The organism is Microbacterium sp. LTA6, from assembly GCF_045690355.1.
Taxonomy (GTDB): domain Bacteria; phylum Actinomycetota; class Actinomycetes; order Actinomycetales; family Microbacteriaceae; genus Microbacterium.
Genome location: NZ_CP147855.1, coordinates 2501516 through 2953101 on the forward strand (window position 1 = coordinate 2501516; position 451586 = coordinate 2953101).

Consider the following 451586-nt stretch of genomic DNA (forward strand, 5'->3'; position numbering starts at 1 on the left):
TCGATCCCGACGAAGGTCCGTCTTCCGTGGTGCTGGAGAGTACGGTGACCGGCGCGCTTCCGACACTGCGGATGCCGGAGATCGTCTGGCGTGCCGGCATCGATCTTGCGCCGCTGGATGCCCGCGACGATCGTGATCGACGGTGGCTCCGAGGGCTGGTCTGGCCGGGGGAGGAGGGGCGTGAAGAGCGGATCGCGGCCGCCCTCGACATCGCTGCGTCCGATCCGCCGCTCCTGGTCGCCGGCGACGCCGGGGAGCGGCTGCGTGCGCTCGCCGGTGAAGCCCCGGCGGGGGCGACGCTGGTGATCAGCACGCCCGGCGTGCTCGTGCACATCCCGCGTGCCGACCGGCTCGCGCTCGTCCAGGACATCCGCCGGCTGCCTGCGAGATGGGTGACGATCGATCCTCCCGGCCTGCTCGACGTCTGGGAGCCTCCCGTCGATGCCGACACCTGGCCCGGCTTCGTCGTCGCCCTCGACGCCGCGGTCCGGGCGTCCGCCGACCCGTTGGGCCGCTGGTGGGAGTGGCGCGCGGGCCACGCCGCGGATTCGTCCTAGCCTGGAGCCATGCTCGGAGACCTGACGGAGCGCGACCGCGCGATCCTCGCGCTCGAGGCCGCGTGGCCGCGACACGGTGGTGCGAAGGAAGAGGTCATCCGCACGCAGCTCGGGATGAGTGCCGCACGGTATTACCAGCTGCTCACGCGGTTGATCGATTCCGATGTCGCGCTGGAATACGATCCGATGCTGGTCCGGCGGCTGCGCCGCATCCGCGATTCGCGCGCCTCCCGTCGTGCGGCCCGGATTCCGGGTTTCGTGAGCTGAACGCGGAGGCTTCGCCGGAGCGGGCGAGCCCTGCCCGATGCGGATTCGCAGACGGGTGCCGCTAACATCGAGGGGTGCCCCAGCCCACTCGAGATCGCTTCGACGACGTTCCCCGTACCTCCGGACGCGTCGGAGCACACCGTGCCGAAGCCCCGGGCATGAACGGATGGGTCGTGCTGCTGTGGTCGTTCGTCGCCGCACTGGTGCTCATCATCGGTGGCATCTTCGTCGCCCTGGTCATGATGGGCCGCATCACGCTCTTCCCCGAGGCTGAGCCGAGCGTCGCACCGACCCCGGTGGAGACCGGGATCGTCGACACGACCTATTCGGTGATGATTCTCAACGCGACCCCGGAGGAGGGTCTGGCCACGCAGATGCGGGAGACGCTGCTGAACAGCGGTTGGGCCGCAGACGTCGTCTACGCGACCGACAGCGACAGCCAGGATTTCCCCACGACCACGGTCTACTACGTCGCAGACGACGACGAGCTCGCGGCGATCGGACTGGCCGGTCTGCTCGGCGGCGCCGAGGTGCAGCAGAGCGATGTCTACGCAGGGCTCAATGAGACGGACCAGAAGCAGCTGGCCGTCGTGATCGGGCTGGACCGTTCGACGACGCCGCCCGAGACTCCTGCGGAGTAGCACCCTCCGCGCAGCTTGCACTCGAAGGGGTCGAGTGCCAGAATGGCGTTAGCACTCTCTCAGTCTGAGTGCTAAACCCAACGTCTACGTCCAGGAGGGACGACAAAACTCATGGCAAAGATCATCGCTTTCGATGAGGAGGCCCGCCGCGGCCTCGAGCGTGGCCTGAACATCCTCGCCGACGCTGTCAAGGTGACCCTCGGCCCGCGCGGCCGCAACGTCGTGCTTGAGAAGAAGTGGGGCGCCCCCACGATCACGAACGACGGCGTGTCCATCGCCAAGGAGATCGAGCTGGACGACCCGTTCGAGAAGATCGGTGCGGAGCTCGTCAAGGAGGTCGCCAAGAAGACCGACGACGTCGCAGGTGACGGAACCACCACCGCGACCGTTCTCGCTCAGGCGCTCGTCCGCGAGGGCCTGCGCAACGTCGCAGCCGGCGCTGACCCGATCTCGCTCAAGCGCGGCATCGAGAAGGCCGTCGCCGCGATCACCGCGGAACTGCTCTCCAGCGCCAAGGAGATCGAGTCGAAGGAGCAGATCGCCGCGACGGCGTCCATCTCCGCCGCTGACCCCGCGATCGGCGAGCTCATCGCCGAGGCGATCGACAAGGTCGGCAAGGAGGGTGTCGTCACCGTCGAGGAGTCGCAGACCTTCGGCACCGAGCTCGAGCTCACCGAGGGCATGCGCTTCGACAAGGGCTACCTGAACCCGTACTTCGTCACCGACCCGGAGCGCCAGGAGGCGGTCTTCGAGGACGCGTACATCCTGATCGCGAACCAGAAGATCTCCAGCATCAAGGACCTTCTGCCCATCGTCGACAAGGTGATCCAGGACGGCAAGGAGCTCGTCATCATCGCCGAGGACGTCGAGGGTGAGGCTCTCGCGACTCTGGTGCTGAACAAGCTCAAGGGCATCTTCAAGTCGGTCGCCGTCAAGGCTCCCGGCTTCGGCGACCGCCGCAAGGCGCAGCTGCAGGACATCGCGATCCTCACCGGCGCCCAGGTCATCACCGAAGAGGTCGGCCTCAAGCTGGAGAGCGCCACGCTCGACCTGCTGGGTCGCGCTCGCAAGGTCATCGTCACCAAGGACGAGACGACCATCATCGAGGGTGCCGGCGAAGCTGACCAGATCGAGGGTCGGGTCACGCAGATCCGTCGCGAGATCGAGAACACCGACAGCGACTACGACCGCGAGAAGCTCCAGGAGCGTCTCGCCAAGCTCGCAGGTGGCGTCGCCGTCATCAAGGCGGGAGCGGCAACCGAGGTCGAGCTCAAGGAGCGCAAGCACCGCATCGAGGACGCCGTTCGCAACGCGAAGGCTGCCGTCGAAGAGGGCATCGTCCCCGGTGGTGGCGTCGCGCTGATCCAGGCCGGCACCAAGGCTCTGGCCACGCTCGAGCTCACGGGTGACGAGGCGACCGGTGCCAACATCGTCCGCGTCGCCATCGAGGCTCCGCTCAAGCAGATCGCGCTGAACGCCGGTCTCGAGCCGGGCGTCGTCGCGAACAAGGTCGCCGGCCTGCCCGCAGGTCACGGCCTCAACGCCGCGACCGGCGAGTACGGTGACCTGTTCGCACAGGGCATCATCGACCCCGCCAAGGTGACCCGCTCGGCGCTGCAGAACGCAGCCTCGATCGCGGCTCTCTTCCTCACCACCGAGGTCGTCGTCGCCGACAAGCCTGAGAAGGCCGGCGCTCCGATGGGTGACCCGTCGGGCGGCATGGACTTCTGAGTCCCGCTTCCTCGCACAGAAACGCCCCGGCCTCTCGGCCGGGGCGTTTCTGCGTTCCGCGGAGGGGGCTCAGCGGAACAGGCTGGCCGAGTACTGGTCGGCGTCGGCGTACTGCATGGCGGCAGCGCCGAGGGCCGTGCCGATCGACTCCAGAACCTGCTCGACGTGCAACTGCGCGCCGCGCCACTGCTCGCTGCAGGTCTGGAAAGCGGCCGATGCGCTGCCGGTCCACGATGACTGCAGCTGCCCGAGCTGAGCCATCAGGGTGGTGGACTCGCCCTGCAGGCGCGCCATGGTGGCGTGGGCCGCGCTGTTCGCGGCCTGCACGGCTTCGGTGTCGACGGTGAAGACGGACATGGGAACTCCTCTCGATGGAGTTCTGAACCTATTCGTCGATCGCCCGCCGTCCCCACGGGTAATGGGGCGATCTCCACGGTCTGTGTGCAACCCGCGGGTTCGAGAAACGGTGCAGGAGGAGTGCGCTACAGGTCGAGCCGGTCCAGCGGCTGCGTGTCCTCCATCAGGTGCGCGGGCGTCGCTCTGGCCGGCGCCAGAGGCAGGGTGACCGTGAAGGTGGCGCCGCCGCCTGCCGTCTCGGAGACGGCGACCGAACCATGCAGCGCCTTGACGATCGATGCGACGATCGCCAGGCCCAGGCCGGCGCCACCGGTCTCTCTGGCACGCGAGGTGTCAGCCCGCCAGAACCGCTCGAAGATCTGCTCGCGAATCTGCGGGGGAATGCCTTCGCCGTGATCGACGACCGCGATGCTGCCGGTCCCGCGCACGCGATCCGTGTCGACGACGATCTCGATCGGGCCGTCCTCGGGGGAGAACCGACGAGCGTTGCCGAGCAGGTTGGTCACCACCTGGCGCACCTTGTTCTCCTCGCCGAGCACGATCGGCGGCGTGCGCACGGGAAGGTCGGCCGACTCGGTGAAATCGATCGCCGGCACCGCATCGGCGGAGCCGCGCGGTTTCCTGCGGAGTCGGGCGAGGGTGGCGCCCGCGAGCCCGCGAGGTGCTGCCGAGTGCGCGTCCGGGCGCACCGTGACGGTGTACGTCGGTGGTGCGGATGCCGCCTTCCCCGTGAGGTCGACCACCGTGACCGTCCGCCCTGGGGCGGCTGCACGCAGATCCAGGGCGGCGTCGCGGGCGATCGGCCGGAGATCGAGGGCTTCGATCTCCGGTTCGCGCTCCTCGTCCAGTCGGGCGAGTGCGAGGAGATCCTCGACGAGCACGCCCATCCGGATGGCCTCCTTCTCGATGCGCTCCATGGCGCGCGCGGTGTCCTCGTCGCCGCGGATCGCGCCCATCCGGTACAGCTCGGCATAGCCGCGGACGCTGACGAGCGGTGTGCGCAGCTCGTGGCTGGCGTCTCCGATGAAGCGGCGCATGTGCCGCACCGTGCGATCCCGTTGGGCGAGCGAGCCGTCGACGCGGTCGAGCATGGTGTTGATCGCGGCGTTGAGCCGGCCGACTTCCGTCGTCGGCTCGAGATCGGTGAGACGCTGGCTGAAATCACCGGCTGCGATCGACATCGCCGTCGATTCCACCTGGCCGAGTCGGCGGAACGTGAGGGTCACCAGCCCTCGCGTGAGCAGCGCCGCGAGGAAGATGGTGATCAGTGCGACGGTCGTGTAGATGCCGAAGTACTGTCCGATGATCCGGTCCACTTCGTCCAGCGGCATCGCGACCAGCTGTACGCGAAGCGGGCCATCGTCACCCTGCACCACGGCGACCGCGGCGCGGAACGAGCTGCCCCCGTCTCCCGTGAGCGTGAACTTGCGGTCCAGGTCTGCCGTGGCGCGCTGCAGGGAGTACTTCGTGGGGAAGTTCGGCGAGGGGCCGTTCCCCGCCGTTGCCGCCAGCCGTCCTTCGTGGTCGTAGACGGCGAAGGAGAAGTCGCGTGGTGTCTCCAGCTGCGTGTAGCTGGTCTGGCCGTCGGTGGTGACGACGTCGAAGTAGCGGCCGGTGATATCGCTGGAGACCAGGGAAGGCAGCTGGGCGTCGATGTTCTCGATGAGGGAGTTGCGCAGCATCGGCACCGTTCCGATTCCCGCAAGGAGCAGGCCGAGGGCGAGCACCGCGACGGTGACTCCGGTGACTTTCGCCCGCAGGCTGATGCGGCGCCACCAGTGGGTGACCGCGTCCGGCTGGTGTGCCATGCGGTCCTCCCGTATGCGACGTCGGCGGCCACCAGAGGCGGCGATGGGGCCACTGGCAGAGCGGCGATGGGTGCGGGTCGAGTCAGCCCGACTTGCCGACCTTCAGCATGTAGCCGAAGCCGCGCTTGGTCTGGATGAGCGACTCCTCGGTGTGCGGGTCGATCTTGCGGCGAAGGTAGGAGATGTAGCTCTCCACGATGCCGGCATCGCCGTTGAAGTCGTACTCCCAGACGTGATCGAGGATCTGCGCCTTGGAGAGCACCCTGTTCGGGTTGAGCATCAGGTAGCGCAGCAGCTTGAACTCGGTCGGACTCAGCTCGATCGGTTCCTTGCCGACGTGGACATCATGCGTGTCCTGGTCCATCGAAAGCTCGCCGGCGCGGATGATCGACTCCTCATCGGCCTGCATGGTGCGCCGCAGGATCGCCTGCGCCCTCGCCACGATCTCATCGAGGCTGAACGGCTTCGTGACGTAGTCGTCGCCGCCGGCATTCAGGCCTTCGATCTTGTCGTCGGTGCCGTCCTTGGCGGTGAGGAAGAGGATCGGCGCGGTGAAACCGGCGCCGCGAAGGCGCTTGGTGACGCTGAAGCCGTTCATGTCCGGCAGCATCACGTCGAGGATGATGAGGTCGGGTTCCTCCTCCAGCACCGCCGAGATGGTGGCGGCGCCGTTGGCGACCGTCTTCACCGAGAATCCGGCGAAGCTCAGTCCGGTCGAGAGGAGGTCGCGGATGTTGGGTTCGTCATCGACGACCAGGATGCGCGCTGCTGTCATGTCCCCATTATGGTGACTTCCGTGATGAGCGGGCTGATTATCTGCCGGAGCGGCGGTTCATGCACGTAGCGCGGCGGTGACGGCCTGCGTGATCGCCGCCTCGATCGGCGCCTCCGGATCCACAGTGATGCGGTGCAGCAGGAGCCCGTCGCCGGTCGCCATCAGGAAGGCGGTATGCGCCGCTGCGGCCTCGCCTCCGAGTTCGTTGAGGATGCCGCGCACCCACTGCTCCATGCCCGCACGCTGCGCCCTCAATGGGCCGGCGGCGTCTTCGTCGGCTTCGAGGAACAGGGCGTAACGCGCACGCGTCCTGGCCGCGAGCGGCCCGGATTGGGCCTCGATCATCCGCGTCAGTGCGCCGATGAGCTGCTCCCGACTGTGGATCTCCGGGATGCCGGCGTCCGCTCGCTCCTGTACGGCCATCCACTCGATCACGCCGGCGAGCAGTGCCGCGCGGGTGCGGAAGTGATTCGAGGTCGATCCGGGCGGGAGGGACGCGGCGGCATCCACGCGTCCATGGGTGAGCGCGCGCACTCCTTCGGTTCCGACGAGGGTCACCGCGGCATCCAGGGCGCGCTCTCGAGTGCTGCTCACGGTCCGAGACTATGCGCACTATGAAACTAGTGGCAAATTTACTATGAACGTAGTATTCTGTGCTCAGGGCCGAACCGACCCGGACGTGCAGACGCGGAGGTCTCGTCATGGACACACCGGCATTCCCGCAGGGATCCCTCCGAGGGACGTGGTCGCCCCCGTTGCCCGACGCGGCCGGGTTCACGCATACGGTGGTCGAGACGCCGGGGCTGCGCACGCACGTCGCCGCCATCGGCGAAGGAGACGCCGTCGTGCTGCTGCACGGTTTCCCGCAGCACTGGTGGCAATGGCGGCTGATCGCCCCGACGATCGCCGCTCGGGGGTACCGCGTGATCTGTCCCGATCTGCGTGGTTCCGGGTGGTCCGAGGCCGACGACCCCGGTTTCGAGCGCGACTCTATCCAGCACGACCTGGAGTCGCTGCTCGACGCCCTGGGGATCGAAAGGGCCCACCTGGTCAGCCACGACCTGGGCGCGGTCGTCGCAGGTCAGTTCGCCTACGCGCACCCCGAGCGGGTGCGCACAGCCGTGCAGATCGCGGTGCCGCCGGGGTTCATGGCGTTCACACCCCGGCTCCTGCCCGCGTTCGCGCACATGCCGCGGATGCTCATGCACCGCGAGGGCCAGTCGCTGGGCTGGCTGTTCGGCCCCCGATACGTCGCGCACCCGATGAGCGGCGCCACCGTCGACGCCTACCTGCGCGTGCAGCAGCGGCCTGAGGTGAGCCGCGCCGTGCGGGCGCTGTACCGCGGAATGATCATTCCCGAGGTGCTCCGCCTCGCGCGGGGCACGTACAAGAGAATGCGGTTGCAGCCGCCGACGCTCGCCGTGTTCGGGCGGCACGACGGTCCGTTCACCGAGACGCTCGTCCGCAAAATCTGCCGTGACCACGAACGGCGCGCCGAGCACTTCGAACTCGCCTTTGTCGAAGACGCGGCCCACTTCGTCACCGACGACGCTCCGGCCGAGATCTCCGAACTCGCGTTGGACTGGTTCGAGCGCGCGGACAGAGCGGCCTGATCAGGCCGCCAGCGCGTCCGCATCCATGATCGTGTAGCTGTAGCCCTGCTCGGCGAGGAACCTCTGACGGTTCTGCGCGTAGTCCTGATCGATCGTGTCCCTGGCCACCAGCGTGTAGAAGCTCGCGGTGTGTCCCGACTGCTTCGGGCGCAGCAGGCGACCGAGGCGCTGGGCCTCCTCCTGGCGGGATCCGAATGAACCGGACACCTGGATGGCGACGGACGCCTCCGGCAGATCGATCGAGAAGTTCGCGACCTTCGACACAACGAGCAGCGAGATCTCGCCCTCGCGGAACTGACGGTACAGTTCCTCGCGCTCGTCGATCGGGGTCGCGCCGGTGATCGATGGGGCGTTCAGCGATTCGGAGAGCGTCTCCAGCTGATCCAGGTACTGCCCGATCACGAGGATGCGCTCGCCGGGATGCTTCGCGATCAGTTCCTTCACGGCATCGATCTTCGCCGGGGCCGATGCCGCGAGCCGATAGCGCTCGTCGTCGGTTGCTGCCGCGTACTCCAGGCGGTCGCTCGGCGGCAGGTCGACTCGCACCTCGTAGCAGGCCGCGGGGGAGATGAACCCCTGGGCCTCGATCTGCTTCCACGGGGCATCGAATCGCTTCGGCCCGATCAGGCTGAAGACATCGCCCTCGCGGCCGTCCTCGCGCACCAGGGTCGCCGTGAGGCCGACCCGGCGGCGGGCCTGCAGGTCGGCGGTGAGCTTGAAGACCGGGGCCGGCAGCAGATGCACCTCGTCGTACACGATGAGACCCCAGTCCAGGGCATCCAGAAGTGCGAGGTGGGCGTACTCGCCCTTCCGCTTCGCCGTGAGGATCTGGTACGTCGCGATCGTGACCGGCTTGACCTCTTTGGCCTGGCCGGAATACTCACCGATCTCTTCAGGGGTGAGGCTCGTGCGCTTGAGCAGCTCGTCGCGCCACTGACGCGCTGAGACGGTGTTGGTGACCAGGATGAGCGTGGTGGTCTTCGTCGCGGCCATCGCACCGGCGCCGACGATCGTCTTGCCGGCGCCGCAGGGGAGCACCACGACCCCCGAGCCGTCCTTGCTGAACGCATCGACCGCATCCTGCTGGTACGGGCGGATCTGCCACCCGTCTTCGGTGAGCTCGATCGGATGCGGTGTCCCCGGCGTGTATCCCGCAAGGTCCTCGGCCGGCCAGCCGATCTTCAGAAGCTCCTGCTTGATCTGGCCGCGCGCCCACGCGTCGACGACGAAGGTGTCCGGGGTCGGATGTCCGATCAGCAGCGGCTGGATGCGCCTGTTGTTCGCGATCTGGGTGAGCACGGCCGGGTCGGAGGAGCGCAGGATGAGCGTGCCCTCCTCGTCGCGCTCGATGACGAGCCGCCCGTATCGGTTGACGGTCTCGCGGAGGTCGACAGCCACCGACGGCGGCACGGGGAAGCGGGACCAGCGGTCGAGCGTCTCCAGCATGTCCTCGGCGGTGTGACCGGCAGCGCGGGCATTCCACAGGCCGAGGCGGGTGATGCGATATGTGTGGATGTGCTCGGGGGCACGCTCGAGCTCGGCGAAGATCGCCAGTTCGTGGCGGGCGCTCTCGGCCTCGGCGTGGGCGACTTCGAGAAGCACGGTGCGATCGCTCTGGACGATCAGGGGGCCATCAGACATAGCTGACCAGTCTATCGCGGCTTCGAGTCACGGGGTCGGCCCTGCACTCGACGGGTGGTTCACTGCTCGACGACGAAAGCCGCGCGGATGCTGGAGACCGGCAACGTCCGCTCGACATCGGCGGCACGGTCGCGTCCGCGCAGGCGTCCGCCGCCCAGTCCGGTGGCTTCCAACAGCAGGTCCCGTGTCGACCCGTCGGGCATGCCGACGGTCACCTGCAGGACGGCCTTGGCGCGGACGGCCGCCTCCAGCTCTCGGTCGAGCCAGGCGGCGTCGGCATCCGGTCCCTGCTGCGCTCGCAATCGAGCAAGCAGCGGCGAATAATCCGCGATGACGGCGACGGGTCCCGTCGTCGCCGGATGCCTGTCGGCCGTCAGGACGGTCCCGTCCGCGCCGACGAGCGTCGCGGGGTAACGGGCGTCCGTGAGGGCCCAGTAGACGGTGTCGCGCCCGACGCGAGAGGCCAGAGATGCGCCGACCCTGCTGAGAGCCAGGGGTCGCAGGGTCTGGTCGACGGCCATCGCGTCGATCAGATGACCGTCGACGCTGTCGATGCGCGTGCGCCCGGTTGCGGCATCGGCCGATACTCGCACCAGGCCGTGGCGCTGAGCGGTCTGCACGATGAGATAGCTCAGAGGCTGCGGGATACCGGTGAGCGAGAGCGATCCGAGGAACTCGAGGATCGAATCCTCGGTCTCGCCGGAGGCCAGCGCATGAGCGATCGATTCGACGGTGAAACGGTACGACGACGCCTGCGCCGCCGATTCTCTGGCAGCGATCGTGCGCAGGCGCACGTCGAGTGCGGGCGCGAGCGGGCCGGGGGCGATCGCGCTGAGATCGTTCTGCAGGAAGATGCGGTCGACCTCGGCGGGGAGCACGCCGGTCAACGCCTCGGCGTCGACCTCTCCGCGTTCGCGCAGCGGTACGGTCCAGTCGGGTTCGCTGCCGTCGTCGGCGATCAGGCCGAGGAGCCGGGCGCGCTCGAGCAGTACCGCGCAGCGATCGGGCCAGGTCGGATCCCACGGATGCGCGTTCGGCCAGACGGAGAGATCGGGCCAACCGGCGGCATCCCGGCGGAGCCCGCGCGGCAGCGCGCGGAGGAACCCCATCGCCAGGCGTCCCCAGCGGTCGCCGACGCCGGCGTGCAGCCAATGCTCGGTATCCGCGGAGACACGGAGCTTTCGCCCGTCGGCGCGGACCAGATCTGCGTCGACGGCGATCCCCAGCAGGGCGTCGATGGACTCCGCAGGCACCCCGGCTTCCGCCAGCAGACGCTTCTCGCCGGCGCTGATCCCGCCGGTGGCGAGCAGCGCCAGAGGGGTCTCTCGCGCGTGGAGCAGCAGATCGGCCAGCGAGGTGACCGTAGTGAACGCGCGCTCGGCCGCATGCGCGGCATTCTCGGCCGAAGCCGGTGTCGGCGGATCTCCGCCGGCGTCCGTGGGGATCTGCAGGCCCGCGACGACCGCGAGAACAGGCGGATACGGAGTCCCGTCCGGACGGAGCAGCGCCAGTGCCGTCAACCCAGCGCGCTCCGCGCCGGCGTCGACACCGTCGGCCGCACTCCGCAGCCCGATGGCCTCGCGCAGGGTCAGCTGAGGCAGCATCCGCGCCAGCGACGCGGGTTCGAGCAGCGCCTCGGCGGCGTCGAAGAAGTCATGCCATGGAGCATCCGCTCGGATGCCGCGCGCGGCGAAGAGATCAGCAAGCTCCGCATCGCTCGCCGCGGCCAGCCAATCAGCAAGCGGGCGCGCGTGAGTGCTCATATGGAGTGCCTCAGGACCGCGAAGCCGCGCGTCCCTTGCGTATGAAGCTCATCACGAGCAGCGCGATGATCATCACGAAGGCGACCGGAAGACCCCAGAGCGGGATGCCGGCGACGAGCGGCCAGAGGCCTTCGCCGAACGCGGCCTGATCCATGCCGACGGCGCTGCCGATGATGATCGCGAAGAAGCAGAGCACGGATGCGGCGGCAAGCCCGAGCGCGCTGAACGCCAGGATCCGGTCGACCTGACGGACCGGAACATCCGGTCCGGAACTGTGCGTGCTCATCTTCCTCAGCCTACCTGCACTGCGGTGCTGGGTTCCGCCGTGACCGGTAGGCTGAGGGTGGATGCGTCTCGGCGCGCCTTCTGTTCGATTTCTATAGCGAGGTTCTTCCATGCCCACCGGCAAGGTCAGGTTCTACGACGACGACAAGGGTTTCGGCTTCATCGCCAGCGATGACGGCCAGGACGTGTTCCTGCACGCCTCCGCCCTTCCCGCTGGCGCTGCCGTGAAGGCGGGTGCCCGCGTGGAGTTCGGCGTGGCCGACGGCAAGCGCGGTCTGCAGGCGCTCTCGGTGCGCGTCCTCGAGGCGCCGCCGAGTCTGGCGAAGGCGCAGCGCAAGCCTGCTGACGACATGGCGATCATCGTCGAGGACCTCGTGAAGCTCCTCGACGAGATGGGCGGCGACCTGCGTCGCGGTCGTTATCCTTCCTCCGGCCACAGCCGCAAGATCGCGGCCGTTCTGCGCAAGGTAGCCGATGACCTCGAAGCCTGACGCCGACGCGCGTCTCGTCGGCGCTCACGATCTCGCGCTGGAAGCCCTGCGCGAGATCACTCCGGCGACGACGATCGGCCCCGCGGCCGGCTACCTCCTGGAAGACGACGGTTCGGTCTCGTTGCGCTTCGAGAACCGGCTCCCCGGGTATCCGGGTTGGCACTGGACGGTCACGGTCGCTCGCGTCGACGACGAGGAGCCGACGGTCCTCGAGATCGAACTCCTTCCCGGTGACGGCGCGCTTCTCGCACCGGAATGGGTGCCCTGGGTCGAGCGACTCGCCGAGTACCGCGCCCACCAGGTCGAACTCGCCGAGCAGGCGGCTGCCGCGGCTGCCGATGCGCCCGATCTTGACGACGACGCCGATGTCTTCGACGACGACGCCGATGATCTCGACGACGATGAGCTCGATGAAGACGATGAGCTCGACGATGAGGATCAGGAAGCAGACATCCTGCATGCCGGAGACCTCGACGGCGTCGACATCGACGAACTGGATGAGTCGGCGGTCGATTTCGACGACGACTCCGACGATGATGACGACTCCGACGACGAGAACGACTCCGACGACGAAGAGGAATAGCGCGTCCGCTCGGTGATGACGCCGATCCTCGCCTGACGGCGAGAAGACGTTCCGGCGAACCGGGGGTTCAGGATCCGGAGTTCGCCAGCACGTAGTCGAGCGCGCGGGTCAGCTGACGCACGTCTTCGGGCTCGATCGAGACGAACGTCGCGACGCGCAGCTGGTTGCGTCCGAGCTTGCGGTACGGCTCGGTGTCGACGATGCCGTTCGCACGCAGTGTCTTCGCGACGGCCGCGGCATCCACGCTCTCGTCGAAGTCGATCGTGACGACGACGGGGGAGCGGTGCTCGGGGTCGGTGACGAAGGGGGTCGCGACGGCGGATGCTTCGGCCCAGTCGTACAGCACTCCCGACGATTCCGCGGTGCGGGCGGCCGCCCACGCCAACCCGCCGTTCTCGAGGATCCAGCCGAGCTGGCTGTCCAGCAGGTGCAGGGTCGTCAGTGCCGGCGTGTTCAGCGTCTGGTTGAGCCGGGAGTTGTCGACGGCGTTCTTCAGGCTCAGGAACTCCGGGATGTAGCGATCAGATGCAGCGATCCGCTCGATCCGCTCGATCGCTGCGGGCGAGACCGCGGCGAACCACAGCCCGCCGTCCGAGCCGAGGTTCTTCTGCGGGGCGAAATAGTAGACATCGGCCTGGGTGACGTCGAAGTCGATGCCTCCGGCCGCGCTCGTCGCGTCGATGACCGTCAGGGCGCCGTCTGCGAGCACACGTTCGATGGGTGCTGCGACACCGGTGGAGGTCTCATTGTGCGGCCACGCGTAGACGTCGATGCCGGAGACGATCTCGGCAGCAGCGCGCGAACCGGGCTCGGCCTTGCGCACGTCCGGAGCTTCGAGCCACGGCGCTCCGGCGGCGGCGGCGAACTTGCCGCCGAATTCGCCGAAGACGAGGTTCTGGCTGCGGCGCTCGACGAGACCGAAGGCGGCGGCATCCCAGAAGGCCGTCGAGCCGCCGTTGCCGACGAGGATCTCGTAGCCCTCGGGGAGGCGGAAGAGGGTGGACAGCCGCTCGCGCACACTGCCGACGAGGTTCTTCACCGGGGCCTGGCGGTGCGAAGTGCCCAGCAGGCTCGGACCGGCCGCGAGGAGCGCCTCGAGCTGCGCGGGGCGCACCTTCGAGGGCCCGCAGCCGAATCGGCCGTCAGCGGGCAGGAGTTCTCGGGGGATCTCGATCGCCATAGCTCGATTCTATGGCTTCGGAGTGACGTCGTTTCACGAGCCCCGGATCCGATGTCGGCGCAGGAATGTAGGCTTACCTAAGAACTCTCGGAGGGCCAGACATGACCGACCTGATCGACACCACGGAGATGTACCTCCGCACCATCCTCGAACTCGAGGAGGAGAACATCGTGCCCCTGCGTGCGCGCATCTCCGAGCGCCTCGGGCACTCCGGCCCCACGGTCTCGCAGACCGTCGGCCGGATGGAGCGCGATGGCCTCGTCGTCGTCTCCGAGGATCGGACCCTCGAACTCACAGACGCCGGCCGGTCGAAGGCGGTCAACGTGATGCGCAAGCACCGCCTGGCCGAGCGACTGCTCTCCGATGTGATCGGACTGGATTGGGCGTTCGTGCACGAAGAGGCCTGCCGCTGGGAACACGTCATGAGCGAGCAGGTCGAGCGTCGCCTGGTCGAGCTCCTCGGTCACCCCACCGAGTCGCCCTACGGCAACCCGATCCCCGGACTCGATCAGCTCGGCGACCTCCCCGCGCGCACGTTCGATGAGGGCGTCATCGGTCTTGTGCAGAAGCTGAACACCGCCGGAGCGCCGATCGACGGCACCGTCCGGCGCCTTGCCGAGCCTGCGCAGGTCGACCCGGAGTTGCTGCAGCAACTCCGTGACGCCGGAGTCGTTCCCGGTGCGCATGGCGACTACCGCTATAACGAGGGCTACGTCCTGATCCAGATGGACGGCAACGGCGAAGGGCTCGAGCTTCCGGTCGAGCTGGCCTCTCATATCTTCCTGGTGGCTGAGCCGGTCTGACCCGCGCGGCCGGTGCTTCGCGCGGCGAATCCGGAGCCCTCTCCGAGGATTGCCAGGTTCGCAGGGTGACACGATCGTTATCTTCCGGTAACCTCGGACAGGTCGTCAGCGAGAAGCCCGCAGACGATGACCGTGAAGATTGCCTTCCAGGCTCGTCGTCTTTCCGGTTAAGTCGCACAAAGTACCCGAGCTACATCCGTGCACGAGAAGCAGAGTGCCGACGAGCCAGCGCTACCCGAAGCGCGCAGGCGCAGGAGGACCCACTTTTGGCCGCAGACATCGAATCGCCCACGAATACAACCGAAGACCGAACACCTGCTCGACGCTCACCAGCGCGAGCGCGTACCCACAAGGCCGCAGGTCCTCTGCGGTCGATCGCCATCTTCGGTGCCGTAGGCGCCCTTGTCGCCGTCATCGCGCTGCCCGCCTATGCGGCGAGCAAGCCCGCCGAGGCCGGAACGACGATCCAGCAGCTCGCCGAGGCCGATGCGCAGTCGCTCGTCGTCGCTTCGCAGGCGACCGCAGCCCCGCTCAGCCGCGGTACCTTCACGGCTACCACACCCGATGAGATCGAGAAGAAGAAGGCGGAAGAGGCTGCCGCAGCCCGCGCCGCCGCTGCCGCATCGACCGCCGGAACTGCCTTCAACACCGCGGGCTATGCGCTCGTCTCTCCCGGCTCCGGTGAGGTCCGCTATCCGCTGCCCCAGGGTTCGTACACCCAGGGACGCACGACGGTCGGCCCCGACAGTGGCGGCCACGACGGTGCAGACATGCTGGCCCCTGCGGGCACCCCGATCTACGCGGCTGCGGCCGGTGTCGTGCGGGTCTCGTCCGAGAGCTACTACGGCTACGGTGTCGCCATCGTGATCGACCACGTCATCGCCGGACAGCGTGTCTCGACGACCTACGCGCACATGACGTACGGCACTCGCCAGGTGCAGGCCGGACAGACCGTCGAGGCGGGTCAGCTCATCGGAGCGGTCGGCAGCACCGGCAGCTCGACGGCGAACCACCTCCACTTCGAGGTGCGCATCGGCGGCAGCATCCTCGAGCCGTACTCCTGGCTGGCCGCCAACGCCGGCTGATCCTTCTCGTCGGTAGAACGGACCCGAGGCGGACACACCTTCGGCCGTTCACCTGCTGTTTCGCCCGCTGTGCGCGTGAATGAGTTAGCCTGAACCCGTTGTCGTACAGACGGGAGAAGCTGATGGAGCGAATACCGAGCATCCGAACCATGGATGCCCTCGGCCGTTACGTTCTTCGGCATCGTCCGCAGGGATGCCACGGCGTTGCCGTGCGCGAAAGGCGCTGTCTCTGAGACGGCGCCTTTTTTCGTCTCTGCAAACCCTCTGCCGCCAGTTCGACCTCATGTGAGTCGAGAGTGCCGGGAAGCCGTCCCGGCGGATCGAGAGGATGACGATGCGCACACTTGTCTTGAACGCCGGATACGAACCGCTCGCGATCGTGTCATTCAAACGAGCATTGGTTCTCGTGATGAATGACAAGGCGACGGTGATCGAGCGCGTCGAGGACGATCCGGTCTGGGCCGCCCGCGGAAGATACGAACGTCCTGCGGTGATCATCCTCTCCCGCTACGTGCGTGTTCCGAAGAGTCGCCGCGTTCCGGTGACACGCCGCGGGGTGCTGCGGCGCGACAACAATCGCTGCGGGTACTGCGGCAAGGCGGCGTCCACCATCGACCACGTGCTGCCCCGCTCGCGCGGGGGCGCGGACTCCTGGGAGAACCTCGTCGCCTGCTGCCTGCGCTGCAACAACGTCAAGAGCGACCGGACGCCGCAGGAGATGCGCTGGGAGCTTCGGATCACTCCGCGCCCGCCGCACGGCACGGGCTGGACCGTGCGCGGTACGGAGCGAAGCGACCCGCGGTGGGAGCCGTACCTCGCACTCGCTGCGTGACGTGTAAGTGCTTTGGGTGCCCTCGACAGGATTCGAACCTGCGACCTGCCCTTTAGGAGAGGGCTGCTCTATCCCCTGAGCTACGAGGGCGCAGAATCATTCTAAAAGATCCCGCGACCGAGTTTTGACGGCCACCAGATGGCCCTCCCAATGTCATAGGCGAGTGCCGGCACCAGGAAGGATCGGACGATGAAGGTGTCCAGCAGCACACCGAACGCGACGATGAACGCGAGCTGGACCAGGAACAGGATCGGGATCACCGACAGGGCGGCGAACGTCGCGGCGAGCACCAGCCCTGCCGACGTGATCACCCCGCCGGTGATCGCGAGCCCGCGCAGCACGCCCTCCCTCGTGCCATGGCGACGGGATTCCTCGCGCACGCGTGTCATCAGGAAGATGTTGTAGTCGATCCCCAGCGCGACGAGGAACACGAATCCGAAGAGGGGAACGGCCGGGTCGGCTCCGGGGAAGTCGAACACCCCGTTGAAGACGAGTGCGGACACGCCCATCGCCATGCCGAAAGAGAGCACCGTCGTGACGATGAGCAGCACCGGGGCGAGGATCGATCGCAACAGCGCCATCAGGATCAGCAGGATGACGACGAGGATGACGGGAATGATGAGATTCCGATCGTGTATCGACGCATCGTCGGTGTCGACCGCGGTGGCGGTCACTCCGCCGACGAGAGCATCGAGGCCCTCGAGCTCTGCGCGCATCTCGCGCACCGTGGCCGCCGCGGCATCGGAGTCCGCGGCGTCTGCCAGTGTCGCCTGAAGCAGCACCCGGCCGTCGACCACGGTCGGATCCGGCGTCGGGCTCCCTGGAGGACCGAACGCGGTGATTCCCTCGTCCGTGACCGCCGCCGTACCGCTCGGTGCATCGGTTGCGGTCACGGAGACCGCATCGACCCCGTCGAGCGCAAGGAGGATCTCGGCCGCATCCTGCAGGTCGGCCTCATCGGCGACCACGTACGCGGGACTTCCCGAGCCGCCAGGGAAGTGCTCCCCGAGCACCACCTGACCGTCTCGAGCCTCCGATGAGCCGAGCACGAGGTCCGATTGCGGCACACCGGAGGCATTGAGCTGCGTCACTCCGAGCGCCCCGACCAGGAGCACGAGCGTCGTCACGACCCAGATCGTTCGCGGACGGCGGCTGATCGCAGTGGCCAGTCGAGCCCAGACGCCCGTGGACGGCATCCCACCCTCGGCGGCAACGACGTCAGGCTCGAAGGACGGCCGGCGCGGCCAGAAGGCCGCGCGTCCGAAGAGCAGCAGCAGTGAGGGCAGCAGCGTCAGTGCGGACAGCATCGCGAAGACGATCCCTATCGCGGCGACGGGGCCGAGGGTGCTGTTGGATTTGAGGTCGCTGAGCAGCAGGCACAGCAGACCGGCGATCACTGTTCCGCCGGAGGCGACGATCGGCTCGAACGAGCCCTTCCAGGCCGCGGCGACCGCGGCACCCTTGTCGGACGTGCTGCGGAGTTCCTCGCGGAAACGTGAGACGAACAGCAGCGAGTAGTCGGTGGCTGCGCCGATCACAAGGATGAACAGGATGCCCTGTGTCTGTCCGCTGAGCAGCAGCACCTCCGCCTTCGCCAGCCACCAGACGACCAGCAGCGCCACGCAGAGCGCGAACAGGCTCGTGGAGAGCACGACGACGGGCAGGAGCAGAGAGCGGTAGACGAGCACGAGGATCAGAAGCACGGCGAGGAGGGCGACCCCGAGGAGCAGGCCGTCGATCCCCGCGAAGCCGGCGACGAGATCCGCCGTGAAGCCGGCGGGGCCGGTGATGAAGACGTCGACTCCTGCCGGTGCGGATTCGCGGAGCGTCGTCCCGAGCTCGGCGACGACATCACCGACGTCGGACCCCGAGGAGATCGGTACGAAGGCCTGCACCGCTTCGCCGTCCTCAGAGGGGAGCGCGGGAGAGACATCGTCGCCGACACCGTCGAGGGCGTCGACCGTGGCGAGAAGATCCGAGATGGCTTCGAGCTGGCTCTCGCTGAGAGCCGTCTCGCCGGTGAACACCACGATCGCGGGTATGGCATCCGAATCCGTGAAGTCGCCCAGCAGCTCCTGCACCTGGGTGGCGTCGGCGGACTCGGGCAGGTATGTGGTCCGATCGTTGGAGGAGACCTCATCGATCTTGCCGAAGAGCGGACCGCCGAAAGACGCGCCGGCGAGCCACGCGAGGATCAGCACCGCCGGAACGAGCGCACGCAGCCAGGAACGGCTGCGGACCCGCTCTCGACGGGTGATCGGCGGGGCGGATTCGGGGGACGTCATCTCGGTCCTTTCGGGAGCGGGTGAAGGGATCGGGTCACGAGGAGAACCAGGCGAGGATCAGGAGCATCGTCGCGAGGAAGCCGACCACATAGTTGAGTGCGATGAACCGTCGCCACGCGACATTCGTAGCGGCGGAGGTATCGTCGGTGACGTTCCACCAGCGTGCGGTGTTCAGCAGGTACGGCAGCACCAGTGCTGCGGCGAGCGGTCCCGGCCAGGTCGTTGTCAGCATCAGGATGCCGGCGAGCAGCCACAGGGCAAGTGCCAGACGGACGGTGGCGCGGGCGCCGATCACGGTGGCGACGGAGCGGATCCCCGCTTCGCGATCCGGGCCGATGTCCTGCACGGCGCCGAAGGCGTGAGCAGCCATGCCCCAGAGGAAGAACGCGAGAAGCGTGGTCACCATGGCCACGGTCGGCTTCGCTTCGGCGAGAGCGAGTCCGAAAACGGCCGGGCTGACGAAGTGGATGCTCGAGGTCACCGAGTCCAGGAAGGGGCGCTCCTTGAAGCGCAGCCGCGGCGCGGAGTAGGCGATGACCGCGAAGATGCTGACCGCGAGCCATGCGGTGGACGCGAGATTCCCAACAGCGACGAGGAACACCAGAAACGGAAGGTTCGACAGCGCGGCAGCCCAGAGGGTCGTGCGATGCAGCCTCGGTGCGAGAAGAGCCCCTTCGATGCCGCCCTTGCGCGGGTTCGCCACATCGGATGCGTAGTCGAATACGTCGTTGATTCCGTACATGGCGAGGTTGTACGGCACGAGGAAGTAGAGGAAACCGATGACGAGGGTCGCGTCCAGTTCGCGGGTGGTCAGGAGATAAGCCGCACCGAAAGGGAACGCGGTGTTGATCCAGCTCACCGGTCGTGAGGACAGCACGATCTGGGCGATGCTCCGACCGCTCCCGGTCTTCATCGGTTCTTCGCGATTCATCGTTCCCGCCCCGATCTCCGTGATCTCCGCCCGAGGAGCACGACCCAGATGCTCGGAAGCAGCAGAACGGCAGCCAGCGAATAGGCGAAGTCCTCGATGGGGGCGAGACCGACATGCAGCCCGAGTAGCCGTGTCGGCGCGTAGTGGAACAGTTCGGCGGCGATCATCGCGCTGTCGAAGACGGCGGTGAGCAGAACGAGCCCTGCAGCGCTGATGACAAGGGCGGCCATCGACGGTCCCCGCGTGCGCGCCAGGAGCGGCAGCGCGGCGCCGGCCGTCGCAGCGACGGCCAGGAAACAGAGGGCGAGAGTCGAGTAGCTCACCGGGTGTCCCCGCGGCCGCGCGTCGTGTTCCGCGTCGCTGTCGGTCGACGGGCGAGCACCTTCACGGATCCGGTGTAGAGCACCATGGCGCACAGGACGAGGAAGAACAGGAACACGGGTTCCTCGAGAGGAAGGTGCGGAGCGAGGAGGACGCCGCTGGCGATGGCGCCCTCGCCCCGGAAGAAGATGCCGAGACTGATTCCTGCGACGTCCCAGGCGAGGAAGAAGGCGACGCCGATCGCAGAGACGATGGCGGCGGCCACCGGATCGCGCCAGAAGAAGAGACGGAATCGCCAGTCGAGCAGGAGCAGGCAGCCGGAAGCCCCCACGAGGAAGGCGAGGTAGATCAGGCCCATGGCTGCGCCTCGCTTCGTTCCCCGACCGGCACCGGCTCGGGAAGAGGGCCGCCGCTGTGATCCCCGCGCACGCGTTTGAGGACGAGTTCGGCGCTGATCAAGCACATCGGAACGCCGACGCCCGGCGCCGTCGTGGCGCCGGCGTAGAACAGGCCGCTCACCCGCTTGGACGCATTCTGCGCTCGGAACATGGCGCTCTGGCGCAAGGTATGCGCGGGGCCGAGCATCCCGCCGCGCCAGGAGTGGTGGTCGCGCGCGAAGTCGGCGGGCCCCTTGGTCTGGCGGACGACGATGCGCTCTCGGAGGTCGGGGATGTCCGCCCAGCGGGCGACCTGATCGATGGCGGCGTCGGCGATCGCCTCGACCGCCCGATCACCGGCGCCGTCGGCCCCGCCGCCGCCGAGGGAGACATCCGCCGGGACGGGGACGAGCACGAAGAGGTTCTCGTGGTCCGCCGGTGCGACCGTGGCATCCGTCGCACTCGGTCGACAGACGTAGATGGACGCAGGAGACGGCACGTGCGGCGATCTGCCGAAGATGGCGTCGAAATTGGCGGTCCAGTCGCGGGTGAAGAACAGTGAGTGATGCGGCAGCTGAGGCAGCCCGCCACGCACACCCAGCATCACGAGGACGGCGCCGGGACCACTGGTCCGCCGGCGCCACCAGCGTTCCGGATAGCTGCGCTGGGGTGCGGACAGCAACCAGGTCTCGGTGTGATGAAGATCCGCGCAGGAGACGACGATGTCGGCTGATTCCACATGCTCGTCGCCATGCGCATCCTGCCAGTGCACCCCGGTCGCGCGATGTCGTCTGCGATGGCGACCCACCGGTTCGGTGTCGATGAGCTGCACTTCGGCCTGGGTCCGCACTGTCGCCCCCGCTTCGATGGCGAGCGATTCCAGTCGCTGGATCACCGTCCAGAATCCGCCCTGGGGGTACTGCACGCCATCATCGAGATCGAGCGCGCTCATCAGGTGGTACATGGCGGGGGCCTGGCCGGGGTGGGTTCCGAGGAAGACCGCCGGGTATCCGAGGATCTGCCTGAGTACAGGATGGGAGAACCGTCGCGCCGCCCAGGCATCCAGGCGCGTCAGGAGGAGCCGCGCGAGCTCAGGTGCTGCGCGGAGGATCTCCGCTGTGGCGAGGGAGGACGCCCGGGTGAACGGATTGTAGAGAAAATGCTTCTCAGCCATCTCGCTCGTGTGGCGGGCAGAGGAGAGATAGCTGCGCAGTGACGCGCCGGCGCCCGCCTCCATGTCCTCGAAGAGGCGCGAGACCGCCTCGGCACCGCGCGGGATCGTCACCGCGCCGGAGCTCGCCGCGTCGTCGGACGGCTCGCTGAAGACCCGATAGCCGGGATCCAGCATGGTCATGTCGAGTTCGCGCTCGGTACGCGTTCCCATCATGGCGAAGAAGTGGTCGAAGACGCGGGGCATCAGGTACCAGGACGGGCCTGTGTCGAATCGGAATCCGTCACGCTCGATCGACCCGGCCCGCCCGCCCACCTGGGCACTCTTCTCGAGCACCACGACCTCGTGTCCGTCGCGGGCGAGGAGACCCGCGGTGGCGAGTCCGGCGACGCCGGCTCCGATCACGACGACACGGCTCATCGTCGCGGCTCCGTCCAGGTGCGAAGAACAGCCACTGCGACCAGAAGGCCCTTCTGCGCGGCAGGCACACGGATGCGGCGGTGGTACAGCTCAGCGGCCGGCGTGCGTTCGATGCGGTCGGTGAGGGCGGCGAACAACGCGAGCGCACTGCGCACCGCGGCGCGCGCATCCCGAGGCAGCAGGGGGATGGCGAGGCGCGCTCGATCGAGCTGCTCTCGGATGGTGGCCACCCACGTGTCGCGATCCTCGTCGGTGAGGCGACGGACGCCGGTGAGGTAACCGCGGCGGAGTCGCTCCGTGTCATCGGCGAGATCGCGCAGGAAATTGATGTTCTGGAACGCGGCGCCGAGCTGGCGTGCGCCGGAGCGCAACGTCTCGAGCGCAGCGGCATCGCGAACCTCCTCGCGCAGGAAGACTCGCAGGCACATCAGGCCGATGACCTCGGCAGATCCGTAGACGTAGCGCTGATGGGCGGAGGGGTCGTAGGCCGCGAAGGTCGAGCCGGCGTCTGCTGAGGGCAGGTCGCTCTGCATCGAGTCGAAGAACGGACCGGTGAGATCCTCGTCGATTCCTGCGTCGCGCGCGGTACGAGCGAACGCGTGCAGCACGAGGTCGCTGCTGTAGCCGTCGCGGATGGCGCGGTGGGTCTCTGCCCGGTAATCGCGCAGAGCGGCTTCGAGAGCCGGGGGAGTCAGCCCCGCCTCAGCGGCGACGCCGTCGACGATCTCGTCCGCGATCCGCACCATCGCGTAGATGTTGCGGACGTGACGTCGGTGCCGGGAACCGAGGAGCCTGGTGGCGAGTCCGAACGAGGTCGAGTACGTGTGGATCACGTCTCGTGCCGCGGTCTCCGCGGCATGGGTGAAGCGCTCCAGAGCATCACCGGTCGTGTCGGCTCCGGGAGCGTCATCATGTCTCATCGGCGTCGGTCCTTGATGCTCGCTGCGACGCGCCGGATCGCCTCGCGCGCGGGTCCGGGGATCTCCGCGCGCCCTGCAGTGTTCTCCAGAACGGAGTGCGCGGCGGCGAGCTGATCCTCGATGAGGCCGCGCGTGAAGGCCTCGGCGCCGCACTCGATCAGATGCTCACGAATGCGAGCGGCATCCCCTGGTGGCAGCTGCGGGTGCCCGAACCCGTGCTCGATGCGCGACCACGCCCCCGTCTCCCTCGCGAAGGCGATGATCGCGGTCTCCTTGCCGGCGCGAAGGTCGGCATACGGGTCCTTGCCGTGGTCGGCATGGTCTCCGAACATCGAGAGATGGTCGTCCTGGAGCTGGTAGGCGAGGCCGAGGTGGCGACCGATCGTGACCATGCTCATCTCTACCGATGGATCTGTTTCGGCCAGGATGGCGGCCGCGCGGAGCGGGAGAGCGAACGAGTATGTCGCCGTCTTATAGGCGGTCATCGAGAGGATCGTCGTCAGATCCGGCGTGATCACGCCGTCGCTCAAACCGACATCTGTGTGCTCTCCCGCGACCGTTTCGACGATGGCGTGCTCGAGAAGATCGAGAAGCCTCCGACGCGTGCTCTCGGCGACCTTCGCGCGCGCGAATCCCAGGATCGCGGACGACAGCAGCAGGTCACCCATCAATATGGCGCCGCTGCGCGCCCAATGCAGGACGACGTCCTGCGCGGAGGCGGTCTCTGTGTGGATGCCGGCCAGCGTGCCGATCAGATTTGGCCGGTGCCGCCGGGTCAGGTCGCCGTCGATCACGTCGTCGTGCAGAAGGAACGCGTAATGCAGGAGCTCGACGTTCGCGGCGATCTCGATCGCGACATCGTTCTGCCGGGGGGACTCGGCGGGGCTCAGCGCTCCGTGCACGTCGAGGAGCAGCCGCGGACGGATCAGCTTGCCGCCGAGGACGTGGTCCGCGGCGAGGCGCCAGAGCAACGCGAACTGTTCTCCGTACTCCTCGGCTGCGCTGCTGCGTTCCGCGAAACGTCGCCGCAGTGCATCCTCGACCGCGGAGTGCTGGTTCTGCGTCTTCGTGGCCGTCGCGCTCATGTCTGGTCCGTGCCCGACAATTGGGGCAACTGCTCCCTGAGCCAGGGAGTGAAGGCGAATGGTGCGCGCACGAGGGCCTCGGCCAGATCCTCTGCCTGCACCCATGCCCATTCGGCGACCTCGTCCGGGTTCGGCGAGAGCTCGCCGTCGATGACCGCCACGTATACGGGACAGATCTCGTTCTCGACGATGCCGCTCGCATCGACCGCCCGGTAGCGGTAGTCGGGGAGGACCAGTCGGATCGATGACAGGCTGATACCGAGCTCGTCCTGGGCGCGCCGCCGGACAGCGTCCAGCATCTCCTCGCCGGGGCGAGGGTGTCCGCAGAAGCTGTTGGTCCATACTCCCGGCCAGGTGCGCTTGCCCAGCGCTCGCCGGGTCACCAGCAGCCGTCCGTCTGCGTCCTTGACGTGGCACGAGAAAGCGAGGTGCAGCGGCGTCTCGGCGGAATGGACCTCGCTCTTCGGAAGGATGCCGACAGTGGAGCCATCGTCGGCAAGGAGGACCACATCATCCATCGCTATCCTCTCCTTCGGAATATTTAGCTAGCTTAGCAAGTAGTCACCTTAGCATGTAGCAATTCATGTGTAGCATGATGCCATGGAGAACGAGTCCGGCGCCATCCCCGATGCCGAGTCGCCGGCGCCCCGCGGCTCATCGGCGGGAGAGGGGGACACCGTCGACGGGCTGAGCCACTCGAGCATCTACGACGTGGACGCCAGCGATCCTCGCAGCACCCTGATCGACAGGACCGGCGTTTCGCCGGAGGCGCTGCGGCAGATCGCGGCGCTCATGGGTGCTCTCGGCGAGCTGCGCGAAGCGGAACAGCGATTGTCACGTGTGTCGAGGCGGTACATGCAGCTCAACGAGACGGACATGCGCGCGCTGCACTATCTGATCGTGTGTTCGAATCGCGCGGTCATCGCGACGCCAGGAGGTATCGCCCAGCACCTCGCCATCTCGACGGCTTCGACGACGAAGCTGCTCGACCGGCTGGAGAAGGGAGGGCACATCGCGCGGGCTCCGCATCCGACGGACAGAAGGGCGCTCGCCATCACGATCACGCCCGAGACCCGCCTCGCCGCGATGGAGACGGTCGGTCGTCAGCAGGCCAAGCGGTTCTACGCGGCGGCCCGGCTCACGGGGGAGGAGCGGGACGTGGTCATCCGGTTCCTCAGAGATATGACGGACGAGATCACGATCCGTGACGAGCCCTGGGCTCAGGACGTCACGCCATAGGGCGACGAACACCGGTTGTGTTCGGCACCTCGGCGGGCGACGGAGGCGCTCAGCGCGCGGATGCGTCGATGTGCGCGCGTCTCAGTGTGCGGCGTTGTACGCCTCGACGATGGGCGCCGGAATGCGACCGCGCTCGGAGAGCGTGTGACCGTTCGCCTTCGCCCACGCCCGAATGGCGCTGACCTCAGGATTGCGTCCGGCGCGCTTTCGCGGACTCGAGGACCTGGCAGAGCTGGAACCCCCGGCCCGACGACCCGCCGAGATGTACGGCTCCAAGGCGCTGCGCAATTCCTCACTGTGCGTCGCATTCAAGTCGATCTCGTAAGAGGCGCCATTGAGTGAGAAATGCACAGTCTCGCCCTCGCCGACCTCCAGGACCGTTCCGTCGATATCGTCGACCAGCTGGTGCACAATTCTTCTTGCCATGGAATTGACCATACCTGGCAGTCGGAATTACGACAAGAAACCTATTCGTGGCCGGGGTCGATCAGCTTCAGTCCGACGATGCACCCGACGAGTCCGAGCAAAAGCAGGATTCGCATCCAGGAGATTTCGGTGTCGCCGGTGATCATCGCCCAGATCACGGTGAGAGATGCGCCGATTCCGACCCAGACGGCATATGCGGTTCCGGTGGCGATCTCGCGCATTGCGAAGGCGAGTCCGAACATCGATGCGGCGAGGCCGACGAAGAAGATGACGCTCGGCCAGAGTTTCGTCAGGCCTTCGGATTTGCCGAGGGCGGTCGCCCAGACGGCTTCGATGACACCGGATGCAATAAGAATGATCCACGACATGGTGATCCTCCGGACCAGTCTTGTCGCTTTCCGGGTACTGGCCTGCCTCGTCCGGGATCGGGAGGACCGATCTGCTTCCACCATAGCGAACGCGCCTGATCAGGGACTGTGCAGTCGGCCCGACCCGTGAGAGGTGATCAGGGCAGAAGTCCCGCTCGCCGGGCTTTGGCGACGGCGGCGTGCCTCGTCGAGGCGTCGAGTTTCGACATCGCCGTTCCCAGATACGCCTTCACCGTGCCCTCACGGAGACCGAGCTGGCCGGCGATCTCCGCGTTCGTGGCGCCGAGCGCCGCGCACGCGAGCACGTCGGTCTCCCGGGGGGAGAGCCGCACCGTCGGCAGCGGACCCGTGCGCGGGGTCGGGCTGTCACCGGCCAGGGTCACCAACCGGTTCTGCACGTCTGCGATCCGCGCGCGCAGCGAGGAGTCATCCACGGCGGCCGCGATGCTGCGCAGCTCGGCGAAGCTCTCACGGAGCTCTTCCCGTTGGGAGGGAGCGACCAGCTGCGCTCCGGTGGCGAGACGAAGGCGCCGATCCACCTCATCGCGGATGCGCAGCTCGTCGGCGACGGACTGGGCGACCTGCATGGCCGGTGCGGTCGTCACCCCGCCGGGGGGAGCCTGCTCCCAGGTGCCCGCGTAGAGCACTCCACGAGGACGACCCGCGACGATGATCGGAACAGCCAGCAGGGTGCTCAGCCCCTCGCCGAGGACGAAGACGTCATAGTCATGGGTGATCTGCTGCGAGGAGCGGTAGTCGCTCGTCATCCGTGGGCGCAGCTCCATCATCGCCCGACCGCCGAGGCCGCGTTCCGGCCTCACACGCAATCCGTCCAGGCTATGGGTGCGGTTTCCGACGATGCTCGTGATGCTCACCACGCCCTCGTCGATGAGGCCGCCGAAGGTCACGGGAAAGCGCGTGCGCCGGGAGAGTTCCCGCACCGCACGGTCGACGAGGTCGGTCTCTGATTCCCCAGCGCTGGTCGTGCTCACGGCTACCTACTTTCGGGGGTGACGGCATTGCCCCCCGTTTCGTAGCGTCGACCCTACCACTCGTGCGGAACTGTGCCGTGCGAGCTCCGAACATGTGGCAAGGAGGCCCCATGAGCGACCGAAGCATCGCCGAATCGGCAGGCGAGATCGATTACATCGCCGTCGAAGAATCATCGAGATTCAAGTCCCTCAAACGCACGCAGCGTTCATTCATCTTTCCGCTCGCCGCATTCTTCCTGATCTGGTATTTCGCGTATGTCCTTCTGGCGGCATTCGCGCCGGAATTCATGGGGCAGCGAGTGTGGGGCGATATCACCATCGGGTTGCTGCTCGGTCTGGGGCAGTTCGTGACGACCTTCGCCATCACGATGGGATATGTGGCTTTCGCGAACAGGAAGCTCGACCCCCTGGCGCAGGAGATCCGTGAAGACCTCGAGAAGGCGCAGGCCGGAGCATGAACATCATCCACACCGCCACGACCGTCGTCGCCGAGAGCAATCCCGTTCTGAACATCTCGATCTTCCTCGCGTTCGTCGCCGTGACGCTGTTCATCGTCATTCGCGCCAGCCGTAACAACAAGACGGCGGCCGACTACTACGCGGCGGGCCGTTCATTCACCGGCCCGCAGAACGGCTTCGCGATCGCGGGCGACTATCTGTCTGCCGCATCCTTCCTCGGGATCTGCGGCGCGATCGCCATCAACGGCTACGACGGGTTCCTCTACTCGATCGGCTTCCTCGTCGCCTGGCTCGTCGCGCTGCTGCTCGTCGCCGAGCTGATGCGCAACACCGGCAAGTTCACGATGGCCGACGTGCTGTCGTTCCGACTCAAGCAGCGCCCGGTACGCGTGGCAGCCGCGATCACCACCCTCGCCGTGTGCTTCTTCTACCTCCTGGCTCAGATGGCGGGGGCAGGAGGGCTGGTCTCGCTTCTCCTCGGAATCGACGGTCGCGTGGGGCAGTCCATCGTGATCGCCGTCGTGGGCGTCCTGATGATCGTGTACGTGCTCATCGGCGGCATGAAGGGCACGACCTGGGTGCAGATCGTGAAGGCCTTCCTGCTCATCGGCGGCGCGATCGTGATGACGATCTGGGTCCTGGCCATCAACGGGTTCAGCCTGAACACGCTCCTCGAGGCCGCTGTCGCGAATTCCGACAAGGGCGATGCGATCCTCGCGCCCGGGTTGCAGTACGGTGCGAACCCCTGGGACTTCCTTTCGCTCGGCATGGCGCTCGTGCTCGGAACGGCGGGGCTCCCGCATGTGCTGATGCGCTTCTATACGGTGCCGACGGCGAAGGAAGCGCGTCGGTCGGTGGTCTGGGCGATCTGGCTGATCGGCGGGTTCTACCTGCTCACCCTCGTGCTCGGGTACGGCGCTGGAGCACTTGTCGGCGCAGAGGTCATCGCGAATGCGCCGGGCGGGGTGAACTCGGCCGCTCCGTTGCTGGCACTGCACCTGGGTGGTCCGCTGCTGCTCGGATTCATCTCCGCCGTCGCGTTCGCCACGATCCTGGCGGTCGTCGCGGGACTGACGATCACGGCCGCGGCGTCGTTCGCGCACGACATCTATGCGAACGTCATCCAGAAGGGCAGGAAGGATGCCGCAGGCAACCCCGTCGAGGCAGACCCGAACGGAGAGGTGAAGGTCGCCCGCCGCACGGTCATCGTGATCGGCATTCTCGCGATCCTCGGCGGTATCGGGGCGCAGGGGCAGAACATCGCGTTCCTCGTGGCGCTGGCGTTCGCTGTGGCGGCATCCTCGAACCTGCCGACCATCCTGTACTCGCTGTTCTGGCGGCGCTTCACGACCCGCGGTGCGGTGTGGAGCATGTACGGCGGCCTGGGCTCGGCGATTCTGCTGATCGTCCTCTCGCCGGTGTTCTCCGGGACGCCCACCTCGATGATCCCCGGGGTCGACTTCGCGATCTGGCCGTTGAACAATCCGGGCATCGTGTCGATCCCGCTCGGGTTCTTCCTGGGCTGGCTGGGGACGGTCACCAGCACGGTGAAGGAGTCTCCACAGCTCGCTGCCGAGATGGAGGTGCGCTCGCTCACCGGCTTCGGCGCCGAGAAGGCGGTGGATCACTGATCCGCGCCGCGGCTTGAGAACGAGCACGCGGACCCCGGCGGCCTACCCGCCGGGGTCCGCGTCGTCTCGGGATCAGCGACTGGGCGTGGTGGCCGCTTCCAGATCGAGGAGGTACTTCTTGCGCTCCGGGTGCGCGCCGTAGTGTCCGGGGGTGCCGTCGGAGCGCACGACCCGGTGCACCGGCACGATGATCGAGAACGGCGTGAGCCGGCATGCCGTACCGACGGCGCGGGCGGCCCCGGGATGACCCGCCACGATCGCCACCTCGCCGTAGCTCATGGTCTCGCCCCACGGGATCTCGGAGATGACCCGCAGCGCGGCCAGCGGGAAGCCCTCAACGAGCCGCCAATCCAGGCGGAGATGCTCGTCGAAGCGGACGGGCACTCCCTCGAAGTAGTCGTCGAGCAGATGCGCGAGCTCATCGGCGGCACCGGGGTCTGCCTGTGGCACCGCGTGCAACTGGCGGGAGACGTCCTCCAGCAGCCACGGCACCGATGGGTCCTCCGACTCGGAGAGATCGAAGCGCACGATCCCCTCGTGCGAGAACACCGCAAGGGCATCACCGAACGGGGTCGGTGCGAAGTCGTAGCGGAATGTCATGCCCCCATACTGACCGCCTGCACCGACTCCTCGGAGCGGCGAAGGCGGGAACCGGGGACAACCTCGCTTCGGGCGTTGTCGTGCAGGAAGAGTGCGGAGAGGCTGTTCAGCGGCATGAATCCGGGAGAAACCCGCCAGGGATACAGCTTCACCCTGGCTTGCGCGCCTAGGGTGTGTGGTGTGTGGCGACGTGAAGAAAAGTCTGCGGATGGTGCAGCGACGGAGGCCGCGGTGACTCTCGGCGAGCTGCACGGGTCGCCGACAGGCGTCGGTGTCGCGCACGCAGCCGAGGCCGAGCGTACCCGCCTGCGCGCGGAGGCCGCCGATCTGGGCGGCCCTTCTCCGCTGATCACCTACCGCGACAGCCCGGAGTCCGGGATCGACATCTCCAAGGCGCACCCCGGAAGCCTGCCGCAATTCATCACGGGCAAGTCGACTCTGCTGTCGAACCTCTTCCGGGATGAGGTCGGTCTGCGCACGGCGCGCCTCGCGGCAGAGCGGATCACCGCGAAGAACACCGAGCTGCGCACCGTGCGCGGGATCGAGGCCGTGCACCTCGCGGTCGGCGTGGCGCAGTGGCGCATCGGCGGCGCGGATTTCGCCGCACCGGTGCTGCTGCGACCGCTGGCGATCCGCCGTCATCATTCCGACTTCGAGCTCAAGCTGCAAGGAGTCTTCGAGGTCAACCCCGAACTCATCCGGATCGCCCGCGAGCACTTCGGGATCACGATCGATGCCGCATCTCTTGCGGCGCTCGCCTACGACGGCGGAATCTTCAAGCCGCAGCCGGTGATCGACAGCCTGCGTGGGACCACGCGCTCGATCGACACCTTCTCCGTGCAGCCGCGTCTGGTCGTCTCGACGTTCGCCGACGTGGGCGGCGCGATGGCGCGAGACAGCGGGAGCCTGGATTCCACCGTTCTCAATGCCCTCGCCGGCCACGTCGACGACCGCGAACAGGTGTCGACGCCCCGCGCCGAACCGCACTACACCGGGCCGGATGACCGCGCTCCGGCATCCGACAATCTGCTGCTCGATGCCGATGCCGAGCAGGAGGCGGTGCTGTCGCGGATCGCGGCCGGCCACTCACTGACCGTGGCGACGTTGCCGGGCACCGGCGGCACGCAGACCGTGATCAATGCACTCGGTGAACTCGTGCGCGGGGGCAAGCGAGTGCTCGTGGTCTCCGCGCGGCGCTCGACGCTCGACGGCGTGCGGCACCGCCTGGCCGGCATCGGGCTGGACAGCCTGGCGGTCTCGCCGGCGAGCGTTCGCCGTGATCTGGTCCGGGCGATCGTCCGGAACGAGAAGGCCACCGCCCCGAAGGTCGGCGAGGTCGATGATGCGCTGGTGCGCCTGCGCACGGTGCTCCGCGACTATCGGAGCGCTCTCACGGCTCCCGTGCCGGGTCTGAACGCCTCGGTCCTGGAGGCGACCAGGCAGCTCACCAGGCTCGCCTCGTTGCCGACCCCGCCGTCCACGACCGCTCGGTTGGGAACGCAGGCGCTGCAGCGTCTCGCCGGTGATCGGAGCGCCGCAGCCGGGATGCTCGCCCAGGCCGCACGCCTCGGGGAGTTCCGGTTCGGACCGGACGACTCGCCGTGGTACGGGGTGTCGTTCGCCAGTACGGAGGCGGCGCGTGCGGCTCACGATCTGGCCGCACGTCTGCACTCGGACAGCGTTCCCGCCCTCCTCGAGCGCGGCTACGAGCTCATCGCGCAGACGCGCATGCGCCCTTTCGCCACCGTCGACGAATTGGGGGAGTACCTGCGGTTGCTGCAGGGAATCCGGGATTCGCTCGACCGGTTCAGCCCGACGGTGTTCGAACGTCCACTCGGCGAACTCATCCAGGCTCATGGCTCGCGCCGGGATGCCCCTGGCATGTCCGGAGCGAACCGGCGCAGGCTGCGCCGTCTCGCCAAGGAGTATGTCCGCCCCGGCGTGCACATCACCGAGATGCACGAGGCGCTGCTGCGCATCCAGACCCAGCGCACGCAGTGGCAGCGCTGTGTCGACGCTGGCGTCGCGCCGGAGGTGCCGCTGGGCCTCGCCGATGTGTACGTGGCCTGGCAGCGTGTCGAGGCGGAACTCGCTGAGCTGGACGCGGCGCTCGGACGGCGGGAGCCGCTCGCCTCGCTGCCGGTCGCTCGCCTGGTACGGACGCTCGCGGGGCTCGCCGCCAAGTCGGATGTCTTCGACAACCTCGTCGAGCGCTCGGAGCTGCGCGAACAGCTGGCCCTGCTCGGTCTGGAGCCGTTGCTCGCCGAACTCTCGATCCGTCACGTCTCCGAGACGCGGGTCGGGGATGAGCTGGAGTTCGCGTGGTGGCAGTCGCTCCTCGAGCGGGCGCTGCAGGACAATCGAGCTCTTCTCGGCGCCAACACGGCCGTGGTCGATCGACTCGAGCGCGACTACCGCCTCGTCGATGAAGCCCATGCGGCGATGTCGGGTCCGCTGCTCGCCTGGCAGCTGGCGAGCCAGTGGAAGATCGCGATCGTCGACGAGCCGCAGGAGTCCCAGCATCTTCGTCGGGCGCTCACCCAGCCCGACGCCAGCACCGCGCAGATCGTCGCGTCGGCGCCGACGCTGGTGGACGTGCTCGCTCCCGTCTGGATCTCGTCCCCGTATCTCCTGCCGGAGATCCCGGACTCCGTAGAATTCGATACGGTCCTGCTCGTGGATGCCGCCGCGATCAACCTCGCCGAGGCTGCTCCGGCGATCCGGCGCGCACGTCAGGTCGTCGCTTTCGGCGATCCGGTGACCCAGCGGCCGTCCCGGTTCGACGTCGCGGTCGATCCGGGGGAGGACTGGGAGCACGAAGTCCCCTTCGACGAGGTCTCGGTGTTCGAGCGGCTCTCCGAGTTGCTGCCGGTGATGACGCTCACGCGCAGCTATCGCGCCGGCGGCGAAGATCTCGCCGAGCTCATCAACGACGCCTTCTACGGCGGCGAGATCGTCTCGCTCCCGTGGGCGGGTTCCTATCTCGGGCGAGGCAGCCTGACCGTCGACTACGTGGAGCGCGGCGTCGGAGCACCCGATCCGATCTCAGGCGCGGTGGAGAGCCCGGATGCCGAGGTCGCGCGTGTCGTCACGCTCGTCGTCGAGCACGCCGTGCACCGGCCTGCCGAATCGCTGATGGTGGTCACGGCCAGCATCCGCCATGCCGAGCGGGTGCGTGCTGCTGTCACCTCCGCGTTCGCCGGTCGTTCGGATGTCGCCGAGTTCGTCTCCCGCGACACCGCTGAACCGTTCGCGGTGCTCACGCTGGAGGAGTCGGTCGCGGAGAGCCGCGATCGAGTGATCTTCTCGCTCGGCTACGGCCTGACGAAGCACGGCCGAGTGCTCAGCGACTTCGGGGATCTGTCCACTCCAGACGGCGAGCGACTCCTCACCGTCGGGATGACACGCGCGCGCCGCTCCATGGTGCTGGTGTCGTCGATCCGCCCCTCGTCGTTCGACGATGGACGCCTCGAGCACGGCGCCGCGACGCTGATGTCGATCCTCGGCGGCCTGGCCACGCGCGGGCGGGAGGCGCGCCTGGAGGATCTCGCCGATCCCCTCACGCTCGCACTCGCGCGGGAACTGCGCCGCCTGGGCGCCTCGGTCGATGTGGACTACCGCGGTCTGCTTCCCCTGGTCGCCCAGCACAAGGGCAAGGCCGTGGTGATCGAGTCCGATCCGGAATCGCGCGGCGAATCCCTGCGCGAGACGCTGCGGCTGCGCCCGCAGGTTCTGCGTCGACTCGGCTGGCATTACGTCCGGGTGCACGCCTTCGACCTGTACAGCGATCCGGCCACGGCGGCGACGCGGATCGCCGGGATCCTCGGCATCTCGGCCCAGGCGCAGCGTGCCGACACGGACACGCAGCCGATCGATCTCGATCCGCGCGATGGGTGAGGAGTCCCGTCAGCGGATCGTGCGGGTGCCTGGTTCGCGACGTGCTCGCCTCACACCGGCGCCGGGGACGGACCCCGCCCCGGATGTCGCGACCGATTCGACCGCGAAGGATGCGGCAGCATCCGCGTCCCGTGCGGCAAAGGGCCCGAACGACGATCGCCTGATCCAGGACATCCCCCCGCACTACTGAGCGGGGAACGGAAAGGCCCCCGACTCCCGAAGGAGCCGAGGGCCTCGAGGCCAGATTCCGTACGCGTCAGCTCGACGCGGTGTTCTTGCGCAGCGCGTCGCGGATCTCGATGAGCAGCTCCTGCTCGGTCGGCAGGGTCTCCTCCTCGACGGCGGGGTTCTTCGCGGCCTGACGCTCCTTGTACTTGTTCATCGGGATGACGAAGACGAAGTACACGACGAGTGCGACGGCGAGGAAGCTGATGATCGCCGTGATCAAGTCGCCGAGCGGAAAGGTGACTTTGTCGCCGTAGATGCTAGTGAGTTGCGGCCCGAAGTTGCCCGCAGCGTCGGCCTTGAAGAATAGCGAGACGAGCGGATTGATGATGCTGGCAACCACGGCGTTCACGATCGCGGTGAAAGCGCCGCCGATGACCACGGCGACGGCCAGGTCGATGACGTTGCCCTTGGTGATGAACTCTTTGAATCCCTGGAACACGGAAACCCCCATGAAGATCGTGACCTCAGGAAGAGGCCGGAGCCGATGCGGGCGCCGGTTTGGCGCTCGTCGACGATTCCGACTTCGATGATGCCGAAGCATCCTTCGATCCGCCGGTATTGCTGCGCGAGTCCGTGCGATAGAAGCCGGAGCCGTTGAAGGTCACTCCGATCGACCCGTACTGCTTGCGCAGCGCACCGCCGCACTCGGGGCAGATGGTCAGCGCGTTCTCCGCGAAGCTCTGCACGGCGTCGAACTTGTGTCCGCACGACGTGCAGGCATAGGCATAGGTGGGCATGGTGTCCTCGCGGTTCAGTGTCGCGACGGCGACAGGATCAGGGTCTGCGACGGGGTCACGACGCCGGTCACCGGCTGGTCGTGCACCTCCCGCGGCAGCGAGTCGAGTATCTCGGAATCATAGATGACGGCGTACACGGGTGGGCACTTCTCCATCGAGCCGATGGTCTTGTCGAAGTATCCGCGCCCCCAGCCGAGTCGCATGCCGCTGCGATCCACGGCCGCAGCGGGGATGATCATGAGGTCCACATCGTTCACGGCGATCGGGCCGAGAACCTCGCCGGCCGGCTCCGGCAGACCGAACATGCCCTCTGCGATCTCGCCGTCGTCCGTCGCGATCGCCCAGTCCAGCAGGCCGTCGGCCCGGGTCACCGGAAGCAGCACGCGGATGCCGCGTCGCACCGTTCGCGCGACGAACTCCCGGGTGCCCGGCTCGTTCGTCGTCGACAGGAAGCAGGAGATAGAGCGGGCATCGGCGTCGTCCACGAGCGCGTCGAGCCGTTCGCCGATCGCGGCTGCCGCGGCATCGCGCTGGGCGGCGGAGAGGAGCTGGCGTCGTTCGCGGAGTTCAGCACGCAGTGCGCGCTTGGCATTCTCGACGTCGTTCGACATGCCCCCGAGTCTACGCGGCGGTCCCGGTAGGCTGAGTGGATGCGAGTCCAGAAGATGAAGGCAGTCATTCCCGCGGCCGGCCTCGGAACACGATTCCTCCCGGCGACGAAGGCGATGCCGAAGGAGATGCTGCCCGTCGTCGACAAGCCGGCGATCCAGTACGTCGTCGAGGAAGCGGCAGATGCCGGCATCAACGACATCCTCATCATCATCGGGCGCAACAAGAACGCGATCTCGAACCACTTCGACGCGGTCCCCGAGCTCGAGGTGAAGCTCTTGGAGAAGGGCGACACCGGCCGGCTCGAGCGCGTGATGAAGTCGAGCGACCTCGCTGACATCCACTTCGTCCGTCAGGGCGAGCCCAAGGGCCTCGGCCACGCCGTGCTCCGTGCGCGCAGTCACGTCGGCGACAATCCCTTCGCTGTCCTCCTCGGCGACGATCTCATCGACGAGCGCGACCCGCTGCTCACCACGATGATCGAGGAGCATGAGCGCACCGGCGCTGCGGTCATCGCGCTGATGGAGGTCGACCCCGCCAACATCCAGATGTACGGTGCTGCAGCGGTCGAGCCGATCGAGGGCAGTGATGCGGTGCGCGTCACGGGGCTCGTCGAGAAGCCGGCTCCCGAGGACGCGCCTTCGAACCTCGCCATCATCGGCCGCTACGTGCTGCCTGCTTCGGTGTTCGACATCCTGGAGCGCACCGAGCCCGGCAAGGGCGGCGAGATTCAACTCACCGACGCGCTGCAGGAGCTTGCGGCGGACCCGAACGGCCCCGGCGTCGTCGGCGTCATCTTCGGGGGACGGCGCTACGACACGGGCGACCGTGTCGACTACATCAAGGCGATCGTGCAGCTCGCGTCCGACCGGGAAGACCTCGGGCCGGAGCTGCGGCCGTGGCTCAAGGAATTCGCGGAACGCCTCTAGGCGGCCCAACGGCGTCATGCTGATGGATCTGGCGGTGGGAATGCGGCACGGTCCGGTAGAGCTGCGTCTCGTGCGCACCCGTGACGCACGCGCGCTCCAGCATGAGCTGCTGAGCAACCGTTCCTGGCTGCAGCCTTGGGAGGCGACGATTCCCTACGGGTCCGTGTCCTTCGACATGCGACTCAGCATCCGTCGTCTGCTCCAGCAGTACCGGGACGGCGCCGGGTATCCCTTTGTGATGGAGTACGAAGGAGAGATCGCCGGGCAGTTGAACGTCTGGGGCATCGCCCGCGGTTCACTGGCGTCGGCGACGATCGGCTACTGGGTGAGCGAGAGGTTCGCGGGCAAGGGGATCACTCCGACCGCGGTCGCTCTGGCGACGGATGCGTGCTTCGTCGAGTACGGCCTGCACCGGATGGAGATCTGCATCCGCCCGGAGAACGTCGCGAGTCTGCGCATCGTCCAGAAGCTCGGCTTCCGTTACGAGGGTCTTCGTCGCCGCTTCATCCACATCGACGGTGACTGGCGCGATCACTATGCGTTCGCGCTGACTCGCGAGGACGTTCCGCAGGGAGTCCTCGCCCGATGGCTGAACGGGCAGGTGCCGGCCGACGCGGCGACCATCCCGCCCACCGATCGCCTGGCTCGCTGAGCGGGATCGACCGACGCGTTCGCTCACCCGCATCGGCCCGAATACGGGTTCTGGCCGCGACACGCGCCGGGACTGACCGAGCAGGCGGGGTCCGGTCGCTTACCGTTGACCGTATGGATGGGCCGGTGCTGAGCGGGGGAGTGATCGTGCTCGTCGCTGTGCTCCTCTGGATGCTGTACCTGCTGCCGTCCTGGCGTGGACGTTTTCAATACAACGCGGCGGAGCGCAACGCCGTACGCCTGAATCAGGCGCTGCGCGTGCTCGCCGAGACGAGTGAGACTCCCGGCGAGGTGCGGCTCGAACTCAACGCGCGCACGGCGCTCGCCCAGCAGAAGCTCGCCAAGCGCGTGCAGGCGGAGAAGGAATCAGCCGAGCTCGAGGAATTGCGCCGCGAACTCGCTGCGACGCGAGCCGATCCTGCGGTACGACAGGCGCGAGCCAGACGGCGCGTTCGGGTGGCAGCGACCACCACGCTGCTCGTCGGAGCGTCACTGGTGGGGCTCGGCGTCTGGCAGGTCGTCGCAACCGGAGCGCAGATGCTGCTCTGGATCGGCGGTTGCACCGTGGTGCTGGCCGGCGTCGCACTCCAGCAGATGGCGGCGGTCGCGTCACGTGCAGCCCGTCGGTCGGTGCCCAGGCCCATCGCGGCCGCTCCCCGCGTCGCGCCGCCGTTGCACGACCAGGGACGGGCGAGCTGGACGCCGCGGCCCTTGCCGGAGCCGCTGGTATCGGTTGCAGGTTCTCGAGCTCAGGCAGCCCGCGCTGAGATCGATGCGCAGGACGAGCGTCGCAAGGCGGCGCGGCTGGCGGAACTCCGCGAGCGGGCGGAACGCATGGCGCGACCTGCACCGCCCCAGATCCCGGCGGCGACGTCTCCTTATGCGCGGATGGGCTTCGTAGATGACGCGGAGATCGAAACGCATGTCCGCGAGATGCTCGCTCGTCGGGCCGCAGGCTGAACGGATCTTCGGTCCGCTCGTGGCGTGATAACGTAGTTGACGATCACACGGGCCTATGGCGCAGTTGGTAGCGCGCCTCGTTCGCATCGAGGAGGTCAGGGGTTCGAATCCCCTTAGGTCCACACTGTGTTGAGACAGTGAAGAAGAGGCTCCGCTCCGGCGGGGCCTTTTCTGTGTCTTCGGGCACTGGTCATGGTGTGAGCGTCATGGACGACGGCACGAATCCGTAAGCGTCCGAGGCGCTGTTCGCACGTGCGCAGGATGCACTGCGTGAAGGCGGCCCCGGTGCTGCTGTCGACTTCCTCGAGAGCGCCGCCGCCGGGGGGAGTGCGGAGGCGGTGCACCTGCGTACGCCCTGGGGGACGAGGAGGCCGCCGCGCGGCTGAGAGATCCGCGAAGCCGGGGCGACACGCCCGGCGGTCCGTCCTGATTTGCCCAAACCCCGGGATCCGCGTAACTTATTACTTGTTCGCCCCACAGGGAAGCGGAGAGGCCGAGAGCCTTACCCCCCTCAAGCGGAGAACCACCTCCACCAAGATCCTCTCCTCGGAGCGGATCGGGACAGTCTTCTGTCCAAGCTGGAGAATCCACCCCGGCGGTCGTCGAATTGACAAGCTCGCCGGAACGGATAAGCTAGTGAAGTTGCCTCGGCGCCTTGAGCGCCGGACAGCAGATCTGGTTCTAAGCCACTCGGCGCGTCGATTTGACAGGCCGAATAGCGAAGATAAGATAGAGAAGTTGCCCTTCGGGCCTGGTCGTGATGGCTGGGTCGTGGGAGCATCCGATCCTTGAGAACTCAACAGCGTGCACTTGTCAAATGCCAAATTATCCTCGTCCAAGCCTTTTGGTTTGGTTGAGAATTCCTTTGGATCAAAGACCAATCCCCTTTGTTGGGGGTTGGCATTCGGATGAAGTCAGCAATGAATTTGTCTCTTTGGTCGGTATCAAACTCGCTGCGTCACCGTTTTCCCGGTGGGGTATGCAATTTCTTTTTATGGAGAGTTTGATCCTGGCTCAGGATGAACGCTGGCGGCGTGCTTAACACATGCAAGTCGAACGGTGAAGCCCAGCTTGCTGGGTGGATCAGTGGCGAACGGGTGAGTAACACGTGAGCAACCTGCCCCTGACTCTGGGATAAGCGCTGGAAACGGCGTCTAATACTGGATACGAGACGTGACCGCATGGTCAACGTTTGGAAAGATTTTTCGGTTGGGGATGGGCTCGCGGCCTATCAGCTTGTTGGTGAGGTAATGGCTCACCAAGGCGTCGACGGGTAGCCGGCCTGAGAGGGTGACCGGCCACACTGGGACTGAGACACGGCCCAGACTCCTACGGGAGGCAGCAGTGGGGAATATTGCACAATGGGCGGAAGCCTGATGCAGCAACGCCGCGTGAGGGATGACGGCCTTCGGGTTGTAAACCTCTTTTAGCAGGGAAGAAGCGAAAGTGACGGTACCTGCAGAAAAAGCGCCGGCTAACTACGTGCCAGCAGCCGCGGTAATACGTAGGGCGCAAGCGTTATCCGGAATTATTGGGCGTAAAGAGCTCGTAGGCGGTTTGTCGCGTCTGCTGTGAAATCTGGGGGCTCAACCCCCAGCCTGCAGTGGGTACGGGCAGACTAGAGTGCGGTAGGGGAGATTGGAATTCCTGGTGTAGCGGTGGAATGCGCAGATATCAGGAGGAACACCGATGGCGAAGGCAGATCTCTGGGCCGTAACTGACGCTGAGGAGCGAAAGGGTGGGGAGCAAACAGGCTTAGATACCCTGGTAGTCCACCCCGTAAACGTTGGGAACTAGTTGTGGGGTCCATTCCACGGATTCCGTGACGCAGCTAACGCATTAAGTTCCCCGCCTGGGGAGTACGGCCGCAAGGCTAAAACTCAAAGGAATTGACGGGGACCCGCACAAGCGGCGGAGCATGCGGATTAATTCGATGCAACGCGAAGAACCTTACCAAGGCTTGACATATACGAGAACGGGCCAGAAATGGTCAACTCTTTGGACACTCGTAAACAGGTGGTGCATGGTTGTCGTCAGCTCGTGTCGTGAGATGTTGGGTTAAGTCCCGCAACGAGCGCAACCCTCGTTCTATGTTGCCAGCACGTAATGGTGGGAACTCATGGGATACTGCCGGGGTCAACTCGGAGGAAGGTGGGGATGACGTCAAATCATCATGCCCCTTATGTCTTGGGCTTCACGCATGCTACAATGGCCGGTACAAAGGGCTGCAATACCGCGAGGTGGAGCGAATCCCAAAAAGCCGGTCCCAGTTCGGATTGAGGTCTGCAACTCGACCTCATGAAGTCGGAGTCGCTAGTAATCGCAGATCAGCAACGCTGCGGTGAATACGTTCCCGGGTCTTGTACACACCGCCCGTCAAGTCATGAAAGTCGGTAACACCTGAAGCCGGTGGCCTAACCCTTGTGGAGGGAGCCGTCGAAGGTGGGATCGGTAATTAGGACTAAGTCGTAACAAGGTAGCCGTACCGGAAGGTGCGGCTGGATCACCTCCTTTCTAAGGAGCAACTGGCAGCTTTGCTGTCCAGACCCCAGATCGGGCCCGTTCGTGGTTCGCTGGGAGCTCATGGGTGGAACATTTGACATGGTGCGATCGATGAAAGTTTCTTCTAGTACACCGCTTGCGGTTGGAACGGGGAGGGTTTCGGATGTTGCATCTGCACGCTGTTGGGTCCTGAGGGACCGGATGAGCTTTGACCTTTCGGGGTTGTGAGCGCAGTCGGTTACTCTGGGCCTCTTTCTGTTTCCCCCGGTTTTGTGGGGTTGTGGATTGGGGCACCGCCCGTACTTTGAGAACTACACAGTGGACGCGAGCATCTTGCAATGCACTCTTTGAGTGTGTTGCACAAGATGATCTTAAAGATCATTAGTCAATTTCAGATCCAGTTTTAGTGACTGGGTCGAGTTTTTGATTCAAACTCATGTGATTTCAAGTCTTTAAGAGCAAACGGTGGATGCCTTGGCATCTGGAGCCGAAGAAGGACGTAGCAATCTGCGATAAGCCTCGGGGAACTGATAAGCAAGTTTTGATCCGAGGGTGTCCGAATGGGGAAACCCCGCTGGGCGGCGTGCCGACCTAGTGACTCCCGCCTGAATATATAGGGCGGGTAGAGGGAACGTGGGGAAGTGAAACATCTCAGTACCCACAGGAAGAGAAAGCAACCGCGATTCCGTTAGTAGTGGCGAGCGAAACCGGAACAGGCTAAACCTAGCGTGTGTGATAGCCGGCAGGTGTTGCACGTTGGGGGTTGTGGGACTTTTCAGTCATTTCTGCCGAGATGGCGGCGTTACAAGAAGGTATAGACGAACGGTCTTGAAAGGCCGGTCATAGAGGGTGCCAACCCCGTAGTCGAAATGCCTCTCTTGGCGCGAAGAGTATCCCAAGTAGCACGGGGCCCGAGAAATCCCGTGTGAATCTGTCAGGACCACCTGATAAGCCTAAATACTCCCAGATGACCGATAGCGGACAAGTACCGTGAGGGAAAGGTGAAAAGTACCCCGGGAGGGGAGTGAAATAGTACCTGAAACCGTTTGCTTACAAACCGTTGGAGCCTCCTTAGTAGGGGTGACAGCGTGCCTTTTGAAGAATGAGCCTGCGAGTTAGCGATATGTGGCGAGGTTAACCCGTGTGGGGTAGCCGTAGCGAAAGCGAGTCTGAATAGGGCGATTCAGTCGCATGTCCTAGACCCGAAGCGAAGTGATCTATCCATGGCCAGGTTGAAGCGACGGTAAGACGTCGTGGAGGACCGAACCCACTTAGGTTGAAAACTGAGGGGATGAGCTGTGGATAGGGGTGAAAGGCCAATCAAACTTCGTGATAGCTGGTTCTCTCCGAAATGCATTTAGGTGCAGCGTTGCGTGTTTCTTGCCGGAGGTAGAGCTACTGGATGGCCGATGGGCCCTACAAGGTTACTGACGTCAGCCAAACTCCGAATGCCGGTAAGTGAGAGCGCAGCAGTGAGACTGTGGGGGATAAGCTTCATAGTCGAGAGGGAAACAACCCAGACCACCAACTAAGGTCCCAAAGCGCGTGCTAAGTGGGAAAGGATGTGGAGTTGCTGTGACAACCAGGAGGTTGGCTTAGAAGCAGCCACCCTTGAAAGAGTGCGTAATAGCTCACTGGTCAAGTGATTCCGCGCCGACAATGTAACGGGGCTCAAGCACGCCACCGAAGTTGTGGCATTGACATTATTGGTAGGCCTTCGTGGTCCAGCCGTGTTGATGGGTAGGAGAGCGTCGTGTGGCCAGCGAAGCGGCGGTGTGAACCAGCCGTGGAGGCTACACGAGTGAGAATGCAGGCATGAGTAGCGAATGACGTGTGAGAAACACGTCCTCCGAAAGACCAAGGGTTCCAGGGTCAAGCTAATCTTCCCTGGGTAAGTCGGGACCTAAGGCGAGGCCGACAGGCGTAGTCGATGGACAACGGGTTGATATTCCCGTACCGGCGAAGAACCGCCCAAGCTAATCCAGTAGTGCTAAGTGTCTGAATCCCAGTGACTGATCCCTTCGGGGTGACGCTCTGGGCCTAGCGCACGACCCCATTCTGGTGCGGTTAGCGTATTAACAGGTGTGACGCAGGAAGGTAGTCCAGCCGGGCGATGGTAGTCCTGGTGCAAGTGCGTAGGCCGAGTCGTAGGCAAATCCGCGACTCACATAGGCTGAGACACGATGCGGATAAAAAGTGGATGATCCTATGCTGCCAAGAAAAGCATCGACGCGAGGTTCAAGCCGCCCGTACCCCAAACCGACTCAGGTGGTCAGGTAGAGAATACCAAGGAGATCGAGAGAATCGTGGTTAAGGAACTCGGCAAAATGCCCCCGTAACTTCGGGAGAAGGGGGGCCTTCGGCGTATAGGGATTTACTCCCAAAAGCGTTTGGAGGCCGCAGAGACTAGTGGGTAGCGACTGTTTACTAAAAACACAGGTCCGTGCTAAGTCGCAAGACGATGTATACGGACTGACGCCTGCCCGGTGCTGGAAGGTTAAGAGGACCGGTTAGCCGCAAGGCGAAGCTGAGAATTTAAGCCCCAGTAAACGGCGGTGGTAACTATAACCATCCTAAGGTAGCGAAATTCCTTGTCGGGTAAGTTCCGACCTGCACGAATGGCGTAACGACTTCCCAACTGTCTCAACCGCGAACTCGGCGAAATTGCATTACGAGTAAAGATGCTCGTTACGCGCAGCAGGACGGAAAGACCCCGTGACCTTTACTACAGCTTGGTATTGGTGTTCGGTGTGGCTTGTGTAGGATAGGTGGGAGACTTTGAAGCGTGGACGCTAGTTCATGTGGAGTCATTGTTGAAATACCACTCTGGTCACTCTGGATATCTAACTTCGAACCGTAATCCGGTTCAGGGACAGTGCCTGGTGGGTAGTTTAACTGGGGCGGTTGCCTCCCAAAAAGTAACGGAGGCGCCCAAAGGTTCCCTCAACCTGGTTGGTAATCAGGTGTCGAGTGTAAGTGCACAAGGGAGCTTGACTGTGAGACTGACAGGTCGAGCAGGGACGAAAGTCGGGACTAGTGATCCGGCAGTGGCTTGTGGAAGCGCTGTCGCTCAACGGATAAAAGGTACCTCGGGGATAACAGGCTGATCTTGCCCAAGAGTCCATATCGACGGCATGGTTTGGCACCTCGATGTCGGCTCGTCGCATCCTGGGGCTGGAGTAGGTCCCAAGGGTTGGGCTGTTCGCCCATTAAAGCGGTACGCGAGCTGGGTTTAGAACGTCGTGAGACAGTTCGGTCCCTATCCGCTGCGCGCGTAGGAAATTTGAGAGGATCTGACCCTAGTACGAGAGGACCGGGTTGGACGAACCTCTGGTGTGTCAGTTGTTCCGCCAGGAGCACCGCTGATTAGCTACGTTCGGGATGGATAACCGCTGAAAGCATCTAAGCGGGAAGCCGGCCTCAAGATGAGATTTCCATACCTTCGGGTGAGAGGCTCCCAGCCAGACTACTGGGTTGATAGGCCAGATGTGGAAGCACGGTAACGTGTGCAGCTGACTGGTACTAATAAGCCGATGACTTGATAACACACCCGTTTGTTGGTGCTACGCGTCCACTGAGTGGTTCTCGATGTACGGTCGAGAACCACATAACAATGACTTTGTTATGTGTTTTGATTGAAACATCAATAGTGTTTCGGCGGCCATAGCGTGAGGGAAACGCCCGGTTACATTCCGAACCCGGAAGCTAAGCCTCACAGCGCCGATGGTACTGCAGGGGGGACCCTGTGGGAGAGTAGGACACCGCCGGACTTCTTTTAAGCAAATGGCCACCCATCGTTGGGTGGCCATTTCGCGTTAACAACACAACCAGGAGAGCCACTCGAGAGGGTGGCTTTTCTGCGTTAACGTCGCAGCACGCCCGTTCACCTCTTCAAACGGGACTCCAGAAGCGCAGCTGTCTCTTTGACGGACTCAGCCAGTTGCTGTTCGTTTACGTCATCTCCGCCCCAGGTGACGGCCACCGCGGCCACCGGCCAGCCGGAGTGGTCGCGCACGGCGGCGCCGACCGATCGAAGTCCGTCGGCGATTTCGCTGTCCTCGACGGCGAAGCCGCGGGCTCGTACTTCACGGAGCAGCTCGCGCAGCTCACCCGGTGTGCGAGGTCCACGGCCAGTGCGATCCGGAAACGCAGAGGCATTCGGATAGAGCGCTCTGACCTGCTCCCTCGGAAGCACGGCGAGCATCGCCCGTCCACTGGCCGTGAGGTGCGCCGGCAGACGGACGCCCACCTCCGTCACCAGTGCCGGCCGTCGGGGTGCGCGTTCCTCGACGATGTACAGCACGTCACCGCCGCTCATGACGGCGAGGTGTGCGCTTTCTCCGAGTCGATCCGAGAGGGCCCCGACCAGCGTGCGACCGAGTCGCGCCAGTGGTTGCTGGCGTGCGTATCCGCCGGCGAGTTCGAAGGCTGAGGTACCGAGGCCCCATCGACGCTCCTCGCTCAGGTGCAGGACGAACCCGTGCGCCGACAGCGTCGACAGCAGGTGGTAGACGGTCGAGCGGGGCAGTCCGAGCTCACGGGCGATCGCCGATGCGGCCACCGGTGCGGGGCGGCCGGCCAGGTATCGGAGGATGCGAAGCGTGCCGTCGGCCGCGGGGACCTGTGCGGTCTGGGCTTTGTCTGGGATCACAGACACAGGATGTCATGAACCGCTGTCGGCGTCGAGCTGTCGGGTGTGGAATCGAAGCATGAGTGATCTGCCTTCCGTTCTCGTCGGCCACCAGCCGCTGGCCCCCGCCGATGTCGTCGCGGTGGCTCGCGACGGCGCTCCCGTCGTCATCGCCGCTGAGGCTCTCGACCGTGTCGCGCACACGCGCAACGTCATCGACGGCCTTGCTGCCGATCCGCACCCGCACTACGGCGTCTCCACCGGCTTCGGCGCGCTGGCGACCACGTTCATCGCCCCCGATCGTCGACTCCAGCTGCAGGCCAGCCTGATCCGGTCGCACGCCGCCGGCACGGGTGCCGAAGTCGAGCGCGAGGTCATCCGCGGGCTGCAACTGCTCCGCCTGCAGACTCTTGCCTCTGGGCGCACCGGTGTGCGTCCGATCGTCGTGGAGACCTACGCCGCGATGCTCAACGCCGGAGTGACCCCGGTGGTGCGTGAGTACGGTTCACTCGGATGCTCCGGTGACCTCGCGCCCCTCGCGCACATCGCCCTCGCCGCGATGGGGGAGGGCGAGGTCAGGGACGCCGCCGGTGCACTGCGTCCGGCATCCGAGGCACTGACCGCCGCCGGCATCGAGCCGGTCACGCTGGTCGAGAAGGAGGGGCTCGCGCTCATCAACGGCACCGACGGCATGCTCGGAATGCTCGTGCTCGCGCTGCACGACCTGGAGGCGCTGCTCGTCACGGCCGATATCGCCGCCGCGATGTCGGTTGAATCGCAGCTCGGCACCGATGCGGTGTTCGCCGCCGATCTGATGGCTCTGCGTCCGCAGGAAGGGCAGGCGACGTCGGCCGCGAACCTGCGCGCGTTCCTCTCGAGTTCGCCGATGGTCGCCAGCCACAAGGGCCCGGATGACGGACGTGTTCAGGATGCGTACTCGCTGCGTTGCTCGCCGCAGGTGCACGGCACCGCCCGCGACACCATGGGCTACGCCGCGATGATCGCCGGCCGCGAACTCGCCAGCGTCATCGACAACCCGGTGATCACCGTGGATGGGCGGATCGAGTCGAACGGGAACTTCCATGGCGCACCGGTCGCCGCCGTCCTCGACTTCCTGGCCATCTCGGTCGCCGATGTCGCCTCGGTCTCCGAGCGACGTACCGACCGTGCGCTCGACCCCGCGCGCAGCCACGGACTTCCGCCGTTCCTCGCCGACGAGGTGGGTGTCGACTCCGGTCTCATGATCGCTCAGTACGCCGCGGCCGGCATCGTCTCGGAGCTGAAGCGCCTCGCCGTTCCGGCATCCGTGGACTCCATTCCCTCTTCCGCGATGCAGGAGGACCACGTGTCGATGGGGTGGGCAGCGGCTCGAAAGCTCCGTCGCGCGATCGACGGGCTCGGCCGGGTGCTCGCCATCGAGATCCTCACTGCAGCCCGCGCACTCGACCTGCGCGCACCGCTCGAGGCAGGGCCGGCCACCGGTGCGGTCCGCGACCTCGTCCGCACCGTCGCCGCCGGTCCCGGCCCCGATCGCTTCCTGTCCCCGGAGATGGAAGCCGTCACCGAACTCGTCCAGTCGGGCGCTGTCGCCCGCACCGCAAAGGAGTACGTGAATGTCTGAACCACGCAACATCCGCGCAGCGCGCGGCAACGTGCGCACCGCGAAGAGCTGGGGCGCAGAGGCTGCCAAGCGCATGCTGATGAACAACCTCGATGCCGAGGTCGCCGAGCACCCCGAGGACCTCGTCGTCTACGGCGGCACGGGGAAGGCCGCGCGCAGCTGGGAGGCGTACGACGCGATCATCCGCACCCTCGACGAGCTGGAACCCGACGAGACGTTGCTCGTGCAGTCCGGCAAACCCGTCGGTGTCTTCCGTACGCATGAGTGGGCACCGCGCGTCCTCATCGCCAATTCCAACCTCGTCGGCGACTGGGCGACCTGGCCTGAGTTCCGCAAGCTCGAAGAGCTGGGTCTGATCATGTACGGGCAGATGACCGCCGGATCATGGATCTACATCGGCACCCAGGGCATCCTGCAGGGTACCTACGAGACCTTCGCGGCCGTCGCCCGTTCGCTCGGGCGTGACTCCCTCAAGGGCACGCTCACCCTCACCGGTGGAGCCGGTGGCATGGGCGGCGCCCAGCCGCTGGCCGTGACGTTGAACGACGGCGTCGTGCTGATCGTCGACGTCGACGAGTCGCGTCTCTCGCGCCGCGTCGAGCACGGCTACCTCGACGAGTACACCACCGACCTCGACGCCGCGGTGGCCCGCGTCATCGCCGCCAAGGACGCGGGCGAAGCGCTCTCGGTGGGTGTCGTCGGCAACGCGGCAGAGCTGTTCCCCGAACTGCTCCGCCGCGGTGTGCCGATCGACATCGTGACCGATCAGACCAGCGCGCACGACCCGCTCGCGTACCTGCCCATCGGGATCTCGGTCGCCGACTGGAAGGCCGAGGCCGAGCGGGACGCTGAGGAGTTCACTCGCCGTTCGCGGGAGTCCATGGCCGCGCAGGTCGCCGCGATGGTGGCCTTCAAGGATGCCGGTGCTGCTGTCTTCGACTACGGCAACTCGATCCGCGCCGAAGCGGTTCTGGGCGGCTTCGACCGCGCCTTCGAATTCCCCGGGTTCGTGCCGGCCTACATCCGGCCGCAGTTCGAGGAGGGCCGTGGGCCGTTCCGGTGGGCGGCGCTCTCCGGCGACCCGGAAGACATCTACAAGACCGATCGCGCGATCGCCGAACTGTTCCCCGAAGACAAGGCGCTGCACCGGTGGCTGGAGAAGGCAGGCGAGAAGGTGCACTTCGAGGGCCTGCCCGCCCGCATCTGCTGGCTCGGCTACAAGGAACGGCACCTCGCCGGCCTCAAGTTCAACGAGATGGTGGCATCCGGTGAACTGAAGGCGCCGATCGTGATCGGCCGTGACCACCTCGACTCCGGGTCCGTCGCCTCGCCCTACCGCGAGACCGAGTCCATGAAGGACGGCTCCGACGCGATCGCCGACTGGCCGCTGCTGAACGCGCTGCTGAACACCGCCTCCGGAGCTTCCTGGGTGTCCCTGCACCACGGCGGAGGTGTGGGCATCGGCCGCAGCATCCACGCCGGTCAGGTATCGGTCGCCGACGGCTCCGCGCTTGCCGCGGAGAAGCTCGAGCGGGTGCTCACGAACGATCCGGGTACCGGGGTCATGCGTCACGTCGATGCCGGCTACGAGCACGCCAAGGATGTCGCCCGCGAGCGCGGCCTCAAGGTGCCGATGTTGTGATGAGCACGCTGATCACGAACATCGGGGAGCTGACGACCAACGTCGCAGCCGACGGCGACCTCTGCGGCACTCTGCGTGATGCGGCGGTGCTCATCGAGGACGGGCGGATCGCCTGGGTGGGCCCATCCGCCCAGGCGCCGGCGGCCGCAGAGATCGTCGACGCCGACGGGCGGGCGATGATCCCGGGCTTCGTCGACAGTCACAGCCACCTCGTCTTCGCCGGGGACCGCGCTGTCGAGTTCGAGTCGCGGATGGCGGGGCAGAAGTATGCTGCCGGCGGCATCCGCTCGACCGTCGCGGCGACGCGTGCCGCCTCGGAGGAGGAACTGCGCGGGCGGTTGCGCGGCTTCCTCGACGAGATGCTCGCCCAGGGCACCACGACGGTGGAGATCAAGAGCGGCTACGGGCTGGACGTCGAGACGGAGGAGCGGCTGGTGCGCCTCGCCGCCGAGGTGACGCCCGAGGTGACATTCCTCGGCGCGCATGTGGTTCCGGCTGAGTATGCCGATCGTGCGGACGAGTACGTCGATCTCGTGACGGGGCGGATGCTGGATGCCTGCGCTCCGCATGCGAAGTGGATCGACGTCTTCTGCGAGACCGGGGCTTTCACCGTCGAGCAGTCGCGCCGGGTGCTGGAGGCGGGCATCGCTCGCGGACTGGCGCCGCGCGTGCATGCGAGCCAGCTGGGCCCGGGGGAGGGCGTGCAGCTCGCCGTCGATCTGGGCGCCGCATCCATCGATCACGGCACGTACCTGACGGACACCGATGTGGCGGCTCTCGCCGCGTCCGACACCGTGCTCACGCTGCTGCCCGGTGTCGAATTCTCGACCCGCCAGCCGTATCCCGATGCCCGTCGCCTCATCGATGCCGGCGTGACGGTCGCGCTCGCCTGCGACACGAATCCGGGATCGAGCTTCACCTCGTCGATGCCGTTCTGCATCGCCGTCGCGGTGCGCGACATGGGCATGACGCCCGCCGAAGCCGTATGGGCCGCGACGGCCGGTGGAGCACGGGCCCTGCGACGCGACGACATCGGCGTCATCGTCCCTGGTGCGTGCGCCGATCTGGTGCTGCTGGACGCGCCGACGCGCATCCACCTCGCCTACCGGCCCGGTGTGCCGCTGGTGTCCCACGTGTGGAAGGACGGCGTCGCGATCCGCTAGGTGACGCGTTGCGCCCCTCTGCGCGGTGTGAGTACGGCGATGGCGATGCGGTCGACGGCCCAGACCACGAAACCGATGATCGCCGGGACACCGAGTCCCGTCAGGGACAGCGCCAGGGCGACGCCGACGAAGAGCACGGTCTCGAGTGCGAGCTTCATCGGCTCCGGAAGGACGAACCGAGCCCGCGGCGAGAGCAAGAGGCCCCAGACGACGGCGACGGCGACCGGGGCCACGATGGCCGCGACCCATCCCCACTGACCGGGAACCAGTCGCCACGCTGCGACCGCTGCGCCTACGAGAAGGGCGAGTTCGATGAGGAACCTCGCGACGAGGGCCGTCGCGAGGAGCGGCGACGCGTTGTCGAGGGGGTTCGCCGGCGGGGTCACGTCAGACGCCGGGGATCAGTGCGTGGGCGATCGCGAAGATGGCGAGGCCGGCGAGGGCGCCGACGAAGGTGCCGTTGAGCCGGATGTACTGCAGGTCACGGCCGACCATGAGCTCGATCTTCTCCGTCGTCTCGGCCGGATCCCAGCGTTCCACGGTGTCGGTGATGATCGAGGCGATGTCGTGCCGGTACCGGTCGACGAGGAACACGGCCGCATCGGCGACCCAGGTGTCGACACGGCGCTGCAGGCCGTCATCCGTCGTGAGGCGTGCACCGATCTCCTGCAGCGCCTGCGTTGCGCGGCGTCGCAACCCGCTCTCGGGATCGGCGAGAGCAGTGAGCAGCCCGGCCTTCGCGGTGTTCCATGCTTCGGCGGCCAGAGCGCCGACCCGAGGGCTGTCGAACAACGTGGACTTGGCGTTCTCGAGCTTCGCCCGGGTCACGGGGTCGTGCTGCAGGTTGTCGGCGAGGCGGGTGAGGTACCCGTCGACGGCGAGCCGGGCCGGGTGCTGGCGGTCGGCCTGCACCGCATGCACGAAGCGCAGTGCCTCGTTGTAGGCGGTCTCGTCGACGAAGCGGTGTGCGAGCTTGGGGACCCACGAGGGGAGGCGCCGGGAGATGAGGCCGTGGAACGCCACGGCATTGGCGTCCAGCCAGGTCGCGATACTGTCCACCGCGAGGTCGACGGCGCCGTGGTGCGCATCGGCCTCGACGATCTTGCCGAGCCAGACCCCGGCCGGCGGCCCCCATTCCGGGGAGACCAGGTGCTCGCGGGCGAGGTCGGTGATCAGATCGCGGACGTCGTCGTCGCTGAGCGCGTTCAGTACCGCGGTGGCGACGGCTGCGCCCTCGGTGGCCACACGTTCGGCGTGGGGTGCTTGGCGGAGCCACTCGCCGGCGCGCAGCGCGATGGCGGTGCTGGAGAGCTTCGTGCGCACGACGGATGCTTCGAGGAAGTTCGTCTCGACGAACTCCCCGAGGCTGCGGCCGATCTCATCCTTGCGACTCGGAATGATCGCGGTGTGGGGGATCGGCAGGCCCAGCGGCCTGCGGAACAGGGCGGTGACGGCGAACCAGTCCGCGAGCGCGCCGACCATGCCGCCCTCGGCAGCAGCGCGCACGTAACTCAGCCACGGCTGTCGCTCCTGCAGCCAGAACGCCACGACGAAGACGACCGCCATGAACACGAGCGCGCCGAGCGCGACCGCTTTCATGCGGCGCAGGGCGCGGAGGCGCACCTGGTCAGCGGGGGAGAGCTGCGTCATCGGGGTTCGCGGCATGACGTCATCCTTTCATGGCGACTAACCTCGAACCGTGATCGAAGACATCAAGAAGCGTGCATTGCACCGCACCAGCATCCTCGAAGGCCAGATGCGCGGAGTCGCGCGGATGATCGAGAACGAGGAGTACTGCATGGACATCATCACGCAGTCGCGTGCGATCCAGCGGTCTCTGGAATCGTTGAACCGTCTGCTCCTGGAGAACCACCTCCGCACCCATGTCACGCACATGTTCGAGCATGGCGGCGAGGAGCGCGACAAGGCGGTGCTCGAGTTGTTGAAGGCGTTCGACTTCGATTCGAAGTAGGCCGCGCCCCCGCGTGGGGCCTACTTCGAATCGAAGACGGTCGGCCTACTTCGTACCGAAGACCTCGCCCTCCATCGCGTCGTAGCCCTCGGCCTGCGGGTCGCCGTGCGTTCCACCGGAGAGGGCGTACTCCTCTTCGGGGGAGAGCACCAGACGGTGACGGAAGAACAGTCCGAACCCGACCAGGATGATGACGTAGACGATCGCGATGGCGATGATCGCGGGCCCGAACGTCGGGTTCAGCAGGAAGCCGACGAAGATGAGCGCGGCGATCACCAGGGCGATGACGGCTCCGGGGATGCCCCACGGGCTGCGATACGGGCGGTCGGCGTTCGGGTACTTCTTGCGCAGCACCATGAACGACACCAGTTGAAGCGCATAGGCGAGCACCGCTCCCCACACCGCGATGTTCAGAACGATCGCACCTGCCACGGATCCGGCGCCTTCGGCGTCGACGGCGGCGAGGACATCCAGCACGATCAGGGCGACGAACCCGATCGCCGCGCCGACGACCAGAGCGACCCACGGTGTCTGGCGCTTACCGGTGAGCGAGAGGAACCGAGGGTAGTAGCCGGCCCGGGACAGCGAGTACATGTTGCGGCCGTAGGCGAACATGATCCCCTGGAGCGAGGCGAGCAGACCGATCAGGGCGAACAGGGCGAGGACGGCGGCCATCTGATCGCCGACGATCGCGCGGAAGCCGTCGAGGAGAGGTTCGCCGGCCACGCCGGTCGCCTCGGCACCGAGGATGCCGGTGTTCAGGAACAGGACGAGGAGGCCGGTCACGATGAGCGTGCCGCGGGCCCAGAACCCGGCCTTGGGAATGTCGCGGGTGGGGTTGTGCGACTCTTCGGCGGCGAGAGGCAGCTCCTCGATTCCGAGGAAGAACCACATCGCGAACGGGAGCGCGAACAGGATCGGGAGTACGCCGTGCGGGAGGAACGCCGTCTGTCCGGGATCGGGCGCGATGTTCCAGAGCGAATCCCAGGAGAAGGCGCCGGAGAAGGCGGCCATCACTGAGAAGACGAGGATGATACCGATCGAGATGATGGAGACGATGATCGCGAAGCGGAACGAGATCGCGGCTCCGGCCGAGTTCAGGGCGATGAAGACGACGTAGAGGATGACGTACCACGCCCATCCCGGCAAGGTGAAGTCGAGCAGTTCGCTGGTGATGCCGTTGGCATACGAGGCGGAGAAGTAGACGATCACCGCCGTCGTGGCGACGTATTCGATCGTCTCGGCGGCGCCGGTGACGAGGCCGCCCCACGGGCCCATGGCCGAGCGCGCGAACGAATAGGCGCCGCCGGTGTGCGGCATCGCGGCGGCCATCTCGCCGATCGAGAAGATCATGCCGTAGTACATGAGCACCAGGATCGCGAAGGCGATGAGCATTCCTCCGAAGCCGGCGAAGTCGATGCCGAAGTTCCATCCGGAGAAGTCTCCGGAGATGACTGCGGCGACCGCGAGACCCCACAGCCCCCACACCCCGGCGGATCGCTTCAGTGTCCGCTTCTCGAAGTAATCGCTGCCGGCGCGGGTATAGGTCGCCCCACCGACCTTGCGCGACCCAGTTTTCTGCTCAGACATCCGGTCTCCATTCGCATGCAGTCAGGCGCCGACTGCACCTAGCGCCCGATTGTGGCATCCAATGGTGGATTCGTCTACCTTTAAACCCGGAAGGTGTTCTACTCTGAGGGCGGAGCCGGTCGGCTGATCGCTCCACCGCACACAGGACAGGAGCGTCAGATGTCGGGAAACCTGAGCATCGAGCAGCTGGATGCCGGCATCGGAGCCGGCGAGATCGATACCGTGATCGTGGCCTTCGCCGACGCCCAGGGGCGGCTGGTGGGCAAGCGGGTCTCCGCTCGACTGTTCCAGGAGGACATCCTTCACCACGGCGCCGAGGCGTGCGACTACCTGCTCTCGGTCGACGTCGACATGAACACGGTCGACGGCTACGCGATGTCGGGCTGGGATCGCGGATACGGGGACATGGTGCTGCGCCCGGATGCCGAGACTCTCCGCCGCATGCCCTGGCTGCCCGGTACCGCGCTCGTGATGGCAGACCTCGTCTGGCAGAACGGCGAACCGGTCGGCCCATCGCCGCGCGCGATCCTCGATCGGCAGCGCGACCGCCTGGCCGAGCGCGGCTGGACCGCCTTCTCCGGTACCGAGCTCGAGTTCATCGTGTTCGAGAACACCTACCGCGATGCCTGGGCGCGCAAGTACGAGGGGCTGACGCCCGCGACGGACTATAACGTCGACTACAACCTCCTCGCCTCGACCCGCATGGAGCCGCTGCTGCGCGACATCCGCAACGGCATGGACGGTGCGGGGATGTATTGCGAGGGCGTCAAGGGGGAGTGCAACTTCGGTCAGCAAGAGATCGCGTTCCGCTACGCGGAGGTGCGGGAGACCGCCGATCAGCACGCGATCTACAAGAACGGCGCGAAGGAGATCGCCGAGCAGCATGGACAGGCGCTGACGTTCATGGCCAAGTTCAACGAGCGCGAAGGCAACAGCTGCCACATCCACCTCTCCCTCCGCGACCAGGACGGAACGCCGGTGATGGCGGGCGATGGCGAGCACGGGTTCAGCCCGATCATGGAGCACTGGATCGCCGGCATCCTGGCGACCCTGCGCGAATTCACGCTGCTGTACGCGCCGAACATCAACTCGTACAAGCGATTCGCGAAGGGCAGCTTCGCCCCGACCGGGGTGGCCTGGGGGATCGACAACCGCACCTGTGCGCTGCGGGTGATCGGGAGCGGCTCCGCGCTCCGCGTCGAGAACCGGGTGCCGGGCGGCGATGTGAACCCGTACCTCGGGATCTCGGCGATCATCGCCGGCGGACTGCACGGCATCGAGAACGAACTGGCGCTGCCCGAGCGCTTCACCGGCAACGCCTACGAGGCGGGCGTCGATCACCTGCCGACGACGCTGCGCGAGGCCGCGCAGCTGTTCAGCGAATCGCGGATCGCACGCGATGCGTTCGGCGACGACATGGTGGAGCACTATCTGAACCAGGCGCGTATCGAGGTCGAAGCCTATGATGCCGCCGTCACCGACTGGGAGCGCGTCCGTGGCTTCGAGCGACTCTGACGTGCGATCCGCGCCTCGAATCGGCGTCAGCACGTATCTGGAACGCGCCCAGCAGGGTGTCTGGGATGTGCGGGCGGCGTTCCTGCCCGATGTGTATCTCAACGCGGTCACCGCATCCGGTGGCGTCGCCCTGCTGCTGCCTCCACAGGCCGAGCAGGTCGCCGACATCGCGGTGGCGGGTCTGGACGGTCTGATCCTCACCGGGGGTGCCGACGTGCAGCCGGAGCTCTACGGGGCCGAGCGCCACCCGCAGACGGATGCGGCGCGAGTCGACCGTGACGCCTGGGAACTGGCGCTGTTCCGCGCAGCGGAGCGCCGGCGGCTCCCCGTTCTCGCGATCTGCCGCGGCCTGCAGCTGGTGAATGTGGCCAGAGGCGGAACGCTGCAACAGCATCTGCCGGAGTCTCTCGGCACCGATCGCTATCGGATCGGCGGCGGCGTGTTCGCCGAGAACGAGGTGGCTATCGAGGCGGAGTCGACGCTCTCGCAGATCCTCGGAGACGAAACCTACCCGGTGCACAGCTACCACCATCAGGGCATCGGGCGACTCGGCGACGGCCTTGCCGTCAGCGCACGATCCGACGACGGTCTCGTGCAGGCGTTCGAGGGCGTCGGCGACGGATACCTCGTCGGCGTCCAGTGGCATCCGGAGGAGAACACCGACGACCGGCGGCTCTTCGAAGATCTCGTCTCACAGGCTCGCGCGTTCGCTGCGCGGCAGAAGGAGGAAACGCGATGAGCGCGTTCACTGTCATCAACCCGTCCACCGGCGCGCCGATCCGCGACATCACGCGCGCGGGCGTCGACGAGACGGATGCCGCGATCGCACGCGCCGTCGCCGCGCAGCGTCGCTGGGCGGCCCTCGCGCCGCTCGCGCGCGCTGATGCCCTGCGTGCGTTCGCCCGCGCCGTCGAAGGTGCGGTGGAGGAGCTGGCGCAGCTGGAAGTGCTGAACTCGGGGCATCCGATCTCCTCGGCGCGGTGGGAGGCTGCGCATGTCGCCCAAGTCCTCAACTACTACTCCGCCGATCCCGAGCGGCTGTCCGGACGACAGATCCCCGTCGCGGGTGGCCTCGATGTGACCTTCCATGATCCATATGGCGTCGTCGGTGTCATCGTGCCGTGGAACTTCCCGATGACGATCGCATCCTGGGCGTTCGCGCCGGCGCTCGCCGCGGGCAACGCCGTCGTGCTGAAGCCGGCCGAGCTCACACCGCTGACGGCCATCCGCCTGGGCGAACTGGCCATCGAAGCGGGGCTGCCCGCGGGGCTGCTCGAGGTCGTCACCGGATCCGGATCGGTTGTCGGGCAGCGGCTGGTCGAGCATCCGGATGTGCGCAAGGTGGTCTTCACCGGCTCGACCGAGGTCGGGATCGATGTGGCTGCCGGATGCGCCAGGGCGCTGAAGCCTGTGACGCTCGAGCTCGGTGGCAAGAGCGCCAACATCGTCTTCGCCGACGCCGACCTCGAGCGCGCTGTGGCCGCTGTTCCCGGGTCGGTGTTCGACAACGCGGGCCAGGACTGCTGCGCCCGCAGCCGTCTGCTCGTGCAGCGATCGGTGTACGACCGCTTCCTGGAGATGCTCGAGCCCGCGGTGGCCTCGTGGCGGGTCGGCGACCCCGGCAGCGCGGACACCGACATGGGGCCTCTCATCTCGGCGAATCATCGCGACACGGTGTCGTCGTTCCTCGACGACGCGAACATCGCCTTCCGAGGGTCCGCGCCCGAAGGCGACGGCTTCTGGTTCGCGCCGACCGTGGTGCTGGCAGGCCCCACCGACCGGATCGCGCAGCAGGAGGTGTTCGGACCCGTCGTCGCGGTGATGCCGTTCGAAGACGAGGCCGACGCGATCCGTCTCGCCAACGACACCGTCTACGGGCTCGCTGGATCCGTGTGGACCGAGAACCTCGGCCGCGCGGTGCGGGTCGCGCGCGGCGTGCAGAGCGGCGTGCTGTCGGTGAACTCCCACTCCTCGGTGCGCTACGCGACACCGTTCGGCGGCATGAAGGCGTCGGGTCTCGGGCGCGAACTGGGGCCGGATGCCGCCGAGCATTTCACCGAGACCAAGAACGTCTTCTTCGCGACCGATGCCCTCTGATCGCATCGCCTACCCATCACTCGAACCTCTCACCCGAACCTCTCAACCGGAGAACACACATGAGCATTGATCTGACCCAGCGACTCAAGGATCGCGTCGCCATCATCACCGGCGGGGCGAGCGGTATCGGCTTCGCGACCGCCAAGCGGTTCGCCGCCGAGGGGGCGTTCGTCGTCATCGCAGACGTCGATCCGACCACCGGAGAGGCGGCCGCGGCCGAGATCGGCGGAGCGTTCCGTTCCGTCGACGTCGCCGACGAAGCCAAGGTGAACGCACTGTTCGACGGCGTCGCCGCCGAGTTCGGCCGGATCGACATCGCCTTCAACAACGCCGGCATCTCGCCGGCCGACGACGACTCGATCGAGACGACGGAGCTGCCGGCGTGGGACCGCGTCCAGGATGTGAACCTGAAGAGCGTGTACCTGTGCAGCCGGGCCGCGCTCCGGCACATGGTTCCGGCCGGTCGAGGGTCGATCATCAACACCGCCTCATTCGTCGCGCTGCTGGGATCCGCGACCTCGCAGATCAGCTACACGGCCTCGAAGGGCGGTGTGCTGGCGATGTCGCGTGAGCTCGGTGTGCAGTTCGCTCGCCAGGGCATCCGGGTGAACGCTCTCTGCCCTGGGCCGGTCAACACGCCGTTGCTCCAGGAGCTCTTCGCCAAGGATCCGGAGCGCGCGCAGCGTCGTCTCGTGCACGTGCCGATGGGCCGTTTCGCCGAGCCCAAGGAGATGGCGGCTGCCGTGGCGTTCCTCGCCTCCGATGACTCGTCCTTCATCACTGCCAGCGCCTTCGTCGTGGACGGCGGAATCAGCAACGCCTACGTGACCCCGCTATGAGCATCGATCCTCCGGGTGCAGACGGCGGCGACCTCGCCGAGGTGCGTCGGGCGGTGTATCGACCGCTTCGCCGTGGGAACGCCCTGGAGGACACGGTGGCCCGCCTCGTGCAGACCATCCGCCTCGGCGTCGTCGCTCCGGGGGACTCGTTGCCGCCCGAGCGGGAACTCGCGGCGTCGTTCGGGGTGAGCCGTGACACCGTGCGCGACGCGATCCGTGAACTGGCCGACACCGGTTACCTGCTGCCGAAGCGAGGTCGCTACGGCGGCACATTCATCGCGGATCCGCTCCCGCAGCCGTCGGTCGCGGGAGCCGTGACGCCCGTCGAGCTCGATGACGTCCTCGGGCTCCGTCTCGTGCTGGAGGCCGGGTCGGCGCACGCGGCCGCGAGCAGAACTCTGGATGCCGCGACCAGGGCCGAGCTGTGGGCACGGCACGAAGCCGCACTGCCGGCGGGGCCGGAGGAGTATCGGCGCCTGGACACGCTGTTCCATCTGGCGATCGCCGAGGCGGCCGGGGTGCCGTCGCTGGTCGCGCTCGTCGCTGAGAACCGGGCCGGCGTCAACGCCTGGCTCGACACCTTTCCGCTGATGCCCCGCAACATCCAGCATTCCGGAGAGCAGCACGAGCGCATCGTCACGGCGATCCTCGCCGGTCGCCCCGATGCCGCGGAGTCGGCGATGCGCGATCATCTCGCCGGGTCCGAAGCGCTGCTGAGAGGCTTCCTGATCTGAAGTCCAGCGGGTGCGAGATCGAGCAAACTCGGTCCTAATCGGAGGTGCACTGCCGATTAGGCGACGAAAACCGTTGCGATCATGTTAACTCTCTTCCGTTTTCGCTATGCGCCGCACGGATCCTGTGTCAGACTGCGGCCAACGATTCCGACGGCGGAGGTTCCATGACCGGCACAGTGCCAGCGTCGACCATGACGCGCGATGCGGCGACAGACGCGGGTGGCGTCAGCATCGAAGGCGTCACCAAGCTCTACGGCAGCGCCAAGGCGGTCGACGACCTCACGCTCGACGTCCGACCGGGCGAGTTCCTCTCGCTCCTGGGGCCATCCGGCTGCGGGAAGACGACGACACTGCGGATGATCGCCGGTTTCGAGTATCCGGACGCCGGTGACATCCGCATCTCTGGACGCAGTGTGCTGAATCTGCCGCCCCACCGTCGCGAGGTGAACACGGTCTTCCAGGCGTACGCGCTGTTCCCGCACCTCACGGTCGCCGAGAACGTCGCCTACGGTCTCCAGCAGCGCCGCGTGCCGAAGTCCGAGCAGCGCACCAGGGTCGGCGAGGCGCTCGACATGGTGCAACTGCGCTCGTTCGCCGACCGCAAGCCGACCCAGCTCTCGGGCGGCCAGCAACAGCGCATCGCCCTCTCCCGTGCGCTCATCAACCGGCCGAGCGTCCTCCTGCTGGATGAGCCGCTCGCCGCTCTCGACCGTCAGCTGCGCGAGGAGATGCAGCTCGAGCTCAAGCTGCTGCAGGCGCGATTGGGTACGACCTTCGTCTTCGTCACGCACGATCAGGCGGAGGCACTGTCGATGAGTGACCGGATCGCCGTGATGCGGGCCGGACGCATCGAACAACTCGACGCTCCGGCCGCGATCTACGCCGAGCCGGCTTCCGCGTACGTCGCCTCGTTCATCGGACAGCAGAACTTCATCCCCGGCACCGTGCATTCGGACGGCGCCGCCGTCGATACGGCGCTCGGCGTGCTTCCCGGGAGATGGGGCGGTGAGGTGGTGGCCGCCGGCCGGGCGGCGGTGGCGGCGATCCGCCCCGAGTTCATCCGCCTCGAGGATCCGCTGAGACAGGGTGACGGCGTCCGGGGAACCGTCCTCGGCGTCTCCCACCTCGGGGAGACCCTTCAGGTGCTCGTCGACGTCGGCCTGGAGCAGAAGATGCTCGTGCGCACGCCGGCACCCGCCGCCCCGGTCCTTCAGCCCGGTGACGACATCCGCTGCGTCTGGGATGCCGCCGACGTGCGCCTGTTCGCCGCCGAAGGCGCACCGAGTACGGCGACGCACGTGATCAATCTGCCCGCGCCCGCCTGACCGCATCCGACTCCTTGACCCGACACAACCGACCCACACAGGGGAGTGCCATGAACGACTTCAACAGCATCCGCATCCTCGCCGACAGCAACGCGGCGCCGCTTCTTCGCCGTGAGCTCTCGCGCCGAGGTTTCATGGGAACGATGATGGCGCTCGGTGCCGCGGGCCTTCTGACCGCCTGCGCGCCCGGCGGACAGGGCAAGCCGGCCGCGCAGGCGACGGGCGGCACCCTGGAGGATTCGCTCTCGATCTACAGTTGGGGCGAGTACGACGCCCCCGAGGTCGTCGAGGCGTTCACGAATGAGCACGGCGCCAAGGTCGTCATGGACACGTTCGCCTCCAACGAAGAGATGATCGCGAAGCTGGTCGCCGCGAAGGGTACCAGCGGCTACGACCTCGTCGTGCCCACGGGGGTGTTCATTCCGCAGATGATCGAGAACGGTCTGCTGGCGAAGCTGAACCTCGATCTCATCCCGAACATCGAGCACATGGATCCTGCGTTCCTCGGGCGGGAATGGGACCCGAAGAACGAGTACTCGATCTGCAAGGCCTGGGGTACGACCGGCTTCGTCTACGACAAGACCGTCATCACCCGCCCGCTCACGACCTGGAGCGACTTCATCGACGCGGCCCAGAACGAAGCGTCGGGCAAGACCTCGGTCCTCGACGATCCGAGCCCGCTGTGCGGCATCTACTACTGGGCGAACGGGATCGATTGGACCACCACGGACCCGGCCGACCTCGACGCCTGCGAGGCGTTCCTGGTCGGCGAGCTCGCCCCGCATATCTCCGCCTTCGACTCCTACCCCGGTGGGGCTGCGATCCCGCAGGCGTCTCATGTGCTGATGCAGGCGTGGAACGGCGATGCGCGCATCGGCATCATGGAGTCACCGGACCCCGACCGGTGGCAGTGGGTCCTGGGCGCGCCGGACACCGAACTGTGGATGGACAACTGGGCACTGGTCACGGGGGCGCCGCATCCGGAGGCCGCGCACGCCTTCCTCGATTTCATCCTCACCCCGGAATCGCAACTCGCCCAGGTCGACTACATCGGCTACGACACCGGAGCGGCCGGAATCAGAGCCGCGGCAGAGGCAGCCGGGTTCGAGCGACTCGACATGGTCTTCTTCGACGAGGCGCAGATCGAGACCATGCACGAGGGCAAGGTCGGCGAGGCGCAGGCACGGGTCGTCGAGATCTGGAATGCCACAAAGGCCGCCGCGGGTGCGTAGCCCCCGGTTCGCGCTCGCCGTTCCCGCATGGGCGTGGCTGCTGGCGTTCTTCGTCGCTCCCATCGGAATGGTCGTCTGGTTCAGCTTCGGCTACAAACCGGGCATCTTCGGCACCCACGCCAATGACGTCCTCTCCTTCGACCGCTACGTCGAAGCGCTCTCTCCGACGTTCTTCACCACGTTCCAGAACACGCTCTGGGTCGGTGTGCTCGGCACACTGCTGTGCCTGATCATCGGGATGCCGGTGGCGTATTGGATGGCGGTGAAGGCGCCGCCCGAGCGACGGGGGCTGCTGCTCGCGCTGGTCATGGTGCCCTTCTGGACGAACTTCCTGGTGCGCACGCTCGGCTGGCAGGTCATCCTCGCCCCGGAAGGCTGGCTGTCGACCCTGCTGCAGGGCATCGGCGTCACCGATGGTCCCCTCGAAGTGCTCTACACCCGCGCCGCCGTGCTCATCGGCGTCGTGTACAACTACCTGCCGCTGATGATCCTGCCGCTGTTCGTCGCCTTCGACCGCGTGAGCACGCCGCTGCGCGAGGCGAGCAAGGACCTCGGAGCGAATGCGGTGAGCACCTTCCTCCGGGTCACCGTGCCGCTCGCCCGCCCCGGCATCATCGCGGGTGTGCTGCTGGTGTACATCCCGCTGATGGGCGATTACATCACCGCGACCGTTCTCGGCGGCGCGCAGGGCAACATGATCGGGCAGCTCGTCGCGAGCCAGTTCGGCACCGCGCAGAACTGGGCGCTCGGATCCGCGATGGCGGTGCTGCTGATCATCGTCATCATGCTGTCGATCGGCATCGCGGCCGTGCTGATCTGGGCGGCGACGCTGCCGTTCCGATCGCGCAGTCGGCTCATCCTGGGGGAGGGATCATGACTCGCAATGCCCGTCGAGGGGAACTCGGCAATCGCCTGCTCGCGGTGTGGTCGGTGATCGTCTTCGCGTTCCTGTTCCTGCCGATCATCGTGATCATCGCCTACTCGTTCAACTCCGGGCGTCTCCTCGTCGCCTGGGAGGGGTTCAGCCTGGCCCCGTTCGCCGCGATCTTCGAGAAGCCGGTGATCCGTGACGCGGTGATGGTGTCGATCCGCACCGGACTCATCGCCGCGGTCCTCGCGTCGCTGCTGGGCACGCTGGCCGGTATCGCCATGGCGCGGCGGCCTGGGCGTTGGGTGTGGTGGTTCCTCGGGCTGCTCCTGCTGGTGTCCGTGACTCCGGAGATCGTGGATGCCGTGGCGCTGCTGCCATGGCTCGTCTTCCTCGGACAGGACCTCGGGATCAGCCTGTTCAGCGACGGCACCGCACGCCTCGTCGTCGGCCATTCGCTGTTCTCGGTCGCGATCGTCTCCTACATCGTGCGGGCGCGTCTGGTCGGGCAGGATGCTCGTCTCGAAGAGGCATCCGCAGACCTGTACGCCACACCGCTACGGACCTTCATGAAGATCACGCTGCCGCTGGCGATGCCTGCGGTGCTGGCCGGCTTCCTGCTCTCGTTCACCCTGAGCCTGGACAACACCGTGGTCTCGGCGTTCGTGCAGGTCTCCGGCACGACGCCGTGGCCGGTCTACGTCCTCTCCGCGCTGCGCAGCGGATTGCGACCAGAGATCGCCGCGGTGTCGACGATCATGCTCGTGCTCACGCTGATCTCGCTCGCCCTGGTGGCACTCGTCCTCAAGCGTGCGGGCGACTCCGCGACGCAGATCGCCCGCACGATGGCCGGAGGCTGACCATGTCCCACGCAGATCTCGTCTTCCAGGGTGGCAGGGCGTTCCTGGCGGACGCCGCGCGCTCGACCGCACAGGCAGTCGCCGTCACCAGCGGACGCATCAGCGCCGTCGGCCACGACCTGTCCGCGCTGATCGGCCCGCACACCGAGGTGATCGATCTCGCCGGCCGTCTGCTGGTCCCGGGGTTCCAGGATGCCCACGTGCACCCGGTCTGGGGCGGCCTGGATATGCTCCGCTGCGATCTCGCCCCGCTCGCGACCCGAGACGAGTACCTCGCTCGTATCGCCGAGTACGCGGGTGCGCATCCGGATGACGACTGGATCCTCGGCGGCGGTTGGCAGATGTCCGCCTTCCCCGGCGGCACGCCGACCGCGGCCGACCTCGATACGGTCGTGCCTGACCGCCCCGCGTTCCTTCCGAACCGCGACGGGCACGGAGCCTGGGTGAATTCCCGCGCCCTGGAGCTGGCGGGGATCACGCGGGAGACCCCGGACCCCGCCGACGGGCGGATCGAGCGGGATGCCGCGGGCAACCCCAGCGGGACCCTGCATGAGGGAGCCATGGGGCTCGTCAACCGGCTGCTTCCGCCTGAGCCTCTTTCGCGGCTGCAGGAGGCGCTCCTCATGGGGCAGCAGTACCTGCATTCCTACGGTGTCACCGCCTGGCAGGACGCGATCGTCGGGACCGAGTACGGTGATGCCGGCGACCCCCTGCCCGCCTATGTCGCGGCCGGGTCATCCGGTGCGCTGACCGGGCGCGTCGTCGGGGCGCTCTGGTGGGACCGCTCGCGCGGTCTCGAGCAGATCGATGACATCGTGGCGCGGCGCGCAGCCAGCACCGCGGGGCGGTTCTCCGCGCGCAGCGTCAAGATCATGCAGGACGGCGTCGCCGAGAACTTCACCGCGGCGATGCTCGAGCCGTACTGCGACGGTCATGGGCATCCGCGCGAAGACTCCGGCATCTCCTTCGTCGAACCGGAACTGCTGAAGGAGGCTGCCAGCCGCCTGGACGCACTCGGCTTCGCTCTGCATTTCCACGCCATCGGCGACCGCGCCGTGCGCGAGTGTCTGGATGCCGTCGAGGCGGCGCTGGGTCGGAACGGCCCGCGCGGCAACCGTCATCACATCTCGCACATCCAGGTCGTGCATCCCGACGACATCCCGCGTTTCCGTGCCCTCGACGTGACGGCCAATATGCAGATGCTGTGGGCGACGCTCGAGCCGCAGATGGTCGACCTCACGATCCCGTTCCTCGGCGACACGCGCTCGGCCTGGCAGTACCCCTTCGGTGACCTGCTGCGCTCCGGGGCCGCGCTCGCCGCGGGGAGCGATTGGTCGGTCAGCACGCCGAATCCGCTTGCGGCGATCCACGTCGCCGTCAATCGCCGGTCGGCGCCGACCGAGTGGGAGGGCGACTACGACCCTTTCCTGCCCGAGCAGGCGATCGACCTCGGCACCGCGCTCGCCGCCTACACGGCGGGCTCGGCGCGGGTGAATCACCTGGACGAGACCGGCACGATCGCCGTCGGCATGCTCGCCGACCTCGCGCTGCTCGATCGCGATCCCTTCGAGCATCCCGCCGAGGAGATCGGCCTGACCGAGGTGCTGGGCACCTGGGTCGAAGGGGAGCGCGTCTACGAGGCGTGACTCGGTCGCTCCGCTCCCTCGCTCAACGAACGGTGGGGTCAGAGGACGTCTTCCGCGCGGGTGAGGACTCCGCGGAGGATCTGCTCGATCTCCGCGAACTCGGCGGGGCCGACGGTCAGCGGCGGGGCGAGTTGGATCACGGGGTCGCCCCGGTCGTCGGCGCGGCAGTAGAGACCCGCTTCGAAGAGGGCGGGGGAGAGGAAGCCGCGCAGCAGCCGCTCTGACTCGGCGTCGTCGAATGTCTCCCTGGTCGCCTTGTCCTTCACCAGTTCGATGCCGAAGAAGTAGCCGTCGCCGCGCACATCGCCCACGATCGGGAGATCGAGCAGTTTCTCCAGTTCCGCGCGGAACAGCGGGGAGTTCTCGCGGACGCGTTCGTTGAGCCTCTCCTCGTCGAAGATGGCGAGGTTCTCCAGCGCGACCGCCGCCGAGACGGGATGGCCGCCGAATGTGTAGCCGTGCGGGAACGACATCTGCCCGTGCGAGAACGGCTCGTAGATCCGGTCGCTGATGATGGTCGCGCCGATCGGCGAGTAGCCGCTGGTCATCCCCTTCGCGCACGTGATCATGTCGGGGACGTAGCCGTACCCGGTGCAGGCGAAGGTGTGGCCGAGACGGCCGAATGCGCAGATGACCTCGTCGGAGACGAGCAGCACGTCGTGCCGGTCGCAGATCTCGCGTACTCGGGCGAAATAGCCAGGGGGAGGAGGGAAGCATCCGCCCGAGTTCTGCACCGGTTCCAGGAAGACGGCGGCGACGGTGTCGGCGCCCTCGAACAGGATCATCTCCTCGATGCGGTCCGCGGCCCAGCGGCCGAATGCCTCCTCATCGTGTGCGGGCGCGCCCATCTCCGCCGCGCGGTAGAAGTTCGTGTTCGGCACCCGGAAGCCGCCGGGGGCGACCGGCTCGAACATCGACTTCATTGCCGGGATGCCGGTGATCGCCAGGGCCCCGTGCGGGGTGCCGTGGTACGCGACCGAGCGCGAGATGACCTTGTGCTTGGTGGGCTTGCCCATCAGTTTCCAGTAGTGCTTCGCGAGCTTCAGTGCTGTCTCGACCGCTTCACCGCCCCCGGTGGAGAAGAACACGCGGTTGAGATCGCCCGGTGCCTCGTCGGCGAGCCGATCGGCCAACTCGATCGCCGCAGGATGCGCGTACGACCACAGCGGGAAGAAGGACAACTCGGATGCCTGCTGGGCGGCCGCGTGAGCCAGGCGACGCCGGCCATGGCCGGCGTTGACCACGAACAACCCGGCCAGTCCGTCGAAGTAGCGCTTGCCCTTCGCATCCCAGATGTGGTGCCCATCGCCCTTGACGATGATCGGGACCCCGTTCTCGGCCATCGTGGACTGGCGGGTGAAATGCATCCAGAGATGATCCTTCGCCATCTGCTGGAGCTCGGGTTCGGATGCGCGCGGGCGTGACGTGGTCATCTGGTCCCCCAGTTGTAGAGCTGCTTCTGCAGCTTGGCGTAGATGAAGGTCTCGGTCGAGAGCACGCCGTCGATGGGGCGGATGCTGTCGTTCAGCAGCGCGAGCAGGTCCTCATCGTCTTCGCACACGACCTCGGCGAGGACGTCGAAGGATCCGACGGTGATCACGACGTAGTCGATCGCCGGGATTGCGGCCACCGCTTCGGCGACGAGGCGCGCGTCACCCGACACCCGGATCCCGATCATCGCCTGACGGCGAAAACCCAGCTGCATCGGATCGGTGACGGCGACGATCTGCATGACCCCGGATTCCGTCAGCTTCTGCACGCGCTGGCGTACCGCGGCCTCGCTCAGTCCGACGACCCGCCCGATGTCGGAATACGAACGCCGTCCGTCCTCCTGCAGCAGTTCGATGATGGTCTTCGACACATCGTCGAGAGGGGAGTGCTTCTTCTTCGTGCCCATGGTGCGATCCTCGCACTCTTCGGGGCTTGATTCAATGGAAATCGTTGGTCGAATCTGGATCTACTTCCGAATTCGACCGAATTCGGTCACGGTTCCAAAGGTCCCAGCCACGCGGTCGCCACTGTCGCATGAGCCGATTCCGGGTCGGAGGGATGGAACGCACCCGCGAGGACATCACGGTAGAGCCGGGAGAGTTCGTTCGAGGTGAAGTAGGAGCCGCCGCCGGAGACCAGCATCGCCTCGTCGACGACCTTCTTCGCCATCACGACGGCGCGATGCTTGACGCCGGCGAGCAGCGGGAACCACCGGGCGCCGTTGTCGACGAGCTCGTCGACATCGCGGGCGAGGGTGGCGATCTGCGGCGGCAGGGCGTCATAGGCGAGACCCATTTCGGCGATCCGCCAGCGGATGTCGGGGTCCTGGCTGTAGGTCGCGCCGGTCTTCTTCGAGCGGCGCTTCTGCGCCGTCTCCACGGCGAGCTCCAGCGCCCGCCGTGCAAGCCCGGTGTACACGGAGGCGAGCAGGATCTCGAAGACGGCGAAGATGCCGAAGACGATCGGGTCGGGGTTCGGACCGGGATCGATGCGGCGCACGACATGCTCGGGTCGGGCGACGGCTCCGTTCAGGCGCGTCGTCCGGCTCTGCGTGCCTCGCATGCCGAGCGTGTCCCAATCGTCACCGGTGATGACCTCATCGGTGCGTTCGATGAAGGCGAAGACGAGTTTCGGCGCATCCTCGCCCGTGGTGTCCAGGCCGTGCAGGCCGAGCTTCGTCCACACCGGGGCGAGCGAGGTGAAGATCTTTGTGCCCGTGAACGCATAACCGCCGTCGGGGAGTGGCGCGGCATCCGTATCGCTGCCGAACAGCACGAGATCGTTGCCGCCCTCGCTGATGCCGAAGGCGAACACCTCGCCCTCGGCCGCGCCGTCCTGCACGAACTCCAAGCCGGGCACGCCCCGATCGGAGAAGACCTTGGCGACACCGGTCCAGACGAGGTGCATGTTGATCGCCAGCGCGGTGGCCGGTGCGGCCGTCGCCAGCCGCTGCTGCAGGATGGCGGCCTCGGCGAGGCCGAGGCCGGCGCCACCGCGTGAGGTCGGCACCAGGATCGACAGGTAGCCGGCGTCGCGCAGTTCGTCGAGATCCTGCTGCGGGAAGGTGTTCTCCCGGTCATGGATCGGTGCGCGCTCGCGGATCCTTTCCAGCAGGTCGTCCGGGAGGAACGCGGTGGGATCGAACGTACTCATGCCAGAGCCTCCAGCAATTGGCGGATGGATTCGTCCGGCTTGTCGCGATGCAGGGAATGCCCGGCTCCCGAGACGACGGACATCGTGATGTGCGGGTTGCTCGCGATGACCTCTTCGGCCAGCGTGCCGGTGAAGAGGCTGTAGACAGCGGGGTCGGCGCCGATCACGTGGGTCGGCACGCTCAGCCTGGCGGCATCCGCTCGCACATCCCACGGCTTGTTCTGCGCGCTGGTCTGCTCGACCGCCCAGCGGCTCGTGCGCAGCACGGCATCCACCTTCAGCTCCTGGTCCTGCGGATGCCAGTGCGGATGCTCTGCCTGCACGACATCGAGCCGGGGATCGGTGAAAGCGCGCTCCTGACTCTTGCGGATGACGTTCGCGTCGCGCCCGTCGACATGGATCGCCGGGTCGATGAGCACGAGCCGTCGTGTCCACCCCGGATCGGATGCCGCCGCGACGATGCTCGCTGCGCCGCCGAGGGAGTGGCCGATGACGGCGTCCCAGGACGAGCTGCCGTCTGGTCTGGTCTGCGCGAGGTCGGCGCCATAGGCGGTGACCGTGTAGTCCAGCGCCCGTGGGGCATCGCCGTGGCCGCGCAGATCCACTGCCGTCGCCTGCCAGCCATCGTCGGCCAGCGCGGTGCCGAGTCGCCACATGAGAGCCCCGGACGAGCCCAGTCCATGGACGAGCAGGGCGCGGCGCGAAGCGGTGGGATCGCCCCAGACGATGCGGGGGAGCGTGAGTGGCGCAGACATGTGTTCAGCCTAGGACGACGTGCGGTATCCGCGGCGTGGGGGGAGCGGCCTCAGCGGATCGGCGGCATGTCCGCGGCGATCGTGAGCACTCTGGCCGCCGCGGCGTGACCGGCCGCAAGGCGCTCGGCCAGGGGGCGATCCTCGAGGGTCGCCGCGAGGAAGCCGGAAGCGAAGGCATCGCCGGCGCCGACCGGCTCGACGACATCGACCTGCGGAGCGGGGACGAAGACCGGCTCCGCATCGCCGTGGAACGCGGTGGCGCCGATCTCGCCGTCCTTCACCACGAGCAGATCGCATCCGGGCAGGTGCGAGCGGATCTCCGTCGCCGTGCGCGTGCCCCAGATCCGCTCGGCCTCATCGCGTCCGACGAAGCAGATGTCCGAGGCGTCGGCCAGACGAGCGAGGGTGGCGGCGGCATCCGCCATGCTCCACAGCGGCCGGCGGTCGTTGACATCGAAGGAGACCAGCGCGCCCGCGGCACGTGCCTCGGTGAAGAGCTCGTCCACCATCGCGCGGCAGGATGCGGACAGCGCAGGGGTGATCCCGGTGGTGTGCACGATGCGGACACCGGCGAGCTGGTCGGCGGCCAGGAATCCCGGCGCCATCGACGCCGCGGCGGATCCTGCCCGGTAGTAGTAGACCGTGGAGCCCTCGGCGCCTGGATCCTTGAACATCACGCCGGTGGGAGCATCCGCATCGCGCTGCACCCACAGCTCGATCCCGCGGTCCGAGAGCTCCGACGCGATCCGCGAACCGAGCGGGTCATCGCCCAGCCGGGAGGCCCACGCCGAACGGTGCCCAGCGGAGACGATTCCCGCGGCGACGTTGGACTCCGCGCCGGCGAGTCCGAGCGTCGCGGCATCGGCGTCCGCCAGCGCGGCTCCGGTCGGAGTGATCAGCGCCATCGTCTCGCCGACGCAGACGATCGCGGGCGGGCTGACAGGGGGATGGATGCTCATGAAGGGGTGACCGCCACAGGTTCGGTGTCTGGATAGGGACTGGGATCGCGGTGCCGCAGATCGGGGAAGGAACGGACGAAGACGACGGAGACGATCAGGCCCACGGCGGCGAACAGTGCTGCTGCGAGGTACGCACCGCGCGCTCCGCCGGTGGCGTCGACCAGGAAGCCGCCGATGGCGGATCCGGCTGCGGCGCCGATGAGCTGCCCGGTGCCTGCCCAGCCGAACGCCTCGGCCGTCTCGCTGAACTTTACGCTCGCCGTCGTGATCGCGAAGAGCACGGCGAGGGCCGGGGCGATGCCGATGCCGGCGAGGATCAGCGTACCGCCGAGCCAGAAGGCGTCGAGCGAGACCATCGTCAACGAGAGGCCGATGGTGACGATGACGAACCGGCGGGCCATCGCCCAGGGTCCGATCGGAATGTGACCGAACGCGAGGCCGCCGGCGAGGCTGCCGACGGAGAACACCGCGAGGACGAGGCCGGCGGCGAGGCTGCCGTGCTCGAACGTCGCCACGACGCCGACCTCGACGGCCGCGCACGCCCCGATGAGGAGGAAGCCGATGACGGTCGCGAGCATCACAGGAGGCTTCAGCACGACCTTGCCGAACGCATTCCGACTGCGCGGGATGCGCACTCGTCCGACCTCGGGGGAGAGGATGAACCAGGCGCCGCCGCCGACGAGGATGATCGCGACCAGGAGCAGCCCCTGCACCGTGCCGACCTGGGTGGAGACGAGGGTGATGACCACCGGCGCGATGATCCAGATGATCTCCTGCAGCGACGCATCCAGCGAGAACAGCGGGGTCAGCTGCGACGAATTGACCAGCTTCGGGTAAATGGTGCGCGCCGCCGACTGGATCGGCGGGGTCGAAAGGCCGGCGATCATGCCGAGCGCCATGTACCCCGGCACGTTCAGCGGGAGCAGGGCCAGGGCGAGCACAGCGACGACGCAGACGCTGAGGGTGAGGGTGATGACGCGCCGCATCCCCCAGACGCCCATCCACCGGCTCGTGATCGGGCCGGCGACGGCCTGCCCGACCGAGGTGGCGGCGAGCACGAGACCGGCCGCGCCGTAGGAGCCGGTCTGCTGCTCCACGTGCAGCAGGATCGCCAGCGATGCCATCCCGTTGGGGAAGCGTGCGGTCAGCTGAGCTGCGATCATGCGCGCCACACCGGGCGTGCGAAGAAGATCCCGATATCCCGCCACCAGACAACGGTACCGGTGAGCGGCGTCGGCGGTGGATGTTCGAGTGGATGCGACACGCCGATGACACGCCGGAGGGCGCATTCCACAGGAAAACGAATGTCGGATGTCCCCCGTATCGTGCCCCCTGTGGATGGATCTGGATGAGGGGATGCGAAGCCGCATGATTCCGCGCTTCGCGACCCTTCAGAGGGTGCCTGCGCCTGTGGAAGAAACGGTGGAGAACCTGTGTTGTAGCAGTGGAGAGCGGTGGAAAACTACAGGGATGTAACTACTACCCCTTGTGGTCGCCCCCAATGTCCGTACCCATATGTAGTATTGAAGTCCCGGCGGGGGGTCTGCCGGAAATCAAAGAATTTGAGGGGATGAGATGTCGATCACGGTCTACACCAAGCCGTCCTGTGTTCAGTGCAACGCGACGTACCGCGCGCTGGATGCCAAGGGCATCGAGTATGAGATCCACGACCTGTCGGAAGACCCGACGGCTCTGGAGCAGGTCAAGGCGCTCGGCTACATGCAGGCGCCGGTCGTCGTCACTGACGAGGACCACTGGTCGGGCTTCCGTCCCGACAAGATCGACGCACTCGCCTCCCGCCTGGCGTGACGCACCATGAGCGCCGTCGCGACAGCCGCGCCGCTCCTGGTGTACTTCTCGAGCGTGTCCGGCAACACGGCGCGCTTCGTCGAGAAGCTCGGGCTTCCGGCGTCGCGCATCCCGCTCCACCGGCAGGAGGGTGATCTCGTCATCGACGAGCCCTTCGTGCTGGTGACTCCCACCTACGGCGGGGGTGAGGGGCGCGGCGTCGAACGAGGAGCCGTGCCCAAACAGGTGATCCGGTTCCTCAACGACGAGCGCAACCGGCGCCACATCCGCGGAGTGATCTCCGCGGGCAACACCAACTTCGGCGAGTCCTTCTGTCTCGCCGGTGACATCATCAGCCGCAAGTGTCAGGTGCCGCACTTGTACCGGCTCGAAATCTTCGGCACACAAGACGACGTGGATCGCGTGAGCGACGGATTGGAGCGACGGTGGAAGCTGGAACAGCAGTGACCGAGCAGGTGGCATTCAAGGGCAACCCGGCATTCGAGGGCATGGACTATCACGCCCTCAACGCGATGCTGAATCTGTACGACGCCGACGGCAAGATCCAGTTCGACGCCGACAAGCGCGCCGCACGGGAGTACTTCCTGCAGCACGTGAACCAGAACACCGTGTTCTTCCACTCGCTCAAGGAGCGGCTGGACTACCTCGTGGAGAAGGAGTACTACGAGGGTGCGGTCATCGAGAAGTACTCCTTCGACTTCATCCAGAAGCTCAACGACCTCGCCTACTCGAAGAAGTTCCGCTTCGCGACCTTCCTCGGCGCCTTCAAGTACTACACCAGCTACACGCTGAAGACCTTCGACGGCAAGCGCTACCTCGAGCGGTTCGAGGACCGTGTCGTGATGACCGCTCTCGGTCTCGCCGACGGCGACGAGGAGCTCGCGATCAACCTGGTCGAGGAGATCATCTCCGGCCGTTTCCAGCCGGCCACCCCGACCTTCCTCAATTCCGGCAAGGCACAGCGCGGCGAGCTCGTCAGCTGCTTCCTGCTGCGCATCGAGGACAACATGGAGTCGATCGCACGCGGTATCAACTCCGCGCTGCAGCTGAGCAAGCGCGGTGGCGGCGTGGCGCTCCTGCTGTCGAACATCCGCGAGTCGGGTGCGCCGATCAAGCAGATCGAGAACCAGTCCTCCGGCATCATCCCCGTGATGAAGCTCCTCGAAGACAGCTTCAGCTACGCCAACCAGCTCGGTGCCCGTCAGGGCGCGGGGGCGGTGTACCTCAACGCGCACCACCCCGACATCATGCGCTTCCTCGACACCAAGCGCGAGAACGCCGACGAGAAGATCCGCATCAAGACGCTTTCGCTGGGTGTCGTCGTGCCCGACATCACCTTCGAGCTCGCGAAGAACGACGAGGACATGTACCTGTTCTCGCCGTACGACGTCGAGAAGGTCTACGGCGTTCCCTTCGGCGACATCTCGGTCACCGAGAAGTACCGCGAGATGGTCGACGATGCTCGCATCAAGAAGACCAAGATCAACGCCCGCGAGTTCTTCCAGACCGTCGCCGAGATCCAGTTCGAGTCGGGCTACCCGTACATCATGTTCGAGGACACGGTGAACAAGGCCAACCCGATCAAGGGCCGGATCAACATGTCGAACCTCTGCAGCGAGATCCTGCAGGTGAACACGCCGACCACCTACAACGAGGACCTCTCGTACAAGGAGATCGGCAAGGACATCTCCTGCAACCTCGGTTCGATGAACATCGCGCTGTCGATGGATGCGGATGACCTCGGCCAGACCGTCGAGACGGCGATCCGTGCTCTCTCCGCGGTGAGCGACCAGAGTCACATCGGCTCGGTGCGTTCGATCGAGGACGGCAACGACCGCTCGCACGCGATCGGCCTCGGGCAGATGAACCTGCACGGCTACCTGGCCCGCGAGCACGTGTTCTACGGGTCCGAAGAGGGCATCGACTTCACGAACATCTACTTCTACACGGTGCTGTTCCACGCGCTGCGCGCGTCGAACAACCTCGCGATCGAGCGCAAGCAGGCCTTCGACGGCTTCGCGGACTCCACCTACGCGTCGGGGGAGTTCTTCGACAAGTACATCGAGCGTGCCTGGGTGCCCGAGACCGAGAAGGTCAAGGAACTCTTCGCCGGCAAGCACATCCCCACGCAGGAGGACTGGACCGAGCTGAAGGCGTCCATCCAGAAGCACGGCATCTACAACCAGAACCTGCAGGCGGTGCCGCCGACCGGCTCGATCTCGTACATCAACAACTCGACGTCGTCGATCCACCCGATCGCGTCGAAGATCGAGATCCGCAAGGAAGGCAAGCTCGGTCGCGTGTACTACCCGGCCGCGTTCATGACGAACGACAACCTGGAGTACTACCAGGACGCGTATGAGATCGGCTACGAGAAGGTCATCGACACGTACGCCGCCGCGACGCAGCACGTCGACCAGGGCCTGTCGCTGACGCTGTTCTTCAAGGACACCGCGTCGACGCGCGACATCAACAAGGCGCAGATCTACGCATGGCGCAAGGGCATCAAGACGATCTACTACATTCGCCTTCGTCAGATGGCGCTCGAGGGCACCGACATGTCCGAGTGCGTCAGCTGCATGCTCTGACGCTCCAGGGATTCTCGAACAGGAAAAGATGATGACCCCTCCCGAAAAACTCAAGCTGGTCGACCACGTGCAGGCGATCAACTGGAACCGCATCCAGGACGACAAGGATGTCGAGGTGTGGAATCGCCTCGTGAACAACTTCTGGTTGCCCGAGAAGATCCCGCTGTCCAACGACATCCAGTCGTGGAACACCCTCACCCCCGACGAGCAGTTGCTCACGATGCGCGTCTTCACCGGGCTCACCCTCCTCGACACGGTGCAGGCCACTGTCGGTGCCGTCTCGCTGATCCCCGATGCGATCACCCCGCACGAGGAAGCCGTCTACACGAACATCGCGTTCATGGAGTCGGTGCACGCCAAGAGCTACTCCTCGATCTTCTCGACGCTCGCGTCGACGAAGGAGATCGACGAGGCGTTCCGGTGGTCGCAGGAGAACCCGAACCTTCAGAAGAAGGCTCAGATCGTCATGGACTACTACCAGGGCGATGACCCGCTCAAGCGCAAGGTCGCCTCGACCCTGCTGGAGAGCTTCCTGTTCTACTCGGGCTTCTACCTGCCGATGCACTGGTCGAGCCGCGCCAAGCTCACCAACACCGCCGACCTCATCCGTCTCATCATCCGCGACGAGGCCGTGCACGGTTACTACATCGGCTACAAGTTCCAGAAGGGGCTCGAGAAGGAGACCCAGGAACGCCGCGACGAGTTGAAGGAGTACACCTTCAACCTCCTGTACGAGCTGTACGACAACGAGGTGCAGTACACGCAGGACCTCTACGACGGCGTCGGCCTGACCGAAGACGTGAAGAAGTTCCTGCATTACAACGCCAACAAGGCGCTGATGAACCTCGGCTACGAGGCGATGTTCCCGTCGTCTGTGACGAACGTGAACCCGGCGATCCTCTCGGCGCTCTCCCCGAACGCCGACGAGAACCACGACTTCTTCAGTGGTTCGGGTTCGTCGTACGTCATCGGCAAGGCCGAGGCCACCGAAGACGACGACTGGGACTTCTGAGAGCTTCTCTCCAAGGTCCCAGCGAAACAGCTGGTCAGGGGCCCGGATCCGCGAAATCTCGCGGGTTCGGGCCTCTTTCGTCCTAAGTGCACGCCGAGGGGAAGCGCTGCTCAGACGCTGGAAGGCTTCTCGCTCCACACCAGCAGGAACGCACCGAGTGCGATCATCAGGGCGCCTCCCGTCGCGCCCATCGCCTCCAGCCGCCGCGGTGAACGGCCGAACCATTCTCGTGCGGCGCTCGCGAGCAGTACCCACACAGCATCGCAGGCCACGCCGATCGTCACGACGATCGCACCGAGGACGAACAACTGCAGCGGGACCGACCCGGTCCGCAGGTCGGCGAACTGCGGAAGGATCGCGAGGAAGAACGCGATCGACTTCGGATTCGTGACACCGACGACGAATCCCTCCACGAGGAGCCGGTGGCCCGAGCGTTTCGGCTGCGCCCCGGTGATCGCGTTCGCGGCATCCCTTCGGTGCCGAATCGCCTGGATGCCGAGGAAGATCAGATACCCCGCGCCGAGGACTTTGACGACCGTGAACAGCACGGCTGACTGGGCGATCACGGTGCCGATGCCGAGCGCGACTCCGATCACGAGGATGATCGAGCCGATCGCGGTTCCGAGGATGCTGAGGAAACCGCCGAGGCGGCCCAGCGCCATGGCGCGGCCGATCGTGAAGAGCACGGTCGGACCGGGGATCGCGACCATGATGAACGCCGCGACGATGAACGTCGTGAGGGTCGCGGTGCTGAACATGGTGATGCGAGCCTATTCCCCTATGAAGGGCTACTTGCGGTTCGCGTGGTAGTACGCGAGCAGCGCCTTCGTCGACGCATCCTGGGCCTCGATCGCCGCCGCATCGCCCTCGATCGCCGGAGCGATCTGCGTGGCCAGCTGCTTGCCCAGCTCGACGCCCCACTGGTCGAACGAGTTGATCCCCCAGATCGTGCCCTGCGTGAACGTGATGTGCTCGTACAGCGCGATGAGCTGGCCGAGCACCTGCGGCGTGAGGGCCGGCGCGAAGATCGAGGTCGTCGGGCGGTTGCCGGCGAAGGTCCGGGCGGCGACGAGGGCACCGGTGGTGCCTTCGGCCTCGACCTCCTCGGCGGTCTTGCCGAAGGCGAGCGCCTTGGTCTGAGCCAGGAAGTTCGCCAGGAACAGCCCGTGCACGTCGCGGCCGTCGTCCTGCAGCGGGTACGCCGGGTTGGCGAACGCGATGAAGTCCGCCGGGATCAGGCGGGTTCCCTGATGGATCAGCTGGTAGAAAGCGTGCTGTCCGTTGGTACCCGGCTCGCCCCAGAACACCTCGCCGGTGTCCGTGGTCACCGGGCTGCCGTCCCAGCGCACGGACTTGCCGTTGGACTCCATCGTCAGCTGCTGCAGGTAGGCCGGGAATCGGCTGAGCTGCTGAGCGTAGGGGAGCACGGCGTGCGACTGCGCGTCGAAGAAGTTCACGTACCAGACGTTCAGCAGCCCCATCAGCACCGGCACGTTGCGCTCCAGCGGCGTCGTCCGCACGTGCTCGTCGACGGTGTGGAAACCGGTCAGCAGATCGCGGAACGCGTCGGGGCCGAGAGTGATCGCCAAGGAAAGGCCGATCGCGGAGTCGACGGAGTAGCGGCCGCCGACCCAGTCCCAGAAACCGAAGGCGTTCACGGGATCGATGCCGAAGGCGGCCACCTTGTCGAGGGCGGTCGACACGGCGACGAAGTGGTGCGCCACGGCGTCGACGCGCGATGCGTCATCGCCCGAGATCGCTCCGGATGCCCTCAACCCGGCCCACAGCCAGTCGCGGGCGAGCCGCGCGTTGGTGAGCGTCTCCAGAGTCGTGAAGGTTTTCGACGCCACGATGAACAGCGTGGTCTCGGGGTCGAGGTCGGCGGTCTTCTGCGCGAGGTCGGTCGGGTCGATGTTGGAGACGAAGAGAGCCTGGATGCCGGCATCCGCGTACGGCTTGAGCGCCTCGTAGACCATGACGGGACCGAGGTCGGAGCCCCCGATGCCGATGTTGACGACATGCGTGACCTTCTTGCCGGTCACGCCGAGCCAGTCTCCGGAGCGGACGCGATCGGCGAAGGCGGAGAGCGCATCGAGCACGGAGTGCACGTCGGCATCCACGTCCTGGCCGTCGACGACCAGCGCGGGCGCGGCACCGGCCGGGCGCCGCAGCGCGGTGTGCAGTACGGCGCGATCCTCCGTGGTGTTGATGTGCTCGCCTGCGAGCATCGCGGCGAAGCGGTCAGCCACTCCGGTCTGCTCCGCGAGGCGGAGGAGCGCGGAGATCACGTCGTCGGTGACGAGATTCTTCGAGAGATCGACGTGCAGATCGCCGAGGGGCAAGGACAGCCGCTCGGCGCGGGACGGATCTGCGGCGAACCAGGCGCGGAGGTCGGGTTCGAAGGACGCGTGCAGAGCGCTGAGCTCGGCCCAGGCGGGGGTGCGGGTGGGATCGATCGGGGCGGTCATGCGTCCAAGGTACCCCCACGGCGGGAGGTCTTCCGGCCGGATGACGGCGGCACTCATCCGGAGTGAGCGACGGATGCCGCGGGGGTTCGTTCGCCCCCGCGGCATCCGCTCTTTCACACCGGTTCTGTCGTCACTTCACGGTCGCGGTGTACGCTCCCGATCCCGCGTACGACTTCACGACGAGGCGATAGGTGCCAGACGAGGCGTTGTACGTGAACTTCTCGTCGGCGTCAGCCGAGGTGCCCTGGGCGACGGTGTACCACCCGAAGGAGTATCGCTTCTGCAGGTAGACATCGAAGTCCGCGCCGGTCGGCCCGTCGAGGCAGACCTCAAGCGCGCCGGAGGTGCGAGAGAAGGTCGGCGATGTCACCTGCTGCCCGTTGCTCAGTGAGCCCGACGACACGGTCGTGCCAGAGCAGACGCCAGGGTCGACAGCCGTGACCGTGAACGCGAACGCCGCTGAGTCCGTCGAGACGGGAGCAGACGCATCCGTCACCGTTACCGTCACGTTCGACGTGCCCGCCGCAGTCGGCGTCCCTGAAATCGTGCCCGTGGAGGCGTCGATCGCGAGACCCGCGGGAAGACCGGTCGCGGAGAACGCATACGGAGCGGTGCCGCCCGTGACGGAAACAGCGAGGTCGACGGCCTGGCCGACCTTGCCGGTCTGATCGCCGATTGCGGCGAGGTCGACCGCGACCGGCTCCGGGTCGCCGGAGTTCAGGAAGCCGGTGTACAGCAGGCGATTCGGCGACGCGGAGGTGAGACCGGAGAGCTTGCCGGTCGACGCGTTGTCGACGATGGCTGCCTGCACCTGCGCCGGCGTCGCGCCGGGGTTCTCGCCGAGGTACAGGGCGGTGGCGCCCGTCGTGTGCGGCGAAGCCATCGACGTGCCGGAGATCGTGTTCGTCGCGTCATCGCCGGTCGGCCAGGCCGACAGGATCTCGGTGCCTGGCGCCCAGACGTCGAGGCATGAGCCCCAGCTGCTCGTTCCGGCCTTGGCGTCAGTACGCGTCGAGTTGCCGACGGTGATGCCTTCCGGCACGAGCTGCGGGCTGTAGCGGCACGCGTCGTCGTTGCTGTTGCCAGCTGCCTGAACCCAGGTGACGCCGGAGGCGACGAGGTTCTTGACGGCCTGATCGGTTGCCGGGCTGGAGCACGCGGTGCGGCAGCCGATGCTGTAGTTCGCCGTCGCGGGCTTCACTGCGTTCTCGGTGAGCCACTCGATCGCCTCGATGATGTCGGCGCTGGAGCCGGATCCCTGGCAGTCGAGCACGCGCACCGGGTGGACGGTGGCCTTCTTGGCCACGCCGTATGTGCTGCCCGCAGCAGTGCCGGCGACGTGCGTGCCGTGACCGTTGCAGTCCTGGGCGGTTCCGCCCGGGGTGACCGCGTCGAAGCCGGGCTTCATGCGCCCGGTGAACTCCGAGTGGGAGCTGCGGATGCCGGTGTCGACGATGTAGACGTTCACTCCCGCACCTGCCGACGCGGGGTAGGTGTAGCTCTGATCGAGGGGCAGGTCGCGTTGATCGATGCGGTCATCGCCCCAGTTCGGCGGGTTGACCTGCTCGTCGAGAGCGTAGAAGGTCTGCGCCTGTTCGACGTACTCGACGCGGTCGTCCGACGCGATCGTCAGCGCCTCCGCTTCGCTGAGGACGGCCGAGTACCCGGTGAGCGCAGCGTTGAAAGTGCTCAGCACTTCTCCGCCGATTTCGTTGGTGATAGCGGATGAGACGTCGTCGGCGGTGCCGATCTCACCGGGGGACTTCAGTACGACGATGTACTCGCCCGGAATGGCGTTCGTGGAGCTTGCGCCGACGATCTCGGGATCACCGGTCGAATCGGTGCTCGCTCCAGCGAACGATGGTGTCAGGATGATGGCCGTGCATGTGAGGAGTGCTGCCGCGGTGGCGGCTCCTCGTGACGCGGCGTTGCGCCACGGGGTCTTCTTGAACAATGGATTCCCTCTCGTTGTGGTGATGAGGGCGTCTTGTGGACGCCCCGCGCTGACGGGGAGGTCAGCGCGCGGTCCGGGGCCGTGCCCGAACGCGATCGGTGGGCGCCGCCCCGCGCTGCATGCGCGTCGACGCGATGGGAACCAGTCGAATGGGAGAGGCCGTCGGCAGTCGCAGTGCTGTCATCACGTGCTCCAATGGGAGGCCTGGGAATTGATCGGCTCGTGACTGAAAATTATTGGTTCGCCAAAGGAGCGTCAATTTGCCTTTTGGCGCAGGAATGGATGCGTTCAGCAGACCTTCGGCCAGTTTTTGCATCGGATCCAATATTTAGTTCCGGACTCGGGCATACTTCCTTTCCGCGGTATCCGCAGGCTCGCAGCGAGGCAGATGCGGACGCATCCTAGGATTGCCATGATGAGCGAGATGACGGCACCCGCGGCGGCGACCGCCCCCTGGTGGCACCGGTTCGTGTTCAACTCCCTCGTCTGGGGATTCCTTCTCCTGCTGGCCGCAACGGCGCTGACTCTGGGGACCGGCGACCTCGACATCGTGCAGCTCGTGCTCATGCTCGTCGCTGGTTGGTGCTTCGGTTTCGCCTTCGTGAACGCCACGGATCGGATGCCGCGCAACGGCGCGGTGCTGCACATCGCGGTGGCCGTGGTCCTGGGTGCGCTGATGATCTTCGTCACCGAGTACGGAGGGCGGCTGATCGAGCCGCTTCCTGATCCGGTACGCGGGGTCTTCGTCGTCCTCTGGATGGCGACGATCCCCGCGACAGGGTGGATCTGGCTGGGTCTCCTCGGCCGGATCACCGACGCGTTCACCCGCCGCCAGCGCAAGAACGCTCCGGTGCGCGTCACCCCGGAATGGGAACGCGACGAGCGAGGCGACGGCTCGTTCGTGCGGTTCCCCGCCATCGAGATGCGGCTGCGGCAGCTCACCGTCGCCATCGTCGCGATCGTGGTCGTCGTCGGCGCGCTGGCCGTGGTACTCCTGATCGCCCTCGGCGACGTCGTGCTCAACCTCGGCCCGCGGATGCTGATCGTCTTCCTCGGCCTGGTCCTCGGCCTTCCTTCCTATCTGATTCTGACCGCGGTGCTCCGGCGGGGGACAGAGCAGTGCACCGTCGCGTTCGGCAACGACGAGGTCCGGATTAGCGTCGGGTCCGTGGCATCCGTCATCCGGCACCCCGACCTCGAGTACCTGCGCTGGCGCGGCCGCAGCGACTACGCCAGGGTCGAGATCCGCGGGGCCGGCGTCGATCTGTCGCTCTTCACGGGCATCGCCAAAGCGCCTGCGGGTCGGACGGCCGAGCTGCCTCCGCTGCCGAGGCGAGTCTTTCGCCGCCTGGAGCTCGCGGGCTTCGACGTGCACAAGTCGCGCCGCGACGAAGTCATCACTTTCCGCAGGGCGGTCGGAACGCCGGCGGACGAGAAGTATCCTGGTAGGCGGCCGCTACGACAGGAGACCCCGTGATCCTCAGCTTCATCTTCTTCTTGATCCTCTTCCTCGGAGGCATCTGGCTCATGGGTCTTGCGCAGTCGCTCGAAGACTTCCAGGCGATCGTCTTCGTCGCGGGCCTGCTCATCATGTGCCTCTCGCTCGCCTTCATGATGCGCCAGCGCGGATCGGCGACGCGCCGCTCGAACAACTGGTCGGGCAACGCCGCCGAGTAACGACCTCCCGTCGTCAGCGCCGCCTGGCGAGGCGCGCGTCGAGGTTCGCCTTCACAGCCGGCCATTCCGGCTCGATGATCGAGAACTCGACGCTGTCGCGCAGTGCGCCGTTCCGGTAGCGGCTCATGGCACGCATCACCCCGTCCTGCTTCGCGCCGAGACGTTCGATCGCTGCGCGCGACTGGAAGTTCACCCACTGCGTGGTGAGTCCGACCCGGAATACGCCCAGCGTCTCGAACGCGTGCTGCAGCAGCAGCAACTTCGACTCGGCATTCGTGCCGGTTCCGTGCGCCGATGGACGATTCCAGGTGTAGCCGATGTGCAGCCGGGGCACGTCGGGGTCGAGGTCGTAGAACGTCGTCATCCCGATCACCCGTCCCGCGGTGTCGAATGCCGTGAACGGCACCATCTCGTGCTTCTCGCTCAGGGCGAGGCGGCGCTCGATCTCGGCGGCGACCCCGTCCGGTGACGGGACCGAGGTGTACCACGCGGTCTGCCAGAGATCGCCCTCCTCGACGGCTTCGATCAGCTCGTCGCGATGTGCGCGCTCGAGCGGGCGGAGTTCGACCAAACGGCCGGTGAGGGTGACGGGGGAGGGATCGACGAGGAAGGCCATGGATTCATTCAACCAGCGCCGAGCCGTCCGACCCGCGCGGTAGCGTTGCCCCATGAAGACAGTGCCGTTCGGATCGACCACCGCCCCCGCCGTCATCGCCGGAATGATGCGCATCACCGACAAGACCGACGCCCAGATCCGGGAACTCTACGACACCGCCCGTGTTGCCGGCATCGACTTCTTCGATCACGCCGACATCTACGGCGGCAGCATGCACGCCTGCGAGGCGCGGTTCGGGGATGCCTTGCAGCTGAGCGCTGCCGAGCGCGCCGAGATCGTCCTGCAGACGAAGTGCGGGATCGTGCCGGCGCAGGGCATGTTCGACTTCTCCTACGAACACATCGTCACTCAGGTCGAGGGATCGCTGCGGGCGTTGCGCACAGACTTCATCGACGTGCTTCTGCTGCACCGACCCGACGCGCTCGTCGAGCCGGACGAGGTCGCCCGAGCCTTCGACGAACTCGAGGCCGCCGGCAAGGTGCGCGCCTTCGGCGTCTCCAACCACACCCCGCGACAGATCGATCTGCTGCGCACGGCCGTGCGGCAGCCGCTCGTCGCCAACCAGCTGCAGCTGTCGATCACGCATGCGCCGATCATCGCGCAGCCGGTCGCTGCGAACATGGCCGCCGAGGAGCAGAGCGTCGGACGCGACGGCGGCGGCATCGTCGACTACTGCCGCATCAACGGCATCACGATCCAGGCATGGTCACCGTTCCAGGGCGGGTTCTTCACCGGTGTGTTCCTCGGAAACCCGGAGTACGCCGAACTCAACGCCGTCATCGACCGGCTCGCGGCGTCGTACGGCGTGACTCCGATCGCGATCGCCACAGCATGGATCACTCGGCACCCCGCGAACATGCAGGTCGTGCTCGGGACGACCACGCCGGAACGGGTGCGCGATGCCGCGGCCGGCGCAGACATCACCCTGACCCGCCCGGAATGGTACGAGTTGTTCCGGGCCGCCGGTCACCTGCTGCCATGACCGACGCCGTTCGGCCGGTTCGGGGACCCGAACTGTCGTCTACCCTGTAGCCATGCCGTTCCTGTTCTCGATGCTCGTCGTCGCGCTGATGATCGGCGCGCTGATCGACATCATCACCCGCGACGATTCGCAGGTGAAGTATCTGCCGAAGATGGTGTGGATCATCATCGTGATCCTGCTGCCGCTGATCGGCAGTATCCTCTGGTTCGCGATCGGACGGGAGTACGGCGAATCGGGAATCGCCATTCCGCGGATGCGCAGGGCCGCGCGCCCCGCACAGACGGATGTGCGACCGGCGCCTGCCGCCCCCGTCGACACGCGCACGACAGAGCAGCAGATCGCCGACCTCGACCGCGAGATCGAGGAGTGGCGCCTGCGCCAGGAGGTCGAGAAGAGAAAGCGCGAGGACGGCGGCTCTCCGGCCGGCACGGAGACCCAGCCGGGCTAGGCAGCGCCTTCGATTCCGAAGGACTCGCGGATCGCGGGCTCCAGCGTCGGGTAGCGGAACTCGAATCCCGCGTGGGTGAGCTTCTCCGGCAGCACCCAACGGCTCTTCAGGATCAGCTCGGTCTCGGTGCGGATACCGATGGCGCCGAGCTCAAGCATCCAGCGCGGCATCGGCGGTCCGAACCTGACTCCAAGAACTCGGCGCACCGTCGCCATGAACTCGTTGTTGTCGACGGGATGCGGTGCAGCCGCATTGACCGGGCCGTCGAGCGATGGCGTCTGTTCGAGGAAGTCGATGATGCGCGCCACATCCTCCACGTGCACCCAGCTGAAGCGCTGCGTTCCTCGGCGGGCGCCGGGAAAGTGGCCGGTACCGGCCGCACGGCGCCGCCTGCTCACCGGCCATCCGCCGTCGTACTGCGCACCGCCGAGGCCACGCCTTGCCAGGTTCTGCACCGGGCCGAGCACGCCGCCGTGGCCGAGTACGATCGTGCTCCGCAGTGCGACCCGGCGCGTGTGCGGGAGTGCGTCGGCGAACAGCGCGCGCTCCCAGGCCTTTGCGACCTCGACCGAGAATCCCGAGCCGAGCTCGCCGGTCGACTCGGTCATCGGGCGGTCCTCCGCGTGACGGTAGATCGTCGCCGTGGAGGAATTCACCCAGAGCGCCGGCGGCTTCTCGGACGCGGCGATCGCCTGGCTGAGCGATGAGGTGGTGTCGAGCCGTGAGCGGAAGATCTCGGCCCGGTTCTCGAGGGTGTAGCGGCAGTTGACGCTCTTGCCGGCGAGTCCGATCACCAGTGCCGCGCCGTCGACGGCGCTGTTGATCCCGGCCTGGTCGCCCCAGCGCAGATCGGCGCCGGTGCGGGAGATCGTGACGACCTCGCGACCCGCTGCGCGCAGGCGCGGGAGCAGGTACTGGCCCATGAACCCGGTCGATCCGCCGATCACCACTCTGCCTGCGCTCACGCGGTTGCCTCCTCGATCGAATAGGTGAAATCGCCGCTGTACTCGTACACCCGGCCGAGGACGGGGGCGGTGACGGTGAGCTCGACGATCTGACGTGCGAGAACGTCATCGAAGCGCTCGGTGAGGCGAATGACGGGGGACAGCAACCGCGGCAGGCGGATCCGCAGTCGACGGAGCCGGATGCCGACCGCACGGCGGGTAAGGATGAGGGACCCGTCACGGACGTCGACGTCGAAGCACGCCGCGATCAGACCCGGTTCGCCGAGCTCATCGACGACGCGCCCGTGGCGCGTGAGCGCGACGGCATCCCTCATCGTCCACGAACCGCGGGCGAGGTGGAACGCGCGCTCGCCGATCGCCCGGGAGGCGATGGTGCGATTCTCGACCCGGAACGGCACATCGCTTTCCCAGCACGCGACGACGACGCCGCGCTGCTCCAGCGGGCGCAGGAACGGCCACAGCCACCGGCGTGGAGTGCCGATGCGGTGGAGCACGCCTTCTCCGATGCCGACGCTGCCGTCCGGGATCGCGTGGAAGTACGTGCGCAGCGCCGGGTGCAGCTCGTGGATGCGGTCGCCGAGCGCCCTGGCGTAGGGGGACTGCGAAGGCGGCACCCTTCGAGACTAGCTTTCCGGCGGACGCAGCAGCCGTTCGAGAAGCTCGAGGGCGTCCTGCTGCGGGACGGTGTCATCCAGGAGCCACTGCGTCTGCAGGCCGTCGGATGCGGCGACCACGAGCGCAGCCACGGCCGCCGGGTCGACGTCCGTGCGGATGCGCCCGGTGCGCTGCTGCGCGATGACCCGCTTGACGAGGTCGGCCCGCACTTCGGTGAAGCGCTCGGTGGCGAACTCGCGAGCGGCGGGGTGGCCCTCCTCCAACGCCGCGGCGACGAGGGACGAATACAGCTGCACGAGACCGGGGACGGCGCGGTTCGCCTTCGCCGAGTGGATCATGATCTCGACGGGGGTCGGCGCGATCTTCGGCCGCGGGCCGGGGGAGGGGCGCTCGGAGGCTGCGCGGTACACGGCGACGAGGAGCTCCTCGAGAGAGCCGAAGTAGTGGGTGAGGGCGGCGTGCGTGACGCCGACCTCCTTGGCGATCGATCGGAGGCTGGTGCGATCCGCACCGCGGGCCGCGAACACCTCGATGGCACGGTCGAGGATCTCCTGCCGTCGGGCGACACCCTTGGCGTAGGTGCCGCGCGGACGCGGCGATTCGGAGTCGTCGGACATGGGTGAAGCCTAGCCGAAGGAAAACCTCCAGCCGGAGGTATTTGTGATAGCGTGCCTCGTATCGCGGGCGCACACATGCGCTTCCACGCGTCGCCGACGACACAGAAGGAGCCCCACCGATGACGGTTCAGACATCCATCCAGTTGTTCACGATCAGGGATCACCTGGAATCCGACCTCGAGGGCGCCCTCGCCGAGATCGCGAAGCGCGGCTTCACCACGGTCGAGCCCTACGACTTCGTGCGCCGGGCCGAGCCGCTCGCGGCAGCCCTCGCGACGGCGGGCCTCACCGCCCCGAGCGGCCACGCATTCCTCGCTTCCCCGTCGTTCGTCAACCCGGACGGCACCGGGACCGACAATGCAGTGCCGACTCCCGCTGTGGTGTTCGCGGCAGCGAAGGTCCTGGGGATGACCACGGTCATCGAGCCCTACGTCGAGCCTGCACGCTGGACGTCCGTCGAGCAGATCGAAGAGACTGCTCGCCTGCTCAATGAGGCCGCTGAGATCGGCGCACCGCTCGGCATCCGCGTCGGCTACCACAACCACGCTCACGAGCTCGAAGCCGTGTTCGACGGAGTGACCGGGCTCGAGGTGCTGGCCGGTTTCCTCGACGAGCGCGTCGTTCTCGAAGTCGACCTGTACTGGGTGGCGCGTTCCGGCCAGGACCCGGTGGCGCTGGTGCAGCGCCTCGGCAACCGCGTCATCGCGGTGCACGCGAAGGACGGCACGCTCGCCCCTGAGGCGGTCCAGGCGTACCCGCCCGCCGATCAGGTTGCCGCCGGTGACGGCGTCGTTCCGCTCGTCGAGGCGATCAAGGCCGCGCCCGCGCTCGAGCTCGCGATCGTCGAGTTCGACCACTACGAGGGAGACCTGTTCGACGCCGTCGAGCGCAGCCGCGTCTACCTCGAAGAGAAGGTGGCCGGCTGATGGCGTCGAGCAACGGACCCGTCGGCGTCGGCATCATCGGCGCGGGCAATATCAGTGACCAGTACCTGAGCAACCTCACCACGTTCCCGGACGTGCGCGTGCTCGCCGTCGCGGACATCGTCGAAGAGCGCGCACGAGCACAGGCCGAAAAGTACGGAGTGCCCCGTGCCGGCGGCGTCGACGTGGTGCTCGACGATCCCGAGATCGAGATCGTCGTGAACCTGACCATTCCGGCGACCCACGTCGAGGTATCCCTCGCGATCCTGGCGGCCGGCAAGCACGTGTGGACCGAGAAGCCGATCGGCGTGAGCCGCGAGGAGTCGCGTCGACTGCTGGAGGCGGCGGATGCCGCCGGCCTCCGCGTAGGAGTGGCGCCGGATACCGTGCTCGGGCCCGGCGTGCAGACCGCGAAGCGTGTGATCGCCCGTGGAGACATCGGTCGGCCGCTGTTCGCCCAGACCACGTTCCAGTGGGGCGGCCCTGAGGTCTTCCACCCGAACCCGGCGTTCCTGTACGCGAAGGGCGCTGGACCGCTGCTCGACATGGGGCCGTACTACGTCTCCACGCTCGTGCACGTCTTCGGCCCGGTCGCAACGGTCGCGGCTCTCGGCCTGCAGGGAACTCCGACCCGCCGCGTGCAGGTCGGCGATCTCGCCGGCCAGGAGTTCCCCGTCGAGATCCCGTCGACGCTGAGCGTGCTGATGGGCTTCGAGGGCGGCGGTCAGGGGCAGAGCATGTACAGCACCGACTCTCCGCTGGCGCGGCAGGGCATCGTCGAGATCACCGGCACCGAGGGGACGCTGGTCATTCCCGATCCGAACATGTTCGGCGGCGCGATCTCGATCATCCGCGGCGATCAGGTGGTCGTCGATGTCGCACAGGAGGGCGTGCTGTCCGGTCGTGGAGTCGGCCTGCTCGACATGGTGCGCTCGATCGCCGCCGATCGTCCTCACGTCGCGACGGGCGAGTTCGGCTATCACGTGCTCGACACGCTGCTTTCGATCGAGGAGGCTGCGGAGTCCCGCAGCTTCGTCGCCGTCGAGAGCACCCTCGGCGAGGTGGGCGCGATCGCCGCCGACTTCGACCCGTTCGCCGCAACGCTCTGAGAGCGGATCGCCCTGGCGGCGGAGACGCGATCAGCGCGTCTTCGCCGCCACGTGGCGGTCGACGTTCACCGGTGAGAGAACTTCGCGGGCGACCATGATGGCCGCCCCCAGCACAGCGGCGCGGTCGCCGGCCTGAGACTGCACGATCGCGAGATGCTGAGTGGCCAGAGGGATCGAGCGCCGGTAGACGACCTCGCGGACCCCGGCCAGCAGGTGTTCGCCCGCGCGGGCGATGCTTCCACCGAGCACGATGATCGAGGGGTTCAGGAGATTGACGACGGTGGCGAGCACTTCACCGACATCGCGTCCGGCCTGACGGGTCGCCTCGATCGCGGCCGCATTGCCCGCGCGCACGAGGTCGACCACATCGGAGGCGCTCTGCGCCTCGTGACCGTCGGCGCGCAGCGCGATCGCCAGTGCAGAGCCACTGGCGAGGGCCTCCAGGTCGCGCTCGTCGCCTGGTTCGCGCGTCGATCCGGCGCCGGTCGGCACCTGGACGTGACCCATGTCGCCCGCGGACCCCTGGGCGCCGCGCTGCAGCTGGCCGCCGGCGATGATGCCCGCGCCGATGCCGGTGGAGACCTTGACGAAGATGAGGTCGTCGACATGGGGCCAACTCGTCGCCTGCTCGCCGAGAGCGAGGATGTTGACGTCGTTGTCGACGAGAACCGGAACGTCGAAGGTCCGCTGCACGTAGCCGGGAACATCGAAACGATCCCATCCGGGCATGATCGGGGGATTGGTCGGTCGTCCGGTGGAGTGCTCCACCGGACCGGGAACGCCGATGCCCACGCCGAGCAGGGGGAGTCCGGTGGCGGTCGGCGTCTCGAGGAGTTCCGTGCTGTCCGCGAGGATCGTGCCGAGCAGCTTCTCCGGCCCGTCGGCGATGTCGATCGTGCGCGTTCGCGCGTCGAGGATGATGCCGGCGAGGTCCGCGACCGCGACGGTCGCGTGCGTCGCGCCGAGATCCACAGCGATCACGACTCCGGCCCGCGGGTTGAAGGCGACGCGGGCCGGTGGGCGTCCACCGGTGGACGCCGCCTCGCCGGCTGGGCGCAGAAGGTCCGCCGCGAGGAGGGCGTCGATGCGCAGCGCAACCGTCGACCGGGCGAGACCGGTCAGAGTGGCGAGTTCAGCCTTCGTGCGGGCATGCCCGTCGCGCAGGATCTGGAAGATCTCACCCGTGCCCGGGGTCGTCGCCGGGACCGGCCGCAGTACGTCAACCATTGCGTCAGTAAACCACAGCCTTCTACCTCTCCGGTGATTGACTTCAAATTAGGGACAGGCAACTTTTGACGATGGACTAGCAAAAGATGTCGAACCTGTGTCAGACTCCCCTCATGACAACGGATGTCACTGACACCGGACTCGGGACGATCCGAGCCGGCATCCTCGGAGGAGGATTCATGGCGCGGGTGCATCGCACCGCATCGCGCGACGCCGGGGGCGAACTCCGCGCCGTGGCGACCAGCTCCGCGAGGGGAGGACGTGCAGCTGCGGCCGCCTTGGGCGCCGAGCGCGCAGAGGCCGACGCCGATGCCCTTCTCGATGCGTCGGACATCGACGTGGTGCACGTCTGCACCCCCAACACCACGCACGCCGACCTGGCGCTGCGCGCTCTTGCTGCGGGCAAGCACGTCGTCTGCGAGAAGCCGCTCGCCACGAGTGCCGCCGATGCGAAGCATCTCGCGGATGCCGCCGAGGCACGGGGGCTTGTGGGAGCAGTGCCGTTCATCTACCGCTACCACCCGATGGTCCGCGAGGCTCGGGCACGGCTGAGGCGAGGCGATGCGGGAGACCTGCTCACTCTCGACTGCTCGTATCTGCAGGACTGGATGCTGCTGCCGACCGACGACGACTGGCGCGCACAGTCCGCGTCCGGCGGGGCATCTCGAGCGTTCGCCGACATCGGCTCGCACCTGTGCGACCTCATCGAGTTCGTCATCGGCGAGCGGATCCGCTCGCTGAGCGCTCGGACGCGCCGCGTGTTCTCTGAGCGCGCCGGCCGAGAGGTCGACACCGAGGACATCGTCGCCGTGCTCGTCGAGACCGAATCCGGGGCCCTCGGCACCCTGCTGATCTCACAGATGGCAGCCGGCCGGAAGAACGCCCTCACGCTCGAACTGCATGGTTCTCGGCAGACCCTGCGCTTCGAGCAGGAGCGACCGGAGGAACTCTGGGTCGGCGCGCGCGAAGAGTCCCGACTGCTGCTCCGCGACCCCGCCACGGCAGAGCCCGATTCGGCGCGACTCCAGCGTGTTCCCGCCGGGCATGCGATGGGGTATCAGGACGCCTTCAACGGATTCATGGCGGACGTCTACGCCACGATCGGAGGAGCAGAGCCGGACGGCCTCCCGACGTTCGCGGACGGGTATCGATCCGCCGTGCTGACAGAAGCGGTGCTCGACTCGGCCGCGCACGACGGCCGCTGGGTGCAGCTCTCCGAACAGGACCATGTCGAACGAGTGGAGGTGCAGGCATGACCGCGACCACGACGCCGCCGGTACTGGCCGTGCAGGGTGTTCGCAAGTCTTTCTTCGGCGTCGAGGTGCTGAAGGGCATCGACTTCGACGTCCGCCCCGGCGAGGTGCACGGCCTCGTGGGAGAGAACGGTGCGGGCAAGTCCACGCTCATGAAGATCATCGCCGGGGTGCAGCCGGCTGATGAGGGCACGGTCACGTATCTCGGCGAAGAAGTGCACCACGCGCACCCCCGTCAGGCGATGGATGCCGGCATCGTGACGGTCTTCCAGGAGTTCACTCTCCTCCCCGAGCGCACGGTCGCGCAGAACGTCTACCTCGGGCGCGAGCCCCGCAGGGCCGGGTTCGTCGATGCCAAGGCGATGAACGGTCGCACCGGACAGCTCCTCGCCGATCTCGGCGTCTCGTTCATCGATCCGCAGGCCCGCGTGGGCTCCCTCACCGTCGCTGAGCAGCAGATCGTCGAGATCGTGAAGGCGTTGTCGTTCGACGCCAAGATCATCTCGATGGACGAGCCGACGGCCGCGTTGAGCGACCACGAGGTCGAGCTGCTCTACGCCATCATCCGCAAGCTCACGTCCCGCGGCGTCGCCGTCATCTACGTCTCGCACCGTCTGAAGGAGATCTTCGACCTCTGCGACCGCATCACGATCCTCAAGGACGGGGCGCTCGTCTCGACCGACGACACCGGAGCGCTCACGACCGACGAGCTCGTGCGCCGGATGGTCGGCCGTTCGATCCAGTCCTACTTCCCGGATGCGGTCGCGGGTACGACCGTCGGTGAGCCGCGACTCGAGCTCGAGAGCTGCGGCAACGCCTTCGTCGACGGCGTGTCCCTCACGCTCCGCGCCGGTGAGATCGTCGGCGTCGCGGGCCTGCAGGGATCGGGACGCACGGAGCTCGTGGAGGGCGTGTTCGGCATCCAGGGCTTCGCCCGCGGCTCGATGCGCATCGACGGGAAGCCCGTCCGGATCACCAGCGCCCGCGCAGCCGTCCGTGTCGGACTCGCGCTCGTCTCGGAGGATAGGAAGGCGCAGGGGCTCGCGCTCGGTCAGTCCGTGCTCGACAACGCTCTGCTCGTCGTCCGCAGCGTGTTCTCCGGACGCACGTCGTCATCGCGTCGAGAGGTACCGGGTGTGCTCAGCTCGCTTGAGATCAGCTCGCGTGGAATCGACCAGGAGGTGCGTTTCCTCTCCGGCGGCAACCAGCAGAAGGTCGTGCTCGCGAAGTGGCTGCTCACCCAGCCCCAGATCGTGCTCTTCGACGAGCCGACCCGGGGCATCGACGTCGGCGCGAAGTACGCCGTCTACCAGCTCATGCGCGAACTCGCCGCACAGGGCAAGGCGGTGCTTATGGTCTCCAGTGAACTCCCGGAGGTGATCGGCATGAGCGACCGGATCCTGGTCATGCACGACGGCGAGCTCGTCGCCGAACTCCCCGCCGGTTCCGCCGAGCACGAGATCCTCATCGCGGCGACCGGCGCGTCGCATACCGACGCATCCACGGAAGGAGGCGTCCGGTGAAGCGTCTGCGCATCGACTCCACGATCATCGTCCTGGGCATCCTGATCCTCACGCTCATCATCGGTGCCGTCCTCGTCGGCACCGTCGGCCGGAACTTCCTCAGCCCGGGCAACATCCGCGACATCCTCACGGGAATGAGCGTGCTGGGTCTCGTCGCAATCGGGCAGACACTCGTCGTGCTCGGCGCATCGCTCGACCTCTCCGTCACGTACGTCATCAGTCTTTCGAGCCTGCTGGCAGCCACGATCATGAACGGCAACCCGGGGAATATCCCCGCGGCGGTCGCCGTCACCCTGCTCATCTGCGCCGCCATCGGTCTCGTCAACGGACTGATCGTCACGGTGCTGAAGGTGAACGGCTTCATCGCCACGCTCGGCGTCGGGCTCATCCTGCAGGGCATCCTGAACACCAACTTCGAGGGGTCTGCGGGCAGCGTGCCGTGGGAGTTCCAGCTCATCGGAGCGACGGGCGTCGGTCCCGTGCCGGTCTCGACCATTATCATGATCGCGATGGCAGTGCTCGTCTGGTTCCTGCTGAACCGGACGCGCACCGGCGCGCACCTGTACGCGGTCGGCGGTGATCCGGAGATCGCGCGCCTGTCCGGTGTCCGCACCCGTCCGCCGCTCATCGCGGCTCATGTGCTGTGCTCGGTGTTCGCCGGTCTCGCGGGCCTCTTGCTCGCCAGCCGGCTCGGCGTCGGAAGTCCCACCGTGGGTCAGCAGGGCGGGTACGCGCTCCTCTCGATCGCCGCGGTGGTGCTCGGCGGAACGCTGCTCCTGGGCGGACGCGGTTCGATCTGGGGCACGATCGGCGGCGTGGCCATCCTCGCCGTGGTCGACAGCGTCATGAGCGTCATGCAGGTGAACCCGTTCCTGAAGGACGTCGTCCGCGGCGTCGTCATCGTCGCAGCCGTCGCCGTCTACAGCCGCCGCGCGATCGTCCGCCGCCGTCCGCGTTTCGGCGCGGGAGGAACGCGCACCGGAGGGGACGACGCCGCGAAGGCGGCCGAACCCGAGATGGCCGCCGCGGCCTCGCAACTCGCCGATACCACTCCCATCGCGGAAGGAGGGCGCGCATGAACGCCCTGCGCACACTCGTGAGCCCTCGGGGAGCCGTGTTCCTGCTGCTCGTGCTCCTGCTCGTGGCAGTCATGATCCTCAACCCGAGCTTCGCCGACCCCGGCCAGCTGATGCGTTTCATCCAGCGGGTCGCACCGATCGCCATCGTCGCCATCGGGCAGTACTTCGTGATCATCGCGGGGGAGTTCGACCTGTCGCAGGGTTCGCTCATCACAGCGCAGGTGATCATCGCCGGCAATCTCGTCGGACAGGATGACTCGCGCACCGTGCCCGTGCTCCTGCTCATGATCGTCGTCGGCGCCGCCGTCGGCCTCGTCAACGGCGTGATCACGACACTGCTCAAGGTGCCTTCGTTCATCGTCACGCTCGGCATGATGCTCGCCCTGCTCGGCGGCGTGATGTGGTGGACGGGTGGGGCTGCCACCGGGAACCCGGCCGACAGCTTCCGCGAGATCGGCCGCGGCGGCATCCGAGACGTCCCGTTCCTTGAGTTCATCCCCTGGGCGGTGTTCATCCTGATCGGATGGCTCGCGCTCGGCATCTGGATCACGAAGCGTCCCCTGGGGAAGCTGCTCATCTCCGTCGGAGACAACGCCAGCGCCGTCGACTACGCGGGTGCGCGCAGCGCGTGGGTCACGACACGTGCCTTCATGATCTCCTCGTTGTCGGCGACGCTGTCGGCCGTGCTGCTCGTCGGCTACGCCGGTGTGCACCCCTCGGTCGGTCGGGGATACGAGTTCGTGGCGATCACCGCGGTCGTACTCGGTGGCGTCGTGCTCGGCGGTGGCCGCGGCTGGATCGTCGCCGCTGCAGCCGGCGCATTCGCGCTCGAAGCGCTCTTCATGCTGCTCAACATCGCCGGCGTCCCCTCGACGCTCCGCGACGCCGTCCAAGGCGTCATCATCATCGCTGCCGTCGCCTACTCCGCCGTCGCCTTCCGGGCCCGGCGCAAGCGAGGCCCACACTCTTCTCCCGACCAGGGGAAGGAGCCGGACGCCCCCCTTGGCGACTCGGCTCGACCGTCCGCATCACCCGCCCTCGCCTCCGGGGGCCACACAGAAACCAGAGGAGATTAGCAATGCGACGATCAATGAAGATCGCCACCGCAGGGGTGGCTCTCTTCGGCCTCATCGCGCTCGCCGGGTGTACGACAGACCCGTCCGTCGCGCCGGCCGAGTCCGACAGTCCCGAGGAGTCGGCCGAGACGACCGAGTGGTTCGATCAGGAGCTCTTCGACAAGCAGAACGAGGAACGCGGCGTGGAGCCGGAGGGGCCGGCCGAAGAGCCGTACCTGCAGTACATCAATGCCGAGATGGTCGACACGGCCGAGTACGCGAGCGAAGGAGCCAAGAAGGCGTGCTTCGCGAACGCCTCGATCTCCAACCCGTGGCGCCAGACCGGCTGGATCACGATGAACGAGCAGCTGAAGGCGCTGCAGGCCGATGGCGCGATCAGCGAGATGGAGACCCGCGACGCGCAGGACTCCGATGACACGCAGATCGCCGACATCGACTACTTCATCTCGGAGGGCAACTGCGACGTCTTCCTCATCTCGCCGAACAGCACAGCGGCGATGACTCCGGCGGTCGAGCGGGCGTGCGAGACGGGCAAGCCCGTCATCGTGTTCGATCGCGGAGTGAACACCGACTGCCCGGTCACGTTCATCCACCCCATCGGCGGCTTCGCGTGGGGCATCGACACGGCCGAGTTCCTCATCGACAACCTGAAGGAGGGCGACAAGGTCGTGGCGCTGCGGGTCCTCCCGGGCGTCGACGTGCTCGAGCACCGCTGGGCAGCAGCCGAGAAGCTCTTCGACGAGGCAGGGATCGAGGCCGTGGACTACTTCACGGGCGCCGACCCCGCTGAGATCAAGAGCATCATCACCGACGAGCTGGCGAAGGGCGACGTGCAGGGTATCTGGATGGACGCCGGTGACGGTGCCGTCGCCGCCATCGAGGCGTTCGAGGATGCCGGAGCGGACTACCCGGTCATGACCGGTGAGGATGAGATGAGCTTCCTCCGCAAGTGGAAGGACACGGGTCTCACGGGGCTTGCGCCGGTCTACTCCAACTTCCAGTGGCGCACGCCGCTCCTCGCCGCGCAGAAGATCTTCGCCGGTGAAGAGGTGCCGAAGGAGTGGGTGCTGCCGCAGAAGCCGATCACCGAGGGTGAGCTCGACCAGTACCTCAAGGCCAACGACGGCATGCCCGACGGCCACTACGCCAAGTTCGGCGGGGAGAACCTCCCGGGATACCCCACCGTCTGGCAGGAACGACAGATCCCGTAACCTGACGGGACGCGTGTGCGGGCGTTTCGTCTCGCTTCTCTCGCTCAACGACCGGACCCCCGGTCGTTGAGCGAGGAGCGGAGCGACGAGACGAAACGCCCGCCTGCATGATTCGAAGGAGAAGGATGCCCCGCACGATCGCCGTCAACACGTGGGTGTGGACGTCTCCGCTCACGGATGCCGCGCTTGAGCCGCTCGCCCGCAAGGCCGTCGATCTCGGGTATCAGGCGCTGGAGCTCCCTCTCGAGAACGTGGGCGACTGGGATCCGGCCCAGGTGCGCGTAGTCCTCGACAGCCTCGGCCTCGGGGGTATCGTCATCGGCGCGATGGGCCCGGGGCGATCACTGATCTCCCGTGCCGGTGACGTCGCCGCCACCCAGGATTATCTGCGGTCTTGCATCTCCGCCGCGCGGGTGCTGGGCTCGGACGTCGTCGCCGGACCGTTCTACGCGCCGACCGGCGTGACGTGGCGGATGGATGCCGACGAGCGCACCGCGGTCGTGCGCGAACTGCGGGAGAACCTCGCGTCGCTCGCGGCCGAGGCCGCCGCTGTCGGCGTCACGCTGGCGATTGAGCCGCTCAACCGCTACGAGACGAGCGTGCTCAACACGGTCGAGCAGAGCCTCGACGCCCTCGCACCGCTGCTCGGCGCGGGGGTCGGTCTCGCACTCGACACGTACCACCTCAACATCGAGGAGAAGAAGCCGGCCGCTGCGATCCTCGCCGCAGGCGCGGCCATCGCGCACGTGCAGGTGTGCGGCAGCGACCGCGGCGCGGTGGGGGACGACCACACCGATTGGCCGGAGATCCTGCGCGCGCTCGACGACGCGGGCTACCGCGGCCCGCTCGGCCTGGAGAGCTTCACGGGGGAGAATGCGACGATCGCCGTCGCCGCGTCGGTCTGGCGGCCGCTCGCTCCGAGCCAGGACGAGCTCGCCGCCCGCAGCATCGCCGCGCTCCACGCCCTCGGCGCCTGACCCGCACGACCGTCGACGATACGAAGGAGTATCCATGAGCACCCACCCGGTCACCTTGTTCACGGGCCAGTGGGCCGATCTGCCGTTCGAGGAGGTCGCCCGCCTCGCGGCCGAGTGGGGCTACGACGGGCTCGAGGTCGCGGCATCCGGCGACCACCTCGATCTGCAGCGGGCGGACGAGGATGACGCATACGTGGCCTCACGCCGCGAGATCCTCGATCGACACGGGCTGAAGATCTTCGCCATCTCGAACCACCTCGCCGGCCAAGCCGTGTGTGACGCCCCCATCGACTTCCGCCACCAGGCGATCCTGCGCGAGTACGTGTGGGGCGACGGCGACGGCGACGCCGAGGGTGTTCGGCAGCGCGCCGCGGACGACATGAAGCGCGCAGCGCGCGTGGCCCGCAAACTCGACATCGACACGGTCGTCGGTTTCACCGGCTCGTCGATCTGGCCGTATCTGGCGATGTTCCCGCCTGTGCCGGCATCCGTCATCGAAGCCGGCTTCGAGGATTTCGCGACACGGTGGAACCCGATCCTCGACGTCTTCGATGACGAGGGCGTGCGGTTCGCGCACGAGGTGCACCCGGGCGAGATCGCCTATGACTACTGGAGCTCGGTGCGGGCACTGGAGGCGATCGATCATCGGAAGGCGTTCGGGTTCAACTGGGATCCGTCGCACATGATGTGGCAGAACATCGACCCGGTCGGGTTCATCGTCGACTTCGCCGACCGGATCTACCACGTGGACTGCAAGGACACCCGGATGCGCCCGCGCAACGGTCGCGCCGGCGTGCTCGGCTCGCACCTGCCCTGGGGAGATCCGCGCCGCGGGTGGGACTTCGTCTCCACCGGACACGGCGACGTTCCCTGGGAGGACTCGTTCCGCGCGCTCGATGCGATCGGCTACACAGGTCCCATCTCCATCGAGTGGGAGGATGCCGGGATGGACCGCCTGCACGGCGCGCCCGAGGCTCTCGGGTATGTGCGCTCGCTGCTGTGGCCGAAACCCGAAGCATCGTTCGACGCCGCCTTCAGCAATCAGTGATCACCGGTCCCGACGCGTGATCCTGTGACCCGCTCTGCGTGCGGGCCGCGAGCATGCCTGGTCGCAAGCACGTCAGGGTCAATACCCGCAAGTATGTTTTTAGGTCGACACCCTTGAGAAATATGCTGGGATTGGGGAGTATCGACATACGCGCCGGTATGTGAACCTTCGCGCGATGATGCGATGAGAGAAAGGATCCTCCATGCCCGAGATCGGGATCGGCTTCCACACGGACGCCTTCAACTCCAGCCACAAGTCCTTCGAGGAGGCCCTCGCCTGGGCGCAGGAGCACGACGTGCACTACATCGAGCCGGGCGTCATCGAGGGAGCGTCGTGGATCCACGGGCTCGGCTACTTCCCCCATATCTCCCTCATCGAGGACCCGGTCCTGCTCCGCCGGAAGATGGAGTCCTACGGAGTGGAGTTCTCGCAGATCGACGCGGCCTACCCGCTGTCCGGACGCGATGGCCTCACGGTGGCCGTGCCATACATCCAGAAGGCCATCGCCTGGGCCTCTCTGGCCGGCAGCCCACGCGTCGCCACCACAGACGGGCTGCACAAGCCCGAGGGACTGGGCGACCGTGAGGCTCTCGACCTGATGAAGCGGAGCTACGGCGAGATCATCCGTGTGGCCGAGGCACACGAGATCGTTGTGAACATCGAGGTGCATGGGTACTTCACGACGCGGCCCGATTGGCTGGCCGAGATGCTCGACTTCTGCGGCGACACCCCGTGGCTGCGTCTGAACCTCGACACCGGCAACACGTTCATCGCCGGCAACGACCCGGTCGAATTCGCCGAGCGCTTCCTCGACAGGATCAATCACGTGCACATCAAGGACGTGTCCGAGTCGCTCGCGTCCGCCGTCCGCGGAGGGGCGACCGGTATCGCGATCAGTCACGTCCCGGCCGGTGGTGGCGTCAACGCCGAGAACATCCGCAGCATCCTCCGGAAGCTGTCCGCGCACGGGTTCGACGGTGTGCTCAGCATCGAGTGCGAGGGCGAGGGAGGTCCCATGCTCGCGGACTCGCTGACGTGGTTGCGCCGTGAGATCGCAGAAGCCGGGTTCACCGAGAGGGTTCCGTCCTTCGCGGCGCTCTCGAGCTGACCATGGGCGTCGGGCGGATCGTGAACACGGCGATCCGCCCGACCGCCGCGGCCCTGGCCGGTTGTATCGTGGGGGGATGCCCGACATGGCGATGATGGCGCCGACGAAGACGAGTGCCCGCGCGCGCCCGGAAGAGCTCGCGAAGGCGGCACTCGAGCTCTTCTCGAGCCGCGGCGTGGACGGCGTGAGCATGGACGACATCGCTGCGGGCGCAGGCGTCACGAAGGGCAGCCTCTACTGGCACTACGCCTCGAAACGGGAGATCGTGCTCGCCGCGTGCGCGCAGTACTACCAGCGCTGGCGCGAGAGCATGACGGCGGCGGTGGATACCGCCGACACGGCTTTCGGTCGTCTCGATGCCGCGGTCGAGTTCTCGGTGCGCAGCTGCCTCCTCGACGACGGGAACCGCGTCTTCACGACGGAGATCGTGGCGCTATCGCTCACCGACGAGGAGATACGCGCGAGCTGGGCCGCTTTCCTCGATGAGACGGAGCGGCTGTTCCTCGGGCTCACGCATCGCGCAGTCGGCGCCGGTGAGATCGAGTGCGATGATGTCGATCGTGCGGTCGACCTGCTCATCGCCGCCATGGAGGGCGTCAAACAGATGACGCTGTTCCGACCGCAGTATTCCGATGCCTCGAACGCTGCTCGAACGACGGATCGGCTTCTCTCGCTCCTCGGCGAGCGGAAGCGCTCGTCATCCAGCCGTTGACGGCGTTCACCCACAGGAGTTCCATGTCGATCCAGCACACCGTCGTCTTCCGTCTCGCGCATCCGGCGGCTTCCGCCGAGGAACGGGACTTCCTCATGACCGGGCATTCGGCGCTGACGTCGATCCCGGGCGTCGCCGAGTTCACGATTCGCCGGCAGGTGAGCGGGAAGAGCGACCTCACACATCAGTTCTCGATGGTGTTCGCCGATCAGAACGCCTACGACGCGTACAACGTCCACCCCGCGCACACCGCGTTCGTCGCAGAACGCTGGATCCCCGAAGTGGTGGAATTCCAGGAGTACGACTTCGTCGAGTGAGCGCGTCGGCTCCTACTGCTCGCGGAGCTTGATGAGACGTTCGTGCCCGGTCTCCTCGAGCTCCGCGATCGCATCGCGTGACTTGAGGAAGTCGGAGAACGAACGGTACCCGAGAGCCTTCTCGCTGAACGACGGATCCATCCGCCGCATGTGCGTCTTCACCGCCGAGCTGTGCAGCCACTCATCGGCGCCCGCCTTGTCGTGCCCGAGGCGCAGCGCGCGCTCGAGCAGCTGGGTCGCCTCCTCCTGCTCGGTCATCGGGGCGGATTCGATCTCCGCCTCCACGACCTCCGCCGGCTTCGCGGCCTTCTTGGTGCGTGTCCGGGTACCCGATTTCGCCTTCGGTGGCGCTTCTGTCGTCACCTCGGCGACCGCATCCGGCACGACGTCGGCGACCGCCTGCTGCACGATGGCGGGAGCCTTCGCCGGACGCACCACACCGGGCAGCGAGTCGTAGGATTCGAACTCATCGCACGCCGCAGCAAGCGACTTCGCGGTGGAGCCGGCGACGCCCACGCCGATGACGTAGCGTCCGAGTCGCTTGCAGCGCTGTGCGAGCGGCACGTAGTCGCTGTCTCCGGCGACGATCACCACGTGGGTGAGGTCGGGAAGGCGGAACATGTCCTCGACGGCATCCACGGCCAGACGGATGTCCGCGCCGTTCTTGGCGTACGCGGCCGCGGGGAAGAGCTGCACGAGGTCGACGGCGCGCGCCACGAGCTGTGAACGGTAAACGGCGTTCACCGGCGACGACCAGTCGGCGTAGGCGCGGGTGAGCACCAGCGTGCCGAAGGACGCGGCGTAGTCGATGATCGCGCCGACCTCGATCATCGCGCGGCTCAGCCGCTCGGTGACCTCGGGGTCGTTCGGCTGCTCGGTGATCCGCTGGCGATCCTTGCCGTAGGCGTTGCGGCCATGCACGCGGTCGTACCAGGAGATGACGATGTTGTCGAAGTCGAGGTAGACCGCGACGCGTGCGTCGGTCGTCTCAGCCACGGTCGGCACCTTCGCTCGGGTAGCGCACCCCGATCTGCGCGCGGATCTCGTCGAGGGTGCCCATGATGGCCACGCTCTCCGCGACCGGCAGGATGTCTCCCTCGAGGATTCCGTCGCGCACCAGCCGCTCGGCGGCGAGCGCCTGGAACTGCATACCGCGTCCCTCGATCTCGGAGGAGTACTCCTCGTGCACCGTGCCGTCCGGTCCGACCACCCTGAACGTGGTGGGGGAGTACCAGACCCGGTCGATCTCGATCCGTGCCTCGGTGCCGATGACGGTCGCGGCGTTCGATCCGGCGGCTCGCGACGACGAGAGGCTGGTGGAGACCGCGCCGCCCTCGTGGGTCATCACCGTGGCGACCTCGGCGTCGGCGCCGGTCTCGATCAGGCGACCGACGCTGTGGATGCTGGTGGGGGCGCCGAGGATGTCCCAGATGAACGAGATCGGGTAGATGCCGAGGTCGAGCAGCGCGCCGCCGCCCAGTTCCAGGGCATTCAGGCGATGCGCGGGGTCGGAAGGCAGCAGCTGCGTGTGGTCGGCAGTCACGGCGCGGATCTCGCCCAGCGTTCCGGCGGCGATGATCTCGCGGATGCGGATCATGTGCGGCAGGTAGCGCGTCCACATGGCCTCCATGACCAGCAGTCCGCGCTCGGCTCCCAGACGCTGCAGGTCTTCGGCCTCGGCCCGGTTCAGCGTGAACGCCTTCTCGACGAGCACGTGCTTGCCGTTCTCGAGCGCGAGACGCGCGTTCTCGTGGTGCATCGGATGCGGGGTGGAGACGTAGACGATGTCGACGTCCGGGTCGGTGACGAGCGCTTCATACGAGGGATGCGCGTGCGCGATGTCGAAGCGGGCGGCGAACGCATCTGCCGACTCCTGCGACCGGGATCCGACCGCCACGAGATCGATTCCTGCCGTCCGCAGATCGGATGCGAAGGAACCGGCGATGCCGCCGGTTGCGAGGATTCCCCAACGAAGACCAGTCATGGTCTCAGCGTACGGGGTGCGGGTGACGTGCCGGCACTCAGGCCAGGGCCAGCGCCTGATCCAGGTCGGCGATGATGTCGGCGGGGTCCTCGAGTCCTGCGGAGAGCCGGATCGTGTTGAGCGAGATGCCGGCGGCGGCACGCTGCTCGGCGTTCAGGTGCGAGTGCGTCATCGAGGCGGGGTGCGCGACCATGCTGCGCGCGTCGCCGATGTTCGCGATCAGGCGCACCACTTTGAGGCTGTCGACGACGCGTGCGACGCGCTCGTGGGTGCTGTCATCCTCCGGCCCCGCGAGTTCGAATGAGAACACGGAGGGCACGCCGCGCGGCAGGTAGCGCAGCGCCAGGTCGTGCCAGGGGTTGTCGTCGAGTCCGGGGTGGTTGACCTTCGCCACGGCCGGATGCTGCTGCAGATGTTTCGCGACGGCCAGCGCCGTCGCGCTCTGCCTGGACACCCGCAGATCGAGCGTCTCGATGCCCAGCAGGATCTGCCAGGAGTTGAAGGGCGAGAGCGAGGGGCCGAGATCGTGCACGTATTTCGACTTCACCAGCGGCGCGAACGACTGCCCGATTCCGAAGCGCTCCCACAGCACGAGTTCGCCGAACCGCTTATACGGCGCGGTGAACTGCGGCCAGCGCTCGGGGTCCGCGCCGAAGTCGAAGGTGCCCTGGTCCACGACGACGCCGCCGAGCGACGTGCCGTGACCGGAGAGGAATTTGGTCGCCGAATGCACCACGAAGTCGGCACCGTGCTCGCCGGGTCGCACGAGGAACGGGGTGCCGACGGTGTTGTCGATGACGAGAGGGACGCCGGCCTCGTGCGCGATATCGGCGACGAGTCGGATGTCGAGCACCTGCGCCACCGGGTTCGCGACCGATTCGGCGAACAGGGCACGCGTCTGCGGGGTGATCGCAGCGCGCCACGCCTCCGGGTCGTCCTGGTCGACGAAAGTCGTGCGGATGCCGAAGTCCTCGAAGGTGTCCTGCAGCAGGTCGACCGTGCCGCCGTAGAGCTGGTTCGCGGCCACGATGTGCCCGTTCCGGCCGACGAGCGCCAGCAGCGTCACCGCGACGGCGGCCTGGCCTGAGGCCACGGCCACGGCGGACGCGCCACCTTCGAGAGCCGCGACCCGCTCTTCGAGCACCTGCTGGGTCGGACTGGCATTGCGGCTGTACAGGTTGCCGGTCTTGCGCAGCGCGAACAGATCGGCGGCATCGGCGAGCGAGGCGAACTGGAACGCGGCCGTCTGATAGATCGGCGGGATCGCGCTGTTCTGAGGGGTCCCCGGAACATAGCCTGCCTGGATCTGCTGGGTCGCGAACTCGCTCATCCGTCCATCATCCGGGGAGCGCCGATCCGGCACGGGGATATGTCGAACTGTTGCGACGCGCGATTCGGGGGAGGAGCATGGTCAAATGGGCGGCGTCATCGAGTTCGAGCTGGTGCGGACCGTCGACGCGCAGATCGGCGAGGTGTTCGAGCGGCTCGCAGAGATCGACGGCTACAGGGACTGGATGCCGAAGCGCGGGAGCCTCTTGCGGCATACGAAGCAGACGTCGCCGGGTCCCGTCGGAGTCGGGACGACCTACGTCGACCAGATGTCCGTCGGGACTTCGCCTGGAGAGGTCATCGAGTTCGACAGCCCCACGACGCTGGTATTCCACTGGTGGGACGCATCATCCGGCGGGAAGGTCAAAGTGGAGGGCTGGCCGGGATACCGGCTCGAGGCTTCCGGGCCGCGCACGACCATCGTGCACCACCACGCGAGGATGGCCGCCTACGGAATCCATCGCCTCATGACGCCTCTGTATCGCCGGATGGCGCTGCGCGAACGCACCGTTGTCATCGAGGCGCTGCAGAGGTCCTTCGCGCGTCCGGCCTGACCTCTCTGGGATCAGGATGATCTTGCCGGCGGCAAGGTTTACGGCGGATGTCCCGCCTCCGAGCGCGGCGACCCGCTCTTCGAGCACCTGCGGGGTCGATACGACACCGGGAGATGTCGAACTGTTGCGACATGAGCCGCCCACGTGACGCGCTGTTTCCGGCCGTGACGAGCGGTGTCTTCTCGTGACGACGTCGTTCGCGACCCGCATCCGGAACTCCCTAGCGTGAACGGCACCCGTCACATCGAACCCTCTCCAGGAGGCCCCGCATGAACCGTCGACTCGTCCGCGTCGCAGCAGTAGCACTCCCGCTCGTGATGGCGGCGAGCCTCGTCGCCTGTGCCTCCTCTCCTGCTCCGGCCGGCGCACCTGCGGAAACAGGAGAGCCGATCACGGGCGGCACACTCACCTATCTCGAGCACCAGACCTACACGAACCTGTACCCGCCGCAGGCCGGTTTCTACCCGAACGGCGGCATCGTCAACAACATCGCCGCGCGGCTCACCTGGCAGAACCCGGAGACCCTGGAGATCGAGCCGTGGATCGCGAGCGCCTGGACGGTGAACGCCGACGCGACCGAGTACACGTTCGATCTGCAGCCGGACGTGACGTTCTCGGACGGAACCCCGGTAGATGCCGAGGCGGTGCAGAAGAACTTCGACACCTACGGACTCGGCGACGCCGACCGAGGTCTCACGGTCTCCGAGGCGATCAACAACTACGCCGGCAGCGAGGTCGTCGATGCGGATACCGTGACGTTCCGATTCTCGGCGCCGTCGCCCGGGTTCCTCCAGGCGACCTCGACGATCAACTCGGGACTGCTGTCCCCGGACACGCTCGACGGCACCATCGAGGACTTCGGCGCCGGCAACGCCACCGAGATCATCGGTGCGGGGCCTTTCACCGTCACGCAGGAGAAGCTCGGCGCCGAACTCACGTTCGCCGCCCGCGAGGACTACGCCTGGGCGCCGGAGAGCGCCGAGAACCAGGGCAGGCCGTACCTCGACGAGGTGCACCTCATCGTCACCCCGGAGGACTCGGTGCGCATCGGATCGCTGCTCGCGGGCCAGGCCGACTACGTCCGCTATGTGCAGGCATTCGACGAGGAGCGCGTCGAGAGCGCCGGGTTCGCGCTCTACGCTCCGCAGACCCGCGGCGTGAACAACTCGATCGCGCTGCGTCCCGAGAACCCGCTGCTGTCCGACATCCGCGTCCGCCAGGCGATCATCGCCGCGGTGGATGCCCAGGAGGTCGTCGACACGCTCTTCACCGAGAACTATCCGGTGGCGACGTCGGTGCTGTCCTCTCAGGCCCTCGGCTACAAGGACGAGTCGGAGCACTACGCGTACGACCCGGAGAAGGCCGAGAAGCTGCTCGGCGAGGCCGGGTGGAAGCCCGGCGCCGACGGCATCCGCGAGAAGGACGGCGCGCGCCTGTCGATCACCGTCTACGAGGCCAAGCCGCAGCCGCAGTCGAAGCAGACACTCGAACTCGTCGCCCAGCAGTTGGCGAAGGTGGGCGTCGAGCTCCTGGTCAAGCCCGGTGACGCCGGCAGCTATGCGGAAGACACGCGCGACCCGCTGAAGACCGGCTTCTACCACTCGATGGTCGGCCGGGCGGATCTCGACGTGATCAAGAGCCAGTACTTCACGAAGAACCGCGACGTGCTGATCTCGAAGGATGCGAAGCTCGACGGGCTCCTCCTCGCCGTGGCCTCCGAGCCCGATGCCGAGAAGCGCATCGCCGCCTCGCAGGCGGTGCAGAACTACATCGCCGAGCAGGCGTACGTCATCCCGCTGTTCGAGGAGCCGCAGGTCTACGGCGCCGCGACGTACGTCCAGGGAGTCGCCTACGAGTCGGTGGGCCGCCCCACCTTCTCCGGGGTCTGGCTCCAGGACCACTGACGGCGGTGCACTCATGAGATTCGTCCTCCGACGAGCCGGGCAGGCCGCGATCGTGCTGATCGCGGCCTTCACGGCCACCTTCTTCCTGCTGCAGCTGCTGCCGGGGGATGCGATCCTGATCAAGTTCGCCGATCCCAGCCTCGGACTCTCGGCCGAGCAGCTCGACGGCATCCGCGCCACCTACGGCGCCGACCTGCCCTGGTGGCAGCAGTACGCGCACGCGGCGCTCGGGTTCCTCCGCGGCGACTTCGGCTATTCGACCCAGTTCGGCACGCCGGTCCTCGCCCTCCTCACCGAGGCGATCCCGTCGACGCTGCTGCTCGCCTCGTTGGGATTCGCCGTCGCGGTCCTGCTCGCGGCGGTCATCGCGGCGGTGTCGTCGCTGGCGCCCTTCGCCTGGCTGCGCGGCCTCCTTCGGCAGGTGCCTGGACTGTTCGTAGCGGTTCCGGTGTTCTGGCTCGGCATCCTGCTCATCCAGGTGTTCTCCTTCGGCCTCGGCTGGGTGCCGATCGTCGGCGCCGACCCGGTGCAGGGGCTCATCCTTCCGGTGCTCACGCTCGCCGTGCCGATCTCGGCACCGATCGCACAGGTGCTCGTGCGGGCGATCGACCAGGTGCAGGCGCAGCCGTTCATCACCGTCGTCCGGGCCAAGGGGGCACCGCCTGCCTGGGTGCTGACCCGATCGGTCGCGCGGAACGCCGCCCTGCCGACACTCACCATCGCCGGCCTGCTCTTCGGCGAACTCGTCGGCGGAGCCGTGGTCACCGAGACGGTCTTCGGGCGCACCGGCATCGGACGCCTCACCGAGCAGGCCGTCGCCAACCAGGACATCCCGGTGCTGCAGGGAGTCGTGCTCATCTCGGCGCTCGGGTTCGTCCTCATCAGCTTCGCGGTCGATCTCGTCACCCCGCTCATCGACCCGCGTCAGCGCCGGACCGTCGCGTCATCCGCCCGCCGTGCGCCCCTCGACGCGCGCAGAGATCAGGAGGCGATCGCATGAGCGTTCCCGTCATCTCCGAAACCGATGCGCTGGTCCTCGCAGCGATCGAGCCGCCGCCGGAGGCCGCGGCGTCCGAGTCCGCACGTCGTCGATCGCGCCTGCGCGCGGCGCCCTGGGCGCTCCTCCTCGCGTTCGCCGTCGTCGCGCTCGCCGTGCTGTGGGCGGTCATTCCCGGCGTCTTCGCACCGAGCAACCCGCTCGAGGGTGTGCCGTCCGACAAACTTCTGCCGCCCAGCGCCGCGCACTGGTTCGGCACCGACATCCTGGGGCGCGATCTGTTTGGACGCGTCGTGCACGGCTCGGTCCACTCGCTGTCCGGCGCGCTGATCGCGGTCACCGTCGGTCTCGTGCTGGGCACCCTCATCGGCGCGATCGCTGGATCCGTCGGTGGCGTGCTCGACGACATCCTGATGCGGGTCGTCGATGTACTCCTCGCCATCCCTGGGCTGCTGCTGTCGCTCTCGATCATCATCCTGCTCGGGTTCGGCACGGTGAACGCGGCGATCGCCGTCGGGCTCGGGAGCATCGCCGCCTTCGCACGGCTGATGCGATCGGAGGTGGCTCGAGTTCGCCGCACCGAGTACGTCGAGGCGGCGTACGGCAGCGGCGCGACCTTCTTCGCCGTGCTGCGCAGGCACGTGCTGCCGAACTCGCTCACTCCGATCGTGGCGCTCGCCGCCCTGCAGTTCGGCACCGCGATTCTGGCGATCTCGACCCTCGGCTTCCTGGGGTACGGTGCGCCGCCGCCCACTCCGGAGTGGGGGCTGCTCATCGCCGAGGGGCGCAACCATGTCGGGACGGCGTGGTGGCTCACAGCGCTCCCCGGACTCGTCGTGGTCGCCGTCGTCCTCAGCGCCAACCGGATCAGTCATCGACTGGGCAGGAGCACAAGATGAGCGTTCTCTCCGTTGCGGACCTGCGGGTCTCCTACGCCACCCGAGACGGCCGACGTGATGTCGTGCACGGAGTGACATTTGAGATCGGGGAGGGGGAGACCCTCGCCCTGGTCGGCGAGTCCGGTTCCGGTAAGTCCACCACCGCGCATGCACTTCTCGGTCTGCTGTCTGACGGCGGGCGCGTCGAGGGCGGACAGGTGCGGCTCGGCGAGCTCGACATCTCCGGGTGGTCGGATCGTGCGCTGCGCGGCATCCGGGGCCCAGCGATCGGACTCGTCCCGCAGGACCCGGTGACCTCGCTCGATCCGGTGCGACCGATCGGCGCACAGGTGGGGGAGATCCTGCGACTGCACGGGCACCGCGACCGCCGCTCGCGTCGGGCGCGGGTGCTCGAGCTGCTCGAAAGAGTCGGAATCGACGACCCCGACCTGCGGGCGAGACAGTATCCGCACGAGCTCTCTGGCGGGATGCGTCAGCGCGTGCTCATCGCGACCGCGGTCGCCCTGCGCCCCCGGCTGCTCATCGCCGATGAACCGACCAGTGCCTTGGACGTCACGGTGCAGCGGCGCGTACTCGATCTGCTCGACGACCTTCGTCGGGACGAGGGAACGAGCATCCTCCTCGTCACACACGACCTCGGCGTCGCCGCGGACCGTGCGCAACGGCTGGTCGTGCTCAAGGACGGTCGTATCGTCGAACAGGGAGAGAGCGCGAGCGTCCTGGATGCGCCGACCGATCCCTACACGCGCCAGCTGCTCGCCGACGCGCCCGCGTTCGTCACGGGGTTCCGCCGTACGGAAGCTCCGCCCTTCCTCCGGGATGCGGCTGCCGTCGCAGCGGAGAACCCCTATGCGCTCGTCGCCACCGGCCTCGTGAAGGAATTCCGCGTCGCAGGACGCGAGCGGTTCCGTGCGGTCGACGATGTGTCGTTCCGCGTGCGTCGAGGCACGACGCACGCGCTGGTGGGGGAGTCTGGCTCGGGCAAGACCACGACGGCTCGGCTGATCGCGCGCTTCGACAGGCCGGACGCGGGGAGCGTCGAAGTCGCGGGAGAAGATGTGACCTCGGCATCCGGCGAACGACTTCGCGCGCTGCGGGAACGCATCCAGTTCGTCTACCAGAACCCGTTCGCCTCGCTCGATCCGCGCCAGCAGATCGCCGACATCATCGCCGAGCCGCTGCAGAATTTCCGCATCGGCTCGAAGCAGGAACGCCGAACGCGCGCTCTCGCACTGATCGATCGGGTGTCCCTGCCCGCCGACGTCGCGCGGCGTACGCCACGCGAATTGTCCGGAGGTCAGCGGCAGCGCGTCGCGATCGCCCGCGCCCTCGCGATCGATCCGGAGATCGTGGTGCTCGACGAGGCGGTCTCCGCTCTGGACGTGACTGTTCAGGCGCGCATCCTCGAACTGCTCGCCTCGCTGCAGAGCGAGCTGGGCCTCACCTACCTGTTCATCTCGCACGACCTCGCGGTGGTGCGCAGGATCAGCCACACGGTCTCGGTGATGCGCCGCGGCCGAATCGTCGAAGAGGGGCCGACGGAGCGCCTGTTCGACGACCCCCAGCACGAATACACCCGGGAGCTGCTCGCCGCAGTCCCCGGCCGATCGGAGGTTCTCGGATGACCGCGCCCACACTCGCCTTCTTCACCCGTCTGCTCGACGATGCTTCTCCGGCGGACCGCTATGCGCTCGCCACCGCGCAGATCCAGCACGCCGAACAGCACGGGATCCAGCGTGCCTGGGTCGCGCAGCACCACTTCCGCGCCGCGGAGGGCGGGTTGCCTTCGCCGCTGGTCTTCCTCGCCAACGTCGCGGCGCACACCTCGCGCATCCGGCTGGGAACCGGCGTGATCACACTGTCGATCGAGGACCCGGTGCGCGTGGCGGAAGACGCGGCTGTCGCCGACCTCCTCTCCGGAGGGCGGATCGACATCGGGCTCGGCAGCGGTGGCACGCCCTCATCGTTCGCACCTTTCGGCGAAGACGTACGTGAGAAGGCAGCGACCTATGACCGCAAGCTCGGGGTGCTGCTGGATGCGCTCTCCGGGCGTGACATCGGGGCGGCCAACACTCTCTACCCCGACGGCTCCGCCTTGTCGTCGCGGATCTGGCAGGCGACGTTCTCCGCCCACGGCGGCACACGCGCCGGTGCCCACGGGCACGGACTTCTGCTCTCCCGCACGCAACCGCGACCGAAGGACGACCCGCAGGCTCCGCTCGCGGCGCTGCAGGAACCGATCATCGATGCCTATCTCGAGGCGCTCCCGCCTGGTGCCGAACCGCGGATCACCGCATCCCGGACGATATTCGTCGCCGATGACCGCGCCGAGGCGCTGCGCTTCGCCGAGGTCGGTCTGCGCCGCGCCGCCGAAGGTTTCCGCCGCCAGGGGCAGGTGATTCCGGGCGACACCCTGGACGACCTCATCGCCGCGCTGGACACCCACCTCGGTACGCCGGAGGACGTGGCCGCATCCCTGGCCGCTGATGCCTCGCTTCGCAGAGCGACGGAGATCGCATTCCAGGTGCACTCGGTGGATGCGCCCCATGATCACGTGCTGCGCTCGATCGAGCTGTTCACCGCCGAGGTCGCCCCGGCGCTCGGCTATGCGCTCGACACCTCATTCGACAACGGAACCGTGAAGGAGAAAGCATGACTCAGGACATCGTCGATCAGATCGCGGGGGTGACGCCGGCGTTGGATGCGCTGCGCGGTCGACGCCCGGTGACCAGGGAGCAGTTGCAGGCGACCTTCGACGCGCTCTTCCACCCCGTCTCGACCGAGCACGTCTCGCTGGCCGAGCGCGAGCTCGTCGCGGCCTTCGCGACAGGGCTCGCCGGGACCGACGCCACCGCGACGTTCTATGCCGCACGAGCGTTGGACGTCGAACCGGAACGGGCCGCCGTCGTCCTCGCCGAGGCCGCATCCGCGGCGCAGAGGGGTCCCTTCGGCGTCTTCGTCGAGGACGGCCTTCAGGGAGAGAACACCGAGGGGGAGCGCTATGCGCCCTCGGTGGAGACATCCGTCGCGCTCGGTCAGCGGCTCGCCTCGGCGTTGGCGCACACCCACCTGCTGGTCTTCCGGCCGCGGGAAGCCGGGGTCGCGGACCTGCGGAGTCTGCTCGCGGCAGGCTGGTCGCCGGACGGAATCGTCACGCTCTCCCAGCTCATCTCCTTCCTCGCCTTCCAGCAGCGCGTGGTCACCGGTCTTCGCGTGCTCTCCGCGACGGGGCTCGCCGAGGATCGCGCCGCGAACATCGCGCTCGCGATCGACTCCGAGGAGGAAGCAGCATGAGCCATGCCCAGAGGGTTCTCCTGGACGACGGTGCTCCCCATCCGCACGCTTTCACCCGTGCCGAAGTCGGCTGGACGCCGCATCTCGCTCCGCTCGCCGAGGATGAACTCACCGAGCGACACATCGACGGGCTGGTCGATGCCGCTCGCGTGAAGAGCGACTACTTCCGACTGCTCGCCCGCGACCCGGAGGTCCTGAAGGCGCGCACCCTCGTCGACAAGGACATCTTCTACAACGCGGCCGAGGGGTTGCCGCGCGCCGATCGCGAACTCGCAGCGACCGCTGCCTCCCGCCGCAACGGCTGCGTGTTCTGCGCGTCGGTGCACTCGCGCTTCTCGGCCCATCACAGCAAGCGCGCCGACGATGTCGATCGGCTCCTTGCGGAGGGAGTGGGTGCAGATCTGGGCGCGCGATGGAATGCCGTGGTCGCGGCATCCGTCGCCCTCACCGATACGCCGAGTTCATTCGGCGGTGCCGAGATCGATCGCCTGCGTGAGGTCGGCCTCGATGATCTGGAGATCGCCGACGTCATCCACGGCGCCGCGTTCTTCAACTGGGCGAATCGGTTGATGCTCTCGCTCGGGAGGGCCGTGGCGCCGGTCGGCGAGCCCGCCTGACTCAGGCCGGCGCGGCGTGGGTCGTGACGAACTGAACGATCGCCGTCAGCGTCTCGGGATGCTCCTCCAGATGCGGAAGGTGCGCGACGTCGCCGAGCTCCACGAGTTCGGCATCGGGCAGGGAGGTGGCGATGTGATGGGCATTCCGCCGCACGTGCGCCAGGTCGAGGTCGCCGATCAGCACGAGCGCGGGCACCGTGATCTCGGCGAGGCGGGGCCAGGCCTCGTCGATCGAGGCCTCCGCGCCGGGGTCGGGGGCGGCGAGAGCGCGGCCGTTCATATCCAGGAAGAGTGCACGGGCCCCGGGCGCGGCGCGATCGGCGTGCCCGGGACCGTCGAGCCACACTTCGGCCTCGAGACGGTTGACCTCGTCGAGGTCGCCCCTGGCGTCGGCGGCGTCGATGCGGCGGTCCAGTTCCGCGACGATGGGGTCGAGTTCGGCTGCGGGCGCGCCGCCGATCGCCGGGGCGATCAGGACGAGGGCGCGGACGCGGTCCGGGTGCGCAAGGGCGAGGTTGATCGCCGCGCGGCCGCCCATCGAGCAGCCGATGACGATCGCCCTGTCGACGGCCAGGGCGTCGAGCACGGCGACGGCGTCGGACACGGGCGACCAGCCGTCCTCCGCGTCGTATTCCGTCTCGCCGTAGCCTCGAGTGTCGTAGCGGATGCTGTGCACCGCGGTGCCGAGGCGGTCCACCAGGGGCGCCCAGGACCGTCGATCCGTCACACCGGCGTGGATCATCAGTACGGGCGCGCCGGACGCAGATCCGCTGTGCTCGACCGCGAGCCGAGCCCGGCCGGAGGCGACGTTCTCGCGCGTCACGGGATCAGGATGATCTTGCCGGCGGTTGCGCCCGATTCCACGAGTTCGTGCGCGCGTGCCGCCTCGGCGAGGGGCAGCTCCGGCCCGAGCTCGATCGTGAAGTCGCCGCTGGCGAGCAGCTCGATCGTCTTCGGCAGCGCCTCTGCGCGCCAGGCGAGTTCCTCCTCGGTGAGCGGGATCGGAGAGCCGCCTTGGAAGCCGCGGATGCCGAACCCCGCGGCGTCCGCCCCGCGGACGATCGTGGCGATACGGTCGCGGTCGGACACGAGTTCCAGCGAAGCCTCGATGGCCTCGTCGGTTCCGGCGCAGTCAAGTGCGACGGTGATGCCGCCGGGGGCCGCCTCTCGCACCCGCTCGAGCAGGCCGGGGCCGTAGGAGACGGGGATCGCGCCGAGTTCGCGCAGCTGATCGTGTCGCGCGGGACTCGCTGTTGCGATGACGGTGGCGCCCCAGGCCACGGCGAACTGCACTGCTGCCTGGCCGACCGCGCCGGAACCGGCGTGCACGAGCAGTGCGTCTCCGGCGCCCACTCCGATTGAGCGGAGCGCCTGGTACGCCGTGCCGGCCGGGATGCCGATGCCGGCGCCTTCGGCGGTGGTCACCGAGTCGGGGAGCACCGCGAGGTTCCGCACCGGCACGACCAGCGACGATGCGTACGTGCCGACGGTGTCGCGGATCGCCACGCGGTCGCCGAGAGCGAAGCCTTCGACGTCGTCGCCCAGCGCTTCGATCACGCCGGCGCCGTCGTAGCCGACCGGCCGAGGTTCGGTGATCGGCTTGGATGCACGCTTGCCGCTGCGCAACTTCGCGTCGATCGGGTTCACCCCTGCCGCTTCGATCCGCACGACGACCTCGCCGGAGGTCGCGAGCGGATCGGGGGTCTCGATGAGGTGCAGGACGTCGGGGGAACCGATTTCGGTGTAGACGATCGCGCGGGTCATACGATGAGGCTACCCGTCGGATTCAGCGCCCGGACAACGCCTTCATGATGCGCTGCGGGGATACCGGCTGGGCCGTGCCGAGCCGCTGCGCGAAGAGGCTCACCCGGTACTCCTCCAGCAGCCAGCGCGTCTCCAGGAGCGCAGGCGACGCCGTGGCGGGGAGGGGGATCGTGCCGCCCGCATCCGCGTACGCCGTGGACATCCGCTCATACTCGGTCATCCGCGTGCGGTCCTTGCCAGGGGCCTCTGCGAGGGTCTTCAGCCGGTCCAGCATCCCCTCGAGATACCGCGGATAGTTCGCAAGGCGTGCGATGCCGGTTGCGGAGATGAAACCGGGATGCAGCAGACCCGTCAACTGCGTGCGGACGTCGTTCAGCGGGCCGAGCAGGGCGAGTGAGTTCTGCGACTTGATGCCGCGCTCGACCTCGCGGGACTTCGTCAGGATGCGCGCGACCAGCGAGACGCAGGCGAAGAGCTCGTCGACGATCACTTCGGACACGGCGTCGCGCACCAGGGAGAACTCGGCCTCGGTCCGGAGCAGGCCTCCCGGAGCCGTCCGCTCGATGATCCCGCGCACCACGGCAGCTCTCGAGTCCTCGATCAAGGCCGCTGCAGACGAGTACGGCGACGCAGCGAGCGCCAGCTTCTCGTGGCTGGTCAGGTGCTGCTGCACATACGACGACGGCGAGGGCACCGCGAGGAGGATGAGGCGCAGAACGCCGTCGCGGGTGGCCGCGGTCGCGGCATCCGCCGTCGCCTCGACACGCACGGCGACGCTCTTGCCCTGATCGATGATGGCCGGGTAGCCGCGCACGACCCCGCCGGCGACTCTCGTGTCGAGTACTTCGGGCAGATCGCCGAAGTTCCAGGAGGTGAGGCCCTCACGCTCGATCGAGCCGCGGTGCGACGCCGCAGCAACGGAGGCCGCGGCATCGGCAGACCCTTCCCGCGTGCGGGCGGGGGCGGCGATCGAGCGGGCCACGCTGCTTCTCGCTCGGTCCGAGAGCTGGTCCTGCAGGGCGCGCAGGTCACGCCCGGAGCCGGCGACCCGGCCCCGCTCGTCGACTGCACGGAAGTTCATCCGCAGGTGCGCCGGCACGCGTTCCTCATCGAAGTCCGCCGCCGAGACCAGCTGATTGGCCAGCGGCTGGATCATCCGGGCCAGCGCTTCTTTCAGCGATCGCCCCGGCGATCCCGTGTGCGCCTCCGGCCCCTCCTCGGCGAGAGCGGCTCCGAACTTCTCGGCCCAGTCCGCCGCGGGCACGACGTGCCGGCGGATCGCCTTCGGAAGGGCGCGCAGCAGCGCCGTGACGAGTTCCGCGCGAAGGCCGGGGACCTGCCAGTCGAAGCCGCGATCTTCGATCTGCGCCAGCAGCGCCAACGGGATGACCACGCTCACGCCGTCGTCTGGGGCGCCCGGCTCGAATCGATAGGCGAGGCCGAGCACCTGGTCGCCCTGGGTCCAGCGCGTCGGGAACTCGTTCTGATCCGCGCGGCCGTCGTCGTCGAGCAGATCGCCCTCGCGCATGACCAGCAGCTTCGGGGTCGATTGCAGAGCCTCGCGCCACCACGCCTCGAAGGAGCGCACGTCGAACACCTCGGCGGGGATCCGCTCGTCGTAGAAGCGGTAGACGGCTTCATCGCCGGCCAGGATGTCACGGCGGCGCTCACGCTCTTCGAGTTTCTCGAGGCGTTTGCGCAGTTCGGCGTTGCTGCGCCAGAACGCCGAGACCCGCTTGTCGATGCGGCTCGGGTCCCACTCGCCCTCGACGAGCGCGTGCCGGAGGAAGAACTCTCGGGACGCCGGCCGGTCGATCCGCGCGAACTGCACACGGCGACGGGGGATGATCTCCACCCCGAAGAGCGTCACCTTCTCGAAGGCGACCGCGGCGCCGGCGTCCTTCGACCAGTGCGGCTCGGTGATCTGCCGCTTCGCCAGGTCGCCGGCGAGAGGCTCTGCCCATGCCGGGTCGATCGCGGCCGCAGTCCGCGCGAAGGTGCGCGACGTCTCCACGATCTCCGCCGCCATCACCGCACGCGGACTCTTCTTGCGAAGCGCCGAGCCGGGGAAGATCGAGAAGCGGATGCCGCGGGCGCCCCGATACTCGGCGACGCGGCGACCCTTCTCTTTACCGGGGGAGTGCGCTTTCGCGGCCGGAGCGTTGCGCTCGTCGAGCAGCCCGATCTGGGAGAGGAGCCCGGCGAGCAGCGCGCGATGCACGGCATCCGGATCCGCGGTGCCCGCGGAATCGGGCGCCTTGACGAGCGTGCGCAGCTGTCGGTGCACGTCGAACCATTCCCGCACCCGCACGTAGTTCAGGTGCTCGGCTCTGCAGAGGCGGCGGAAGGCGCTGGAGCCGAGTTCGTTCTGCTGCTCACGGAGGTGATTCCACAGGTTCAGCATCGTGAGGAAGTCGCTCGTCGGGTCCGCGAACCGGGCGTGCAGGCGGTCGGCCTCCTCGCGGCGTTCTTCCGGTCGCTCCCGGACGTCCTGGATCGAGAGGCCGGCGACGATCGGGAGCACAGATGCGGTGACGCCATGATGAGCCGACTCGACGAGCATGCGCGCGAACCGCGGGTCGATCGGCATGCGCGAGATGTCGCGCCCGACGCGGGTGAGTCGCGGTGCCTCAGAGCCTCGCGCAGCGGCGACCGCGCCGAGCTCGGTGAGGAGTTCGAAGGCCGCTTTGACTCCGCGGGAATCCGGCGGGGTGAGGAAGGGGAAGGCGGTGATGTCGCCGAAGCCCAGCGCCAGCATCTGCAGGATCACCGAGGCGAGCGATGTGCGCAGGATCTCGGGTTCGGTGAACTCCGGCCGCTTGCCGTAGTCCTCTTCGCTGTACAGGCGGATCGCGATGCCGTCGCTGGTGCGGCCGGCGCGGCCGGCGCGCTGGTTCGCCGAGGCCTGGGAGATCGGTTCGATCGGCAGCTGCTGCACCTTGGAGCGGTTGCTGTAGCGCGAGATGCGAGCGGTGCCGGTGTCGATGACGTAACGGATTCCGGGAACGGTGAGGCTCGTCTCCGCGACGTTGGTGGCCAGGATCACTCGACGGCGAACGCCGGCCACGCGGCTGCGCTCGAAGACCCGATGCTGTTCCGCGGCGGACAGACGGCCGTAGAGGGGGAGCACTTCCGTGGGCGATCGGTCCTTCGCGTAGGCGCCGCGCACGGCATCGGCCGCATCCCGGATCTCCGCCTCGCCGGGGAGGAAGACCAGCACATCGCCGGGTTCTTCGCGATCGAGTTCGCGGAGCGCTGTGACGATGGCGGAGACCTCATCGGCCGGATCGTCACCGGGACGTTCATGACTCCTCGATTTCGTGCCGGATCGACCCGATCCGGCACCCTTTGCCCCCGCGGACGGAGATTCTTGAGGAGTCGTGGGCGAGTCCTCCGATTCGTCGATCTGCGGACGGTACCGGATCTCGACCGGATAGGTGCGCCCGGAGACCTCGATGATCGGCGCGGGATTGCCCGCAGCGTCGGCGAAGTGCTTGGCGAAGCTCTCTGGATCGATCGTCGCCGAGGTGATGATCACCTTCAGATCGCGGCGCTCGGGCAGGATGCGGACGAGGTAGCCGAGCAGGAAGTCGACGTTCAGCGAGCGCTCGTGCGCCTCGTCGATGATGATCGTGTCGTAGCGGGTGAGCAGCCGGTCGCGGTGGATCTCGTTCAGCAGGATGCCGTCGGTCATCAGGGCGACGCGCGTGGCCTCCGACACCTTGTCGGTGAAGCGCACCTTGTATCCGACGAGCGTGCCGAGCTCGACGTGCAGCTCCTCGGCGACGCGCTCGGCGATCGTGCGGGCGGCGAGGCGGCGCGGCTGGGTGTGCGCGATGCGCTCCCGCCCGAGCTCGAGGCAGATCTTCGGCAGCTGCGTGGTCTTTCCCGAACCGGTCGCACCGGCGACGATCACGACCTGATGGTCGCGGATGGCGTCGGCGATCTCCTCCCTGGCGGCACTGACGGGCAGCTCCGGGGGATAGGAGATCACAAGGGGGGACGCGGACATAGCTCTCTATCGTATGACGCCGACGTGCCCTGTGATTCAGACGCGCAAACCGCACACCGCCGCGGGGTCGGTGTCGACCATTGACCAGCAAACAACTTTGCGATACAAAGTTAACCATGAGAGGGGGCGAGGGGATGCAGACCACGAGTGAAGCCGGCGCGTGGACCTCGCCGTCGGCATCGACGAAGAACTGGGCGCTGGGCCTGCCCGCGTTGCGCGTCGCTCTCGTCGCCGCAGCGTCAGCGCTCACCTGGGCCGTCGTCAACTCGATCGAGCCCGGTACCGCGTTTCCGCCGCCCCCGATGCTCGCCGCGGCAGCGATGCTGCCTGTGAACGTCGTCTGCCTGTGGCTCGTCGCTCGTCTGCTCCGCACGGCCGGGCACAGCATCCGTGGTCTCCTCGGCTTCGACCGCCGTCGTATCCTGAGCGATCTGGCTTGGGGGCTGCTCTGGCTCGTTGTGCTGTATCTGCCTTTCGCCGCGACAATCATGCTCGTCACCTGGTTGCAGCACGGCGATGAGATGTTCGTGCGGATGGAGACGATCTTCTTCGATCCGGCAAGCATCCCGACCCTCACCCCGGTCGCGTGGGCGGTCATCGGGATCATCGGCGCGCTCACCTTCGCGCCACTGAATTCTCCTGCTGAAGAGGTCCTGTATCGCGGCTATGCCCGGGTTGCGCTGGAGCGCCGCGGCCGCCGGGCCGCCGCGATCCTGCTCCCTTCCGCTCTGTTCGGTCTGCAGCATGTCTGGTATGCGCCGACACCGGATGCGGTGCTCTCGTTCGCCTGTGCCTTCTTCGTCTGGGGAATCGGTTCGGCCTTCATCGCACGGCGCCAAGGTCGACTGATGCCGCTCGTCTGCGCCCATGGCCTGGTTAATCTCGTGTTCACGCTGCCCGCGCTCGCGCTGCCTTTTCTCCCTGCCATGAACGGAGCCTGAGATGGCCGAAATCGACGACCCCCCACGCAGCCCCGCGGAGATGCTCGCCCTCGTGGATGATCAGCAGCGTGTCGTCTCCGGGCGGATGGCGACGTTCGTCCCGTGGATCCTGCTGTCCTGGGGAGTCGCCTGGCTCGTCGGATTCCTCGTGCTCTGGTTCGACGCGCAGCAGCCCCTGGCCAGTTGGCGGCCGACGCTGCCCGCCGGACTGACGTTCGCGGCCCTGCTGCTGGCGGCAGGAACCCTCTCCACCGTGTTCGGCATCCGCTCCGGCCGTGGTCTGCGAGGCACGCGCGACTCGGCGATCATCGGCATGGTCTACGGGAACCTGTGGTGGCTCGGCAGTTTCGCGATCATGCTGCTCGGCCAAGCCCTCCTGCGGGCAGGCATGGAGGAATCACTGCTGAGCATCTTCTACCCGAGCGCCTTCATCTTCTTCTCCGGAGTGATGTACGTCATGTCCGGACTGATCTGGCGGGCCTACCCGATGATGCTGCTCGGCGTGTGGTCGGTGGTCATCAGCGCCGTCGGCGCGCTCCTTCCGCCTCCTGGGCACTACATGCTCTATGCCCTCGCAGGAGGTGGAGCGTTTCTGGTCACCGCCGCCTGGTCTGCGCGGTGGGTCATCGTCGCTCGCCGGCGTGTGGCGGGCTCGGGACGACGATCTTGACCGAACTCGACCCTGTCATCCACGCGCAGGCGCGGCTTCGCATCGTGGCGGCGCTCGCGACGCTGCAGCCCGCCGACAGCATCACCTTCCCACGTTTGCAAGAACTGCTCGATATGACGGCGGGAAACCTCTCCACTCACCTCCGCAAGCTCGAAGACGCGCAGTACGTCCAGGTCGAGAAGACCCATAAGGCCCGAACTCCCGTCACATACGTCTCGCTGACACGGCAGGGACGTCGCGCTTTCGAGGACTACACCGAGACGTTGCGCGCGCTCTTGGCACGCGGCATCCCTATGATCGATCCGTGACGACCGGCGCAGCATCACTCGCGAGCATCCCGCCTTGGCTGAACGTGTCGACGTGGTGGCGCACGTTCGGGCGTCCCCCGCGGATCATGGGCCTCGACATCGCACGTGCGATCGCGATCATCGGCATGATCGGTGCGCACCTGGGGCAGACCGCCGAGACGATCGAGCTCTCCGATCCCTCCACCTGGTCGGCGATCGTGCACGGCAACCCCTCACTGCTGTTCGCCCTTCTCGCGGGCTTCTCGATCTCGTTGATGACACGCCGCGGTGCGATCGCGCCGGCTGACGTCCCGGCGTTGCGCCTGCGGATGCTCGGTCGCGGTGCCACGATCTTCGTGATCGGGCTGTTCCTCGAACTGCTGAACACCCCGATCGCGGTGATCCTCACGCTGTACGGCGTGCTCTATGTCGCGATCATCCCGCTGCTGCGCTGGCGCACGTCGCGGCTGATCCTGACAGCCGCGCTGCTCGGGCTCTGCGGGCCGCCGCTGCTGGCGTTGCTGACGACCCTCTCGGCCGGCGCAAACGGCGGAGGCATATCCCTGGTCCTGTTCGGCAGCTACCCGATCACCGTGTGGCTGTGCTTCGGTGTCACCGGAATGGTGCTCGGGCGCTTGCGCCTGGACCGGGCGCGCACGGCCGTGTGGTTCGTCGTCGTCGGTATCGTGCTTCTCACGATCGGCTACGGCCTCGGAGACACCGGAACTTCGGCTGATCCCGGCCTGGCATGGGTTGAATCCCCACGGGCGTGGGCGGGCTGGCTGCAGTTGTTGGGGAGCGCGGAGCCGTTCGAGCGGATGCTCGATGCCGTGCTGGCCGCCGCCCCGCACTCGGGCGGTGTGATGGAGATTCTCGGCGCAGGAGGCCTCGGCGTCGCCGTGATCGGAGTGTGCATTCTGCTCAGTGCTCCGCTGCGCTGGGTGCTGCTGCCTTTCGCCGCACTCGGCTCCATGCCGCTCAGCGCATACAGCGTCCACGTGGTGTCCTATGTGCTGATGGCGGGGCCCGGCGGATTCATCTCGTCGAACGAGACCTGGGTCTGGTCGGTGGTCGTGCTGCTGATCGCGACCACCGCGTGGTCGATCTTCTCCGGACGAGGTCCGCTGGAGCGCCTGACTGCGCGAGTGGCCGATGCGGCGGCATCCGCGCCACCCGGTGCGCAGCGCCCATAGGCTGGATCGCATGACGATTCCCACTCTCGAACTCAACGACGGCAACTCCATCCCGCAGCTCGGTTACGGTGTCTTCAAAGTTCCGGCGGATGAGACCGAACGGGCCGTGAGCGATGCGCTCGAGATCGGCTACCGCCACATCGACACGGCCGCGATCTACGGCAACGAAGAAGGCGTCGGCGCCGCGATCGCGAAGAGCGGCATCCCTCGTGACGAGCTCTTCATCACGACGAAGCTCTGGAACGACCGTCATGACGGCGATGCACCGAACGCGGCGATCGCCGAGAGCCTGGAGAAGCTCGGCCTCGAGCAGGTCGACCTGTACCTCGTGCACTGGCCGACCCCCGCGAAGGACAACTTCGTTCATGCCTTCGCGAAGATCGTCGAGCTCCGCGAAGCGGGCCTCACCCGCAGCGTCGGCGTGTCCAACTTCCTCGTCGAGCACCTCGAGCGCGTCGTCGACGAGACCGGCGTCGTGCCGGCCGTGAACCAGATCGAACTGCATCCGGCGTACCAGCAGCGTGACGTCGTCGCATGGGGCGCCGAGCGTGGCATCCGCACCGAGGCCTGGGGGCCGCTCGGCCAGGGCAAGTACGACCTGTTCGGAGCGCCGGCCGTCGCCGATGCCGCGGTCGCCCACGGCGTCACGCCGGCACAGGCTGTGCTGCGCTGGCACCTGCAGAAGGACATCATCGTGTTCCCGAAGTCGGTGCGCGCCGAGCGACTGAGGGAGAACCTCGACGTCTTCGGCTTCGCACTGACCGATGCCGAGGTCGCCGCGATCGACGCGCTCGACCCGCTGGACGGCTCCGGCCGGGTCGGCTCGCACCCGAACGACGTGAACTGAGTCATCCGCGCCGGAGGCTGCGGGCGTAGCGTGAAGGCATGACCAATCGGCTCGCCGACACGCTCAGCCCGTACCTCCGCGCGCACGCCGAGAACCCGGTGGACTGGTTCCCGTGGGGATCGGAGGCGTTCGCCGAGGCTCGGCGACGCGACGTGCCGCTGCTCGTCTCGATCGGCTACTCCACTTGCCACTGGTGCCATGTGATGGCACGCGAGTCCTTCGCCGATCCGGTGATCGCGGCCGTGATGAACGAGGGCTTCGTCTCGGTGAAGGTCGATCGGGAGGAGCATCCGGACGTCGACGGCGCCTTCATGGCCGCTGCATCCGCGTTCACTCAGAACCTGGGCTGGCCCCTCACCGTGTTCGCGACGCCGCAGGGGCAGGTGTTCTACGCCGGAACGTACTGGCCGCCGGTGGCGCGCGAGCCCATGCCGGCGTTCCGCGACGTGCTCGCGGCGGTGCAGGACGCATGGACGACCCGAAGGGACAAGGTGGAGGAGTCGGCCGGTGCCGTCGCGGATGCGCTCGCGCGGGCCGCCGCGACGACGCCATCCGAGCTGCCGACCCCGGCCGCGATCGTCGACGCCGCCGAGTCCATCGCCGCGCGCGAGGATCCCCGGTTCGGCGGGTACGGCGGTGCGCCGAAGTTCCCGGTCGCGACGACGCTGCGGTTCCTGCAGAACGCGCTGGTGCGACGGGATGCTCCGGATGCCGCGGCATCCGCCCAGCGCGCGCTGGCCGCGATGGTCTCGTCCGAACTGCGCGATACCGTCGACGGCGGCTTCTTCCGCTATGCCACGCAGCGGGACTGGACGGTACCGCACTACGAGCGGATGCTCACCGACAACGCCCAGCTGCTGGATGTCGCGCTCGCCGCCGGCGATGCCGTGACGGCGCGCGGCATCGCCGGCTTCCTGCTGACCGTGCTGCAGCGCGAGGGCGGCGGTTTCGGTGCGGCGCAGGATTCGGAGTCGTGGATCGAGGGGGAGCGAAGCGAGGGCGGCTACTACGCGCGGAGCGCAACTGAGCGCGCCGCACTCGAGCCGCCGGCGGTCGACGGCAAGGTGATCACCGGCTGGAACGGTCTGGCGATCGGGGCGCTCGCCCGTGCCGGCGCCGCCCTGGGCGAAGACTCCTGGATCGTGGCTGCCATCGCAGCGGCCGACGCGGTGCAGCGGTTGAACCGCGGCGCGAACGGCGAGCTCGTGCGCGCATCCCTCGACGGTGTCGCATCCGCTGCGGTGGCCGCCCCGGCCGATCTCGGCCTTCTCGCCGACGGCCTGTTCGCGCTCGCCGTCGCGACCGGCGACGCGGCCTGGGCGGTGACGGGGCGCGAGATCCTCGATCGAGCATTCGACGGCATCGCACCGGATCCGGTGCTGTCGGCGCACGGAATGGCGTTGTCGCCGGATCAGAGCGACGGAGACCTGCCGTCCGGATCCGCGGCGATCGCCGCGGCGGCGCTGACCGCCTGGCGGCTCGGGGCGGGCGAGGAGTACCGCGCAGCCGCGGAGGCCGCTGTGCGCGAGCTCTCTGTGCGAGCGCTGGCGCAACCGTTCGCGTACGGGTCCCTGCTGCGGGTCGCGTCCGAGCTCGCCGAACCGCCTCGGCAGGTGGTCGTCGTCACCGCCGCTCGCGGCAGCGCACTCGCCGATGCGGCGCGCGCCGCCGATGCCGACGTGGTCGCCGTGGTGACTCCCGCACAGGCGGAGGCCTTCGCCGATGCCGGGTTCGAGCTGTTCGCCGGCAAGGCCGAGGTCCCGGAGCGCGCATTCGACTGTCGTGCGTTCGTGTGCCGGTTGCCGGTGTCGGACCCGTCGGAGTTGGCGATGGAGCGCTGAGCGCGGATCTCAGCCGACGTTGCGCGGATGCTGACGAGCGGTGCGCTCGTTGCCGCGGCGGTAGTTCCCCGTCACGCGAGCCATCAGCAGCTGGGAGTCTCCCCGCTCGACCTGAGCGAGGAAGTCGGCCGCGCTGGCGCCGCGCAGGGTGGTCGCGGTGGTGCCGTGATGCCGGATCACGACGTCATCGCCGCGCACGGTGAACGTGAATCCACTGGCGGTGCCCATGGGGTGATCCTAACGACGAGTCACGGTCTCCGATGCCAGCGGTGAGCAGAATGCCTATCGATTTTGCCCGAAGCGCGCTTCGATTGCGCGGCATGCGCAGTAACTGCTGAACCGATTGCCCAGTCAGCGGCATTCGGTCTAGTCTGGCGCGACAGCCGGCGGGTTCTGCGATCCGCCACGAATCACAGCAAGGATGCTCTGACGATGACACTCCCCGTCCGCGCCGGCCTCGATGCCGTCCCCGCGTATCGCCAAGGCCGTTCCGCGCCGGTCGGCGCGTCGAAACTCTCCTCGAACGAGTCCCCGCACCCGCCGCTTCCCTCCGTGATCGACGCGGTGCAGGAGCGGCTCGGCACGATCCAGCGCTACCCCGACATGAGCGCGGCAGAGCTCCGGTCCCGTCTCGCCGCACGCTACGCGGTCGATCCGGCACAGGTGACCGTCGGAGCGGGCTCCGTCGAGCTCGCCGCTCAGCTCATCCACGCGACGGCGGGAGAGGGCGATGAGGTCATGTTCGCCTGGCGCTCCTTCGAGGCCTACCCGGCGCTCGTGCGCATCGCGGGTGCGACGCCCATCGCCGTGCCGCTGGATGCGGATCACGGCCACGACCTCGACGCGATGCGTGCCGCGATCACGCCGCGCACACGGCTCATCTTCATCTGCAATCCGAACAACCCCACCGGCACCGTGGTCTCAGCCGAGGCGCTGGAGCAGTTCGTCGCCGCAGTGCCGCGCGACGTCCTCGTGGTGATCGACGAGGCGTACGTGCACTTCGACCGCACCTCGTACTCCGACGAGGGCGGCCAGGGTGCGGGTATCGATCTCCTCCGTCGCTTCCCGCACGTCGCCGTCCTGCACACGTTCTCCAAGGCGTACGGCCTCGCCGGACTCCGTGTCGGCTACGCCATCGCGCCGGTCGAGATCGCGGAGAATCAGCGCAAGGTCGCGATCCCGTTCGGGGTCAGCGACCTCGCGCAGGCGGCCGCCGTCGCCTCGCTGGATGCCGAAGACGAACTCGCCCTCCGGATCGACGAGGTCGTCGCCCAGCGCGAACGGCTGCGCGCGCTGCTGGAGGATGCCGGATGGGCTCCCGTCGCGTCGCAGGCGAACTTCGTCTGGGTGCCTGCCGGTACCCGCTCCGAAGAACTCGAGACGCTGCTCCGCGAGGGCGGCGTCATCACCCGGGCGTTCCCGGGCGAAGGCGTGCGCATCTCGTCGGGTTCGGCGGATGACATCGATCGAGTCGAAGCCGCGCTCGCCGCCTCCGCCCGTACCACTCGCACTCCACACCGATCAGATCAGCGCATGAACGAGGAAGTCCACGCATGACCGAAGTAACGACGATGACAACGACCACGAAGGGCCTGCACCCCGGCCTCACCCGGCGCCAGATCTCGATGATGGGGCTCGGCGGTGCGATCGGCGCCGGCCTCTTCGTCGGGTCCGGTCAGGCCATCGGCGTCGCGGGACCCGCCGTGCTGATCTCGTTCCTCGTCGCCGGCGCCATCGTCGTGCTGGTGATGGCGATGCTCGCCGAGATGGTCGCAGCCAGGCCGAGCTCGGGGGCTTTCAGCTCCTATGCCCAGAAGGCGATGGGACGCAGTGCCGGCAGCGCCGTCGGTTGGCTGTACTGGATCCAGCTCGTCGTCGTGATCGCGGCCGAGGCGACCGGTGCCGCCGGCATCGTCGCCGGCTGGGTGCCAGGAGTGCCCGCCTGGGTATGGGTGCTCGTCTTCGTCGTCGCGCTCACCACGGTGAATCTCTTCGGCGTGCGCAACTACGGTCGCTTCGAGTTCTGGTTCGCGGCGATCAAGGTCGCCGCGATCATCCTGTTCCTCATCGTCGGGGTGTGCGCGATCATCGGTCTCGTCCCCGGCGTTCCGGCGACCGGTATCGGCAATCTCACCGCACACGGCGGCTTCGCCCCGAACGGCATCGCCGGCATCGCCGCCGCGCTCCTCATCGTCATGTTCGCGTTCGGCGGGACGGAGGTCGTCGCCATCGCCGCCGCGGAGTCGGATGACCCCGCACGCAACATCCGACGCATCGTCCGCGAGGTGATGGTGCGCATCATCGTCTTCTACTTCGGCTCGATCTTCGTCATCGTCGCCGTGCTGCCCTGGAACGACCCCGCGGTACTGGACGGACCGTTCTCGGCCGTCCTCGCCACGATCCGAGTGCCCGGTGTCGACCTGGTCATGTCGCTCATCGTCGTGATCGCGCTGCTGTCCGCGATGAACGCGAACATCTATGGCGCCTCGCGGATGGCGTTCTCGCTGGGTGAGCGCGGTCTGGCGCCGCGCGCGATCACCCGCACCAGTGACAAGGGAGTCCCGTACGTCGCGGTTCTCGCATCCGTCGCGTTCGGCTTCGTCACGGTCGGACTGAACTGGGCCTTCCCGGACGTGGTGCTGCCGGCTCTGCTCAACGTCGTCGGTTCGACCCTGCTCGTGATCTGGACGGCGACGGCGATCGCACAGATCATCCTGCGGCGGCGGGCGGATCGCGCCGGCGAGTCGATGCCGATGCGCATGTGGGGCTTCCCGTGGCTGTCGTGGCTGTGCCTCGCGCTGCTCGCCGGGGTCATCGCCCTCGTCATGATCGATCCGGCTGCACGCACCCAGCTGCTGCTCACGCTCGCACTGATGGCCGTGCTGCTGCTCGCCGCACGCCTGACCCGCGGTGTCTCGCGCCCGGGTGTCCCGAGGGAGTAGGAGCGAGCCATGCGCATCGATCGGCTGGATGCTGATCTCATCCGGATGCTGACCGAGTCGCCGCAGCTTCCGGTCCTGGAGTGCGCGCGGCGGCTGGGTGTTGCCAGGGGAACCGTGACCAGCCGCTTGGCCCGTCTGCAGGAGGGCGGAGTGATCGAGGCCATCGTGCCGAGGCTGGACCCGAGCGGCTTCGGGTACGGCCTGGTCGCGTTCTGCCTCGTCGAGATCGATCAGAAGGTCGGCCACGACGACGTCGCCGTCGCGCTGGCGGATGCCGTTCCCGAGATCGTCGACATGTACACCGTGACCGGTGCCAGCGACATGCAGCTGCGGCTCGTCGCCCGCGACGCGGTGCAGCTGCAGGACGTCCTCGACCGGGTCGCCGTCGTCCCCGGGGTGGCGCGCACCGCGTCATCCATCGCGATGCGCACGCACCTTTCGGGGCGGATACTGCCGCTCGTCGCTCATGTGGCGCATGAGGCGGAACAGCGATGACCTGGGTTCAGATCCAGCCCGGCATCCAGTTGTGCACGAGCCAGAACTCGTACGGGACGTTCATTCCGGTCCAGACGGGGTAGAAGAACGCCGACACCAGCACGGTGACGACAAGGAAGCCCAGCACCCAGCTCTCGCCGGATCGGCGCCGGTACAACGGATCGTCCCGTTCACCTGCGATCACCCGCAGCGTCAGCGCGAGGGCGAGCACGAGGAACGGCATCATCGTCACCGTGTAGAACTGGAAGATCGTGCGCTCCGGGATCAGCAGCCAGGGCACGTAGGTGACCGCGAGGCCGACCAGTGGCAACGTCAGACCCGGACCCACCGGAGCACGCCTGATCAGGCCGCGTACGAAGCGGTAGAGGAGGTAGACGGATGCGGCGACACCCCCGAACCAGATGAGCGGGTTCGGGATCGTCGAGATCACGGCGATGCAGTGATCCACGCCGCAGGCGCCTTCCTCGCCGCCGACCCACACCGCCGTCGGACGCAGCAGCAGCGGCCACTGCCAGGCCGGGCTCTCGTACTGATGACCGGTGGACAACCCGACGTGGAAGCCGAGGATCGACTGGTGGTAGTTCCAGAGGGCGACGAGCGGATTCGGATCGCTCTGCCTGTCGTAGCCGCCGGCGGTCACCAACCAGCCGGTCCAGCTGATCAGATACACCGCGAGCGCCGGGAACACGACCAGAAGGAACGACACCGGGCCCTGCTTGAAGGCGGCGGCCGTCGGCCAGAACACCACACCCGCGCGGCGGCGAGCGAGGGCGTCTGTGACCACGACGTACAGGCCGAGACCGGCGAGGGCGTACAGGCCCGACCATTTCACGGCCGATGCCGCGCCCAGGGCGACTCCGGCAGCGATCAGCCACGGCCGGCGCCACAGCACCGGACCCCAGAACGGGTCAGGATCGTCGGGATCGCGCCGCTCCAGGAGAGGGATCGTCCGCCTTCGATCGAGCAGCACGAACAGCGCACCGAGCACGATGAAGAACGTCAGCGACCCGTCGAGCAGAGCGACCCGGCTCATCACGATGCTGAGGCCGTCGATCGCCAGCAGCGTCCCGGCCACGGTGGCGACGACGAGCGAGCCGGACAGCTCACGCGCGATCAGGTAGACCAGCAGCACGGTGCCGGTACCGAGCAGCGCCGTCGTCAGACGCCACCCCTCACTGGCGCCAGGGCCGCCGATCGCCATACCCAGCGCGATGATCCACTTGCCCAGCGGCGGGTGCACGACGAAGGAGCCGGCCGCCTCGAGGGGGAGGTCCTTGCCGGTCGGGAACGCTTCGTTCGCGCCGTCTCCCCAGGTGCCCTCGTAGCCGAGGGTCCACAACGACCAGGCGTCTTTCACGTAGTAGGTCTCGTCGAACGCGAGGACATGCGGATGGCCGACGTTGGTGACGCGCAGCACGAGCGCGAGCATCGTCACGACGAGCGGCGCGAACCAGCGCAGCATCCGCCCCCAGTCGGGGTCGAAGAGGATGCGGTCGCGAAGCCCGCCGTATCGAGTCAACCGCTCCTGATGGGGAGGCAGGAGGGACGGGGGTGCGGTCACGGCTACAGCCTAGACAACGGACATAGGCTGAGCGAGTGATCATTCTCGCTGCCACCCCGATCGGCAACCTCGGCGACGCCTCACGCCGCCTCATCGAGGTTCTCGAGAACGCCGAGATCGTCGCCGCCGAAGACACCCGCACCACCCAGCGCCTCCTGAAGGCGCTGAAGATCGAGAACCGGCCACGGCTGATCGCTCTGCACGACCACAACGAGAAGCAGAAGGCGGCGGAGCTGGCGACGCTCGCCGTCGAGACGGACATCGTCGTGCTGAGCGATGCCGGAATGCCCGCGATCAGTGACCCGGGTTACGGGCTGGTCGCCGAGGCCGTCGCCCAGGGCGTCACGGTCACCGCCATTCCCGGGCCCAGCGCCGTGCTCATGGCGCTCGCCATCTCCGGCCTGCCCACCGACCGGTTCACCTTCGAGGGTTTCCTGCCGCGCAAACCGGGGGAGCGGCGCTCGATCCTGCGCGCGCTCGCCGCCGAGCCGCGCACGATGCTCTTCTTCGAATCGCCCGCTCGCCTCGCCGGCGCGCTCGCCGATATGGGTGCCGCCTTCGGTGACACGCGCCGTATCGCCGTCTGCCGCGAGCTCACCAAGCTCTACGAAGAGGTCAGGCGAGGTACGGCGTCCGAGCTCGTGGAGTGGGCCTCGGCCGGAGTCAAGGGCGAGATCGTGGTCGTCGTCGAGGGCGCTCCGCACCGTGATGCGTCGCCGGACGATGCGCTCGCCCAGGTGCAGACGCTGGTGGCCTCCGGCATTCGCCTGAAGGATGCGGCCGCCGAGGTCGCCGGCCTCACCGGCCTGTCCTCCCGCGATCTGTATCAGGCGGCGCTCGCCGCCCGGACCCGATGAGCGACCTGCACACCTCTGCGGATTCCGGGATCGCCGCTGCCTATGACGCCCGTGCCGCCGAGTACATCCATCTCGCCGGCGCCGTCGAGCAGATGGCACCGGCAGATCGCGCGCTGATCACGCGCTGGCGGGATGCGACGCCGGGCACCCTGTTGGATGCCGGGTGCGGGCCGGGGCACTGGACCGCGCTCCTGCACGACGGCGACCGCGAGGTCGTCGGGGTCGATCTCTCCGCGGAGTTCCTCGTTTCGGCGAGGGCGGCGTTCCCGCACCTGCGGTTCCTGGACGGAACATTCCGCGACCTCCCGTTCCCGGACGGCTCGATCGGCGGCATCCTCGCCTGGTACTCCCTGATCCACACGCCGCCCGCCGACATCCCCGTCGTGCTTGCCGAGTTCGCGCGGGTCCTCGCGTCGGACGGGAGCATCCTCCTCGGCTTCTTCGACGGGGTGACGGGCACGGCGTTCCCCCATGCCGTCACCACTGCCTACTTCTGGTCGGTCGATGCCCTTGCCGAGGTCCTCGCGGAGGCGGGGTTCGAGATCGTGGAGCAGGAGCACCGGGATCGCGGGCCCGACGAGCCGAGCCGACGCCCGCACGGTGCCGTACTCGCCCGTCGTGTCTGACGCGGGTTCCGGCGGTTCGTGGATGCCTGCCGGGTAGCCTGGGCACAGGCGGATGGAGGGAGTGAACCGTGACGAAGGCTGCGACCGTGTACGACGTCGCCGACCGCGCGGGAGTCTCGATCGCAACCGTCTCCCGGGTGCTGCGGATGCCCGATGCGGTGCGACCTGTCACCCGCGAACGTGTGCTCGACGCGGTCTCGGCGCTCGGGTACGTGCCGAGCGGGAGCGCGAGAGGCCTCGCCGAGCGGCGGACCGGCGTGCTGGGACTCTACTTCCCCGGCTTCGACGCGGCCGAGGAAGCGCCGTTGCTCGATGTGCTCGCCGCCGACGGAGCGCCGACGCATCCCTTCACGATCGTGCACGACGAGGCGACGGACGTCGAGAGTCACCCGAGCATGCTCTTCCTGGACGAGGTGCTCCGCGGGGCCGAACTCGAAGCGTGGAAACAGGGGTTCGTCCTCATGATCGGCGTCGGACGCGACGATCCGGAGCGTTCCACCGTGCGCGACATGGCGGGACGGGTGGACGGGCTCATGGTCCTCGCCAGCAGCGTGCCCGACGACGTGCTCGCCAGGCTCGCCAGACGCATCCCCGTCGTGGTGCTGGCCGGGCCTCCTCGGGGAGACCGATACGACCACGTGACGGTGAGCAACACCGAGGCGATGGCCGAGCTCACCCGCCTCGTGCTCGCGCAGTCCGACGGAAGGCCGCCGGTGTTCCTGGCGGGGCCAGAGGATTCTCCGGACGGCATGCAGCGCTGGGAGGGATTCTCCGCGGCGATCGTCGAGGCCGGCATCCCGATCGACGATGTGACGGTCCTGCGGGGTGATTTCACGCGAGCGTCCGGCCGACGTGCCGCCGAAGAACTGATCGCCGCCGGGCTCCCGTCAGCGCTGATGTCGGCGAACGACCAGATGGCTCTCGGCGCGCTCGATGTGTTCCGGGCCGCCGGCGTCCACGTGCCTGAGGATCTGCTCGTCACCGGCTTCGACGGCATCGAGGCCGCGGCGCTCTCGACGCCGCAGTTGACCACGGTTCGCCAACCGATGATCGAGCTCGGACGGGCGGCCGTCCAGGTACTCGCGCGCCGGCTGGAGCAGCCGGACACCGAACCCGTCTTCGTGCGTCTTCCGCTCGAGATCACCCTGCGCGAGAGCTCGCTGCGGCGCCGCTGACGCGCGTCGCGTGCTTCCCCGGCCGGAGCCAAGGGGTTGCGGTCGCAAAATGTATGCGCTTACAATTGCTCTTGCGGCTGATGCCGTGCGGGTGCTCCGATCAGTGGGCGCCCTTCATGACAGAGACGACATGAGGTGGCAGGGTGTCGAAGACGCACATGTTCCGGCGCTGGCGGCGGGCCGCGGTGGTGGGCCTTGCGGCTGCGGCCGTGGTGCTCAGCGGATGCAGCATCCAGATCAGTTCGCAGCCGGATCCATCGATCGGCGACGACACGATGCTGATCAACGCGGACAAGGGGAATCCCTTCTTCACGCGGAACTTCAACCCGTACCTCACCAATACTCGTACGGCCTCGCGCTGGATCTACGAGCCCCTCATCCTGATCAACCCGCTCGACGGGAAGCAGAATCCCTGGTTGGCCTCTGAATGGTCGCAACCGGACGCCCGCACGATCGTCATGACGATCCGCGACGGTGTCGAGTGGAGCGACGGCGAGGACTTCACCGCAGAGGACGTCGCGTTCACGTTCGATCTGCTGAAGGACAACCCGGCCCTCGACATCAAGGGCGCCTGGCAGCACCTCGACGGCGTCGACGTGAAGGGCGGCGATGTCGTCTTCCGTCTAAAGGGCGAGGATGCGCCCTCGCTGTCGATTCTCGGGCAGACCATGATCGTCCCGGAGCACATCTGGTCGGACGTCGCTGATCCTGGTACCTGGCGCAACGAGGAGCCCGTCGGCACCGGGCCGTTCGTGCTCGGCAACTACAACGACCAGCAGTACTCGATGGACAGGAACCCGGACTACTGGCAGTCGGATTCGATCGAGATCGAGCACGTCGTGCTGCCGGCCACCAACTCCCAGCTCGACACCGTCACCCGGGGATACGACTGGGCCTACTCCTTCATCTCCGATGTCGAGGGCACCTGGGGAGCGGCCAGCCCGCACAACGACTGGTGGTTCCCGCCGGCCGGCGTGATCTCCCTGGTGCCGAACCTCGAGGTCGCACCCTTCGACGACGTCAACGTGCGCCGGGGGATCGCCCTTTCGCTCGACAGGGAGGAGATCGCCGAGACGGCCTCCGAGGGCTACATGCAGCCGGCGGGACAGACGGGTCTCGTGCTGCCGAACCAGGAGGAGTATCTGGACCCGGAGATCCCTGACGGCGGGATGATCGCCCAGGATGCGGATGCCGCGCTGGCGGCCTTCGCCGAGTCCGGTTACACGCTGCAGGGCGATCGACTGGTCGGTGCCGACGGCGAGCAGCTGGAGTTCTCCCTCACCACGGCCAACGGCTTCTCCGACTGGACGCGCGCCGCGCAGGCCGTGCAGCGACAGCTCGCGGCGGTCGGTGTGAAGGTCACCTTGAAACTCCCGCAGCCGGCGGGCTACCAGAGCGCCATCAGCAACGGCGACTTCGAGATGGCCATCGGCGGGATGGGGAACGGCGACGTCTACCAGGCGTACAACGGTCTCCTCTCCAGCGAGTTCTACGTCCCCTCGGGAGAGACGACCTCGAACAACTTCCAGCGCTACCGCTCGGAGGAGGCCGACGCCCTGCTGGCCGAGTATCGCGCCACGGTGGACCCTGCCAGGCAGAAAGAGATCGTGAACGAGTTGCAGGCCATCGTCTATGACGACCTGCCAGTGATCGGGCTCTACTACGGCGGAATCTGGGGCCTGTTCAACGACGCCAAATTCACCGGTTGGCCCTCAGAGGAGGACCCGTACATGATTCCGCAGAACTACGATTCGGCGCCGCTGATGATCTTCACGCGGCTCGAGCGAGTGAAGGAGGAGGGCCAGTGAAGTACCTGCTCCAGAAGCTCGGACTGTTCCTGCTCACGCTGTGGGCGGCGATCACCCTGAACTTCTTCCTGCCACGGCTGATGCCGGGCTCGCCCGCAGACGCGGCCCTCGCGAAGCTGTCTCAGAACGGCCCGGTCTCCGACGCCACGCGTGCGGCGATCGAGGCGCAGCTGGGTGTCCCCACCGGATCGATGTGGGATCAGTACATCGCCTACCTCGGTCAGGTGGCGCGTCTGGACTTCGGCGTCTCGTACACCTTCTATCCGCAGAGCGTGGCGAGCATGGTCTCGACGGCGCTGCCGTACACGCTCGTCCTCGTCGGGATCGTCACGATCCTGGCATTCGTCATCGGCACGCTCATCGGTGTCGCGGCGGCATGGCGACGCGGCACCTGGCTGGATGCGCTGCCCACGCTCACCGGATCCTTCCTCAGCACGTTCCCGTACTTCTGGACCGCTCTGCTCCTGCTGTTCTTCCTCGGATACGTGCTGCACTGGTTCCCGACGACCGGGGCATACTCCGCGACGACGACGCCCGGGTTCACCGGCGAGTTCATCGCCGACCTCGCCCGACACGCGGTGCTTCCGGCGCTCACGATCCTGCTCACCTCGTTGGGCGGCTGGATCATCGGCATGCGCAACGCGATGATCAACACGCTCGGCGAGGACTACGTCACGTTCGCGGAGGCGAACGGGCTGCACGGGCGCACCATCGCGCTTCGGTATGCGGCCCGAAACGCCATCCTTCCTAACCTCACCGGCTTCGGGCTCACGCTCGGCGGGGTGGTGGGCGGATCGATCCTCGTCGAGCAGGTGTTCGGCTATCCCGGTATCGGATATCTGCTCTTCAACGCCGTGATCGGGCAGGACTACCCGCTCATGCAGGCGCTCTTCCTGATGATCACCGTGAGCGTGCTCATCGCCAACTTCCTCGTCGACATCCTGTACGGCGTACTGGACCCAAGGACCCGCCGATGACCTCCACGATGAACGTCAAAGTGCCCGTGAACCGGATCGCCGCGCCCAGTCGATGGCGATCGATCGGACGGATGGTCGGAACCCTGTGGAGCAATGGCAAAGCTCGCCTCGGACTCTGCATCCTCGCGTTCTTCGTCCTTGTGGCGGTTTTCGCCCCGCTCATCGCGCCCTACGGTCCCAAGGAGAACGGATTCGAGCGCAACGCCGATGCCTCGACGGCGCACTGGCTGGGCACCACGGCCGCCGGTGAAGACGTGCTCAGCCAGCTCGTCTACGGCGCGCAGATCAGCCTGCTGGTCGGTTTTGCCGCCGGCATCCTCTCCACGATCGTCGCCGTCCTGATCGGGCTGAGCTGGGGTTACATGCGCGGCTTCGCCGGCGAGGCCGTGGGCTTCGTCGTCAACCTGTTCCTCGTGATCCCCGGGTTGCCGCTCATGATCGTCATCGCCGCATATCTGCAGAACGGCGGCATCCTGATGATCATCGCCGTGATCGTCGTGACCGGCTGGGCATGGGGCGCTCGCGTCCTCCGCAGTCAGACGCAGTCGCTGCGGGGCAACGACTTCGTGGCCTCGGCGCAGTTCTCCGGTGACAGCCCGGCACGGATCGTCTTCCGAGAGATCCTGCCGAACATGACGTCGATCATCGCCGGAACGCTCTTCGGCGCGGCGACCGCGGCGATCCTCGCCGAAGCCGGCCTCGAGTTCCTCGGGCTCGGCGACTCCAGCATCGTCAGCTGGGGAACGATGCTCTACTGGGCGCAGAACTCCAACTCCCTGCTGACAGGGCAATGGCTGCTGCTGTTCGCTCCGGGTCTGTGCATCGCCCTGCTGGCGCTGAGCCTCACACTCATCAACTTCGGCGTGGATGGCATTTCCAATCCGCGCCTGCGGGAAGGAAAGGGACGATGAGCGTGAATACGCCCACATCGGTCGCAGCGAATGCACCCGCCGCCACGGACGAGCGGGAGATCCTGCTCGACGTCCAGGATCTCTCGGTCGAGTACGCCTCGCCGGGTGCGGTGCCCGTCACCGCCGTCGAGGACGTGTCGTTCACTCTTCGCCGCGGTGAGTTCGTCGGTCTCGTCGGCGAATCCGGCTCGGGCAAGTCGACGCTCGGGTTCGCGTTGACGAGGCTGCAGAAGCCGCCGGCCCGGATCAGCGGCGGCCGGATCCTGTTCGCGGGCCGCGACGTCCGCGAGCTGGATGCAGAAGAACTGCGCCGCCAACGCCAGGGCGGTTTCGCCATGGTGCTGCAGTCCGGGATGAACGCGCTCAACCCCGTGCGCACCGTCGGTGCCCACTTCCGCGACGTCTTCGCCGCCCACGGCCACGTGCCCCGGGAGGAAAGGGAGGAGCGTGCCCGCGACCTGGTCGGCAAGGTGGGACTCGACCCCGACGTGCTGAAGCGGTACCCGGGCGAGTTGTCCGGAGGGATGCGGCAGCGTGCGTCGATCGCGATCGCGCTGTCTCTGGAACCGCAGCTCATGGTCTTCGATGAGCCGACGACCGCGCTGGACGTTCTGGTCCAGCACGCCGTGATGGACACGATCCGCGATCTGCAGCGGGCCGAGCAGTTCACGGCCATTCTCATCAGTCACGATCTCGGGATCGTGCTGGAGGCGACGGACCGCGTCATGGTGATGCACGAGGGCAGGATCGTCGAAGACGCACCCAGCCGTGACATCCTGATGCACCCGAAGGACGAGTACACGCGGATGCTGCTGAGCCACTACGCGGACCCGCGCGCCGAGACGATCTCGATCCCCGGATTCGTCGACCTCGGCACGCGGCGGCGCGAGGGCACATTGCGCACAGACGTCACTGAGACGCAGCCGACGGTGTCGCAGCGTCACGAGCGTCGAGCCGACGCCGCGATCGTGGTCGACGGCGTCTCCAAGGTGTATCCGCCGCCCCGGCACGGCCAGGGGCCCGTCACCGCGGTCGATGACGTCTCGTTCCGTCTGGAACCGGGTGAGGCGCTCGCGCTCGTCGGCGCCTCGGGCTCGGGCAAGTCGACGATCGCGAAGCTGCTCACCGGTATCGAGAAGCCGACCTCCGGATCGGTGCGCTTCGGCGACGTCGATGTGGCTTCCCTGCGCCGTCGCGGTCTGCGTGATCTTCGCAAGGACCTGCAGATGGTGTTCCAGGACCCGTACTCGGCCTTGAACCCGCTGCACACCGTGGAGTACGCGCTCACTCGTCCCGTGGTCAACTACACCCCGCTGCGAGGACAGGAAGCCAGGGCCCGCGTGCTCGAACTTCTGGAGACGGTCGGGCTCACACCGGTCGAGCAGTTCGCCGCCAAGCTGCCCCACCAGTTGTCGGGAGGACAGCGACAGCGCGTCGTGATCGCGCGTGCCCTCGCCAGCGACCCGCAGGTGCTCATCGCCGATGAGCCGGTATCGATGCTCGATGTCTCGCTGCGCGCAGGGGTGCTCGCGTTGCTGGAGGATCTGCGGGAGCGCTGGGGCATCAGCATGCTCTACATCACGCACGATCTGCTCAGCGCCCGCCTGGTCACCGAGAACATCCTGGTGCTCAACAGCGGGCGCGTGGTCGAACGAGGCGAGACCGCGCATGTGCTCCAGCATCCGGAGGATCCGTACACCGTTCAGCTTCTCGATGCCGTACCCAACCCGGCGCGCGCCCGCTGACTCGCCCGCGCCGCTGGTCTGTTCATGATGACGAAAGGAGCACCCGTGCTCGAATTCCCCGATGGCTTCCTCTGGGGAGCCGCGACAGCGGCCCACCAAGTGGAGGGGAACAACACCACCAGCAACTGGTGGGCGATGGAGCATGCCCCTGGATCGCCGATGGTCGAGCCGTCCGGTGACGCGGCCGATCATTTCCACCGGTACCCGGAAGATATGCGCCTTCTCGCGGAGGCCGGACTGAACTCCTACCGCTTCTCGGTGGAATGGGCGCGGATCGAACCGGAGCGCGGGTTCATCTCGCGGGCGATGCTCGATCACTACCGACGCATGATCGACACGGCGCGCGAGCACGGACTCGACCCGACGGTCACCCTGATGCACTTCACGGTGCCGCAGTGGTTCCAGCGCGACGGCTTCTGGCGTGCGGACGACGCCGTCGACCTCTTCTCCCGCTACGTGGAGACGGTGCTGCCGATCCTGGAGGGCGTCGACTACGTCTGCACGATCAACGAGCCGAACATCGCTGCGATGCTCGCCGGGGGTGAGGAAGCATCGAACCTCGTCGCGTTCGGGCTCCCGCGCCCTGACCTCGCTGTCGCGGACACGCTGCTCGCGGCGCATCGAAGGGCGTCCGAGATCCTGCACACGGTCACAGGCGTCAAGGCCGGTTGGACGATCGCCACTCAGGCCTTCCACTCCACGGGCGAGCCGGGGGCCGACGAGATGCTCGCGGAGTACGGTGACCCGCGGGATCACTGGTACCTGGAGCAGTCCGCAGGCGATGACTTCGTCGGCGTGCAGGCATACACCCGCACCTTCATCGGGCCGGAGGGGCCTCGCCCGGTCGCGGATGACGTGGAGACCACGCTCACCGGCTGGGAGTTCTTCCCGCCGGCCCTCGAGATGGGTGTGCGCAGCGCTTGGGAGTTGAGCGGGGGAGTGCCCGTGCTTGTCACCGAGAACGGCATCGCGACCTCCGACGACACCCGCCGCATCGCCTACACTCAGGGGGCTCTGGAGGGGCTGCACCGCGCGATCGCCGACGGCATCGAGGTGCGCGGATACCAGCACTGGAGCGCTCTGGACAACTACGAGTGGGCCAGCGGCTTCGCGCCGACCTTCGGGTTGATCGCGTTCGACCACGAGACGTTCGCCCGTACGCCCAAGCCCGCCCTGGCATGGTTGGGAGAGGTCGCCCGCCGCAACGGGCTGTGAGACGACGGCCGCGGATCGTTCCCCATCCGGTCTTCTGGTCGGAGTCAGGGCTACGCTCAGGTCATGGCGCAGGGTAGTGGGACACGCGATGGTTACCGGGCCGCGGCCGCTGGGCTCGCCGCCGTGACGTTCGGTGCAGGGCTCGGTGAGCTGAGCGCCGCGCTGTTCCTGCCGGCCGCGAGCCCTTTCGCCGGGATCGGCGGCGCACTGATCGACATCGCGCCGAGCTGGGCGAAGGACCTCGCCATCGCTCTCTTCGACACCTTCGACAAGGCGGCGCTGCTGATCGGCATCGCGGTGGTGCTCGCCGCGATCGCCGCCGCCGCCGGCTTGCTCGAGCGGCGTCGTGCCGGTGCCGGCGCCGTGATCGTGGGTGCGATCGGCGTCGTCGGTGCGGCGATCGCGATGACGCGCACCGGTGCCGGCGCCTTCTCGTGGGCGCCGTCGGCCGTCGCGGGTGCCGCGGCGATCGTCGCCCTGCGGATGCTCATCCGGCGCCTGCGTCCGGACCCCGCCCTTGCCGCACCTGTGGGCGGGGAGAGCCGACCGATCGACCGTCGCCGCTTCCTGATCTGGACGGCCGCGGCCGGGGCTGTCGGAGTGGTCGCTCTCGTCGCCGCGAACGTGGCGCACGGAGCATCCCGCTCGATCGAGGCCATCAGGAAGGCGCTGCGTCTGCCGACGGCCGCAGAGCGAGCAGCGCCGATCCCGGCCGGCGCGGAGCTGGACATTCCCGGCTTGGCGCCGCTGGTGACGCCGAACCGCGACTTCTATCGCATCGACACCGCTCTCGTCGTGCCGCAGGTCGACCCGGCGGAGTGGTCGCTGCGCATCCACGGAATGGTCGATCGCGAACTCGTGATCACCTGGGAAGAGCTGCTCGCGCTGCCGATGCAGGAAGCGGACGTCACGCTGGCGTGCGTGTCGAACGACGTGGGCGGCTCGCTGATCGGGAACGCCCGCTGGCTCGGGCATCCCCTTCGAGAACTGCTCGCCCGCGCCGGAGTCGCGGACGATGCCGACATGGTCCTCTCGACCTCGGTGGACGGATTCACCGCCTCCACGCCCCTGGAAGTGCTGACCGATGACCGCGACTCGCTTCTCGCGATCGGAATGAACGGTGAGCCCCTGCCCGTCGAACACGGATTTCCGGTGCGCATGGTGGTGCCGGGGCTCTACGGCTACGTGTCGGCGACGAAGTGGGTCACCCAGCTGGAAGTCACTCGTTTCGACCGGGTCGATGCGTACTGGACGACCCGCGGATGGGATGCGCGCGGTCCGATCAAACTGCAGTCGCGCATCGACGTTCCTCGCCGGGGACGGCAGATCGACCCCGGCGAGACGATGATCGCCGGTATGGCCTGGCAGCAGCACGTCGGCGTCCGCGGCGTGGAGGTGCGCGTCGACGGCGGCTCCTGGATGACGGCCGACCTCGCAACGGCGATCTCGGACGACACCTGGGTGCAGTGGAGCGTGCCGTGGACGGCCGAGAGCGGCGATCATCAGATCGAGTGCCGGGCGATCAGCGCCACCGGTGACACCCAGACCTCGAACCGTACCCCGCCGGCTCCCAACGGCGCAGAGGGGTGGCACCGCATCTCCGTGTCGGTCGCCTGATCGCAGCAGAGCGCGCTGTGCCGCCGGGCGCGTAACGACCTCCGGCATCCCGCCTAGAATTGTCCGCATGCCCGCAGGCGAATCGTTCTATATCACCACGCCCATCTACTACCCCTCCGATGTGCCGCACATCGGCCACGGGTACACGACGGTGGCCGTCGACACCCTCGCACGGTGGCACCGCCAGGCCGGGGATGACACCTGGATGCTCACCGGTACGGATGAGCACGGCCAGAAGATGCTGCGCGCGGCCGCGGCGAACAACGTCACGCCGCAGGAATGGGTCGACAAGCTCGTCAGCGAGGCATGGTTCCCGCTGCTGGACACGCTCGACGTCGCCAACGACGACTTCATCCGCACCACGCAGGAGCGCCACGAGATCAACGTGCAGACGTTCTTCCAGCGCCTGTACGACCGCGGCTACATCTACGCAGGCGAGTACGAGGCGCTCTACTGCGTCGGCTGCGAGGAGTTCAAGCCCGAGTCCGAGATCGTCGACGGCACTGGTCCCTTCGAAGGACTGAAGGTCTGTGCGATCCACTCCAAGCCCCTCGAACTGCTGCAGGAGAAGAACTACTTCTTCAAGCTCAGCGAGTTCCAGGACCGCCTGCTCGAGCTCTACAAGACCCAGCCCGACTTCGTGCGTCCCGACTCCGCGCGCAACGAGGTCGTCTCGTTCGTGAGCCAGGGGCTGAAGGACCTCTCCATCTCGCGTTCCACGTTCGACTGGGGCATCCCGCTGCCGTGGGACGAGTCGCACGTCATCTACGTGTGGGTCGACGCGCTGCTGAACTACGCCACCGCGATCGGCTACGGCTCCGATCAGGAGACCTTCGATCGTCGCTGGCCCGCGTATCACGTGGTCGGCAAGGACATCCTGCGCTTCCACGCCGTCATCTGGCCGGCGCTGCTGATGGCTGCGGGGCTCGAGGTGCCGAAGGGCGTCTTCGCCCACGGCTGGCTGCTCGTCGGCGGCGAGAAGATGTCGAAGTCGAAGCTCACCGGTATCGCGCCGACCGAGATCACCGACGTCTTCGGCTCCGACGCGTACCGCTTCTACTTCCTCTCGGCGATCGCCTTCGGGCAGGACGGTTCGTTCTCCTGGGAGGACCTGTCCGCTCGCTACCAGGCGGAGCTCGCGAACGGATTCGGCAACCTCGCATCGCGCACGACAGCGATGATCGAGAAGTACTTCGAGGGGATCGTGCCCCCGGCCGCGGAGTACACGGAGCAGGATCTCACGATTCAGAAGATCGTCACAGATGCGGCATCGAAGGCGGATGCCGCCGTCGACCTGTTCCGTATCGACGAGGCCATCACAGCGATCTGGACGATCGTCGATGCGCTGAACGGTTACATCACCGATAACGAGCCCTGGGCGCTGGCCCGCGATGAAGAGAAGCGCGCGCGCCTTGGCACCGTGCTCTACACCTGCGCCGAGGGTCTTCGGGCTCTCGCGGTGCTGCTGTCGCCGGTGATGCCCCAGGCCACGGAGAAGCTCTGGATCGCACTCGGCGCCGCTGAGACGCTCGGCCGACTTCAGGATCAGCCGATCCGCGAGGCGGGCAACTGGGGCACCCTGCGTCCCGGCACCAGCGTGAATGGGCTCGCCCCGCTGTTCCCGCGCGTGGAGTCCACTGCCTGAGCCATGGTCTACGTGCAGCAGAGGTCGGGCGACGGGCGCAAGGACCTGCGGTATCCGGCGGCGCCCGAACCACTGGCGGTGCCGATGTACGACAATCACGCGCACCTGGAGATCGTCGACGGCGATGAGCCGCTCTCGTTGACCGAGCAGCTCGATCGTGCCCAGGCCGTCGGCATCGTCGGCGTCGTGCAGGCGTCGGGAGACATCGAATCCTCGCGGTGGGCGGTGGATGCCGCGGCATCCGACCCTCGCGTGCTGGCCGCCGTCGCCATCCACCCGAACGATGCACCGACGTATGCCGCGAACGGCACGCTCGATGCGGCCATCGCGACGATCGACGAGCTCGCCGCGCATCCGCGTGCGCGGGCGATCGGGGAGACGGGGCTGGATTTCTTCCGCACGGGACCTGAAGGCCACGACGCGCAGTTCACCTCCTTCGAGGCGCATATCGCCCTGGCGAAGAAGCACGGCATCGCGATGCAGATCCACGACCGTGACGCGCACGACGCCGTGCTGGAGACGCTGGTCCGCGTCGGCGCCCCGGAGCGCACGGTGTTCCATTGCTTCTCCGGCGATGAGGACATGGCCCGGATCTGCGCGGACGCCGGCTATTACCTGTCCTTCGCCGGCAACGTCACGTTCAAGAACGCGCAGAACCTGCGTGATGCCCTCAAGGTCACGCCGGTGGAGCGGATCCTGATCGAAACCGATGCGCCGTTCCTCACGCCGGTGCCGCTACGTGGCCGGCCGAACGCGCCGTACCTCGTGCCGATCACGCTGCGCTTCATGGCCGCGGAGCTCGGGCTTGAGGTCGACGAGTTCGCCGCCCAGGTCGCCGCGAACACGCTCGCGGTCTACGGTTCCTTCGAGGACTGAGCGCGCTCGTCGACGGTTTCGGCGTCGGAGCTGTGCCACCAGGCACCCCACCGGTCGCGGAGCTCTGAGAAGCGATCCTCGTCGACGCCGTAGAGGCTGAGGAGCGCCATCACCTCGTCGGAGGCTCCATCGCGATGGAGCACCAGCAGCGCGTCATTCCACTCGGACACCGTCAGACCGAGCTGGTGGTCGGACCTGAACCAGACACGGCCGCCGGCGATCCCGCCGGCGAGCGATCCCTCGTACGGGGCTCCTGCGAGCAGTCGCGGGTCGTCGGAGATCGCCGCCAGCGCGGAAGGCGCCTTTCCGCGCAGGAGGACAGTGCGACGAGCAGCGCGCGGGTGGCGTTCCACGGCGAACTGCAGCTGATGGATGAACGTGATCCACCCTTCGGTGATCTCGTCGTAGTACCGCGCCCAGTCCGGGTCGTCTTCCGGTGCCGCACGAGTCAGCGTCACGCGCGTGCCGCCTTCGACCTGTTCCAGATCGATCGTGTCGCCGCCGTTCAGATCGATCCGGTGCTCGCCGACCGTCACATCGGTGAAGTAGATCAGGTCGATCTCCTGGTCCAGGCTTCCGTCCGGTCCGCCGTCGAACTCCCAGCCGTGCCAGTGCCTGATGCGGTCCTTGTCTCGGAGGGCGCTCCAGACCTCGCTCACCGGTGCGGCGATGGTCACGCGGATCCTGGGTGTTTCAGACATCGTTCTCGCCTCTCTCTTCCTGTTTCTCGGCCTGAGGGCTTGCTGGTGCCGGGTGAGTACCGGCGACGAAGCGGTATGGCCGCCCGCCGGCGGAGTCGAAGGATTCGACGGTACGGCGTACGGCATCGGTCAGCGCATCCGCGAACCGGTGAAGATCACCGGGCTCCGCGAATCGCACCTCGGCCTCGATCGTGAAGGTCAGCAGCCGCTGTCCGGTTTCGTCGGCCTTGGCCTGCATCCGGGCGACGTCGCGTACGGTACCTGCAGCCACCTGCACAAGATGTTCGGCGGCGTACTGATCATGGATGCCATCGAAGGCGCGCCCCATGACTCCAGGATCGACGATGAGCGTCGACTGAGATGCGCGGTAGACGCGCTCGGTGAAGCCGCGGCGCTGCCGCTCCTCGACGAGTTCGATCAGGCCTGCCTTCTCCAGTTCCTTCACGTGATAGTTGATCTGCTGTCGGGGGAGGCCGAGCTCCTCGGAGAGGCGGATCGCCGAGGAGGGCTCGCGGAGCAGGCCCAGCAGTCGCCGGCGTATCGGGGACAGTGCTGTGCGCACCACATCGGGTTCGTCGAGGTACTTCACATGGACAGTCTGCGGCTAGACAAATAAATCTGTCAAGAGCGTTCAGAGCACGAGCAGACCTGCGGCGATCAGCATGGCCACCGCGGTGCTGACGTGCACCGAGTACGCCGTCTTCTTGCTGCCCTTGTTCGCGAGGATGATGCAGGCGTCTCCGAACGGGATCACCGCCATCGGCAGGAGTGCCAGCGGGAGCTGTGTCGGCGCGAAGAGGGCGAAGGCGATGAGGGTCAAGCCGGTGCCGATGTCGCGGATCCCCTTGACCTGCCACCAACCGCGAGCATCCGGCGACGGAAGGGTGGGCAGTCCAAACCCGGAAGCATTGCCTTCGTGCTTCATCAGGTAGGCGATGCCGATTCCGATGATGCCGACTGCGCCGGTCCAGCTGAGGACCATTCCGATCACGTGCAACATAAGTGAACCTTTCATAAGTAGAAGATCTAACAACGATAGATCATCGAACAGGAAAAAGCTATCAGTGATAGAATTCGAGCATGGGAGTGCAGGAGCGCAAAGCGCGAGACCGCCAGGACCGTGAGCAGCGCATCGTCACCCGCGCGCGGGAGATCGCCGAACGCGATGGCTGGTCGGCGGTGACGACACGCCGCCTCGCCGGCGAGATCGAGTACAGCCCGCCGGTTCTCTACGGCCACTTCCCTGACGGCAGGGACGGCATCGTGAACGCCGTGGCGCTGTCGGGATTCCGCGACTTCACCGCCGCGATGCGTGAGGCATCGGGAGGAGTGGAGGGCGCACAACGGGTGAGGGCGTTCGTGGAGGCCTATCTCGCCTTCGCGGCAGAGCATCCGGCCACCTACGAGGCGATGTTCTCGATGCGTCTCGCCGTCGAGTTCGCTCAGGAATCGACACCGCAGGAGCTGCGTGAGGGATTCGCGGTGCTCGTCGCTGTCGTCGGCGGCAAGAGCGATGCGGACGCGGCGACGCGAGGCGAGGTCTTCTGGAGCGGGCTGCACGGGATCGCGGTGCTGGCCCGTGAGCGCCGCCTCGCACCGGAGAACCATGGTGCTCGCGTCGACACTCTCGTCGATCTCTTCAGCTGAAGCGCCCAGGCGTTACTGAAGCGCCTCGACATCATTCGCCCTGCTCGGGCCCGCCGACCGGCTTCGCGCTGACGATCTGCGAGATCGGCTTCCACACCAGGAGCAGCGTGATCGCGGCGCCGACGAAGGCGAACCACCAGGGACCGGTCAGTCCCCAGAACTGGGCGATCACGCCGCCCAGCGCCTGGCCGATGACCATGCCGCCGAAGACGCCGACCATGTTCACCGAGGCGACCCGGCCCTGCAGCTCGGCTGGTACCAGCCGCTGGCGCACCGTCGTCGAGATCGTGCCCCAGATGAACGCATACGCGCCGAAGACGAACATGATCACCAGAGCCACCCAATCGACGGTGGTCAGCGCGAACGCGAGGTGCATCAACACCTCGAGCGTCAGCACGACGCGCATGAGGGTGGCGAACGACACGTGCCGTTCCAGCCAGCCGAAGCTCACCGTCGCGAGCAGGCCGCCGGCGGCGGACGCCGTCGTGAGCATGCCGTACCCCACGGGGCCCATCTGCAGGTGCTCCGTCGCGTACAGCACGAGGACACCCCAGGGGGCGGCCCACGTGATGTTGAAGACGAGGATGATCAGCACCAGCATCCGCACCGGCGGGTTTCGCCACAGCCAGCGCAGCCCCTCGGCGATGTCCGTGTGCACCGGAGGGTGCGCGCCGGACTCTCTCGGCGGAACGGGTGTCCTCGCCATCCGCGAGATCAGCAGGACGGCGAAAGACACGCAGATGACTTCGAGCAGGAACGGCCACGCCGTGCCGGCGGCGAACAGGAAGGCGCCCAGCGGCGGGCCGGCGAACTGATTCGCGACGAGGTATCCGGCTTGCAGCCGCGCATTGCCGAGGCCGAGATCTGCCGGCTTCACGACCATCGGCAGCAGGGTGCTGCCCGCCGTGTCGACGAACACCTCGGCGGTCCCGTACAGGAATGCGACCGCGAAGACGATCCAGATGTTGGCCGAGCCGGTGACGAGGAAGACGCACAGCGCGGCCAGGACGACGGCGCGGGCGGCGTTCGCGAACATCACCAGTCGGCGGCGATCGAACCGGTCGGCGATGGCGCCCGCATGCAGGCCGAAGAGCAACCAGGGCAGGAACTGCAGGATGGCGCCGGATGCCACCAGGATCGGCGACGACGTCATCGAGGCGATCAGCAGAGGCGCCGCCGCGAGGGCGACTCCATCGCCGATATTGCTCGTCCAGGAAGAAGCGAGCAGCCAGCGGAAATCCCTTCCCATCCGGCGAGGCGCAACGAGGTCACCGAGGGAGGGCATCATCAAAGAGTACTGGCGGTAGGGGACAATGGACGGATGACCGTCACCCTGCTCGGCGCCACCGAGATCCGCCGCCTTGCCGCCGAGCTCGACGTCACCCCCACGAAGAAGCTCGGCCAGAACTTCGTCGTCGATGCGAACACCGTCCGAAAGATCGTGCAAGCGGCACGCGTTCAGCCGGGGGAGCGGGTCGTGGAGGTCGGACCGGGCCTGGGCTCGCTCACGCTCGCCATCCTCGAAGCCGGAGCATCCGTCACCGCCGTCGAGATCGACCACCGCCTGGCCGCGCGCCTGGCGCAGACCGCCGCTGAGCACGGCGTCCCGCCCGAGATGCTCACCGTCGTCGACGCCGACGCGCTTCGTATCACCGAGCTTCCGGGCGAACCGACCGTGCTGGTCGCCAATCTGCCGTACAACGTGTCGGTGCCCGTGCTGCTGCATTTCCTCGAGAACTTCACCTACCTGCAGCGCGGAGTCGTGATGGTGCAGGCGGAGGTCGCCGAGCGGATCGCCGCGAAACCGGGGTCGAAGATCTACGGCACGCCGAGTGTGAAGGCCGCCTGGTACGGGGAATGGAAGCTCTCGGGCACCGTCTCGCGCCAGGTGTTCTGGCCGGTGCCCAACGTCGACAGCCTTCTCGTCGGGTTCGCTCGTGCGGCGACGGCGCGCGGCACTGAGGAAGAGCGGCGACGCACCTTCGCGATCGTGGACGCCGCCTTCAACCAGCGTCGCAAGATGCTCCGACAGGCGCTCTCCGGGATCTTCGGAAGCTCGGCCAGCGCATCCGAGATCCTGATCGCTGCCGGGGTCGCACCGACGGCGCGGGGCGAGGATCTCACTGTCGACGACTATCAGCGCATCGCCCAGCATGCCGAGCGCATCGAGATCGAGGAGAGCGAACGCGCTCACTGACGGTCAGGGGCTAACCTGGCACGGTGACAGAGTCTTCGCGCTTCAGCCCCGACGTCCCCGAACTCCACCGCCCGTACGCGGCGGCCGAGAACCGTTACGAGCAGTTCGAGTACCGCCAGGTCGGCACGACCGGCTTGTATCTGCCGCCGATCTCGCTGGGCCTGTGGTGGAACTTCGGCGATAACATCCCGCTCGACAACCAGCGAGCGCTGCTTCGCCACGCCTTCGACCGAGGCATCACGCATTTCGATCTGGCCAACAACTACGGCCCGCCCTATGGCTCTGCCGAGAAGAACTTCGGCCGGATCTTCGCCGAGGACCTCCGCCCGTATCGCGACGAGCTGATCATCTCGTCGAAAGCCGGCTGGGACATGTGGCCCGGTCCCTACGGCGACCTCGGCAGCCGCAAGTACATCCTCGCGAGCGCCGAGCAGTCGCTGACGAGGATGGGACTCGACTACGTCGATATCTTCTACTCGCACCGCGTCGACCCGGTCACGCCGATCGAGGAGACCATCGGGGCGCTGGACACCCTCGTCCGGCAGGGCAAGGCGCTCTACGTGGGCATCTCGTCGTACAGCGCCGAGCGCACCGAGGCGGCGGTGAAGGTCGCCCGCGATCTCGGCACCCCGCTGGTGATCCATCAGCCCGCCTACTCGATCCTGAACCGCTGGGTGGAGGACGGGCTCACCGCGACGCTGGAGCAGAACGGACTCGGCGCCATCGCGTTCACCCCGCTCGCGCAGGGGTTGCTCACCGACAAGTACCTCGGCGACGGCACCGCCGATCGCGCGCAACAGCGCGGATCGCTCCCGGACGGCCCGCTCACCTCCGCTGCGGTCGACACGCTGCGTGCACTGAACGACGTCGCCCGCGACCGCGGTCAGTCGCTCGCGCAGATGGCGCTGCAGTGGACGCTGCGCAACCCGGTCGTCACGTCCGCGCTCGTCGGAGCGTCGCGGACATCGCAGCTGGACGAGAACATCGCCGCCGTGAACGGTCCCGCGTTCGAAGCCTCGGAACTCGCCCGGATCGACGAGCTCGCCGACGCCGTCGACGTGAACCTCTGGGCGAAGTCGTCCGACCTGTGAGCCCGAGCCCATGAGCTTCGCCTCGATCTCGGATGCCGTGCACGTGCGGGCACCGGGGAAGATCAACGTCTTCCTCGGCGTCGGCGCGCGCCACGATGACGGGTATCACGCCCTGGCGACGGTGTTCCAGGCGGTGTCGCTCTATGAGGACGTGATCGCGCACCACGCGGACGATTTCTCGGTGACGGTCTCGGGCGTGGACGACCCGGACAGCGTCCCGCTCGACGACCGCAACCTGGCGATGCGCGCGGCGAAGCTGCTGGCTTCGGCGACGGACTATTCCGGTGGTGTGGCACTCCAGATCCGCAAGAGCGTTCCGGTCGCGGGGGGCATGGGCGGCGGGTCGGCGGATGCGGCTGCGGCTCTCGTCGCCTGCGATGCGCTGTGGGGCACCGGACTGTCTCCGTCGCGACTGCACGAGCTCGCTGCGCGACTCGGCGCCGATGTGCCGTTCGCGTTGCACGGCGGCACGGCGGTCGGCACGGGCCGCGGTGATCAGCTCAATCCCGCACTCGCCAGGGGACGTTTCGACTGGGTGCTGGTGACGAGCGACGAGGGACTGTCCACCCCGGTGGTGTACCAACGCCTGGACGCGCTGCGCGCGGAGGAGGGGGCGCTCGCCGACGACCCGCCGGTCTCGCTCGACGTACCGATCCCGGTGCTGCAGGCGCTGCGCTCGGGCGATCCGGCGCTGCTCGCGGAGAGCCTGCACAACGATCTGCAGGCGGCGGCCGTCCACGAACGTCCTGACCTCGCGGAGACGATCCAGATCGGCATCCGCGAGGGCGCTCTTGCCGGCATCATCTCCGGCTCAGGGCCGACCGTCGCGCTGCTCTGCGATGGCCCGGAGAGCGCACAGGACGTGCAGTCGACGCTGCGGATGGCCGGCTACGACCCGCTGCACGTGCACGGCGCCGTCGCCGGTGCGCGCATCATGTCCTGATCTCGTCGGGAACGAGCAGGCGCAGCTGAACCATCGCCGAGAAGCGGGTGTCCGGGTCGGTCAGATCCAGGTCACTGATCTCGCCGAGCCGGCGCAGTCGGTAGCGGAACGTGTTCGGGTGCGCATAGACGCGCTTCGCGGCCACGCTCACGTCACCGAAGGCATCCAGCCACGCGCGCAGGGTCTCAACGAACTGGGTGCCGCGCTCTCGATCGTGTGCGATCAGCAGGGCGACGGCTCCGGTCGGCTGATCGCCGCGGGCACGTACCAGATCGCCCAGCTCGACCAGGAGCGCGTCCATCTGCACCGCCGCGAAGACGGCTACCGCGTCGTGGCGGGTGGACTGCTGGATGACCCGCAGCGCGCGATCGGCGTGGATTCGCGAGACCGGGATCGTGGAGGTGTCCTCGGCGATCGTTCCGACGCCGACGCGGATGTCGGAGGACGATCCGAGACGGCCGAGGAAGTCTGTCGCGACGCGGGCGGCGCGGAGGTCGGCGTCGCTGTGGTCGGGGCGGGCCCCGGCGACGGCGTAGATGACATTGCCGACGACGGCGACGGCCGAGCGGAGGTAGACGGCGCCGAGGTGCATGGCGAAGGCGTCGGCGATCCGCTGCCTCTCGGCGGCGCCTCTGGCGTCGGGCGACAGGTCGTCGCCGCGCCCGTCGGCGACCGACAGGGCGAGCACGACGCATCGATGGTCGTTCAGGCGAAGCCTCGCCGAGGCATCGGCGGCGCCCGGTCCTCCCTCGAGGATCGTCGCGAGCAGGTCGGCACGGAGGCGACGCTCGACGTCGGCCCCGGCCCGCAGACGGAGCATGTGCAGCGCGACGAGCCCCGCCGAGTCCTTGAGCGCGCGAACGCGATCGCCGCTCAGTGGCTCCTGCACCGCGACCCAGATCGAGCCCAGAATCTCGTCGCCGGCGCGTACGGCGAGGGCGACGCGGGGAATGGACGGGGTGCCGTCAGTGGTGCCGACGGGTTCGACGTCGATCGGATTCGTGCTGCGGTACAGCTCCTGAAAGACCCCGCGCTCTTCGAGCTGCCGGGTGAATCGCTCCGGCACCTGACGGCCCAGCACCGTCTCGACTCTGGCGGGGTCGGCTTCGTCCTGTCGGCCGGAGAACGCGACGACGCGGGAGTTGCGGTCTTCGATCGTCACCGGAGCGTTCAGCAGCGTGGCGATCGCGTTCGCCAGCGCGAAGAGGTCACCCGCCGGCATGCCGCCCAGTGTCTGTGCTCCCCGATCGCCGACGTCGCCCTCTCCGATCAGAGAGCGGAGCATCGCGGTGAGCTGGGCCCAGGACGCTCCGCGGGTGAGAGCGAGAACCGGGATGCCTGTCTGCTCCGATGCCTCCAGCAGGGCGTCGTCGGCCCGCACCGGCGCCCGCAGCACCAGAGCAGTCGCCTCCTGCGCGGCAAGGGCATGCAGAAGTGCTGCGATCTCGACGGGATCGCTGAGCCCGACGCCCAGCACCAGGGCGCCGCGCATCGGCATCGCGTCGTCGAGGATGTCGTGGATCACGACGGCCTCGATCTCGATGTCGCGGTCGGTACTGCCGCAGACGACGTCGAGAAGCGTCGCTCCGAGATCTTCGATCACACGGCCGAGGCTGGCGCGGGGTCGTGTCGTCACTGACATGAGCACGACGCCCACGCTACGGGGTGATTGCGGGGGTTGAATCTGTGGAGCACGACGAAATCGTATCCGAATCTCGTCGCGCTCCACAGAAATCAAGCCGCGAAGGCGATGCGGCTCCTCCGGATCAGAAGGTGATCCATTCTGTACGCGTCGTGACGTCGTCCAGCGCATCCTGGTGCGGAGTGATTCCGATGCCGGGACCGGTCGGCACGGTGAGCGTGCCGTTCTCGATCACGAACGGCTCGGTGATGTCGCTCGAGTAGTAGCGGTTGGACCCGGAGGTGTCGCCAGGGAGAGTGAAGCCGGGGAGTGCAGCGAGGGCGACGTTGGCAGCCCTGCCGATACCCGTCTCGAGCATCCCGCCGGCCCAGACGGGGATCTCGTTGGCCTGGCAGACGTCGTGGATACGCCGCGCTTCGAGATAGCCGCCGACGCGCCCCGGCTTGATGTTCACGATCGAGCAGGCGCCGATCGCGATCGCATCGGCCGCCGCGCGAGCGGAGACGATGGACTCGTCGAGACAGATCGGCGTCTTCACGACCTTCGCGAGCTGCGCGTGTCCCAGGAGGTCTTCCTCGTCGAGGGGCTGCTCGATGAGGAGAAGATCGAAGGGATCGAGCTTTGCCAGGTGCTGCCCGTCTCCGCGCCGATACGCCGTGTTGGCGTCGACCTGGAGCAGGATGTCGTCACCGAAACGCTCGCGCACGGCCCGCACGGGGTCGATGTCCCAACCCGGTTCGATCTTGAGCTTGATGCGGACGTACCCCTCGTCGAGGTAGCCGTCGACGGCGTCGAGCAGCTCGGGGATCGACTCCATGATGCCCACCGAGACACCGCACTCGACCGTGTCGCGGACGGCGCCCAACTCGCGCGACAGCGGAACTCCGCTGGCGCGCAGTTCGGCGTCGAGGATCGCGAGCTCCAGGCCGGCCTTCGACATCCGGTGACCCTTGAACTTCGCGAGCGCCGGTGCGACCTTCGACGCATCGAGATCGGGAACCTGCGCCAGCGCCGGAAGCAGGAATCGCTTGATCACGTCGAGGCTCGCCTCGACGTACTCGGAGGAGTAGAGCGGGTCGCTCATCGCGACGCACTCGCCCCAGCCCTCGGCCTCGTCGGTGACGGCGCGCACGATGATGGCCTCGCGCACGGTCTCCACTCCGAACGACGTGCGAAACGGTGCCACCAGGGGCATCTCGATGACGCGGAGTTCGATTCCGGTGAGCTTCATTGGTGTTCTCCTCTGTCTAGGGTGTAGGTGCCTGTGCGGTCGAATCCCACGACCGACGCGCCCTGATCGAGCAGCGCGCCGAGAGTGTCGCGGAGCGCGAGTCGCCACTGCGTGGCACGGTCCGGGTCGGTGTTCCGAAGTTGTTCGATGTCGCGCGGCAACGACACCCGCACGAGCTGTGCCGAGGTCTCGTGGCGCAGCGGACCGAGATGGTCGTCGACGGTGAGCAGGTCCTCTCCGACCGGCACTTCGCCGGTGGCGACCTCGCCGCGGCAGGCGGCGGCGACGCGCGGATCCCGCACGTACCAGGTCACGAGCATCCGGTCGGTGTCGTCGCCGCCGTTGAGAGCGTCGCTCATCTGGCCGTAGAAGTTCTGGTGATAGGCGACGGGCGTCGCGGAGAGTTTCACGAGGTTGAAGTAGGCGTTGCGACTGATGAGCGGGTCGAAGGTCCAGGAGATCTCGTCGAGCTCGTTGTCGATCGCCCAGGACCGCTGGTGCGCCTTCAGTGCGAAACCGACGCTGCGCCCCCGCATCCGCGCGGAGACCCCGGCGATGTGGCTGTGCAGGGCGCGGCGCCCCGGTGCGGCGAAGAACCCGAAGCAGGCGCCGACCAGCTCGTCGCCGTCGTACGCTCCGCCGACATAGCTGCCCGACTTGGAAAGTGCGCGGAGGGTCTCCACGTTCACCGGCAGCTGGCTGCCGTCCGACGCCCAGATCCTCTTGAACAGATCAGCGACCTCGGTGAACTCGCCCACCGTGGACAGCAGTCGGACATCCACGCCGGCGTCGTCGGCCGCGGCCTTCGCCGCCCCGGCGGCCTCGTGCGCGGCGCTCTGCGGCACTGTCTTCATGATGCTCATTCCCTTTCCCCCGTGAGGACCTCGATGAGCAGGCCCTCCAGAAGTGCTGTCCGTTCCGGAATCATCGCCACGATCACGTGTTCGTCGTCGGCATGCGCCCCACCGCCGACCGCTCCGAGCCCGTCGAGCGTCGGGACGCCGAGCCCTGCGGTGAAGTTGCCGTCGGACGCACCACCCACGGACACGCCGTCGAACGGCGTCAGACCGCGGCGCGCAGCGATGGCACTCGCCCTCGCGAACAGCACGGCGGAGGCCGAGCGCTCCATGGGGCGGCGATTGAAGCCACCGTCGATGCGCACCTCCGCGCCGGGCACCGTCGTCGTGAGCGCACGGATGGCCTGATCGACGCGGTCCTGCTCCGCTCGCGTCTGCACTCGGACATCGACGGCGAACTCGGCGTCGGCCGGGACGGTGTTGGTCGTGCTCCCGGCGCGAAGAAGCGTCGGTGTCACCGTCGTGCCCGCGTCGGAGTCGCCGAGGCCGCTGATCGCCAGAATGAGATGAGCTGCCTCGACGGACGCGTTCACCCCACGGTGCGGTTCGAGGCCGGCGTGCGCGGCGCGACCGGTGATGACGACGCGGTAGAGCGAGACGCCTTTGCGGGCGACTTTCAGCGCGCCGCCATCGGCCGCGGCCTCCAGCACGAAGACCGCTGCGCAGTCCCGCGCCACATCCTCGATGAGAGCCTGCGAGCTGGGTGAGCCGAGTTCTTCGTCTCCGGTGATGAGGATGCAGATGCCGTCACGATCCTGCATCGCAGCCGCGGCATGAAACGCCATCACCACGCCGGTCTTCATGTCGAAGCATCCGGGGCCTCGGAGGATGCCGCCCTGGACCTCGAAAGGATGGGACTGCAGGGAACCGGACGGCCATACCGTGTCGTGATGGCCGAGCAGAAGCACCCGAGGTGTGCCGAAGCGCCAGCGGAGATGCGTTCGCCCTTCGAGCACGATCCGCTCGGGTGCGACGCCGAGCAGGCGCTCACCCAGGGCGGCGGTGACGTCGGCGCTGCGCGCCACGGCATCGAGGTCTGACGACGGGGACTCGCAGTTCACGAGGGTCTCGATGTCAGAGACAAGGGTGTCGACGAGGAACGCCTCCTGCGTCGCCATCATGAGACCTTCGGCGCTGCGCGCACGCCGTAATGCATGTACTGCTCGCCGGTGGCGAGCGTGTAGAACACGAGCGCCTGCCAGGCTTGGGTGCCCTCGGGTCGGATGACGAACTCGTTCTCCCGCACCGGGATCAACGCGTGCTCCTCGATCGGATCGGGCAGCAGCGAGGCCAGTGGGCCGGTGACGGTCGTGCGCAGTCGCAACCCGCCCTCGACTTCGAGCACTTCGGCGCTGACGCCCTGGCGGTCGTAGGAGCCCACGATCTCGGAGAAGTCGGCGATGTACGGATCCTCCGGCGGGGTGAGGTCGTCCGGGAGATGGATGCCCGCCAGCTCCGAGAAGATCTCGTCGAAGAGTCCGTCGTACAGATCGCGCGTGTTCCCGCCGTTGGAGAGAAGCGTCACCGCCAGTCCTTCCTCGGGAAGGATGCGCAGGAACGAGGACTGTCCGATCGTGTTGCCGTCGTGGCCGACCAGCTTCTTGCCGTCCCAGTCGAACAGGATCCAGCCCACGCCCCAGCCGTTGCCGATCGTATAGGGGTTGGGGACATCAACCTCGTGCTGCTGCATGCGGGCGACGCTCTCCGCGGAGAGCACGCGGGTGCCGTCGGCCGCGAGACCACCGGTGAGGTGCATCCGCGCGAACGCCAGGACATCGGCGGTGGTCGAGTTGATGAGCCCCGCCGGTCCCATGGACCGCGGAAGAACCCACGCCGGAGCCAGCTTCGGCCCGTCCTCGCCGATCTCCGTGTGGCCGCTGGCCGCGCGGAACATGATCGCCTCTTCGGGGAGGGTCGACGAGTGCGTGAGGCCGAGCGGCGACATCAGGAGGTCGCGCATCGCCTGGTCCCAGGTGGTTCCGGTGAGCTTCTCGATGACGCGGCCCGCGAGCACGAAACCGGAGTTGCAGTACGACATCGTCGCACCCAGTGGGTGATTCTGCGCCACCCCGTCGAGGATCTCGACGTACTTCTCGAGGGTGTCGTCGCCGCGGCCGGTGTCGGTGAAGACATCGCCGTCGATACCGCTCGTGTGGGTGAGCAGGTGACGCATCGTGACGGTGCGCGTGACCTCGGCGTCGGACGCGCGGAACTCGGGGAGGTACTGCGCGACGGGGGTGTCGAGGTCGAGCAGGCCGTCATCGACGAGCTTCATCGCGGCCGTCGCAGTCCACGCCTTGCTCATCGAGCCGATCTGGAAGACGGAGTCGTCGGTGGTCTCGATCCCGGTGCGGATGTTGAGGATGCCGTGGTGTGCGAACACCGGCTCCTCACCCAGCCGGAGGATGCCGAGCGTCGCGCCCGGCACGTGATGGGCCTCGGCGAGCGCGCTGAGACGCTGCTGCCAGTGGGTGGCGTTCAGGCGCGGACGGATCGGCGTACCCGCCGGCGGGGCGTACTGCTCGACCCAGTCGATGATCCGCTGCGAGAAGTCGGCTCGGTGCGACGGCGGCCCCGACAGCGGGAAGAGATGCGCTCCTCCCGGGTACAGCACGAGTCGTGTCGGAACGTCGCGCTCACGCAGCGCCGCGAACCATTGCTCGGCCTGGCCCACCGGGCAGCGGTCGTCTGCCGCGCCGTGCAGGATGAGCGTCGGCGTGGTGACGCGCTCGACCTGGGTGTAGGGCGACTGCGCCGCGAACTTCTCCTTGTCGCGCCAGGGGAGTCCGCCGTTCTCCTTGTCGGCGAGGTAGTGACCGACATCCGACGTGCCGCCGCCGCTGGAGAGATCGCTGATGACGCCACCGGCGATCGCGGCCGCGAAGCGATTGTCGCGCGAGGTCAGGTAGCAGGTCATGTAGCCGCCATAGCTGTACCCGGACACGCCGAGACGCGCGGGATCGGCGATGCCCTCCGAGACGAGCTGATCGATCGGCTCGAGGAAGTCGTTCGCGTCGCTGATGCCCCAGGCGCCGGACACTGCGCTGAAGAATGCGTCGCCGTAGCCATCGCTGCCGCGAGGGTTGATCGTGAGGATCGCCCAGCCGCGATGCGCGAGCATCTGATGGTAGGGGTGGGTGAGGTCGGCGGCGCCGTTCCAGGCGTTGTGCGGCCCGCCGTGGATGTCGAGCAGCAGCGGCAGAGGTCCATGGGCCTCGGGGTCGCGGCGGAGCCAGCCGGTGACGACGGTGCCGTCTGCGATGGTGAAACGACGCTCTTCCGCAGAGACGAGCGGGAAATCGACCGATCCGTATTCCGTGAGGGTGTGCACGGTGCCGTCGGCGAGGTCGACGATCGCCACGTCGCCGAAGGAGGTCGGCGTGGACAGGACGACTGCCGCGGTTGCGCCGGCGACGGAGAGTCCCGAGATGTTCGTGGTCCCTGCGACGAGTGCGCGAGCATCCGTTCCGTCGGTCGCGACGGTGTACAGGTGCGAATAGCCGTTGTCGCGGATCGAGAAGACCAGCCGCCCGCTGCCGTCCTGCTGCGGCATGCCTCCGGGATATCCAGGTCCGCCCGGCATGACGTTCCGGTCGAGTCCTGCGATCACGTCGATCGGCGCACCGCCCTCCACCGGGAAGAGCAGCAGACCGGCGTTGCCGACGGCGGTGTTCGTGCGACCGGCGGCGACGACGTGAGTGCCATCTGAGGTCCACCCGGTGACGGCGGCCTGTGTGTCGGCGGAGCCGAGCCGCACCGGAGCGGCGTTCGGGTCGGTCGCGGAGGTGATGAAGACCTGGATGCGCATCGTGAGGTCGGCGTCGTCGTCGGCTGCGGACGAGAAGGCGAGGCGGGTGCCATCGGGCGACCAGAACGGATCAGTGGTGTGCGCCGTGCCACGGGTGATCACGGTGACCGCGCCCGTCTCGACGGCGACGACGTGCACCTGCTGGACGAGTGTGCCGAGATGTCCGGCGCCGTCCGCCTTGTACCCGAGGCGGTCGGCGGCCGCGGGGGCGGAGCGGCGGGCGAGGATCGTCGCGCGGTCGTCGCCGGGGAGCGCGGCGCTGTCGACAGGGGCGGCGAAGGCGATCCTGGTGCTGTCAGGACTCCACTGCGGCGAACCCGCTCCCAACGGCAGCGAGGTGAGAGCGCGCGGCTCGCCGCCGTCGGTCGGGAGGACCCACACCTGCGCACCGGTCTCTCCGGCGCGCAGGAAGGCGAGCTGGCTGCCGTCGGGGCTCCACACGGGCGTCGAGTCGGCCGTGCCGTGCGTGAGGCGCTTCGGAGCCCCGCCGTCGCGGGCAACCTGCCAGAGCGCGCGGGTGTCCCGGTCGCCGTCGCGATCTGTCGTGCGCAGTGCGAAGACGACGCGCGAGCCGTCTGGGGAGAGGGCCGGCTGCTCCGGAGAGGTGATCGCGAGGAAGTCGTCGATGGTCACGCTGCGGTTCATGGGAACTCCAATCGGAAGGTCAGTTCACTGTGGCGGCCGAGGACGGCTGCCGTTTTGTGTCGGAGGCCGAAAGGAGGGCGACCGTTTGGGACTTCGGCACAGTTCCCAACGGGGCGTCCGCGCCGGTACCGGCGAAATGGCATGCCGCACCGCGTCCGCCGACGGGCTGGAGCGGTTCGGAGATGACGCAGATCTGGCGATCGGGGCGTGCGACCGGCCCGATCGGACACCGGGGGTGGAAGCGGCATCCGCTGGGCGGAGCGTGCGGATCGGCAGGTTCGACGTCGATGAGCGCAAGCGGATCGATCTCGAGCAGACTTCCGTGTCGCGTCGGCGCGGAAGCGAGCAGCTCCTTCGTGTACGGATGCTGCGGATCGGCCAGGACCTGATCGGTCGGGCCGACCTCGACGATCTTCCCCAGGTACATCACCGCGATGTAGTCGCTGAGATACCGCACCACCGCGAGGTTGTGCGAGATGAAGAGCATCGTGAGGTCGAGTTCGGCACGCAGTTCGCGGACGAGGTTCAGCACGGAGCCCTGCACGGAGACATCGAGCGCCGAGGTGATCTCATCGGCGATGATGACCTCGGGCCGGCCGGCGAGAGCCCGAGCCAGGGCGATACGCTGGCGTTGGCCGCCGGAGAGCGCCGCGGGCAGCGACGTCGCGCGTTCCGGGTCCAGGCTCACCAGATTGAGTAGCCGTGCGACCTCCGCACGCCGTGCGGTACGGCTGCGGACGCTGCGCGGAAGGGCTTCGGCGATCGACTCGCCGATCGTCATCCGCGGGTCGAGCGAGGAGAACGGGTCCTGGAACACCATCTGGATGGGGCGATGGCGGCGGAAGCTGCGCACATCCACTCCGCCGAGCGTGATGGTTCCGTCGCTGATCGGGGAGAGCCCGATCGCGGCGCGTGCGAGGGTCGATTTTCCTGAACCCGACTCGCCGACGAGCCCGACGACGGAGCCGGAGGGGACGACCAGGCTCACGTCGTCGACGGCGGTGAGGCCTGCTCGGTGCGTGCCGTAGCGAACGCTCACATGATCGAAACGCAGCTCGCTCATCGGATGACTCCCTCGTGCTCGACGATCGGCAGGGCTGAGGTGACCGCCGAAACGGTGGCGTCGGCGTTCGCCGGGCTGTCGCCATCGACCGGGTGCCAGCAGGCGACGCGGTGGCCGGCGGCATCGTCGACGAGTTCCGGATCCTGTTCGCGGCAGAGCGCGGAAGCAAGCGGACAGCGGTCGGCGAAGGCGCAGCCGGCTGGAAACGCCCCGGGGGCCGGCGGGCGGCCGGGGATCATCTTGAGCGGGATCGAGCGGTCGGTGTCGATCTCGGGCACGACGTCGAGGAGCGCCCGTGTGTACGGATGCTGCGCGTGTGTGTGCAACTGCGAAGCGGGGAGGTCCTCCACGACGCGACCGGCGTACATGACCAGCACCCGATCGCACGTCTGGGCGATCACGGCGATGTCGTGACTGATCAGCAGCATCGCGGCATCGGTGTCGCGGCGGACCCCGGCGAGCAGCTGGAGCACCTGACGCTGCACCGTGACGTCGAGTGCCGTCGTCGGCTCGTCGGCGATGATCAGGCGGGGGTGATTCATCAGTCCCATGGCGATCATCGCTCGCTGGCGCATGCCGCCGGAGAACTCGTGCGGGTACTGCCGGGCGCGCCGGTGCGCTGCCGGCACGCGTACGGCCTGAAGCCGGTCGACCGCGCGCGCCATCGCCGCCGATCGGTTGAGTCCCTGGTGCTCGGATGCGGCTTCGGCGAGCTGGGATCCGATGCGCCTGGTCGGGTTGAAGGAGGTCATCGGATCCTGGAAGACCATGGCGAGAGACGTGCCGAGGAGACTGCGAACCGAACGCTCAGGAGCATCGAGCAGAGGTGTGCCGCAGAAGCTCAGGTGCGCGGCGGAGATCCGACCAGGCCGTTCGATGAGCTGCGCAGCGGCGAGTGCGGTCAAGCTCTTTCCGGACCCGGATTCTCCGACGACTCCGACTGCCTCTCCGCGGGAGATGGTGAAGCTCACACCTCGCACCGGCGTGAGCCAGCCATCGGGGCCGGGGAAGGACACGCGCAGATCGTCGACGCGGAGTACCACGTCTTCGTCGACGACCTGCGCGAGAACGGGGGCGCCCAAACGAGCGAACTGGGGGAGCCTGCCGCGATGACGTGCGCTGCGTCCGCCGATGACGGAGGCAGCGGTCTCGCCGAGCAGATTGAAGGCGAGTCCGGCGACGACGACCGCGACGGCCGGTCCGATCGCTGCCGCAGGGTTCAGGTAGATGCGGTTCAGGCCTTCGCCGAGCATCCGTCCCCAGTCGTATGCAGGCACCTGCACGCCGAGTCCGAGGAACGAGAGGCCGGCGAAGGCGAGGAGGGCGGATCCGGCGCCGACCGTCGCGTTGACCACGAGCGGCTCGCCGATGTTCGGCAGGATGTGCCGGATCAGCACGCGGATGCGGGAGACACCGGCGACGCGCGCGGCCGCGATGAAGTCGCGGCCGGCGATCGACGCGGAGAGGGTCTGGGTCAAGCGGGCGAAACTGGGGGCCATGGCGAAACCGATCGCGAGCACGGCACCGGTGGTGCCGACTCCGAAGATCACGGCGAAGAACAGGGCGAGCAGGAGCCCAGGGAAGGCCACAGCGATGTTCACCACGCCGGCGATCAGGCGTCCGGCCCAACGGGGAAGCACGGCAGGGGCAGTGCCGAGGAGCGTGCCCACCGTGACGCCGATGAGGACTGCGGCGACCGCGAGAGTGATGGACAAGCGCGTCGCTACCAGGACCCGGGCGAGCACGTCGCGCCCGAGGGAATCGGTGCCGAGCAGATGAGCGGCGCTGGGGCCCTGCGTGATGGCAGTCGGATCGACCTGTTCGGCCTGCGGTCCCCAGATGATCGGCGCGAAGATCGCGGTGAGCGCGACGAGGACGACGAGGGCCAGCGCCGTGGCGCCCAACGGCGAACGGACGACGTCGAGCCATTTCGAGCGTGCAGACATCATGCCTCCCGGATTGTGGAGCGAGGATCGAGGAGCGCGAGGACGACGTCGATCACGAAGTTGACCAGCAGCACGCCGACGCCGTAGACGAGGACGATGCCCTGCACGACCGAGTAGTCCTTGGTCAGGATCGACTGCACGATCATCGTTCCCAGGCCCGGCCAGGCGAAGACGTTCTCGACGAGGACAGTGCCGGCGACCATGCCGGTGAGCAGGAGCCCGGTGAGGGTGAGCGTGGCCGTCATGGCGTTCGGAAGCGCATGCCGCGTATAGATCCGCCGAGGGGCGAGGCGCTTGGCGCGCGCCGTGCGGATGAAGTCCTGACTGAGGACGGCGAGCACCTCGACGCGGATGATCCGGGCGAAGACGGCGATGGGGCCGACAGCGAGCGCCAGGACCGGCAGGACGAGCGACATCGACGCGGTGTTTCCGGCCACCGGGAACCACCCGAGCGAAACGGCGAAGACATATACCAGGCCGACCGCGAGGAGGAACTCGGGAATGGCGGCGAGGACGACGGTGGCGGTGGCGAAGGTCAGCTCCGCCCCTCGTCGGCGTCCACCGCGCGTGGCGACCGCCATCGTGACGCCCAGCGGCACGGCCACGAGGAGAACGAGCAGCACGGCGAGCACCGCCAGCTGCAGAGTTGCCGGCAGCCGCGTCGAGATGATCTCGCTCACCGGCTGGCTCGTGATCATGGACGTGCCCATGTCGCCGGTGAAGAGGCCGCCGATATAACGCACGTACTGCAGAGCGAGGGGTTGATCGAGGCCGAGTGCCGCTCGTCGTGCTTCGACGAGCTCGGCGGGGGCGTTCATCCCGAGGGCGGCTCGAACCGGATCACCCGGCACCAGGTGGATCATGAGGAAAGCAGCCGTGACCAGCACCCACACCGAGAGGACGAACTGCCCTCCACGACGGACCAGGAACGACAACCAGGGGTTGTCGGACCGTGCGGATCTGATCAATATCGCCTGCGTGGCGGTGGTACTGGCCATCGGCTGCTTCCGGTCCTTACTCGTACATGCGGATCGACGCGGGGTCGATGCCGTCGTTCTCGATGAACTCCGCGTTGTGGGCGTAGGTCGCCCGATTCTGGTTGGCGAAGGGGACCACGCTCGTCGTGGCATACAGCGCCTGCTCGGCCCTGCCCCAGTCGTCGCATCCCTCATCGCCCGCCTTGTTCGACGCCGCGGTGACGGCCTCGGTGTACTCGGCGTTGTCGATCGACGCGAAGTTCGTGCCGTTCGGCGGATTCGGACCCGAGTAGAACGGCACGAGCATGCTCGGCATCGACACGGTGATGGGTGCGGCAGAGACATCCCAGTCACCGCTGACGAAAAGCGTCTCGCTCAGCGTCGGCGAATCGACCGACTTCACCGTGAGTCCGACTCCGAGGTCCTTCCACGTCGCCTGGATCAATTCGGCGCTGGCATTGCCGGAGTCACCCTGGAGAGAGGAGTAGATCATTCCGAGCTCGAGCTTCTTTCCGTCCTTTTCGCGGATGCCATCAGAGCCGACGACCCAGCCGGCATCGTCGAGAGCCTTCGCTGCGGCCTTGGCATCGACTTCCGGGATGAATCCGTCCACGACGTCGGCGCGGCACGGGTTCGGCGAGATGGTGACGAGGCCGGTCGGTACGGTCCCTTGACCGCTGGTGAGCACCTGACGAAGCTGGGCGAGATCGAGTGCCTGGATCAGCGCCTCGCGCACCTCCTGGTCGGCGGTCGGGCGGCCCTCGCCCTGGTTGAAGATGATCTGACCGGCCGGGACGGGGAGCGCCGTCTTGAACAGTCCGGCGTCGTCGAGACGCTTCGTGTCCGGACCGATCACGCCTGCGGCGTTCACTTCTCCGGAAAGCAGCAGGTTCGCCGACGTCGTCTCGTTCGGGACGACGCGGAACACCACCTTGTCCGGCAAGCCGGCCTGCTCCGGATCCCAGTCGCCAGGGCCCCAGGCGAAGTCCTTGCGCCGGGTGAGCGTGTACTGGCTGTTGGGCACGATCTCGGTCATCGTGAACATCCCGGTTGCGCCCTTGCCCGCGGCGAGGGCTTCTGGGTCATCCAGGACGGTCCCGCAGACGATGGCGATGCTGCCGATGTTCTCCAGGAGGAACGAGTCGGGGCGTCCGCTCGTCACCGTCACGGTGCCGGCGGCATCGTCGCCGACGGCCGTGGTTCCGGGCTGCACCTGGAGTCCGATCAGAGGCGATCCGTTGGCCGGGTCGCCGATGTGACTGATGTTGGCAGCGACGTCCGTCGCCGTCAGCGGGGTTCCGTCCTCACAGGTGATCCCGTCGCGGAGGGTGAAGTTGACGGTGGTGGTGTCGGATTCCCAATCGGATGCGAGTCCGGAGACGACGCTGCCGTCGTCCTGCACCTCGATCAGGCGCGAGTAGAGGAAACGGCCGATGGAGCGTGCCACCGACATCACGGTGATCAGGGGATCGAGGTTCCCCGGGTCTGTGGAGATGACGCTGGTGAAGGTCTTGCCCTCGGCGAGGGATCCCTTGTCACCACCGCCACCGGACGAAGTGCCGGGAGCGGCGCAGGAAGTGAGCACGAGCGCCGCAGCGCCGATGAGAGCGAGGAGAGGAGTAGGAGAACGCATCTGTTGCCTCCAGAAGGGTTATGTGTGAGGAGTAGTGCTTCGGGTGGACGGCGGGGTGGAGCGGGCTCAGAGGGTGAGCGAGCGCAGGTGCTCGACGGCGGCGAATGCGGCGCGTCCGATGGAGGCATCGACCGCGGGAAGCCGCTCGGCGAGCGAATCGGCACGGGTGAACACGGCGACCGCGTATTGACGACCGTCCGGGTAGGTGACCACCCCGGCCTCATTGCGCCAGGCCGGCAGCGTGCCGGTCTTCGCCGCGATCTGCACCCCAGACGGGAAGCCCGACGAGAGCCGGTGCGGCCAGATCTGACGCGCCATGATCTCGCGTGCGCTCGCCGCGGCCTCCGGAGACGCCGCGACATCGGTCCACAGAGCGTTCAGCAGCGTGGTGACCTCGCGCGGTGTCGATCCCGAGGTCCGCGTCGGATCGAGTGCGCTGAGAGCCCACATCTGGTCCTCGGTTGCCGCGGCCAGCAACTCTTCGAGGTCGCTCTCCGCGGTGCCGCCGAGGTCGGCGACCACCGAGGCGAACAGTTCCTCGCAGCATCCGATCAGGTGCGTGCCGTCGAGGCCGAGGTCGGTGATGACCTGCTTCACGGCTTCAGCGCCCAACCGGTGGTAGATGACGTCGGTGGCGGCGTTGTCGCTCATCGTCATCATGTTCGACGCAAGATCGCGCCAGCTCGCCTCGACATCGTCGGCGAAGCCGGCGGTGCCGACGCCGCCGATCCGATACCGGGCGGTCACCGTGGTGCGGCCGGTCGCGTCGAGTGTGCCGGCGTCGACCGCGCGGACGTACGCCGTGAGCACCAGGATCTTGAAGACGGACGCGAGCACGACGGGTTCGTCAGCGCGCACGGTGACTTCGGGGCCGTTGTCGACTCCCACTTCTCTGGCGTGCAGGAATCCGGTCGCTCCGACCTGGGAGAAGATCTCAGCGATCTCCGTGAACTCCGCCGTCTGCACGGTCATGCGCTGACCCGCCGATCTGCGCGCCCGGTGTGCAGATAGAGGGCGCGTCCCGAGCCGTCGTCGCCGACGAAGGCGTGCGGCATGTGCATGCCGCGGTCCGGGCGGGCCGGAACGAGGCTGTCGCCGTTCCAGCCGACGAGTTCGACGGGCTCGGGGGCGGGGCCGAGTTCGGCGAAGATGCCCTTCATCGTGCGCTCGAGCCAGATCTTGCCGTCGTCGTCCAGGCGCACGGTCGAATCCGAGACCGACGACGAGTACGTCCCGAGGATGCGCTCCAGGTTCACGTCGACCGGCGTAACGGGAGGCGCGGGAAGAGGACGCATCGTGACGTCGGCGAGTTCGCCGAGGATCTTCGTCATCAGCGTCGTGTAGAGCGAAATGGGGGAGCCACCGTTGGTGAGGACAACCACGGCGACGTCGGCACCCGGGACGATGCGCAGGAACGCACTCTGTCCGATCGTTCCGCCGTCGTGCCCGATGACCGGTCCGCCGTCCCAGTCGAAGATCTCCCAGCCCAGGCCCCAGGCGTTGCCCAGGACGCCGAGGTCGGGAAGCTCCACCTGGCGCTCCTGCATGGCGTTCACGCTCTCGGCCGAGAGCACCTGCGTGCCGTCCGGACCTTTGCCGCCGTCGATGTGCATGCGCGCGAACCCGAGAAGGTCACGAGCGGTCATCGCGAGCATGGAACCCGCAGGTGCGTTGGAGCGCACGAGACTCCACACCGGTGCCGGCACGGGGACGTCGCTGCCCTCGGCGGGGATGTGGCCGAGAGCCGCGCGGAACCGGATCGCCTCGGATGCGTCTGTCGCGACGTGGGTGAGCTGCAGCGGGTTTGCCAGGTGCTCGCGGAGTGCGCGGTCGAACGGCTTGTCGCGCAGCACCTCGATGATGCGACCGAGCACCACGAACGCGGCGTTGTTGTACGAGAAGCGCTCGCCGGGTGCGAACAGCTGCGGCGCATCCGCGATGACGGCGAGGTACTTCTCCACGCAGTCGTCGCCGACGCCGGTGTCGATGAACAGGTCGCCCTCGAAGCCGCCGACGTGGCTGAGCAGCTGTCGCGTCGTGATCGCTCTCGCGGCGTCCACGTCTGCAATGGCGAACGCGGGCACGGTGTCGCGAACCGGTGCGTCGAGGTCGAGGAGTCCCTCATCCACGAGCTGCATGACGAGCGTCGTCGTCCAGGTCTTGGTGATGGACCCGATCTGGAAGACGGAGTCGACATCGGCCCCGACGCCGGTGTTCTTGTTCAGGACACCGGCGGCGGTTGTGAACACCTCGCCGCCGGCGAGGATGCCGACAGATGCAGCAGGAACGTGATCTGCGGCGATGAGTTCGGCGAGATTCTCCTGTACCCAGGTGCCGATTTCGGACAGCGTGGACATGTGCGCTCCTCTTCATCGAGTGCGCCGTCAGAGGGGTGTGACGGCGATTGGCCCGAGACTATTCGCCCCCCATCGGAGGGCGTTTGTGCGGGTAGACGAGACTTCGTTGCGTGTTCGTACGGGCGGACGAAAAGCGGGGTGCTCGGGCCTTCAGCGTCGACGCACTGCGCGCAGACCGACGTGCAGCAGGTCAGGACCGCCCTCTGCGGGAGTCAGAGTGCGCCCGACCGCCTGATCGTCGTCGGTGATCAGCGCGCCATCTTCGCGCACGCGGATTCGCATCGGCGGACGGGCGGGAATGCCCAGCGCGACGATGTGCGGCGCGAGGACCATGCCGAATTCGAGGGCGTCACCCACGCGGGTGACGTCGTAATGCCATTGCCCGGCGTCGTAGATTCCGGTGATGGCGTCCAGTGCGTCGACGTCACCGAGCGTGACGGGAGGAGGCGTCCTGGTGATGCCGCGGAAGTGCTCGAAGCACCAGTCGATGAGCAGTGTGCCCAGGGCTTTGCCGCTTCCGCTGTTGGTGAGGACGGTGATCGCGAGATCCTGGTCCGGAGCGAAGAGGAACTCGCTCAACTGGATGTCGTAAATGTTTCCGCCGTGCATCACGACTCTGGTGTCGCCGCGGCGGGTGAGCAACCAGGGGAATCCGATCGCCTCCACAGGGGGACCGGCAGTGACCTGCGGCTGCTGCATCCGCAGTCGAGTGGAATCGCTGACGGGGGCGCTCCCCTCGGTCTCTCCACGCATGTGGAACCGGGCGTAGCGGAGCTGATCTCCGACCGAGGAGACGATCCCGCCCTCGGCATTCATATCGCGCGTCAAGCCCAGAAGGGGAAGCGTCGACATCTCACCCTCCTGACCCGGCACGTGGCCGACGGCGTGCGGCCGGGTCATGACCTCCCAGGGGAAGAAGAACGTCTCGGTCATCCCCAGCGGATCGAGCACGATCCGCCGCACGGCGCTCTCGAACGTCTCGCCGGTGACGACTTCGATCACGCGACCGAGGAGGCGCATCCCGGCGTTGCTGTACGACGCGATCGTGCCCGGCGCGAAGAACTGGGGGAGGGATCCATAGGTGGCGATGTTGCGTGCGAGCGCGTCATCGCCCCAGCCGTCGAGCTCGTCGGCATCGCCGAGGAAGCCTCCGGAGTGCGTGAGGAGATGCCGGATCCGCAGCTCCTGCAGGGCCGACTCATCAGCCAGCCGGAGGTCGGGCAGCACGTCGATCACGCGCGTGTCGAGCGTGAGCAGGTCGTTCTCGATCAAGTGCATCGCGACCGTGCCGGTGAACGTCTTCGACGTCGAGCCGATCTGGAAGAGCGTGCGCTCAGTGACGGCCGCTCCCGTGTCGGTGGCGGCGACCCCGGTGGTCAGGATATGCTCCTGGTCGCCGTCGACGATGCCGATCACGGCGCCGGGAACGTTCAGTTCTCTGGCGCTGCGATCCAGGAAGGTCTGCAGGTCGTTCAGCATCACGGTTCTCCTCGTACGGCACGGCCAGGGTAGGTGTCCGCCACGATGTCGCCGTCTCTGACCACGGCGGTGCCGTTCACGAACAGGTGGCGGACGCCTTGAGCGGGGCGGATGGGGTCGAGATATGTCGCGCGATCGGTGAGGGTCGCGGGATCGAGCACCACGATGTCGGCATCGGCTCCGATGCGGAGATGCCCCTTGCCTCGCATGGCGGGTGAGGTCTCGTCGAGCACTCGAGCGGGAAGGTAGGAGCATCGCCGGAAGGCCTCGAGCCAGGTCCAGGTCTCCGACTCGCGCACCATCAGTCGGAGCGACTTCGTGAACGTGCCCGCCGTGCGCGGGTGGGTCTGACCGCCAGGAGGCAGCGGCCACTGCGTCGTCTCGTGCGATGCCGGTGCACCGTCGCGCGCAGGCCAGAACACGGGCATGGCGTCGCTGGCGACGATCGAGTCGGGGAAAGCGAGGGAGCGATGCAGATGCGCGCGGTCGAGCGGATCCGCTTCATCGAGGAAAGTCACGATGCACGCCGCGGCGGGGTCCGTCCGACGGATCTCGCGCAGTCTCGCCTCATCGGCGATGCGTTCTCCCGTCTCGACGAGCACGAGAGCGGACGGCGCGATGCCGAGGCCGGGAAGCTTCTCCGGAGCGAGGAAGAATGCGCCGATCGCCGTGCTCCCGGCGCCGTACGGATAGGCCTCGACGGTCACCCGGGATCCGGCGGCGATCGTTCGCTCCATCTGCAGGAGAACGCGATCCACGTGCCGGAGCGAGGTGCTGTTGACGTGACAGTGATGCATCGCGGCACCTGTCTCGCCGGCAGCGCGAAGAAGTTCTTCGGTGCCGTCGATCGGTGTCGCGGGGTCGGCTTCGATCAGCTCTCGCACGTGAGTGAACGTCGGGGTGCGAGCCGCCGCTGCGAGGCGGGCGACATCGAGATACTCGTCGGGGTCGGTACGCGGGGCGTAGCCCATGAGGACGCCGATGCCGAGCGCTCCCGCGGCGAGTTCGCCCTCCAGCAGACCGAGCCAGCGGCGGCGCTCTGACAGGCTGGAGCTGCGCTGCCACTCGGGATCTCCCAGAAGTTCCATGGAGGCGTGGATGTCGGGGACCGGAACGCGCTCGAGGTGCGCGTATGCACGAGCCTGAGCCCACGAGGCTGAGAAGCCGTAGTTCAGCGGACGCCCCTCCTGCTCTGCGCGGGCGGTCGCCTCCGCGACGGGCATGAGGCCGGCCTCGAGGTCGAGCGCTGTCGTGACCCCATCCATCGCCTGCAGTCGCTGGCCGGCGATCGAGTGCACATGGCTGTGCAGATCCACGAAGCCGGGCCCCACGATCATGCCGGTGGCGTCGATCGTCTCCGTGTCGGTGCGAGTCCCGACCTCGTTTCCGATCGCAACCACACGGCCGTCAGAGATCAAGACGTCCGCGATCTGATCGGTGTCGGTTCCCGGGTCGATGACGCGCCCGCCGCGAAGAATGATGTCCACGACGCCACAGTGGCATCCCGTCCTCTTCGTGTCCGGTGCTCCGACACGAAGTCCCCGCCGGATTCCGGTGTGATCGGACAACCCGCTCCGTGCGAGGCGAGCGAAACCCATCGCTTCCTGGCTCGACAGGGTGCGCGCAACGGGCGCTACCGACATAATGAATGTACCCATGTGACCGTGCACACGCGAGGAGGCTGTGATGTCGACGGCTTCCGAGCGTGCCCGCCTGCCGAGCATCCGTGACGTCGCCCGGCTTGCCGGCGTCTCGCATCAGACGGTGTCCCGCGTCTTGAACGATCACCCCAGCATCCGCCCGGAGACGAAGGCGAGAGTGCTCGACGCGATCTCCGTGCTCGACTACCGGCCGAATCTGGCCGCTCGAGCCCTCGTGACGAGCCGGTCGAACACCCTCGGCATCCTCTCCGCGACGATCGGCGAGTTCGGGCCGACGTCGTCCATCGCGAGCATCGAGGATGCGGCGCGTGAGGAGGGGTACTCGGTCTCGACGCTCAATCTCGCAGCCACGACGCCGGAGGCCATCGGCAACGCGGTGCGCCAGCTCGCCCGTGAGCAGGTGGACGGGATCGTCGTCCTCGCTCCGCAGGTGCGCGTCTTCCACGTGCTGCGCGGGATGGCGGTCGACCTGCCGTTCGTCACACTCCAGACCGCATCCGGTTCGGACGGAGTGAGCCTGTCTGCCGATCAGGTCGCCGGTGCGCGAGCCGCGACCGAGCATCTCATCGCGCTCGGGCACAGTGAAATCCTGCACCTCGCCGGACCGCAGGACTGGATCGAGGCGGAGTCGCGGATGCGGGGATATCTGGAGGCGCTGCGCGCGGCCGACCTGCCGACGTTCCCGCCGATCCGCGGGGACTGGTCGGCTGATTTCGGGTATTTCGCCGGGCAGGAGTTGGCGCGTCGGCGTGACTTCACCGCGGTCTTCGCGGCGAATGACCTGATGGCGATCGGTCTGATGCACGGCTTCCGGGATGCCGCGGTCCGCGTACCCGATGACGTCAGTGTCGTCGGGTTCGACGACATCCCCGTCGCCGCCCACGTCTCACCGACGTTGACGACGGTGCATCAGGAGTTCCCGGAACTCGGGCGTCGTGCCGTGCGGATTCTGCTCGCGCAGATCCGTGGGGATGAGACGCCGTCCTTCGGCGAACTGCATCCGACGCTGCGCGTCCGTGAATCAACCACATCACGGTAGCGAAACGAAATCTCCGCCAGGACTTGACAGAGTCCCGTCCGAAGCGGACGATGTAATCTAATGTGAACGGTCACATCGAACGTGACCGCCCGTCGCGAGGAAGTTCCGTGAGCACAACAGCAACGTTGCCGGTCGTAGCAGGCCCCATCTTGGAGATGCAGGGCATCACCAAGGAGTTCCCGGGTGTGAAGGCGCTCGCCGATGTGTCGATCACCGTCAGGTCTGGCGAGATCCACGCCATCTGCGGCGAGAACGGCGCCGGCAAGTCCACCCTGATGAAGGTGCTCTCGGGGGTGTACCCCTACGGCACCTACGACGGCGACATCCTCCTGTACGGCGAGGAGCAGCGGTTCAAGGACATCGCGGCCAGCGAGCACGCGGGCGTCGTGATCATCCACCAGGAGCTCGCGCTGATCCCGGAGCTCTCGATCACCGAGAACATCTTCCTGGGCAATGAGATCCGGCGCTTCGGCAAGATCGACTGGCAGGCGCAGAAGCAGCGTGCGCTCGAGCTGCTCGCGCGCGTGGGCCTCAACGAGAATCCCGATGTCGCGATCAAGCACCTCGGCGTCGGCAAGCAGCAGCTCATCGAGATCGCCAAGGCGCTCAACAAGGACGTCAAGCTGCTCATCCTCGATGAGCCGACCGCCGCACTCAACGAGAACGATTCGCAGCATCTTCTCGACCTCATCCTCGGGCTGAAGGCCAAGGGGATCGCGTCGATCATCATCAGCCACAAGCTCAACGAGATCGAGCAGATCGCCGATGAGATCACGATCATCCGCGACGGCCGCACGGTCGAGACCCTCGACATCTCGCGGGGCGAGATCAACGAGGATCGCATCATCCGCGGCATGGTCGGCCGTTCTCTGGAGAGCCGGTACCCGGACCGCACCCCCGACATCGGCGAGGTGTTCTTCGAGGTCAAGGACTGGTGGGTGCAGCACCCGACCGTCTCCGAGCGCATGGTCGTCAAGGGCTCGGGCATCAATGTGCGCCGTGGTGAGGTGGTCGGTATCGCCGGCCTCATGGGGGCGGGCCGCACCGAGTTCGCGATGAGCATCTTCGGCCGTTCCTACGGCACATTCCTCTCTGGCCGGATGTTCAAGGACGGGCAGGAGATCGTGCTGTCGGATGTGTCCTCGGCGATCAAGCACGGCCTCGCCTACGTCAGCGAGGATCGCAAGTCGCTCGGCCTCAACCTGCTCGACACCATCAAGCGTTCGGTCGTGTCGGCGAAGCTGTCGAAGATCGCGGAACGCGGGGTGGTGAACGAGCAGGAGGAGTTCGTCGTCGCCGAGCGCTACCGCAAGGCGCTGCGCATCAAGACCCCCACCGTCGAGGAGGGCGTCGCGAAGCTGTCGGGCGGCAACCAGCAGAAGGTCGTGCTCGCGAAGTGGATGTTCACCGACCCCGACCTGCTCATCCTCGACGAGCCCACCCGCGGCATCGACGTCGGCGCCAAGTACGAGATCTACGCGATCATCAACGAGCTCGCATCCCAGGGCAAGGGCGTCATCGTCATCTCCAGTGAATTGCCTGAGCTGCTCGGCATCACCGACCGCATCTACACCGTCTTCGAGGGTCGGGTCACCGACTGCATCCCTTCCGACCAGGCCACCCCGGAAGAGGTCATGCGCAGCATGACCTCCGCTACCCAGAAAGCATCCGCATGAGCACCACGACGACCACCGAGACCGAGAAGCGCGGCTTCCACTTCGGCGACATCCGCAAGATGTTCGGCGGCAACGGCACCTCGTCGTTGCGCCAGTTCGGCATCCTGGGCAGCCTCCTGGTGATCATCCTGCTCTTCCAGGTGCTCACGATGATCAAGAACCCGAACGGCGCCACCCTGACGCCGAACAACCTGATCAACGTCATCAATCAGTACTCGTTCATCCTGATCCTGGCGATCGGCATGGTGATGGTGATCATCATGGGCCACATCGACCTGTCGGTCGGTTCGGTGGCGGCCTTCAGCGGCATCATCGTCGCGAAGGCGATGGCCGATTGGGATCTTCCCTGGCCGCTCGCGATCCTGCTCGGACTCGGCGTCGGCGCGCTGGTGGGTGCGTGGCAGGGGTTCTGGGTCGCCTATGTCGGGGTGCCGGCGTTCATCGTGACGCTCGCCGGAATGCTGTTCTTCCGCGGGGCGAACCAGTTCATCGGCAACTCGCAGTCGATCCCCGTGCCCGAGGAATTCGTGTACATCGGGGCCGGCTACCTGCCCGAGGTGGCGCTGCCGTTGAACTTCAACGTGCCCACGATGATCCTCGCTCTGATCGGCGTCGCCTGGGTGATCTTCTGGGAGATCCGCACGCGCCGCATCCAGAAGAAGATGGGCTCGGATCGTGCACCGGTCTGGGTGAGCGCGACCAAGGTCTCTCTGCTCTCGGTCGTCATCCTCGGCGCCGGCTGGCTGTTCGCCACCGGACGCCCCGGAACGAGCTTCCCGGTCTCGGGTCTGATCCTGCTGGCGCTCGTGATCATCTATTCGTTCGTCACGCGCAACACCGTCTTCGGCCGGCACATCTTCGCCGTCGGCGGCAACCGGCAGGCGGCTCGCCTCTCGGGCGTCAAGGACCGCTGGGTCGACTTCTTCGTGATGATGAACATGTCGGTGCTCGCCTCACTGGCCGGCATGATCTTCGTCGCCCGCTCGCAGGCCTCGGGCCCCGGTGACGGCAACGGCTGGGAACTCGACGCGATCGCCTCGGTGTTCATCGGCGGCGCCGCGGTCGCCGGCGGCATCGGCACGGTGATCGGGTCGATCATCGGCGGTCTCGTGATGGCCTTCCTCAACAACGGCCTTCAGCTGCTCGGCCAGGGAGCCGATGTCGTCGCGATGATCAAGGGCCTCGTGCTCCTGCTCGCCGTCGCCATCGACGTCTGGAACAAGCAGCAGGGCCGCCCGTCTCTCATCGGTTTCCTCACCCGTCGTCGCGGACGGCCGGAGGACGCGGAGACCGAGACCTTCAAACCCAATCAGACCTACCAAGCCCCCGCCGTCGACAAGACGAGCGGAAAGTAGGCGGACGCCTCGCGTCGCGCACACGCGCAAGGCATCCGTCGCATACCAGAGAAAGAGATCACATGAAGAAGATCATCATCACGGCGACAGCGCTCGTCGCCGCGAGTGCCTTCGCCCTCACCGGCTGCTCCGGTGAGCGCGGCGGTGGCGACACCGGCACCGGCACCGAGGCGGAGACGACCGGCTTCGAGGCCGGATCGACGATCGGCGTCGCCCTTCCGGACAAGACCAGTGAGAACTGGGTTCTCGCCGGCAAGCTGTTCACCGACGGGCTGGAAGAGGCCGGGTTCAAGGCCGACGTGCAGTATGCGCCGGCGAGCAACACCGTGGCGGAACAGCAGAACCAGATCCAGGCCATGGTGACCGGTGGCGCGAAGGTCATCATCATCGGCGCGAAGGACGGCAAGCAGCTGGCCACGCAGGTGCAGGCGGCGAAGGATGCCGGTGCCTACGTGATCGCCTACGACCGGCTCATCGAGAACACCGAGGCCGTCGACTACTACGTCGCGTTCGACAACTTCAAGGTCGGTCAGCTGCAGGGGCAGGCTCTGCTGGACGGTCTCGCCGAGCGTGCGGGCCACGAGGCGCCGTACAACATTGAGCTGTTCTCCGGCTCGCCGGATGACGCCAACTCGGCTGTCTTCTTCGACGGCGCGATGGACGTGCTCCAGCCGAAGATCGAAGACGGCACGCTCAAGGTCGTCTCCGGTCAGTCCGAGATCGCGCAGACCGCGACCGAGGGCTGGCTCGCCGAGAACGCCCAGAACCGCATGGACACGATCCTCACCGGATCGTACGGCGGCGACACGGCTCTCGACGGTGTGCTCTCGCCGAATGACACGCTCGCTCGCGCCATCATCACCTCGGTGCAGCAGGCCGGCAAGACCGTTCCGGTCGTCACCGGCCAGGACTCCGAGGTCGAGTCGGTGAAGTCGATCATGGAGGGCATCCAGTACTCCACGATCAACAAGGACACCGCGCTCCTCGTCGAGCAGGCCATCAAGATGGTCGGCCAGCTGCAGAAGGGCGAGGACGTCGACGTCAACGACACCGAGTCGTACGACAACGGAAAGAAGATCGTGGACTCGTACCTGCTCGAGCCGCTGATCGTGACCAAGGAGAACGCGGCCGAGGCGTACGCCAACGTTCCGAGCCTCCTGGAGATCGTGAAGTCGTACCAGTAACGACTCTGCGGGAACAGATGAGCCGTCCGGGCCTGGTGCCCGGGCGGCTCATTCCGTACTCAGCGCGCAGATTCCTCGATGTCTCGCAACCGCAGTTGGAGCGCGAGTACGAGTCGAAGGTCGGGGTCATCGATGTCGATGACTTCGGCGATGCGGCGCAGGCGATGCCGCAGCGTGTTCGGGTGCAGCATGAGGAGCTCCGCGGCGCGGGCGACGTCATAGTTCGCGCTGATCCACCGGCTCAGACTCTTGACGTAGTCGGTGCCGGTGGCGGCGTCGTGCGCGGTGAGCGTTCTGAGTGGTTCACCGCCGACGAGTTCGCTCTGGCCGACGGTGGCGTGGATCTCCATCAGGAGCAGCCCCGGTCCGAGGTTCTCGTGCAGACCGATCTCCCCGTGTCCTGGCATGTTCGCCACCACACGCCATGCGTGCGCGGCCTGCTTGGCACCGGTGGGGATGTCGGAGAGCCCCGCGAGGGTGGAACTCAGACCTGCGCGCCAGCCATCGCCGATGCTCTCCGTCGCCCGTGCGAGCACGGTCGCGACGATGGATTGCAGCACCGTGGCGTCAGCCACGGTCCCCGCCACAGCCATCGCGCGTCCCTCGAAAGCGCCGGCGGCCGCGGGGATCCGGTACGCCGAGAGACCGGTTCGCAGCAGATCGCCGACATAGGCGGCTGCCGTGTGCATCGAGACACCGGTGCGGCTGGTGCGCTGTTCGGGAATCCGATCGATGACGATCACCGTCGTCGCGCCGGATCGCTCCAGGCCGAAATGCTCCGCGATGCTCCCGGTCGCGCCGGAACCGCGGATCAACCATCCGAGTCTTTCGGTGCGCTGTCTCCGGTCCGCATCGGCGACGAGGTTGAACCGCGCCAGCTGCGCGGCCGCGCTCGGTGCTGCCTCGGCGAGCACCTCAGCGGCATCCTCGGAGAGGGGAGTCGATCCCTCGAGGACCCAGATGCTGCCCAGCGCCTCACCCCGGTCGCGCACGGCGATCGCCAGGCGCGGGCGGACTGTGGCGGTCGGAGGGCTGAGCACGGCCGTGACCGACCGGAGCACTGCGGCGTACTCCTCGGCATTCGTCGGGTCGTCCGGAACACGGCGACCGAGGATGCCATCGCGCCGTAGCCCGTCGACCTCCTGCCCGGGAATCGTCGAGTAGGCGAGCACGCGCATGGCCAGGTCTTCGATCGAGACGGCCCCGCCGGTGCGCAGCGCGATGTCGTTCGCGAGCCGGAAAAGATCGGCGGAGTGGCGGTTGTCGGCGTCGGAGATCGGGCCGGACATCGTCTTGATCGCGTCGATGAGCGTGTAGAGCCGACCCCAGGCGACGTCGGGCGCGGATTCGAGCACGGCCACTCCCGTGCGGCGGGCCGCCTGGCCCCAGGATGCGGCGTCGATCGCTCCGGTGCGAACGACGATGGCGGCCGCGCCCGCGCCCGCAGCCCAATCCATCAGCTCGACCGAGGGGCGGCCAGGAGCGAGCACGATCGAGTCGCCTCCGTGGTGCTCATTCGAGTCCGGATCGAGGATCACCGGATGCCCGGCACCCCGATCGCGCCCTCCCGGCAGTGCCAGAGGCCGGAGCACGGTCGTCCCCAGGGTGTCCAACAGGGTTCCCAGGGTGGTCGGTGAGGGCTCGGCGGTCATCATTCCAGGATGCCGTGTCTGGAGGGGGCTCGCCGACGCCGCGGGCGTGAAAGCCCCTGGGTGCCAGCCGGAATCCTTCACAACCGTTCGAGACCCCGCGGGGCGCCGACGATCACGGTGCCATCCGGCTGTCGCACGAACCGCATTCCGTCGACGCCGAAGGCGCCGAGGAGGACGTCGTCGCCATCGCGCCGCACCGAGGCCTGGCCGGCGCTGAACGTGCAGTCCGGGCCTGGCTCGATCCGACCGACGAGGTCGAGACCGATGCGGAACCTTCCATCTGGCTCGATGATCACGAGAGTGCCGAGCTCGGGGCTGAGATAGCTTCCGATCGGCGGAGCGGCGGAGGGATCCGGGGCGGCACAGCGCTCGAAGGTGAGATCACGGCCAGGGCGCATATCGATGCGGAGGCGAAGCCGGTCGTCGTCGATCAGCAGTTGGAGTCCTTCGTCCCGATCATCGCCGTACCACCAGCCGTCGTCGGCAAGTCGGAAATGTCCGCTCTGGAATCCCGACAGGGTCAGGGTGCCATCCGGCTGCGGTTGGGTGCGCACCGACTCATCGGCACCGCGCATGATCCACCATCCACCTGCGGGTGCAGCGGCATCACGACCATCGACGAGGGTGGGGTCGGTCGGCTCGGGAATCCCGGCGGCGTGGCGCGCGACCTTCGTCGCGATGACAGTGGGGCGCACGGCGGAGTGGTTGGCCAGCACGACGACGCCGAGGTCGCTGTCGGGAAGGTAGTACAGGTGCGAGCGGTACCCGGCGACGGCACCGGCGTGGCCGATCGCACGCTCGCCTCCGAGATCGGCGTGATAGATGCCGTAGGCGTAGGGCCCGACGCTTCCATCGGGAAAGGTCGGGGTGCTGTCTACGAGCGTGTCGCGGATGTCGTCTCCGAGAGCGTCACCGTCTCTCAGGAAGCGGAACCAGGCGCCGAGTTCGCTCAGGCTCGTGACCAGACCTCCATCGCCGACGGCGCACTCCTCGGAGTCCGCCCGCTGCAGGTGGTCGGCGACCGTCTCGTATCCGTACGCGAACTCCGAGAGCACTGCGCGACTGTCCTCGCGGAAGAGGGTGCGGTGCATGCCGAGCGGGGCGAAGATCCGTTCAGCGGCGAACTCGCCGAGGGTGCGACCGGTGACCCGGTGCACCAGCGAGGCGGCGAGGACATACCCCGTATTGGAGTAGTTGAAGGACGAGCCGGGGGTGAAGTTGAGGGTCGCAAGGCCGGCGACGAACTCCAGCGTCTGGTTCTGGGTGATCCGAGTGAGGGGACGCCCGGTGAGTTCGGTGAGTTGCAGCCATTCCGGCAGCCCGCCGGTGTGCTGCAGACACTGCGCGATCGTCACGGGCGTCGTCAGCCGCAGCTCCGGCAGGTGCGATCGGATGTCGTCTTCGAGGTCGATGAGTCCGTCACGGGCGAGGAGCAGCACAGCGGTCGCCGCGAACTGCTTGCTCATCGAGGCGATGTCGAAACGGGTGTCCTCGTCGATAGGGACGCCGAACTCGACCGATGCCAGTCCGGCCTCGGCGTGAGCGGTCAACGTCCCGCCGTGGTAGATCCCCACGGCGAGACCGGGGCCGGAGGGGTCTGCCGATAGTGCGACGAGCTGTGCAAGGAGTTGCGCGAGGGCCTCGTTGTCCATGACGGAAGTCTTGCGGTGGGGGTCTCCTCAGCCCTTGTCGGAACGGGCAAAGTGCACTCGTCGAGATTGGTCGTCTGCACGGCGCTGGGCGGTTGGGCGGGTCGGTTGAGCGCTCGGTTCAGGGGGCGTCGGTTCGCCAGACGGCACGCAGGACGTCGATCACGTCGTCGGGTTCGACCCCCGTCGAGACGGCATCGGCCACCAGATCCCGAATGCGCCGGATGACGGAGAGGGGGAGAACCGCCGCGGATTCTGCGACGCGGGTTCCGGCGGCCGTGCGACTGACGACGAGGCCGTCCTGCTCCAGCATCTTGTAGGCCTTCGCTGCGGTCCCGGCGGCGACACCGAGGTCGTTCGCCGTCTGACGCACGGTCGGCAGGCGCTCATTCGCGCCCAGCTGACCGGAGACGATGAGTCCGCGAAGCTGCCGATAGATGTCCATGGCCGGGCTTCCCTCCTCTGTCGAAGACAGGAGGGGACGCTCGGTCACAGCGCGGCCTCTGCGTCGGCCTGGACGTCGGTCTGGTCCGGTGAGGAAGGGGCGGCGAGCGTGCGACGCGGACGGATGGCGACGAGCAGGAGCAGCACGAATGCGGTGACCTCGAGGATCGGTGCGAACCAGCCGGCGGCGATGGCGAGTTCCGCGTACCGCCACGTCATGTCGTAGGGCGCACCCCCGTTCTGGCCCTCGATCACCAGCGTCGAGCCCGATCCGGCGCTTGCGATGAACCGCCACGCGCCGGTCAGTGCGAGCAGGATGCCGGCGGTCGCGACGCGTACGGCGCCGATGGCGACCTCGCGACGGGCGCCACGCTCGGCGGCGACGGTCTCGGGCCGGATGTAGGGGCGCTCCGCGTTGCGCTGGAGCACCGCCCAGGTCGCGAAGGAGAGAGCGGCGAGGCAGATCAGCACCGGAACACCGTAGGCCCAGCCATAGAACCACGGGCGGATCGGGTCGATCGCCGCTTCGTTGGGCACCGGGATCTCCAGCCAGATGTATCGGCCTTGATCATCAGCCGATGACGACAGTCCCGCGGCGATGGTCGTCGCCGCCAGGGCGAGCGGTGCGAGACACACGCCGATGAGGCCTGGTCGCGGGCTGAAACTCGTCCAGGTGCGACGGGATGCGGGCACGACGGGGACCTCAGGCTGCGTCGTTCCTCGAATCGCGACCATTCCCAAGATCACGACCATGCCGACGAATGCTGAGAAGACGGGAGTGGCGTATCGCCACCACGCAACCTGGTCGGCCATGGCGAGCACGTATCCGCGAACGATGTTCTCCACCGCGAAGAGGAGGGCCACGGCGATCGCGATGATGCGAAGGGCGCGCTGCTCGGGCACGTATCTCGCCGTGACCGATTGGGCTACGGGAAGGGGGATCAGGACGGTGGCACGACCCTCGTACCTCTGTCGAGCAGTGAAGAGGAGGATGCCCCCGGCGATGATCACGGCGATCACCAAGGAGAACAGGGGGAGCGACAAGGCCGCACCGACGAGTTCCATCGGGCCGAACATGAAAGTGCTTCTCTGCGGCATTGTCGTCTCCGATCGATGAGTTGTGTCATATGTTTATCACAACTTGTATCACGATGGAGATACAAAGGCCGGCGCAGGATCCTCGCATCCAGGCCAACTACCCTGGATAGCAACATGGCACATCTTCTCGGGGCCGAAGGCCTCCATCTCGAGTACCCGACCAGGGTCGTCTTCGACTCCGTCACCGTTGGAATCGAAGAGGGGGATCGCATCGGCATCGTCGGCCGCAACGGCGACGGAAAATCGAGCCTCCTCGGCATGCTGGCCGGTCTCAAGCAGCCGAACGCGGGACGCGTCACGGTCCGCAAGGGAACGACCATCGGTGTGCTCGATCAGGCAGACACCCTCGACGATGCGCTCACCGTCGCAGAGTCGGTGGTCGGCGACACGCCTGAATACGAATGGGCGGGGGATGCTCGCACCCGGGATGTCATCGAGGGCCTCCTGAAGGATCTCGCCTGGGATGCTCCGGTCCTCTCCCTCAGTGGTGGTCAGCGCCGCCGTGTCTCGCTCGCCAAGCTCCTCACCGGCGACTGGGATGTCATCGCCCTCGACGAGCCCACCAACCACCTCGACGTCGAAGCCATCACCTGGCTCGCCGGGCACCTCAAGAAGCGCTGGGCCGCGAACTCCGGTGCGCTCATGGTCGTGACCCACGACCGCTGGTTCCTCGACGAGATCTGCACCGAGACGTGGGAGGTGCACGACCGCATCGTCGAGCCTTTCGAGGGCGGGTATGCGGCGTACATCCTGCAGCGCGTCGAGCGCGACCGGATGTCCGCGGCCACCGAGGCCAAACGGCAGAACCTGGCCAAGAAGGAACTCGCTTGGCTGCGCCGCGGCGCCCCCGCGCGCACCGCGAAGCCGAAGTTCCGCATCGACGCGGCCAACGAGCTCATCGCCGATGTTCCGGAGATCCGCGACAAGGTCTCGCTGCAGTCTCTCGCCGTCTCGCGACTCGGCAAGGACGTGGTCGACCTCCTCGATGTCAGCGTGACCTTCCCGGCGACGGAATCCGCGCCGTCGCGCGCAGTGCTCCGCGACGTGGAATGGCGCATCGCGCCGGGCGAGCGCACCGGCATCCTCGGGGTCAACGGCGCCGGCAAGTCCACCCTGCTCGGCCTGATCTCGGGAACCGTCGCCCCCACGGCGGGGCGGGTCAAACGCGGCACGACGGTGAAGGTGAAGACCCTCACGCAGCGCCTCGACGAGCTCACCGAGGTGTGGAAGGAGCCGGTGCGCGTCGTCATCTCGCGGCTGCGCACCTCGTACACCCTCGGCGCCGGATCGAAGGCGCAGGACCTCACGCCAGGGCAGCTCCTGGAACGGCTCGGCTTCGACTCGGCGCAGCTGTCGACGCCGGTGAAGGACCTCTCGGGTGGCCAGCAGCGCCGCCTGCAGCTGCTCCTGGTGCTGCTCGACCAGCCCAACGTGCTGATCCTCGACGAGCCGACCAACGACCTCGACACCGACATGCTCGCCGCGATCGAGGACCTCCTCGATTCGTGGTCGGGCACCCTCATCGTCGTGTCCCACGACCGGTACTTCCTGGAACGCGTCACCGACCAGCAGTACGCGATCCTGGGAGGGCACCTGCGTCACCTGCCCGGTGGCGTGGACGAGTACCTCCGGCTGCGCACGCTGGAGCGGGATGCCAAGCCCTCTGCGGTCGCGACCGCATCGGCATCCGCAAGCCTCGACGGTGCAGCGCTCCGCACGGCGCAGAAGGAGATCGCGTCCCTCGAGCGGCGCATCCAGAAGCTGACACAGCAGGTGAATGCGGCGAAGCAGGCCCTCGCCGAGCACGACCAGGGCGATTATGAGGGTCTCGGCACGAAGATGAAGGCCATCAGTGCGCAGCAGGCCGAGATCGAGGAGCTGGAGCTGCGCTGGTTCGAGCTCACCGAGCAGCTCGACTGATCGCTCGACGCTGTGACGCTCTGTGACAGCTCGATTCCGCGCGCGTGAGGTACCCCGCTTAGCGTTGCGGAGTCCCCCCACGAGAGGAACCCGAAAGTCATGTCCCGTCGCTCCACATCCATCATCGCCGCGCTCGCCGCGGTCCCGCTTTTCATCGCGCTGTCCGGCTGCGCCACGGCGACGTCCGGCGCCGGTTCAGACGGCGCAGACGCTCCGGCTGACGAGACCGTGAAGATCGGTGTCGTCGGCAAGGGTGAGCCGCAGTGGGAAGCGTTCGTCGACGCGGCCGCCGATGAGGGAATCACGGTCGAGCTCGTCGACTTCGGCTCCTACGAGCAGCCGAACCCGGCGCTCGCCGAGGGTGAACTCGACCTGAACCAGTTCCAGCACATCGTGTACCTCGCGGGCTACAACGTCGCTTCGGGCAAGGACCTCACGGTCATCGGCTCGACAGCGATCTTCCCGCTGGGGCTGTACTCGAAGAAGTACGACGACGTGAAGAGCATCCCCAAGGGTGAGACGGTCGTCGTTCCGGACGATGCCACGAACCAGGCGCGCGCACTGCTCGTCCTTCAGTCGGCCGGCCTCGTCGAGCTCAAGAGCGGCGGAACGATCTTCTCCGACCTTGCGGATGTCGACACCGCGAAGTCGAAGGTCCAGGTGACCGCGCTCGAAGCGGCGCTCATCCCCACCTCGCTGCCGGATGTCGCCGCGGCGATCATCAACAACGACTTCGTGACCGATGCCGGGCTCACCTTCGACGACGCCATCGCCCAGGATGACCCGGAAGACTCCAACGCGCTGCCGTACGTGAACATCTTCGCGGCCCGCGCAGAGGACGCCGACAACAAGACGTATCTGAAGCTGGTGGAGATCTTCCAGACCGACGAGGCTGTGCAGGCGGGACTCGCGGAATCCTCCGGCAACACCAACGTCTCGCTGCAGACTCCGGTCAAGGACCTCGTCGCCTCGTTGAAGAAGGTCGAGAAGGACACCGAGGCTCAGAAGGGCTGAGACCCTTCGTTCAGCCGAAATGCGAGAGAATCGGGCGGCGCACATCGCGTCGCCCGATTCGCCGTATCCATCGATCAACACCGGAGATCCCATGCCGATCGTGAGCCTGACGAACGTCTCGAAGGCGTATCCGTCGTCCGACAGAGGCGCCGGCGACGTCGTCGCCGTCGACGATGTGACACTCAGTATCGACAAGGGCGATGTCTACGGCATCATCGGCTACTCGGGCGCGGGCAAGTCGACCCTGGTGCGGCTGATCAACGCGCTCGAACCCGCCACCGGCGGGACCATCACGGTGGACGGCGTCGACATCACCGCGCTGGACGAGCGCGAACTGCGCCGCGTCCGCGGCGGGATCGGGATGATCTTCCAGCAGTTCAACCTGTTCTCCGCGAAGAGCGTGAAGGCGAACATCGCCTACCCGCTGAAGCTCGCCGGCTGGTCGAAGGCAGACATCGAGGCCCGCGTCGCCGAGCTGCTGTCGTTCGTCGGGCTCAGCGACAAGGCGAAGGCCTACCCCGAGCAGCTCTCCGGCGGGCAGAAGCAGCGCGTCGGCATCGCCAGGGCGCTCGCGACGGGACCGGCCATCCTGCTGGCCGACGAGGCCACCAGCGCACTGGATCCGCAGACGACCCACGAGGTCCTCGACCTCCTCAAGCGCGTCAACCAGGAGCAGGGCGTCACCATCGTCATCATCACGCATGAGATGGACGTCATCCAGACGATCGCTACGAAGGTCGCCGTCATGGAGGCCGGACGCGTCATCGAGCAGGGCGACGTGTTCGATGTGTTCTCCGCCCCGCAGAACCCGGCATCGCAACGCTTCGTCGGCACTGTCGTCAAGGGCATCCCGTCGCCCTCCGAGCTGTCCGTGCTGCGCGAGCGGCACACCGGCCGCCTGGTGACGTTCTCCTTCCGTGACGGCAGCACCTCACAGGCCAGGGTCTTCCTGGATCTCGCGCAGGAGGGCCTCGAGTTCGAGCTCGTCTTCGGCGGCATCAACGACATCCGCGGTCGGGCCTTCGGGCACCTGACGCTGGCCATCCGCGGCGATGCGGCGGCGATCGACCGGGCCTTGGAGGTCATCGGTCAGCGCGTCGAAGTGACCGAGATCTCGCGAGAGGAGGCCCGCTGATGGATCGCCTGAACGAACTCTGGCCCCAGTTCTGGGTCGCCGCACTCGAGACGCTGTACATGACGTCGATCGCCCTCGTCTTCGGCGGCATCCTCGGTCTCGTCTGGGGGGTCGTGCTCTACGTCACCCGTAGCGGCGGAATCCTCCCGAATCGGCCGGCGAACATCGTGATGAACACGATCATCAACTTCTTCAGACCGATTCCGTTCGTCATCTTCATCGCCGCGGTCTCCCAGCCGCTCGCGCGTGCCGTCATCGGGGTGGGTATCGGCACCAACGCCGGTGCGTTCGCCATCGGGCTGGCCGCATCCTTCGCGATCGCACGCATCGTCGAACAGCACCTCGTCTCGGTGTCGCCCGGCGTCATCGAGGCGGCGCGCGCGATGGGGGCCGGCCCCTGGCGCATCCTCTTCACCGTCGCGATCCCCGAAGCGCTCGGGCCGCTCATCCTCGGCTACACCTTCATCATCGTGGCGCTGATCGACATGACGGCGATGGCCGGCCTCATCGGCGGCGGCGGTCTCGGTGCCTTCGCCCAGATCTACGGCTTCCGACAGTTCGAACCTGTGGTGATGTGGGCGGCCATCGTGCTCATCGTCGTGTTCGTGCACCTCGTGCAGCTGCTCGGCAACAGGCTGGCGCGCAAGATCATGCGGCGCTGACTTCTTCGAGAACTCAGCGAGCCGGCGCGTCCTGCAGCGTCAGCCGCGTCGTGAACACGCGATCCTCACCGCTCAGCGGATCGACGAACCGCAGCTCGCGGGCGAGCAGCTGCAGCGGCCGGTCGAAGTCGTCCGGCGTCTCCGGAAGCAGGGTCGGATAGAAGCCGTCATTCAGGATGCCGAGACCGAGGGCTGCCAGGTGCACGCGGAGCTGGTGCATCTTGCCGCTGTGCGGTCGGAGCAGCGTGCGCACGACCCGATCATCGTCGCCGAGCAGCTCGATGAGCGTCTCGGAGTTCGGTTCGCGCTCGTCGTCGACCTCGACGCAGACCTGTCCCCGGAGCTTGACGATGTGGTTCCGATAGACGAGCGGGAATCGGGATCCGTCCCAGTCCAGCGGCCGAGCCGACACCGCTTCGTAGACCTTCTCCACGCGACGGTTCTCGAACAGCAGCTGATACGCGCCACGGGTCTCGGGCCGCGTGGCGAACATCAGGAGTCCGGCCGTCGCGCGGTCGAGCCGGTGCATCGGGGCGAGGTCCGGGATGCCGAGGGCGATGCGCAATCGCACCAGCGCCGAGTTCTGCAGATACCTGCCACCGGGCGTCGTCGGCAGGAAGTGCGGCTTGTCGACGACCACCAGATTCTCGTCCTGATGGAGCACCTCCACCTCGAACGGGATGCGCTTCTCCTCGGGCGGTTCGCGGTAGTACCAGATGAACTCTTCGGCGCCCAGGGGCGCGTCGCGGCGCACCGCACTGCCGTCGCGGGCGACGATCTCGCCGTCGTCGAAACGAGCCAGCAGAGCCTCGGGATCGAGGTGGAAGAACCGCTCGACCATGTAGTCCGACACCGTCTCCCATGGACCGTCGAGCGGCACGTGCAGACGCGTGGCGCCGACGCCATTGCGCACGGGAAGCGGGGAGAGCATGGCCATTCGCACCAGCCTAGACGGCTTGGGTGAAGCGCGATCGATACTGGTGAGGCGACAGCCCGATCCGATCGCGGAAGTGCTTGCGCAGCGACGCCGACGTTGCGAAGCCCGAGCGGGCGGCGACATCATCGACGAGGAGGTCGCTGGTCTCGAGGAGTTCGCGCGCGCGATCGACCCTGGCGTCGGCGAACCAGTCGCCGACGGTGCGGCCGGTCTCGGCTCGGAAGCGCCGGGTCAGGGTTCGTACGCTCATTCCGAACCGGTCGGCGACGGCATTCAGCACGAGCGGCTCGTCGATCCGGGACATCAGCCAGTTCTGGATGTCGCTGGCGGAGCCGCTGTTCGGCGGCGCGATGGTCGGCCGCGCGATGAACTGACGCTGCCCGCCTCCGCGGTGGGGAGCTGCGAGGGTGATCTGCGAGACGGTCGCAGCGACCGCGGCGCCGTGATCGCGCGCGATCAGATGCATCGTCGCGTCGACCGCTGCCGAGGCGCCTGCGGCGGTCAGTATCGTGCCGGTGTCGACGAACAGCTCGTCTGGCCGCAGGCGCACCTGGGGGAAGCGCTTTGCGAAGTCGGCGGAGGCGTGCCAGTGGGTGGTCGCCTCCTTGCCGTCCAGGAGACCGGAGGCCGCGACCGTGAATGCGCCGGTGCAATAGCTGACCACGCGTCGTTCGGCGAACTCCGAGAGGCCGATCGGGTCACCGGAGGTCTCAGCGGCGCTCCACGGCGGAACGATGATGGTGTCGGCGGTCGCGAGTGCGCTCCGATCCGCCGACGGAGTGATCGAGAAATCGGCGTTGGTCTGCACCGGTCCGCCATCCAGGCTGCAGGTCGTGACCGAGTACAGCGGCTTCCCGTCGCGACGAGCGGCGCGGAAGAAACGAGAGGGGATGCCCAGCTCGTACGGGTAGACGCCGGGAAGAGCGACGATCACGACTCGATGCATGGCTATATCGTGACACATATTGTCTTTATGGCCACTGTTGGGCCGTCGGATGACACGACAGGCTGGATGCTGCGGCCGGATCGGCCGCTCGAATGAAAGGCAGACCACGTGCGTTCAGTGAAGTACTCCGGTGCGGGACCCGCTTCGGAGGTCATCTCGATCACCGATATCGCCATCCCGACCCCCGGTCCTGGCGAGGTCGTCGTCAAGGTCGGCGCGGCCGGGCTCAATCCGGTCGACGTGAAGATCCGCGCGGCGGCCACCGATTTCGGACCGATCAAGTATTCCGATCGACCGGGTTGGGACGTGGCCGGCGTCGTCGCGACGGTCGCGCCGGATGTGAGCGCGTGGTCACCCGGCGATCGGGTATTCGCTCTCGCTGCATTCCCGGCCGCCGCGCACACGCTGGCCGAGTACGCGGTGGTCGCAGCGGGCGACCTCGCTGCCGCCCCGGACGCGTGGACGATCGCCCAGGCCGGCGCTGCACCGCTCGCTGCGCTGACCGCGTGGCAGGCGCTGGAGGCCGCCGCCGTCGGCGCGGGGCAGCGGGTGCTCGTGCTCGGCGGTGCCGGGGGAGTGGGGCACCTGGCGATCCAGCTGGCGAAGGCCAGGGGGGCCGAGGTGACGGCCACGGCCAGCGCGGCGAAGCACCAACTCCTGCGCAGCTGGGGTGCGGACCACGTCGTCGACTATCGGGACGAGCACGCTCTCGCCTCGCTGACCGGCGTCGACGCGGTGATCGTCACCGTGGACGGCACGCTGCCCCCGCGCGGCACGGTCACCGAGGGAACCGCTGTCATCACCATCACCGGTCTCTCCGCGGACGACAGCGCCCTGCTCGCCGAATGGGGCGCTGCGCCGGTCGAACGGATCCTCGTCGCAGCGTCCGGCGGGCAGCTGGCTGAGATCGCCGCGCTCGCGGATGCCGGAGAGGTCGAGGTGCACCTGGACTCGGAGTTCGGTCTCGATGAGCTCGTCGCGGCGCAGGAGCGCGTCGAGTCGGGGAGGGTGACCGGAAAGGTCGTCGTAGTCATCGATCGCGACGCGTGATCGCAGCTCGGGGGCCGGGCGGGTCGGCCCCCGACGGCGGTCTCAGGCGTCGAAGCTCAGGCTGAGCTTGCGCAGCAGGCCGGCCAGCCGGTCCCGATCACTGCGGGACAGCGCTTGGAGAAGGTCGGACTCGACATCGACGAGACGCGTGATCGCGGCATCCACCCTGGTGCGTCCGTCATCGGTGAGTGTCACCAGGATGCTGCGACCGTCGACCGGGTCGGCCTCGCGGTGCACGAAACGACGGCCGACCAGGCGGTCGATGCGGTTCGTCATGGTGCCGCTGGAGACGAGGGTCTGCTGCATCAGCTGCTTCGGAGACAGCTGGAAAGGAGCACCGGCTCGGCGCAACGCGGAGAGCACGTCCCACTCCCACGGCTCCAGGTCGCTGCGGCGGAAGACGTCACGACGGGCGCGGTCGAGGTGGCGGGAGAGCCGATCCATCCGCGACAGGACCTCGAGCGGTGAGAAGTCGAGATCGGGCCGCTGGGTGTTCCATGCGCCGACGATCCGATCGACTTCGTCCGCTGCGCTCATCTCTCCATTATCGCGTGTGCGCCGGTTTCGGCGGGGACATCGAGTGCACCGGCGACAGCGTCATGAACGTGCTGTGCGGGTCCGGCAGATACCGTCCGAACGCCGCACACTCGACGAACCCGGCGCCCGCGTATAGCGTCCGGGCGGGAATGAAGAAGTCGTCGCTGCCGGTTTCGAGCGAGAGCCGTCGGATGCCGCGTCGCGCCGCGTCGTCGATCAGGAACGTCAGCATCATTCTGCCGAGTCCGCGACCGCGCATCCCTGGGTCGGTGCGCATCGACTTCAACTCTTCATGATCGTCATCCACGGTTGCCAGCGCCCCTGAGGCGACGGCCCGATCGTCCTCGAAGGCGGCGAAGAGCCGGACGCCCGGTGCGAGCAGCCGCTCGAACGGCAGCGCATGGCAGCTCTCCGGCGGTGCGGTGCCCACGAGTTCCGCGTGATGCGCGGTGATGAACTCGGAGACGGCTGGGACGGGCGTTTCGACCCGCTCGATGGTGATGGTCATGATCACCAGCATCCCAGTTCCGTATTTCGGTCTGATGACGCGACCGCTTCTCGCACCGTTCCCGCAGGCAGTGCGCCGAGGTCATGGCAGACTTGTCAGGCGGACCTCTCGTGAGGGCCGTGGTCCGCCGTGGTGTAATGGCAGCACGACAGCCTTTGGAGCTGTTAGGTCTAGGTTCGAATCCTGGCGGCGGAGCATGACTGGGAACAATCTCGCGATCATCGTCCTCGCCGCAGGCCAAGGCACTCGCATGCGATCGCGGCTGCCGAAGGTGCTGCACCCGATCGGTGGTCGCCCGCTCGTCGGGCATGTGCTCACCACGGCCGCCCGGCTCGGCGCCGATCACATCGAGGTCGTGGTGCGTCACGAGCGCGACCAGGTCGTGGCGGTTCTGAGCGAGTCGTATCCGGACGCCGTCTTCATCGACCAGGACGACATCCCCGGCACCGGTCGCGCCGTGCAGGTCGCCGTCGACGCCCTGCCTGCCGAGTTCGACGGTGATGTGCTCGTGCTCTCCGGAGACTGCCCGCTCGCCGACGTCGACGCGCTCTCGGAGTTCCTCGCGGCCCACCGCGACGCGGGCGCCCCGGCGACGCTGATGACCGCCGTGGTGGACGACCCCGCAGGCTACGGGCGCGTCATCCGCGATCTCGACGGCGATGTCGACCGGATCGTCGAGCAGAAGGACGCCACGGTCGAAGAAGCCGCGGTGAACGAGATCAACGCCGGTATGTACGTGTTCCGCGCCGAGACGCTGCGCCGGTACCTTCCCCAGGTCGGCGTCGACAACGCGCAGGGGGAGATGTACCTCACGGATGTCCCCGGACTGCTCCGCCGCGACGGAGACCGCGTCGCGGCATCCGTCGTCTCCGATGTCACCGTCACCTACGGCGTCAACGACCGCGCGCAGCTCGCCGAAGTGGGGCGCCTCCTGAACGCCCGCATCGTGCGCCGCTGGCAGGTCGCCGGCGTCACCGTCATCGATCCGGCCACCACCTGGATCGACGACGACGCGACGCTCGCGCCCGACGTCACGATCCTGCCGAACACGCAGATCCTCCGGGCGACCACGATCGCCGAAGGCGCCATCATCGGCCCCGACACGACTCTCGTCGACTGCGAGGTCGGGGAGGACGCGATCGTTCGCCGCACCGACGCCACGCTGGCCGTGATCGGCGCCGAGGCCACGGTCGGGCCGTTCTCGTTCCTGCGCCCAGGCACCGTCCTCGGCGCGAAGGGCAAGATCGGCGCCTACGTCGAGACCAAGAACGCCGAGATCGGCGAGGGCAGCAAGGTGCCGCACCTGTCGTACGTGGGCGACGCGACGATCGGCCGCGGCGTGAACCTCGGCGCGAGCACGATCACCGCGAACTACGACGACGTGAACAAGCACCGCACCGAGATCGGCGACGAGGTGCACACCGGGTCGCACACAGTGCTGGTCGCTCCCGTTAGGCTTGGGGCTGGTGCGAAGACAGCTGCCGGCGCCGTCGTCCGCAAGGATGTCCCTGCCGGCGCTCTGGCCATGAGCGTCGCTCCTCAGCGCAACATCGAGGGGTGGGTCGAGAAGAACAGGGCAGGAACGGGCGCAGCGGACGCTGCGGCTCGGGAACAAACGGCGGAATAGGCGGACCATGGCGCGCAAGAAGAAGACGGTCGATCTGGATCGCGACAACGGCATCGCGCCGGGACTCGTGGCCAAGACGAAGAAGCGGCTGGTCGTCGCCGGTGGCCGTTCCCACCCCGCGCTCTCCGCAGCCGTCGCTGCGGATCTCGGTACCGAGCTCGCTCCGACCGAGCACCGCACCTTCGCCTCCGGCGAGATCTACGCCCGCTTCGAGGTGTCGATCCGCGGCTGCGACCTGTTCCTCATCCAGACGTTCGGCGAACCGGTCAACGAATGGCTGATGGAGACGCTGATCATGATCGATGCCGCCAAGCGCGCGTCGGCGAAGCGCATCACCGTGGTCGCCCCGTACTACCCGTATTCGCGTCAGGACAAGAAGGGCCGCGGTCGAGAGCCGATCAGCGCCCGCCTCGTCGCCGATCTTCTCAAGACCGCCGGCGCCGACCGTGTCATGAGCGTCGACCTGCACGCCGCCCAGATCCAGGGCTTCTTCGACGGCCCCGTCGACCACCTGTTCGCGAAGCCGGTGCTGCTCGAGCACTTCAAGCGCACGCTGAGCCCTGAAGATCGCGAGATCCTCACGGTCGTCTCGCCCGACATGGGCCGGGTGCGCGTCGCCGACACATGGTCGGACAGCCTGGGGGCGCCGCTGGCGATCATCCACAAGCGCCGCGACCCGCGCGTCGCCAACCAGGTCTCCGTGCATGAGATCGTCGGCACGGTCGAAGGCCGCACCTGCCTGCTCGTCGATGACATGATCGACACCGGCGGCACGATCGTCAAGGCTGCACAAGCGCTCAAGGCCGCAGGTGCACACCGGGTCATCGTCGCCGCGACCCACGCGATCTTCAGCGATCCGGCCAGCGAACGGCTGCAGGACGCGTCGATCGACGAGGTGGTCGTCACCGATACGATCCCGCTCACCGAATCCCGCCGCTGGGACAAGCTCACGATCCTGCCGATCGCACCGCTGCTCGCTCGCGCCATCCACGAGGTCTTCGAGGACGGTTCCGTCACGAGCATGTTCGGCGGCGACGCGTAACAGTCGGACTCGGCACAGCCCGCGCATAGGTCTGCTTTCTATCGTCGTAAAATCGACATCCCATCGAAAGACACTCAGCCGGGAGGGCCATCATGATCCGCACGACCGTACCGACTTCCGTCCGCAAGGGCGCAGCGCTCGCCGGCATCGCAGGACTTCTCGTCCTCGCGGGCTGCTCGGCTCCCGCTGACGCAGAGGGCAACACCGACACGGCCACGAGCCCGGAGTCCGCGACCAGCTCCGCACCGTCCGACGATGCGGCGACCGGTTCCGCATACAAGGACGGAACGTACACCGCCGAAGGCTCTTACCAGACCCCCGAGACCGTCGAGAAGGTCTCGGTGACCCTGACGTTGGCGGAAGGCGTCGTCACCGACGTCGAGGTGACCGGCGACCCGCAGGCGCCGGAGACCAAGCAGTTCCAGGGACAGTTCATCGACGGCATCGCCGACGTCGTCACCGGTGTGCCGCTCGATGAACTGAAGGTCGACAAAGTGGCCGGCTCGTCGCTGACCAGCGGCGGCTTCAACCAGGCGCTGGAGACGATCAAGGAAGAGGCCGCGGCCTAGGCCCCATGGTCGTCTGGCGATTCGAGGCGATCGGCACGCGCTGGGAGATCGATTCGAGCGCGGAGCTCCCCGCGGATGCCCGCGCCGCCGTCACCGCCACCATCGATCGTTTCGATCGTGAGTGGTCACGGTTCCGTGCGGACTCGCTCGTCACCCGGCTGAGCGTCGATGGAGGGTCGCTCACTGCCGCGGATGCCGGGGCGATGCTCGACGCCTATCGCGAGCTCTCCGAGGCGACTGCGGGTGCCGTGAATCCGCTGGTCGGAGAGAGTCTCAACGCTCTCGGCTACGACGCCGATTACACGCTGGTGCCGCGAGAGCCACGCGCAGCCCCGACCGACTGGATGCAGCGGCTCGACTGGTCCACGGACCGGGCGACGCTCTCCGCGCCGGCCCTCATCGACGTCGGAGCTCTCGGCAAGGGGCGTCTCGTCGATCGGGTGATGGAGGTTCTCGAGCCGGTCAGCGGAGACCTCGTCGTCGACGGCGGAGGTGACCTCCGGGTGCGGGGAGCGGCGGTGCGCGTCGGGCTGGAGCATCCGTACGACGCGACCAAGGCCATCGGGGTCGTGACACTGCGGGACGCGGCGCTCTGCGCGTCGGCCGTCAATCGACGAGCCTGGGGCGACGGACTGCACCATGTGCTCGATGCCCGGACGGGCGTTCCGGTGCGCACATGGGCGGCGACCTGGGCGATCGCTCGCGATGCGATGTCGGCGGATGCCGTGGCGACGGCGCTGTTCTTCGACGGAGGGCCGGAGCTCGCCGCGTCCTGGGGCATCGAGTGGGTGCGCATGGCGACCGACGGTCGTGTGGAGCGCTCGCCCGGATGCCCAGCCGAGCTGTTCATCGCCACCGACCGGACACGCCCCGCACCGCCGAAGTAGGGAAGAGTAGAAGTCGTGATCACCTCATTCACCGCCGCGCGGCAGCGCGTTCTCGCCGTCCTCGGTGGCATCTCGATGTACCGGCTCGTGCTGTTCTCGCTGCTGACGCTCGCGGCGCTCGCTCTGGTGCTCTCGTTCTTCGATCTGGTCGCACCGGATCCCCTGGCGCTGGTGGCGTCCTTCGGCGTTCTGGCCGTCGTGATCTCCGTGGTCGATGCGGTAGTCCAGCGACTGCTCCGCCTGCCCTGGCGCATCGAGTCCTCGTTGGTGACCGCGCTCATCCTCCTCTTCGTGCTCCAGCCGGGGCTGACGCCGGCTGCCCTCGGCGGACTCGCGCTCGCCGGTGCCCTCGCCAGCATCTCGAAGTACGTGATCGCGTGGCGCGGTCGACACATCCTCAACCCGGCCGCGTTCGGCGCGGCCATCGTCACGATCGCCGGGCTCGGGACGTTCTCGGCGTGGTGGGTGGGCACTCCGGCGCTCGCGGCTCCCGTGCTGCTGCTCGGTCTCGTCGTGCTCTGGCGCACCGAGAAGGTGCGCGTCATCCTGGTGTTCCTGCTCATCGCCGTCGGCGTCTCGGTCGTGCGGCAGAGCATCCTCGCGCAGCAGAACGATCTGGACTTCGACGCCCTCCAGGCGCTGTCGCTGGCCGTGCTGCAGTCGCCGTACCTGTTCCTCGGGGCATTCATGCTGTCGGAGCCGCTGACGATGCCGCCGCGGCGGTGGCAGCAATTCTCCGTCGCCGCCCTGGTCGGGGTCCTGGCGGGCTGGCCGATCATGATCGCCGACCTGTTCTCACTCGGACAGGAACGTGCGCTGCTCGTCGGCAACCTGCTCGCCTTCGCCTTCGCCGTGCGCGGTTCGGTGCGGCTGACGCTCGAGAAGCGCGAGTTCGTCACCCCGACCGCGCAGGAGCTGACGTTCCGTGCACGAGGCCGTCTGAAGTTCCTCCCTGGGCAGTACCTCGAGCTGGATGTGCCGCACCGCCGGCCGGACGCGCGGGGGACCCGTCGTGAGTTCAGCATCGTCTCGGCGCCCGGTGACCTGCCGACGCTGCGCATCGCCTACAAGGACGGCGGCCAGAAGCATCCGTCCAGTTACAAGCGGGCCCTCGCGGCTGCAGAGCCGGGAGCGACGCTCGCGGTGACCGGCACCTGGGGAGACTTCATCCTGCCGCGATCGGAGGCCCCGGTTCTGATGGTCGCCGCCGGCATCGGCGTCACGCCGTTCGTGTCGCAGCTTCGGCAGCTGCAGTTGTCGGGGCTGACCCGTGATGTGGTGCTCGTGTACGTGGCGTCCGAGGCCAGCGAACTCGCCTTCCGCGACGAGCTCGCGGCGACCGGAGCCCGAGTCATCGTCTTCACCAGAGACCAGCCGGCAGATCTGCCGACGCACTGGTCATGGGCGCGCGGAGTGCGCCTGGACGCCGAGGGGCTCGAGCGCGTCGTTCCCGACATCGGGAGCCGGCACGCGTACATCTCCGGCCCGCCGCGCCTGATCGCCGATCTCGCCCCCGCCCTGCAGAAGGCCCACAGCCTGACGACCGACGCCTTCGCCGGATACTGAGGCGAGGCGGTCACTTCGCCCGTTTGCCCGGTACCAGTTGCATGACCAACAAACGGATGCAGGACGAAACGCCGTGAGTCGGTCATGCAGCCGTGAATCGATCATGCAAGTTGATCGCGGCACTCTTCCTCCACAGGTCGGCGTTCGGCCCGGATTCGTCCACAACGACAGAATCCCGGCATGCGGTGCGTGCTCGTCGGCCAAGATCGACGGATGCTGCAAGCCTCACAATTGATCGCGCACCAGGGCGGCGTCGCCCGAGGCGCGCGCCTTCAGCAGTTCGGACTGAGCAGAAGGATGCTGTCGAGCGCCGTTGGCGACGGTTCCGTCCTCCGAGTGCGGCCGGGCGTCTTCGCCGTTCCATCCGCGAACCCTGACGTGATCTGTGCCGCGGCGCACGGGGGATCCGTGACCTGTACGACGGCGTTGCGGATGCACGAGGTCTGGGCCTTGGCGGACGACGAGTGCCTTCATGTCTGGGTCGGCACCAGCGGTCGGGTTCATCACGCCGAGTGCGCCTGCGTGACTCACTACTTCGAGGGGCGAACGCTGCTCGGCGTCGCGCCTTTGGAGGATGCGCTTGTGCACGTTTATCACTGCGCCGGCGAGGAGGCGTTCTTCGCCGCGTTGGAATCGGCGTTGAAGAAGCGAAAGTTCGGCGCCGGCATTCGTGAGCGACTGCGCGAACGCCTTCCGGTCGGTGCGCGATGGCTCGTCGACTTCGCGAGACGCGATGCCGACAGTGGGCTGGAATCGCTGTTGCGCCTGCGCCTTCACTTGCTGGGCATCCGTCTGGATTGTCAGGTGGAGATCCCGACGGTCGGCAGAGCTGATTTCGTCATCGACGGGATGCTCATCCTCGAGGCGGATGGGATGGAGAACCACGATGGGTCATCGCGCCGCCACAAAGACCTCCGACGCGACGCTGCGGCATCCGTACTCGGGTACGAGACCCTCCGATTCGACTACGCGCTCATCATTCATGACTGGCCGGTTGTCGAAGCGGCGATTATCGCCGCGATCTCGCGGCTGCGTGCTCGAGTCTGATCATCTGGGGATAGGTCTGCCGAGGCTCGCCGTCAGTCCAGGCGTGCGACTTGCATGACCGACGAACGGATGCAGGACGAAACGCCGCCGGATGCGCGGCCCCGCGTGATCTGATCCTGCAAGTCGCCCGCGCGGGCGTCAGTCGTTCGGCGCATCCTTCGACGGGTTCACCGGGATGCGCACCGTGAAGCTCGTGCTGCCTGGCTTGCTGTCGACGGAGATGAAGCCGCGGTGCCCTTCGACGATCGCCTTCGCGATCGCGAGCCCCAACCCGGTACCGCCGGTCTGACGCGCACGGGAGCTGTCACCGCGGGCGAACCGGGCGAACAGTTCCTCGCGCACGCCGGGGTCGATACCCGGGCCGTTGTCGTGCACGGTCAATACGGCCGCATCGTCTTCGCGGGCGACGCTGAGCGTGATCTCGGTGCCCGCAGGTGTGTGCGTGCGGGCGTTCGCGAGCAGGTTCGCCACGACCTGATGCATGCGACCGGCGTCACCGACGATCACGACCGGCTCGTCGGGCACGTCGACGCTCCATCGATGATCCGGCGCCGTCGGGCGAGCGTCGGCGAGTCCCTCCAGCGCCAGCTGGGTGAGGTCGACGGTGCCATAGACGAGCTCGCGCCCTTCGTCGAGGCGTGCGAGCAGCAGGAGGTCCTCGACGAGGCGCGTCATCCGCAGCGACTGCGCCTGGATGCGCTCGAGCGCAGTGTGCGTGTTCTCGGGCAGCGTGGAGTCGCGCAGCGACAGCTCGGAGTAGCCGCGGATCGAGGCCAGCGGGGTGCGCAGCTCATGGCTGGCATCGGCGACGAATCGTCGCATCCGCTCCTCGTTCTTCTGTCGCGCGGCCAGCGACGTGTTCACATGGTCGAGCAGCTTGTTGAGGGATGCTCCGACGAGTCCGGTCTCGGTTCGCGGATCGGCTTCGGATGCCGGTACTCGCTCGGTGATGGTGACCTCGCCGCGGTCGAGCGGCTGGTTCGCCACCCGGGTGGCGGTCGTCGCGACGGCGCGCAAGGGGCGGAGTCCGACCCTGATGGTGACCGCCGTGGTCAGCGCCAGCAGGATGAGACCGCCGATGGTCGCGAGCGCGATGACGGTGAGCAGTGTCGTGAGTTGCTTCTGGATCTCGTCACGGGGAAGGCCGGTGACGATCACCGCGCCGGAATCCGTCGGCGTGACGGCGATGCGGTACGAGCCGATGTCGTCGATCGTGACCGTCGCGTTGAGTCCGCCGTCGAGGGCATCGTTGATCTGATTCAGCTGCGTCGCGGTGAGATCCTTGGCGCTTCCGCTGAGATCGCCGCCGCCGTTGTCGAGAACGACTCCGGTGGTGCCGGTCAGCTGGCTGGAGACCGCGAAGAGAAGACCGGGCACGGTCGCCCCCTTCCCGAGCAGCACGTTCTGGGCCGTCACGCCGGGGAGTGGCTCCTGATCGACCCAGTGCGCGAGCTGCGCCTGGTAACCACCGAGGCGCTCGTCGAGCTGATTCTCCATGGTGCTCCCCAGCGTCGCGCTGGTGATGACGGCCACGATCACGAGGATGAGGGACACGAACCCGATCACGGCGGTCATCAGCCGTGTCTGCAGGCTCATCGGCCGCGCCATCCCCGGGGTGCTCACTGCGGCGCCTTGATCATGTACCCGACGCCACGGACGGTGTGCAGCAGCGGGGCGCGCCCGGCGTCGATCTTCTTGCGCAGGTAGGAGATGTACAGCTCGACGACGGATGACTTGCCGCCGAAGTCGTAGCTCCACACCCGGTCGAGGATCTGCGCCTTCGACAGCACCCTGCGCTCGTTGCGCATCAGGTAGCGCAGCAACTCGAACTCGGTGGCGGTGAGCGCGATCTCCGCGCCGTCACGCACCACTTCGTGGCTGTCCTCGTTGAGGGTGAGGTCGGCGACCCGGAGGATCGACTGACCGTCGTCGGCGGTGGCGTGACCGGTGCGGCGGATGATGGCGCGAAGCCGGGCGATCACCTCTTCCAGGCTGAACGGCTTGGTGACGTAGTCGTCGCCCCCGGCGGTGAGTCCGGCGACCCGGTCTCCCACGGCATCCTTCGCGGTGAGGAACAGGACCGGCACGAGGTTCCCGGACTCTCGGAGCCGCTTCAGCACCGACATCCCGTCCAGGTCCGGCATCATGATGTCGAGCACGAGCGCGTCGGGTTCGAACTCCCGCGCGACCTGGAGCGCTTCGAGACCCGACGACGCCGTACGAACCTCCCAGCCCTCCATCCGCAGCGCCATCGCGAGCAGATCGGTGAGCATCTGCTCGTCGTCGACGGCGAGGATGCGCAGGGGGGAGCCATCGGGACGGTGGAGGTCGGGCAGATCGTGGGTCATGAGACCATTCTGAGGAGTTCTCTATGGGGTTTCTATGGAACCAGCTGTGTGCCGTCTGTGAATGATGGCCGCGACGGTCGCAGTGTCGGGGGTCGCCCCTACCGTGTCCTACATGACTGAACAACGACTCATCGAGCGACCGGAGAGCGCGGAGGAAGTCGCCGCCCTCGTCCGGCGCGCACAACAGGATTCACGCATGATCACCGTGGTTTCGGGTGGGCACGGGCCCTGGTCCCACGTCGACAACGCAGAAGACATGCGCCTCGAGCTCGGCGCACTGGCGGACATCCGCATCGACGGCACGCGGGTGAGCATCGGCGGCGGCGCCACCTGGGGCGCCGTCGCCAGCACGCTCGGCGAAGCGGGGCTGGCGATCAGTTCGGGAGACACTTCCTCTGTGGGGGTCGGCGGTCTCACCCTCGGGGGCGGTATCGGCTGGATGGTCAGGGCCTGGGGTCTCGCCGTCGATCAGCTCGTCGGCGCGCAGGTCGTGACAGCGGCAGGAGAGATCGTCGACGTGGATGCCGACACGCACCCTGACCTGTTCTGGGCGCTCCGCGGCGGTGGTGGAAACTTCGGCATTGTCACGAGATTCGATTTCGAGGCCCACCGACTGCCCGGAATCGTGTTCGGGGAGTACACCTTCTCCGAAGATTCCACGAGCGTGCTGCGCGCCCTCCGCGAGATTCTCCGGAACGCGCCGCGAGAGCTGACGGTGACGTTCATGGACGTGCCGGCGATGGATCCCAGCGCTCCGGCGGGCGCGAGCGTGCACGCCGTGTGGGCGGGTGGCGACGTAGACGCGCTGCGCGCCGTCATGGCGCCGGTCGCGGCGCTCGACGGCGTCACCGAGAAGCTCACGACTCCCGCATACCGAGACATCCTGATGGAGATGCCCGCGCCGGAGGGCGGCGCCGAAGCGGCGGGCCCTCCCGGGTTCATCGGCGGCAATGGTCTGTTCGCAGAACTGGACGACGAGACGATCGACCGTCTGGTCCGGTTCCGGGCGGCCCACCCTGCATCGATCATCTTCCTTCGCTCGCTCGGCGGAGCATTCGGAGACGTCGCCCAGGATGCCACGGCCTTCCCGGCGCGCACCGCGACCTGGTTCGTCATGGCCGGGGCATTCGACATCCCGGGTCTTGTCGATGATGACGCGCGCGCCTCGATACGCGCCGAATGGCAGGAGATCGAGCGGAACCGTCTGGCCGAGTATGGGAATTTCGCGGACTCCGAGCGCCCGGATGCGGTACCTGGCATGTTCGCGGAGGCCGCGTATGCGCGCTTGCGCGACGTGAAGGCGCAGTGGGATCCGAAGAACCTGTTCCGGCGCAACCACAACATCGCCGTCTGACGCGTTCCGCTCAGCCGATGCGGTCGGCGGGGAGTGCGAGGAAGTCGGTGGAGTCCTGCAGGAGCAGCCGATCGGACAGTTCCCCGATCGGTCCGTCGAGGTGCCCGTTCGCGCGCACGCTGAGCCGCTTCGGGCCGCCGAGCGCGTGATAGACGGCGAACTGTCCTCGTGGGTCGACGGCAGGGTCGAGGACTGCTGCACCCACAAGCACCGGGATGCGCAGACGGCGCGCGGCGATGGCCGCGTCGAAGTAGTCGAGTACCGGGCGCACTTCGGGGTGCGCGCGAACATGCAGGCGCACGGCCTCCCCGCTTCCGGTGCAATGCCGGCTGAGGCGGATCGTGTGGTCTCCGAAGCTGGGAACGTCGAGCGTGGCCCGTCGGAAGCGAGTGTCCCAGGGAAGGGCCATCGCCCCGATACCGCCGCCGAAACTCCCGCCGCTGAAGTCGAGGATGTCGGCAGCGCCGGGGGCGGCATCCAGCAGGACGGTCGCTGCCCGCCAGATGTCTGCCGCGGCGAAACGATGGGAGTACGTGTCGCGGTGCGCGATTCCAGCCAGCACGTGTTCGTCGGGGACCGCCGGAAAACGGCTGGTCGTTCCCGCGTGAGTTCCGGGTGCGCAAGGGAAGATCGCCGCGGTGTCACGGGGGACCCGGTCGGGGTCGGGGGCGGTTCGGCCGCCGTAGCCGTGACCGACCACGAGCCCACGACGGATGGTCGATCGGGCGTGCGGCACCATCAGGTAGGCCACGGCCTGCTCGCCCGCTGACGAGTGGAATCGGATCTCACTCCGTCGATGGGTCGTGGTGGGTTCGAGCTCGCGCTCGAGCTGCCACGCGACCGGTCCAGTGCCGAACTCGGCGAACGTCTTCTGCCAGAACTCGTCGAAGTCCGCGGGTTCCTCAGGGGGCGCAGCGGGGGTCAACAGCGCGCTGAGAGAGTACTCGGTCAGTTCCTCGGGGGGATTCTGGGTCACCGCTGGGGTCCTCTCGGATGGGTGTCTGCTCGAGGTTACTTCGCAGCCGCGATCCGAAACGCGGATCCATTGACATCTTCGCATACAGATTGCAGTATGTGCATCATGGATTCAATATCGAACGCAGAAGCCAATGACGGCCCGCTGCTGTGGAGTCGTCGATCAGTGCTGCGCATGTTGGTGATCGCCGGGGTGCTCCCACCGGTGCTCGGCACTCACGCAGAAATGGCTGCTGCGTCGCCATCGCAACTCACCGGTTCCAGCGGGTCGTACCCGGATGCGCTGCGAAGGCTCGACATGCCGAACTTGTCATTCACCCAGGTCGCGCAGCTGGTCGGGCCCAACCATCGGATGACGTTCTTCCAGGCCAGCTGGGACGGGGGCGAGACGATCGTGCGTGACCTCGAGGTCACGCACGACGGCGGCTGGTTGGCGGTGACCGACCCCGCGCATCGTTTCGATGAGCAGTGGGTCGTGCTGAAGGGAGCCCTCCCGTCCGGCAGCGCGCCGGAGCTCTACGGACCGCTGAGCCCGAGTTGGCTGGGCTTCACGTCTTTTCAGCTCCTCGGCTCGCAGGCGATCGAGCTGTCCACCAGCATCGATGACGTGGATCTCGTCGTCCGTTGGCGACTCGAAGGCGAGAACCCCGAGGCCCACTACGTGCTGACGGCGAAGAACGCCGGTGACTACATCGTCGGGTACCAGAGCCAGGATGCTCGATCGCTCGACGATCTCGATGAGGTCCTCTGCGGCTCCTACCAGCACGCGCTCTCCGTGGTCGACGGGTCGGCGCCGCTGGGAGCATGGGAGCTGTTCGCGCCGATGGCGCTGACGCAGTACGCCGTCGGCGATGCGGCGGTCACGTCCGGGGTCTACCTGCCGGCCGAAGTCGCCGAGTTCGTGCATGAACGCCAGCTGATGTCGGATCGGCAGCCGTACGGGATGAGTCTGCGCAACGACAGCCTCGACATCGTGCCGTCGATGTACGCCCCGCAGCCCGGTCTCACCACTGCGATGGCGGTCGGCGAGCAACGCGGCTTCGCCTTCGGCCTGGCAGCCCGTGCCGACACCCTGTACGGGACGTACTCTCAACTGTGCCGGGGCGAGTACGGGCTGACGGCCTACCGGCACAACGTCTACGAGCGTTCGCTGACCGATGCCGTTCACGCCATGACCGAACTCATCGCCATCGAACCGGACGGAGATGACTCCGTCGACTACATCCCCTCGTTCTCCGGCTGGTGGAATCGCGCCAAGGGCTTCGTGGATGTCGAGAATGAGAATGCCGTGCGCACGGCGGCCAGTGGGGTGGTGCTCGCCGCGCACTACCTGACCGGGACCGCGGACAGCACCCTCTACGAGCGTCGCGCTCGACCACTCATCGAGTACCAGCTGTCCCGCAAGGGGATCGGCCATTCGCCGGTGATCGGGAGCCCGGTCTACAACGACACGACGCAGTACCGGATCGGCAGGATCCCCACGGATGCGGTGAATCTGACGTCGCTCTATCAGCTCACCCACGGCCGGAACGCCGGCATCCAGAGACTCGCGGTGCAGGCGACCAAAGCGGGCGTCGTCGGACAGAGCCGGGCGCCGTTCGCGAACGCGCTGGCCACGTATCGGGTCACGGGGGATCCTGCCTACCTCGCTGAGGCGACCTTGATCGCCAAGCGCTACGTGCAGGAGCAGATCCTCACGCCGTACCGGGGCAACGGGCAGCCGCCAGGAGGCTTCGCCTACAGCTTCTCCAAGTACTGGGTCGACCTGCTGGAGATGTTCGAGGTGACGGGAGAGCAGGAGTTCCTCGACGGCGCGTATCGGGAGGCTCAGCGTTTCATCACTCAGACCGCAGTCCGTCCGGTGCCGGATCAGACGGTGACCGTACCTGACGGGCACGTGATCACACAGCAGTACGACTGGGAGTCCCGCACCTCCCTGCCGTCCTATCCGAACACCGATGTCCCCACCGAGACCGTACCGGCCTGGTACGTGTCGCCCTCAGGGCTCACCTTCGAGGCGCTGTCGTCGTTCAAACTCGGTACCAGTTCGCTGACCGATCCCGGCGGCGGGTACGTCTACAACGCCTGCTGGTCCGGCGCGCTGCTCCGGTTGGCGCACCACACCGGTGACGCGTTGCTCGCCGATGTCGCGCACAACATGGTGATCGGCCGCTTCACCACCTACCCCGGCTACTACGGTCGTCAGTTCCAGGTCGCACAGATGAAGCCGGACTTCGCCACCAATGGGCCGGTCGGGATCACCGGGTACTACTTCCATCACGCACCCGCTCAGCTCGGCCTGGCGATGGACTACCTGATCAGCGAGAGCTTCTACCGCAGCGCGGGCAACATCGACTTCCCGCACGTGTTCGAGGCTGACTTCGCCTACTTCAAGTTCTTCGCCTACGGCCACGCACCTGGCACCTTCTTCGGTGAAACTGCGGTCTGGCCGTACTTCCCTGCCGGCATGATCTCGCTCGACAACGCGCTGATCAACTGGCTGACCGCGATCGGGAACGACGCCCTGTACGTCAGTCTCACCAACACCGCAGCCAGCGCGCAGCAGGTCGTCGTGGATCTGGCGGGGGAGCTGACGGGGTTGCGGCGCAACTCGGCGACGGCCGTCGAGATCGTCACTGCAGACGGTGCCCGCTCCTCTCAGAACGCCTACCAGGGTCGTGTCACGGTCACGGTGCCAGGGCACGGCCTGCTCGCACTGATCGTGAGGAATGTCGTGGTCGAACGACCGGGGCTGCCCTTCGACGACATCGCCGATCACGGCACCGACAGCTTCCACGAGGTCGACTCCGATCCGGCCTCCGACTACGGAGTCGCACGTGGCATGCTCCTGGTGCGACCGGATCGGAAGGGCTACGACGCCTACGTCCAGATCGACACCGAACAGCAGGCCACTCTGACCTATCGAGTCGGTGGGAAACCCCCGAAGCAGGCGCCAGCCAAGAACTACCCCTATGAATGGACGATCGGCGTCGGCAACCCCGCCAAGACCTTCACGTATGCGATCACGGCCGGCGGGGTGACCACGGACGAGGTCACGCTGCGCCTCCCGAAGCGGATCACCGGCGCCAATCCCGGTGTGGTGGGAGACGTCGTCGCTCAGGCCACCGGCACAGCAGGCGACCGCGTCCCGTTGATCATCGAGGTGCGCAACTCCACAGACGATCCGGTCACCGGAACCGTGACGGTGACCGTGCCGACGGGCTGGCAGCTCGAGTCGGCCGTTCCTGCGGTCGTCGCTCCTGCGAACGGATCCGTGCGGGTGGAGGCGGCCGCCATCATCGCGTCGGCTGCCGCGCTCGGCGAGGTGCAGATCGCGGCGTCCCTGGCCATCCCGGGGGACGATCCGGTGACTCTTCGCCCGGCAGCGATCGAGGTCATCGACCGCCGACGCTTGGTGTCGCTGACGACCGACACCGCGATCGTCAGCGGGCCGGGGGCGACAGCGCAGTTGACCGCACTCGTCATCAACACCGGCGTCACCCCGCTGCACGGCGCGCTGGCACTCTACGGTGCCGCCGGGTGGACCATCACCCAGCGGGATGCCGTCATCGATGTGCCACCGCGGTCCGATCTGACCCACACCTGGACGGTGACAGCCGGCCCAGGGGTCGCGCCGGGTTCGACCATCCGGTTCGAGGCGAGGCTGGACCAGACTCTCCGTCGCGGCGTGCTGGTGCGCGTTGCCGATGAGGGAGTGATCGCGCACACCCAGTCGCCATGGCCGGGCTACCTCGAGGCCGGAACCTGGTACCCGAGCGGCCTGTCAGGGTGGAACGGCACGCGCACGCGCTACAGCGACACGGATTCGGTGGGCAGCACCGTCACCTGGAATGCGAATCTCCTCCAAGCGGGCCTGTACCGCGTATCCGTCTGGTACCCGACGAACCCGACGACCACTACGTCGGCGGCCTACATCGTCGAGCACCAGGCAGGCAGCACCGAGGTGATCGTGAACCAGACCGAGGATGCTGCAGCCTGGCGTTCGCTCGGCACGTTCCGGTACGACGCCGGCGCCGTCGGCGTCGTGCGTCTCGAAGTCCGCAGCACCAGCATCCACCGCGTCAGCGCCGCGCAGTTCGTCCGAGTCGGGGACTGATCCGGCGGACCCGGAGGAGATGAGAAGAGGCACCGCGGTCTCCACCGCGGTGCCTCTTCCGTCGTGCTTCCCGACGTTCAGCGCCGCACGAACTCCTTGATCACGTTCTCGTCGACCGTGACGCCGAGGCCCGGCCCGGTGGGCACGACGAACCCGCCGTCGGGCTTCACCTCGAGCGGCTCCGTGAGGATCAGGTTGGCGACGGGCAGGGTGAACGGCTGATACTCGAACGCGAGCAGCGACGTGGCGCTCGCCGCGACGTGCACGCCGGCCGCCATGGCGATACCGAAGGCTGCGGAATGGTGCGGCGCGACCTGAACATGGAACGCGTCGGCGACGGCCGCGATCGCGAGCCCTTCGGTGATCCCGGTGCGGCCGATGTCGGGCTGGGTGAGGCCGACGGCTCGGCGGGTGAGCCAGTCCGTGAACTCGAAGCGGCTCCGCATCGCCTCGCCGATCGCGACCGGAGTGTCGATCGACGAGGCGAGATCGCGGTGACCCTCGACATCTTCGGGCGCGAGGGGCGCCTCGAAGAACCAGGCCTTGCGCTCATCCAGTTCCCGTCCGAGCGCCTTGGCCTCGCCGAGTCGATATGTCCAGTGCGCGTCGAGTGCGACATCGAGATCCGGATGCACGGAGCGGATCGCGTCGAAGGTCGCAAGGTCGGTGTGCAGGTCGGTGCCGAGGTGCAGTTTGATGCGTCGCACACCCGCTTCGACGAGCTCAGCCGCGCGCTCCGCCCGATCGGAATCGTCGATTCCGCGGATGCCGGACACATAGGTCGGCAGGGTTTCGGTGAATCGGCCACCGGCGAGTTCCGAGACCGAGAGGCCGGTGGCGTGACCCCAGAGGTCCCACAGCGCGATGTCCACGGCGGCCATCGCGTCGGCCTGGTGGCCGGTGAGGTGCCCGCGCTCACGCATCGATTCGGACATGCGGTGCCAGAGGGTGCGCACCGATCGCGGATCCTCGCCGAGGATGAGCGGCGTGAGCAGGTGATCGACGATGGCCGCGGCGACTTCGGGTGCGACGGGAGCGAGGGCTTCGCCCCAGCCCACCAGGCCGTCATCGGTCTCGATCTTCACGAGGAGGGTCTCGTATCCGGGGGAGTACAGGCTCCGCCACGGCGGCCTGATCATGTACCCGCGGTGCTCGATGGCCGTGTCGCCGGCGTACGAGTTGTCGGCATCCTCCTTCGACAGGAAGAGGGGGAAAGTCTGGACGCGCGTAATTTTCACAAGGGTCTCCGAAGACATCGATGGGAAGAGAAGCCGTCGACGTCTGTCGCGGCGGTGAAGACGAAGTGCCGCGACAGGCGTCGCGGCGGGGCGGTCAGAGCGCCGCGAACGCCGCCGCGCTGCGGGAAGGGCTGTACCCGAGGGCGACCGAGATCTCGTCAGCGGCTTCGATGAGCTGCAGCGCGAGCTCCTGGTGGGGTGCGTGCAGGTCGAGCACCGACAGCGGCCCGCTCGCGGAGAGACCGGCGATGATCTCACCGGCCCTGTTGTGGATCGGGGCGGCGATGCACGCTCTCCCGAAGGCGAGCTCCTCGATCTCGGTGGCGTAGCCGCGGCTCCGCGTCTCTTCGAGGGCGAGCTGCATCGCATCGCGATCGACGATCGTGTGCGGAGTGAACCGCTGCGGTGTGTGGTCGAAGTACTCGTCCACCTTGCTGCTCGGCATTCCGGAGAGCAGAGCCTTGCCGAGGCCGGTGGCGTGCAGGGGGCCGGTGCGACCAGCCATCGCGAACGACTTGGGCGCCAGAGCGCCCTCGAAGTTGCAGAGGTAAGTGAAGGTGAAGCCGCTGAGCTCCGCGACGTTCACGCCGATCTCGATGCGGCGGGCGAGGTTCTGGGCGATCTGGCGCGAGGCGCGGAAGAGCGGTGAACCGTTGAGCGCGATCGTGCCGAGCGAGATCGCGGCAGGACCGAGTCGATAGAGGCCGGTACGGCCGTCCTGGACGACGAACTTCATGCGGTCCAGCGCAGACATCATGCGAGAGACCGTCGACTGCCCGAGTCCGGTGAGCGTGCAGAGCTCGGAGACTCGCAACTCGCCCGATTCCTCGGTGAAGCATGCGAGCAACGACATCGCCCGTTCGACGGTCTGGGTGCCGCCCACCGATTCCGATGCCATGTGAATCCTCCTCCATAGTGTCGCCGCCCCGGGCGACGCTGCGACTCGACGCCGCTGCCAGTCATCCTAGTGAGACAAATGGCACCAAGCAACACAAATGTGGGTGTCTTATGCATTTTGTGGATTTCGAATCCGCAATGTGGTTGACTAGCCGCACGTCAACGTCGACGACTGTGACGACGACGTGCAGGGCCCCGTACGGGGTCGCCCCTACCCGAAAGTGAATGCAATGCCACAAGCCATCCTCGAGCGGCCCGCGAGCCGCGAGCGGGTCGAGCCACGCTCCGGGCGACGGTCCACGCTGGGTGCGAAGGACCGCACCTTCGGTTTCATGATCGCACTTCCCGCCGTTCTGCTCTTCCTCGTGATCGCGATCTTCCCCCTTGTCTCGAGCATCGGCACGAGTCTCTACGACCAGTCGCTGCTGCGCCCTGAGCGCACCTTCGTCGGATTCGGCAACTATGTCGCCATCTGGGACGAGTTCGCGGCCAGGCTCGGCACCACTCTCGTGTTCTCGACGCTCTCCACGATCTTCCCGCTCATCCTCGGCCTCGCCCTCGCGATTCTGCTGAACGCGCGCATGAGGGGCCGCAACATCCTGCGCGGTGCCCTCATGCTGCCTTGGCTGCTGCCCGGCGTCGTCGTCTCGTTCCTCTGGGCGTGGATCTTCAATGACAGCTACGGCGTCGTAAACCATGTGTTCGCGATGTTCGGGCTGCCGGAGATCAGCATGCTCGGCAATCCCACCGGTGCGATGGCCGCGGTGGTCATTGCGAAGACCTGGCACTCGTTCCCCTGGATCATGGTCGTCGCGCTCGCCGTGCTCCAGACGCTGCCGAGCGAGCAGATCGAGGCCGCGACGATCGACGGTGCCACGCGCGCGCAGCGCTTCCGGCACATCTCCCTTCCGCACATCGCGGGGCCGGTCGCGCTCGTCACCGTTCTGGAGTTCATCTACAACTTCGGCAACTTCGACACGATCTTCGTGATGACGGGCGGAGGGCCGGGGAACTCGACCACGACCCTCGCCGTCAGCCTCTATCACCTCGCCTTCGGCAGCTACGAGCTCGGCAAGGCCTCTGCAATGGGTGCGCTGTGGCTTGTGCTGCTGGCCATCATCTCGAGCGGCTATCTGCTCCTCAACCGACGACTGGAGAAGTGATGCGCCGTAGTCGCGACATCGGCGAGTCGATCATTCGCCCCCATCTGTCCATCCCAGGGCGGGTCCTGCTGGTGCTGCTCGCTCTCTTCGGCCTGCTGCCGGTCTACTGGCTGACCGCCACGGCGTTCACGAAGAAGGAAGACGTCTTCTCTCTCGATCGCCCGTTCTTCCCGGTCGACCCGACCTTCGAGAACTTCATCGGATTCTTCCAGAACGACGCCCTGTTGAAGAGCCTCGTGAACAGCATCGTGGTCTCGACAGGCACAGCGGTTCTCGCTGTTCTCGTCGGTGGTCTGATGGCGTACTCGCTCTCGAAGTTCCGCTATCGCGGTCGCAACGCCATGATGTTCATGTTCCTGATCGGACAGCTCATCCCCGGGGCGCTGCTGCTCATCTCGCTGTATCTGATGCTGAGCTCTGCGGGACTGCTGTATACCTACGCGGCACTGATCATCTCGTTCACGACGTTCACGTTGCCGCTCACGGTGTTCCTGTTGAAGGGCATCATGGACGGACTGCCCGACGACATCCTCGAAGCCGCGAAGGTCGACGGGCTCTCCCGCACGGCGACGATGTTCCGCATCGTGTTCCCGCTCGTCGTGCCGGGTCTCATCACGGCCGCGATGTTCGCGTTCATGCGCGGTTGGAGCGACCTCCTCTTCGCGCTCACGCTCGCAGGCCCCGACAAGCAGACTCTGCCGGCCGGGCTCACGCAGGCGTTCATCCGGGAAGGCACGGCCGATTGGCCGGCACTCATGGCGGCATCCCTGATCACGTCGCTGCCGCTCGTCATCATCTTCATCCTCCTCCAGCGCTACTTCGTGTCCGGCCTCGCCGCCGGCGCGGTCAAGGGGTAGCCATGCGACACCGAAAAGTCAGAACCGATCACCCCGACGAAGGAGCAGTTTCCATGAACATCTCGAACTCGCAGTTGAGCCGCCGCGCCTTCCTCGGCGGCAGCACCGCCCTGGCCGCCTTCGGCGTCCTCGCCCTCGCCGGCTGCGCGACACCGGCAGCGCCCGGAACCGGCGCCGGAGCCGGCGCCACTGCGAACGCCGCGACCAAGGCCAAGTCGATCAACTTCTACGGCAACTCGCTCGGCGAAGAGGCGTTGAAGGCAGCCTGGCAGGGGATCCTCGACGGCTTCTCCAAGGATGCCGGCGTGAAGGTGGCCCCGGTCATCTACCCGTACGATCAGGCCGCCACGCAGCTGGCTCTCACCGGTCGCTCCGGCAAGCTCATGGGCGTAGGGCAGTCGGGTGGCTGGCAGGTGCTCACGCCGATGAACGTGCTCGCCGACCTGTCCGAACTGGCGGAAGGTCTCGGCATCCCGCAGGGTGTGCTCGATTCGTACACCATGGACGGCAAGCTGCTCGTCCTGCCGCTGACGGCTGCCGGGATCGGCATGATCACCAATGGTGAGATCGCGAAGAGCGTCGGCATCAAGTCGGGCATGACGGTGGAGAAGTTCGCGACGGCGCTGGAGAAGATCAAGGCGCAGGATTCGTCCTTGATCCCGTACGCCGCGGTCACGAAGAACCCCGACCTGAAGGATGCCGTGCACTGGATGTGGGGCTTCGGAAGCGATGTCGTCACTGACGACCTCAAGTGCACCATCGGTGACGCGGAGAGCGTCGAGGCCATGACCTGGTACAAGTCGCTGCTGGATGCCGGTCTCACCCAGACCAATGTCGCCCGAAGCGACGCTCGCATCCTGTTCGCGAGCGGCCGTGCGGCGCTCTACGACGATGCCCCGCTGGCCTCGACCTTCGTCAAGACGAACGGTGCTGCCCAGAACATCATCGACAACATCGGCGCGATCGCCCGGCCGACCGCCGGAGGCAACGACTCCTACAACCGCGCCTGGGGCGGCGGCCTGTTCGCGAGCGCGGGCGAGGGAGAGCTGACGAGCCTCGAGTTCATCAAGTACGCGGCGACGAACGTCAAGGCCGCGACAGCCCTCTACGAGAAGTCCGCGGTCGCTCCGGCGGCCAAGAGCGTCGCCGACCAGATCCCGTCGCTCGCAGCGGACAAGTTCCAGGTCGCCTTCCGCACCGAGGTGTCGGAGCACGCCAGAGGCGCGGCGTGGGATCGTGTCGCGGTCACAGCGCAGATCGACGCGGCGATCGGCGGCGGCGTCGCGACGATTCTCGCCGGTCAGGTCGATGTGCAGGCCGGTCTCAACGCGCTGAAGAAGGAAGTGCAGGGGCTGCTCGACGCGAACTCCTGAGCTCGCCTGCTGCTGACGCTCGCCGCACTCGGATCTCCCCGGGTGCGGCGAGCGTTTTGTCGTGGGCGTCGCACGCGGGCAGAAGGCGCTGGGGGAGAAGGCCGGAGGGGGGAAGGCCGGAGGCGGAAAACGCCGCTGGCCCTGAGCCGTCGCAGAGACGGCTCAGGGCCAGCGGGTGGATGCGGAGGCGGTCAGAGCCAGCGTTCGCGCAGTACCGGCTTCAGCCATGCGGCGGGGGAGGAGATCGACAGTCCGCCGTCGACGGCGATCGACGTGCCGGTGACGAACGACGCGGCGTCCGACGCGAGGAACGCCACGACCGATGCCACTTCCTCCGGGCGTCCGATCCGACCGAGCGGGTAACCCTCGCTCTCCCCGGTATCGGTCGCGGAGATGCTGCCGGGCTGCACGGCATTGACGCGGATGCCGCGTGGGCCGTAGTCGAGGGCCAGTTGTCGCACGAGCCCGTCGACGCCCGCCTTCGCCGCGGCATAGGCGGGCAGGGCGGGAGCGGCGAGGGAAGAGTTCACGGAGGTCACCGCGACGATCGACGAGCCGGGAGCCAGGCGTGGCAGCGCCGCACGGGCGACGAAGAACGCCGAGTCGAGCGTGGCGCCGAGCGCTCCTCGCCAGTCATCGTCACTCGTCGCGTCAGCGCGGCCGATCGGCATGCGCCCGGCGGCGAGAACCACGACGTCGAGCCGTCCGAGAGCCTGCTCGGCATCGGAGACGGCACGTTCCGCGGCATCCGACCTGCTGCAGTCGGCCACGAGGTAGCGCTCGAAGACGGCGTCTGCCGAATCTTCGAGGCCGACGCCGATGACGGCGTCCCCGCCGGCGGCGAAGGCGCGCGCGATCGCGAGGCCGATATCGGAGCTGCCGCCGATCAGCAGCACGCCGCGGCGAGTCACACGCGCACCTTTACCGGCAGCGGAGGAAGAGCGAGCTCCTCGACCACGAGGTCGACGGCCGCGCGACTGCCGGCGTCGAGGCGAGCGGCGGGGTAGCGCACCGTGGCGTGCTCGATGATGCCACGCGCGACGAGCACCTCTTTGTGCACCGCCCATGCGATGCCGCCCTGCAGCCCTATCAGCACGAGGGGGAGCATACGACGAAAGCCCGCCCGTGCCTCGTCGACGCGCCCGGCGATGAAGTCCGCCAGCACCGGACCGAGCAGGTCGGGGAACTCGCAGGCGGGCATCGTCCCCACGGCGCCGCGTGCGTACTCCTCGAGGCAGAACTGGGCGTTCTGGCCGCCGAGCACAGCGAAATCGGCATCCTTGATCGCGTCGACCACCGCGCCCACCTTGGGAGCTGTCGGCGGCGCCTCGACCTTCACCGAGTCGACCCCGTCGAGGCCGGCGAGCTCGGCGATGAGCGACGGTGTCATGCTGACGCCCGTGACGCCGGGGGCGTCCTGCACCATGACGGAAAGCGACGTGGCCGCAGCGACCTCGCCGTAGAAGTCGACGAGTGTCGCCGCCGGCGGCTTCACCATGAAGGGCGGGAGAACCATGAGCGCGTCGGCGCCGCCCTCTTCTGCGAGGAGCGCCTGCTCGATCGAGGTGGCGGTCGAGGTGCCGTTGACGCCCGCGATGACCGGGACGCGGCCCTCGACGAGCTCGACGACATCACTGAGGATGGTGCGCCTCTCCTCGGTGGTGAGTGCGAACCCCTCGCTCGCCATTCCGAAGACGGCGACGCCGTCCACGCCGGCGGCGAGCTCGAATTCGACCAGGCGGCGCAAGCCATCGCGGTCGAGGGCGCCCGTCTCATCGAACGGGGTTGCCAGAATCGGCATCAAGCCGTGGAGTTTCAGAGCCATCAGCTGTTTCCCCGCTTCAGCATTGTCGTTTTCCTGTTTTCGCAAGTCGTATGCATATTGTGAGATAGTCTGCCACATAACGGTTGCAGCCACCACTGAAAGTTGACCCGGATGCCGCGCTCACATCTCTCCAGAAACGTCGAGATCATCTCGGACGAACGCTACGTACAGGCAGAATCGCCCCGCTGGGACGCCCGTGACGGCAGCCTCGCCTGGATCGACATGGCGACGGGAGCGTTCCACCGCGGCCGCCTCGAGAACGGGATGGTCATTCCCGGGTCTGCCGTATCGGTCGGCCGTCAGATCGGTGCCCCGGCTCCGCTCGCCGAGCCGGGAGCTGGCTGGGTGGTGGCGGTCGACCGCGACATCGTTCATGTCAGCGACGAGGGTGTTGTGTCGCCCCTTGCGACGGATATCGCCGCGCCAGGGCACTACATGAACGACGGCGGCGCCGATCCGTCCGGCCGCTTCTGGGTGGGGAGCCAGTCGATGCCGCGGGCACCGCACTGCGCGCTGTGGAGCTTCGGTCCGGATGGCGTGGCGACCGAGAGGCTCAGCGGGGTGACGGTCTCGAACGGACTCGCCTTCGATCACACCGGCTCGACCCTGTATTACATCGACACGCTTCCGAACCGCAGTATCGAAGCGTTCGATGTCGCGGCGGATGGTCAGCTCTCCGGCCGCCGGACGATCTGCCGCGTCGACGGAGGCAATCCTGACGGCATGACGATCGATCTCGAGGGCATGCTCTGGGTGGCCGTATGGGATGCCGCAGAGGTGCGTCGCTATTCACCGACCGGTGTGCTGGTGCAGACGATCGAGCTTCCGGCGAAGAGGCCGACCGCTGTCGCTCTCGTCGATCGACTGCTCGTGATCACGACCGCAAGCATCGGACTGCCGCAGCCCGGCGAGGCGGATGGCGCGTTGCTCGGTGTCGAGGTCGAGATCGGTGGGACTCCGGCCCTGCCATGGGGCGGGTCGGGGCGATGAGCGTCGTCGACAACGCAGGGCTGCGGGAGCGGGTCGCGGCGAGCCGACTCATTGCGATCATCCGAGGAACGGATGTCGATGCCACGGTGGCGACGGCACTGACCCTGATCGATGCCGGCATCCTCACTCTGGAGATCGCTCTCACCCTCGATGACGCCGAAGCGGCGATCGCTCACGTCGTGCAGGACGCACCGGTGGAAGCTCTCATCGGCGCGGGTACCGTGCTCGACGAGGCCGATGTCGACCGTGCCGTGTCTGCCGGTGCGCAGTTCATGGTGACGCCGACGCTCACCGCCTCGGTCGAATACGCGGTCGGGCAGGGCATCGGTGTACTTCCCGGCGTCTACACGCCCACCGAGATCCAGCGGGGGATGGACCTGGGCGCGGCCGCGGTGAAGCTGTTTCCGGCGTCTGCGCTCGGCCCCGGCTTCATCCGCGCCGTCCGCGATCCCTTCCCGGAGGCCAGGATCATCCCCGTCGGCGGCGTCACCGTCGACACGATCAGCGGCTACCTCGCTGCCGGGGCGTTCGCTCTCGGTGTGGGCGGCCCGCTCGTCGGTGACGCGGCGACCCCGGGGGGAGACCTGAGTGCGCTCGCCATGCGGGCGCGGGCGTTCGTCCAGGCGGTCCAGGCCCGCTGACCGGGCTTCTTCCTTTCGTCGTCACAGAGAGAGGGGCCGGGAACCTTGCGGTTCCCGGCCCCTCCAAACGGTGACGTCAGTGCGTGTCTTCCGCCTCGATCTCGGTGCGGTCGCCCGACCACTGCGTGTGGAAGGTGCCCGGCTTGTCGATGCGCTTGTAGGTGTGCGCTCCGAAGAAGTCGCGCTGTCCCTGGACCAGAGCGGCCGGCAGACGGTCGGCACGGATGCCGTCGTAGTACGACAGCGACGACGAGAACGCGGGCGCGGGGATGCCGGCCTCGGCGGCCGCGACGACGACGCGGCGCCACGCGGACTGGGCGCGTCCGAAGACCTCGGCGAAGTACGGGGCGGTCATCAGCACCGGAAGCTCCGGCTCAGCGGCGTAGGCGTCCGCGATGCGGTTGAGGAACTGGGCACGGATGATGCAACCGCCGCGCCAGATCTTGGAGATCGCACCGAGGTCGATGTTCCAGTCGTACTCGGCGGCACCGGCGCGGATCTCGTCGAAGCCCTGCGAGTAGGCGACGATCTTGGAGGCGTACAGCGCGAGGCGAACGTCCTCGATGAAGGCGTCATGGTCGGTCACGGTGAACTCTTCGTCCGGGCCGGGAAGAGATCCGGCGACGGCGCGCTGTTCCGGGTGCGAGGAGAGCGAGCGGGCGAATGTGGCCTCGGCGATGCCGGAGACCGGCACGCCGAGTGACAGGGCCGTCTGCACCGTCCAGGCGCCGGTGCCCTTGGCGCCGGCCTGGTCGAGGATGACATCGACGAGCGGCTTGCCCGTTGCTGCGTCGACCTGACGCAGCACCTCGGCGGTGATCTCGATGAGGTACGACTCGAGCTCGCCCGCGTTCCATTCGGCGAAGATGTCGGCGATCTCGGCCGGCGACTTGCCGGTGCCGCGGCGGATGAGGTCGTAGGCCTCGGCGATGAGCTGCATGTCGGCGTACTCGATGCCGTTGTGCACCATCTTGACGAAGTGCCCGGCGCCGTCGTGGCCGACGTGCGTCACGCACGCTTCGCCCTCGGCGATCGCGGCGATCGAGGTCAGGATCGGGCCGAGCGTGACCCACGACTCGTCCGAGCCGCCTGGCATGATCGACGGACCGGTGAGCGCACCCTCTTCGCCGCCGGAGATGCCGGCGCCGACGAAGTTGATGCCCGTCTCGCGGACCGCCTTCTCGCGGCGGATGGTGTCCGGGAAGTATGCGTTGCCGCCGTCGACGATGATGTCTCCGGGCTCGAAGACCTCGACGAGGGAGTTGATCACGGCGTCCGTCGGACCGCCGGCCTTGACCATGATGATCGCGGTGCGCGGCTTCTGCAGCGAGTCGGCGAACTCCTGGTAGGTGTGGGCAGGGATGAATCCGGCCTCGGGGTGCGCGTCGAGAACACCCTGGGTCTTCTCATAGCTGCGGTTGAAGATCGCGACGGTGTTGCCCTCGCGGCTGGCGAGATTGCGGGCGAGATTCGAGCCCATGACGGCGAGTCCGACGACTCCGATGTTCGCTGATGCTTCGGGCACTGAGGAGCTCCTCGATCGTGAAGAAGTGGGGGTGACTTTCAGCGTATCGCTGTGTGCGGGTCAATGCGTTTCTGTGTCGCGGGATGCCACGAAGCGGCGGGTGACGGCGATGTCGCGATCGCCGAGCCCGGCGGCCACGAGCTCATCGAACGCATGGCGCAGGGTCGGCAGAAGCACAGCAGACGTTCCGGTGGCCTCCGCGATGTCGGCCGCGAAGCGCAGGTCCTTCAGCATGTACTTCGCCATCCCGCTCGGCGAGTCGTCGCCGGTGACCAGTTTCTCCCTGCGGCTGTCCAGCAGGCGGGATCCGGCGTAGCCGCCGGAGAGCAGAGTCCACATCGCATCGAGGTCGAGACCGGAGCGCTCGGCCAGGACGGTCGCCTCGCCGAGCGCCAGGATGGTGGCCGAGACGACGAGTTGATTGCAGGCTTTCGCGACCTGGCCGGCACCGAGCGGGCCGAGATGAACGGGGCGGCCGCAGGCGGTCAGAATCTCCGCCGCTCGTTCGGCATCCTCCTCGTCGCCGCCGAGCATGATCGACAGCGTGCCGGCCTGAGCGCCGTCCTCACCGCCGGACACTGGGCAGTCGACGACGCGCACGCGCCCGTCGGACTGCGTGTGCAGCCGGTCGGCGAGAGCGCGGATTCCAGGTGCGGACGACGTCGATCCGATCAGGATCAGAAGGTCGCCGGTTCCGGCGAGGAGGCCGTCCTCGCCGTCGAGAAGCTCTTCGAGCTGCGGGAGGTCAGGGAGCATGGCGAGCAGGACGTCGACCTGGGATGCGAGTTCGCGGGGCGAGTCTGCCCACGAGGCGCCGGCCGCAATGAGCTGCGGCTGCGGGCGCCGTGCATGGATGACGAGTGCGCCGCGTGCGGCGAGGAGATGCTCGGCCATGGGGTGCCCCATGGCGCCCAAGCCGATCACGCCGACGGTGGCTGGAGAGGAGGACATGGCGACATGGTACCGAACATCCAGCTGATCGAACAGTGTTCAGCCGAATGGATTTGCGCTAGAGTGAGCGGATCGAGAGTCTGCCCGAGGAAGGGACCAGCATGTCGGAGATCAAGAACAGGCTGCGAGTCGTCCTGGCGGTGCCGCTGTCGGAGGAGCACTGCCGGTTGATCGAGGAGCTCGAACCGCGGGTGGAACTCATCCGCGATCACTCTCTCATGCATCCCATGCGCGGACCGGCCGACTGGTCCGGTGACCCCGATCATGTACGCACACCACAGGAGCAGTCGGCATTCGACGACATGGTCGATTCCGCCGACGCGCTGTTCGGCATTCCCGATGTCGATCCTGCGGCACTCGCGAGAACGGTCGCCGCCAACCCGCAGTTGCGCTGGGTGATGACCACCGCTGCCGGCGGGGGCAGCCAGGTCAAGGCGGCCGGACTCGCCCGCGAAGCGCTCGATCGCATCGCGTTCACGACCAGTGCCGGTGTGCACGGCGGTCCGCTCGCCGAGTTCGCGGTCTTCGGCGTCATCGCCGGAGCGAAAGGTCTTCCCCGGCTGCTGGCAGATCAGCGGGAGCGCACCTGGCCGGAGCGCTGGGAGATGCGTCAGGTCGATGAGATGACCGTTCTCATCGTGGGCCTAGGCGGCATCGGCGCCGAATGCGCCCAGCGTTTCCATGCGCTCGGCGCCCGCGTCTGGGGCACGACGCGCTCCGGCGAGCCCATCGACGGCGTGGACCGGTTGATCCCGCTCGACGAACTCGTCGACGCTGCAGCAGAAGTCGATGCCATCGTCGTGACGCTCCCCGGCACCGAGCAGACCCATCACCTCGTCGGTGCGGACGTGCTCGGCGCGGTCCGGCCCGGCACGATCCTCGCGAGCGTCGGACGTGGCACGGTGATCGATGAGGACGCACTCCTCTCGGCCCTCGACGACGGGCGCATCGGGTTCGCCGCCCTGGACGTGTTCGAGAAGGAGCCGCTCGATCCCGTATCGCCGCTGTGGTCGCACCCGCAGGTTCTGGTCAGCCCGCATACGGCGGCGTTGAACTCCAAAGAGGAGGAGCGGATCGCGCGGAGGTTCGCCGAGAACGCGGCGCGCCTGCTCGATGGCGCACCGTTGCGCGCCGTCGTCGATACCGTCGAGTTCTACTGATTTCCAGCAGGGGGCGAAGAGTGGCGAGCGAAGACGATCCGCGAGAGGCCCGTGACCCGGCGCCGGCCGTCAGCAGGAGCATCCGCCTGCTCGGAATCCTCGCGGAGGCCGACCGGCCCCGTACGCTGACGGAGCTCGCCGCCGATCTCGGACTCGCGAAGTCGTCGACAGCGAATCTGTGCCTCGCCCTCGAAGCGGGCGGGATGGTCGAGCGCACGGCGCTGGGCTACCGACTCGGGCTGCGCACCGCGGAGCTCGGCGGTGCGTACGCCGCGCAGTTCAATCAGATCCGCGAGTTCTACAGCGTGTGCGAGAAGTCGCCGACGCTGTCGGCCGAGCTCGTCCAGGTAGCCGTTCTCGACGGAGCGGATGCGCTGTACCTCGCGCGTTACGAAGGTTCGAGATCGCTCCGACTGGGCACCCCGCTCGGCTCGAGGCTGCCCGCGGCGCTTTCTGCGACGGGGCGGGCGCTGCTCGCGGCGATGTCGGATGCGGAAGTCGTCGCGTTGATCGGTGCGGATGCCGAGTTCCCGGCGCTCACCGAGCGCAGCACGACGACCATCGAGGGTCTTCTCGAGGTACTGGGGACCGCGCGCCGTCGCGGCTGGGCGCTGGATGCCGAGGAATCGTTCCGCGGCATCGTCGGCGTCGCGGTGCCGCTCGACGGCTGGGCGCCGTCCGATCCGCCGCTGGCCCTGGGCGTCGCGATCCGCGCGATGGATGCCGACTACGAGCGGATCGAGCGCGTCGGTCAGGCGCTGCGCGACGCCGCCGCTGCGCTCACGAACCCGTTCAGCGCCGCCGCTCGCCGCTGATCCCGAGGCGCCGCGAGATCGCGATCGGCGGGTCGCGATGTTCGTCGTGCCCGCGATCGGCGGCTGCCGATGTCCGTCGCGCCTGCCGGTAGGCCGAGGGCGAGGGGGCCGAGCCGCGGTGGCTGTACAAAGTATTGAACATGGGCCAACCCGCTGGTACAGTCATCTCAACGCCGCTGGCGAAGCCGATCGAAGGAGATGGCAATGACCGACTTGCGCACCACCGCGAAAGCCCCGTCCGATGACCCCGAGTACGCCGCGAATCTTCGCCGAGCCACACTCGCGTCCAGCATCGGCAGCGCGCTGGAGTATTTCGACTTCGCCCTGTACGGGCTGTCGACGGCGTTGATCTTCAACGTCCTGTTCTTCCCGCAGGGGGATCCCGCGATGGCGACGGTGCTGGCGTTCGCGACGTTCGGAGTCGGCTTCCTCGCCCGCCCGTTCGGTGGCCTCTTCTTCGGGGTGCTCGGCGACAGGCTCGGACGCAAGTGGGTGCTCGTCGCAACGATCCTGCTGATGGGTGGTGCTTCCACCGCGATCGGGCTGCTGCCGACCTATGAGGCGATCGGGATCTGGGCGCCTGCCCTCCTGGTCCTGCTGAGGCTGTTGCAGGGATTCGGAGCCGGTGCCGAACAGGCCGGCGCCACCGTGCTGATGGCCGAGTATGCGCCGGTCAAGCGCCGCGGCTTCTTCTCGGCGCTGCCGTTCGTCGGCATCCAGGCCGGAACCCTGCTCGCCGCCGTCGTCTTCAGCCTGATCACGCTCCTCCCCGAGGACCAGCTGCTCAGCTGGGGGTGGCGCGTGCCGTTCCTCGCGTCCTTCCTGCTGATCCTGATCGCACTGTTCATCCGGATGCGGTTGCGCGAGACCCCGACGTTCATCGAACTCGAGAAGCACGAGCAGATCGCCGATCGACCGATCAAGGAGATCTTCACGCACGGTCTTCCCGGCGTCATCGTCGGCGTCGGGCTGCGGATGGCCGAGAACGGCGGTTCGTACATGTTCCAGAACCTGAGCCTCGCGTTCTTCGTGGCCGTCGTCGGCCCCACCGCAGACAAGAGTCTCCTCACCTGGGGCGTCACGCTCGGTTCGCTCATCGGCATCTTCTCGGTGCCGTTCGCCGGTCACCTGTCCGATCGCTTCGGGCGGCGCACGGTCTACCGCTTCGGCGCCGTCTTCATGCTGATCTACACCTTCCCCGCATGGTGGATGCTCTCGCTCGGCAACCACGCGCTGGCGATCGGCGTCATCGCTGTCGGCATCGGCGTCGCGGTCAACACCATGCTCGGACCGCAGTGCGCGATGCTCCCCGAGATGTTCGGCAACCGCCACCGCTACCTCGGCGTCGCGATGGCGCGCGAGATCTCCGCGGTGCTCGCCGGTGGAACGGCCGGTGTCCTCGGCGCCTACCTGATCGCGGTCAGCGGCGGCAACTGGGTGCTGCTCGCGATCTACATGCTCGTCCTCGCCGTCATCACCACCGCATCCACGTTCCTGGTGCCGGAGACCCTGCGCCGTGACCTCACCCGCATCGACGACGCGATCAAGGTCTCGCGCAACGAGGGTGGCGACGATGTGTTCGCCACCACGGTCACCATCAAGGCTGTCGCACCGTGACCGGCCTGCCGGCCGGCCTCGGCGCCTTCGATCTCACCGGGCGCACCGCACTGATCACCGGATCCAGTCGAGGAATCGGCCGGACGCTGGCCGAGGGCCTCGCCGCGGCCGGCGCGCGCGTGATCGTGCACGGGCGTGACGCCGCGAAGGCGGCAGCGACCGCTGCCGAGATCTCGGCTGCAACCGGTATCGACGCTCGCAGCGTCGTCTTCGATGTGACGGATGCTGCCGCGGTGGACGCCGGGATGCTCGAGGTCGAACAGTTGATCGGCACCCCCGACATCCTCGTCAACAACGCCGGCGTGCAGCGGCGTGCTCCGATCGCGGAGTTCACGGATGAGGACTGGGATGCGCTCGTGCAGACCAACCTGTCCGGCGTCTTCCACCTGTCGCGGCGCGTCGCACGCGGAATGATCGCGCGCGGCTCCGGCAAGATCGTGCAGATCGGGAGCGTGCAGTCGCAGCTCGCCCGCCCCTCGATCGCGGCCTACTCCGCGACCAAGGGCGCGATCGTGATGTTCACGAAGGGGCTGTGCGCTGACCTCGCACCTCACGGCATCCAGGCGAATGCGATCGCACCCGGCTACTTCGCCACCGAGCTCACCAGCGCGCTGGTCGCCGACGAGCAGTTCTCGGCCTGGGTGCGCGGGCGCACGCCCGCAGGTCGATGGGGCGACACCCGCGATCTCGTCGGCGGGCTGGTGTTCCTGTCCAGCTCGGCCGGCGACTTCGTCAACGGCCAGACGCTCTACGTCGACGGCGGCATGACGGCGGTGATCTGATGCGCATCGGCCGAGTGCTGACCGCGGACGGCCCCCGTCATGTCAGAGCAGAGGGTGACCGCCTGGTGCCCATCGAGGATCCGTACGCCGCGTACGCCGCGGGGCGCAGCCCGGCCGATGACGGGGAGGCGGTCGCGGGGGAGTTGCTCGCACCTGCCGTTCCCGTGGTCGTGATCGGCGTCGCGCAGAACGGGCCGGAGCACCACTCGCCCGTTCAGGCGTGGCTGAAGAGTCCGCGCACGGTGACACCGAGCGGAACGGCAGTGTCGTTGCGTCGGGACGCGGGCACGGCGGTCGCCGAGGGTGAGATCGCCGTCGTCATCGGCAAGGCGACCCTCGGGTTGACGGCGCACAACGCGCATGAGTACGTCCTCGGTGTCACGGCCGTCAACGACCTGTCGAGCCCGGACCGCGCCGAATGGGATCCGCGCAACTTCGAGTCGAAGTCCGGCGACGGCTACACGCCGCTCGGTCCCTGGATCGATACGGACGCCGACATCGACGATGTCACCCTCACCCTGGAGATCGACGGCTCGATCGTCGCCGAGACCGACAGTCGCGAGCTGCCGATGGCGATCCGCGACTGCCTCGCGTACATCGCGGCCTGGTCGCCGCTCGGACCGGGCGACATCGTGATGACGGGGGCGCCGCACTCGCAGGCGCGGGTGCTGCCAGGGCAGACGGTCACGGTGACGGTCTCGGGAGTCACTCTGGTCACACCTCTGGTGTGACCGGAGAGACCTGTGAAGATGAACGGGAACGGAGCACACGTGGAGAATCTCGCCGTCGTCGCGCATGCGGCGAATGACCTGCGCATCGAGGACGTCGGAGCACCGACGCCGGCCCCCGACGAAGCGATCGTCGACATCGCCTTCGGCGGCATCTGCGGATCGGACCTGCACTACTGGATGCACGGGGCGGCCGGCGCCTCGGTGCTCCGCGCACCGATGACTCTCGGCCATGAGGTCTCCGGCGTCGTCTCGGTGCCTGCTGCCGATGGGAGCGGCCCTGCCGAGGGGACAGTGGTCGCCGTGCATCCGCTCACGCCGCAGGGCGATGGTCTCACGCCATGGCCCGCCGACCGGCCGAACCTCGCCCCGGCATCCACGTACCTCGGCTCGGCGATGCACGTGCCGCATACCCAGGGGGCGTTCGCGCGTCGCGTCGCCGTTCCCACCCGGATGCTGCACGCCGTCCCCGATGGCCTCGATCTGCGCATCGCTGCTCTCGCCGAGCCGGCCGCCGTCGCCTGGCACGCGGTGGCGCGCGCAGGACACGTGCGCGGTCGCAGCGTCGCCGTGATCGGAGCAGGACCCATCGGGCAGCTCGTCGCCGCGGTGGCGCAGCGCGCCGGAGCCTCCTCCATCACGGTCACCGACCTGCACCCGCAACCCCGCGCGATCGCGGAGGCCCGTGGGGCGGTCGGGATCGACGCCAGGGACGCCGAAGCCATCGCCGCGCTGCACGCCGACGTCGTCGTCGAGTCCAGCGGCACCGTGCCCGGCCTGGCCGCCGCCATCTCCGCTGCTGTGCGCGGCGGAACGGTCGTGCTGCTCGGGCTGCAGCGGGCAGGAGAGATCGCCGTGCCGATGGCGACGGCGATCACGCGAGAGCTCTCGCTGATCGGATCGTTCCGGTTCGGCACGGAGTTCGGCGAGGTGATCGCGGCGCTGGCCGACGGCACGCTCGACGTCTCGGGAATCATCAGCCACGTGGAGCCGGCGCATGATGCGCTCGATGCCTTCGCGTTGGCCGCTGATCCTTCGCGATCATGCAAGGTGCTTCTCGACTTCGGTGCCGAAGCCGAAGGGGCGGATGCCCGAGATCAGTCCTTGCGGTAGCCCGACCGGCCGAGCGAGAAGAGAGCTGCGAACGTCAAGCCCGCGGCGCACACCGACATCGCTCCGATGAGCCAGAGGAGTGCGTGCGAGAGAAAGGCGCCGTCGAGCATGAGGGGTCTCCGTGTTCTGCGCAGAAAAAGCTGGTGTCCTCAGCCTACCGCGTCATCCGGTACCATTGAGGAGTACCTCGGCGAGGGACGCTTCCGCGCGTGCGAGAACGTCCGTTATCGACGCGGCGGAGCGAGCCCGGTGGCTTACCTCACGCGTTTGCGTTCGAGCCCACAATTCCAAGACCACCGCGCGGCCCCTTCGCTGCGTGCCCCGAAGGAGAATCCCCATGTCTGAAGACACCAAGGTCCACGCCGAGCTTCGCGAGAACTTCGGCAAGGGCTACGCCCGCCGCCTCCGCGCTGCCGGCAAGATCCCCGCCGTCATCTACGGCCACGGCACCGAGCCGGTGCACGTCGCGCTGCCGGGCCACCAGGTCTCGCTCATCATCCGCCGCGCCAACGCCGTGCTCGAGCTCGAGATCGATGGCAAGGGCGACCAGCTCACCCTCGTCAAGGATGTCCAGAAGGACCCCGTGCACCAGATCATCGAGCACATCGACCTGCTCGTCGTGAAGAAGGGCGAGAAGGTCGCGATCGACATCCCGATCATCGTCGTCGGCGAGTCCGCTTCCGGCACGATCGTGAACCAGGACGCGAACACCCTGTCGATCGAGGCCGAGGCCACGCACATCCCGCAGAACATCGAGGTCTCCGTCGAGGGTCTCGAGGAGGGCGCGCACATCACGGCCGCCGACGTCGTGCTGCCCAAGGGTTCGACGCTGCTCTCCGACCCCGAGGTGCTCGTCGTCGCGATCTCCGTCCCGTCCGCCGCTGAGGCGACCGAGGACGAGGCTGCTGCGGAAGAGGCCACCGAGGCCGCTGCCGAGTAATCTCCGACCGGTTCGGAACAGAGGGGACGCGATCCGATCGCGTCCCCTCTGTCGTATCCGGCCGTCATACTGGTCGCGACCCCCGCTGCTGCAGGGCACGGGAGGTCGCGCGCGGAAGGACCACTGATGGCATCCACCTGGCTCGTGGTGGGACTCGGGAACCCGGGACCCCGGTACGAGGCGACCCGGCACAACATCGGCCAGCTCGTCGTCGACGAACTGGCGGCACGTCGCAGCGAGAGCTTCCGCGAGCACAAGGGCGGAGCTCGCGTCGTCGAGACCTGGCTGCGGCCGGGTGCCGACAAGCTGGTGCTGGCGAAGCCGAACACGTTCATGAACGTCTCCGGTACCCCGGTCGCTGCTCTCGCCCGCTTCTACTCGGTACCCGCAGAGCAGGTCATCGTCGTGCACGATGAACTGGACATCCCGTTCGACACGGTGAAACTGAAGATCGGCGGCGGCCACGGCGGCCACAACGGGGTTCGCGACGTCGCGAGCGCGATCGGCACCGCCGACTTCCCGCGTGTGCGCGTGGGCATCGGACGTCCGCCCGGACGTCAGGATGCGGCGGACTGGGTGCTCGCGCCTTTCGGCAAAGAGGAGCGGGCGAACGTGCCGATCCTCGTCTCCGATGCGGCCGACGCCGTCGAACTGCTCGTCGCGGAAGGACTGCTCGCGGCGCAGCAGAAGCACCACGCGCCGCGCTGAGCGCTGTCCTTCGCGTCAGCTGGAGTAGTCGTAGTCGATGAAGCCGGCGGCCGTCCCGGTGCTCAGGGCGATCACCAGCACGACGAAGAAGATGAGCGGCGCGATGATCGCGACGACAAGAGCCGCGATGCCCTGTCCTCGGCCCTGTCGGCGTCGGATCGCGATGATCCCCACGACGATCGCTGCGATGCCGAGCAACGTACCGGCCCAGAATGCGAGCTCCGCCCACAGCACCTGGTCGCGGGCGGGGGAGAGGAAGGCGAGCGAGTCGACGTCGCTCATGTAATCGGCTGCGCCGGGGATGCGCCGGCCGATCTCGTATGCGGCGAAGCCGACGATGATCGGGGTCGCGACGGCGGCGACGAGGGAGAAGATCAGCGCCAGGGTGCCGAGGAACGGCGATCGCCGCTCGGGGGCGGCCGGCACCGGATAAGCGCCGGCCGGGGCCGCGTAGCCGCCCACCGGCACGTGGTAGGCGCCCGGAGGCGCCTGGTAGACCGGTGCCTGCGGGTGCGCCGGAGCGACGGGCTGCGGATATCCGGGTGCGACCGGCGGCTGCGGGAAGGCGGGGGCCGGTACCGTTCCGTACGGTGCCGCCGGAACGGGAGGCACGCCGGGCGGGGGCAGCTGCGGATCAGTCACGACCCCATCCTAACGGCGAGTGTCAGACGCGTCGCAGCAGGCCGACGCGATCGTAGACGGTGCGGAGAGTGACGTCGGCGACGGCATCCGCCCGCCCGGCGTTCGCGGCGAGGATGCGATCGAGCTCGGCCGGGTCGTCGAGGAGCTCGAGGGCTCGCGCTCTGACCGGCTCGAACTCGTTGACGACGACCTCGGCGAGGCCCTTCTTGAAGTCGCCGTACCCGCGACCTGCGTACTCGTCTTCGATCGACGGCACCTGACGGCCGGTGAGGGCCGCATAGATCGTCAGCAGATTGGAGACGCCCGGCTTGTTCTCCCGGTCGAACCGCACCGATCCCTCGTTGTCGGTGACAGCGCGCATGATCTTCTTCGCCGACTTCGCCGGGTCGTCCAGCATCCAGATGACGCCCGCGTCGCTCTCTGCGGACTTCGACATCTTGGAGGTCGGGTTCTGCAGGTCGTAGATGCGCGCGGTGTCCTTCTGGATCACCGGGTTCGGCACCGTGAAAGTCTCGCCGAAGCGCGAGTTGAAGCGCTCTGCGAGGTCGCGTGTGAGTTCGACATGCTGCTTCTGGTCGTCGCCGACCGGCACCACGTCGGTCTGATACAGCAGGATGTCCGCTGCCATCAGGACCGGGTAGGTGAACAGGCCGACGCTCGCCGCGTCCTGCCCGTAGCGTGCCGACTTGTCCTTGAACTGGGTCATCCTGCCGGCTTCGCCGAACCCGGTGATGGTGCCCAGAATCCAGGCGAGTTCAGTGTGCGCGCGGACGTGCGACTGCACGTACAGCGTCGACTGCGAGGGTTCGATGCCCGCCGCGATGTACTGCGCGGCCGTGCGACGGGTCTTCTCCCGCAGTTCGGCCGGGTCCTGCGCGACGGTGAGCGCGTGCAGGTCGACCACCGAGAAGTAGGCGTCGTATGCGCTCTGCAGATCACGCCACTGCAGGAGCGCGCCGATGTAGTTGCCGATCTGAAGAGAATCGGCGGATGGCTGCATTCCTGAGTAGAGGCGAGGTTTCGTCACGATATCAATCCTATGGTGATGCTGGTGGCGCAGAATCCGGTGCTGGCAGACTTGGCCGATGGTGCAGGTGCAGACGGCGTCGGGTGACCGCGTCATCCGGATCGTCGGAGGTGTGCTCGCCGCGGGGTTCGGAGTGCCCTTCCTGCTGCTCGGCGGGATGGCCCTCAGCAGCCGCTTCGGTTGGGGCACCGGCGATCCGCACGGATACGCGATGATCTTCGGCACGGTCCTCGCGCTCGGGCTGGGCCTGCTCACAGCCGTCGTGGTGCCGCTGATCTTCCGCTCCAGCCTCCGTGGCGCCGCCTACATGTGGAGCATGCTCGTCTACGTGCTCGTCGCCGTCGGACTCATCGCGGCGCTGCTCACGGCGTGATGGTCACGCAGGGCGCGTGGAGAACGAACATCTAGGCTGGGCGCATGAAGACCCCGCACGGCCGGAGGAGGCGCGCTCACGCGACGCAGGATCGCGCGCTCTACGTCGAGATTCTCATTCGGGCACCCCTGGAGACGGTGTGGGAACGCACTCAGGACCCCACCTCGCACGTGCGCTGGGATGCCCGTTTCACGTCGATCAGGCCCACGCGAGTCCGCGAGAACGGGGCGCAGGAGTTCGATTACGAGCTCGACCTCGGACTGCACAAGTTCCGTGGCACCGGTTCTTCTCTCGGCACCCGTCACGGTCGGCACGGCGAGCGCACCTCCGCCCTCGTGTTCGATGCTGCCGACCGGCTCTCGCCGCTCGGCAGCGGTCGCGGCTATTGGCGTTACATCCCGACGGATGATGGAGTGCGTTTCCTCACCGGATACGACTATCAGCCGGGCTGGGGTCCGATCGGCCGCATCCTCGACCCGCTGATCACACGGCGGTTCGTCTGGTGGCTCACCGCGTGGAGTTTCGATCGGCTCCGGATCTGGGCAGAGGAGGATGTCGTTCCCGAGAAGACGACCTGGTGGCGCTCGTTGCTCCCTGGAGAACGACCGCGGGCTCGCGCCGGACGCTGCATGTCGCGTCCCGCGCGCGATGACGGCGGCTCCGTGATGCAGGCCGCCCCCGATTCGCTCGCGGAGATCACCTCGTGATGCCGACCGACGGCGTGTTCCGCCGTGCACTCGGTGCCGATTTCGAGCGCCTGCATCCGCAGCTGCAGCGGCGATTCGGTGTCGGTGTCGCTGCCGGCTATGGCTGCATCGGGCGCGGCGTGATGTCGGAGGTGCGGCGTGGACCGTGGTGGACGCTGCCGTTCCTGGCGTTCGGGACCCTGCGCAACATCATGTTCCCCGAGAAGGGGCAGAACATCCCGTTCCAGATCGACAACCACGCCTACGTCGACAGCCTCGGCCGAGAGACCGTCACCTTCGTGCGGACGATGGATATCCGACCGGGGCGCCGTCGCCGCTTCGATGCGACGATGATCTACAGCGAGCGTCGCGGCAGGATCGTGGACTACCTGGGCACGCATCAGCATCTCGCGGTGGATCTCGACCTGTCCGTCACCGACGACGGCGGTCTGCGCCTGGCCTCGGGCGCGCAGCGGTTCTATGAGGGCCCGGTGTCGTTCCGGTTCCCGATGCTGTTCAGCGGCCGAGCCCACCTCACCGAGCACTACGACGAAGAGCGGCAGTGCTTCGTCATCGATCTCGAGGTGCGAAATGCACTGCTCGGTTTCCTCTTCGGGTACCGCGGGGAGTTCGCCTGCGAGTTTCCGGAGGGCACGGACGCGCCGCAGACAGCGAAGCCCTACCGCGAAGAGCGTCGCGAGTGATCGCACAGGGCGACGTCTTCCTCCGTGCACTGGGTGTCCGATCGCAACAGCTCCATCCGGCGATCCTGGCGCAGCTGAGCCAGCCCCACGCCCCGGAGGACTCCGTGCACGGAGTCTTCGAGACGGCGGGCAGCCGGTTCGGACGGCTGGCGTTCCTCGCCCGTCCCGTCCTCGGGTCGTCGCTGCTCCTCACCCGCTTCGGCGCAGACGTGCCTTTCGTGCTGACCGCGCGTGCATCGAGAACCGCCGCAGGTCGCGCGGTGCTGGAGACGACACGCCGATTCGAGTTTCCCGGGGCGACGGAGGTGATCAGCGATCGTCTCGTCGAGGATCCTGAGGCCGGTGGTCTGCGCAACCTCCTCGGCGATCGCCGGCGGGTCGAGCTCATCCTGGACTGCACGGTGACGGATCACGGATCGCTCCGGATGCAGTCCCGCCACGTCGCCCTGGTTCTTGGAGGGCGACGGATCCCGCTCCGAGGGCCCTTCGGGATCGTCGTCTCCGTCGAAGACGGGTGGGACGCCGAGCATCAGCGGAGGACCATCGCGATGGAAGCTCGACACCCGCTGCTGGGTACCGTCCTGGAGTATCGCGGCTGGTACCGGCCGAACGATCTCGGCGACGCCGAATCTCAGTACGAGTAGTCGACGACCACCGGCGCGTGATCGCTCCAGCGCTGGTCGTAGGACGCCGCTCGAGCCACGTGATAGGCGCCGACGCGCTCCGCGAGGGCGGGGGAGGCGAGGTGGTAATCGATGCGCCAGCCGGTGTCGTTGTCGAACGCCTGACCGCGTGCCGACCACCACGTGTACGGCCCCTCGACCTCGCCGTGGAAGCGTCGGCCCACGTCGACCCAGCCGAGACCCGGACCCACTGATCCGTCGACACCGGTGATCTCGGCTCCGACCGCACCGAGGAAGCGATCGAAATAGGCGCGCTCACGCGGCAGGAAGCCGGACTTCTTGCGGTTGCCCCGCCAGTTCTTGATGTCGAGTTCGCGGTGCCCGACGTTGAGGTCGCCGGTGACGACCGCGAGGGCATCGTCGGCTGCGAGCTCGCTCAGGCGCGGTCCGAAGGCCTCGAGGAAGCGCCACTTCTCTTCTTGGCGCGGCGTCTCGGCTTCGCCGGAGTGCACGTAGGCACTGACGATGGTGATCGGCCGGTCGCCGAGGACGAAGTCCCCTTCGAGCCAGCGCCCCTTCGAATCGAAGTCGTCGTCACCGAATGCGGTGCGGGTCGCGAGGGCGGGGGTGCGGCTCACGATCGCGACGCCGGCGCGTCCCTTCGCGGTGGCCTCGTCGTGCACGATCGACCAGCCGGGGAAGGCGGCCTCGAGATGCTCGTCCTGCCCGCGGACCTCCTGCAGAGTGAGCACATCGACATCGGCAGAATCCAGCCAGGCGTGCATCCCATTGCGGACCGAGGCCCGAATTCCGTTGACATTGACTGTGGCGACACGCAGATGAGGCATGCCTCAAGCCTAACGAGCGTCTCCGACATCGTCGTTCCGTCTCGGGGGCTCTACCACCGCGACCCCCGCTTCCTCGGCCTCCTCGAGGGCTCTGCGCCATTCGGTGCGTGCACGACGCAGGCGATGGGAGACGAGGGGTGCTCGCCACCACGCGGCGTCGTCGAGAGCTTCCTGAGTCCGCTGAACGCGCACCCGTGCGGCGATCACGAGCGCCTGCACTTCGTCCTCGTGCGTGATGCTCTCCGCCTTCGCCATCAGCGGCTGGTCATGATCTGCGGCGCCGACCGCGATCCAGGACGCCGCGACGAGGACGACGATCGAGACCGCCCGGCACCAGAGCAGGATCGCGACGGCGACGGCGAAGGTCGCCAGGAGCGGGTTCGTGGGGGTGTGCGACAACAGCAGACCTGCTCCGAGCTGCAGCACGACGACAGCTCCGCCGCCGATCAGTGCGCCGGGCAGGACGCGCCGCCAGCGCAGCGATGTTCCGGTGAGGTAGCGCACCAGCAGCGCAAGAGCGGCGGCATCCATCGCGAACGCGATGAGGATCGACGATATCCGCACGCCGACCTCGTACATCGGCCGGGACGCGTCTCCGCCGAAGGCCTCGACGGCCTGCGCGAGCGCCCAGACCCCGAACACGCTGAGCGCCGATCCGAGAAGCAGCGACAGCCCGAACGCGGCTGCGGCGATGAGATCCCAGAGCTTCAGCAGCAGGAAGTTGCGCGCATCGAAGGGGAGTCCGAAGATGTCGCGGATCGCGCGACGGGTGAAGGTCACGGCGGTCGTGGCGGACCAGATCACGACGATCGCCGCGATGGCACCGGTCACGCTGAGCACGCCCGTCGTCGACTGGGCGATCGCTTCGACCTCGGCAGGGGACGCGACGCCGTTCTTACTGATCAGCCCGGGAATGTAGGCGTTCGCGCCATCGATGAGGGCGCGGATCGCGCGCGGGCTTCCGCCGAGCCAGAGGCCGGCGCCCGCGAACGCGATGTAGAGCAACGCGAACAGGGCGAACAAACCCTGATAGCTCATCCCCGCCGAGAGGAGGAAGCCGTTCTGCCGCAGGAAGTGCCGCCAGACCCGCACCGGAAAGGACGCGATCACGCGCTCCTTCAGGTGTCTGGCGCGCACGGCCGTACGCTCAGCGACCGCCGCGCAGCACAGCCTGCTTGACCTCGGCGATGGCCTTGGTGACCTCGATGCCGCGCGGGCATGCCTCGGAGCAGTTGAAGGTCGTGCGGCAGCGCCAGACGCCCTCTTTGTCGTTGAGGATGTCGAGACGCACCGCGGCGTTGTCGTCGCGCGAGTCGAAGATGAAGCGGTGCGCGTTGACGATCGCGGCCGGGCCGAAGTACTGGCCGTCGGTCCAGAACACCGGGCACGACGACGTGCACGCCGCGCACAGAATGCACTTCGTGGTGTCGTCGAAGATCTCGCGGTCGGCGATCGACTGGACGCGCTCCTTGCCCTTCTCGGGGACGGAGCCGGCGACGAGGAACGGCTGAACTTCGCGGTAGGACGCGAAGAACGGCTCCATGTCGACGACGAGGTCCTTCTCCAGCGGGAGGCCCTTGATGGCCTCGACGTAGATCGGCTTGGAGATGTCCAAGTCCTTGATCAGGGTCTTGCAGGCGAGACGGTTGCGACCGTTGATGCGCATCGCGTCCGAGCCGCAGATGCCGTGCGCACAGGAGCGACGGAAGGTGAGCGAGCCGTCGACTTCCCACTTGATCTTGTGCAGGGCGTCGAGTACACGGTCGGTGGAGTAGAGCTCCACGTCGTAGTCGACCCAGTGCGGTTCCGCGTCGACCTCGGGGTCGAATCGGCGGATGTTGAAGGTGACGATGAACGATTGGATGGGGGCATCCGCAGCGGGCGCGTCGGCTATGGCTTTCGACATGCTCAGTACTTCCTCTCCATGGGCGGGTAGTTCAACTCGCCCTTCTCGTTCTTGGTGAACACGACGGGCTTCCAGTCCAGCTTGATGTGGTCGCTCGGCGTGGACGAGTGCGCGTCGCCGGTCAGGTACGCCATCGTGTGCTGCATGTACTTCTCGTCGTTGCGGTTCGGGAAGTCGTCGCGCATGTGGCCGCCACGGCTCTCTTGGCGGTTCTGTGCGGCGTAGACGACGACCTCGGCGATGTCGAGGAGGAACCCCAGCTCGACGGCCTCGAGCAGGTCGGTGTTGAACCGCTGACCCTTGTCGTCGACGTGCACGTTCCGGTAGCGGTCGCGCAGCTCCTTGATCACGCCGAGGACGTGCTCGAGCGAGTCGTGGGTGCGGAACACCTGCGCGCCCTTGTCCATCTCGTCCTGCAGCGCCTTGCGGAGCACTGCGATGCGCTCGGTGCCCTGGTTGTTGCGCAGGCCTTCGAGCATGCCCTTGACGAAACCGGCCGGGTCCTCCGGCAGCGGCACGAACTCGGCGGTCTTGACGTATTCGACGGCCTGACGGCCGGCGCGCTTGCCGAAGACGTTGATGTCCAGGAGCGAGTTGGTGCCGAGACGGTTCGCGCCGTGCACGGAGACGCACGCGCACTCACCGGCCGCGTACAGACCCGGCACGACGGTGGTGTTGTCGGCCAGCACCTCGGCGTTGTTGTTCGTGGGGATGCCGCCCATGGCGTAGTGCGCTGTCGGCATCACCGGGACCGGCTCGACCACCGGGTCGACGCCCAGGTAGGTGCGGGCGAACTCGGTGATGTCGGGGAGCTTGGTCTCGAGGACCTCGGCTCCCAGGTGCGTGCAGTCCAGCAGCACGTAGTCCTTGTGCGGTCCGGCGCCGCGGCCCTCTGCGACCTCCTGGACCATGCAACGGGCGACGATGTCACGCGGGGCGAGGTCCTTGATGGTGGGGGCGTAGCGCTCCATGAAGCGCTCACCGGAGGCGTTGCGCAGGATCGCGCCCTCACCGCGGGCTCCCTCGGTGAGGAGGATGCCGAGGCCGGCGAGGCCGGTCGGGTGGAACTGGAAGAACTCGAGGTCCTCGAGGGGGAGGCCCTTGCGCCAGACGATTCCGACGCCGTCACCGGTGAGGGTGTGGGCGTTGGAGGTGGTCTTGAAGATCTTGCCGAAGCCGCCCGTCGCGAAGATCACGGCCTTCGCCTGGAACACGTGCAGCTCGCCGGTGGAGAGGTCGTAGGCCACGACGCCCGAGATCTCGGTCTTGCCGTCGGCATCCTTCACCGTCAGCAGATCGAGCACGTAGAACTCGTTGAAGAAGTTGATACCGAGCTTGACGCAGTTCTGGAACAGCGTCTGCAGGATCATGTGACCGGTGCGGTCGGCGGCGTAGCACGCGCGGCGCACCGGCGTCTTGCCGTGCTCTGCGGTGTGCCCGCCGAAGCGACGCTGATCGATCTTGCCCTCGGGGGTGCGGTTGAAGGGAAGGCCCATGTTCTCGAGGTCGATGACCGCGTCGATGGCTTCCTTCGCGAGGATCTCCGCAGCATCCTGATCGACCAGGTAGTCGCCGCCCTTGACGGTGTCGAAGGTGTGCCACTCCCAGGAGTCCTCTTCGACGTTCGCGAGGGCGGCGGCCATGCCGCCCTGCGCGGCACCCGTGTGCGAGCGCGTCGGATAGAGCTTCGAGATCACGGCGGTCTTCGCGCCGGAGCCGGCCTCGATCGCCGCGCGCATCCCGGCGCCGCCGGCGCCGACGATGACGATGTCGAACTGGTGGTAGTGCACGCCGTCGCGGACGACGGAATCCTGGGTCTCAGTAGTCACTTCTCGTATGCCTTCTCTTCTACTTGCCCAGTGCCTGGCAGGTGTCCCACAGCGAGCTCGCCTCGGTCACACCCAGGCACGGGTCGAACGTGAACACGACGAGGGTGCCGAGGATGATCAGGAGTCCGGCGGCGAGGACGATCGCGCCGACCAGGACCTTGCGCACCTTCTCGGTCGTCACGTAGTCGTTGACGATCGTGCGCATGCCGTTCGCGCCGTGCAGCAGCGCGAGCCACAGCATCAGCACGTCCCACCACTGCCAGAACGGCGTGGCGAACTTGCCGGCGATGAAGGCGAAGTCCAGCGCGTGGATGCCTTCGCCGACCATCAGGTTGACGAACAGGTGCCCGAAGATGAGCACGACCAGGATGACGCCGGAGCCGCGCATGAAGAGCCAGCCCCACTTCTCCAGGTTGACGCCGCGCTGACGGCGCGCCGGGGCTGCGACGGTCTGCGTGGCCATCAGTGTCCTCCTCCGAAGCCGGCGAAAGCGAGCATCAGGTGGCGCGGCACGAAGCCGGCCATGATGATGCCCCACACGAGAAGCACGCCCCAGAACAGCTGTCGCTGGTACTTCGCGCCCTTCGACCAGAAGTCGACCGCGATGATGCGCAGGCCGTTCATCGCGTGGAACACGATGCCGGCGACGAGGACGACCTCGCCGAGCGCCATGATCGGGTTCTTGTACGTGCCGATGACGGCGTTGTACGCCTCCGGCGACACCCTGATCAGCGCCGTGTCGAGCACGTGCACCAATAGGAAGAAGAAGATGGCGACTCCGGTGATGCGATGAAGCACCCACGACCACATGCCTTCGCGGCCCCGGTAGAGGGTGCCGCGCGGGGTCTTGGAAGTGGTTTCCGAAATCGACGGTGTCAAGCGAGCGCTTGTGGACACGGTCGTCCTCCCTGGATCGATGTGACTCGGTCGCGTGCTGCGCTTGTCCAAGTGTGAGCCCGTCATGTCGCAGGCACGCCCGATCGGGATCCATCCTATTCCCGCCGGAAGCCCTGGAGCGACGAAGGGGAACCTAAGTGTCTCGACGTCGAGACGTATCGAGGGAGGATACGCTGGCCCGATGACCGAGCCCATCGAAGACTTCTACGCGGTGATTCCGGCCGGAGGCATCGGCAGCAGGCTGTGGCCGCTCTCCCGCGCGGATGCGCCGAAGTTCCTGCACGATCTCACCGGATCGGGTCACTCGCTCCTGCGCGACACGTGGGATCGACTCGAACCGCTGGCCGGCCCCGACCGGATCGCCGTCGTCACCGGTCGCGCCCACCGCGCCGCCGTCGAGGGCGAGCTTCCCGGGATCGCAGATCTCAATGTCTTCCTCGAGTCCGAGCCCAGGGAATCCGCGGCGGCGATCGGGCTCGCCGCCGCCATCCTGCATCGTCGTGAACCCGACGTGATCATCGGCTCGTTCAGTGCCGATCATGTGATCCGCGGAACCCAGGTCTTCGAGTGGGCTGTGCAGCAGGCGGTGCAGGTCGCCAGGGAGGGCTACATCTGCACCATCGGGATTCCGCCGACGGAACCGTCCGTCGGTTTCGGATACATCAAGAAGGCCGGGGAACTGGTCGTATCCGGAGCTCCGGAGGCGGCTCTCGTGGAGCGGTTCGTCGAGAAACCCGACCTGGAGACGGCCAAGGAGTACATCGCCGACCGCAACTACCTCTGGAACGCCGGCATGTTCATCGCGAAGGCGAGCGTGCTGCTCGAGGAGCTCGCCCGCAACGAGCCGGAGTTGCACGCCGGACTGCAGGAGCTCGCCGACGCCTGGGACGACCGCGAACTCCGCGGGCCGGCGGTCGACCGGATCTGGCCGGGGCTGAAGAAGATCGCGATCGACTACGCCGTGGCGGAACCCGCCGCCGAGCTCGGACGGCTCGCCGTGATCCCCGGTCACTTCGACTGGGACGACGTCGGCGACTTCGCCTCGCTCACCAAGCTCATCACGCACGGCCGCAAGAACGACCTGGCCGTCCTAGGCCCCAACGCACGCGTGCTGTCGGACGCCGCGAGCGGCATCCTGGTCAGTCAGACGTCCCGGGTGATCAGCCTCATCGGGGTGCAGGACATCGTCGTGGTCGACACCCCGGACGCCCTGCTGGTGACGACGGTGGAGCACGCGCAGCGCGTCAAGGGCGTCGTCGAGTCGCTCAAGCTGACCGGTCGGGGCGACGTGCTCTGATGAGCATGTCCACATGCTCATCGGCTGTCTTGGTTTCAGCTTTGTAACCATTCGATAGCGGCTCTGCCTCGGGCGTGCACAAATCCTGAAACAGTGGGTAACTTTGAGCGATCCGCGATGGCCGCGGATTCGCTCAGGGAGGCACGAGTTGACCATCTCCACCACCAAGAAGCTGCTTGGCGCGACGGCAGTCGCCGGCGTCATCTTCGCACTCGCAGGCTGCGGCCAGGCGCCCACTGAAACCCCCGATGGTGGCGACGCCGGTCCCGCCGTCGACAACTTCAAGCCATGCATGGTCTCCGATGAGGGCGGCTTCGACGACAAGTCCTTCAACCAGCTCGGATTCGAAGGTCTGACCAAGGCCGCCGACGAGCTCGGTGTCGAGGTCAGTAAGACCGAGTCGAAATCGGCGAGCGACTACGTGTCCAACCTCGACGCGCTCGCGTCCGAGGGCTGCACGTTCATCGTCTCGGTCGGCTTCAAGCTCAGCGCCCCGACCATCGAGGCGGCGACCGCGAACCCCGACATCCAGTACGCGATCATCGACGACTGGGCCGACGCCGACTTCGACGGCGAGACGGATGCTCCGAACATCAAGCCCCTGGTCTTCGACACCGCCCAGGCTGCGTTCCTCGGCGGTTACGCCGCGGCGTCGTACTCCGAGTCCGGCACGGTCGGCACCTTCGGTGGCGCCAAGATCCCGCCGGTGACGATCTTCATGGACGGCTTCCAGCTCGGCGTCGAGCACTTCAACAAGGAGAAGAGCGAAGACGTCAAGGTCGTCGGCTGGGACATCGCCTCGCAGGAGGGCCAGTTCACCGACGAGTTCGCCGCGAACGACAAGGCGAAGCAGGTTGCTCAGGGCATCATCGACCAGGGCGCCGATGTGCTGCTGCCGGTCGGCGGTCCGATCTACCAGTCCGCTGCACAGGCGATCCGTGACTCCGGCGGCAACATCGCCCTGATGGGCGTCGACGCCGATGTGTTCACCACTGACCCGAGCGTCGGCGACCTGCTCCTCGTGTCGATCATGAAGGGTATGGACGTCGCGGTCTACGACGCGGTGATGGAGGCTGCCGAGGGCAACTTCGACGCCACCCCGTTCGTCGGGACGCTGGAGAACGGCGGCGTCTCGCTGTCTGAGTTCCATGACTTCGAGAGCAAGGTCGACCCGGCACTCGCCGACGAGCTCAAGGCGATCCAGGAAGGCATCATCGACGGTTCGATCAAAGTCGAGTCGCCGGCATCGCCGTAACCGAAATCTGCAGTACAGGACGCGGCCGGACAGATGCTCAGCATCTGTCCGGCCGCTCCTCTGATCGATAGATTGAGATTATGAAGCTTGAGCTCCGTGGGATTACCAAGCGCTTCGGTTCCCTCGTCGCGAACGACCACATCAGCCTCACCGTCGAGCCGGGCCAGATCCACTGCCTGCTCGGCGAGAACGGCGCGGGGAAGTCGACGCTGATGAACGTCCTCTACGGGCTGTACACGGCCGACGAGGGGGAGATCCTTCTCGACGACGTGGTGCAGCACTTCGCCGGTCCTGGCGACGCGATGGCAGCGGGCATCGGCATGGTGCACCAGCACTTCATGCTCATCCCCGTCTTCACCGTCGCCGAGAACGTCATGCTCGGCCACGAGAAGACCGGTTTCGCCGGTCGACTCGATCTGGCCGCTGCTCGCGCGCACGTGCGCGCCGTCAGCCAGCGCTTCGGATTCGAGATCGACCCGGACGCCATCGTCGGCGACCTCCCGGTCGGCGTCCAGCAGCGCGTCGAGATCATCAAGGCGCTCTCCCGTGATGCCAAGGTGCTGGTCTTCGACGAACCGACCGCGGTACTCACCCCTCAGGAGACCGACGAGCTGATGGGCATCATGCGCCAGCTCCGCGATGAGGGCACGGCGATCGTCTTCATCACCCACAAACTGCGTGAGGTCCGCGAAGTGGCGGACAAGATCACGGTCATCCGCCTCGGCAAGGTCGTCGGCGAGGCCGACCCCACCGCATCCAACACCGAGATGGCAGCGCTCATGGTCGGTCGCGCGGTCGAGCTCACCGTGAGCAAGGGAGAGCCCAACCTCCGCAGCGGCGGACTCGTGGTCGATCGCCTTCGGGTGATCGACGAGGCGGGGCAGATCGTCGTCAACGACGTGAGCTTCGAAGTGCGACCGGGCGAGATCCTCGCGATCGCCGGGGTGCAGGGCAACGGCCAGACCGAGCTCACCGAGGCGATCATCGGACTGCAGCACAAGGCCACCGGCAGCATCACCCTCGACGGCGAAGAACTGCTCGGCCGCAGTGTCCAGGGCGTCATCGATGCGGGCGTCGGCTTCGTCCCCGAGGACCGCAAGGAAGACGGCCTGGTCGGCGAGTTCAGCGTCGCCGAGAACCTCATTCTCAACCGCTCCTCCGACGGCGCCCCCTTCTTCCGGGTCGCCACGCTCCAGCGCAAAGCTCTCGACGCCTTCGCGAGAGAGCAGATCGACGAGTTCGACATCCGCACCCAGGGGCCGGATGCCGCCGCCGGGCGTCTGTCCGGCGGCAACCAGCAGAAGGTCGTCCTCGCGCGTGAACTGAGTCGCGAGCTGAAGCTCTTCGTGGCATCGCAGCCGACCAGGGGCATCGACGTCGGTTCCATCGAATTCGTGCACGAGCGCATCGTCGAGACCAGGGACTCCGGCGTTCCGGTCATCGTGGTCTCCACGGAACTCGACGAGGTATCGGCACTCGCCGACCGGATCGCGGTCATGTACCGCGGTGGCATCGTCGGCATCGTGCCGGGTAATGCTCCGCGCGAGGTGCTCGGACTCATGATGGCCGGCGAGTTGCCCGGCGCCGCGGAGAAGGAGGTCGCCTCGTGAGTGGAGTCGCCGAGAAGAAGACAGAGGTCGAGGCCGCGCCTCGGCAGAACACCGTCATCCGCGACATCGCCGGAGGAAGCGCTGTTCGCGCCGTGCTGGCGATCGTCCTCGCGATGCTCATCGGCGGCGTCCTCATCGCTGCGACCAATCCGGACGTGCAGAGGGCGACGGGGTATTTCTTCCAGAAGCCGGGCGACACGTTCGCCGCGATCTGGGAGGCGGTCTCCGGCGCCTACGCCGCACTGTTCCGCGGGGCGATCTACAACTACAACGCGCCGAACTTCCTGCGCGCGATCAAGCCGATCACCGACACCCTGAACTTCGCCACGCCGCTCATCGCGGCCGGCCTCGGTGTCGCACTGGCGTTCCGCGTCGGCCTGTTCAACATCGGTGGCCGGGGCCAGATGCTCATGGGCGTCGCTGCGGCATCCGTCGTCGCTTTCACCGTGCAGGCCCCGATTTTCATCCACCTCCCGCTGACCATCATCGCCGGACTTCTCGGCGGCATGGTCTGGGGTGGACTCGTCGGGTTCCTCAAGGCGAAGACGGGCGCGCACGAGGTGATCCTGACGATCATGCTCAACTTCATCGCGTACTACTTCATCTCCTGGCTGCTGGCCACGCCCGGTCTGCTGCAGCGCCCAGGGGGATCGCAGCCGATCTCACCGCCCACGCCGGAGACGGCGCAGTTCCCGCTGCTGTTCACGGCACCGCTCTCGGTGAACGCGGGCTTCCTGGTCTCGATCCTCGCCGTGGTCTTCGTGTGGTGGCTCATCGAGCGATCCAGCCTCGGGTTCCGGATGCGTGCGGTGGGGGAGAACCCCAACGCCGCCCGGGCCGCCGGCGTCAACGTCGGCCGCACCATCGTCTACGCGATGGGCATCGCCGGCGCTCTGGCCGGACTCGCCGGCGTCAATCAGATGTCCGGCACGATCACGAGCGGTTTCGAGGCCGGAATCGATGCCGGCATCGGCTTCGACGCGATCACCGTCGCGCTCCTCGGCCGCAGCCGGGCGTGGGGCGTGCTCTGGGCCGGCATCCTGTTCGGGGCGCTCAAGGCGGGCAGTTTCACGATGCAGACCTCGCAGGACATCCCGGTCGACATCGTCCTCGTCGTGCAGGCGCTGATCGTGCTCTTCATCGCGGCACCCCCGCTGATCCGCGCGATCTTCTTCCTCCCGAAGGAGGGCGCATCGCCCCGTCCCGTGCGTCGCGCGAAGAAGGAGGTGGCCGCATGAGCGCCATCGCAGCCACCACCGCAGCCGACGGCACGATCCTTCGCGAGACGGTGCGCCAGCGCAGCTTCAAGCTGCCGATCTCGCTCGGCATCGTCTCGGTGCTCCTCCTTCTGCTCGCCCTCCCGGCGGGCCGAAGCGGCACGAGCGTCTTCCGCCTCGCGGACCGCACGTCTTCGCTGGCATTGCCGGACATCGGAGTCCCGACGTGGCCGACGGTGTTCGTCAGCTCCCTCATCCTCGTCGCCCTCGCCGTCTACGCGACCGTTCGTGTGATGGGCTACCGGCGCGTCGGCCTCTGGCTGCCGATCGTGTTCGCGTTCGTCGCCGTCTTCGCGTTCCTCACCTGGTCGGCCGCAGACGGTCTCGTCCCCGTCACCGGACTGCTCTTCGGCGCCGTCTCGCTGTCGGTGCCGCTGATCTTCGGAGCCCTCGGCGGCGTCATCGGTGAGCGCGCCGGTGTCGTGAACGTCGCGATCGAGGCGCAGTTCCTGCTGGCGGCTTTCAGTTCCGCACTCGTCGCGTCGATGACCGGGAGCTACGTCATCGGAATCATTGCGGCCATGGTGGGTGGCGCCCTCGTGGCTGCCGTGCTCGCCCTCTTCGCGATCCGTTACATCGTCGATCAGGTCATCGTCGGTGTCGTGCTCAACGTGCTCATCACCGGGCTGACGAGCTTCCTGCACGGTGCACTGATGCGCCAGAACGAAGCCCTGTTCAACACGCCGCCGCGACTGCCGAGGATCCCGATCCCGCTGCTCCACGAGATTCCGGTGCTCGGCCCGGTGCTGTTCAACCAGACGCTGATCGTGTACCTCATGTACATCGCGGTGCCGCTGGTCGCCTGGGCGCTCTACCGTTCGCGCTGGGGTCTCCGCCTCCGCGCGGTCGGCGAGCACCCGCAGGCGGCAGACACCGTTGGTATCAAGGTGAACCCGACGCGCTTCTGGAACCTCCTGCTCGCCGGCTCCATCGCCGGTATCGGCGGGGCGTACTTCACGCTCGGATCGGTCGGAGCCTTCGACAAGGAGATGACGGACGGTCTCGGCTTCATCGCCCTCGCCGCGGTAATCTTCGGCGGCTGGGATCCGATCAGGGCGACGCTCGCGGCGATCCTCTTCGGGTTCTCGATGAACCTGGAGACGCTGCTGAGCAATCTCGGATCCCCGATCCCCGGTGAGTTCATGAAGATGCTGCCGTACGTGGTGACCGTGCTCGCCGTTGTTGGATTCGCAGGCAAGGTCCGCGCACCCGCCGCCGACGGCAAGCCGTACATCAAGGGATAGTGATGACAGACATCGATTGGGACGAGCTGCGTCAGGTCGCCACCGACGCGATGGAGAAGGCGTACGCGCCCTACTCGCGCTACAAGGTGGGTGCCGCCGCGCTCGTGGGCGACGGACGGATCGTCGCCGGCTGCAACGTGGAGAACGCCTCATACGGCGTCACCCTGTGCGCGGAATGCGCACTGGTCGGCGACCTGCACATGTCCGGCGGCGGCCAGCTGGTCGCGTTCGTGTGCGTCAACAACGACGGGCAGACGATCATGCCGTGCGGCCGCTGCCGTCAGCTGCTGTTCGAGCACGCGATGCCCGGGATGCTGCTGGAGACCGTCTCCGGCATCCGCACGATCGACGAGGTGCTGCCGGACGCGTTCGGCCCCCGAGACCTGGAGGACGCACGATGAGCGTTGAGCCCTACGACGCGGTTGACGTCATCCGTGCCAAGCGCGATGGCGGCGTCGTCGCCGAGCCGGCGCTGCGATGGATGGTCGACGCCTACACCCGCGGATACGTGTCCGACGCGCAGATGGCATCGTTCGCGATGGCCGTCTTCCAGCGCGGCATGGAGCGCGACGAGATCCGGGTGCTCACCGACGCGATGATCGCTTCGGGGGAGCGGATGAGCTTCGCATCCCTCGGCAAGAAGACCGTCGACAAGCACTCCACCGGTGGCGTCGGCGACAAGATCACCCTGCCGCTCGCGCCGCTCGTCGCCGTGTTCGGCGTCGCGGTGCCGCAGCTGAGCGGTCGTGGCCTCGGTCACACCGGTGGCACGCTCGACAAGCTGGAGTCCATCCCCGGCTGGCGCGCGGCGCTTTCCAACGAGGAGATGTTCGCGCAGATGCAGGGCGACGTCGGCGCCGTGATCTGCGCGGCCGGCTCCGGCCTCGCGCCGGCCGACAAGAAGCTCTACGCGCTGCGCGACGTGACCGGCACGGTCGAGGCGATCCCGCTGATCGCGTCGAGCATCATGTCGAAGAAGATCGCCGAGGGCACGGATGCTCTCGTGCTCGACGTGAAGTTCGGATCCGGCGCGTTCATGCAGGACATCGACCGCGCCCGCGAATTGGCCCGCACCATGGTCGCGCTCGGCACGGACTCCGGTGTCGCCACCACGGCGCTCCTCACAGACATGAACGTGCCGCTCGGGCTCGCGATCGGCAACGCGAACGAGGTCCGCGAGTCGGTGGAGATCCTCGCCGGTGGCGGACCGGCCGACGTCCGCGAGCTGACGCTCGCGCTGGCCAGGGAGATGCTCGCCCTGGCAGGTCAGCCGGATGCCGACGTCGAGGCGGCTCTCGACGACGGCCGCGCGATGGACAGCTGGAAGGCGATGATCCGCGCGCAGGACGGCGATCCGGATGCTCCGCTGCCGACCGCGCGCGAGACCCATGTCGTCACAGCCTCGGCCGATGGCGTGATGACGCGTCTGGACGCACTGCCCTTCGGGATCGCGGCATGGCGTCTCGGCGCCGGCCGTGCGCGCGCAGAGGACCCGGTGATCTTCGAGGCGGGTATCGACCTGCATGCGAAGCCTGGGGAGCGCGTCGTGGCAGGTCAGCCGTTGTTCACTCTCTCCGCCGCAGACGAGGCTCGCTTCCCGCGCGCTCTCGAGGCGGTCGAGGGTGCCTGGGAGATCGGTGACGAGGCCTCGGTGAGGGCATCGGGGCCGCTCGTTCGGGAGCGGATCACCGCGTAGTCTGAATCTCAGGTCCGACGGTGCATTCCGTCTGCCTGCGGTGCGCTCAAAGACCGGAAACGAAGGGGTACATTCCATGTCGATCGATCCGAACGGCGACGTCACCATTCAGGGGACCTCGCTGCGAAGCCTTCCCAAGGTGTCGCTGCACGACCACCTCGACGGCGCCCTGCGTCCGGCGACGATCATCGAGCTGGCGGATGCCGCGGGAATCGACGTCCCCGAGACGAAGCCGGCGGCGCTGGGGAAGTGGTTCACGAAGCAGAGCGATTCCGGCTCGCTCGTCGAGTACCTGAAGACCTTCGACCTGACGACCGCCGTCATGCAGACGCAGGAGGGGCTGACCCGGGTCGCCCGCGAGTTCGTCCAGGATCTCGCCGCGGATGGCGTGATCTACGGGGAGGTCCGCTGGGCCCCCGAGCAGCACCTGTCCGGTGGGCTCTCGCTCGAGCAGACGGTCGAGGCGGTGCAGCAAGGGATCGAGGAGGGCGAGGATGCCGCAGACCGCGCCGGCAGCAGCATCCGCGTCGGCCAGCTGATCACCGCGATGCGGCACACCGATCGCGCACGGGAGATCGCCGAGCTCGCGGTCGCCTTCCGCGGACGCGGCGCCGTCGGCTTCGACATCGCCGGCCCCGAAGACGGCTTCCCGGCGTCGAATCACCGAGCCGCCTTCGACTATCTCGCCGAGAACTTCTTCCCGGTGACGGTGCACGCGGGTGAGGCTGCCGGTCTCGCCTCGATCCGTTCCGCGCTGATCGACGGACGGGCCTTGCGCCTCGGTCACGGCGTCCGCATCGCCGAAGACCTGCAGGTGATCACGCAGGAGGGCGACGAGGTGCAGGTGCAGTTCGGCGACCTGGCCCGCTGGGTCCGCGATCGGGAGATCCCACTGGAGCTCTCGCCGTCGTCGAACCTGCAGACCGGCGCGATCGCGGCCTGGGGTACCGAGCTCGCCGACCACCCCTTCGATCTGCTGTACCAGCTCGGCTTCGCCGTCACGGTCAACGTCGATAACCGCACCATGAGCGGCACGTCGCTGACACGAGAGCTCGCTCTGCTCGTCGAGGCGTTCGAGTACGACCTCGACGACCTCGAGACGTTCCAGTTCAACGCGGCAGCGGCGACGTTCCTCCCCGTCGAGGAGCGCGAAGAGCTCGTCGAGATGATCGCGGAGGGGTTCGAGGTCTGATGAGGTCGCGTCTTCAGCGTCGACGCCGGGCCATCACGCTCATCGTCGCGGCCGTCGTTCTGATCGGTGGGGGAGCGACCGCTGCCGCGCTCTGGTTGAACCGTGCGGCGGACCAGCCGCCGACCGCGACCGACGATGGTGCAAAGCCCCCGCCCACACCGACCCAGAAGCCGCTGTCACCGGCCGAGCAGTTGCTCGCCGACGCCGACGATCCGATGGCGTGCGCGGTCAGCTTCGCCGGAGACGGTATCGCGCTCGAACCCGCGCTGCAGTCGCAGAACGGCCTGTACCAGGCACTGCCGATCCCCGATGCGGATGGTCGGGTCTTCGCCGGCTGGTACGCGACCCCGGAGGATGCCGCGGCGTTCACGGTCGCCGCTCGCATCAACGGCGCCGACCCCGTCGCCTGCGTCGAACAGCAGATCGAGCTGCACGCCGCGTGGAAGACCCCCGACGAGAACGTCGCCGAGAACGCTCAGGTCCCGATCCTGATGTATCACCAGTTCACGACCAATCCGGAAGGGGAGGAAGGCTGGCTCCGGGGCAACTACGCGTACATCGGCGACTTCGACGCGCAGATGAACCACATCGCGACCACCGGGTTCTACCTGCCGACGTGGGATGAGCTCAGCGCGTTCATCGACGGACGACTGTTCCTGCCCGCCCGTTCGGTGATCATCACGGACGACGACGCGGATCAGACCTGGTTCGACCTCGCGGTGCCCGTGGTGGACAAGTACAAATTGCTGACCACTTCGTTCATGATCACCGCGTACCGTCAGGATCCGCCGCCGTCCACGTATGTGCTGCGCCGCTCGCACACGCACGACATGCATCAGGCCGGAGACAACGGCAAGGGGCGGATGGTGAACTGGTCGGCCGACGAGATCGCCGCGGATCTGAACGCATCCGGCGACATCCTCGGTGTCCGTGAGGTCATCGCCTACCCGTTCGGCCATTACAACGACACCTCCAAGCAGGGGGTCGCGCAGGCCGGTTACGAGATGGCGCGCACGATCGAACCGGGAACCGTAGGGATCGGCACGGACAAGTTCGCGTTGCCCGTGGTCCGCATCGACTACGGGATGGGCCTGGACTCGTTGATCAACCGCATCGGCTGATCTCGACGCGCGCGGGACTGCGCGAAGATGAGGGGGTGACCTCGCCCTCCGTCTTCATCGCCGGCCCCGCTTCGTGGAACTCGATCGTCGTACTCGATCGTCTGCCGGAACCCGTTCCGCACATGCAGTTCGCCGAGGAGACGTGGGAGACGGTCGGCGGCACGAGTGCCGGGAAGGCATTGAGCCTGACCGCTCTTGGTCGGTCGAGCCTGCTGTACGCCTTCGCGGGCGTCGACGCTGCCGGTACGCACGTGCGCGAAGCGCTGCAGGCGGCAGGGGTGCCGGTGGAGTGGGGACACAGCGACATCACCGAACGCCACCTCAACCTGATGACGAGGACGGGCGGACGCGTCTCGCTGTACCTGTCCACTCCATCCGCTCAGACCGGGTCGAACGACGCGGCGCTGACGCCGATGATGTTGGATTCCGACGCCATCGTGCTCGATCTCGCAGCCGAACCGTTGCGTCTGCTGCCCGCTGCGCGCCAGACCGGGCGACCGATCTGGGTCGACGTGCACGACTACGACGGCGAGGCCGAGTACCACCGGCCGTTTCTCGATGCGGCGGATGCCGTGTTCTGCAATGCCGATCGACTGGCCGATCCCGTCGGATTCCTGCGCGCCTGCATCGACGGCGGTGCGACGCTCGCGGTGTGCACGCTCGGCGCTGAGGGCGCGGTCGGGGTGGATGTCGAGGGCACTGTGCATCGCGTCAGCGCCGTCCCGGTGCCGGTCATCGACACGAACGGCGCCGGTGACGCATTCTTCGCCGGTGTCCTGGACGCGCGGCTTTCCGGGTGTTCGGTGCCGGAGTCGCTCGAGGCGGGGGCGCGATCGGCGTCGGTCGTGCTGGGGAGCCGGCACCTGCACCCGCTCTTGGACCCGATCCTGGGCTGACCTCAGCGCGAGTCCAACCCCCGATTCTCCTGTCGGACCGCGGCACGGTAGGCGTCCTTGTTCACGTAGTGAGCCATCCGATCGAGCCGGAGGTAGCGGTAGCCTCCGGTGAGGTCGGGCCAGGGCTCTCCGGTGACCCGTTCCCGGAATCGACGGGCTCGGTCCGGCGCCCTCTCCACCGCCGCGAGATAACCGGCCAGGAGATCGGCCTGTTCGGCGCGGCCCTGCCAACCGATCCCGGACGCCTCGATCATGCCCACGACGTAGAGACCGTTGAATGACGCGGGGAACATGTTCAGGAACAGCCGAGGCGCAGCCCCCTGCCAATGCAGATGCTCCCGGTCGACGAAGGGGTAATCGAGCCGGTAACCGGTGGCCAGAAGCACCAGATCGTACTCGCCTGTGCTCCCGTCGCGGAAGTGCACGGTCTTCTCCTCGAGACGGTCGATATCCGGGCGGATGCGCAGATCGCCCTGACCGAGATGATGCAGGACCAGCGTGTTCACGATCGGGTGCGACTCGTAGATCCGGTAGTCCGGCTTCGGGAATCCGAACCGCACCGGATCGCCGGTGAATGCCCGGAGTACTCGCGAATCGACTGCCTGCTTGAGCCGTGCGGGAAGCGGACGGCCCCGATTGAGTGTGTCGCTCGGGCGGCCGAACAGGTAGCGCGGCACGAAGTAGTAGCCGCGGCGCACGCTCATGTCGACGGACGTCGCGTGGTGCACGGCATCCACGGCGATGTCGCACCCCGAGTTCCCCGCTCCCACCACGAGTACGCGTTTGCCGGTCAGCTGGAGCGCGGACGTGTAGTTGCTCGTGTGCATCAGCGCGCCGGAGAAGCGGCCGGGGAACGCGGGAACGCTCGGCTCGGCCAGGGTGCCGTTCGCGAGGATCACGCCGGCGTACCACCGGGTCTTCGCGCCGTCCGGACCTTCGGCGGTCAGATCCCACCCGTCGTCCCGCGGTTCCAGGCGCGTCACTCGGGTGTCGAATCGGAAGAGCGGCGTGAGTCCGAAGTGGGAGGCGTAGTCCTGGAAGTAGGTGAGCAGCTCCCGATGGCTCGGATAGTCCGCCGTGCTCGTCATCGGGTACTCGGCGAACTCGGTCGTCGTGCGGGAGGAGATCAGATGCGCGGATTCGTACATCGTGCTGCGCGGATTCGTGATGTCCCAGAGGCCGCCGACATCATGCGACGCCTCGTAGCCATCGACCTCGATGCCCTGCTTCTGCAGCGCCCTGGCCGCGGCGAGTCCCGAGGGCCCGGCACCGATGACGGCGTATCTGTTCATACCGCTCCCCGCACGACGCTGTGCTCGACCTCGAAATGCTCGATCGTGCTTGTGACCGATGCTAGCGGCAGCCGCACCGGGGCGCGGGCGCTCAGGAGCGGAGAACCTCCTGGCGCGCGGCGACGGCGTCCCGGATCGAGGGGAACAGCGGATGCTCCGGATCGAGTCCGGTGACATCGGTCACGAACCCGATCGCATCGAGCGACCGCAACTTCTGCTGAAGTTCCATGGACTGCTCATCCTGGGCGTCGTCGAAGTCGAGTGCCGCGGCCACCGCCGCCACCAGCGCGACGGTCGGGAGTTCGCGCTCCGCCGCCATCGATGCGGGACCGATGAACCGCTCGTGACGCGACAGCTTGCGCAGCGGCTGGCGGCCGACCCGCTGCACGGTGTCGACGAGCGCCGGATTGCGGAACCGGTCGAGGATCTTCGTCCGATATCCAGCAAGTTCGGCCGGATCCAGTCCGTGTTCGGCGACGAGCACCGCCGAGGTCTCCTCCAGCGCGGCCGACACCTGAGCGGCGATCTGCGGGTCGGCGAGAGCATCTGAGATCCGCTCGATTCCGGCTCGAGCGCCGAAATAGGCGGTGGCGGCATGCCCGGTGTTCACGGTGAACAGCTTGCGTTCGATGAACGGTCCGAGCTCATCGACGAAATGCGCCCCAGGGATGCTCGGCAGCGCTCCGGCGAACGGTGCGGACTCGATCGCCCATTCGAAGTACGGCTCGACGGTGACGTCCACGCCGGAACCGGCCGGCTGCGCCGGCACGATCCGGTCGACCGCCGTGTTCGCGAACACCGCGCGGGCGAGGAGCGCCGGCGCCTCCGCTCCCGCCGCCTTCTCGATCTCGGCACGCAGCGTGTCAGTGGCGCCGATCGCGTTCTCGCACGCCATCACCTGCAGCGGCGCGGAGTCGGGGGAGCGCTTCGCGAGTCCGGCGACGATCGCCGGTGCCACGAAGCGCAGCACGGTCGGGCCGACCGCGGTGGTGACGACGTCCGCCGTGGCGATCTCCTCGACTGTCGCGTCCGGGTGCACCCGGCTGTTCACCGCACGGAACCCGGTGACGACATGATCGACCCCACCGGGTCCCGCCTCGTGCACGGTATAGCTGTCGACGTCGTTGATCGCGTCGACCAGGGCGTCGGCGACGTCGGAGAAGACGACCTCGTACCCGCCTTCGTGCAGCAGCAGGCCGACGAACCCACGGCCGATGTTGCCCGCACCGAAGTGGACCGCCTTCATCACCCGTTCACATCCGCGAGCAGAGCATGGAGCTCCTCGGGAGTCTGCGCCGCGGCGAGCTTGGCGACCTCGTCATCGTCGGAGAAGATGATCGCGATCTGGGACAGGATCTCCAGATGTTCGTCGCCGCGCCCGGCGATGCCGATGACGAACGTCACCGGATCGCCGGCCCAGTCGACGCCGCCGTCGTAGCGCACGACGGACAGTGCCGACGCAAGGATCAGTTCCTTGGTCTCGTTGGTGCCGTGCGGGATGGCGAGTCCGTTGCCCATATACGTGGAGACGGTGTCTTCGCGCTGACGCATCGCGTCGACATACGCCGGCGCCACAGCACCCGCTGAGACGAGGATGTCGGTCGCCTCCTGGAGGGCGGCCTCCTGCGTGGCGCCTCCCGTGTGGATACGGATCTGATCGATGGTGAGAACGCTCATCATGCTTCCTCTCGCTGTCGGCGGACCATTTCGACGACCTCTTCGTATTGCGGGGCATTCATGAAGTTGTCGACCGAGACGTGGGTCGAGTTCGGCGACTGGGCCTTGGCGCGATCGGTCAGCTGCTGCTGGGTGATCACCACATCGGCGGTGCCGTCCAGATTCGCGATCGCCTGGTTCGTGACCGTGACGCCCTCGACGCCCGCCTTCTTGAACTTGTTGCGCAGCACGCTCGCGCCCATCGCGGAGGACCCCATGCCCGCATCGCAGGCGAACACGATGTGCGAGATCGAAGCGGTGGCCGTCGTGATGGGTGCCCCGGTCGCGGCTGCTGCGGGAGCAGCGGATGCCGCGGAGCCGCGCAGCGCGTCCATCGCCGCCGACGACTTGCCCTTGTTCGCTTCGGTCTGCGCGATCGCGGCGCCGAAGGTGTCGCCCTCGGCAGCGAGGTCGCGTCTGCGAGAGCCCCGCAGGATCACGGCGGTGATCAGGAACGTCACAGTGGCGGCGATGGCGACAGACAGGTAGACGACCACGAGGTTGCCGACGCCGGGACCGACGGCGGCCGCCGTCACGGCGATGATGCTTCCCGGTGCGGCGGGGAACGCCAGGCCGCCTCCGAGGAGCATGTTCGTGGTGACACCCGACGCTCCGCCGGCGATCAGTGCGAGGATCGTGGTCGGCTTGCTCAGCGCATACGGGAAATAGATCTCGTGGATGCCGCCGAAGAACTGGATGATCGCCGCTCCCGGTGCCGAGGCCTTGGCCACGCCCACTCCGAAGAACGTGAAGGCGAGCAGCAGGCCGAGTCCGGGGCCGGGGTTCGCCTCGATGAGGAAGAGGATCGACTTGCCGGTCTCCGTGGCCTGCTCGATGCCCAGGGGCGTGAAGACGCCGTGGTTGATGGCGTTGTTCAGGAACAGCACCTTCGCCGGTTCGACGATGATCGACACCAGCGGCAGCAGCTGCAGCGTGACCAGCCAATCGACCGCTGCACCGAGAACGGCGCTGATGCCGAGCATCACCGGGCCGAAGGCGAAGAAGCCGACGATCGCCAGGATCATACCGAGGATTCCGGCGGAGAAGTTGTTCACGAGCATCTCGAAGCCGGGGCGGATCCGTCCGTCCCAGAGCCGATCCATCTGCTTCGTGATCCATGCCGCGAGCGGTCCCATGATCATGGCACCGAGGAACATGGGGATGTTCGTTCCGACGATCACACCCATCGTCGCGATGGTGGCGACGACGCCGCCCCGTTCGCCGTAGACCATGCGACCGGCGGTGTTGGCGATCAGGAGCGGCAGCAGGTAGGTGACCATCGGGCCGACCAGTCCGACGTACGCGAAGAAGTTGCCCCCATCGCCCTCGGCCACGGCCGTCATGGCGCCCTGCCAGCCGATGGTGGCGGAGTCGCCGCCGCCGCCGATGATCTCGGCGATCGGGGCCCAGTGCCAGCCGAAGGGACTGTTCGCACCGAAGAATCCGGCGGGGATGAACAGCATGGTGATGAAGCCCCAGGCGATGAACGCCGCGATGTTGGGCATGATCATGCCGGACAGGAACGTGCCGAAGCGCTGCACTCCCGTTCGGAGGCCACTCGCTCTGGTGGCGGTTGCTGACGTCGTCGTCATGATGTCGTCTCTTTCTCGTGTGAGTTCGGGTGGGAAGGGAGGGCAGTCGCAGCCGCGGCCACGGCGTTGCGGGCGCCGGCGGCGTCATCTGCGGCCAGAGCGATCTCGGCGAGACTCCTGGCCTCGTCGAGGGTGCGTGTGGAAAGCACCTGGCGGACGTCCGCCAGCGCCGAGGGAGCCATCGACAGGCTCGTGGCGCCGAGCCCGATGAGGACGACGGCGAGCAGCGGATCGGCAGCCGCCTCGCCGCAGATGCCGACCGGTTTGCCGGCGCGGGCACCGGCATCACCGACTTCACGGACGAGCCGGAGCACTGCGGGGTGCCAGGGGTCCTGGAAGCCGGCCACGGAGCCGAGCATCCGATCGGCGGCCATCGTGTACTGCGTCAGATCGTTGGTGCCGATCGAAGCGAAGTCCGCATGGGCGAGTACGCGATCGGCGAGCAGAGCGCTCGCGGGGACCTCGACCATGACGCCGGCCGTCTTCAGCCCGTATTCACGGGCGAGCGTCGTGAAGTACTCGGTCTCCTCGACGGTGGTCACCATCGGAGCCATCACCCACAGATCGGCGTCGGTCAGCGCGTCGGCCTCGGCGAGAGCCGTGAGCTGTTCGCGCAGGATGTCTTCACTCGCGCGCAGGGCGCGAAGTCCGCGCAGGCCGAGGGCGGGGTTCTCCTCGTGCGCGTCGTTGAGGAATGCCAGCGGCTTGTCGGCGCCGGCATCCAGCATCCGCACGACGACCTTCTTGCCGGGGAAAGCGGCCAGGAGCTCGCGATAGGACCCCCGCTGCTGTTCGATCGTCGGTGCCTGCGAGGCGGACAGGAACAGGAACTCGGTGCGGAACAGTCCGACGCCCTCGGCCCCGCGGGCGACGGCGTCCGCCGCATCGGCCGGCTTGCCGAGATTCGCGAGCAGGGCGACCGGCGTGCCGTCGGCCAGCATGCCGGGAGTGGGGGGCAGCGTCTCGGCAGATGCTCGTTCACTGGCCCGCTCGGCGGCGCGAGCCCGCTCCGCATCGGTCGGATCGACGGTGACCACCCCGGCAGCAGCATCCACGATCACGACGCTCCCCGTCTGCAGGTGCGCGGCGTCCGCAGCGCCGACGATCGCGACGATGCCCTTCTCCCGCGCCAGGATCGCGGTGTGCGAGGTCGGGCCCCCGTCGGAGGTCACCAGAGCGAGAACCTGATCCAGCTTCAGGAGGGCGGTGTCGGCGGGCGCCAGGTCACGGGCGACCAGGACGAAGGGATGTCCGGGATCGGGGACACCGGGAGCTGCGACACCGCGCAGATGGGCGAGCACCCGCTGTGCGATGTCGTCGAGGTCGGCGGCGCGCTCACCGAGGTAGCCGCCGACGGCCTCGAGGGTGGCTCGGAAGCCGGCAAAGGCGTCGTGCACAGCCCACTCCGCGGTCGCCCCCGCATCGATCCGGCTGTCGACCTCGTCCTGGAGTGTGGGGTCCTCGGCGATCATCGCCTGAGCCTCGAGCACCTCCTGGGCGGAGCCGCCTGCCGTCTCGCCGCGCTCGTTGAGTTCTCGTGCGACGATCGCGACGGCATCCCTCGCTCGCGCACGCTCCGATTCCGCACCGACGCCGCTCGGCACGTTCTCCGGTGCGGCCAGGGCCTCCGCCATCCGCACCACCGGACCCTGCGCGACGCCCAGACCGATTCCGACCCCGCGGAGCTCGCTCATTCGGCAGCGGCCTGGTCGTGGTCCGTCGTGAGAAGCTCGGTCAGGATGTCCAGCACGCCTTCCGCGCCGTCGCCATCCGCCGTCAGGGTGACGTAGTCGCCGTGTTCGACGGCCAGGGAGATCACGCCGAGGATGCTGGCGGCGTTGACGGCCTTCCCCGAGTCCTTCGCGATCGTCACGGGAATCCCCGCGTCCTTGGCGGCCTGCGCGAAGAGCTTCGCGGGGCGGGCGTGCAGCCCATGTGAGGAGCCGATCCTGACGGTGCGTACAGCGGTCATGGTTGTTCCTTTCGTGGTGTGCCTGGCAGCGGCGATGGCCGCCTGGGCGAGTGCGAGTGTGCGCACGCCGTCGCGATCGGCGAAGACATCGGCGGGAAGGAGGACGACCGGTGCCTGAGCGCGGTTGCGAACTGCGGACAGACGGTCGGCGAGGTGAGGCCCGACGAGGACGAGGTCGTGGCCGCCGGGGGCAACGGTGTGCTCCATGCCCGCGGACGCGTCCCAATCGAGACCCGCCGCGACTGCGGCCCTTCGGAGTCGCTGAGCGACGAACGTGCTCGACGCGCCGGCGCCGCACACCACGAGGATCTTCATCGATGCCACCTTCCTGAGAACAGTCTGGGAAACGAGGCCGATGGTGCGCCAACAGGTTCCTTTCCGCCCCTGCGGAACCCCGCCTCCGCCCCGGGGGCTGCGGCTTGCTGTCATCATGGAGGCACGTCAGGACAGTGCGGTCAGCACGTGAGGGAAGAGGAGGGACGATGTCGCGGCAGCGCCAGGACCTGCTCCTGACCTCGCTGCTGCGCCAGGAGACCTGGTCGACGGCCGGAAGCCTCGCCGATCTGATGGGCGTCACTCCGCGCAGCATCCGCTCTTACGTCTCGGCGCTGAACGGCCGTACCCGCGACGCGGACGCTGTCGAATCCGGCCCTGCCGGATATCGCGCAGGTCCCGGTGCGCTGGACGCTCTGCGCAGCCGTCAGGCACGGGAATCCGCGCCTCGGGACCGGATGCATGCACTGGTGCGCACGCTGCTCGATCTGCCGGCTGGCATCGACGTCTTCGAAACGGCCGAAGAGCTCCATGTCAGTGAGGCGACGCTCGAGGCGGACCTCGCGAGGGTGCGCGGCCTGCTCGACGGCACCGACCTCACCCTGGAGCGCGATCGGGAGACCGTGCGGCTGCGTGGCAACGAGGCGGCCCAGCGGCGCCTGCTCAGCAGGCTTGCACACGATGAGATGGATGCCGCGTCATTCCATCCCGAGACGTTCCGCCGGGCTCTGGCAGGGAATGCCGTCGCCGCGCATGCGGTCGGACCGTTCAAATCCGCGTTGGTGCGTGAACTGGGCGAACTCGGCTACTACGTGAACGAGCTCGCGATCTCGGACGTGCTGCTGCACATCGCGATCGCTGCGGACAGGGTCGCCGCCGGGCACGCGCTCGAAGCAGGCCCCACCAGCGTCAGGCAGGAGATCCCGAGGGTCGGCGCGGTCATCGCTCGCCTCGCAGGCGAGCACTTCGGCGTCGCGCTGGGGGAGGGCGACAGCGATCACCTGGCCTCGCTCGTGCTCACGCGCATCGTGGCCCCCGGGGAGGATGCGACGCGCGAAGTCGCCCGCAGCGGAGTGGATCCGGCTGTGGAGGCCGCTGTGCGGGCGGAGATCATGCGGGCGGCAGAGGACTATCAGGTGGACCTCGTCGATGAAGCCTTCGTGCTGCGACTCGCCCTGCACGTGCAGAACCTGCTGCGACGCGCGGAGGAGAGCGCGTTGACGCGCAACCCGCTCACGCGATCGCTCAAGACGTCGTATCCGATGATCTTCGAGGTCGCCGTCTCGATCGCCAGCGGTCTGCACGACCGGCTCGGCACGCCGATTCACGACGATGAGATCGCCTACGTCGCCATGCACGTCGGCGGGCGGCTGGAACGGAGCCGGAAGGGCGAGTCGATTCTCACGGCGACGATCGTCTGCCCCGGGTATCACGAGCTTCAGGAGCTGCTGCGCTCGAGCGTCGACCGCTCGCTGGGGTCGGCCATCGAGGTCACGAGCGTGGTGACGAACGTGGACCCGGACTGGTCGGCGCTCGGCACGGACCTCGTGCTCAGCACGATCGAGCCGGGACTCGCCGCCGATCGCTTCGTGCGCATCCAGCCCTTCCTGAGCGACGCGGACGTCGATCGCATCCAGCAGGCGGCCGGCCGCGTGCGGAGAGGACGCCGGCTGACGAGACTTCGCGGCGAACTCGCCCGGTACTTCCACGCCGACGCATACGTCTATCCGCTTCCCGATGACGGCGAGGAGGCGATCATCCGCCGACTCGGCGGCCTCTTGATCGAGGCCGGACTGATCGGTGACGACTACGTCGAGAACACGATCCTGCGGGAGCAGATGTCATCGACCGCGTTCACCGACGCGCTCGCGGTGCCGCACGCCCTGCAGATGACGGCGACGAGGACGGCGATCGCGATCGGAGTCGCCGAGGGCTCAGTCGCGTGGGGAGAGGGACGCGTGCGCGTGGTCGCGCTCGCCGCGTTCAGCGAAGACGATCGCGCCGCATTCCAGACCGTGTTCGAGCAGCTCGTCGAGGTCTTCAGCGAACAGGAGAGCGTGCAGCGCATCGTGCGTCGAGGCACGAGCTTCGAGTCGTTCCTCGACGAGCTCGTCGCCGTGATCGACGGCTGAGCCGACTACTTCCGCGGATCGAGCACCGCGGCCAGGGTGTCGAGCACCGTGGCCGCACCGGTCGACTCCGCGGTCTCCAGGGTCACGACGTCGCCGGGAGCGAGCGCGAGGTCCATCATGGCGAGCACGCTGCTCAGATCGACCACCGCACCCGTCGCAGTGCGCAGCGTCACCGGGCGATCGTGAGCCTGCGCGAGGCGCACGAGCTCGGCCACGGGTCGAGCGTGCACGCCGTTGTGCGCGCTGATGATCACCTGTCGGCTCAGCATGATGCTAGGAGCGCTCCTCCAGCAGGATGCGAACGCCGGCCTCGAGGTCGGCGACAGCACTCGACGCCTGCTCGGCGGATTCACCGCGGGTGTCGAGGTACACCTTGAGCTTCGGTTCGGTGCCACTCGGACGCACGATGACCCGCGACCCGTCGGACATCCGGTAGCGCAGCACGTCACCGGACGCCTCGCCGGGGCCCGCTTGCAGCAGATCCTCTGCCGACGCGATCGCGTGCGCGCCGATGTGCGTCGGTGGCAGCGTCCGCAGCGACAGCATGACGTTCGAGATGACCGAGAGGTCGTCGACCCGCACCGAGACCTGACCGCTCGCGAAATGGCCGTAGGTGTCTCCGAGTTCGGCGACCAGGGTCGCCAGCGTCGCGCCGCGCTCGCGGGCTTCGGCCGCGAGTCCGAGGATCGCGATCGCGGCGGAGATGCCGTCCTTATCGCGCACCGTCTCCGGGTTCACGAGGTAGCCGAGGGCTTCCTCGAAGCCGAAGACCAGGCCCGGTGCGCGGGAGATCCACTTGAAGCCGGTGAGCGTCTCGTGGAAGTCGAGGCCATGGTGGGCGGCGACGGCCGCGAGACCAGGGGAGGAGACCAGAGAGCACGCCAACGCGGCGCCGGGCGTCCCGGCGGCGTCCCGCGCGGCGCGGGCGCCGAGCAGCAGGCCGACCTCATTGCCGGTGAGGCGGCGCCAGCCGCCGTCTGCGGACTCGTCCGGGATCGCGACGGCCAGACGATCCGCATCCGGGTCGTTCGCGAGAATGAAGTCCGCGTTCACCCGACGCGCCGTGGCGAACGCCAGATCCATAGCCCCGGGTTCTTCCGGGTTCGGGAAGGAGACCGTGCGGAAGGTCGCGTCCGGCGACAGCTGTTCGTCCACGATGGCGGGCTGCGGGTATCCGGCCTGTGCGAGGATCCGCGAGAAGGTCTCCCAGCCCACGCCGTGCAGCGCTGTGTACACCCACGACATCCCGGCCGCCCCGGCGGGTGCCGGGGCCACGGCGGAGGTCGCGGCGATGTACGCGTCGACGATGTCCTCCGAGGCCGTCTCGTACCCGGTCGAACGGGGGAGTGCGCCCACATCACCGGCATCCGCGACTCGCTGGATGGCCGCAGCGATATCGGCATCGGCGGGGGCGACGATCTGCGAGCCGTTGTCCGCGCCGCCGAGATAGACCTTGTACCCGTTGTCGTTCGGCGGGTTGTGGCTCGCGGTGACCATCACGCCGGCATCCGCACCGAGGTGGCGCACGGCGAACGCGAGCACGGGGGTGGGCAGCAGCCGCGGCAGCAGGATCGCACGGAGCCCGGCACCGGCGAACAGTTCGGCGGAGTCCGCGGCGAAGATCCGCGAGTTGCGCCGGCCGTCGTATCCGATCACGACGGTCGGCGTGCCGCCGTGCGCGCGGGCGCGGAGATACGCGGCGAATCCGGCGGCGGCCTGTGCGACGAGCACGCGGTTCATCCGGTTGCTGCCGGCGCCCAGCTCACCGCGGAGCCCAGCCGTGCCGAAGGCGAGGCGGGTGCTGAAGCGGTCGTCGAGGTCGGCGGCGGCGATGTCGTCGCCGCCGGCCGCCCGCGTGATGAGCGCGGCGAGTTCGTCGCGGGTCTCGTGGTCGGGATCCTGGCGCAGCCAGGCGCGCGCCTCGTCGATGCGCTGCTCGTTCACAGGGCCTCCACGACGCGGGCCAGGAGGGCCGAGATCACCGGTTCGGCCTCGCGCCCTGCCTCGATCACCTCGGCATGGCTGAGCGGCGACTGCTGGATGCCGGCCGCGAGGTTCGTGATGAGCGAGAACCCGAGGATCTCCATCCCGGCCTCACGGGCCGCGATCGCCTCGAGCGCCGTCGACATGCCGACGATGTCGCCGCCGATCGCCTTCGCCATCTGCACTTCGGCCGGCGTCTCGTAGTGCGGCCCGCGGAACTGGCAGTACACGCCCTCATCGAGCGACGGATCGACGGTGTGGGCAATATCGCGCAGGCGCTTCGAATACAGGTCGGTGAGGTCGATGAAGGTGGCGCCCTCGAGCGGCGAATCGGCCGTGAGGTTGATGTGGTCGCTGATCAGGACGGGCTGGCCGGGCTTCCAGGTCTCGCGGATGCCGCCGGCGCCGTTGGTCAGCACCATGATCCGAGCACCCGTGGCGGCGGCCGTGCGCACACTGTGCACGACCCGGCGCACGCCGTGGCTCTCGTAGTAGTGCGTGCGCGCGCCGATCACGAGGACGTTCTTGCCGTCGGGGGTGCGGATGCTGCGCAGGGTGCCGACATGACCTTCCAGGGCCGGCTTCGAGAACCCGGTGACCTCGGTCGCCGGGATCGTCGCGATGGTCTCGCCGATGATGTCGGCTGCTTTGCCCCAGCCGCTGCCGAGCGTGAGGGCGATGTCGTGCTTCTCGACGCCGCTCAGCCGCGCGATGTCGGCTGCGGCGAGGGCCGCGACCTCGAAGGGGTTCGCGTTCGGGGCGTCGAGAGGGTTGCTGTGTGTTTCGGGCATGGATCCACTCTAGGAACCTGCGGGCTTGCGGGCCAGGATTGCGGAAGAATAGAGATCATGTCTTCCACCACATTCGAGCGCACTCAGCGCGTCGCCGTCCTCGGCGGCGGTCCCGGCGGTTACGAGGCGGCTCTTGCAGCCGCGCAGCTCGGAGCCGAGGTGACCCTGGTGGAGCGTGTCGGCGTCGGCGGATCCGCGGTGCTGACCGACGTCGTGCCGTCGAAGAGCCTGATCGCCACGGCCGATGCGGCCGTCGCCATCTCCGAGGCGACCGACCTGGGCGTGCAGTTCTTCGCGAAAGGCGAGAACGGGAAGCCTCTCAAGCCCGAGATCGCCATCAATCTGGCGGCGGTGAACAAGCGTCTCCTGGCTCTGGCCGGACAGCAGTCGGAGGATATGCGCAACACGCTGCTCGAGGCGGGCGTCCGCATCCTCTCCGGCCACGGACGACTGGAGGGTCCGAACGCGCTCGTCGTCTCGACCGGCCCCGGCGGCACGGACTTCGATCGCGTCGAGGCCGACACCCTCGTGATCTCCGTCGGCGCATCGCCGCGCGAACTCGACTCGGCCAAGCCCGACGGCAAGCGCATCCTCACCTGGACGCAGCTCTACGACATGAAGGCGCTTCCCGAGCACCTCATCGTGGTCGGCTCCGGTGTCACCGGCGCCGAGTTCGCGTCCGCGTACATGAACCTCGGCGCGAAGGTCACCCTGATCTCCAGTCGCGACCAGGTTCTCCCCGGTGAGGACCAGGATGCTGCGCGCGTGCTCGAGAAGGTCTTCAAGCGCGGCGGGATGCAGGTTCTCTCCAAATCCCGTGCCGACAGCGTCGAGACCACCGCGACGGGCGTGCTTGTGACGCTGTCCGACGGGCGCACCGTTGAGGGCAGCCACTGCCTGATGGCGGTCGGATCGATTCCGAACACGGCGGGGATCGGTCTCGAGGAGGCGGGCGTTGAATTGGACGAGTCCGGCCACGTGCGCGTCAACCGGGTCGCGCGCACCTCGGTGCCGAACGTCTACTCGGTCGGTGACTGCACGAACTTCTTCCCGCTGGCCTCGGTGGCCGCGATGCAGGGGCGCACAGCAGTGTTCCACGCGCTCGGCGACATCGTCATTCCGCTCGAGCTGCGCAAGATCACCTCGAACATCTTCACCGCCCCTGAGATCGCGACGGTCGGCTTCTCCGAGAAGGACGTCGAGGACGGCGCAGCGGACGGCATCGTCTACAAGCTGCCGCTGGCGGCGAACCCGCGGGCGAAGATGATGGGTATCAAGGACGGCTTCGTCAAGATCATCGCGCGGAAGGGATCGGGCACGGTGATCGGCGGCGTGATCGTGGCGCCGAAGGCCTCAGAACTGATCTACCCGATCGCGTTGGCCGTCGAAAGGCGTCTCAACGTCGATCAGGTCTCGCGCGTGTTCGCGGCGTACCCTTCGCTGTCCGGGAGCATCACGGACGCCACCAGGGCGATGCACCTGGTCAACATCAGTTGAAGCATGCGAAAGGCGCCCCACCGAAGTGGGGCGCCTTTCGCGTATGTCAGCTGATGGTCAGAAGCTGGTGCCCCGCGGCGACCGTCGTGCCGGCCTCGGCGTTGATGGTGCCGATGGTGCCGTCCTTGTGCGCCTGCAGCGGCTGCTCCATCTTCATCGCCTCGAGCACGACCACCAGGTCGCCCTTGACGACCTGCTGGCCCTCTTCGACGGCGATCTTGACGACGGTGGCCTGCATCGGCGACTTGACCGCATCGCCGGCGGCACCGGCGTTCACGGTCGTCGCGTGGCTGCGGCGCGACGGCGGCACGGCAGCCGGACGCCCGGCGGTGCCCGCGGCCGCGGCGACCCGATCGGGCAGGCTCACCTCGAGGCGCTTGCCAGCGACCTCGACGACGACGGTGTGGCGACCGGGGCCGGTGGACGGTGCCTCCAGCTCGCCGTCCCACGCGGGGATGTCGTTCACGAACTCGGTCTCGATCCAGCGGGTGAAGATGCCGAAGCGGCCGTCTTCCGCGGTGAAGGCGGGATCGCGGACCACCTTGCGGTGGAACGGGAGCACCGTGGGAAGGCCCGCGACCTCGAACTCGTCGAGGGCGCGGCGGGCACGCTCCAGTGCTTCCTCCCGGTCCTTTCCGGTGACGATGATCTTGGCGAGCAGCGAGTCGAACGCACCCGAGACGGAGTCCCCGGCGGTGACGCCGGAGTCGAGGCGGATGCCGGGGCCGCCGAACGTCTTGAAGACGTGGATCGGTCCGGGCTGGGGGAGGAAGCCGCGACCGGGGTCCTCGCCGTTGATACGGAACTCGATCGAGTGCCCGACCGGCGTCGGGTCGTCGTAATCGATGGTGCCGCCGCTCGCGATGCGGAACTGCTCGCGCACCAGATCGATGCCGGTGACCTCTTCGGAGACCGGGTGCTCGACCTGGAGTCGGGTGTTCACCTCGAGGAACGAGACGGTGCCGTCCGCACCGATCAGGAACTCACAGGTGCCGGCGCCGACGTAGCCGACCTCCTTGAGGATGGCCTTGGACGCCGCGTACAGCTGGCTGTTCTGCTCCTCGGTGAGGAACGGCGCCGGCGCCTCCTCGACGAGCTTCTGGTGGCGGCGCTGCAGCGAGCAGTCGCGCGTCGAGATGACGACGACGTTGCCTTCGGCATCCGCCAGGCACTGGGTCTCGACGTGGCGCGGCTTGTCGAGATACTTCTCCACGAAGCACTCGCCGCGTCCGAACGCGGTGATCGCCTCACGCGTCGCCGAGTCGAACATCTCAGCCACCTCGTCGAGTTCGCGGGCGACCTTCAGGCCGCGACCGCCGCCGCCGTAGGCAGCCTTGATCGCGATCGGCAGGCCGAACTCCTTCGCGAACGCGATGACCTCGTCGGCCGATTCGACGGGGCCGGGGGTGCCCGGTGCGAGGGGGGCTCCGACCTTCTCGGCGACATGCCGTGCGGTGACCTTGTCGCCGAGCGACTCGATCGCGTCGGGAGAGGGGCCGATCCAGATCATGCCGGCGGCGATGACCGCCCGCGCGAATTCGGCGTTCTCGGCGAGGAAGCCGTAGCCGGGGTGCACGGCATCGGCGCCGGCGCGACGCGCGATCGAGAGGATCTTGTCGATCTGCAGGTAGGTCTCGGCACTCGTCGCGCCGCCCAGGGCATATGCCTCGTCGGCCAGTCGGGTGTGCAGTGCATCCCGGTCCTGGTCGGCGTAAACGGCGACGGAGGCGATCCCGGAATCACGGGCTGCGCGGATGATGCGTACGGCGATCTCGCCGCGGTTGGCGACGAGCACCTTGGCGATAGCAGGCATGGTTGCCAGCCTAGCGAGAACGGACGCGATCGTTTTGACGACTCTCCACAAGAAAGGGGCGAGAACGTGGAGGAGAGTCTACGAGTCCGATTCCGGTCCTTGAGCCGGTCGTGCGGACCACAGGTCGGTCCACACGACGCCCAGTTCGGCGGCGAGGAGGCGCACCGTCGACAGCGACATGCCGACCACCGTCGAGGGGTCCCCGTCCACCCGCGTGATGAACGCTCCGCCGAGGCTGTCCACCGTGAACGCGCCGGCCACGTGCAGCGGCTCGCCGGAGGCGACGTAGGCGGCGATCTCCTCGTCGCCGATGTCGTCGGCGAAGGTGACCGCGGCATCGGCGACCGCCGTCGCTTCACGGTGTCCGGCTCCCGGCGAGATGCGGAACACGGAGTGCCCGGAGTGCAGGACGCCGGTCGCGCCGCGCATCTCCTGCCAGCGCCGAGTCGCCTCCTCCGGCGTGTACGGCTTGCCGTAGACGCGGCCGCCGAGCTCGAACATCGAGTCGCCGCCGATCACGATGCCGTCGAACGCCGGATCCAGCGTCGTGATGCGGTTCGCGACATCGGCCGCTTTCGCCCGCGCGAGCAGGAGAACCAGCTCCCCGGGAGGAAGCTCGGCGCCGCGCTCAGCGGCCGCGGCGGCGGCAACGGCATCCTCATCGACCTCCGGGGCGAGTGTCAGCGGCTCGATCCCGGCCTGACGCAGCAGCATGAGTCGGGCAGGGGAGGTGGATGCCAGGCAGACGCGCATGTTCTCCACCGTATCCTCGAATAATGACTTCTCCCTCAGCCGGCCTGCTCGACCTCGATATCACCGGCATCGCACACGGCGGCACGTTCATCGCCCGCCACGAAGGCCGCGTGGTGTTCGTCTCCGACGCGATCCCGGGCGAGCGGGTGCGCGCGCGCCTGCTCGACCCCAAGGAGGGGGGCGAGGACAAGCGGAGCTTCTGGCGTGCGGAGACGGTCGAGGTGCTCGAGGCATCCCCGCACCGACGCCCGCACGTCTGGGCAGAGGCAGATGTCTCTCGGGACCCCGCCGATCGTCCTGGTGGCGCGGACCTGGGGCACATCGAACTGGCACACCAGCGCATCCTGAAGCGTCAGGTGCTCAGCGAGGCGCTCGAGAAGTTCGCAGGTTCCGGTCTGGAAGCGCCAGAGGTGGAAGCCGTCGACGCCGGTGACGGGACCGGATGGCGCACCAGGATGACGTTGCACGTCGACGATGCGGGACGCGTCGGGCCGTACGCCGCGCGCAGTCACCGGGTCATCCCGGTGACCTCGTATCCGCTCGCGCGACCTGTCGTGGCCGCCGCAGCCCTCGACCTGCGCGATGCGAAGTTCGGTCGGATCGACCTCGTGGAGCCGGCGGACGGCCAAGTCCGCGTGATCCGCAAGGTCGACACCGGCCGGCGCCCACCCCGGGGCAGCGACAAGCGGGCGGCTCCGGAGATCGTGCGCGAGCGCGTCGGCGGACGGAGCTTCCAGGTCGACGCAGGCGGGTTCTGGCAGGTGCACTCGCAGGCGGCCCCCGTGCTCGACGGCGCAGTGCGTGAGCTCCTCGCCGGACGGGTCGACCCCTCCGCCACGCACTTCGACCTGTACGGCGGCGTCGGACTCTTCGCTGCGACGCTCGCAGACCTCGGCGCCACGGACATCGTGACCGTGGAATCCAGCCGCCGTGCGACCATGCAGGCTCGGGAGAACCTCGAGCCCCTGGACGTCACAGCCGTGACCGCACGAGTCGAGCGGTACCTCGACACCCTGCCCGAGGGGACTTCCGCCGGTGCCGTCGTGCTCGATCCGCCGCGGGCCGGCGCTGGCCGAGCTGTTGTGGACGCCGTGAACGCCCTCGCCCCGACGGCCATCGCCTACGTCGCCTGCGACCCGGTCGCGCTCGCACGCGATCTCGGGACGTTCCGCGGGCACGGATGGCAGGTGACCGAGATGCGCGCGTACGATCTCTTCCCTCATTCGCACCATTTCGAGGTCGTCGCGCTCCTCACGCGCTGACGAGGCGTCAGCCCTGGAATAGGCTGAACGCATGAGCAGGGTCGCACTGATCGATGATCACGAGTCCGTTCGTCTCGGACTCGAGGCGGCGTGCTCACGTGATGGAGGCCAGACCGTGGTCTTCTCCGGCAGTTCCGTGCGCGCGTACCTGGACTGGCGAGGAGCCACCGGCTCCGCGCCGGCGGACGTGGTCGCCCTCGATCTCACGCTCGGCGATGGCACGACCGTCACCGAGAACGTGACAGCTCTGGTCGCCGACGGAGCGAGCGTCGTCATCCACAGTGTGGCCGACCGCCCGGACGCGGTGCGCGAGGCGCTGGCGGCGGGCGCGGTCGGCATTGTCAGCAAGTCCTCCCCGCTGGATGACGTGCTCGATGCGATCCGCACCGTCGCCAACGGCGAGGCGCTGAACAACGTCGAGTGGGCGAGCGCAGTCGACGGCGACCGCGACTTCGCCGACGCGCAACTCTCCCGTCGGGAGCGCGACGTGCTGCGCCTCTACGCGACCGGGCTGCCGCTGAAAGCCGTGGCGGAGCGGCTGGGCGTCGCCTATTCGACGGCGAAGGAGAACCTCTCCCGGATTCGAGTGAAGTACGTCGTGGTGGGACGCCCGGCGCCGACCAAGCTCGACCTGGTTCGGCGCGCCGTGGAGGACGGGATCCTGCCGGCCGACAGGTCGCCGCATGTCAGCTGACACGCTGAGCATCCGCGAGGCGTGGAACCAGATTCCGTCGCCTGGCGCTGCCGAGGCGGAGTTCGAGCGTTTCACCGGCAAGCGCATGGAGCGCATCCTCGCGATCGTGGTGGCGATCGGCTCCGCCGTGCTCGGGGCGCAGGCGCTGATCTCAGCGATCAGCACGATCTCGCGCGTCGACGCCCCGCGCGTCATCATGCTCCTGGTGGTCTTCGTCCCGCTGGTGCTGATGCTCCTCGCCTGCGTGTTCGGGCGGGGTGTGCGCATCGCGTCCGGTTCGTTCGCGATCGCCTACGTCGCGGCACTCGCGGCCTGGCCGTTGGTCGTCGATCCCGCTGCGAAGGGCGCGGGCGAACAACCGTGGATCTTCTTCCTGGTGAATGTCGGAGTGGTCGCAGCGATGCTGGCGTTCCCGCTCTGGTTGCAGCTCACGTGGGCGATCGGCGTGCCCGTCGTCTACGGCTACGTCCGTCTTGTGCAGGGCGGGTTCTCCAGCGAGTTCTGGGTGAAGACCGCCTTCGACTTCTCCTTCACGCTGATCCTCGGCATCGTGATCATCTCGCTCGGATGGATGTTCCGCTCGGTCGCCGCCGGAGTCGACGACGCGCGCGGCCGTGCGGTGTCGTCCTATGCCGCAGCGGCGGCTGCGGCCGCTGCCGAAGAGGAGCGCGTCGCCATGGCGGCGCTCATGCACGACAGCGTGCTGGCCGCGCTAATCGCCGCGGAGCGCTCCGAAGGGGAGCGAGCCCGCGATCTTGCCGTCGGCATGGCCCGCGAGGCGCTCACCAGACTCGCCAACACTGAGGCCGCCGTGGCCCAAGAGGGCAGTGACGAGCCGGTGGCGACCGCGCAGATCGTCATCGAGTTGCGCAGGGCGCTCTCCGAACAGGGAGCGGATGCCGTCGTCGAGGAGCGCGGCGGGATCGGGCTGATCCCGGGGCGGGTCGCACGTGCGCTCGTGCTCGCCGCGCGTCAATCGATCGGCAACGCTGTTGCGCATGCCAAGGGTCGGGGGCTGCACATCGTGGCCGAGGGCCGCGGCAACGAGGGCATCACCGTCACGATCAGCGACGCGGGTCCCGGATTCGACGTCGATGCGATCGCCGAGGATCGGCTCGGAATCCGGGCCTCGATCTTCGCCAGGATGGCGGGTGTCGCAGGCACGGCCACGATCGACTCGACTCCGCAGGGGACGACCGTGGTGCTCGGCTGGGAGCGGACGTGAACTGGACCGTGCGCAGCGTCGCGACGTCTCTTGCCGTCGGCTTCGCCATGTACTTCGCAGCCAGAGGGGTGTGGTGGATCGAACAGCCGACCGCCCCGCTCCTGATGGTCGCAGCGATCGCGCTGTATCTCCTCGTCGTGAACATCGCGATTCTGGGGGAGTCTGCGGCGAGCGTGAGAATGCCGTTGTGGTCGGCGATCTTCGCTCTGGGCGCCAGTCTGCTCATCCCGACTCTGGTCACGCTGTCGCTCGACCCGACGTCGTACACGGCGCCGTTCGCGACGTGGTACATCGGCGGACTGGGTGTCCTGGGGGTCGTCTGCATCGTGCGTCGACGCTTCCTGTTCGGATGGTTGATCCTGCTGGCCCTCATCGTGTCGTCGGCGACCCATCTCGGCCTCATCGTCGCGCTCAATCTCGGGCTGGTCGGCTCGATCATGTGGATAGTGATCGCTCGATTGCTGGTGATGTTCTGGGATCGTGCCGTGCGCGACACGGAGCGACTGGCTGACATCCAGCAGGCCGTGTCGGCGTGGCATGCGACGCAGGAGGTGCGCCAGCGCGAGCGGCGGGTGCGAACGCAGTTCGCCCTGGCGGTCGCTGGTCCCGTACTCAGCCGAGCCGTCGCTTCTCGTGGTGTGCTCACGGAGGGCGAGCGCATGGAGGCGCGGCTGGCCGAGGGCCGCCTGCGCGACGAACTGCGCGGAGCCGACCTCCTCAACGACGCCGTCAGGGATGCGATCAGCGAGGTGCGGCGTCGTGGTGTCGTGGTGACCGTGTTCGACGAGGGCGGCCTCGATGACATCGGCGAGAACCGTCGCGCTCAGATCAGAGACGAGCTCGCCGGCGTCCTGGCCAGTGCGAGCGCCGGTCGTCTGATCATCAGGGCCGCTCGTGATCAGCGCACCGCGGTCACGATCGTCGGACGGGCAGGATCTGCCGGTTCGAACGATGACGACCTCGTCGACCTGTGGCACGAGATCCCGCGCGAGAACGCATCGGAATAAGAAGTGGCGAGGGGTGGCGGATTCCGCCTACCCCTCGCCGTGCGGTCAGTTACCCGAAAACTGTCCGCTGGTGGCCGATCAGCGTCTGTCTACCCTGGGACAAAGAGACCAGCCGAACGCGAAGCGTCTCGTCAAGTCTGCGCGATTGTCGAGTACTTGTCTGTAGGTATTTCGGGGGACAAATCACCGACGCCGATTCGGAGATACGGATCCGTACCCGATGGGGGAAGATTGGACGATGGGCACGCGACGCGGCACGAATCTCCCAAGGATGGGCGACTTCAATCAATCGGTCATCCTCGAAGCGATACGCCGTTCCGGCGAGGGGCTCAGCCGGATCGAACTCGCGGACGCGACGGGGCTGTCGGCGCAGACGGTCACCAACATCACTCGGCGGCTGATCGAAGACGGCCTCATCGCCGAGGCGGGTCGGATCATCAACGGCCCTGGCAAGCCGAGGATCACGCTGCGCCTGAACGCGGAGAGCCACTTCTCGGTCGGGGTGCACCTGGACCCGGCCGTGATGACCTTCGTGCTCTTGGATCTCACCGGTCGTGTGGTCGGCAGGATGACGAAGCGCACGCCCGACAAGGACCCGCGCAGCATCGTCGACGCGATGGCACGGACCATCGACGAACTGATCCAGGAAGCGGGGATCGACAGAGCGCTGGTCGCCGGCGTCGGAATCGCCGCTCCCGGACCGCTGGACGCGGAGATGGGGACGGTGATCGATCCGCCGAAGCTGCTGGGCTGGCACCGTGTTCCGCTGCGGAGCGTCCTCGAAGAGGCGACCGGCCTCCCGGTCATGCTGGAGAAGGACACGACCGCGGCGGCGGTCGGAGAGCTGTGGACCGGGCACGGGCCCGCGGACGACTCGTTCGTGTTCGTCTATCTCGGCACCGGTATCGGAGCCGCACTGGTGCGAGGTGGCGAAGTCGTGGGCGGGAGCTCCAGGAACTTCGGCGAGATCGGGCACATCATCGTCGATACCGAGGGTCCGTCGTGTTCCTGTGGTGCGCGGGGCTGCGTCGAGGTGGTCTGCACCCCGCAGGCGATCGTGGAGCAGGCAGAACGGGCCGGCGTCTTCCGGGACGACCGGGAAGGGACCGACGTGGAGACGCTGGACGAGCGGTTCACGCAGCTGTGCGAGCGAGCCGCCGCTGGTGACGTCACCGCTCTCCATGTCCTCCGCGAGGCGGCGCGGCGGCTGTCGGTCCTCATCGCTGCCCTGACCAACGTGCTCGACGTCGATCGGGTCGTGCTGGGTGGTCCGTTCTGGGCGCGGCTCTCAGAGGTGTATCTGCGTGAGCTTCCGGTGCAGCTCGAGCGACGCAGCGCGACGCGCGCCATTCGATCCCTCCCGGTCGCCGGAACCATCGTCGGCGACGACGTCGGGGCTGTGGGAGCTGCATGCGTCGTGCTCGATTCGGTCCTGACGCCCCGCGCCTCGGACCTCCTGCTGGAGGAGTGAGCGGCGACGTCTCGCGAGCACGCCCGGCGTCTTCGAGAAAACGCTTGACAGGGTTATGTCTAATCGATGTAGTATTTTTGTAGCTTCTCTGGAGGGAGAGCCGGGCACCGATGGGGGTCGAGCCCGGCGGGAGCCTGGGGCTCCCGAAGCTGTCGCCCGACTTGCGGGCGACAGTGGTCCGTGTGATCCGTGAGCTGGGGGCTCACGGATCACCGATCACCCCGTGCAGCGATCAGCCCGAGTAGCGGCCCCACGGAATATCGCGTCGAAGCGGCGTGCGTAGTGAGCGCTGAGTGCGCGTCCACGCGGAGACATGCGGCTCCTCGGCGACGGCAGCCGCGGCCTCACCCGCGTACGCATCGCTGATCACCGCGACGAGAGCGGCGAGTTCCTCCTCGGAGGCGGTGCCGCGGATGATCTCGACCGACGGCGGCTGCTCGCCCGACGAATCGGCCGGTGGCGTCTGTGCGGTCACAGCGGAATGTTCCCGTGCTTCTTCGGAGGCAGTTCGGCCCGCTTGCCGCGGAGGGCGCGGAGCGCCTTGGCGATCGAGACACGGGTGTTGGCCGGCTCGATGATGCCGTCGAGCTCGCCGCGTTCGGCGGCGAGGAACGGCGATGCGACGTCGTACGTGTATTCGTTGGCGAGGCGCGTACGCACGGCGGCGACATCCTCGCCGGCCTCCTCGGCCTTCTTGATCTCACCGCGGTAGAGGATATTGACGGCGCCCTGGCCGCCCATCACCGCGATCTCGGCGGTCGGCCACGCCAGGTTCACATCGGCGCCGAGCTGCTTGGAGCCCATCACGATGTAGGCGCCGCCATAGGCCTTGCGGAGGATGACGGTGACCAGCGGCACGGTGGCCTCGGCATAGGCGTAGAGCAGTTTCGCGCCTCGGCGGATGACGCCTTCCCACTCCTGGTCGGTGCCGGGAAGGTAGCCGGGCACATCGACAAGCGTGACGATCGGGATCGAGAACGCGTCGCAGAAGCGGACGAAGCGGCTGGCCTTCTCGCCGGCCTGGATGTTCAGGGTTCCGGCCATCTGCGAGGGCTGGTTGGCGATGATTCCGACCGAGCGGCCCTCGACCCGGCCGAAGCCGATCACGATGTTCGGGGCGAAGAGCGGCTGCACCTCGATGAAGTCGCCGTCGTCGACCACGTGCGAGATGACGACCTTGATGTCGTAGGGCTGATTCGCGGAGTCCGGAATGAGAGTGTTCAGCGAACGATCGGCATCCGTCGTCTCGAACTCGAAGGCGCTCTCGTAGGTGGGCAGCTCCGCCATGTTGTTGTCGGGCAGGAAGCTGAGCAGCGTGCGCGCGTAGTCGATCGCGTCGTCCTCGTCTTCCGCGAGGTAGTGCGCGACGCCGGAGCGGGTGTTGTGCGTGTACGCACCGCCCAGCTCCTCCATCCCGACGTCCTCGCCGGTGACGGTCTTGATGACGTCCGGGCCGGTGACGAACATCTGACTCGTCTTGTCGACCATGATGACGAAGTCGGTGAGCGCGGGGGAGTACACCGCGCCGCCGGCCGCCGGTCCCATGATGATGGAGATCTGCGGGATGACGCCGGATGCGCGAGTGTTCAAGCGGAAGATCTCGCCGTACTTGCCGAGCGCGACGACGCCCTCCTGAATGCGCGCGCCACCGGAGTCGAGGATGCCGATGCACGGCATCCCCCCGGCAAGGGCGAACTCCATGATCTTGATGATCTTCTCGCCGGCGACCTCGCCCAGGGACCCGCCGAAGGTGGAGAAGTCCTGCGAGTACACGGCTACGGTGCGACCGTGGATGGTGCCGACGCCGGTGACGACGGAATCGCCGTACGGGCGGGAGCGGTCCATGCCGAACGCCGTGGTGCGGTGGCGCACGTACTCGTCGAACTCCACGAAGCTGCCGGGGTCGACGAGCAGCTCGATGCGCTCGCGAGCGGTCATCTTGCCTTTGGCGTGCTGCTTCTCCTTCGCCTTCTCCTCGGCGTCGACGACGGCCTCGGTATAGCGAGCGCGGAGGTCCGCGATCTTGCCGGCGGTGGTAAAGAGGTCGGGCTTGTCCGTCACGGATTCCACACTAGCGTCGGGGCGGGCGGTGACGTTGGATGCTCGCCACAACGGGTGGGGGGATCCTTTGGTGATCTACTGCTTCTCCGGGCTTCCGGGCTCGAGGACAACGGTGCCCAGATCGTCTTCACCGGCGTCCGCACCGCGACCGCGGTGGACGGTCAGCTCGCCGACCTTCCGGCCTGCCCACCCGACGCCGCGTATCGCCGTTCCTGCGGCCCCCGCGACGGCGTTCCCGGCGAAGCGCGCACCGTGCAGCATCCGCAGCTCCAGCTTCTCGGCACCGGCGACCGGTTCGAGCTCACGAGGGAGAATTGCGGGCGCGATGCCGAACGCGCGCCGAGAAGTCGTGAGGACTCGGCGGCCGAGGATGTTGTTCCCCGCCCCGCCGATCACGGCTCCGACCCCGAACGGCAATGCCTTGCCGATGAACGATGCACCGCCGCGCGCCGCGAACTGATGGATGAACATGGTCTTCAGCCGATCCACCAGCGGACCGACGGCCGCGCGGGGGAGCGACTTGGTCACCAGTTCGCCCCAATAGGCGGAACGCCCGACGCCCTTTCCTGCCACCTGTCGGGTGAGCTGACCGACCAGGTCCACGCCCTCCTTGCCCAGCATGAGCGTCATCACCAGGGCGCGAGCGCGGTCGGGGTTCTCGAGCGCGATGCCGTGCACCTCGGCGACCGACTGGGCGAACAGCGCTGTCGACTCGACGAACCCGACGGTCTCGACACCCGACAGCGCGAGGGTGATGCCGGTGCCGATTCCCGGAACGACGGCCGTCGCGCCGACCGCAGCGCCGCCGGTCGTCACGGCGGCGAGGTAGCGGCGCTCGAGGATCCGCACGATCTCGGTGGGGGTCGCCTGGGGGTGCCGCAGACGGATGCTTCGGATGTGCGCCAGCACCAGAGGGCGCTGAATCGACAGCACTCTGTCGAGCCCGCGCACCATGAACGGATGCTCGGGCGAACCCGCCGGAGGGATGCCCTTGTCCCACGCGGCATCGTCAGGGAGGGAATGGATCTTGTGCACCTTGCGCGCCATGACTCGATCCTAGGAAGAGATGCCGCGAAAACGCCGGGAGCCGCATCCGTGAATGGATGCGGCTCCCGGCGTGACGAGCCCTTCGACGCGCGAAGGACGGAGAGAGTCAGACGAAGAGGTTCGCCCGCTCGAGGTCTTCGGCGAAGTCGACCTCGACGGCGTAAAGGTCGGACACGTCCATCGGCTCGAGGAGCAGGCCGTCCTCGGCGATCGCGAGTTCGAGGCCCCGTTCGAAGTAGTCCTGATCCTCGACGCGCTGCAGCTGGCGCATGAACGCCTTCTTGTTCGCTGCCGAGATGTAGTTGATGCCGACAGCCTCACCGAGGCCGCCCTTGACGGTCTTCGACAGCTCCTTGATGAAGCCCTCGGCCGTGACCGTGTACTTCACCTCTTCATCGCTGACCTTCGCGGTGTTGACCGTGACGAACGACTGCTCGCGCTCGATGAACTCGACCGCGCGGCCGAGGATCATCGGGTCGAAGACCACGTCGCCGTTCATCCAGAGCACGCCGCTCTTGCCGGTCGCCGCAAGGGCGCGCAGCAGGCTCTTCGACGTGTTGGTCTCGTCGTAGCGCTCGTTGTGGACGTAGTTGACGCTCGGGAACGCCTCGATGATGGTCTCTGCGCGGTAGCCGACGACTGCGGTGATGCGTGCGTCGGTGCCGAAGGCGGCGCGGATGTTGTCGTGCTGCTGGCGCATGATCGTGCGGCCGTCGCTCAGTTCGGTGAGCGGCTTCGGCAGGGCGCGACCGAGGCGTGAGCCCATGCCTGCGGCGAGAATGACGGTCTGAAGAGTCACGAGTGCTCCTAAAATGAAGGTGTGTTCACGGCCGGTTCATCGGCCAGACACTTCTTCGTGCCGAGAGTCATGCTAGCGAGCGAGCCTGGGAAGCCAGGGGCCGGAAGGCCCCTGTTGCCATTTCGTGATCGAGTACACACCGAACACTCAGGCTCGACGAGCGCGCGGTCTTCCGCCTATCCATCGGCTGAATTGTTGCGCAGTGTCCGTGACAAGTCTGCACCCGTTGATACCTTAGAACAGTGACTGCTACCGGGGATGACCGCATCGAGAAAGTGGACGACGCCGCGCCCGCAGCCAAGAAGACGCCGGTGAAGCGCACGAGTACGGCAAAGGGGTCTGCCCAGCGCACGCCCGCCCGGCGCACACCGGCCAAGGCCGCGGCCGAGAAGGCTGCGCCCACCGCAGAGGTCGTCGCCGAGCCGATCGCGAAGATCCCGGCGACGAGCAGCGCGGATGCCGCGACGAACGTCGCGGCGCAGACGGCAGCGGCCCGAGCCGCGGCGTCGAAGTCGGCGAAGGCCACGGCCGCAAAGACCAACGCCGCGAAGACGGCGGCGGCGCGGAGAGCAGCAGAACGCTCGGCCGCCGCAAAGACGACGGCGAAGACCACAGCAGCGCGTTCTGCTTCCGCGAAGACCACGGCGGCGAAGGCGGCCGCGGCCAAGGCGGCGGCGACGAAGGCTGCAGCGGCCGAGAAGGCAGCCGCGGATAAGGCAGCCGCCGAGAAAGCGGCTGCGGAGACGGCGGCTGCCGAGAAGGCGGCCGCTGAAAAGGCAGCCGCCGAGAAGGCAGCCCACGAGGAATCGGCCGCGGAGGAGCTGCGCGGCGGGGAACTCGCGGCAGCGACGCCGATTGCAGAGGCGCCGATCGAAGAGCTGTTCCGGGAAGAACTGGCCGTGGAAGAGGTCGCCGTGGCAGAGCCGAATGCGGACGAAGTGGCCATCGAGCACCCGGCAGTCGATGAGACTCTCATCGACGAGCCTGGCGCGGAGGCTCTCATCGATGAGCCCGGTGATGAGGCTCTCATCGATGAGCCCGGTGATGAGGCTCTCGTCGACGAGCCCGACGCGGCGACGATCGTCGGCGAACCGGTCGCTGAGACGACTCTCGCGGTCGACGAGCCCGTCGCCCCCGCCCCCGCCCCCGCCGACGTGCGGGTCGCCGATGCACCCGCCGCCCGCGAAGACCCGGCGCCCGCACCCGGGAAGAACAGCCATCCCGCGGCGTCTGCGTCGACCGAGGCCATCCGCATCCGCGGTCTGGTGAAGAGCTTCGGCGACAGCCGTGCGGTCAACGGCATCGACCTCACCATCCCCGCCGGTTCGTTCTACGGCATCGTCGGCCCGAACGGCGCGGGGAAGACGACGACGCTGTCGATCGTCGCCGGACTCCTGCGCGCCGATGAAGGCAGCGTCGTCATCTGCGGCATCGACCAATCGGCCAAGCCGCTCGCAGCCAAGAAGATGCTGGGCGTGCTGCCCGATCGCCTGCGCACTTTCGACCGCCTCACCGGTCGGCAGCTCCTCTACTACTACGGACTGCTGCGCGGGCTCTCATCCGATGTCATTGAGAAGCGGGCCGGCGACCTGGCACGTGCGTTCGATCTCACCGAGGCCCTCAGTCGTGTGGTCTCGGACTACTCGGCCGGTATGACGAAGAAGATCATGCTCGCCGGTGCGCTCATCCATTCGCCGCGCGTGCTGGTGCTCGACGAGCCTTTCGAGGCCGTCGATCCGGTTTCGTCCGCGGTGATCCTCGACATCCTCCGCGCCTATGTCGCGCATGGTGGCACTGTGGTCCTCTCCAGTCACGGCATGGATCTCGTCGAACGCGTCTGCTCGCGTGTGGCGATCATCGTCGGCGGTGAGGTGCTCGCGGAAGGCACCGTCGAAGAGGTGCGCGCTGGTCAGACACTCGAAGCCCGTTTCGTCGAACTGTCCGGCGGAATCGGCGAGGTGGAGGGGCTCGAGTGGTTGCACACGTTCTCCGACTGAGAGTCGCTCTGCTCATCGGATCGCTCCGCGGTGAGCGCCGGGCGCGCACACTCACGGCGTTGGTGGCGGTCGTCGCCGCGACGGCCGTGGTGTGCTTCGCCGTCCTTAGCCTCGCCACCGCGCCGGTCGCCGTGGCCCGCACCGTGATCATGCTCGGCGGCGCTGCGCTGCTTCTCGGCTTCCTGATCGGACCGATCCTCACAGGCGCCGTCGACCAGCTCGATCCTCGACGGTTCGCCGTCTTCGGCGTGGATGAGCGCCGGATGCCGTGGATCCTCGTCCTTGCAGCGGTCATCAGCATCCCGAGCCTCGCGCTGCTCGCCGTCGACATCAGCGTGTGCGTCGTCGCCATCCGGCTGGGGGCTCCCTGGCCGCTCGCGGTGCTCATGAGCATCCTCGGGCTGATCTGCACACTGCTCGTCGCGCGCATCGGCATGGCGGTGAACGCGTTGCTGCTTCCCGAGCGTCGCTCCCGCGAGCTGACAGCCCTGTTCGTCCTGGTCATCGTGGTGGTCGCTTTCCCGGTCGCCGTGTTCCTCGCGTCGCTCAAGTGGGACGGGCACGTGCCCGGTCCGGTCGCGGCCGTCACCGCCACCCTCGGGGTCACACCTCTCGCGGCCCCGTTCGGCTTCCTGTTCGACATCGCAACGGACGACACGGCGGGTGCCTGGATCAGCGGGATCATCGCCGTCGTCACCGCGGTGCTGCTGCTGGCGGTATGGTCCTGGCTCGTCCGACGGCTGCTCACGACCACTGAACGCCCGGTCGCGGCGCGCGAGCGCACCGGTCTCGGCTGGTTCGGCCTGCTGCCGTCGAACGCCTTCGGTGCCATCGCCGCGCGGAGCCTGGTGTACTGGCTCCGAGACCGCCGCTACATCATGAACATCATCGTCGTCCCGGTCGCCGGCGCCCTCACGGTGCTGCCGCTGCTGGTCGCCGGTGTGCCTCTCGAGATCGCCGCCCTCGTGCCGGTCCCGGTGATGGCCCTCTTCTTCGGGTGGCTGCCGCACAATGATGTCGCCTACGACTCCACCGCCCTCTGGACTCATGTCGCGAGCGGGGTGCGCGGCGTCCCCGATCGCCTGGGTCGCCTGGTGCCGATCGTGCTCGTAGCCATCCCGGTGCTCGCCGTCGCCGTGCCGCTCACCCTCCTCCTGACCGAGGACTGGCGCCTGCTGCTGCCCCTGACGGGAGTGGCCGCGAGTCTGCTGCTGTCGGCGCTGGGAGTGTCCAGCGTCGTCTCGGTTGTCGCTCCGTACGCCGTCTCGCGGCCGGGCGACAGTCCCTTCCAGCAGCCTCAGCGGCCCGGATCTCGCGGGACCTACGGACCGGCCGCGGCGTTCCTCGGTGCGCTCATCGTCAGCATCCCGACGATCTGGCTTTTCGCGCGGACGATCGTCGAAGGTGATGAGTACGGACCTGCAGCCCTGTGGGCCGGAATCGCGACCGGTGTCGGCACGCTGATCATCGGTGTGGCCATCGGCGGTCGGATCTTCGAACGCAGCGGCACGCGCCTCATGGAGTTCGTCGAGACGGCGTGAGACACCGCCCGTGGCGGCGGCAACGCGGCTAGACTCACGGGATGAGTACTCCGCTGGACAGCCCCGATCAGGGCGGCGTGGCAACGCTTGATCGCGAACTGGAAGAGCTCCTCCGCGAGGAGAATCTCGAACCGGGCGACCATGAGCGTTTCTCGCATTACGTGAAGAAGGACAAGATCCTCGAGTCCGCGCTCTCGGGCAAGCCGGTACGCGCACTCTGCGGTAAGAAGTGGACGCCGGGTCGTGATCCGGAGAAGTTCCCGATCTGCCCCACCTGCAAGGAGATCTACGAGTCGATGATGGGCTGAGCTGAGTTCAGCTCGCGTCGACGAAAACTGTGGGGATCGCCGGGTCCGACTTGCTGAGCGCGAGCGCACGCACGGGAAGCTCCTCGCGTACGCGCAGGTGATGGGCACGGGCGGATGCCGTTCCGGCAGCGCCCTCGAATGCCGCGTCGATCTCGCCGGCGACGACGAGCGGAACCTGAAGAGCGCGGCCGTCCGGATGCTCGGACGCGGCGTCCAGCTCTTCGAACCCGTCGGATACGGCCACCGTCTCGGCGACGGCCACACCATCCGCGAGCGTGCGGAAAGCGGCTTTGCGTCCGCCGCGGGATCCCTTGTCGGTTGATGCCTTCGCGACGCCGATCCATGCGCCTGTGGCATCCTGCCTCGCGACGAGCTTGTAGACCATCCCCGCCGTCGGGTAACCGGATCCGGTGACCACCGAGGTGCCGACCCCGTATGCGTCCACAGGCGATGCGGCGAGGGCCGCGATCGCATACTCGTCGAGGTCGCTCGTGACGGTGATCCGGGTGTTCACCGCACCCAGCTCGTCGAGGTGGGCTCGCACCTCGCCGGCGACGATCGGGAGGTCACCGGAGTCGATGCGGACGCCGCCGAGACCGGTACCGGCGACGCGGATCGCCGTCTCCACCCCGGTGCGGATGTCGTAGGTGTCCACGAGCAAAGTGGTGTCCGTGCCGAGGCTCGCGATCTGGGAGCGGAAGGCATCTTCCTCGGTGTCGTGCAGCAGCGTCCACGAGTGCGCCGCCGTGCCCATGGTCGGGATGCCCCACCGGCGACCCGCCTCGAGGTTGCTCGTCGCACCGAAGCCGGCGATGTGGGCGGCGCGCGCGGCAGCCACCGCGGACTCCTCGGCGGCACGGCGCGATCCCATCTCCGCCAGGGGTCGTTCGCCGGCGGCGATGCTCATCCGGGATGCGGCGGTCGCGACGGCGGAGTCGTGGTTCAGCACGCTGAGAGCGAGCGTCTCCAGCACGACGGCGTCGGCGAAGGTGCCCTCGACGGTCAGCACGGGGGAGCCGGGGAAGTACAGCTCGCCTTCGCGGTAGCCGCTGATCGACCCGCTGAATCGGTAATTCTCGAGATGGCGCAGAGTGTCGGCATCCACCACCTGACCGTCGCGAAGATAGCGGAGCTCGTCGTCACCGAACCGGAAGTCGCGCAGCAGGGAGAGCAGGCGTCCGGTGCCGGCCAGCACGCCGAAGCGGCGACCGCCGGACAGTCGGCGCGAGAACAGTTCGAACACGCACGGGCGTGATGCCGTGCCGTCGCGCAGGGCGGCGGCGAGCATCGTGAGTTCGTAGCGGTCGGTGAGCAGCGCCGTCGACGAGGTCATCCGCTCAGCATAGTGAGCGATGACGCGCTCGCGCCGCGTGCGCGGGTAGGCTGGTGAGTCATGAACGACGCGCCGATCGGAATCTTCGACTCCGGTGTCGGCGGGCTCACGGTGGCTCGCGCGATCCACGCCCAGTTGCCCCGTGAATCGTTCGTGTACATCGGTGACACCGCTCATTCGCCCTATGGCCCGAAGCCGATCGCCGACGTGCGGCGGTATTCGCTGGAGGTGCTCGACACGCTCGTCGACCAGGGCGTGAAGATGCTCGTGATCGCCTGCAACACCGCATCCGCCGCGATGCTGCGCGATGCGCGCGAGCGGTACGACGTGCCGGTGGTCGAAGTGATCGGTCCGGCGGTGCGCCGCGCGGTCTCCACGACCCGCAACGGGCGGGTCGGCGTGATCGGCACGGTCGGCACGATCGGCTCCCGCGCGTACCAGGACATGCTCGAGGTGAACGAGACCCTCGAAGTGTTCACCGCGGCGTGCCCGCGTTTCGTCGAGTTCGTCGAAGCGGGCATCACCGGTACGCCGGAGGTGCTCGCGACGGCCGAGGAATACCTCGCGCCGCTGCGCGAGGCGGGCGTCGACACCCTCGTCCTCGGATGCACCCACTACCCGTTCCTGCGCGGTGCGATCGGCTACGTCATGGGGGAGGGCGTGACCCTCGTCTCCAGTGACGATGAGACCGCCGGCGACGTCTACCGCCAGCTCGTGCGCGGAGACCTGCTGGCGTCGCCAGATGCGACGGCACGCTATGTCTACGAGGCGACCGGTGACTCCGCATCCGAGTTCACCGCCCTCGCCAATCGCCTGATGGGGCACGAGGTGCGCGATGTGCAGCTGGTGCAGACCGGCGTCATCACACTTCCCGCATCCGCCGCCGAGCAGGCCCGCTCACCACAACCCTGAAGGAAACCCATGACTGACATCGTCCGCGCCGACGGCCGTTCCATCGATCAGCTCCGCGAGATCACGATCGAACGTGGCTGGAGCGCCCACGCCGAGGGGTCGGCGCTGATCAGCTTCGGGGGTACCAAGGTGCTCTGCACGGCGTCCTTCACCAACGGTGTTCCGCGCTGGCTGAACGGCAAGGGCAAGGGCTGGGTCACGGCCGAGTACTCGATGCTGCCGCGTGCGACGAACAGTCGCAACGACCGGGAGAGCGTCAAGGGCCGGATCGGCGGGCGCACGCACGAGATCTCTCGCCTGATCGGGCGCGCGTTGCGCGCGGTCGTCGACACGAAGGCGCTCGGCGAGAACACGATCGTCATCGACTGCGACGTGCTGCAGGCTGACGGTGGCACGCGGACCGCGGCGATCACCGGTGCGTATGTCGCGCTCGCCGACGCCATCGAGTGGGGCCGGGAGAAGAAGTTCATCGGCAAGAACTCGACACCTCTCATCGACTCCGTCGCTGCCGTGTCGGTCGGGATCATCGACGGCGCACCCATGCTCGATCTGGCATATGTCGAGGACGTCCGCGCAGAGACCGACATGAACGTGGTCGTCACCGGTCGCGGGCTCTTCGTCGAGGTGCAGGGAACCGCCGAGGGCGCGCCCTTCGACAAGCGCGAGCTCGATGCGCTTCTCGAACTCGGCGTCGCCGGCTGCGCCGACCTGCGCGAGCGCCAGATCACCGCGCTGAGCGCCTGATGAAGGTCGTCCTCGCGACGCACAATCCGCACAAGGTCGCCGAGTTCCAGCAGATCGTGGCGCAGACCCGGCCCGATCTTGAGATCGTCGGGTACGACGGCCCCGAGCCGGTCGAGGACGGCGTGACGTTCGAGGAGAACGCCCTGCTCAAGGCCCGTGCTGCGTCGGCGCACACCGGATTGCCGGCGCTCGCAGACGACTCCGGGATCTGCGTCGACGTGCTCGGTGGGTCTCCCGGCGTGTTCTCCGCGTACTGGGCCGGGCAGCAGAAGGATGCGGCCGCCAATCTCGCGCTGCTCCTCGACCAGCTTCGCGACATCGCCGACGAGCATCGTGCTGCGCAGTTCATCTCCACGATCGCTCTCGTCACCCCTGGTGGCACCGAGCACGTCGTGGTCGGCCGCTGGCCCGGCCGCCTCGCGCACTCGCCGGCCGGCGTCGGTGGCTTCGGGTACGACCCGATCTTCATCCCCGATGCGCAGCCGGACGGCGCCGTGCGCACGGTGGCCGAGTTCACAGCGGATGAGAAGCAGGCGCAATCCCATCGGGCCCGCGCGTTCGCAGATCTGATCCCCCTCCTCGCCTCACTTTAACCACTACGCTTGACGTGGTGCATTTGTAGTGGTTAAAGTGGCCGGATGCGAGAACTGACCTACTACATCGGCGTCACCCTCGACGGCTTCATCGCGGGCCCAGACGACGAAGTCGACTTCTATCCGCTGACACCGGGATTCGAAGCCTTCCTCGGAGCGAACCTGCCGGACGTCCAGCCGAGCCATGTGCGTGCGTCGATGGGCGTCGGCGACGCCCCGCTCACCGAGTTCGACACGGTGCTGATGGGGCGCAGGACGTATGAGCCGGCACTGCAGTTCGGGATCACCGACCCGTATGCGCACCTGCGCACGCTCGTGTTCAGCGGCACGATCGTCGATCCGGAGGACCCGAATGTCGAGGTCGTCCGCACGGATCCGGTGTCCCGCGTGCGTGCGCTCAAGGCGGAGGAAGGCCTGGGCATCTACCTCGCCGGCGGTGCAGGACTCGCGGGAGTGCTCCTCGACGAGATCGACCGCCTCATCGTGAAGAAGTATCCGGTGATCGCTGGTTCCGGCATCCCGATGGTCGGCCACGCATTCGCGCCGACGCAGTTCGCGTTCGACGACGCCCAGGCGCTCGACAACGGCTGCGTCGTGCTCCGGTATTCGCGCATCCGTGCGTGAAAAGGCGCCCGCGCTGAAGGTGAGAATCGTTACCCTTCCCGACTAGGCGAAACCGACCGTACGGGGCATTCCGCCGGTCTAGCCTGGGGACATGCACGATCACGCTCCGGCCTCCACCGGCATCCGCTCGGCCAGCAGTCGACGGCTGCTGGCCATCTCTCTGAGCCTGACGGCGACGGTGATGGTGGTGCAGATCGTCGGCGCTGCGCTCACGGGTTCGCTGGCTCTTCTCGCGGATGCCGCGCACATGTTCACCGACACCTCCGCCCTGGTGATCGCGCTCATCGCGAGCGCGGTGGCGGCACGGCCGGCTGACGACCGACGCACCTTCGGATACCAGCGGGCCGAGGTGTTCGGGGCGCTGATCAACGCGGTGATCCTGATCCTGCTCGCGGGCTGGGTCGCGGTCGAGGGCATCGGGCGGCTGCTGAATCCGAGCGATGTCGAGGTCGCCGGCACATTGATGCTCGTCGTCGCCGTTGTCGGCTTGATCGCGAACGCGATCTCGATGTGGCTGCTCAGCCGCGCGCAGAAGTCCAGCATCAACGTCCGGGGTGCGTACCTCGAGGTGATGGGCGATCTGATCGGCTCGGCGGCGGTGATCGTCGCGGCGATCGTGATCATGGTCTCCGGCTGGATGCCGGCCGATGCGATCGCTTCGCTGTTCATCGCGGCGATGATCATCCCGCGGGCGATTTCCCTGTTGCGAGAGGTGTTCTCGGTGCTCTCCGAGTCGGCGCCGAAGGGGACAGCGGTGAGTGAGATCCGTCAGCACCTCCTCGACTACGAAGGCGTCGTCGGCGTGCACGACGTGCACGTCTGGCAGCTCACCCGTGGGGCGCCGGTGTTCAGTGCCCACGTCAGCGTCGCGCCGGAGCTCCTTGCCGAAGGCGGCTCTGGCCGGTTGCTCACCGATCTGCAGACCTGTCTGGCCGACCACTTCGACGTCGAGCACTCGACCTTCCAGATCGAGCCGGCCGAGCAGCCCGACTGCGAGCCCCATCACGCGTGACGCGCGTGTTCTTCAGGGCTCCCGAACGATCTCGTCGGGACCCTTGTCCGGCCGTAGACCGCGCCAGCGGGCGTGGCGGAGAATGCCGTCCGGCGTCCAGTTCGCGAACTCGACCTCGGCGACGAGTTCCGGCCGCACCCAGAGGGCATCAGACGCGTCCGGAGCAGGGACGCCGGTCAGATGCGTGCGGTCGGTGCGCAGCGGTTCGAGTCGGGTGGTGAGGTCGCGCAGCATCCGATCGGTGAAGCCGGTGCCGACGCGTCCGATGTAGCGGATGCCGCCCCCGTCGGGGATGCCGAGCAGCAGTGAGCCGATCCGTCCGCCGCGATCACCCTTGCCCGGCCGGATGCCGCCGATGACGACCTCCTGCGTGTGCGTGTGCTTGAGCTTGAGCCATGAGGGCGAGCGCAGGCCCGGTCGATAGGTCGAGGCCGGGTCCTTGACGACGATCCCCTCCAGACCGAGCGCGGCACTCGTCTCCAGTGCGGCATCCACATCCTCGAAGACCGGAGGCACGACGACGGGAGCGTCGAGATCCTGGGCGATGCTCTCCAGCAGTTCCCGGCGGTCGCGGAGCGGAAGGGCGGTGAGGTCGTGCCCGTCCAGGCTCAGCAGGTCGAAGAGCTGGTAGACCACAGGGGTCCGTACGACCTCGCGCTCGATCTCGCGCGCCGAGGTCAGATGCATCCGGTTCTGCATCCGGCTGAAGCTCGGCAGGCCCGAGGTGTCGAACGCGACGATCTCGCCGTCGATGACGGCCTCGTCGATTGCGAAACCAGGGGCGCCGTCTGCGGTGAGCTCCGGGTAACGAGCGGTGATGTCGGTGCCGGAACGCGCCTGCAGGGTCATCCGTCCGTCGCGCCAGACGCCGATCGCACGGATGCCGTCCCACTTGATCTCCGCCCAGCCGGGGGAGCTGAGCCGTCGCGCGATCGGCGGAGTGCCGTGCTCGGCGAGCATCGGCTGGATCGGTGCGGCAGCGCTCTCGCCCCCGGCCCGTGCGGTGTCGGCGGATCGCTGTCGCGGAGCGGGGCGTGGCCGGCCTCGACGGTGCTCGTCCTTCATGCGGTGCAGCAACCAGGAGGACCTCTCGCCTTCTCCTCCCGTGCGGATCAGTGCGAGCCTGGCAGTGCTGAGCGGACCATCCGGCCGTCCGGTGAACGTGCCGATGACCTCGTCGTCGCGCCATTTCTCCAACGCGACCGTTCCGGTGTCCCACACCGTCATCGCTCCCGCGCCGTACTCGCCGGCCGGGATCGTGCCGGCGAAGGTCAGGTACTCCATCGGATGCGGCTCGGTCATCACCGCGAGATGGTTGCGATCGGCGGTCTCCGGGACGCCCTTCGGCACCGCCCAGCTGACGAGCACGCCGCTGTCCTCGATGCGCAGGTCGTAGTGGAGTCGACGGGCGTGGTGCTCCTGGATCACGAAGCGCCTCGTCATTCCGCCGTCGGAGGCGGCGATCCGCTCCGGCATCGGCTCCGGAGTCCTGGCGGCGTCGCGCTTCGCGAGGTACGGCGCGAGCGCATCTTCGCCGTCCGGTCGGAGCCCGGCCAGCGGGTCGATGCCCGCTTCCATCCGCTCGAGCACTTCGTCGAGGTCGAGCTGTGCCACGTCGGAGGATTCCAGTTCTGCCCACGTGCGGGGAGCGGCGACCCACGGCCGTGCGCGCCCGCGCAACGAGTACGGCGAGATCGTGGTCTTCTTGCCGTTGTTCTGGCTCCAGTCGAGGAACACCTTGCCGCCGCGGGCGGCCTTCGCCATCGTGCTCGTGGCGAGATCGGGATGCTCGCTCTCGATAAGGCGCGCCAGCTCCTTCACGACGGCGGAGATCTCGGTGCTCGTCTGAGTGCCTGGCAGTGGGGCGTAGAGGTGGATGCCCTTGCTGCCGCTGGTGACGGGCACGGGTTCCAGGCCCATACCGGAGAGGATGCCGCGAGCGATCATGGCGACCGCGGCGCACTGGGCGAGATCGGCGCCGGGACCGGGGTCGAGATCGAGCACCAGCCGGTCGGGGTTCCCCGGCAGGCCGTCGGCGCCGAATCGCCACTGCGGCACGTGCAGCTCGATCGCCGCGACCTGCGCGAGCCACACCAGTGTCGGGACGTCCTCGACGAGCGGATACTCCTTGGGGCCGTCCGAGTGCTGGATCGGCATGCGGGGGATCCACTCCGGTGCACCCGGTTCGAGCTGCTTGGTGAAGAACGCATCGGCGGGAGCATCCGCTGTGCCGACCCCCTCGACCCACCGCTTTCGCGTCACCGGCCGGCCCGCGAGCTGGGGGAGCAGGAGCGGGGCGATCGCGGAGTAGTAGGCGATGACCTCGCCCTTGGTCGTGCCGGTCTCCGGGTAGACCACCTTGTCGAGGTTGGTGATGCGCAGACGGCGACCGTCCACCTGCACGATCTGTCCGTCCGTCGCCATGACGTCAGGTTAGGGCACGGTACGCGATTACGGGGCTGGCCGTGGCCGGTGCGACTGGTGTCTACTGGTGTCATGAGGACCATCTGGAAGGGCGCACTGACGTTCGGGCTCGTGAACGTTCCGGTGAAGGTGTATTCCGCGACCGAGGATCACGACGTTCCGCTGCACCAGGTGCATGAGAAGGACGGCGGACGCATCCGCTACCAGCGCACCTGCGAGGTGTGCGGTGAGACGGTGGCGTACGCCGACATTGATCGCGCCTACGTCGACGACGCGCAGACGATCGTGCTGACGAAGGAGGACCTGGCGTCGCTCCCGGCCGAGAAGAGCCGCGAGATCGACGTGGTGGAGTTCGTGCCGACCGACCAGGTCGACCTGCTCACCCTCGACAAGGCTTACTACCTCGAACCGGATTCGAAGTCGCCGAAGGCCTACGTGTTGCTGCGGCGGACCCTGGAGGAGACCGACCGCACCGCGATCGTGCGGTTCACCCTGCGGCAGAAGACCCGGCTGGCGGCCCTCCGGGTGCGCGGCGATGTCCTCGTTCTGCAGACCCTGCTCTGGGCCGACGAGGTGCGAGAAGCGGCCTTCCCGTCGCTCGACGAGAAGGTCACGATCTCGAAGAAGGAACTCGAGCTGTCGGCATCCCTCGTCGAGAGCTACTCGGGCGACTTCGATCCGGGTGCGTTCGTGGACGAGTATCAGACCGAGCTGCGCACCCTCATCGACGCGAAGATCGAGGCCGGTGAGGGCTTCGATGTGTCGACGACGTTCGCGGAGGACGAAGAGCCGAAGGGCGGCGAGGTCATCGACCTGATGGAAGCGCTGCGTGCGAGTGTCGCCCGCTCCAAGGAGCAGAAGGACGCCTCGAAGTCCGAGAAAGCGCCGAAGTCCGCTCCTGCGAAGAAGAAGACCGCCAGCTGAACGGCGACCCGGAGGTCAGTGCTTGCCGTCGCCGTCCAGGTCGGGCGCACGATCGAAGACCTCGGGGTCGAGGGCGAGTGCTTCGGCCTCGACGGCGTCCGTCACCACGTCTTCGCCGGCGGCAGCAGCCTTCTTCGCCTTGTAGCGCTCGGCGAAGTAGTGCCACAGGGTGACGACGGCGGTGCCGCCGACCGCGATCAGCAGGATGACGTCGATGTACTCGACGACGAGGTCGCTCACCCACGGGATGTAGCCGATCAGGAAGCCGACCATCGTGAGGCCGAAGCCCCAGAGCATCGCGCCGATGAAGTTGTAGAGGGTGTACTTGCGCCAGGGCATGTGGCCCACGCCCGCGGCCACGGGGGCGAAGGTGCGCACGATCGGCACGAATCGCGCGAGGATGATCGTCAGGCCGCCGAAGCGCTCGAAGAACGCGTTCGTCCGCTCGACGTTCTTCTTGCTGAAGAGGCCGGATTCCTTGCGCTCGAAGACAGCGGGGCCGCCCTTGTGGCCGATGAGATAGCCGACTTCACCGCCAACGAAGGCCGCGAGGGCGATCAGCAGGGATACCGCCCAGATGTTCAGGCCGAAGATGTTGCTCGTGTGCGTGAGCAGACCCGCGATGACCAGCAGCGTGTCGCCCGGCAGCAGGAACCCGACCAGAAGGCCGGTCTCCGCGAAGACGATGAAGCACACCACGAGCAGGGCCCAGGGGCCGGCTCCCTCGATGATCGTCGCAGGGTCGAGCCAGGGGATGAGGGCGGCGTGATGCATGGGATCCCGTCGTAGGAGGCGGTCGGCGGTGCTGGGCCAGTATAGCTGTGGCTTCGGAGGGGATCCTGGGATGCGGCGGCCGCGCTTCAGCGGCGCTTCAGGTCTGCGGTCCAGACTGGGAGGATGCGGATTCTCCTGGTGGACGACGAGGTGCGCCTTGCCGACGGCGTCCGCAGGGGCCTCGAGGCTGAGGGCATGACGGTCGATGTGGTGCACACCGGCACCGAGGGTCTGCGTATGGCCGGAGAGCGCGACTACGACGCGATCATCCTCGACGTGATGATGCCGGGCATGAGCGGCTACCGCGTGTGTCGCGCGCTGCGTGAAGAGGGCGACTGGACACCGGTGCTCTTCCTCACCGCGAAGGACGGCGAATGGGACGAGGTCGAGGGTCTCGACACCGGCGGCGACGATTGGTTGACCAAGCCCTTCTCGTACCCGGTACTCGTCGCTCGGATCCGAGCTCTCGTGCGGCGCGGGGTCCGCGAGCGGCCGGCCGTGCTCGAGGCCGGCGATCTCCGGCTCGATCCCGCGGCCCGCAAGGTCTTCCGGGGCGAACACGAGGTGTCGTTGACCGCCCGAGAGCTCGCCGTGCTCGACTACTTGATGCGCAGGCGCGGTGAGGTCGTCACGAAGCGCGAGGTGATCGCGAATGTATGGGGTGAGGACTTCGACGCCGACCCGAACATCGTCGAGGTCTACGTGGGGCATCTGCGCGCGAAGCTGGATCGCCCGTTCGGACGCCGAGCGATCGAGACGGTCCGCGGCGCCGGCTACCGATTGTCGGCCGATGGTGGCTGAGACGGGCACGGTGGCGCCGCAGCGGCGCCGCGGACGTTCTATTCGCACACGCGTCACCGTGGTCGCCGTGCTGGTCGTCGCGCTCGCTCTCGGCGCCGGCTCCGTCGCCGGCGTCTTGCTGCTCAGCCGCTCGCTGACCGACGGTGTCGTGGTGTCGCTGGAGAGCGACCTCGACACGATCGGCGATCGCGTCGAGGAACGCCGGTTCGATATCCGGAGCGTCGGCGATGAGGTGTTGGTTCGCCTGCGCGGTCATGACGGAATCAGCACGAACGACGAGGATGCTCAGCTTCTGCCGGAGCTCGCCGAAGACCATATCGAGCGGGTGGCGATCGATGGCGACTCCTATCTCGCCGCCTCCGAAGACACCGATGCCGGCCTTCTCACCGTCGCTCGCCCGGTCGAGCACGTCGACGAAGCGGTCTCGGCCGCGACGGGTCTTCTTGCTTTCGCTGTGCCGCTCGCGATCGCCCTGATCGGGCTGGTCGTGTGGGTCGTCTCCGGGCGGGCGCTCGCTCCCGTCGAGCGCTTGCGCCGTCAGGTCGATCAGATCGACCCGGCTGACCTGGATCGTCGCCTGGACGGCGGCGGTGCGGACGATGAGGTGGGTCGGCTCGCGGGGACCATGAATCGGATGCTGGATCGCATCGAAGCCGCCCAGCGAACGCAACGGCAGTTCGTCAGCGACGCGTCGCACGAGCTGCGCTCGCCGCTGGCGACGATCCGGCAGCACGCGGAGGTCGCCGCCGTGCACCCCGGGTCGATCTCGACCGACGCGCTTGCAGACGTCGTGCTCCACGAAGGCGCGCGGATGCAGGAACTCGTCGAAGGCCTGCTTCTGCTCGCCCGACTCGACGAGCATCGGGGCCTCGGCACGGCTGTGCCCGTCGACGTGGACGATCTCGCTCTCGCCGAGGTGCACCGGCTTCGAGGCCTCGGAGTGCGCGTCGATGCCGGCGGTGTCTCGCCCGGCCGTGCGCGAGGCAATGAGGTGCTCCTGGCCAGGGCTCTGCGCAACCTCGCCGACAACGCGGCGCGGCACGCGCGCACCGCCGTGACCCTGCGAGTGCAGGCGGAGGGCCCCTGGGTGGTGGTCGAGGTCGAAGACGACGGAGGCGGGATCGCGCATGATCAGCGCGAGCGCGTGTTCGAGCGCTTCGCCCGGCTCGATGAAGGACGCGCCCGTGACGAGGGCGGAAGCGGCCTCGGCCTGGCGATCGTTCGAGAGATCGCACTCGCGCACGGCGGATCCGTGTCGGTGACGGACGCGGCCTCCGGGGGAGCACGATTCGTGTTGATGCTGCCGTCCACCGCGGAATGACTCCTTCTGAAGAGTCCTGAAGAGAGCTTCAGGAGTCTTCAGTGGCGCTTCAGTACCCGCCAGACAGGCTGGGTATATGAACGACAACGAGCGCACCAACGAAAACGGATCCATCGACCCGACGGCAGCACCGACACTTCCGGTAGAGGCGACCAACGCGGCGCCAGCCTCCGGAACCACACCGGCAGGACCCACCGCTGACGCGGCGCCGAAACGGGGTCTTCGCAAGCCCGTGCTTATCGGTGTCGGGGCCGGCTTGGCGCTGTTGCTGGTGGGCGGGGTCAGTCTGGCCGTCGGCATGGAGCTCGGCGATGATGACCGAGACGATGCGTCGTCGGCGCAGCACGACCCGAACGGTGCTCCGCACGGCGACGATGGCGACGATCGCCGCGGTGACCGCCCCGATGGCGACGATCGTGACGATGCGCAGGGGTCCCAGGGAGGGGCTTTCGCGCCCGCCGACTCGGCATCGCTGATCACCGCAGCCACAGCGGCACTCGACGCGACCGGTGGTACCGGCGTCAGCTCGATCGATGTCGAGCTCGGCGGCTACGAGATCGAGGTGCAGCTGGACGGCGGCGCCGATGCAGACGTCTTCGTGTCGACGGACGGAGAGGTCTCTGACCCGTACGACCGTGATGCCGACCCGACCGCCGATGCGGTGCTCGATCTCGACCGCCTCGATGACATCACGGCTGCCGCATCTGCCGCTGCCGCTTCCGCCGCAGGCGGGAGCGACGGAACGATCGACTCGGTCACTGCATCCGATGACGCCGGTGTCGCCTTCGAGGTGACGGTGCGGTACGACGGTGGGCGGGAGTTCGAAGCGGCGCTCGCCGCCGACCTCAGCGTCGTCGCGACCGACCTCGACGACTGACGGATGCCGCCGGCCGGAGGTGGGTGAGAATCGGTGCGGAAGGTGGGACTTGAACCCACACGCCCGAAGGCACAGGAACCTAAATCCTGCGTGTCTACCGATTTCACCACTCCCGCGCGGTGGATCCAGTCTACTGATGCCGGCTGATCGGGACTCCCGCTCAGCCGGCATCTGTGTGGCTGGCCGGCCGGTCTTATGCCGAGGCGGTGGAACCCGGGATGAGCGGCTCTTCGGGGTAGGGAGCGAGAGGTTCGTCCGGGTGCGGCGCGAGGGGCTCGTCGGGCGTCGGCGCCAACGGCTCCTCGGGATGCGTCGGCGATGGCTCGTCGGGGAAGGCCGGCGACGGCTGAGACGGCGACGGCACGGCCGGTCCTGGCGGTGTCTGGCCCGGGTCGGTCGGCTCGGGGCCGGTGGGCCGCTCACCGGGAACGGAGGGAACGGGGGAGGAGGTGTCGATCATCTCTGCTTCTCTCGTTGATGTGATTCGGGACTGCCGTTGCGCACAGTCGAGCATCACGCGGTCGCCCACGTCTCGGGGCTTGCGTTCTGCGGAGCGATATGCCGAGAGAGTCTGGTGCCGGGAATCCGACCTGTGGATAACTTCTGAGGCGCTCTGCGGATTCTTGCGAGGATGCTCGGGTGAGTCATCCGTCCCTCCTGGTCGCCGAGCGTGTGCGGCAGCGCCTGCGCGCCGAAGGCCTCGATCCTTCGATCGAACCGGATGCCGCACGACGCGTGGTGCAGTCCGAGGTGCGCCGGCACAACGACCTCGCCCTGTCGCGCGGTGGCGCGATGATCGACGACGAGACCGAGTGCGTGCGGGACGTGATCGCCGCCGTGAGTGGATTCGGGGCGCTGCAGTCGCTTCTCGACGATCCGGAGATCGAGGAGATCTGGCTGAACGGCCCCGACCGGATCTACGTCGCCCGCGGTGGCGTGTCCGAGCGCATCGGGCTGCGGCTGTCGGATGCGGTTGTGCGCGACCTGGTCGAACGGATGCTGCAGTCGACCGGGCGGCGGGTCGACATCAGCCAGCCGTTCGTCGATGCGTCCCTGCCGGATGGTTCCCGGTTGCACGTCGCCATCGCCGATGTCGTGCGGGGCTCCTGGGCCGTGAACATCCGAAAGTTCCTGCCACGCTACCGCTCGCTCGAGGCATTGACGGCACAGGGCGCCCTGCCTCCGCACATCGCCGAGCATTTGCGGCATGCGATGCGTGCGGGGCAGAGCGTGATCGTTTCGGGCGCCACCCACGCGGGCAAGACCACTCTGCTGGGCGCGCTGCTCGCCTCATGCTCCGATGTGCAGCGCATCATCACGGTGGAGGAGACCTTCGAACTCGCCGTCGACGGTCCTGATCTGGTTGCGCTGCAGGGGCGTCAGGCGAGTCTGGAGGGCAGCGGCGAGATCACCCTCCGGCGGCTGGTCAAGGAGGCGCTGCGAATGCGGCCCGATCGGCTGGTCGTCGGCGAGGTGCGCGATGCCGAGGCGCTCGACCTCGTGCTCGCCCTCAACACCGGTGTACCCGGTGCCGCCACTGTGCACGCGAATTCGGCCGCCGAGGCGATGGACAAGCTCACCATCCTCCCGCTTCTCGCCGGACGCAACATCGACCGTGCGTTCATCGCACCGGCCCTCGCGGCCGCCGTCGACCTCGTGGTGCACTGCGCGCGGGACGCGGCCGGCGTGCGCCGCGTCGAGGAGGTCATCGCCCCGACGGGGGAGATCGTGGAGGGACGGATCATCACCAGGACCGTCTACCGGGCAGAGGGCGGTGGCTCCTCACTCGCTCCGGGTCCGCGGAGCATCGAACATCCGCGCAGGGCAGAGGGAGAGTGGAACCCCGAGGAGGCTCGGACATGACCATCCTGCTCGGCGCCATGCTCGCCGGCGGTCTGCTGCTGTGCCTCTCGCCATGGCTCTGGCCACCGCGACCTCGGGAAGAGCGGGTTCTCAGGCGCAGCCCGCTCACCCGTCTCCTGGAGGAGGCGGGCTACGGAGCCGTCGAGCCGCGCGTCGTGGTCGCCGTGATCATCGCGATCGGACTCGCTGCGGCATCCGTCGTCTGGCTCCTCACCGGGCTGCTCGTGCTGGCTGTGCTGGCAGCGCTCGCGGGAGCAGCGGCGCCGATCATGTTCCTGCGTGCGCGCCGCCTCCGATTGCGCAAGGCCCGCCGCCAGCTCTGGCCCGACATCTGCGACCTGCTCATCGCATCGATCCGGGTCGGACTGTCTCTGCCCGATGCCGTCGCGAGCCTCGCGGAATCGGCGCCAGGGATGCTGCGCCCCGCTTTCGTGGTGTTCGCCCGTGATCTGCGCGCCACCGGCCGATTCGAGAGCAGCCTCGATCGGCTGAAGGCCTCGCTGGCCGATCCCATCGCGGACCGGATCATCGAAACGCTGCGAATGGCGCGGCAGGTCGGCGGAACGGAACTCACCGGAGTTCTTCGAGCCCTCTCGTCTTCAGTCCGAGCCGATGCGGCACTTCGTGGCGAGGTCGAGGCGCGGCAGTCGTGGATCCGCGGCGCTGCCGTGCTCGGGGCGGTGGCGCCGTGGGTCATTCTGGCGCTGCTGGTGATGCGTCCGGAAGGCGCGGCCGCGTACGGCAGCCCGGAGGGAGTCATGGTCATCTGCGCCGGAGCCGCCGTCTCGGTGATCGCCTTCCGGATCATGCTCCGCATCGGTCGTTTGCCGGAACCCCGGCGGTGGTTCGGGTGAGCGCCCTGTCGGACATCGCTCTCTCCGTCCTCCTCGGCGGCACGCTCGCGGCGGGACTCCTCACCGTTCTCGCCGCTTTGCCCCGATGGCGCGCGGCCTCGTTGAGTGCCCGCATCGCACCGTACGTGCGCGACGTCGTCGCAGACGATGCACTGCCATCAGGGGTGCTGCCTCGCGCCGGAGTTCTCCCCACGGGCACGGGCACGATCTGGCGACGTCTGCAGAGCACGTTCGAGCGGATGCTGGGTGGGGGAGACGTACTTCGCCAGCGATTGGCGCAGGCCGGACTCCGCACCGATCCGACGACGTTCCGGGGACGGCAGCTGGCTTGGGGACTGGTGGGGATCGGTGCCGGCGCGGTGATCGTGATCGCCCTCGCACTCGCCGGGCGGATGACGGCGCCTGTCGTCCTGCTCCCACTGATCACCGGCGCTGCGTCTGCTGTCGTCTACGACACGCAGCTCGCGGGTCGTGCCAAGGCGCGACGGGCGAGACTCACCGACGAACTGCCCACCACGTTGGAGTTCCTCGCGCTGTGCCTCTCGGCCGGAGAGGGTTTCCTCGACGCGCTGCGCCGTGTCTCGGCCGTCGGCTCCGGTGAATTGACGGGCGAGCTGCGTCGAGTCGTGCTGGCGGTGAACACCGGTTCCCCTCTCGCGGATGCGCTCTCCGAGATGGCGTCGCGTCTACAGCTGCCCGGCCTCTCCCGCGCCGTCGATCAGATCGTCGCAGCCCTCGAACACGGAGCGCCGCTGTCTGGCGTGCTCCATGCGCAGGCCGGCGATGCCAGGGAAGACGCGAAGCGCGTGCTGATCGAGCAGGCGGGACGCAAGGAGATTCTGATGCTCCTGCCCAAGACAAATGCGAAAAGGTACTACTAATGGATGACTGTGACCTGGTGACCCCGAATTGCCCGAAGTGCCTTGAGCCAATGCAGCCTCGGGCGGCGTGGTGGTTCTGCCAAGCGTGCCACGTCTATGTGGACGTGTGACCGCAGCGGCGCTGGTGCCTGCGCGCAGGTGTCGGTGCGAGCGGCTCTGAGCGCCCTCTGAGCGGCCTGGCTGCTACCGGCAGCCCCGCGCTACCGGCCAGGCAGCCCAGCACGGCAGCGGCGCGCTCACGGGTGGGCGGGGGAACATGCCCTCTGGCCTGGGGTTTTCCTCGTAGCTTGGCTCTGATGGAGCGGGAGGGCATAATAGTACACGTGACCACCACTGTCAACCTCGTCTGTCGTGTCTCAGGACATGACCACGACGCGCGCCTTCTGTCGCGTTGGGATGACGGGAGGAACGGCGGGTGGAAGCCCAAGCCGGGGTTCAAGCCCACATACGGTGAGGACTTCGCGCTCATATGGGGTCCGTCAGAAAACGACCCGAAAGGCGAGGTACACGGGCGCTACAAGTTCCCTTGCGGTGCTGAGATCACCCAGGCTCGCCTGCACGCGCGGCTGGACGAGGCACGCGCTCTTGGCAACACGGAGATCACGCTAGACTGACTCCCCAAATACTTGGTCCTCACGACCCGCTTGACGGGTAAGTCGACTTCTAACTGAAAACTCACCAGGACCCTCAGCGGGGACCTTTCATCGGCACGTTCTTGTGCCTTCCGCTGAAGGGTCCCGGCCAATGGCCAAATCACAACTGCAGCGCCTTGCAATGGAGAAGGCGCAGGCGTACCGCACCCCCGACGAGGAGCGCCGCACGCAGGCCAGTCGCAACCTGACCGAAGCGAAGCTGGCCGCGTACGTAGAGCGGACGCTTGCCACAGCACCACCGCTCACCCCCGCACAGGTCAAGCGCCTGACCGGTCTTCTGCGTACTGGGGGTGCGCAATGAGCACCCTGACAGTCGAGTACCCGAGCAGGCCGAGGCTGTCACGCTCCGAAGAGCTGGACGTGCTGCGCGTCGGTCCGCTGCTCCAATGGTTCTTTCCGTTCGCCGTGCTTGGTGAAGTCCGTACCGACCGACCCAACTCGATGCCGTATGGACTCGTCCACGTCTACTTCGATGCTGAGGGCAAGCCGCAGCGGACGCTACGGACCTTCCTGAGTGAAGAGGGTGCCCGGTGGGCAGCCGAGCACCTGTATCGCCGTCATCAGCGGAGCTGCCGGTGCATCGCGGTCTGGTACTGGACACCGGCGATGGTCAACTACGGGCCGGAGGCCGACTCATGAGCCGGATGCTGCGCGCTGCGCTTGAACTCGCCGAGAACGGGTGGGAGGTGCTGCCGCTCGACGGTAAGAAGCCGGTCACCACTCACGGCCACCTGGACGCCACGACCGACGCCCGCATCATCCGTCGTTGGTGGGATACCGGCAACTGGAACATCGGTTCCCCGGTGCCCGACAACCTGCTCGTGTTCGACATTGACCCTCGCAACGGGGGCCGTCTCGAAGACCTGGAGCAGCGCGCCGGAGTGGAGCTACCGCCCACGCTCGAAGTGATGAGCGGTCGCCGTGACGGCGGGCGGCACCTGTACTACCTCCGTCCGTTCAAGCAGCCGTACCGAAGCAACATCCCCGCAGGCATCGACGTGAAGATCAACGGCTACATGGTCATGCCGCCCAGCGTGCATCCCGACACCGGACGGCCGTATCGATGGGTCTACCGCGAGGCTGTGCGCCTTCCACGCCAGGTCACGGCGCTGATGCTGCCTCGCACCCGAATCACGCGCCGCAATCCCAAGGCCACCGACCCTTTCGCGCTGGCTGCATATGTCCGCACCTTGCAGCCGGGGGAGCGTCACAACGGGTTGCATTGGGCTGCGCGCCGTGCCCACGAAGCGAGGGTAGGTCAGCGGGGGCTGGACCGCCTCATCGACGCCGCCGAGGACATCGGCATGGACCCTAGGGAGGCCCGCCGTGTAGTCGAGTCGGCCGGTAAGGAGCAGCGCGCATGACCGTGCCCAAGAAGCCTACGAAGAAGGCTGTGAGGGAACCATCGCCCGAGGAGATGCTAGAGGCCGACGTTCAGGATGAACTCGACCGGCTCTACATCAAGCAGATCGCCAAGGATCGGTTCGAGCAGCAGAGGCAGGAAGAGCAGGACGCCGACCGCCCCCGGCTGAACGTCATCACCCTCAGCGAGCTGCGCAGCCGCCCGAAGCCGCAGTGGTGGATCGAGGGCATGGTGGCGCAGAGCACTCTCGTGGGCATCGTCGGCCCGACGAACGAGGGCAAGACATTTGTCGTCACGGACATGCTCGCCAGCATCGCCACGGACACCGACTGGCACGAGCACAAGGTGATCCCGGGGCGCGTGCTGTACCTGCCAGGTGAGGGCGTCGAGTTCTTCGCTGACCGGGTGGACGCGTGGGCGCAGTACCACATGACCGCCGTGGACGATGAGGACTTCCAGGTCATCGAAGAGGGGTTCAACCTCTCGGACCCGGGTGCCGTAGATGAGTTGTGCAGCATCGTTGACGAAGAAGAGTTCGACGTGATCTGCATCGACACTCTGAGTCAGCTCGGCGGCATCGAGAACGAGAACGACAACGCGCAGATGGCTGCCATAGTGCGGGCTGCGCTGCGCATCCGCAAAGCACGCTCGGGCAGCACCGTGATCCTCGTTCATCACACAAACAAGTCCGGCGGTATCCGGGGTGCCAGCGCACTAGAAGGCAACCTCGACACGCTCGTCATGCTGAAACCGGGCGACGGTGAACGCAAGGGCTACTTCGCGCTTTCAACAAAGAGCCCCGGCAAGCAGAAGAACGCCGAGCGCGTGACCCTGGATCATTTCCGGCTGATCGAGAGTGGCCCCGCGCTCGTGGTCGCCCGGAAGGCGATTGCCGAAGGGCCATACCGTGACGCGATCATGAGCGTGCTCAGCGACGGCGAGTGGCACAAGGCAGCCGAGTTCAAGGCGGCGTGGCCAGGTTCGGATGACTGGAAGGACAGCCGGTACCGGACGACCATCGCGCAGCTTCGCGAGGCGGACATCGTCGTGCAGGACGGCCTCAACAAGGCCGCTCGCTACCGCCGGGGGGACAAGTAATGCGCACCCTGATTCGGCCCGATTTGGCGCATAAATCGTTCAGCCGGCATCTGGAGAACCGCGTAATTCCGGGGGATTTGGGTTATGCGCAGTGGTTATGCGTACCCCACGCCAATCTCTCTGAGTTGGCAGTGCCGCGCATAAATGCGGGGCGCGTACTGGCCAGCAAGGAAGAGGTGAGTGTCATCAACCAACGGCAGCACCACGACGGGCGGTCCAATGAAAAACCTTCACGGCTGTACGGCGGTTCGAACCAGCGTGCAGGAGGACGGCCATGAGTGCTGATGACGCGTGGGACGACCTGAGCGCCGCGCTGGAACACTACACGCCGGGGTGCAGCGGTCTGCACCTGTTCAGCGCCGATTCTCGGACCGACGAGCAACGGGAAGAGTGCGCCGTCATCTGTCACCCCTGTCCGATCCGTGACCTCTGCCACCACTACGCCGTTGCGTCGAAGGTTGACTCCGGCTTCTGGGCTGGCATCGACCGGGCCACACGCGGCAGGGGTCGCCCTCGCACATCAACCACCGACGCCGGGGCGGTACCCACGGCACCCATCACACAGAAGGAAGAAACATCATGAGTAAGACCACTACTGTCTCCGTCGAGCGCGATCTGCTCGCCTCGCTCCAGGGCTTCAAGGACCGTGCGAATGCGGCCCGGGAGGCTTACCGCACCCAGCGCCAGGACGTCCTGCGTGATGAGCGTCTGTCCGATGCTGCCAAGACCGGCGACCTGGTCAAGCTGTCCGAGGCGATCACCGCGCAGCTCGCCAGCATCAAGGCTGACCAGGACTCGTACGTCAGCGGGCTGAAGTCGAAGATCGAGAAGGAGTTGCGCGGGAACCAACCTGCTGACGCGAACAGTGTGTTGCTGCGCAGGGACGCGAGCGACCGTGCCCGCAGCCTCGACCGGAAGGAAGCGATGGAAGTGCTGCAGGACGCCATCAGCAACGGTGACGCTGAGATGGCTCACGCGGTCGGGCAGAAGGCCCGGAACCTGGCATGGCTTGATGTGGCCGAGGCGTACACGGCTGCGCACCCTGACACCGCCGACAGCGCTGCGGCCCTCGCGCATGTTGAGGCCAATACGTCAGGCGCTGCCTGGAACCTGAGCAACGGGATTAGCTTCGCAGCGCCGATCGACTGAGTCCCCCTGACCGGGTGAGGGTTCTTCTGACTCCTTTCAGCCCTCACCCTGCTGGGCGTGCGTGCCCAGCACCCGAGAGGCCTGTGGCCACGCGCTGCGGGTCTCTTGGTGTACCGGGGCCGTGGCCGGGAGATACGCCGCCTCCGACGCGCTCAGAAGCGCTTGTGGACGGGTGCGCAGCACGGCCACACGACCAGCGGCTCGCTGGAGTGAGCAGAATGCGAAGCAATTTGGATAGAAGTTGAACAGTGTGTTTGCTGAAGGGTCCCCCTGTGGCTAAAGTTCACGCATTCGAACAAAGTTTCGCAAACGAGGGGGCCACCATGAACGCCGCACAGCGCCACCACTATGACGCAATCCAGCAGCTTGCCCGCGATGAGTGGCCCGCGGAGCCGCTGGCTGAGGACAGCCCGGCATTCATTGCGGCTGCCGGTGACGAGACCAAGCAATGACCGCGATGATCGGTTACCTGCGCGTGAGTACCGAGGAGCAGGCGAGCAGCGGCCTCGGACTTGACGCGCAACGGGAGTCCATTCAGCGCTACGCGGATGCGCACGACTGGAACGTGGTCTGGTATGTGGACGAAGGGCTGTCAGCCAAATCGCTTGACCGCCCGCAGCTACAGGCTGCGCTTGACCGGGTGCATGTGATCCCCAAGCGCCGTGATGTGGACGGCATTGTGGTCGCTAAGCTCGACCGCCTGAGTCGCAGCGTGCACGACTTCTCGGGCATCTTGAAGTTAGCCGCTGCGCGCAGGTGGTCTGTCGTGGCCATCGACCTAGGCGTGGACACCAGCACGCCGACCGGCAAGCTCGTCGCCAACGTGATGATGTCGGTCGCCGAGTGGGAGCGCGAGGTCATTGGAGAGCGTACGTCGGTTGCAATGCAGGCCGCCAAGCGGGCGGGAAGGCACATGGGGCGGGTGTCCATGCTGCCCCAGGCGACGGGTGAGCGCCTGCTGGCTATCCGCGTAACGAACACGCTCGCTGGCACCGCCGCGCAGCTGAACACCGAAGGCCTCACTACCGCCACTGGCTTGCCCTGGACGGGTAACGCCGTGGCCAAGGTCCAGCAGCGCCTCAGCGCGCACTGATCGGGTGGCCCTAACTCGCGCATCGATAGGATCTTCCCGTGCCTCTCTCTCGCCGCGAACGATTCAGCCTTAAGAGCCAGATGGTCGACGTACTCGATGGCGACAGGGATTGGGACTTCCGTCGCGTCAATCTGCTGCTAATCGAGTACGGCTGCGAGCCGCTCGGCGGGTTCAACAACGTCGACTTGACATTCGAGGACAGCATCAGATCTGTGTCAGATTCTGACCTGGTGGAGATCTATTCGATCATCACGGGGGCTGCGCCTGCAGAGGTGCAGGGGCAGATTGAGGACGCAGAATCCACGCTATGGAACCGCGGATACGTGCGAGTGTTCCTCTCCCACTCGGCCCAACACAAGGCGTTTGTCGGTCAGGTAGCAGACGAACTGGCGGTGTCAGGAATTCATGCCTTCGTGGCGCACGACACGATGGAGTTTGAACAGCCATGGCAGGACCAGATCGAACATGGGCTCCGGACGATGCAGGCGTTCGTTGCTCTCGTCCATCCCGAGTTTCTAACGAGTCCCTGGTGCCAGCAGGAAGTCGGGTGGGCGCTAGGGCGTGGCGTACCCCGATACGTCATCCGGCATCCCGTGGACCCGGCGGGGTTCATTGGTCGTACCCAATGGCCGCAGGGGAACGAAATGAGCGCCCGCGAAGTTGCGGCTCTCATCCTCGAATGGGTTAGCAGGATTCCTGAGTTCTCCGATCAGATCGTGGACGGTCTTCTCTCTTCGCTAAGCGCGGCGCAGAACTACATCGACGCCGGGGCCACCGCGAGACGCATCGCAACGATCGACACATTGACGCCTCAGCAGTGGACCAGACTGGCTGAGATTTATCACTCGAATGACCAGGTCGGACGTGCTGGTCTCGTCGGACAAGCCCTTGCCCCGTACTATCGCAGCCACGGTCAGGCTTGGCCGCCGGATCAACCTGCTGAGCCCGAGTCGTTTTGACCCAGCCGGATTTATCTGCGCGGCTTTACGGGAGCCGCGTAGTAGCCCGATAAGGTCGCAGGAGAACTCCAAGAGCGGCACCCGGAAGAAGAGGAAGTCATGGAACGCGGTGAGAAAGCGCGGATGCGCGATTACATCGGTCAGCATCTCGACGTATCGAGCACGCGCTTGTCGGACTACCAGGCGCAGCGCCTAGTCGAATTCATCGACAGCTACGACCAGTACCGCGGGAAGTCGTTCACGAAGCGGCGCACTCACCGCGACTTTAGCTCGGACGGGCGATATGAGCGCCATGTGACGATCGTGGACACCTTCACCGAAGCGGTAGGTATTTACCGCGAGTACTCCTACCGCGATGACGACGGTCAAGAGGGCGGCCACCGTGAGGACATTAGGACCGCGCGCGGCATCCTCGACTGGCTAGACGCCAACGGCTAGCAGGACCAAACCTTCAAGGCAGCAGCTTCAACGCCGGTCGTGGCTCGGCTGATAGACCAGAGCGGGCCGGTTCGGGCCAGGTCGGGAAGTCGTGAGTACTTCCCCCGAAGGCGAGGACGGTCTGCTCAGCCAGATCGCAGGCGGTTTGGATAAAGCCCTCGGCGCCCATCACGCGCATCGAGTACCCGCCTTCAACCAGCGGCCACAGTGCCCCTGAGCTGTTCGACGCTTTTCGGGGATCCTGGCCGTGGCTCAGGAGATCACGAAGGCTCTTCATATCGCTTAGGTAGGCGTTGAGCTTCTGCTTGCCGCTGTACGCTACCCATCTCGACCGACTCCCGGCATCAGGTTTGGTCGCGCGGGTTCTGACCCCCCACTCGTTGGTGAACAGCGCTACCCCGTAACGGTCCCCGGCGAGGCGCAACTTATCGGCGTTCAGTGGCAGTGTGCGCACGCTGGCTGGGTCGCGCAAGACATCGTTGAAGAATGCCTCTAGAGCCGCGTACGTCATCGTGAAAACGGCCCAGCGAAGTGCGCGCTGCTTGGACGAGCGCCCGAGACGGTGACCATCTAGTCCGTGCAATCCGTCGATGTCGCGATGTAGCGTAACCAGCAGGGTGGCGTTGGCAAGCCCAGTCGCCAGGTCGTGCGCGGCGTCGACAACGTCGGGGAGGTGAGGATGCTCTGGCATGGGACGACGCTACCGGGTGTCAGCGCGCCGAGCTCGCGGTCCGATAGTGGGCACGCACCTCCTTAGCCGCAAGTGCTGCGGCGGTCGATGCAGCCTGTGCCTAGACGGGGCCGACGAGACCTTCGGACTCGACCTTCATTACGCCAAGAATCGTGATCTGTGCCGAGTCTGACACGAAGTCGACAAGATGGAGATCGTGAAGTCGCCTGAGGGTCCGCGGGAGATTTGCACGCATCTTGTCAGGTACCCATACGGCCAGCTCCGCCTTCTTGAGCTTCCGGTTTGCCCAGTAGAGAAAAACCAGAACGTGGTCTCCCGCACTCATCGTCTTCAGCAATCGCGGTCGGCCGTCGAACTCTTGAATCATCGGCACTTCGCGCGCCACTAGTTCTTCGATCAGCGCCTGCGCATCGGCGGCAGGCACGTTGTGATATTCGCGAACTAGCTCGGCCAGCACCCAGTTCATGTTGTTCACAATGAGCGTCGCGTCCTGCAGATTCGGGTCGATCCCGTCCCGCAGGTGTGCCGTATTTCGTCGGTTGCGAATGTCGTAGATGAGCTTGAGGGTTCTTGGGATGTGCAGTCGCATTGAATCTGACGCCGAGGACGCCGCAGATTTCTCAGCGTTCTTGATCGTCTGGTCCATGTTGAAGGTGTTGGACGTGAGTGGAGTGAATACGCCGGTAGTCGCGAACTCGACTATGCGCCCCACAGCTTCAGAAAACCGGCCACCGTCGACGGCTTGTGGGCGATAATCCCCTAGGAAGAATCGACGCTTCGCGCCCTCGAAAGCGTCGAGCGCTTCGGTGACCAGAGCCTGTGGAACGCCACCACTTGTTAGCCCCCCTTCTACTACTGCGCGGGTAGTCAAGCGGTTGCCGTTTCGCCGGCCATCTTCTTGACCCAGGCATCGAAAGCCTTTCGCGCCTCCGACTTCGCTTTCAGCACGCGCTTCGAGGCGGGCCCGGAAGCCGTCAAGCCGTCGACACTTCCCATGTACTTACCGAAGTTCTTGGGGTCGAGGCACTTGAGGCGCTCGCACTCGCTCCGGACCACGGCAGTCTCGAGTGGAACGATGTCAAGCGCGTAGTTGTAGGCAACGGTCAGCGCGAAGGCGACGGCTCGCATCTGAGCCGGTTTCGATTCGGAGAGCTTGTGGGCCTTCACATTGAGGTGGACTGTTCGTCCGTCAAAGTAGAAAAGCTGTTCAAGCAACTCGCGATCGATCTCTGCCTCGTCGGCGAACTTCGACCATGTCGCTTCTTCGTCGAACCCCAGTGGGCCGGGGTCTGCCTCGGATATCCCAGACGACGGTTCGTGGGGTTCTGGGACAACGCCGGGCCTGGGTGCTTGATTCACAGCAGGTACCGCATTTTGGCTGCGCGTGGGCGCACCTCCACCGCGCTCAATCTCGACAGCGATGCGGAAAGCTGTCTCCTGCAGAGCCTCGGGTACACCCGACTCCTCGACTGCAGTCCACGCCCTCTTCAGAATGTCTTTTGCGTCCATGCCCCACGACCCCCCACATCTACTTGTATCTGACTGCATCATGGCGGTGGCCGTCTCCTACGGCCTGCGCGACACGCCGGACTAAAACGCTAGGTCGATGTTCGGGCGATGGGCTGACCAGCGCGCGCAAAAGCATCGTGGGGTGCGAAACACAACCAGTCACTTGCCTGCCAGCGCGACGGCACTCAAGACGTTCGTTCGGCAACTCGAGGCAGTGGTGATGAGCGCCTTGCCGGAAGGGGGCGCTTCAGGCAAAGGCGCGCCCTGGTCGCCCGAACGGGCCAGTATTGATCGATTGAGCTTCGATCAGGCGTCGGGCATAGATACGCCGCTCAGATTCCAGGTGTGAGCTGATGCTCGGGGCGATTGTTAGTCTTCGAGCTCACCCAAGAGCCGGTCTACGACAACATCACCGGGTTCGATCGTTGCGGCAGCCGCTGACCAAAGCCGCCTGAGCGCCTCGTTGATACCTGCGCTCATTTCCAAACCATGCACCGATGATTCGACTGCCCCAATCTTCTTGGCCGTCGACCCCCCGATCTCCCACACTGTCAGCGAGTGCGGAGCGAGGCCCCCCGGAGCGGCAGCTATCTCGTAGACAGACCGTGCTGTGCTGGCCTTCAAACGAGTGCGCCCACCTCCGATTGCGCTTGCCACGCCCGAGGCGAAGGTGGCGAATACTGATCGCGCGTCTGAGTCATCGCCCTGCCACTCCAGCCGACCGTCGCTCGTGGCTCTCACGAGACCGTCGATAAGGCGCGCCCAGTCCTGATCATCAAGCATTCTTTGCGCTTCCAATCTCATTTCGCACCAACACATGTACCGCGTTCAATGTGACTGCCGTGGACCGAATCTTGGCGGCTGCCGCGCCAACTCTCTGAGCGGTGGTCAAATCGAATCTTGAATAGAGGCGATCAATCGCCTTGGCTGCGGCGACGCGCGCGTCGAGCAGCTCGCTTACTGCTTCAGACTGTGGAGTTTGACGATTCGTCAAGAGCTGTTCCGCCTCGCTCGCCCTCTCAGAAAACCGCTGAAGCACATCTATGGCTACGTCTCTAGAGTTGGCGCTCATGGCACCGGCCAAAGAAGCGGCAATCTCACTGAACGCAGGTAGCAAGACAATGATCTGGTCGCGAACGAGAATTTCTCGCGCGTCGTCAAGAGCATCCTTTGCAGCCTGGAGTGCTCCTCGGCTCTTGTAGAGCTGAACTAGCGCGAAGCCGATGCCCAGCCCTCCGAACACGAAGCCGATCCAGTCGAGTACGCCGGGAATATTGGCAAAATCGAGCCAGTTCCAATCCCCGATGTACATACGCTGAGATTACACGTTGCTCTAGGCCCTCACCGAGCAGGCAGCCCTATTCGCTGAGCAGATCGGAGGGGTGCACGTCGAGAGCCTGGGCAAGCCGGTGGATGATGTCCAGCGTCGGGTTCCGCCTCCCACGCTCGATGCCCGAGACGTACGTACGGTCAAGGCTCGCGCGGTGGGCAAAGTCTTCCTGTGACCAGCCGTGTCCGATCCTGATTTCGCGTACGCGCGCGCCGAAGGCTTCGCGGTGAGGTGAAACGGGCACGTTCCAACGCTGACGCTATGCTGACAATGAGTCCACGGACTATGAGTCACATAACAGTAGGGGGCAATTCGATGAGCATGCCTGCAGGGTGGTATCCGAACGGTGATGACTGGGAAACGTTTTGGGATGGGACGGCGTGGACCGACCAGCACCGATCGAAGGGGCCGCAGACGCCACCACCGCCCGCACCCCCTCGCGCTGTCGAAGAGGTCGCAGCTGATCAACAGCCGTTGCTCCAGTTCACGTCTCACATTCAGGGGAAGAACGCGGTTGTCACGGTCTGGCCTGACCGCGTGGAGTGGTTGAAGCCCCGCGGAGTTTCGGGCGGAAAGATCACCGCGGGCGTGTTGACCGGCGGCCTATCGATGCTCGCGACTGGCGTAAAGAACGGCAAGACGGGTACCGAGATGATCCCGATCAAGTCAATCTCCTCCGTGACCACGAAGAAGGACGGGTTCTCGAACACGCTCGTCTCGGTTATAACGACGGGCAACACGATCGACTTCCGAGTGTCACATAAGGAAGCAGCAGAGCTAAAGCAGGTACTGACCCAGTTGATTCTGTCGAGCTGATTCCTGAGCGGCAGGCCACCTTCCGGATGACTAGCTCTTCCAGGTGACGCGCACGGTGTCTGGGTCGAACGCCTTGCCGCTGCCACTGGGCAGGATTGTCACCGTCACGAGGGTATCCAGCACGGTGCGCTTGACGTCCATAGACAGTCCGCCCCACACCTGGCGCGCGTTGGGGCCTATCAGGTCAGCGGGCACCGCAGGGGGTAGCGCGGCATCCAGGGCAGCAGCAGCCTGCACACGGTCAGCCCGCAGCCGCTCGGTGATGCGCGTCAGCTGCGCCGCGTCAATGTCACCCGTGGCGAACATGTCGGCGGCGTTAGCCAGGCGGGCATCCAGCGCCTCGATGGTGTCACGCGCCTCCTGCAGTGTGGCAGGGTCGCCCTGGGTGAACAGCAGCGCAGCATCAGGCTTCTGTAGGCGTCCTATCAGCAACAGCTCAACGGCTTCGTCGACGCGGTCTTGCTTGCGCCGAACACGGTAGCACTCGCTGCACACGTAGCTCGGCGGCTGACGCTTCGTGCTGCCGTTGACCTGACGTGTCTTGCGGCCCACGGCGCGGACCATCACCCCGCCGCACTCCACGGGTTCGCCGGCCTCATCTAGCGTGCCGTCACACCGGCCACACCGGGCGATGCCACCGAGCAGATACTTGGGCGCACGGCCTGCGGGGCTGGTGCGGCGCAGAGGGTCAGTCAGCACGGCCTTGATCCGTTCGTGGGTGCCCTCGTCAATGACGCGGGGGGCGTCGTCCCGGGCGCGGCCTACGACCTGCCCTCTGTGGACGGTCAACCCGGCCAGGCTGGGCCTGAGCAATAGCTGCTTCAGGGTTGTCGTGTTCCAACTTGAGCCCCGGCCTGGAGTGGGTACCTGCTGCGCGTCCAAGTCCTTGCAGATTGCCCGCAGCGATTCACCGTCCAACACGTGCTTCACGGCGGCCCTGATTGTTTTGGCTTCGGCATCGTGTAGCACTACGGCAGCACCATCGCGTCGGTAGCCGTAGCCCACGCGCCCTGAATGGACTCCATTGACGGCCCGCTGCACGTTGGCGGCGACCTGCCGTGTGGCCTTCTGCTCGCCCTCGTACTGGCTCCACGCGGCCACGGTGCGCGCCACGGCACGCCCTGCGGGTGTGGTCAGGTCCAAGGTGCCAGCGGTGACGGTGTAGACAGGCACGTTGAGCGCAATGACTCGCTCCAGGTCACGGGTCAGGCGCAGCAGCCGGTCCTGATGCCAGGCGACGATGGCCGGGGGCTGGGCGTCCAGCATGGCCTCAAAGTCAGGGCGCACCTTCCCGCTCGTGGCGCTGATGTCGTTGTCGGAGTAGACCTTGACCACGCGCAGCCCGAGCTTCTTCGCCAGGGCACGACACTCCTGCTCCTGGCGGGCCACCCCCAGCCCCTCGCCCGTGCGGTCAAGGCTGATGCGGGTGTAGATGACGCAATCCATGAAGGTACCTTAGCGCCATGCCTGTGCCGCTGGTCTTCCTGATCCTCCCGCTCTCGGTTCTCTTCGCGGTGTACCCCGGCTTGTTCATCCTGCGACTCGGCATCGGCTGAGTCGCTGACGAAAGGATCCCTCATGACAACACTCCGACGCTGGTGGGCGGATGCCGCCGATCGCGCACGTGACCTCGGCGACGACGAGCCGGGCTGGCCTGTGCTTCCATTCCACCTATCTCAGAACCAGAGTCGCCTCTTTGACGGTGCGAGCGTCTCTGCTAGCGTGCAAACGAGCCCGCCCAAGGCGCATCTACCCGGTAAGGGTGCGCCCAACCCGCAGTCTGTCGAGGGTGGCCGCCCGTTCGAGTCGGGCCGGGTCCGGGAAGCGCACGGTACTGCGGGTACTGTCGGCGTTTCCGCCTCTGGTCGAGTTCGCGCCTGGGGACGCCGTGCCGCCGATCGCGCACGTGACCTCGGCGGCGACGAGTCCGGCGACGTGCCCGGATGGGTGCTGGTGACCCTCATGACCGCCGGTTTGGTGGTTCTGATCTGGGCCGTCGCCGGTCCTGCGCTGACTGCTCTGTTCGAACAGGCGATCCAGCGGGTGTCCGGGCTCTGACATGCGGGCGGCTCGGGGCGGGATGGCGGATGACCGCGGATCGAGTCCAGTGGAGTTCGTGCTGGTCGGCACGCTCCTCACCGTGCTCACGCTCGCGGTGCTGCAGCTCGCGCTCGCCGTCTATGTGAGAAACGTCGTCCACGACGCTGCTGTCGAGGGGGCGTATCACGCCGCACTTGCCGACACCGGCACGGAGGAAGGTGCCGATCGCACGCGTCTCGCGATCATCCGGGCCGTCGGAGCCGACTATGCGGGAGATGTGACCGCGAGCACGACCGAGGAGTTCGGCCATGCGGCCGTCGAGGTCCGCGTTCGAACGACGCTCCCGGTCATCGGGCTTCTGGGCATCCCCTACGGGCTGGAGGTGGAAGCGCATGCGCCGATGGAATCGCTGGGCCCGGAATGACGACGGCTCCGCCGCGCTGGAGTTCATCACCGTCGGGGTGATCCTGCTCGTTCCTCTCATCTACCTCGTCATCGCGCTCGGGGTGATCCAGGAGCAGACGCTCGGCGCCGAGGCCGCGGCGCGACACATGGCCCGCGTGATCTCTCAGGCGTCGGATGCGGACACCGCTGCGGCTCGCAGCGAGGCGGTGCTCGCCGGTGTCATCGACGAGTACGGCCTCGACGCTGACGCCGTGCAGGTGTCGCTGTCGTGCACCCCCGCCGGGGCGGGTTGCCCGACGGCCGGGGCCACCGTGATCGTGACCGTCGCCACGCGTGCGAGCCTGCCGTTCGTGCCGCCGTTGCTCGGCCTCGATCAGATCGCTTCGATCCCCCTGGAGGCGTCAGCGGTGCAGAAGGTCTCCCGACTGTGGGGTGACGGATGACTCGGCGAACCAGTCCGCGCGATGACGAGGACGGCAGCATCCTTCTGCTCACTCTCGGGTACGTGCTCCTCGCCCTTGCGGTCCTGTTCGTCTGCGTATGCGCCACCGATCTCTACATCGCGCAGAAGCGCCTGGATACGCTCGCCGATTCCGCAGCGCTCGCCGGAGCAGACGGTTTCACCCTCGTCGTTTCGGGCGAGAGCGTCGCTGCCGAGCTGACCGACGAGCGCGTGCACGAACAGGCTTCGGCCCTCCTCGCCGCTCTGCCGAGCAATGCCACCCTGGTGGAGGCGAACTCACCGGACGGCGTCTCCGCGCACGTCATCGTCACATCGGCCTGGCACCCGCCGCTGTTCTCGCCGTTCGTTCCCGACGGCATCCGGTTGGAAGCCAATGCGACCACCCGTACGGCGCTCCGGTGAAGCTCTGACGGCGGGCACTAGGCCCGTGCGCCGCCCGACTCCAGGAGGGCGGTGAGGTCGCCGACGGTGCCGAGATGACCGAGCTTGTCGGGATTCAGCTGGTTCGCGACCGTGTGCACAACACCGCCTTCGACGTGCACCATCAGCATGCTGAGAATCGCACCGTCGGGCCCGGTGATGCGCAGGGCGGCCCCGCCGTTGACGTTCGTCCGATCGAGCCGAACACCCAGACTCTCCCCACGGCGCACGAGACCCGCCAGGAACCGAGCGACAGCGACGGCACCGTGCAGCGGTTGGCGGATCGCCGGCGCTCGACCGCCACCATCTCCGTAGAACACGACATCCTCAGCGAGAACGCCGATCAGCCCTTCGACGTCACCGGCCTCGAGCGCAGCGAAGAACGCTTCGGTGAGGGCAGCATCGCGATCGCTGGCGCCGTCGAATCGGGGCCGGCCATCGGCGATGCGTGCCTTCGCTCTATGGAAGATCTGGCGACAGGCGGCCTCATCCCGCTCGACGATGGCGGCGATCGTCGGATAGTCGTAGGCGAACACCTCGCGCAGCAGGAACACGGCGCGCTCGACCGGACCGAGCCGCTCGAGAACTGCGAGGAACGCGAATGAGAGCGTCTCATCACGTTCGATCCGGTGCGCCGGGTCGGTGTCGGCGTCGGGCAGCGGCTCCGGCATCCACGGACCAATGTAGACCTCGCGAGTATGCCGGGCTGAGCGCAGAGTATCGATCGCGAGCCGGGTGGCGACCGTCGCGGCGAAGGCATCGGGATTGTTGATCGCCGTGCCAGCCGCCTGCCGTTCTTGCAGCCGCACATACGCGTCCTGCACCACGTCTTCGGCTTCCACCACACTGCCGAGCATCCGGTAGGCGATCGAGAACATGAGCGGGCGCAGCGCATTCTGTGCCTCACCGGTGACCGACATGGTTCGAGGATGTCACAAATGCGGATGCTCGTTCGTCGTAGGGGGTGAGAGAAGGAGAACAACATGCGAGTACTCATCGCCGGCGCCACGGGTGCCATCGGATCGAGACTGGTGCCCCTGCTCCGGGCGGCGGGGCACGAGGTCGTCGGCACGTCGAGGAAGCCCGATCGGCTGGCCTCGATCGAGGCCGCAGGAGGACGCGCCGTCGTGATGGACGGCCTCGACGCGGCATCCGTGCGCGCGGCGGTGCTCGATGCTCGGCCCGATGTCATCGTGCACCAACTCACCGCGCTCGGCGACGGGCCGATCGACCTCAAGCACTTCGATCGCTCATTCGCCGTGACCAACGCGCTCCGCACCCGCGGAACTGACAATCTGCTCGCCGCTGCAGCAGAGGCGGGAGTCAGCCGTTTCATCGCGCAGAGTTACACAGGTTGGCCGAACGAACGTACCGGTGGGCCGGTGAAGACCGAGGAAGACGCCTTCGACCCGCACCCGACGGCTGCCTCGCGGCAGGCGATCGCGGCGATCCAGTACGTCGAGCGGGCGGTCACCGAGGTCGGTGGCCTCGCGCTCCGGTACGGACAGCTGTACGGACCCGGGCAGGCGATCGGTCATGGCGGTCAGATGGTGGAGATGCTCGAAGCCCGCAAACTACCGCTCGTGGGCGGAGGTGCCGGCATCACGTCTTTCTGCCACATCGACGACGCGGCATCCGCCACGGCCGTCGCGGTGGAACGCGGAGCGCCCGGCGCATACAACATCGTCGACGATGACCCCGCTCCCGTGAGCGAGTGGTTGCCGGCGCTCGCCGAGGCGGTCGGGGCGAAGCCGCCGATGCGCGTCCCCGCGTGGGTCGCGAAGGCGCTCATCGGCGAACACGGCGTCTCGATGATGACGACGGTGCGCGGCTCGTCGAATGCCAAGGCGAAGCGGGAGCTCGGGTGGGCTCCGTCCTGGTCGAGTTGGCAGGAGGGGTTTCGCGGCGGACTCGGCTGAGTGCGGGCTGTCACGAGCCGCAGCGAATTCAGGCGCGGTCGCGCACCCGGGTGAGCAGCGCGTCGATGCGCCGCTGCACGCCGTTCGCGAGCTTGGCCGGCAGCGCGTCCACCGGCCACCAGCGCACATCCTCTGATTCATCGCTCACGGTGATCTCGGCATCCCGGTCGACGATCACGGCGATCCCGACATCGAGGTGGGAGGCACAGCGTCCGAAACTCGCGGACAGGGCGTGGTGATCGAGGTCATAGGCGAGCGGTCCGTCGTCTCGCGCGTCGAGCCGGAGGCCGGTCTCCTCGCGGAGTTCACGCAGGGCCGCCGCCTCGATCGATTCGTCTCCCTCCTCGAGATGACCGCCCGGCTGCACCCAGAACTGTCCCTTCGCGTGGAAGACGAGCAGCGTGTCACGGAGAGTCGGATCGAGCACGACGCAGGATGCCGTGGCGTGATGCGGCCCGGACTCCCGCCACATCGGCGATTCTCCGTGCACGAAGAACGAAGCGAAGTCTTCCTGGGCGGCGTGCTCGCCGTCGTCACGCGGGGAGAAGTCGCGCACCAGGTTCGACATGCTCCGGGTCACCGCATCGCTCATTCAGAACTCCCCTCGGAATCGGTGCGATTCGCCCGCGGCACGAACCGCGGGATCCAGCGCAGGAACCCTGCCGCGCCGAGGAGGCCGATCGCGCCCATGACACCAGCGGCGACCGAGAGCGATGCGACGGCGATGATCCCGGAGACCAGCAGCGGGGCGATCGCGCCACCGGCATCCGTCAGCGTCCGCCACGAGCCGAGGAACGCCGCCGGCTTCCGCTTCGGAGCGACGTCGGCGCCGAGTGTGAGCAGGATGCCGCTGGAGAGCCCGTTGCCCACGCCGAGCACCGCGGCGAGCATGCCGAACCACAGCACCGCCGAATCCCCGTCGTGCGTGAACGACAGAGCGAGGAACCCGGCCCCCATCACGAGCATCGCCGGCATCGCGGCCCACAGCCTGCCGAACCGGTCCATCACCTGTCCACTCGCATAGAACAGGGCGAAGTCGATCGCACCGGAGACACCGACCACCAGGGCGATCGTCGGTGCGTCGAGTCCGAGCGACAGACCCCACAACGGCAGCACCACCTGCCGTGCCGAGCGTACCGCCGACAGGGACGCGGCGGCGAGGCCCAGCCGGCTGAGCACTGCGCGCTGCTGCCACATCGTGCGGAAGATGCCCGCACGCTCGATGGTCGGGATCGAGCCGCTCACCGCCTCTCCGGAGTCCTCGGTCAGGTGCGAGGGGCCAGCCTGCCGCGTCGGCGGATTCGTCTTCTCCGGGTCGGGTCCGAGGAGCACCAGCAGCACCATGGCGACCAGGCAGACCATGAAGAACCAGATCGCCGCGCTTTCGCTCCCGAAGAGCTGCAGAAGTCCCGCTGCCACGAACGGGCCGATGAAGATGCCGAGGCGGAAGCTTCCACCGAGCAGCGACAGGGCACGCGCGCGGACCTCGAGCGGCACCCGCGTGGTCATGAAGGCGTGTCGAGCGAGCCCGAACGCGGCGGCGCACAGCCCGAGCAGGAAGACGGATGCCGCCAGCACGCCGAGGGAAGGGGCGAACGCCATCCCCACTCCGGCGATGATCGCGATCACGCCCGCGATCACCATCGTCATGCGCTCGCCGATCCGCGCCACCGCCCAGCCCGCGGGCAGATTGCCACAGAGCTGGCCGATGACGAGTGCCGACGCGACGAGGGCGGCGAACGCGACATCGGCTCCCATGCCGACGGCGATCACCGGGATGAGCGGGATCACCGCGCCCTCGCCCAGGGCGAAAAGGATGGTGGGCAGGTACACCATCGGCCCGAAATCTCTCAGGACCGTAGATGCGCTGCTCACGCCTTCACGTTACCCCGCGGGCCGGCTGCGCCCGTCGAGGTACTCCGTCCCCGCGCGAACACCGGGCACGTTAGGCTGAAGTGCCATGCTCGAACTCGATCTTTCCGCCGACATCCAGGCCCTGCGACTCACCTTCGGTGACATTCGCGAGGTCGTCGATGTCGAAGCGCTCCGTACTGAAATCGCCCGCCTCAACGAGGAAGCCGGTGCCCCCGACCTCTGGGACGACACCGAGCGCGCCCAGAAGGTGACCAGCGCACTCAGCCACCGCCAGTCGGAGCTCGCCCGGATCGAGGGGATCGCCGGCCGTCTCGACGACCTCGAAGTCCTCGTCGGCCTCGCGAACGAGATGGGCGACGAGGAATCGGCTCAGGAGGCGCGCATCGAGCTCGCCGCCCTCACCGAACTGATCAACCAGCTCGAGGTGCAGACTCTGCTCGGCGGCGAGTACGACGATCGTGCCGCCATCATCACGATCCGCTCCGGCGCGGGCGGCGACGACGCCACCGACTTCGCCGAGATGCTCATGCGCATGTACCTGCGCTGGGCGGAGCAGCACAAGTACCCGGTGAAGGTCATGGACACCTCCTACGCCGAGGGTGCGGGAATCAAGTCCGCGACGTTCGAGATCGACGCCCCCTACGCATTCGGAACGCTGTCCGTCGAAGCAGGCACGCACCGCCTCGCGCGCATCAGCCCGTTCGGATCCGCCGACAAGCGTCAGACGAGCTTCGCGGCCGTCGAGGTCATCCCGCTCATGGAGGAGGCCACTGCGGTGGAGATCCCCGAGGGCGACATCCGCGTCGACGTCTTCCGCTCGTCCGGCCCCGGCGGCCAGTCGGTCAACACCACCGACTCCGCCGTGCGCCTCACCCACCTGCCGACCGGCATCGTCGTGTCGATGCAGAACGAGAAGTCGCAGATCCAGAACCGCGCCGCGGCGATGCGCGTGCTGCAGACCCGCCTGCTACTGCTGCAGAAGGCCGACGAGGCCGCGAAGAAGAAAGAACTCGCCGGAAACATCACCGCGAGCTGGGGCGACCAGATGCGCTCGTACTTCCTCTACGGACAGCAGCTCGTCAAGGACCTCCGCACCGGCCACGAGTCCGGCAACCCGGCCGCCGTGTTCGACGGCGACCTCGATGGCTTCATCTCGGCGGGCATCCGCTGGCGCAAGCGCAAGGTCGAGGACTGATCTCAGATGCATGCAGAAGGCCCGGGAGCGAATCGCTCCCGGGCCTTCTGCATTCAGAGTGAGATCACTGCATCAAGCAGGTCACGCCGGAACTGGTGAACTCATCCGTGAACGCCGTCAGCGCATCGGGGTCGCTGAGCATCTCGTCACCGTTCGCGATGACGCGCAGGGTGTCGTCGCTGATGTCGGATGCGACGAATCCCTCGCTGATGCAGGTGATCTGCTCGGGGGTGTACGTCTCTCCCTGACTGACAAGGGCGAGGATCTCTGTGAGGCCGGCATCGACCTCTTCAACGGTCGGCCGACCGGCCGAGGTCTCGTCGGTGGTGCTGTCGGTCTCATCGGGGTCCGGCGCGGCCTCCGTCGGGATCGACGTCGGGAAATCGTCCATCTCGCTCTGGACGCCCTCGGCGAAGGCGAACAGGTAGACGAACGACATCACGATGCCGATGATCGTGCCGACCACGGCGAGCGAGAGGCCCGCGATTCCGGGCCACTTCTTGCCCTTGAGGAACAACGACACGAGCGACAGGATGAAGCCGATTCCCAGGAGCACGAAACCGAACACTCCGACGAGCGGGATGAACACGAGGATCGTGCCGAGTACGGCCAACCCGAGGCCGACGAGTCCGAGGACCGACGGCTTCTTCGGACCGGCATCCGCAGCGGCATACGCACCGGGGGCGCCTGCCGGAGCCGCGCCGGGGTATGCCGGAGCTGCAGCGGGGTAGGCCGGGGCTGCGTAGCCCGGAGCACCGGTCTGGTAGCCGGGGTCCGCGGGCGCGGAAGCCGGGTAGGTGCCGCCAGCAGCGTAGGGGGGAACGCCGCCGTCGCTGATCGGCGTCGTCGCAGCGGTCTCGTTCGGTGCGACGAACGGCGCCTCGACCTGTGCATCGGGCTCTGCCGCCGCAGCCGGGGGAGCGTAAGTCTCGCCCGTCGTGCGGATCACGGTGTCATCGAGGGAATCGGCAGCGGTGTCCTCGACCGCCGGGGTCTCGGTGACTGCCGGGGTCTCTGCAACCGCCGGTGTTTCCGGTGCAACTGCCTCAGGAGCGAAGTGCTCGGTCCACTGCTGCCCGTCCCACCAGCGCTGTCGGCCAGAGCCGTCGTCGTACCAGCCTGCAGGTGTCGTCATGGGGTCCCCCTCGAAATCGTTCGCCCGCGCGGAACGCGCGAATCGGCTACCTCATATATAGCAGTGACCGGTGACGTCACGGGGTGTCGCTCGCGATCACCGGAAGAGGCGCGTTTAGGCTCGTATCGCCATGATTCGGTTCGAGAATGTCACGAAACGCTATCGCGGGACCGCCAGGCCCGCGCTCTCCGGTGTCGACTTCGAAGTGCAGCGGGGAGAGTTCCTCTTCCTCGTCGGTGCCTCGGGATCCGGCAAGTCGACCTGTCTCAGGTTGATTCTCCGCGAAGAGATTCCGTCAACCGGCCGCGTCGCGGTGCTCGGGCGCGATCTGCGCTCGCTCGCGAACCGCAAGGTGCCGTACTTCCGCCGCCACATCGGAGCGGTGTTCCAGGACTTCCGCCTGCTGCCCTCGAAGACCGTGTACCAGAACGTCGCGTTCACGCTTCAGGTCACCGGCTCTTCTCGCGGCTTCATCCAGCAGGCGGTGCCGGAGGCGCTCGCACTCGTCGGCCTCGACGGCAAGCAGAAGCGGATGCCGCATGAGCTCTCCGGCGGTGAGCAGCAGCGCGTCGCGATCGCCCGCGCTCTCGTGAACCGTCCGCAGGTGCTGCTCGCCGACGAGCCCACCGGAAACCTCGATCCCGCCACATCCGTGGACATCATGCAGCTGCTTGCGCGCATCAACGCCGGTGGTACGACTGTTTTGATGGCCACGCACGAGGCCGGATTCGTCGACCAGATGCAGCGCCGCGTGATCGAGCTGCGTGACGGTGAGATGGTGCGCGACGAGGTGCACGGCGGTTACGGAGACACATCGAACATCCCGCGCCTGGTGCCGGAGGAGGTGCGCGGCGCCGCAGCGGTCGCCGCACTCACCGCCGTGCAGGAGGTGCAGCGCCAGACGGCCGACCTCTCGATGGTGCGCGCCGCCCTCGCCCAGGACCTGAGCGCCCAGCGCCGCGCAGCCGCAACGGCGCCTGCGGCGGAACCCGCGGTCGTGAAGCCGTCCGAGACTCCCCAGCCGGAGGCCTCCGTCGAGGAGCCCGCTCCCGTGCCGGACGACGTCTCGGAGCCGGCCGCCGCAGTCGCGCCCCGTACGCATCCGATCGTGCTGCCGCAGGTCGACATCGCCGACCTCGGCGTCGCCGATCGACTCGGTCTGTCCGACGCGGACGACGAGGAAGTGGGACCGACCTCATGAGATACGGTCTGATCCTCACAGAGGCCCTCGGCGGCCTCCGCAGAAACATCTCGATGGTGATCTCCGTCGTGCTCGTGACGTTCGTCTCGCTGACGTTCGTCGGAGCCGCGATCCTCATGCAGGCGCAGATCGGCACCATGCGCGGCTACTGGACCGAGCGCGCCCAGGTGGCCGTGTACATGTGCTCCGGCGTGTCCGAATCGCCGACTTGCCTCAACGGCTCCGCGAGCGAGGAACAGGTGCAGATCGTCCGCGCCCAGATCGAGGGTGACGCGCTCGCGCCGCTCATCGCCGATGTGCGCTTCGAGACGAAGGACGAGGCGTACGCCAACATCGTCGAGCAGATCGGCGAGGAGAAGGCCAGCGTCTTCACCGCAGACCAGATGTCCGAGAGCTTCTTCGTGACGCTGAAGGATCCGAGTCAGTCCCAGGTGCTCGTCGAGGCGTTCAACGGGGTCGCGGGGGTGGAGCAGGTGGCCGACCAGCTGCAATACCTCGAACCGCTCTTCTCGGCCCTCACCGTCGCAACGTACATCGCCATCGGAATCGCCGTCCTCATGCTCATCGCGGCGATCCTGCTGATCGCCACCACGATCCGTCTCTCGGCGTACGCGCGACGCAAGGAGATCGGGATCATGCGCCTGGTCGGAGCATCCAATCGGTTCATCCAGACGCCGTTCGTCCTCGAGGGCGTCTTCGCGGCCTTCCTCGGTTCGGCGCTGGCCAGCGTCGCGGTGGTCGCGGGCGTCCACTTCGGCGTCGACGGATACCTGCGCGGCCGCGTGCCGTTCATCACCACCTGGGTGACGATGCAGGACGCAGTGCTCGTCGTCCCCGTGCTCATCGCCATCGGCATCGTGCTCGCCGCGCTGTCCGCAGGGTTCGCGATCCGTCGCTGGCTGCGCACCTGAGGTCGCTGTCGTTGTAGACTGAAAGGCTGTCGTGCGCCCGCGCGGCACAGATCAGGAGAGCATCATGCCCAGGGAACGCGGGGAGAAGGTCGTCGCGACCAATCGTCGCGCACGTCACGACTACAACATCGAGAAGTCGTACGAGGCGGGGATGGTGCTCACGGGCACCGAAGTGAAGTCGCTGCGCCAGGGGCGCGCCAACCTGAGCGACGGATACGCGTTCATCAAGGGCAACGAGGTGTTCCTCGACTCCGTGCACATCCCGGAGTACTCGCAGGGGCACTGGACGAACCACTCGGCGAAGCGCATCCGCAAGCTGCTCCTGCACCGCGAGGAGATCGCGAAGCTTTCGCACGCCGTGTCCGCGGGCGGGTACACGCTGGTTCCGCTGAAGCTGTACTTCGCCGACGGGCGCGCGAAGGTCGAGATCGCACTGGCCAAGGGCAAGCGCGAGTACGACAAGCGCCAGACCCTGCGCGAACGCCAGGACACCCGCGAGGCGGAGCGCGCCATGCGCACTCGCAATCGCGTCGGGGACTAGCGGCGTCGACGCGGGATCGACGCGTTTCGGCTCGTCGCAGGCTCCTCGCTCAACGACCGGTCGTGGGATCGAACCCGAACACGCGTCCGAGGAATGTCAGCTCCCGCTCCAGGGAGTCGATGATCGTCTCCGCCCTACGGAAGCCATGCCCCTCGCCCTGATAGAGCACGTACTCGTGCGCGATCCCACGCGCGGCCAGCGCGTCGCGGATCGCCTCGGACTGCGATGGCGGCACGACGAGGTCGTCCGCGCCCTGCAGCAGGAGCACCGGGACATCGATCCGGTCGGTGTGCGTGAGCGGTGAGCGGTCGATGTAGACCTGCTCGAGTTCCGGGAGCGGCCCGACGAGCCCGTTGAGGTAGTGCTTCTCGAAGTCGTGCGTGTCTTCGGCGATCATGCGCAGGTCGCCGACACCGTAGCGGCTGATGCCCGCGGCGAAGACCCCGCCCCGCACCAGTGCGCACAGCACGGTCCAGCCCCCGGCAGAACCGCCGCGGATGGCGATGCGCTGCGGATCAGCAGCGCCGGATGCCGCGAGCCCGCGCGCCGCGGCCAGCACGTCGTCGACGTCGGCGACGCCCCAGGCGCCGTCCAGCCGCTCGCGGTAGGCGCGACCATAGCCGGTGGAGCCGCCGTAATTCACGTCCAGCACACCGATCCCTCGGCTCGTGTAGAACGCGATGGCGGCGGATGCCGCGCCCGACGCGTGTGCGGTCGGTCCGCCGTGCACCAGCACGACGTACGGCGGGAGGTCGCCGGAGTCGGCGGATGCATCCGGGTGCGCGGGCGCGTAGTCGAAGGCGTGCACCGGGCCGCTCGGCCCGTCGAACGAGACCGCGCGGGCCGGCGGCATCCATCGGTCGTCAAGGGCGCGTCCGCCGCGGACGGCGACGACCTCGCCGGAGTCGATGTCGACGGACCACAGACCGGCCTCGGTCCCCGAACCCCCGCCGGAGAGGAGCACGCGTGAGCCGGAGACGTCGTCGACGCTGACGTGCGCATCGGCGGGCACGTCGAGTCGGCGTGCATCGCCGTCGAGGTCGATCAGGACGACTTCATCACGCCCGTTCGTCCGCACCGCGACGATCCGGCCGTCGGGCAGGGGCTGGTACCAGCGATTGCCGAGCACCCAGAGGCCGTAGCCGGTGTCGGCGTCCGCCGGCGCGATCGGCTCGGGAGCCGCGGAGAGAGCTGCGCCGTCGAGCGTCAGTCGCTGCACCCCCCACCGTCCAGTCGGATCGTCCGCGAAGAGCAGTTGCGAATCGCTGACCCACTCCGGTTGCAGTGCGGCGTTGGTCGGCACGTCGACGCGCGTGCCGGCGTCGAGCGCGGCGATCACGAGTGACGCGTGCTCCCACGGCATCCGATCGGTGCTCCACTCGACCCAGGCGAGCCGTGAACCATCGGGAGAGAGCGCGGGGTGCGCGAAGAAGCCGGGACCGCTCGCGACCACTCGCACCGTGTCGTCGTCTGCGGCCGCCGAGCCATCGAGCGGGATCTCGACGATCGCGCGGGTGTGGGGCTCTGACCGCAGGTCCTCCTGCACGGCCAGCAGTCGCCCGCGCTGCAGGCTCAGTCCGCCGTACCGTGCACCGGCCGCGGTCAAGGGCTCGGGCTCGGCGCCCGGTGCGAGCCGGCGTACCCGCTGATCGCCCGCATCGACGAAGTACAGGGTGCCATCGGCATCCGCCGTCCAGGCGCCGCCGCCGTACTCGTGCACGCGGGAACGCGCGTTCCACGGGGCGGGCAGCACCTCTCGGCCGGTCGAGCTGCGGACGGTGACGCGGCCGCCCTCGGCGGGCACCGACTCTCCCCACCAGATCTCGTCGCCCACGAAGAGGGCGCCGTCGATGCGCGGGGCGGATGCCGCGACATCCGCTGCCGAGAAGGGGGAGGGCCAGGAGCCGTACGGAGTCGCCATGCATCGAGCTTAGGTCGGCAGTGTGACGTCGTGTGTCGTGGTCGCGTGCGCGGAACGGGTCGGCTGTTCTACCTTGCTGGAAACGCCCGATTCACCTCGAGCGTGGTGCGACAGCCGAGCCCGGCACCCGCCCGTGAACGACAGGCCTGCCCTGTCGCGCGCGGCTGCTATGTCCGTCTGCCACTCAGGAGAGAAGATGCCCGAGGAATTCACCCCCGGCGCCACTCGTGTGCCGTTCTCCTTCGAGCTCTACCCGCCGCGCTCGGAGTCGAGCGAAGAGGCCCTGCACGAGACGGTGCGGCAGCTCGCCGCCGCCGGCCCGGAGTTCCTCTCCGTCACGTACGGCGCCGGCGGATCGACCGGCGGACGATCCCTTGATGTCCTCCGCTACATCCGCGCCCACACCGACGTCGAACCGCTCGCGCACCTCACCTGCGTCGGGAACACCTACGCGGGGGCAGCGCGCCTGATCCGGGAGTTCCTGGATGCCGGCATCCTCAGCTTCCTCGCTCTGCGCGGCGACCCGCCGCAGGGGCAGACGGAGGCGTTTCTCGGGGACCTGGAGAGCGCGGCGCAGCTGGTGCAGCTCATCGACCGGGTGCAGGCGGAACGAGCGCCTTACGAAGAGGCTCCGGTTCCGGGCTTCCCTGGCGCAGCCAGGGTCGACCCGCGGCGAAAGGTCAACATCGCCGTCGCCGCATTCCCGAAGGGGCATCCGCGTGCGACGCATCGCACGCAGGACGTCGAGGCGCTGCTTGCCAAGCAGGCGGCTGGGGCGACCTTCGCGATCACGCAGCTCTTCTTCCATGCCGACGACTACCTGGCCTTCGTCGAACGCGCTCGCGCTGCCGGCGTCACGATCCCGATCCTCCCCGGCATCATGCCGATCACTTCGCACGTGCGTCTCGCCCGTGTGCTGGAACTCACCGGGGAAGACCTGCCCAGCGAGCTCGCCATCGCGCTCGAGGTCGAGCCGACCCCCGAGGGCCGCCGCGAGATCGGGATCGAATGGGCCGCGCGTCTCGCCCGCGAGGTCGTCGCCGGCGGCGCGCCCGGCGTGCACCTCTATGCCTTCAACCAGCACGACACCGTCCTCACCGTCCTCGCAGAAGCCGGCATCCTCCCGGCCCTGCGCCACTAGACCCCGCCGAAAGGAAAGACCATGACTGCATTCCCCGAGGGAACCATCCTCGGCTACCCCCGTATCGGTCGCCGCCGCGAACTCAAGAAGGCCATCGAGTCGTTCTGGGCCGGCCGCATCGACGAGCAGGAACTCGCGCGCACCTCCGCAGAGCTGCGGGCTACGACCCGCGAGCGGCTCGCTGCACTGGGCCTCGGCCGCACCGACTCCGCCATCCCCGAGTCGTTCTCGTACTACGACCAGGTGCTCGACGCCGCCGTCACGGTTGGCGCGATCCCGACCCGTTTCGAGGGCCTGCGCGCTGCAGACGGCACGATCGGCCTGCCCGCGTACTTCACCATCGCCCGCGGCGAGGGGGAGCGCGCGCCGCTCGAGATGACGAAGTGGTTCGACTCGAACTACCACTACCTGGTGCCGGAGATCGGGCCGGAGACGGCCTTCTCGCTCTCCAGCGACCGCCTCGTGCGTGAGGTGGCCGAGGGCGTCGCCGCCGGCTTCGTGACCCGTCCCGTTGTCGTGGGTCCGGTGACGCTGCTTGCTCTCGCCAAGGCGTCGGATGACGCCCCCGAGGGCTTTGACCCGCTGTCCCGTCTCGACGACCTGCTCCCGGTCTATGTCGAGCTCCTGGCACGCCTGAAGGATGCCGGCGCCGAATGGGTGCAGCTCGACGAGCCCGCGCTGGTCAGCGAGTCGCTTCCCGCATCCGTCGCGCAGCTCTCCGATGCCGCAGCCCGTGCGCTCGCGGTGCTCGGCGGCGCGACCGAGCGTCCGTCGATCCTCGTCGCCGCACCCTACGCCGAGCTCGGCGAGGTGTTCCCCGTGCTCGCCGCTGCGCCCGTCGAGGCGATCGCCGTCGACCTCGTCCGCGGCGGTGTGCCGACGGCAGCTGCCGGACTCGAGAGCAAGACCCTCGTCGGCGGCGTCATCGACGGCCACAACATCTGGCGCGGCGACCTCGCGGCGGCCTACGACAAGCTGGAAGCCCTCCGCGGGCTCGGCGCTGCTGCGGTCGCCGCATCCACCTCGACCTCGCTGCTGCACGTGCCGCACAATGTCGCGGACGAGACCAAGCTCGACGCTCGCCTGGTCTCCTGGCTCGCGTTCGCGGATCAGAAGGTCGAGCAGGTCGTCGTTCTCGCCCGTGGCCTCGGCCAGGGCCGCGCTGCGATCGAGGATGAGCTCGCTGCGGCATCCGCTGCACTCGAGGACCGTCTGAGCGCACCCGGCGTCCGCGACGGACTGGTCCGGCAGCGCGAGCTCAGCGAGGCCGACTTCTCGCGGGTCTCGTACGAGGAGCGCGAGACGGCGCAGGAGGCGCTGGGGCTGCCGGCTCTGCCGCTCACCACGATCGGCTCGTTCCCGCAGACCGGCGACATCCGCCGGGCGCGCGCGCAGTACGGGCGTGGCGAGCTCCCGCAGGAGGACTACGAGGACTTCCTGCGGCGCGAGATCGACAGCGTCGTCTCGCTGCAGGAGGAGCTCGGTCTCGACGTGCTGGTGCACGGCGAGCCGGAGCGCAACGACATGGTGCAGTACTTCGCCGAGAACCTCGACGGCTTCGCGGTCACCGAGAACGGCTGGGTGCAGTCCTACGGGTCGCGGGCGACCCGCCCGTCGATCCTGTGGGGCGACGTGTCGCGTCCTGCCCCGATCACGGTCGACTGGTCCTCGTACGCGCAGTCCCTGACCGTGAAGCACATGAAGGGCATGCTCACCGGACCGGTCACGATCCTGGCGTGGTCGTTCGTGCGCGACGACCAGCCGCTGGGCGAGACCGCCAACCAGGTCGCGCTGGCGCTCCGCGAGGAGATCGCCGACCTCGAGACCGCCGGCATCGAGATCATCCAGGTCGACGAGCCGGCACTGCGCGAGCTGCTGCCGCTGAAGCAGGCCGACCAGGCTGCATACCTGGACTGGTCGGTGGCATCTTTCCGCCTGTCCACGGGTGGCGCGGCCGCTGGCACGCAGATCCACACGCACCTCTGTTACTCGGAGTTCGGCGTCGTGATCGATGCGATCCGTGCCCTCGACGCCGATGTCACCTCGATCGAGGCGGCACGCAGCCGCATGGAGGTCGTCACCGACATCGCCGAGGTCGGCTTCGACCACGGCATCGGCCCTGGCGTGTACGACATCCACTCGCCGCGCGTTCCGAGCACATCGGAGATCGAAGCGCTGCTGCGCCGTGCCGTCGAGGAGATCCCGACGCGTCAGCTCTGGGTCAACCCGGACTGCGGCCTGAAGACCCGCGGCTACGCCGAGACGACCGAGTCGCTGCGCAACATCGTCGAGGCCACTCGTCGCGTGCGCGAGGACGTGAACGTCACGGCCTGACGTCGTTGAAACGCAAGAACCGCTCTCCCCGAAGCCTGGGGAGAGCGGTTCTTGCGTTTCCAGCGAGTGGATGCCGGATGCTCAGACCGCGCGCAGCACCGCGACGACCTTGCCGAGCACGGTGGCCTCATCGCCGAGGATCGGCTCGAAGGAGGAGTTGCGGGGGAGCAGCCAGGTATGACCGTCGCGCTGGCGGAACGTCTTCACGGTCGCCTCACCGTCGAGCATCGCCGCGACGATCTCGCCGTTCTCCGCGCTGTTCTGCGAGCGGATGACGACCCAGTCGCCGTCGCAGATCGCGGCGTCGATCATCGATTCGCCGGACACCTTGAGCATGAACAGATCGCCCTTGCCGACGAGTTGGCGGGGGAGCGGGAATATCTCCTCGACCTGCTGATCGGCGGTGATCGGCACACCGGCCGCGATACGACCGACCAGAGGCACCATCGCCGCATCGCCCACCGGTGTCATCGCGTCAGCAGGGTTCTCGCCGCTCTGACCGGGGAGGTCGATGAGCACCTCCATCGCGCGGGTCTTGCCCGGGTCGCGGCGCAGGTAACCGCTGAGCTCCAGTTGTCCGAGCTGATGAGTGACGCTGGAGAGCGACTTGAGGCCGACGGCATCGCCGATCTCGCGCATGCTCGGCGGGTAACCATGGCTGGCGATCGACGTCTGGATGACCTCGAGGATCGCCATCTGCTTCGGGCTGAGGCTCTTCCGACGGCGCGTTCGCGGTGCCTCTGACTCGGGGGCTGAGTTCTCGCTCATGGTGCTCCTTCAGTAGGCGAATCCGACGCTGCTCTTCGAATGTCGGTGGCCCGTGGTGGGGTGTTCCTATCGAAACCGTATCCGAGAATCGGGCCGATGTGGAAGATCTGTTCGAGCGTGTCGCCCGATTCTCGAACTCTATTTCGAAGAACGCTTGACAGATGTTCGAACTCGAAGATATCTTCGGAACGTAGCTTCGCATTCACGGCTCCCGGCCGAGGCGAGAATGCGAACGCTACGCCAACTTCCCCCGTTTCGCGGGGCGAGAGCACAGGGAGTAAGAGATGAGCACCATCACCTTCAGCAATGCGGCAGTCATCCCGGCACGCCCGGCGACGCGGCTTCGGCTGACGGTTCGCGGTCGTCGTCTGCTCCTCGCAGTCGCTGCTCTCCCGCTCGCCGTCGGCATCGCCTTCGCGGCGATCAGCGGTGGGGGTGCGATCGCCTCGGGTGAGAGCGTCGCAACCGCCACCTTCGAGACGGTGACGGTGATGCCGGGCGACACCCTGTGGTCGATCGCCGGAGACGTCGCCCCGGACGCCGATCCCCGCGATGTCATCGGAGAGATCTCCCGACTCAACCTGCTGCAGGACGGCATGCTCCAGATCGGGCAGGAACTCGCGATTCCCGCCCAGTTCTCCCACTGACGTTCGGTGGGACCGGTGAGCCGACGGGAAACCTGGCGTCACCGGATGAGCACAGAGGCTCGCAGCGTTCTAGCATGGGAGGGGTGACCGCCTCTCTCGACGACCTGCCGCTGCGTGACGATCTTCGCGGGCTCACCCCGTACGGCGCACCGCAGGCACCGCTTCCGATCGCCCTCAACGTCAACGAGAACACGCACCCGGTGCCCGATGAGGTGGCCAGCGACATCCTCGACGACATCGCCGTCGCGCTGCGGGACGTGAACCGATACCCCGACCGCGAGTTCACCACCCTGCGCGAGGGATTCGCCGAGTACCTCGGCCACGGTCTGGACGCGGATCAGATCTGGGCCGGCAACGGTTCCAATGAGGTGCTGCAGCACATCCTTCAGGCCTTTGCGGGGCCGGGGCGCACGGCGTTCGGGTTCGCACCCACCTACTCCATGTATCCGCTGATCGCTCAGGGGACGGGTGCGCGGTGGATCGCCGGGGTGCGGGAGCCGGACTACACGATCACGCCGGAGGAGGCGGTCGCGCAGGTCGAACAGGTCGACCCCGACGTCATCCTCCTCTGTTCGCCGAACAACCCCACCGGAACACCGCTCGGCCTCGACGTCATCGAAGCCGTGTACGAGGTTGCGCGTGGCGTCGTCATCGTCGATGAGGCCTATCAGGAGTTCGCGCCGAAGGAGGCGGCATCCGCGTTGTCCCTCCTCGAAGGACGCCCTCGTCTTGCCGTGTCCCGAACGATGAGCAAGGCGTTCGCCTTCGCCGGTGCGCGCGTCGGCTATCTCGCCGCTGACCCCGCCTTCATCGACGCGTTGCGACTGGTGCGGCTGCCGTATCACCTGAGCGCGCTCACGCAGGCGGCGGCCGTCGCCGCGCTGCGCAACTCCGCGATCATGCTGAGCATGGTCGACGAGATCGTCGAGCAGCGTGATCGCATCACTGCGACGCTGGAGGCGCTCGGATACACGCCGCACGAGTCCTGGTCGAACTTCGTGCTGTTCGGCGGGGTCAGCGACCCCAAGCGCACCTGGCAGCAGCTCTACGACCGCGGTGTCCTCATTCGCGACGTCGGCATCCCCGGGCACCTGAGAGTCACCGCCGGAACCGAGGCCGAGAGCACCGCATTTCTGGATGCTCTCGCGTCGATAGAATCAGCATCATGAGCGCCCCCCGCACCGCCAGTCGCGTCCGCAGCACGTCGGAGTCCACCGTCGAACTGGAACTGAACCTCGACGGCACCGGTGCGAGCCGCATCGACACGTCCGTGCCGTTCTTCGACCACATGCTCACCGCGTTCGCGAAGCACTCGCTCACCGACCTCACCGTGCGCGCCTCCGGCGACACCCACATCGACGCGCACCACACCGTCGAGGACGTGTCCATCGTCCTCGGGCAGGCGATCGCCGAGGCGCTGGGCGACAAGTCCGGCATCTCACGGTACGGCGATGCGCTCGTTCCACTCGACGAGGCGCTTGCGCAGGCCGTGGTCGACATCAGTGGGCGTCCGTATCTCGTGCATGACGGTGAGCCGGCTGGATTCGAGCACCACCTCATCGGCGGTCACTTCACCGGTTCGCTCGTGCGCCACTCCTTCGAAGCGATCACCTTCGGCGCCGGACTCACCGTGCACATCCGGGTGCTCGGCGGGCGCGACCCGCACCACATCGCCGAGGCGGAGTACAAGGCGTTCGCTCGCGCGTTCCGCCAGGCGAAGGCGCTCGACCCGCTCGTCGATGGCATCCCGTCCACCAAGGGTGCACTGTGACGCGCACGCCTCGCATCGCCGTCTTCGACTACGAGTCCGGCAACGTGCACTCTGCCGTGAAGGCGCTCATCGCCGCCGGCGCGGATGCTGTGCTCACCGGTGACCGCAAAGAGGCGCTCGAGGCCGATGGCCTCGTCGTTCCCGGCGTCGGTGCCTTCGCGGCCGTCCGAGACGCGCTCAAGGCGCGCGGCGGTGACGAGATCATCGATCGACGTCTCGCCGGGGGGCGTCCGGTGCTGGGCATCTGCGTCGGGATGCAGGTGCTGTTCGAGCACGGCGTCGAGCGCGGGCAGGATTCCGAGGGCCTCGGCGAGTGGCCTGGTGCGGTGACCGAGCTCAACGCGCCGGTATTGCCGCACATGGGCTGGAACACCGTCGAACCCGGTTCGGGAAGCGTGCTCTTCGAGGGCATCGAACAGGAGCGGTTCTATTTCGTGCACTCCTACGCCGCGCAGGCCTGGGAACTCGACGTCATCCCACCGTTCCCGCAGCCGGTCCTGACGTGGACCACCTACGGCGATCCGTTCCTCGCAGCCGTGGAGAACGGACCGCTGTCGGCGACCCAGTTCCACCCCGAGAAGTCCGGCGAGGCCGGAATCCGGCTGCTGCGCAACTGGGTGCAGTCGCTGACCTGATCGCAGTCCGGCCTGGCGACGAACGGTTCCGTTGCTGTCAGAGTCCGCGGGCGACGGCTGCCGCGGCCGACAGCCAGGCCCGCTTCGTGACCGGATCCAGCGCACCCAGCTTGAGCGCGCCGTCCACGATCCCACGGTCGAACGGGATGGTCACGACTTCGCGTGCAAGAGACCCGTACCCGTCCACGATCTGATCGACGTCTGCCTGCGATGCCTTGGGATCGGCCTGCGTCACCACGACCACCGACTGTCGGGCCAGCTGCGCTGACCGCGCATCGCGCTCCTCGAGCGCCTCCAGCAGGAGTGCTCCGGCTTCTGCGTGGTCGTCTCGAGTGGTCGTCGCCACCACGATCTGGTCGGCGCGATCGATCATCCGCAGCCACATCGGATCGGACTCGTCGTTGCCCGAATCGATGATGATCAGGCGATAGAACTTGGCAGCGACGGCGTGGATCGCGTCGACGTCGTCGGGGTTGAGTCGGTTCTCGTGGGCGAGCCTGATCGGCTTGGAGCGCAGGACGTCGTACTTCTCCCGCGGCTGGTGGTGGACGAAATGCGCGAGATCGGCAGACTGACCGCGCGCACCGAGCAGCCGCTCCGTCTCGGGCAGGAGTTCGAGGAGCGTGCGATCGTGCGGGCCGCTTTCCGTGCGCCAGCCGAGGGTGCCCCTGGTCTGATTGTTGTCCCATGCCAGGACGCCGGCGCCTCCGTACTGGGCGAAGACCGCCGAGAGGAGCACTGTTGTCGGCGTCTTCCCGGCGCCGCCCTTGCCGTTCACGACCGCGACGGTCCGCGGGCCTGGCCAGTGCTGGCTGACAGCGTGCTCGTCGTCACGGACCGCCTGCTCGGCGGCGCTCGGACGCAGCGAGAACCCGAGACGATTCAGCGCGCCCCGTGCGCCGCGGCGGGCCGGCTCCTCGCGCCGCTCCTGATGCAGGAACGACGGCCGCTCCGCGCGGTCCCGCTGCGTGCGGCGTGAGGGCGCGGGTTCTGAGGCGACTTCGAGCTCGCGCTCCGGTGCCGTGATCAACGGTGCAGCGCTCGGCGTCGCTGCCACCCGCGGAACCTCGCCGGCGGTGATCGGCACGTCGAAGAGGAGGCCCGCGGGGAGCGGCTCCTCATGGACGCGCTCTTCGAACACGGGTTCGGCGGAGACCGCTTCAGGCACGTTCACGGGTTCGGGGTTGCCACGTCGCAGCGGACCGACTCCGCGCAGATCAGAATCGTTGGCCATCGTTCATCGCCCTCCCCGAATCGAACACGGTTGCACACGAGGCTACCCTCTTGCCTTGTGTCGATCGGTATCGCCCCATTTGAACCGGTCCCGGCGTCGGACTAGTGTCGATTCTCGTGCCGATGAATCGGCCGTTCCATTTCACCTGAGGACGACATGAACGACTTCGCGTCAACTCCCACTCTCACCCTGCTCCCCGCAGTCGACGTCGCCGGCGGTAAGGCCGTGCGTCTGACGCAGGGCGAAGCCGGCACCGAGACCAACTACGGCGACCCGCTGGACGCCGCAGGGGAGTGGGTCGCGCAGGGTGCGAAGTGGATCCACCTGGTCGACCTGGATGCGGCCTTCGGTCGCGGCAGCAACACGCCGATCCTGCGCAAGGTGATCAAGCAGTTCCGCAACGTGAACGTCGAGCTCTCCGGCGGCATCCGTGACGACGCCACGCTGGAAGCGGCCCTGGAGAGCGGGGCGACGCGCATCAACCTGGGCACCGCAGCGCTGGAGAACCCCGAGTGGGCCGCCGACGTCATCGGACGTTACGGCGAGGCGATCGCCGTCGGCCTTGACGTGCGCGGTACGACGCTTGCGGCGCGCGGCTGGACCAAGGAGGGCGGCGACCTCTGGGAGGTGCTCGACCGTCTCGAGGAGGCCGGCTGCAGCCGCTACGTCGTGACCGACGTCACCAAGGACGGCACACTGCGCGGCCCGAACCTCGAACTTCTCCGCGAGGTCGTGGCGCGCACTCCGAAGCCCGTCGTCGCCTCGGGTGGTATCTCCAGCCTCGATGACATCGCGGCCCTCCGCGAACTGGTGCCGTTGGGCGTCGAAGGCGCCATCGTCGGCAAGGCCCTCTATGCCGGCGCCTTCACGCTGGCTGAGGCGCTGGATGTCGCAGGAGACTGACGGCGCCTGCGATCACGGCTCGGGCGCGGCCGGCGATTCGGCAGCACCGGGCGCGGCCGGCGATTCGGCAGGCGTCCCCTGGGAGGGGCGCAGCTTCGAGGCGAATCCGCACGCCGCCGACGACGGTTCCGCCGATCCCGTGCTGCTCGATGCCCTGCTGCGCTTCCGCGCGGGGCAGGGGAGTCAGGCTGAGGTCGTCGATGCCTTCCGAAATGCGCGTGTTCTCATCCCGCTCGTCGCCGAGAAAGGCGAGGAGGGCATCGCCCCGAACGGCTTGACGGTCGACAAGACGCAGGAACTGTCGATCGTGACGGTGGCTGCTCCCGACGGCCGTCGTGTGCAGCCGGTGTTCTCCTCGGTCGCGGCGATGTCGAAGTGGGATGCCACGGCGCGGCCGATCCCGGTCGAAGCCGTGCGTGCGGCCCTGGCAGCGTCCGCAGAGGACACTGACCTGATCGTGCTGGACCCCACATCCGACACCGAGTTCGTCATCCGTCGCCCGGCAGTCTGGGCGATCGCGCAGGGGCACGCCTGGGAGCCGAGCTTCCTGTCGCCGGAGGTCTTCGCAGCTCTCCAGGAGAGCATCGGGCACGAACTCGCGGTGATCGATGTCGCTGTCGCTGCCGGCGACCCCGACGCGCGCCTGCGGGGACCCGAGCTCATCGTGATCCTCGAGCTCGTCGACGGCCTGGAGCGTGAGGTTCTCGACGCCGTGCTCGACCGACTGGCGCAGCGCTGGGCCTCCGACGATCGCATCGCCGTCCTCGCGGACTCCCTCACCGTCAAGCTCCGCCGCAGCGCCTGACTGCCGGCTAGTTGACCGGGCCCGTCCACTTCTCGCCGGGCCCCTTGCCGATCGGGTCGGGGATGACGGATGCTTCGCGGAATGCGAGCTGCAGCGACCGGAGGCCGTCGCGGAGCGACCGCGCGTGCATATCGCTGATCTCCGGGGCGCCGGCGGTGATGAGTCCGGCGAGGGCGTTGATGAGCTTGCGCGCCTCATCGAGATCGAGCTCGGCATCCGGGTCGTGCGCCAGGCCGACCTTGACGGCGGCGGCACTCATCAAGTGCACGGCGGCTGTCGTGATCACTTCGACGGCTGGGACATCGGCAATGTCCCTCGTGGCGGAAGACGCTGCCTCCTCCTGCCGTGCCCAGCGCTCTTCGCGCTCGCGATCTGCCTGGTCCTGACCCTGAGTCGTCACTTCGCCTTGCCTTCTGTTAGACTTTGTCGGGCTCCGGAGCGTAAATGCTCCGGTACGAAAGAGGATTCACTTCCCACCCGCGCTTGCCGTTCCAGGCTACCGGGTCGAGCACTCCGCCGGCTCCGTCCGGTAGTTCGGTCAGATCCGCGAGGAAACCTGTCCGATGTCAGGGTGCGAAGCCGGTATCTGAATGCCGGTGGGTGGGGGACGATTCCGAATTCGCCCGTGATGCAGAAAGCATCGCGGAGGCCGAATCGCATCGTCTAAGGAGCACCTATCAGCGATCCCCGCACTAATGAGCGCATCCGCGTCCCCGAGGTTCGCCTCGTCGGCCCCGCGGGTGAGCAGATCGGCGTCGTCCGCATCGAGGCGGCGTTGCGCCTTGCGCAGGAAGCTGACCTCGATCTCGTCGAGGTCGCCCCGAACTCGAAGCCGCCTGTGGTCAAGATCATGGACTACGGCAAGTTCAAGTACGAGGCCGCCCAGAAGGAAAAGGAAGCTCGCCGCAACCAGGCGAACACGATCCTCAAGGAAGTCCGCTTCCGTCTGAAGATCGAGGCGCACGATTACACGACCAAGCTCAAGCGCGCCGAGGGCTTCCTCAAGGCCGGAGACAAGGTCAAGGCAATGATCCTGTTCCGCGGTCGCGAGCAGTCGCGTCCCGAGCAGGGTGTGCGCTTGCTGCGCAAGTTCGCCGAGGACGTCGCCGAGCTCGGCACGGTCGAGTCGAACCCGACCATCGACGGTCGCAACATGGTCATGGTCGTGGCTCCGCTGAAGAGCAAGTCCGAGGCGAAGCAGGAGCAGAACGCTGTTCGCGACGCGCAGCGCGCTGCGAACAAGCAGGCCACGCGTGAAGCGAAGAGCGAAGCAGATGCTCCCGCCGTCGTCGAGGATGCCGCGGGCTGAGGCCCGCCCACAAGACTCCCGCATTGCGGGTTGACAACGTCGCCTGAGAAGGCGCCATACGAAGGAAGAGAAGATGCCGAAGCAGAAGACCCACTCGGGTGCTAAGAAGCGCTTCAAGATCACCGGCAGCGGCAAGCTGAAGAAGCAGCAGGCCGGGATGCGTCACAACCTCGAGCACAAGTCGAGCCGTCGCACCCGTCGTCTGAACCAGGACCAGGTGCTCTCGAAGGCCGACACCAAGGTCGCGAAGAAGCTTCTCGGTCGCTGACGCGCCCGAACGCAGGAATAGGAAGAAGTCATGGCAAGAGTAAAGCGGGCGGTAAACGCCCACAAGAAGCGTCGCGTCATCCTCGAGCGCGCCTCCGGCTACCGTGGTCAGCGTTCGCGCCTGTACCGCAAGGCCAAGGAACAGGTCATCCACTCCCTGGTCTACTCGTACCGGGATCGCCGCAAGCGCAAGGGCGACTTCCGCCGCCTGTGGATCCAGCGCATCAACGCCGCTGCACGCCAGAACGGCATGACCTACAACCGTTTCATCCAGGGCCTCGGCCTCGCGGGCGTCACGGTCGACCGTCGTATGCTCGCCGACCTCGCGGTCAACGACGCAGCGACGTTCACGTCTCTCATCGAGACGGCTAAGAAGGCTCTGCCTTCCGACGTCAACGCACCGAAGTCGGCCGCGTAAGCAGCTCTTCCGTCGCGCACGCGACTCAGATCAGAGGGCGCTCTCCTTCGGGAGGGCGCCCTCTGGCGTCTTCCCGCATCGGCCGCTTCGCGCGGAGCATCCGCCCGAGCACGCCCTCGGTGATGTGAGCGAGCAGCACCGCGGATGCGTAGACGAGCAGGTCACGCGGGTCGAACCCCGAGCCGAAGACCAACTGCACGGGTGGGAACACGGAGCTCCACGCCCGGGGGAGACCCGTGAGCTGCAGCAGTTCGATCGCGAAGCACACGGCGACGGCGCCCGTCGCCCTCCACGCAGCGGGGCGACGCGGGAAGACGACAGCCACGAACAGATAGATCATCACCGCATAGAGGGCATCGCCCACGATGTCGCCGACCATGCCTTCGCCGAAGCGGTGCACGAGAAGCCCCGCGCCGATCGTGATGGCGATGAGGGCGACGAGCGTGACCCGGCGTGCTCTCGTCGCGGCAGGGGCATCCGTCGTCATCGACGCACCCTATCGAGCCCATCTGGATCTGCCCCGAGTAGCGTGGCGACCCGGAGTGTCTCCGCGGGAGCCGACGTACTCTCTAGACTGAGAACGTGCTGGAGAACCCCCGCTCCCCCCGAGTCCGTGCCGTCGCGAAACTGACCAAGCGCAGCGCGCGCACCGAGACCGGCCTGTTCCTTCTTGAAGGTCCGCAGGCCGTCCGTGAGGCGCTGACCTATCGACCCGAATCGATCGTCGACCTGTTCGCCACCCCTACGGGGTGGGAGAAGCATCCCGACATCCGCGCCGCGGCGGCAGAGAACGCCGTCGTGGTCGAGTACGTCACCGAGTACGTCCTCAACGCGATGGCAGACACCGTCACCCCTCAGGGGCTCGTCGCGGTGGTGCGCCAGACTCCGACGTCGGTGCGCGAGATCTTCGCTGCCTCTCCTCGTCTGGTCGCGATCTGCGAGGAGGTGCGCGATCCTGGAAACCTCGGGACGATCATCAGGGCAGCGGATGCCGCAGGTGCCGACGCCGTCGTACTGACCGGCCGCACCGTCGATCCGTACAACCCGAAGGTGGTGCGCGCCACCACCGGGTCCCTGTTCCACCTGCCCGTATCTGTGGGCGGTGATCTGTCCGATGTCATCAAGCGTGCACATGCGGCCGGGCTCAACATCCTCGCCGCAGACGTCAAGGGCGATGACCTGCTGCAGGCCCGTTCCGAGGGCGTGCTGGCCGAGCCGACAGCCTGGCTGTTCGGAAACGAGGCGCATGGACTCGAGGACAGCGCGTTGTCGCTCGCCGATCGGGTCCTCCGGCTGCCGATCTTCGGCCGCGCCGAATCGCTGAACCTGGCGACCGCGGCCAGCGTCTGCCTCTATGAGAGCGCCTTCTCGCAGCGCGCCGACGCCACCCGCTGAGCACCAGCCGCACAGCGACGCCGCGGATCGCGCGGTTACAAGTGTGTAACCACATCGAGTTGCTCTCGTCTGCGTGAGCGTCAACTCCTAGGGTGGGGGCATGGCACAAAGCAATGGCGCGCCGCGCGAAGGCGGTACCCCCCTGGTGGTGGTGGACAACGTCCAGAAGCACTACGGCGATTTCCAGGCTCTGACCGACATCGACCTGACCGTCAACTCCGGTGAGGTCGTCGTCGTGATCGGTCCGTCCGGCTCGGGAAAGTCGACGCTGTGCCGCACGATCAACCGCCTGGAGACGATCACCAGCGGCACGATCAGCATCGACGGCAAGGCGCTGCCCGCCGAAGGCAAGGGCCTCGCCAACCTCAGGGCTGACGTCGGCATGGTCTTCCAGTCGTTCAATCTCTTCGCGCACCTCACGATCCTCGAGAACGTGACGCTCGGACCGATCAAGGTCCGCGGCCTCAAGAAGGCGGATGCCGACAAAGAGGCGATGGCGCTGCTCGAACGCGTGGGCGTCGCGAAGCAGGCGTCGAAGCTTCCCGCACAGCTCTCCGGTGGTCAGCAGCAGCGTGTCGCGATCGCCAGGGCTCTGGCGATGCGCCCCAAGGTGATGCTCTTCGACGAGCCGACCAGCGCGCTCGACCCCGAGATGATCAACGAGGTCCTCGACGTGATGGTCGGACTCGCGCAGGAGGGGATGACGATGATCGTCGTCACCCACGAGATGGGCTTCGCGCGCAAGGCCGCCGATCGGGTCGTCTTCATGGCCGACGGGCGCATCGTCGAAGAGGCGACGCCCGAGGAGTTCTTCACGAACCCGAAGAGCGACCGTGCCAAGGACTTCCTCTCGAAGCTCCTCACCCACTGAACTTTTCTGACCCTGCATTCACAGCACACGAAGGAGACGCACATGCGACGCACACGGACACTGGCGGGCATCGGAATCGCGGCAGCAGCACTGCTGGCGCTGACCGCCTGCAACAGCGGCACCCCGACGAACCCCGGCGGCGGCGCCGAGGAGCCCACCGAGGATTCGACCTGGTTCGAGGTTGCGAAGGACGTGGCTCTCGAGGGCAGCCCCACGTTCGACGCGATCGCGGCGCGCGACAAGGTCATCGTCGGCGTCAAGGAGGACCAGCCCGGTCTCGGCTACCTCGACGTCACGTCGGGCGAGCGCACCGGCTTCGACATCGACATCGCACGCTGGATCGCGGCTTCGCTCGGCTACGACGAGGACAAGATCGAGTTCAAGCCGATCGCCTCCGCCAACCGCGAGCAGGCCATCACGAACGGTGACATCGACTACTACGTCGGCACCTACTCGATCAACGACAAGCGCAAGGAACTGATCGACTTCGCCGGCCCCTACTTCATCACCGGTCAGGGCCTGCTCGTCGCGGCAGACGCCGAAGAAGCCGACAAGCTCGAGGACTTCAACGGCAAGACCGTCTGCTCCGCGACCGGCTCCACGCCGATCCAGAACATCAAGGCGAACTTCCCTGACATCAAGACGCAGGAGTACGACCTGTACTCCGCCTGCGTTCAGGACCTCATCGACGGCAAGGTCGACGCGGTCACCACCGACCAGGCGATCCTGATCGGCTACGCCGCCCAGTACCCGGACGACGTCAAGGTCACCGGCCCGCTGTTCACCGAGGAGCGCTACGGCGTCGGCCTCACCAAGGGCGACGACGTGATGCGCGCACACATCAACGAGCTGTTCACGGACGGTGGCGAGATCTGGCAGGCGATCTTCGATGCGAACCTCGGCGAGTCCGGCATCGAGGTCGAGCAGCCCAAGGTCGACGCGTACTGATCTGACCGGGGGCGGCCTCCTCTCCCGGAGGCCGCCCCATACAGCTTGAAGAAGGGCAGGGTGGCGTGGACGTCATCTTCGGCAACCTCGACCTGTGGGGAGAGGCGATCGGCAACACGCTGCTCGTCTTCTTCATCGGCGGGATCATCGCGCTCGTGCTGGGAATCATCGTCGGCGCGATGCGCGTCTCGCCGGTGCCGATCGCGCGCAGCGTCGGCACGGTGTACGTCAACCTCGTACGCAACACCCCGCTCACCCTGGTCTTCTTCTTCTTCGTGTTCGGCTACCCGCAACTCGGGCTGCCGAACCTGTCGAACACGGTGCTCGGCATCCTGGCGATCGGCGTCTACACGGCGACCTACGTCGCCGAGGTGCTGCGCGCCGGCATCAACACGGTGCCGGTCGGGCAGGCCGAGGCCGCTCGAGCCATCGGCCTTCCGTTCGGCCAGGTGATGACCTCCGTCATCCTTCCGCAGGCCTTCCGCTCGGTCGTCCCGCCGATGATGAGCGTGTTCATCGCGTTGCTGAAGAACACCACGGTCGCCGCCGGCTTCTCGATCGCCGAGCTCGCCGCACTCCGATCGACGATCAACGATGCCGCGGACAGGCCGGGCAACCCGATGGAGGTCCTGCTCTGGGTGGCCGTCGTCTTCGTGGCGCTGGTCATGGTGATGAGCGGCCTGCAGCGCTATCTCGAGAACCGATGGAGGATCGCACGATGACTTCCGTGCTCTACGACGTCCCCGGCCCCCGGGCGATCGCTCGCAACCGCATCCTCGCCGTCGTCACCATCCTCGTGGTGCTCGCGGCCCTCGGTTTCGTGATCTACCGGATGCTCGTCACCGGTCAGTTCTCCGAGCAGAAGTGGTTCGTCTTCACGTTCTCGAACGTCTGGATGGGCATCGGGAAGGCGCTCGGGAACACTCTCGCCGCCTTCGCCCTCGCCGCAGTGCTCAGCATCGTGCTCGGCTTCGTCCTCGCGATCGGCCGGCTCTCCGATCACGCGTGGGTGCGCATTCCCGTCACCGTGATCACCGAGCTCTTCCGCGCCGTGCCAGTGCTCGTCTTCATGATGCTGCTGTACTACGGGCTGCCGGTCGTCGGCGTGAAGATGGACCCGTACTGGGCCGTCGTGCTCGCGCTCATGGTCTACAACGGTTCCGTGCTCGCCGAGGTCCTCCGCGCGGGCGTCGAATCGCTCCCTCGGGGCCAGAAGGAAGCCGGCTACGCCGTCGGCCTGCGCAAGAGCGGCGTCATGCGGCTGATCCTGTTCCCGCAGGCGATCCGTGCGATGCTCCCGGTGATCGTGGCCCAACTCGTCGTGACGATGAAGGACACCGCACTCGGCTTCATCATCACGTACCCCGAACTGCTGTACTACGCCAAGCAGCTCACCTCGCAGCAGGGGCGTCCGATCCTGCAGTCTGCGTTCGTCATCGGCGGCATCTACATCATCATGTGCCTCATCCTCTCGGGGATCGCCAAGTGGGTGGAGATCCGCACGCGGCGCTCGCCCAAGGTTCGGGGAATCGTGGAGGCAGCCGGTGCCGACCCGCGTCTGCATGAGGACGGAACGAACACGGAACTGATCACCCTGCAGAAGGGCGGGAGCGGTCTGGACGGCGGCGCCGGGCTCCGCTGAGCCCGAACACCATGACCACCGTCGAGCCGGTTTCTCCGTACCCTCCCGCGACGAGTCGCGACCTGGATGGGTGGCTCTCGGAAGATCTTGCGGCCCTTCATCCGCCGGAGGCTCCGACGCGACTGCGGGCCCTCGCTGACACTCAAGCGGCAAGGGCCGGAGCCTGGGCGGGTGGTATCAGCGTCGGCGTTTCCGCGGCTATGGTCGGGCTCATACTCCTCCTCGTCACCGGTCGGATCTCGAGCGCCCCGCTCATCGGCGGGGGAGTCCTGCTCGCCGGCCTGTGCACGCTCTTCCTAGTCCGCGCGCAGCGTCGGATCCCTGACACGGGACGCCTGCGCAGCGTGCGTGGACCGGCCCGGCTCCGCGCCGGCATCAGCGCCGCCCTGGTGATCTACCTTCCGGTCACCGCCCTGATGGTCGTGGCCATGGTCAGTACGGGCCGATTCTTCGGCCTGATCGTCGTGAACGTCGCGATCCTCCTGTTCCTCGTCTCCGCATTCGTCGTGCCGGCCGGTGTGCTCGGCCGCGGCCGCGAATCGTTCCGTCATCGAGCGATGACGGACGCCGCACTGCGTGCCCGGCTCGAGGAAGATCGGCTGTCCTGGAAGCCCGACCACGCCACGCCCATGTACGGTCCGCTCTGAGGCCAGGTCCGACAGGGGAGCGCACAGGGCGCGATGCAGTCCCCGGTAGACTCGACTCTCGTGTCTGAGTCTCCCGAGATCACCCCAGAAGCGGTCGAAGCCGCCGTCGCCGCGGCGCTCGATGCGATCCGCGCCACGGCCAGTACGACCGAGTTGAAGGCGGCCCGTGCCGCGCACGTGGCGGAAGGCTCGCCGCTGGCGGTCCTGAACGCGTCGATGCGCCAGGTCGCCCCCGAGAACAAGGCCGCATTCGGCAAGCTCGTCGGTCAGGGCCGAGGTCAGGTGACCCAGGCTCTCGCTGCCAAGGAAGCCGAACTCGCCGAGGCCGAGGTCGCCGCTCGACTGGAGGCGGAGCGCGTCGACATCACCGCGGTCGCCTCCCGTACGCGCGTCGGTGCTCGGCATCCGCTCACCCTGCTGCAGGACCAGGTCTCCGACATCTTCGTCGGCATGGGATGGGAGATCGCGGAGGGGCCGGAGCTCGAGCATGAGTGGTTCAACTTCGACGCCCTGAACTTCGACGTCGATCACCCCGCACGCCAGATGCAGGACACCTTCTTCGTCGACCCGGCCGATCGCCATCTCGTCATGCGTACGCATACGAGTCCCGTGCAGGTGCGGTCGATGCTCGACCGCGAGGTTCCGATCTATGTGCTGTGCCCCGGCCGCGTGTACCGCACGGACGAGTTCGATGCGACGCACCTCCCGGTGTTCACCCAGTTTGAGGGTCTCGTCGTCGACAAGGGCATCACGATGGCTCACCTTAAGGGCACCCTCGATCACTTCGCGAAGCTGCTGTTCGGCCCGGAGGCGAAGACGCGCTTCCGCACGAACTACTTCCCCTTCACCGAGCCGTCCGCCGAGCTCGACCTCTGGCACCCGACCTTCAAGGGGGGCGCACGGTGGATCGAGTGGGGTGGCTGCGGCATGATCAACCCGAACGTGCTGCGCGCGGCGGGGATCGATCCGGAGGAGTACAGCGGTTTCGCCTTCGGCATGGGCATCGAGCGCGGCCTGATGTTCCGCAGCGATGTGCAGGACATGCGTGACATGGCCGAGGGCGATGTGCGCTTCAGCGAGCAGTTCGGGATGGTGGTGTGATGCGCGTCCCGCTTTCGTGGTTGCGTGAGTACGTGGATGTGGCAGCGGATGCCACTCCTGAAGATGTCCTCGCGGCATTGGTGACCGTCGGCTTCGAAGAGGAGGACATCCACCGCTTCGATATCACCGGTCCTGTCGTCGTCGGACAGGTGGTGTCCTTCGATGATGAGCCGCAGTCCAACGGCAAGACGATCCGCTGGTGCCAGGTCGATGTCGGCGAGGCAGAGCCGCGTGGCGTCGTCTGCGGTGCCCATAACTTCGCCGTCGGCGACAAGGTCGTCGTGACCTTGCCCGGCGCCGTGCTGCCCGGCCCGTTCCCGATCGCTGCCCGCAAGACCTACGGCCACGTCTCCGACGGCATGATCGCCTCGGCGCGTGAGCTCGGTCTCGGCGACGAGCACAACGGGATCCTGATCCTCTCCGAGCTGGGCGTCGACGCGCCTGTCGGCACCGACGCGATCTCGCTGCTCGGTCTCGACGACGTCGCCGTCGAGATCAACGTCACCCCGGACCGCGGTTACGCCTTCTCGCTGCGCGGCGTCGCCCGGGAGTACTCGCACGCGACGGGTGCGGTCTTCCGCGACCCGGCCGAACGCGATTTCGCCGAACTCGCGCCGGGAGACGGCTTCTCGATCGTCGTCGACGACCAGGCGCCGATCCGCGGACGCGCTGGGGCGAGTGAGTTCGTGGCGCGCGTCGTGCGCGACGTCGACCCGTCCCGTCCGACGCCGCCGTGGATGATCGCCCGGCTGTCGCTGGCCGGGATGCGCTCGCTCGGCATCCTCATCGACATCACCAACTACGTCATGCTCGAGCTCGGCAACCCCGTGCACGGTTACGACCTCGACAAGCTCACCGGTGGCATCACCGTGCGTCGGGCGACGGCGGGCGAGAAGATCGAGACCCTCGACGGTCAGGTGCGCGCCCTTCACGTCGAAGACCTGCTCATCACGGACGAGTCCGGCCCGATCGGCCTCGCCGGCGTCATGGGCGGCGCAACCACCGAGATGAGCGAGACGACTCGCAACGTCCTCATCGAAGCGGCGACCTTCGACCCGATCACGATCGCGCGCGCGGCCCGACGGCACAAGCTGCCCAGCGAGGCATCCCGCCGCTTCGAGCGCGGAACCGACCCGCTGCTTCCCTTCGTCGCCGCTCGTCGCGTCGCCGACCTCATGGTCGACCTGGCCGGTGGCGCATACGACGACCTCGGCGGTGCGCTGTTCGCCGAGGTGTTCGTCGAGGGCATCGAGCTCCCCGAGGGCTTCGTGCAAGGTCTCATCGGCGTCGACTACACGGATGCCGAGATCACGGGTGCCTTGACCATGGTCGGCGCCGAGATCACCGCGGTCGGCCAGGGCTGGCAGGTCATCCCGCCCACCTGGCGTCCGGATCTCACCGACAAGTGGACGCTCGCCGAGGAAGTCGCCCGTATCCACGGGCTCGACCGCATCCCGTCGGTCCTTCCGACGCCGCCATCCGGGCGCGGACTCACGCCGCTGCAGCAGGGCCGACGCCGTGTCGCCGATGCGCTGGCAGCGGCAGGGTTCGTCGAGACGCCGGCCTTCCCCTTCACGACCGAGATGCAGAACGATCTGCACGGTTCGGCGTCGGGGGAGCACCTGCCGAGCATCCGTCTGGCAAACCCGCTCGACGGGCAGGCGCCGTACCTGCGCCGCTCGCTGATCCCTGGTCTGCTGCAGATCGCGCACCGCAACATCTCGCGCGGCCTCACTGACCTCGCGCTGTTCGAGACCGGCATCGTGTTTCTCCCGGAGCCCGGAGTGACGTACGGCACCGACACGGTCCCGCCGCTGGGCGAGCGCCCCTCCGAGGAGAAGCTCGCAGAGCTGAACGCCTCCATCCCACCGCAGCATCGTCACATCGCGGCTCTGCTCACCGGCAACGTCGTCGCCCGTCAGCCCGGCCGTGCTGCAGAGGCCGCTGGCCTCGCCGAAGCGCTGGATGCCGTGCGTGTGATCGCCGCGGCCGCCGGCGTCGAGATCGATGTCGTGCAGGCCGAGCGCGCTGCTCTGCACCCGGGGCGCACCGGCTCGCTGGTCCTGGGTGGCGAAGAGGTCGGCTACGTCGGCGAATTGCATCCTGTCGTCGCCGAAGGCGCCGACCTGCCGGGGCGCGCGACCGTGCTCGAGGTGGACCTCGACCGCATCCTCGAGCTCGCTGGGAACCGTGTGGTCGCCGCATCGCTGTCGACGTTCCCCGCAGCGACGCAGGATGTCTCGCTCGTGGTCCCGGTCGCCGTCAGCGCTGCCGAACTGCGTGGCGCGCTCGTGGAGGGCGCTGGCGCGCTGCTCGAGACGGTGCGCCTCGTCGACGACTACCGCGGTGACGGAGTGCCCGACGGTTTCAAGAGCCTGACGTTTGCTCTGCGCTTCCGCGCGGACGATCGCACTCTCACGGCCGCAGAGGCGACGGAAGCCAAACTCGCCGGCGTCGCGCTGGCTGAGGAGCGCTTCGCGGCGACACTGCGCGACTGAGTACTGCGCAGCGGCGAGCCGGGGGTATCGTGCCGGGATGAGCATCCTTCCGCGCAGTACCCCGGCCGCCGTGCCGGAAGGCGCCCGGCCGATGGGCGAAGGGCCGTTCCTGAGTGCAGGCGAGGTCGTCAACTGGCACTACCGCCGGCCCGGGTGGCAGCCCGGCGATCCGTCGTACATCGCGCCGATGCGGGTGGTCCGCGATGACGATCGGGGTCTCGTCGCCTGGCTCGCCGCGGGCACGCGTGTAGAGGGTCAGGGCGGGCCGGACGGTCGGCGTATCCGGTCCGTACCGCTCGACCAGCGCTGGCTCGTCACCCGGACCCGCATCGTCGAGGAGTGGTGGGGCAACGGAGTCGTGCGGATCGCTCCGGCCGGCCTGCCCTGGTCGATCTGGTTGTTCTGGAGCGACACGACGGGCGACGACTGGGAGTTCGCGGGCTGGTACGTGAACCTCGAGAACGCGCATCTGCGCACCGACCGCGATACGTACTCCTCCGACCACATCCTCGACGTCGAGATCGAGGCCGATGGCACGATCCATCTCAAGGACGAGGACGAGTTGGCCGCCTGCGTCGAGCAGGGGCGCCTCACCAGAGAACAGGCCGCGCAGATCGAGCGTCACGCGGATGCGGCGATCACCTCGTTCCACGAAGGGGACTGGCCGTTCGATCGCGAGTGGGTGCGCTGGCGTCCGGAATCGACGTGGACGATCCCGGTTCTGCCCGGCCTCGAAGAGCTGGTCACATAGACTGCGAGCAGTGACACGGGGTGCCGCATCCGCGGCTGAGAACACACCCGTCGAACCTGATCTAGTTCGTACTAGCGAAGGGATGTCGCAATGAGCGATCTTCTGCGTCCAGCGTCCGTACCTCGGGTGCTCAGCATCGCGGGCAGCGACCCTTCCGGCGGGGCCGGAATCCAGGCCGACCTCAAGTCCATCGCCGCGAACGGCGGTTATGGCATGGCCGTCCTCACCGCGCTCACGGCGCAGAACACTCGGGGTGTCCGCGCAGTGCACGTGCCGCCGACTGTGTTCCTCCGGGAGCAGCTCGATGCCGTCTCCGACGACATCGAGATCGATGCCGTCAAGATCGGGATGCTCGCGAACGCCGAAGTCATCCGCACGGTGCTGGCCTGGCTCACGGTCACCCGTCCGCCGGTGGTCGTCGTCGATCCGGTGATGGTCGCCACAAGCGGCGACCGACTGCTCGATGCCGATGCGGAGGTCGCATTGCGCGCCCTGTTCGCTCAGGCGCACCTGATCACGCCGAACCTCATCGAGCTCGGGGTGCTCACTGATCGGGACATCGTCGACTGGAGCGACGCGATCGCCGCGGCCGTGGCGCTGTCCGATGAGACCGGTGCGGCGGTGCTGGTCAAGGGCGGGCACCTTCCCGGCGACGAGTCCCCGGATGCCCTCGTCGAGCCGGGCGGCGTCGTACACGAGTTCGGCGGTGCACGGATCGCGACGGTGAACACCCACGGCACCGGATGCTCGCTGTCGTCCGCTCTCGCCACACGACGTGCGCACGGCGACGACTGGTCCCAGGCGGTCGCGGTGTCCCGTGCGTGGGTGCGCGAATCCCTCCGTGAGAGCGAGACCCTCAAGGTCGGAGGCGGGCAGGGGCCGATCAGCCACTTCGCCGGGCTCTGGCGACGAGGAGGCGTCGTGTCGTCCCCGATACCCGAGGAGGTCGTCGCCGACTGGTGGGCGCGGATCGCGGAGATCAGATCGGACATCGACGCGCTGCCCTTCATCGGCGGTCTCGCCGACGGCACACTGTCCCGCGAACCCTTCCTGTTCTATCTCGGCCAGGACGCGCTCTACCTCCGGGAATACGCCCGAGTGCTCGCCCAGGCCGGACGGCTTGCGCCGACCTCCGAAGAACAGGCGTTCTGGGCGCAGTCCGCGCACGGAGCCATCGTGGGTGAACTGGAGCTGCACGCTTCGTGGCTGTCCCCGCAGACAGGCGTCGGTACGTCGACGTTCGCGGCGGAGCCGGCACCGGCCACCACCGCGTATCTCGACCACCTGCGATCCACCGCGTTCGGCGGTGATTACGCCGAACTCATCGCCGCGATCCTGCCCTGCTTCTGGCTGTACACCGATCTCGGGAAGCGCCTGCACGCGGGGGAGTTCGGTGCCTATGCGCGCAACCCGCAGCATCCCTACGCGTCGTGGCTCGCCACGTACGCGGACCCTGCGTTCGAGGAAGCGAATCGGCGGGCGATCGGGTACGTCGCGAACGCCGCCGCGGGGGTGGGCCCGGACGCCCGCGCCCGGATGTTCCGCGCGTTCGAGCTTTCCTCCCGTCATGAACGGGCGTTCTTCGACGCGCCGATGGAGCGCTGCGCGTCTCGATGACGCTGCTGATTTGCGGATGCTGCCGAGCGCGCGCTATCGTCCAGGCATGCCTTCGGCCGCATCCGCTTCACTGACGCTCGTTCCGAGCGTCGTTTCGGTGCGCCGACGCCGGTCCGACCGCCGACTCTAGGCGACCCCGCGCTCCTGCCCGATGGCAGTCGAGTGCCGGTGTCGCCGCTCCGGCTCATCCGACCCCGACCGTTAAGGTAGAAGCATGACGTACACCGTCGCCGTCTCCGGCGCATCCGGCTATGCGGGCGGCGAGATTCTGCGCCTTCTCGCCGGTCATCCCGACATCGACATCCGTACCGTGACCGCGCATTCGAATGCCGGTCAGCCGCTGATCGATCATCAGCCGCACCTGCGCTCGCTCGCTCACCTCACTCTGCAGGACACGACGCCGGAGATCCTCTCCGGTCACGACATCGTGTTCCTCGCTCTCCCGCACGGCCAGTCCGGGCAGTACACCGATGCGCTGGGCGACACCCCGCTCGTCATCGACGCCGGTGCCGATCACCGCCTGACCTCCGAGGCGGCCTGGGATGCCTTCTACGGGGGCGCATTCCACGAGCCGTGGAGCTACGGCGTCCCCGAGCTCCTCGTGGACGGCGTCAAGCAGCGCGAGCTTCTGCGCCACGCGACCCGGATCGCGGCGCCCGGCTGCAACGCCTCCACGGTGAGCCTGAGTCTCGCACCAGGTGTCGCCGCGGGCGTCATCGATCCCGGTGACATCGTCTCCGTCCTCGCGGTCGGCCCATCCGGAGCGGGCAAGAGCCTCAAGCAGAACCTGCTCGCCAGCGAGGTCCTCGGCACCGCGAACCCCTACGCGGTCGGTGGGACGCACCGGCACATCCCGGAGATCCGCCAGGCTCTCGCCGCATCCAGCGGAGCGGACCCCGAGAGCATCCGCATCTCCTTCACGCCGGTCCTGGTGCCGATGTCTCGCGGCATCCTCGCGACGTCGACCGCGCCGATCAAGCCCGGAGCCACCGACGCTGAGATCCGCGCCGCGTGGGAGAGTGCCTACGGCGATGAGACCTTCGTGCAGCTGTTGCCGGAGGGCCGTTTCCCACGCACCGCCGACGTGCTCGGCGCGAACACCGCCCTGATCGGTCTCGCCATCGACCGGGCAGCCAATCGCGTGACCGTGGTCACCGCCGTCGACAATCTCGTCAAGGGCACCGCGGGAGCAGCCATCCAGTCCATGAACCTCGCGCTCGGTCTGCCCGAGGACCGCGCCCTCTCAATCAACGGAGTCGCACCATGAGCGTGACCGCACCCCAAGGATTCGAAGCCGCCGGCGTCGCCGCCGGTCTCAAGTCCACCGGCAAGCCCGATGTCGCTGTGGTCGTGAACCGCGGTCCGCGCAAGGTCGGCGCTGCTGTCTTCACGAGCAACCGCGCGAAGGCGAACCCGATCATCTGGTCGCAGCAGGCCGTCGCGGACCGCGTCGTCGAGGCGGTCGTCCTCAACTCCGGAGGAGCGAACTGCTTCACCGGAACGTTCGGGTTCCAGACGACGCACCAGACCGCGGAGAAGGCGGCCGAGATGCTCGGCGTCAGCGCCGGTGACGTGCTGATCTGCTCCACGGGACTGATCGGGGTCGGCGACGAAGTGTTCCGTGCGAAGGTGCTCACCGGCACCGCCCACGCGATCGCCGAACTCAGCGCGGACGGCGGTCAATCCGCAGCCGAGGCGATCATGACAACCGACTCGGTGTCGAAGACGGCGACGATCACGCGCGACGGCTGGACCATCGGCGGCATGGCGAAGGGTGCCGGCATGCTGGCACCGGGCCTCGCAACGATGCTCGTCGTTCTCACCACCGATGCCGTCCTCGAGCCGCTCGAGGCCGACGCGGCGCTCCGCCGCGCCACCGGGCAGACGTTCGACCGCCTCGACTCCGATGGCTGCATGTCGACGAACGACCAGGTCACACTGCTCGCGAACGGCGCGAGCGGCGTCGTCCCGGGCCTCGAGGACTTCACCCAGGCGCTCATCGACCTCTGCCTCGAACTCTCCGTGAAGCTGCAGGGCGACGCGGAGGGCGCGAGTCACGACATCACGATCGAGGTCCGGAATGCGGCATCCGAGCAGGATGCCGTCGAAGTCGGACGCTCCGTCGCCCGCAACAACCTGTTCAAGGCGGCGATCTTCGGCAACGACCCGAACTGGGGGCGCGTGCTCGCGGCGATCGGCACCACCAACGCGCAGTTCGATCCGTACGACGTCGACGTCTCGATGAACGGCGTCCGGGTGTGCTCGCAGGGCGGTCCCGATCGCCCCCGCGAAGAGGTCGACCTCACGCCGCGCGCGACGCACCTCGTGATCGACCTGAAGGTCGGCGATGCGTCGGCAACGATCCTCACCAACGACCTCACCCACGATTACGTGCACGAGAACAGCGCGTACGCCTCATGACCGACATCCAGGACACCACGCCGGACGTCGCCGCCGTCAAGGCCTCGACGCTCATCGAGTCGCTCCCGTGGCTGAAGAAGTTCCGCGACCAGATCGTCGTCATCAAATACGGCGGCAACGCCATGATCTCCGATGAGCTGCAGGAAGCATTCGCACAGGACATCGCCTATCTGCGTTACGTCGGCGTGCAGCCGGTCGTCGTGCACGGTGGCGGGCCGCAGATCTCCGACATGCTCGAGCGCTTGGACATCCCCAGCGAGTTCAAGGGCGGCTACCGGGTCACCAACACCGAGGCGATCAGCGTCGTACGGATGGTGCTCACCGGCCAGGTGAACCCGCAGCTCGTCGCGAAGATCAATTCGCACGGTCCGATCGCCACCGGTCTCAGCGGTGAGGACGCGGGCCTGTTCGGCGGCCGCCGCCGCGGCGTCATTATCGACGGCGAAGAGATCGATCTCGGACGCGTCGGCGACGTCGTGGAGGTGGATCCGACGCCGGTGCTCGATCACCTCGCTGCCGGTCGCATCCCGGTCGTCTCCAGCATCGCCCCCGATCTCGATCACCCGGGACAATCGCTGAACGTGAATGCGGATGCCGCGGCGTCCGCATTGGCGATCGCCCTGGATGCCGCCAAGCTCGTCATCCTCACCGACGTGCCCGGCTTGTACGCGGACTGGCCCAACCGGGATTCGCTGGTCTCTCATCTCACCTCGACCGAGCTCATCAGCATGCTGCCCAAGCTGGAGTCGGGGATGATCCCGAAGATGCGGGCCTGCCTCGACGCTGTCGAGGGAGGAGTGGACGCGGCGGCCATCATCGATGGGCGAGTGCCCCACTCGGTGCTCGTCGAACTCTTCACGAGCAAAGGAATCGGAACAGAAGTGGTCATGGCAGCGAACGGGGTATCGGCATGAGTAATTGGCAGGATGACGCGGCGAGCGATCTGGTCCTCAACGCGGGGCCGCGTCTCGCGCTGCTCACGCGTGGCGAAGGCTCCTACCTGTGGGACGCCGACGGCCGACGCCACCTCGACTTCCTCGCCGGCATCGCCGTGACGTCGCTCGGACATGCGCACCCGGTGTTCGTCGAGGCCATCTCGAAGCAGGCGGCCACTCTCGCTCACGTCTCGAACTACTTCGCGACTCCGCCGCAGCTCGCGCTCGCCGCTCGGCTCAAGCGCCTCGCCGGCGCGGGGATCGACGGGCGCGTGTTCTTCTCCAACTCCGGTGCCGAGGCGAACGAGGCGGCATTCAAGCTCGCGCGCCTGCACGGGGGGACGGAACGCCCGCGCATCATCGCCCTGGAGAACGGCTTCCATGGTCGCACCATGGGATCGCTCGCCCTCACCGCGAAAGCCACCATGCGTGCGCCGTTCGAGCCGATGCCCGGCGGCGTCGAGCACATTCCCGCGACCGTGGAGGCGCTCGAAGCGGCGATCGACGACCGCGTCGCTGCGGTGATCGTCGAACCCATCCAGGGCGAGGCCGGTGTCGTAGAACTGCCGGAGGGATACCTCGCTGCGGCACGCTCGCTCACGCTGAAGCACGGCGCCCTCCTCATCGTCGACGAGATCCAGACGGGCGCCGGTCGTACCGGGGCCTGGTTCGGGTTCAGTCATGACGGCATCACGCCGGACGCGATCACCCTGGCGAAGGGGATCGGCGGTGGGTTCCCGATCGGTGCTCTGGTCACGTTCGGTGCGGCCAGCGCGCTGTTCACGCCCGGTTCGCACGGCTCGACCTTCGGCGGAAACCCGCTGGCGACGGCCGTCGCCGACGCTGTGCTCGCCGAGATCGAGCACGCGGGCCTCGTCGACAACGCCGCACGACGCGGCGAGGAGCTGCGAGCCGTCATCGAGGGGATCGGCTCGCCGCTGATCGACGGCGTCCGCGGTCGCGGACTCCTCATCGGCGTCGGCCTCACGCAGCCGGTGGCCGGCGACGTCGTCGCCGCCGCCCAGGAGCGCGGCCTGATCATCAACGCGGCCAATCCCGAAACCGTGCGGATCGCACCGGCGCTGAACATCGGCGATGCCGAGATCGCCGAGTTCCGTGAGCTGTTCGCCGCCGCACTCGCCGATGTCCAGGCATCCGCCGCCGCGGCATCCGCACCCGAGACCGGAAAGGTTCACGCATGACCACCCGCCACCTGCTGCGCGATGACGACCTGACTCCTGCCGAGCAGGCCGAGATCCTCGATCTCGCGCTCGAACTGAAGAAGGACCGCTGGGCCGACAAGAGCCTCGCCGGCCCCCAGACCGTCGCGGTGATCTTCGACAAGTCCTCGACCCGTACCCGGGTCTCGTTCGCGGTCGGCATCGCCGACCTCGGCGGCTCTCCGCTGATCATCTCGACGGCGAACAGCCAGCTCGGCGGGAAGGAGACGCCCTCCGATACCGCGCGCGTGCTCGAGCGCCAGGTCGCGGCCATCGTCTGGCGCACCTATGCGCAGGCAGGGCTCGAGGAGATGGCCAGGGGCACCAGGGTGCCGGTCATCAATGCGCTCTCCGACGACTTCCACCCGTGCCAGCTCCTTGCGGATCTTCTGACGATCCGCGAGCACAAGGGTGAGCTCAAGGGACTCACGCTGAGCTTCTTCGGCGACGGCCAGAGCAACATGTCGCACTCGTACATCCTCGCGGGCGTCACGGCCGGGATGCACGTGCGGGTCGTCGCTCCGGCCGGCTACGCTCCGCGTGCCGATGTCGTCGAGGCCGCAGAGCGCCGCGCGGCCGAGACGGGTGGCTCGATCACTCTCCTCACCGACCCGGTCGCTGCTGCGATCGGAGCCGATGTCGTCGTCACCGACACCTGGGTGTCGATGGGCAAGGAGGAGGAGAAGCTCGCGCGGATCCGCGACCTCGGCGCCTACAAGGTCACGCCGGACACCATGGCCCTCGCCGACTCCGAGGCGATCTTCATCCACTGTCTTCCCGCCGATCGCGGTTACGAGGTGGACTCCGAGGTCATCGACGGCCCGCAGAGCGTGGTCTGGGATGAGGCGGAGAACCGGCTGCATGCGCAGAAGGCGCTGCTGGTCTGGCTGCTCGGTAAGACGAAGGACGCATGATGACCGGTGCGAAGCACGAGGGCACGAACGAAGGTGCGCTCTGGGGCGCCCGGTTCGCGACGGGGCCGTCGCCGGAGCTGGTGGAGCTCAGCCGCTCGACGCACTTCGACTGGATCCTGGCGCCGTACGACATCGCCGGCTCCCACGCGCATGCGACCGCGCTCGCTGCCGCCGGTTATCTGGAGCCGGACGAGGCGCAGCGGATGCACGAGGGGCTGGATGCTGTGCTCCGCTCGGTGCAGAACGGAAGTCTGCAACCGGCTCCGAGCGATGAGGACGTGCACGGCGCCCTGGAGCAGGCTCTGATCGCCGAACTCGGTCCGGAACTCGGCGGGCGTCTGCGCGCCGGCCGAAGCCGCAACGACCAGATCGCGACGCTGGTGCGGATGTACCTCATCGACCACGCACGCGTGATCGCCCGCGATATTCTGCGCGTCGTCGATGCCCTCGTCGCGCAGGCCGAGGCGCACCCCGATGCGATCCTTCCCGGCCGCACCCACCTCCAGCACGCCCAGCCGGTGCTGCTGGCGCACCACCTGCAGGCGCACGGCTGGCCGCTGGTGCGCGAACTCGAGCGCCTGGTCGACTGGCGTCGTCGTGCCGGGGTCTCGCCCTACGGCGGGGGAGCGCTGGCGGGATCCACGCTGGGGCTCGATCCTGCGCTGGTGGCAACAGAGCTGGGTCTCGACCGTCCGGCGGAGAACTCGCTCGACGGCACGTCGGCGCGCGACGTGGTGGCCGAATTCGCCTTCATCACGGCGATGACGGGTGTCGACATCTCGCGGCTCAGCGAGGAGATCATCCTCTGGAACACCCGCGAGTTCGGCTTCGTCACGCTCGATGACGGCTACTCGACCGGGTCGAGCATCATGCCCCAGAAGAAGAACCCGGACATCGCCGAGCTCGCCCGTGGCAAGTCGGGGCGCCTCATAGGCAATCTCTCCGGTCTGCTGGCGACGCTCAAGGGTCTCCCGCTCGCGTACAACCGCGATCTGCAGGAGGACAAGGAACCGGTATTCGACTCGGTGCAGACCCTCGAGGTCGTGCTCCCTGCATTCGCAGGGATGATCGCGACGCTGCGGTTCGACACGGAGCGGATGGCGGCGCTCGCACCGCAGGGCTTCTCGTTGGCGACCGACGTCGCCGAGTGGCTGGTGAAGCGCCGGGTCCCGTTCCGAGACGCCCACGAGATCTCGGGCGCCCTCGTGCGTGCGTGCGAGGAACAGGGCATCGGGCTCGAGGATGCCTCCGATGAGCTGCTGCTCTCGGTCTCGGCGCACCTCGTACCGGAGGTGCGCGAGGTGCTCACGATCGAAGGGTCAGTGGCATCGCGCACCGGCGCCGGCGGCACCGCACCCGTGCGGGTCGCGGAGCAGCGCGCCGAGCTGGTCGCGCGGGCGCAGGCGGCCGCGCACGCGCTCGGGCTGTAGGGCACTCGGTCTGTCGCGACTGGGGTCTGCAGCGACTCAGTGCAGAGCCGTGTCGGCGACAGAACGCTCCCAGCGCGTGAAGCGGACGGTGAAGTCGGAGCGGGTGGGAGCAGCGAGGAACGGCCCGGCGGATGCAGGAGCATCCCCGTCGAACGGTGCGACCCGCACCAGCCGCCACTCGCCGTCGCCTGCGCGGGCGCGCACGATCAGGGCGTCCGGCCATCGGCTGACGCGCACGGTGATCTCGCTCTCGTGCCAGTCGTCGACGTGGCCGACCGACCAATCCGATCGGATGTCGGTGACGACGGCGCCGAGACCGAGGTGGTCGTCGGCGTATTCGATGCCCGCCTTCATCCAGTGCTCGTCATCGATCCTCACGAAGACGCCGGCCTGATCGAACTGTCCGTCCCAGGGTGCACGGAACGAGACGTCCATGGCCTCGCCGACCGCGAGCGGGGCGAGCAGCGCATGTTCGGTGTCGTGCACGAATCCGTAGGCGGTGTGCCTCCACGCATCGCTGCTCTCGACGGCTGTGACGTCGAGGTGGTCTGCGGTGTCCGCGGATTGCGTGGCGGGGGCATGGGTCCAGGTCCCGTCGGACCAGGGGATGATCTGTGATTCAGGCATGTTCCCAGAGTATAGCCAAATAAGGCATAAGTAGTGGATTATTCGTGATACGGTTATCACATGGTCATCGCCGTACTCGCCGACATCGTGGGCTCTCGCAAGCTCGATGACCGCACGGCCGCGCAACGGGTTCTCGATGACACCATCGCGCAGGTCGAGGCGGATCTCCCCCTCGCGGCGCATCCGTTGACGCCCACAGTAGGGGACGAGCAGCAGGGCGTCTATCGCGATCTCGAAGATGCCATGACTTCGCTCCTGATGATCCAGCTGCGCCTGCCCGACGGCATCGGCTTCCGATTCGGCATCGGGGTGGGGGAGGTGCGTCCCGTCGCCTCGGTGCACGGTGAACTCGCCGACGGCCCGGGTTGGTACGCGGCGCGGACGGCGATCGAGACCGTGCACGCGCGGGAAGGACGCGCCGTGCCGCGCACGCGGACGTGGATTGTCGGAGCCCCGGGGCAGGATGAGGTCATGGAGAGCACGATCGCGGCATCCAACGCCTACCTCCTCGTCCGCGACGAACTGGTCGGGGCGATGAACGAGCGCGAACGGCGCCTGAGCTACGGCCGTCTGGTCGGCCGGTCGCAGCACGAGCTCGCGATCGAAGAGGGCATCTCGCAGCCGAGCGTCTCGAAGGCGCTGAGGAACGCGGGGACTGCTGCGATCCTCGAGGGACTGAACGCACTCAGAGGAGAGTCCGCATGATCGTCGCCGGATTCATCCTTCTGGCCGTCGGTGCAGCCGACCTGGTTCGCCAGTTCGCCCCACGGCGCTGGATCGGCTATCTGGTCGTCGTCGTGGCGCTGCTTCTGCTGGGCAGCGTCAGCGATGCGCTGCTGCCCATGGCTGCCTCACTCGTCGTCGGCGCCCTCTGGGTGTGGTCCATGCCGGACGATCGGCGAGCCCCCCTGGGATTCTGGCCGGCCGTGCTGCTCGGTGTCCTGGCTGTCGGCGCGGTCGTCTGGTTCGGAGCTCGCCAGGATGCCGGGCTGATCGGCGAGGTCTGGACTCTGCGTTCGCCGTTCGGCGAGGTCTCGTTCGACCTGGCCATGCTCGTGCTGGGTGTGGGAGTCTTCCTCCTCGAGTCCGCGAACCTCGTGGTGCGCGCCGCGCTCGATGGTGAGCACACGTGGCGCCCGGCCGACCCCGTGACCGAGACGGTCGTCGTGGCCACCGCCGAAGTCGAGACTTCTGTGGAGCCGGTGACCACCGCCGAAGCCGTGATCACCGCCGACGGGACAGAGGTCGCATCCTCGGATGCCGGCGCAGAAGAGGCGACCTCATCTCTGAGCGATCCGCGTGCCGGATTCAAGGGAGGTCGTCTGATCGGCCCCTTGGAGCGGATGCTCGTGCTGATCCTGACTCTTGCCGCGGCGTATCCGATCCTCGCCGCGATGCTAGCCGCCAAGGGCATCGTGCGTTTCCCAGAGATCTCCCGCGACGGCGAGACCGGCGCTCGCGCCGAGTATTTCCTCGTCGGAAGCCTGGTGAGCTGGGTCATGGCACTCGGCTCGGCATTCTTGGTCTGGTGGGCGGCGCACAGCTGAGGTTCGGCGCGCTGATAGCCTGGTGCGCGTGTCACATCCCGCTCTGACGACCGCTGAACCCGCGATCGACCCCACGTTCGACAACGTGTGGGATGAACTCGTGTGGCGCGGACTCGTACACGTGTCCACCGACCAGGAGGCGCTGCGCGCCCTGCTCGCGGGAGACCCGATCACGTACTACTGCGGTTTCGATCCGACCGCGCCGAGCCTGCACCTGGGCAACCTCGTGCAGCTGCTGACGCTGCGCCGGATTCAGCTGGCCGGCCACAAGCCGCTCGGGCTCGTCGGCGGCTCGACCGGCCTAATCGGCGACCCGCGGCCGACGGCCGAGCGCACGCTGAACACGCGCGAGACGGTCGAGGAGTGGGTGGGGCGCCTCCGCACACAGGTCGAGCGCTACCTCAGCTTCGACGGTGACAACGCCGCCCGGATCGTGAACAACCTCGACTGGACCGCGCCGATGTCGGCGATCGACTTCCTGCGCGAGATCGGCAAGCACTACCGCGTCGGCACCATGCTGAAGAAGGATGCGGTCGCCGCGCGCCTGAACTCCGACGAAGGCATCAGCTACACCGAGTTCAGCTACCAGATCCTGCAGGGGATGGACTTCCTCGAGTTGTACCGGCAGTACGACTGCGTGCTGCAGACCGGTGGCTCCGACCAGTGGGGGAACCTGACCAGCGGCACCGATCTGATCCGTCGCTCCGAAGGCGTCTCCGCGCACGCGATCGGCACCCCGCTGATCACGAACAGCGACGGCACCAAGTTCGGCAAGAGCGAGGGCAACGCGATCTGGCTGGATGCCGAGATGTGCAGCCCGTACCGGATGTACCAGTTCTGGCTGAGCACGGCGGATACCGACGTGATCGACCGTCTGAAGGTCTTCACCTTCCTGAGTCGGGCCGAGATCGAGGAGTACGCGGTGCTCGTCGCATCCGAGCCGTTCCGCCGGGCAGCGCAGAAGCGACTCGCGCTCGAGGTCGTCGCCACCGTGCACGGCGTCGACGCGGCCGCCGCGGTCATCGCGGCATCCGAGGCGCTGTTCGGGCAGGGCGATCTGTCGGCGCTGGATGCAGCAACGCTGAGGACGGCGCTCGAGGAGCTCCCGAACGCCAGCGTCGCGGCGGAGACACCGGTGGTCGAAGCGCTCGTCGCGACCGAACTCGTGTCGAGCATCTCCGAAGCACGCCGGGCGATCGCGCAGGGTGGTGTCTCGCTCGACGGCGAACGCGTCGAAGACGAGGCGGCGACGGTGCAGGGGTCTCTTCCCGGCGGTGTATCCGTGCTTCGACGAGGCAAGAAGACCCTCGCCGGCGTCTTCGTCCGCTGAGACTCACCGGGCCGGACCCGTAGACGAACCAACCCAGAGGCGGGTGCGAGCGTACGCTCGCACCCGCCTCTGGTCTGCGCGCAGGAGTCGTTCACCGGGCCGGAGCCGTCGTGGTGCGTTGGTCTCTGAACGGTACCCAAACGTATATCGACAACTTTCGAGTATCTGACAGTTGTATACCTTTCACCGGGAGACTGTAGCTGCGGCACCAACCTTGCGGCCGCCCCCAACTCTCAAAGACGGAGACATCCATGCCCCGGTTCCGACGCGCCCTGTGCGCGACTTCGGCAGGACTCATCGCCACAGCTCTCGCGGTGTCCGTGCCCACGGCCGCACATGCAGCCGAGCACGAAGGCCTGCCAGACGGTACGCACACCACCAAGACCCTCGTCATCGGCATCGACGGGGCGAGTTTCGATTTCCTCGCCCCCGCCTCGATGGCGAACCTCACGGATCTGCGTGAACGAGGAACGACCTCAGCGAGCAACCTGTTCGCAAACCCGATGGCGGGAACCGTTTCCGGAGCGGGCTGGTCTTCGATCGCCACCGGCGTGTGGCCGGATAAGCACAACGTCGTCGACAACAACTTCACCGATCCGAACTTCGCCGGGTACCCCGATTACCTCACCCGGATTGAAGCCGCAGACCCTGCCGCATCGAACCTCGTGGTCGGAACCTGGACGCCGATTCCGGAGATCGTGTTCGGCTCTGCTGTGGATCTTCGCGTGGCCGGTGGCAACGACGACGGCACCACCGAGCGCGCTGTCGACTACTTGGGAAACGGCAATCCCGACAACGTATTCGTCCACCTCGACGAGGTCGACGGTGCGGGGCACTCCGTCGGCACCAACGGTCCGGCCTATGCCACAGCCCTTCAGCGCGCCGATCAGCAGATCGGCCAGATGCTGGACGCGATCCGGAATCGTCCGACGTACGCCAACGAGGAGTGGCTGGTGGTCGTGACCGCTGACCATGGCCACCGTCCGACCGGCGGTCACGGGGGCAACTCGCTCGCAGAGCGCAAGACGTTCGTGATCGCTGCCGGTCCCGGCATCCCCGCCGGCGTCACTCGTCACGATGTGAAGATCGTCGACATCGCGCCACTTGTGCTGGGAGCCAACGGGATCGCGACCGACGCCGGATGGGACCTCGATGGGCGCCCGCTCGACGCGCTCGTTCCGGATGCCTTCGACTCGCTGCGTCCGCAGCTGCGAGGCCAGGTCGACGAAACGCGACCTGGCGACGGCGTCCTGGGCTGGACCAACACGGCGCCCGAGGGCTGGAGCATCGACAACTCCAAAATGCCCGACGGCGGCGTGACGGAATGGCGCGGGTGGGGTTTCGCGACCGATGAGTTCTGGACGGCCACAGACGGCGGGCAGATGCGGGAGACGAGCGTGCGCAATCGCGACGTCTTCGCAGTCGCCGATTCCGACGAATGGGACGACAGGTCGCACGGCGCAGGTCAATTCGACTCGACTCTCGTCGGACCGAAACTTGCGCTCAACGGCGCACCGACGGCAACTCTGTCTTTCGCCACGAACTACTTCATCGATGGCCCGCAGAGCGCTGAAGTACTGGTGAGCTTCGACGGTGCGTCAGCGGTGTCTCTGAAGTCGTACAAGGTCGATACCAACCGTTTCGAGAAGCTCGGCTTCGAGGTGCCCGCCGGTGCGGAAACGGCGCAGTTCTCGTTCCACTACACGGGCCAGAACAGTGCGTTCTGGACGATCGACCAGGTCGAGCTGCTTCAGGACGAACCACCTGCTCCGGTCCTGCCCGAGCCTCCGACCGGAGTGCAGCCGACGGCCGGCGACGCCAAGATCGTCGTCAACTGGCAGGCATCGGCGGGAGAGACTCCGGTGACCGGTTACACGGCGACCGCGACACAGGTCGACGGTGCCCAGGCGCACATCGCAGCGACATCATGCGACACGACGGAACTGTCCTGCGAAATCCCTGGCCTCGTCAACGGCGCGACGTACACGGTGACGGTGATCGCGCACAGCGCGGTCGGTGACTCGGTGCCGTCGGCAATCTCAGGTCCCGTCGTACCGAAGGCCGCGGGAACCGGCGGCGGATCGACTCCGCCGACCGATGGCGGGGCCGGGAACGGTCCCGGAGGGCCGGCGGGCGGGAACGGCGCCGTCGGAAACCTCGCGGTGACCGGTGCCGATCCTGCGCCGCTGCTCACGATCGGTGGGTTGGTGTTGGCGGTAGGGGCACTGTTGACGGCCATCGGAGTGCGCAGGAAGACGGCATCCAGGTCTGCTCGCTGATCTCGACGCCCTGAGCGCGTCAGCGCATCAGCCGAACGGACGTTGTGCTGGGGCGGCGGCTCCCGGGATTCTCCCGGACGCCGTCGCCCTAGACTTCCACCGCCGGATCTTCTCAAGACCTTCAGGAGCGCGATGCCGTTCACACCGAGTCACGCGGTCATTGCGCTGCCGTTCATCCGCACGCCGCTGGTGCCGTCGGCGATCGCGATCGGTGCGATGACCCCCGATCTGCCGCTGTTCCTGCGTGGCTTAGGAGTGAGTTACTCGTTCACCCACACCATCGGAAATGTCCTCTGGACGGCTCTTCTCGCGTTCGGCCTGTTCATCCTGTGGCGAGTGGTGCTGCGGCCGGCAGTCCCGGAGTTGGTACCGGTCGGGCTGGCACGAAGTCTGCCATCGGACTGGACCGACACCGGCTTGACTGCGCTCCGGCGTGCGGTCGGGATCGAGCAATCCCGCGGCTACCCGGTGCTGCTGGCGCTGTCGTTCGTGCTGGGTGTGCTCTCGCACATCGCGTGGGACCTGTTCACCCACGAGGGGCGCGGGGGAGTGGAGCTGATCCCGGCGCTCGACGCGATGTGGGGTCCGCTGCGCGGATACAAGTGGCTGCAGCACGGATCCAGTGTCATCGGCCTCGTGATCATCGCGGTCTGGGCGCTGCTCCGACTGCGGCGCGCGACAGCGGGAGCCGCACCTGCACGGGTGCTGCCGTCCTGGGTCCGAATCGGCTGGTGGGTAGCGCTGCCCGTTGTCCTCATCGCGGCGTGGGGGTTCGGTCTCGCCATGCTGGGGCCGCTGAATGCAGAGTTCACCGCGCAGCACCTGGCGTATCGGGTGCTGCCTTCGGCGTGCGCCGTGTGGGGTGGTCTGACTCTGATGCTCTGCCTCGTGCTGCCGGTGTTCCGTCGAACGTCGTCACGCGCATCGAAGGCCTGACGACCGTGGTTGAATTCTGAGATGGCGCGCCTCGCACTTCCGGTCGGCCGCAGCCTCGCGTCCGGTTATCGTCTGACGCGACGAAGCTTCGGCCGCACTTTCGTGCTGGTGGCGCTGGTGCAAGGGGCAGTGGCGATCGTTGCGGCGCCGCTTCTGGCTGGAATGTTCTCGATCGCCGCGAGAGCGTCGGGTCTGACCGCCGTCACGACGACCTCGGCGGCGCAGTTCCTGCGGAGCCCTCTCGGAGTCGGGATCGCCGTGGCGTCTCTCGTGCTGGTCGTGCTGACTCTGCTCACGCAGGCCGCCGTGTTCGCGGTGGTCGCCGACGAGCGACGACGCGGACGGCTGGCCGTTGTCGGTGCGATCGCGCATCGGATCGGCGCTCGAACCCTTGTGCTCCTTCGACGGCCTTCGACCCTGTTGCTCGTCCCGTACCTGGTGCTCATCATTCCGCTGGGGCATGCCGGGATCGGCTCGGTCCTCACCCAGTGGGTCGCGATTCCGGCCTTCGTGACCGACGAGGTGATGAAGACTCCGCTGCACGCCGTGCTCTACACACTCGTGCTGGCCGTGGTGTGGTGGGTCAACCTGCGACTCATCTTCACGATCCCCCTCCTCGTGCTCGAGCCGATCAGCGTTCCGGCGGCGATTGCGCGCAGCTGGCAGATCACTCGCTGGCGGAGCATCCGTGTGGTCGTGCTGCTCGCAGGCGTCCTCGTGCCGATGACCGCCGCGCTGGGAGTGCTCGCACTGGTCACGCCGCTGGCGACGTATGCATCCGACGCCTGGGCTCCGTCGGCATCGATCGCGGTCGGGGCGATCAGCCTCGGAGTCGGCCAAGTCGTCGCTTTCTTCATCGTCGGCCTGTTCCTGATGGTGCAGACGCAGGTGCTCGTCACGGCAGCGGCCTCCGCAGGTGCGCTCGCGTCGGTGGTCCCGCACGAAGAGCCGCTGAGCATTTCGTCCCGGGACGACCCTGTCGCCGAGGCAGCGCCGAGAGACGCAACGCCTTCGCGGGCCGCCCGCGCGCGGGCGATCATCGCCGGCGCCGGCGCGGTGGTCGCCAGCGCGGTGCTCGCAGCCGGGGCGGTCCCGCCCCTCGCGGAGATCGCAGATGGTGCGACGACGGTGCTGGCTCATCGGGGATTCACCGAGCGGGGTGTCGAGAACACACTGGGATCGCTCGACGCCGCGCACGCCGCCGGCGCCGAACTGGTCGAGATGGACATCCAGCAGACCAGCGACGGCGGCTGGGTTCTCATGCATGATCCCGACCTGAATCGTCTCGCCGGCCTGGACACGTCCATCGCGCGACTGACGGTTGCGGAGGCGACTGGCGTCACGGTACGCGACGACATCGGGCATGCCGAACCGATTCCGACCCTTGAGCAGTACCTTCAGCGTGCCGATGATCTCGGTCAGCAGCTGCTGATCGAGATCAAGGTGCACGGAGGTGAATCGGAGGGTTTCGTCGCTGAACTCATCGAGATCATCGACCGCGTCGACGGCGCCGACGAGCACATTTATCACACGCTCAGTGCCGACGTGGTCGAGGAGTTCACGGCGCTGCGCCCCGACTTGACGATCGGGTTCATCGTTCCGCTGGCTTATGGAGGTGTGCCGCAGACGCCTGCATCATTCCTGGTCGTCGAGCAGAGCGTCTACACCAGGGCGCTTCGAGATGCGGTATGGGCAGAAGGCAAGTCGCTCTATGTCTGGACGGTGCAGGATGCCGCGCAGATGCGTGCGCTGTATCGCGACAACGTCGATGGAATCATCACGGACCATCCCGACATCGCGCTGCGTCAACTAGACGAAGTCGCCTCGGAGTCCGCGCTGTCTGCCCGGCTGGTCGACGCCGTCGACAGGTTGTTCATCAGCCCGTAGGCTGCGCCGCTTTGCAGGGTCCGGCGGTTCGCGATGCTCACCAGCGCGGCTGATCACCCGACCAGGGGTGTGGAGCCTCGAACTCGAACCAGGGGAACACCGGCCGGGTCGTGACGATCTGTCGACCGGCGACCGTGAACCTCGCCGCGTGGGGGGTCGTGTCGATGTCGGCATCCGATCCGGGCTCCTGGCGGCGCGGCATCCCGAGCAGCTCAGCGGCGATGCGGCGCAGTGAGGTGCTCGCCCGCCAGCTGCCCCCGTGCAGGCGGCGGTGCTCGAGGATGATCATCGCGGACGCGGCGAGCAGATAGCCGGCACTGTGATCCAGGGCTTGGGCGGGGAGTGCGCCTGGCCGTCCGGCATCGGCGGACTCGATGACCGCGATTCCGGACTCGGCCTGCACGAGGCTGTCGAAGCCGCGCCGCGCCGGCTGCTCCGCTCCCCATGCGCTCAGATCCAGGACGGTGGTCCCCGGATGCTCCGCCGCCAGGGCATCCGGAGCGAGACCGAGGCGGGCGAGCGCGCTCGGGTGATAGCCGAGGACGACGACATCGGCTCCGGAAAGCAGTTCGCGGAATCTGTCGGAGCGCGCATCCAGCAGGGTTGAGCGCTTGCCGTGACCGGTGTCGAGGTGCTGCCATTCCGGTTCGGGGAGGTGCGGCGGGTCGATCCGCAGCACGTCGGCACCGAGCAATGCGAGAGTGCGGGTGCACACCGGCCCGGCGATCACACGGGTGAGGTCGAGCACGCGTACGCCCTCCAGCGGTCGGTCGCGGGGGGAGTGCCGGAGAACGCGTGCTGGTGCGCCCTCGGTGTGCTGAATCTCGACGATCGGACGCTCGCGCAGTGAGGCATCGAACTCCGGACGCTCATCGGCCACTTCGACGGCGAGTCCACCCGCGCCGGAGATGCGGGTGCACGCCTCCCGCGATCCGATGCTCGCAAGGGCGGCGGAGATATCCCGAGACTCGGCGGTATCGGTCAACTGGAGTGCTTCGCGCATGGCGGCGGCATGGTGCGGGTAGTTGCCGTGCGTACGGATCCAGCCATCGGATGCCACCCAGAAGCCCGAGTACGGCGACCACACCGATGGAGCGGCGCCGTCGATGCGCAGCATTCGGTCGCTGCGGTACGACAGTGCGATCCGCACCGGGTCCAGCGCCGTGAGGTCGGCAGCCGCGCGTCCGGAGGCCAGAGCCGCCGCGGCGACGCTGGCCCACGCGAGGTCTCCGGTCGAGAGTCGGGAGGGGAGCGGAACGACAGGTGGCGCCGGGAGGTCGATGAGACGCCCGGGATCCCCGCCGAGCTCACGCCAGAAACGGGTGAGAACGCGCACGCCCGCATTCATGAAGCGGCACGGGCGTGGCGATGCTGAGACATGGTGCGATGCTACTCCGAGCCCCGCGCTGGGCCGAAATACGGGCTGACCCGGGGGAATCCGCCACGGGCTGTCCACGACACGCCCGGGAGGGGTGCCCCGATTTGCCAGATCCCCGGGATCCGCGTAACTTATTACTTGTTCGCCCCACAGGGAAGCGGAGAGGCCGAGAGCTTCACCCCCCTCAAGCGGAGAACCACCTCCCGATCCACTCTCTTGAGAGTTCAGGCGCTTGCGTCTAGGATGGGAGATTCCACCTCTTCTGCAGCTTGTTTCGGCTGCGCAGCGGATCTCAGATCTGCTCAGCGCGTCGATTTGACAAGCGGGAGGAAGTGGGTAAGATAGAGAAGTTGCCCTTCGGGCCTGGTCGTGATGGCTGGGTCGTGGGAGCATCCGATCCTTGAGAACTCAACAGCGTGCACTTGTCAAATGCCAAATTATCCTCGTCCAAGCCTTTTGGTTTGGTTGAGAATTCCTTTGGATCAAAGACCAATCCCCTTTGTTGGGGGTTGGCATTCGGATGAAGTCAGCAATGAATTTGTCTCTTTGGTCGGTATCAAACTCGCTGCCCCACCGTTTTCCCGGTGGGGTATGCAATTTCTTTTTATGGAGAGTTTGATCCTGGCTCAGGATGAACGCTGGCGGCGTGCTTAACACATGCAAGTCGAACGGTGAAGCCCAGCTTGCTGGGTGGATCAGTGGCGAACGGGTGAGTAACACGTGAGCAACCTGCCCCTGACTCTGGGATAAGCGCTGGAAACGGCGTCTAATACTGGATACGAGACGTGACCGCATGGTCAACGTTTGGAAAGATTTTTCGGTTGGGGATGGGCTCGCGGCCTATCAGCTTGTTGGTGAGGTAATGGCTCACCAAGGCGTCGACGGGTAGCCGGCCTGAGAGGGTGACCGGCCACACTGGGACTGAGACACGGCCCAGACTCCTACGGGAGGCAGCAGTGGGGAATATTGCACAATGGGCGGAAGCCTGATGCAGCAACGCCGCGTGAGGGATGACGGCCTTCGGGTTGTAAACCTCTTTTAGCAGGGAAGAAGCGAAAGTGACGGTACCTGCAGAAAAAGCGCCGGCTAACTACGTGCCAGCAGCCGCGGTAATACGTAGGGCGCAAGCGTTATCCGGAATTATTGGGCGTAAAGAGCTCGTAGGCGGTTTGTCGCGTCTGCTGTGAAATCTGGGGGCTCAACCCCCAGCCTGCAGTGGGTACGGGCAGACTAGAGTGCGGTAGGGGAGATTGGAATTCCTGGTGTAGCGGTGGAATGCGCAGATATCAGGAGGAACACCGATGGCGAAGGCAGATCTCTGGGCCGTAACTGACGCTGAGGAGCGAAAGGGTGGGGAGCAAACAGGCTTAGATACCCTGGTAGTCCACCCCGTAAACGTTGGGAACTAGTTGTGGGGTCCATTCCACGGATTCCGTGACGCAGCTAACGCATTAAGTTCCCCGCCTGGGGAGTACGGCCGCAAGGCTAAAACTCAAAGGAATTGACGGGGACCCGCACAAGCGGCGGAGCATGCGGATTAATTCGATGCAACGCGAAGAACCTTACCAAGGCTTGACATATACGAGAACGGGCCAGAAATGGTCAACTCTTTGGACACTCGTAAACAGGTGGTGCATGGTTGTCGTCAGCTCGTGTCGTGAGATGTTGGGTTAAGTCCCGCAACGAGCGCAACCCTCGTTCTATGTTGCCAGCACGTAATGGTGGGAACTCATGGGATACTGCCGGGGTCAACTCGGAGGAAGGTGGGGATGACGTCAAATCATCATGCCCCTTATGTCTTGGGCTTCACGCATGCTACAATGGCCGGTACAAAGGGCTGCAATACCGCGAGGTGGAGCGAATCCCAAAAAGCCGGTCCCAGTTCGGATTGAGGTCTGCAACTCGACCTCATGAAGTCGGAGTCGCTAGTAATCGCAGATCAGCAACGCTGCGGTGAATACGTTCCCGGGTCTTGTACACACCGCCCGTCAAGTCATGAAAGTCGGTAACACCTGAAGCCGGTGGCCTAACCCTTGTGGAGGGAGCCGTCGAAGGTGGGATCGGTAATTAGGACTAAGTCGTAACAAGGTAGCCGTACCGGAAGGTGCGGCTGGATCACCTCCTTTCTAAGGAGCAACTGGCAGCTTTGCTGTCCAGACCCCAGATCGGGCCCGTTCGTGGTTCGCTGGGAGCTCATGGGTGGAACATTTGACATGGTGCGATCGATGAAAGTTTCTTCTAGTACACCGCTTGCGGTTGGAACGGGGAGGGTTTCGGATGTTGCATCTGCACGCTGTTGGGTCCTGAGGGACCGGATGAGCTTTGACCTTTCGGGGTTGTGAGCGCAGTCGGTTACTCTGGGCCTCTTTCTGTTTCCCCCGGTTTTGTGGGGTTGTGGATTGGGGCACCGCCCGTACTTTGAGAACTACACAGTGGACGCGAGCATCTTGCAATGCACTCTTTGAGTGTGTTGCACAAGATGATCTTAAAGATCATTAGTCAATTTCAGATCCAGTTTTAGTGACTGGGTCGAGTTTTTGATTCAAACTCATGTGATTTCAAGTCTTTAAGAGCAAACGGTGGATGCCTTGGCATCTGGAGCCGAAGAAGGACGTAGCAATCTGCGATAAGCCTCGGGGAACTGATAAGCAAGTTTTGATCCGAGGGTGTCCGAATGGGGAAACCCCGCTGGGCGGCGTGCCGACCTAGTGACTCCCGCCTGAATATATAGGGCGGGTAGAGGGAACGTGGGGAAGTGAAACATCTCAGTACCCACAGGAAGAGAAAGCAACCGCGATTCCGTTAGTAGTGGCGAGCGAAACCGGAACAGGCTAAACCTAGCGTGTGTGATAGCCGGCAGGTGTTGCACGTTGGGGGTTGTGGGACTTTTCAGTCATTTCTGCCGAGATGGCGGCGTTACAAGAAGGTATAGACGAACGGTCTTGAAAGGCCGGTCATAGAGGGTGCCAACCCCGTAGTCGAAATGCCTCTCTTGGCGCGAAGAGTATCCCAAGTAGCACGGGGCCCGAGAAATCCCGTGTGAATCTGTCAGGACCACCTGATAAGCCTAAATACTCCCAGATGACCGATAGCGGACAAGTACCGTGAGGGAAAGGTGAAAAGTACCCCGGGAGGGGAGTGAAATAGTACCTGAAACCGTTTGCTTACAAACCGTTGGAGCCTCCTTAGTAGGGGTGACAGCGTGCCTTTTGAAGAATGAGCCTGCGAGTTAGCGATATGTGGCGAGGTTAACCCGTGTGGGGTAGCCGTAGCGAAAGCGAGTCTGAATAGGGCGATTCAGTCGCATGTCCTAGACCCGAAGCGAAGTGATCTATCCATGGCCAGGTTGAAGCGACGGTAAGACGTCGTGGAGGACCGAACCCACTTAGGTTGAAAACTGAGGGGATGAGCTGTGGATAGGGGTGAAAGGCCAATCAAACTTCGTGATAGCTGGTTCTCTCCGAAATGCATTTAGGTGCAGCGTTGCGTGTTTCTTGCCGGAGGTAGAGCTACTGGATGGCCGATGGGCCCTACAAGGTTACTGACGTCAGCCAAACTCCGAATGCCGGTAAGTGAGAGCGCAGCAGTGAGACTGTGGGGGATAAGCTTCATAGTCGAGAGGGAAACAACCCAGACCACCAACTAAGGTCCCAAAGCGCGTGCTAAGTGGGAAAGGATGTGGAGTTGCTGTGACAACCAGGAGGTTGGCTTAGAAGCAGCCACCCTTGAAAGAGTGCGTAATAGCTCACTGGTCAAGTGATTCCGCGCCGACAATGTAACGGGGCTCAAGCACGCCACCGAAGTTGTGGCATTGACATTATTGGTAGGCCTTCGTGGTCCAGCCGTGTTGATGGGTAGGAGAGCGTCGTGTGGCCAGCGAAGCGGCGGTGTGAACCAGCCGTGGAGGCTACACGAGTGAGAATGCAGGCATGAGTAGCGAATGACGTGTGAGAAACACGTCCTCCGAAAGACCAAGGGTTCCAGGGTCAAGCTAATCTTCCCTGGGTAAGTCGGGACCTAAGGCGAGGCCGACAGGCGTAGTCGATGGACAACGGGTTGATATTCCCGTACCGGCGAAGAACCGCCCAAGCTAATCCAGTAGTGCTAAGTGTCTGAATCCCAGTGACTGATCCCTTCGGGGTGACGCTCTGGGCCTAGCGCACGACCCCATTCTGGTGCGGTTAGCGTATTAACAGGTGTGACGCAGGAAGGTAGTCCAGCCGGGCGATGGTAGTCCTGGTGCAAGTGCGTAGGCCGAGTCGTAGGCAAATCCGCGACTCACATAGGCTGAGACACGATGCGGATAAAAAGTGGATGATCCTATGCTGCCAAGAAAAGCATCGACGCGAGGTTCAAGCCGCCCGTACCCCAAACCGACTCAGGTGGTCAGGTAGAGAATACCAAGGAGATCGAGAGAATCGTGGTTAAGGAACTCGGCAAAATGCCCCCGTAACTTCGGGAGAAGGGGGGCCTTCGGCGTATAGGGATTTACTCCCAAAAGCGTTTGGAGGCCGCAGAGACTAGTGGGTAGCGACTGTTTACTAAAAACACAGGTCCGTGCTAAGTCGCAAGACGATGTATACGGACTGACGCCTGCCCGGTGCTGGAAGGTTAAGAGGACCGGTTAGCCGCAAGGCGAAGCTGAGAATTTAAGCCCCAGTAAACGGCGGTGGTAACTATAACCATCCTAAGGTAGCGAAATTCCTTGTCGGGTAAGTTCCGACCTGCACGAATGGCGTAACGACTTCCCAACTGTCTCAACCGCGAACTCGGCGAAATTGCATTACGAGTAAAGATGCTCGTTACGCGCAGCAGGACGGAAAGACCCCGTGACCTTTACTACAGCTTGGTATTGGTGTTCGGTGTGGCTTGTGTAGGATAGGTGGGAGACTTTGAAGCGTGGACGCTAGTTCATGTGGAGTCATTGTTGAAATACCACTCTGGTCACTCTGGATATCTAACTTCGAACCGTAATCCGGTTCAGGGACAGTGCCTGGTGGGTAGTTTAACTGGGGCGGTTGCCTCCCAAAAAGTAACGGAGGCGCCCAAAGGTTCCCTCAACCTGGTTGGTAATCAGGTGTCGAGTGTAAGTGCACAAGGGAGCTTGACTGTGAGACTGACAGGTCGAGCAGGGACGAAAGTCGGGACTAGTGATCCGGCAGTGGCTTGTGGAAGCGCTGTCGCTCAACGGATAAAAGGTACCTCGGGGATAACAGGCTGATCTTGCCCAAGAGTCCATATCGACGGCATGGTTTGGCACCTCGATGTCGGCTCGTCGCATCCTGGGGCTGGAGTAGGTCCCAAGGGTTGGGCTGTTCGCCCATTAAAGCGGTACGCGAGCTGGGTTTAGAACGTCGTGAGACAGTTCGGTCCCTATCCGCTGCGCGCGTAGGAAATTTGAGAGGATCTGACCCTAGTACGAGAGGACCGGGTTGGACGAACCTCTGGTGTGTCAGTTGTTCCGCCAGGAGCACCGCTGATTAGCTACGTTCGGGATGGATAACCGCTGAAAGCATCTAAGCGGGAAGCCGGCCTCAAGATGAGATTTCCATACCTTCGGGTGAGAGGCTCCCAGCCAGACTACTGGGTTGATAGGCCAGATGTGGAAGCACGGTAACGTGTGCAGCTGACTGGTACTAATAAGCCGATGACTTGATAACACACCCGTTTGTTGGTGCTACGCGTCCACTGAGTGGTTCTCGATGTACGGTCGAGAACCACATAACAATGACTTTGTTATGTGTTTTGATTGAAACATCAATAGTGTTTCGGCGGCCATAGCGTGAGGGAAACGCCCGGTTACATTCCGAACCCGGAAGCTAAGCCTCACAGCGCCGATGGTACTGCAGGGGGGACCCTGTGGGAGAGTAGGACACCGCCGGACTTCTTTTAAGCAAATGGCCACCCATCGTTGGGTGGCCATTTCGCGTTAACAACACAAAAACGACACAGGGAGAATCATGCCGGAAGAAGGAGAGCGCCGTCCGCGTCGCAACGACGACAACGGATCGCGCGGAGACCGCACTTCTGGTGGTCGTTCCGGCAGCGCTCGTGACGGGGGCGCTCCACGGCGCGACGGTGATCAGCGTCGTTCGGATGCTCCGCGTCGTGACAGCGCTCCGCGTCGTGACAGCGCTCCGCGTCGTGACGGTGACAAACGTCCTTCTGGCGCTGGTGGCCGCGATGGTGCTCCGCGTCGCGAGGGCGGATACAGTCAGGGCGCTCCGCGTCGCGACAGTGGGTCCCGCTCCGATGGTGCTCCGCGTCGTGAAGGTGGGTTCCGTCGAGACGGTGACAACCGCGGCGATCGGGCGCCCCGCCGTGATGACGGACCGCGCCGCGATGGTGGAGCCCGTTCTGATGGTGCGCCCCGCCGTGAAGGTGGCTACCGTTCCGACGGGCCGCGCCGCGACGGTGGCCCTCGTTCTGATGGTGCGCCCCGCCGTGAAGGTGGCTACCGTTCCGACGGGCCGCGCCGCGATGGCGGCGCTCGTTCCGATGGCGCCCCGCGTCGCGACGGTGGCTACCGCTCAGACGGGCCGCGTCGTGATGGTGGTCCTCGTTCCGATGGTGCTCCGCGTCGCGAGGGTGGCTACCGCTCAGACGGGCCGCGCCGTGAGGGCGGCTACCGTTCCGATGCTCCGCGCCGTGATGGTGGTTCTCGTTCCGATGGTGCTCCGCGTCGCGAGGGCGGCTACCGTTCCGATGCTCCGCGCCGTGATGGTGGTTCTCGTTCCGATGGTGCTCCGCGCCGTGATGGTGGTTCTCGTTCCGATGGTGCTCCGCGTCGTGAAGGTGGTTACCGCTCCGATGCCCCGCGTCGCGATGGCGACAACCGTGGCGATCGTGGACCGCGTCGCGATGATGACCGTCGTTCCTTCCCGCAGCGTGGGGGAGGCGGCCGCACGCGTCCACTGCAGGCAGCTGATGAGCGTCCGCGTTCGAACGACCCGGAGATCCCCGAAGAGATCACCGCTCGTGACCTGCACCCTTCTGCTCGGAACGAACTGAAGACGCTCAGCAAGGAGAACGCCGATCAGGTCGCGCGCCATCTGGTGATGGCTTCGCAGCTCATCGACGAAGACCCGGCACTCGCGCACGCCCATGCTCTGGCGGCATCCCGTCGCGCCGGGCGCATCGCGATCGTCCGCGAGACGCTCGGGATCACTGCGTACGCGACAGAGGACTTCGCTCTCGCGCTTCGGGAACTGCGTACCTACCGTCGGATCTCCGGCAAGGATGACCAGATCGCGCTGATGGTCGACAGCGAGCGTGGCATCGGCCGGCCGGACCGTGCGCTCGAGACCGGTCGCGCGGTTGATCGCTCCGCGCTCGAGACTCCTGTGCGTGTCGCGCTGGCCATCGCGATGTCCGGCGCTCGCCTCGATCAGGGTGAGCTCGAGCTGGCGCTCGGTGAACTCGAGATTCCGGAGTTGGACCCCGATCGTGCGTTCGAGTGGAGTCCGGCGCTGTTCTCCGCACGCGCTGCCGTGCTCGAGGATCTCGGACGCGCCGACGAGGCTGCGTTCTGGGCGACGCGTGCCGATGTGGCCGCGGCCGCGCTCGGCATCGACGAGGAAGGCGACGAGGAGATCATCGTGGAGGACGGCCTCATCGAAGGCGATTTCATCGATGACGAGCTCTCCGCGGATGCCGCAGTCGAAGAGGGATCTCCTGAAGAGACAACTCCTGAAGACGCGGCTGCCGAGGAAGCATCAGGCGAGGAATCCTCGATCGCAGAGGCTTCGGTGCCGGATGCCGACGAGGACGACGCTTCCGTCGTTGACGTGGAGCCCACGGTCGAGGACGAGGTTCGTGAGCTCCTCGGCGAATCCGACGAGGACGACTCCGAAGACGAGGGCGACGGCCAGCAGGGATCCGAGGCGCCGGAGCAGGACGCGTAGTGGCGCTGTTCTCCAAGAAGCGCCCCACGCGCACGCCTCTGGACGGCGTCGACACGGTCCTGGCGGATCTCGACGGAGTCGTCTACGCGGGCGCAGGCGCGCTTCCGCACGCCGTCTCCAGCCTCAACAAGGCGGCCGAGACCGCGCGCATCGGCTACATCACCAATAACGCTTCGCGGACCGACGCGTCCGTCGCAGCGCATCTGACGAGCCTGGGGCTCGCTGTTGCGCCGTCGGATGTCGTGACCAGCCCGCAAGCGGCGATGCGCCTGCTGACGAAGCTCGTACCACCACCGGCCACGATCCTGGTGGTCGGAGGCGACGGGCTCGTCGATGAGGCGCAGAAGGCCGGCTATCGAGTCACTCGCAGCGCCGAGGACGGCCCTGCGGCCGTCGTGCAGGGCTTCGCCCCGCAGGTGGCATGGACAGACCTTGCCGAGGCCGCGTTCGCGCTGAAGCTCCCGGAGGAAGAAGGCGGCATCCCCTGGATCGCCACCAACACCGACTGGACGATTCCCCAGGAGCGCGGTGTCGCCCCGGGCAACGGAACCCTGGTGTCGGCGGTGCACACCGCGATCGGACGACTCGCGACCGTCGCGGGCAAGCCAGAGGTGCCGATCTTCGAGGAGGCGACCGCTCGTTTCGGTGCGCAGAAGTCGATGTTCATCGGCGACCGCCTCGACACCGATATCCTCGGCGCTTCGCGGGCGGGAATCGACTCCGCTCTGGTGCTCACCGGCATCGATCGGCCCAAGCACGTGCTTGCCGCTCCGGCGGAATCGCGGCCGACTTTCATCCTCAGCGACCTGCGGGAGCTGCACCAGCCCTACCCCCAGACGGTGGAGAAGGATGGCGTCTTCCATGTGAACGACGCCGCGGTGCGCGTGTCCGGCGCCGACGTCGAGATCGTCGCCGAGGGGAAGTCGCAGATCGACCTGCTCCGCGCCGGCGCTGCAGCCATCTGGGCATCAGGTACCGCGGTGTTCGTGCTGCGAGTACCGGAGCGGCTCTACGCCGACCCGTTCCACCGCCCCTGAATCGGCATCCGCCCTGGTACGCCGTGGCACCGCCCGCTGTCCGCCCCTCCGCGTACAGTAGAAGCTGTGAGCGAAGATTCGACGAGCACGCCGACCGACGGTCTGTGGAGTCGCCTGCGCCTGATCGAAGGGCAGCCGCTCCCGGCTCGGGCTGAGGCTTACTCCGCGCTGCATGACGAGCTCTCCCGCCGGCTCGAGGGTGGCGCGAAGCTCGAGCAGCGGGAGACCACAGGATCCCGATGACGCGTCTCGACGTCGCCCTCGCAGCCCGAGGCCTCGCCCGTTCACGCAATCATGCGGCCGCGCTCATAACGGACGGCCTGGTCAGCGTCGACGGCCGACCGGTCATCAAGGCGTCCACGCCCGTGCATGACGGTGCCGAGCTCGCAGTCGCCGGCACCGATCATTACGTCGGACGCGCTGCGCACAAGCTCATCGCGGCGATCGATGGTTTCGGCATCGCGGTCGACGGCCGCCTGGCCCTCGATATGGGCGCATCGACCGGTGGGTTCACTCAGGTGCTGCGCGAGCGCGGCGCCCGGCGCGTGCTCGCTGTCGACGTCGGCCACGGTCAGCTCGCTCCCTCGATCGCTGCGGACCCCGGGGTCACACCAGTCGAGGGGTACAACGTCCGCTACATGACGCCGGAGAATCTCGCCGAGGTGACCGGGGAGGACACCCCGCCCGACCTCATCGTCGGCGACCTCTCCTTCATCTCCCTCGAGCTCGTGCTGCCCGCGGTCGCGAAGGTCGCCGCGCCCACCGCAGACGTGATGCTCCTGATCAAGCCTCAGTTCGAAGTCGGACGCACGGCCGTCCGCGGCGGACTCGTCACAGACCCGGCAACCCGAGCGGATGCCGTGGCACGCACCGTCTGGAGCGCTTGGGATGTCGGACTCAGGATGCTCGGCATCCTCCCGTCGCCCATTCTCGGGACGCACGGCAACGCGGAGTATCTCGTGCACCTTGCACCGGAGCGCGGATCCGATCCGTCAGAATGGACCGAGACGATCAACGCACTGGCGGGGGCACGATGAACGAGCGCTACATCCTGGTCGTCGCCCATGCCGGTCGTGAGGACACCGTCCTGGCGGCCCGACGCGTGGTCGAGGCGCTCCGCGATGCCGGAGCGCGACCCGTTCTGTCTGCCGATGACCGCGCCGAACTCGCTGCGGTCGATGCGGGCTTCGTCGACGTGGACGTGCTCGGCGGCACCGTCGCGCAGTCCGCTCTCGAACTCGCCGTCGTCCTCGGCGGCGACGGCACGATCCTGCGGGCCGCGGAGCTGGTTCGAGGCTGCGGAGCGCCCGTGCTCGGGATCAACATGGGGCATGTCGGATTCCTCGCGGAGATCGAACGCGACGACATGGACGACGCCATGCGGCGCGTCATCGCCCGCGACTACGACGTCGAGGAGCGGATGGCTTTGTCCGTGCGGGTGAAGGACGCCGCCGGTGCCGTGATCTATGAGACCTGGGCGCTCAACGAGGCGACGGTCGAGAAGGCCAGCCGGGAGCGCATGATCGAAGTGGTGCTCGAGATCGACGGCCGCCCGCTGTCCACGTTCGGCTGTGACGGGATGGTCGTGTCCACGCCGACCGGTTCGACCGCCTACAACTTCTCCGGCGGCGGACCGGTGATCTGGCCGAGCGTCGAGGCGATCGCGGTGGTGCCGCTGTCCGCGCACGCGCTCTTCGCGCGGCCGCTCGTCGTCAGCCCGGATGCCGCCGTCGCCATCGAGATGCTGGAGCGCACCGACGGCTCCGGCATCCTCTGGTGCGACGGCCGGCGCTCGCACGACCTGCCGCCGGGTGCACGGGTCGTGGTGCGACGCTCTTCACGCCCGGTGCGACTCGCACGTCTGCATCCCTCTGCCTTCACCGATCGACTGGTGCGCAAGTTCCAGTTGCCGGTCGACGGCTGGCGCGGCCAGAGCGCGGGAACCGCCTCATGATCGAGGAGATGCGGATGCAGGGGCTCGGCGTCATCGCCGATGCGGTGCTGCCTCTCGGGCCGGGGTTCACTGCGATCACCGGCGAGACCGGCGCAGGCAAGACGATGGTCGTGACGGGGCTCGGGCTGCTGCTCGGCCAGCGCGCCGACTCCGGCGCCGTGCGCGCCGGCACAGGGCAGGCATCGGTCGCCGGCGTCTGGATCGTGCCATCCGCAGGCGACATCGCCGATATCGTCGCCGATGCCGGCGGCGACCTCGAACCGGCAGGAGATGGGCTCGCCGAGCTCTACGTCTCCCGCACCCTCAGCGCCGAAGGGCGCAGCAGGGCGAGCGTCGGGGGCCGTGCCGCACCGGCTGGAGTGCTCTCCGCACTCGCCGAGGAACTCGTCGTCGTGCACGGTCAGTCCGATCAGTTGCGGCTGCGCTCCTCCGTGGAGCAGCGCGATGCGCTCGACCGTTTCGGGGGAGCGCTGATCAGCACCTGCCTCGACGCGTACACGGCATCCTTCACGCGGTGGCGCGAACTCGATGCGGAGATCACCGAGATCACGGAGAACCGCGATCGACGCGCCGAGGAGGCCGGCAGGCTCAGGGAGGCTCTCGCGCTGATCGAGGCCACCGCTCCTGAAACGGGGGAGGACACCGCACTCGCGGAACGGGCAGAGAGACTGGCGAACGCGGAGGAGCTGCGGCTCGCCGCGGCGCTCGCCCGGGGCTCGCTGTCGAGTGACGAAGGCGATGCCGATGCCTCAGCGCTCGTCGCCGAGGCGCGGCGCGCACTGGAGCGTGCGACTGACTCGAAGCTCGCGGAGATCGCCGAGAGCCTCGCCGACGTCGGATACCGGATCGCCGATCTGGCAGGCCAGCTGTCGGCCTACCTCGCCGATCTCGACGAGTCCGGTCCGCACGAGCTGGCCGCCGTCGAGGAGCGCCGCGCTGCGCTCACGACGCTGATCCGTGCGCACGGCTCGCTCGACGAGGCGCTCGCACTCTGGGAGACCGGATCCGCGCGACTGGCTGAACTCGACGACGACGGCGAACGAATCGAACGGTTGGAGGCGGAGCGCGCCGCGGCACGAACCGTGCTCGACGAGGCGGCAGCACAGCTGACGGCGGCACGAACCGACGCCGCCACGCGACTGGGCGCAGCCGTCACCGACGAGTTGCACGCGCTGGCGATGCCGGACGCACGCCTCGAGGTTTCCGTCGCCGTCGGTGCGGAGAGCGCGCACGGCCGTGACGACGTGTCGATCCTGCTGGCTCCGCACCCCGGTGCCGAGCCGCGCGCCGTCTCCAAGGGCGCTTCCGGCGGCGAACTGTCCCGTGTGATGCTCGCGATCGAAGTCGTCATCGCCGGTACCGATCCGGTGCCGACGTTCGTCTTCGACGAGGTCGATGCGGGCATCGGCGGTGCCGCGGCGATCGAAGTCGGCCGGCGACTCGCCCGGCTCGCAGAATCTTCTCAGGTCATCGTCGTCACGCACCTGGCGCAGGTCGCGGCTTTCGCCTCGAACCACCTCTCGGTCGTCAAGGCCAGCGACGGCGCGGTCACGGCCTCCAGCGTGCGACGGCTGGAGGGCGCGGAGCGGGAAGCCGAGATGGCGCGACTGCTGTCGGGACTGACGGATTCGGACGCCGCGCTCACACACGCCAGAGAACTTCTCAGCCTCCGCGGCCTTGTTGCCTGATAGGATCGAAGCCCGTGATGAACTCTTCTGCCGCGGGCCCCAAGAACGACACGACCAAGCACATTTTTGTGACAGGTGGTGTCGTTTCGTCTTTGGGTAAGGGGCTCACCGCAGCAAGCCTGGGCAACCTCCTGACCGCACGCGGACTCCGCGTGGTCATGCAGAAGCTCGACCCGTATCTGAACGTGGACCCTGGCACCATGAACCCGTTCCAGCACGGTGAGGTCTTCGTCACCGACGACGGTGCCGAGACCGATCTCGACATCGGGCACTACGAGCGCTTCCTCGATATCAACCTCTCGCAGGCGGCGAACGTCACCACGGGGCAGATCTACTCGCAGGTCATCGCCAGGGAGCGCCGCGGCGAGTACCTCGGTGACACTGTGCAGGTCATCCCGCACATCACCGATGAGATCAAGCGCCGGATGCGCCTGCAGGCTTCTGAAGAGCCGCGCCCGGACGTCATCATCACCGAGGTCGGCGGCACGGTCGGCGACATCGAATCGCAGCCGTTCCTGGAGTCCGCCCGTCAGTTGCGCCACGAGCTCGGCCGCGACAGCGTGTTCTTCGTGCATGTCTCGCTGGTGCCGTTCATGGGGGCATCGGGGGAGCAGAAGACCAAGCCGACTCAGCACTCCGTGGCTGCCCTGCGTCAGGTCGGTATCCAGCCGGACGCTCTGGTGCTGCGCAGCGATCGGCCGGTGAGCGAGAGCAACCGCAACAAGATCGCCCTGATGTGCGACGTCGACGTCGAAGGCGTCATCAACACGGTCGACCTGCCGAGCATCTATGACATCCCGTCGACGCTCAACGATCAGGGTCTCGACTCCTACATCGTGCGCCGCCTGGGCCTCGACCAGAAGGCGGCGGACGAGGTCGACTGGACCCGGTGGAGCAAGGTGCTGCACGCCGTGCACAACCCGAAGCACGAGGTCACGATCGGTCTCGTCGGCAAGTACATCGATCTGCCTGACGCCTACCTGTCGGTGACCGAGGCGCTCAAGGCCGGCGGTTTCGCGCAGGAGACCAAGGTCAACATCCGCTGGATCCCGTCCGATCTGTGCGAGACGCCAGAGGGGGCGCAGGCGCAACTGTCCGAGCTCGACGGCATCTGCGTGCCGGGCGGCTTCGGTATCCGTGGCATCGAGGGCAAGCTCGGCGCACTGAAGTTCGCGCGCGAGCAGGGCATCCCCACACTCGGCCTCTGCCTCGGCCTGCAGTGCATGGTCATCGAGTACGCCCGTGACGTCGCCGGCATCGCCGGTGCCTCGTCCACCGAGTTCGATCCGGAGACCTCGGAGCCGGTCATCGCGACCATGGCCGAACAGGTCGAGATCCTCGACGGCGGAGACCTCGGCGGCACCATGCGCCTCGGGCTCTATCAGGCGGATCTCGCCGAGGGCTCGCTGGCGCGGGAACTTTACGACGCACCGCAGGCCTCCGAGCGTCACCGTCACCGCTATGAGGTGAACAACGCCTACCGGGACCGTCTCTCCGCGGCCGGTCTGGTGTTCTCCGGTCTCAACCCCGAACTCGACCTGGTCGAGTACGTGGAACTGCCGCGCGACGTCCACCCGTACTACATCGCCACCCAGGCGCACCCGGAACTGCGGTCGCGTCCGACTGCTCCGCACCCGTTGTTCCGTGGGCTGGTCGGCGCGGCGATCGAACGGCACCGCTCCAGCGAACTGTTCGATGTCAGCGAAGATGACTGACCTGCGCGACGAGCCCTTCTCGCCGGAGATCGTCGCCAGCGAGAAGGTCTACCAGGGCGCGGTGTGGGATGTCCGCTCCGATCGGTTCCGCTACGGCGACGGCGAGATCGTGCGCCAGTACGTGGACCACACCGGTGCCGTCGCGGTCGTGGCGGTGGATGACGAAGGGCGGGTGCTGCTGATCCAGCAGTACCGGCATCCGATCCGCTACCGCGATTGGGAGCTGCCGGCCGGCCTCCTCGATATCGAGGGGGAGGAGCCTCTTCTCGCCGCTCAGCGCGAGCTCGCGGAGGAGGCCGATGTGACGGCAGCGCACTGGGAGCCGTTGGTGTCGACATACACGACGCCGGGCGGGAACAACGAGATCATCCATCTGTTCCTCGCCACCGGAATCTCCCGGGCGGCCACCGCTCATGATCGCACCGACGAGGAGGCCGACATCCGCGTCGAGTGGGTGCCGCTGAGCGAGGCCGTGGATGCTGTGCTCGAGGGACAGATGCGCAATGCGATCCTGTCGATCGGGGTGCTCGCAGCGGAGCGGCGCGGGGTCGGCGGGGCGTAGCCGTGCTGCTCGATCGGGCGCTGGATGCCTACCTGCGGCACATCACGATCGAACGCGGGCTGAGCGCCCATACGGTCGCCGCGTATCGGCGTGATCTGGACGGGTACCGGAACTGGCTTGTCGAGAACGGCATCGAGGAGACGGTCGACGTGTCCCCGGCGGTCGTCGGTCGATTCATCGCCGAGCGTTCTGCAGCGGACCCGCCGCCCGCTGCCACCAGCCTCGCCCGTCTGCAGTCATCGGTCCGCGGATGGCACCGTTTCCTCGCACGAGAGGGTATCGAGGCGGACGACCCGAGTGGCCGCCTGCGGCCCCCGAAGGCGCCGCAGCGGCTGCCGAAGGCGCTGACCATCGACCAGGTGGAGCGCCTGCTCGCCGCGCCTTCAGCGGAGGAGCCCCTCGGCATCCGCGATCGTGCGCTCCTGGAACTGCTGTACGCCACCGGGGCACGCGTGTCCGAAGCGGTGGGGCTCGATGTCGACGATCTGGCCCACGGCGACGTTCTGCGTCTGCGCGGAAAGGGATCGAAGGAGCGCATCGTCCCGCTGGGCTCATACGCGCGCATCGCCGTCGATGCCTACCTCACCCGTGTGCGCCCTGGGCTCGCGGCGAAGGGGCGCGCATCGGCACGGCTCTTCCTCGGCGCGCGGGGGGCACCTCTGTCCCGGCAGAGCGCGTGGCTCGTCATCCGCGCGGCCGCCGAGGGTGCTCAGATCACCGCGGAGGTCTCGCCGCACACCCTCCGCCATTCGTTCGCGACCCACCTGCTCCAGGGCGGTGCCGACGTGCGCGTCGTCCAGGAGCTGCTCGGTCACGCCTCTGTCGCGACCACGCAGATCTACACGCACGTGTCGGTCGACACCCTGCGCGACATCTACGCCACATCTCATCCGCGCGCCCGCTGATCGTTCTTTAGCATCCTCCGTTCCGAAAAGATGTGAATGTCCTGAAGTCCCCCGAAAGGGGGACGCGAGGTGCGGGCGACTCTGTCTATCCTGAGCGGAGTCGTCCGACGTCTGCCGGACCCACGAAGGAGTTTCCCCCATGAGATCCCCCGGTTCCCTCGCGCTCGTCGCGACCACCGCTCTCGTTTTCGCTCTCGCCGGCTGCGCGGGCGGGCCCGGCGCTGACAAGCTCGACTACGAGGATTCGCCGCTGAACAAGTACCTCTCCGCGGCATGGGGTGGCGATCTGTCTCCCGAGGAGCAGCAGAAGCAGTTCGAGGAGCAGAACCGCAAGCAGGAAGAAGCCATGGCGGAGTGCATGGCTGAGGAAGGCTTCGAGTACAAGCCGAATACCCAGAACAACGGCACGGTGTTCTCCGATGACGGAGGCGAGTGGGACCCTGAGTCGCGCGAATGGGTCGAGAAGTACGGCTACGGCATGGTGAACAGCCCGTGGAACGAGCAAATGGAGGAGAACCCGCCCGAGGAGACGACCGACCCGAATGCGGACTACGTCGCCTCCCTCAGCGAGTCGGAGCAGACCGCCTACTACGAAACGCTCTACGGCGCGCCCCCCGAGGAGGAGATCGCCGAGGGCGCCACCTACGAGTACAAGTGGGAGGACGCCGGCTGCCAGGGCCGGGCGCAGCACGAGGTGCAGGGAGAGGACCCGTGGCAGTCGGACGAGTTCACCGAGCTTCGCGAGAAGATGGACAAGCTGTGGTCGGGCACGCAGGAATCGCCCGAGTTCAAGGAACTCAACGCGGCATGGGCGGCATGCATGGCCGACGCCGGTGAGCCCGGGTTCAAGGCGCAGTCCGAAGCGTCGATGTCGATCTCCGACGAACAGCAGAAGATCTACGAGGCCGCATACGGAGATGGCAGCACCCCTGTGGACCCCGAGACCGTCGAGGACCCGAGCAAGAGCCCCGAGATGAAGAAGCTCGGCGAGCGTGAGGTCGAGCTGGCGCTGAAGGACCTGGAGTGCCGCAAGGAGACCTCGTACCTGGAGAAGTCGCTGAAGATCCAGTTCGCCCAGGAGGAGAAGTTCATCGCCGACAACAAGGCCGACCTCGAGGCGTTCAAGGCGGCGGCCGAGCAGAGCAACTGATGCGAGAAGACGAGACCCCCACGACGGAGTTCCCGCTCGATATCGAAGCCGACCTCGAAGCCGAGACCGACGGCGATGCGGATGACGCCTCCGCCGACGCCGACACCTCGAAGGTCAGCGGCTGGGGCCGTGTGCTGCGCGGCAACCGCACCCTGTGGATCGTGGCGGCGTGCGCTGTCGTCAGCCTGGTCGCCGGCCTCCTGATCGGGCACTTCCTGATCTCTCCGGCTGAGGCGAACGGGGATACGCCTGAGCCCGGACTGGTGACGGTTCCGGTCGAGTTCGGATCGCTGAGCAACGACGTGACGTTGCGTGCGGACGTCGGCTACGCGGATGCCGTCGAGGTCACGATCGACACGACAGGAACGGCAGAGCGGGCCGTCGTGACCGGGCAGGTTCCTGCCGTCGGCGCGACCTTCACTCCACTCTCCATCGCGCTGGAGGTGGCGGGTCGGCCCGTCATCGTGCTGCCAGGAGAGCTTCCGGCATACCGAACTCTGCGCGTCGGAGTGTCCGGCCCGGACGTCCTGCAGCTCAAGCAGGCACTCGTCGCAGTCGGGATCAACCCGGGCGATGTGGGCTCCGACGTGTTCGACGGGGCGACGGCCGATGCCGTGGGGCAGCTCTACGCTCAGGCCGGCTATCCGACGCCGTCGTCCGGCGAGGATGCGACCGCGGGAGTGCGATCCGCAGAGGAGAACGTGCGCAGTGCGAACGACAGCGTCAGTCAGGCCCAGGCCGCGCTGGACGCGGCGGGTTCCGGCCCCAGCAAGGTGGAGGCGTGGCAGGCCGATGTGAAGGTCGCTCAGGCCGAGCAGGCCCTCGCCGAGGCCAAGGCCAAGGGCGAGGGAGTCCAGCAGGCCGAGTGGGACCTGCAGACCGCCAAACTCGAGCGCGATCAGCTCTGGGCGGCGAAGAACACCGGCGCGGAGCGCGCGATGCTGGATTCGGCATACGCGCAGGTCGAGGCGGCCAATCAGGCACTGGAGACGGCGCGCCAGAGCGTGCTTCCGTTCCTGCCGTCGAGCGAGGTGCTCTATCTCACGGAGCTCCCGCGGCGCGTGGATGCGGTCAACGTCAAGCGCGGCGACACGGTGACCGGGTCGTCGATGACGGTGTCCGGTGCCACGGTTCGGCTGACCGGCGCAGCGGCCGAGGCCGACGCTCGTCTGCTCAAGGTGGGGGCGGAAGGCACCTTCGAGTTGCCGGACGGCACAGAGCATCGTGCGGTGATCTCGGCGCTCAACGCCGGCAAGGACAGCAAGGCGCGCTGGGAGGTGCTTCTGGATCCGGATCCGCTGACAGCGGAGCAGATCCAGCAGCTCCAGGGGAGCAATGTGCGGGTCAAGATCGCCGTCGGGGCCACTGAAGGCGATGTTCTCTCCGTTCCGCTCGCCGCCCTCACCGCGGGACCCGGCGGCGAGTCACGGGTTGAGGTCGTCGAATCGGATCCGCGCAAGGGGGAGGACGCGGAGACCCGGATCGTCGTCGTCAAGACGGGACTCGCCGCCCGCGGCGCGGTGGAGATCACACCCACGGAGGGTGAGCTCGAAGAGGGCGAGCTCGTGGTGGTCGGGCGGTGAGCCAGCCTCTCGCCGACGTCATCCTCGATTCGCCGGACGAAGCGGTGGCGCCACCGCTGGTCGAACTCCGTGATGTGACGCGGTCCTTTCCTGGTCCACCCGAGGTGCAGGCGCTCAAGGGCGCGACGTTGTCGGCAGCCGCGGGCGACTACATCTCGATCGTCGGCCCCAGCGGCTCCGGCAAGTCGACGATGCTCAACATCCTCGGTCTTCTGGACCGCCCGAGCGTCGGCGAGTACCGGCTGGCGGGGTCGCTCACCGGCGATCTCTCGGACGACGAGCGGGCGGCCGCCCGGGCGCGCTTCATCGGTTTCGTCTTCCAGTCGTTCCATCTGCTTCCGCGGCGCACGGTCCTCGACAACGTGCTGATGCCGATGCTGTACAGCGGTGTTCCTCGTCGTGAGCGCGAGTCGCGGGCGCGGGAGGCCCTCACCCGAGTGGGGCTCGAGCATCGCATCGACTTCTATCCCGGGTCGCTCTCCGGAGGTGAGCGTCAGCGTGTCGCCGTCGCCAGGGCCGTGGTCAGCGGACCTCGACTGCTGCTCGCCGATGAGCCGACCGGGAACCTGGATCAGCGCACGTCCGGAGAGGTCATGTCGCTGTTCGAGGAGCTCAACGCGGACGGGCTCACTCTGATCGTCATCACGCACGACGATGCGGTGGCGCGACGTGCGCGCCGCTGTATCCGGATCGCCGACGGCAGATTGACCGAGCTGTGATCCGCTGGCCGTGGCGGCGTAAGAAGGCGGATGCCGAAGGCCCGATGGCGGAGCAGCCCGACGAGTCGGTGGGCGCCGCGCCGCTCGTTCCCGAGGTGAAGCATGCCGATCGCTTCACGTTCCAGGATCTCGTCACCGAGGCGACCGCAGATATCGGCTCACGCCCCGCACGACTGGTGATGACGATCCTCGGAACCGTCCTCGGAATCGGATCCCTTGTGGCGACGATCGGCTTCGCGCAGACCGCGGCAGGGCAGATCGCGAGTCAATTCGACGGGGTGGCCGCCACCCAGGTGCTGGTCACGCCGACCGAAGCGACCTCCGGCTCGAAGAACACGACCGTCGCCGCCGGTCGCCTCCCGTGGGACTCCGCGGATCGAGTGCAGCTGCTGGCGGGGGTGGAGTCCGCTGTTCTGCTCGGCGAAGTCACTCTGGCCGAGGATGAGACCATCACCGCTGTTCCGGTCAATGACCCGTCGGCTCCCGCCCCCGCGTCGCCCCGTCTCTTCGCATCGTCTGGCGATCTGATCGGGACGGTCGACGGCGGGATCACAACAGGGCGCGCCTTCGATGAGGGGCACGATGAGCGGGCGGATCGCGTCGCTCTGCTCGGGGTGCGGGCGGCGGAGCGGATGGGTATCAACCGGGTCGATTCGCAGCCTTCGGTGTTCATCGGGGGCGTCGCGTACGCCGTGATCGGCATCGTCGACGGCATGGAACGGCGCACCGACCTGCAGGATGCGGTGATCATCCCGATGGGTTCGGCGCGCGCGGACTTCGGGCTCGAGGCTCCGGCAGAGCTGAGCATCCATATCGCAGTGGGAGCCGGCCCGCAGGTCGCCGAGCAGTCCGTAATCGCGCTTCAGCCGGATGAGCCGGACACGCTCGAGGCGCGGGCTCCGTCCGGGGCGTCTGATCTCAGCCAGAGCGTCCAGGCCGACGTCAATGTCGTCTTCCTCATCCTCGGTGTGATCGCACTCCTCGCCGGGGGGTTGGGTATCGCCAACGTGACCCTCCTCTCCGTCATGGAGCGGATCGGCGAGATCGGACTGCGCCGCGCACTGGGTGCCACGAGGCGGCAGATCGGCTCGCAGTTCATGGTGGAGTCGATCGTCATCGGCTTCATCGGCGGGCTCATCGGAGCCGCGCTCGGTGTGATCGCCGTCATCGTCGTCGCCGTCGTACAGGGGTGGTCTCCGGTCACGGATCCTCTGGTCGCGATCGCCGGCGCTGTGCTCGGCGCAGTCGTCGGCTGGGCATCGGGCTGGTATCCGGCGCGAAGGGCTGCGCGAATCGAACCGGTCGCCGCTCTCCGCGGCGGATGACGAGTCGATGACGTCTCCCCGGCGTGCGCCGCGCGCCGGGGAGACGTCTCCAGTGCCCTGCCGTTAGAATCGAGCGAGCACGAGGGAAGCGGGAGAATCGGTGGCTGAGAAAGCGGCGAAGTCCAGGGCGAAGGCGAAACAGGCCGACGACACCCCCATGGGACCCACCGGACGCCCATATCACGGCTTCCCGACCCCCGAGCCGCTGGCCTCGCATGGCCCTGCTCGCATCATCGCGCTCTGCAATCAGAAGGGCGGCGTCGGCAAGACGACGACCTCGATCAACCTCGCAGCTGCCCTCGCCGAGTACGGACGCAAGGTTCTCGCCGTCGACTTCGACCCGCAGGGCGCGCTCTCTGCCGGTCTCGGCATCCAGACCCACGACGTGCCCACGATCTACGACCTGCTGCTCGACACGAAGCGTGACGCGCACGACGCCATCGTGCCGTCCGGCGTCGAAGGTCTTGATGTGATGCCGGCGAACATCGACCTCTCCGCTGCCGAGGTGCACCTCGTCAACGAGGTGGCGCGTGAGACGATCCTCGCCCGAGTCCTCCGCCAGGTGGCGGGGGAGTACGACGTCATCCTGATCGACTGCCAGCCCTCCCTCGGTCTGCTCACCGTGAACGCGCTCACCGCCGCGCACGGCGTGATCATTCCGTTGGAGTGCGAGTTCTTCGCGCTGCGCGGCGTCGCCCTGCTCATCGAGACGATCGACAAGGTGCGCGACCGGCTGAACCCGTCGATCACGATGGACGGCCTGCTCGCCACGATGTACGACCCGCGCACGCTGCACTCGCGCGAGGTGCTGGAGCGTGTCGTCGAGGCGTTCCAGGACGACGTTCTCGAGACCGTCATCGGCCGTACTGTGAAGTTCCCCGACGCGTCCGTCGTGGGTGTGCCGATCACTGAGTTCGCGCCGGAGCACGCCGCCGCACAGGCGTACCTGCGGCTGGCGCGGGAGCTGGTCGCCCGTGGCGCTGTCGCCTGAGACGGCTCCAGAGCCCACCGACGCCGTCCCCGATTCCGGGTTCCGCGTTTCCCTGTCGAACTTCGACGGACCTTTCGACCTCTTGCTGAACCTCATCTCCAAGCACGAGATGGACATCACCGAGGTGTCGCTGAGCGCGGTCACCAATGAGTTCATCGCCTACCTGCGCGAGCTGGGTCCGGACGAAGAACTCGATCAGGCATCGGAATTCCTCGTGGTCGCGGCGACTCTGCTCGATATGAAGGTCGTCGGCCTCCTCCCGCAGGGCGAGCTGGTCGACGCCGAGGCGGTCGCGCTGCTCGAGGCGCGCGACCTGCTGTTCGCCCGGTTGCTGCAATACCGGGCGTTCAAAGAGGTCTCGGCGTGGTTCGCGCGGTGCCTGCGACGGGAGGACCGTCGGCATGTGCGCGCGGTGCGCCTCGACGAGAAGCATCGCAAGAAGACCCCCGAACTGGTGTGGTCGCTCACCCCCGATGACTTCGCCGCCCTCGCGCTCCTCGCCTTCGCGCCGAAGGAGATTCCGCACGTCGGCCTCGATCATCTGCATGCGCCGCTGGTCAGCATCCGCGAACAGGCGGCGATCGTCGTGACTCTTCTGCGCGGTGCCGAGACCCTGTCGTTCCGCGAGCTCGTGGCGGGAGTGAGAGAGCCGGGCATCGTCGTCGCGCGCTTCATCTCGGTGCTCGAGCTCTATCGGCACGCGGCACTGTCCTTCGAACAACTGGAACCGCTCGGCGAGCTGACGCTCCGCTGGGCAGCCGACTCCTGGTCGGACGAGACGCTGGCGACCCTGGGAGCCGATTATGACCGATGACGTGATGCAGAACGCGGAAACGGATGTCGCCGCTGTCGACACCCCGCTGACGGAGCGGATCGAAGCGATCCTGCTCATCATCGACGAGCCGATCGGCCTCGTCGCCCTGGCCGCCGCCGTCGGTTCGCCGGTGGCCGCCGTGCGACAGGCGATCGAGACCCTCGTCGACGACTACGACGGCAAGGGACACGGACCGCGACGCGGTTTCGAGCTGCGCGAGGTGGGCGGCGGTTGGCGGCTCTATGTGCGCGAAGACCATGACGACCTGGTCGCCGAGTTCATCGGCGGACAGGCGCCCGCTCGGCTCTCGCAGGCGGCACTGGAGACCCTCGCGGTGATCGCCTACAAGCAGCCGGTGACCCGGGGTCAGGTCGCGTCGATCCGAGCGGTCAATGTGGACTCCGTCGTGCGCACGCTCCTCGCCCGCGGCCTCATCACCGAACTCTTCGCCGATTCCGAGACCGGCGCGATCAACTACGGCACGACGGATGCTCTTCTGCAGCACCTCGGCATCAACTCACTTGACGACCTGCCGCCGATCTCCCCGTTGCTCGACGACGGCGCAGACGGCTTCGATGAAGGGACCATCCGATGAACGAGGCTTCGACCGACTCGACGACCCAGCAGCCCGACGGCATCCGCCTGCAGAAGGTGCTCGCCGCCGCCGGTGTCGCCTCGCGACGCGTGGTGGAGGACTACATCGTCGAGGGTCGCATCCGTGTCAACGGCGAGGTCGTCACCGAGCTCGGCCGAAGGATCGACCCGGAGCACGACCTCGTCGACGTCGACGGCACGGCGGTTCAGCTCGATGTCTCCAAGCGCTACGTGATGCTCAACAAGCCCACAGGGGTCGTGAGCACGATGCGCGACGAGAACGGACGCCCGGATCTCCGCCGCTTCACCGAGGACTACGAGGAGCGCCTCTACAACGTGGGGCGACTGGATGCCGAGACGAGCGGCCTGCTCATCCTCACCAACGACGGCGAGCTCGCGCACGTGCTGGCGCACCCGTCGTTCGGCGTGACCAAGGTGTATATCGCGAAGGTCGAGGGTACGGTTACCGCGCAGATCATCGCGAAGCTGACGAAGGGCATCGAGCTGGAGGATGGCCCGATCGCGGCGGACAAGGCGCGACTCCTGGACGTATCGACCAACTCGGTGAGCGGAAAGCAGTCGAGTCTGGTGGAGCTCACGTTGCACTCCGGGCGCAATCGGATCGTCCGCCGGATGATGGCCGCGGTCGGCCATCCGGTGACCGAACTCGTGCGGCGGCAGTTCGGCCCGCTGCACCTGGGAACGCTCCCTGCTGGGAAGACGCGCGAACTGACTAAAATCGAACTCGGTGCGCTGTTGACTCTCGCGCGCCAGAATTCCGGTGCCGCCGTGGCGCCAGGCGAGCAGCAGCAGGAGAACGAGTGACCGACACCACGGGTGTGCCTTCGGGGGAGCGATCGACGTCTGTCGCCGCGCCCCGATCGGTCGTCGCTCCCCGAGTGTCCGGCACGGTCAGGGTCGTCGGAGCCGGTCTGCTCGGCGCGAGCATCGGTCATGCTCTGCGTGCCAAGGGTGTGGACGTCGTCCTCGCCGATACGTCGCCTTCGCAGCTTCGTCTCGCCATCGACTATGGCGCTGGCCGCGCGGAGACAGCGGATGACCAGCCGGCGCTGATCGTCGTCGCGGTGCCGCCGGACGTGACGGCCTCCGTCATCGAGGCCGAACTCGTGCGCTACCCCGACGCCGTCGTCACCGACGTCGCCAGCGTGAAACTCGAGCCGTTCCGCACCCTGCAGGAGCGCGGCGTCGACCTCACGCGCTACATCGGATCCCATCCGCTCGCCGGGCGTGAGCGCGGTGGCGCGATCTCGGCACGTGCCGATCTGTTCATCGGGCGTCCCTGGGTCGTCTGCCGTGATGAGGAGACCCGCCCCGCTGATCTCGCCCTCGTCGAGGCCCTCGCTCTCGACGTCGGCGCGATGCCGGTGGAGATGACTCCCGAAGAGCACGACCGCTCGGTGGCGCTCACCTCGCACGTACCGCAGGTCGTTGCGAGCCTGCTCGCCGGCCGTTTCGCGACCGCCGAGGATGGCGCGCTGCGCCTCGCGGGGCAGGGCGTGCGAGACACCACCAGGATCGCGGCATCCGCTCCTGAACTGTGGGTGCAGATCCTCGGTGCGAATGCGGGACCGGTCGTCGAGATCCTCGATGACCTTGCCGCCGACCTTCAGGAGATCTCCGCTGCGCTGCGCGCGCCGGAGGAGCCGGGCGCACGACGGATCGTCGCCGAGACGATCCGTCAGGGCAACGACGGTGTCGAGCGCCTCCCAGGCAAGCACGGGCAGAACCGTCGCTTCGAGCAGCTCGTGGTGATGGTGGATGACACGGCCGGCCAGCTCGGACGCCTGTTCGGCGAGCTCGGTGAGCTCGGAGTGAACGTCGAAGACCTCCGCCTGGAGCACTCGCCGGGGGCGCAGTTCGGTCTCGCTGAGATCAGCGTCGACCCGGCGGCTCTGCACGGAGCGATCGTGGGGCTTCAGGAACGCGGATGGCGGATCGCGGGGACGACCAATGACTGATTTCATCGCGATCGACGGCCCGGCGGGTTCCGGCAAGTCCAGCGTCTCCAAGGCGGTCGCCCGGAAGCTCGGCTTCGGCTACCTCGACACCGGCTCCGCGTATCGTGCGCTCGCCTGGCACGTTCTCGCCCAGGGCGCGGACACGGCAGATGCCGAGGCTGTCCGGTCGGCGGCATCCGATTTCCCCCTCGCTCTCGGTCTCGACCCCGACATCCGTACCGTGCGCGTCGGCGCCGCCGACATCACCGATGCGATCCGCGAACCGCGGGTTTCCGGCGCGGTGAGCGGTGTCGCCAGGGTGCCGGAGGTGCGTGAGCAGGTGAACCGGCTCTTCCGGACTCTCGTCGCGGAAGCCCCGTATCCCGCCGTCGTCGTCGAGGGCCGCGATATCACCACGGTCGTCGCCCCCGACGCTCCGGTGCGGATCCTGCTGACCGCCGCGCCCGAGGTGCGTGCGGCGCGTCGTGCCGGTGAACTCGCCGGCGAGAACGCCGCGGCCGTCGCCGAGGCGCTGCATCGCCGCGACGCCTCCGACAGTGCCGTCGTCGACTTCCTCAACGCCGCAGAAGGCGTCGAGGTCGTCGACTCGACGGACCTAGATTTCCCCCAGACCATCGATGCCGTGCTGACGGTGATCCAACGACGCCGAGGAGTTCACAATGGCTGACGAAGAATACGAAGGCGGGCCCGACCAGCTCGCCGAGAAGATGGACGCGCTCGACGAGGAGCTCGCCGAGTCGCGCGCCGAGACGCTGCGCGCGAGTCTTTCTGACTACGAGCTCGACGATGAGGATGCCGCGCTTCTCGCCGGCGTGACGCTGGGCGAGGACGGAATCCAGTTCCTGCCGGCCCTGCCGGTGGTCGCGATCGTCGGGCGGCCGAACGTCGGCAAGTCCGCGCTCGTGAACCGCATCCTCGGACGCCGCGAGGCCGTCGTCGAGGACACTCCTGGTGTCACCCGCGACCGCGTGACCTACAAGGCGGAGTGGGCCGACCGGCGTTTCTCGCTCGTCGACACCGGTGGCTGGGAGCCCGATGCCCGCGGCATCGATCGCTCGGTCGCCGCGCAGGCTGAGGTCGCGATCGACCTCTGCGACGTCGTGCTGTTCGTCGTCGACGCGATGGTGGGGGCGACCTCCACCGACGAGCATGTCGTCAAGCTGCTGCGCAAGAGCGGCAAGCCGGTGTTCCTCATCGCGAACAAGGTCGACGACGCTCGTCAGGAGCCGGAAGCGGCTTCGCTGTGGAGCCTGGGTCTGGGCGAGCCGTATCCGGTCTCGGCGATCCACGGTCGCGGCGTCGCCGATCTGCTCGACGCTGTGCTGAAGACGTTGCCCGAGGTGTCTGCGGTCGCCAAGCACGAGATCGGCGGACCCCGCCGCGTTGCGATCCTCGGACGACCGAACGTGGGCAAGTCCTCGCTGCTGAACAAAGCTGCGGGCGAGGAGCGGGTCGTCGTGAACGAGCTCGCCGGCACTACTCGTGACCCCGTCGACGAGGTCGTCGAACTCGGCGGCAAGCTGTGGCGTCTTGTGGACACCGCCGGCATCCGCCGTCGCGTGCACATGGCCCAGGGTGCGGACTTCTACGCGTCGCTGCGAACGTCTGCCGCGCTCGAGAAGGCGGAGGTCGCGGTTGTCGTCCTCGACGTCTCGGAGACGATCAGCGAGCAGGATGTGCGCATCATCGACCTCGTGCTGGAGTCGGGGCGTGCACTCGTTCTCGCCTTCAACAAGTGGGATCGCCTGAACGACGACGATCTGGAGAATCAGGATCGCCGCCGGTACCTCGAGCGCGAGATCGAGCAGGACCTGGCGCACGTGGCCTGGGCGCCGCGCGTGAACATCTCGGCCAAGACCGGCCGCCACCTCGACAAGCTCGTTCCGGCGCTGGAGACCGCGCTGGACAGCTGGGATCGCCGTATCCCCACCGGCAAGTTCAACGCGTTCCTCGCGGAGCTCGTCGCCGAGCACCCGCACCCGCTGCGTGGCGGAAAGCAGCCGCGCATCCTGTTCGGTACGCAGGCGTCGACGCGTCCGCCGACGTTCGTGCTGTTCACGACCGGATTCCTCGACCCCGGCTACCGCCGGTTCATCCAGCGCCGCCTCCGCGAGCTCTATGTCTTCGAGGGCACTCCGATCGTCATCAACATGCGCGTGCGGGAGAAGCGCCAGCGCTGATCGCGGTCGCCGTCTTCTGTGCGATCTTGGGCGCTGCGGCGCGGATGCTGTGAAAGGGTGAAGGGGTGACGATCGTTCCCCCTTCCCCTGGTGAGCCCCGACGACCTTCGGGGCCGCGTGATCCGGGCGATGCCTGGGTCGTGTCGGACGCGGGGGAGAAGTACTGGGGGCGCTTCGGCGCCGCCGGACTGCTCGCCGTGGATTCCGAGCGCGGCATCCTGCTGCAGCATCGCGTGTCGTGGAGCCACTTCGGCGGTACCTGGGGGTTGCCGGGCGGTGCGCTCCACGAGAGCGAGAGTGCCATCGTCGGCGCGTTGCGTGAGGCTCAGGAAGAGGCCGGGATCCCGGATGGGGCCGTGCGTGCTCGCTTCACGAGTGTTCTGGACCTGGGGATCTGGTCGTACACGACGGTCGTCGGCGATGTGCGGGTGGCGTTCGAGCCGGTGATCAGCGACCCGGAGAGCGTTGCGCTGGAGTGGGTTCCGATCGACGAGGTGGCGGAGCGTCCACTGCATCCCGGTTTCGGTGACGCGTGGCCGGTGCTGCGTTCATTGCTCTCGGTACGGCCGTCGCTCGTGGTGGATGGGGCGAATGTCGTCGGCTCTGTACCTGACGGCTGGTGGAAGGATCGAGCGGGTGCCGCTGCGCGGCTGCGTTCGCGTCTGGAGGGACTCGGGGTTCCTGCAGAGGAGTTCGGCGTGGCCGGATCGGTGTGGTTCCCCGAGGTTGTGCTCGTCGTCGAGGGGCAGGCGCGGGACATGCCTGATGTTGAGGGTGGTGCTGACGGTTCGCGTGTTGCTGCCTTTTCTGACGTTGCTGTGGTGCGCGCGGAGGCGTCGGGCGATGACGCGATCGTCGCAGAGGCTGAAGGTCGACTGGCCGCTGGGGAGTCCGTCACCGTCGTGACGAGTGATCGAGGGCTGCAGGCTCGCGCCGAGGCTGCGGGCGCCCGAGTTCAGTCCGCCGGCTGGCTTCTGGGACTTCTGAATCACCGGGAGTCTTGACCGTCGCGTCAGGTGCGGCGTCGTTCAGATGCGAGGGTCAAGTTTCCGGTTCGACATGATCTCGTTCGATATGTGTCAAACGGCCCCGGAAATCGATCTGATATCGGCATGCCGTGCGGCGGGTTGAAACTGCCACTGGTATCTCCCGCGATTCGATGAAATCCTAAGGCGGATCACGAGCGTGTCGAACGTGAATTGGATGGCTGGAATCCATCGAACGTTGAGAGGCGCTCTGACGACGAAGCCTGAAACGGCAGGAGTATTGGATGATCGCTTTGCGCGGTTCGGTTCGGCCCGCCGAGCCACTGGGCGTGCCAGTTGAGAAGCCCGGCGCCTCGGCAGTCGGCGAGAGCCTGACCGCCGGTTGTCCTGGAGGAGCGACGCAGACATGGCACGGCAAATTTCGCTTGTGAGCCGCCAGCGGCGTCTGCTCGGTTCGACTGTCGGCTTAGCCTGTGTCATCGTTCTCAGCGGTTGCGCGTGGTTCAGTTCATCAGTCGGCGAATCAGCGAACGAGGCAGAGGCAGGAATCGTCATCGGCGTCGACTACTTTGCTACAAGCCTTGCCGCCGAAGCCTTCGCTGCGGACGGTATCGTCTCACCGGAAGATCTGTCGCCCGTCGTCGAGTACGTGTTTCTCGACCCATCAGCGCAATCGGTCGAGGGGGTTCGGAGGGACAAAGCCATCTACGGACTCACCAGCGATGCGTCCGCGGCCACTATCGACATCTTCGTGCCCTCGATGGGGTCGGTGAACTCTGGCATGTACAGCGAATCGACCGACGTCTTCGGCTGCGGTGTTCTTCGAGCCGACTTCGCTACGCAGCAAGTCACACTCGTCGATGCTCCATGCCCGGATTGGCTTCTGGCCTGGAACGGCGATGATGCTGAGGAAGTGTCACTTGAACGTGCCGTGGAGAACCGGGGAGACGAGTCGGCATGGTGAGATCGCAGACCACACTGACGGTCCTGCTCACGCGAATAACATTCGAAACTCGGAAGAGGAATCGAGATCCGTCGCCCTCAATCCGCGGGATGCTCGCGCCCGCCCAGGCGATCGATGCCTCGTCGCTCACGTTTGGTGGGGCTTCCGGCCCCGCGATCGGCGCCGTCGTGCCGGGTGCGTGCTTCAGACGAACATGACGCGCCGGGGCGCAGAGTCGACGTAGGTGTTGCCCAGCGGGCTGGTCCATCGGATGCTGCCGTCAGGATGAAGGCGGGCGTTCCAGCGGTGTCGCTCATCGACGTCGGGATGCTTGAGCACGTGGTGACCGGTGCAGAAGTGTGCGAGGTTGCAGAGCGCAGTCTTTCCGCCTTTGGCGTGGTCGTGATTGTGATCGACCTGACACCGGTGGACAGGCATGCGGCAGCCGGGGAATCGGCAATGCTGATCTCGGGCTCGGAGATGTCGTCGCATGCTCGCGGTCGGAGTATATGTATCGGTTTCGGTGATCATGCCTGTGGGGTCGGTGAACAGTCGTGTCCAGATGTTCGAACCCCCGGCGAGGGCCCGCGCGGCATCCGGATGGAGCGGCCCGTGCCCGTCGAGTTCTGCGGGGCGGTCGTCGGCATCGGCGATGGTGGTCGCGGCGACGGTGACCTGGATTCGGGCGGTGATGTTGTCGAGTCCCGTGCCATGAGCGGCGGTCGGGTCGGAGGCAAGGAGCAGATCGGTGAGCAGGTCGGCGCGGATCTCGTCGATCCCGCGAGTGTCGGCAGGGTAGTGCTCGATGTCGAGGCTGTGGGCGGGATCTGTGAGCGGGTCGATCAAGCGGACGGCGGCGAGCTCGGGATGTGGATCAGTGGTGAAGGTGTCGGACTCACCGAAGATCGCGCCGGCGACGGTGTCTGCGCCAGAGTCGAAGGCGCCGGAGTCTTCACCGGCACGGGAGTCGTCACCGGCACGGGAGTCGTCACCGGCACGGGAGTCTGCGCCGGCGCGGGAGTCTGCACGGGCGCTGGAGTCGAAGTCGGAGACGGCGCTCGAGCCTGAACCGGCGCGGGAATCGAAGTCGACGTCGGGGCGAGCGCCGAAGCCGACGCTGGGGTCGATGTCGCTTTCGTAGATCGGGTCGGGTCCGTCGTCGAGCAGATCGGGATCGAGAGCGGGCTCCTGATCGTCGCGGGCAGCGATGATCTCATGCGCGAGCCTGGTGAGACGGTCGACGATCGCGGTGGCCAGGTATTCCGGGAGCACGACCATCAGCAGGGCGAGGCCGTCACCGGCCGGACGTATCGTGACTGCGCGCTCGCTCTTCGCTCGGGCGTGCCGGTCGACGAGGGTCTCTCCGGCGAGGGCAGCCGCGATCTGGCGAACCAGTGCCCGGGTGCGGGCGGGGGTGTCTCCGGTGGCGGCGACGGTCGCAGCGGTGTCGAAGAGGCTGAGGGTCTCAGCATCCACTCGCCCCTCGACGACAGCCTCGCGGACGATGCCGCCGGCGCGGACGATCTCTCGCACGTGCGCCGCTGTGATCTCCCCAGCCTCGAACGCGGTACGTGCCACAGGCAACCAGTCGTGTAGATCACGGGTGTCGGTGAACGCGTACTCAACGCTGCCTGTGGACACGTGTCCCGCAGCGGAGTACTCCGCGATCATCGACCGGTGGATCGCATCGCGGTGGAACGGAGACTCACGCACATCCGCATCCAGCACCCCCAGCCGCTCGTTCAGCAGCCCCGCCGCTCGCGCTTCAAGCGCGGCGATTTCACGCCTCGTCTGCACCCAGGAGTCGAGCAGCACCTGACGCTGCTCGACGTCATCCGGAGTGAAACTGACCATGCTCCAGTATCGCACATATGTTCGAATGTGGGAAGAGGTGGTCGGTACTTTCAGTCCGTAAAGTCTTCGCGCCCTCGCAGACGATCGATGTCTCGTCGCTCGCGCTTCGTGGGTCGACCGGCTCCACGATCGCGGAGACCGAGGGCGGCCTGAGGTTCGCGTTCCGGCGTCCGGTCTTCATATGCCGCAACGGCGACGGGTGCGCCGACACGCTTCACCAGCAGCTGACGAACCACCAGGATCCGGTCGAATCCAGCGATCCTGATGCGCAGCTCGTCTCCGATGCGCACCTGCTGCGCGGCCTTCACCTTCTCGCCGTTCACGCGTACATGCCCGGCGCGGCATGCAGTCGTCGCTGCGGAACGGGTCTTGTAGACGCGAATGGCCCAGAGCCAGCTGTCGACACGTGCGGCGTTCATGATTGGGTGCTCCGTCTGTGCAGGGCGAGGAGGGCACCGCCGACTATCAGTCCTTGTCCGAGCGTATAGGTCAGCATGATGGCAGGGCTGCTCCACGCAGGCAGGGAGTCGGGCAGAAAGAGCTGAAATGCGAGGAGCGTGTCGCTGGCGAGGAAGAACGCTCCGCCTGTGGCGATGAGCGGGTGGCACCATGCGGCAAACGCGGCGGTGCCGGCGAGAACGAGACCGTATGCCGCGACTGCGATGAGGAGTCCGCCGGTGTGCGGGCCGAGTGTCGCGATCATGGCGATCCACCAGGCGACGTAGACGACGGTCCACCACGGGAGTCTGCGGCGCTTCAGCAGGCCGAGAAACAGGGCGATGTACGCGAGGTGGGCGATGCCGAAGAATCCCAGCATGAGGGGCAGCTCGGGCGCCGCGGGGAAGAAGGAGGCGGCGCCGTCTCCGAGCCACGACGCGCCGATGGCGGTGAGGAGGAAAGCGATCGTTGCCTTCGGGCGCAGTTGTGGAGCTGCGATCAGAACAGGAAGTGCCAACAGCGGCATGAGGCTGAGCTTGGTCGGCGTCGCGAGTGGATTGTCGAAGGCGAGCAGTGCGACGTGGAGCAACGACATCACCGCGTAGGGAACGAACGCCCACAGGATCGGTGAAAGGAGGGCGCCGCGCTGCATCCTCTCATCGTAGGGCGATCGCGTGCCCGACGGACGTGTGGCCTGGCTCACGGCGCGAGGCGCCGTCCTTCGGGTTCCAGATGCGCGCTCAGGATGCGGATCGCCTTCGGCCCGACGCCGTGAATCGCGAGCAGTTCCTTCGCAGAGACGCCGTCGAACTGTTCGAGCCTCGTCAACCCGTGCAGCGCGAGTTCGCGTCGTGCGACCTTGCCCATGGATGCTGGCAGCGCGGACTCGCTCATCAGTATTCGAGCGTGACCAGAGCTCGGCCCGGCTTGAGTTCGGTCTTCTCTGTGAATCCGGCTTCGACGAACGTTCCCAGCGTTCCGTGGAAAAGGTCGTTGGATGGTTGTTTCTCACCGCCGGTGACGACGGGGTACCCCTCGATCACACGAGCGCCGGATTCGCGCGCGAACTCGACGGCAGCCCGGAGCAACTCGAGATTGAGGCCGCTGCCACGGTGTTCGCGCCGAACGACGAAGCAGGTGACCGCCCATACGGTGTCGTCGTCGAAGGGCTCAGTGCTCGCCGCGGCGATGATGCGCGTGCGAGGGATGCGGGCCTGCCGCGTGCGCGGACCGATGCGGATCCAGCCGGCGGCCTCTCCGTCGACGTAGGCGATGATTCCGGGTGGGGGACCGCTGGCGATCTCCTCCCGGAGCATCTCCGTCCTCTGCGGTGTCGTCGTCTCATTCCAGTCCTTGTTGCTGAGGACCGGCCAGATGCACTGGCAACTAGCGCCGTCGCCGCCGCCGGTGAGGGCATGCTGAACGTCGTCCCACCGCGCGGTCGTCGCCACCTCTGTCGTGATCGTCACCATGCTCGTGACGCTACGCCGAGCATCCGACACTCGCAACGCACCAGCCTGTTCGCGGAGGGCCCCGAGGTGAGGCTAAGATAGGGGAGTTGCCTGCGCGCGAGTGCAGGAGAACGGGCTGTGGCGCAGCTTGGTAGCGCACTTGACTGGGGGTCAAGGGGTCGCAGGTTCAAATCCTGTCAGCCCGACCAAAAAGGCCTGATCAGACGCAAGTTTGATCAGGCCTTTGTCGTTTCTTCAGCGAGCTTTGATAGCTGGGCCAATCTGCTTTGATCGCTTGCGAGCTCATCGGCGTGGAGTCGGCTTTTCGTCGCGCTGTGGCGCGGGGACCCAAAGGGAGCAACCCGCAAGAATCGCATTCGCGTGCTCTGCCGTCGACGCCAAAATGCCGGTCATCAGGGTAAAAGTTCCTCGTACGGGCGCAGAATTCGGCGTTTGATCTCGCGTAGCTGCCCCTCTGCGACGCCATCAACGGCGAGAGGATGAGTCGGTTGAGTGTGCCCACGTGCTCGGGGGTCGTTTGGTTGAGGTTCTCTTGTCCCTCTTCGGTGAGGATGACGAGGGTATGGTGACCGTCCACAGGGCTTGCTTTCGACGCGCGGGCGGTGGAGTTCGCAGCACCGGGGGTGTCGCTCGGAAGCCCCGTGGCTGTGTCCGGGGGAGGGGACCGACGGCCCCCTCCCCGGACTATGCGTTGAGCGCTGTCGTCGGGGACGTGCGCGCGGCGCGCACCGCCGGCAGTAGCCCGGCGACGGCCCCGACGGCCACCGTGACCGCGACTCCGATGACCAGCACTTCGGGCGGGATCGCGACGACCCATCCGTTCGCCTTGGCGGCGACCGCCGTGATGATCCAGCCGAGAGCGACACCGGCGATCCCGCCATATGCCGAAAGCAGTATCGCCTCGAAGAGGAACTGCTCGCGGACATGGCGCTTGGTCGCGCCCAGCGACCGGCGCAGGCCGATCTCGCGGCGACGCTCGAGCACCGAGATGACCATGGTGTTGGCCACTCCGATGCCGCCGACCAGCAGCGCGATTGAACCGACGCCGATGAGGAGCCCCGTGAACGCCTGGTCGACGGTGTTCTTGGCCGCGAGGGCGTCCGAGGGGCGGCTGACCTTCACCTCACTCGGGGACTGCGGGCTGATCGTGGGTGGCAGGAGCGTGCGCACCTCCGCCACGCGGTCCTCCTCGGACCGCTCGTAGATCATCGTGGGATTGCCCTTGTAGCCGAACGCCTGGCGGGCGATCGGCTCGCCGATGAAGGCGACCGAGTCGAGCTCGGGCACCAGCGGCGACGAGTCGAGGATGCCGACCACGGTGAACTGACGCTCACCGAGCCAGACGAGCGAACCCGCATTCTGGATGCCGAGTCTTTCGGCAGCGGCGCGCCCCAGCACGACGGTCGGGAACTGCGCCGTGGCTTCGTTGAGCCACACGCCGGTGAGCATCGTGGTGCCGGTCGCCGCCAGGAGGTCCAGATCCGCCGCCGCGACGGTCATCCCGCCGGTGCGCGAACGCTCGATCTCCGCGTTGCGGTAGATGTTGACCTTGTCCAGCGTGCTCGTCGAGCTCGCGTTGAGTACACCGGGGATCCGTCTGACCTGGGCGACGGCATCCTCGGGCAGAGGCGCCGGCGCACCGAGCATGTCGGTGCCCCCGGTCACCGTGAGCAGGTTGGTGCCCAGCGCGGCCAGCTTTTCCTTGATCAGCGCCTGGCTGGAGGTCGAGATGCCGATGACCGCGATCATCGCTGCGATACCGATGGCGATGCCGAGCGAGGACAGCACCGCCCGGAGCGGCCGGGCCCGCAGCCCGTGGAACCCGAGGGCGAACAGGTCGGCGGGGCGCAGGCGGGAACGCCGGTAGAGGCTCATTCCGCCACCTCCCGCTCGTCGGACACGATCTCGCCGTCACTGATGTGGACCCGCCGGGGCATTCCCGCCGCGACGCCCTGATCGTGCGTGATGACCACGACCGTGGTGCCCGCGTCGTGCAGCTCGCCGAGTATCTGCATCACGCCCGCCCCGGACTTGGTGTCGAGGCTGCCCGTCGGCTCGTCGGCGAGGAGCAGCTTCGGCTCACCCACCACCGCGCGGGCAATGGCTACCCGCTGGCGCTCGCCGCCGGACAGCTGGCGCGGGTGGTGGTGCAGCCGGTCGCCCAGACCGACGCGTTCGAGGGCGATCGCCGCCCGCCGACGGCGCTCGCGGGGAGGCATGCCGGTGTAGAGAAGGCCGGTCGCGACGTTGTCGAGCGCGGTGACGCCGTCCGACAGATGGAACTGCTGGAAGACGAACCCGATGGCGAAGGCGCGCAGCGCGGAGAGCTCATTATCGCTCATGCGCATGACGTCGTTGCCGGCGATCTCGGTGCTGCCGGCGGAGGCGCGGTCGAGTGACCCGATGATGTTGAGCATCGTGGACTTGCCCGAACCACTGGGCCCGACGATCGCGAGCATCTCACCCTCCTCGATCGTCAGGTCGACACCGTTGAGGGCCACGGTGGGTGGGGAGCCGTAGCTGCGCGTCACGCCGCGCAGCTGCACGATCGGGGTACTCACTTGGCCACCACGACCTTGTCGCCCTCGGCGAGGCCCCCGCCTGTGACGGCCACCAGGCCGCTGGCGAAGGCGCCGAGCTCGACGGGCACGAGCTTCGTCTTGCCCGACTTTCCGGCAGTCACCTCGACGGCGAATCCGCCGCCCGGCTGAGCCAGCAGGGCCGTGACGGGAACGAGGAGCAGATCGGTGCCCTTGCTCTGCGTGAGCACGATGCTCACGGTCACGTTGTCGAGGTCCGCGGCGACGGCCGGGTCATCGAGGGTCAGCGTCACCGGGATCTTCACTGCCTTCCCATTGGCGCCGTCGCGCTCGACCGGCGCACCGACCGTGGCGATGGTGCCGGTCGTCTCCACTCCGCCGGGGAGCGCGACAGTCACGCTCTTGCTCACCGGGGCGATGGCCTGGTCAGCGGTGTCGATGTACACCAGGACCTGCTTGGAGGTGCCGGTGACCGAGACGATGGCCGCGCTCGCGCCGGCGCCGACGGCGGCTTTCGTGGACTGGATGCGCACATCGGTGGGGGAGAAGATGATCCGGCCGTCCTCGATCATCCCGGTCTGCTCCAGGCCGAGCGACTTCTGCCACTTCTTGATCGCGTCGATGGTGTGCCACGTGAACTGCGCGTCCGGGGTGCGACCGAAGAAGCCCAGCGCGGCGAGGTTCGTCTCGAGCTGCAGGACGTCCGCACCGTTGGTCATCTCCTCGCTAAACGCGCGCCAAACGGGAAGGTTTCCGTGCAGCAGAATGACGGGGGAGTCGTTGATCCGGAAGAGCTCCTGTCCGGCCGTGATGACGGTGCCGCCGGCCGGAACCCCGGTCACGATGCCCGACAGGGTCGTGCCGATGTCGCGGAGCGAGGAGAATCCGAGTGTGCCCTGCGCGCGCAGCTGTTCGGTCAGCTCGCCGCGGGTGACGGTGGCGGTTTCCACCGAGACCTTGTCATCCTTGGGTTGCGCCGAGAACGGTCGCTGGACGAGCACGACGGCAGCGACGATCGCCGCGACGACGAGCACGCCGAGGCCAGTTAGCAGCAGCGCGCGCTTGCGCCGAGGACGCGCGGTGGTCGGTGTGGTGTCCGTGCTCATTTGGATCCCACCGGCTGGTTGGCCTTCTCGGTGCAGGTGTCTACGTCGTCGCCGTTCGTCTCCGGGCCGAACGCCTGTCCCATGCCGCCCGAGCCCTTGACCGGGTCCGGGTAGTCGTAGCCGAGCTCGCGCATGCACGAGGCGAAGATCAGCTGCGACTCGAACAGTTCGTCCTCGCTGGGCAGGCTGTCATCGACGGGCGCCTCGCCGACCTCGGCGGTGCACGCCGCGTAGGCCTTGTCGAACTCGGCCATGTCCCACTGTGAGGTGTCGATGGAGTCGGAGGGCTCGCCGTCCGCGGACGTCTGAGCCAGGTCGAAGCCGGCCTTCAGCATGCAGCTGTCCATCGTCTGGCGCCACTCGACGATCGAGGATTCCAGATCGTCCGACTTGAGTTCGGGTTCGGCGCCGCCGGCCGGTGCGCACGCGGACAGTCCGAGCGCGAGCACCGTGCCGGTGACGAGGGCGAGGACGCCAGTGGTGACGCGACGACTGCGGGGGGTAGTGAGGAATCTCATGGGCTGCTCCTTGGGACTTCGGCCGCGGTCGGACGACCTGGCTGATCCCACCTCACCAAACACGTGGTTGCGAGGGGGTAAAGCGTCCCTTTTACCTTTCTCCAACCTGCGGTCTGCTTGAATCGGGGCGGAGATCACGGACCGGAGGAGGAATGCATGCGCGTGCTGATCGTGGAGGACGAAGAGTTCCTCGCCGACGCCATCCGCACCCGGTTGGAGATGGAGTCGATCGCGGCGGACATCGTGGGGGATGGGCATGCCGCGCTCGCCGCAGTGGAGTTCAACGACTACGACGTGGTGCTCCTGGACCGCGACATCCCGGGTGTGCATGGCGACGATGTCTGTCGCGCTCTGGCCGCCGACCCGAGCAGTCCCGTCGTTCTCATGCTGACCGCGGCGGGCGCGCTCGATGATCGTGTGGGCGGGCTCGAGCTCGGCGCCGACGACTATCTAGCCAAGCCGTTCGAGTTCCCTGAGCTGATCGCCCGGCTGCGCGCGCTGAACCGTCGCGCGTTCACCGCGCTCCCGCCCGTGCTGGAGAAGCGCGGCGTGCGTCTAGACCCCTTCCGCCGCGAGGTCACCCGCGACGGCCGGTTCGTGCAGCTCACCCGCAAGGAGTTCTCCGTGCTCGAGCTGCTCCTGCGCGCCGACGGCGGCGTCGTCAGTGCCGAGACGATCCTGGAGAAGGCGTGGGATGAGAACGCCAACCCCTTCACCGCCACGGTGAAAGTGACCATCAGCAACTTGCGCCGCAAGCTCGGCGAGCACAGCATCATCACCACGGTCCCGGGGGTCGGCTATGCCATCACAGACCACGACTGAGCCCCAGACCCGGCGCTACCGCGCCACCGTCCGCACGCGACTGGCGCTGACCTATTCCGCCCTGCTGACCGGTGCCGGACTCGTTATGCTCACGATCGTCTACTTGGTCATGCGCTTCGTGCCCACATACGCCCTCGTGCCGTCCGATTCCTTCCCGGCCGAGCCCTCGGATCCGGGCATCGCGACGCCGCTGCCCGAGTCGTCCGAGGGCACGACGGCGGCATCGACCACTCCGGCCTCCGAGATCCTGATCACCTCGACCGAGCAGATGCTCAACCTGCTGCTGATCGTCTCCATCGCCGTGCTCATCGTGCTCGCCGCCGTGGGCATCGCCGTCGGCTGGGCCGTCGCCGGGCGGATGCTGAAGCCGCTGCAGTACATCAACGGCGCTGCCCGCAAGGCCGCGCATGGCGACCTCGCGCAGCGGATCCGGCTCGAGGGGCCGCGGGACGAGATCTCCGAGCTGGCGATGAACTTCGACGATATGCTCGCGCAGCTCGAGCGCTCCTTCGCCGCCTCGAAGCGGTTCGCCTCGAACGCATCGCACGAACTGCTCACCCCGCTGGCCACTACTCGGGCGATGCTCGATGTCGCGATCGCCCAACGCGACGATGCAACCGAGCGCGCTCTGTTCGCTCGGCTGCGAGCGATGAACGAGCGCAGCATCGAGACGGCCGAAGCCCTGCTCGGCCTTGCGCAGATCGAAGCATCGACAGTCGCGGGCGAGCGCATCGACCTGGCCAGGGTTGTCGCCGAGGTCGCGGAGTTCTGCACCGACGAAGCGGCCGAGGCCGGCGTCACGGTGACGCTCGATCTGCAGCCTGCGCACTTCGACGGTGAGCCGGTGCTGGCGCGACAGCTCGTCAGCAACCTCGTGCAGAACGGGATCCGGCACAACGCCGCATTCGACGGCTTCCTCACGATCATCACGCGCACGGCCGCGGACGGGTCCGCGCTGCTCGAGGTCAAGAACAGCGGCGAGATCCTGGAAGCGGATGCCGTCACCGCGCTCGCGGAGCCGTTCACGCGCGCCGCCGGTCGCCGGTCCACGACGTCGGCGAAGGGGCATGGTCTCGGGCTGTCGATCGTGTCGGCGATCGTCACCCGCTTCCACGGCATCCTCAAGCTGGCCGCCCGCCCGGGTGGAGGTCTGCGCGTCGTGGTGACCTTCCCGTCCGCGGGATAGCTCTGCGCCATCTGATCGGCCAAGCGCAGCTGAGGTCTTCGAGTTGCGGCATCCTCTCGCGAGCCGACCATGGGGTGATGGACGGGCGCCGCTCAAGGGCGTCCGCGACGGCGGATGCAGCATCCGTCATGCCTACCCGCGCGCGTCGAAACAGGCGTGGCTGATCCTCGTCCTCGTCGCGGTGCTGATGGCGGCAGGGTTGACGGCGTCGATGCTGCGACCAGCCGCGGCGCCGTTGCCTACAGCGACAGCGAAGGTGACTCGCGGGCCGACGCCGACTCCCTCACAGTGGTCGGCAGCCTGAGAACAACAGCGATCTCATCGGTGACGTCGGTCCTGTTCGTTGCGCTTGAAGCCGAGGGACCGGAGCTTCCGTGCGAGAGCCGTGGCTGACCATTCCGGCGGAGCACACCGCTAAAACAGGAAACGTCAGGTCGAGAGGGCGAAGAGACCTGGTCGGGGCTACTAGGGGTCGAGTGGGCGCGCCTTCCTAATGTGGAGCTCTTCAGAGATGCTTCCACAAACCCCACGTGAACCCCTTTGATGGGTTTGCCGATGGCTACCAAGAGCAGGGACCTGGCCGGGATCTGGTGCATGCAAACCATGCAATCCATGACGTGAAATGAGGCCGCTTGAGGGGCAGGGAACCCCGGAAAACCAAGGATCTGCGCTGAACCGTCTGCCTGGGGGTCAAAGGTTCGCAGGTTCAAATCCTGTCAGCCCGACCTGTCGAGGGATGCCACTCCGCAGGCAGTGCCCTCCCACCTGTGGCCGGTTTCGAGGTGCCCATAGGCTGGCATCATGCCCGTGTTCTTATATCCCGCTTTGCCGGATCGCGCGGACGGAGCGAGGTTGGGTGGTGCTCCGCCGTCAGTGATCGAGACGCATCCGCTTCTGGAGACGCACCGGTATGTGCTGACTCTTGCCGCGGTCTGCGCGTCGTGGACGGGCCGCCGTGAGGTGTCGGTGGTGTTGCGTGCCGGCTTCAGCATTGAAGACGAGGATGTCGTCTATCCGGACATGGCCATGCGGGCGATCATTCATGAACACTCGCCGCGTGGAGTGCGGGACGACCTCGGGTGGCCGGGACTGCGTGCGATAGCGCTTGTCGAACGACCAGCTGCCGCGTCGAGGCCGGCTCTGGTGCGGATCGATGACGAACCCGTCTTGATTCAGGGGGAACCTGCGTTTCGCGGACGCCGTGCGCGCCGATGGGCACCGATTCCTCTTCCAGATCGATGAAGAGGGTTGGCCCGTGGAGGGCGAACTCGAAGACGTTATCGCAGAATATCTGTGGGGATATGGCTCGGTGTACTTCTACGGCACGCCGGGTGCGGACGGGATCGTGCGCGACGTCGTCGCCGGCTTCATCGACTTCTAGGGGAGCACCGATGACTCACATCCATGTTGGAGTTTCAGGGATTGCTGGTGGCGCCGAACAGTAATTCATCGACGAAGTGGTCCCGTCGGGCTGGCCGCGAGCTGATGTACGTCGGCAGATCCTCGAAGTGCGGGAAAGCGACAACGGCCTCTTCGAACTCTGGTTCAGTTCCGTGGACGACTGCTCCATCGTCTCGCACCGCCAGGTACTCGTATCCGTTGCGAACGGAAAGCAGGATGGGCAGGTGGCGCTTCCAAAAACGGGAAACCTCGACGGCCTCGTCATCCGTCGTAGCGGCCTGGATGCTCAGCACTTCCAGCTCGTTCCACGCGAACGCGCCTTCCGCTCCGGGGGAGTAGTCGTCGCGAGACAAGAACCACACCGTATCGTCTGAACTCGAAAGAACTGAGAACGAGGATACCCAGCGGATCACCGTTTCGGGCGCCGCCTGCAACGCAGAGGGCAGTCCGTCTTTCGCGGGCAGAGGCGGCTCATGCGTCCAACCGGCTTCCTGCAAGCATCCGGCCGCACGTTGAAAGAGGCCCGTCATGCTCTACAGGCTACCGAGCGGTCTCTCGGGGCCGACGGTCACGTGGTCGCGCCCGTGTTGGCCCATTCCAGTGTCGACATCTTCTGCTCGATCGTGTTCAGTCCGATAGCCCCGCACCCCACGAGGGTGAGCCGGCGCAGGGCGGGGAGTTCGTTGATGGCCGCGATGCCGGTGATCTTCTTGCAGTACTGGATGTTCAGGACTTCCAGTCGTTGCAGGGTCGCCAGTTCGGAGACGTCGCCCAGGGCTGTGAGATTCTTCAGCCGCAGTGACTCCATTTGGGAGAGCGCACTGATTCCGGTGAGGCTCTTCAGCGTGCGTCCACCGATCAGCCCGAGCCGGCGCAGCCCGACGGGTTCGACGAGGCGGAAGATCTCCTCGTCAGTGGGCACGTTCAGCAGGTTCAGCTCTTCGAGCGACAGTTCGAGCGCCTGCCTCACATTGTTCAGAGACCTCTGCGGGTAGAGGGAGAGCGCCCGGAGTTCGGGGAAGTGCTCGTTCTGGAATCGGAAGGGTTCGCCGACGTAGAGGGTATGCAGGTTCGGCACCACCACATCTGGCCATACCAGGGTCCGTTCGCCGACGTGCACGAAGAGCTCTTCCAGACTCTCGGGGAGATCGCCTTGCCGCAGTTGGGTGACGACAGCGGGGAGGACCCGACCCGGCCCGATGCTGAGGGCTTTCAAGTTCGTCATCGCAGTGATGATCTCGGGGAGACGATCGATAGGCCCATCAAGCGGCGACCACAGGTGCACATCGGTGATGCGCGACAGCTGCTCGGTGTCGTAGGGCTGGTCGTAGAACACGAGGTCCCTGTCGGGCACGTCGAACTGGTGCTGGTGAGCACTGTGCAACACCACGGTCCGCTTACTCGTTGACGCCCTCATCCACGCCCCCCTGACTCCGCCGGCTATCGCCCACGCCACCGCCAGATTACCGGTGCGGGCTGTCGTCGCTCCTGCCGCGCCGCACCTGTCCCGAAGGCACGTGCAGGCTTCGCACGAGAACCAGGCTCGGTGCTCCTCGACAGACTTTCACGCCCCCGCGTCAATAGCCTCCCGCAATGTCCCCTTCTTCATCCCCAGCGCCCATTCCGCAACATCCGCCACGACCTGCGTATGCGCCGGATGCTCGATCTGCCGGGAGGCGTTCACATAGGACCCACCGCCATCCACCGCTATCAGGATCCGGATGCACGCCGCTTCGGCATCCACCTCTCCGAAGTCGCCGGAGGCGATGCCGTCCACGATCATGGCCGTCAGGCGCTCCCGGTCGAGGGCGTCCTGCACCTCCAGCTCGACATCGAGCGTCGGACTGAACCGCGCCAGATGCCGGGCGTTCAGCCAGAGCTTCGCCAATGGAAGCGAGCGGCGCTGCTCGATGTGGTCCACGAAGTGGGCGAGCCTCTGCAGGGGAGTGCCGCCTGACGTGAAGAACTGCTCGCGCTCGAGCACCGCGGCACGGGCGAAGGCCGCGACCACCAGGTCCTCCGCGACCGGGAAATAGTGCGTGATCAGCCCTGGCCGCACGCCCAGTCGCGCTGCGACCGCCCGGAGCGTGATGCGCTCGAGTCCCTCTTCGATCGCGATCGACGCGGCGCACGCGAGGATGTCCTCCCGCCTCTCTTCCGGAGGTTTGCGAGTTCGCGGGGGAGCAGTGCTCGAAGAAGTGCTTGACGTCACCCCACCCATGCTATTGAATGAGTGACCAATAGTCCATTGGGCATGTGACCAATAACAAAGGTGACAGCAATGACGCTCCTCCCGAAAGGAACTCCATGACCCAGATCCACCCCGCCGGTGCCGACGCCGTCGACACGGCAACCCATCCGGAGACGCGCGGCATCGAGCTGATCGATGATGCCGAACGCCACGGTAGAGCGCGCGACCTGTTCCTCATCTGGGCGGCGCCGAGCGTCAGCATCCTGAACCTCACGATCGGCGCGTCGCTGATCCTGCTCGGCCTCGAGATCTGGCAGGCGATCGCCGTCATCGTCGCGGCGTCGCTGCTCTGGGTGCTGCCAGGGATCATCGCCGGAAGCGGACCGGCAGCCGGCACCTCCGGCTCGGTCGTGACACGCGCGATGTACGGAGTCCTCGGCAACCGGCTCTTCGTCGCCGTGGTCGGTTGGTTCATCGGCGCGGTCTTCCTTTCGCTGACCTGGCTCGCATCCTCGTTCATGGGAGCCGACCTGCTGCGGCGCGCCGGCATGGACGACCCGACCTGGGTTCCGATCGGCGTCACGGTGGTCGTCGCTGCCATCACGATCCTCGTCGCGATCTTCGGTCATGGGCTGATCCTGCGTGCCTACCCCTACATGGCCGCCGCCCTGTTCGTGATCTTCCTCGTCGTCGCCGCCTTCATCCTCCCGACTGTCGACTGGGCATACGCCGCCCCCGAGCCCTTGAGCGGACCCGCCCTCTGGTCGGCGATCTCGATCGGCTTCACGATCCTCGCCTCGACCCCCTTGTCGTTCATGAACAGCCCCGACATCGCCCGCTACCTCCCGCGCGACACTAAGCCCTCGCACATCACCGCCGCGACCGCCCTCGGGGGCGCCATCCCCTTCATCGTCTTCACCACCGTCGGCGTGCTGCTGGCGACAGGGCTGAGCGTCGCAGCGTTCGAGACCGGCATCGACGTCGCCCTCCTGGTTCTGCTGCCCGAATGGCTCGGTCCGGTGCTCGTCATCGGCGTCATCATCAACACGATCGCCCTCAACGCCATGACGGCCTACACGTCGAGCATGGCCCTCCAGGCGATCGGCTTCCGCCTGCGCCGCATCCCGGCAGCGATCATCGTCGGCGTCGTCGGCACCGCACTGACGATCTACCTCGTGCTGTCGTCGAACCTCGTGGAAGCCGCGAACCTCATGCTGCAGTTCCTCGTCGTCGTGTCGGGGCCGGCAATGGCGATCTTCGTCGTCGACGTCATTCTGCGCCGCTACGACTACGACGGCGTCGACCTCTTCCACGACAGGCCCGGCGGCCGGTTCTGGTACTCGGCGGGATGGAGCATTCCCGGTATCACCGCGCTCATCGTCGGCGGAATCGCGACCGCGCTGTGCCTGTCGACGAGCGTCTGGAGCGGTCCGGTCGCCGAGATCACCGGGTACATCGATCTCTCCGTGCCCGTCGGCATGCTCGTCGCCGCAGTCCTCTACGCCGGCCTGCTGCGCACACCTCTCGGAAAGGACGGTCGACCGTGATCACCCGCTACCTCAACGGACGCATCTTCACCGCAGATCCGGACCCGGCACTCGCCTGGGCCGAGGCTCTCGTGATCGATGACGAGACGATCGCCTACGTCGGTACAGCAGAGGGCGCCCCCGCGGCCGACGAGACGGTCGATCTTGAGGGCCGACTCGTTCTTCCCGGGTTCACCGATGCCCACACCCACCTCCTCATGGCAGGTGCCGCGCTCGGACAGGTGCCGCTCACTGCCGCGCGCTCGCTCGACGAGATCCAGACGCTGCTGCGTGAGGCGAGGGCCGCGAATCCGGATGCTGCGGTCCTGCGCGGCCGAGGATGGCTGTTCGACTCGGTGCCGGATGGCGCTCCGACAGCGGCGATGATCGACGTGGTCGTCGATGACATCCCCGTCTACCTCGACGCGAACGATTACCACTCGTGCTGGGTCAACAGCGCGGCGCTGGCGGAACTCGGCATCACCCGCGAGACGCCGGATCCGATCGGCGGGTACTTCGCCCGGGATGCCGAGGGGGAGCCGACCGGGCTGCTCTACGAGACCGCCGCGACCCAGTACGCCTGGGCTCATCGGGACGAGACGACCACCGACGCCGACCGCGATGCGGACGTGGAACGGGTGATCGACGCCTACCTGGCCGCCGGGGTCACCGGCGCGATCGACATGGCCTTCGACGAGTTCGGACTCGCGGCGCTCCAGCGGGCTGAGGTGCGACACGGGGGAGGGCTGCCGATCCGCGTCGCTGCGCACTGGATCATCACGAACACAGGTGACGATGATGAGAACCTTGCGCAGGTCGCACGTGCGGCCGAGCTCGCGGGCGACGCCTCGTCTCCCTGGCTCCGTGTGGTCGGCATCAAACTCATCCTCGACGGGGTCATCGACGCGTGCACCGCGGCGATGCGGCATCCGTATGCCGATGGATCGAACGCCGAGCCCATCTGGCCCGTCGCGCAGCTGAATCCCGTCGTCGTGGCAGCGGATGCCGCGGGCCTCCAGATCGCACAGCATGCGATCGGCGACTACGCGAGCGAGATCGCACTCGACGCCATCGAGCACGCCATCGCGCTCAACGGGGACCGCCCGCGACGCCACCGCATCGAGCACCTCGAATACGCGGCCCCCGGAACGGCCGAGAGGATGGCGCGCCTCGGCGTGACCGCATCGATGCAGCCGGTGCACAGCGACCCCGCGATCTTCGCGAACTGGGCGGAGATGCTCGGTGACGACCGTGTCGACCGTGCGTTCCCATGGCCGGAATACGAGGATGCCGGGGCGCTGCTGGCCTTCTCGACGGATGCGCCGACCGCCCCGCACGAGGCATTGGCGAACATGTACGTGGCATCGACTCGTGCCTCGGCGCTCGATCGGAGCGTGGGCGCCATCCATCCGCAGTTCGCGCTCCCTCTGGCGGCCGCGATCGGTCACGCGACGCGCGATGCCGCGGCGTCCGTCGGCGACGGCGATTGGCGAGGTCGTATTGCCCCGGGGTTCGCTGCGGACGTGATCGTGCTCGACACCGATCCGTTCACCGAGGGGCTGGCGTCCCTGCTCGACGCCCGTGTGATCCAGACGATCGTCGCCGGGAGGACGCGCTACCGGGCGTCGTGATCGCAGACCTTGCCGATGATGGCGTCGTGCAGGCTTCATCGCATCAACCCATATTCTTGCCTTGGGCGCATTCGCCCGGCGACAAGGAAGGAACAGCGTGGGGGAGAAACGGCCGACTCTTGCCGATGTCGCGCAGCTTGCGGGACTCTCGCAGACCGCCGTTTCGTTGATCCTCAACGGGAGGCCGAACACCCGGCTTTCGCAGGATGCACGGGATCGAGCCTTCAGCGCCGCTCAAGCGCTGGGTTACCGACCGAACCTGTCCGCTCGCGCGCTTCGTGGCGACAAGACGCACACCATCGGGTTCATCTCCGACATGGTGACGACGACGCGATTCGCGTCAGGGCTCATCGAGGGTGCGATCACCGCCGCGGAGGAAGCAGGCCATGTGGTGCTGGTGATGGAGACGAACGGCGACCCCCGACGTCAGTCCGTCGCCGTCGAGGCGGTGCTCGACCGGCAGGCGGACGGCATCCTCTTCGCATCGATGCGAGCCCGGGAAGTGACCCTTCCCCCTGTTCCTGACGGCACCGAGGTCGTGATGCTGAACGCGATCAGCTCGGAGCACCGTCGTTCCGTCCTGCCCGACGAGGAGGCAGGCGGTCGGGCGGCAGTGGAGGTGCTGGTCAAGGCGGGGCATCGCGAGGGCATCGCGCTCATCGGACAGCGGGACGAAGCCGGCTCCGAGCTGCTGCGATCCATCGCCGTGTCGCGAAGGATGGCGGGGATCATCCAGGCGATGCACGAGCACGGTCTCGAATTCATCGACGAGGAGCCGATCTCGATGTGGGTCCCGGATCGCGGTTATGCCGCGACGCAAGCGGTACTCGAACGAGGGCGACCGGTGACGGCGCTGCTCTGCCTGAACGACCGGATCGCATTCGGCGCCTACCAGGCTCTCGCGGACGCGGGGCTGTCGGTTCCGGATGACATCTCCGTGATCTCGTTCGACAACGACGAACTCGCATCGTATCTCCGCCCCGGGCTGACGACCATCGGCCTGCCGCACGAGACGATGGGCGCGAAGGCGGTCGACATCCTGCTGAACCATTCGGACGCTGTCGACACGCTCGTGCCCATGCCGGTGATCACCCGCGCCTCTGTCGCGCCCCTGCCGCGCTGAGCTCCCGTACCGGCGGGTGCCGCGCTGAGCTCCCGTACCGGCGGGTGCCGCGCTGAGCGCCCGTACCCGCCAGTCCCTCTCTGATCGCCGGTCCTTCGGGCTGATGCCCGCGTCGCGCTGAGAGGGCGGTCATCGCCCCAGCGCAGGCGCGACCCGCTGACATCTGAGAGGCGCGCGCTTGACGCCGATCGCCGGATCGTGCAAGATGCTAAATGGTTGTAGCACCTGAAAACACGCGGGTTCTGCTTCGAGCCCGACGGGACTGCGAGAAAGCCGTTTCGGGCATCCGTTCCATGCACACAACAAGACGAGGGAGTCATTTCGCATGCCATCACAGCACGCTATCGCCGGTGTTCCGAGCCGATGGCTGAGTGCTTCTGCACTCGGTCTCGCGACCACGCTTCTGCTTGCCGGCTGCGCCGGTGCCGCCGATCCGTCCGCGCGAGTCGAACAGGGTTCCGGCACCGGCACGATCACGGTGTGGGCGCTCGACGGGCAGTCGGCGGAGAACGAGGCGATACAGAAGATCATCGACGGGTTCGAGAAATCGAACGGCGACATCGAGGTCGATATGCAGTTCATTCCTGCCGATCAGTTCACGACCGCCCTGCAGACCGCGACCGACGAAGAGCTCCCGGACGTCGTGGAGGTCGACGGCCCGCTGATCGCGAACTTCGCATACCTCGGACGGATCGCGCCCCTGGATGACTGGGTCTCGAAGGAGACCGTCGCGAACCAGACCGAGGCGATCAAGGGGCAGAACACCGTCGACGGCGACCTGTATGCCGTCGGCATGATGAACTCGGGTCTGGCGATGTGGGGCAACAAGAAGCTCCTCGACGCTGCCGGAGTCGAGATGCCGTCGAGTGCGGCCGAGGCATGGACCGCCGATGAGTTCAGCGAGGTTCTCGACAAGCTCGCGGCACTGGACCCGGACGGCAAGCCGTTCGGGCTCGCCGAGAACAACGGGTTCTCGACGGAGTACGGGATCTACGCATTCGCTCCAGTGCTCTGGTCGGCGGGGACTCCGCTCATCAAGGACGGCAGGGCAGCCGGGGCTCTCGACTCCGAGACGGCGATCGAAGCGGTCGAGACCTTCACCTCCTGGCGGGACTACACGGATCCCGACACCGACGGCGCGGCATTCCAGTCGGGGCGGGTGGCGCTGAACTGGATGGGCAACTGGCTGTACCCGGCCTACAAGGAAGCGCTGGGAGACGACTTGGTGGTGGGCCCGCTTCCCGATTTCGGCGAAGGTGCCAAAACGGGATCCGGGACCATCGCCTGGGGCATGGGCGGCGCCACCAAGAACGCGGCCGCAGCCGGAGCGCTACTCGACTACCTGATGAGCGACGAGGTTGTGCAGGAGTACACCGCGGCGAACGGTGCGCCGCCGGCGACGCACTCGGCACTGAGCGGGTCCGAACTGTACGGAGAAGGCAAGCCCCTGGCATACCTCTCCGCGCAGCTGGAGTCCGCGTGCCCGACGGAAGACGTCCTCGCCGCTGACTGCGTCGCGGTCTCGCGGCCCATCACCGCGGGCTACCCCGTCGTCACGGCCGAGTTCGGCAAGGCCCTTGCAGCCATCTGGGGCGGCGCGGATGCTTCCGAGGCCCTGGCTGCGGCGGCCCGCGCGATCGATCGCGACTTCGAAGACAACGACGACTACAAGTAGGCCGCTCGGATTGCGCGCCGGCCTCGATCCGAGCCCGGCGCGCAATCCCTCCCAAGGACGTGACATGACCCTTTCCTCGATACGCACAGGCAGCTCCCGGCAGAGCCGGGCGAAGCGCCGCAACCGGCCGCCGGGCAGCGGAGCTGGTCCGCTGATGGCCGCACCGGGCATGATCCTTCTCACCGCCTTCCTCGCGATCCCCTTCATCGGCGCCGTCGTGATGTCGTTCTTCCGGATCCAGCTCGGCAACCCCCGTCCACCTCGGTTCGTCGGGCTGGAGCAGTATGCGCGGCTCCTCTTCGATCCGGATATCAGCTCGACCTTCCTCCGATCGCTTGCGAACAACTTCGCCTTCGCCGTCGTCGTCGTTCCGCTGCAGACCGCGTTGGCTCTCGGACTCGCGATCCTCATCAACCGGAAGCTGCGCGGAATGACGGTATTCCGCACGCTGTTCTTCATGCCCCTCGTCTTTCCTCTCGCGCTGGTGGCGGTGATCTGGAGGCTCATCTTCGCCCGCGACGAGAACGGTCTCCTCAACGGCTTCCTGGATGCGATCAGCGGCGGCGCCATCGGCCCGCACGACTGGCTGGGTGATCCGGCGACGGCTCTCGGCGCGATCATCGTCATGTCCATCTGGCAGAGCGTGAGCTTCCAGATGATCATCCTGCTCGGCGCGCTGCAGAGCGTGCCTCCCGAGCTCTACGAGGCGGCATCCATCGATCGCGCAGGTCGATGGAGCCAGTTCATCCACGTCACGGTGCCCGGGGTGAGGAACACCTTGATCTTCGTCACGCTGCTCACAACCATCTTCGCGTTCCGGTTGTTCGATCAGGTCTACCTGCTCGACAAGAGCGCGTCCATCAACATCGAGGCGACCCAGACAGTGATGTTCCAGGTGATCACCACCGGCTACGACCAGAACAACATCGGTCAGGGATCGGCCATGGCCGTGGTCTTCCTGGTCATCGTCGCGCTCATCGCGCTGATCCAGCGGCGGCTGATCCGCCAGGAAGGAGGGGTCGAATGAGCATCGTCCGCAGCCGATCGGGAGGTATCGCGACCCGTGTGGTCGAGTACGCGCTGCTCGTCCTGTTCGCCGTGATCTTCTTCGCGCCGATCTACTATCTCGTGGTCGGCAGCTTCCGCCCCGGAGATCAGGTTCTCTCCGGGATCCAGGGCTTCTTCCCGAGCGAGCTCACCTGGGACAACTATCTCGACGTCATCCGCCGGTTCTCGAACTCGACGACGGGGTACCTGTGGCAGTTCATCATGGTGTCCGTCGTGGTCACCGCGATCGTCGTCATCGGCGGGCTCCTGGTCAACTCGCTCGCGGGCTACGCGCTGGCGCGCATGCGATGGCGGGGACGCTCCTTCGTGCTGGTCGCCGTCACCGTCCTGACGATCATCCCGTTCGAGGCCGTCGCCCTGCCTCTCTATTTCATGCTCAACGGAAGCCGGAACACGGTTTTCGTCCAGGCTCTGCCGTTCATCGCAAGCGCGTTCTCGATCTTCCTCTTCTACACGTTCTTCCTCGGGATTCCGAACGAGATCGAAGAAGCCGCTCGACTCGACGGCGCCGGTCCTTTCCGCACGTTCTTCAGCATCGTGGTTCCGATGAGCAGGCCGGCGTTCGCAACCGTCGCCATCCTCACCTTCCTGGCGCAGTGGGGCTCCTACCTCTGGCCCGTGCTGATGGTCACCGACACCTCGGTTCGCCCGCTACCCCTCGAACTCAGCGTCTTCCAGGCCGCTCAACCTCCCGAATGGGGGAGCGTTCTCGCGTTCGGAGTGATCTTCATCACCCCGGTGGTGGTCGTCTTCCTGATCTTCCAGCGCTGGTTCGTCGCCAGCATCGCCAGTTCTGCAATCAAGGGTTGAAGGGTCTCATGAACAACATCGAAGGCATTGCCGAGCCAGAGTTCGAGCCGGTCGTGAGAGCGTTCGCCGCGACCGCGAACGAGAGGGGCGGAGCCGCATTGAGCATCCGCGTCGACGGACGGACCGTCGTCGACGTCTGGCACGGCAACGCCGCAGAAGATCCGGCTCTGGCCTGGACCGAGGCGACCCCCGCCGTGATCTTCAGCGGGACCAAGGGCCTGGTCGCCGTCCTCGTCGCCCGCCTCGTGGAGGCCGGAGCGCTGGAACTCGATGCGCCCGTGATGCGGTACTGGCCCGAGTTCGCAGCAGCGGGCAAGGGCAGGATCACGGTGCGCGAGCTCATGTCGCATCGCGCGGGGCTTGCGGCACTGCGTGAGGACGTCGACCTCGACACCGCCCTGGACTGGTCCTCGATGGTCGAGCGACTCGCCGCCGAGGAGCCGCTGTGGGAACCGGGCAGCGCGTACGGATATCACGCCCTCACCTACGGCTGGCTCGTCGGCGAGCTCGTCCGTCGTGTCACGGGCGTCGGCGTCGGGCAGTTCTTCCAGGAGGAGGTCGCGACGCCGCTCGCGGCGGATGCCTGGATCGGCATCCCCGCAGCCCGGCAGCCTCAGGTCGCCCGTCTCGTGCGCGGCCGCAGCATGGAGGTGCCCCCGCCGGGAGGCATGCCCGCTCTCGATGAGGAGGAGGCGCGGTGGATGGGGCGCACGATGACCCTCGGCGCCGCCTTCCCGGCGGACCTCGTGGTTCCGGGGGCCGGCTTCGATGACCCCCGCGTCCATATGGCCGAAGTGCCGGGCGCCGGCGGCATCGGGACAGCCAGGGCCCTGGCGACCATCTGGTCGTCGACGGTTCGTCCGACCGACGGCGTACGACTCCTCGGCGACGAGATCGTGACCGACATGGTGCGGGTGCAGAGTGAGGGTGAGCCGGTGTGGTGGCTGCCCGGCCCCTACCCCCGATGGGGTGCGGGGTTCATGATCCCGTCCGAGCGGCGGCCGTTCCTGAGCGCGAGTTCGTTCGGGCACGACGGCGCCGGCGGGCAGGTGACGTTCGCCGATCAGAGGCACGGCGTCGGATTCGCCTACGTGACAAACCTCATCGAGCTCCATTCCGACGACCGCGGAGATTCGATCGTGCGTGCACTGGGCGACGTGCTGAAGGGCACCTGACGCGCCGAGCGCCACCGGCGCCGAGGTGCCGACCACGACAGACCATGAGATGAAAGGGCAGCGATGCCGTTCGAACTACCTGACCGATGGGTCTGGGACTGCTGGATCGCCGATGACGGCGATCGGTTCCACCTCTTCTACCTGAACGCGCCCCGCGCGCTCGGTGACCCGTATCTGCGTCATCGGAACGCCGTCGTCGGCCACGCGATCTCGCAGGATCTGCGCGACTGGGAGGACCAAGGGGTCGTGCTGGAGCCCGGAACCGCCGGAGAGTTCGACGGGACGGCGACCTGGACGGGGTGCGTCGTGCGCACTGTCACCGGGTGGCGGATGTTCTATACCGGCTCGCTCTTCCTCGATCCGAGTGAGCACACCAACATCGAGAGCATCGGCACCGCCGACTCGCGGGATCTGCAGAGCTGGTCCAAGACGGAGCGCCCGCCGTTGCGGGCGGACCCGCGCTGGTACGAGACGCTGCCCGACCGGACGTGGCCCGAAGAGGCATGGCGAGACCCGTGGGTCTTCTTCGAGGGCGGCGTCTGGCACATGCTCATCACCGCGCGGGCGCGGCGCGTCGCCGGCACCCCGGACGATCGGGACCTCGGCGTCGTCGGGCACGCCACATCGGACGATCTCGTCTCCTGGACCATTAATGATCCGCTCAGCGCGCCCGGTGCAGGGTTCGCTCATCTGGAGGTCCTGCAGGCCGTCGAGTTCGACGGCCGGCATTTCGTCCTCTTCTCCTGCGACCGCGCACACCTCGCGGGTGCTCGGCGGGAACTCCAACAGGGCGGTGTCTGGGTGGCTCCGCGCGATCCGGCGACGGGGTGGTGCGACATCGAGGAAGCGCGCCAGATCCACGACGAGTCGCTGTACGCGGCGCGCGTCGTGCGCGAGCGTGACGGACGGCAGGCGCTCATCGGCTTCGTGAACACCGGAGCGGACGGATCATTCGGCGGCCGGATCTCGGATCCGATCCCGTTGACAATCGACGATGAAGGGTGGCCTTCGGTGCGGAGCATGGAGACGTGAGTATGCGGATCAGCGGAGTCGCGGACACCGGGTACGGTGCGGTGGTCGATGCCTTCACTCGAGCATTCGACGGGCGCGACGGCATGGGCGCCGCGCTTTCGATCCATGTGAACGGGCGGAACGTCGTCGACCTCTGGGGCGGGCAGGCGACGCCGGTCGCGCCCTGGGAGGAGAACACAGCATCGGTGATCTTCTCCTGCACGAAGGGGCTCCTGGCGATCCTCGTCGCCCAGTGCGTCGAGCAGGGAAGAATCGACTTCGACGATCTCGTGGCCGACCACTGGCCGGAGTATGCGCGCCGTGGCAAGGAGGGCGCCAGGGTCCGGCACCTCCTGGCCCACCGCGGAGGGCTGCCGGCGCTCCGCGGCGTGCTGGCGCCGACGGATCTGCTCGACTTCGACCGCGTCGTCGCGGCCATCGAGGACGAAGAGCCGTTCTGGCGGCCGGGCACGGCGTACTCCTACCATCCGATCACGTACGGATGGCTCGTGGGCGAGGTGCTCCGGCGCGCCACCGGGCTCCCGATCGACCAGCTCTTCCAGCAGGCGATCGCCGGGCCGCTGGGCGTGGACGCCTGGATCGGGATACCGGACGAGGTGACCGGCAGGGTGGCGGACATGTCCGTAGGGCAGACGCTGGCGGAGCTGACCCGGCGCATCGTCGACGATCAGGAGAACCCCTGGCCCGCCCGGGCGATGACGTTGGGAGGGGCGTTGCCTCCCGCGCTCGTGGGCGCGGGCACCGGCTTCAACGACCCCGCCATCCGCCGTGCGATCGTGCCAGGAGCCGGAGGCATCGCGACCGCTCGCGCTCTCTCCGCGATCTGGTCCGCGACAGTGACCGAGACTGCGGGCCATCGCCTGATCGGGGACGCGGTGCGCGATTCCGCCACGCAGGTCCAGAGCGCGGGAGAACCGTTCTTCGAGGCGCCTGCTCCGTGGCCCGCCTGGGGGATGGGATTCCAACTCGACTCCGACGCGCGTCGATACCTCACGCCACAGGGCTTCGGCCATGACGGCGCCGGCGGCCAGGTCGCGTTCGCGGACCCCGAGGCGAAGGTCGGATTCGCGTTCCTCACGAATCTCATGGAGGCCGGCGACGATCGAGCGACCGTCATCGTGGACGTGCTGCGCGAGACTCTCACGTAGCGGAGGGAGGATGCTCCTCGTCGAGCGTGTGGGCGCGTCGTCGATGATCGACGCATCGCCCTCGGCGACCCGAAGCGCTAGCGAGTACGGGTCTGCGCGCCGACGGGAGCGAGAGCGTGCGAGGTCGAGATCTGGTGCGAGAACCGCCCGTCCTCGGTGAGGACGGCTCCGGAACGTTTCGCGACCGACGGGATGAGCCACGTCTCGCACAGTTCGATTCGCGGGTGGGCGTGCTCGATGCGCATGAGCAACGATTCCAGGTCCTGGGTGTGGCGCAGCCAGACGGTGATCGCGAGATTCATCCTGTCGAGGATCGCCGCGGACATCCGCACTCCTGGCGCCGCGGCCACGCCGGCACCGACGGCGTTGAGCTCGGAGGACGGTACGCGGTACCAGAGCGAGGCTGCGGTGGTGTAGCCGAGAGCGTGGTGCGCGAAGTCGGTCTTCGCTGTGAACCATGCAGATCCGAACAGGCGGTGGATTGCGCGGGTGATGCTCGTGACGGAGTGTCCGAGTTCGGCTGCGATCTCCGACGCGGGTCGGCGTGCGTCGGCGAGCAGGCACCGCATGACGCTCACAAGCAGTGGCGTAGGGGCGGATGGCTCGCCGGCGAACCCCTCGGCCGCACGGCGAAGGGCGTGCAGCATCTCCGGCGGAAGGACGTCGAGATGCGAGCGGGCTCCATCCTTATAGAGAGTGCGGGCAAATCGGGTGCGCGTCGCGCGGATGCCGGGAACACCGGCGATGCTCGCTGCGACGAAGGCATCGGCCGTCGCGATGCTCGAGTGCACGACGGTGAGCAGCAGATCTCGGGCGCCCGAGGTCCGATCGATCTCGATGATCTCCTCGAGCGGCGTGAGGGCGGCGACGACCTGTTCGCGCTGCCCGGCGCGGACGTCGACTTCGATGAGCGCCATCGCCGGAAGGTCGACGGCCAGATGCTCGGGCTGCTGGTAGCAGACCGTCCATGCCAGCCCGGCATCACGCAATCTGCTCCACCGCCGAGCGAGGGTCGTGGCGTCATAGCCGAGGATCTTGCCCAGCTGCATCCAACTGATCCGCGGGAAGATCTGCAGCGCGTTCACCAGCTGGCGGTCGACCTCATCGATGACTGTTTCCTGCAGCATAGGTGGCAATCTAGCTCATATCCGGATCAGTTGTGCTCTTCAGTGAACCGAAGTTCAACCCCATGCATACGATTTGGGAATTCTTCGGATTTAGGACGACAGGGAGCATCCATGAGCAACACCTCGTCACACCCCGCGCTCAGCCAGGCGCAGACGAAGAAGCCGCGAACCCGGCTGAGCCGAGATGCGAAACTCGCGGTCCTCCTCTTCTTCCTCGGCTGGGTGATGAGCTACGCGGACAGGCAGCTCATCACGCTCGCGCTGCCCTACATCGGCGAGGATCTCTCGCTCAGTCCGACTCAGCAGGGCATGCTCATCTCGGCATTCTTCGTCACCTACGCGATCGTCCAGATTCCCGGCGGCATGCTCGTCGACAGGCTGGGGGCGAAGCGCACCGCCGTCGCGGGTGTGCTCGCATGGTCCGTGTTCACCGTCGCGACCGGTACCGCCGGATCGTTCGCCGTGATGCTCGCGGTGCGAGCCCTCTTCGGCATCGGCGAGGGCGTCTACCCTGCAGCGTCGGTGAAGGCCGTCGCAGAGAGGACGACATCCGAACAGCGCATGACCGCCACGGGCTGGATGTACAGCTCGAACGCCGTCGGCACGATCGTCGCGGCGGTGGCCGGAGCGGCCCTCATCGGCTTCATCGGCTGGCAGGGAGCCTTCTTCGTCCTCGGGGCCGTCGGAGTGCTCGTCGCGGTGGCGATCGGCGTTTTCCTCCCCAAGGTGCGCGCCGACTCGGCCGCCGCAATCGCGGTGGAGGAAGAAGCGGCGTCGACGATCGCCACCAAGGATCTTTTCCGGTCCGCGGCTCTCTGGGGGCACGTGGCGATGTTCTTCGGTTACGGGGTCGTCGCATGGGGGATGAGCGCATGGGTGCCGAGCTACCTGGTCTCGGCGCGCGGCATCCCCCTGGGCGTGGTCGCGGCGGCCGCCGTAATCCCGGTGCTCGCCGGTGGCGTCGCCTCGATCCTGGGAGGTCGTCTCGTGGATCGGCTGGGCGGCCGGCATCGACTGATCGTCGTCCCTGGCATGCTCGCCTGCATTCTCGTCCTGGCGATGATGACGCAGGAGCTGCCCGTCCCGGTCTTCATCACGCTCATCGGGCTGCTGTCGTTCTTCAGCGGGATGTGTTACATGCCCGTCTTCTCGAGCCCCGTGCGTGGCCTGCCCACCGGAGTGGTCGGGACCGCATATGCGACGATCAGCACCGGGAGCCAGGTCGCCGGCATCCTCACTCCGACGATCATGGGCGTCGTCGTCGAGAACGTGAGCTGGGAGGCCGCCTTCGGCGTCCTCATCGCCGGCTGCGTGATCTGCCTCGTCGCCGCACTGCTGGTGCCGCGGGGGCCGGAGGAGTTCCTCGCCTCGTTCGCCCGACGCCGGAAGGCGACGGCCGATGCCGTCTGACCGCCTGCTCCGGTCGGGACCGTCGGATCCGGTGTCGGACCTTTATCGTGACCTCCACCGCCACCCCGAGCTCAGCGGTCAGGAATCCCGCACCGCGGCGCGGCTGGCTGCGGAGCTGGCTCGGCGCCGGATCGACGTCAGGGAGGGCATCGGCGGTACCGGCGTCGTCGGGATGCTGAGGAACGGCGAAGGCCCCACCGTGCTCCTGCGCGCCGACATCGACGGTCTCCCGATCCGCGAGCTGACAGGCGTGCCGCACGCCTCGACAGCCAGCGCCGTCGACAGGACTGGGGCGACCGTGCCCGTCATGCACGCCTGCGGCCACGATCTGCACGCGGCCGCGCTCATCGGCGCCGTCGACGTTCTCCAGGCCCGCTCGGCGGAATGGGCGGGCACCGTCGCCATCGTCTTCCAGCCGGCTGAGGAGACGGGGGAGGGCGCGCTGTCCATGATCGCCGACGGGCTCTCCGATATCGTCGGCATGCCCGCCGTCTGTCTGGGGCAGCATGTGTCGCCGATTCCGGCGGGGGTCGTCGTGACCGCCGCGGGCACGTACGGTGCCGCCTCGGACAACTTCCGCATCCGCTTCCACGGCGTGGGCGGACACGCCTCGACGCCCGAAGCCACGGTGGACCCGATCGTCGCGACGGCCGCCACGGTGATGCGACTGCAGACGGTGATATCGCTGGAGACCGGGGCGCACGAGCCGGCGGTCCTCACCGTATCCTCGGTCCACGCGGGGCAGGCCGAGAACGCCATTCCGGACGAGGCCGTCCTCACGGTCAACCTCCGCAGCTTCAACGCGTCGACGCGTCAGCGCCTCATCGCCTCTCTGCACCGGGTGGTCGACGCGGAGGCCGCCGCAGCGGGCATGACGAAGCGACCCGACGTCGAACGGATCAGCGGTGCGCCGCTGCTGGTGAACGACCCCGAGGCCACGCGGAGCACTCTCGGCGCGATCGGAGAGGCCGGACTCGATGCCCACATCGTCGCGCAGCCGATGACCGGCAGCGAGGACTTCGGCGTCCTCGGCGAAGCCCTCGGCTGTCCGAGTGTGTTCTGGCACTGGGGCGGAACGGATCCCGGCAGGTACAGCTCGAACGACCTCGTCACCCTCATGACCGAGGCACGTTTCCCTGCCCATATCCCCATGAACCATTCGCCGGAGTATCTGCCAGACCTGGAGTGGGCACTTCCCGCCGGCATCCGATCCATGACGGCGGCGGCCCTGCACTGGCTGAGCACAGACCACGCCCTCCCTACAGAAGGACCTTGACGACGATGAACGACCTCACCTACCTCTCCGCCACCGAGTGCATGGCGCGATATCGTGCGGGCGATCTGTCGCCCGTCGACGTGCTCGAAGCGCAGCTCGCGCAGACGGCGCGCGTCGACAGTTCGCTGAACGCCTTCACCGAGACCATGGCCGACTCAGCGCGTGCGCAGGCGGAGGAATCGGAGCGTCGTTACCGCGACGGGACCGCTCGCGCACTCGAAGGGGTCACCGTCGCTGCCAAGGAGAAGCATCAGATCGCAGGCATGGACGTCGTCGAGGGGTCGAATGCCTGGGACGGCTACACGGCGGCGGAGAACGCGCCCATCATCGACAGGCTCCTGGATGCCGGGGCGATCATCCATGCAAGAACGGCCACGCCCGAGTTCTCCATCGCCGCCTTCACGCACTCGGACCGGTGGGGCGTGACCAGGAACCCGTGGAACCCCGAGTTCTCGCCCGGAGGTTCATCCGGCGGATCCGGAGCGGCGCTCGCGGCCGGAATGACGACTCTTGCCACAGCATCCGACATCGGTGGATCCACCCGTGGGCCTGCGGCGTTCACGGGGAACGTCGGCTACAAGGCGCCGTACGGTCGTATTCCCGGAGTCGGGCCGATGAGTGTCGACTACTACCGAGGCGATGGGCCGATGGGGCGCACTGTCGACGACGTCGTGCTCTTCACGAATATCATCAGCGGGCCGGATCCGCGTGACCACGTCGCTCTGCGCCCGAAGGTCACCCTTCCCGCCAGTTTTCCGGGCGTCGAGGGCCTTCGCATCGCCCTCAGCGTCGACCTCGGCGGATTCAGCGTCGCGAAGGAGATCGGGGAGAACACGCGTCGGGTTGCGGCGGCGCTCGCCGAAGCCGGCGCAGAGATCGTCGAGGTCGATTTCGCCTGGACTCGAGAACTCATCATCGGTGCCGCGATGCCGCATTTCGGTCACATGATGGGGTCCATGGTCCAGGGCCTCGTGGGAGGCAGAGTCTCGGAACTGAGCGATTACGCCCGCGACTTCGTGGAGCAGACCCGTGCGGTCCGTGCCTCCACCGCGATGTTCGATGCGGCGAAGGCTGAGTATGCGGTCCAGCGAGAGCTCGCGCGTGTGATGAGCGGCTACGACGCGCTGCTCTGCCCGACCACCGCGGCTGTCGGACTTCCGGCCGGCGACACGCTCGTCAACGGCATCGACATCGACGGCCGGATCGTCTCCGGCCTCGAGGGCACCCTCACGCTCCCGTTCAACATCAGCAATCGATGCCCGGTCCTGGCCGTGCCCAGCGGTCACGCGGAGAACGGGATGCCGACCGGCGTCCAGATCGTCGGGCACACGTATGACGACGCCACGGTGTTCCGCATCGGAAAGGCCGTGGAGAGCCTGCTTCCGTGGACCTACACTGGAACGCACCGCCCGGCGCTCTGATCGCGCAAGTTTCTTTGTGAGGAGGAGCGAGTGAGCGTGTCGATGCGCCTCGTGGGACTGTATTTGCGAGCACGGAGCAAGAGACATTTCGCCACTGTCGATGGTGCGCGCAGGATGCTGGCGAGGGAGAAGGTGGCGTCAGAGCCGCCGGAGAAACTCCGTGCTCGTCTCTCGATGAGCTCGACGGAGTATGACGGGTTCCGGTGCTGGAGCGTCGAACCGCATCATTCGAAGCCCAGCAGCACGGTGATGTACCTGCACGGCGGAGCGTACGTCAACGAGATCTCCCCGCAGCATTGGGACCTGATCGGACGGATCGCCGAGAAGGGTGTCCGTGTCGTCGTACCCGTGTACGGCCTCGCTCCGCAGCACGGCTACACGGCCGCGTACCGGATGCTCGCCGACGTCTACCGTGACATCCTGTCGACGACTCTCCCCTCCGCCGTTCACTTCGCCGGCGACTCCGCCGGAGGAGGGCTCGCGTTGGGCTTCGCCCAGACGCTCCTCGGCACGGGAATTCCTCAACCTGCGGGGCTGGTGCTCCTGTCGCCCTGGCTTGACCTCGCGCTCCAGAACCCGGACATCGAGCGACTCGCCCGCACGGACCCGTGGCTCGCGGTGCCTGGCGTACGGGAGTGCGGCCGATCCTGGGCGGAGGGTGCCGATCCGCGGATTCCGCAGCTGAGCCCGCTCAGTGGAACTCTCGCAGGACTCGCGCCGGTGGAGATCTACATCGGTACTCGCGACATCCTGTTGCCCGACGTCTTGCTCCTGCGCGACCGCGCGGCAACCGAGGGTGCTGTTCTCACCCTCACCGTCTGCTCGGGGGCAGTGCACGTCTACCCGCTCACGCCGACGAGGGAAGGCCGCGAGGCATCCGCTCGAATCGTGGGGCGCCTGGCCGTCGGCGCTCGGTAGCGCGGCTCAGCCTCTGATCGCCGACAAGGCCCTGGCCTGCGCGACGACCGCCGCGCGCCGCGACGACGCGGTGCTGCCCGGAGCGACGAGTGCGGCGACGTGCGGCAGGCATCGATCGGCGAGAGCGAGCGAGATCAGGCTCAGTAGCAGTTCTGCGGCATGCGCGCGATCCTGCTGCGGAAGCGCTTCGGCGAGCGCGGTGACCATCGCGGCGCAGCCGGCAGCACGGCGCTCGGCGGAAACCGGTTCGGCGAGCTCGAGGCTCTCCCACGCCAGGAGGCGGGCGAGCTGCGGATGCGCGGCGGCGCTGTCGTACAGGGCGCCGGCGACATTGCCGAGCGCGTCCGCGCCGCTTCCCGTCACGGTGATGCCCTCGAGAAGGTGCTCGACCTCGGTGGCCAGCACGGCGGCGAAGAGCCCGGCCTTGTCGCCGAAGTACTGGTAGATGCGTTCCTTGTTGACGGCGGCCTCACGGGAGATCGCGTCGACGCGTGCGCCGGCCAGGCCGACGCACGCGAACTGCAGGGTCGCGGCCTCCAGCAGCTTTCGGCGGGTGGCCTCGGTATCCCATGACATGCATCCAGCCTAGCGAATCCAACCGTTTAGTTGCAATTGACGACGATGGTTCGTATGGTTGAACTCCAACCGAACGTTTGGAGTTTTTGTGCGTCCCCTTCCTCGCCCCTTGCAAGCCCTGATCACCTGGACGGCGATCCTCCCGCTGGTGCTCCTCGCCTCGGCGATCGCCGCGCCGGTCACCGTGGGGTGGCCCGATCCGCTTCGCACGGCTCTCGTCATCACCGTCGTCGTTCCCGTCGCCGTGTTCTGGGCCGTTCCGACACTGGCGAAGGCGACGCAGCGCATGCGCGGCGTCCCAGCCGAAGTGGTCGACGCTGCATGCTCGGTGCGCCCGATGCAGGCATCCCTCTCTTCGGAGCAGGGGAGATGAGGGCGCTCGTCCTCGGTGCTCGCGGAGCCGTCGGTTCCGCCGCATCGGTCGCGCTGCGACGAAACGGGCATGTGGTCGTCGGCGCCGGCCGGCGTGCGCCGGAGGGCGGCGTCGCGATCGACGCGTCGACATCAGCAGGACTTGCGCGGCTGAGAGGAGAGGCCGCTCGCGCCGATGTGGTCCTCGACGCGAGTGGCCTCGAATCCCCGGCCGTGCAGGCGGCCGTGGGCGCGACGCCGCTCGTGGACGTCTCGGCCACTGCTCTGCACCTCGAGCGGCTCGCCGCCGGTGTGCCGGAAGGGGGCGCGGTCCTGCTGGGCGCAGGCATCGCGCCGGGGCTCAGTACCGTCCTCGTCCGATCCCTCGATCCGCAGCCCGGGGACGAGATCGATGTCGCGATCATGCTCGGCGCAGGCGAAGCCCACGGTCCCGCGGCCGTGGAGTGGACCATGCGCCTTGCCGGTGACGACGTGTACGCAGCGCCCGAGGCGCATCCGATCGCGAACCTGCGCTCGCACCGGAGCTTCCCGCTTCTCGACGGCACGCCGCGAGCGCACCTCCGGGCGGATTTCCCGGACGATCTGCTCATCGGGCGCCCGCTCGGAATCGAGGTCCGCAGTTGGCTGGCCCTCGACAGCCGGCTCGCGACGGCAGCACTGCGTCTCGTCGGTGCGGTTCCAGCGCTGGCACCGCTGCTGCGCCATGCGCCGCATCTCGGCGGCGAGGCCTGGAGCGTCACCGCGGTGCGGCGAGGGTCGACAAGAACTCTCACAGCCACGGGGGACCGTCAATCCGGTGCCACCGGCCGACTCGCGGCCATCGCCGCCGAGCGGATCGTGGAGCTGCAACTGCGCGGTGCCGTGACGATGGCGGATGCCGTGGGCTTCGATGAACTCGAGCGCGCCGGCGGTATCAGGGTCGCGGGGAGGCCGGTGGTGCGCGGCTGAGATTCCGGGCCTACGTCCTGTCTGCATCCGCTATCCCGGCACCCCGGCCAGTCTCGCAAGGCGTGCGAGCCGCTCTGCCATCGACTCCGGCTCCCATGACGACGCCGCGACCTCGCGGCGTCGTCCGAGTCGGGCTTTAGAGTGTTGCCATGCCAGACGCGCAGGACGTACGTCCCGAATGGACCCAGGTCGACCCGATCGGTCATCGTGCCGCGGTGGGAATGCGCGTCGCGGCCGTGCCCCTCACCCTCCTCGGCATCATCGGCGGAGTACTGAGCCTGCGCCTGGCGCCGGAATGGTGGATGGTCGCGCTGGCACTTCTGGGGTGCGCGTTCGTCGCCCTCGTCGGCGTCAGCCTGTGGGTCAATGCCGTCGCGCGCGAGAAAGCGACTGTCGCGCTGAGGCCGACCGGTCGTCGTGTCTCCCTTCCCGTGGTCCTCGCGGAAGACATCACGGACGAGATGGAGACGTTCCGCCTGCATCTGAAGCTGCCGATCGAGGGCGGACCAATGGTGCAGCACGCCTGCAGCGACAACCGCTGCGTCGAGGCGGCGCACGCGTTACCCGGTTCTGAGGTGCCCGCCATGATCGACGAAGCGCGAAGAATCTGGGGCGTGATCCACGGGCCCATCGACCGCTGAGCCGCTCAAGGGCGGTCGCCCGCTACTTCGTGACTCCTGCAAGACGAGCCAGCCGCTCGGCCATCGCATCCGGCTCCCACGAGTGCCAGGCCCCGGCCAACTGCTCAGAGACGCCGTCGGGAGCGGCGGCAGCGAGTTCGTCGGCGGTCGCGATCATGCCGGGGAAGGTCTCGGTGCCGACGATCGCGATCAGAGGGGCACGGACGGCGGACAGCACGTCGCGATAGCCACGTTCCTCGACCTCCATCAACGCCTCGCCATCCGGTACCCACCCGAGCACGACCTGCGGGTACGCGGGCGACTTCTTGAGTTCCTCGAGCCACTCCGGCGGCATCCCGACCATGTAGTGGGCGACCGCCTCCTCGAGATCGTCGGCCTCGATCGCACGGCGGACGTTCGTCCACCAGGATGCTGCGCCGCCCTCGAACAGGCCGAGCGGGGCCTCCCAAAGAACTAGTCCGGCGAGATTCGGCGTGCGGGCGGCGGCGAGCAGCGCGATCGCGCAGCCGGAGGAGTGGCCGATCAGAATGACGGGGGCGTCGGCTTCCGCGGCGAGCGCACCGATCGCATCCAGCTGCGCCGGAAGGTCGATCGGACCCTCCGACGTCGATTCGCCCCGTCCGATGCGATCGGGGATGAATGCCCGGCCGCCGCGCACCGCGAATGCCTCTCCGGTCGCGAGGGTGACGGGATCCTCAGCACGAGTGGGGCCGGCACCCGCGATGAAGACCGCCGTGACCGCGCCGGGAGCGCCGAGGTCGTCGTAGACGATGCGATCGCCACGTGACGTCGTGATCGCGCTCATGCCACGGCCTCGATCCGCACGCGCACGCGGTCGCCGACCGCCTTGCCGAGGAGCTTTCTCGTCGCGGCCTTCACCGGTCCGAAATGGAGACCGCGCCCGGTCGGCATGAGTGTGATCTGCACCGGAGTGTCATCGATGAGTCCGGTCACGCGCACGGGATTGCCCGTACCGAAATGCGCGATCGAACCCGGCACGTCGAACACGGTCCACGATCCGGCTTCGTCGGGATGGATGAGTTCCGCTTCGAACTCAAGAGGGGCCTTACTGTTCATTATTTTCTCCCACTTTCAAGACTTGTCGGTCTGATTTCTCTAAACTAGACTCATCGGTATGAAGTCGTCAAGAGGTGCGGCAGAACTCCGTCCGAGCTCGGTGCGCAAGCGCGAATCCATGCTTGCCGCAGCGCAAGAGCAGTTCCTCGCCAACGGGTACGACGCGGTCACGATGGACTCGATCGCGCAGGCATCCGGCGTCGCCAAGCAGACGCTCTACAGCCACTTCGGTGGCAAGGAGGGGCTGTTTCTCGAGCTCGTCGGCTCACAGACCCGCGCGGCGAGCGAGCGTGTGCTCGGTGAACCTCCGCTCTTGGCGCCCGGCGTGGATGCCCGTTCCGTGCTCGCACCTATCCTCGAGCAGCAGCTTTCCATCGTGCTGACACCGGGGCTGCTCGCCCTGCGACGCCTGGTGATCGGGCTCCTGCCTCAGTTTCCGGATCTCGCGCGCTCTCTGCATCTGCACGGCCCGCAGCGCGCGATCGACTCGCTCGCCGAGGTCCTCGTGCGCCTGGATGCCGCGGGCTCGTTGCGGGTGCCCGAGCCGGTGCTCGCCGCCACCCAGCTCAACTGGCTGGTCATGGGAGAGCCCATCAACCGGGCGATGCTGCTCGGCGACGACGAGGCACTGCCCGACGTCGACGTCGCCACGCAGGTCGGATGCGGCCTCGACGTGTTCCTCGCTGCGTACAGCGTGGACGCAGCGCGCGCCTAGGGATTTCTCCCGAAGCGAAGGGGGATAACCCGATCGAAGCCGAAGGCCAGCCGGGTGTCCGCACCGCCACGCCGCTCCTTACACTCGCGGCATGACAACGAAAACGACTCAGGATGCCGCCGTGCAGCCAGGCCCCGTGTCTGCCCCCGGCGCCGCCAGACGCCGGATCAGCTGGGCGTTTGTCGCCCTCGCGTCGATCGCGGTTGCTGCCTTCCTCGTCAGTCAGTATGCGAGCGGAGATCTCACGTCGCAGGCGGAGGACGGAGTCGGCCTTGCCCCCCACTACCTCACGCTGCCCCCGGTGCTGCAGGCCGCGTTCTATCTCCACATCGGACTCGGCGGCGTCGCCTTGGCCCTCGGGCCGCTGCAGTTCTCCCAACGCTTTCGCAACCGGTTCCGTCGCGCCCACCGAATGATCGGACGCATCTACCTCGTCTCGGTCGCCCTGGGCGGCACGGCGGCTCTCGTCCTCTCGCCGACCAACCAGGCCGGGTTGGTCGGCTTCTTCGGGTTCGGTTCCCTGGCAGTCCTCTGGCTGTTCACCGCCTGGCGCGCCTATCGGGCGATTCGCACGGGTGATGTCCGCAGTCACCAGGCCTGGATGATCCGCAACTTCGCTCTCACTTTCGCCGCCGTCACACTCCGGCTCTGGATGGGTGTGTTCATCACCGGTCAGCTCTCCTTCGGAGATGACATCGACTTCGGCGTGGCTTTCGACAACGCATACGTCACGGTGCCGTTCCTGTGCTGGCTGCCCAACATCATCGTCGCGGAGTTGCTGGTGCGGCGCCGTGGGTTGCCTGCATTCCGGATCACCGGATAACGGGCCCTGCTAGATCGCATCCACAGATCGTCGCGGCGTCCGGAGGAATGCGGCAACCAGCAGTGCCGCGACAAGCGCGATCCCGGCATTGACTCCGATCGCCATCTGCAGGCCGGGAAGCAGAGTAGACGCGACGACACTCGTTGCGATCGCAGACATGACCGGAGTGCCCAGCGTGATCCCGACCTGCTGGCTCATCGTCACGAGTCCGGTCGCGAGTCCCTGCTGGTCAGACGGAATCTCCGATGTGGCGATGACGGTGTAGCCGACGATCGCGACGAGGTTCGCCACGCCCCCGATGAAGGTGACAATCAGGAGCGGGATCACCCAGGCATGGTCCTCGGAGAGGAAGGCCAGCGGCAGCGTCGCAGCCGCCTGCACGACGAATCCGATGACGATCGCAGCCTTGGCGCCGGTCTTTCCGATGACTTGCGGGGCGATGACGCCGCCGATGACCGTACCGACCCCGAGCACAGCAAGCATCAGACCGGCGACGACAGCGCTGAAACCCAGCGTCTCCTGAAGGTAGAGCGTGAGAAGGAAGACGAGAGAGGTCTCGGTCGCGAAGGCCAGCAGTCCGGCGATGTTGCCCCACGCGACGTTGGTGCGCCGGAGGAGAGCGGGAGTGACGAGGGGATCGGCGACGCGGGACTCGATGGTCAGGAACGCCGCGAACAGCACGACGGCCGCCGCGATCGGGCCCCACGCAGCAGGACTCTCCCAACCCGCATGACCGGCCATGTCGATGCCGAGCACCAGGGCGATGAGGGCGAGGGTGACGGTGATCGCACCTGGTACGTCGAGGCGCGGGCGGGGTCCTGCCGCGGGCTCGCGGAGCACGAATGGCGCGATGGCAACGACGATCACCGCGACGACCACGTTGATGAGAAATGCCCAGCGCCAGCTGACGGTCCCGGTCAGGATGCCGCCGAGCACTGCTCCGGCCGTGAAGCCGGCCGCCATGAGCGCGCCGTTGAGCCCCAGAATGCGGGCGCGGGCTGCTCCTTCGGGGAACATCGTGGTCAGCAGCGACAATGCGGCCGGAGTGACCATCGCGGTGGCGATGCCCTGACCGACGCGGGCGGAGAGCAGCAGCACTGGCTCCTGGGCGACTCCGCCGGCGAGCGAGGAGACGCCGAGCAGGACGATGCCGATCAGGAACAGGCGCCGACGCCCGAACAGGTCGGCGGCCCGGCCGAAGAACAGCGTGAAGCCGGCGGCGCACAGCGCGAATGCCGTCACGATCCACTGCAGTGCAGACGTCGCGAAGCCGAGCTCACGGCCGATGTGCGGCAATGCGACGTTGAGGATGGAGAAGTCGACGGCGAGGGTGAAGTTCGCCGTCAGCAGCACCATGACCGCGAGGCGATCACCGACGGTGAGCCGGGGGGACTTCGGGGGAGCAGGTCGGGTGAGCGAGAGTGCGTCGGTCATGCATCCAGCCTCCGCCGTTGCGCAGAGCCCAGCCAGAACCCTGGATTGACTGCCCTCCCGGTGCCTAGTACTGGCAGGGGCAGGCAACAGCAGGGAAAGCCCGAGAGAATGAGGGCATGGACGAACGAGCGCTGGAGGCTGACCGGCCCGTCACCGAGCTGGGGGAGTTCCTGCGCTCTCGCCGGGACCGCCTGACCCCCGAGGATGCCGGGGTCCGCTCGTATGGTCGGCGCCGGGTGCCGGGCCTGCGCCGCGAAGAGCTGGCGCAGCTGGCGGGAGTCTCGGCGACATACCTCACGCGGCTCGAGCAGGGGCAGTCGCAGAACGCCTCGGACGCGGTGATCGAGGCCCTTGCGCGCGCGTTGCAGCTGGATGCCGATGAGCGGGCGCATCTGTTCGTGCTGGCGCATCCGACCCCGCTCGAGCGGCCGCGGACCTCCGCGCCGGAGATCGCGAAACCGGGTGCGGAACAGCTCCTGCATGCGATGGGTGATGTGCCGGCTGTGCTGCTCGGACGCTTCAACGACATCCTCGCCTGGAACCGCGCCGGCCATCTGCTGTTGGCGGGTCATCTCGATGTGACAGCGCCATCCCGGCCCGCTGAGCGGCCCAATCACATCAGGATGCTGTTCTGCGATCCGCACACCCGTGACCTCTATGCGGATTGGGAGACGGAGGCCGAGGTGGCCGTCGCATCGATGCGGTACGCGGCGGCGACGTTCGCCGACGACCGGTACCTCGCCGAGCTCGTCGGCCAGCTCAGCATGAACAGTCCGGAATTCGCATCTCTGTGGGCAGGGCACTCGGTGCGGTTGTGCACGAGCGGCACCAAGCGCTTCCGGCACCCGGCCGTCGGTGATATCGAACTGGACTACGAGGTGCTGCACCTCCCCGAGGGAAACGGGCAGCGAATCCTCACGCACACCGCGCGCCCCGGCAGTGCTTCGCAGGCTGCGCTCCGCCTTCTCACCTGCGTGTAGGTGCTCGTCGGGCGCCTGGCTCGGCTCCTGCGCCGAGGGTGTCGCCGTACACCGAGCATCCGGAAGTGGCCGACGCCACCCGGTTGACGTCGTCGAACCTGCGGGGTAGAAGGGCATCTTGACGCCACCTGCGAAGGAGTGATCGAGATGTCGGAGAGAACAGGGATCAACGCGCTGATGCATAAGATCGGCGGGGACAAGAGGCTCGACCGTGTTGCGGCGACGGTCAGCGATGCGGTCGGCGCGGTCGCGAAACCCACAGTCGTCAAGAATGCGTTGTCCGGCTCGTGGCTCGGGCATCAGTTGCACCCGGTGCTGACCGATCTGCCTATCGGCGCCTGGGGTGCGGCGACCGTACTGGATCTCACCGCAGGGGAGGAAGGGGCCAAGGCGGCGCGCCGACTCGTCGGATTCGGCATCCTTTCGGCAGTGCCGACCGCGATGTCGGGCGCGTCCGACTGGGCGGACACCGTCGGACGGAACAAGCGCGTCGGTCTCGTGCACGGCCTCGCGAACGCCGCGGGAACCGGGCTGCAGGCGGCGTCCTGGTTCGCGCGACGGCGCGGGCATCGCGGCGTCGGTGTCGTGCTCAGCCTCCTCGCGCTCAGCACGACACTCGCCTCCGCGTATCTCGGTGGCCACCTGTCGTTCGTGCGCGGTGTCGGAGTGAACCGCACCGCGTTCCAGCACCCGACGCGAACGTGGACGGATGTCGCCGCCGATGCCGACATTACGGAAGGGGCGCTCGCGCGCGTCACGGCCGACGGCGTGCCCGTTCTGCTCGCTCGGCGCGGTGAAGAACTGCGGGCGATCTCGGCCGTGTGCTCGCATGCGGGTGGCCCGCTCGATGAGGGAACCCTTGACCAGGATGGCTGCGTCACCTGCCCATGGCACGGCAGCCGGTTCCGCACCCAGGATGGATCGGTCGTGCGTGGCCCAGCCAGCGTGCCTCAGCCGCAGTGGGAGGTCCGTGTGGACGGCGGACGCATCTTCGTCCGGTCAGCCTGAGTTCGGATCCCTTGCCGCGGGGCGATCACTGAGGACTCGATAGATCGATTATCGTGCGAAATCTATCGAAAGTCGATAGGATGGGTGTCTCGAACAAGGGGAGAACACCATGGGGAATCTGACGATCTACATCCTGCGGGCCGTCATCGCGATCTCGCTCATCGGTTCGCTCGTCGTGCAGACGGTCGTGCTGCCGCTGATCTGGGCGGACCTGGAGAGCGAGGGTGCGGCTATGACCGGGCGCGTCGCGTTCGTCGTGATCCTCGGGCTCGGGGTCCTCACGATGCAGATCTTCGCGGTCTGCGTCTGGCGTCTGCTGACGCTCGTTCGCAAGGACGCCGTATTCTCACGGCGCGCGTTCCGCTACGTGGATGTGATCATCGGCTCCATCGCGGCCGCGGCTGCGCTCACGTTCGCCTTGGCCGTCCTGCTCGCACCCGGTGGTGTCGCCCCGGGGATCGTCGGCCTGATCTGCGGGGCGTCGTGCGTGCTGATGGGGATGGCGCTGCTCGTCGTGGTGATGAGGCGCCTTCTGGTGCAGGCGATCGATCGTGACGCCGAGGCGCGTGCGCTGCGATCCGAACTCGATGAGGTGGTCTGATGCCGATCGTCGTCGACATCGACATCGTTCTGGCACAGCGGAAGTTGGCGGTCGGAGCCCTCGCTGAGCAGATCGGAATCAGTCCGGCGAATCTTGCCGTGCTCAAGAACGGTCGAGCGAAAGCTGTTCGCTTCACGACGCTCGATGCGCTGTGCGAAGCATTGGACTGCCAACCGGGCGACCTGCTGCGCTGGGTGCCAGCAGATGCGGCACGCCCGGTGGATGCCGCAGGCTGAGGCAGTACCGACGATTCAGCCCCGGCGCCACGCGTCGTCAGTGAGATGCGACCCGGCTTGCGGGCCCATCTGCAGCATCCCGCCGTCGACCGACCAGCTCGCGCCGGTGACGTAGCTGGCGGAGGGGGAGGCGAGGAAGGCGATCACCGCGGCGACCTCCTCTGGTTTCCCGGGCCGGCCCAGCGGCACGCCGGGGCGGTGCGTGGAATCGGCATCTGACGACTCCATGTGATTGATCGGCGTCGCGATCTCGCCGGGCGCGCCCGCGTTCGCAGTGATCCCATGCTGACCGAGCTCCTGCGACATGGTCTCGATGAGTCCGGCGAGGCCGTGCTTCGCGGCCACATACGCTGCCGCGCCGACTCGTGGCTGATGCGCGTGCACACTCGTCACCGCGATCAGCCGGCCACCCGTGCCTGCCGTGACCATCCGCCGCGCAGCCGCCTGGAGCCCGGCGAACGCACCGTCGAGGTTCAGCGCGATGACCTCACGCCACTGATCGGCTGACACCTCCAGGAACGGACCTCCGGTTCCGCCGCCGGCATTGTTGACGAAGACGTCGAGACCGCCGAGTTCGTCGGCAAGCTGGTCCACGACCTCGGCGACTTCGTCGATCGCTGTCGCATCGAACCTGGCGACGACGGCACGGCGGCCGCGTTCACGCACAGCAGCAGCTGTGCGTTCGGCGCCTTCCTGGTCTGAATGCCATGTGACGCCGACATCCATGCCGGCGTCGGCGAGTGCGAGGGCGGTGGCGGCACCGATCCCGGAGTCGGACGCGGTGACGATGGCGGTTGCAGGGGAGAAGCCTCTCTGTGACATGCGAGGCAAGGTAGCCGCGTTCGGCCATGGGCCGGGAGGGGGTTTACAGCCCGCGACGCGTGAGATACGCCCCGCAACCGTTCCGGCGGTGGCGGTGTCAATCTGTCTCCGATTCATAGCCGATCGAGGAGATCACCGATGATGCGACCTCGTGACGCTTCATCCGCTCGGTCGCGCCGACCATGCCGCAGGCGTCAACCCCCTTGCGGGCACTGGTGCCGGACCGCAGGCTGGAGCCATCCACCGCGAGGAGGGAGCATCTCATGCCTGACGGAATCGACCCCATCGAAGATCAGAAGCCGACAGCCGATCTCCAGGAGCAGGAGCGCCCGGAAATCGACGAGCCGAACGACCCCGAGGCGCCACCGTCGCAGCACCGGACTTCGGCGGGTCCGAGGCGAACCCGGCGGATGTCGTGGAGCAGCGCCAAGAGGTGCCGCTCGACGAGGAGAATCCGCGGGAGTAGACGCGACCGACGCATATCATCGATGACTTCTTCCCCTTCGGCCCGCGCCTTCGTAGGCTGAGGCCATGGACAGAACTCTCGTGCTGGCTGCTCAGGTCGCGATTCCGCAAGGGCATCGGCTCGAGGTGACCGAGCGTCACGACGATCTGACCGGAGAGCCGATCGTGCTCGCCCTCGTCGATCTCGACACCGGCATCCGCTTTCAGCGCGCAGAGGGGCATCACGGCGAGATCTCCCGCTGGCTGGGGCGGGTGCTCGATTGCACGGTCACCCTGCACGGAGCGGGCGCGGGGACGGTCCTCATCGTCGATCCGATCGGTCCGGGGCCGACCGGTGCGAAGGTGGCGCTGCGCGGTGCGGATGCGGCAGCGGACGCGGCGAAGGCAGAAGCCGATCGCTGGGGCGGCAGCGATCGCCCTCCCCAGCCAGAGGCCGAGCGCTTCTGGTGAAATGCCTGCTCAGCGGTGGGCCTCTCATCGGAAATCCCGTGACCGGTGCGAGATGCCGGTGCGCAGGTCTTCGAACGCGTCGGCGAGCACGTTGACGACGCCTTCGGCAGAGCGCTCGAGGATGCCGCGGATGATGAGCGCCGGCGACTCCCGTGCGACACGGCGGTAGCGATTCCAGACCCCGGTCGAGCAGACGACGTTGACGAGTCCGTGCTCATCCTCGAGGTTCATGAAGGTGACCCCTGCCGCGGTCGCCGGTCGCTGCCGATGTGTGACGAGTCCGGCGACCTCGATGCGCCGGCCCGTCTCATGGGTCTGCAGGTCGGCGGCGGTGAGCACCCCGCGTTCGCGCAGCGCCGCGCGGAAGTGTGCCATCGGATGATCGTCGGTGGAGACCCCCGTCGCCCAGAGGTCGGCGGCGAGCTGTTCATAACTGGACTGATCGGCGAACAACGGCGGCTGCACTGACACTGTCGTCCCGGGGAGGAATCTGGCGCGGTCATCGGCGGCGGCACCGGCGAGCCAGATCGCTTCCCGGCGTTTCAGGCCGAGGCAGGAGAAAGCGCCGGCGGTACCGAGCGCTTCCAGTTGGGCGGCGGTCGCATCCGTGCGCCGCACCAGGTCGTTCAAATCCCGGTAGGGGCCGTTCGCCTCCCGTTCCGCGACGATGCGCTCGGCCATTGGGACGCCGATCCCGCGGACGCCGCTGAGCCCCAGCCGCACCGCGTACCGGCCATCCCGGCGGTGGGCGGCGGAATCGTCCGGTGCGCTCCGGTTGAAACGGGCAGGCGTCGGCTGCGGATCATCGAGGCAGGAGTCCAGCCCGGTCGGCGTCCGCTGGGCAGAAGCGTCCTCGGGCTGGTCGGGTCGATCGGGTTGGAGCGGCTCCAGGGTCTCGGTCGCGCCCGAGGCATGCAGGTCGGGGCGACGCACCTCCACGCCGTGCCGACGGGTGTCGGCGGTCAAGGTGGCCGCGGAGTAGAAACCCATCGGCTGCGAACGGAGGAGCCCGGCGAGGAAGGCCGCCGGGTAGTGCAGCTTCAGCCAGGAGCTGGCATAGACCAGCAGAGCGAAAGACAGCGAATGCGACTCGGCGAAGCCGAAGTTCGAGAAAGCCTGGATCTGCGCGTAGATGCGGTCGGCGGTGTCCTTGTCGAGTCCGCGCCTGTCCATGCCCGCGTAGAGCTTCTCGCGGACCTGCTCGATCTTCTCCAGGCCGCGCTTGGAACCCATCGCGCGGCGCAGGAGATCCGCCTCATCGGCAGTGCAGTCGCCGATGGCGGTGGCCATCTGGATGAGCTGCTCCTGGAAGATCGGAACACCGAGGGTGCGCTTCAGGATGGGTTCCAGATCGGAATGCGGGTACGGGATATCCAGGCGCAGGGGGTCTTCGCCGCGCTCCGCCCGTTCCCTGTTCTCCTCGTCGAGTCTGTCCTTCGCCATCTTGCGGCGGACGAACGGATGCACCGCCCCACCCTGGATCGGGCCGGGCCGGATCAGGGCGATCTGGATTGCGAGATCGTAGAAGCTTCGCGGCTGCAGCCGGGGGAGCAGACCGATCTGTGCCCGGGATTCCACCTGGAACACCCCGATGGAATCAGCGCGGCAGAGCATGTCATAGACCGCTGGTTCCTCCTTGGGGAGAGTCTCCAGCTTCCAGGTTTCGCCGGTCGCCTCCTCGATGAGGTCGAAGCAGTGCTGAAGGGCGGCGAGCATCCCCAGGCCGAGCAGATCGAACTTCACCAGCCCCATCCAGGCGGCGTCGTCCTTCTCCCACTGGATGACGGTGCGGTTCTCCATGCGCGCGTGCTCCACAGGCACGACCTCACCGACCGGTCGGGCGGTGAGCACCATTCCGCCGGAGTGGATACCGAGATGCCGGGGCGCCTTCAGCAGTTCGTCGGCGTACTCGAGAACGTTCGAAGGGATGTCGTGCCCATCAACGGGCTCCACCCCGGCGCCCCACCCGTCGACCTGACGCGACCAGGCATCCTGCTGGCCGGGGGAGAAGCCGAGAGCCCTCGCCATGTCGCGTACGGCGTTCTTCGGGCGGTACTGGATGACGTTCGCCACCTGCGCTGCTCGCTCACGGCCGTACTTCGCGTATACCCACTGGATGATCTCCTCCCGTCGGCGGGAATCGAAGTCCACGTCGATGTCGGGCTCCTCCTGGCGTGTGGTGGCGAGGAAGCGCTCGAAGGGGAGCTGGTAGAGGATGGGATCGACGGCGGTGATCCCCAGCAGATAGCAGACCGCGCTCGCCGCAGCGGATCCTCGTCCCTGGCAGAGGATGCCGAGGCGCTTCGCCTCGGCGACGATGCCGTGCACGATGAGGAAGTAGCCAGGAAAATCCTTCTCCTCGATGACGTTCAGCTCTCGCTCGATCCGGCTTCGCCCGTCGGCATCGAGGCGCGGGTACTTCTCGGGAACGGCCTCCCAGACCAGAGCACGCAGCCAGCTCATCGGAGTGTGCCCCTCCGGAACCTCCTGCTGGGGTAGCGCCGGTCGCGCGCGCCGCAGGGGGAAGGCGGATGCCGCGGCCAGCTCGAGCCCGTGCGAGATCGCGCCGGGGTAGCGCCGGAACCGTGCGGTCATCTCGGCTCCGCTGCGCAGGTGCGCGCCGCCGTGCACGGGCAGCCATCCGTCCAGATCGTCCATGCTGCGTACCGCCCGCACGGCGGCCACCGCCTCGGCGAGCCCGGCGCGCCCGGGAGCGGCGTAATGCACGTTGTTCGTGGCCACGACCGGCAGCCGCATCCGACCGGCGAGCTCGGCGAGGGCGTCATTGCGGCGGGAGTCCAGCGGATCGCCGTGATCGAACAGTTCGACGGCGACATGATCGCGTCCGAACAGGTCGACGAGGCGCCGCAGTGGCGTCTCGGCATCCCCCTGCTCCCACCCTCGTCGCACGCCGCCCTTGCGGCAGCCCGTGAGAATCGTCCAGTGACCGCCGGCCTTCTCGACGAGTTCGTCGAGATCGTAGACGGGGCGGCCCTTCTCGCCGCCTCGCAGCTGGGCGGCGGAGATCGCTCCGGAGAGGCGGTGGTAGCCCTCCAGCCCACCCGCGAGAACGAGCAGATGCTCGCCGGCGGGGTCGGCGGCACCCCGCTGCGGTGCAGGCAGATCGAGGGACAGCTCGGCGCCGAACACCGTCTGCACCTGGAGTTTCATGGTCTCGGCCAGTTCGCCGAAGCGCGCAGCGCCGTAGAAGCCGTCGTGATCGGTGAGGGCGAGGGCGGTGAGGCCGAGTCGCTCGGCCTCGGCGAGGAGATCCTCCGGCGATGAGGCGCCGTCGAGGAACGAGTACGAGGAATGGGCGTGCAGCTCGGCGTAGGGCACAGCATCCGCAGGGCGGGTGATCTCCGCGGGCGGGATGTGCTTTCGTTTCCGGCTCACCGGCCCCGGATCGGTGCGGTGGGCCGGAGGTTCGGCGGTCGGGCTCTTCTCGACGGGTTCTTCGCCGCTGAGGGTGCGCTCCAGCTCTGCCCAGGTCAGCGGGGGATTGTGCCACCCCATCAGCGGTACCTGCCCTCTGCCCACCAGCGATCACGGGCGCGGAAGACCAACCACGCCCGGTTCCGGTCGTCGACGATCTGCAATCGGTGCCCGCGGCGGCCCTGCGCCGCGGTCCACCGGCGCTCGTCGATCGGCCACGGCCCCGCCCATGCCTGCACGGCGGCGCCGTCGATGCGTGCGGGGTCGGCGGAGAGCATCCCTCTCTCGTCGATGCCGACCTCGGTGCCGACGATGCTTTCCAGGACGACGGGTCGTGGTGGCAGGAAGACCTCGGCCGGCACCGGATCGGGAAGGCTGCCGGGCCAGGGGCGATCCGGATCCCGGGGGGTGACCGTGCGCTCGCCCCACGGCGTGAGCACCTGCCGGTCGGCGAGCCAGCGACCACCGGCGACCGCAGCGGTGACCACGCCCTGATGACCGACCATCGTCTGCACGCGGGAGACGGCGTGATGCAGGCGTTCGTCGGATCCCGAACCGAAGAGTCCCGGCTGATGGTGAGCGGCATCGTCGACTGCGACAGGGGTGATGCGCACAGCGGCGATGCCGCCGAAGGCTCTGGCCTCGTCGACGGGCTCCTTCGCATGCTCCGCCGCCAGTGCCTCCAGCTGCCAGCGCACCCGGTCGACGAGGTCGGCGGCGTCGAAACAGGTCGGATGCAGCCAGGAGCGGGAGAAGACCAGGCCGTTGTCGTCGGTCAGGTCGATGCGCACCTCGGTGCAGACGACGTCGGCATCGCCGAGGGCGAGCATCACCGCATCCGCTGTCTGCCGCACGGCGAAGGCCACCTGATCCGCACCACCCAGCGGGGGCTCGAACTCCACAGCCCGCACGAGCTCCGGATCAGGAGGACGAGGGACGAGCGGACGGGAATCGGCGCCGGCGGCGAGCGCATGCAGACGTGCCCCGCGCTCTCCGAAGCGATCCCGTACCTCGAGGGCGTCGAGAGCGGCGAACTCTCCGAGGGTGCGCACCCCGAGCCGGATCAGGAGACCGGCCAGTTGCTCGTCGCGCAGCGCCTGCACATCGAACGCGCTCAGGTACTCCTTCGCTCCGCCAGGGGGCACGATGGTCCAGGGGCGGATACTGCGGGCGGCCGCCTCTGCCGTGAACGGGCCGTCTGCGATGCCGATCCGCGCCTCGGGGAAGCCGGCATGGGTGAGGACGCGGAGGAGGGCATCTGCCGCCTCGCTCTCCCCGCCGTGGAACCGGGCGATGCCCCGTGCGCGGAGAGCAGCGAGTCCTGGGCGCAGCAGAGAGGTGCCGGGGGCATGCTTCTCGATGAGATGCAGCACGGGGAGGAACGCGCGTTCGTCTCTGGCCGGATCGTGGGGGAGTACCCGCAGTGCCGGAAGGTGCCCCTGTGCGACCCGGCGGCGTTGCCCGGCGCGGACGCCGTGCTCGCGTGCCGACGCCGTGCAGGCCACCACGGCGTTCGCGTGCACCAGGGCCGTGGGCGGATGCGGAGGCGGACTCCCGAGAGCGGCCCGCAGCGGCCAGTCGGGGAACCACAGCACGAGGACGCGGAGCGGGGCGTTCATCCGGCGACCGCCCAGCGGGAGATCTCGACGGGAGGTGCCATCGTGTCGACGGTCTCGACGGCTCCGTGCGAGCCCGGCAGCCGGACCTGAACGCTCGAGGGCATCGGCGTGCGCCTGGTCTGCGCGGTCACCGTCACGGTGCAGTCCGAGAGCAGACCCCAACCGGTGCCGAGACCGTGCCAGTGCGGATCGCGGAGCCGGATGGTCCCCTCGCTCTGCGGCCAGGTGCCGGTGGCGAGGGACTCGGTCACGAGCAGCGTGCAGCCGCGGTCGCGCAGGCGCGCATTCAGGCGGGAGGCGTCCGCATCGCGCATTCGCGTACCGGGGTGCACGGCGATGAGCGGGACCACCTCGGAGAGAGCGGAGGTCACGGCCAGCCAGCGCTCGCCGGGTTCAGGGACGAGGATCAACCGTGACAGGTCGATGCCGAACCCCGCCGCGGCCTCGACGCCCAGAGTCGGCATGCCGATCACGGCGCACCAGAGCCCCTTCTGCGATGCCGCGCTCAGCAGCGCCAGCACGAGACTCGGTGAGGAGGAGACCGTGTACGCGGCGCCCATCTGCAATCCCTCTTCCGGCAGCAGGGAGGCGAAGGCGGGGTCGAGGGGGAGCAGCGGAAGCTCGCTGCGACGGCGCTGCATCCTGCTGATCTCGCGGCGCAGCCGCAGCACCTCTCCGGCGCGGGAGTCGCCAGCCGGAGAGAGCGCGGTCACCGCATCGAGCCCGATCCCCATGTAACCATCCTCGAAGATATATTCGAATAAAGCAAGTGATGATGAAGACGATAATTCGAACGTCGGACATCAGTGCGAGCGCAGCGATGTCGGATGCGCTGACTACGCTGTGGCCATGCGGATCGAATTCGAGAGCGCCGTGACCCGGTGGGACGCGCGCACGGCATCGTGGTTCTTCGCGACCATGCCGGAAGAGCTCTCCGACGACCTGCGCGAGCTGCCCGCACCGTCACGCGGATTCGGTTCCCTCCGAGTGCACGCCGCAATCGGCTCCTCCCACTGGACGACCTCGATCTTTCCCGGTGACGCGGGCTACGTGCTGCCGCTGAAGAAGGCGATTCGCGAGGCCCAGGGGATCGGCGAGGGGGATATCGTCTTGGTCCACCTCGACATCGTCGGCCTCTGACGCGACGCGACGAGTTATCCACAGCCCGCGCACGCGGCACCCGCCGATCTTCTAGCCTTCCCTGATGGACCTCCATGAAGTGCTCGCCGTCGTCGTGCACCTCGCGCTGCTCGGAATCGGCGGCTGGCTCCTTGTCATCGACGTGCGGACGCACCGGCTGCCGAACAGGATCGTCCTGCCCACGCTCGTCGCGCTGCTGGTGCTCGTGGTGGCCGAAGCACTGTTGACCGGACAGTCCCGGCCGCTGATCGGGGCAGTGCTGGGGATGCTGATCCTGGGCGGTTTCTATGCGGCGCTGCGCATGGTGAGCAGGGAAGGCATGGGCGGCGGGGATGTGAAACTCGCCGCCGTGATCGGGGTGGTGCTGGGGTGGCACGGCTGGCAGGCGCTCGCCGTCGGAGCGGCATCCGCCTTCGTGCTCGGTGCGCTGTACGCGCTGGTGCTGATGGCCCTGCGTCGCGCGGATCGCTCGACTCGGATCGCCTTCGGCCCATGGATGATCGTCGGGGCCATCCTCGGCGTCGCGGCGGGCTGAATGCCCCGCCGCAGCCTTCTCCCTCGCTGCAGCGGAGCGACGCTAGGGTGAGCACATGGCACTTGCACGGCTTCACGGCGGCCCGCTGGACGGGCAGATCATTCCCCTCGGCGACGCGGACGACAAGCTGATCGTCCCCTACAGCGAGACTCAGGTGGTGTACAACCGACGCGGCGAACCGGAGAACACCGGCCCGCACGACGGACCCACCGAGGTCGACTACTGGTACGACGAGTCCCTCGAGGACATCAATCCGGCAGATGACTGAACCCTCCCGAACGATCGAGATCGAGCGCAAGTTCGACGTCGATCCCGAGACGCCCCTGCCGAGCTGGGACGCGATCCCCGGCGTGGACGCGGTCACCGAGGGAGAGGTCAGGGCGCTCGACGCGCGCTACCTCGATACTGTCGACGGCACTCTCTCGCGTTCCGGCGTCGCATTGCGCCGGCGCACGGGCGGACCCGACGCGGGGTGGCATCTGAAGGGACCCCGGGAGGGGGATGGGCGCCTCGAGCTCGGCTGGCCGCTCGGAGAGGGCGACGCCCTCCCCGATGCGATCGCCGACATGATCGCCCGCTGGACGACAGAGCCGCTCACCCCGTTGGCGCGCATCGAGAACGACCGCGTCGCCTATCTGCTCACCGGTCCAGACGGTGTCGTCGCCGAGTTCGTCGACGACCATGTCCGCGCCACGGACCTCCGCACCGGCACGCAGCGCGAATGGCGGGAGTGGGAGATGGAGCTGGGTCCGGCGGCACCCACCGACGCCGCAGGTCGCACGACATTCTTCCTCGCCGTGCAGACGGCGGTCTTCGCCGCCGGCGGGCGGCACTCGGCATCCGGCTCGAAACTCGCCCGCGCACTCGGCTTCTGAACAGGCGAGCATCGCAGAGAAGCGGTCTCGATGCCACCCCCTTCCGTGGAGGCACGCGGCATGCTTGAGTGACACCATGCGCCTCGCTCCCGTGCTCCGGTCCCTGCAGACGATGGTCCCCGACACTGTTCTGATCCAGGAGGAGGTGCGAGACGTCTTCGCCGCCCAGCCCGATATCGGGCGGTTGGCGAAGCGGATCGTGGCGACGTCGTTCAATGTGTCCGGCATCGAGACCCGGCACACGGTGCTCACCGAACTGTCGTTGAAAGCCGACGTCGACGAACCGACAATCTTCGACAGATCATCCGGTGAACTGCTCGCTCCTGGCACCAAAGTGCGCAACGAGTTGTACACGCGCGAGGCCGGCCGGCTGTTCGTCGAGGTGGCGCGCCGAGCGGTGGATGCCGACCCGGACATCACCGCCGCCGATGTCACCCACGTCATCACGGTGTCCTGCACCGGATTCCATGCACCCGGTCCCGACTACGAGATCGTGCGCGCCCTCGGTCTGCCCGACGGAGTACAGCGCTACCACCTGGGGTTCATGGGCTGCTACGCATCGATGCCGGCGCTGCGGGCGGCGAGCCAGTTCTGCGCGGCCGATCCGGATGCGGTGGTGCTCGTCGTCAGTGTCGAGCTGTGCACGCTGCATCTGCGCTCCTCCGACGACCCCGACCTGATCGTCGCCTCCTCCCTCTTCGCGGACGGTGCGGCAGCGGGCATCGTCACCGCGCGCACATTCGACTCGGACGTGCCGGCCCTGCGCCTGGACCGGTTCCACACCGCGATCACGGAGAGGGGAGAGCAGGACATGGCCTGGACGATCGGCGATCAGGGATTCGAGATGGTCCTCTCGACCGCGGTGCCGCAGATCATCGGCGAGAGCATCCACGACGCGATCCGGCCGCTGTACGCGGAGCCCGCGCTCGCCGCGGCGTTCGAAGACGACGCGATCGGCGAGGCGGTCCAGCACTGGGCGATCCATCCCGGCGGGCGCAGCATCCTCGACCGGGTGCAGGAGAAGCTGGGACTCACCGACGAGCAGCTCCATCCCGCGCGCGAGACCCTGCGCACCAACGGCAACATGTCCAGCGCCACCGTCCTCTTCGTCATGAAGCGGATCCTCGACGAAGGGGCGCAGGACGGCGATCGGGTGTCGGCGATGGCCTTCGGTCCAGGACTCACCGCGGAGAGCGCTCTGATGACCGTCGTCGCCCCGAGGAGCCATGCCGCCTGAACTGTCGGCTCGCGCGGTGGGGCTGCGCGAGCTGATGGACGACCCTGGTGCGGATCGCCGGATGCTGGATCGCACGTATCAGCGATTCCGGCTGGTGAACGCGATCGTCTCCCGCCCAGGACTCATCTATCGGCGTGATGTGCGCCCGCGCGCCAGGCGACGCTCGATCAGCATCCTCGATGTCGGCGCCGGCGGCGGCGACCTGTGCCGCGAACTCGCCAGGCGGCTGCGCCGGGACGGCCTCGATGCCGAGATCACCGCGCTGGATGCCGACCGTCGCGCGGTGAGCTGGGCCGAGTCCCATGACGATGGCGCGGGGGTGCGATACCGCTGCGCGCACACCTCCGACCTGGTTAGGGAGGGCGCCGTCTTCGATGTGGTGATGTCCAACCATCTGCTCCATCACCTCGCCGACGATGAGCTGCAGGAGCTTCTGGCGGATACCCGTCGACTCGTCGGCGATGGTGGCCTCGTCGTGCATCACGACATCGCGCGGAGCAGAGCCGCTTATGCGCTCTTCGCCGCTGCCACGTGGCCGTTCGCCGGAAACCTTCTCGCCGGATCGTTCATTCGAGATGATGGGCTGACCAGCATCCGCCGCTCATACACCGCGCGGGAGTTGACGGCCGTGGTGCCGGCCGGATGGGCGGTGCGGACAGGGGTTCCGGCCCGGCTGGAACTGCGGTGGGAGCGGGCTGATGCCTGACCACGACGTCGTGATCGTCGGCGCGGGCCCGGTGGGGCTGCTGCTCGGTTGCCTGCTCGCCCAGCGGGGGATGGACGTCGCCGTCTGCGAGAAGCGCACCGGAGCAGACGAGCGCAGCAGGGCGATCGGAATCCACCCGCCCGGTCTGGACGCCCTCGATGCGGCCGGGATCGGCGATCGCGTGCGCGCGGAAGCGTTGGCGCTGGAAGGCGGTGATGTGCTCAGCCGGGGACGCACGCTGGCCTCTGTCGACTTCACGCGTGATCGACCGGTCCTGGTCCTGCCGCAGCATCGGACGGGCGCGCTGCTGCGCGAACGACTCGAACAGGTCGACGCGGCGGCGCTCCGGTCGGGATGCGACGCGCTCGCCGTCAGAGACGAGGACGAGTTCGTCAGGCTGACCGTCGACATCGGCGGGCACCGTCGCGAGCTCACATCATCCTTTCTCGTCGCAGCGGACGGTGTGCGCAGCGGCATCCGCGAGATGCTCGGAATCGGATGGCAGCGGCGACGCGGCACCGCCGATTACCTGATGATGGATGTCCCCGCCCCTGCCGCGGACTCTCGTGCACGTCTGTACTGCGAACCCGGAGGGCTGGTGGAGTCCTTCCCGCTCCCCGGCGGCATCCGGCGATGGGTGGTGCGGAATGCGTCGGGCGGCTCAGCAGCCGCGGCGAGTGCGCGCTGGAACGCCGCCGATCTCCGCGCGGCGATCGAGGAACGCACGGGTGTCGGGCTGACCGTCCCCGACGGCGTCCGGCCGACGGCGTTCTGGGCGGCTCAGCATCTCGCTGCCCGTACGGTCGTGGGCCGCGTTTTCCTGCTCGGGGATGCCGCGCACGAGATCAGCCCGATCGGGGGACAGGGGATGAACCTCGGCTGGCTGGATGCCCTGCGCCTCGCCGACCGGATCGAGCAATCGCTGGGGCGCGGGACGACGGGCCTCCGCGGGTTCGAACGGCGCAGCAGACGAGCTGCTCGCCGCACCCAGAGCCGTGCCCGTTTCTACATGGCGATGGGTGCTCCGGCGCAGCCTCTCGTCGTGCACACCCGAGAATTCCTGATCCGCGTGCTCGGGTCGGGCGCCGGGAACGGACGGATGGCGGACACGATCACGATGAAGGGGCTTTAGGAGCGGTAACCGTCAGGCGGATGATGGTTCGCCACGCACCGGGGTGGGAAGCGTCTCGGCGGCGACTTCGCGGACCCAGGCCGCCTTGACGGATCGCCATGCCTCGTCATCGTGTCCGAGGCGCCAGTAGGGGGAGCAGGACAGACGATCCTCGGCGACGATGCCCGCGCTCAGCAGCACGCGGCGCACCGCGCGTGTTGATTCGGCCTCGCCGTGCACGAACGCGCTCACGACTCCTTCCAGCGGGGGAAGTGCGGCCACGGCATCGGCCAGGAGGGCGTCGGGGTCTCCGCCGTCGACCGTGTGCACCCAGCGCACGGTGAGTTCGCCCGGCGAGGCGAGTGGGATCTCGTCCTCGGCCGAGCCGACTTCGGCGATGATCACCACCGGTCGTCCCTCGGGAACGGCCTCAGCGGATGCGGCGATCGCGGGAAGCGCACTGGCGTCGCCGACGAACAGATAGCTGTCGGCGTCATCCTCAGGGCGGTAGCCGCCGGCCGGGCCACGCAGCTGCAGCCGGTCGCCGGGCTGGGCGTGCAGCGCCCATCTCCCGGCGTACCCGACATCCCCATGGGCGACGAAATCGAGGGCCAGCCGCCGCGTCTGCGAGTCCCACGCGCGCACGGTGATCCTGCGGGCGAACGGGCGCTGCTCGCGCGGGAGCTCCCGGACCGCGTCGTCGGTGAACGGGACCTCGTAGGGAGCTCCGTCGGGGAGGAAGAAGCAATTCACGTACTGGTCGGTGTCCTCGATCGGCTCGAAGGCGTCCAGCCCGGATCCGCCGAGGACGACGCGCAGCAGATGGGGAGAGAGGAGCTCGGTTTCGACGACTTCTCCATACAGGCGGTTCGGCTCGGTCATGGGATCTCCTCCGTGTGGGAACTGGGGCGGCGATGGGCAGCGGGCCGGATTGAAAACGGCCTGACTACGGATTCGTAGTCAGGCCGTTTCAGCTCAGGCTGATCAGAAGTTGATCATGTGCCCGGCGAGGCCGTGGAAGCCCTCCTGCAGGGCTTCGGACAGCGTCGGGTGGGTGTGCACGTTGCGAGCGAGCTCGAGAGCCGTCAGATCCCACTTCTGCGCGAGCGTGAGCTCGGGGAGGAGCTCCGAGACGTCCGGGCCGATCATGTGTGCGCCGATGAGTTCGAGGTGCTCGGCATCCGCGATGAGCTTCACGAAGCCGACCGGCTCGCCGAGGCCATGCGCCTTGCCGTTGGCCATGAACGGGAACGACACGACCTTGATGTCGCGCCCCTCGTCCCTGGCCTGCTGCTCGGTGAGACCGAAGGACGCCACCTGGGGCGAGCAGAACGTCGCCCGCGGCATCATCCGGTAGTCGCCCAGAGTCATCGTCTCGGCCTTGCCGATGGTTTCGGCGGCGACCACGCCCTGCGCCTCTGCGACGTGGGCGAGCTGCAGCTTCGCGGTGACATCACCGATCGCGTAGATGCCCTCGACGTTGGTGCGCATGTGGTCATCGATGTCGATCGCGCCACGGTCGGTGAGCTTCACGCCGGTGTTCTCCAGGCCGAAGCCGGTGACACTCGGAGCGAAGCCGATCGACATCAGGACCTTGTCGGCCTCGATCGAGCTCTGCTGGCCGTCCTTGGCCGTGTAGGTGACGGTGACGGACGAGCCGTTGTCGACGACCGTCTCGACCTTGGTCGAGGTGAGGATCTCGACGCCGAGCTTCTTGTACTGCTTGGCGATCTCCTTGGAGACGTCCGCATCCTCGTTCGGGAGCGCACGGTCGAGGAACTCGATGATCGTGACCTTGACGCCGTAGTTCGTCATGACATACGCGAACTCCATGCCGATGGCGCCGGCGCCGACGACGACGATCGATTCCGGCAGCTCACGCGAGAGGATCTGCGCCTCGTAGGTGACGACGTTGTCGCTCAGCGTCACGCCGGGAAGCAGGCGCACCGTCGAGCCGGTGGCGATGATGGCGTTGTCGAAGGTGACCTCTTCGGTCGTGCCATCGGTCTTCGCGACCGAGATCGCCTTGGGGCCGGTGAAGGTCCCGCGACCGTCGTACTCGGTGATCTTGTTCTTCTTCATCAGGAAGTGGATGCCCTTGACGCGACCGTCGGCCACCTCGCGGCTGCGATCCCACGCCTTGCCGAAGTCGAGCGTGAACTCACCCGAGATGCCGAAGAACTCGGCCTTGTGCTTCAGGGTGTGCGCGAGCTCTGCGTTCTTCAGAAGAGCCTTGGAGGGGATGCAGCCCACATTGAGGCAGACACCGCCCCAGTACTTCTCCTCGATGATGGCAGTGGACAGGCCGAGCTGTGCGCTGCGAACGGCGGCGACGTATCCGCCAGGACCCGCGCCGAGAACGACGACATCGTAGTGTGGCATGCCTCAAGCCTAGCGCGCTGAGGCGTCGTCGGAATCGGATGCAGCGCCCCTGCGACGGGCCCTCGAGACCATGACGGCGACGACCGCGCCGCCGAGCCCCGCGACGACCACGGCACCGATGATCCAGGGCAGAGCGCCCAGGAACGCATCGCCGTCCGCGGGAGTGCCCTCGGTCGTCGCGGTGGCCGGCGGGCTCTGCTCGGCCGACGGCGTCTCCGAGGGGGCGGGGGCGGTGGTCGGCGCTGCGGTCGGTTCCGTGAGGGTGCTCGTGGCCACGGTGAAGGAGAACTCCCCGTCTGTCGGATGGCCGTCGCTGGAGACGACCTTCCAGATCACGTGGTAGACGCCGGCGTCCGCCTCGGCCACCAGCGGCAGGGTGACGATCGCGCCGTCGACGGTCGCTGCTCCGTCGGTCACAGATCGGCCGGCGGCATCCGTGACCACGACTTCCGTCGCCCCTTCGCCGTCGATCAGCTTCGCGCTGAAGGTGAGCGTCAGCTCGGCTGGCAGCGTCTCCACCGTCGTATCGGCGGCCGGACTCGATGCCTGCAGGCTGTCATGCGCGGATGCCGGCAGCGGAGTGCCCAGCACCAGAAAAGCTGTCAACAGCGTCGCGGCGAGGGCGAGCGGGGCGGTGAGCAGGGCAGCGGGGCGGTGGCGAACGGTCGTGTGCACCTGGTCAGCCTATGAATCTCCGGTATGTGCGGGCTGAGTGCGAACCCGACCTCCCGCGGCGCCCCCGGCATCGGATAGTCTGGACAACGAGGAGGGCCACTGTGACAGACAGCGAGAGCCGATCGGGCGGGGAAGCGATTCACCGTTCCGGCGAGCAGAAGCACGATGTAACGCAGACGTTCGGGCATGATTCCGATCTGTCGTTCGTTCCCTTCGGGGCGGAGCTGACCGAGGTCGAGCAGTCCGCGATCGCGGCGTTGCCCGCCGGATCAGCGCTGCTGCTGGTGCGCTCCGGCGCACTCGCCGGCGCCCGCTACCTCCTCGACACCGACGTCACGACGGTCGGTCGTCACCCGGAGGCGGACATCTTCTTCGATGATGTGACCGTGTCGCGTCGTCATGCTGAGATCACTCGCAACGGCTCGTCCTTCGAGATCATCGACCAGCGCTCGCTCAACGGCACCTACGTGAACGGGGAGCGCGTGGACCGCAGTGCACTCGTCGACGGTTCCGAGTTGCGGGTCGGCAAGTTCCGGCTGAACTTCTTCCTCTCATCCGTCGACCGCTCGGCGGCGAACGGCTGATGGCGGCACCTCACGCCCGCGAACGCTCAGCGTCCGCGGGTCTTCTGAGCATCGGTCAGGTGCTCGCTCGGCTCACCCCGGAGTTTCCGGAACTCACCTCCAGCAAGCTGCGCTTCCTCGAGGTGCAGGGCATCGTGACGCCCTCGAGAACCGAGTCGGGCTACCGCAAGTTCTCGCAGGCGGACATCGAACGGCTGCGCCTCGGCCTCGTGCTGCAGCGCGACCACTATCTGCCGCTCAGCGTCATCCGGGAGCAGCTCGACGACGCCGAGACGAATGGCGGAGCCGGAGCGGCTCTTGCACCGCCGCCCTCGATCACGCCTCCGCCGCGACGCTACCGTCGCGGCGAGTTGCTCTCCGCGGCCGGTGCCGGCCCGCAGCTCCTCAACGACGCGATCAGCACCGGCGTCATCACAGCGTCCGAGACATATCCCGAAGCGACGGTCGCACTGCTGCGTGGTCTCGTCGCACTGGATCGGCACGGCATCGAGCCTCGGCATCTGCGTTCCATCCGGCAGGGGGCAGAACGCGAAGTGGCGCTCATCGAATCGGCGATGTCCGCGCTGCTGCGCCGGACGGATGCCGTCTCGCGCGCCAAGGCGAGCGAGATGGCCCCGGAGCTGGCCACCAAGATCGACGAAGTGCGCTCGCTGTTCGTCAAGGATGCCCTCTCGCGAGTGCTTTCGTAACGAACTGATTGCGACACACCTGCACCGAAGTGCAGATGTCATTGCTGCTGCTGGGGCACTGCTCTAGCGTGGAGGTAACGGCTCCAGAGAGGATTTCAGATGAATGCGGATGAGCTTTCAGGCGACCCGCGGTTCGTGTCCGAACTCCTCTTCACGGACGGTCTGCCCGCCATGGATGATGAGGTCGGCTATCGCGGTGCGGTCGCCGCACGCGCAGCCGGGATCACGTACCGCCAGCTGGACTATTGGGCGCGCACCGAGCTGGTGGTTCCCACCGTCCGCGGCGCCAGCGGGTCCGGTTCGCAGCGGCTCTACGGCTTCCGCGACATCCTGGTCCTCAAGCTCGTCAAGCGACTGCTCGACACGGGCATCTCGCTTCAGCAGATCCGTACGGCCGTCGACCAGCTTCGCGCTGCCGGCATCCGCGATCTCGCCGGGACCACGCTCATGAGCGATGGTGCGTCGGTTTACCTCTGCACCTCGAACGACGAGGTCATCGACCTGGTCAGCCGCGGTCAGGGCGTCTTCGGCATCGCCGTCGGGAAGGTACTCCGCGAAGTGGAGTCGACGCTCGTCGAGTTCGATCCGACGGCACCGGACCCGGTCGACGAACTCTCGGCTCGCCGAACCAAGCGTTCGGCGTAGTCTCCGACTCGAAAGAGAACGGCCACCCTCGCGAGAGGATGGCCGTTTTTATTCTGCGTTGGTTGTCAGGACTGGGTGCCCGTCTCGGAAACCGTGATACGACCGGTGCGGATGATTCGATCCAGCAGCGAGTCGAAGTCCGCGGCGAGTTCCTGAGCGGAGTCGCCCGGCCAGATGTGCAAGGGTTTCGCGGCGCCCTGCGCCTGCTGCAGCGAGGTACGCTCCGGAAGCTGCGGGGCGAGCACGAGAGGCCCGAACATATCGCGCAGTTCCTTGATGCGGAACTGGTGCTCGATCGACTGCGGGCGCACCCGGTTCACCACGATGCCGAGCGGCTGCAGACGAGGGGAGAGTCCGCGACGGATCTCTTCGATCGCGCGAAGGGCTCGATCGGCCGCCGCGACCGAGAACAGACCCGGCTCGGTGACGACCATGACGCGGTCGCTCGCAGCCCAGGCCGTGCGGGTGAGGGCATTCAGTGACGGGGCGCAGTCGATGAGCACGAGATCGTAATCGGCTTCGACCGCGGCGAGGGCTTCTTCGAGCTTCCAGACGTCGCGGACGCTCGGATGCGGTCCGTCGAAGTTGATCGCCGAAGGGCTGCCGATGAGCACGTCGATCGTTCCGGGGTGGACCTTCGCCCAGCCGCTGGAGGTGATCGCCTGGCGGACGATCTTCTCCTTCGGGTTCGCCAGGACATCAGCGATGTTGAGCCGGCCGGCAACCTGGATATCCATGCCGGTTGACACATCGGACTGCGGGTCGAGGTCGACGACGAGGGTCCGGACGCCTCGGGCGAAAGCCGCTGAGGCCAGGCCGAGAGTCACGGTCGTCTTGCCGACACCGCCCTTGAGAGAGCTGACGCTGAGTACGTGCACGGACTCCACGTTACCTTCCCCTAGGCTGAGGAAACACTCAGCCCCGCCCCATGTGCGACGAAAACGCCGCACGTCGAGCTCTCAGAGGTGTGCATGTTCCAGAAGATCCTTGTGGCCAATCGCGGCGAGATCGCGATCCGGGCCTTCCGCGCCGCGTTCGAGGTGGGAGCCAGGACGGTCGCTGTCTTCCCCTATGAGGACCGTGGATCCCTGCATCGCCTGAAGGCGGATGAGGCCTACCAGATCGGGGAGCGCGGCCACCCGGTGCGCGCCTACCTCGACGTGGACGAGATCATCCGCGTCGCCAGGGAGTCCGGCGCCGACGCGATCTATCCCGGATACGGCTTCCTGTCGGAGAACCCGGAACTCGCGGAGAAGGCTGCGGCGAACGGCATCGTCTTCATCGGGCCGCCCGCCCACGTCCTTGAGATGGCGGGCAACAAGGTCGAAGCGAAGCGGCACGCCATCGAGGCCGGAGTTCCGGTGCTGCGCTCGACCGAAGCATCCGACGACATCGATGCCCTCGTCGCGCAGGCCGACGACATCGGCTTCCCGCTTTTCGCCAAAGCCGTCGCCGGTGGCGGCGGGCGCGGGATGCGCAGGGTCGCGTCGAAGGGCGAGCTCGCTCCGGCGCTGGCCGAAGCGATGCGCGAGGCAGAGAGCGCCTTCGGCGACGCGCGGATGTTCCTGGAGCAGGCCGTCGTGCGCCCGCGCCACATCGAGGTGCAGATCCTCGCCGACAAGACCGGTGAGACTGTTCACCTGTTCGAGCGCGACTGCTCGGTGCAGCGCCGCCACCAGAAGGTCGTCGAGATCGCTCCGGCGCCGAACCTCGATGACAGCATCCGCACGGCCCTGCACGGTTACGGTGTGGCGTTCGCGCGATCGATCGGCTACGAGAACGCGGGCACGGTGGAGTTCCTGCTGGAGACGGCGGGGGAGCGAGCGGGCGAAGTCGTCTTCATCGAGATGAACCCGCGTATCCAGGTCGAGCACACGGTCACCGAGGAGATCACCGACGTCGACCTCGTCCAGACCCAGATGCGGATCGCCGCGGGCCAGACGCTCGCAGAGCTCGGTCTGCAGCAAGAGCTTCTACACGTGCGCGGCGCCGCGCTGCAGTGCCGGATCACGACCGAGGATCCGACGCAGGGATTCCGTCCGGACACGGGCAAGATCACCACTTACCGTTCGCCCGGCGGCGCGGGTATCCGCCTGGACGGCGGCACGACCGCCGCCGGTTCACAGATCAGCCCGCATTTCGACTCGATGCTGTCCAAGCTCACCTGCCGCGGGCGCGATTTCCCCGCAGCGGTCGCCCGTGCCCGTCGAGCGCTGGCGGAGTTTCGCATCCGTGGTGTCTCCACGAACATCGCGTTCCTGCAGGCGCTGCTCGAGGACGAGTCGTTCATCGCCGGCGATGTGAGCACCTCGTTCATCGACGAGCGGCCCGATCTGCTGCGCGGCCGAGTGTCCAAGGACCGCGGCACGAAGATCCTGAACTGGCTGGTCGATGTCACGGTCAACAAGCCGAACGGGGCTCATCCGGGTGCGATCGACCCCGTGACCAAGCTTCCGGTGATCGACCTGGATGCTGTTCCCGCACCGGGTTCGCGGCAGCGACTGCTCGAACTCGGCCCCGAGGAATTCGCCAGGAGCCTTCGAGCGCAGACGGCACTGGCCGTCACCGACACGACGTTCCGCGACGCGCACCAGTCCCTGCTGGCGACGCGAGTACGCACACGCGACCTGGTCGCGGTCGCCCCGCACATCGCCCGCCTCACCCCGCAGCTGCTCTCGGTGGAGGCCTGGGGCGGTGCGACCTACGACGTCGCACTGCGCTTCCTCGGCGAAGATCCGTGGGAGCGACTGGACAAGCTGCGGGCGGCGCTGCCGAATGTCGCGATCCAGATGCTTCTCCGCGGCCGCAACACCGTGGGCTACACCCCTTACCCGACGGCCGTGACCGAGGCGTTCGTCGCCGAGGCAGCGGCCAGCGGCGTGGACATCTTCCGCATCTTCGACGCGCTCAACGACGTCGATCAGATGCGCCCGGCGATCGAAGCCGTTCGCGCCACCGGCACCGCCGTCGCCGAGGTCGCGCTCTGCTACACAGGCGACCTGCTGAATCCGGCCGAGGATCTCTACACACTCGACTACTACCTGCGCCTCGCCGAGCAGATCGTCGACGCGGGCGCACACATCCTCGCGATCAAGGACATGGCGGGCCTCCTCCGGCCCATGGCTGCGGCGAAGCTCGTCAGTGCGCTCCGTGAGCGCTTCGACCTCCCGGTGCACCTGCACACCCACGACACGCCGGGTGGGCAGCTCGCTACTCTCCTTGCGGCCAGTGCGGCCGGCGTGGACGCCGTGGATGCGGCATCCGCACCCCTCTCCGGTACCACGAGCCAGCCTTCGCTCTCGGCCCTGATCGCGTCGCTGGCGCACACCGATCGCGACAGCGGCATCTCGCTCGACGCGGTATCGGACCTCGAGCCGTACTGGGAGGCGGTCAGACATCAGTACGCGCCGTTCGAGTCCGGTCTTCCGGGCCCCACCGGTCGGGTCTACCACCACGAGATCCCGGGCGGTCAACTGTCGAACCTGCGCCAGCAGGCCAAGGCGCTCGGGCTCGCCGACGATTTCGAGCTGATCGAGGACATGTATGCCGCGGCCGATCGGATCCTCGGTCGCGTTCCGAAGGTCACGCCGTCGTCCAAGGTCGTCGGCGACCTGGCCCTGCACCTCGCCGCCGTCAAGGCCGACCCCGCCGACTTCGAGGAGAACCCGGGGAAGTACGACGTTCCGGATTCCGTCGTCGGCTTCATGGCGGGCGAGCTGGGCGAACTGCCAGGGGGATGGCCCGAGCCGTTCCGCACCAAGGTGCTCGCCGGCCGCGAGATCCGTATCGGGGTCACCGAGATCTCTGCGGATGACGAGACGGCACTGGCGGGCGACAGCGCCAGCAGACGCGCGCGTCTGAACACCCTGCTGTTCCCGGCTCCGATGCGAGAGTTCTCCCAGATGCGGGAACTGTTCGGAGACCTGTCGGTGCTCGATACCAGCGACTACCTGTACGGGTTGGTCCCCGGGCAGGAGCACGTCATCGAGATCGACCGCGGCGTGCAGCTGTTCGTCGGGCTCGAAGCCATCGGCGAAGCGGACGACAAGGGCATGCGCACCGTGATGACGACGCTGAACGGTCAGCTGCGTCCGGTCTTCGTCCGCGATCGCTCCATCGTCGTCGACGTGCACCAGGTGGAGAAGGCCGACACGTCGATCGCGGGCCACATCGCCGCGCCGTTCTCCGGCGTGGTGACGCTGAAGGCGGAGGTCGGAGCATCCGTTCGAGCGGGTGAGCCGGTCGCATCGATCGAGGCGATGAAGATGGAAGCAGCGATCACCGCACCCACCGACGGCGTCGTGGAACGTCTCGCGATCTCCTCCCCGCAGCAGGTGGATGCGGGAGATCTTTTGGTCGTCATCCGCCCAGCGCACTAATCTTGTCCGGGCGGGCCGCGCACCCGAGGCCCGCACAAGCTTGGAGCGACATCGTGACCCCGAAGAACTTCGACGACCCGCTTGCGGACGATTCGCGGGGGGTGCTGGATGACGCCGCGTCTTTGGACACGACGGGGATCGGCATCCTCGGCGGCACCGCTCAGGTGAGCGTCGCGCTGCCCAAGGAGGATGAGGACGACCTCGCTGACGACGGTGTCGTCGAGGGCGAGATCGTCACCGACCTCATCGTCGACGACGTCATCGTCGACGAGACGCCGTTCGAGGATGCGCGTGCCATCGGCCGCATCCACGCCGCCGACATCATCATCGAGATCCCTGCCGAGCCGGAGGCTGCGAGCATCGCGGATGCCGAGGAACAGCGAATCGAGACGGAGCCCGTCGAGGAGTCTGTCGAGACGGAAGCGGTGGAGGAGCCGGCCGTCGAGGAAGCACTCGATGAGGATGACATCGTCGAGGACTCGGCCGTCGAGGCCCCTGCCGTCGAGGACTCGGCCGTCATCGAAGACGTCCTCATCGAGGATGCTGTCGTCGAGGAGCCGCTCGTCGAAGAGCCGGTCGTCGAGGATGCTGTCGTCGAAGAACCCGTCGTCGAGGACGCCGCCCACGCCGGGGCCGCCGATACCGACGCCGATACCGAGGCCGCTGCCGCTGCACAGTTCCTTGCTCAGGCGCGCGCCGACCTGGCGGCATCCGCAGTGTCGGCGGCATCCGTCCAACCGCTGACCGCCAAGAAGGAGACCCCTCCCGTGGACACCTCGAACGACAAGGCGATCGCCGCGCAGCCGCGGCGAGCCGCGGCACGCAACGACGTCGCGCTGACCTCGAAGCGTCTGGACGATCTCGGTGAGGCCGCGCGGGAGAGCGCCGATCTGCTCACCGCCGATCGCCTCCTCGATCCGCACCAGGTTGCCAAGCCCGAGCCGGAGGGGGCCTGGAGCCACCTCCTCTACACGTTGTCCGGCCGTCGCATCAACATCGGCGATGGACGTCGCGCGCGTGAGCGCAAGGCGCTCACGACGAGGATCTCGGCTCCCCTCGCCGGTGGTGCTCGCTTCGTGCCGGTCCTCTCGCGCAAGGGCGGTGTCGGCAAGACCACCATCACAGCACTGCTCGGCATGGCACTGGCCGATGCCCGCGAGGATCGCGTCATCGCGGTGGACGCCAACCCCGATCGTGGCACGCTGGCGGATCGCATCGTCCGCCCGAACCACAGCAAGTCGGTCCGTGACCTCGTCCGCATCCACGACGAGGTCAGGGGTTACCACGACATCTCCGCGATCGTCTCCCGTGACGCCACGCGACTGGACGTCCTGGCGTCGGATGCCGACCCGCGCATCGCCGAGGCCTTCAACGACAGCGACTATCGCGATGTCGCCGATGTCGCCGCGCACTACTACTCGCTGGTGCTCACCGACACCGGCACCGGCATCGTGCACTCCGTGATGTCGGCGACCCTCGATCTCTCCGACCAGATCGTCGTCGTCTCCGGACTCAGCGTCGATGAGGCGCGGCTCGCCTCCGAGACGCTGACCTGGCTGGAGACGAACGGCTACGCCGAGCAGGCGCGCGAAGCGATCATCGTGCTCAATCAGTCCACCCCTGGCGCCCCGCTGGTGCGCCTGAACGAACTCGAAGCGCATTTCGCCACCCGGGCGAAGCGTGTGGTGCGCGTGCCGTACGACGCTCAGATCGCCGGTGGTGGCACGATCGTCTTCGCGAACCTGCGCCCGGAGACTCGTCAGGCGGCCCGTGAACTCGCGGCGCTCCTGGTCGAGGGCCTGCGCGCCAAGGCCGCCTGATGGCCGTCCGTGAGATCCGCGTGTTCGGCGACCCCGTTCTGCGCACCGTCTGCGCGCCGATCGAGGAGATCGATGACGGCGTCCGTGCGCTCGTCGCCGATCTGGTGGAGACCGTCGAGCTGCCGGGACGTGCCGGCGTCGCCGCCCCCCAGATCGGATTCGCCGTCCGCGCCTTCAGCTACAACATCGACGGCGATATCGGGTACGTGCTGAACCCCGTCCTCACCGAGGTGCGCGGTGACGCCGTGCCGACGGGGGAGGGATGCCTGTCCGTTCCCGGACTCTGGCATGACACGCCTCGGCATCCATGGGCCCGCGTCGAGGGGATCGACCTCGACGGCAACCCGGTCGTCCTGGAGGGCGAGGGTCTGCTCGCCCAGGCGCTGCAGCATGAGACCGATCACCTCGACGGCAAGCTCTATCTCACGCGTCTCGATCCGGAGACGCGCAAGGTGGCGATGCGCGAGGTGCGCGAGAGCGCCTGGTTCTGAGCAATGACGAAGGCCCCCGCAGAATCTGCGGGGGCCTTCGTCATGTCTGCGGTCAGCCGCCGAGCGGAACGTTCGTCGTGGTGACGGGCTCGTCGTAGATCGCGGCGATCTCGTCGGCGAAATCGCTGAGGATGACGTTCCGCTTGATCGACATCTTCGGCGTGAGGTGGCCGGAGGCCTCGGTCCACTCCGAGTCGAGGATCGTGAACTTGCGGATGGACTCGGCGCGCGACACTCGCGTGTTCGCGGCGTCGACCGCGCGCTGGACCTCCGCACGGACGGCTTCGCTGGTCGACGCCTCGGCGAGCGACGTGTCGGCGGGAAGGCCGTTGTTCGCAAGCCAGGTCGGCAGCATCTCGGGGTCGAGGGTGACCAGTGCCGAGATGAAGGGGCGCTGGTCGCCGACGACGACCACCTGGCCGATGATCGGATTCGAGCGGATCGGGTCCTCGAGCGCTGCCGGCGCGACGTTCTTGCCGCCGGCAGTGACGATGATCTCCTTCTTCCGGCCGGTGACGGTGAGGAATCCCTCGGCGTCGAAGCTGCCGATGTCACCGGTGCGGAACCAGCCGCCTTCGCTGAACGCGTCGGCTGTCGCCTGCGGGTTGTTCCAGTACTCCTTGAACACGTTGATGCCACGGACTTCGATCTCGCCGTCTTCGGCCAGGCGCACCCCGACTCCGGGAAGCGCGGGGCCGACCGTGCCGATCTTCGACTTGTCAGCGAGGTTCACCGTCGCCGGTGCCGTGGTCTCGGTCAGCCCGTAGCCCTCGAGGATGACGACACCGAGGCTGTGGAAGAAGTGCCCGAGGCGCGCGCCGAGAGGAGCGGATCCGGAGACCGCGTAGGCCACGTTGCCACCCATCGCCGCCCGCAGCTTGCTGTAGACGAGCTTGTCGAAGAGCGCGAACTTGATCTTCATGCCCAGCGGGATCTTCTTGCCCTCTTCGAGCAGCTTGGAGTGCTCGATGGCCACGTCGGCGGCGGCGCGGAAGATCTTTCCCTTGCCGCCGGCCTCGGCCTTCTGCTCGGCGGAGTTGTAGACCTTCTCGAACACGCGGGGGACGGCGAGCAGGAAAGTCGGCTTGAACGAGCCCAGAGCGGGCAGCAGCTGCTTGGTGTCGGGCTGGTGCCCGGTGCGGACGCCCGCGTGGATGTCGAGGATCGAGATGAAGCGGGCGAAGACATGCGCCGTCGTGATGAAGAGCAGAGTGGAGGCGCCGGGTGTCGTCAGCACCTTGTCGAGCGCCTTGCCCGAGTTGCGGCACAGCTCGACGAAGTTGCTGTGCGTGAGCACGCAGCCCTTCGGGCGTCCGGTCGAGCCGGAGGTGTAGATGAGGGTGGCGATGTCGGATCCGACGGCGAGGTTGCGACGGCGCTCGATCTCGGCATCCGTCACCGAAGCTCCCTGAGCCGTGAGTGTGTCGATCGCGCCGAGGTGCAGCTGCCAGACATCACGCACCAGCGGGATGTCGCTGCGGATCTCGTCGACGCGGGCATAGTGCTCCGGCGATTCGACGAGCAGGGCGATGGCTCCGGAATCCTCCATGATCCACTGGATCTGGGACGGAGAGCTGCTCTCGTAGATGGGAACCATCACCGCGCCGGCGTAGAAGAGGGCGAAGTCGATGAGCGTCCACTCGTAGGTGGTGCGCGCCAGGAAGCCGACCTTCTCGCCGGGCTGGATGCCGGCCGCGGCGAAACCCTTCGCGAGTGCGACGACCGCGGTCTGGAAATCTGCGGCGGTGATGTCGCGCCAGCCCTGGCCGTCCGGCACGGAGAACAGTGCCAGGTCGGGGGTGGCTTCGACACGCTTCACCAGCAGGTCGGCGATGTTCGCGTCAGGGTCGGCGGGGACGATCGCAGGGACTTCAAACTGGACCACGGCAGCTCCTTCGGTACCGGTCGGACACGGGTTGTCCCCGAGTCTAAGGCATGGAATCCAGTCGCACACTTAGTGAGACCCGGTCGCGTCCTTGGCGGGGAATATCCGAAGTCTCCGCGGATGCCGCGGCGGTGCCCTAGACTTCACCTCGATGTTCTACTGGCTGATGAAGTACGTCGCGATCGGGCCCTTGGTCAAGGCGATCTTCCGTCCCTGGATCGTGGGCCGCCGCAACGTGCCCGCGAGCGGCGGAGCGATTCTCGCCAGCAACCATCTCTCCTTCGCCGACTCGGTCTTCCTTCCGTTGATGATCGATCGGCCGATGTCGTTCCTCGCCAAGAGCGACTACTTCACAGGCCGCGGGATCAAGGGCTGGGCGACGAAGTTCTTCATGAAGGCCACGGGACAGATCCCGATCGACCGCTCCGGGGGCAAGGCGTCCGAGGCCTCGCTGAACACCGGACTCCAGGTGCTCGGGAAGGGCGACCTCCTCGGCATCTATCCCGAAGGCACGCGCAGCCCGGACGGCAAGCTGTACCGCGGACGGACCGGAATCGCGCGGATGGCGCTCGAGGCGAAGGTGCCGGTGATCCCGGTCATCATGGTCGACACCGACACGGCGATGCCGATCGGGCAGCGTGTCCCACGCGTGATGCGGATCGGGATCGTGATCGGCGAGCCGCTCGATTTCTCTCGCTACGCGGGCATGGAGAACGACCGCTACATCCTCCGTTCGGTCACCGACGAGATCATGGTCGCTCTGCAGAGGCTGGGCGCCCAGGAGTACGAGGACGTCTACGCGTCGACGGTCAAGGACCGGCTTCCGGTGCACGTCACACGCGGCTCCTGAGGCGTCAGCGCCTACTAGGCTGGGGGGATGCTTCAGCACCACATCGACGCCCTTGACGCATGGCGCTCGCTCCCCATCAAGCAGCAGCCGCAGTGGCCCGATGCTGATCGAGTCGCAGCCGTATCCCAGCAGATCGCGGGGCTCCCTCCGCTGGTCTTCGCCGGTGAGGTCGACAACCTCCGCGACCGCCTCGCGCGCGCGGCATCCGGTCAGGCTTTCCTCCTGCAGGGGGGCGACTGCGCCGAGACCTTCGCCGGAGCGACCGCCGAGCAGATCCGCAACCGCATCAAGACGGTGCTGCAGATGGCCGTCGTGCTCACGTACGGCGCCTCGATGCCGATCGTGAAGATGGGTCGGATGGCCGGTCAGTTCGCGAAGCCGCGCTCCAGCGATAACGAGACCCGAGGCGATGTCACTCTTCCCGCCTACCGCGGCGACATCGTCAACGGCTACGACTTCACCGAGAGTTCGCGTCAGGCGGATCCGGGGCGCCTGCTGCAGGGGTACCACACCGCGGTCTCCACGCTGAACCTGATCCGCGCCTTCACCCAGGGTGGCTTCGCGGATCTCCGCGAGGTGCACTCGTGGAACAAGGGCTTCGCGCAGAACCCGGCCAACCAGCGCTACGAGCGGATGGCGGCCGAGATCGACCGCGCCATCAAGTTCATGGAGGCCGCCGGAGCCGACTTCGACGAGCTCAAGCGCGTCGAGTTCTTCACCGGCCATGAGGGTCTGCTGATGGACTACGAGCGGCCGATGACGCGCATCGACTCGCGCACGGACACGCCGTACAACACCTCGGCGCACTTCCTCTGGATCGGCGAGCGGACGCGGGACCTGGACGGCGCGCACGTCGACTACTTCTCGAAGATCCGCAACCCCATCGGGGTCAAGCTCGGACCGACCACCTCGCCGGACACGGCGCTCGCGCTGATCGACAAGCTCGACCCGAACCGTGAGCCCGGGCGTCTGACGTTCATCACCCGGATGGGAGCCGGCAAGATCCGCGATGCATTGCCGCCGCTGCTCGAGGCCGTTCGCGACTCTGGTGCGACACCGCTCTGGGTGACCGATCCGATGCACGGCAACGGGATCACCACGCCCACCGGCTACAAGACGCGTCGCTTCGATGACGTCGTCGACGAGGTGCGCGGCTTCTTCGAGGCGCATCGTGCCGTCGGGACGTTCCCCGGTGGCATCCACGTCGAACTCACCGGTGACGACGTCACCGAGTGCCTGGGCGGCTCGGAGCACATCGACGAGGCCGCGCTCGCGACCCGATACGAGAGCCTCTGCGACCCGCGCCTGAACCACATGCAGTCCCTCGAGCTCGCCTTCCTGGTGGCCGAGGAACTCGCGAAGCGCTGACCCAGGCTCACGCCACCGGCTCAGAACGAAAGAACTGCTCCCAACCCGCCAGGGTGGGAGCAGTTCTTTCGTTGCGGGCGAGGCTGTTCAGCCCGCCGCTCGAATCTGGATCTTCGTGCCACGCGGGTGCTCGCTGCCCGCCTCGGGGTTGGTGCTGGTCGCGGTGAACAGATCCCAGACGATCTCGGGGACGTTCGACACCGCCTGGAATCCCGCTTCCTCGAGGATCCGGACGGCCTCGCGGATGCTCTCACCGTCGACGTCCGGCACCTCGATCGGCTCAGGGCCCTTCGACACGATGAGCTGGATGGCATCGCCCGGCCGCCAGTTCCCCTCTTCGGCTCGGTCGGCGTACCCGATCACCCGGTCCTTGTCGATGTCGTCGCTGAACTGCGTCTGACTCTCCTCGGCGACGACCAGGCCCTTGTCGGTGAGCGCTTTCGTCGCCTGGTTCACGTTCATGCCGGCGACGTCGGGAACCGGTCCGAGCGAGACGAAGAGCTCGATGGCGTCGCTCTCGAACACTTCGCAGCCCTCGCCGCATTCGTACGTCTCGCCGCCGGCGCGGGGAGTGACGTATGCGTTGATGACGATGCCCGGATCTGCGTCCGAGAAGAGAGCCACGTCGTCCGCGAGTTTCAGGTGGAACTCATCCGTGAGTCGGGTGCGGAGTTCCTCAGCCACCTGACCGTTCAACGGATCAAGGGCGTGCTTCTTCGGGCCGATCGAGACGACGACGGTGACGGTCGCGCCGGCCTCCAGTCGCTCTCCTTCGCCCGGTTCTGTGCGCATCGCCTGCTCGGCTGGCACGTCGATGGAATTCTCGTCCGCTCGCGCCGGCACGAAGCCCTCCGCCGTGAGCGCCGCGGCGGCCTCGTCATAGCTGGACCCGGCGACACCCGGCACCGCGATCAGGGATCCCGGTCCGGAGCCGAACCACCAGCCGACGCCACCGGCGAGCACCGCCAGCAGGAGAACGAAAGCGAGCAGGAACGCACCGCGGGCGCGGCGCTTGGAAGCGCGACGGCGGAGGACGGTCGCATTGTCGAGCTGTTGGGGGACAGGGGCCGTCGGATCGGCGATGACCATGGTGCTCGGCATCACTTTGGTGAGATCGCCGGAATCGGCCTGCGAACGCTTGGTAGGCATGGTCGCGGCGGCAACCGCGGGGGCGATGCCGAGATCGCGCTCGATCTCGCGCAAGCGGTCGAGCATCTCCTGGGCGTCGTTCGGACGCTCATCCGGCGACTTCTCGGTGGCCCAGAGCACCAACTCGTCGAGGGGCTCCGGCACGCCGGGGTTGCGCACGCTCGGACGCGGCACCGACTCGGTGGCGTGCTGGAACGCGATCTGCATCGGCTGCTCACCCTTGTAGGGCTGCTCGCCGGTGAGCATCTCGTAGAGCATGATGCCGAGCGCGTAGATGTCGCTTCGGGCGTCCGCCGTGCCGCGCGTGACGAGCTCAGGGGCGAGGTACGCGATCGTGCCGAGTAGCTGCGCTCCGGTCGCGGTGTTCGCCGTCGTCGCCCTGGCGAGGCCGAAGTCGCCGATCTTGATGCGGCCGTCTTCGGCGAGCAGAACGTTCTCGGGCTTCACGTCGCGATGGACGATCCCCGCGCGGTGCGCTGCGGAGAGACCGGCGAGGATCGCATCCATGATGGTGATCGTCTGCGGGATCGTCAGACGGCGCTGCTCGCGCATCAGCTCGCGCAGCGTGATCCCCGGCAGGTACTCCATGACCAGGTAGGCGAGCTCGCCGTCCTGACCCTGATCGAAGACGTTGACGACGTGCGGATCGGCGAGCCGTGCCGCTGCCCGTGCCTCCTGGATGAACCGGCTCTGGAACGCGGAATCGTCGCTGAGATGCGCGTGCATCACCTTGAGAGCGATCCTGCGTTCGAGTCGCAGGTCGGTGGCGACGTAGACGGTCGCCATGCCGCCGCGCGCGATCCGAGCGCGGACACGGTAGCGACCGTCGACAAGCCGCCCGATGAGAGGGTCGGCCTGCTGATTGGTCGTCACGAGGAAATTCTATGGAGAACTGCCTGAAAGCCTGGGGAGCGGCTCACCCCTGGACCCTGCGGGTTTGCCCCGAGCGTCATCCGTGGAGCGCGAGCCACTCGTAGGCCTGGGCCTCCCACTGGCCGTAGCGGTCAGGGAATGCCGAGATCTGCACGGCCTGAGCCGCGGCGCCGAAGCCCAAGGATTCCCAGCCGGAGATGTCGAGCAGGCCCCGCGTCGCGCTGCCGTTGGGGTCGTTCGGGCCGCCGTAGAAGACGCGGATGCTGCGGTCGGCATCCCGGATCTGCTCGGCGGATCCCCAGCCGGTGCTCGGCCGCTGCTGGAACAGCCCGAGGGAGTCGCGGTCGCCCCAGTCCAGGTTTCGCATCCAGGACTCGACCATGCTCGTCGCGAGAGCCGTGGCGATGCCACGGTCGGAGATGCCCAGTTGTCGTCCGATGCTGATGATGAGCGCGGCGTTGGCCGCCTGCTCCGCATCCAGGGTCGCCGTCAATGGCGGGTGCGCAACAGCGGTCGGCGCTGGTGCCGCCGCCGGCGCAGGGGCCGAGGCGGCCACCACGATCGTCTGGCCCGGGTAGATGATCGACGCGGCGCTCAGGCCGTTGGCGGCGAACAGCGTCTGCGTGGTGGTGCCGTACTTCTGGGCGATCCCGTAGAGAGTGTCTCCGGCGGCGACCGTGTGGGTCTGTCCGGCCTCCGGTGCCGCAGGCGCAGTGACAGGTGCCGCGGGGGAGGCGGCTGCTGCGGCCGTACCGGAGACGGCGAGCGTCTGCCCGGGGTAGATGATCGACTCGCGGGTGAGGGCATTCGCAGCCAGCACCGCGTCGACCGTGGTGCCGTACTTCTGGGCGATCGCGTAGATGGTGTCACCGGAGACGACGGCGTGCGTCGTCGTGGCT

425 protein-coding genes, 5 tRNA genes, 6 rRNA genes, 2 pseudogenes and 2 riboswitches (2 of these 440 running past the window's edge) are annotated in these 451586 nt (G+C 67.2%); of the genes and pseudogenes, 279 read left to right on the top strand and 159 right to left on the bottom strand.

Features of this window, described 5'->3' with window-relative positions; all coding sequences use genetic code 11:
- The 4 genes from LTA6_RS11775 to groL all read left to right on the top strand — a co-directional run.
- Positions 1–557, top strand: the 3' portion of a protein-coding gene (locus tag LTA6_RS11775; protein WP_407357889.1) for a DUF2332 family protein. It extends 436 nt beyond the left edge of the window; the window shows 557 of its 993 coding nt (coding positions 437–993); its start codon lies off the left edge, out of view; the stop codon is at positions 555–557.
- Between the two features lie 9 nt (positions 558–566).
- A complete protein-coding gene (locus LTA6_RS11780) occupies positions 567–824 on the top strand; it encodes a DUF3263 domain-containing protein (RefSeq protein ID WP_341973929.1) in 258 nt (85 codons plus the stop codon).
- 74 nt (positions 825–898) lie between these two features.
- On the top strand, positions 899–1465 hold the full coding sequence (locus LTA6_RS11785; RefSeq protein WP_363548263.1) for a LytR C-terminal domain-containing protein: 567 nt from the start codon (positions 899–901) through the stop codon (positions 1463–1465).
- 111 nt (positions 1466–1576) lie between these two features.
- Positions 1577–3196: a chaperonin GroEL gene (gene groL / locus LTA6_RS11790; protein ID WP_341973932.1), complete on the top strand. Its 1620-nt coding sequence runs from the start codon at positions 1577–1579 to the stop codon at positions 3194–3196.
- Positions 3197–3265: 69 nt separating this feature from the next.
- Here the strand turns inward: groL and LTA6_RS11795 are convergent, their stop codons facing one another.
- The 4 genes from LTA6_RS11795 to LTA6_RS11810 form a co-directional block, all read right to left on the bottom strand.
- Positions 3266–3553: a WXG100 family type VII secretion target gene (locus LTA6_RS11795; protein WP_341973933.1), complete on the bottom strand. Its 288-nt coding sequence runs from the start codon at positions 3551–3553 to the stop codon at positions 3266–3268.
- Positions 3554–3678: 125 nt separating this feature from the next.
- Positions 3679–5361: a HAMP domain-containing sensor histidine kinase gene (locus tag LTA6_RS11800; RefSeq protein WP_341973934.1), complete on the bottom strand. Its 1683-nt coding sequence runs from the start codon at positions 5359–5361 to the stop codon at positions 3679–3681.
- Between the two features lie 82 nt (positions 5362–5443).
- Positions 5444–6136, bottom strand: coding sequence for a response regulator transcription factor (locus LTA6_RS11805; RefSeq protein ID WP_341973935.1), 693 nt, complete (start codon positions 6134–6136; stop codon positions 5444–5446).
- Positions 6137–6193: 57 nt separating this feature from the next.
- The gene (locus LTA6_RS11810) at positions 6194–6730 is read right to left on the bottom strand and encodes a TetR family transcriptional regulator (protein ID WP_341973936.1); all 537 of its coding nucleotides are present in this window, start codon (positions 6728–6730) and stop codon (positions 6194–6196) included.
- Between the two features lie 107 nt (positions 6731–6837).
- Between LTA6_RS11810 and LTA6_RS11815 the strand changes: the two genes are divergently transcribed.
- Positions 6838–7749, top strand: coding sequence for an alpha/beta fold hydrolase (locus tag LTA6_RS11815; RefSeq protein WP_407357890.1), 912 nt, complete (start codon positions 6838–6840; stop codon positions 7747–7749).
- Here LTA6_RS11815 and LTA6_RS11820 read toward each other — a convergent pair whose 3' ends face one another.
- From LTA6_RS11820 to LTA6_RS11830, 3 genes are read right to left on the bottom strand one after another with little or no spacing between them, the layout of a single operon-like run.
- On the bottom strand, positions 7750–9390 hold the full coding sequence (locus LTA6_RS11820) for a DNA repair helicase XPB (protein ID WP_341973938.1): 1641 nt from the start codon (positions 9388–9390) through the stop codon (positions 7750–7752).
- A 59-nt stretch (positions 9391–9449) separates the two neighbouring features.
- Positions 9450–11153, bottom strand: a complete 1704-nt coding sequence (locus LTA6_RS11825; protein WP_407357891.1) for a helicase-associated domain-containing protein — start codon at positions 11151–11153, stop codon at positions 9450–9452.
- 10 nt (positions 11154–11163) lie between these two features.
- Entirely contained in the window at positions 11164–11439 is a 276-nt protein-coding gene (locus tag LTA6_RS11830; protein WP_341973941.1) for a multidrug ABC transporter ATPase, read from the bottom strand.
- A 109-nt stretch (positions 11440–11548) separates the two neighbouring features.
- Here LTA6_RS11830 and LTA6_RS11835 point away from each other — a divergent pair, with 109 nt between their 5' ends.
- Together LTA6_RS11835 and LTA6_RS11840 are read left to right on the top strand one after the other, a co-directional pair.
- On the top strand, positions 11549–11929 hold the full coding sequence (locus tag LTA6_RS11835; RefSeq protein ID WP_341973942.1) for a cold shock domain-containing protein: 381 nt from the start codon (positions 11549–11551) through the stop codon (positions 11927–11929).
- Complete coding sequence (locus LTA6_RS11840; RefSeq protein WP_341973943.1) at positions 11913–12512, top strand: DUF3027 domain-containing protein; 600 nt, start codon at positions 11913–11915, stop codon at positions 12510–12512. The genes LTA6_RS11835 and LTA6_RS11840 overlap by 17 nt, the downstream gene beginning before the upstream one ends.
- Positions 12513–12579: 67 nt before the next feature.
- Here LTA6_RS11840 and serC read toward each other — a convergent pair whose 3' ends face one another.
- Positions 12580–13692, bottom strand: coding sequence for a phosphoserine transaminase (gene serC, locus LTA6_RS11845; protein ID WP_341973944.1), 1113 nt, complete (start codon positions 13690–13692; stop codon positions 12580–12582).
- A gap of 101 nt (positions 13693–13793) precedes the next feature.
- Between serC and LTA6_RS11850 the strand changes: the two genes are divergently transcribed.
- The 3 genes from LTA6_RS11850 (at position 13794) to LTA6_RS11860 (ending at position 16412) form a co-directional block, all read left to right on the top strand.
- The gene (locus LTA6_RS11850; protein WP_341973946.1) at positions 13794–14495 is read left to right on the top strand and encodes a metal-dependent transcriptional regulator; all 702 of its coding nucleotides are present in this window, start codon (positions 13794–13796) and stop codon (positions 14493–14495) included.
- 266 nt (positions 14496–14761) lie between these two features.
- Positions 14762–15580: a M23 family metallopeptidase gene (locus LTA6_RS11855; RefSeq protein ID WP_341973948.1), complete on the top strand. Its 819-nt coding sequence runs from the start codon at positions 14762–14764 to the stop codon at positions 15578–15580.
- Positions 15581–15914: 334 nt separating this feature from the next.
- Positions 15915–16412, top strand: coding sequence for an HNH endonuclease (locus LTA6_RS11860; protein ID WP_341973949.1), 498 nt, complete (start codon positions 15915–15917; stop codon positions 16410–16412).
- Between the two features lie 17 nt (positions 16413–16429).
- On the opposite strand, the gene LTA6_RS11865 is transcribed toward LTA6_RS11860, so the two are convergent.
- From LTA6_RS11865 to idi, 9 genes are all read right to left on the bottom strand, one after another.
- Positions 16430–16502: transfer RNA gene (locus tag LTA6_RS11865), tRNA-Arg, on the bottom strand.
- Positions 16503–16513: 11 nt separating this feature from the next.
- Positions 16514–18697: an MMPL family transporter gene (locus LTA6_RS11870; RefSeq protein WP_407357892.1), complete on the bottom strand. Its 2184-nt coding sequence runs from the start codon at positions 18695–18697 to the stop codon at positions 16514–16516.
- A gap of 34 nt (positions 18698–18731) precedes the next feature.
- Positions 18732–19628 carry a prenyltransferase gene (locus LTA6_RS11875; RefSeq protein WP_407357893.1) on the bottom strand — a complete coding sequence of 299 codons (897 nt, stop codon included), beginning with the start codon at positions 19626–19628 and terminating at the stop codon, positions 18732–18734.
- On the bottom strand, positions 19625–19951 hold the full coding sequence (locus LTA6_RS11880; RefSeq protein WP_407357894.1) for a lycopene cyclase domain-containing protein: 327 nt from the start codon (positions 19949–19951) through the stop codon (positions 19625–19627). Before LTA6_RS11880 ends, LTA6_RS11875 begins: the two co-directional genes overlap by 4 nt.
- Positions 19948–20307, bottom strand: a complete 360-nt coding sequence (locus LTA6_RS11885; protein ID WP_407357895.1) for a lycopene cyclase domain-containing protein — start codon at positions 20305–20307, stop codon at positions 19948–19950. The genes LTA6_RS11880 and LTA6_RS11885 overlap by 4 nt, the downstream gene beginning before the upstream one ends.
- Complete coding sequence (crtI, locus tag LTA6_RS11890; RefSeq protein ID WP_407357896.1) at positions 20298–21917, bottom strand: phytoene desaturase family protein; 1620 nt, start codon at positions 21915–21917, stop codon at positions 20298–20300. Before crtI ends, LTA6_RS11885 begins: the two co-directional genes overlap by 10 nt.
- On the bottom strand, positions 21914–22837 hold the full coding sequence (locus LTA6_RS11895) for a phytoene/squalene synthase family protein (RefSeq protein WP_407357897.1): 924 nt from the start codon (positions 22835–22837) through the stop codon (positions 21914–21916). Before LTA6_RS11895 ends, crtI begins: the two co-directional genes overlap by 4 nt.
- Positions 22834–23922, bottom strand: a complete 1089-nt coding sequence (locus LTA6_RS11900) for a polyprenyl synthetase family protein (RefSeq protein WP_407357898.1) — start codon at positions 23920–23922, stop codon at positions 22834–22836. Before LTA6_RS11900 ends, LTA6_RS11895 begins: the two co-directional genes overlap by 4 nt.
- Complete coding sequence (idi, locus tag LTA6_RS11905) at positions 23919–24440, bottom strand: isopentenyl-diphosphate Delta-isomerase (protein ID WP_407357899.1); 522 nt, start codon at positions 24438–24440, stop codon at positions 23919–23921. Before idi ends, LTA6_RS11900 begins: the two co-directional genes overlap by 4 nt.
- Positions 24441–24522: 82 nt before the next feature.
- On the opposite strand from idi, the gene LTA6_RS11910 reads away from it, so the two are divergent.
- Complete coding sequence (locus tag LTA6_RS11910) at positions 24523–25161, top strand: MarR family winged helix-turn-helix transcriptional regulator (protein WP_407357900.1); 639 nt, start codon at positions 24523–24525, stop codon at positions 25159–25161.
- 81 nt (positions 25162–25242) lie between these two features.
- Here LTA6_RS11910 and LTA6_RS11915 read toward each other — a convergent pair whose 3' ends face one another.
- The 3 genes from LTA6_RS11915 to LTA6_RS11925 all read right to left on the bottom strand — a co-directional run bounded on the left by LTA6_RS11915 (position 25243) and on the right by LTA6_RS11925 (position 26947).
- Positions 25243–25587, bottom strand: coding sequence for an Lsr2 family protein (locus LTA6_RS11915; protein WP_341973961.1), 345 nt, complete (start codon positions 25585–25587; stop codon positions 25243–25245).
- A gap of 41 nt (positions 25588–25628) precedes the next feature.
- A complete protein-coding gene (locus LTA6_RS11920; protein WP_341973962.1) occupies positions 25629–25955 on the bottom strand; it encodes a multidrug efflux SMR transporter in 327 nt (108 codons plus the stop codon).
- Positions 25956–25964: 9 nt separating this feature from the next.
- Positions 25965–26030: riboswitch (guanidine-III (ykkC-III) riboswitch) on the bottom strand.
- A 62-nt stretch (positions 26031–26092) separates the two neighbouring features.
- Complete coding sequence (locus LTA6_RS11925) at positions 26093–26947, bottom strand: LuxR C-terminal-related transcriptional regulator (protein WP_407357901.1); 855 nt, start codon at positions 26945–26947, stop codon at positions 26093–26095.
- A gap of 110 nt (positions 26948–27057) precedes the next feature.
- On the opposite strand from LTA6_RS11925, the gene LTA6_RS11930 reads away from it, so the two are divergent.
- Positions 27058–27405: a DUF485 domain-containing protein gene (locus LTA6_RS11930; RefSeq protein WP_363548230.1), complete on the top strand. Its 348-nt coding sequence runs from the start codon at positions 27058–27060 to the stop codon at positions 27403–27405.
- Positions 27402–29036, top strand: a complete 1635-nt coding sequence (locus LTA6_RS11935) for a cation acetate symporter (RefSeq protein WP_341973964.1) — start codon at positions 27402–27404, stop codon at positions 29034–29036. The genes LTA6_RS11930 and LTA6_RS11935 overlap by 4 nt, the downstream gene beginning before the upstream one ends.
- A 72-nt stretch (positions 29037–29108) precedes the next feature.
- Here the strand turns inward: LTA6_RS11935 and LTA6_RS11940 are convergent, their stop codons facing one another.
- Complete coding sequence (locus LTA6_RS11940) at positions 29109–29636, bottom strand: methylated-DNA--[protein]-cysteine S-methyltransferase (protein WP_407357902.1); 528 nt, start codon at positions 29634–29636, stop codon at positions 29109–29111.
- Between the two features lie 231 nt (positions 29637–29867).
- Here LTA6_RS11940 and LTA6_RS11945 point away from each other — a divergent pair, with 231 nt between their 5' ends.
- The gene (locus tag LTA6_RS11945; protein ID WP_407357903.1) at positions 29868–33533 is read left to right on the top strand and encodes an AAA family ATPase; all 3666 of its coding nucleotides are present in this window, start codon (positions 29868–29870) and stop codon (positions 33531–33533) included.
- On the top strand, positions 33526–33723 hold the full coding sequence (locus tag LTA6_RS11950; RefSeq protein WP_363548220.1) for a hypothetical protein: 198 nt from the start codon (positions 33526–33528) through the stop codon (positions 33721–33723). Before LTA6_RS11945 ends, LTA6_RS11950 begins: the two co-directional genes overlap by 8 nt.
- Before the next feature lie 66 nt (positions 33724–33789).
- Here the strand turns inward: LTA6_RS11950 and mscL are convergent, their stop codons facing one another.
- Genes mscL through LTA6_RS11965 form a run of 3 tightly spaced genes read right to left on the bottom strand, consistent with a single transcriptional unit; the run spans position 33790 to position 35109 of the window.
- Positions 33790–34200, bottom strand: coding sequence for a large conductance mechanosensitive channel protein MscL (gene mscL / locus LTA6_RS11955; RefSeq protein ID WP_363551331.1), 411 nt, complete (start codon positions 34198–34200; stop codon positions 33790–33792).
- A gap of 25 nt (positions 34201–34225) precedes the next feature.
- A complete protein-coding gene (locus LTA6_RS11960; protein ID WP_341973969.1) occupies positions 34226–34498 on the bottom strand; it encodes an FmdB family zinc ribbon protein in 273 nt (90 codons plus the stop codon).
- 14 nt (positions 34499–34512) lie between these two features.
- A complete protein-coding gene (locus LTA6_RS11965; RefSeq protein ID WP_363548217.1) occupies positions 34513–35109 on the bottom strand; it encodes a 5-formyltetrahydrofolate cyclo-ligase in 597 nt (198 codons plus the stop codon).
- Between the two features lie 39 nt (positions 35110–35148).
- Here LTA6_RS11965 and galU point away from each other — a divergent pair, with 39 nt between their 5' ends.
- The 7 genes from galU to rrf (LTA6_RS12000) all read left to right on the top strand — a co-directional run bounded on the left by galU (position 35149) and on the right by rrf (LTA6_RS12000) (position 43919).
- A complete protein-coding gene (gene galU / locus LTA6_RS11970) occupies positions 35149–36036 on the top strand; it encodes a UTP--glucose-1-phosphate uridylyltransferase GalU (RefSeq protein ID WP_341973971.1) in 888 nt (295 codons plus the stop codon).
- Between the two features lie 40 nt (positions 36037–36076).
- Positions 36077–36688, top strand: a complete 612-nt coding sequence (locus LTA6_RS11975; RefSeq protein WP_407359273.1) for a GNAT family N-acetyltransferase — start codon at positions 36077–36079, stop codon at positions 36686–36688.
- Between the two features lie 113 nt (positions 36689–36801).
- Positions 36802–37647 (top strand): hypothetical protein, encoded by an 846-nt coding sequence (locus LTA6_RS11980; RefSeq protein ID WP_407357904.1) that lies wholly within the window; start codon positions 36802–36804, stop codon positions 37645–37647.
- A 49-nt stretch (positions 37648–37696) separates the two neighbouring features.
- A tRNA-Ala gene (locus tag LTA6_RS11985) sits at positions 37697–37769 on the top strand.
- A gap of 869 nt (positions 37770–38638) precedes the next feature.
- A 16S ribosomal RNA gene (locus LTA6_RS11990) occupies positions 38639–40161 on the top strand.
- A gap of 430 nt (positions 40162–40591) precedes the next feature.
- A 23S ribosomal RNA gene (locus LTA6_RS11995) occupies positions 40592–43695 on the top strand.
- Between the two features lie 107 nt (positions 43696–43802).
- A 5S ribosomal RNA gene (rrf, locus tag LTA6_RS12000) occupies positions 43803–43919 on the top strand.
- Together the 16S, 23S and 5S rRNA genes form the textbook arrangement of a ribosomal RNA operon.
- Positions 43920–44032: 113 nt before the next feature.
- On the opposite strand, the gene LTA6_RS12005 is transcribed toward rrf (LTA6_RS12000), so the two are convergent.
- Positions 44033–44806, bottom strand: a complete 774-nt coding sequence (locus tag LTA6_RS12005; RefSeq protein WP_407357905.1) for an IclR family transcriptional regulator — start codon at positions 44804–44806, stop codon at positions 44033–44035.
- A gap of 52 nt (positions 44807–44858) precedes the next feature.
- Between LTA6_RS12005 and hutH the strand changes: the two genes are divergently transcribed.
- Genes hutH through hutI form a run of 3 tightly spaced genes read left to right on the top strand, consistent with a single transcriptional unit; the run spans position 44859 to position 49205 of the window.
- Complete coding sequence (gene hutH / locus LTA6_RS12010) at positions 44859–46400, top strand: histidine ammonia-lyase (RefSeq protein WP_407357906.1); 1542 nt, start codon at positions 44859–44861, stop codon at positions 46398–46400.
- Entirely contained in the window at positions 46393–48042 is a 1650-nt protein-coding gene (hutU, locus tag LTA6_RS12015) for a urocanate hydratase (protein WP_363548208.1), read from the top strand. The genes hutH and hutU overlap by 8 nt, the downstream gene beginning before the upstream one ends.
- Positions 48042–49205: an imidazolonepropionase gene (gene hutI / locus LTA6_RS12020; RefSeq protein WP_407357907.1), complete on the top strand. Its 1164-nt coding sequence runs from the start codon at positions 48042–48044 to the stop codon at positions 49203–49205. The genes hutU and hutI overlap by 1 nt, the downstream gene beginning before the upstream one ends.
- Here hutI and LTA6_RS12025 read toward each other — a convergent pair.
- The gene (locus LTA6_RS12025) at positions 49202–49591 is read right to left on the bottom strand and encodes a YrdB family protein (RefSeq protein ID WP_407357908.1); all 390 of its coding nucleotides are present in this window, start codon (positions 49589–49591) and stop codon (positions 49202–49204) included. The two genes, hutI and LTA6_RS12025, sit on opposite strands and share 4 nt — an antisense overlap.
- A 1-nt stretch (position 49592) precedes the next feature.
- Positions 49593–50870, bottom strand: coding sequence for a DUF445 domain-containing protein (locus LTA6_RS12030; RefSeq protein WP_407357909.1), 1278 nt, complete (start codon positions 50868–50870; stop codon positions 49593–49595).
- Between the two features lie 34 nt (positions 50871–50904).
- Between LTA6_RS12030 and LTA6_RS12035 the strand changes: the two genes are divergently transcribed.
- The gene (locus LTA6_RS12035) at positions 50905–51177 is read left to right on the top strand and encodes a metal-sensitive transcriptional regulator (RefSeq protein ID WP_102191548.1); all 273 of its coding nucleotides are present in this window, start codon (positions 50905–50907) and stop codon (positions 51175–51177) included.
- Between the two features lie 45 nt (positions 51178–51222).
- Here LTA6_RS12035 and LTA6_RS12040 read toward each other — a convergent pair whose 3' ends face one another.
- Complete coding sequence (locus LTA6_RS12040) at positions 51223–52767, bottom strand: amino acid permease (protein ID WP_407357910.1); 1545 nt, start codon at positions 52765–52767, stop codon at positions 51223–51225.
- 159 nt (positions 52768–52926) lie between these two features.
- Between LTA6_RS12040 and LTA6_RS12045 the strand changes: the two genes are divergently transcribed.
- From LTA6_RS12045 to LTA6_RS12090, 10 genes are all read left to right on the top strand, one after another.
- Positions 52927–54282: a glutamine synthetase family protein gene (locus LTA6_RS12045; protein ID WP_363548194.1), complete on the top strand. Its 1356-nt coding sequence runs from the start codon at positions 52927–52929 to the stop codon at positions 54280–54282.
- Entirely contained in the window at positions 54263–55021 is a 759-nt protein-coding gene (locus LTA6_RS12050) for a gamma-glutamyl-gamma-aminobutyrate hydrolase family protein (protein WP_407357911.1), read from the top strand. The genes LTA6_RS12045 and LTA6_RS12050 overlap by 20 nt, the downstream gene beginning before the upstream one ends.
- Positions 55018–56379: an aldehyde dehydrogenase family protein gene (locus tag LTA6_RS12055; protein ID WP_407357912.1), complete on the top strand. Its 1362-nt coding sequence runs from the start codon at positions 55018–55020 to the stop codon at positions 56377–56379. Before LTA6_RS12050 ends, LTA6_RS12055 begins: the two co-directional genes overlap by 4 nt.
- A 59-nt stretch (positions 56380–56438) precedes the next feature.
- Entirely contained in the window at positions 56439–57218 is a 780-nt protein-coding gene (locus LTA6_RS12060) for a 3-oxoacyl-ACP reductase (protein WP_407357913.1), read from the top strand.
- Positions 57215–57952: a FadR/GntR family transcriptional regulator gene (locus tag LTA6_RS12065; RefSeq protein ID WP_407357914.1), complete on the top strand. Its 738-nt coding sequence runs from the start codon at positions 57215–57217 to the stop codon at positions 57950–57952. The genes LTA6_RS12060 and LTA6_RS12065 overlap by 4 nt, the downstream gene beginning before the upstream one ends.
- A gap of 164 nt (positions 57953–58116) precedes the next feature.
- Positions 58117–59277 carry an ABC transporter ATP-binding protein gene (locus LTA6_RS12070; RefSeq protein WP_407357915.1) on the top strand — a complete coding sequence of 387 codons (1161 nt, stop codon included), beginning with the start codon at positions 58117–58119 and terminating at the stop codon, positions 59275–59277.
- A 50-nt stretch (positions 59278–59327) separates the two neighbouring features.
- The gene (locus tag LTA6_RS12075) at positions 59328–60509 is read left to right on the top strand and encodes a spermidine/putrescine ABC transporter substrate-binding protein (RefSeq protein ID WP_341973993.1); all 1182 of its coding nucleotides are present in this window, start codon (positions 59328–59330) and stop codon (positions 60507–60509) included.
- Positions 60502–61386 (top strand): ABC transporter permease, encoded by an 885-nt coding sequence (locus LTA6_RS12080; RefSeq protein WP_407357916.1) that lies wholly within the window; start codon positions 60502–60504, stop codon positions 61384–61386. The genes LTA6_RS12075 and LTA6_RS12080 overlap by 8 nt, the downstream gene beginning before the upstream one ends.
- Positions 61383–62237, top strand: a complete 855-nt coding sequence (locus LTA6_RS12085) for an ABC transporter permease (protein ID WP_407357917.1) — start codon at positions 61383–61385, stop codon at positions 62235–62237. Before LTA6_RS12080 ends, LTA6_RS12085 begins: the two co-directional genes overlap by 4 nt.
- Before the next feature lie 2 nt (positions 62238–62239).
- Positions 62240–63883, top strand: a complete 1644-nt coding sequence (locus LTA6_RS12090; protein WP_407357918.1) for an amidohydrolase — start codon at positions 62240–62242, stop codon at positions 63881–63883.
- 38 nt (positions 63884–63921) lie between these two features.
- On the opposite strand, the gene LTA6_RS12095 is transcribed toward LTA6_RS12090, so the two are convergent.
- The 6 genes from LTA6_RS12095 to LTA6_RS12120 all read right to left on the bottom strand — a co-directional run bounded on the left by LTA6_RS12095 (position 63922) and on the right by LTA6_RS12120 (position 69904).
- Positions 63922–65316, bottom strand: a complete 1395-nt coding sequence (locus LTA6_RS12095; protein WP_407357919.1) for an aspartate aminotransferase family protein — start codon at positions 65314–65316, stop codon at positions 63922–63924.
- Positions 65313–65780 carry an Lrp/AsnC family transcriptional regulator gene (locus LTA6_RS12100; RefSeq protein WP_341974000.1) on the bottom strand — a complete coding sequence of 156 codons (468 nt, stop codon included), beginning with the start codon at positions 65778–65780 and terminating at the stop codon, positions 65313–65315. The genes LTA6_RS12095 and LTA6_RS12100 overlap by 4 nt, the downstream gene beginning before the upstream one ends.
- Before the next feature lie 86 nt (positions 65781–65866).
- Positions 65867–67027 carry an acyl-CoA dehydrogenase family protein gene (locus LTA6_RS12105; RefSeq protein WP_407357920.1) on the bottom strand — a complete coding sequence of 387 codons (1161 nt, stop codon included), beginning with the start codon at positions 67025–67027 and terminating at the stop codon, positions 65867–65869.
- Positions 67024–67782, bottom strand: a complete 759-nt coding sequence (locus LTA6_RS12110) for an alpha/beta fold hydrolase (RefSeq protein ID WP_407357921.1) — start codon at positions 67780–67782, stop codon at positions 67024–67026. Before LTA6_RS12110 ends, LTA6_RS12105 begins: the two co-directional genes overlap by 4 nt.
- A 50-nt stretch (positions 67783–67832) precedes the next feature.
- On the bottom strand, positions 67833–68741 hold the full coding sequence (locus tag LTA6_RS12115) for a sugar kinase (protein ID WP_407357922.1): 909 nt from the start codon (positions 68739–68741) through the stop codon (positions 67833–67835).
- Complete coding sequence (locus LTA6_RS12120; RefSeq protein ID WP_407357923.1) at positions 68738–69904, bottom strand: MFS transporter; 1167 nt, start codon at positions 69902–69904, stop codon at positions 68738–68740. Before LTA6_RS12120 ends, LTA6_RS12115 begins: the two co-directional genes overlap by 4 nt.
- A gap of 412 nt (positions 69905–70316) precedes the next feature.
- Between LTA6_RS12120 and nrdH the strand changes: the two genes are divergently transcribed.
- From nrdH to nrdF, 4 genes are read left to right on the top strand one after another with little or no spacing between them, the layout of a single operon-like run.
- On the top strand, positions 70317–70550 hold the full coding sequence (gene nrdH, locus LTA6_RS12125) for a glutaredoxin-like protein NrdH (protein ID WP_102191535.1): 234 nt from the start codon (positions 70317–70319) through the stop codon (positions 70548–70550).
- 6 nt (positions 70551–70556) lie between these two features.
- Positions 70557–70997: a class Ib ribonucleoside-diphosphate reductase assembly flavoprotein NrdI gene (nrdI, locus tag LTA6_RS12130; RefSeq protein WP_341974006.1), complete on the top strand. Its 441-nt coding sequence runs from the start codon at positions 70557–70559 to the stop codon at positions 70995–70997.
- Positions 70998–71038: 41 nt separating this feature from the next.
- Positions 71039–73138 carry a class 1b ribonucleoside-diphosphate reductase subunit alpha gene (gene nrdE / locus LTA6_RS12135; RefSeq protein WP_407359274.1) on the top strand — a complete coding sequence of 700 codons (2100 nt, stop codon included), beginning with the start codon at positions 71039–71041 and terminating at the stop codon, positions 73136–73138.
- A 31-nt stretch (positions 73139–73169) separates the two neighbouring features.
- The gene (gene nrdF / locus LTA6_RS12140) at positions 73170–74150 is read left to right on the top strand and encodes a class 1b ribonucleoside-diphosphate reductase subunit beta (protein WP_341974007.1); all 981 of its coding nucleotides are present in this window, start codon (positions 73170–73172) and stop codon (positions 74148–74150) included.
- A 110-nt stretch (positions 74151–74260) separates the two neighbouring features.
- Here nrdF and LTA6_RS12145 read toward each other — a convergent pair whose 3' ends face one another.
- The 3 genes from LTA6_RS12145 to LTA6_RS12155 form a co-directional block, all read right to left on the bottom strand.
- On the bottom strand, positions 74261–74908 hold the full coding sequence (locus tag LTA6_RS12145; protein WP_407357924.1) for a LysE family translocator: 648 nt from the start codon (positions 74906–74908) through the stop codon (positions 74261–74263).
- Between the two features lie 30 nt (positions 74909–74938).
- The gene (pgi, locus tag LTA6_RS12150) at positions 74939–76618 is read right to left on the bottom strand and encodes a glucose-6-phosphate isomerase (RefSeq protein WP_407357925.1); all 1680 of its coding nucleotides are present in this window, start codon (positions 76616–76618) and stop codon (positions 74939–74941) included.
- 130 nt (positions 76619–76748) lie between these two features.
- The gene (locus tag LTA6_RS12155) at positions 76749–78572 is read right to left on the bottom strand and encodes a S8 family serine peptidase (RefSeq protein ID WP_407357926.1); all 1824 of its coding nucleotides are present in this window, start codon (positions 78570–78572) and stop codon (positions 76749–76751) included.
- A 415-nt stretch (positions 78573–78987) separates the two neighbouring features.
- On the opposite strand from LTA6_RS12155, the gene LTA6_RS12160 reads away from it, so the two are divergent.
- Both LTA6_RS12160 and LTA6_RS12165 read left to right on the top strand, forming a co-directional pair.
- Positions 78988–80049, top strand: coding sequence for a hypothetical protein (locus LTA6_RS12160; protein ID WP_407357927.1), 1062 nt, complete (start codon positions 78988–78990; stop codon positions 80047–80049).
- Positions 80046–80249, top strand: a complete 204-nt coding sequence (locus LTA6_RS12165; protein WP_363548136.1) for a hypothetical protein — start codon at positions 80046–80048, stop codon at positions 80247–80249. The genes LTA6_RS12160 and LTA6_RS12165 overlap by 4 nt, the downstream gene beginning before the upstream one ends.
- 13 nt (positions 80250–80262) lie before the next feature.
- Here LTA6_RS12165 and LTA6_RS12170 read toward each other — a convergent pair whose 3' ends face one another.
- Complete coding sequence (locus LTA6_RS12170; protein WP_341974022.1) at positions 80263–80865, bottom strand: GNAT family protein; 603 nt, start codon at positions 80863–80865, stop codon at positions 80263–80265.
- Between the two features lie 52 nt (positions 80866–80917).
- On the opposite strand from LTA6_RS12170, the gene LTA6_RS12175 reads away from it, so the two are divergent.
- The gene (locus LTA6_RS12175) at positions 80918–81847 is read left to right on the top strand and encodes an aldo/keto reductase family oxidoreductase (protein WP_407357928.1); all 930 of its coding nucleotides are present in this window, start codon (positions 80918–80920) and stop codon (positions 81845–81847) included.
- Between the two features lie 52 nt (positions 81848–81899).
- Complete coding sequence (locus LTA6_RS12180; protein ID WP_407357929.1) at positions 81900–82295, top strand: PLDc N-terminal domain-containing protein; 396 nt, start codon at positions 81900–81902, stop codon at positions 82293–82295.
- On the opposite strand, the gene LTA6_RS12185 is transcribed toward LTA6_RS12180, so the two are convergent.
- The 3 genes from LTA6_RS12185 to LTA6_RS12195 are packed head-to-tail and all read right to left on the bottom strand — an operon-like array spanning position 82292 to position 84492.
- Complete coding sequence (locus LTA6_RS12185; protein WP_407357930.1) at positions 82292–83260, bottom strand: epimerase; 969 nt, start codon at positions 83258–83260, stop codon at positions 82292–82294. The two genes, LTA6_RS12180 and LTA6_RS12185, sit on opposite strands and share 4 nt — an antisense overlap.
- Positions 83257–83874, bottom strand: coding sequence for a DUF4166 domain-containing protein (locus tag LTA6_RS12190; RefSeq protein ID WP_407357931.1), 618 nt, complete (start codon positions 83872–83874; stop codon positions 83257–83259). Before LTA6_RS12190 ends, LTA6_RS12185 begins: the two co-directional genes overlap by 4 nt.
- Before the next feature lie 9 nt (positions 83875–83883).
- The gene (locus LTA6_RS12195) at positions 83884–84492 is read right to left on the bottom strand and encodes a TetR/AcrR family transcriptional regulator (RefSeq protein WP_363548119.1); all 609 of its coding nucleotides are present in this window, start codon (positions 84490–84492) and stop codon (positions 83884–83886) included.
- A gap of 119 nt (positions 84493–84611) precedes the next feature.
- On the opposite strand from LTA6_RS12195, the gene LTA6_RS12200 reads away from it, so the two are divergent.
- Entirely contained in the window at positions 84612–85418 is an 807-nt protein-coding gene (locus tag LTA6_RS12200; RefSeq protein WP_407357932.1) for a sugar phosphate isomerase/epimerase family protein, read from the top strand.
- Positions 85418–86524 (top strand): Gfo/Idh/MocA family oxidoreductase, encoded by a 1107-nt coding sequence (locus LTA6_RS12205; RefSeq protein WP_341974031.1) that lies wholly within the window; start codon positions 85418–85420, stop codon positions 86522–86524. Before LTA6_RS12200 ends, LTA6_RS12205 begins: the two co-directional genes overlap by 1 nt.
- 30 nt (positions 86525–86554) lie before the next feature.
- On the opposite strand, the gene LTA6_RS12210 is transcribed toward LTA6_RS12205, so the two are convergent.
- Positions 86555–87751 (bottom strand): ROK family protein, encoded by a 1197-nt coding sequence (locus LTA6_RS12210; protein WP_407357933.1) that lies wholly within the window; start codon positions 87749–87751, stop codon positions 86555–86557.
- A gap of 113 nt (positions 87752–87864) precedes the next feature.
- On the opposite strand from LTA6_RS12210, the gene LTA6_RS12215 reads away from it, so the two are divergent.
- From LTA6_RS12215 to LTA6_RS12260, 10 genes are all read left to right on the top strand, one after another.
- Entirely contained in the window at positions 87865–89007 is a 1143-nt protein-coding gene (locus LTA6_RS12215) for a Gfo/Idh/MocA family protein (RefSeq protein ID WP_407357934.1), read from the top strand.
- Positions 89004–90527, top strand: coding sequence for a sugar ABC transporter ATP-binding protein (locus LTA6_RS12220; RefSeq protein ID WP_407357935.1), 1524 nt, complete (start codon positions 89004–89006; stop codon positions 90525–90527). Before LTA6_RS12215 ends, LTA6_RS12220 begins: the two co-directional genes overlap by 4 nt.
- Positions 90524–91606 carry an ABC transporter permease gene (locus LTA6_RS12225; RefSeq protein WP_407357936.1) on the top strand — a complete coding sequence of 361 codons (1083 nt, stop codon included), beginning with the start codon at positions 90524–90526 and terminating at the stop codon, positions 91604–91606. Before LTA6_RS12220 ends, LTA6_RS12225 begins: the two co-directional genes overlap by 4 nt.
- Entirely contained in the window at positions 91603–92682 is a 1080-nt protein-coding gene (locus tag LTA6_RS12230) for an ABC transporter permease (RefSeq protein WP_407357937.1), read from the top strand. The genes LTA6_RS12225 and LTA6_RS12230 overlap by 4 nt, the downstream gene beginning before the upstream one ends.
- Positions 92683–92684: 2 nt before the next feature.
- Positions 92685–93893: a substrate-binding domain-containing protein gene (locus LTA6_RS12235; protein ID WP_407357938.1), complete on the top strand. Its 1209-nt coding sequence runs from the start codon at positions 92685–92687 to the stop codon at positions 93891–93893.
- Between the two features lie 125 nt (positions 93894–94018).
- Positions 94019–94870 carry a sugar phosphate isomerase/epimerase family protein gene (locus tag LTA6_RS12240; RefSeq protein WP_407357939.1) on the top strand — a complete coding sequence of 284 codons (852 nt, stop codon included), beginning with the start codon at positions 94019–94021 and terminating at the stop codon, positions 94868–94870.
- 34 nt (positions 94871–94904) lie between these two features.
- Positions 94905–95918, top strand: coding sequence for a sugar phosphate isomerase/epimerase family protein (locus tag LTA6_RS12245; protein WP_407357940.1), 1014 nt, complete (start codon positions 94905–94907; stop codon positions 95916–95918).
- Between the two features lie 202 nt (positions 95919–96120).
- Entirely contained in the window at positions 96121–97026 is a 906-nt protein-coding gene (locus LTA6_RS12250; protein ID WP_407357941.1) for a sugar phosphate isomerase/epimerase family protein, read from the top strand.
- 76 nt (positions 97027–97102) lie between these two features.
- On the top strand, positions 97103–97738 hold the full coding sequence (locus tag LTA6_RS12255; protein WP_407357942.1) for a TetR/AcrR family transcriptional regulator: 636 nt from the start codon (positions 97103–97105) through the stop codon (positions 97736–97738).
- 23 nt (positions 97739–97761) lie between these two features.
- Positions 97762–98055, top strand: coding sequence for a Dabb family protein (locus tag LTA6_RS12260; protein WP_407357943.1), 294 nt, complete (start codon positions 97762–97764; stop codon positions 98053–98055).
- Between the two features lie 12 nt (positions 98056–98067).
- On the opposite strand, the gene LTA6_RS12265 is transcribed toward LTA6_RS12260, so the two are convergent.
- The 3 genes from LTA6_RS12265 to LTA6_RS12275 are packed head-to-tail and all read right to left on the bottom strand — an operon-like array spanning position 98068 to position 101369.
- Positions 98068–99051, bottom strand: a complete 984-nt coding sequence (locus LTA6_RS12265) for an NYN domain-containing protein (protein WP_407357944.1) — start codon at positions 99049–99051, stop codon at positions 98068–98070.
- Positions 99044–100039: a Gfo/Idh/MocA family protein gene (locus LTA6_RS12270; RefSeq protein WP_407357945.1), complete on the bottom strand. Its 996-nt coding sequence runs from the start codon at positions 100037–100039 to the stop codon at positions 99044–99046. The genes LTA6_RS12265 and LTA6_RS12270 overlap by 8 nt, the downstream gene beginning before the upstream one ends.
- Positions 100040–100076: 37 nt before the next feature.
- The gene (locus LTA6_RS12275) at positions 100077–101369 is read right to left on the bottom strand and encodes an O-acetylhomoserine aminocarboxypropyltransferase/cysteine synthase family protein (RefSeq protein WP_407357946.1); all 1293 of its coding nucleotides are present in this window, start codon (positions 101367–101369) and stop codon (positions 100077–100079) included.
- A gap of 85 nt (positions 101370–101454) precedes the next feature.
- On the opposite strand from LTA6_RS12275, the gene LTA6_RS12280 reads away from it, so the two are divergent.
- From LTA6_RS12280 to LTA6_RS12315, 8 genes are all read left to right on the top strand, one after another.
- Complete coding sequence (locus LTA6_RS12280) at positions 101455–101922, top strand: hypothetical protein (protein WP_363548102.1); 468 nt, start codon at positions 101455–101457, stop codon at positions 101920–101922.
- 269 nt (positions 101923–102191) lie between these two features.
- Positions 102192–103826 (top strand): TIGR04028 family ABC transporter substrate-binding protein, encoded by a 1635-nt coding sequence (locus LTA6_RS12285; protein WP_407357947.1) that lies wholly within the window; start codon positions 102192–102194, stop codon positions 103824–103826.
- A gap of 13 nt (positions 103827–103839) precedes the next feature.
- The gene (locus tag LTA6_RS12290) at positions 103840–104826 is read left to right on the top strand and encodes an ABC transporter permease (protein ID WP_407357948.1); all 987 of its coding nucleotides are present in this window, start codon (positions 103840–103842) and stop codon (positions 104824–104826) included.
- Positions 104823–105722, top strand: coding sequence for an ABC transporter permease (locus tag LTA6_RS12295; protein WP_341974040.1), 900 nt, complete (start codon positions 104823–104825; stop codon positions 105720–105722). The genes LTA6_RS12290 and LTA6_RS12295 overlap by 4 nt, the downstream gene beginning before the upstream one ends.
- On the top strand, positions 105719–107347 hold the full coding sequence (locus LTA6_RS12300) for a dipeptide ABC transporter ATP-binding protein (protein WP_407357949.1): 1629 nt from the start codon (positions 105719–105721) through the stop codon (positions 107345–107347). The genes LTA6_RS12295 and LTA6_RS12300 overlap by 4 nt, the downstream gene beginning before the upstream one ends.
- Positions 107344–108378: a putative FMN-dependent luciferase-like monooxygenase gene (locus tag LTA6_RS12305; RefSeq protein ID WP_407357950.1), complete on the top strand. Its 1035-nt coding sequence runs from the start codon at positions 107344–107346 to the stop codon at positions 108376–108378. The genes LTA6_RS12300 and LTA6_RS12305 overlap by 4 nt, the downstream gene beginning before the upstream one ends.
- Entirely contained in the window at positions 108375–109016 is a 642-nt protein-coding gene (locus LTA6_RS12310; protein WP_407357951.1) for a CMD domain protein, read from the top strand. The genes LTA6_RS12305 and LTA6_RS12310 overlap by 4 nt, the downstream gene beginning before the upstream one ends.
- The gene (locus LTA6_RS12315) at positions 109013–109633 is read left to right on the top strand and encodes an alkylhydroperoxidase domain protein (RefSeq protein WP_407357952.1); all 621 of its coding nucleotides are present in this window, start codon (positions 109013–109015) and stop codon (positions 109631–109633) included. Before LTA6_RS12310 ends, LTA6_RS12315 begins: the two co-directional genes overlap by 4 nt.
- Position 109634: 1 nt before the next feature.
- Here LTA6_RS12315 and LTA6_RS12320 read toward each other — a convergent pair whose 3' ends face one another.
- The 3 genes from LTA6_RS12320 to hrpA are packed head-to-tail and all read right to left on the bottom strand — an operon-like array spanning position 109635 to position 115409.
- Complete coding sequence (locus tag LTA6_RS12320) at positions 109635–110456, bottom strand: alpha/beta fold hydrolase (RefSeq protein ID WP_407357953.1); 822 nt, start codon at positions 110454–110456, stop codon at positions 109635–109637.
- Complete coding sequence (locus LTA6_RS12325; protein ID WP_407357954.1) at positions 110453–111397, bottom strand: zinc-binding alcohol dehydrogenase family protein; 945 nt, start codon at positions 111395–111397, stop codon at positions 110453–110455. Before LTA6_RS12325 ends, LTA6_RS12320 begins: the two co-directional genes overlap by 4 nt.
- A gap of 22 nt (positions 111398–111419) precedes the next feature.
- Positions 111420–115409: an ATP-dependent RNA helicase HrpA gene (gene hrpA / locus LTA6_RS12330; RefSeq protein WP_407357955.1), complete on the bottom strand. Its 3990-nt coding sequence runs from the start codon at positions 115407–115409 to the stop codon at positions 111420–111422.
- 134 nt (positions 115410–115543) lie between these two features.
- On the opposite strand from hrpA, the gene LTA6_RS12335 reads away from it, so the two are divergent.
- The 6 genes from LTA6_RS12335 to LTA6_RS12360 are packed head-to-tail and all read left to right on the top strand — an operon-like array spanning position 115544 to position 121188.
- Positions 115544–116350 (top strand): CPBP family intramembrane glutamic endopeptidase, encoded by an 807-nt coding sequence (locus LTA6_RS12335; RefSeq protein WP_407357956.1) that lies wholly within the window; start codon positions 115544–115546, stop codon positions 116348–116350.
- Position 116351: 1 nt separating this feature from the next.
- Entirely contained in the window at positions 116352–117020 is a 669-nt protein-coding gene (locus tag LTA6_RS12340) for a hypothetical protein (protein ID WP_407357957.1), read from the top strand.
- A complete protein-coding gene (locus tag LTA6_RS12345; protein ID WP_407357958.1) occupies positions 117017–117328 on the top strand; it encodes a transcriptional regulator in 312 nt (103 codons plus the stop codon). Before LTA6_RS12340 ends, LTA6_RS12345 begins: the two co-directional genes overlap by 4 nt.
- Complete coding sequence (locus LTA6_RS12350; protein ID WP_407357959.1) at positions 117325–118500, top strand: heparan-alpha-glucosaminide N-acetyltransferase domain-containing protein; 1176 nt, start codon at positions 117325–117327, stop codon at positions 118498–118500. Before LTA6_RS12345 ends, LTA6_RS12350 begins: the two co-directional genes overlap by 4 nt.
- 10 nt (positions 118501–118510) lie before the next feature.
- Complete coding sequence (locus tag LTA6_RS12355) at positions 118511–119347, top strand: aldo/keto reductase (protein WP_407357960.1); 837 nt, start codon at positions 118511–118513, stop codon at positions 119345–119347.
- A gap of 38 nt (positions 119348–119385) precedes the next feature.
- Positions 119386–121188, top strand: coding sequence for a DUF255 domain-containing protein (locus tag LTA6_RS12360; protein ID WP_341974051.1), 1803 nt, complete (start codon positions 119386–119388; stop codon positions 121186–121188).
- A gap of 9 nt (positions 121189–121197) precedes the next feature.
- On the opposite strand, the gene LTA6_RS12365 is transcribed toward LTA6_RS12360, so the two are convergent.
- On the bottom strand, positions 121198–121416 hold the full coding sequence (locus LTA6_RS12365) for a hypothetical protein (RefSeq protein WP_341974052.1): 219 nt from the start codon (positions 121414–121416) through the stop codon (positions 121198–121200).
- Positions 121417–121620: 204 nt separating this feature from the next.
- On the opposite strand from LTA6_RS12365, the gene hisC reads away from it, so the two are divergent.
- The 3 genes from hisC to LTA6_RS12380 are packed head-to-tail and all read left to right on the top strand — an operon-like array spanning position 121621 to position 124625.
- Positions 121621–122745 carry a histidinol-phosphate transaminase gene (gene hisC, locus LTA6_RS12370; RefSeq protein WP_407357961.1) on the top strand — a complete coding sequence of 375 codons (1125 nt, stop codon included), beginning with the start codon at positions 121621–121623 and terminating at the stop codon, positions 122743–122745.
- Positions 122742–124130 carry an amino acid permease gene (locus LTA6_RS12375; protein ID WP_341974054.1) on the top strand — a complete coding sequence of 463 codons (1389 nt, stop codon included), beginning with the start codon at positions 122742–122744 and terminating at the stop codon, positions 124128–124130. Before hisC ends, LTA6_RS12375 begins: the two co-directional genes overlap by 4 nt.
- 9 nt (positions 124131–124139) lie before the next feature.
- Positions 124140–124625 carry an Lrp/AsnC family transcriptional regulator gene (locus LTA6_RS12380; RefSeq protein WP_341974055.1) on the top strand — a complete coding sequence of 162 codons (486 nt, stop codon included), beginning with the start codon at positions 124140–124142 and terminating at the stop codon, positions 124623–124625.
- A gap of 7 nt (positions 124626–124632) precedes the next feature.
- Here the strand turns inward: LTA6_RS12380 and LTA6_RS12385 are convergent, their stop codons facing one another.
- Positions 124633–126186 (bottom strand): dolichyl-phosphate-mannose--protein mannosyltransferase, encoded by a 1554-nt coding sequence (locus LTA6_RS12385; protein WP_407357962.1) that lies wholly within the window; start codon positions 126184–126186, stop codon positions 124633–124635.
- A 35-nt stretch (positions 126187–126221) separates the two neighbouring features.
- On the opposite strand from LTA6_RS12385, the gene rsmI reads away from it, so the two are divergent.
- From rsmI to LTA6_RS12440, 11 genes are all read left to right on the top strand, one after another.
- Complete coding sequence (gene rsmI, locus LTA6_RS12390; RefSeq protein ID WP_363548070.1) at positions 126222–127043, top strand: 16S rRNA (cytidine(1402)-2'-O)-methyltransferase; 822 nt, start codon at positions 126222–126224, stop codon at positions 127041–127043.
- Positions 127040–127669, top strand: coding sequence for a class I SAM-dependent methyltransferase (locus LTA6_RS12395; RefSeq protein WP_407357963.1), 630 nt, complete (start codon positions 127040–127042; stop codon positions 127667–127669). Before rsmI ends, LTA6_RS12395 begins: the two co-directional genes overlap by 4 nt.
- A 68-nt stretch (positions 127670–127737) precedes the next feature.
- A complete protein-coding gene (locus LTA6_RS12400; RefSeq protein ID WP_407357964.1) occupies positions 127738–128844 on the top strand; it encodes a LacI family DNA-binding transcriptional regulator in 1107 nt (368 codons plus the stop codon).
- Between the two features lie 143 nt (positions 128845–128987).
- Positions 128988–130652 (top strand): ABC transporter substrate-binding protein, encoded by a 1665-nt coding sequence (locus LTA6_RS12405; RefSeq protein ID WP_407357965.1) that lies wholly within the window; start codon positions 128988–128990, stop codon positions 130650–130652.
- The gene (locus LTA6_RS12410) at positions 130649–131629 is read left to right on the top strand and encodes an ABC transporter permease (protein WP_341974062.1); all 981 of its coding nucleotides are present in this window, start codon (positions 130649–130651) and stop codon (positions 131627–131629) included. Before LTA6_RS12405 ends, LTA6_RS12410 begins: the two co-directional genes overlap by 4 nt.
- Positions 131626–132540, top strand: a complete 915-nt coding sequence (locus LTA6_RS12415) for an ABC transporter permease (RefSeq protein ID WP_407357966.1) — start codon at positions 131626–131628, stop codon at positions 132538–132540. Before LTA6_RS12410 ends, LTA6_RS12415 begins: the two co-directional genes overlap by 4 nt.
- Positions 132537–134285 (top strand): ABC transporter ATP-binding protein, encoded by a 1749-nt coding sequence (locus LTA6_RS12420; protein ID WP_407357967.1) that lies wholly within the window; start codon positions 132537–132539, stop codon positions 134283–134285. Before LTA6_RS12415 ends, LTA6_RS12420 begins: the two co-directional genes overlap by 4 nt.
- A 45-nt stretch (positions 134286–134330) precedes the next feature.
- Entirely contained in the window at positions 134331–135500 is a 1170-nt protein-coding gene (locus tag LTA6_RS12425; RefSeq protein WP_363548054.1) for a family 1 glycosylhydrolase, read from the top strand.
- A 63-nt stretch (positions 135501–135563) separates the two neighbouring features.
- On the top strand, positions 135564–137117 hold the full coding sequence (locus LTA6_RS12430; protein WP_407357968.1) for a molybdopterin-dependent oxidoreductase: 1554 nt from the start codon (positions 135564–135566) through the stop codon (positions 137115–137117).
- Between the two features lie 67 nt (positions 137118–137184).
- Positions 137185–138762 (top strand): methionine--tRNA ligase, encoded by a 1578-nt coding sequence (gene metG / locus LTA6_RS12435; RefSeq protein ID WP_407357969.1) that lies wholly within the window; start codon positions 137185–137187, stop codon positions 138760–138762.
- Between the two features lie 3 nt (positions 138763–138765).
- Complete coding sequence (locus tag LTA6_RS12440) at positions 138766–139638, top strand: TatD family hydrolase (RefSeq protein ID WP_407357970.1); 873 nt, start codon at positions 138766–138768, stop codon at positions 139636–139638.
- Here LTA6_RS12440 and LTA6_RS12445 read toward each other — a convergent pair.
- From LTA6_RS12445 to LTA6_RS12455, 3 genes are read right to left on the bottom strand one after another with little or no spacing between them, the layout of a single operon-like run.
- A complete protein-coding gene (locus tag LTA6_RS12445) occupies positions 139617–140339 on the bottom strand; it encodes an SRPBCC domain-containing protein (protein WP_407357971.1) in 723 nt (240 codons plus the stop codon). The genes LTA6_RS12440 and LTA6_RS12445 overlap by 22 nt on opposite strands.
- Complete coding sequence (locus LTA6_RS12450; protein WP_341974070.1) at positions 140332–140928, bottom strand: helix-turn-helix domain-containing protein; 597 nt, start codon at positions 140926–140928, stop codon at positions 140332–140334. Before LTA6_RS12450 ends, LTA6_RS12445 begins: the two co-directional genes overlap by 8 nt.
- A 42-nt stretch (positions 140929–140970) precedes the next feature.
- Positions 140971–141339, bottom strand: coding sequence for a DUF4267 domain-containing protein (locus LTA6_RS12455; protein WP_341974071.1), 369 nt, complete (start codon positions 141337–141339; stop codon positions 140971–140973).
- Positions 141340–141419: 80 nt separating this feature from the next.
- Here LTA6_RS12455 and LTA6_RS12460 point away from each other — a divergent pair, with 80 nt between their 5' ends.
- Positions 141420–141986, top strand: coding sequence for a WHG domain-containing protein (locus LTA6_RS12460; RefSeq protein WP_341974072.1), 567 nt, complete (start codon positions 141420–141422; stop codon positions 141984–141986).
- Between the two features lie 31 nt (positions 141987–142017).
- Here the strand turns inward: LTA6_RS12460 and LTA6_RS12465 are convergent, their stop codons facing one another.
- Positions 142018–143271 (bottom strand): MFS transporter, encoded by a 1254-nt coding sequence (locus LTA6_RS12465; protein ID WP_341974074.1) that lies wholly within the window; start codon positions 143269–143271, stop codon positions 142018–142020.
- A 36-nt stretch (positions 143272–143307) separates the two neighbouring features.
- On the opposite strand from LTA6_RS12465, the gene rsmA reads away from it, so the two are divergent.
- The 3 genes from rsmA to LTA6_RS12480 are packed head-to-tail and all read left to right on the top strand — an operon-like array spanning position 143308 to position 146217.
- Positions 143308–144183, top strand: a complete 876-nt coding sequence (gene rsmA, locus LTA6_RS12470; protein ID WP_341974075.1) for a 16S rRNA (adenine(1518)-N(6)/adenine(1519)-N(6))-dimethyltransferase RsmA — start codon at positions 143308–143310, stop codon at positions 144181–144183.
- A gap of 23 nt (positions 144184–144206) precedes the next feature.
- Positions 144207–145274: an L-glyceraldehyde 3-phosphate reductase gene (mgrA, locus tag LTA6_RS12475; RefSeq protein ID WP_407357972.1), complete on the top strand. Its 1068-nt coding sequence runs from the start codon at positions 144207–144209 to the stop codon at positions 145272–145274.
- A 10-nt stretch (positions 145275–145284) separates the two neighbouring features.
- Positions 145285–146217, top strand: coding sequence for a 4-(cytidine 5'-diphospho)-2-C-methyl-D-erythritol kinase (locus LTA6_RS12480; RefSeq protein ID WP_341974077.1), 933 nt, complete (start codon positions 145285–145287; stop codon positions 146215–146217).
- Here LTA6_RS12480 and LTA6_RS12485 read toward each other — a convergent pair.
- From LTA6_RS12485 to LTA6_RS12545, 13 genes are all read right to left on the bottom strand, one after another.
- Positions 146207–147820 (bottom strand): PucR family transcriptional regulator, encoded by a 1614-nt coding sequence (locus LTA6_RS12485; RefSeq protein ID WP_407357973.1) that lies wholly within the window; start codon positions 147818–147820, stop codon positions 146207–146209. The genes LTA6_RS12480 and LTA6_RS12485 overlap by 11 nt on opposite strands.
- 163 nt (positions 147821–147983) lie before the next feature.
- Entirely contained in the window at positions 147984–149090 is a 1107-nt protein-coding gene (gene menC / locus LTA6_RS12490) for an o-succinylbenzoate synthase (protein WP_341974079.1), read from the bottom strand.
- Positions 149087–149953, bottom strand: a complete 867-nt coding sequence (locus tag LTA6_RS12495; protein WP_341974080.1) for a GNAT family N-acetyltransferase — start codon at positions 149951–149953, stop codon at positions 149087–149089. The genes menC and LTA6_RS12495 overlap by 4 nt, the downstream gene beginning before the upstream one ends.
- Complete coding sequence (locus LTA6_RS12500; protein WP_407357974.1) at positions 149950–151065, bottom strand: M20 family metallopeptidase; 1116 nt, start codon at positions 151063–151065, stop codon at positions 149950–149952. Before LTA6_RS12500 ends, LTA6_RS12495 begins: the two co-directional genes overlap by 4 nt.
- Entirely contained in the window at positions 151065–154400 is a 3336-nt protein-coding gene (locus tag LTA6_RS12505; protein ID WP_407357975.1) for a serine hydrolase, read from the bottom strand. Before LTA6_RS12505 ends, LTA6_RS12500 begins: the two co-directional genes overlap by 1 nt.
- A 19-nt stretch (positions 154401–154419) precedes the next feature.
- On the bottom strand, positions 154420–155463 hold the full coding sequence (locus LTA6_RS12510) for an ABC transporter ATP-binding protein (RefSeq protein WP_407357976.1): 1044 nt from the start codon (positions 155461–155463) through the stop codon (positions 154420–154422).
- Positions 155460–157412, bottom strand: coding sequence for a dipeptide/oligopeptide/nickel ABC transporter permease/ATP-binding protein (locus LTA6_RS12515; RefSeq protein WP_407357977.1), 1953 nt, complete (start codon positions 157410–157412; stop codon positions 155460–155462). The genes LTA6_RS12510 and LTA6_RS12515 overlap by 4 nt, the downstream gene beginning before the upstream one ends.
- Positions 157409–158407 carry an ABC transporter permease gene (locus tag LTA6_RS12520; RefSeq protein ID WP_341974085.1) on the bottom strand — a complete coding sequence of 333 codons (999 nt, stop codon included), beginning with the start codon at positions 158405–158407 and terminating at the stop codon, positions 157409–157411. Before LTA6_RS12520 ends, LTA6_RS12515 begins: the two co-directional genes overlap by 4 nt.
- Before the next feature lie 16 nt (positions 158408–158423).
- Entirely contained in the window at positions 158424–160019 is a 1596-nt protein-coding gene (locus LTA6_RS12525; protein WP_407357978.1) for an ABC transporter substrate-binding protein, read from the bottom strand.
- Positions 160020–160085: 66 nt separating this feature from the next.
- Complete coding sequence (locus LTA6_RS12530) at positions 160086–160991, bottom strand: serine hydrolase (RefSeq protein ID WP_407357979.1); 906 nt, start codon at positions 160989–160991, stop codon at positions 160086–160088.
- A complete protein-coding gene (locus tag LTA6_RS12535) occupies positions 160988–162376 on the bottom strand; it encodes a serine hydrolase domain-containing protein (protein ID WP_407357980.1) in 1389 nt (462 codons plus the stop codon). The genes LTA6_RS12530 and LTA6_RS12535 overlap by 4 nt, the downstream gene beginning before the upstream one ends.
- Before the next feature lie 150 nt (positions 162377–162526).
- A complete protein-coding gene (locus LTA6_RS12540; RefSeq protein ID WP_407359275.1) occupies positions 162527–163855 on the bottom strand; it encodes a serine hydrolase domain-containing protein in 1329 nt (442 codons plus the stop codon).
- Positions 163855–165342 carry an amidohydrolase family protein gene (locus LTA6_RS12545; RefSeq protein ID WP_407357981.1) on the bottom strand — a complete coding sequence of 496 codons (1488 nt, stop codon included), beginning with the start codon at positions 165340–165342 and terminating at the stop codon, positions 163855–163857. Before LTA6_RS12545 ends, LTA6_RS12540 begins: the two co-directional genes overlap by 1 nt.
- Positions 165343–165541: 199 nt before the next feature.
- Between LTA6_RS12545 and LTA6_RS12550 the strand changes: the two genes are divergently transcribed.
- The 4 genes from LTA6_RS12550 (at position 165542) to LTA6_RS12565 (ending at position 170770) form a co-directional block, all read left to right on the top strand.
- Positions 165542–166555: a LacI family DNA-binding transcriptional regulator gene (locus LTA6_RS12550; RefSeq protein ID WP_341974092.1), complete on the top strand. Its 1014-nt coding sequence runs from the start codon at positions 165542–165544 to the stop codon at positions 166553–166555.
- 155 nt (positions 166556–166710) lie between these two features.
- On the top strand, positions 166711–168231 hold the full coding sequence (mmsA, locus tag LTA6_RS12555) for a multiple monosaccharide ABC transporter ATP-binding protein (protein WP_341978357.1): 1521 nt from the start codon (positions 166711–166713) through the stop codon (positions 168229–168231).
- Positions 168228–169586 (top strand): multiple monosaccharide ABC transporter permease, encoded by a 1359-nt coding sequence (mmsB, locus tag LTA6_RS12560; protein WP_363547998.1) that lies wholly within the window; start codon positions 168228–168230, stop codon positions 169584–169586. Before mmsA ends, mmsB begins: the two co-directional genes overlap by 4 nt.
- A gap of 62 nt (positions 169587–169648) precedes the next feature.
- Positions 169649–170770, top strand: coding sequence for a sugar-binding protein (locus LTA6_RS12565; RefSeq protein WP_341974094.1), 1122 nt, complete (start codon positions 169649–169651; stop codon positions 170768–170770).
- Positions 170771–170829: 59 nt separating this feature from the next.
- Here the strand turns inward: LTA6_RS12565 and LTA6_RS12570 are convergent, their stop codons facing one another.
- From LTA6_RS12570 to LTA6_RS12585, 4 genes are all read right to left on the bottom strand, one after another.
- Positions 170830–172422: a PucR family transcriptional regulator gene (locus tag LTA6_RS12570; protein WP_407357982.1), complete on the bottom strand. Its 1593-nt coding sequence runs from the start codon at positions 172420–172422 to the stop codon at positions 170830–170832.
- 77 nt (positions 172423–172499) lie between these two features.
- Complete coding sequence (locus LTA6_RS12575) at positions 172500–174074, bottom strand: serine hydrolase domain-containing protein (RefSeq protein WP_407357983.1); 1575 nt, start codon at positions 174072–174074, stop codon at positions 172500–172502.
- A gap of 118 nt (positions 174075–174192) precedes the next feature.
- A complete protein-coding gene (locus LTA6_RS12580; protein ID WP_363547989.1) occupies positions 174193–174564 on the bottom strand; it encodes a GntR family transcriptional regulator in 372 nt (123 codons plus the stop codon).
- On the bottom strand, positions 174561–175592 hold the full coding sequence (locus LTA6_RS12585) for a hypothetical protein (RefSeq protein WP_407357984.1): 1032 nt from the start codon (positions 175590–175592) through the stop codon (positions 174561–174563). The genes LTA6_RS12580 and LTA6_RS12585 overlap by 4 nt, the downstream gene beginning before the upstream one ends.
- A 135-nt stretch (positions 175593–175727) precedes the next feature.
- Here LTA6_RS12585 and LTA6_RS12590 point away from each other — a divergent pair, with 135 nt between their 5' ends.
- The 4 genes from LTA6_RS12590 to LTA6_RS12605 all read left to right on the top strand — a co-directional run bounded on the left by LTA6_RS12590 (position 175728) and on the right by LTA6_RS12605 (position 180344).
- Complete coding sequence (locus LTA6_RS12590) at positions 175728–177533, top strand: ABC-F family ATP-binding cassette domain-containing protein (protein WP_407357985.1); 1806 nt, start codon at positions 175728–175730, stop codon at positions 177531–177533.
- 99 nt (positions 177534–177632) lie between these two features.
- Positions 177633–178547, top strand: a complete 915-nt coding sequence (locus tag LTA6_RS12595) for a MetQ/NlpA family ABC transporter substrate-binding protein (RefSeq protein WP_341974100.1) — start codon at positions 177633–177635, stop codon at positions 178545–178547.
- Positions 178548–178638: 91 nt separating this feature from the next.
- Complete coding sequence (locus tag LTA6_RS12600) at positions 178639–179682, top strand: methionine ABC transporter ATP-binding protein (protein ID WP_407357986.1); 1044 nt, start codon at positions 178639–178641, stop codon at positions 179680–179682.
- The gene (locus LTA6_RS12605; RefSeq protein WP_341974102.1) at positions 179682–180344 is read left to right on the top strand and encodes a methionine ABC transporter permease; all 663 of its coding nucleotides are present in this window, start codon (positions 179682–179684) and stop codon (positions 180342–180344) included. Before LTA6_RS12600 ends, LTA6_RS12605 begins: the two co-directional genes overlap by 1 nt.
- 13 nt (positions 180345–180357) lie before the next feature.
- Here the strand turns inward: LTA6_RS12605 and LTA6_RS12610 are convergent, their stop codons facing one another.
- Together LTA6_RS12610 and LTA6_RS12615 are read right to left on the bottom strand one after the other, a co-directional pair.
- Positions 180358–181275, bottom strand: a complete 918-nt coding sequence (locus LTA6_RS12610) for a pseudouridine synthase (RefSeq protein ID WP_407359276.1) — start codon at positions 181273–181275, stop codon at positions 180358–180360.
- 16 nt (positions 181276–181291) lie between these two features.
- Positions 181292–182227 carry a helix-turn-helix domain-containing protein gene (locus tag LTA6_RS12615; protein WP_341974103.1) on the bottom strand — a complete coding sequence of 312 codons (936 nt, stop codon included), beginning with the start codon at positions 182225–182227 and terminating at the stop codon, positions 181292–181294.
- 108 nt (positions 182228–182335) lie between these two features.
- Here LTA6_RS12615 and LTA6_RS12620 point away from each other — a divergent pair, with 108 nt between their 5' ends.
- Positions 182336–183277: an NADP-dependent oxidoreductase gene (locus LTA6_RS12620; RefSeq protein ID WP_407357987.1), complete on the top strand. Its 942-nt coding sequence runs from the start codon at positions 182336–182338 to the stop codon at positions 183275–183277.
- A gap of 42 nt (positions 183278–183319) precedes the next feature.
- Here the strand turns inward: LTA6_RS12620 and LTA6_RS12625 are convergent, their stop codons facing one another.
- Positions 183320–183814 (bottom strand): MarR family transcriptional regulator, encoded by a 495-nt coding sequence (locus LTA6_RS12625; RefSeq protein ID WP_341974105.1) that lies wholly within the window; start codon positions 183812–183814, stop codon positions 183320–183322.
- A 7-nt stretch (positions 183815–183821) separates the two neighbouring features.
- Positions 183822–184322 (bottom strand): GNAT family N-acetyltransferase, encoded by a 501-nt coding sequence (locus tag LTA6_RS12630; protein ID WP_341974106.1) that lies wholly within the window; start codon positions 184320–184322, stop codon positions 183822–183824.
- 123 nt (positions 184323–184445) lie between these two features.
- Between LTA6_RS12630 and LTA6_RS12635 the strand changes: the two genes are divergently transcribed.
- The 7 genes from LTA6_RS12635 (at position 184446) to LTA6_RS12665 (ending at position 191060) form a co-directional block, all read left to right on the top strand.
- Positions 184446–184517: transfer RNA gene (locus tag LTA6_RS12635), tRNA-Gln, on the top strand.
- A 1-nt stretch (position 184518) separates the two neighbouring features.
- Complete coding sequence (glmU, locus tag LTA6_RS12640; protein WP_407357988.1) at positions 184519–185949, top strand: bifunctional UDP-N-acetylglucosamine diphosphorylase/glucosamine-1-phosphate N-acetyltransferase GlmU; 1431 nt, start codon at positions 184519–184521, stop codon at positions 185947–185949.
- A 7-nt stretch (positions 185950–185956) separates the two neighbouring features.
- Entirely contained in the window at positions 185957–186991 is a 1035-nt protein-coding gene (locus tag LTA6_RS12645; protein WP_341974108.1) for a ribose-phosphate diphosphokinase, read from the top strand.
- Positions 186992–187083: 92 nt separating this feature from the next.
- A complete protein-coding gene (locus LTA6_RS12650; protein ID WP_407357989.1) occupies positions 187084–187560 on the top strand; it encodes a hypothetical protein in 477 nt (158 codons plus the stop codon).
- Positions 187561–187565: 5 nt separating this feature from the next.
- The gene (locus tag LTA6_RS12655) at positions 187566–188447 is read left to right on the top strand and encodes an FAD:protein FMN transferase (protein ID WP_407357990.1); all 882 of its coding nucleotides are present in this window, start codon (positions 187566–187568) and stop codon (positions 188445–188447) included.
- Between the two features lie 15 nt (positions 188448–188462).
- Positions 188463–190013: an FAD-dependent oxidoreductase gene (locus LTA6_RS12660; RefSeq protein WP_407357991.1), complete on the top strand. Its 1551-nt coding sequence runs from the start codon at positions 188463–188465 to the stop codon at positions 190011–190013.
- Between the two features lie 180 nt (positions 190014–190193).
- Positions 190194–191060, top strand: coding sequence for a type IV toxin-antitoxin system AbiEi family antitoxin domain-containing protein (locus LTA6_RS12665; protein ID WP_407357992.1), 867 nt, complete (start codon positions 190194–190196; stop codon positions 191058–191060).
- A 138-nt stretch (positions 191061–191198) separates the two neighbouring features.
- Here LTA6_RS12665 and LTA6_RS12670 read toward each other — a convergent pair whose 3' ends face one another.
- Together LTA6_RS12670 and LTA6_RS12675 are read right to left on the bottom strand one after the other, a co-directional pair.
- The gene (locus tag LTA6_RS12670; RefSeq protein WP_407359277.1) at positions 191199–192656 is read right to left on the bottom strand and encodes a sensor histidine kinase; all 1458 of its coding nucleotides are present in this window, start codon (positions 192654–192656) and stop codon (positions 191199–191201) included.
- Positions 192657–192679: 23 nt separating this feature from the next.
- On the bottom strand, positions 192680–193408 hold the full coding sequence (locus LTA6_RS12675; protein ID WP_341974115.1) for a response regulator transcription factor: 729 nt from the start codon (positions 193406–193408) through the stop codon (positions 192680–192682).
- Between the two features lie 112 nt (positions 193409–193520).
- Here LTA6_RS12675 and LTA6_RS12680 point away from each other — a divergent pair, with 112 nt between their 5' ends.
- A complete protein-coding gene (locus tag LTA6_RS12680) occupies positions 193521–194762 on the top strand; it encodes an FAD-binding oxidoreductase (RefSeq protein ID WP_407357993.1) in 1242 nt (413 codons plus the stop codon).
- Between the two features lie 10 nt (positions 194763–194772).
- Here LTA6_RS12680 and LTA6_RS12685 read toward each other — a convergent pair whose 3' ends face one another.
- On the bottom strand, positions 194773–195738 hold the full coding sequence (locus LTA6_RS12685) for an acetylxylan esterase (RefSeq protein ID WP_407357994.1): 966 nt from the start codon (positions 195736–195738) through the stop codon (positions 194773–194775).
- Between the two features lie 297 nt (positions 195739–196035).
- Between LTA6_RS12685 and LTA6_RS12690 the strand changes: the two genes are divergently transcribed.
- A complete protein-coding gene (locus tag LTA6_RS12690; protein WP_407357995.1) occupies positions 196036–199854 on the top strand; it encodes a hypothetical protein in 3819 nt (1272 codons plus the stop codon).
- A 77-nt stretch (positions 199855–199931) separates the two neighbouring features.
- On the opposite strand, the gene LTA6_RS12695 is transcribed toward LTA6_RS12690, so the two are convergent.
- Positions 199932–201092 carry a mandelate racemase/muconate lactonizing enzyme family protein gene (locus LTA6_RS12695; protein ID WP_407357996.1) on the bottom strand — a complete coding sequence of 387 codons (1161 nt, stop codon included), beginning with the start codon at positions 201090–201092 and terminating at the stop codon, positions 199932–199934.
- Between the two features lie 94 nt (positions 201093–201186).
- Complete coding sequence (locus LTA6_RS12700; RefSeq protein WP_341974121.1) at positions 201187–201990, bottom strand: IclR family transcriptional regulator; 804 nt, start codon at positions 201988–201990, stop codon at positions 201187–201189.
- A 229-nt stretch (positions 201991–202219) separates the two neighbouring features.
- Here LTA6_RS12700 and LTA6_RS12705 point away from each other — a divergent pair, with 229 nt between their 5' ends.
- The 3 genes from LTA6_RS12705 to LTA6_RS12715 are packed head-to-tail and all read left to right on the top strand — an operon-like array spanning position 202220 to position 205382.
- Complete coding sequence (locus tag LTA6_RS12705; protein ID WP_341974122.1) at positions 202220–203152, top strand: sugar ABC transporter permease; 933 nt, start codon at positions 202220–202222, stop codon at positions 203150–203152.
- The gene (locus LTA6_RS12710; protein WP_363547929.1) at positions 203152–204009 is read left to right on the top strand and encodes a carbohydrate ABC transporter permease; all 858 of its coding nucleotides are present in this window, start codon (positions 203152–203154) and stop codon (positions 204007–204009) included. Before LTA6_RS12705 ends, LTA6_RS12710 begins: the two co-directional genes overlap by 1 nt.
- A 53-nt stretch (positions 204010–204062) precedes the next feature.
- Positions 204063–205382 carry a hypothetical protein gene (locus LTA6_RS12715; RefSeq protein ID WP_341974124.1) on the top strand — a complete coding sequence of 440 codons (1320 nt, stop codon included), beginning with the start codon at positions 204063–204065 and terminating at the stop codon, positions 205380–205382.
- Between the two features lie 191 nt (positions 205383–205573).
- On the opposite strand, the gene LTA6_RS12720 is transcribed toward LTA6_RS12715, so the two are convergent.
- Positions 205574–206293, bottom strand: coding sequence for an SDR family oxidoreductase (locus LTA6_RS12720; protein ID WP_341974125.1), 720 nt, complete (start codon positions 206291–206293; stop codon positions 205574–205576).
- Positions 206290–207207, bottom strand: a complete 918-nt coding sequence (locus LTA6_RS12725; protein ID WP_407357997.1) for a dihydrodipicolinate synthase family protein — start codon at positions 207205–207207, stop codon at positions 206290–206292. The genes LTA6_RS12720 and LTA6_RS12725 overlap by 4 nt, the downstream gene beginning before the upstream one ends.
- A gap of 111 nt (positions 207208–207318) precedes the next feature.
- On the opposite strand from LTA6_RS12725, the gene LTA6_RS12730 reads away from it, so the two are divergent.
- Both LTA6_RS12730 and LTA6_RS12735 read left to right on the top strand, forming a co-directional pair.
- Positions 207319–208197, top strand: coding sequence for an SMP-30/gluconolactonase/LRE family protein (locus LTA6_RS12730; RefSeq protein ID WP_407357998.1), 879 nt, complete (start codon positions 207319–207321; stop codon positions 208195–208197).
- Positions 208194–208838, top strand: coding sequence for a bifunctional 4-hydroxy-2-oxoglutarate aldolase/2-dehydro-3-deoxy-phosphogluconate aldolase (locus LTA6_RS12735; RefSeq protein ID WP_407357999.1), 645 nt, complete (start codon positions 208194–208196; stop codon positions 208836–208838). Before LTA6_RS12730 ends, LTA6_RS12735 begins: the two co-directional genes overlap by 4 nt.
- A gap of 76 nt (positions 208839–208914) precedes the next feature.
- On the opposite strand, the gene gndA is transcribed toward LTA6_RS12735, so the two are convergent.
- Together gndA and LTA6_RS12745 are read right to left on the bottom strand one after the other, a co-directional pair.
- The gene (gene gndA / locus LTA6_RS12740; RefSeq protein ID WP_407359278.1) at positions 208915–210318 is read right to left on the bottom strand and encodes an NADP-dependent phosphogluconate dehydrogenase; all 1404 of its coding nucleotides are present in this window, start codon (positions 210316–210318) and stop codon (positions 208915–208917) included.
- Positions 210319–210423: 105 nt separating this feature from the next.
- Complete coding sequence (locus LTA6_RS12745; RefSeq protein ID WP_407358000.1) at positions 210424–211314, bottom strand: NAD(P)-dependent oxidoreductase; 891 nt, start codon at positions 211312–211314, stop codon at positions 210424–210426.
- A 101-nt stretch (positions 211315–211415) separates the two neighbouring features.
- Here LTA6_RS12745 and LTA6_RS12750 point away from each other — a divergent pair, with 101 nt between their 5' ends.
- From LTA6_RS12750 to LTA6_RS12775, 6 genes are all read left to right on the top strand, one after another.
- Positions 211416–212474: a D-2-hydroxyacid dehydrogenase gene (locus LTA6_RS12750; protein WP_407358001.1), complete on the top strand. Its 1059-nt coding sequence runs from the start codon at positions 211416–211418 to the stop codon at positions 212472–212474.
- 20 nt (positions 212475–212494) lie between these two features.
- Positions 212495–213289: an IclR family transcriptional regulator gene (locus tag LTA6_RS12755; protein WP_341974132.1), complete on the top strand. Its 795-nt coding sequence runs from the start codon at positions 212495–212497 to the stop codon at positions 213287–213289.
- Between the two features lie 198 nt (positions 213290–213487).
- On the top strand, positions 213488–214906 hold the full coding sequence (locus tag LTA6_RS12760) for an MFS transporter (RefSeq protein ID WP_341974133.1): 1419 nt from the start codon (positions 213488–213490) through the stop codon (positions 214904–214906).
- Positions 214903–215688, top strand: a complete 786-nt coding sequence (locus tag LTA6_RS12765) for an SDR family NAD(P)-dependent oxidoreductase (protein ID WP_407358002.1) — start codon at positions 214903–214905, stop codon at positions 215686–215688. The genes LTA6_RS12760 and LTA6_RS12765 overlap by 4 nt, the downstream gene beginning before the upstream one ends.
- Entirely contained in the window at positions 215688–216419 is a 732-nt protein-coding gene (locus tag LTA6_RS12770; RefSeq protein WP_407358003.1) for a fumarylacetoacetate hydrolase family protein, read from the top strand. The genes LTA6_RS12765 and LTA6_RS12770 overlap by 1 nt, the downstream gene beginning before the upstream one ends.
- Before the next feature lie 39 nt (positions 216420–216458).
- The gene (locus tag LTA6_RS12775) at positions 216459–217529 is read left to right on the top strand and encodes a zinc-binding dehydrogenase (RefSeq protein ID WP_407358004.1); all 1071 of its coding nucleotides are present in this window, start codon (positions 216459–216461) and stop codon (positions 217527–217529) included.
- Here the strand turns inward: LTA6_RS12775 and LTA6_RS12780 are convergent.
- Positions 217514–217639 carry a hypothetical protein gene (locus tag LTA6_RS12780; RefSeq protein ID WP_341974137.1) on the bottom strand — a complete coding sequence of 42 codons (126 nt, stop codon included), beginning with the start codon at positions 217637–217639 and terminating at the stop codon, positions 217514–217516. The genes LTA6_RS12775 and LTA6_RS12780 overlap by 16 nt on opposite strands.
- Positions 217640–217866: 227 nt before the next feature.
- Here LTA6_RS12780 and LTA6_RS12785 point away from each other — a divergent pair, with 227 nt between their 5' ends.
- Entirely contained in the window at positions 217867–218469 is a 603-nt protein-coding gene (locus tag LTA6_RS12785; RefSeq protein ID WP_363547896.1) for a 50S ribosomal protein L25/general stress protein Ctc, read from the top strand.
- 126 nt (positions 218470–218595) lie between these two features.
- Entirely contained in the window at positions 218596–219177 is a 582-nt protein-coding gene (pth, locus tag LTA6_RS12790) for an aminoacyl-tRNA hydrolase (protein WP_341974139.1), read from the top strand.
- A 15-nt stretch (positions 219178–219192) separates the two neighbouring features.
- Here the strand turns inward: pth and LTA6_RS12795 are convergent, their stop codons facing one another.
- Together LTA6_RS12795 and trpS are read right to left on the bottom strand one after the other, a co-directional pair.
- Entirely contained in the window at positions 219193–219819 is a 627-nt protein-coding gene (locus LTA6_RS12795) for a hypothetical protein (protein ID WP_341974140.1), read from the bottom strand.
- Positions 219820–219841: 22 nt separating this feature from the next.
- Positions 219842–220819, bottom strand: a complete 978-nt coding sequence (gene trpS, locus LTA6_RS12800) for a tryptophan--tRNA ligase (RefSeq protein ID WP_407359279.1) — start codon at positions 220817–220819, stop codon at positions 219842–219844.
- 85 nt (positions 220820–220904) lie between these two features.
- Between trpS and LTA6_RS12805 the strand changes: the two genes are divergently transcribed.
- From LTA6_RS12805 to LTA6_RS12820, 4 genes are read left to right on the top strand one after another with little or no spacing between them, the layout of a single operon-like run.
- Entirely contained in the window at positions 220905–221219 is a 315-nt protein-coding gene (locus LTA6_RS12805) for a hypothetical protein (RefSeq protein ID WP_407358005.1), read from the top strand.
- A 44-nt stretch (positions 221220–221263) separates the two neighbouring features.
- A complete protein-coding gene (locus LTA6_RS12810) occupies positions 221264–221926 on the top strand; it encodes an SRPBCC family protein (RefSeq protein ID WP_407358006.1) in 663 nt (220 codons plus the stop codon).
- Complete coding sequence (locus LTA6_RS12815; protein WP_407359280.1) at positions 221926–222609, top strand: DUF4166 domain-containing protein; 684 nt, start codon at positions 221926–221928, stop codon at positions 222607–222609. Before LTA6_RS12810 ends, LTA6_RS12815 begins: the two co-directional genes overlap by 1 nt.
- Entirely contained in the window at positions 222606–223253 is a 648-nt protein-coding gene (locus LTA6_RS12820) for a DUF4166 domain-containing protein (protein ID WP_407358007.1), read from the top strand. The genes LTA6_RS12815 and LTA6_RS12820 overlap by 4 nt, the downstream gene beginning before the upstream one ends.
- Here LTA6_RS12820 and LTA6_RS12825 read toward each other — a convergent pair.
- Genes LTA6_RS12825 through sdhC form a run of 6 tightly spaced genes read right to left on the bottom strand, consistent with a single transcriptional unit; the run spans position 223241 to position 228712 of the window.
- On the bottom strand, positions 223241–224080 hold the full coding sequence (locus LTA6_RS12825; RefSeq protein ID WP_407358008.1) for an exodeoxyribonuclease III: 840 nt from the start codon (positions 224078–224080) through the stop codon (positions 223241–223243). The genes LTA6_RS12820 and LTA6_RS12825 overlap by 13 nt on opposite strands.
- 9 nt (positions 224081–224089) lie before the next feature.
- A complete protein-coding gene (locus tag LTA6_RS12830; RefSeq protein WP_341974146.1) occupies positions 224090–225217 on the bottom strand; it encodes a YihY/virulence factor BrkB family protein in 1128 nt (375 codons plus the stop codon).
- Between the two features lie 10 nt (positions 225218–225227).
- A complete protein-coding gene (locus LTA6_RS12835; RefSeq protein WP_341974147.1) occupies positions 225228–225986 on the bottom strand; it encodes a succinate dehydrogenase iron-sulfur subunit in 759 nt (252 codons plus the stop codon).
- Positions 225987–225988: 2 nt separating this feature from the next.
- Positions 225989–227815 (bottom strand): succinate dehydrogenase flavoprotein subunit, encoded by a 1827-nt coding sequence (sdhA, locus tag LTA6_RS12840; RefSeq protein WP_363547876.1) that lies wholly within the window; start codon positions 227813–227815, stop codon positions 225989–225991.
- A gap of 19 nt (positions 227816–227834) precedes the next feature.
- A complete protein-coding gene (locus tag LTA6_RS12845; RefSeq protein WP_341974149.1) occupies positions 227835–228278 on the bottom strand; it encodes a succinate dehydrogenase hydrophobic membrane anchor subunit in 444 nt (147 codons plus the stop codon).
- A complete protein-coding gene (gene sdhC, locus LTA6_RS12850; RefSeq protein ID WP_072591539.1) occupies positions 228278–228712 on the bottom strand; it encodes a succinate dehydrogenase, cytochrome b556 subunit in 435 nt (144 codons plus the stop codon). The genes LTA6_RS12845 and sdhC overlap by 1 nt, the downstream gene beginning before the upstream one ends.
- Before the next feature lie 181 nt (positions 228713–228893).
- Between sdhC and LTA6_RS12855 the strand changes: the two genes are divergently transcribed.
- From LTA6_RS12855 to LTA6_RS12900, 10 genes and pseudogenes are all read left to right on the top strand, one after another.
- Entirely contained in the window at positions 228894–230009 is a 1116-nt protein-coding gene (locus tag LTA6_RS12855; protein ID WP_341974151.1) for a mannose-1-phosphate guanylyltransferase, read from the top strand.
- A 148-nt stretch (positions 230010–230157) separates the two neighbouring features.
- Positions 230158–231264, top strand: a complete 1107-nt coding sequence (locus tag LTA6_RS12860; RefSeq protein ID WP_341974152.1) for a BMP family ABC transporter substrate-binding protein — start codon at positions 230158–230160, stop codon at positions 231262–231264.
- A gap of 80 nt (positions 231265–231344) precedes the next feature.
- Positions 231345–232874, top strand: coding sequence for an ABC transporter ATP-binding protein (locus tag LTA6_RS12865; RefSeq protein ID WP_341974153.1), 1530 nt, complete (start codon positions 231345–231347; stop codon positions 232872–232874).
- Positions 232871–234112, top strand: coding sequence for an ABC transporter permease (locus LTA6_RS12870; RefSeq protein ID WP_341974154.1), 1242 nt, complete (start codon positions 232871–232873; stop codon positions 234110–234112). The genes LTA6_RS12865 and LTA6_RS12870 overlap by 4 nt, the downstream gene beginning before the upstream one ends.
- Positions 234109–235395, top strand: a complete 1287-nt coding sequence (locus LTA6_RS12875; RefSeq protein WP_407358009.1) for an ABC transporter permease — start codon at positions 234109–234111, stop codon at positions 235393–235395. Before LTA6_RS12870 ends, LTA6_RS12875 begins: the two co-directional genes overlap by 4 nt.
- A gap of 2 nt (positions 235396–235397) precedes the next feature.
- Positions 235398–235796, top strand: coding sequence for a cytidine deaminase (locus LTA6_RS12880; RefSeq protein ID WP_341974156.1), 399 nt, complete (start codon positions 235398–235400; stop codon positions 235794–235796).
- Entirely contained in the window at positions 235793–237091 is a 1299-nt protein-coding gene (locus LTA6_RS12885; protein WP_341974157.1) for a thymidine phosphorylase, read from the top strand. The genes LTA6_RS12880 and LTA6_RS12885 overlap by 4 nt, the downstream gene beginning before the upstream one ends.
- 76 nt (positions 237092–237167) lie before the next feature.
- The gene (locus tag LTA6_RS12890) at positions 237168–238283 is read left to right on the top strand and encodes an adenosine deaminase (protein WP_341974158.1); all 1116 of its coding nucleotides are present in this window, start codon (positions 237168–237170) and stop codon (positions 238281–238283) included.
- 578 nt (positions 238284–238861) lie between these two features.
- Positions 238862–239230: pseudogene (locus tag LTA6_RS12895) on the top strand (xylanase); the annotation flags it as partial.
- Between the two features lie 209 nt (positions 239231–239439).
- Positions 239440–240300 (top strand): carbohydrate kinase family protein, encoded by an 861-nt coding sequence (locus LTA6_RS12900; RefSeq protein ID WP_341974160.1) that lies wholly within the window; start codon positions 239440–239442, stop codon positions 240298–240300.
- A 2-nt stretch (positions 240301–240302) separates the two neighbouring features.
- Here the strand turns inward: LTA6_RS12900 and LTA6_RS12905 are convergent, their stop codons facing one another.
- The 7 genes and pseudogenes from LTA6_RS12905 to LTA6_RS12935 form a co-directional block, all read right to left on the bottom strand.
- On the bottom strand, positions 240303–241592 hold the full coding sequence (locus LTA6_RS12905) for an NAD(P)/FAD-dependent oxidoreductase (protein ID WP_341974161.1): 1290 nt from the start codon (positions 241590–241592) through the stop codon (positions 240303–240305).
- 91 nt (positions 241593–241683) lie between these two features.
- Positions 241684–242838, bottom strand: coding sequence for a mannitol-1-phosphate 5-dehydrogenase (locus LTA6_RS12910; RefSeq protein WP_341978364.1), 1155 nt, complete (start codon positions 242836–242838; stop codon positions 241684–241686).
- A complete protein-coding gene (locus LTA6_RS12915) occupies positions 242838–243269 on the bottom strand; it encodes a PTS sugar transporter subunit IIA (RefSeq protein ID WP_341974162.1) in 432 nt (143 codons plus the stop codon). Before LTA6_RS12915 ends, LTA6_RS12910 begins: the two co-directional genes overlap by 1 nt.
- On the bottom strand, positions 243269–244900 hold the full coding sequence (locus LTA6_RS12920) for a PTS mannitol transporter subunit IICB (RefSeq protein WP_341974163.1): 1632 nt from the start codon (positions 244898–244900) through the stop codon (positions 243269–243271). The genes LTA6_RS12915 and LTA6_RS12920 overlap by 1 nt, the downstream gene beginning before the upstream one ends.
- Positions 244897–246594, bottom strand: coding sequence for a phosphoenolpyruvate--protein phosphotransferase (gene ptsP / locus LTA6_RS12925; protein ID WP_341974164.1), 1698 nt, complete (start codon positions 246592–246594; stop codon positions 244897–244899). Before ptsP ends, LTA6_RS12920 begins: the two co-directional genes overlap by 4 nt.
- A complete protein-coding gene (locus LTA6_RS12930; protein ID WP_341978366.1) occupies positions 246591–246872 on the bottom strand; it encodes an HPr family phosphocarrier protein in 282 nt (93 codons plus the stop codon). Before LTA6_RS12930 ends, ptsP begins: the two co-directional genes overlap by 4 nt.
- 153 nt (positions 246873–247025) lie before the next feature.
- Positions 247026–247304 (bottom strand): annotated as a pseudogene (locus LTA6_RS12935) (PTS sugar transporter subunit IIB); the annotation flags it as partial.
- Between the two features lie 50 nt (positions 247305–247354).
- Here LTA6_RS12935 and LTA6_RS12940 point away from each other — a divergent pair.
- Complete coding sequence (locus tag LTA6_RS12940; RefSeq protein WP_341974165.1) at positions 247355–249277, top strand: PRD domain-containing protein; 1923 nt, start codon at positions 247355–247357, stop codon at positions 249275–249277.
- A 5-nt stretch (positions 249278–249282) separates the two neighbouring features.
- Here the strand turns inward: LTA6_RS12940 and LTA6_RS12945 are convergent, their stop codons facing one another.
- The 3 genes from LTA6_RS12945 to LTA6_RS12955 are packed head-to-tail and all read right to left on the bottom strand — an operon-like array spanning position 249283 to position 252051.
- Entirely contained in the window at positions 249283–249546 is a 264-nt protein-coding gene (locus tag LTA6_RS12945; protein ID WP_341974166.1) for an HPr family phosphocarrier protein, read from the bottom strand.
- 4 nt (positions 249547–249550) lie between these two features.
- Complete coding sequence (locus tag LTA6_RS12950; protein WP_341974167.1) at positions 249551–251221, bottom strand: phospho-sugar mutase; 1671 nt, start codon at positions 251219–251221, stop codon at positions 249551–249553.
- Positions 251218–252051, bottom strand: a complete 834-nt coding sequence (locus LTA6_RS12955; protein ID WP_341974168.1) for a purine-nucleoside phosphorylase — start codon at positions 252049–252051, stop codon at positions 251218–251220. Before LTA6_RS12955 ends, LTA6_RS12950 begins: the two co-directional genes overlap by 4 nt.
- A 57-nt stretch (positions 252052–252108) precedes the next feature.
- On the opposite strand from LTA6_RS12955, the gene LTA6_RS12960 reads away from it, so the two are divergent.
- The gene (locus LTA6_RS12960) at positions 252109–253548 is read left to right on the top strand and encodes an NAD(P)H-quinone dehydrogenase (protein WP_341974169.1); all 1440 of its coding nucleotides are present in this window, start codon (positions 252109–252111) and stop codon (positions 253546–253548) included.
- Positions 253549–253594: 46 nt separating this feature from the next.
- Here LTA6_RS12960 and LTA6_RS12965 read toward each other — a convergent pair whose 3' ends face one another.
- Entirely contained in the window at positions 253595–255361 is a 1767-nt protein-coding gene (locus LTA6_RS12965; RefSeq protein WP_341974170.1) for a biotin carboxylase N-terminal domain-containing protein, read from the bottom strand.
- Positions 255362–255439: 78 nt separating this feature from the next.
- Positions 255440–256114 (bottom strand): Maf family protein, encoded by a 675-nt coding sequence (locus LTA6_RS12970; RefSeq protein WP_341978368.1) that lies wholly within the window; start codon positions 256112–256114, stop codon positions 255440–255442.
- 23 nt (positions 256115–256137) lie between these two features.
- Here LTA6_RS12970 and LTA6_RS12975 point away from each other — a divergent pair, with 23 nt between their 5' ends.
- The 5 genes from LTA6_RS12975 to LTA6_RS12995 all read left to right on the top strand — a co-directional run bounded on the left by LTA6_RS12975 (position 256138) and on the right by LTA6_RS12995 (position 261773).
- The gene (locus LTA6_RS12975; RefSeq protein ID WP_407358010.1) at positions 256138–257376 is read left to right on the top strand and encodes a class I SAM-dependent RNA methyltransferase; all 1239 of its coding nucleotides are present in this window, start codon (positions 256138–256140) and stop codon (positions 257374–257376) included.
- Positions 257377–257407: 31 nt separating this feature from the next.
- Positions 257408–258070: a response regulator transcription factor gene (locus LTA6_RS12980; RefSeq protein ID WP_341974172.1), complete on the top strand. Its 663-nt coding sequence runs from the start codon at positions 257408–257410 to the stop codon at positions 258068–258070.
- A complete protein-coding gene (locus LTA6_RS12985; RefSeq protein WP_407358011.1) occupies positions 258060–259295 on the top strand; it encodes an ATP-binding protein in 1236 nt (411 codons plus the stop codon). Before LTA6_RS12980 ends, LTA6_RS12985 begins: the two co-directional genes overlap by 11 nt.
- The gene (locus LTA6_RS12990; protein ID WP_407358012.1) at positions 259292–260302 is read left to right on the top strand and encodes a hypothetical protein; all 1011 of its coding nucleotides are present in this window, start codon (positions 259292–259294) and stop codon (positions 260300–260302) included. Before LTA6_RS12985 ends, LTA6_RS12990 begins: the two co-directional genes overlap by 4 nt.
- 271 nt (positions 260303–260573) lie before the next feature.
- Positions 260574–261773: an ROK family transcriptional regulator gene (locus tag LTA6_RS12995; RefSeq protein ID WP_407358013.1), complete on the top strand. Its 1200-nt coding sequence runs from the start codon at positions 260574–260576 to the stop codon at positions 261771–261773.
- Positions 261774–262005: 232 nt separating this feature from the next.
- On the opposite strand, the gene LTA6_RS13000 is transcribed toward LTA6_RS12995, so the two are convergent.
- From LTA6_RS13000 to LTA6_RS13015, 4 genes are all read right to left on the bottom strand, one after another.
- Positions 262006–262248, bottom strand: a complete 243-nt coding sequence (locus tag LTA6_RS13000; protein ID WP_407358014.1) for an acyl-CoA carboxylase subunit epsilon — start codon at positions 262246–262248, stop codon at positions 262006–262008.
- Positions 262245–263834, bottom strand: a complete 1590-nt coding sequence (locus tag LTA6_RS13005) for an acyl-CoA carboxylase subunit beta (protein WP_407358015.1) — start codon at positions 263832–263834, stop codon at positions 262245–262247. Before LTA6_RS13005 ends, LTA6_RS13000 begins: the two co-directional genes overlap by 4 nt.
- Before the next feature lie 75 nt (positions 263835–263909).
- A complete protein-coding gene (locus LTA6_RS13010; protein WP_407358016.1) occupies positions 263910–264881 on the bottom strand; it encodes a hypothetical protein in 972 nt (323 codons plus the stop codon).
- A gap of 106 nt (positions 264882–264987) precedes the next feature.
- Positions 264988–265680 (bottom strand): phosphocholine cytidylyltransferase family protein, encoded by a 693-nt coding sequence (locus LTA6_RS13015; protein ID WP_341974179.1) that lies wholly within the window; start codon positions 265678–265680, stop codon positions 264988–264990.
- Between the two features lie 242 nt (positions 265681–265922).
- Between LTA6_RS13015 and LTA6_RS13020 the strand changes: the two genes are divergently transcribed.
- From LTA6_RS13020 to LTA6_RS13030, 3 genes are read left to right on the top strand one after another with little or no spacing between them, the layout of a single operon-like run.
- Positions 265923–267677: an ATP-binding cassette domain-containing protein gene (locus LTA6_RS13020; protein WP_341974180.1), complete on the top strand. Its 1755-nt coding sequence runs from the start codon at positions 265923–265925 to the stop codon at positions 267675–267677.
- Complete coding sequence (locus LTA6_RS13025) at positions 267653–269218, top strand: hypothetical protein (RefSeq protein ID WP_341974181.1); 1566 nt, start codon at positions 267653–267655, stop codon at positions 269216–269218. The genes LTA6_RS13020 and LTA6_RS13025 overlap by 25 nt, the downstream gene beginning before the upstream one ends.
- Before the next feature lie 41 nt (positions 269219–269259).
- Complete coding sequence (locus LTA6_RS13030; RefSeq protein ID WP_341974182.1) at positions 269260–269526, top strand: DUF3039 domain-containing protein; 267 nt, start codon at positions 269260–269262, stop codon at positions 269524–269526.
- Between the two features lie 7 nt (positions 269527–269533).
- Here LTA6_RS13030 and LTA6_RS13035 read toward each other — a convergent pair whose 3' ends face one another.
- Positions 269534–270859 (bottom strand): nicotinate phosphoribosyltransferase, encoded by a 1326-nt coding sequence (locus LTA6_RS13035; RefSeq protein WP_341974183.1) that lies wholly within the window; start codon positions 270857–270859, stop codon positions 269534–269536.
- A gap of 60 nt (positions 270860–270919) precedes the next feature.
- Here LTA6_RS13035 and murI point away from each other — a divergent pair, with 60 nt between their 5' ends.
- From murI to LTA6_RS13060, 5 genes are all read left to right on the top strand, one after another.
- A complete protein-coding gene (gene murI / locus LTA6_RS13040) occupies positions 270920–271771 on the top strand; it encodes a glutamate racemase (RefSeq protein ID WP_341974184.1) in 852 nt (283 codons plus the stop codon).
- Positions 271772–271780: 9 nt separating this feature from the next.
- Positions 271781–272515, top strand: coding sequence for a ribonuclease PH (gene rph, locus LTA6_RS13045; RefSeq protein ID WP_341974185.1), 735 nt, complete (start codon positions 271781–271783; stop codon positions 272513–272515).
- A complete protein-coding gene (gene rdgB / locus LTA6_RS13050; protein ID WP_407358017.1) occupies positions 272515–273108 on the top strand; it encodes an RdgB/HAM1 family non-canonical purine NTP pyrophosphatase in 594 nt (197 codons plus the stop codon). Before rph ends, rdgB begins: the two co-directional genes overlap by 1 nt.
- A 45-nt stretch (positions 273109–273153) precedes the next feature.
- Positions 273154–273732 (top strand): dihydrofolate reductase family protein, encoded by a 579-nt coding sequence (locus LTA6_RS13055; RefSeq protein ID WP_407358018.1) that lies wholly within the window; start codon positions 273154–273156, stop codon positions 273730–273732.
- Between the two features lie 91 nt (positions 273733–273823).
- Entirely contained in the window at positions 273824–274744 is a 921-nt protein-coding gene (locus LTA6_RS13060) for a cation diffusion facilitator family transporter (RefSeq protein WP_407358019.1), read from the top strand.
- A gap of 12 nt (positions 274745–274756) precedes the next feature.
- Here LTA6_RS13060 and LTA6_RS13065 read toward each other — a convergent pair whose 3' ends face one another.
- Positions 274757–277168: an ATP-dependent DNA ligase gene (locus tag LTA6_RS13065; protein ID WP_407358020.1), complete on the bottom strand. Its 2412-nt coding sequence runs from the start codon at positions 277166–277168 to the stop codon at positions 274757–274759.
- 72 nt (positions 277169–277240) lie between these two features.
- Between LTA6_RS13065 and LTA6_RS13070 the strand changes: the two genes are divergently transcribed.
- Positions 277241–278092, top strand: a complete 852-nt coding sequence (locus LTA6_RS13070; protein WP_341974190.1) for a Ku protein — start codon at positions 277241–277243, stop codon at positions 278090–278092.
- Positions 278093–278107: 15 nt separating this feature from the next.
- On the opposite strand, the gene LTA6_RS13075 is transcribed toward LTA6_RS13070, so the two are convergent.
- On the bottom strand, positions 278108–278866 hold the full coding sequence (locus tag LTA6_RS13075; RefSeq protein ID WP_341974191.1) for a VTT domain-containing protein: 759 nt from the start codon (positions 278864–278866) through the stop codon (positions 278108–278110).
- A gap of 123 nt (positions 278867–278989) precedes the next feature.
- Here LTA6_RS13075 and LTA6_RS13080 point away from each other — a divergent pair, with 123 nt between their 5' ends.
- The 3 genes from LTA6_RS13080 (at position 278990) to LTA6_RS13090 (ending at position 281865) form a co-directional block, all read left to right on the top strand.
- Positions 278990–279667, top strand: a complete 678-nt coding sequence (locus LTA6_RS13080; RefSeq protein ID WP_363547793.1) for a response regulator transcription factor — start codon at positions 278990–278992, stop codon at positions 279665–279667.
- On the top strand, positions 279657–280988 hold the full coding sequence (locus tag LTA6_RS13085) for a sensor histidine kinase (protein WP_407358021.1): 1332 nt from the start codon (positions 279657–279659) through the stop codon (positions 280986–280988). Before LTA6_RS13080 ends, LTA6_RS13085 begins: the two co-directional genes overlap by 11 nt.
- Positions 280989–281064: 76 nt before the next feature.
- On the top strand, positions 281065–281865 hold the full coding sequence (locus tag LTA6_RS13090) for a hypothetical protein (protein WP_407358022.1): 801 nt from the start codon (positions 281065–281067) through the stop codon (positions 281863–281865).
- 34 nt (positions 281866–281899) lie between these two features.
- On the opposite strand, the gene LTA6_RS13095 is transcribed toward LTA6_RS13090, so the two are convergent.
- Positions 281900–281981 (bottom strand) — tRNA-Leu (locus LTA6_RS13095).
- A gap of 77 nt (positions 281982–282058) precedes the next feature.
- Positions 282059–282325, bottom strand: a complete 267-nt coding sequence (locus LTA6_RS13100; protein ID WP_407358023.1) for a hypothetical protein — start codon at positions 282323–282325, stop codon at positions 282059–282061.
- 179 nt (positions 282326–282504) lie between these two features.
- On the opposite strand from LTA6_RS13100, the gene LTA6_RS13105 reads away from it, so the two are divergent.
- From LTA6_RS13105 to LTA6_RS13170, 14 genes are all read left to right on the top strand, one after another.
- Positions 282505–283728, top strand: a complete 1224-nt coding sequence (locus LTA6_RS13105; RefSeq protein ID WP_407358024.1) for a CpaF family protein — start codon at positions 282505–282507, stop codon at positions 283726–283728.
- Positions 283725–284582 (top strand): type II secretion system F family protein, encoded by an 858-nt coding sequence (locus tag LTA6_RS13110; protein ID WP_407358025.1) that lies wholly within the window; start codon positions 283725–283727, stop codon positions 284580–284582. Before LTA6_RS13105 ends, LTA6_RS13110 begins: the two co-directional genes overlap by 4 nt.
- The gene (locus LTA6_RS13115; protein WP_407358026.1) at positions 284579–285463 is read left to right on the top strand and encodes a type II secretion system F family protein; all 885 of its coding nucleotides are present in this window, start codon (positions 284579–284581) and stop codon (positions 285461–285463) included. The genes LTA6_RS13110 and LTA6_RS13115 overlap by 4 nt, the downstream gene beginning before the upstream one ends.
- A 323-nt stretch (positions 285464–285786) precedes the next feature.
- The gene (locus tag LTA6_RS13120) at positions 285787–286077 is read left to right on the top strand and encodes a hypothetical protein (RefSeq protein WP_407358027.1); all 291 of its coding nucleotides are present in this window, start codon (positions 285787–285789) and stop codon (positions 286075–286077) included.
- 130 nt (positions 286078–286207) lie between these two features.
- Positions 286208–286417, top strand: a complete 210-nt coding sequence (locus LTA6_RS13125; protein ID WP_407358028.1) for a hypothetical protein — start codon at positions 286208–286210, stop codon at positions 286415–286417.
- A complete protein-coding gene (locus tag LTA6_RS13130; RefSeq protein WP_407358029.1) occupies positions 286414–286755 on the top strand; it encodes a hypothetical protein in 342 nt (113 codons plus the stop codon). Before LTA6_RS13125 ends, LTA6_RS13130 begins: the two co-directional genes overlap by 4 nt.
- A complete protein-coding gene (locus tag LTA6_RS13135; protein ID WP_407358030.1) occupies positions 286752–287480 on the top strand; it encodes a bifunctional DNA primase/polymerase in 729 nt (242 codons plus the stop codon). The genes LTA6_RS13130 and LTA6_RS13135 overlap by 4 nt, the downstream gene beginning before the upstream one ends.
- Complete coding sequence (locus tag LTA6_RS13140) at positions 287477–288577, top strand: AAA family ATPase (RefSeq protein ID WP_407358031.1); 1101 nt, start codon at positions 287477–287479, stop codon at positions 288575–288577. The genes LTA6_RS13135 and LTA6_RS13140 overlap by 4 nt, the downstream gene beginning before the upstream one ends.
- Before the next feature lie 274 nt (positions 288578–288851).
- Complete coding sequence (locus LTA6_RS13145) at positions 288852–289160, top strand: WhiB family transcriptional regulator (RefSeq protein ID WP_407358032.1); 309 nt, start codon at positions 288852–288854, stop codon at positions 289158–289160.
- Positions 289157–289726 (top strand): hypothetical protein, encoded by a 570-nt coding sequence (locus tag LTA6_RS13150; protein WP_407358033.1) that lies wholly within the window; start codon positions 289157–289159, stop codon positions 289724–289726. The genes LTA6_RS13145 and LTA6_RS13150 overlap by 4 nt, the downstream gene beginning before the upstream one ends.
- Positions 289727–290049: 323 nt before the next feature.
- On the top strand, positions 290050–290178 hold the full coding sequence (locus LTA6_RS13155) for a hypothetical protein (RefSeq protein ID WP_407358034.1): 129 nt from the start codon (positions 290050–290052) through the stop codon (positions 290176–290178).
- Entirely contained in the window at positions 290175–290819 is a 645-nt protein-coding gene (locus tag LTA6_RS13160; RefSeq protein WP_407358035.1) for a recombinase family protein, read from the top strand. The genes LTA6_RS13155 and LTA6_RS13160 overlap by 4 nt, the downstream gene beginning before the upstream one ends.
- Positions 290820–290857: 38 nt before the next feature.
- Complete coding sequence (locus LTA6_RS13165; protein WP_407358036.1) at positions 290858–291778, top strand: toll/interleukin-1 receptor domain-containing protein; 921 nt, start codon at positions 290858–290860, stop codon at positions 291776–291778.
- Between the two features lie 99 nt (positions 291779–291877).
- Positions 291878–292216: a hypothetical protein gene (locus LTA6_RS13170; protein WP_407358037.1), complete on the top strand. Its 339-nt coding sequence runs from the start codon at positions 291878–291880 to the stop codon at positions 292214–292216.
- Between the two features lie 13 nt (positions 292217–292229).
- Here LTA6_RS13170 and LTA6_RS13175 read toward each other — a convergent pair whose 3' ends face one another.
- The 3 genes from LTA6_RS13175 to LTA6_RS13185 all read right to left on the bottom strand — a co-directional run bounded on the left by LTA6_RS13175 (position 292230) and on the right by LTA6_RS13185 (position 294416).
- Positions 292230–292907 carry a hypothetical protein gene (locus LTA6_RS13175; protein ID WP_407358038.1) on the bottom strand — a complete coding sequence of 226 codons (678 nt, stop codon included), beginning with the start codon at positions 292905–292907 and terminating at the stop codon, positions 292230–292232.
- A gap of 100 nt (positions 292908–293007) precedes the next feature.
- Entirely contained in the window at positions 293008–293778 is a 771-nt protein-coding gene (locus LTA6_RS13180; RefSeq protein WP_407358039.1) for a hypothetical protein, read from the bottom strand.
- Complete coding sequence (locus tag LTA6_RS13185; protein ID WP_407358040.1) at positions 293775–294416, bottom strand: hypothetical protein; 642 nt, start codon at positions 294414–294416, stop codon at positions 293775–293777. The genes LTA6_RS13180 and LTA6_RS13185 overlap by 4 nt, the downstream gene beginning before the upstream one ends.
- A gap of 142 nt (positions 294417–294558) precedes the next feature.
- Between LTA6_RS13185 and LTA6_RS13190 the strand changes: the two genes are divergently transcribed.
- Positions 294559–294765: a hypothetical protein gene (locus tag LTA6_RS13190; RefSeq protein WP_407358041.1), complete on the top strand. Its 207-nt coding sequence runs from the start codon at positions 294559–294561 to the stop codon at positions 294763–294765.
- Positions 294766–295191: 426 nt separating this feature from the next.
- On the opposite strand, the gene LTA6_RS13195 is transcribed toward LTA6_RS13190, so the two are convergent.
- Positions 295192–295728 (bottom strand): hypothetical protein, encoded by a 537-nt coding sequence (locus LTA6_RS13195; RefSeq protein WP_407358042.1) that lies wholly within the window; start codon positions 295726–295728, stop codon positions 295192–295194.
- Between the two features lie 46 nt (positions 295729–295774).
- A complete protein-coding gene (locus LTA6_RS13200; protein WP_407358043.1) occupies positions 295775–295990 on the bottom strand; it encodes a helix-turn-helix domain-containing protein in 216 nt (71 codons plus the stop codon).
- A 71-nt stretch (positions 295991–296061) separates the two neighbouring features.
- Between LTA6_RS13200 and LTA6_RS13205 the strand changes: the two genes are divergently transcribed.
- On the top strand, positions 296062–296562 hold the full coding sequence (locus LTA6_RS13205) for a hypothetical protein (protein ID WP_407358044.1): 501 nt from the start codon (positions 296062–296064) through the stop codon (positions 296560–296562).
- Between the two features lie 30 nt (positions 296563–296592).
- Here LTA6_RS13205 and LTA6_RS13210 read toward each other — a convergent pair whose 3' ends face one another.
- Positions 296593–298008, bottom strand: a complete 1416-nt coding sequence (locus tag LTA6_RS13210) for a recombinase family protein (protein WP_407358045.1) — start codon at positions 298006–298008, stop codon at positions 296593–296595.
- A gap of 132 nt (positions 298009–298140) precedes the next feature.
- On the opposite strand from LTA6_RS13210, the gene LTA6_RS13215 reads away from it, so the two are divergent.
- The 4 genes from LTA6_RS13215 to LTA6_RS13230 are packed head-to-tail and all read left to right on the top strand — an operon-like array spanning position 298141 to position 299872.
- Positions 298141–298620: a hypothetical protein gene (locus tag LTA6_RS13215; RefSeq protein ID WP_407359303.1), complete on the top strand. Its 480-nt coding sequence runs from the start codon at positions 298141–298143 to the stop codon at positions 298618–298620.
- A gap of 22 nt (positions 298621–298642) precedes the next feature.
- Positions 298643–299026, top strand: a complete 384-nt coding sequence (locus LTA6_RS13220) for a TadE/TadG family type IV pilus assembly protein (protein WP_407358046.1) — start codon at positions 298643–298645, stop codon at positions 299024–299026.
- Entirely contained in the window at positions 298995–299450 is a 456-nt protein-coding gene (locus tag LTA6_RS13225; protein WP_363547771.1) for a TadE family protein, read from the top strand. Before LTA6_RS13220 ends, LTA6_RS13225 begins: the two co-directional genes overlap by 32 nt.
- Positions 299447–299872: a pilus assembly protein TadG-related protein gene (locus tag LTA6_RS13230; RefSeq protein WP_407358047.1), complete on the top strand. Its 426-nt coding sequence runs from the start codon at positions 299447–299449 to the stop codon at positions 299870–299872. Before LTA6_RS13225 ends, LTA6_RS13230 begins: the two co-directional genes overlap by 4 nt.
- Positions 299873–299889: 17 nt before the next feature.
- Here LTA6_RS13230 and sigJ read toward each other — a convergent pair whose 3' ends face one another.
- The gene (sigJ, locus tag LTA6_RS13235; protein WP_407358048.1) at positions 299890–300810 is read right to left on the bottom strand and encodes an RNA polymerase sigma factor SigJ; all 921 of its coding nucleotides are present in this window, start codon (positions 300808–300810) and stop codon (positions 299890–299892) included.
- Between the two features lie 63 nt (positions 300811–300873).
- Here sigJ and LTA6_RS13240 point away from each other — a divergent pair, with 63 nt between their 5' ends.
- Positions 300874–301809 (top strand): NAD-dependent epimerase/dehydratase family protein, encoded by a 936-nt coding sequence (locus LTA6_RS13240; protein ID WP_407358049.1) that lies wholly within the window; start codon positions 300874–300876, stop codon positions 301807–301809.
- A gap of 28 nt (positions 301810–301837) precedes the next feature.
- Here the strand turns inward: LTA6_RS13240 and LTA6_RS13245 are convergent, their stop codons facing one another.
- Together LTA6_RS13245 and LTA6_RS13250 are read right to left on the bottom strand one after the other, a co-directional pair.
- The gene (locus tag LTA6_RS13245; RefSeq protein ID WP_407358050.1) at positions 301838–302401 is read right to left on the bottom strand and encodes an NUDIX hydrolase; all 564 of its coding nucleotides are present in this window, start codon (positions 302399–302401) and stop codon (positions 301838–301840) included.
- Positions 302398–303645 carry an MFS transporter gene (locus LTA6_RS13250; protein ID WP_407359281.1) on the bottom strand — a complete coding sequence of 416 codons (1248 nt, stop codon included), beginning with the start codon at positions 303643–303645 and terminating at the stop codon, positions 302398–302400. The genes LTA6_RS13245 and LTA6_RS13250 overlap by 4 nt, the downstream gene beginning before the upstream one ends.
- Before the next feature lie 124 nt (positions 303646–303769).
- Between LTA6_RS13250 and prfB the strand changes: the two genes are divergently transcribed.
- Positions 303770–304879 carry a peptide chain release factor 2 gene (gene prfB / locus LTA6_RS13255; protein WP_341974219.1) on the top strand — a complete coding sequence of 370 codons (1110 nt, stop codon included), beginning with the start codon at positions 303770–303772 and terminating at the stop codon, positions 304877–304879.
- A gap of 64 nt (positions 304880–304943) precedes the next feature.
- On the opposite strand, the gene LTA6_RS13260 is transcribed toward prfB, so the two are convergent.
- A complete protein-coding gene (locus LTA6_RS13260) occupies positions 304944–306014 on the bottom strand; it encodes a DUF2510 domain-containing protein (RefSeq protein WP_407358051.1) in 1071 nt (356 codons plus the stop codon).
- A gap of 130 nt (positions 306015–306144) precedes the next feature.
- Here LTA6_RS13260 and ftsE point away from each other — a divergent pair, with 130 nt between their 5' ends.
- The 3 genes from ftsE (at position 306145) to smpB (ending at position 308667) form a co-directional block, all read left to right on the top strand.
- A complete protein-coding gene (gene ftsE / locus LTA6_RS13265) occupies positions 306145–307215 on the top strand; it encodes a cell division ATP-binding protein FtsE (protein WP_407358052.1) in 1071 nt (356 codons plus the stop codon).
- Entirely contained in the window at positions 307212–308126 is a 915-nt protein-coding gene (gene ftsX / locus LTA6_RS13270; protein WP_407358053.1) for a permease-like cell division protein FtsX, read from the top strand. The genes ftsE and ftsX overlap by 4 nt, the downstream gene beginning before the upstream one ends.
- Before the next feature lie 64 nt (positions 308127–308190).
- Positions 308191–308667: an SsrA-binding protein SmpB gene (gene smpB, locus LTA6_RS13275; protein WP_363547750.1), complete on the top strand. Its 477-nt coding sequence runs from the start codon at positions 308191–308193 to the stop codon at positions 308665–308667.
- Positions 308668–308716: 49 nt separating this feature from the next.
- On the opposite strand, the gene LTA6_RS13280 is transcribed toward smpB, so the two are convergent.
- On the bottom strand, positions 308717–310588 hold the full coding sequence (locus LTA6_RS13280; protein ID WP_407358054.1) for a S9 family peptidase: 1872 nt from the start codon (positions 310586–310588) through the stop codon (positions 308717–308719).
- A 196-nt stretch (positions 310589–310784) separates the two neighbouring features.
- On the opposite strand from LTA6_RS13280, the gene LTA6_RS13285 reads away from it, so the two are divergent.
- Together LTA6_RS13285 and metE are read left to right on the top strand one after the other, a co-directional pair.
- Complete coding sequence (locus LTA6_RS13285; RefSeq protein ID WP_341974225.1) at positions 310785–311729, top strand: methylenetetrahydrofolate reductase; 945 nt, start codon at positions 310785–310787, stop codon at positions 311727–311729.
- Between the two features lie 21 nt (positions 311730–311750).
- A complete protein-coding gene (gene metE, locus LTA6_RS13290; RefSeq protein ID WP_341974226.1) occupies positions 311751–314063 on the top strand; it encodes a 5-methyltetrahydropteroyltriglutamate--homocysteine S-methyltransferase in 2313 nt (770 codons plus the stop codon).
- 81 nt (positions 314064–314144) lie between these two features.
- On the opposite strand, the gene lexA is transcribed toward metE, so the two are convergent.
- The gene (gene lexA, locus LTA6_RS13295; RefSeq protein ID WP_341974227.1) at positions 314145–314831 is read right to left on the bottom strand and encodes a transcriptional repressor LexA; all 687 of its coding nucleotides are present in this window, start codon (positions 314829–314831) and stop codon (positions 314145–314147) included.
- A gap of 284 nt (positions 314832–315115) precedes the next feature.
- Here lexA and LTA6_RS13300 point away from each other — a divergent pair, with 284 nt between their 5' ends.
- The 4 genes from LTA6_RS13300 (at position 315116) to hisH (ending at position 317884) form a co-directional block, all read left to right on the top strand.
- Positions 315116–315478 carry a LysM peptidoglycan-binding domain-containing protein gene (locus LTA6_RS13300; protein WP_341974228.1) on the top strand — a complete coding sequence of 121 codons (363 nt, stop codon included), beginning with the start codon at positions 315116–315118 and terminating at the stop codon, positions 315476–315478.
- Positions 315479–315561: 83 nt separating this feature from the next.
- Positions 315562–316647 carry a histidinol-phosphate transaminase gene (locus LTA6_RS13305; protein ID WP_341974229.1) on the top strand — a complete coding sequence of 362 codons (1086 nt, stop codon included), beginning with the start codon at positions 315562–315564 and terminating at the stop codon, positions 316645–316647.
- On the top strand, positions 316644–317249 hold the full coding sequence (hisB, locus tag LTA6_RS13310) for an imidazoleglycerol-phosphate dehydratase HisB (RefSeq protein ID WP_341974230.1): 606 nt from the start codon (positions 316644–316646) through the stop codon (positions 317247–317249). The genes LTA6_RS13305 and hisB overlap by 4 nt, the downstream gene beginning before the upstream one ends.
- Positions 317246–317884 carry an imidazole glycerol phosphate synthase subunit HisH gene (gene hisH / locus LTA6_RS13315; RefSeq protein ID WP_341974232.1) on the top strand — a complete coding sequence of 213 codons (639 nt, stop codon included), beginning with the start codon at positions 317246–317248 and terminating at the stop codon, positions 317882–317884. Before hisB ends, hisH begins: the two co-directional genes overlap by 4 nt.
- A gap of 37 nt (positions 317885–317921) precedes the next feature.
- On the opposite strand, the gene LTA6_RS13320 is transcribed toward hisH, so the two are convergent.
- On the bottom strand, positions 317922–319118 hold the full coding sequence (locus LTA6_RS13320) for an AAA family ATPase (RefSeq protein WP_341974233.1): 1197 nt from the start codon (positions 319116–319118) through the stop codon (positions 317922–317924).
- Between the two features lie 156 nt (positions 319119–319274).
- Between LTA6_RS13320 and priA the strand changes: the two genes are divergently transcribed.
- On the top strand, positions 319275–320021 hold the full coding sequence (gene priA / locus LTA6_RS13325; protein WP_341974234.1) for a bifunctional 1-(5-phosphoribosyl)-5-((5-phosphoribosylamino)methylideneamino)imidazole-4-carboxamide isomerase/phosphoribosylanthranilate isomerase PriA: 747 nt from the start codon (positions 319275–319277) through the stop codon (positions 320019–320021).
- Positions 320005–320826, top strand: coding sequence for an SseB family protein (locus LTA6_RS13330; RefSeq protein ID WP_341974235.1), 822 nt, complete (start codon positions 320005–320007; stop codon positions 320824–320826). The genes priA and LTA6_RS13330 overlap by 17 nt, the downstream gene beginning before the upstream one ends.
- 7 nt (positions 320827–320833) lie before the next feature.
- Here the strand turns inward: LTA6_RS13330 and LTA6_RS13335 are convergent, their stop codons facing one another.
- Positions 320834–321226: a DUF1844 domain-containing protein gene (locus tag LTA6_RS13335; protein ID WP_341974236.1), complete on the bottom strand. Its 393-nt coding sequence runs from the start codon at positions 321224–321226 to the stop codon at positions 320834–320836.
- A gap of 276 nt (positions 321227–321502) precedes the next feature.
- Here LTA6_RS13335 and infC point away from each other — a divergent pair, with 276 nt between their 5' ends.
- The 3 genes from infC to rplT all read left to right on the top strand — a co-directional run bounded on the left by infC (position 321503) and on the right by rplT (position 322820).
- Positions 321503–322135: a translation initiation factor IF-3 gene (infC, locus tag LTA6_RS13340; protein WP_341978372.1), complete on the top strand. Its 633-nt coding sequence runs from the start codon at positions 321503–321505 to the stop codon at positions 322133–322135.
- A 73-nt stretch (positions 322136–322208) separates the two neighbouring features.
- On the top strand, positions 322209–322403 hold the full coding sequence (gene rpmI, locus LTA6_RS13345; protein ID WP_017828564.1) for a 50S ribosomal protein L35: 195 nt from the start codon (positions 322209–322211) through the stop codon (positions 322401–322403).
- 30 nt (positions 322404–322433) lie between these two features.
- Positions 322434–322820, top strand: coding sequence for a 50S ribosomal protein L20 (gene rplT / locus LTA6_RS13350; protein WP_102193108.1), 387 nt, complete (start codon positions 322434–322436; stop codon positions 322818–322820).
- A 25-nt stretch (positions 322821–322845) separates the two neighbouring features.
- Here the strand turns inward: rplT and LTA6_RS13355 are convergent, their stop codons facing one another.
- Complete coding sequence (locus LTA6_RS13355; RefSeq protein WP_341974237.1) at positions 322846–323307, bottom strand: DUF2809 domain-containing protein; 462 nt, start codon at positions 323305–323307, stop codon at positions 322846–322848.
- A 95-nt stretch (positions 323308–323402) separates the two neighbouring features.
- Here LTA6_RS13355 and LTA6_RS13360 point away from each other — a divergent pair, with 95 nt between their 5' ends.
- From LTA6_RS13360 to argH, 16 genes are all read left to right on the top strand, one after another.
- Positions 323403–324215, top strand: a complete 813-nt coding sequence (locus tag LTA6_RS13360) for an RNA methyltransferase (RefSeq protein ID WP_341974239.1) — start codon at positions 323403–323405, stop codon at positions 324213–324215.
- 100 nt (positions 324216–324315) lie between these two features.
- Positions 324316–325086 carry an amino acid ABC transporter ATP-binding protein gene (locus LTA6_RS13365; RefSeq protein WP_341974240.1) on the top strand — a complete coding sequence of 257 codons (771 nt, stop codon included), beginning with the start codon at positions 324316–324318 and terminating at the stop codon, positions 325084–325086.
- Positions 325087–325128: 42 nt separating this feature from the next.
- Positions 325129–326034, top strand: a complete 906-nt coding sequence (locus tag LTA6_RS13370) for a glutamate ABC transporter substrate-binding protein (RefSeq protein ID WP_341974241.1) — start codon at positions 325129–325131, stop codon at positions 326032–326034.
- A 65-nt stretch (positions 326035–326099) separates the two neighbouring features.
- Positions 326100–326756, top strand: coding sequence for an amino acid ABC transporter permease (locus tag LTA6_RS13375; RefSeq protein ID WP_341974242.1), 657 nt, complete (start codon positions 326100–326102; stop codon positions 326754–326756).
- Positions 326753–327676 (top strand): amino acid ABC transporter permease, encoded by a 924-nt coding sequence (locus LTA6_RS13380; protein WP_341974243.1) that lies wholly within the window; start codon positions 326753–326755, stop codon positions 327674–327676. Before LTA6_RS13375 ends, LTA6_RS13380 begins: the two co-directional genes overlap by 4 nt.
- A gap of 200 nt (positions 327677–327876) precedes the next feature.
- Positions 327877–328323 carry a hypothetical protein gene (locus LTA6_RS13385; RefSeq protein ID WP_341974244.1) on the top strand — a complete coding sequence of 149 codons (447 nt, stop codon included), beginning with the start codon at positions 327877–327879 and terminating at the stop codon, positions 328321–328323.
- A 60-nt stretch (positions 328324–328383) separates the two neighbouring features.
- Positions 328384–329424 carry a phenylalanine--tRNA ligase subunit alpha gene (gene pheS, locus LTA6_RS13390; protein ID WP_341974245.1) on the top strand — a complete coding sequence of 347 codons (1041 nt, stop codon included), beginning with the start codon at positions 328384–328386 and terminating at the stop codon, positions 329422–329424.
- Positions 329424–331922 (top strand): phenylalanine--tRNA ligase subunit beta, encoded by a 2499-nt coding sequence (pheT, locus tag LTA6_RS13395; protein ID WP_341974246.1) that lies wholly within the window; start codon positions 329424–329426, stop codon positions 331920–331922. The genes pheS and pheT overlap by 1 nt, the downstream gene beginning before the upstream one ends.
- Before the next feature lie 37 nt (positions 331923–331959).
- On the top strand, positions 331960–332673 hold the full coding sequence (locus LTA6_RS13400; protein WP_341974247.1) for a DUF402 domain-containing protein: 714 nt from the start codon (positions 331960–331962) through the stop codon (positions 332671–332673).
- 6 nt (positions 332674–332679) lie between these two features.
- Positions 332680–332773, top strand: a riboswitch (TPP riboswitch).
- On the top strand, positions 332764–334290 hold the full coding sequence (locus tag LTA6_RS13405; protein WP_341974248.1) for a bifunctional hydroxymethylpyrimidine kinase/phosphomethylpyrimidine kinase: 1527 nt from the start codon (positions 332764–332766) through the stop codon (positions 334288–334290). (Overlaps the previous riboswitch by 10 nt.)
- A 214-nt stretch (positions 334291–334504) precedes the next feature.
- Positions 334505–335557 carry an N-acetyl-gamma-glutamyl-phosphate reductase gene (gene argC / locus LTA6_RS13410; RefSeq protein ID WP_341974249.1) on the top strand — a complete coding sequence of 351 codons (1053 nt, stop codon included), beginning with the start codon at positions 334505–334507 and terminating at the stop codon, positions 335555–335557.
- A complete protein-coding gene (argJ, locus tag LTA6_RS13415) occupies positions 335554–336711 on the top strand; it encodes a bifunctional glutamate N-acetyltransferase/amino-acid acetyltransferase ArgJ (RefSeq protein WP_341974250.1) in 1158 nt (385 codons plus the stop codon). Before argC ends, argJ begins: the two co-directional genes overlap by 4 nt.
- A complete protein-coding gene (gene argB, locus LTA6_RS13420; RefSeq protein WP_341974251.1) occupies positions 336708–337625 on the top strand; it encodes an acetylglutamate kinase in 918 nt (305 codons plus the stop codon). The genes argJ and argB overlap by 4 nt, the downstream gene beginning before the upstream one ends.
- Positions 337622–338848 (top strand): acetylornithine transaminase, encoded by a 1227-nt coding sequence (locus tag LTA6_RS13425; RefSeq protein ID WP_341974252.1) that lies wholly within the window; start codon positions 337622–337624, stop codon positions 338846–338848. The genes argB and LTA6_RS13425 overlap by 4 nt, the downstream gene beginning before the upstream one ends.
- Positions 338845–339780, top strand: a complete 936-nt coding sequence (gene argF / locus LTA6_RS13430) for an ornithine carbamoyltransferase (RefSeq protein WP_341974253.1) — start codon at positions 338845–338847, stop codon at positions 339778–339780. The genes LTA6_RS13425 and argF overlap by 4 nt, the downstream gene beginning before the upstream one ends.
- Complete coding sequence (gene argH, locus LTA6_RS13435; protein ID WP_341974254.1) at positions 339780–341210, top strand: argininosuccinate lyase; 1431 nt, start codon at positions 339780–339782, stop codon at positions 341208–341210. The genes argF and argH overlap by 1 nt, the downstream gene beginning before the upstream one ends.
- 36 nt (positions 341211–341246) lie before the next feature.
- Here the strand turns inward: argH and LTA6_RS13440 are convergent, their stop codons facing one another.
- Positions 341247–341837 (bottom strand): DUF1349 domain-containing protein, encoded by a 591-nt coding sequence (locus LTA6_RS13440; RefSeq protein ID WP_341974255.1) that lies wholly within the window; start codon positions 341835–341837, stop codon positions 341247–341249.
- A 60-nt stretch (positions 341838–341897) separates the two neighbouring features.
- Here LTA6_RS13440 and LTA6_RS13445 point away from each other — a divergent pair, with 60 nt between their 5' ends.
- The 6 genes from LTA6_RS13445 to LTA6_RS13470 all read left to right on the top strand — a co-directional run bounded on the left by LTA6_RS13445 (position 341898) and on the right by LTA6_RS13470 (position 349816).
- Positions 341898–342542 (top strand): SatD family protein, encoded by a 645-nt coding sequence (locus LTA6_RS13445; protein WP_407358055.1) that lies wholly within the window; start codon positions 341898–341900, stop codon positions 342540–342542.
- Positions 342539–343384, top strand: coding sequence for a hypothetical protein (locus tag LTA6_RS13450; RefSeq protein WP_407358056.1), 846 nt, complete (start codon positions 342539–342541; stop codon positions 343382–343384). Before LTA6_RS13445 ends, LTA6_RS13450 begins: the two co-directional genes overlap by 4 nt.
- A 28-nt stretch (positions 343385–343412) precedes the next feature.
- On the top strand, positions 343413–344714 hold the full coding sequence (tyrS, locus tag LTA6_RS13455) for a tyrosine--tRNA ligase (RefSeq protein WP_407358057.1): 1302 nt from the start codon (positions 343413–343415) through the stop codon (positions 344712–344714).
- A gap of 251 nt (positions 344715–344965) precedes the next feature.
- A complete protein-coding gene (locus tag LTA6_RS13460; RefSeq protein ID WP_407358058.1) occupies positions 344966–346993 on the top strand; it encodes an alkaline phosphatase family protein in 2028 nt (675 codons plus the stop codon).
- 132 nt (positions 346994–347125) lie between these two features.
- Positions 347126–347929, top strand: coding sequence for a DUF4184 family protein (locus LTA6_RS13465; protein WP_407358059.1), 804 nt, complete (start codon positions 347126–347128; stop codon positions 347927–347929).
- Between the two features lie 21 nt (positions 347930–347950).
- On the top strand, positions 347951–349816 hold the full coding sequence (locus tag LTA6_RS13470; protein WP_407358060.1) for a glycerophosphoryl diester phosphodiesterase membrane domain-containing protein: 1866 nt from the start codon (positions 347951–347953) through the stop codon (positions 349814–349816).
- A gap of 37 nt (positions 349817–349853) precedes the next feature.
- On the opposite strand, the gene LTA6_RS13475 is transcribed toward LTA6_RS13470, so the two are convergent.
- Complete coding sequence (locus LTA6_RS13475) at positions 349854–351152, bottom strand: CoA transferase (protein WP_407358061.1); 1299 nt, start codon at positions 351150–351152, stop codon at positions 349854–349856.
- Positions 351153–351797: 645 nt separating this feature from the next.
- On the opposite strand from LTA6_RS13475, the gene LTA6_RS13480 reads away from it, so the two are divergent.
- The 26 genes from LTA6_RS13480 to LTA6_RS13605 all read left to right on the top strand — a co-directional run bounded on the left by LTA6_RS13480 (position 351798) and on the right by LTA6_RS13605 (position 380244).
- Positions 351798–353320, top strand: a 16S ribosomal RNA gene (locus LTA6_RS13480).
- Between the two features lie 430 nt (positions 353321–353750).
- Positions 353751–356854 (top strand): 23S ribosomal RNA (locus LTA6_RS13485).
- Between the two features lie 107 nt (positions 356855–356961).
- Positions 356962–357078 (top strand): 5S ribosomal RNA (gene rrf, locus LTA6_RS13490).
- 146 nt (positions 357079–357224) lie between these two features.
- Positions 357225–358205, top strand: a complete 981-nt coding sequence (locus tag LTA6_RS13495; RefSeq protein WP_407358062.1) for a hypothetical protein — start codon at positions 357225–357227, stop codon at positions 358203–358205.
- A gap of 47 nt (positions 358206–358252) precedes the next feature.
- A complete protein-coding gene (locus LTA6_RS13500) occupies positions 358253–359098 on the top strand; it encodes a hypothetical protein (RefSeq protein ID WP_407358063.1) in 846 nt (281 codons plus the stop codon).
- Complete coding sequence (locus LTA6_RS13505) at positions 359098–360135, top strand: HAD-IIA family hydrolase (protein WP_363547658.1); 1038 nt, start codon at positions 359098–359100, stop codon at positions 360133–360135. Before LTA6_RS13500 ends, LTA6_RS13505 begins: the two co-directional genes overlap by 1 nt.
- Before the next feature lie 66 nt (positions 360136–360201).
- On the top strand, positions 360202–360378 hold the full coding sequence (locus tag LTA6_RS13510) for a hypothetical protein (protein ID WP_363547655.1): 177 nt from the start codon (positions 360202–360204) through the stop codon (positions 360376–360378).
- Positions 360375–361172 (top strand): TlyA family RNA methyltransferase, encoded by a 798-nt coding sequence (locus tag LTA6_RS13515; RefSeq protein WP_341974267.1) that lies wholly within the window; start codon positions 360375–360377, stop codon positions 361170–361172. The genes LTA6_RS13510 and LTA6_RS13515 overlap by 4 nt, the downstream gene beginning before the upstream one ends.
- Positions 361169–362089, top strand: a complete 921-nt coding sequence (locus LTA6_RS13520; protein WP_407358064.1) for an NAD kinase — start codon at positions 361169–361171, stop codon at positions 362087–362089. The genes LTA6_RS13515 and LTA6_RS13520 overlap by 4 nt, the downstream gene beginning before the upstream one ends.
- The gene (recN, locus tag LTA6_RS13525) at positions 362086–363777 is read left to right on the top strand and encodes a DNA repair protein RecN (protein WP_341974269.1); all 1692 of its coding nucleotides are present in this window, start codon (positions 362086–362088) and stop codon (positions 363775–363777) included. Before LTA6_RS13520 ends, recN begins: the two co-directional genes overlap by 4 nt.
- A 17-nt stretch (positions 363778–363794) precedes the next feature.
- On the top strand, positions 363795–365492 hold the full coding sequence (locus LTA6_RS13530; protein ID WP_407359282.1) for a CTP synthase: 1698 nt from the start codon (positions 363795–363797) through the stop codon (positions 365490–365492).
- Positions 365485–366054 carry an NUDIX domain-containing protein gene (locus tag LTA6_RS13535; protein WP_407358065.1) on the top strand — a complete coding sequence of 190 codons (570 nt, stop codon included), beginning with the start codon at positions 365485–365487 and terminating at the stop codon, positions 366052–366054. Before LTA6_RS13530 ends, LTA6_RS13535 begins: the two co-directional genes overlap by 8 nt.
- 2 nt (positions 366055–366056) lie before the next feature.
- Positions 366057–366959 carry a site-specific tyrosine recombinase XerD gene (gene xerD / locus LTA6_RS13540; RefSeq protein ID WP_407358066.1) on the top strand — a complete coding sequence of 301 codons (903 nt, stop codon included), beginning with the start codon at positions 366057–366059 and terminating at the stop codon, positions 366957–366959.
- 139 nt (positions 366960–367098) lie between these two features.
- Complete coding sequence (locus tag LTA6_RS13545; RefSeq protein ID WP_407358067.1) at positions 367099–368109, top strand: hypothetical protein; 1011 nt, start codon at positions 367099–367101, stop codon at positions 368107–368109.
- A complete protein-coding gene (locus tag LTA6_RS13550; protein WP_407358068.1) occupies positions 368109–369692 on the top strand; it encodes a hypothetical protein in 1584 nt (527 codons plus the stop codon). Before LTA6_RS13545 ends, LTA6_RS13550 begins: the two co-directional genes overlap by 1 nt.
- The gene (locus LTA6_RS13555) at positions 369689–370411 is read left to right on the top strand and encodes an ABC transporter ATP-binding protein (RefSeq protein WP_341974274.1); all 723 of its coding nucleotides are present in this window, start codon (positions 369689–369691) and stop codon (positions 370409–370411) included. The genes LTA6_RS13550 and LTA6_RS13555 overlap by 4 nt, the downstream gene beginning before the upstream one ends.
- 44 nt (positions 370412–370455) lie before the next feature.
- Positions 370456–371736 (top strand): ABC transporter permease, encoded by a 1281-nt coding sequence (locus tag LTA6_RS13560; protein ID WP_407359283.1) that lies wholly within the window; start codon positions 370456–370458, stop codon positions 371734–371736.
- A 157-nt stretch (positions 371737–371893) separates the two neighbouring features.
- On the top strand, positions 371894–372727 hold the full coding sequence (locus LTA6_RS13565) for a ParA family protein (protein ID WP_341978378.1): 834 nt from the start codon (positions 371894–371896) through the stop codon (positions 372725–372727).
- Complete coding sequence (locus LTA6_RS13570) at positions 372711–373541, top strand: ScpA family protein (RefSeq protein ID WP_341974275.1); 831 nt, start codon at positions 372711–372713, stop codon at positions 373539–373541. Before LTA6_RS13565 ends, LTA6_RS13570 begins: the two co-directional genes overlap by 17 nt.
- Entirely contained in the window at positions 373531–374136 is a 606-nt protein-coding gene (scpB, locus tag LTA6_RS13575) for an SMC-Scp complex subunit ScpB (RefSeq protein WP_407358069.1), read from the top strand. The genes LTA6_RS13570 and scpB overlap by 11 nt, the downstream gene beginning before the upstream one ends.
- Positions 374133–374960 carry a pseudouridine synthase gene (locus LTA6_RS13580; protein ID WP_407358070.1) on the top strand — a complete coding sequence of 276 codons (828 nt, stop codon included), beginning with the start codon at positions 374133–374135 and terminating at the stop codon, positions 374958–374960. The genes scpB and LTA6_RS13580 overlap by 4 nt, the downstream gene beginning before the upstream one ends.
- Positions 374961–374974: 14 nt before the next feature.
- Positions 374975–376114 (top strand): prephenate dehydrogenase, encoded by a 1140-nt coding sequence (locus LTA6_RS13585; RefSeq protein ID WP_407359284.1) that lies wholly within the window; start codon positions 374975–374977, stop codon positions 376112–376114.
- Positions 376107–376781: a (d)CMP kinase gene (gene cmk / locus LTA6_RS13590; protein WP_407358071.1), complete on the top strand. Its 675-nt coding sequence runs from the start codon at positions 376107–376109 to the stop codon at positions 376779–376781. Before LTA6_RS13585 ends, cmk begins: the two co-directional genes overlap by 8 nt.
- Entirely contained in the window at positions 376774–378294 is a 1521-nt protein-coding gene (der, locus tag LTA6_RS13595; protein WP_363547622.1) for a ribosome biogenesis GTPase Der, read from the top strand. Before cmk ends, der begins: the two co-directional genes overlap by 8 nt.
- Before the next feature lie 65 nt (positions 378295–378359).
- The gene (locus LTA6_RS13600) at positions 378360–379298 is read left to right on the top strand and encodes an NUDIX domain-containing protein (RefSeq protein ID WP_407358072.1); all 939 of its coding nucleotides are present in this window, start codon (positions 378360–378362) and stop codon (positions 379296–379298) included.
- A gap of 388 nt (positions 379299–379686) precedes the next feature.
- Positions 379687–380244, top strand: coding sequence for a hypothetical protein (locus tag LTA6_RS13605; protein WP_407358073.1), 558 nt, complete (start codon positions 379687–379689; stop codon positions 380242–380244).
- 183 nt (positions 380245–380427) lie between these two features.
- Here LTA6_RS13605 and LTA6_RS13610 read toward each other — a convergent pair whose 3' ends face one another.
- The 5 genes from LTA6_RS13610 to LTA6_RS13630 are packed head-to-tail and all read right to left on the bottom strand — an operon-like array spanning position 380428 to position 383987.
- The gene (locus LTA6_RS13610) at positions 380428–382077 is read right to left on the bottom strand and encodes a DUF222 domain-containing protein (RefSeq protein WP_407358074.1); all 1650 of its coding nucleotides are present in this window, start codon (positions 382075–382077) and stop codon (positions 380428–380430) included.
- Positions 382078–382127: 50 nt separating this feature from the next.
- Complete coding sequence (locus tag LTA6_RS13615; protein ID WP_341974281.1) at positions 382128–382496, bottom strand: RNA-binding S4 domain-containing protein; 369 nt, start codon at positions 382494–382496, stop codon at positions 382128–382130.
- Positions 382493–383167: a lysoplasmalogenase family protein gene (locus tag LTA6_RS13620; protein ID WP_407358075.1), complete on the bottom strand. Its 675-nt coding sequence runs from the start codon at positions 383165–383167 to the stop codon at positions 382493–382495. Before LTA6_RS13620 ends, LTA6_RS13615 begins: the two co-directional genes overlap by 4 nt.
- A 47-nt stretch (positions 383168–383214) precedes the next feature.
- Positions 383215–383409: a hypothetical protein gene (locus tag LTA6_RS13625; RefSeq protein ID WP_341974283.1), complete on the bottom strand. Its 195-nt coding sequence runs from the start codon at positions 383407–383409 to the stop codon at positions 383215–383217.
- Positions 383409–383987 (bottom strand): GNAT family N-acetyltransferase, encoded by a 579-nt coding sequence (locus tag LTA6_RS13630; protein ID WP_341974284.1) that lies wholly within the window; start codon positions 383985–383987, stop codon positions 383409–383411. Before LTA6_RS13630 ends, LTA6_RS13625 begins: the two co-directional genes overlap by 1 nt.
- Before the next feature lie 111 nt (positions 383988–384098).
- On the opposite strand from LTA6_RS13630, the gene LTA6_RS13635 reads away from it, so the two are divergent.
- Positions 384099–384175 (top strand) — tRNA-Pro (locus tag LTA6_RS13635).
- 496 nt (positions 384176–384671) lie between these two features.
- Here LTA6_RS13635 and LTA6_RS13640 read toward each other — a convergent pair.
- Genes LTA6_RS13640 through LTA6_RS13655 form a run of 4 tightly spaced genes read right to left on the bottom strand, consistent with a single transcriptional unit; the run spans position 384672 to position 388151 of the window.
- Entirely contained in the window at positions 384672–385862 is a 1191-nt protein-coding gene (locus LTA6_RS13640; protein ID WP_341974285.1) for an ABC transporter permease, read from the bottom strand.
- Positions 385859–386548, bottom strand: coding sequence for an ABC transporter ATP-binding protein (locus LTA6_RS13645; protein WP_341974286.1), 690 nt, complete (start codon positions 386546–386548; stop codon positions 385859–385861). Before LTA6_RS13645 ends, LTA6_RS13640 begins: the two co-directional genes overlap by 4 nt.
- Entirely contained in the window at positions 386545–387633 is a 1089-nt protein-coding gene (locus tag LTA6_RS13650; protein ID WP_407358076.1) for a peptidoglycan-binding protein, read from the bottom strand. The genes LTA6_RS13645 and LTA6_RS13650 overlap by 4 nt, the downstream gene beginning before the upstream one ends.
- The gene (locus LTA6_RS13655) at positions 387630–388151 is read right to left on the bottom strand and encodes a hypothetical protein (protein WP_341974288.1); all 522 of its coding nucleotides are present in this window, start codon (positions 388149–388151) and stop codon (positions 387630–387632) included. Before LTA6_RS13655 ends, LTA6_RS13650 begins: the two co-directional genes overlap by 4 nt.
- A 156-nt stretch (positions 388152–388307) precedes the next feature.
- Here LTA6_RS13655 and LTA6_RS13660 point away from each other — a divergent pair, with 156 nt between their 5' ends.
- The 4 genes from LTA6_RS13660 (at position 388308) to LTA6_RS13675 (ending at position 391540) form a co-directional block, all read left to right on the top strand.
- Positions 388308–388973: a response regulator transcription factor gene (locus tag LTA6_RS13660; protein WP_341974289.1), complete on the top strand. Its 666-nt coding sequence runs from the start codon at positions 388308–388310 to the stop codon at positions 388971–388973.
- The gene (locus tag LTA6_RS13665) at positions 388951–390159 is read left to right on the top strand and encodes a sensor histidine kinase (protein WP_407358077.1); all 1209 of its coding nucleotides are present in this window, start codon (positions 388951–388953) and stop codon (positions 390157–390159) included. The genes LTA6_RS13660 and LTA6_RS13665 overlap by 23 nt, the downstream gene beginning before the upstream one ends.
- A gap of 43 nt (positions 390160–390202) precedes the next feature.
- Positions 390203–390463: a hypothetical protein gene (locus LTA6_RS13670; protein ID WP_407358078.1), complete on the top strand. Its 261-nt coding sequence runs from the start codon at positions 390203–390205 to the stop codon at positions 390461–390463.
- 951 nt (positions 390464–391414) lie between these two features.
- On the top strand, positions 391415–391540 hold the full coding sequence (locus LTA6_RS13675) for a hypothetical protein (RefSeq protein WP_407358079.1): 126 nt from the start codon (positions 391415–391417) through the stop codon (positions 391538–391540).
- A gap of 34 nt (positions 391541–391574) precedes the next feature.
- On the opposite strand, the gene LTA6_RS13680 is transcribed toward LTA6_RS13675, so the two are convergent.
- From LTA6_RS13680 to LTA6_RS13690, 3 genes are all read right to left on the bottom strand, one after another.
- Complete coding sequence (locus tag LTA6_RS13680; protein WP_407358080.1) at positions 391575–392090, bottom strand: hypothetical protein; 516 nt, start codon at positions 392088–392090, stop codon at positions 391575–391577.
- A gap of 38 nt (positions 392091–392128) precedes the next feature.
- Positions 392129–392950, bottom strand: coding sequence for a hypothetical protein (locus tag LTA6_RS13685; protein WP_407358081.1), 822 nt, complete (start codon positions 392948–392950; stop codon positions 392129–392131).
- Between the two features lie 174 nt (positions 392951–393124).
- Positions 393125–393781, bottom strand: a complete 657-nt coding sequence (locus tag LTA6_RS13690; protein ID WP_407358082.1) for a TetR/AcrR family transcriptional regulator — start codon at positions 393779–393781, stop codon at positions 393125–393127.
- Positions 393782–393867: 86 nt separating this feature from the next.
- On the opposite strand from LTA6_RS13690, the gene LTA6_RS13695 reads away from it, so the two are divergent.
- The 9 genes from LTA6_RS13695 (at position 393868) to LTA6_RS13735 (ending at position 404939) form a co-directional block, all read left to right on the top strand.
- Positions 393868–395298, top strand: a complete 1431-nt coding sequence (locus LTA6_RS13695; protein WP_407358083.1) for a purine-cytosine permease family protein — start codon at positions 393868–393870, stop codon at positions 395296–395298.
- Positions 395295–396908 (top strand): amidohydrolase, encoded by a 1614-nt coding sequence (locus LTA6_RS13700; RefSeq protein ID WP_407358084.1) that lies wholly within the window; start codon positions 395295–395297, stop codon positions 396906–396908. The genes LTA6_RS13695 and LTA6_RS13700 overlap by 4 nt, the downstream gene beginning before the upstream one ends.
- Positions 396909–397005: 97 nt before the next feature.
- Positions 397006–398031 carry a LacI family DNA-binding transcriptional regulator gene (locus LTA6_RS13705; protein ID WP_407358085.1) on the top strand — a complete coding sequence of 342 codons (1026 nt, stop codon included), beginning with the start codon at positions 397006–397008 and terminating at the stop codon, positions 398029–398031.
- A 325-nt stretch (positions 398032–398356) separates the two neighbouring features.
- Positions 398357–399706, top strand: coding sequence for an ABC transporter substrate-binding protein (locus tag LTA6_RS13710; RefSeq protein WP_407358086.1), 1350 nt, complete (start codon positions 398357–398359; stop codon positions 399704–399706).
- 64 nt (positions 399707–399770) lie between these two features.
- On the top strand, positions 399771–400733 hold the full coding sequence (locus LTA6_RS13715; protein WP_407358087.1) for a carbohydrate ABC transporter permease: 963 nt from the start codon (positions 399771–399773) through the stop codon (positions 400731–400733).
- Complete coding sequence (locus tag LTA6_RS13720) at positions 400730–401584, top strand: carbohydrate ABC transporter permease (protein ID WP_341974301.1); 855 nt, start codon at positions 400730–400732, stop codon at positions 401582–401584. Before LTA6_RS13715 ends, LTA6_RS13720 begins: the two co-directional genes overlap by 4 nt.
- Positions 401585–401592: 8 nt before the next feature.
- Positions 401593–402759, top strand: coding sequence for a serine hydrolase domain-containing protein (locus tag LTA6_RS13725; RefSeq protein ID WP_407358088.1), 1167 nt, complete (start codon positions 401593–401595; stop codon positions 402757–402759).
- 63 nt (positions 402760–402822) lie between these two features.
- Complete coding sequence (locus tag LTA6_RS13730; RefSeq protein ID WP_407358089.1) at positions 402823–403791, top strand: glycosyl hydrolase family 32; 969 nt, start codon at positions 402823–402825, stop codon at positions 403789–403791.
- A gap of 2 nt (positions 403792–403793) precedes the next feature.
- Positions 403794–404939, top strand: coding sequence for a serine hydrolase domain-containing protein (locus LTA6_RS13735; RefSeq protein WP_407359285.1), 1146 nt, complete (start codon positions 403794–403796; stop codon positions 404937–404939).
- Between the two features lie 77 nt (positions 404940–405016).
- On the opposite strand, the gene LTA6_RS13740 is transcribed toward LTA6_RS13735, so the two are convergent.
- Positions 405017–406066 carry an AsnC family transcriptional regulator gene (locus LTA6_RS13740; protein ID WP_407358090.1) on the bottom strand — a complete coding sequence of 350 codons (1050 nt, stop codon included), beginning with the start codon at positions 406064–406066 and terminating at the stop codon, positions 405017–405019.
- 111 nt (positions 406067–406177) lie between these two features.
- Between LTA6_RS13740 and LTA6_RS13745 the strand changes: the two genes are divergently transcribed.
- From LTA6_RS13745 to LTA6_RS13760, 4 genes are all read left to right on the top strand, one after another.
- A complete protein-coding gene (locus tag LTA6_RS13745) occupies positions 406178–407476 on the top strand; it encodes an MFS transporter (RefSeq protein WP_407358091.1) in 1299 nt (432 codons plus the stop codon).
- A complete protein-coding gene (locus tag LTA6_RS13750) occupies positions 407466–408752 on the top strand; it encodes an amidohydrolase (RefSeq protein ID WP_407358092.1) in 1287 nt (428 codons plus the stop codon). Before LTA6_RS13745 ends, LTA6_RS13750 begins: the two co-directional genes overlap by 11 nt.
- Before the next feature lie 5 nt (positions 408753–408757).
- The gene (locus tag LTA6_RS13755; RefSeq protein WP_407358093.1) at positions 408758–410173 is read left to right on the top strand and encodes an amidase; all 1416 of its coding nucleotides are present in this window, start codon (positions 408758–408760) and stop codon (positions 410171–410173) included.
- Positions 410174–410347: 174 nt separating this feature from the next.
- Entirely contained in the window at positions 410348–411091 is a 744-nt protein-coding gene (locus LTA6_RS13760; RefSeq protein ID WP_407358094.1) for an alpha/beta hydrolase fold domain-containing protein, read from the top strand.
- A 6-nt stretch (positions 411092–411097) separates the two neighbouring features.
- Here the strand turns inward: LTA6_RS13760 and LTA6_RS13765 are convergent, their stop codons facing one another.
- A complete protein-coding gene (locus LTA6_RS13765; protein ID WP_407358095.1) occupies positions 411098–411667 on the bottom strand; it encodes a TetR/AcrR family transcriptional regulator in 570 nt (189 codons plus the stop codon).
- A gap of 88 nt (positions 411668–411755) precedes the next feature.
- Here LTA6_RS13765 and LTA6_RS13770 point away from each other — a divergent pair, with 88 nt between their 5' ends.
- The 3 genes from LTA6_RS13770 (at position 411756) to LTA6_RS13780 (ending at position 413628) form a co-directional block, all read left to right on the top strand.
- Positions 411756–412040, top strand: a complete 285-nt coding sequence (locus LTA6_RS13770) for a hypothetical protein (RefSeq protein ID WP_407358096.1) — start codon at positions 411756–411758, stop codon at positions 412038–412040.
- Positions 412037–412987: a hypothetical protein gene (locus tag LTA6_RS13775; protein ID WP_407358097.1), complete on the top strand. Its 951-nt coding sequence runs from the start codon at positions 412037–412039 to the stop codon at positions 412985–412987. Before LTA6_RS13770 ends, LTA6_RS13775 begins: the two co-directional genes overlap by 4 nt.
- Positions 412988–413136: 149 nt before the next feature.
- Positions 413137–413628: a hypothetical protein gene (locus LTA6_RS13780; RefSeq protein WP_407358098.1), complete on the top strand. Its 492-nt coding sequence runs from the start codon at positions 413137–413139 to the stop codon at positions 413626–413628.
- Between the two features lie 22 nt (positions 413629–413650).
- On the opposite strand, the gene LTA6_RS13785 is transcribed toward LTA6_RS13780, so the two are convergent.
- Entirely contained in the window at positions 413651–414433 is a 783-nt protein-coding gene (locus LTA6_RS13785; RefSeq protein WP_407358099.1) for an alpha/beta fold hydrolase, read from the bottom strand.
- On the bottom strand, positions 414430–414705 hold the full coding sequence (locus LTA6_RS13790; protein ID WP_341974314.1) for a DUF1905 domain-containing protein: 276 nt from the start codon (positions 414703–414705) through the stop codon (positions 414430–414432). The genes LTA6_RS13785 and LTA6_RS13790 overlap by 4 nt, the downstream gene beginning before the upstream one ends.
- A 58-nt stretch (positions 414706–414763) precedes the next feature.
- Between LTA6_RS13790 and LTA6_RS13795 the strand changes: the two genes are divergently transcribed.
- The gene (locus tag LTA6_RS13795; protein WP_341974315.1) at positions 414764–415420 is read left to right on the top strand and encodes a TetR/AcrR family transcriptional regulator; all 657 of its coding nucleotides are present in this window, start codon (positions 414764–414766) and stop codon (positions 415418–415420) included.
- Between the two features lie 91 nt (positions 415421–415511).
- Positions 415512–416243, top strand: a complete 732-nt coding sequence (locus LTA6_RS13800; protein WP_407358100.1) for a DUF2306 domain-containing protein — start codon at positions 415512–415514, stop codon at positions 416241–416243.
- A 9-nt stretch (positions 416244–416252) separates the two neighbouring features.
- Here LTA6_RS13800 and LTA6_RS13805 read toward each other — a convergent pair whose 3' ends face one another.
- On the bottom strand, positions 416253–417677 hold the full coding sequence (locus LTA6_RS13805; protein ID WP_407358101.1) for an MFS transporter: 1425 nt from the start codon (positions 417675–417677) through the stop codon (positions 416253–416255).
- Positions 417678–417793: 116 nt separating this feature from the next.
- On the opposite strand from LTA6_RS13805, the gene LTA6_RS13810 reads away from it, so the two are divergent.
- The 4 genes from LTA6_RS13810 (at position 417794) to LTA6_RS13825 (ending at position 420502) form a co-directional block, all read left to right on the top strand.
- Entirely contained in the window at positions 417794–418657 is an 864-nt protein-coding gene (locus LTA6_RS13810; RefSeq protein WP_407358102.1) for a helix-turn-helix transcriptional regulator, read from the top strand.
- Between the two features lie 147 nt (positions 418658–418804).
- Positions 418805–419665, top strand: coding sequence for a Rieske 2Fe-2S domain-containing protein (locus tag LTA6_RS13815; protein WP_407358103.1), 861 nt, complete (start codon positions 418805–418807; stop codon positions 419663–419665).
- Positions 419666–419774: 109 nt separating this feature from the next.
- Complete coding sequence (locus LTA6_RS13820; RefSeq protein WP_363547538.1) at positions 419775–420266, top strand: DUF2975 domain-containing protein; 492 nt, start codon at positions 419775–419777, stop codon at positions 420264–420266.
- Entirely contained in the window at positions 420266–420502 is a 237-nt protein-coding gene (locus tag LTA6_RS13825) for a helix-turn-helix transcriptional regulator (RefSeq protein ID WP_341974321.1), read from the top strand. The genes LTA6_RS13820 and LTA6_RS13825 overlap by 1 nt, the downstream gene beginning before the upstream one ends.
- A 15-nt stretch (positions 420503–420517) precedes the next feature.
- On the opposite strand, the gene LTA6_RS13830 is transcribed toward LTA6_RS13825, so the two are convergent.
- Positions 420518–421324 (bottom strand): SDR family oxidoreductase, encoded by an 807-nt coding sequence (locus LTA6_RS13830; protein ID WP_407358104.1) that lies wholly within the window; start codon positions 421322–421324, stop codon positions 420518–420520.
- A gap of 531 nt (positions 421325–421855) precedes the next feature.
- On the opposite strand from LTA6_RS13830, the gene LTA6_RS13835 reads away from it, so the two are divergent.
- Positions 421856–422239 carry a hypothetical protein gene (locus LTA6_RS13835; RefSeq protein ID WP_407358105.1) on the top strand — a complete coding sequence of 128 codons (384 nt, stop codon included), beginning with the start codon at positions 421856–421858 and terminating at the stop codon, positions 422237–422239.
- Positions 422240–422263: 24 nt separating this feature from the next.
- Here the strand turns inward: LTA6_RS13835 and LTA6_RS13840 are convergent, their stop codons facing one another.
- Genes LTA6_RS13840 through LTA6_RS13850 form a run of 3 tightly spaced genes read right to left on the bottom strand, consistent with a single transcriptional unit; the run spans position 422264 to position 428027 of the window.
- Positions 422264–425755: an error-prone DNA polymerase gene (locus LTA6_RS13840; RefSeq protein WP_407358106.1), complete on the bottom strand. Its 3492-nt coding sequence runs from the start codon at positions 425753–425755 to the stop codon at positions 422264–422266.
- Entirely contained in the window at positions 425755–427293 is a 1539-nt protein-coding gene (locus LTA6_RS13845; RefSeq protein WP_407358107.1) for a DNA polymerase Y family protein, read from the bottom strand. Before LTA6_RS13845 ends, LTA6_RS13840 begins: the two co-directional genes overlap by 1 nt.
- Complete coding sequence (locus tag LTA6_RS13850; protein ID WP_341974326.1) at positions 427290–428027, bottom strand: hypothetical protein; 738 nt, start codon at positions 428025–428027, stop codon at positions 427290–427292. The genes LTA6_RS13845 and LTA6_RS13850 overlap by 4 nt, the downstream gene beginning before the upstream one ends.
- A gap of 115 nt (positions 428028–428142) precedes the next feature.
- On the opposite strand from LTA6_RS13850, the gene LTA6_RS13855 reads away from it, so the two are divergent.
- The 7 genes from LTA6_RS13855 to LTA6_RS13885 all read left to right on the top strand — a co-directional run bounded on the left by LTA6_RS13855 (position 428143) and on the right by LTA6_RS13885 (position 432918).
- Positions 428143–428433, top strand: a complete 291-nt coding sequence (locus tag LTA6_RS13855; RefSeq protein WP_341974327.1) for a DUF1905 domain-containing protein — start codon at positions 428143–428145, stop codon at positions 428431–428433.
- A gap of 64 nt (positions 428434–428497) precedes the next feature.
- Entirely contained in the window at positions 428498–428968 is a 471-nt protein-coding gene (locus LTA6_RS13860; protein ID WP_363547519.1) for an A24 family peptidase, read from the top strand.
- 55 nt (positions 428969–429023) lie between these two features.
- Positions 429024–429236 carry a response regulator gene (locus LTA6_RS13865; RefSeq protein ID WP_407358108.1) on the top strand — a complete coding sequence of 71 codons (213 nt, stop codon included), beginning with the start codon at positions 429024–429026 and terminating at the stop codon, positions 429234–429236.
- Positions 429229–429843: a CYTH domain-containing protein gene (locus LTA6_RS13870; protein ID WP_407358109.1), complete on the top strand. Its 615-nt coding sequence runs from the start codon at positions 429229–429231 to the stop codon at positions 429841–429843. The genes LTA6_RS13865 and LTA6_RS13870 overlap by 8 nt, the downstream gene beginning before the upstream one ends.
- Before the next feature lie 76 nt (positions 429844–429919).
- Positions 429920–431080, top strand: a complete 1161-nt coding sequence (locus LTA6_RS13875) for a type III polyketide synthase (RefSeq protein ID WP_407358110.1) — start codon at positions 429920–429922, stop codon at positions 431078–431080.
- Entirely contained in the window at positions 431070–431786 is a 717-nt protein-coding gene (locus LTA6_RS13880) for a methyltransferase domain-containing protein (protein WP_407358111.1), read from the top strand. The genes LTA6_RS13875 and LTA6_RS13880 overlap by 11 nt, the downstream gene beginning before the upstream one ends.
- Positions 431779–432918 carry an FAD-dependent oxidoreductase gene (locus LTA6_RS13885; RefSeq protein ID WP_407358112.1) on the top strand — a complete coding sequence of 380 codons (1140 nt, stop codon included), beginning with the start codon at positions 431779–431781 and terminating at the stop codon, positions 432916–432918. The genes LTA6_RS13880 and LTA6_RS13885 overlap by 8 nt, the downstream gene beginning before the upstream one ends.
- Before the next feature lie 12 nt (positions 432919–432930).
- Here the strand turns inward: LTA6_RS13885 and LTA6_RS13890 are convergent, their stop codons facing one another.
- The 3 genes from LTA6_RS13890 to LTA6_RS13900 all read right to left on the bottom strand — a co-directional run bounded on the left by LTA6_RS13890 (position 432931) and on the right by LTA6_RS13900 (position 435954).
- Positions 432931–433779: a siderophore-interacting protein gene (locus tag LTA6_RS13890; RefSeq protein ID WP_407358113.1), complete on the bottom strand. Its 849-nt coding sequence runs from the start codon at positions 433777–433779 to the stop codon at positions 432931–432933.
- A gap of 102 nt (positions 433780–433881) precedes the next feature.
- Positions 433882–435279 carry a dihydrolipoyl dehydrogenase gene (gene lpdA / locus LTA6_RS13895; protein ID WP_341974336.1) on the bottom strand — a complete coding sequence of 466 codons (1398 nt, stop codon included), beginning with the start codon at positions 435277–435279 and terminating at the stop codon, positions 433882–433884.
- A gap of 9 nt (positions 435280–435288) precedes the next feature.
- Entirely contained in the window at positions 435289–435954 is a 666-nt protein-coding gene (locus tag LTA6_RS13900) for a copper resistance protein CopC (protein ID WP_407358114.1), read from the bottom strand.
- 101 nt (positions 435955–436055) lie between these two features.
- Here LTA6_RS13900 and LTA6_RS13905 point away from each other — a divergent pair, with 101 nt between their 5' ends.
- The 3 genes from LTA6_RS13905 to LTA6_RS13915 all read left to right on the top strand — a co-directional run bounded on the left by LTA6_RS13905 (position 436056) and on the right by LTA6_RS13915 (position 437872).
- Complete coding sequence (locus tag LTA6_RS13905; RefSeq protein ID WP_341974338.1) at positions 436056–436538, top strand: FHA domain-containing protein; 483 nt, start codon at positions 436056–436058, stop codon at positions 436536–436538.
- Entirely contained in the window at positions 436538–437227 is a 690-nt protein-coding gene (locus LTA6_RS13910) for a MerR family transcriptional regulator (RefSeq protein WP_407358115.1), read from the top strand. Before LTA6_RS13905 ends, LTA6_RS13910 begins: the two co-directional genes overlap by 1 nt.
- 99 nt (positions 437228–437326) lie before the next feature.
- Positions 437327–437872: a MerR family transcriptional regulator gene (locus LTA6_RS13915; protein WP_102192732.1), complete on the top strand. Its 546-nt coding sequence runs from the start codon at positions 437327–437329 to the stop codon at positions 437870–437872.
- A 65-nt stretch (positions 437873–437937) separates the two neighbouring features.
- Here LTA6_RS13915 and LTA6_RS13920 read toward each other — a convergent pair whose 3' ends face one another.
- Positions 437938–438750: a ParA family protein gene (locus tag LTA6_RS13920; RefSeq protein ID WP_341978387.1), complete on the bottom strand. Its 813-nt coding sequence runs from the start codon at positions 438748–438750 to the stop codon at positions 437938–437940.
- Between the two features lie 93 nt (positions 438751–438843).
- Between LTA6_RS13920 and LTA6_RS13925 the strand changes: the two genes are divergently transcribed.
- The 3 genes from LTA6_RS13925 to def are packed head-to-tail and all read left to right on the top strand — an operon-like array spanning position 438844 to position 444562.
- Positions 438844–442251 carry a pyruvate carboxylase gene (locus LTA6_RS13925; RefSeq protein ID WP_407358116.1) on the top strand — a complete coding sequence of 1136 codons (3408 nt, stop codon included), beginning with the start codon at positions 438844–438846 and terminating at the stop codon, positions 442249–442251.
- A 53-nt stretch (positions 442252–442304) separates the two neighbouring features.
- Entirely contained in the window at positions 442305–444071 is a 1767-nt protein-coding gene (locus LTA6_RS13930; RefSeq protein WP_407358117.1) for an AAA family ATPase, read from the top strand.
- On the top strand, positions 444071–444562 hold the full coding sequence (gene def / locus LTA6_RS13935; RefSeq protein ID WP_407358118.1) for a peptide deformylase: 492 nt from the start codon (positions 444071–444073) through the stop codon (positions 444560–444562). The genes LTA6_RS13930 and def overlap by 1 nt, the downstream gene beginning before the upstream one ends.
- A 52-nt stretch (positions 444563–444614) precedes the next feature.
- Here def and LTA6_RS13940 read toward each other — a convergent pair whose 3' ends face one another.
- Positions 444615–446447, bottom strand: coding sequence for a long-chain fatty acid--CoA ligase (locus LTA6_RS13940; RefSeq protein WP_341974343.1), 1833 nt, complete (start codon positions 446445–446447; stop codon positions 444615–444617).
- 151 nt (positions 446448–446598) lie between these two features.
- On the opposite strand from LTA6_RS13940, the gene LTA6_RS13945 reads away from it, so the two are divergent.
- Both LTA6_RS13945 and LTA6_RS13950 read left to right on the top strand, forming a co-directional pair.
- Positions 446599–447297: a lysophospholipid acyltransferase family protein gene (locus LTA6_RS13945; protein ID WP_407358119.1), complete on the top strand. Its 699-nt coding sequence runs from the start codon at positions 446599–446601 to the stop codon at positions 447295–447297.
- A gap of 27 nt (positions 447298–447324) precedes the next feature.
- Positions 447325–448665: a class II 3-deoxy-7-phosphoheptulonate synthase gene (locus tag LTA6_RS13950; RefSeq protein ID WP_407358120.1), complete on the top strand. Its 1341-nt coding sequence runs from the start codon at positions 447325–447327 to the stop codon at positions 448663–448665.
- Between the two features lie 87 nt (positions 448666–448752).
- Here the strand turns inward: LTA6_RS13950 and pknB are convergent, their stop codons facing one another.
- Entirely contained in the window at positions 448753–450687 is a 1935-nt protein-coding gene (gene pknB / locus LTA6_RS13955; RefSeq protein ID WP_407358121.1) for a Stk1 family PASTA domain-containing Ser/Thr kinase, read from the bottom strand.
- 76 nt (positions 450688–450763) lie between these two features.
- Positions 450764–451586: the 3' portion of a LysM peptidoglycan-binding domain-containing protein gene (locus LTA6_RS13960; protein ID WP_407358122.1), read on the bottom strand. 386 nt of this gene lie beyond the right edge of the window; only the last 823 of its 1209 coding nucleotides appear in the window; its start codon lies off the right edge, out of view; the stop codon is at positions 450764–450766.

Excerpts from the sequence above, each read along its gene's own strand:
- LTA6_RS13085 (WP_407358021.1), top strand. The coding sequence starts at position 279,657 with ATGGTGGCTGAGACGGGCACGGTGGCGCCGCAGCGGCGCCGCGGACGT.
- LTA6_RS12505 (WP_407357975.1), bottom strand. The coding sequence starts at position 154,400 with ATGAACCGCAGCGTGACCATCGACGACTTCCTCGCGATCACCTCTCCG.
- pheT (WP_341974246.1), top strand. The coding sequence starts at position 329,424 with ATGCGCGTCCCGCTTTCGTGGTTGCGTGAGTACGTGGATGTGGCAGCG.
- LTA6_RS12045 (WP_363548194.1), top strand. The coding sequence starts at position 52,927 with ATGTCGGGAAACCTGAGCATCGAGCAGCTGGATGCCGGCATCGGAGCC.
- argJ (WP_341974250.1), top strand. The coding sequence starts at position 335,554 with ATGAGCGTGACCGCACCCCAAGGATTCGAAGCCGCCGGCGTCGCCGCC.
- LTA6_RS11815 (WP_407357890.1), top strand. The coding sequence starts at position 6,838 with ATGGACACACCGGCATTCCCGCAGGGATCCCTCCGAGGGACGTGGTCG.
- cmk (WP_407358071.1), top strand. The coding sequence starts at position 376,107 with ATGACTGATTTCATCGCGATCGACGGCCCGGCGGGTTCCGGCAAGTCC.
- LTA6_RS12955 (WP_341974168.1), bottom strand. The coding sequence starts at position 252,051 with ATGCCCGAAACACACAGCAACCCTCTCGACGCCCCGAACGCGAACCCC.
- LTA6_RS12105 (WP_407357920.1), bottom strand. The coding sequence starts at position 67,027 with ATGAGTACGTTCGATCCCACCGCGTTCCTCCCGGACGACCTGCTGGAA.
- LTA6_RS12710 (WP_363547929.1), top strand. The coding sequence starts at position 203,152 with ATGCGCCGTAGTCGCGACATCGGCGAGTCGATCATTCGCCCCCATCTG.
- LTA6_RS13440 (WP_341974255.1), bottom strand. The coding sequence starts at position 341,837 with ATGCCTGAATCACAGATCATCCCCTGGTCCGACGGGACCTGGACCCAT.
- murI (WP_341974184.1), top strand. The coding sequence starts at position 270,920 with ATGAACGACGCGCCGATCGGAATCTTCGACTCCGGTGTCGGCGGGCTC.
- argC (WP_341974249.1), top strand. The coding sequence starts at position 334,505 with ATGACGTACACCGTCGCCGTCTCCGGCGCATCCGGCTATGCGGGCGGC.
- LTA6_RS11840 (WP_341973943.1), top strand. The coding sequence starts at position 11,913 with ATGACCTCGAAGCCTGACGCCGACGCGCGTCTCGTCGGCGCTCACGAT.
- LTA6_RS13460 (WP_407358058.1), top strand. The coding sequence starts at position 344,966 with ATGCCCCGGTTCCGACGCGCCCTGTGCGCGACTTCGGCAGGACTCATC.
- LTA6_RS12725 (WP_407357997.1), bottom strand. The coding sequence starts at position 207,207 with ATGGCTCTGAAACTCCACGGCTTGATGCCGATTCTGGCAACCCCGTTC.
- LTA6_RS13660 (WP_341974289.1), top strand. The coding sequence starts at position 388,308 with ATGCGCGTGCTGATCGTGGAGGACGAAGAGTTCCTCGCCGACGCCATC.
- rplT (WP_102193108.1), top strand. The coding sequence starts at position 322,434 with ATGGCAAGAGTAAAGCGGGCGGTAAACGCCCACAAGAAGCGTCGCGTC.
- LTA6_RS13250 (WP_407359281.1), bottom strand. The coding sequence starts at position 303,645 with ATGGTGTACCTGCCCACCATCCTTTTCGCCCTGGGCGAGGGCGCGGTG.
- LTA6_RS13450 (WP_407358056.1), top strand. The coding sequence starts at position 342,539 with ATGATCGTCGCCGGATTCATCCTTCTGGCCGTCGGTGCAGCCGACCTG.
- LTA6_RS11950 (WP_363548220.1), top strand. The coding sequence starts at position 33,526 with ATGGGTGAGGAGTCCCGTCAGCGGATCGTGCGGGTGCCTGGTTCGCGA.
- LTA6_RS12595 (WP_341974100.1), top strand. The coding sequence starts at position 177,633 with ATGTCCCGTCGCTCCACATCCATCATCGCCGCGCTCGCCGCGGTCCCG.
- LTA6_RS13155 (WP_407358034.1), top strand. The coding sequence starts at position 290,050 with ATGAACGCCGCACAGCGCCACCACTATGACGCAATCCAGCAGCTTGCC.
- LTA6_RS12880 (WP_341974156.1), top strand. The coding sequence starts at position 235,398 with ATGACAGACATCGATTGGGACGAGCTGCGTCAGGTCGCCACCGACGCG.
- LTA6_RS11780 (WP_341973929.1), top strand. The coding sequence starts at position 567 with ATGCTCGGAGACCTGACGGAGCGCGACCGCGCGATCCTCGCGCTCGAG.
- LTA6_RS11960 (WP_341973969.1), bottom strand. The coding sequence starts at position 34,498 with ATGCCCACCTATGCCTATGCCTGCACGTCGTGCGGACACAAGTTCGAC.
- LTA6_RS13125 (WP_407358028.1), top strand. The coding sequence starts at position 286,208 with ATGGCCAAATCACAACTGCAGCGCCTTGCAATGGAGAAGGCGCAGGCG.
- LTA6_RS12460 (WP_341974072.1), top strand. The coding sequence starts at position 141,420 with ATGGGAGTGCAGGAGCGCAAAGCGCGAGACCGCCAGGACCGTGAGCAG.
- LTA6_RS13185 (WP_407358040.1), bottom strand. The coding sequence starts at position 294,416 with ATGGACGCAAAAGACATTCTGAAGAGGGCGTGGACTGCAGTCGAGGAG.
- LTA6_RS11940 (WP_407357902.1), bottom strand. The coding sequence starts at position 29,636 with ATGACATTCCGCTACGACTTCGCACCGACCCCGTTCGGTGATGCCCTT.
- LTA6_RS13840 (WP_407358106.1), bottom strand. The coding sequence starts at position 425,755 with ATGGGGTGGCACAATCCCCCGCTGACCTGGGCAGAGCTGGAGCGCACC.
- LTA6_RS12040 (WP_407357910.1), bottom strand. The coding sequence starts at position 52,767 with ATGTCTGAGCAGAAAACTGGGTCGCGCAAGGTCGGTGGGGCGACCTAT.
- LTA6_RS13535 (WP_407358065.1), top strand. The coding sequence starts at position 365,485 with ATGACTGACCTGCGCGACGAGCCCTTCTCGCCGGAGATCGTCGCCAGC.
- nrdH (WP_102191535.1), top strand. The coding sequence starts at position 70,317 with ATGTCGATCACGGTCTACACCAAGCCGTCCTGTGTTCAGTGCAACGCG.
- LTA6_RS13055 (WP_407358018.1), top strand. The coding sequence starts at position 273,154 with ATGCGAGAACTGACCTACTACATCGGCGTCACCCTCGACGGCTTCATC.
- LTA6_RS13220 (WP_407358046.1), top strand. The coding sequence starts at position 298,643 with ATGGCGGATGACCGCGGATCGAGTCCAGTGGAGTTCGTGCTGGTCGGC.
- LTA6_RS13630 (WP_341974284.1), bottom strand. The coding sequence starts at position 383,987 with ATGGTGACGATCACGACAGAGGTGGCGACGACCGCGCGGTGGGACGAC.
- LTA6_RS12340 (WP_407357957.1), top strand. The coding sequence starts at position 116,352 with ATGGCCGAAATCGACGACCCCCCACGCAGCCCCGCGGAGATGCTCGCC.
- LTA6_RS12095 (WP_407357919.1), bottom strand. The coding sequence starts at position 65,316 with ATGACCACGTCACGCCCGCGCGCATCCGAACCCGAGCTCCAGCAGATG.
- LTA6_RS12480 (WP_341974077.1), top strand. The coding sequence starts at position 145,285 with ATGAGCTTCGCCTCGATCTCGGATGCCGTGCACGTGCGGGCACCGGGG.
- LTA6_RS12180 (WP_407357929.1), top strand. The coding sequence starts at position 81,900 with ATGCCGTTCCTGTTCTCGATGCTCGTCGTCGCGCTGATGATCGGCGCG.
- LTA6_RS13210 (WP_407358045.1), bottom strand. The coding sequence starts at position 298,008 with ATGGATTGCGTCATCTACACCCGCATCAGCCTTGACCGCACGGGCGAG.
- hutI (WP_407357907.1), top strand. The coding sequence starts at position 48,042 with ATGAGCACGCTGATCACGAACATCGGGGAGCTGACGACCAACGTCGCA.
- LTA6_RS12415 (WP_407357966.1), top strand. The coding sequence starts at position 131,626 with ATGACCTCCACGATGAACGTCAAAGTGCCCGTGAACCGGATCGCCGCG.
- LTA6_RS12940 (WP_341974165.1), top strand. The coding sequence starts at position 247,355 with ATGTCGCGGCAGCGCCAGGACCTGCTCCTGACCTCGCTGCTGCGCCAG.
- LTA6_RS12355 (WP_407357960.1), top strand. The coding sequence starts at position 118,511 with ATGACGATTCCCACTCTCGAACTCAACGACGGCAACTCCATCCCGCAG.
- LTA6_RS13170 (WP_407358037.1), top strand. The coding sequence starts at position 291,878 with ATGGAACGCGGTGAGAAAGCGCGGATGCGCGATTACATCGGTCAGCAT.
- LTA6_RS12890 (WP_341974158.1), top strand. The coding sequence starts at position 237,168 with ATGTCGATCGATCCGAACGGCGACGTCACCATTCAGGGGACCTCGCTG.
- LTA6_RS13530 (WP_407359282.1), top strand. The coding sequence starts at position 363,795 with ATGAACTCTTCTGCCGCGGGCCCCAAGAACGACACGACCAAGCACATT.
- LTA6_RS13060 (WP_407358019.1), top strand. The coding sequence starts at position 273,824 with ATGCACGATCACGCTCCGGCCTCCACCGGCATCCGCTCGGCCAGCAGT.
- LTA6_RS12365 (WP_341974052.1), bottom strand. The coding sequence starts at position 121,416 with ATGGGCACCGCCAGTGGATTCACGTTCACCGTGCGCGGCGATGACGTC.
- LTA6_RS13465 (WP_407358059.1), top strand. The coding sequence starts at position 347,126 with ATGCCGTTCACACCGAGTCACGCGGTCATTGCGCTGCCGTTCATCCGC.
- LTA6_RS13655 (WP_341974288.1), bottom strand. The coding sequence starts at position 388,151 with ATGAGATTCCTCACTACCCCCCGCAGTCGTCGCGTCACCACTGGCGTC.
- LTA6_RS12285 (WP_407357947.1), top strand. The coding sequence starts at position 102,192 with ATGAACCGTCGACTCGTCCGCGTCGCAGCAGTAGCACTCCCGCTCGTG.
- hisB (WP_341974230.1), top strand. The coding sequence starts at position 316,644 with ATGAGCGCCCCCCGCACCGCCAGTCGCGTCCGCAGCACGTCGGAGTCC.
- LTA6_RS12570 (WP_407357982.1), bottom strand. The coding sequence starts at position 172,422 with ATGACCGCCGAGCCCTCACCGACCACCCTGGGAACCCTGTTGGACACC.
- rdgB (WP_407358017.1), top strand. The coding sequence starts at position 272,515 with ATGAAGGTCGTCCTCGCGACGCACAATCCGCACAAGGTCGCCGAGTTC.
- argH (WP_341974254.1), top strand. The coding sequence starts at position 339,780 with ATGACCGGTGCGAAGCACGAGGGCACGAACGAAGGTGCGCTCTGGGGC.
- LTA6_RS13470 (WP_407358060.1), top strand. The coding sequence starts at position 347,951 with ATGGCGCGCCTCGCACTTCCGGTCGGCCGCAGCCTCGCGTCCGGTTAT.
- LTA6_RS12510 (WP_407357976.1), bottom strand. The coding sequence starts at position 155,463 with ATGAGCGAGCTGCGTTTCGATCATGTGAGCGTTCGCTACGGCACGCAC.
- def (WP_407358118.1), top strand. The coding sequence starts at position 444,071 with ATGGCCGTCCGTGAGATCCGCGTGTTCGGCGACCCCGTTCTGCGCACC.
- LTA6_RS12380 (WP_341974055.1), top strand. The coding sequence starts at position 124,140 with ATGCGCATCGATCGGCTGGATGCTGATCTCATCCGGATGCTGACCGAG.
- LTA6_RS12715 (WP_341974124.1), top strand. The coding sequence starts at position 204,063 with ATGAACATCTCGAACTCGCAGTTGAGCCGCCGCGCCTTCCTCGGCGGC.
- mmsB (WP_363547998.1), top strand. The coding sequence starts at position 168,228 with ATGAGCACCACGACGACCACCGAGACCGAGAAGCGCGGCTTCCACTTC.
- priA (WP_341974234.1), top strand. The coding sequence starts at position 319,275 with ATGAACGACTTCGCGTCAACTCCCACTCTCACCCTGCTCCCCGCAGTC.
- LTA6_RS12770 (WP_407358003.1), top strand. The coding sequence starts at position 215,688 with ATGCGCATCGGCCGAGTGCTGACCGCGGACGGCCCCCGTCATGTCAGA.
- LTA6_RS13845 (WP_407358107.1), bottom strand. The coding sequence starts at position 427,293 with ATGAACGCCCCGCTCCGCGTCCTCGTGCTGTGGTTCCCCGACTGGCCG.
- LTA6_RS12750 (WP_407358001.1), top strand. The coding sequence starts at position 211,416 with ATGTCGGAGATCAAGAACAGGCTGCGAGTCGTCCTGGCGGTGCCGCTG.
- LTA6_RS12630 (WP_341974106.1), bottom strand. The coding sequence starts at position 184,322 with ATGACCATCACCATCGAGCGGGTCGAAACGCCCGTCCCAGCCGTCTCC.
- LTA6_RS12980 (WP_341974172.1), top strand. The coding sequence starts at position 257,408 with ATGAGCAGGGTCGCACTGATCGATGATCACGAGTCCGTTCGTCTCGGA.
- LTA6_RS12785 (WP_363547896.1), top strand. The coding sequence starts at position 217,867 with ATGTCTGAAGACACCAAGGTCCACGCCGAGCTTCGCGAGAACTTCGGC.
- LTA6_RS12205 (WP_341974031.1), top strand. The coding sequence starts at position 85,418 with ATGGCGTCGAGCAACGGACCCGTCGGCGTCGGCATCATCGGCGCGGGC.
- LTA6_RS13500 (WP_407358063.1), top strand. The coding sequence starts at position 358,253 with ATGGCTTCGCAGCTCATCGACGAAGACCCGGCACTCGCGCACGCCCAT.
- LTA6_RS12325 (WP_407357954.1), bottom strand. The coding sequence starts at position 111,397 with ATGACCCGCGCGATCGTCTACACCGAAATCGGTTCCCCCGACGTCCTG.
- LTA6_RS11895 (WP_407357897.1), bottom strand. The coding sequence starts at position 22,837 with ATGAGACATGATGACGCTCCCGGAGCCGACACGACCGGTGATGCTCTG.
- LTA6_RS13365 (WP_341974240.1), top strand. The coding sequence starts at position 324,316 with ATGGCACAAAGCAATGGCGCGCCGCGCGAAGGCGGTACCCCCCTGGTG.
- rsmA (WP_341974075.1), top strand. The coding sequence starts at position 143,308 with ATGACCGTCACCCTGCTCGGCGCCACCGAGATCCGCCGCCTTGCCGCC.
- LTA6_RS12680 (WP_407357993.1), top strand. The coding sequence starts at position 193,521 with ATGACTGAACAACGACTCATCGAGCGACCGGAGAGCGCGGAGGAAGTC.
- LTA6_RS13140 (WP_407358031.1), top strand. The coding sequence starts at position 287,477 with ATGACCGTGCCCAAGAAGCCTACGAAGAAGGCTGTGAGGGAACCATCG.
- scpB (WP_407358069.1), top strand. The coding sequence starts at position 373,531 with ATGACCGATGACGTGATGCAGAACGCGGAAACGGATGTCGCCGCTGTC.
- LTA6_RS13520 (WP_407358064.1), top strand. The coding sequence starts at position 361,169 with ATGAACGAGCGCTACATCCTGGTCGTCGCCCATGCCGGTCGTGAGGAC.
- LTA6_RS13160 (WP_407358035.1), top strand. The coding sequence starts at position 290,175 with ATGACCGCGATGATCGGTTACCTGCGCGTGAGTACCGAGGAGCAGGCG.
- LTA6_RS12915 (WP_341974162.1), bottom strand. The coding sequence starts at position 243,269 with ATGAGCGTTCTCACCATCGATCAGATCCGTATCCACACGGGAGGCGCC.
- mmsA (WP_341978357.1), top strand. The coding sequence starts at position 166,711 with ATGCAGGGCATCACCAAGGAGTTCCCGGGTGTGAAGGCGCTCGCCGAT.
- LTA6_RS12275 (WP_407357946.1), bottom strand. The coding sequence starts at position 101,369 with ATGAGCGAGTTCGCGACCCAGCAGATCCAGGCAGGCTATGTTCCGGGG.
- LTA6_RS11805 (WP_341973935.1), bottom strand. The coding sequence starts at position 6,136 with ATGACAGCAGCGCGCATCCTGGTCGTCGATGACGAACCCAACATCCGC.
- LTA6_RS11835 (WP_341973942.1), top strand. The coding sequence starts at position 11,549 with ATGCCCACCGGCAAGGTCAGGTTCTACGACGACGACAAGGGTTTCGGC.
- LTA6_RS13890 (WP_407358113.1), bottom strand. The coding sequence starts at position 433,779 with ATGACCGAGCCGAACCGCCTGTATGGAGAAGTCGTCGAAACCGAGCTC.
- trpS (WP_407359279.1), bottom strand. The coding sequence starts at position 220,819 with ATGCAGCCATCCGCCGATTCTCTTCAGATCGGCAACTACATCGGCGCG.
- LTA6_RS12805 (WP_407358005.1), top strand. The coding sequence starts at position 220,905 with ATGGTGCAGGTGCAGACGGCGTCGGGTGACCGCGTCATCCGGATCGTC.
- LTA6_RS13665 (WP_407358077.1), top strand. The coding sequence starts at position 388,951 with ATGCCATCACAGACCACGACTGAGCCCCAGACCCGGCGCTACCGCGCC.
- LTA6_RS12335 (WP_407357956.1), top strand. The coding sequence starts at position 115,544 with ATGCAGACCACGAGTGAAGCCGGCGCGTGGACCTCGCCGTCGGCATCG.
- LTA6_RS13615 (WP_341974281.1), bottom strand. The coding sequence starts at position 382,496 with ATGAACGCCGCACGTGTCGACAGCTGGCTCTGGGCCATTCGCGTCTAC.
- LTA6_RS12395 (WP_407357963.1), top strand. The coding sequence starts at position 127,040 with ATGAGCGACCTGCACACCTCTGCGGATTCCGGGATCGCCGCTGCCTAT.
- LTA6_RS12160 (WP_407357927.1), top strand. The coding sequence starts at position 78,988 with ATGAGCGAGATGACGGCACCCGCGGCGGCGACCGCCCCCTGGTGGCAC.
- LTA6_RS11975 (WP_407359273.1), top strand. The coding sequence starts at position 36,077 with ATGCGGCACGGTCCGGTAGAGCTGCGTCTCGTGCGCACCCGTGACGCA.
- LTA6_RS11830 (WP_341973941.1), bottom strand. The coding sequence starts at position 11,439 with ATGAGCACGCACAGTTCCGGACCGGATGTTCCGGTCCGTCAGGTCGAC.
- LTA6_RS11860 (WP_341973949.1), top strand. The coding sequence starts at position 15,915 with ATGCGCACACTTGTCTTGAACGCCGGATACGAACCGCTCGCGATCGTG.
- LTA6_RS13145 (WP_407358032.1), top strand. The coding sequence starts at position 288,852 with ATGAGTGCTGATGACGCGTGGGACGACCTGAGCGCCGCGCTGGAACAC.
- LTA6_RS12440 (WP_407357970.1), top strand. The coding sequence starts at position 138,766 with ATGGTCTACGTGCAGCAGAGGTCGGGCGACGGGCGCAAGGACCTGCGG.
- LTA6_RS13445 (WP_407358055.1), top strand. The coding sequence starts at position 341,898 with ATGGTCATCGCCGTACTCGCCGACATCGTGGGCTCTCGCAAGCTCGAT.
- serC (WP_341973944.1), bottom strand. The coding sequence starts at position 13,692 with ATGGCGATCGAGATCCCCCGAGAACTCCTGCCCGCTGACGGCCGATTC.
- rpmI (WP_017828564.1), top strand. The coding sequence starts at position 322,209 with ATGCCGAAGCAGAAGACCCACTCGGGTGCTAAGAAGCGCTTCAAGATC.
- LTA6_RS12585 (WP_407357984.1), bottom strand. The coding sequence starts at position 175,592 with ATGTTCGGCCCGATGGAACTCGTCGGTGCGGCCTTGTCGCTCCCCCTG.
- LTA6_RS13355 (WP_341974237.1), bottom strand. The coding sequence starts at position 323,307 with ATGACGACGGATGCCCCTGCCGCGACGAGAGCACGCCGGGTCACGCTC.
- LTA6_RS13850 (WP_341974326.1), bottom strand. The coding sequence starts at position 428,027 with ATGGGGATCGGGCTCGATGCGGTGACCGCGCTCTCTCCGGCTGGCGAC.
- LTA6_RS12605 (WP_341974102.1), top strand. The coding sequence starts at position 179,682 with ATGGATCGCCTGAACGAACTCTGGCCCCAGTTCTGGGTCGCCGCACTC.
- LTA6_RS12910 (WP_341978364.1), bottom strand. The coding sequence starts at position 242,838 with ATGAAGGCGGTCCACTTCGGTGCGGGCAACATCGGCCGTGGGTTCGTC.
- LTA6_RS12300 (WP_407357949.1), top strand. The coding sequence starts at position 105,719 with ATGAGCGTTCTCTCCGTTGCGGACCTGCGGGTCTCCTACGCCACCCGA.
- LTA6_RS12905 (WP_341974161.1), bottom strand. The coding sequence starts at position 241,592 with ATGAACAGATACGCCGTCATCGGTGCCGGGCCCTCGGGACTCGCCGCG.
- glmU (WP_407357988.1), top strand. The coding sequence starts at position 184,519 with ATGACTGGGAACAATCTCGCGATCATCGTCCTCGCCGCAGGCCAAGGC.
- LTA6_RS11800 (WP_341973934.1), bottom strand. The coding sequence starts at position 5,361 with ATGGCACACCAGCCGGACGCGGTCACCCACTGGTGGCGCCGCATCAGC.
- LTA6_RS13070 (WP_341974190.1), top strand. The coding sequence starts at position 277,241 with ATGAGGACCATCTGGAAGGGCGCACTGACGTTCGGGCTCGTGAACGTT.
- nrdI (WP_341974006.1), top strand. The coding sequence starts at position 70,557 with ATGAGCGCCGTCGCGACAGCCGCGCCGCTCCTGGTGTACTTCTCGAGC.
- LTA6_RS12540 (WP_407359275.1), bottom strand. The coding sequence starts at position 163,855 with ATGCTGAACGACCTGCAGACCTTCCTGGATCGCAGCGCCAGAGAACTG.
- LTA6_RS12500 (WP_407357974.1), bottom strand. The coding sequence starts at position 151,065 with ATGGCGACGCAGGAGGCGTTCCTCGTCGACACCCTTGTCTCTGACATC.
- LTA6_RS13605 (WP_407358073.1), top strand. The coding sequence starts at position 379,687 with ATGGCACGGCAAATTTCGCTTGTGAGCCGCCAGCGGCGTCTGCTCGGT.
- hutH (WP_407357906.1), top strand. The coding sequence starts at position 44,859 with ATGAGTGATCTGCCTTCCGTTCTCGTCGGCCACCAGCCGCTGGCCCCC.
- nrdF (WP_341974007.1), top strand. The coding sequence starts at position 73,170 with ATGACCCCTCCCGAAAAACTCAAGCTGGTCGACCACGTGCAGGCGATC.
- sigJ (WP_407358048.1), bottom strand. The coding sequence starts at position 300,810 with ATGTCGGTCACCGGTGAGGCACAGAATGCGCTGCGCCCGCTCATGTTC.
- LTA6_RS12240 (WP_407357939.1), top strand. The coding sequence starts at position 94,019 with ATGCCCCGCACGATCGCCGTCAACACGTGGGTGTGGACGTCTCCGCTC.
- LTA6_RS13425 (WP_341974252.1), top strand. The coding sequence starts at position 337,622 with ATGAGTAATTGGCAGGATGACGCGGCGAGCGATCTGGTCCTCAACGCG.
- LTA6_RS12970 (WP_341978368.1), bottom strand. The coding sequence starts at position 256,114 with ATGCGCGTCTGCCTGGCATCCACCTCCCCTGCCCGACTCATGCTGCTG.
- LTA6_RS12305 (WP_407357950.1), top strand. The coding sequence starts at position 107,344 with ATGACCGCGCCCACACTCGCCTTCTTCACCCGTCTGCTCGACGATGCT.
- LTA6_RS12065 (WP_407357914.1), top strand. The coding sequence starts at position 57,215 with ATGAGCATCGATCCTCCGGGTGCAGACGGCGGCGACCTCGCCGAGGTG.
- LTA6_RS13300 (WP_341974228.1), top strand. The coding sequence starts at position 315,116 with ATGAGCACCATCACCTTCAGCAATGCGGCAGTCATCCCGGCACGCCCG.
- LTA6_RS11825 (WP_407357891.1), bottom strand. The coding sequence starts at position 11,153 with ATGAGCACTCACGCGCGCCCGCTTGCTGATTGGCTGGCCGCGGCGAGC.
- pgi (WP_407357925.1), bottom strand. The coding sequence starts at position 76,618 with ATGACCGCCCCGATCGATCCCACCCGCACCCCCGCCTGGGCCGAGCTC.
- LTA6_RS11965 (WP_363548217.1), bottom strand. The coding sequence starts at position 35,109 with ATGTCGAACGACGTCGAGAATGCCAAGCGCGCACTGCGTGCTGAACTC.
- LTA6_RS12295 (WP_341974040.1), top strand. The coding sequence starts at position 104,823 with ATGAGCGTTCCCGTCATCTCCGAAACCGATGCGCTGGTCCTCGCAGCG.
- LTA6_RS13380 (WP_341974243.1), top strand. The coding sequence starts at position 326,753 with ATGACTTCCGTGCTCTACGACGTCCCCGGCCCCCGGGCGATCGCTCGC.
- galU (WP_341973971.1), top strand. The coding sequence starts at position 35,149 with ATGCGAGTCCAGAAGATGAAGGCAGTCATTCCCGCGGCCGGCCTCGGA.
- LTA6_RS12745 (WP_407358000.1), bottom strand. The coding sequence starts at position 211,314 with ATGTCCTCCTCTCCAGCCACCGTCGGCGTGATCGGCTTGGGCGCCATG.
- LTA6_RS13860 (WP_363547519.1), top strand. The coding sequence starts at position 428,498 with ATGGACCTCCATGAAGTGCTCGCCGTCGTCGTGCACCTCGCGCTGCTC.
- LTA6_RS12310 (WP_407357951.1), top strand. The coding sequence starts at position 108,375 with ATGACTCAGGACATCGTCGATCAGATCGCGGGGGTGACGCCGGCGTTG.
- LTA6_RS12515 (WP_407357977.1), bottom strand. The coding sequence starts at position 157,412 with ATGATGTCTGCACGCTCGAAATGGCTCGACGTCGTCCGTTCGCCGTTG.
- prfB (WP_341974219.1), top strand. The coding sequence starts at position 303,770 with ATGCTCGAACTCGATCTTTCCGCCGACATCCAGGCCCTGCGACTCACC.
- LTA6_RS12255 (WP_407357942.1), top strand. The coding sequence starts at position 97,103 with ATGCCCGACATGGCGATGATGGCGCCGACGAAGACGAGTGCCCGCGCG.
- LTA6_RS12590 (WP_407357985.1), top strand. The coding sequence starts at position 175,728 with ATGGCACATCTTCTCGGGGCCGAAGGCCTCCATCTCGAGTACCCGACC.
- LTA6_RS13835 (WP_407358105.1), top strand. The coding sequence starts at position 421,856 with ATGGACAGAACTCTCGTGCTGGCTGCTCAGGTCGCGATTCCGCAAGGG.
- LTA6_RS12145 (WP_407357924.1), bottom strand. The coding sequence starts at position 74,908 with ATGTTCAGCACCGCGACCCTCACGACGTTCATCGTCGCGGCGTTCATC.
- LTA6_RS12705 (WP_341974122.1), top strand. The coding sequence starts at position 202,220 with ATGCCACAAGCCATCCTCGAGCGGCCCGCGAGCCGCGAGCGGGTCGAG.
- LTA6_RS12655 (WP_407357990.1), top strand. The coding sequence starts at position 187,566 with ATGGTCGTCTGGCGATTCGAGGCGATCGGCACGCGCTGGGAGATCGAT.
- LTA6_RS12030 (WP_407357909.1), bottom strand. The coding sequence starts at position 50,870 with ATGCCGCGAACCCCGATGACGCAGCTCTCCCCCGCTGACCAGGTGCGC.
- LTA6_RS12730 (WP_407357998.1), top strand. The coding sequence starts at position 207,319 with ATGCCGCGCTCACATCTCTCCAGAAACGTCGAGATCATCTCGGACGAA.
- LTA6_RS12090 (WP_407357918.1), top strand. The coding sequence starts at position 62,240 with ATGTCCCACGCAGATCTCGTCTTCCAGGGTGGCAGGGCGTTCCTGGCG.
- LTA6_RS13320 (WP_341974233.1), bottom strand. The coding sequence starts at position 319,118 with ATGGCCAACGATTCTGATCTGCGCGGAGTCGGTCCGCTGCGACGTGGC.
- LTA6_RS12675 (WP_341974115.1), bottom strand. The coding sequence starts at position 193,408 with ATGACCCACGATCTGCCCGACCTCCACCGTCCCGATGGCTCCCCCCTG.
- LTA6_RS13825 (WP_341974321.1), top strand. The coding sequence starts at position 420,266 with ATGCCGATCGTCGTCGACATCGACATCGTTCTGGCACAGCGGAAGTTG.
- LTA6_RS12575 (WP_407357983.1), bottom strand. The coding sequence starts at position 174,074 with ATGGACAACGAGGCCCTCGCGCAACTCCTTGCACAGCTCGTCGCACTA.
- LTA6_RS12360 (WP_341974051.1), top strand. The coding sequence starts at position 119,386 with ATGACCAATCGGCTCGCCGACACGCTCAGCCCGTACCTCCGCGCGCAC.
- LTA6_RS12465 (WP_341974074.1), bottom strand. The coding sequence starts at position 143,271 with ATGCCCTCCCTCGGTGACCTCGTTGCGCCTCGCCGGATGGGAAGGGAT.
- LTA6_RS13370 (WP_341974241.1), top strand. The coding sequence starts at position 325,129 with ATGCGACGCACACGGACACTGGCGGGCATCGGAATCGCGGCAGCAGCA.
- idi (WP_407357899.1), bottom strand. The coding sequence starts at position 24,440 with ATGGATGATGTGGTCCTCCTTGCCGACGATGGCTCCACTGTCGGCATC.
- argF (WP_341974253.1), top strand. The coding sequence starts at position 338,845 with ATGACCACCCGCCACCTGCTGCGCGATGACGACCTGACTCCTGCCGAG.
- LTA6_RS12075 (WP_341973993.1), top strand. The coding sequence starts at position 59,328 with ATGAACGACTTCAACAGCATCCGCATCCTCGCCGACAGCAACGCGGCG.
- LTA6_RS11980 (WP_407357904.1), top strand. The coding sequence starts at position 36,802 with ATGGATGGGCCGGTGCTGAGCGGGGGAGTGATCGTGCTCGTCGCTGTG.
- LTA6_RS13285 (WP_341974225.1), top strand. The coding sequence starts at position 310,785 with ATGCCCGAGGAATTCACCCCCGGCGCCACTCGTGTGCCGTTCTCCTTC.
- LTA6_RS12550 (WP_341974092.1), top strand. The coding sequence starts at position 165,542 with ATGTCGACGGCTTCCGAGCGTGCCCGCCTGCCGAGCATCCGTGACGTC.
- LTA6_RS13750 (WP_407358092.1), top strand. The coding sequence starts at position 407,466 with ATGCCGTCTGACCGCCTGCTCCGGTCGGGACCGTCGGATCCGGTGTCG.
- LTA6_RS13080 (WP_363547793.1), top strand. The coding sequence starts at position 278,990 with ATGCGGATTCTCCTGGTGGACGACGAGGTGCGCCTTGCCGACGGCGTC.
- LTA6_RS12650 (WP_407357989.1), top strand. The coding sequence starts at position 187,084 with ATGATCCGCACGACCGTACCGACTTCCGTCCGCAAGGGCGCAGCGCTC.
- LTA6_RS13075 (WP_341974191.1), bottom strand. The coding sequence starts at position 278,866 with ATGCATCACGCCGCCCTCATCCCCTGGCTCGACCCTGCGACGATCATC.
- LTA6_RS11885 (WP_407357895.1), bottom strand. The coding sequence starts at position 20,307 with ATGGGCCTGATCTACCTCGCCTTCCTCGTGGGGGCTTCCGGCTGCCTG.
- LTA6_RS11900 (WP_407357898.1), bottom strand. The coding sequence starts at position 23,922 with ATGAGCGCGACGGCCACGAAGACGCAGAACCAGCACTCCGCGGTCGAG.
- LTA6_RS12930 (WP_341978366.1), bottom strand. The coding sequence starts at position 246,872 with ATGACCGCTGTACGCACCGTCAGGATCGGCTCCTCACATGGGCTGCAC.
- gndA (WP_407359278.1), bottom strand. The coding sequence starts at position 210,318 with ATGGGCTCGAATCTCGCCCGCAATCTCGCCAGCCGCGAGGGCAACACC.
- LTA6_RS12975 (WP_407358010.1), top strand. The coding sequence starts at position 256,138 with ATGACTTCTCCCTCAGCCGGCCTGCTCGACCTCGATATCACCGGCATC.
- LTA6_RS12920 (WP_341974163.1), bottom strand. The coding sequence starts at position 244,900 with ATGACGACGACGTCAGCAACCGCCACCAGAGCGAGTGGCCTCCGAACG.
- LTA6_RS13695 (WP_407358083.1), top strand. The coding sequence starts at position 393,868 with ATGACCCAGATCCACCCCGCCGGTGCCGACGCCGTCGACACGGCAACC.
- LTA6_RS12100 (WP_341974000.1), bottom strand. The coding sequence starts at position 65,780 with ATGGGCACGAAGAAGAAGCACTCCCCTCTCGACGATGTGTCGAAGACC.
- LTA6_RS12430 (WP_407357968.1), top strand. The coding sequence starts at position 135,564 with ATGGCGCAGGGTAGTGGGACACGCGATGGTTACCGGGCCGCGGCCGCT.
- LTA6_RS13065 (WP_407358020.1), bottom strand. The coding sequence starts at position 277,168 with ATGGCGACGGACGGACAGATCGTGCAGGTGGACGGTCGCCGTCTGCGC.
- LTA6_RS13560 (WP_407359283.1), top strand. The coding sequence starts at position 370,456 with ATGGCGGAGCAGCCCGACGAGTCGGTGGGCGCCGCGCCGCTCGTTCCC.
- LTA6_RS12070 (WP_407357915.1), top strand. The coding sequence starts at position 58,117 with ATGACCGGCACAGTGCCAGCGTCGACCATGACGCGCGATGCGGCGACA.
- LTA6_RS12120 (WP_407357923.1), bottom strand. The coding sequence starts at position 69,904 with ATGATCGCAGCTCAGCTGACCGCACGCTTCCCCAACGGGATGGCATCG.
- LTA6_RS13910 (WP_407358115.1), top strand. The coding sequence starts at position 436,538 with ATGGCGGCACCTCACGCCCGCGAACGCTCAGCGTCCGCGGGTCTTCTG.
- LTA6_RS13625 (WP_341974283.1), bottom strand. The coding sequence starts at position 383,409 with ATGAGCGAGTCCGCGCTGCCAGCATCCATGGGCAAGGTCGCACGACGC.
- LTA6_RS12865 (WP_341974153.1), top strand. The coding sequence starts at position 231,345 with ATGAAGCTTGAGCTCCGTGGGATTACCAAGCGCTTCGGTTCCCTCGTC.
- LTA6_RS13545 (WP_407358067.1), top strand. The coding sequence starts at position 367,099 with ATGAGATCCCCCGGTTCCCTCGCGCTCGTCGCGACCACCGCTCTCGTT.
- LTA6_RS13915 (WP_102192732.1), top strand. The coding sequence starts at position 437,327 with ATGAATGCGGATGAGCTTTCAGGCGACCCGCGGTTCGTGTCCGAACTC.
- LTA6_RS12235 (WP_407357938.1), top strand. The coding sequence starts at position 92,685 with ATGCGACGATCAATGAAGATCGCCACCGCAGGGGTGGCTCTCTTCGGC.
- LTA6_RS13330 (WP_341974235.1), top strand. The coding sequence starts at position 320,005 with ATGTCGCAGGAGACTGACGGCGCCTGCGATCACGGCTCGGGCGCGGCC.
- LTA6_RS13580 (WP_407358070.1), top strand. The coding sequence starts at position 374,133 with ATGAACGAGGCTTCGACCGACTCGACGACCCAGCAGCCCGACGGCATC.
- hrpA (WP_407357955.1), bottom strand. The coding sequence starts at position 115,409 with ATGTCCGCGTCCCCCCTTGTGATCTCCTATCCCCCGGAGCTGCCCGTC.
- LTA6_RS13730 (WP_407358089.1), top strand. The coding sequence starts at position 402,823 with ATGCCGTTCGAACTACCTGACCGATGGGTCTGGGACTGCTGGATCGCC.
- LTA6_RS13855 (WP_341974327.1), top strand. The coding sequence starts at position 428,143 with ATGCGGATCGAATTCGAGAGCGCCGTGACCCGGTGGGACGCGCGCACG.
- LTA6_RS12690 (WP_407357995.1), top strand. The coding sequence starts at position 196,036 with ATGCCGAACTTGTCATTCACCCAGGTCGCGCAGCTGGTCGGGCCCAAC.
- ptsP (WP_341974164.1), bottom strand. The coding sequence starts at position 246,594 with ATGAGCGAGCTCCGCGGGGTCGGAATCGGTCTGGGCGTCGCGCAGGGT.
- LTA6_RS12885 (WP_341974157.1), top strand. The coding sequence starts at position 235,793 with ATGAGCGTTGAGCCCTACGACGCGGTTGACGTCATCCGTGCCAAGCGC.
- LTA6_RS13725 (WP_407358088.1), top strand. The coding sequence starts at position 401,593 with ATGAACAACATCGAAGGCATTGCCGAGCCAGAGTTCGAGCCGGTCGTG.
- LTA6_RS13610 (WP_407358074.1), bottom strand. The coding sequence starts at position 382,077 with ATGGTCAGTTTCACTCCGGATGACGTCGAGCAGCGTCAGGTGCTGCTC.
- LTA6_RS12270 (WP_407357945.1), bottom strand. The coding sequence starts at position 100,039 with ATGACTGGTCTTCGTTGGGGAATCCTCGCAACCGGCGGCATCGCCGGT.
- crtI (WP_407357896.1), bottom strand. The coding sequence starts at position 21,917 with ATGAGCCGTGTCGTCGTGATCGGAGCCGGCGTCGCCGGACTCGCCACC.
- LTA6_RS11820 (WP_341973938.1), bottom strand. The coding sequence starts at position 9,390 with ATGTCTGATGGCCCCCTGATCGTCCAGAGCGATCGCACCGTGCTTCTC.
- LTA6_RS13815 (WP_407358103.1), top strand. The coding sequence starts at position 418,805 with ATGTCGGAGAGAACAGGGATCAACGCGCTGATGCATAAGATCGGCGGG.
- LTA6_RS12600 (WP_407357986.1), top strand. The coding sequence starts at position 178,639 with ATGCCGATCGTGAGCCTGACGAACGTCTCGAAGGCGTATCCGTCGTCC.
- LTA6_RS12945 (WP_341974166.1), bottom strand. The coding sequence starts at position 249,546 with ATGCTGAGCCGACAGGTGATCATCAGCGCGCACAACGGCGTGCACGCT.
- LTA6_RS13885 (WP_407358112.1), top strand. The coding sequence starts at position 431,779 with ATGCCTGACCACGACGTCGTGATCGTCGGCGCGGGCCCGGTGGGGCTG.
- LTA6_RS12445 (WP_407357971.1), bottom strand. The coding sequence starts at position 140,339 with ATGTCTGAAACACCCAGGATCCGCGTGACCATCGCCGCACCGGTGAGC.
- LTA6_RS13790 (WP_341974314.1), bottom strand. The coding sequence starts at position 414,705 with ATGAACAGTAAGGCCCCTCTTGAGTTCGAAGCGGAACTCATCCATCCC.
- LTA6_RS12280 (WP_363548102.1), top strand. The coding sequence starts at position 101,455 with ATGGGCGGCGTCATCGAGTTCGAGCTGGTGCGGACCGTCGACGCGCAG.
- der (WP_363547622.1), top strand. The coding sequence starts at position 376,774 with ATGGCTGACGAAGAATACGAAGGCGGGCCCGACCAGCTCGCCGAGAAG.
- LTA6_RS13755 (WP_407358093.1), top strand. The coding sequence starts at position 408,758 with ATGAACGACCTCACCTACCTCTCCGCCACCGAGTGCATGGCGCGATAT.
- LTA6_RS12835 (WP_341974147.1), bottom strand. The coding sequence starts at position 225,986 with ATGTCGAAAGCCATAGCCGACGCGCCCGCTGCGGATGCCCCCATCCAA.
- LTA6_RS12085 (WP_407357917.1), top strand. The coding sequence starts at position 61,383 with ATGACTCGCAATGCCCGTCGAGGGGAACTCGGCAATCGCCTGCTCGCG.
- LTA6_RS13090 (WP_407358022.1), top strand. The coding sequence starts at position 281,065 with ATGAACGACAACGAGCGCACCAACGAAAACGGATCCATCGACCCGACG.
- LTA6_RS12245 (WP_407357940.1), top strand. The coding sequence starts at position 94,905 with ATGAGCACCCACCCGGTCACCTTGTTCACGGGCCAGTGGGCCGATCTG.
- LTA6_RS12290 (WP_407357948.1), top strand. The coding sequence starts at position 103,840 with ATGAGATTCGTCCTCCGACGAGCCGGGCAGGCCGCGATCGTGCTGATC.
- LTA6_RS12535 (WP_407357980.1), bottom strand. The coding sequence starts at position 162,376 with ATGTCCACGCTGTCCGAAATCGGCACCTGGGTACAGGAGAATCTCGCC.
- LTA6_RS12220 (WP_407357935.1), top strand. The coding sequence starts at position 89,004 with ATGACCGCGACCACGACGCCGCCGGTACTGGCCGTGCAGGGTGTTCGC.
- LTA6_RS13745 (WP_407358091.1), top strand. The coding sequence starts at position 406,178 with ATGAGCAACACCTCGTCACACCCCGCGCTCAGCCAGGCGCAGACGAAG.
- LTA6_RS12700 (WP_341974121.1), bottom strand. The coding sequence starts at position 201,990 with ATGGCATCGGAATCGGTGGGCGGCACCCAGACCGTCGAACGGGCGATG.
- LTA6_RS12250 (WP_407357941.1), top strand. The coding sequence starts at position 96,121 with ATGCCCGAGATCGGGATCGGCTTCCACACGGACGCCTTCAACTCCAGC.
- LTA6_RS13225 (WP_363547771.1), top strand. The coding sequence starts at position 298,995 with ATGCGCCGATGGAATCGCTGGGCCCGGAATGACGACGGCTCCGCCGCG.
- LTA6_RS13830 (WP_407358104.1), bottom strand. The coding sequence starts at position 421,324 with ATGTCACAGAGAGGCTTCTCCCCTGCAACCGCCATCGTCACCGCGTCC.
- LTA6_RS13130 (WP_407358029.1), top strand. The coding sequence starts at position 286,414 with ATGAGCACCCTGACAGTCGAGTACCCGAGCAGGCCGAGGCTGTCACGC.
- LTA6_RS12760 (WP_341974133.1), top strand. The coding sequence starts at position 213,488 with ATGGCAATGACCGACTTGCGCACCACCGCGAAAGCCCCGTCCGATGAC.
- LTA6_RS13215 (WP_407359303.1), top strand. The coding sequence starts at position 298,141 with ATGACAACACTCCGACGCTGGTGGGCGGATGCCGCCGATCGCGCACGT.
- LTA6_RS13195 (WP_407358042.1), bottom strand. The coding sequence starts at position 295,728 with ATGTACATCGGGGATTGGAACTGGCTCGATTTTGCCAATATTCCCGGC.
- LTA6_RS11935 (WP_341973964.1), top strand. The coding sequence starts at position 27,402 with ATGAACATCATCCACACCGCCACGACCGTCGTCGCCGAGAGCAATCCC.
- LTA6_RS12995 (WP_407358013.1), top strand. The coding sequence starts at position 260,574 with ATGGGCGACTTCAATCAATCGGTCATCCTCGAAGCGATACGCCGTTCC.
- LTA6_RS11795 (WP_341973933.1), bottom strand. The coding sequence starts at position 3,553 with ATGTCCGTCTTCACCGTCGACACCGAAGCCGTGCAGGCCGCGAACAGC.
- LTA6_RS12735 (WP_407357999.1), top strand. The coding sequence starts at position 208,194 with ATGAGCGTCGTCGACAACGCAGGGCTGCGGGAGCGGGTCGCGGCGAGC.
- LTA6_RS13775 (WP_407358097.1), top strand. The coding sequence starts at position 412,037 with ATGAGGGCGCTCGTCCTCGGTGCTCGCGGAGCCGTCGGTTCCGCCGCA.
- LTA6_RS12965 (WP_341974170.1), bottom strand. The coding sequence starts at position 255,361 with ATGCCTGCTATCGCCAAGGTGCTCGTCGCCAACCGCGGCGAGATCGCC.
- LTA6_RS13035 (WP_341974183.1), bottom strand. The coding sequence starts at position 270,859 with ATGACCTCGTCGACGGCGCTGCTCACCGACCGCTACGAACTCACGATG.
- LTA6_RS12055 (WP_407357912.1), top strand. The coding sequence starts at position 55,018 with ATGAGCGCGTTCACTGTCATCAACCCGTCCACCGGCGCGCCGATCCGC.
- LTA6_RS12110 (WP_407357921.1), bottom strand. The coding sequence starts at position 67,782 with ATGTCTGCGCCACTCACGCTCCCCCGCATCGTCTGGGGCGATCCCACC.
- LTA6_RS12565 (WP_341974094.1), top strand. The coding sequence starts at position 169,649 with ATGAAGAAGATCATCATCACGGCGACAGCGCTCGTCGCCGCGAGTGCC.
- LTA6_RS12315 (WP_407357952.1), top strand. The coding sequence starts at position 109,013 with ATGAGCCATGCCCAGAGGGTTCTCCTGGACGACGGTGCTCCCCATCCG.
- LTA6_RS13135 (WP_407358030.1), top strand. The coding sequence starts at position 286,752 with ATGAGCCGGATGCTGCGCGCTGCGCTTGAACTCGCCGAGAACGGGTGG.
- LTA6_RS12530 (WP_407357979.1), bottom strand. The coding sequence starts at position 160,991 with ATGACCGTGCAGACGGCGGAGTTCACGGAGATCGCTGAGATCTTCTCC.
- LTA6_RS12615 (WP_341974103.1), bottom strand. The coding sequence starts at position 182,227 with ATGCATCGAGTCGTGATCGTCGCTCTTCCCGGCGTCTACCCGTACGAG.
- LTA6_RS11850 (WP_341973946.1), top strand. The coding sequence starts at position 13,794 with ATGACCGACCTGATCGACACCACGGAGATGTACCTCCGCACCATCCTC.
- LTA6_RS13720 (WP_341974301.1), top strand. The coding sequence starts at position 400,730 with ATGAGCATCGTCCGCAGCCGATCGGGAGGTATCGCGACCCGTGTGGTC.
- LTA6_RS11875 (WP_407357893.1), bottom strand. The coding sequence starts at position 19,628 with ATGAATCGCGAAGAACCGATGAAGACCGGGAGCGGTCGGAGCATCGCC.
- LTA6_RS13925 (WP_407358116.1), top strand. The coding sequence starts at position 438,844 with ATGTTCCAGAAGATCCTTGTGGCCAATCGCGGCGAGATCGCGATCCGG.
- LTA6_RS12115 (WP_407357922.1), bottom strand. The coding sequence starts at position 68,741 with ATGAGCATCCATCCCCCTGTCAGCCCGCCCGCGATCGTCTGCGTCGGC.
- LTA6_RS12230 (WP_407357937.1), top strand. The coding sequence starts at position 91,603 with ATGAACGCCCTGCGCACACTCGTGAGCCCTCGGGGAGCCGTGTTCCTG.
- LTA6_RS12210 (WP_407357933.1), bottom strand. The coding sequence starts at position 87,751 with ATGGTTGACGTACTGCGGCCGGTCCCGGCGACGACCCCGGGCACGGGT.
- LTA6_RS13230 (WP_407358047.1), top strand. The coding sequence starts at position 299,447 with ATGACTCGGCGAACCAGTCCGCGCGATGACGAGGACGGCAGCATCCTT.
- LTA6_RS13205 (WP_407358044.1), top strand. The coding sequence starts at position 296,062 with ATGAGCATGCCTGCAGGGTGGTATCCGAACGGTGATGACTGGGAAACG.
- LTA6_RS13690 (WP_407358082.1), bottom strand. The coding sequence starts at position 393,781 with ATGGGTGGGGTGACGTCAAGCACTTCTTCGAGCACTGCTCCCCCGCGA.
- LTA6_RS12825 (WP_407358008.1), bottom strand. The coding sequence starts at position 224,080 with ATGCCTCATCTGCGTGTCGCCACAGTCAATGTCAACGGAATTCGGGCC.
- LTA6_RS13760 (WP_407358094.1), top strand. The coding sequence starts at position 410,348 with ATGAGCTCGACGGAGTATGACGGGTTCCGGTGCTGGAGCGTCGAACCG.
- rph (WP_341974185.1), top strand. The coding sequence starts at position 271,781 with ATGACTGACATCGTCCGCGCCGACGGCCGTTCCATCGATCAGCTCCGC.
- LTA6_RS13260 (WP_407358051.1), bottom strand. The coding sequence starts at position 306,014 with ATGACGACACCTGCAGGCTGGTACGACGACGGCTCTGGCCGACAGCGC.
- LTA6_RS13240 (WP_407358049.1), top strand. The coding sequence starts at position 300,874 with ATGCGAGTACTCATCGCCGGCGCCACGGGTGCCATCGGATCGAGACTG.
- LTA6_RS13710 (WP_407358086.1), top strand. The coding sequence starts at position 398,357 with ATGCCATCACAGCACGCTATCGCCGGTGTTCCGAGCCGATGGCTGAGT.
- nrdE (WP_407359274.1), top strand. The coding sequence starts at position 71,039 with ATGGACTATCACGCCCTCAACGCGATGCTGAATCTGTACGACGCCGAC.
- LTA6_RS12855 (WP_341974151.1), top strand. The coding sequence starts at position 228,894 with ATGACCGAGCCCATCGAAGACTTCTACGCGGTGATTCCGGCCGGAGGC.
- LTA6_RS13875 (WP_407358110.1), top strand. The coding sequence starts at position 429,920 with ATGCGCCTCGCTCCCGTGCTCCGGTCCCTGCAGACGATGGTCCCCGAC.
- LTA6_RS13650 (WP_407358076.1), bottom strand. The coding sequence starts at position 387,633 with ATGAGCACGGACACCACACCGACCACCGCGCGTCCTCGGCGCAAGCGC.
- LTA6_RS13715 (WP_407358087.1), top strand. The coding sequence starts at position 399,771 with ATGACCCTTTCCTCGATACGCACAGGCAGCTCCCGGCAGAGCCGGGCG.
- LTA6_RS13795 (WP_341974315.1), top strand. The coding sequence starts at position 414,764 with ATGAAGTCGTCAAGAGGTGCGGCAGAACTCCGTCCGAGCTCGGTGCGC.
- LTA6_RS11870 (WP_407357892.1), bottom strand. The coding sequence starts at position 18,697 with ATGACGTCCCCCGAATCCGCCCCGCCGATCACCCGTCGAGAGCGGGTC.
- groL (WP_341973932.1), top strand. The coding sequence starts at position 1,577 with ATGGCAAAGATCATCGCTTTCGATGAGGAGGCCCGCCGCGGCCTCGAG.
- LTA6_RS13620 (WP_407358075.1), bottom strand. The coding sequence starts at position 383,167 with ATGCAGCGCGGCGCCCTCCTTTCACCGATCCTGTGGGCGTTCGTTCCC.
- LTA6_RS11910 (WP_407357900.1), top strand. The coding sequence starts at position 24,523 with ATGGAGAACGAGTCCGGCGCCATCCCCGATGCCGAGTCGCCGGCGCCC.
- LTA6_RS12815 (WP_407359280.1), top strand. The coding sequence starts at position 221,926 with ATGCCGACCGACGGCGTGTTCCGCCGTGCACTCGGTGCCGATTTCGAG.
- LTA6_RS13565 (WP_341978378.1), top strand. The coding sequence starts at position 371,894 with ATGGGACCCACCGGACGCCCATATCACGGCTTCCCGACCCCCGAGCCG.
- LTA6_RS13515 (WP_341974267.1), top strand. The coding sequence starts at position 360,375 with ATGACGCGTCTCGACGTCGCCCTCGCAGCCCGAGGCCTCGCCCGTTCA.
- LTA6_RS13175 (WP_407358038.1), bottom strand. The coding sequence starts at position 292,907 with ATGCCAGAGCATCCTCACCTCCCCGACGTTGTCGACGCCGCGCACGAC.
- LTA6_RS11915 (WP_341973961.1), bottom strand. The coding sequence starts at position 25,587 with ATGGCAAGAAGAATTGTGCACCAGCTGGTCGACGATATCGACGGAACG.
- LTA6_RS12215 (WP_407357934.1), top strand. The coding sequence starts at position 87,865 with ATGACAACGGATGTCACTGACACCGGACTCGGGACGATCCGAGCCGGC.
- LTA6_RS12200 (WP_407357932.1), top strand. The coding sequence starts at position 84,612 with ATGACGGTTCAGACATCCATCCAGTTGTTCACGATCAGGGATCACCTG.
- metG (WP_407357969.1), top strand. The coding sequence starts at position 137,185 with ATGCCCGCAGGCGAATCGTTCTATATCACCACGCCCATCTACTACCCC.
- LTA6_RS12260 (WP_407357943.1), top strand. The coding sequence starts at position 97,762 with ATGTCGATCCAGCACACCGTCGTCTTCCGTCTCGCGCATCCGGCGGCT.
- LTA6_RS13400 (WP_341974247.1), top strand. The coding sequence starts at position 331,960 with ATGAGCATCCTTCCGCGCAGTACCCCGGCCGCCGTGCCGGAAGGCGCC.
- LTA6_RS13820 (WP_363547538.1), top strand. The coding sequence starts at position 419,775 with ATGGGGAATCTGACGATCTACATCCTGCGGGCCGTCATCGCGATCTCG.
- lpdA (WP_341974336.1), bottom strand. The coding sequence starts at position 435,279 with ATGCCACACTACGATGTCGTCGTTCTCGGCGCGGGTCCTGGCGGATAC.
- LTA6_RS12455 (WP_341974071.1), bottom strand. The coding sequence starts at position 141,339 with ATGTTGCACGTGATCGGAATGGTCCTCAGCTGGACCGGCGCAGTCGGC.
- LTA6_RS13405 (WP_341974248.1), top strand. The coding sequence starts at position 332,764 with ATGAGCGATCTTCTGCGTCCAGCGTCCGTACCTCGGGTGCTCAGCATC.
- recN (WP_341974269.1), top strand. The coding sequence starts at position 362,086 with ATGATCGAGGAGATGCGGATGCAGGGGCTCGGCGTCATCGCCGATGCG.
- LTA6_RS13100 (WP_407358023.1), bottom strand. The coding sequence starts at position 282,325 with ATGATCGACACCTCCTCCCCCGTTCCCTCCGTTCCCGGTGAGCGGCCC.
- LTA6_RS12495 (WP_341974080.1), bottom strand. The coding sequence starts at position 149,953 with ATGAGCATCATGAAGACAGTGCCGCAGAGCGCCGCGCACGAGGCCGCC.
- hutU (WP_363548208.1), top strand. The coding sequence starts at position 46,393 with ATGTCTGAACCACGCAACATCCGCGCAGCGCGCGGCAACGTGCGCACC.
- smpB (WP_363547750.1), top strand. The coding sequence starts at position 308,191 with ATGCCCAGGGAACGCGGGGAGAAGGTCGTCGCGACCAATCGTCGCGCA.
- LTA6_RS12625 (WP_341974105.1), bottom strand. The coding sequence starts at position 183,814 with ATGAGCGCAGCGGACGAAGTCGATCGGATCGTCGGCGCATGGAACACC.
- ftsE (WP_407358052.1), top strand. The coding sequence starts at position 306,145 with ATGATTCGGTTCGAGAATGTCACGAAACGCTATCGCGGGACCGCCAGG.
- LTA6_RS12520 (WP_341974085.1), bottom strand. The coding sequence starts at position 158,407 with ATGGCCAGTACCACCGCCACGCAGGCGATATTGATCAGATCCGCACGG.
- LTA6_RS13030 (WP_341974182.1), top strand. The coding sequence starts at position 269,260 with ATGAGTACTCCGCTGGACAGCCCCGATCAGGGCGGCGTGGCAACGCTT.
- pth (WP_341974139.1), top strand. The coding sequence starts at position 218,596 with ATGGCATCCACCTGGCTCGTGGTGGGACTCGGGAACCCGGGACCCCGG.
- lexA (WP_341974227.1), bottom strand. The coding sequence starts at position 314,831 with ATGAGCGAGAACTCAGCCCCCGAGTCAGAGGCACCGCGAACGCGCCGT.
- LTA6_RS12525 (WP_407357978.1), bottom strand. The coding sequence starts at position 160,019 with ATGCGTTCTCCTACTCCTCTCCTCGCTCTCATCGGCGCTGCGGCGCTC.
- menC (WP_341974079.1), bottom strand. The coding sequence starts at position 149,090 with ATGAAGCTCACCGGAATCGAACTCCGCGTCATCGAGATGCCCCTGGTG.
- LTA6_RS11920 (WP_341973962.1), bottom strand. The coding sequence starts at position 25,955 with ATGTCGTGGATCATTCTTATTGCATCCGGTGTCATCGAAGCCGTCTGG.
- LTA6_RS13245 (WP_407358050.1), bottom strand. The coding sequence starts at position 302,401 with ATGAGCGATGCGGTGACCCGGAGCATGTCGAACCTGGTGCGCGACTTC.
- LTA6_RS13810 (WP_407358102.1), top strand. The coding sequence starts at position 417,794 with ATGGACGAACGAGCGCTGGAGGCTGACCGGCCCGTCACCGAGCTGGGG.
- LTA6_RS12420 (WP_407357967.1), top strand. The coding sequence starts at position 132,537 with ATGAGCGTGAATACGCCCACATCGGTCGCAGCGAATGCACCCGCCGCC.
- LTA6_RS13765 (WP_407358095.1), bottom strand. The coding sequence starts at position 411,667 with ATGTCATGGGATACCGAGGCCACCCGCCGAAAGCTGCTGGAGGCCGCG.
- LTA6_RS13870 (WP_407358109.1), top strand. The coding sequence starts at position 429,229 with ATGACTGAACCCTCCCGAACGATCGAGATCGAGCGCAAGTTCGACGTC.
- LTA6_RS13150 (WP_407358033.1), top strand. The coding sequence starts at position 289,157 with ATGAGTAAGACCACTACTGTCTCCGTCGAGCGCGATCTGCTCGCCTCG.
- LTA6_RS12170 (WP_341974022.1), bottom strand. The coding sequence starts at position 80,865 with ATGGCCTTCCTCGTCGATCCCTCCCCCGTCACCCTCACCGGCCGTTTG.
- LTA6_RS13950 (WP_407358120.1), top strand. The coding sequence starts at position 447,325 with ATGCTTCAGCACCACATCGACGCCCTTGACGCATGGCGCTCGCTCCCC.
- LTA6_RS13385 (WP_341974244.1), top strand. The coding sequence starts at position 327,877 with ATGGTCGGGCTCATACTCCTCCTCGTCACCGGTCGGATCTCGAGCGCC.
- LTA6_RS13640 (WP_341974285.1), bottom strand. The coding sequence starts at position 385,862 with ATGAGCCTCTACCGGCGTTCCCGCCTGCGCCCCGCCGACCTGTTCGCC.
- argB (WP_341974251.1), top strand. The coding sequence starts at position 336,708 with ATGACCGACATCCAGGACACCACGCCGGACGTCGCCGCCGTCAAGGCC.
- LTA6_RS13280 (WP_407358054.1), bottom strand. The coding sequence starts at position 310,588 with ATGGCGACTCCGTACGGCTCCTGGCCCTCCCCCTTCTCGGCAGCGGAT.
- LTA6_RS12645 (WP_341974108.1), top strand. The coding sequence starts at position 185,957 with ATGGCGCGCAAGAAGAAGACGGTCGATCTGGATCGCGACAACGGCATC.
- LTA6_RS12665 (WP_407357992.1), top strand. The coding sequence starts at position 190,194 with ATGCGGTGCGTGCTCGTCGGCCAAGATCGACGGATGCTGCAAGCCTCA.
- LTA6_RS13110 (WP_407358025.1), top strand. The coding sequence starts at position 283,725 with ATGACCATCCTGCTCGGCGCCATGCTCGCCGGCGGTCTGCTGCTGTGC.
- LTA6_RS12610 (WP_407359276.1), bottom strand. The coding sequence starts at position 181,275 with ATGCTCTCCCCGCTTCCCGTGCGCAATGGCGTCGGCGCCACGCGTCTG.
- hisC (WP_407357961.1), top strand. The coding sequence starts at position 121,621 with ATGACACTCCCCGTCCGCGCCGGCCTCGATGCCGTCCCCGCGTATCGC.
- LTA6_RS12780 (WP_341974137.1), bottom strand. The coding sequence starts at position 217,639 with ATGCTCGACGGCGCCTTTCTCTCGCACGCACTCCTCTGGCTCATCGGA.
- LTA6_RS13010 (WP_407358016.1), bottom strand. The coding sequence starts at position 264,881 with ATGGCGCGCAAGGTGCACAAGATCCATTCCCTCCCTGACGATGCCGCG.
- LTA6_RS11930 (WP_363548230.1), top strand. The coding sequence starts at position 27,058 with ATGAGCGACCGAAGCATCGCCGAATCGGCAGGCGAGATCGATTACATC.
- LTA6_RS13880 (WP_407358111.1), top strand. The coding sequence starts at position 431,070 with ATGCCGCCTGAACTGTCGGCTCGCGCGGTGGGGCTGCGCGAGCTGATG.
- LTA6_RS13865 (WP_407358108.1), top strand. The coding sequence starts at position 429,024 with ATGGCACTTGCACGGCTTCACGGCGGCCCGCTGGACGGGCAGATCATT.
- LTA6_RS12985 (WP_407358011.1), top strand. The coding sequence starts at position 258,060 with ATGTCAGCTGACACGCTGAGCATCCGCGAGGCGTGGAACCAGATTCCG.
- LTA6_RS13805 (WP_407358101.1), bottom strand. The coding sequence starts at position 417,677 with ATGACCGACGCACTCTCGCTCACCCGACCTGCTCCCCCGAAGTCCCCC.
- LTA6_RS13780 (WP_407358098.1), top strand. The coding sequence starts at position 413,137 with ATGCCAGACGCGCAGGACGTACGTCCCGAATGGACCCAGGTCGACCCG.
- LTA6_RS12195 (WP_363548119.1), bottom strand. The coding sequence starts at position 84,492 with ATGTCCGACGACTCCGAATCGCCGCGTCCGCGCGGCACCTACGCCAAG.
- LTA6_RS13680 (WP_407358080.1), bottom strand. The coding sequence starts at position 392,090 with ATGACGGGCCTCTTTCAACGTGCGGCCGGATGCTTGCAGGAAGCCGGT.
- LTA6_RS12375 (WP_341974054.1), top strand. The coding sequence starts at position 122,742 with ATGACCGAAGTAACGACGATGACAACGACCACGAAGGGCCTGCACCCC.
- metE (WP_341974226.1), top strand. The coding sequence starts at position 311,751 with ATGACTGCATTCCCCGAGGGAACCATCCTCGGCTACCCCCGTATCGGT.
- LTA6_RS13550 (WP_407358068.1), top strand. The coding sequence starts at position 368,109 with ATGCGAGAAGACGAGACCCCCACGACGGAGTTCCCGCTCGATATCGAA.
- LTA6_RS12670 (WP_407359277.1), bottom strand. The coding sequence starts at position 192,656 with ATGAGCCTGCAGACACGGCTGATGACCGCCGTGATCGGGTTCGTGTCC.
- LTA6_RS13800 (WP_407358100.1), top strand. The coding sequence starts at position 415,512 with ATGACAACGAAAACGACTCAGGATGCCGCCGTGCAGCCAGGCCCCGTG.
- LTA6_RS12960 (WP_341974169.1), top strand. The coding sequence starts at position 252,109 with ATGTCTTCCACCACATTCGAGCGCACTCAGCGCGTCGCCGTCCTCGGC.
- LTA6_RS12060 (WP_407357913.1), top strand. The coding sequence starts at position 56,439 with ATGAGCATTGATCTGACCCAGCGACTCAAGGATCGCGTCGCCATCATC.
- LTA6_RS13785 (WP_407358099.1), bottom strand. The coding sequence starts at position 414,433 with ATGAGCGCGATCACGACGTCACGTGGCGATCGCATCGTCTACGACGAC.
- LTA6_RS13740 (WP_407358090.1), bottom strand. The coding sequence starts at position 406,066 with ATGCTGCAGGAAACAGTCATCGATGAGGTCGACCGCCAGCTGGTGAAC.
- LTA6_RS12875 (WP_407358009.1), top strand. The coding sequence starts at position 234,109 with ATGAGCGCCATCGCAGCCACCACCGCAGCCGACGGCACGATCCTTCGC.
- LTA6_RS12845 (WP_341974149.1), bottom strand. The coding sequence starts at position 228,278 with ATGGCCACGCAGACCGTCGCAGCCCCGGCGCGCCGTCAGCGCGGCGTC.
- ftsX (WP_407358053.1), top strand. The coding sequence starts at position 307,212 with ATGAGATACGGTCTGATCCTCACAGAGGCCCTCGGCGGCCTCCGCAGA.
- LTA6_RS12175 (WP_407357928.1), top strand. The coding sequence starts at position 80,918 with ATGAAGACAGTGCCGTTCGGATCGACCACCGCCCCCGCCGTCATCGCC.
- LTA6_RS13945 (WP_407358119.1), top strand. The coding sequence starts at position 446,599 with ATGTTCTACTGGCTGATGAAGTACGTCGCGATCGGGCCCTTGGTCAAG.
- LTA6_RS12810 (WP_407358006.1), top strand. The coding sequence starts at position 221,264 with ATGAAGACCCCGCACGGCCGGAGGAGGCGCGCTCACGCGACGCAGGAT.
- LTA6_RS13735 (WP_407359285.1), top strand. The coding sequence starts at position 403,794 with ATGCGGATCAGCGGAGTCGCGGACACCGGGTACGGTGCGGTGGTCGAT.